The organism is Rossellomorea sp. DA94, assembly GCF_029834455.1.
In the GTDB taxonomy this organism is placed as follows: Bacteria; Bacillota; Bacilli; order Bacillales; family Bacillaceae_B; genus Rossellomorea; species Rossellomorea vietnamensis.
The window spans coordinates 4,187,501-4,626,804 of record NZ_CP122397.1 but is presented as its reverse complement, the minus strand read 5'-3'; the positions used below and the strand labels follow the sequence as shown (position 1 = coordinate 4,626,804).

Here is a 439,304-nt window from a genome sequence, read left to right as displayed (position 1 = left end):
TCCTGATCCCTCCTTTTCTTAGTTTGTATAACTTCTGTACAATCATTACGTGCTATACATTCCTTAAACTCATGCTATTTTATAAAAATACAATTCGTTGAATGTGGAAAATATATATAATAAGGAAGGAAAATGGTTTTTCGACATTATCCACCACTTGTGGACAACGTTTTACAAACCCTCTGTATAAGTTACCCACATGATATCCACATTTTGTGGATAAGTTATTTCCGTAAACACAGTTATCAAGAGTGAAAACACAATAATCATATCAAAATATCCTTAGAGGTGCAATGCTTTTTAAATTTTATCCACAACCCCCCACACCTTGTGGAATGAAATTGTCCACAACCCAAGAACTTGTGAAAAAGTTGTCAGTATGTGTTGTGGATAATTTAAAACCATGTCGAATCCTATCCACAGGCACGTTAAATAGAAAAATGGGATAGGGTTTGTAGAAGGAAAATAAGGATGAGTCATTTGAGTGTTCTTGGAGAGGCATGACGATCGAAGGAAATCTTGTAAAGAAAAAATTAGGTGGTTAAAAGAGTAGCTGGAACCCTAAAAAGCACCGGAATGATTTTTAATGCGTTTATTCTTATCGGATAAGATGTCTAAAAAACTCAAATAGTTGATTGAAGCGAAAGGTGCTCGACTCCTGCGGGAAACGCTGGACAGGTGAGACCCCGGAAGGCGAAGCCTGAGGAGGCTCACCGCCAGCCCCGCGGAAAGCGAGCACCTGCAGCGGAAATCAACCACCACTGGCTCAAAGCAAATGAGTAAAGACGGATTAACTAACACTTAAAAAGAAAAATAATCTGAGTGTTGACTTTTTATGGGTACCGTCTTTATAATAGTGAGGAATGTCTTTAACTTTTTTTAAAGATATCCTTCAGGGAGGTGTCATAGATGAAAAGAACGTTTCAACCAAATAACCGCAAAAGAAAAAAGAATCACGGTTTCCGTGCACGTATGAGCTCTAAAAACGGACGCAATGTTTTAGCTCGCCGTCGCAGCAAAGGAAGAAAAGTACTATCTGCCTAGACCACTGAACTGACTCAGTGGTCTTTTTTTTCCTTTCTATTAGGAAATAAGACGATTTGGCTCGTTCGTATTATGGTTAACGAGAAAAAGTACTTATAATTTCATATGAATGAGCCAATAATGTCGAGGTTAGATCAAGACAAAAATGAAAATTAGGTGTGGTCCATGCGGAAAGAACAAAGAGTAAAGAAAAATAAAGAGTTCCAGGAAATATTTAAAAAAGGAACATCCTTCGCGAATCGTCAATTCGTCTTGTATCTATTAAAGAAGGAAGAGCCTCAGCCATTTCGAATCGGGATTTCCGTCAGTAAGAAAATCGGGAATGCTGTGTGCCGTAATCAGATCAAGCGTTACGTGAGGCAGGCTTTCTTAGAATTACAAGAAGAGGTGCACGATCAGTACGATTATCTTATCATCGCCAGAAAACCGGCGGCCGACATGAATTTCCATGAGGTGAAGGGGAGTCTCACCCATGTATTAAAAAGAGGAAAAGTATTGAAAAGGTCTTCTTATGGCAAATATGATAGGAAGAAGTCATAACATTTTGAGAGAATGACAGGTTTCGTCATCACAAGCCAAGGAAAAGATGTTACAATACGAGGGATTGTACTTTTTTTGGGTACGGGATGATGGTACTTGTTTACATTTTATTTGAAAGATATTAGTTGGGAGGAAAATAAGGGTGAAAAAGAGAATGATAGCCCTGGTGGGAATCATTGGGCTAATGGCTATTCTATCAGGTTGTACAGATTACAATAAGCCGATTACATCTGATAGTAGCGGAATATGGAATGAATATATTGTCTATCCTTTATCGCAATTGATTACCATGGTTGCAGAATTCATGGGCGGATCTTACGGATTAGCGATTGTCATCGTTACATTGCTCATTCGTTTAGCGATTCTGCCATTGATGATCAAACAAACGAGAAATTCAAAAGCCATGCAGGCATTACAACCTGAAATGAAAAAACTGCGTGAAAAATATAGCTCTAAAGATGCACAAACTCAGCAAAAGCTTCAACAAGAAACGATGGCTTTATTCCAAAGTCACGGGGTGAATCCGTTAGCGGGTTGTTTACCATTGATCGTTCAAATGCCGATCTTGATCGGTTTCTACCATGCGATCGTCAGAACACAGGAAATCAAAGCGCATAACTTCTTATGGTTCGATCTCGGTAATCCTGATCCATACTATATTTTACCTTTAGTAGCAGGTTTAACAACGTTCATCCAACAAAAATTAATGATGGCGGGTACAGCGAATCAGAATCCGCAAATGGCCATGATGCTTTATATCATGCCGGTCATGATCATCATTTTTGCGATTAACTTCCCTGCAGCTCTATCCCTTTACTGGGTGGTCGGAAATCTATTCATGATTGCTCAAACCTACTTCATCAAGGGACCTGAGATTAAAGAAGCGCAAGCAGTCAAAGCTGGTGGGAATTCGGGAGGAAAGAAAAAGTGAGAGAAGTAGAAGCGACTGGTCAAACGGTGGAAGAAGCCATTGAATCAGCCTTGTCTCAACTGAATATCACCAAAGAAGAAGCAGAGATCGACGTCATTGATCAAGGTAAAAAAGGTTTATTCGGATTGTTCGGCGGAAGGCAGGCAGTCGTCCAAGTGAAGAAAGCGGTTGATCCGGTAGAGGAAGCGAAGAATTTTCTTCTATCCGTAGCACGTGAAATGGGCGTGGAAGCGACCATAGATGTGAAAAGGGATGGAAGAGATGTGGAATTCAACATTTCCGGTGAAAAAATGGCTCTATTGATTGGCAAAAGAGGACAAACGTTGAATGCTCTTCAACATTTGTCGCAATTGGTCGCCAATCGGGTATCCGGTCAGTTCATCACGATCCTGTTGGATGCCGAAAACTATCGGGAAAGACGGAAGCAGACGCTGACAACGCTTGCGGAACGTTTAGCAGAAAAGGCACTGCGCACCAATCGCTCTGTTTCATTGGAACCGATGCCCTCTTATGAACGAAAAGTGATCCACACCGCTTTAGTGGATTCCAAAAGGGTCGATACCCATTCAGAGGGAAGAGAACCCAATCGATACATTGTCATTGCACCAAAATAATGAAAGACGATTCCTTTCGGGGGATCGTTTTTTTTTGGTTAAGCGGCTTGCGGAATTTGTCATATTTTGCAGAATGGAAAATATTATTCCAACATTCTCCTCTCCACTTATCCATTCTTTACCTCCTGCCTATTCTTATTTTCATCCCGGTTTATTGTTATTCACATGTGGATAAGTTAAAATAATAGAGATGAGATGTTATCTATGTGGATAACATTATTTGGTGACGAACAAAGGGTTTCCTTTCTTTAGTATTAAAACGGAATGTGATATTCTAATAATTTGGGGAAACGTTACTTTATACTATACATTTCATATAAATAGGTCAGCTATAAGAGAGGTGAACATAATGGAATTAGATACAATTGCAGCCATATCCACTCCGATGGGAGAGGGAGCGATCGCCATCGTCCGTTTGAGCGGTGAGCTGGCATTCGATATCGGTGATAAAGTCTTTAAGGGAATGAAGGGGAGTTCCATGAAGGAATTTGCATCCCATACTATTCATTATGGACATATCGTTGATCCCGACACCGATCAAGTGGTGGAAGAGGTCATGGTTTCCGTGATGAGAGGACCAAAGACATTCACCCGGGAAGACATTATCGAGATCAACTGCCACGGAGGACTTGTGTCGGTGAATAAGGTTCTGCAGCTGGTGTTGAAAAACGGGGCGAGACTCGCAGAACCCGGTGAATTCACGAAGCGTGCTTTCCTGAATGGCCGAATTGACCTTTCTCAGGCAGAAGCGGTGATGGATCTCATTCGGGCGAAAACCGACCGGGCCATGAATGTAGCCCTGAATCAAATGGAAGGCCGCCTTTCCAATTTGATTAGGAAGCTCCGGCAGGAAATCCTTGAAACACTTGCCCATGTGGAAGTGAATATCGATTATCCGGAGTATGATGATGTTGAAGAGATGACGCATAACGTACTTTTGGAAAAATCCAAACACGTCCGGGATGAAATTGAACGGCTGGTTCGAACCTCTGAACAAGGGAAGATTTTAAGGGAAGGTCTTTCTACGGTAATCATCGGACGGCCCAATGTAGGGAAATCATCCCTCTTGAACAGCCTTGTTCACGAAAATAAAGCCATTGTGACGGATATTCCGGGAACCACACGTGATGTGATCGAGGAATATGTCAACGTAAGGGGAGTCCCTCTCCGTCTTGTTGATACGGCCGGGATTCGTGAGACCGAAGACATCGTTGAACGGATCGGCGTCGAACGCTCGAGACAGGTGTTGAAGGAAGCCGATTTAATACTACTCGTGCTCAATTATGCGGATGAATTGACCTTTGAGGATGAACAGTTATTCGAAGCGGTGAGGGGAATGGACGTCATTGTCATCGTGAACAAAACGGATCTGCCTCAGAAGATTGATATAGATAAGGTAAGAAAGCTTTCCGAAAATCATCAGCTGGTGACAACGGCTTTACTGGAGGAACAGGGAATCGATGAACTGGAAGAAGCCATTTCATCCTTATTCTTTGCGGGATCCATCGAAGCGGGGGATATGACATATGTGTCCAACAGTCGTCATATCGCCTTACTCAACCAGGCATCCCTTGCAATCAATGAAGCGATCGACAGTGTGGAAATGGGGACACCGATCGATATTGCACAGATCGATCTGACGAGAACGTGGGAACTATTAGGTGAAATCATCGGGGATAGCGTTCATGAAAGCCTGATTGATCAGCTGTTTTCTCAGTTCTGCTTAGGAAAATAAACACTATTATAATGTGGACGGTACTTATCCGTCCGACAAGGAGGAAATAACAAACCATGCAATATGACGCAGGGCAATATGATGTCATTGTCATTGGTGCTGGCCATGCCGGGGTAGAAGCGGGACTTGCTTCTGCACGTATGGGAGCAAAAACGTTAATGGTCACCATTAACCTGGATATGGTCGCCTTTATGCCGTGTAATCCATCTGTCGGTGGACCGGCAAAGGGGATCGTTGTAAGGGAAATCGACGCTCTCGGTGGAGAGATGGGTCGTAACATAGATAAAACGCATATACAAATGAGGATGTTGAATACAGGAAAAGGTCCTGCTGTACGTGCATTGCGCGCGCAGGCAGATAAATTTCTTTACCAGAATGAAATGAAGCGGACAATTGAAAACGAACCGAACATGACCTTGATGCAGGGAATGGTTGAGGAATTGATCGTGGAGGATAATGAATGTAAAGGTGTCGTCACGATGACAGGTGCCGCTTACCGTGCCAAAACGGTCGTCATCACCACGGGTACATTCCTTCGTGGAGAAATCATCTTGGGAGACCTGAAATATTCAAGTGGTCCCAATAACCAACAGCCTTCCATCAGATTATCTGATCACTTGCATGAACTCGGTTTCGATACGGTTCGGTTTAAAACCGGGACACCGCCGCGGGTCAATAGCTCGACCATCGATTATTCGAAAACGGAGATTCAGCCAGGTGATGACGTACCACGTGCATTCAGCTATGAAACGACCAAATACATCACGGATCAACTTCCATGCTGGCTGACGTATACGAATGAACTGACTCATCAACTGATCGACGACAATCTACATCGTTCGCCAATGTATTCAGGTATGATCAAAGGAACGGGACCTCGGTACTGTCCTTCTATTGAAGATAAAGTCGTGCGTTTCCACGACAAGCCGCGTCATCAGATCTTCCTAGAGCCGGAAGGAAGAAATACTCAAGAAGTGTATGTTCAAGGGTTATCGACAAGCCTGCCTGAAGATGTTCAGCAAAAAATCCTGCAGACCATTCCGGGTCTTGAAAAAGTACAAATGATGCGTGCCGGTTATGCCATCGAGTATGATTCCATCGTACCGACGCAATTATGGCCGACACTTGAGACGAAAAAAATTAAAAATCTGTATACCGCGGGGCAAATCAATGGAACATCCGGCTATGAAGAAGCGGCTGGACAAGGATTGATGGCAGGAATCAACGCTGCTTGCCGTGCACTTGATAAAGACGAAGTGATCTTAAGCCGGTCAGATGCTTATATCGGGGTACTGATCGATGACCTCGTGACAAAAGGGACGAACGAACCGTATCGTCTTTTGACATCACGTGCGGAATACCGCTTGTTGCTCCGTCATGATAATGCCGATCTTCGTTTAACGGATATCGGTCATAAGATCGGATTGATCTCAGAGGATCGCTTTGAACGATTCACGGCGAAGAAAGAAGCGATATCTGCCGAGAAGAAGCGACTTGAATCCGTTCGCATCAAACCGAGTGAAGAAACTCAAAGGGTTATCCGTGAAGCAGGCGGAAGCGAGCTGAAAGACGGGATACTGGCAGCTGATCTCCTGAAGCGGCCGGAAATGAATTACAGCCATATTAAGGCACTTGTCCCAAGTGACATTGAGCTTGATCCCGATGTAGAAGAACAAGTGGAAATCCAGGTGAAATACGAGGGGTATATTGAAAAATCCCTTCAACAGGTCGATAAAATGAAGAAGATGGAAAATAAACGAATTCCTGAGAACATTGATTACAGTGCAATCAGCGGATTGGCTTCTGAAGCAAGACAGAAATTGATCGAGGTCCAGCCTCTTTCTCTTGCACAGGCCTCCCGCATTTCAGGCGTGAACCCTGCAGACGTATCCATTTTGATGGTCTATATTGAACAGGGGAAAATCGCCAAGGTATCCGGTGATCAATAGAAGTAAAGGAAGGATCATTTCATGAACGTAAATGAATTTCAATCAATGCTTGAGGAGAAGGGGATTTCCCTTTCTTCCAAGCAATTAGATCAGTTTGAACGTTATTATGAATTGCTTGTTGAATGGAATGAAAAAATGAATTTGACGGCAATCACTGACAAAGAAGACGTGTATTTAAAGCATTTTTACGATTCAATCAGTGCAGCATTCTATGTCGACTTCACGGAAGTTCAATCTCTGTGTGATGTTGGGGCTGGTGCCGGTTTCCCAAGTATCCCGCTTAAAATATGCTTCCCGCATCTACATATTTCGATTGTTGATTCCTTGAATAAGCGCATTACATTCTTAAATCATTTGTCGGATGAACTGGGACTTGCAAATACCCATTTTTATCATGATCGTGCAGAGACATTTGGAAAAAATAAGGCTCACCGTGAAAAATATGATATGGTTACTGCAAGAGCCGTAGCCAGAATGTCCGTTTTAAGCGAATTATGCCTGCCGCTTGTGAAAAAAGGTGGAGCATTTGTCGCCATGAAGGCTTCCAATGTCAATGAAGAGCTGTCCAACGCAAAGAAAGCCATCGGGACACTTGGTGGACAAACCGATAAAATGTATTCCTTCATCCTTCCTGAAGAGGAAAGTGAACGGAAAATCGTGAAAATCAACAAAGTGAAAGAAACGCCTAACAAATATCCCAGAAAACCCGGGACCCCGAATAAATTACCGTTAGAATAGTATGGTCACTCTCCTGCCTTCATCGGTCATGGTATAATCGACATATAGTGAGAAGGCAGGAAATGGACATATTTTAGAGAATATTAATAAAGGGAGTTTCTTAAAGGTGGTGTAGGAAGATGAAGCATCCTTTCTCTCGTTTTTTTGGCCTAGGTGAAAAGGAGCAAGATGTTGAATCTGAAGAGTCGAATGTAGTGGAAGAAGATCGTGATGAAGTGAGGAAGATACAGGTCTCACAAATCATCCCGAATCGATTTCAACCAAGGACTGTGTTTAATGATGAAAAGATAGAAGAGTTATCCAGAACGATTCATACTCATGGCATCATCCAGCCGATCGTGGTGAGACAGTACGATGATGACCAGTTTGAGATCATTGCGGGTGAACGGAGATACAGAGCCGTTCAAAAGCTTGGCTGGGAAACCGTACCGGCGATTGTGAAGAATCTTAATGATACAGAAACAGCCTCTGTCGCATTAATTGAGAACTTACAAAGAGAAGAACTCTCTCCTATAGAGGAAGCAATCGCATATGGAAAACTGTTGGAATTACATGATCTAACTCAAGAAGCCCTTGCTCAACGCTTAGGAAAAGGACAATCAACCGTGGCGAACAAGCTTCGTCTCCTAAAGCTTCCAGAAGAAATTCAATCAGCCCTACTAGATAAACAAATCACTGAACGTCACGCCAGGGCTTTGATTCCTTTGAAGAATGCTGAAAAGCAAATCCAGCTTCTTCAGGAAATCATTGAAAAGAGCTTGAATGTCAAACAGACCGAAGACCGGGTTGTGAAAATGCAAGAAGGAACGACCCAAAAGCCGAAGCCTAAAAGGAAGGCCTTCAGCAAAGACATGAGAATTGCCGTGAATACGATCCGACAATCGCTGTCCATGGTATCCGATAGCGGAATCAATCTCGACTCAGAAGAAGAAGAGCACGAGGAATTCTATCAATTCACCATTCGTATTCCGAAAAAAAAATAGATTCGTAGTCTAAAAGTGAGAAACATATCCGATCCGTTTCTCACTTTTTTTATTGCAAGAACAACAGAACCCTTCCTATTTATGGAAAGGTGTTTCTTTTTGAAAAATTGACAGACAATTATCCGGGAATTTTGATAGAATAAAAGAATACTGTGTAAAATTGAAATCAATCTTAGGAAGTCAAAAGGTAGGTGACAACCTTGGGCAGAATCGTAGCCGTTACAAACCAGAAAGGCGGGGTGGGAAAGACCACGACATCCGTCAATTTGGGGGCTTGTTTAGCTTATATAGGGAAAAAGGTTTTACTTGTAGATATCGACCCTCAGGGAAACGCCACTAGTGGTGTCGGCGTGGAAAAAGGGGATGTACAACAGTGTATCTATGATGTGTTAGTGGATGATGTAGATGTGAAAGATACGATCAAACAATCAAAAGTAGAGAACTTATCGATTGTCCCTGCAACGATTTCACTTGCAGGAGCGGAAATTGAATTGGTTCCGACCATCTCCCGTGAAGTCCGTTTAAAGAAAGCGCTGGAGAAGGTAAAGGACGAATTCGATTTCATCATTATCGATTGTCCCCCTTCATTGGGACTCCTGACGATCAATGCGTTAACCGCTTCGGATGCTGTCGTTATACCGGTCCAGTGTGAATATTATGCCCTCGAGGGATTAAGTCAGCTGTTAAGCACGGTCCGTTTAGTGCAGAAGCATCTGAATCATGACCTTATGATTGATGGTGTATTGTTAACGATGCTTGATGCCAGGACCAATTTGGGGATCCAGGTCATTGAAGAAGTGAAAAAATATTTTCAAGACAAAGTGTATCGCACAATTATCCCACGTAATGTTCGTTTAAGTGAAGCACCCAGTCATGGTGAACCGATTATCATCTATGATGCGAAATCCAGGGGAGCAGAAGTTTATTTAGAACTGGCAAAGGAAGTGGTGGCGAATGGCTAAAGGTTTAGGAAAGGGCATCAATGCTCTCTTTACTAATATGCAAACAACCCAAAATGAAGAGTCCGTCCAGGAAGTGAGCCTGAAAGAAATAAGGCCGAACCCTTATCAGCCACGAAAGATCTTTGAGCCGCAGGCAATCGAAGAATTGAAAGAATCGATACTGGAGCATGGGATCCTCCAACCGATCATTGTCCGTAAGTCCATTAAAGGGTATGAGATTGTGGTCGGTGAACGCCGCTACCGTGCAGCTACGGCGGCTAAGTTAGAGACAGTTCCCGTCGTCGTGCGTGAATTGAATGATCAACGAATGATGGAACTTGCCGTTTTGGAAAACCTTCAACGCGAGGACCTGACGCCTATCGAGGAAGGCGCAGCCTATCAAATGCTGATGGATAAATTAAATCTTACTCAGGAAGAACTGGCGAAACGATTAGGGAAGAGCCGACCTCATATCGCGAACCATATTCGCTTACTCTCCCTTCCTGCACCCGTTCAGGAACTGATTTCTGAAGGGAAGCTGTCAATGGGACATGGACGTGCCCTTCTTGGATTGAAAGATAAAAAGAAGTTGTCCATGATTGTGAATCGGATCCTGAAAGAATCATTAAACGTCCGTCAATTAGAAAAAATCATTCAAGAAGCCAATGACAATGTTCCACGTGAAACAAAAAAGAACGAGCGGAAAGATGTTTTCATCCAGGAACAGGAATCACTCTTGCGGGAACGCTTCGGTACAACCGTAACGATTAAACAATCGAAGAAAAAAGGGAAAATCGAACTGGAATTCTTTTCGAAGGAAGACCTGGATCGGATTTTAGAATTATTGCAGTAGCATCAAGGGACTGACTTAAGTGGTATATTATATTCCATTTAAGTTAGTCCCCTTCCATATGGTACATATACTATTCTTTGGGAAATAATCATAAGGGGAAACGTCATGGTACTTTTAGGAACGCTAGTAAATGGAGTATGTATTATTATCGGGACGCTTCTCGGGAAAATCCTGCATCGCATACCTGAAGATATGAAGGGAACGGTCATGAAAGCGATCGGACTCGCCGTTATCGTTCTTGGTTTACAGATGGGGTTGAAAAGTGAAAACTTTCTCATCGTGATCATCAGCCTTGCCCTTGGTGCTGCCTGGGGAGAGTGGATGAATCTCGAGGACAAGCTCAATGCCCTGGGGAATTGGTTAGAAACGAAGATAGGCAGCAAAAATGAAACGTCCATTTCTCAAGGTTTTGTAACCGCCACCCTGATTTTTGTCATTGGGGCAATGGCCGTGATCGGTGCGCTGGACAGCGGGATCAGGGGAGATCATGATGTTCTTCTGACCAAATCGATCATTGATGGATTTACTTCTTTAATCTTAACGACGACCCTCGGGATCGGTGTCATGTTCTCGGCCATTCCAGTCGTCCTGTATCAAGGAATCATCGCCCTATTCGCTACTCAGATCCATCAATGGGTGCCTCAGGAATTGATGGATGCTTATATTGTCGAAATGACGTCAACAGGAGGCATCATGATTTTTGCGATTGGACTCAACCTCCTGGGTGTTACGAAAATAAGAGTCGCCAATTTACTTCCGGGCATTATCGTGGTGGGCATGGTGGTCGGAATCATCCACGCCTATCATTTGTATATGTAATCAAAAAGGGAGATGGCGTAACGCGCCATCTCCCTTTTCTCTTTACTGCTGCAATTCTTCCCGCCATTTTTCGATACTGACGGCATTTCTCCGTTCTACAGAATGACCTGCCAGCACAATCGCTTCGGCAATCGTCCTCGCCATTTTCATGACAAGATTCAAACGGGTATTCTGCAGGACAAAGAACTCCATGAACCCACTGACATTTACAATACCGGTCAAATGAATCTCTCCGACCTCAGGCAGCTCTTTATTGACTCCGGCTCCCGGGCGCAAAGGGCCTTCACTCAACTGGATGGCACCAACACTCTTTAATCGTCCAAGACAGGCATCTACACCTATGATAAAGGGATTGATATGTTTAGAAGAGATATCCTTGAGCTTCTCTTCCAGATTGACGGCATGGATCGGATCATCCAATGTCCCATAGACATGGAATGGTTTAATATCCTGTTCCTCTATTAGTGTGCCAACCAAAGGCCCCAATGAATCCCCTGTCGAACGGTCCGTACCGATACAGACAAACACGATGGGCCTTGTACGATAATAAGTGGGAAGCATCGACGACAATTGAACAGAAAGATCCTGTGCCGCACGCTCTTCCTGATGAAGGACTCTAAAAGGTTCAGATCTTCGTTCAAATAGTCCTTTTTTTAGATTCATCGCTTCCACTCCTTTGAATGTGATTAGGGGGATTATGTTGAAATTGACTATGTCAGGTCTTGCCACCAGAATCATACTATTTAAGTATTATCAGTATACGGACGATTTCTTTTTTTCATACATAATAAACTCCAATTTTTCATAAAATAAAAATTTTCTAGAAACTATTCTTTATGAGGTTATATCTACACAAGGAGAGGGAAAGTTGATAAAATAAGGAATACTTCTTATTGAATGATAAGTGGAGGTTCGATATATGAGTGCAAATGATACCAAAGCTAAGGTAGATGACACGATTGATAAAGCTACTGAGAAACTGATAGATAATGAAATGTGGATGGCCCTGGGAACAGGTGCTGTAAAGATTATTGCCATTATGGTTATTACATATCTTGCCCTAAGGGTAGGAAGGTCTGCGATTCGAAACGTATTCAAAGTCCGTTCCCGCTCCCCTCTTAAGTTCACTGAACGAAGGGAAGCGACCTTATCCAAATTGTTGGAAAACGTCCTGACCTATGTGATCTATTTCATCAGTCTGATGACTATATTATCGACTCTGGAAATCGATGTGAAAGGACTCATCGCCGGTGCCGGGATTGTCGGCCTTGCCGTCGGTTTCGGTGCACAGAATCTGGTACGTGATATCATCACCGGTTTTTTCATTATCTTCGAGGATCAATTTTCAGTTGGCGATTATGTTCGCATCGGTTCTGCAGAGGGAACCGTCGAAGAGATCGGCCTGCGAACGACAAAAATCAAAAGTTGGACAGGGGAATTACATATCTTCCCCAATGGGAATGTTACGGAAGTGACGAACTTCTCCATCCATAACAGTATCGCAGTCGTGGATGTCAGCATTGCATACGAAGAAAATATTGAAGAAGCCGAGAAAGTGATGCAGGAACTTCTTCTCGCTTTGCCGCAAAAGTACGAAGACCTTGTGAATCCGCCTGAGCTGTTGGGGGTTCAAACCCTTGGAGCATCCGATGTCGTCATTCGTATCGTTGCTGAAACGGTTCCGATGAGACATTGGTATATGGCCAGGATGATCAGGAAAGAAGTGAAACTTTGCCTGGATGCGCATGGTATCGAGATTCCATTCCCTCGTATGGTGATGTATTCACGTCAAGATGAAGAAGAGATTCACCCCCGTGAAAAGCAAAGAAGACTTGAAAGCGAATAAGGAGGAATAACCGGTGGAACCAAAGACATTCACATTAAATGATATTGTAGAGATGAAGAAGCCTCATCCATGTGGGACGAACCGCTGGAAAGTGATCCGTATGGGGATGGATATTCGCATCAAGTGTGTCGGGTGCGGTCACAGTGTCATGATCCCCAGAAAAGACTTTGCGAAAAAAATGAAAAAAGTCATCTCAAGCGGTGAAGAAGAATAAGTATTCTTTTTTTACCCATAATTCTTTTGACCTAATCCACCTTATGTTCACATGAATGTAATCAAGAGCATCCACTCGTTTCCCAAAGAGCGGATGCTTTTTTCTGCTGGGATGTTTTCCTATGGAACACTGGAAGCTTCACTTGTCTTTTCCCACTATTATCTCTATAATTGTGAAAGGTTCGACCGTTTACTAGTTTTTTGATCTTACAGGATTTTTAATAGATAAGAATATGGATGAGGAGTGACTGAAATGGCATTAACAGCTGGTATTGTGGGACTACCTAACGTAGGGAAATCCACACTATTCAACGCAATTACAAAAGCAGGTGCAGAATCTGCGAACTACCCGTTCTGTACCATTGATCCGAACGTAGGAATCGTAGAGGTTCCGGATCATCGTCTCGATAAATTAACAGAACTTGTGGACCCGAAGAAGACGGTTCCCACTGCCTTTGAATTCACGGATATTGCCGGGATTGTAAAAGGGGCAAGTAAAGGAGAAGGACTGGGGAACAAATTCCTATCCCATATCCGTCAAGTGGATGCGATCTGTCAGGTTGTCCGTTGCTTTGCAGATGATAATATTACACACGTATCCGGTAAAGTAGATCCGATTGCGGATATCGAAGTCATCAACCTGGAGTTGATCCTGGCCGACCTTGAAACGGTGGATAAGCGTCTGGCAAGAGTTCAGAAAATGGCGAAGCAAAAAGACAAAGAAGCGGTATTTGAGCACGACATCCTTGTGAAAATCAAAGAAGCGTTGGAAGCAGAACAACCAGCTCGTACAGTTGAGTTCTCGGATGAGCAAATGAAGCTTGTGAAGCAGCTTCATCTTCTGACGTCTAAGCCTGTATTATATGTAGCAAACGTAAGTGAAGATGAGATCGCGGATCCTTCTGATAACGAATATGTTCAGAAAGTACGTGAATTTGCGAAGGACGACAATGCAGAAGTGATTGTTGTCTGTGCGAAGATCGAATCTGAAATTGCAGAGCTTGACGATGAAGAAAAGGCGATGTTCCTGCAGGAATTAGGCATCGAGGAATCCGGCCTTGATCAGCTGATCCGTGCTACCTATTCCCTATTGGGACTTGCTACTTATTTCACAGCAGGTGTACAAGAAGTCCGTGCCTGGACGTTCCGTGAAGGAATGAAAGCCCCTCAATGTGCAGGTGTCATCCACACCGACTTCGAAAGAGGATTCATCCGTGCCGAAACGGTATCTTATGAAGATTTAGTGGCTGCCGGTACAATGGGTGCAGCCCGCGAAGCAGGAAAAGTCCGTTTGGAAGGGAAAGAATACCTTGTAAAAGACGGAGACATCATTCACTTCCGCTTTAACGTGTAAGTTATATATAAAAAGACTAGAGTTTCGATTCTAGTCTTTTTTTTTACGTCATATTGCAATAATAGATAACCTATGCTATAATTTTATTTCGTGAGTAATGAACGCATTGCTCCTTGTTCTTTCACAAAGAAAGGACCGCATAGACCACGAGGAGGTGACATTCAGATGAGAAAGTACGAAGTTATGTACATTGTCCGCCCAAACATTGACGACGAGTCAAAGAAAGCAGTAGTTGAGCGTTTCGATAACGTTTTAACAACTAACGGCGCGGAAATCATCGAGTCAAAAGATTGGGGTAAACGTCGTTTAGCGTATGAAATCAACGATTTTCGTGATGGTTTCTATCAACTAGTTAAGATGAGCGCTACTTCTGATGCAGTTAACGAATTCGATCGTTTAGCTAAAATCAGCGATGATATTATCCGTCATATCGTTGTTAAAGAAGAAGAATAATCCGTACGTTTTTTAAGATATACACTTCTATCATCTGTTTCACGTGAAACAGTAAACTAGAAGGAAGGGGTTGATTCTGATGATGAACCGAGTTGTATTAGTAGGGCGTTTAACCAAAGACCCTGAATTAAAATATACTCCAAGTGGAGTGGCTGTGGCTTCGTTTACACTGGCTGTCAATCGTAGTTTTACGAATCAATCAGGAGAACGGGAAGCAGATTTTATTAACTGTGTTGTATGGCGTCGCCCTGCAGAGAATGTAGCAAACTTTCTTAAAAAAGGCAGCTTAGCTGGCGTTGACGGTCGCATTCAAACACGTAATTTCGAAGGACAAGATGGACGTCGTGTGTTTATGACGGAAGTTGTAGCAGAAAGCGTTCAGTTCTTGGAACCGCGTAGTGCGAATCAAGGCGATCGTGGAGGAAGTCCGGGCTATTCGGGTGGAGGTCAGCGTGACCAAGGCCAAGGAAATCCGTATAGTCAGAATCAGAATCAACAACGCAACAACAATAATAACAACAACTATACACGTGTAGATGAGGATCCATTCGCTAATGACGGTCAGCCGATCGACATTTCCGATGATGATCTGCCATTCTAAACGAACGATATCAAACCTAACAAGATAGGAGGCGAAACAAATGGCAGGAGGACGTAGAGGTGGACGTAGACGCCGTAAGGTATGCTACTTCACAGCAAACGGAATTACACATATCGATTTCAAAGATGTTGATCTTCTTAAGAAATTCGTATCTGAACGTGGAAAGATTCTTCCACGTCGTGTAACTGGAACAAACGCTAAGTACCAACGTAAGTTGACTCGTGCGATCAAACGCGCTCGTACAATGGCATTACTTCCATACGTTACTGGTGAATAATATCATCGAGTTAAAAGCAGCAGAGACTTGTCTCTGCTGCTTTTTTTATGGCTTTTTTCGTAGCTTATAGATGAGTGAGTGCTGGTTGATTTCCGCTGCAGGTGCTCGCTTTCCGCGGGGCGTGAGTTGAGCCTCCTCGGGCTCTGCCCCGTGGGGTCTCACATGTCCAGCTACGGCGGCTAGCCCCTCGAGGTCATAAGCTAAATGGCCCAAGAAGGTAAAACAACGCCTTCTTCGTCCATTCATCTTATGCTTGTCGGGGCTGTTCGAGCCGCCTCCGCATTTCGTACTCTCCAGCGTTTCCCGCAGGAGTCGAGCACCTTCAGCTTCAATCAACTTAATAAGCAAGAGTATATAAATATAGAAAAATATAAATACATATACGTATTAACTCAGCATTTTTCGAAGTGTTGTCGGCTCTGTCGATTGATTTTTGTTATTACTAGTTCTGTCCTTCAAATATTACTCCTCTCACATCAAACACATACTGGTTATTAGACCTTTGACGGCTGCTTTTTTACAACAACTCTTTCTAAGAAAAGATCCTTATGTGAAGATACTTGTTCCCTTTTAGTAAGGAATTAATGTCTTTTCATAATTAGGAACTCATCCTGTAAAAGCACAGAGTGGAGTGTAGCGGAAGGCACTTGACTCCTTCGGGAAATAGAGGAAAAGTCGAGACCCCGCAAGGCAAAGCCTGAGGAGGCTCGACTTCCTCCCCGAGGAAAGCAAGTGCCTGTAGCGAAACGGAACGTTCTTATTTTCACGCCACAACTTATACTTATATCCAACAAACGACAATCGATTCTTAATACTAGAAGAGTGAATTCCCTCAAAACTATAAATAATCACTGGAAAATGTCGATGAATAAGTGTGTACATTGATGTTTTTTGTAGTAAAAGGGGGAATTTTGGTGAAAAAAATCAGAAAGAAAAACAAAAAAGACCATAAAAAGACATTTATTTTATCATCCATCAGAATGAAGCTTATTGTCATTATTTCTATCTTATTTATGGTATCCTTGGCTGTCATCATATCCATTACCAGTTGGCAGACGAGAATGAAAACAGAGGATGAAGTCATCAGTCAAACTCAAGGGATTGTCGGGGAACTCAATAATTCCGTACAGCTGTTCCTTGGACAACATGAAAAGAGTATTGATCAGTACTCTGTTTCCAACTCATTAAAAAACTATGCCAAGGCACAAATGCAAACAGAAAAGGGCGTAGATAATACAGAGTTGTATGCGAATATTCAATCGGATTTTGATAATTATCTTAGTTTGTACGAGGAAGCCACTTCCATCTACTTTGCATCACCGAATAAGAAACTGAAAATCGTCCCTTCCGTTTCCCTGCCGAGTGATTTTGATCCGACGAGCAGAGAGTGGTATAAAACCGCTGCAGAGGCAAGGGCAGGAGTCGTATGGAGCGAACCTTATGTCGATACGGCAACGGAGGAATACATCATAACCGCCTCAAGGGCGATTGTCTCTGAAAACAAAGTGGTGGGTGTCCTCGGTGTCGATATTAACCTGTCGAAACTGACCGACCGTGTTTCCAAAATGGAAATCGGATATAATGGTTATCCGTTTCTCATTGGTCTTGATGGTACAGCCATCGTTCATCCGACTAAACGCGGTGAAGATCTGTCTACGTTACCGTTTATCAGCAAGATGTTAAAATCTGAAAAAGACTCAGATACTATCCGCTATGACTTAGATGGCGATAAAAAAATATTGATATACAGTACAGTACCGAAAACGAATTGGAAAGTAGGTTCCGCTTATAACATGGAGGATCTCATTCAATCCTCTAAAGACATTGAACATTTACTCCAAATCACAGCTCTGATCACGCTGGTCATCATGCTGGTGCTGGTTGTCATTGTAGCCAACATGATGACTAAACCAATTAAAGAGCTGCAAAAAACGGTAACCGACGTTTCGTCCGGTGATTTATCCATTCAATCTACGATCAACTCAAAAGATGAAACGGGCCTGCTGGCTACAGATCTAAATAAAATGATCGTGAATATGAAAGATACGATAAAAGTCGTTCAGGAATCGATCTATAATGTACGGGAATCTGCCGAAGGACTAAGTGCGGTTTCTGAGGAAACAAATGCGTCAAGTGAGGAAATGGCAAGGGCCGTAACGGAAATCGCCACCGGAGCTTCACAGTCAGCGGCTGACTCTGATCGGGCTCACCTTCAAACAGAGCAATTGGGAACGAGGATTGATGGGGTTTATGAAAAATCCAAAGCCATGTCTGAACTTGCAGGAAAAGCGGATACCATGAACCAGTCTGGATTGAATCAGGTGAAAGAATTGGAAAGTGCCTACCACTCTTCCAGTGAATACATCACTTCTATGGAAAAAGTCATCCTTAGCCTGGAAGCAAAAGTGAAGACGATTGAATCTGTCATGGGAACGATCACGGAAATTTCGTCTCAAACGAATCTGCTTGCCCTCAATGCGAGCATTGAAGCGGCAAGAGCCGGAGAACACGGCAAAGGGTTCGCTGTGGTAGCCGAAGAGGTTCGCAAGCTTGCTGATCAATCCGTGAAAGCAACGGAAGAAGTCAAGCGCACGATTGTTGAAATTCAACAGGGCTCCCATCAAGCAGTGGACGAAATGGTCAAAACAAAAGAAACATTCGAGGTGCAAAATGATGTGATTCAAAAAACGAATCATGTATTTGACGAAACCTCTCAATTAATGAAATCCATGCAGCGTGAAATTGAGAATATGTATAATGAAGTGGGTCAAATCAATCTCGAAAAGGATGAAGTGGTCAATGTGATCCAAATGATGGCCGCGACAGCCGAAGAGACAGCCGCTTCCTGCGAGGAAATGAGTGCTTCGACAGAGGAACAGGTAAGGGCCGTACAATCCGTTACAGAAGCAGCGGAGCGTCTGACGGACCTTAGCCAGGAGCTTCAGTCCTCCATTGAACGATTCAAAATTTCATAATCTGTGATAGTAGGGTTATCCATGACACATGGCCTTTCTTTATCTACTACGTATACTCCTTTTTAGAGTGAGTGCATACTAGAGTAGATGAATAGCTGTGAAGAGGGATGCCCTCTTTTTAATATGATATTGACGGATATTCACAATTTGGAACGAGTTCGACCAGAAGTAGCCCATGTTTCACTGAAAGTGGCACAACTTTGACAAAAGCCCCTTCCAAATCCCCATTAGATGAAATCTATCTTCAAAATTGATATGATAGTGCTATTGCATTGTTTAATTTATCGTAAGGAGCGTTTTGAGTGAGGAATCCCCGTGTTTTGACAGAAGGTGCGCTTATGCTCGCCATCTTTACTGTGTTGATGTTATTGAGTTTATATGTTCCGCTGATTGGGACCCTGGCATTTTTTGTGTTGCCCCTCCCTCTTATTTTATTTAGTTCCAAGTATTCGTTATGGAATTCGATCGTAGTATTGATCGGATCACTGGGGCTGTCTTTCTTATTCGGAGGACTGCTTGCATTACCGGTTGCCTTTATGGTGGCTACAACCGGGGTGGTCATCGGCTGGTGTGTGAAGGCAAGAGTGGATAAGATGAGGCTGTTTATGGCAGCAAGTTTCACGCTTGTTATCAACATTGTGATCGGTTACGTTGTTTCCATTCTATTTTTAGGTGTGAATGTAATTGAAGACAGTCTGAAGGAATCGAAGGCTGCTTATTATTCTTTTTTTGAAAAGCTTGGACAGCAACCGGATAAAAGGCTGGTTGAAAGTCTGGAGAGTTCCGTCGATTTGATCCACACCCTGATTCCTACTTTGTTTGTAGGGATAGCGGTTGTACTTGCTTTACTATTCATCTTGATCAATTTCCCGATCATGAAGCGTCTGGGAAGGGATGTACCGGTCTTCAAGCCATTCAGGGAATGGAAGCTCCCTAAGAGCATTCTTTGGTATTATTTGATCACACTTGTGCTGTCCATGATCCTTCAGCCGGAAAAAGGAACATACGTTTATACGGCACTGATTAATATCTTGTATGTACTGCAGACACTGATGGCGGTGCAAGGATTGTCATTCATTTATTTCTTTGCTCATCTGAAAGGCTGGTCCAAAGGATTTTTGGTATTAATTACAATCATTTCGATTCCTCTTCTTTATCTCGTGCGAATTTTAGGTATAATTGACTTAGGATTTGATCTAAGACAACGCCTGCAACGCAAGTCATAGAAATTTAAGATCCAGGAGCTGAAATCATGCCATCTTATTTTAATAAGCGAATGATCCGCTACCCATTGTACGGTCTAGCTATATTAACAGCTCTATTGTTAGTATCGGTTTCCTTTTACCAATGGATCATTTCGTTAATAGGGTTGATTGTCTTTGGAATCGTGTACTTTCTCGCTTTCTATTTTGAAAGAAGGTCACACGAAGAAACAGAGGAATATATCTCCACCTTATCCTATCGCGTCAAGCGTGTAGGGGAAGAGGCGTTAATGGAGATGCCCATTGGGATCATGCTGATCAATGATGAATATTACATAGAATGGACGAATCCTTTTCTTGCCTCTTGTTTCAATGAAGACACAGTCGTTGGAAGGTCCCTTTACGATGTGGCTGAATCACTCGTTCCCTTAATCAAGCAGGAAGTCGATTCGGAAATTGTGACGATTAATGAACGAAAATATCATGTCGTATTGAAGCTCAAAGAAAAACTACTCTACTTCTTTGATGTCACAGAGCAAAAAGAAATAGAAAAGCAATATCATGATGAACGCACGAATATTGGAATCATTTTTCTAGATAACTATGATGAGTTGACGCAAGGCATGGATGATCAGACGAGAAGCAGCTTGAACAGTCTTGTGACATCCATCCTGAATAAGTGGGCGAAAGAGTACGGTGTGTTCCTGAAGAGGGTCTCTTCCGAACGCTTCATCGCTGTCATAAATGAAAAGATCCTTCAAGTACTGGAGAAGGAGAAGTTTGGGATCCTGGATGATGTCCGGGATACGACCTCGAAGCAAAATGTCCCCCTCACCTTGAGTATCGGTGTCGGGACAGGGGTCTCCTCCCTTCCGGAACTTGGGACACTGGCTCAATCAAGCCTCGACCTTGCCCTTGGACGAGGCGGCGATCAGGTCGCGATTAAACAGACCAATGGAAAGGTCAAGTTCTATGGCGGTAAAACCAATCCGATGGAAAAACGGACCCGTGTGCGTGCCAGGGTCATTTCCCATGCTTTAAAGGAAATCATGATCGAGAGTGATAAGGTCATCATCATGGGGCACAAGCATCCCGATATGGACGCGATTGGGGCGGCTATCGGAATCAGAAAAGTGGCCCAGATGAATCAGCGTGATGGCTACGTCGTCTTGAACTTTAATGAAATCGACAACGGTGTGAAACGATTGATGAAGGAAATCAAAGCGAATTCCGATCTTCATCCACGCTTCATCACCCCGGAGGAAGCACTTGAGATGGCAACGGATGATACGGTGCTCGTCGTCGTTGATACCCATAAGCCTTCCCTGGTCATTGAAGAAAAGCTGTTAAACAAAGTGGATAAAGTCGTCGTCATCGATCATCATCGACGGGGCGAAGATTTTATCAAAAATCCACTGCTTGTCTATATGGAGCCTTATGCTTCTTCTACGGCAGAGCTTGTGACAGAGCTTCTCGAGTATCAGCCGAAGCATGAGAAGATCACGATGCTAGAAGCGACGTCGCTCCTCGCCGGGATCATTGTCGATACGAAGAGCTTTACGCTTCGAACAGGCTCAAGGACGTTTGATGCAGCCTCCTATTTACGGGCACAGGGTGCTGACACGGTGCTCGTTCAAAAATTCCTCAAAGAGGATGTCGATACGTACATCAAGCGTTCCCGTTTGATCGAGTCGGTTAAGTTCTTCCGTGAAGGAGTTGCCATAGCGAAAGCCGAGGAGGATGTCATTTATGATCCCGTCCTCATTGCCCAGGCGGCAGACACCTTATTGACCATGGATGAAGTCATCGCGTCCTTCGTGATTTCGAAGCGGGACCCTGACACAATCGGTATCAGTGCCCGTTCACTTGGTGACGTTAACGTACAGATCATCATGGAAAACTTGAACGGCGGAGGTCATTTAACCAATGCCGCCACCCAGATCAAGCAAGTATCTGTCCTGGAAGCGGAAGAACAGCTGAAAGAAGCACTAAATGATTATTTTGAAGGGAGAAAAGAGATATGAAAGTCATTTTCTTAAAAGACGTTAAAGGCAAAGGTAAAAAAGGTGAAGTGAAAAACGTAGCGGACGGCTATGCACATAACTTTTTACTGAAAAAAGGATTGGCCGTTGAAGCGACAAACGCCAATATGGGCCAACTTGAGGGTCAAAAGAAGAAAGAAGAGCAATTGGCTCAAGAGGAACTGGAAGAAGCGAAAAAATTAAAAGCGACATTAGAAGAGCTCACGGTTGAAATGAAAGCGAAGTCCGGTGAAGGCGGCCGTTTATTCGGTTCCATCACGAGCAAGCAAATTGCGGATGAGTTGAAAAAGGCTCATGACATCAAAATCGATAAGCGTAAAATCGAAATGAATGATGCCATCCGTGCCCTTGGTTACACCAATGTACCTGTGAAACTTCATACAGATGTGTCTGCAACATTGAAGGTCCACGTAACGGAAGAATAGTTTTTCCACTGAATATACGAAATTTGGTAACTTTATTTTGAGAAAAACATGTTAAAATGAATATAGCTTGATATGAAATGTGATCTGGATTTTATCCTGATCACATTTTTTCGGTAAAATACCATTCTTTTTTTTATATAGATCATGAAAGTCAGGATCTGTTTGATCGTAAGGGAGGCTTGAGCATAGATGAATGAAATGTTTCAGGACCGGGTTCCACCTCAGAATATTGAGGCTGAACAAGCGGTATTAGGGGCCATTTTCCTTGAGCCCAGTGCATTGACGACCACATCGGAAATATTGATTCCAGAGGATTTCTATCGTCATTCTCATCAAAGAATATACAATGTCATGCTGAATCTGGGGGATGGCGGAAAGGCCGTCGACCTGATAACGGTGACCGAAGAACTGGCAGCAGCGAAAGAGCTCGAGGATGTCGGCGGGGTCGCTTACTTAAGTGAATTGGCCGCTTCCGTTCCAACCGCTGCGAATATTGAATACTACGCAAAGATCGTGGAAGAGAAGTCATTACTGAGAAGGTTGATTCGTACAGCAACCGATATCGCCTCTGACGGTTATGCCCGTGAGGATGAGGTGGACAGCCTCCTGAGCGAAGCGGAAAAAAACATCATGGAAGTGGCTCAGCGTAAAAATGCAGGGGCCTTCCACAATATTAAAGATGTACTGGTGCGAACATATGATAATATCGAAACCCTTACAAATCGTAAGGGTGACGTAACGGGGATTTCGACTGGATTCGCCGATCTTGATCATATGACGGCAGGGTTCCAGCGAAATGATTTGATCATTGTAGGGGCACGTCCTTCCATGGGTAAGACAGCCTTTGCCCTGAACATCGCACAAAACGTCGCCGTAAAGGCCAAGGAAAACGTAGCCATCTTCTCACTCGAGATGGGTGCGGAACAGCTCGTCATGCGTATGTTGTGTGCAGAAGGGAATATTAACGCACAAAATCTCCGGACCGGTGACCTGACGGACGAAGACTGGAGAAAATTGACCATGGCAATGGGGAGCCTATCGAATGCTGGTATTTATATCGATGATACCCCGGGGATCAAAGTAGGGGAAATCCGTTCCAAATGCCGCCGACTTGCACAGGAGCACGGTCTTGGAATGATCCTCATCGACTACTTGCAGCTGATCCAGGGTAGCGGTCGCTCCGGCGAAAACCGTCAGCAGGAAGTTTCTGAAATCTCCCGTTCACTGAAAGGGCTGGCCCGTGAGCTTCAAGTGCCGGTCATCGCCTTATCCCAGCTCTCCCGTGGAGTGGAGCAGCGTCAGGATAAGCGTCCGATGATGTCCGATATCCGTGAATCAGGAAGTATCGAGCAGGATGCTGACATCGTAGCCTTCCTATACCGTGAAGATTACTACGACAAAGAAGCCGAGAACAAGAATATCATCGAAATCATCATCGCCAAGCAGCGTAACGGTCCGGTTGGGAACGTGTCTCTGGCGTTCGTGAAGGAATACAATAAATTCGTGAATCTGGAGCGGCGGTTCGACGACGCTCCGGCTTAATAGAAAAAATCCAAGCGTATCAGGCTTGGATTTTTTTGTTGTTATAGGATCGTCGCATGTTGATGAGCATGAAGCCTTGTAAAGATCCCATTTTCATTAGAGAGCAACTCTTCATGAGTCCCATCCTCGGCGATCCCGTTTTCAGTGACGACGAGAATACGGTCTGCTTTCCGGATCGTTGCCAACCGGTGGGCAATCACGAGGGTGGTCCTGTCTTTCGCCAGTTCATTTAACGCCTCCTGGATGATCGCTTCTGTCTCTGTATCCAGAGCGGAAGTGGCCTCATCCAAAATCAGGATTCGTGGGTTCTTAAGGAACATACGGGCAATGGATAAACGCTGCTTTTGCCCCCCGGAAAGCTTCAGTCCCCTTTCCCCGATCTGGGTCTCATATCCGTCTGGAAGGGATGCGATCAGATCTGTCAGATGCGCACGTCTCGTCGCTTCCTCAATCTCTTCCTGGGTGGCATCAAGCTTCCCATAAGCTATATTTTCACGGAGCGTGCCAGTGAACAAGAACACATCCTGCTGGACGATCCCGATCTGGGAACGGAGGGATTCCTTCGTCATTTCACGGATATCGATGCCATCAATGGTGATGGCTCCTTCTTCTATATCATAGAAGCGGGGAATCAATGAACATATGGTCGTTTTCCCGGCACCTGAAGGACCGACAAAAGCGACCGTCTGTCCTGGTTGGATGGTGAAGGATAAATCGTTCAGAATGGGCCGGTCAGGTTCATATCCAAAAGTCACGTCGTTAAAGGCAATATCACCTCTCAGCGTGGACACTTCAACAGCATGAGGGCGATTCTCGATATCCGGCTCCATATCCATCAGCTCGGTGAACCGCTTAAAGCCTGCCATGCCCTTCGGATATAACTCTAAAAGGGCTGAAATCTTGTCGATCGGTTTAAACAGGACGTTGATATAAAGGATGAAGGCGACAAGCTCCCCATACGAGAGAGCTCCTGAAAAACTCAGCCAGGCTCCGTATACTAGAATGATCAGGGTCATCAACCGGGTCGTAATATAAATCCCTGATAAATTTACGCTCATTACGTTATAAGCCTTCAGTTTCGACTTCCTGAAAAATTGATTATTTTCATTAAAACGTTCCATTTCATAAGACTCATTCGTGAATGATTGAACCACTCTCGCCCCTGAAACACTGTCTTCAACGCGGCTGTTGACGTCAGCAATATTTCCGTACATCTTCGTCCAGGCCGCATTCATTTTAATATTCGAATACGAAATAAGCCACACAAGGAACGGAACAATAATGATCGCAACCAATGCAAGCTCCATATTGATCGAGAGCATGATCCAGAATGCCCCGATAAAGGTCATGACGGCGATGAACAGATCTTCTGGTCCATGGTGGGCAAGCTCCCCTATATCCATCAGATCATTTGTCACCCGGCTCATGATATGACCTGTTTTCGTATTATCAAAGAAGCGGAAGGATTGCCTCTGAACATGATGAAACAATTCCCGCCTCATATCCGTCTCGATATTGATCCCGAGCTTATGCCCCCAGTAGTTCACCACAAACTGCATACTCGAACTGAGCAAATAAAGAACCAGGAGGCCTGCTGAAACAGCCAGGATGGTACTCCAATTCCCCTCAGGCAATAAAGAATCTATAAACCACGAAACCGCCAAAGGAAATCCCAACTCTAAAAGTCCAACCAACACCGCACAGACGAAATCAATATAAAAAAGCCGCCGGTGCGGACGGTAATAACTAAAAAATCGTTTAATCATCACATCGTCACCTCGTTATTCAATTGTATGTAAAATTCAAAATGCTTATCTTAGATTAGCAAAAGTTTCTAAAATGCGCTATCTTATTTGTTCGCTTCTTTACTACGCTCGATCAATCAAATTGAGTGCGTCTGCTCTGTTCGATTAGCAAACTGCTTGATTGTCAGGGGATTCGCTCCCTTTCCGCGGACGACCGGTCAAGCCTCCTCGCATTCGCTGCGGGGTCTTGCCTCGCCCGTTTTTCCGCAGGAGTCTCGCAAATCCCCTGACAATCTTTATGAAGAAATCATGAACAGAGCAAATAAATTTGAGATGACTACTTATTTTCCAATTGATGGGTAATGTACATGAGGGCAGTCTAAATCATCTGTGAGGGAATGATTAAATTTGTGATCCTTTGAAGATGGTTTATTTTCTGAAGCAAACTATCTAGAATAGGAGTTTTTTGTAGACTATTCTCATAATGCAATCAGAATATAGAAGCACAGAGTGGATTGTAGCGGAAGGCACTTGACTCCTTCGGGAAATAGAGGAAAGGTCGAGACCCCGCAGGGCAAAGCCCGAGGAGGCTCGACTTCCTCCCCGAGGAAAGCAAGTGCCTGGAGCGGAAAGGAACGGTCCCCCTTCTACACACCATCATTCTCCACCTTTAATTAAGCTTGTATTATTTGTCTTAAAATTCTTAAACTAGAGGACTTTAGGGATGAAAGTCCAAAATTACACGAACATAAATATAATTACCTATACAAACGTTCGTGTTTTGATTGACTTTCAGTTTTAGTGTTGATAAAATGAGTTTGTTTGATAAAAGAGGGAATACTAATTCCCGTCGGAGGTGCTTAATATGTCTTCAGTAGTAGTAGTAGGAACGCAATGGGGAGACGAAGGAAAAGGAAAGATCACTGACTTCCTTTCTGAACATGCAGAAGTAATCGCGCGTTACCAAGGTGGGAACAACGCGGGTCATACGATTAAGTTTGACGGTGAAACATATAAATTACACTTAATTCCATCAGGTATTTTCTATAACGAAAAAACATCCGTCATCGGAAATGGGATGGTTGTCGATCCTAAGGCTCTTGTGAAAGAGTTGAAGTATCTTCACGATCGCAATGTGACAACAGACAACCTTAGAATCAGCAATCGTGCACACGTAATTCTTCCATACCACTTGAAACTGGATGAAATTGATGAAGAACGTAAAGGTGCCAACAAAATCGGTACAACGAAAAAAGGAATCGGTCCTGCTTATATGGATAAAGCAGCCCGTGTCGGAATCCGTATCGCAGATCTTCTGGATCGTCAATCGTTTGAAGAAAAACTTGCTCGTAATCTTGAAGAGAAAAACCGCCTTTTCGAAAAGTTCTATGAAACAGAAGGCTTCAATATTGAAGACATCCTGGATGAGTACTATGAGTATGGTCAACAGATCAAGCACTATGTTGTCGATACATCTGTTGTCTTGAATGATGCCATTGATAACGGCCGTCGCGTTCTATTCGAAGGAGCTCAAGGGGTTATGCTTGATATCGATCAAGGTACATATCCGTTTGTTACATCTTCAAACCCGGTAGCTGGTGGAGTGACGATCGGTTCCGGAGTCGGCCCAACAAAAATCAATCACGTAGTCGGTGTTTCAAAAGCATATACTACACGTGTGGGAGACGGTCCTTTCCCTACAGAATTAAACAACGAAACCGGAGATAAAATCCGTGAAGTCGGCCGTGAGTATGGTACAACGACTGGACGTCCTCGCCGTGTTGGCTGGTTTGATAGTGTGGTCGTGCGTCACGCCCGCCGTGTCAGTGGATTAACGGATCTTTCATTGAACTCGATCGACGTTTTGACAGGGATTGAAACATTGAAAATCTGTGTTGCTTACAAATACAAAGGTGAAGTCATGGAAGAATTCCCGGCTAACCTGAACATCTTAGCTGAATGTGAGCCTGTGTATGAAGAGCTTCCAGGCTGGACGGAAGACATCACTGGATGCAAGACGCTGACGGATCTTCCTGAAAATGCCCGTCACTACTTAGAGCGTGTTTCTCAATTAACAGGAATACCTCTTTCCATCTTCTCAGTCGGTCCTGACCGTTCTCAAACGAATGTGGTTCGCAGCGTGTGGAGCCCGAATTAATAAATGAAAAACTCTCAGCCTTTGCTGAGAGTTTTTTTATTGGTTCAATTGTTCGTAAACACGGTCATGACAGACAACATACAACGTATCTTCCGGATGGAGTTCCTGATTCATGGCATTGCTGAAATCCATATTGTCATTTACGGCAAGAAGGATGGCTCCTTTTTCAAGCAGTTCCTCAGATGCCTGCTTGACGGTCTTCCAGGTATCCTTCACGCTGAATTCGTGTATATTGTTGCCGTATCGTTTACTCAAGAGCTGTCTGAACAAGGTAGTCGTTCCAGGATGCAGGGTAGCTTTCGCCATCAGAAGTGAGACTGAATCATTGGAAAGAATGAAATCCTCTACGGCGATATGCTGGAATTTTGGAATATGACGATCCTCCGATACTTCCACGATTGTATGGACTTCTCGCTGATGGGTTTTGGATAATCCTTCGACAGCTGAAGCGATTAATAAAGTCTTCCCATCTACAAGGGAAGGGTCCTCGATTTTAGAATCAGAGAAAATGGCGACCCGCTTCGCTTCAAAGATATTGGCCTTCAATAACACATTTTCATCTGATGGATCCCCCTGGATGAAATGGACCTGCTCATGCTCGATCGGAGTGATGGGAAGCATGTCGATGAGGACGATTTCAGCATCGGGCACATGGGCAAGGATCTCTTCAATTGCCCTTTCCGTCTTTTTGGACCAGTTGATGTAAATATAATGATCTTCATATGTATACACTAGCTTTCCCTCCCTTTTGAATTTCTGAAACGTGGTGATTGAATCGACGGTTTTACTGATCAATACCCCGATGATCCCAATCCCGAAGATAAAGAGGAAGATTCCAAGCATCCGCCCTCCTACCGAAACGGGAAAATAATCTCCATACCCGACCGTCGTCAACGTCGTCATCGTCCACCAGAATCCGTCAAACAGTGATGGAAATGTCTCAGGTTCCAAAAAATGACTGCCAAAGGTTCCAATCAGGACGATTATCAGTGATAATAGAAAAATGAAACCGAAGTCCATCTTCGTGATCTGCTTCCAAATCCTTTGGAAAATAATCATACATACCCTCCTTTCTGAAAAATCATAGTTCAATCATACCAATGAACTTCTGGAAAATGAAACCTTTTCCTTACTGGTTCGTATAGTTTAAAGAAATCATTGTAGGAGGATGCCAGGAAATGAAAGAACCGATATTAGAGTATCGATTGAGAAAAGGAAACGACGCCTTCGATCCCATTTATCACTACCCCGATATTGAGCTTGAACAGATTCTCTCAAGAAGGGAATGTGAGTTCTTCGTAAAGGAAGGGATCACTTACCGGCAGCTTTCCTCTTCTATAGAAGGCAACGTATTCGTCATTTATGTGGAAACCTATGAGGAAGAACCGTTGAATGACCCTTTGTTTCCACCGGAACGATTGGTACTTGAAATTCGTGAGCTCAATCACCGGAAAAATAATCCTATCCTGAAAATAGAACATCATGATTATCATCTTGATATTCTAAGCGTCATCGGTTCTGTTTATTATTATATAGACGGAGTTGAATGGGAACGCGACTCTGCTGAAATAGATGAGGATCGCTATGTATATCTTCTATATGTAAAGGCAACGGGATATAAGCTGGAGGAGGAAAGTAGATGAACAAAACAAAAAAAATGATGGCGGGTGTTGCCGCCTCGGTCATGGCAATATCGGTGAGCGGCTGCGGGAACCAGGACCTCCCGCCGGAACCGACGGATGTAGATTGTGACGATTGGGATTGGGATGACGACAGCGGTACGTATTATTGTGATGATGATCGATCTTCCCATTACGGCCATTATTTCTATGGAGGAAGATATTATAAAAATAAATCTGGGCTGAAAAGCTCACCAAGCTATAAATCTTATTCTAAAAGCTACAAATCAGGAATTGGAAGTGGCTCTAAAGGTGGATTTGGAGGGTAATATGCCAATCTCTCACCAAGCGAAAAGAAGAGGATTTTACAATGGCATCCCGGAGTTCTGGCACGATTTATATGATATGGAATACTCCTTATTGGATATCCATCTGATACCCAGAAACAACATCATGGCGATTCAAGAAGCATCGAAGCGTGTCTACGCCATTTTTGATAAGACGGCAGATCTTCTTCGGGAGCTGGATGATGGAACCCTTCTCGAACTGGGGTACCCTGAAGAATCCCTCTCATATATAAAATGTAAGTCCGTCCCTCAAGAATGTATCATTGGGAGATTTGATTTCGTCGTATCTAATGGAGATATGAAACTATTAGAATTCAATAGTGATACTCCAACTTTCATCAAAGAGCTTTATCATGTGAATGAAAAGGTCTGTGAGTACTTCGATTATGCGAATCCGAATGAAGGGATGGAAGAACAATTATCCAAAGAGTTGAAAAGGGCTCTTTTATCGTCCTGGAAGTCACTTCAAAGGGGAGGAGACGCAAAGATCGTGTTCACCTCCCATGCCGATCACGAAGAAGACTACCTGACAACGAAGTATATACAGGATCTCTCGGGCGTCCCTTCAGAGTATGTGAGCCTTGATCAGTTGCAAATACGCAACGATGGGCTTTTTACACCGGATGGGGAGAGAATCGATGTATTATATCGTCAAACGTATCCGATCGAGCATCTCGTCGAGGATGAGGATCCCCTGACGAACGATAAAGTCGGACAGGAACTGATGGAACTGGTGTTGGATAAGAAATTGGCTGTCTTGAATCCGCCATCTGCCTTTCTGCTTCAATCAAAAGGGGTGCAGGCACTCATTTGGGGGCTTCATGAAGAAGGAAGCACCTTTTTCACAAAGGAAGAACATCAGTGGATTGAGCGCTACTTCCTTCCAACGTACCTTGACCCTGAAACGTTTGAGGAGTGTGGAATGACGTACGTACAAAAACCTGTATTCGGTCGTGAAGGAGATACAGTCAAAATACTGGAAGCGACGGGTAAGGTGCTACTGGAAGACAAAAACGAAACGTATAAACAGACTCTGCCTGTTTATCAACAATTCTGCCCCCTTCCCGTCTCAGTGATCACAACGGATGAAGGGGAAAAGGAAGCAAGCCTGATGGTCGGAAGCTTCATCATAAACGGTAATCCCGGCGCAATCGGGATCAGAGCCGGAAATGCCATCACCGATAACGAATCATACTTTCTGCCTGTAGGAATACAGGAGAGATAAAAAGGAGAGAAACATATGCAAATCATAACAAGTGAAGCATTACTCAGCTTTCTGGCCCACGTGGGAACCGGCCTTGGACTCATGATCCTCGGCATCACCATCTTCGCCTTCACTACTAAGTTCTCAGAAGCGAAGTTAATCAAAGAAGGAAACATTGCGGTAGCCTTGAAACTATGGGGAAAAGCCATCGGACTCGCCATCGTCATCTACACCGTGTGGGCAAACAGTCTTAATTTACTTGATGCGTTCATCTGGGGTCTGATCGGAATTGCGACCCAGGTCATTGCCTACTGGATCATAGAGTTTGTCCTGACTCCACGCACAAATCTTGCTAAGAAAGTGGAAGAAGGAAACATTGCTATCGGATTCAGCCTGTTCTCCGCGTCGATTGTCGTAGGATGGGTAGTGGCGGCTAGTTTGACTTATTGATTTTGTTTAAAACGGAGATCTGCTGCTTTGGTGGCGGGTCTTTTTTTGTGGAGGGGGATGGCGTCCATTTTAACGAATTACATTCCCAAAAATCATCGGTTTGACCAAATTATTCCCCGAGAAATAATTTTCGACAAAAAAACCAAAAAAACTGTTGCCCTCGACAATCATACTGTGATAATATTAATTTCGTTGTCACGAAAGAGGCTTTGATCAAGCCTTCGATTCGTGTTTATATATACTTAGAGAGCCATTAGCTCAGTTGGTAGAGCATCTGACTTTTAATCAGAGGGTCGAAGGTTCGAATCCTTCATGGCTCACCATTTTTTACGGCCCATTGGTCAAGCGGTTAAGACACCGCCCTTTCACGGCGGTAACACGGGTTCGAATCCCGTATGGGTCATTTTTATTTCCTTAATGATAGACTGCTGGCTTACTAGGCAATACTATATGGAAATAGAATACATATTTTTTGCAAGAGCAAAGTAATGATAGTTATTTTTGCTAGCGCAAAAAACTCTGGTCCGGTAGTTCAGTTGGTTAGAATGCCTGCCTGTCACGCAGGAGGTCGCGGGTTCGAGTCCCGTCCGGACCGCCATTTACATATCTGATATTCATGAAATGGAAAAGGGTTTCGATAAGCGAGAAGGTCGAGGAAGCGATCGAAGGAACACCGGAGCGTATTTTACATACGTGAGGATGTGACTGAGTGAGCTGACGAAGAGATTCGAAGCTTAGCGGAAGCCGAAAACTATTTGGCTCAGTAGCTCAGTTGGTAGAGCAATGGACTGAAAATCCATGTGTCGGCGGTTCGATTCCGTCCTGAGCCATCACACAAAAAGTACTGCGACGACTTAGACTCTCGTAGTACTTTTTTATTATGCCTCTTGTAATATTCATGTAACATAAAACAACAAAAATCCTCTAATTTCTACCAACCCTATTTCAATCGAAAATACATCCTTAGACCCATATCATTCCCATTATGACGCGGATCATTGCCCGAAAGTCGAAACTATATTTTCAGATAAATTATACAGTTATATTACAATCATGATTCTGCGTCCCGGTTTTCGTCGAATTATGGTAAATTAGTAAAGTAGCAATTTTATAGAATTCGACTAAATTAGGCTTAATGAACTACCGTTAACTGGGATTTTTGCTTTAGTTTATAGGAGGCAAGTCAATGAGTTTTGGAGAGAAGTTTTCACCCGTTTTAGACAAATACAAAAAACTTAATATTCGACATAGATCAAGTCAATTAGTGAAGAGAGTAGGGATCACCACCCTCGCCCTTACCACTTTAACCTTTTCTTCTGCTGCCGCTACGGGGTCTGAAGAAGATTTGCAAACCATCTATCATGTGTACATGGATAGTGAGTATGTAGGTGCCGTTACAAGTCAGGACGAAGTAAAGGCGGTATTGGAGGAGAAGCTTGAGAAGGCTCAGAAGGAATACAGTGATTACCAGGTTGATTTTGATCATGAAGTAACATACATACCTGAGAATGTATTTGAAGCTGTCAAAACCAACAATCAACAAGTCATTGAAAACGTAAATAAATCTGTAGCAATCGAAGCAAATGCATTTGCTTTGGTTGTCGATAACAAGCCGGTTGCGTATGTGAAAGACGAAAAGGCGGCTGAAGAAGCTTTAAAAGCTTTTAAGCTTAACTATGTTTCCGATGAAGAGCTGGCTGAATTAGAAGCAAGGAAAAAGGACTCTTCAACCACTTCTTTACCCGCTTTAAAAGAAAATGAAACACGTTTGTTAGAAGTTTCTTTCAAAGAGAATGTAGACGTTAAAAAGGCGCAGGTAAAACCTGAAGAAATGATGTCCCCTGAAGAAGCGGCCGATTTTCTTAAAAAAGGTGCGTTAGAAGAGAAGAAATACAAAGTTCAAGAAGGCGATTCTCTTAGTGCGATTGCCGAAGAGCATCAATTAACGACCGGTACTTTACTCAAGTTAAATGAAGGATTGAAAGAGGGCGATGCACTTAAGGTTGGTGCGGAGTTAAACGTTACTGTATACGAGCCGCTTGTTCACGTACTCGTTAAGAAGGAAGCAAATAAGATTGAAAAGATTGCTTACGATAAAGAAGTAGAAGAAGACTCTTCTATGAATAAGGGCGATACGAAAGTGAAGCAAGAGGGGCAGGATGGTGAGAAATCCGTTACCTTCGAAACAACAGAGGTAAATGGTTCTCAAATCTCTAAAAATGTAAAAGAAGAAAAGAAATTAAAAGATCCGGTGAAATATATCGTGGTCAAAGGGACGAAAGCCATTCCTTCACGAGGATCGGGAAGCTTTGCATGGCCGACGAATGGCGGATATATTTCTTCCAAGCAAGGCCAGCGATGGGGGAAAATGCATAAGGGCATCGACATCGCCCGTCCAAGTGACCGTACCATCAAATCCGTTGATAACGGAAGAGTCGTATCAGCAGGCTGGGACGATGGAGGTTATGGAAATAAGGTCATCATTGATCACGGAAATGGATATAGAACTCTTTATGCGCATTTAGACTCCATCTCTGTTTCTGCCGGCCAAACGGTGGAAAGAGGACAGAAACTCGGGATCATGGGAGAAACGGGTGAAGCAACAGGTGTTCATCTTCATATTGAAATTTTCAAAAATGGATCATTGATTAATCCATTGGATGTACTGTAATTTTATAGAGGGAATCAAGCAAGGGACTGACACAATCATTTTATTTGTCAGTCCCCTTTGTTATATTTAGATTATAGTTCAACAAGCATTGAAATAAAGGGTATGATAGAGTTAAAGATGAATTAATATGGAGAAAGTGATAAATTTAAAGGAAGAATCCTATACTAATCACAACTTTATATGATCCATTACTTTTTTCTAAAGGAGATCAATTGATATGGAAAAGAAGATATTAGTCGTTGACGATGAGAAACCAATTGCAGATATATTACAGTTTAATTTAAAGAAAGAGGGCTATGAGGTCCACTGCGCGTATGACGGTGATGAAGCCGTCAAAATGGCTGAGGAAATCAAGCCGGATCTTGTCCTTCTTGATATCATGCTTCCGAACCGTGATGGAATGGAAGTGTGCCGTGAAATCAGGAAGAAGTATGAAATGCCGATCATCATGCTGACAGCGAAAGACTCTGAAATCGATAAAGTATTGGGACTGGAGCTTGGGGCGGATGATTATGTGACCAAACCGTTCAGTACACGTGAATTGATTGCCAGGGTGAAAGCCAACCTGCGACGCCACCAGCACGGGGCGCAGCAAGCTGTCGAGGATGAGAACAATGAAATCACCGTCGGATCCTTAACGATCCATCCGGATGCCTACGTTGTTTCAAAACGGGGAGATACAATCGAATTGACGCACCGTGAGTTCGAACTCCTTCATTACTTGGCGAAACATATCGGACAGGTCATGACCCGTGAGCATCTACTTCAAACAGTGTGGGGTTATGATTACTACGGGGATGTACGTACAGTCGATGTTACTGTCAGACGTCTTCGCGAGAAAATTGAAGATAACCCAAGTCACCCTACCTGGATCGTAACACGTAGAGGAGTAGGTTATTACTTACGAAATCCTGAACAGGAGTAATATGTAATGAAGAAAGTTGGCTTAACCCGTTCGATTCATTTGAAATTTGTTCTGATCTACGTTCTGCTCATCCTTCTCGCCATGCAAATCATCGGGGTTTATTTTGTGCGGGAATTGGAGCAGAAGCTGGTGGAGAACTTTAAAACCTCTATTACCAATAGAGTGAACTTATTAGAATATACCGTCAAAGAAGCCATGTTAAAAAAAAGGACCGAGGACGATCCCACCCTTCAGGAGGATATATACAGGATATTGGATGATAGCAGTAAAACATCCGATATAGCTGAAATCAGGGTCATCAATAGCCGAGCCAGGATTGAGGGGACCTCTGATCCCAATAATCAAGGTCTGGTCGGTCAGATCAGTGCGGAAAAAGAGGTTAAAAAAGCCCTTGCACTCGGATTTGGTGACGACGATATCTACCTTGATGATAAGACAAAGGACCGGATATGGGTATACACCAAACCGATTGAGTCGAACAACGAAGTCATCGGGACCATCTATATCGCCGGGGAAATCGAAACGGTCTATGATCAAATGAGTGAAATCAATAAGATCTTCACGAATGGAACCATTATTGCACTAGCGATAACGGCTGTTTTGGGTGTCCTTTTGGCCCAAACCGTTACCAGGCCCATATCGGATATGAGGAAGCAGGCCTTAGCCATGGCAAAAGGTAACTTCTCGAGGAAGGTAAAGGTCTACGGATACGATGAAATCGGTCAGTTGGCCATTACGTTTAATAATCTGACGAAGCGTCTTCAAGAAGCCCAGGCAACGACTGAGGGGGAGAGAAGGAAGCTTTCTTCAGTGTTGTCTTATATGACGGATGGGGTCATTGCGACAGATCGAAAAGGTCGGGTCATTCTCATTAATGAGCCTGCTGCTGATATGCTGGATGTTTCACGTGAAACAGTCGTTTCTCAACCGATCGTTTCGTTGTTGGGACTGGATGAGGAGTATACATTCGATGACTTATCGAATGAGCAGGACTCTATCATTTTGGATTACAGTACAAAGGATAAACCGTATATATTACGCGCGAACTTCTCTATTATCCAAAAAGAGACGGGCTTCGTAAATGGCCTTATAGCAGTCTTGCATGATATTACAGAACAAGAGAAGATAGATTTAGAGAGACGGGAATTTGTCGCCAACGTGTCCCACGAGCTCAGGACTCCTTTGACGACGATGAGGAGCTATCTGGAGGCACTGGCAGAAGGAGCATGGGAGGATAGGGAAATAGCCCCTCAATTTCTTGACGTGACCCAGAACGAGACTGAGCGGATGATCCGTCTCGTAAATGACCTCCTTCAGTTATCAAAAATGGATAGCAAAGACTATCGTTTTAATAAAGATTGGGTGGACTTCATCCTGTTTTTCCATAAAATCATTGATCGATTTGAAATGACGAAAGATATAAATGTTACCTTTAACCGCTTCTTGCCGGATAAAGCGATGTTTGTAGAAATCGATCAGGATAAGATCACTCAAGTGTTGGATAATATCATTTCCAACGCATTAAAGTATTCACCAGAAGGCGGCACCATTACCTTTACGGTGAAAGAAAAGGATGGATTCATCGAGATCAGCGTATCCGATCAGGGGTTAGGGATTCCGAAAGATAATCTGGAGAAGATTTTTGAACGTTTCTATCGTGTAGATAAAGCCCGTACGAGACAAATGGGCGGTACTGGATTAGGTCTTGCCATTGCGAAAGAAATGATATCAGCACACGGTGGCGATGTGTGGGCGAAGAGTAAAGAAGGCAAAGGGACGACAATCGTATTTACCCTCCCATATGATTCCACACAAGAGGATGATTGGTCATGAATTATGAAAAAATAAAATCGATAGTCTTAACCGTACTTGTTTGCATAAGTGTCTTCCTTACCTTTAACCTTTGGACCTATTCACCAGGTTACGATACGATCAACAGTGATGGTGCTTATGATGTTTCAGTCGGGGAAAAGCTTAAGGATAACGAGTTGAATACCCACCTTATTAGACCTTACAAGCTCTTTTATCATGGAAGAAACAAGACAGTCGGTACTACAAACCAGACCGAAATGAATAAAGTGACCGAACAGTTGGGAAAGTGGTCCCTGTTTGAAATTAAAAATGTATCAAACGAGTATAGTTTTCAAGAAATCAATACTCTTATTCAGGGTGAAGATAAGTTTGAACTGGTGTTTCCCGACATCGTCCCCTTATCTGTCTTCAGTCAAGGTTTGAATTTGGAGGACAAAAATGTTTCCACGGCTTCGTTTAATCGAATTATCATTGATTTGCACAACGCAAATGGTGATTCCGGCTCCATTTTCTTTATTACAGTAAGTGACGATAAAGAGGAGAAGGCTGTGTATGAATGTCAAGTGAGCCTTGCCAGCCTCGACTCGTTTAAACGGAATTTCGTGCAAAGAGCATTATATAACAGCGCTTATCGTCAATATGTGGAACAACCGATAAATGAAAAGAAAACCATTTTTCTACCCAAAGATGCCGAGGACTATGTCAGTTATTATTACTACACGGAATTAAGTTCCCTTGAAGAATATAAACAGGCGCTATTCAGTGATCCCAATAGTGTAAATATGGGTTCAGTCGATGATCTTGTGACGTTTATGGACGTTTCCTCCATATTGACGGTGGATAAGAATCACAATACCTTCTCGTTCGTTAATCCTTCTGAGGATAAGGATGATGGCTCCTCACCTGCCATGCTCGTACAAAAGAGCATGGAGTTCGTCAATGATCATGGTGGTTGGACGGATGATTATCAGCTCTTTTCCATCAGCCCTTATGAAAATAAAATCGTTTATCGCCTTTTTCTGCAAAACCACCCTGTCTTCAACGATAACGGGATGGCTGAAGTCTCCCAAACATGGGGTCAGAACGGTATCAATAAATACAGTCGGCCTTACTTTAAACTAGATTTCTCGTTTAAAGATACGGCTGAAGTCCTGTTACCATCAGGTTCTTCCGTCATCTATGCTTTGAATCAAGTGGATTCGATCGACCTTGATTATGTAGAGGATATTGCCGTTGGGTATAAAATGACCAGAGACCCCAATGAAAGCAGAAAACTGAATTTCGAACCCTCCTGGTATTATAAATACGATGGTAATTGGTTGAGATTATCCGTCGATGACAAGGAGGGACTATAAAATGGATTGGAGTAAAACGAAAAGCATTTTCATCATTGTTTTTCTCGTATTAGATATCTTTTTGATGTCCCTTTTTATAAATAAAGTCTCAGAAAGCAACCCGGAAACACTTAGTCAGGCTACTTTTGAGGAAAAATTAAAGGCGGACAAAATTAAATATCCAAAAACGTTATCCCAGGATCCAACGGAAGAAAAATATATACAGGCTAAATCAAAGAAATTTAAGGATGAAGATATCAGTCTCTTAAAGGACCAAGACGTTACCGTTATTAACGAAAGTACGATTCATTCAACGTTAGATGAACCTGTTTCATTAGATAAGGATTTTTCACCGGATGATTTAAATGATTTCATGGAGAACGAGGTCATTGATGGCGATAAGTACAGCTTCTGGGATTACAACACGGAAGAACAGACGATCACGTATTATCAGACGTATCGGGGAAGGCAGTTATTCAATAATACAAATGGAAAGATCGTCCTTACCGTCAATAATGATAATAAAATTGTATCGTATAAACAGTCCATGCTTGAGGATCTGAGTGAGTTTGGGGAAGATAAATCCATCATTCCTTCCTTTGTAGCATTGCAGGGCCTTTATACGAATCAAAAAATCAGTCCGGATAGTGTGGTTCATAAACCGAAATTGGGGTATTGGACGTTCCTGTCCGAGGAATCCCAGGTCCTTGCACCAACCTGGCACTTTGTCGTGGAATCAGGGGACAAAGAAGAAGATTTATTTATCAATGCCGTAGAAGGACAGATTGTAGAGGTCACCAAACCGGAAAAAGAAACATTGGAGTGAGAGATATGACGATGCATTTTAGTGTACTTGCAAGCGGCAGTACGGGAAATGCGATATTTGTTGAATCGGAGGAGCATTCCTTTCTTGTCGATGCCGGATTGAGCGGCAAGCAGATGGAAGGATTGTTCAGTCAGATCGACCGGAAGATTGAAGATTTGTCGGGGATTCTGGTCACCCATGAGCATAGTGATCACATTAAGGGGATCGGTGTATTGGCGAGGAAGTACAAGCTGCCGATCTATGCGAATGATAAGACGTGGAACGCCATGGACGGTCTTGTGGGGAAGATTGATACAGAGCAGAAGTTTTCTTTTGATATGGAAACAGCTAAGCATTTCGGGGGCTTAAGCATCGAGTCATTCGGTGTATCACATGATGCTGCAGAACCGATGTTTTATATTTTCCATCATGGGGAGAAGAAGCTTGTTCTTGTCACTGATACGGGCTATGTCAGCGATCGGATGAAAGGGATCATTTCAAATGCCGATGCCTATGTATTTGAAAGCAATCATGATGTAGGGATGCTCAGGATGTGCCGTTATCCTTGGAATATCAAACGCCGGATCCTGAGTGATTACGGTCATGTATCCAACGAAGACGCGGCCATTGCCATGAGTGAAGTGATGGGTGATAACACCAAGGGTATTTACCTGGCTCATTTAAGCCTTGATAACAATATGAAAGATCTCGCAAGAATGAGTGTCACCCAAACACTCGAATCAAAGGGAATCCTGGTAGGAGAACAAATCGATCTATTTGATACGGACCCTAAAGTACCAACGCCCTTAGTTGCGATTTAAATCGATTCAAATGTTTATGATTTCTCTTATAAAGGTATGAAAAAGGTGAGGGCTTCTGTCTTCGCCTTTTTTGTTTACATAAATAGTAACCTAATAAATTTCTTACCATCTTTTCATCATTTTTTAATTTAATCTGACTATAATCGGGCTTGTAAAGATAAAATAACAAAAGGAATAGCTGTTAGAAAGGATGAAGACGCATGGGATATTATGATGGTGATCATAATTCTGAAGGCAGGACTGGCAGGCAAAAGGGAAATCGGGGAGGAATGTTCCTGGCGGGGCTATTGGGAGTAATCCTTGGGGCGATCCTCGTAATCGTAGCCATTCCTCAACTGACAAACTTTGATATATTACCTTATTCGGTCCAACCGGATCAAGATTTGAAAGAAACGGATCAGACGTATCATAATGGAACCACCAAGAATGTGTCAGTCAATGTGACGACGGATGTGACGAAAGCCGTTGAAAAGACCGGGGACTCCGTGGTCGGAATCACGAATATCCAATCCCAAAGCTTCTGGGGTCAGGGTGGTGGGCAGACCCAGGACCAACAGGCAGGAACGGGATCAGGGGTCATGTATAAAAAAGAAGGAAAAACGGTCTATATCGTGACGAATAATCACGTTGTGGAAGGGGCTGACCAATTGGAGGTCACCCTCGCAGACGGTACAAAGGTTCCTGCTAAACTCCGTGGTACTGACGTTTGGACAGACCTTGCCGTCATAGAAATCGAGGGAAGCAAGATCAAGGATGACGATATTGCCGAGTTTGGAAATTCGGATGAGCTCAAAGCGGGTGAGCCTGTCATCGCCATTGGGAACCCCCTTGGACTTCAATTCTCAGGTTCCGTGACGCAGGGTGTCGTTTCAGGTGTGGAGAGAACGATTCCTGTCGACATCAATCAGGACGGGATGGAGGATTGGAACGCAGAGGTTCTGCAAACCGATGCAGCCATCAACCCTGGTAACAGCGGTGGAGCCCTTATCAATATTTCAGGTCAGCTGGTCGGCATCAACTCCATGAAGATCGCCCAGGAAGCGGTGGAAGGAATCGGACTTGCCATCCCGATTAATTCTGCTCGACCTATCATTGAAGACCTTGAGCAATACGGAGAAGTGAAGCGTCCTGCAATGGGTGTGACACTGGAAGATGTCAATCAGATTTCTGCCTATCACCAGCAGGAAACCTTGAAGCTGCCGAAGGATATCCATTATGGTGTGATGATCAGACAAACCGTTCCGAATTCACCTGCTGCGCAGGCAGGACTACAAGAGCTTGATGTCATCACCGAGCTAGACGGTGAGAAGGTCCAGAATGTAATTGACTTGAGGAAGCATCTATATAATAAAAAAGAAGTGAACGATCAAATGAAAGTCACCTTCTACAGAGATGGTAAAAAGAAAGAAGTCACGATGAAACTGACGGATGAATCCCGATTATAGAATGTGGATAAAGTGAAAAGCAGGAAGGCAATGCGCCCTTTCCTGCTTTTTCTTTACATGATATGATGATTGTGGATAAGTATATAAACTACATTTAGGGAGGAAAAGACATGATTTACTGCTGCTTGGAGCATGTAGAATTGGCCATGGATATTGTCGTCGATGAGCATGAGGTGGCGCCTCAACTAACGGAGCTTTCTGAAGACAAAAAGTTATCCACAACCTGTGAATATTGTGGGAATAACGCCGTATATATAGTGGCGAACTAATATTCCCATACCATATAAAGACAGGTATTGTGGATATGTGGATAATTTCTGTGGATAACGTGTTTGTAAATTGTTTGTAAAGCGAGTGTGGATAGTGAACATCTCAATAGTAACGGTTGGAAAGCTGAAAGAAAAATATTTAAAACAGGGCATCGGCGAATATGTGAAGCGTCTCGGTGCGTACGCAAAAATCGAAATTGTAGAGTTGGCAGACGAAAAGGCACCAGAAGTATTGAGTGACTCCGAAATGGAGCAGGTGAAGAATAAAGAAGGTGAACGGATCTTAGCGAAGATCTCACACGATCATCATGTCATTGCCCTTGCCATTCAAGGGAAAATGCGTTCTTCAGAAGACCTCGCCGATAACTTGGATAAGCTTGCAACCTACGGTAAAAGTAAAGTGGCGTTTGTGATCGGGGGATCATTGGGTTTGAGTGATGACGTAATCAAGAGATCCAATGAGACGCTTTCGTTTTCGAAGATGACCTTTCCGCATCAGCTGATGAGGTTGATATTGGTGGAGCAGATTTATCGGGCGTTTCGGATTAATCGGGGGGAACCGTATCATAAATAATCCCTTCTGTTGACAAAATCCACAACACCCCTTAAAATTATCAACTATTCGACAGTGAAACGTTAAGCGAAAAATATAATTAATAGAAAGCTATGATTGCTATGGATCATCCCATGGCAGGAGCAGCTTCTGGAGAGACCGCGGGAGATCCGCGGCGCCGAAGGGTTCATTATCTCAGGCAAAAGGACAGAAGAGTATCGGATATGTATTTGGCGTGCAGGTAATATTTATTATTAGCATGATAAATTGTATTTGTTATTCTTATGACCACGAGATTGGAGCCCTTCCAATCTCTTTTTTTTATGCTTATTTATACTGGTTGTAAGGAGGAGTTAAGGTTGGAACAACGAGAATTAAAGAGGGATCTATCAAACAGGCACGTTCAACTGATCGCCATCGGGGGGACGATTGGTACGGGACTATTTTTAGGTTCCGGTAAGGCGATACAGCTTGCAGGTCCCTCTATCATCTTGGCATATTTGATTGTGGGTATTGCCCTGTTTTTTGTGATGAGGGCGCTTGGGGAGTTGTTGTTATCGAAAGCAGGGTTTCAATCGCTGACAGACATTGCAGAAGAGTATCTTGGTCCCCGGTTCTCCTTTGTTACAGGTTGGACGTATTGGTTTTGCTGGATCATGACGGCGATGGCCGATGTGATCGCTGTTGGTGTTTATGTGAAATATTGGTTTGATATCCCGCAATGGGTCCCTGCCCTCATCTGTGTCATCATATTGTTGGGACTGAACCTATTAACGGTCAAGCTGTTTGGGGAATTGGAATTTTGGTTTGCTTTAATCAAGGTCATCACCATCCTTGGATTAATTGCCCTTGGCGTCGTTTTGCTAGTGATGGGGCTCCAGACAGAAGCGGGGGCTGTTACGGTTCAAAACCTCTGGGAGCATGGCGGATTTTTTCCAAACGGAATATCAGGTTTCTTACTCTCATTCCAAATGGTCATCTTTGCCTATGTCGGTGTGGAATTAGTCGCAGTGTCGGCAGCGGAAACGTCCAATCCGAAGAAAAATATCCCGTCTGCCATCAATAAAATCCCTTTGAGAATCTTATTTTTCTATGTGGGAGCTCTTACCGTCCTCTTGTTCATTAATCCATGGATGGAACTGAATGCGGCAGAAAGTCCGTTTGTGAAAACCTTTAGCCTGGTCGGGATTCCTTTGGCGGCAGGGGTCATTAATTTTGTCGTTTTGACGTCAGCTGCTTCCGCTTGTAACAGCGGAATGTTTTCTACCAGCCGGATTCTGTATCATTTAAGTAAAGATCATCAGGCACCACCTCATTTTTCCAAACTAAATCAAAACCATGTACCGGGTAACGGGTTATTCCTATCCACACTGGTCATATCGGTCGGTGCTTTGTTAAGTAAGCTTATACCGGAACAGGCCTTTGGTATCGTGACCACGATAAGTGCCATTTGCTTTATTTGGGTCTGGGGTATCATTCTGATCTGTCATATTAAGTATAAAAAAACCCGTCCGCACTTACACGAGAAATCTACATTTAAAGCACCGTTCACTCCTTTGATAAATTACGCAGTGCTCACGATGTTTGCAGCTATTCTTGTGATTATGCTGTTTTCTGAGGCGACACGGACGGCCTTACTGTTGACTCCTATATGGTTCATCCTCTTATTTATTTTGTATGGGATGAGGAGAAAAAGGTAGCACTCATTGTTACAATGGAAGTATAACGAAACCACAAGGGGGAACCAGACCATGATAGACAAAAAAGTCCGCTGGGGAATCATCGGTTGCGGAGATGTGACGGAAAAGAAAAGCGGACCTGCTTTTCAAAAGGTACGAAACTCAGAGCTTGTTGCAGTCATGAGGAGAACGGGTGAACTGGCGAAGGATTACTCCGAAAGACATGGAGTAGCGAAATGGTACGACGAGGCCGATGCCCTGATAAACGATCCTGATGTGGATGCAGTTTATATTGCTACTCCGCCAGGCTCCCATAAGGAATACACGCTGATGGCAGCGGCTGCGGGGAAACCCGTTTATGTCGAGAAGCGGATGGCCCGCAACTTTGAGGAATGCAATGAGATGGTGGCTGCTTGTAAAGAGGCTGGAGTTCCTTTGTATGTAGCATACTACCGCCGGGCTCAGGAACGCTTTTTGAAGATAAAAGAATTGCTTGATCAAAACGCAATCGGAGACGTCCGTTTTGTCACCTCGACCCAGTATCAAAAAGCAGGGGAAGACGTGAAAGCTTCAGATCAATTACCTTGGCGTGTTCAGCCTGAAATAGCGGGAGGTGGGTTGTTCTTCGATTTGGCGAGCCATACTCTTGATATACTTGATTTTCTCCTCGGACCCATTCAAGAAGCAAAAGGGTTTGCTTCCAATCAAGGGGGATTTTACGGGGCGGAAGATATTGTGAGCGGTACATATCGCTTCACATCTGGCATTCAAGGCATCGGAACATGGTGTTTCACGGCTTTTGAAGAGGTAGATATGAATGAAATTGTCGGCAGTAAGGGGAAAATCAGTTTTTCTACATTTGGAGATGACCCCGTCATCTTGACGACCCATGAAGGGCAGCAGAAATGGAGTTTCGAACGTCCCAAGCATGTCCACCAGCCGCTTATAACGACGATTGTGAAAGAGTTAACCGAGGGCGGCAATTGGTGTCCGAGCACTGGAGAATCGGGTGCGAGGACCAACCGCGTGATGGATAAGATCGTCGGAAAGTGAAAAATGATAAGAAATGTGGTAGGGAAATAATGAAGACTCGTAAAATACAGGAATTAAAGTGTCAGAAGTAGAGTTTGGCCCAAAAGGTAATAAATGAATTAGAAAGTTTTTGGGACGAAGAAATAAAGGATTCCAAGTTAACATGGTAGTTGAACAAAGTGAATGGAGACCTTTAGTGACAGCGGAGCAATTCTCTTCATTAAAAAAGAGAAGAAGTTTATCCTCAAGTGGGACAAACTTCTTCTTTTTTACGGATTTATTTACGCGCTTCAGCAGTCACCAACACTTCCTTTTGCGCTTCCAGTTTCCTATACCCAAGGGAAATGAACATCGCCGGCAGGCTGCACGCCAGCATTCCGATGAAGGCGTATCTTGGTTCGATTTCATATAAGAATCCTCCGAATATCGTAAACACTGCCGTGCTCCAGCTGAGTGCAAAGGCTGAATACATACCTTGAGCCTTTGGAATGTGTGTATGAGGAATGTTTGTTGTTAAGTATTTCATAAAAGCATAATGCCCCATCGCAAACGAAAATGCATGCAGCGTCTGGGCAATGCAAAATACCACAACATTTGGGAATGTGTACACCAATATCCATCGCAGCGAAGAACCGGCTGCAGCCAGCGCCAATAAGGTTCCTGGTGAGAACTGATTAAACCGCTTATCAGCCATTGAGAAAAAGATGATCTCTGCAATGACGGCGATATTAATGATGACACCGATGAGATAGATCGGTGCATGAATTTCCTGTAAAAAGATGTAGCCATAGTTGTAGTAAGCAGCGTGGGCTGCTTGAAGAAGCACCACAATAATAAGGACGACCAGGAAGTGCTTCGTCTTGAATAATTCAAAGATATTGACCTTCAGGGATTGATTAACTTGCGGTTTCTTCGATAAAATTTCCGGTCCATTTGTGAAGCTGAGAGCGACAAAGCAGCTGATTCCGAGCAGTAATGCCCAAAAAATAACGTCATCCCCAAACATCCCTGTAAAGACCGTTAATAGTACTCCTACCGAGACAAAACCGATCGATCCCCACTGACGGCTTTTCCCATAGTGCTTCAATTGCTTACTTTGTACAAGAACACCGGCAACGCTGTCTAAAGCCGGCATAAGGGTCGGGTAAAAGATGTGTAGTACAACGGTTACGATTAGTAAAGCAGTGAACGAGTCAGCCGGGATATAACAGAGGAGCGCGGCCAGTGTACCCATTCCAGCTATGTTCAGGAGTACCTTATTACTGACTCTTTCCAATAAATAAGGAAAAGCAAACAATGTAGAAAGACCTCTTGCAACTAAGCCGATACTCATGATTAAACTCGCTTCTGAAACGGTAATGCCTTTTGTTTGTATCATCCATCCTGACCAATAAGGCAGAAAAATCCCCCATGTAAGAAAAAAACTGAAAAAATGTGTGCTCATCCAACGTTGTGTATTCATTTGTATCCTCCTTATCAATCGCATGATATCATGAGAATAAAGAAGAATAATATGAGATATCTCACATTTTCGAGGTGGAAGATGGAAATTTATAAAGGTGAGAAAAAGCAGCTATATCTAGAAAAGCACTCAATCGCACACCGATTTTCTTTTCAAATTGAAGGATATCTTGAAGTTCGTGAATATAAGCGGGATGAATGGATCATTCAAGAAGGAAAGCGGCCGGATTATTTATTTTATGTGACAGAAGGAAAAGCAAAAATATACGTCACGCATCAAAATGGGAAAGTATCGCTCATCAACTTTATCAATGCCCATGATTATATCGGTGAGATGGAATTACTGAACGATGTGTACTATACAAAAGGAATTCAGGCATCCACAAAAACAGTTTGTTTGGCTCTGCCTTTTTCCAAGTACCGCACCAAACTGCTTGAAGATACCAAATTCCTTCGAGAGTTAACAAAGTTTTTGAGTCTGAAAGCAACGTTAATGGCAGCCAAGTATTCACAGAGCCTTGCTTTTCCATTGGAAAACAGGCTTGCAGACTTTATTTTACAGACGTCCGATAAAGGAGTTTACCTGGAGAAGCACGTCATCGTTTGTGATTATTTAGGTGTTTCTTACCGCCACCTGCTCCATGTCCTAACTCAGTTTTGTGAGAAGGGATATTTGCAAAAGGAAGGCAGGAAATATTCTATAGTAAATCAGCATGCTTTGAATGAGCTTGCAGAAGCGATAAAGAATAGATAAAAGTTCATGACTAAGTGCTTCAATACTTGGTAGTGGTATGAATAACCTTGGAGTATAGGAAAAGTTCTTTAGGTTCGGGGATTTTCTTAACAAACCGTGTATAATCACCATTTTATGTGAAACCTATTTATATCTAAATAAAGATGGTGACTATTATGTTTCCGGTATGGCTTTTTCTGATTTTAGCAATAGGATCCTTTGTCTCTTTCTACTTTTTGATGAAGAAAATGAATGTCGTTAACGTCTTAGGAAGTTATTTTTTGTCCAATATCCTTCTTACGAATACAGGAGTAATCATAAACTTAAATTTAAAGTTAACATATCAGGATCCATACAGTGAATTGATTTTTTGGACACAAAAGATTCCTGAGTTATCGCTCAAGCCCGCATTACTTTTATGGTTGATTTATGTTCTGTTTTCTAACAGGACCATTTTTTCTAAACTCATTCATTTTGTCCTCTTCTTATCTGCACTTGTTTCAATAGAAGTCTATTTCGTCCAGATTAACTACTTGGAATGGATAAATTGGAATGTGTTTTATTCCTATTTGAGATATAGTCTGATTGTTTTATTAATGGCTGTTTTCTCCTTTTATTTAGAAAAAGGTATGCAGAGAAACAAAGAGGTGAATTCGATATGATTTTTCCTCTCCCTCGTGAATTTGATGAAAATGAGCTGTTTATTATCTTTTCCACGATCATTACTTGGGCATTTATGTTTATGCTGCCAAGACGCTTGTCGGCTGTTACAATCACGATCATTTGGACGTTTAATGTATTTCTTGCACTGACGGCCGATATTACACTTACTGTGAAACCATATGAACTTTACTTTACGATCGATCATAAAACCCATGAGTTATTTGATGTGGTATTGCACTTTATCACGTACCCCACTCTTCCCTATTTTGTAGTGAACTCTTATCAGCATTACACACCTAAAGGGTTGAAATTTTTATTTTTTGTTGTTTTGTGGGGAGGTGTAGCGATCGCTTTAGAGTGGACCTCCGTGCAATTCAACGTTTTCACCTATACCGGATGGAAAGTGTACCTATCCTTTCTGGTTTATTTGATTGTGTTTGCCGCTTCCATTTGGCTTTCGGACTTTGTTGAAAAGAGATATCCTTCTAAGTGGAATTCGAATTCTCTGAATATGAAAAAAGGGTCAGCCTCCCAGTAAGTGAACGCTCACTGGAGGCTGACCTCTTTTTGAAATTCAAATGGATTTACTTAGACACCGAAAATCCCTCATCTTCCTTCAATACACTTGCATACTCATCAAGCAGTGCACGAACTTCATCCGTGGTTTCTGTCTCCATCAGGCGATTTCTGAGCTCGCTTGCGCCACGGAATCCGCGTACGTAAATTTTGAAGAAGCGGCGGAGCGGTTTAAACGGGCGGGGCTCAAGTTCGTCGTTATACTGATCATGAAGATCCAGCTGCAGACGCAGTAGATCGAGAAGCTCTCCACTCGTATGGTCTTTCTTCTCCTTTTCGAACGCGAACGGATTGTGGAAAATCCCCCGTCCGATCATGATGCCGTCTACACCGTATTTCTCCGCAAGTTCAAGTCCCTTCTCTCGGTCAGGGATGTCGCCGTTGATCGTCAATAAGGTGTGAGGGGCGATTTCATCGCGAAGCTTCTTGATTTCAGGAATCAGCTCCCAGTGGGCATCCACGTCACTCATTTCCTTTTTCGTACGAAGGTGGATGGAAAGATTGACAATGTTCTGTTCCAGTAAGTGCTTCAACCAGTCGTGCCACTCATCGACCTTGGTATAACCTAAACGGGTTTTTACGCTGACGGGAAGTCCTCCCGCTTTGGCTGCCTGGATGATTTCCGCTGCGACATCCGGTCGGCGGATCAGGCCTGAGCCTTTTCCATTCGCTGCAACATTGTGCACCGGACACCCCATATTGATGTCGATTCCGCGAAAGCCCATTTTAGCCACACCAATACTCGTTTGACGGAAGTATTCAGGCTTATCACCCCAGATGTGTGCGACCATCGGCTGTTCGTCTTCCGTGAATGTCAGACGCCCGCGTACGCTGTCCTTTCCTTTCGGATGACAGTAGCTTTCTGTATTCGTAAACTCTGTAAAAAACACGTCAGGTCTCGCCGCTTCACTCACCACATGACGAAAAACGACATCGGTCACGGCTTCCATTGGTGCCAAAACAAAAAATGGCTTAGGCAACTCATGCCAGAAATTTTCTTTCATACTCTATTTAAACCCTTTCCTTTAGGGAAGCAAGTTCCCAAAATTAAAAAGTAAGATGCTTTACTGTTATCCATTCCCGGTTGGGGTGGATTCCAACCAGTATATACTTTAATGGTATTGGACGAAAAGTGCAAGGGAGCGCGTCGTCTTGTTAGGAGGGAAATACTTATTATTGAAGAAAAATGAACCAAATCTTGAATAGATTAATAAGGTGATCAGTACTTTGAATATGGAAGAATTTATTTCATAGTACTGAACAAAATCTGTAAAAAATTGCTATAATTGTTTACAGAAGCAGTGTATCGACCTGCGACAGTAAAGGGGAGCGGCCAATGTCTGAGTTGAATGAAAATCCGTTAATGAAAAGCGATGAAAAGAAACCGAAGATTAAGGTGGAAAGAAAAGAAGGGGAACCAACTTCCGCATTTAAAGGGGCAAGTTGGGCAGCTCTTGTGATTGGGGTTTTTGCTTATTTATCGGCTTGTTCAATGCCGGAATGGAACTCAATGAGAAGGGGTATTACTTTGCAGTATTGGTATTCGGACTCTATGCAGCTGTATCCCTGCAAAAAGCGGTAAGGGACAAGGAAGAGGATATCCCTGTTTCGGGCATCTATTATGGGCTCAGCTGGTTTGCCGTCATTGTAGCCGTATCGTTGATGACCATCGGACTTTATAACGCCGGAAGTATCATCTTAAGTGAAAAGGGATTTTATGGAATGTCGTTTGTTCTTAGTCTGTTTGCGGCCATTACCATTCAAAAAAATATCAGGGACACACAGGTGGCAAGAGAAAGAGATTAATGATGGGGGTGGTACTGATTACAGTACTGCCCTTTTTCGTTAAAACGTTCCTGCCAAGCCCACTCATCTCATCGTCAATACGAATACTTTAGTAACAAGACGATTAATCAGTATCTATAGAGGTGAGAAATGTGTACCAAGATCCAGGGTTTTTAAAAGGTCTTACAGGCGAAGTGGTGACGGTGATGGATCCGGTTTATGACGAAGCCCGACAGGAATGGAATCGAGCCATCAATAAGTTTCCGTTGGTGATTGTGTATTGTGAAAGAAAGAAGGATGTGGTGAATGCCATCTGTTGGGCAAGAAAGCATCATGTCAGTATCCGTATACGGTCAGGCGGGCATCATTATGAAGGGTATTCTACCGGTGATTTGGTGTTGGTCATTGATATCAGTCGTTTGAATGAGCTGAAATTGGACAAGCAACGGAACATGTTGAAAATAGAAGCGGGAGCAAAGAATACAGAAGCATATGATCTGATAGGATCCAATGGCTATGTTTTCGCGGGGGGGACTTGTCCGACGGTTGGTGTGTCGGGATTTACACTCGGTGGTGGCTGGGGATTTTCGAGCAGGCTTTACGGATTGGGATGTGACAGTCTGATCGAGTTGGAGCTGGTCGACTACCAGGGAAGGCTTATCAGGGCAAACAAATATTGCAACTCCGATCTGTTCTGGGCATGCCGTGGTGCCGGCGGAGGGAATTTCGGGGTCATTGTCAGTATGACCTTCCAACTTCCGGAACCGACGGATTGTCCTGTCACGCTAGTGAGGTTCTATTATGTGGGCACCACCAGGGAAAAGCAGGCACAAGTGATGAACGTTTGGCAGAACTGGTTACCTGGACTTGATAAACGGATGACAATTGTGGCCAGTTTCTATAACGCTGAAGGTGAAGGACTGGGTATCTTTGCGACAGGATTTTTCTATGGCTCATCTGCACGTGCCAGGGAGATTTTACAGCCTTTTGCAGAGGTTGAAGGATTCCGGGTAGAGCTTGAGACCTCCTCATTCCTTGAAGCGGTGAAAAAAGTGGAAGAGACGTATCCTCCATCTGAAAAATTCAAGTCGACGGGCAGATTTGTTCAAAGGCGTTATTCCCCTTCTGAGCTTAAGAATATCGCAGATCTGATACAGGTGCCGGCAGGCGGTTCCGTGTATGCGGCAGTTTCCTTTTATGCAATGGGCGGGGAAATCATGTGTGTCGGTAAAAGAGAAACGGCCTTCTTCTACAGGGATGCAAGATATATCATGGGTATCCAGTCGGTATGGACAGAAGATTCTGCTGCGGAAGAAAACCGGGAATGGGTCAGAGGCCGCTTTGAATATATTAAAAGCATCACAGAAGGGTCCTATGTGAATTTTCCAATCAGCAAACTTAGGAATTATGAATGTGAGTACTTTGGGGAGAATGCGAAAAGATTGGATAAGGTGAATAAGAAATATGATCCGTATAATGTGTTCAAGTTCCCTCAGGGGTTGAGATAAAGAGTGGCTGTTTGGCTGCTGAATAAAGAAAATTCGACATGCCGGCACGATTTTTCTAAGCTTCGCATGATTAGTTGAAATCTCGCATCAAAAACGTTTAAACCTCACGATAATAGAAATCTCCGAACGATACAGCTTATTTCTCGCATAATTCTTTCCGTAAAAGTCTTCCATAATAAAAGAAGTATCCAAGAACAATCAAACGTTCCGGATACTTCTTTTATTAACGTTATGCAGTTGTGACCTACTTCTGATCCAACCGATAACTCAAGAAAGTCAGCAGACTCGCACAAATCGCAACCACTCCGCCGACGAGTGTCACATTCATCAACGGTCCCTGGTGATAGACAAGGCCTCCGAGTGCGGATCCCATGGCGATGCCGACATTGCTCGCAACCGGCATAAGGGAAGCGGCGAGGCCAGTCGCTTTCGGTTGATACACGCCGGCAAGGTCGATCAAGTAAAGCTGGGTCGAGGTGGTAAGGAGGATGGCCATCAAGGACATCAATCCGATGTTAATCAATCCAACGATAAAATGATCGGTCGTAAAGTACAGGGCAAACAGGACAAATGCCTGGATAAGAAACACGAATCGGAGGCGTCCGATGGCATTGTGACTGGCGATCTTCCCTGCAAGGATGTTGCTGAAGATCGAGATGAACCCGTAAGCGAACAGGATCAAGCTTATGGAGCTGCCTGGTGCTCCCATCTTGTTCAGAATCGGGACAAGATACGTAAATACTGCATAGGTCGCACCGAAGCCAAGGGATGGAATGAAGAAAGCCATCAGGATCCTTGGATGAGTCAATAAGGAGAACTGATCCCGCATGGAACTGCGGTATTGACTGAGCTTACTCGGTAAATTCAAGAATGATGCCAAGAAGGCAACGACACCTAGCAACGTCGTTAATAGGAACGTAGCATGCCAGCTGTACCATTCGGCAATAACGGTACCGATGGGAACACCGATGACGTTTGCAAGGGTGAACCCGCCGAACACGAATGAGATGGCGACGCCTCTTTTTGTGACGGGAATGGCCTCACTGGCAATCGTCATAGCAAGTGAAATCAACACTCCTGTCACAATCGCTGTCAGCATCCGAAGACCCATAAGCATGACGTAGCTTGTGGAAATCACGCACAAAGCATTCAAAACGATGAATGACCCTATCAAACACAACACCCATTTCCTCTTTGGAAAATGACTAGTTGCCGACATGACAATGGGCGTGGCAATGGCAAAGGTAATCGCAAACGCTGAAACGAGCGTGCCTGCCTTTGCATTGGTTATATGAAGACTTGAAGAAATCTCCGTTAAAATCCCGACGATGACAAATTCGCTTGTCCCGAGAACAAATGTAAGTAACGTAAGGGTAAAAATAAGAAACCAATGTTGTTTAGATAATACCGTTTCTTTCATAAGTACCTCTTTTCTAAGTGGAATATCCATATGGGATAGAGTGGGCAAACAATTTAACCATCATACCATAAAACATTTTTTTGCAGGAAGCCTTAATTAAAAAAAGAAAACAAACAGATCAGGACTATAAAAAAAGTCCCTCCCCTACATTGATAAGTTTCATAATTTGGAAATTATTTTCTTGGAAAGAGGTTTCATTTTACAGAAAATGTGCTACTTAACAAGTAGTTCATATTGTTCATTGTTCAATGAAATACGAAATAAACAACGAAAATAGGTAATATGGATCAGTTGGTCCTACCTTAAAAATAAACAGATTCTATCATTCTGACACAATTTCATCCGTGTTATAGTTAAAAAGATTGGAAAAATTTTATAAATGGCATTATTAAAAATTAAGTGAGGTGAAGGTTCTTGTCTTTGTATTATTACTATGGGTTGTTGAGGGAGAAGCGTGAGCACCTTCAAAGGCTTCAGGAATGTCAAAGCAGACTTCGAGCCAACAAACATGAATTTTCAAGCTATCGCGAATCCATTACAAACCCTGAATTATCTGCATTCACCTGGCAAGGTACGCTTGCGAATAAATTTGATGAAATAAGACTTGAGGGCATGCTTCATTACTTTACAGATATTGAAAATAACCAGTTCAGTGAAGTGTTTTCTTTGCTGAGCAGCAAGATGCAAACCATAAGCAGTGAAATCCAGGCGATAGAACAGACGATCCACAGGTTGGAATCTGAAGCTGAAACACTAGCTGAGTAGAAAATCACGGGAGGTAGCTTGTATGAGCAATGAAATCAGAGTAGTACAAGGAGAAATAGAACATCATCTTTCCAAAATGAAATCCTCTGCAGAATCTCTTCAACCAGATGTGCCTCAAAACATTGGTCAGGAAAATCGCCTGGAAGTGGTAACAAAATTGAACGAGTTGAATCAAAGCTTGGAACTGATGCTCCAGAGTTATAAAGAACTACTTATCAGAAATGAAGAATTGACACGACAGGCGGTCCAGGATATGTCGGATGCGGATAAGGAACTGTCGTCACATATCAAAGCCAGGTAAGGAGAGAAATCGGGATGAAAACACTGGATGTCATGTCTCTTGAGTCAGGATTAGAACAAGTACTTCAAAAGTTAAACAAGCAAAAAGAACAGATGATCGAAATTGAATCAGCCATAAATTCCTTTATTTCTCAAGATGCCTCTTTTAAAGGAAAAGGAGGTCAATCGATACGGTCTTTTTATCAGGATTCACACCAATCCTTTCTGGAATTCTATCAGCAAATGGTGACAACATATGAATCTACCCTGAAAGCCATTAAAAATGAATTACAGGGGTTGGAGCCGGCCCAGAATGGATATATTCAGGAAAATTTTTTGCAGAATGACTTGGAAAATGGATTAAATAGGGGAAGAGATGTCGTGATGGACTTAACAAGTGAGTCCAATGAAACGATTCAAAGTGTTCAGGATATCGTCTCCTTACCAAGATTACAAGACGGTTCCTTCCTTCAGCAGGTTCACGTTGCGAGGCAGCAAAAAGATCAAACCGTCGAAAAACTTCACCAGTTTGATCAAAGTCAATCCGCCAACCTGGATCCCATTCAACAGGACGTCCATACCATGAACCAATACATTCATCAGATACAGGGTCTCTTCTCCAACGGGAAAATCTCGATCGATACCTATCAGCCCAACAGTTGCTACAACCCTCAATATGAGTCCGAGAGCCGGTCGACAAACCCTTATTTCGAGCTGACCAACAATCCACGATTTGTCGAGAATGGGGTGGAAGCGGCTGATACTGTGAATGGATTGCAACCGGAATGGGATCCTACGCCGACGTTGGGGATCAGTTTTGATCAGTGGCGAGATCAGCCGATTAATGCTGCGACGAATTTTGGGATTACAGCAGCTGCCGGATATGGGGCTGCGAAAGGTGTCAATCTTTCCAGGAAAGGTTTTGGTGTAACCAAAACCACATATACTACAGCCCAGGGTAAAGATAGGGTGAGAGTCAAGGTGGATAAACCCGATTTATACAATGTGAAAAAAAGGACGTATTCAGGTAAGAATGCTACAAACTATACAAAACTATATAAATTAGTTGATCCAATGACTAGTGTAAAAGAGGCATTTAAATGGTCTGGAAATAAGATTGGTTATATTGGTGTTGGAACGACTGTCGTGGGTGATATCGTACACGGTGTTCAGCATGATCAGTCTGGAAGTGAAATTGCCGGTAATGTGACTGGGGATGTTGTAGTGGCAGGAGCATCCATTTGGGGGGCAGCCTATGCAGGAGCACAGGCAGGTGCCTATGCAGGAACATTGGGTGGGCCCGTTGGAGTAGCGGTAGGTGCTGTTGCAGGAGCAGTAGGAGGAATAGTAGTAACCACCGTTTTAAGTGATTTAAAGTTAATGGATGTCGATGGAGACGGTGAAAGTGACTCAATTGGAGATGCCATTAAAAAAGGGACTACTGGGCTAATTAATAAAGTCGGGTCATGGTTTAGTTAAAAAAGACTCAATGAAAAAATTTAAGAGGTGGCAGATTTGAACAAACATCGAGATGTAGACCCAATAGCGTTATCTTACTTAAACTTACAAAGGCCATTGGAGAACAGACGAAATATCATTGCGTTTTTCATTTTTTATTTAGATATTATAGGGTTGCTTCCTATATTGGGTGAACCCTTCTCATATGCTTTTTTCTGGCCGGCAATTGTTCCAGTAGGCATATTACATATTTGGGCGATTCTATACATTGTGGATCCCTATAAACATGAGAAATCCTATCATCTGTTTATTGGTGTATATGGAGTGGTGAATACCTATATCTATTTTTTGGTTATACAAAAATTCCTATATGTGAATATTGGTGTTGTCAGTAAGGTCCCCTTTATATCGGGGCTGGTCCTGTTGCTTGCTTTGTTAATATTGTTTCAAATATTTAATCACAGAATGCTTTATTCCGGTTCTTATGCGAAATTACAAAAGAGTGGGAGCAAGTTGAACATTTCACCATTCCTAACCGCTTCAAGCATTGGATATGTAGTAGCCCAAGTTCTAATTACTTTTTTCATGACGGAGTCTGTGTTTACCATAATCATCATTACAGGAGTATCCATATTGTCTATATTGACTGCTTTCTTTTCAACATCCTTGCACCGATACTACTTTATCCGTAAAAATGAACATCTAGTAAAAAAAGTATATCCTCAATTTGGGCTGCCAAGAAATAAGAGAAAAAGTGGTTAATCAGTTAAATTTGGAGGGTCAAAAATATGCTCATTAATAAAAACAAAACAAAAGGAAACCGTTATTGCATCGCTATTTTCCCAGAAAAAGAAATGAGCGAAGAAGAATATGATGATCAATCAAACAAAATATTGGATGCAGTAGAAGATAATGTAGTGGTTGTAACAGAAATTGAACCTCAAAAAGAGATGATAGAGGAGTTACAGAATAAATTCCCCGAAGCGAAAATAGAGGTACCAAGTTATGCCGTCTATAAGTTTGATTCTGAAAAATTAGATGAAGAAACAAAAAAGATGGAGAAAAGGCACAAGTGGAAAAAATTCTTTAACAACATCCATCCTGATGAGTACCTTGTCATTGAACATAAAGTCATGTATGACATCGAACAAAGTGTGTTTTATACGAAGGATATAAACAAGGTTATATCTTATATTCATGAAAATAATAAAACAGGCTGAGAAGAACACAATTGAAAAAGAATATGGATGTATCAACCTTTTATCTTCAGAACCTGCAGTATTTTGGGCAGGTCTTTTTCCAATAATATGTATCCATCTTTGGGCTCTTTTTTATATAATAGCCCCTTATAAATTCGAAATGTCTTATTACTTGTATCTTGGTGTCTTTGGTATCGTTAATACGTTTGTGTATTACCTGGTTATACAAAAATTTATATATATACATATTGGCGTTGAAGGTAACGTTTACTATGTTATAGGGTTGTTATTGATGATTTTACTGTTGATTTCGGTTCAAATTATGAATATAAAAATGTTGTATGCAGGTACTTATACTAAACTTCAAAATGGAGAATCAAAATTTAATGTATCTTTAATAGTAGCCTCTTCAAGTTTTGGCTTTTATCCATCGCTATATTTTCATTAGAAACAATTACGAAAAAGTGATAGACAGTTATCCTGATTTCGGAAAACCGAAGATATCGAGGGAATTTGATTAATGCATAAGTGAACAAAGGGGGGTTACAATTGGCTAGTTGGGAAATGACCAGCAAAGATTTGTACTTACTGGTAAAGATGTTAGGCAGTAAAGTACTGATAGGAATAACAAACCCATTCCCTTTTTACCAAGAAGATGAACTGGAAGAAGAATGGGGAATTATGTTTAAAAAGCTCAATACGATGCGCCTAGTGGATTATATTAAAGGAGAATTAAAGTTTGAAGATGAATTTATTCAAGCCATGTGGGTTTTGGCAAGAAGCAACTTGGTTGCAGAAATTGTAACCGATCACAATGAACAAAGTATTTTTTATTTTAGTGATGACCGGGTCATCGAGTGTCTGAAAGAAAATGAAATGAGCTATAAGGTTATTCAGCATCCTGCGCCCGACTACACAATGAAGCAAATCATCTTACCCCGGATGTTGATGGGGATTGAGGATCGATTTGTTCGATTGAATGATCCACTCTACTTAATCCCGAGTGATTATGATAATTATTGTGTACATCGGTCCATTCACAATGTAAACCAAATAGCGATAAATAATGATATTGATTCTGATAGTTTGCTTGTCAAACAGTTTAGTAGATCAATACAAAGAAAGATTTATACGAATAGATTAATGGTTTTCTATAGAAGTGAACTTAAATGGAATATAGAAGGAGTTCATGTCCTATCATCTCCTTCTTATAATTGGACTTTAAGAATGGTTAACGAAGATGGTATTGAATGGTTGAATGCCCGTCAGGCAACAGGAGAACTATTAGTGCAAGAAATAGCAGGAGTTTTTGAAAGAGTTAAAGGGAAACTAGCAGTGAATTAGAAGGGTGGAACGCCATGCTTTTTAAAACGAAGGATAAAAAGGATATCTTTTGTATAGCTGTTTTCTCAGAAAAAGAATTAACGTTTGAGGAGTTAGACGAGTTTAGCGACAGGTTTGAAGAGGCTGGGAACATTGAGGTGGTTTCTGAGGTAAATCTATCAGAAAATAATAGAAAAATTCTCTCAAAAAGATTCCCAGGAGAAGATATTTCTTCTCCTGGATTTGCAGTACTTAAGTTGGATATGGATCGGATAAAAGAAGAAACAAAGAAAATGGAGCGAAAATATAAGTGGAAAAAGATTTTTAATTCAATCCCTAATGATGAATATCTTATTGTTGAAACTAAAACCATGTTTGATTTTCAATATGCCCTTCTTTTTACTAAGGACGCTCAGGAAGTAGTTACCTTTCTGGAACCTCAAAAACAAAATAATTGAATGGTATTGCCAAGAGGGGTGTTTAGTTGAAGAAAGAAAGGTTAGATGACATTACTCTGTCTTATTTAGGGTTTCAATCACCCCGTGAAAACAGGAGTAATATACTCGTGTTCTTTTTGATTTTTCTTGATACCATTGGTGTGCTTTTTCTGTTTGGAGAGCCGAGAATTCCTTTCCTTTTTTGGGCAGGTTTCATTCCGGTAATCCTCATTCACCTATGGGCTGCGCTATATGTGATTGCCCCTTATACATTTGAAAGATCCTATTATCTATTTTTCGGAGTGTATGGGGTTATCAATACCTTCGTGTACTTTTTGGTGATACAAAAATTGATATATTCTTATTTTCACATAATCGGAGTAGTCACTTTAATTTTAGGCTCTATTTTATTTGTATTCCTCCTTTTCATCATGAATTGGATGAACATCCGCTTATTGTATTCCGGAACGTACTCACGTCTTCAAAAAGGGGAAATGACTGTCAACCTTACTCCGATTGCTTCGGCCACAAGCTTTGGCTACGTAATGGCACAGGTAGTCTTATCCTCCTTTTTTGTAGAATCAGTAAAGATCCTTATGATAATTGGGGTGTTATCTATACTCTCTGTGGCGACGGTCTATTTTTCTACAAGCATCCATAAATATATTTACATTAGAAGAAACCTTGAGAAGGTAAAACAGGTTCATCCCCAATTCGGGTTACCGAAAAAAGAAAGAAATCTGCTTGAGGTCAAACAAAAAAAAGAAAAGGTATGAACAAGAATAAAGGTATTGAACCGATCACCCGTACTACATAAAAGAGCCATCCCAACTTTTAGACGGGATGGCTCTCTCCATTATAACGACGCTTTAATCACCTTTTTATAATACAAAACCGATAATACACCAAAGATCGAATACAACACTGTATATAATACCATCACGATAATCATCGGCGTCCAGACTTCGGCCCCGAATAGGAACCATCCAGATTGAACCGCAAAGTAACTGTGCAGAAGTCCGATGAGGAGAGGGATTCCAAAGCTGAATAGCTGCTTACCTTGAATGCCTCTCAATAAGTCACCTTGGGTGAATCCTAATTTTCGCAGAATCGTATAGTTCGGTTTCTCATCTTCACTCTCGTCCATTTGTTTGAAGTAGAGGATACAGCCCGATGTGATCAGGAAGGTGAGGCCAAGAAACCCGACGATGAACATAGTGAGGCCCATGCTTTGTTTTTGTTCGGCTTTCATGTCGTACTGTGAAGCGTTCCCCCATCTTTCAACTAGATTTAATTCATGAAAGAGGTCGTTTGCTTTCTTTACGTCTTTTTCCTTCTCGATGTTCACACCGATATAAAGGGAGGATGCTCTCTGAATTTCTGGATCCAGATCCTTTTTTAGCTGCTGAAAAACATCATCATCCACAATGACCGCAGGTGAACCGAACCCTGTAAACCACCCAGAGATCGGGTATTCATCCCGCATTCCCAAGTATTTGAGCTTTATGTCCTTCGTCTTTCCTTTCAGCTCTGTCTTGCCGGAATCGTGTAGTGGCATCAGCTTTTGAAGTAAGTCGCTATAGCCTGTAAAGACCGTTTCGTCTTTTTTTACGTCAACACCTTCTACACTTTTTTCACTGATGACAGCAGTAGGCATGGCATCTTGTGATCCGTTCAGTTCACTGAATTCAGAGTCAGCAATGTCTTCCAGGTTAATGAGAGCTCTGATGACTTCAATTTCTTCTTTTTTGAATTCAATACCATCATTCAGAAGGGCTTCTTTAAAATCATTGAAGTCTTGTTTGTTTATTAATGAAAAATCCGCCGGGACATTGTTTTCAGCCGTTTTTTCAGCTGAGTAATACCCGATATAACTCAATGACAGTAGCGCGATAGCCAGAGCCGAAACCGTCGTGATGATCGTCAACAGTAAGGCATTTGATTTCATCCTGAACATGATGGATGAAAGGGACAGGACCTCGTTAATGTTCAAGTAGCCATCTTTCTTCTTTCGGATGACGTTGAAAATAAAGCTGACAGACCCTTTGTAAAAAAGATAGGTACCCAGAATCACCGAGCCGAGAATAAATAGCATGGCTCCATAAAGTTCTGGCATGGTCGTGAAGTCCCCGCCAAACAATTTAGAAGATACATAATACCCGGAGGAAATCAGGATCATGCCAAAGATTCCGATTACAATTTCAAACTTGGACATCTTTTTCACTTTCGTTTCCGTTGAAGATCGGACTCTGAAGAGTGATAAGATGCTTTGTCTTTTGATGAAGACAACGTTCATCAGCATGATCAATAGATAAATCGCGCAGAACACGATAATGGTCTGAATGAGTGCCTTGGTCGAGAAATGCAGTGTGGCAATCGCATCGACGCCGGTTATATTGAATAAAATCATGATAATCAACTTGGAGAAGGAAAACCCGATCAAGATACCAAGTATCAAAGCTCCAAAATATAGGATGAAATTTTCTACACTTAAAATGCGAAAGATCTTATTCTTCGTCATTCCGATTAGCTGAAATAACCCAATTTCTTTACTTCTTCTCTTAATGAAGAGGGTATTGGCGTATAAAAGAAATATCGAGACAATGGCGACTAACAAGACAGAAGCAGCCTTTACCGCTGCCCCGCCTTTAATGGTTCCCTTCGTTGCATCCATGGATGGATCGTACTGCAGGGTCACGAATGCGAAATATAGGGCGACACTAAATACCAGGGCGAATACGTAGAGGTAATAATTCTTCAGGTTCTTTTTCAGATTTCTGAATATAAGGGTATTAATGTTCATTCTGCACCCCGCCAAGCACTCCCTGGGTTTTCATAATGTCACTGAAGAAATGCTGTCTTTCTTGTTCACCTTTATTTAATTGCGTATAAATTTGCCCGTCCTTGATGAAAACGACCCGACTGCAGTAGCTTGCCGCAACGGGATCATGTGTGACCATGACGATTGTCGCCTTCAGCTTTTGATTGAGTTCGCTCAGCTTTTTCAAAAGATCTGATGCTGATTTCGAGTCCAGGGCACCCGTCGGTTCATCTGCGAAAATGATGCTTGGTTCATGGATGAAGGCCCGGGCGGCTGATGTCCGCTGTTTCTGCCCGCCTGAGATTTCGTTCGGATATTTATCTTTCAGTTCAAGGATTCCAAGCTCCGATGCAAGGTCATTGAACTTCTGGTCTGCTTCTTTCTTAGGGGTCTTGGTAATGGATAATGGGAGAAGGATATTTTCTTTCACCGTCAACGTGTCGAGCAGGTTGTAATCCTGAAAGATAAAGCCGAGGTGATTCTTTCGAAACTGTGCGAGCTGCTTTTCTTTCATCATCGTCATTTCATTGCTTTCAATCTTAATCGAGCCCTCACTCACTTTGTCGATGGAGGATAGGACATTTAGGAGAGTCGTCTTCCCGGAACCCGAAGCCCCCATGATACTGACAAATTCACCCTTTTGGATCGACAGGTCGATTCCCTTTAACACTTCCTGTTTATTGAATTTATTTCCGTAACTTTTATGAAGTTTGCTTGCTTCCAGTATGGTCATCATATAAAACTCCTTTGATTTGATACCTTTATTATAAAAAGCAGGAAATTTGTTTTCCTTTTATTGTTCGAACAAAACAGAAAAGCATGTGACATTTTTGTCACACGCCGGTAAGTTGAACGAAATCATTTTTCTCAGGAAAGGTGAGGGTGACCCGGGTCCCTTCTCCCCGTTTGGATTCAATGTCTATGTTAATCAGCAGAGGCTCTGAAACTCTTTTGGTTAAATATAAGCCCATTCCCGTAGAAGCATGATCATTGTGGTCGGTGGTTGAGGTGAATCCTTTTTCAAAGATCCTAGGCAGGTCCCTGGAGTCGATTCCCCTGCCGAAATCCTGAATGGTGAGAGTCACTTTTCCATCTCTTTTTTCGCTTACTATGGCAATATCCGTTTTATAGCTATATTTAACTGCGTTGGTTAAAAGCTGCCTGATCATAAAAGAGAGCCACTTTGCATCGCTCAGCACATTTGTGACCTCAAGTTGAATATCAAATCCGATCCCCTTCTGAATACACCATGATTGCAAGGTCTTTATTTCCTGAAAAATAACAGATTCGAGATCGGTGTCCTCAATGTATAGATCATTCTCCATGAAAGACATGCGCTTCTGGTGCAACTGCTGATCCAACAAAAGGTGGATGCGCAGCCACTCATATTTTAAATGAGACTTCAAAGGGTCGTCTTCCAAACGTTCAATCATCAAATGCATCGCCGTCAGCGGTGTTTTCACTTCATGGATCCAGGACAGAAGGTCGTCCTTTTCCTGTTCAATCATCATTCGATTCTCATATGCTGTCTTTCTCAGAAGGTTCGCCTGCTCCGATAGACTATCCGAAACGATTTCCTGGAATGGAGTATCCGGGGAATCCACCCCTGTCATGTTGAGATTATGATCCCATTCTTTCAGCCGTTTGAAGAATCGGGTTTCCTTCTGATAGCGGATGAACACAAAAACGGCGAAAAAGAGCAGCGACAGAAACACCATATACATGATCGGTTGTAACGGGATGGCCGTATCGATAGAGGCGATAAAGATCCATAACAGATGAAGTCCAAGCACGAACGATATCCAGCTTTTCCGTTCCCATAAGTATGTACGAATCATGGCGAATCCTCTTCAATGGCCAGATACCCCTGCCCGACCTTCGTTTCAATGAAGCGGCCAAGTCCTATCTCTTCAAGGCGCTTCCTGAGACGATTCACATTGACGGTCAAAGTGTTATCGCTGATGAATCGCTTGTCGTCCCAAAGCTTGTTCATTAGCGTATCTCTGCTGACAATCTTATTCTTCTGTTCGATTAGAAGTTTTAATATGTACATTTCATTCTTTGTCAACTCGATCGAACCGATTTCATTGGATATCATATTCCGTTCAAAGTCAACGGTCGCCCCGCACCAGGTCTTGATACTCACCTGTTCGGTGTTATAGTTATACACCCTTCTGAGAGTGGCCTGGACCTTTGCGATGAGGACATCGAAATGAAAAGGTTTCTGGATGAAATCATCTGCACCGAGCTGCATGGACATGACCATGTCCATCGGGTGATCTCGCGAAGACAGGAATAGGATCGGCACATTGGAATGTGTGCGGATCATCCGGCACCAGTGGAAGCCGTCGAATTTAGGCAATTGAATATCAATGATTACAAGGTCCGGCTTTACCTCTGTGAACTCCTGCATGACATGATTGAAATCGTTGATTCCATATACTTCATAGGACCACTGGGAAAGCCGTTCCTTGATTTCATTGAATAGGGTTGTATCATCTTCGATTAATAATAATTTCAACTCTTTCACCACTCAATCTTGCTGTTTACATAAATTGTATAGGAAATTGCATGCGTTTTCCATATGCCTGAAGATAGGAACTGTTTTATTTAGAAATATTTAGATTATTTTTACATAAGATGGGTATTTAACTTCTAAAAGCAATTGACCAAATTGCATAAGAAAGGAACTAAATCATGAAGAAACTTCTCGGGTTAGCATTGATAACAGCCGTTCTGTTAAGTGGATGTGGTGAAGTGCAGATTTCGATTAATAAGGATCAGGAAGTGGAGGCCGAGACTGGCAGCGCTAAGAAGGAAAAAGTGGATCTGATCAGTGATGAATCGAAAAGTGAAAAAATGAAGGAAGCGGATAAGCAAAAGGCAATCCTTCAATTCATCAACGAGGAGATCTATAAGGTGGCAGAGTATGAAGTCGTCGCCTTTCAGTCACTGGCTTCCGTATCAGGAGTCAACTATACGGATGATCAAACCGTCTACAAGGAGTTGACCACCATCACCATACCAGCCTACGAGAAAGCCCTGAATGAAGCCCAGGGCATTGAGGCGGGGATCCCTGAGCTTGAAGAAATGGCGAACCGGGTCGTGACGGCAACCCAGACCTTTTATGATGCCCTTATTCTTGAGAAGAAAGCGATTGAAGACCAGGATGAAGGCTTGATCAATGAATCCAATGCCAAGATGGAGGAGTATTACAAACTGGTGGATGCGTATCATTCGGACATGAAACTCCTTGCGGAAGAGTATAATGTGACGTACGACCTGAATGAACCGAAACAGAATGTAGAAGAATTATGAAGAAATAATTAAAACCTTACTCCAGAATGATAGGAGTAAGGTTTTTTTGGTGCTAAGTGAATTTTTCAAAAAATTACTATATAAGAAGATTTTACAAAAATGCGGTTTATAAAAGTAAAAATAAGGATATATAGTAAGTACTTGTAACTAATTAATAGAATTATCCAATCTTTATTCTTCTGATTCGTGAGTACTCGGGAGACTATAGTAGTCATTTTCATACTATTTACCTAATAAACGATAGTGGGTTTTATATCAAATGACCTGAAAATGAATATTCCTGTAGTTATAAAGTTTCCTTTTCCCTGTAAAAATTGTGTTTATATGTATGTTTATAATAGTATGATATTGGAAGTGTGGAAACAATTGTAATTATAAGGATATTAAGCGAAAACGGGTTACATAGTTTAGTTGATTTCATGTTTCTTATTTGGGTATTCTGATTTGAAATAGATGATTACCACCAATATTAATTAAGGGAGAGGAATTACATGTCAGGAATTATTCGTGTTACCCCAGCAGAATTGATTAGTATGTCAAACCGATACACAAGCGAAAGCAGCCAAGTAGGTGAACAGATTTCACGCCTTGACAATATGATTTCTGAGTTGGAAGGTATGTGGGAAGGTGAATCAAGCCGTGCGTTTGGTGAGCAATATCAAACACTTCGTCCTTCATTCCTGCAAATGCAACAACTTCTTGAAGACATCTCTATGCAGTTGACAAGCACAGCCAAGTCTCTTGAAGATGCAGATGCTCAAATCGCTAATCAAATTCGCGGATAAGTTTATCCCAAACCATTTTAAACATGAAGGAGCGCTTATCATTATGTGGGGCGCTCCTTCCTTATGAGGTGAACCCGGACATGTATATAGAAATCACCATTGATCTTAATCGTTATGATGAGAATTCTTTCGATCTCAGACTATCAAATTATCATACTGTGAAAAAACTGATTGATCTTGTATGGCAGTCCCAAAAACTTACGGCTGAAACCAGGGATGGCTATTGGATCCGGATTGCCAACAAGCATAAAGTGGTTCCCGGCAATATACGGCTGGTTGATGCAGGGATTCATACGGGAGATCGAATTGAAATTTTATAAAGGAGACCAATAGAATGGCACAAAAAAGTGGATCTTACTTACAAGAAAAGCTGGAAGCCGTAATACATAGGAAAGAAAATCGTATCACGCTTATTTTTCAAAAAGAAAAGATTAAATTGGATGACGTAACGGAGATCGGCTTCCTGAAGGAGTTATCCCCTTTCATTCAAAGAGAAATCACCATGGAAAATGATGAATTGTCCATCATGAATACCGTACCGGAGTCCTTCTCGTTTCATCCTCAATTAAAGGAAAATGAGAAAGAACGTTTGATGACTGCTTATCAGCTGGTGCAGAAAATTCAAAGACATACGCTGTCACGCCTACACCTCATAATTTGTCCCGAAAACATTGTATATGACCAGGGAATGACACCTCATTTCATTCACTACGGTGTGAAAGAGAGTCTTCCCCCATACGAAAGAGACCAGGAGCTCCTGCTTAAAGAAACGAAAGCCACGGTAGCAGCCATTGTAGATTCACAGCATCGTTTCGAGGACTACTTAAAATTCAATGGAACATTGAAGTTATCCTCCCTTACAAAGGCTATTCTGGAAGCGGGGAGCTTGCAGGAATTAAGTGAAGTGTTGAACCATTCCATCACAGAGGCCAAAAAATCGGAACGTTTGTATGTAAAGGTCAGCAAGAAGAAATGGAAGGTCAATAGGTATGTTCTCCTTGGGGTCTCTATCTGCTTAGTCCCTGCCATCCTTTACTCCATTTATTCTCTTTTCTTTATGAATCCAAAGCAGGACAGGGTTGTGGCGGCACAGGAGAGTTTCCTGCTTGAAAAATATAGTGACGTTGTGACGGAGCTCCAACCATATGAAATCGATGAAATACCCAAGGTCACTCAATACCAGCTTGCCCTTTCCTATATCATTAATGAATCCTTGACCGAGGATCAAAAGGAAAATGTGCGCAACACGGTCTCCCTTCAATCAGATCCTCTTTATTATGAGTATTGGATCAATATCGGGAGAGGAAAGGCAAAAGAAGCCTTGGAAACCGCCCGTTTCTTAGAGGACCGCGACTTGATCCTATTTGGACTTTTAAAATACAGGGAACAAGTGAAGGCGGACGGAGACCTTGATAGTGAAGAAAGACAACAGGAATTAAACGAAATTGAAAGTGAAATTGCTGAATATGAAGAAGAAATGAAGGCTCTGGAAGAGGAACAATCATCACAGGCGACAGAGTCGATAGAGCAGCCGCAGCAGACGGAAGAAAAAGCAGATCCGGCTAAGGACGGAGCGGAATCTCCACCTGCAGATTCAAAACCAAAAGATGATAAGAAAAAAACAAACTAACAGGGGGGTGAGCACATGTATGCCCTATGGGTTTTTCACGACCATTATTATCAAACGATCCTTTTGAAGGATGAAACCAAAAATATCACTCTGGGTCCCAAAATTGAAGATACGATCACGATCCTGTCCTTGCCTTCAGCTATAGAAATAGAGTATTCAGGATCAACCTTCCGTATTCATCGCGAAGGGGAGGAAGGAAGCATCCTTGAACCAGGCAGTGATCAGCGCCTGCAGATCGGGGATAAGGAGCTGCATATCATCATCACTTCATTCCATCCAAATGCGGAAATCTATTATATAGGACATAAAGAAGAAATCAGTATGTCGACTGTGGAACCTGAAGCAACGATCTATCATCCATATGGGAACAGGGAAGCAAGCTGCTTCTGGTACAAAGATTCCGATGGTGGATGGATAGTGGAAACAGGTGATTCTTCTTCTCTATATTTAAATGGTCATTTGGTTACAGGAAAACAGAAGCTCCAAACAGGTGACATTCTATTTACTGCTTTCTTATCCGTTACCCTATTAGAGGATGATTTAATCGAGATACATAGTATCGAAGACTATCAGACTTCGTTAGTGGAAACTGTGAGACCGATGTCCGAGATGCAAAAGAAATATCCCAATTACCGCCGTACCCCGAGGATGGTTTACGATTTGCCGGATGAAAAGGTTCAATTGTCCTTTCCGAGTCAAGAATCAAGTGATACAAACCGGAGTCTGTGGTTAATCATCCTCCCTCCACTCATGATGCTGATCGTCATGGGAATTGTAGCCATTGTGATCCCTAGGGGGATATTCATTATTATCTCGATGGTCATGTTCACCACCACCCTTGTCACATCGACCGTCCAGTTCTTCAAAGATAAAAGCAGCAAGAAGAAATCTCAGGAGCGCAGAAAACGCATCTATACTCAATACTTGGAGAATAAAAGGGAAGAGCTTCAGTCTCTTGCAGAGAGACAGTCCGATGTCCTTCAATTTCATTTTCCTTCATTTGAAAGAATGAAGTACCTGACAGATCAGCTTTCCGACAGGCTTTGGGAGAGGACGATTGAGAGTCCCGACTTCCTGCAGTTCCGGTTGGGCAGGGGGAAACTACCTGCCAGTTACAGTATTTCGGTGAATTCTTCCGATATGTCCAATCGTGAAATGGATGAGCTATTGGAGGAGTCACAGAAGCTGGAAGAGGCCTATCGGGAAATCGAACAGTTACCGGTAACAGCCGATCTACATAAAGGGGCAATCGGTTTGGTAGGGAAAGAATCCGTCTACAAAAACGAGATTCACCAGCTTATCGGCCAATTGACGTTCTTTCATAGTTACCATGATGTAAGATTCGTCTCGATCTTTCATGAAGAAGAGTATAAGGATTGGGAGTGGATGAAATGGTTACCCCATTTTCAATTACCGCAGTCCTTTGCAAAAGGGTTCATTTATAACGAGAAAACGAGGGATCAAATCCTCTCCTCCATTTATGAAATCCTGCGTGAAAGAGATATTGATGAAGAATCCGAAAAGGTAAGATATGCTCCTCATTTCGTCTTTGTCATCACGAATCATCAGCTTATTTCTGACCATGTGATCCTGGAATACCTGGAAGGGGAGTATGGACACCTGGGGATGTCTGTCATATTCGCGGCAGAGGCGAAAGAAAGCCTTTCAGATAATGTGCACACCCTTGTCCGTTACATTAATGACAACGAAGGGGACATCCTGATACAAGATAAGAAAGCTGTAAAGATCCCTTTCACTATGGATGGGTATGAGCATGAGGGAAATGAGAAATATGCAAGAACCCTCCGAACCCTTAACCATCAGATCGGGATGACCAACTCGATCCCTACAAGCGTGTCTTTCCTCGACATGCTCAGAGTGAGGGATGTGGATCAACTGCCGATTGAAGAAAATTGGCTATCGAGAGAATCAGCTAAGTCGTTGGCTGTACCTGTCGGGTTAAAAGGGAAGGAAGATATCGTCGAGCTTAACTTGCATGAAAAGGCACACGGGCCTCACGGACTACTTGCAGGGACGACCGGATCAGGTAAGAGTGAATTCCTGCAGACGTATATCCTATCGTTAGCGGTTCACTTCCACCCCCATGAAGTAGCGTTCCTGTTAATCGATTATAAGGGCGGAGGAATGGCTCAACCGTTCAAGAACATCCCTCACTTATTAGGGACGATCACCAATATCGAGGGAAGTAAGAACTTCAGTACCAGGGCGCTTGCCTCCATTAAGAGTGAGCTGAAACGTAGACAGCGCTTATTCGACCGCTATGAAGTGAATCATATTAACGACTACACGCGCCTCTACAAACAAGGAAAAACGGAAGAGCCCCTTCCCCATTTGTTCCTCATCTCGGATGAGTTTGCGGAATTAAAGAGTGAAGAGCCTGAGTTTATCAAAGAATTGGTCAGTGCAGCCCGTATCGGCCGTAGCCTGGGGGTTCATCTTATTCTTGCCACCCAGAAGCCGGGCGGTGTCATAGACAATCAAATCTGGAGTAATGCCCGTTTTAGAGTAGCATTGAAAGTCCAGAACACAGAGGACAGCCGTGAAATCCTCAAAAATGGAGATGCAGCTTCCCTTACGGTGACAGGAAGGGGATACCTACAGGTTGGAAACAATGAAGTATATGACTTATTCCAATCAGCCTGGAGCGGTGCCCCTTACCAGGAGGAATCCTTTGAAGCAGAGGATGAAGTGGCGATCGTCACGGACCTCGGTCTCATTCCTTTATCAGAAGTATCGACGAATCCCGGCAGTCAAAAAGAAATGACCAGTGAAATAGACGCCGTAGTCGATCGGATAGAAGGGTTACAGAATCAAATGGACTTGAAGAAGTTATCCAGTCCCTGGCTCCCTCCTTTATCCAATCGGATTTACAGAACAGGATTTGCCCAGACTGAGGAAAATAAAATCCTCCTCTCCATGGTGGACGAGCCGGAGAAACAGAGCCAGACCCCTTATCATTATGAGGTGATTGAGGATGGGAATGTGGGTATCTTCGGTTCATCCGGGTACGGGAAGACACAAACGCTGATTACGTTATTAATGGGTATGGCTACACAGTTTACCCCGGAAGAGATCCATTATTATCTTCTCGACTTCGGGAATGGCGGGTTGCTGCCACTGAAGCAGCTGCCTCATACGGCAGATTACTTCCTGATTGACGAAGAGAGGAAAATAGAGAAGTTCATTGGCATTTTAGACGATGAACTGGCACGAAGAAAACAACTGTTCCAGAAACAAGAGGTCAGTTCTATTAAAATGTATAACACGGTAAGTGAAGATAAACTTCCTCTTTTATTCGTGACCATTGATAATTTTGATCTGGTCAAAGAAGAAATGCAGGAGCTTGAAACAGAGATCAACCAGTTTGCGCGGGATGGCCAATCGCTTGGAGTCTATATGTATTTTACAGCTACACGTGTAAATTCTGTACGTCAGTCGTTGATGAATAATCTCAAAACGAAGATCGTCCACTATTTAATGGACAGTTCAGAAGCGTATACGATGTTAGGGAGATTACCTTTTTCCCCGGAAGCCATTCCAGGAAGAGCGATCGTTAAGAAAGATACGGCTTACTTCTCTCAAGTCTTCCTCCCTACTGAAGGGAAGGATGATTATGAACAGCTGAATCTGTTGAAAGAAGATATTCAGTTATTGAAAGAGAAATATAAAGGCTTGTCTACACCTAAACCGGTGCCGATGCTGCCGACAGAACTGACCATGGTTAACTTCACCCAATATACAGATTCACGGATAAAAACAGGCCTGCTGCCGATCGGGCTGGATGAAGAGACGGTTGAACCAGTATATGTGAACTTCAAGAAAACAAAGCATTGCCTCGTATTAGGACAGGCACAAAAAGGGAAAACGAATGTGTTGAAAGTATTAGCCAACACAGCACTCCTCCAGGATAGTGAACATATAGCGATCTTCGACTCCATAGACAGGGGATTATCGAATTTGATGAGGGAAGACAAGGTTGTATATTTGGAAAATAAAGAGCATATTTCCATGTGGATTAACAGAGTGGAGGAGCTATTCAGTTCAAGAGAAGAGCAATATAACTTATCCATTCAAAAAGGAAGCACTCTCCCATCCTTCTCTCCTGTGATGTTGATCGTGGATGGGTATGCAAGATTCCTGCAAAATCTGGATCCCCTTCTCCAGGACAAAATTGTAAAGTGCATGAAAAATTATAGTCACTTAGGCTTCTGTGTGATCGTTTCCGGAAACAACAGTGAGTTAACGAAAGGCTACGATACATTGACGGTTGAAATGAAGCAAATTCGACAAGCCCTTGTGTTAATGAAGAAATCTGAACAAACTCTATTCACTCTCAGCTATGACCGGAGAGAGCCGGAGATCCAGCCTGGTTTTGGCTATTATATTGAGAATGGAAAAGAAATAAAAATTCAAGTACCACTTATGGTAACGGAAAGGAAAGTACACGCATGACAGAGAAGGTAAGCCTGTTCAAACTTTTATTAGCGGTCATGATGATTCTTGCAACTCCTCTTCTATTCTTCCGTTCAGTAGGTGAAAACCCGCTGAAAGTAAAAGAAAATGCCACTAAAGCCATTGCCATTGTGAATGAAGATGCAGGGACAGAAGTAGATGGGGAGCCCTTGTCCTTTGGTGGGGATGTCACGTCCATATTGGAGGATCAGTCTTCCTTTGAATGGACAGTCGTTGGCAGAAGTGCAGGAGAAAACGGTCTTCAAAGTTCAAAATATGATGCAGTGGTCTATATCCCTTCGGACTTCTCTGACAAAGTCATGACATATGATGAAGAAAGACCGGAAAAGACAAACCTGAATTTTAAAGTACAACCCCAACTGAATGCTGTAAATAAGGAAAAGGTCCAGTTGGAAATCGAAAAGGCCACCAAAAGGGTCAATCATAAAATGTCTTCCCTTTATTGGAACTACGTATCAGCGGATATGGAGAATATCCGTGCAGAATTCGATGAAATTTTACAAAAAGAACAGACATTCCAAGAAACGATGCTTGCATTCTATAAACCTAGTTCAAAGGATCTCGCTGGCCAGATCGAACAGCAGACATCGATGCTATCAACCCTTCAAAACTCGATCCAGCAGGCTGACAGCCGGACACCGGAACAGCAAAATACGCTGGAATCCTTTGAACAAAGTCTCTCAAGCTTTGTAGAATATGTAAATCAGTATAGAGACTATCAGGATAATCAAAAGAAATTATTAGCGGATATTCAGGCACAATCCGTACAGATGATCAACGAATCGACTGAAAATCAGCAGCCGCGCTATTTAAAGTCCAAATCTTTATTCTCAGAGCAAAGTGAGGCTTTAACGGCAGGTTTGACTCAGTTGAATAGCAATATGGATACAAACCAGGAGGTATTTACTGACCTGCAGCAGCGCAGATTTGAAGAAGTAGGTAGACAAGTGGAAGATTTCTATTCCTTTCAGGAAAGAGTGTTGAATTTCTATCAGCAGCTACAGGACACTACTACGCTGAATAACCTGCAGGGAAATATTTTTGAACTAAACAATAAGTTGGCCGAAGGAGATGGGGAGATCTTCAATCCACCTGCCCCTCCTGAGATTCCAGACCCGCCAAAAGACGGAGAGGATCCCGCCCCTCAACAGGTCGTGATTTCCTCACAGGAAGGTGAGCCAGAGCCAGGGGAACCAACTGATCCTCCTCCTGCACCACCGAATTTAGACCCGGAAATAACTGAGCTGACAGCTATTTCTACAGAAATTGACACGCTGAAAGAAACACTGACTAAATTAACCGTACCAACACCCGAAGACATAACGGCAGCTGTGACCAATATTCAAACAATCAATGATCGCATCCTACAGGTCCGGACGAAGCTGCAAGGTAAAAATAATAGTTCTGTGAACCCTCTTCAGGCTGAAGTGGATAGACTGTTGGGAGAAGTATCAAGACTTCTGGAAGATAATCAGACATTGATTGATAAAATCGATGAGCTGACCAAACAGGTTGAAACTCTTACAACCGAAAATGAAGAGCTCAAAGATCAAGTCAAGACATTGACTGAGACAAATGAAGCTCTCATAAACCAATTGGAGATGTTCTCAGATAACATTTCGAATATCGTTGCCGAAATCGAGGATAAGGAGAGTTCTATCCTGAACTCAGCCGCTTTATCAGAAAACAGGAGAAACACCTTATATGGCTATTTTTCCCGTGGGATTAATAACTATAAGCTTATGGATCTTCTACAGTACTACTCTTACCTCGATCGGTATGAAGCGACTCTAAATGGAATGTTAACGGAGAATGGGGTAAAAGCGGCCGTTCTTCAGGATGAAGAGCTCAAAAATGAGGTCAATGAGATATTGAAAGTGAGTCAGGCTGAACAAACCGAGTGGGAACAATTAAGTACAGGGATGCCGACTACTGAAGATGCTCTTATCACACTGCAAGACTCATACACCGTATTTGCGGCAGAATACAATCAAACGATTGATGACCAGCAATCGCAGCTTACAGAGAGCCTGAATGCCATTAATCAGGAATCAACAAATGTATTAAATCGAATCCAGCAGCCGGAACAAGCGGCTCCAACGCCAGTTCAAGGAGCGGCAGGTCCTGATTTAGTAGGAAACCAAAAGCAAATCGGTAGTGAAATCAAGTCGATCCATTCCTTCCTGGATACGGTGAGTGAAAGCCAAAGCACAATCGTTTCCTATACGAACGAGCTTCAATCAAATGTATCCAATGTACAGAGTGACGCGGATACCTTGAATAATAAGTGGGCAACGAATGTAGCTTCCACTCAATTGATCCGTGATGATGTATTCAGCGTACTGGGAAATGCATTCGTTGACGGGCAATCCAATGGATATGTATATGATTTCTTAACCAATCCTTTAAACGTAAAGGGTGATGTTCCAGAAGAGAAGAGTGCGAGCGTCCTTCCACCGGTCGTCATTTTGTTTATCGTCTTGTTATCCAGCTTGCTTATCGGATATACAAGCTATTACTTCCAAAATGCACCTCTTTGGATCCAAGGAGTCATCTTTCTCCTCCTGAATCTGATTGTCGGATTTGTGATCAGCCTGTATGGTCTGGACATTTATCCGTTGGTGGAATCCCGTTCTGTCGAGTGGACGGTCTTTACGATTCTTCTTTTATTGGCTGCGTCAGGACTGGTCAGAGTGGCTTTTGTTGCACATCGTTTAGTGGGCTGGTTTGTTTCTGTAGGGCTCATTACCCTGTTTGTGACACCACTATTAGCCTTGACTACGCCGAATTTCAATTTTAAAGATCCGATGTCTACTGTGTATATGTCGATTCAATACGGCACGGAGTCACTTTTCAATCAAGCGGTCATCGTTTTGGGATTGATTGTGATCGGCCTTGCTGTCTTACAGCTACTGATGAATAAACGATCCAACAAACAAACCGATGAGAGTGCAGAAGCTTATGAGGGGTAAAGTCCTTTTTCTCCTGACATCAATCGTCAGTGTCATGATGATGCTTGGTTCACCTATATTGGCAGGTACAGACATAAACGAATTGATACCGAACGAATATCAGGAAAATAAGTTCAAAAAGAATAGTGACCTCATCCATGATCAGTCGTCAACAAACCAGAAGATAAAAATTCCCGATGAACAGAAGAGCTTGACCTTTGAAGGGCGTCCAAGCAACGGGTTGAACGAGCTGAAAGATAAAATTTTTTACAGTGAAGAGAAGGATACCAATACAATAAAAGCAAAAGCTGTAAATCTGAAACTTTTTAGTCAATCCGAATCTGCCCGATTGGGGGGATTGGAAGAAGATAGTCAATCCTCTTCTTCCCTTTCACTTTTGATTGCTGTATTTGTAGGGATTTGTGTATTGCTTCTAATAGCGGTTATTATCATCTGGAATAGGACGACTCAAAAAAAGCATAGATTGAAATAAAATGAAGAGGGGCCCAGCAAAATTTGGGCACCTCTTCTTTAATTAGTTATCCTTCTCATCCAACAATCTTTCAAAAGGCTCAGAAGCCCCTTAATTACGTCCATTCGTCCATGCTAAGGGTAAAGTTAGTATAGAGGTAAAAAGCCTAAATTGAGCAATCTAAACATAAAGAGAACTGATAATTCATTCAGGTCTCTTTTTTTGATCAGTGTTTTTCTTCTCGGCGCATAGCGAATACCTTTTTCGCAACAGTCAGGGCATTAAGGACGCGAGGGAAACCGGTATAAGGAATTAAATGTGTCATGCTCTCAACGATTTCTTCCTCTGTTAAACCAGCAGTCAACCCCGTGTTGATATGGAGCTCGAGCTGAGGCTCCGTTCCTTGTGTCACGAGGGAGGAAATGGTGACGAGGGCGCGCTGCTTATTCGTCAATCCTTTCCTGGAATATATTTCACCATAGGCAAATTCGATGATGTATTTTCCCACATCGGGAGCGATATCCTCCAGTGCTTCAGAGATTTTGAGATGAGTGGAGATTTCTTTATTATCAGTCAGTGTATATTCCATCAGTTTATCCAACCCGTTTTGATATCTGTCTTGATTCATGTTCCATTCCTCCTGTCTAAGTTGCTACAGGAATACTATAACGCTGTAAGTATATATGCGTAAAATACATATATTTTATAGAATGTATGCAAAATAGTTATGGGTTTTATCGATCATGCAGCATTTTCTTGAATTCACGAACCGCAAACGATTCGTATCGCCCTTTTTTCGTGATGATCCCTAAGTTCCAGGGAACAACCGGGTTTACGATGGGAATGGATTTGACGACTCCCTGGTCCACTTTCTTAGAAATGGATTGTGGGAAAATGGAAATGCCAAGATTTTGCCCGATCATTTCCCCTATGAAATCCCACTGTGAACTCTCATAGGCGACCTTTGGATAAAATCCCGCTTTTCTGCATTCCTCAATGATTTTGTCATGCAGGGCAAAGTCTTCACTGAAGAGGATGAAGTCCTCATCATGTAATTCGTTCATTTCCACCGAATCTTTTTCCGCCAGTGGGTGAGAGTGGTGGACAAATAGCATATGTTTCTCGGAAATGAAGGGGACGACATCAAATTGCTCTTCATCCATCGGTAAGACGACCACACCAAGGTCCAGCATCCCATCCCTCACTTCTTCCTCCACTTTATTGGCACCATATTCGTTTAGCTGTATGTGGATGTCCGGATATAATGTTTTAAATTCCTTTATGATGCTTGGGAAAAATAAAAATCCAATCAACGGTGGGATCCCGATTTTAATCTTTCCTTTCTTTAAGTTCATTAAGTCATACAGATGAGTCGATAAGTGATCAAGGGATTCCAGGATGACCTGTCCCTGTTCATAAACGATTTCGCCCGCTTCAGTCAGTTCGATTTGACGGGAGGACCGGTCAATCAGCTCCATCTCCAGTTCATCTTCCAGGCTCCGTACCATCTTACTGAGGGTGGGCTGGGATAGGTGAAGAACATTTGAAGCCTTTGTAAAACTTTTGAATTTGGCCACTTCATTGAAGTAGGTAAGCTGTCGGATATCCAATGGTTTCTCTCCTTTTCAATCTATAACTTTATTGCATGATAAGTATAGTTTTAATTCATTTTACTTATTTATAGGAGAAGAGTAAAATTTCTTACGTCAAAAAAATTTACTGTTTAAACGTTGGAAGAGTGGTGCAAAATTGTGTCCTCTCTTTTTGTTTTCTTTAGAAGGGTGGAAAGAAGTTGTTTAGTATTTTAATAGGCCTGATTTTGTTGATGGTCTTTGCTTATCTTGGATGGTCCATTATATGGATTGCACCGATTGTCGCAGGCGTTGTGGCACTCATGAGCGGTATGGATCTGATGGATACGTATACCGATACGTATATGTCAGGATTCGTGAATTTCGCCAAGCAGTGGTTTCCGATTTTCTTACTGGGAGCCGTTTTTGGAAAGTTGATGGAAGATACAGGGGCAGCAAAATCTGTCGCTTATCAAATCACGAAAATGATCGGGGAAAAGCGGGCCATTCTGGGGGTGCTGGTTGCTTCGGCCGTACTGACTTATGGTGGCGTGAGTCTCTTCGTCGTGGTGTTCGCCATCTATCCCATCGCTCTGGCATTATTCAGAAATGCGGATATCTCAAGGAAGTTGATTGCACCGACGATCGTGCTGGGGGCATTTACGTTCACCATGACGGCTGTCCCGGGAACACCGCAAATACAGAACTTGATCCCGATGAAGACGTTCCATACGTCACCGATGGCAGGTTCATGGATGGGCGTCGTCTCGTCACTCATCATGGCTGTCGGGGGATACTTGTGGCTCGTAGGCAGGCAGAAGAAGATGGCTGCTAACGGGGATACATTTAAAGAAATCAGCCAAGGGGCAGGGTCCAATGAAGAGCAACAAGCTTTACCCAATTGGATTTTCTCCTTGCTGCCATTACTTTTGGTTGTCGTGTTATTGAACGGTATCAAATTGGACGCCATCCCTTCTTTACTGGCAGGGATTGTTCTGATTCTCCTTATGAATGTGAGCAGGTATAAGAAATTCATCCCTTCCATCAATGAAGGGGCAAAGGGCTCTGTGATGGCCATCATCAACACCAGTGCGGCCGTAGGGTTCGGGGCAGTCGTAACGAGTGTACCGGACTTCGAACGCATCACTGACCTTCTGCTGGGGATCTCATCAAATCCACTGATCTCGGAATCCTTGATTGTACAGATCCTTGCAATGATCACCGGTTCTGCTTCAGGGGGGATGGGGATTGCCATGCAGGCACTGGGCGATACCTATTACCAACTGTCTCAATCAACGGGAGTCAGTCCGGAAGCATTCCATCGCATGGCTTCCATTGCTTCCGGGGCATCGATCCTGCCTCACAACGGGGCATTATTGACACTCTTGGCGGTTACGAATGTAACGCATAAAGATTGTTATAAAGATGTGTTTATTGTGGGTCTTGTGATCCCTACCATCGCCGTCATAGCCGGAATCATCATGGCAAGTATAGGACTAATTTAAAATTAAAGGAGTGTTTTGACATGGTAGAAAATAAAGTAGTTTTAATTACGGGTTCAGCAAGCGGCATCGGCTTTGAATTAGGTAAATCCTATGCTGAAAAAGGAAGTAAAGTGGTACTGACAGATTTGAACGAAGAGGGAGTTAAAGCTGCTGCTGATAAACTTAAAGGTCTCGGGTATGAAGCCATTGGTCTTAAAGCTGACGTAACTAGTGAAGAAGATATCAAGAATATGATTGACACAGCCCATAAACAATATGGACGCATCGATGTATTGGTGAATAATGCCGGATTACAACATGTCTCTCCGATTGAAGAATTTCCGACAGGTAAGTTCGAGCTCATGATCAAAATCATGCTTACCGCGCCTTTCATCGCGATCAAGCACGTTCTGCCAATCATGAAAGAACAGAAGTTTGGCCGTATCATTAATGTCTCTTCCATCAATGGTTTAGTGGGCTTTGCTGGAAAAGCTGCCTACAACAGTGCAAAACACGGCGTGATCGGATTGACGAAAGTGGCGGCTCTGGAGTCGGCTCCTTACGGCATCACGGTGAATTCCATTTGCCCAGGTTATGTTGATACACCACTCGTAAGAGGACAATTGAAGGATATTGCCACTACGCGCAACGTTCCTTTAGAAAAAGTACTGGAAGAAGTCATCTACCCGTTAGTCCCTCAAAAACGCTTGCTCGATGTCAGTGAAATTGCCGATTACGCAATGTTCCTGTCCAGTGATCAAGCAAAGAGTGTAACAGGACAAGCGGTTGTCATCGACGGAGGGTATACGGCCCAATAAATCGTTTTATTTCTGATAAGACATCGGCGTGTAAAATGCCGATGTCTTTTTTTATCTTTCTATCGAGTCGTTAAACGACTGAATCATTATAAATATATACATTCTTTCATCCACATTTTTCTTCCTCTCCATCTTCCGATCAATTTTTTACATGTCTTCATTTTCACTCCTCAATTTTTATCTGTTTAAAATGTAATAAAAAGGTAGTTTCCTAGATTCAAAACGTAGTAGAAAGAGCATAATTACAAGTAAAAATATGTAAAAAACATTAAGTTTACAAATTTGTATACATGTAAACAAAAACGTACACAATTGTATACAAAAAAGTATACATGTACACAAACAAGTATACATATTGTTGTTAAAGGATGTGTACAATTAGTGTATACAACGATACAAAAATGTATACAAGTCAACGGACTCTCCCTTACTATAATCGATAGAAAAGTAGGATTGACCGGAGACAGGAAATTGTATACTCTGAGAGTAAGAGTTGAAATGTTTTGACAAATTCTTACTCATGAATGAAAGGATGATTTTAATGACGAACTCTCGCATTGCAGCCATTGATGTTGGAAATGATTCTTTAAAAGGTATTTTTGGGAAACTGGACGCTGAGGTAAATATTCCGAACGTCATCGCAAGGGATGTTGAAGACCGTCCTATCATCGGTATTGAGGAGCTGGATACACAAGACCCACTAGACGGCATACATATCCGTGTCCACTCCCCTGCCCTGAAAGACAATAATGCAATCTACCGGGTTGGTAATCTTGCGACAAAGAGCAATAACTCGACTGAATTGGATCCGGGAAGCAGTAAATCAGAAGAGGATCAAACATTGGTCATGCTGTTTGCTTCTATTGCTCTGGATGCAGCACGTAATGGATCGGATTTTAAAAAGAATAATAATGTAGTCGAAGCAAACTATACGCTTGGAACAGGACTTCCCCTACGTGAGGTAAAGGAAGGAAAAGACGTTGGATACCGTTCAAGATTATTAGGTTCGGTTCATCAGGTCGAATTCCTTGTCACTCCACGCTATCAAGGTATGAAAGTAAATATTAAATTTGATGAAGTAAAGGTTTATCCAGAAGGATTCGCTGCTTTTATCAACCTTGTGATGGATAATAATTCAAATATTATCAACAAAGATTTGATTGATAAGCGTATCTTGATTCAGGATATCGGTGGATTATCCACAGATATCGCGGTCATCAAAGATCGTAAAGTAGACGACGATAAAGCTCAAGGGTTTAATCTGGGTGTATCTGAATCACTGGAATTGATCCGTGAGGAAATCCGTTCAAAACATGGTATTGAGCTTGACAGCCGCCGTGATGTGGTCGAAATCATCACGAAGAAAAATGACCGCAATCATATTATGGTAAAAGGTAGTCGCACAAGCGTCCATGATATCGTGGACCGAATCATGCTTGAACTGGCTAAAAAGCAATACCGTCACCTGCGTAATATGTGGCAAAAGAACTCCCAGACGGAAATTTGTTACTTCATCGGAGGCGGCTCAAGCGTTCTTAAAGAGTACATCAAGACGCTTAACAATAACCTTGATGGGTACAACATCGACTTCTTTGAAGATGAGAAGGAAAGTATCTGGATGATGGCCAACGCTTACTACAAGCTGATTGCCGACTTCACAAGAAAAACGCAAAAGCAGCAAGCCCCGAAAGAAGATCAAAAATTAGCGAAAACCAAATAGGGTGATGGTATGACTGAAAAAGGGATGTCGAGGGGACAGCCGATCACATTTCGGCTTCCCTCAGATACACCTGACCATGTTTTAAAACATTTACAAAAGCTCAAAGAAAAAGAAAAACGGAATTTTTCCAGTAAGATTGCAGAGCTTGTCCTGAACGGGGTAAATGATTCGATTGCAAAGAGGCGGGAAGCGATTACGATCCCCCTTCCGAAGGGACTGGACAAGTCCCAGCGTGACTGGCTGAAGCATGAACACTCAGAAGCCCTGCTCGGCAGCATCGTGTACCAGCTGCTTTCAAACCCGGTTCGAACGGCCTCCCTTCTTGCTTCTTTAAGCAGTAATTCATTGGATATCGATGAAGCACTGTATCTTCAGGAAGAAACGGCAGCAAGTCATGATACGGGACGAGAGTGGTCCCTTGATCAAGTGATGGATGATACCCTTGAAGAAGTAACGGACGAGCGTTCGCACTCAACAGATGAGGAACTGGACAACTTCGACTGGGACAGTGCAATGAAACCGAATGAAACCGTCAGTGAAGAGCCTGAAGAGGAGTCAATGGAAGACCTGTTAGGCGACTTCCTCGCCCAAATGAATAAATGAAGGTAGAACCTGAAGGAAGGCATAGAGCCTGATGCTTCAGGTTCTTTTTTTTACCTACTCAGACTGCAGGAAAGAGAAATTCTTTGAAAGTTCATTTTAAAGCATACTCCCCTTCTATATACAACCACCTATAATAGTTGAAAACTGTAATCAATTTGTCTTATTTGAATTATATTTTCTACTCGAAACCCGACAAGGTATGTTTCTCTAAGGGAGAAATGTTACAAGGTGTCATATGAGGAATAAAACATGTATAAAAAATGGCAGTTTATTTCAAATGATTCCCATGACCTAGTTTAGGGGAGGTGGAAATCGAGGTAAACACCGGTTAAACAGAATAAAACATGGCACGTCAGTCGTTGGCTACACCACTAAAGAGGAGAGATTCGATGAGTATTCAAAAAAGTAATGATAGCTCAAGTCTCGCAGAAGTAATTGATAGAATCCTGGATAAAGGAATCGTCATTGATGCGTTTGCAAGGGTTTCCTTAGTAGGGATAGAGATTCTTACTATAGAAGCGCGGGTCGTAATCGCAAGTGTGGATACATGGTTACGATATGCAGAAGCAGTTGGACTATTAAGAGACGAGGTCCAGGAAGAAGGTCTCGCCAAGCAGGAGAATGAAAGAGGGACAGCATTCAGCATATAAACAAGTAAATAAAATATAGTTTTACTATTTAATAGAAAAGAGGATGAATATGTCAGAAGTGAAAAGCAGTCAACAAGCAGAAGAAACGAAAAATACGGAAGAGAATGAAGAGCAGTCAGCTGAAAACAGACAATCCATGAATTACGCGATTATCGGTGGGGTAGTCGGAGCGGGTATCGGATTACTTTCGAATCCAGGTACAGGTAAGAAAATGGTAGACAGTTTAGGGAAGTCAGAAGTGATGAAAGCCGCAAGTAAAGAACTTCGAAGATCAGCACAGGAATTTTTGACAGAGCAGGCCATCATTACCCTAAGACAATCCGCTACCGGATATATGAGCAAACTGGAAGGTGGCTTGCTGTCACCAAAAAAGAAAAAAGAAGAGGTATCGGAAAACTCAGATGCTAAAGCTGAAAAAAGTAAAAGTTCTTCCAATCAATCAGAAGAATTAGAAGAGATCAAAGAAGAGAACAAGAATCTGAATGAGCGTTTAGAACGCATCGAGGAAATGTTAAACAGCCTGGTTGATTCTAAGAAATAATCGCATCCCTGAAGGGGGCATTACATGAGTAAGCCTGTAAAAAAAGTAGTCGGCAAGATGGCTAAAAAAGCATACGACCATGCTCCGGAACCCGTGAAAGATAAGTTGAAAGAGAAAGCGAAAGAAACCTTTGTAAATGGTGTGGAGGACGGCCTCCAATCAAAAGCTAACGAAGCATCACAAAAATTAGAGAACGCAAAAGAGAAAAACGCCGATAATGTTCATACCAAAGCAGAAGAAGCAAAGGAAAAAGTCCAGGATGTCCTGCTTTCCGTACGGGAAAAGTTAGGAAAGGCAAAAGAAGCAGGAGAAGAGTTTCAAGAGAAGATCTCTGCATCGAATGACAACGGAACAAAAATCAAAGGCGTAGGAAAGATCAAGGGAGCAAGTGATATTAAGAGCTCCTTTAATATTAAGAGTTCCACCGAAATAAAAAGTTCAGAAAATATTAAATCTTCAAAAGATATTAAGACGATTTGTTCTTAGACACCGGAAGGAGAATAACAATTGGCTATTCAAAAGAGTAATAACAGTTCAAGTTTAGCAGAAGTCATCGACCGAATTCTAGACAAAGGGATCGTCATCGATGCATTTGCAAGGGTATCTGTCGTTGGAATCGAAATATTGACCGTTGAAGCAAGGGTCGTCATCGCCAGCGTCGATACATGGTTGCGTTATGCAGAGGCAGTAGGCCTCTTACGGGATGACGTCGAAGAAAACGGTCTTGCTACGCAGCAGAACGAAAGAAGCTCCCAGTTCAGCATCTAAATGGAGTGTCGGTAAAAAGAAATGTGTATGAAGGGGGCCGTTATCGGCACCCTCCCCTTCATCTACAGTAGGAGGCGACTATGGTAATCAAAGAAATCATGAATAGTGTCACGGATTTCTTCAATGAACATGTAGCTCCGGTCCATAAGATCACGTCAGTGGAACTGACAGAAGACGAAGGCTGGAAACTGCAAGTCGAAGTAATCGAAGAAAAGGAATATATGAAGAAATATGCGAAAGACGAAATGCTTGGAACATATGATGTTCTCCTTAATAAAGAAAAGGAAGTCACGTCATTTAAACGGCGGGATATCCGTTACAGAAGTGCCATTGGACAGGAAATGTAGGGTCCTGAGCGAGTAGGAGGGAATTGTACGTGACGGTCTTAACAAAACGGATCAAAAAGGATAGCAGGGCATTAATACAAGATGATGAAACGAAAGAATTGCTTTCGCGCTCATTGCAATACCTTAAAGCTGGATATCCTGTGCATTTCACGGGTCCTTCCGGTGCCGGGAAAACATCTCTTGCACTCGCATTGGCGAAAAAGAGAAAAAGACCGGTGATGCTCATGCACGGTAATCACGAATTGAATAATAAAGACTTAATCGGTGATTTTACCGGTTATACAAGTAAAAAGGTCGTTGATCAATATGTACGATCCGTTTATAAAAAGGACGAAAGCGTCACAGAGACATGGAGAGATGGACGTTTACTGGAAGCCGTTAAGAATGGTTATACCCTTGTATATGACGAATTCACACGATCACAGCCGACGACCAATAATATCTTCCTATCCATTTTGGAAGAAGGAATCATTCCTTTGTACGGTTCGAAGCAGACAGAGCCTTTTATTAGAGTACATCCGGAATTTGCCATCATATTTACTAGTAATCCTGCAGAGTATGCAGGGGTTTATCAAACACAGGATGCTCTGTTGGATCGGTTAATCACAATAAACGTAGATTACAAGGGACCGGAACAAGAGGCGAAGATAGTATCAGAAAAAGCTAACCTGGTTATGAGTGAAGCAAGAGCAATCACGACACTCATCTCCACATTACGCGATCAATGTACAAATGAAATGAACGGACCGAGCTTGCGTGCTTCCTTGATGATTGCAAGACTCGCCATTGAATCAGACATTCCCATAGACGGTAAGGATAAAGATTTTCAACGTCTATGTATTGATATAGCAGCACATAGTATAAGTCGATGTATCGACGAAGAAAACCCACAAGAAAAAGCAGAACAATTCATTATAGATGCATGTAAACGAATGAAGGTATCTGAGGAATAAAGGAGAATTTTATGATGAGTCAGGAAGAAATGGGAATTTATATTTTTTGTGCCATACAAACCAATGATGATGATCAATTTGGTTCGATTGAAATAGAAGGCGAAGAACGTGAGACGTTCACGATCAGATATAAGGACGCAGCGATGGTAGCAGCAGAAGTGCCTATGAAAATTTATCATCCTAAGAAGCAGAATTTACTGATGCATCAGGGAGCTGTATCCCGTGTCATGGAACAAAAGGATACCGTCATCCCGATCAGCTTCGGAAATGTTTTTAAAACAAGGGACGATGTAGAAGCCCTGCTTGAAAACCTTTATCCGCAGTTCGAAACTCTTTTCCCGGCAATTAAAGGGAAAATCGAGCTGGGCTTAAAGGTTATCGGTAAAAAGGAATGGCTAGAAGCCATGGTAAAAGATAACCCTCAAGTAGAAAAAATGGCCACAGCCGTTAAAGGGAAATCTGAATCCGCAGCGTATTATGACCGGATTCAGCTTGGCGGAATGGCTCAGAAGTTATTTGCCTCCCTGCAAAGTGAGATTAAGGAAGAAGTGTTTGCACCTCTTGAGGAAGAGGCAGTATCGGCAAAAGCTAACGATCCATCAAGTGAGAAAATGCTTCTTAACGCTTCTTTCTTAATTGACCGGGATCAGGAAGAGTCATTCGATCAAAAGGTAAATGAAGCACACGAAAAATGGAAGGATAAGGTCGAATTTAATTACAGCGGTCCTTGGCCGGCTTACAACTTTGTCAACATACGCCTGAAGGTTGAGGAAGGCTGATGATTCATAAATTGGTGAGTGCACCAATTAATATGGTCATAAAAGTCGCTGAAAAAATCAAAGAAGAAGCAGACAAAGAATTGTACGACCTTCCTACCATTCAGCAAAAATTGATTCAGCTTCAAATGATGTATGAATTAGGAGAAATTCCTGAGGAAGCATTCCAGGAAAAAGAAGATGAACTCTTAACAAGGTATGAAATCGCGAAACAGATGGAAATGGAACAATGGGAAGAACTAACGAAAAAGAAACAAGGGTGATCAAATGAGCGATTTACTTTATTTATACGGCTTAATACCGACAAACGAAGCAAATAAAGAAAACCTGCCCTCCATGAAAGGATTCGATGGAGAAAGTGAGCTGTACACGATAGAAATCGGTGACGTGACAGCCATTGTTTGTGATTTACCATCAAATGAATACTCTGAAGAGACCATAAAGGACAAAGTTGATAACGACATGGACTGGCTTCAGGAAAAGGCGTTTCATCATCACGAAACGGTATTGATGGTTTCAAGGTTGTATACCATCGTCCCCTTGAAGTTCTGTACATTATATAAAAACGAAGATAGCCTCAAGTCCACAATAGAAGGTAATCGAAATAAGCTGGAGACGACTTTTGAACAGCTGGATGGAAACGAAGAGTGGAACGTCAAGATCTACTGTGACGATAAGCTGCTGAAAGAACAGGTTAGTGAGAACAATCCATCCATCGAAGCCAAAAGGAAAGAAATCAGCGAATTACCAAAGGGCAGGCAGTTCTTTGAAAAGAAAAAAATCGATCAGCTGATTGATCGGGAACTTGAAAACGAAAAGAACCGGCTTTGTGAAGAGGTCCATGAAAAGCTGAAAGAACATTCTCTACATGGGAATGTCAAAAAGAATTGGAGTAAAGATGTAACAGGCCGACAGGAACATATGGCGTGGAATAGTGTATTTCTCCTTCGAGGAGCCAAAGTAGATGAATTTGTCGATGAAATAAAGCAATACGAAGAAGAACTGGGACACGCAGGTTGGAAAATTGAAGCATCCGGTCCTTGGCCACCTTATCATTTTTCTAGTTTTTCTTAATCACAAAATAAGGAATGAGAAATATGACAGTCAGAGAATCGATCGAGAACAAAGATATAGCCCTAATTGATATTTTAGATGTCATTCTCGATAAAGGTGTGGCAATCAAGGGAGATTTGATTATATCCATTGCCGGGGTCGACCTCGTGTATCTGGATTTGCGAGTGCTGATTTCCTCTGTTGAAACATTGGTTCAGCATAAACAGGGAACGCGCAAAACGGTAACGTCCGATCAATTCGATCAAGAAAGGGAGGGATTGATTCATGCAACAGGCCAGCGGGACAAATGGGCGAATTAATTTCGACCCGGAAAAAGCAGAACAAGGACTGGCACAGCTTGTATTGACCGTTGTAGAACTATTAAGGCAAATCGTCGAAAGGCATGCCATGCGGCGTGTCGAAGGCGGTACATTAACGGATGAACAAGTGGAGAATCTGGGCATTGCCCTAATGAACTTAGAAGAAAAAATGGAAGAGTTGAAAGAGGTATTTGGTCTTGATGCAGAAGACTTGAATATAGATCTTGGTCCTTTAGGGAGTTTAATGTAATGCCGATTAGGGAGGTTACATGATGGGAATGGAGCATCCAGTACAATCCAACACAATCGTGGATGTATTAGAAAAGATTTTAGATAAAGGAGTTGTCGTAGCAGGAGATATTACGGTGGGAATCGCCGATGTCGAGCTGCTTACGATAAAGATCCGCTTAATCGTTGCTTCTGTAGATAAAGCAAAAGAAATAGGTATGGACTGGTGGGAAAATGATCCTTACTTAAGTTCCAAAGCCGCAGATAACAACACGAGAGCACTGGAAGAGGAAAATAAGAAATTACAGGAACGACTGGAATCACTTGAAAAGAAACTGGATACAAACCGTCTTAATACGGCGGAAACAACAAACTAATTGGAGGTTTTACCGATGGCAGAAAAAAATAATACGCAAAACACAACAATTGAGAATCAAGGACAGGAAAAAAATTCAACAGAAAAGAATTCAACAAATGAGAACAAAACAAGAAGAAGTGGCCCAATCAAGAGAACTGTAGCTGGGAGTCTATTGGGAGCAACGGTAGGATATCTGGCAACACCCGAAAACGGAAAAAAACTTCTGGACCGTATTGATCAGGAGAAAATCAAAAGCAAAAGCCTGGACTTCGGGAAAGCGGCAAAGGAAAGATCCAGAAAAGCCGCTGTCACGTTAAAATCGTCAACAGCCAACCTGTTTAAACGTGATAAAGAGGAAGAAGCTTCAGAAGACACAGAAACGGCCGTAAATTCAACAGAAACGAACACCCAGGAAGAAGAGTCGAACCAAGACTATGAAGCTCTTAAACAGGAAAATGAAGAGCTTCAGAACCGCCTGCAGCAATTAGAAGAAAAAATGAATCAAATTGCCGCAGCACGTGAAGACGATAGCGACGAAGAGGAAGATGAAGAAGAAAAAGAAGAAACTTCTTCAAATAAGAAATCGTCTAAAAAGTCTAAAGAAGAAGCGTCTGATGACGAGGAAGACGACGAGGAAGACGAAGATACCGATGAAGATGAAAACGCAGACGACGATGAAGATGGCGAAGATGAGGAAGAAGCTTCAGGCAAGAAGAAAACAAACGGCAAATCCGGTTCAAAAGGAAAGAAGCGTTCTACTCGCAAGTCTTCAGCTAAAAGTAAAAAATCTGCAAAAAAAGATGATGATAAAGAAGATCAAGACGAAGATACAACACTCTCTACCGAAGATGATACTGTAGCTTAACGATAAAGGAGATGTGAAAATGAGTGTAGAATCAGGTACAGGGAAGGATAGCATCTTAGAATTTTTTGTACAGGCATCAAATAAGCATGATTTTTCATTAGACATCACGTTAAACGTCAAGGGAGCTGTCGTAACAGGCACCCTCGTCTCCGCAAAGGAATACTTCGATTCATTGAGTGAAACCTTTGAGGATGGCAGTGATATAGCTCAGAAGCTGAGTGAGGAGCTTGCCAAAGCCGGGGAATCTGTACAAGAAAACCAAAGTCCTGAAGCCCACTTTATTCACCTGAAGAACGCAAAGGTGTATTGTGGTGACAGCAAACCGACCCCTTCAAAAGGGAAGATCATGTGGCGTGGGAAACTAAATGAAATCGATGGATTCTTTTTAGGAAAGATATCAGAATCGAAAAGTAGTAAATAGTACAAAAAAGCAGCCAGGTACAGTACCAGGCTGCTTTTTTGTCTGTTTAACCCTCGACAAGGAATTATTTCCCGGGGAGGATTTACCGGATTCGACAAAAATCTCCTTTCCGGTTATTGAAGGAAAGGAGATTTTTTTATGATGGTAGTTACACAAGGATGACCCAAAGAAGTAAAGTGAAAACAAGAGCCGTTAAACCTTGAACCAGCGTGGCGGCAGTCTGTGCCTTATAGGCATCTGTGACCTTCATGCCGCTGAATTGCGTGACAACCCAGAAGTAGCTGTCATTGACATGGCTGACCGTCATGGCTCCTGCACCGATGGCCATGACAACTAACGCGAGGGGTACGGCACCGTCAATCCCCATTTGTGGGAGGAGAGGAGCAATCAGGGAAGAGGTAATGACAAGGGCAGCGGTTGAAGATCCCTGAGCTGATTTCAATAGAGCTGCCACAATAAATGGAATCAAGAGGACGAGGGCACCGGAAAGTAATCCTCCGTCTGCAATCCCTTGAATCAACTCTGCAACGGGAGTCGCCTTAATGACGGAACCGAATGCTCCTCCCGCACCTGTGATCAATAAGATATTGGTAGCATCCTTCATTCCCTGACTCACCCAGCCATTAAGGGTTTCTTCATCCCATTTTGGCAGAAGGGCAAATGCAGCAAGGACACCAATCAGTAAAGCAACGACGGGTGAACCGATGAATAAGAGAACATCTGCGGCTCCGCCTTTCCACTGGAAGAAGCTGACGACGGATCCTGTACCGATCAAGAGTATCGGAAGGACAATCGGGGCAAAAGATTTAAACGTTGAAGGAAGCTCCCCAAAGGATTTGACGATCTCGTCATAATCCAGATCGAGCTCATCTTCTCCCTCGATCTCAATTTTATTTGCGACCTTAACAGCCCACAGGTAACCTGCCAGAATCGTAGGGATGGCTACAATCATCCCGATTAAAATAATGGTTCCCAAATAGTCACTTGCACCGATGTTCCCGGCTGCGGCAATGGGACCCGGAGTCGGCGGCACGAGGGTATGGGTGGCATAAAGCCCAGTGGCAAGTGCAACAGACATGGAGGCAAGAGCCACTTTTGCCCGTTTGGCCAATGCTTTTTTGAGGCTTGAGAGAATCACGTATCCGGAGTCACAGAAGACGGGGATACTGACGATGGCCCCAATCAAGGACATAGCCAGCTGTGGTCTTTTTTCCCCTACTAATCGAAGAACCACTTCTGCCATCCTGAGAGCGGCACCGGATTTCTCTAAAATCGTCCCGATAATGGTACCTGCTACGATGACGATCCCGATATACCCCATTAATCCTCCGAACCCGCCGTTGACAGCCTCTACAACCGTATCCAGTGGCAAGCCTGCAAAGATACCGACTAAGAAAGCGGCAAACAATAATGATAGAAAGGGCTGAAGCTTTAATTTTGCCGTTGTGAAAATGATAAATCCTACCCCTAGGACAATGACCGTAAATAACCAAATTCCTGACATGAGAATTTCCCCCTTTATGTTTATCCCTTTGTTAAATGTAAAATTCGTGCGATATTCCTTGTTTCATGGTAAAGCAGTTCTTCTGCTCGACTGATGCTCTCCTCTAAAGCCATCGGACCGATACTAATGGAATGACAGCTGGAGAAATTGTCGTATAATTGTTGATACCCCTCTCCTAAACTCCCTGCGATAAGAGATACGGGAGTATGGAGTTGTTTTGCGATGGCTGCGATATAAGAAGGGAGTTTTCCAAACAATGTTTGATAATCGCTCTGACCTTCCCCGGTGAGGACCCAATCAGCCTGACGAATGGCATCTGGAAGCTTCGTCGCTTCAGCAACCAGCTTTGCTCCTGATTCAATCTTTCCATCCAGATGCAAGAAGGCAAAACCGAGTCCTCCGGCTGCTCCGGCACCGCTCGTGTGTTGAAAATCAACTCCTTTTTCTTCTTGAAGCAATAGACTATAGTGATATAGTTGTTGATCAAGCTCCTTCACCTGTTCCTCGGTGGCCCCTTTTTGTGGGCCGAATACATGAGATGCCCCTGTCTTTCCACACAAAGGATTTTCAACATCGGAAGCAATGTGAAAGGTACATTCTTTTACTAGGGGATGGAGGGTGCTCCAGTCCACCTTTGCAATGGACTCAAGATCCTTTCCAAATGGCCCGACAGCGTTTCCGCCTTCATCCTGAAAGGTAACGCCGAGTGCTTGAAGCATGCCGAATCCACCATCATTCGTCGAACTGCCGCCCAGGGCAATAATGAACGTTCGGAACCCGTCATCCATCGCTGTTGTAATGACTTCTCCGATGCCAAAGGAAGTGGTATGGTATGGATTGCGTTTTTCACCAGGCACCATAGGTAACCCGGCGATGGAAGCTATTTCAATGACAGCTGTTTTCTTATCTCCTAAAACACCATATACAGTAGAGACCTTTTCCCCTAAAGGACCGGTGGCTGTTACAGGTACTTTCTCCCCTCCAGTTGCGTAAAAGAGGGTATCCAAAGTCCCTTCCCCTCCATCAGCCATGGGGATGACGTTCGTTTGAAAGCTTGTTGATTCATCCAGAAAGGCTTTCTCCATAATGGCTCCAACCTTTAAAGAGCTTAAACTACCTTTAAATGAATCGGGGGCAATAAGAATATTCATAGCGGCTCCTTTTTCAGAAAATATAATCTATTACTCTATTTAACCAAGTGAAGAAAGCGGTTACAATGTGAATTCTCCTAAACATTTCCGGGCGAAAATAAAAATGATTGTGCATGTGCACAATCATTTTTCTATTATTCTTTATTCATGTCATCAATCAATAAGATAAAACGCAGTATCATTGCGTCATCAAATGTTCTGGGGCTAAGACCCGTCAGTTCTTCGACACTCTCAAGCCGGTAAAGAAGGGTATTCCGGTGAATATGTAAAGCGTTCGCCGTTTCTTTCATGTTCAATTGGCAGTCAAACAAACGTTGAAGGGTATGTCGCAAGGTGTCGCTTAGCTGAAAAGTCTGCTCACGATAGCGATTCATAAACTCTTGGCGAATCTCGAGGGGGATGCGCTTGATAAAATCCATGATGCCCCAATCCTGTATATGAATATGATCGGAAAACTGAGGGAAGCTTTCTTGTAATTCCAGGGAACTGTGTGCTTCCAAATACGATTTTCTATACCCGACGACGCCTGGGTAGACATGACCGATTGCTGTTTTTACAATGAAAGCCTTCTCCTGTAAATGCCGCTGCAAACGCTTGGCCAAAGTGATGACTTCACCCTTAGTGGGGCAGACGCTTGCAGGGATCCCGACGACGCAGTGGGAGTCGTTGATAAAAGATTGAAAGTGAAGCTTTGGTAGTTGAAGCTTTATTCTCTTCAGAAGATCTTCTTTGACCATGGATAAAGGCATGTTGGTGGTAGAGTGGGTGAATAAGTTGGTGAACTGTACCAATAGTACTTGAACAGGTTGGCTGGTTTCAAGATGTATGTAGTGATGAGCGAACGCTTCATTTTTTCTTTCATCAAAATAATGGGGGTGTACTAAATCAAGCAGCCAATTATCCATCAATGTTTTTTGGTGCTGCAATTGATTGTGGAAATGAACCTGCTGAAGCATTACTTCTACGGTGACCTTCAACATTTTCACAAACTGATCCAGTTCCAGGGGGGAGCCGGTCACCCCAACGACCCCGATGATTTCTCCCATGAACTCAATAGGTAAGTTAATGCCTTCTTTAGAACCATGATACTTATCCAGGTCATTTTCAAAAATGATCAATGAACTTTTCTGCTTAAGGACATAAAGAGCCCCTTCGTGAACTTGATTCATGCGCGTTGAATCTGTACTGGCAACTATGACGCCGGACTCGTTCATGATATTGATATTGTAATGTACGATCGTCTTCAATTTCGCTATGATTGGATAAGCTAGTTCTTCTGTAATATGCATGTGGAACACCCCGTTATTCGTCATGCCTTCATTCTAGCACATGTTTTCTTTCTGCCTATTCGGGTATAGATACGTATACAAAGGAGGTTACCTTTATGAAACGATTAATCGGAAGACTGATCAAATGGGGACCTATCATTTACCCGATTTACAAGAAGTATCGGAATAAGAGGAGACATAAGAAATCAATGACGTATTAAGAGGACAGCCTGCATGGGCTGTTTTTTTATGTCATTTTGGCACAAATAAAAAACCCCTGGGAATCCAGGGGTTTTTAGTATTCTTAATGAGACGTTCTTCTCATTCCTCTTAGAAGTAAGCTTAATAGGAATACGAAGATGATCGCTCCCAGTAATGCCGGGATGATAGCGATTCCTGCAAGGGACGGTCCGAAGCTTCCAAGAAGTTCCCCACCGATCCAGGCACCGATGATACCTGCAATGATGTTTCCGATGATTCCACCAGGGACGTTTTTACCTAAAATGAGACCAGCTAACCAACCGATGATTCCACCAACAATTAAGTACAAGATAATACCCATTTTTTCTTACCTCCATGTAATGTTTTTGTGTTGTTATAAGGTAATTTCCCCTTTTTTCAAATGTCAAAACCTAATATGTTGTCACTTGAAAAATTTTCTGGAGGATATACATAACATACTTTACAGCCGGCAGCTTATCCTGGTATTTTTCATAGTCCACAGTGTATGTCCCGTTCTTGTTGTTCCAAATCCGGTCGAAATAGTCATCGACTTCCTTTATAGTTTTACTGTCTGTCGGGGCCGTCAGTTTCACGTTTTCTTCCAGGTTATAATCATCCAGATTTCGGGACGTATAATTGCCCGATCCTCCAATTACCGTACTTTGCTTTTCCCCTTTTACATAAATGAATTTCGTGTGATATTGCTCTTTATTTGTGTTATACCATCTGATGGTGATATGTTCGTTCTCCAGTTTGTGAAGCTCGGCTGCGATGGGCAGGTTAGGAAGTCCGATTTTTTCTTGTCCAAAGGCGTTCTGGTTCGGATCCAGGACTAAACGAATATCCACTTCGCGTTCTGCCGCATCTTCAATGGCGTCGATGATATCCCGGTCCGCCAGATAAAACATGCCGATCCAGGCTTCGTCTCCTTTTTCCGCGTCATCTAATGCCTTTACCACCCCTTTTTGAATTTCTCTTTCCGTCAGGATCTGAGCGTTGACAGTCGACTCGCCGGGTGGAAGGGCTTTGACGGAATCATTGACCTCTTCTTCAGTAGGGAAGGCATCCACATTTCCGTCTGAAAAAGCCGCAACCGCTTTTTCGGCTTTTACCATATCCTTCAGGATGTCTCCTTTTACCTTGAATGCGATATTCGAGTGGAAACCACTGGCGTCATGGGGATTGGCGGACAGGATGAGTCCGGCTTTTTCCGTTATGACGATTTTCCGGTGATTCGCTTTGACATTCAATAGTTTCAAATATGACCTCATTGTTACCTTAGGTGCGGAGGGTGCCATGGGATTGGGCAGCCAGCCGGTACCTTCCTGCCCAAACCAGCCAAAGGCGGTCCTCCACACACCGGAATATAAGAGGTTGGGATCTCTAAGACGATTTAAGTCGGTAAAGACCACTTCAGCACCGAGTTTTTCTAAAGGTTCAATTTGTTTGGCTGTATGGGAGCCGTAAGTCGTGTTAACGACATCACTGATAAAGACCACTTTCAGGTCGGGCTTCTTTTTCATCTGTTCTTGAATCTTTCTGGATAATGTTTCACTGATCTTGGGATAATCACGGTCACCCTTTGTATAGCCATTAACTAAGAATAAGTCCAAAATAAGAAAATCGTCTGCCTCTTCAATGGTTTGATAGACTTCATCAAAGATCGATTGATCATATCGTTCTTTCCCATCCTTCTGATAGGTGAGGTCGTATAAGAATTCCACGTCCTCTTCCGGTATGGCATAGGTGTCGCTGGCGTAGGAGATTCCTTTCGGCAAAGGCTTTACGCGGTTATATATCATGACCACCGTCAGGATTAAAATGATAACACCGCCGATCCACCAGCTTCTCTTTTTATACCACTTCTTCTTGGTCTTCAAATGAATTCCCCTGTTCTATTGTGTTTTTTCTTACTATACCCTTAATGGCATGAGGGGAATCCACATAGATGAAGATCTGGTGGAAAAGTCCAAAAAAAATCCAGGCAGAAAAATCTGCCTGGACTCCTTACCTATGATGAATGAACATGTCTGCGATATAAAAGCAAGAGTAAGAGAGACAGCGTCATGAGTCCGATCAGAACCAGGAAAGTGTTCTGAAAGGAGCTTACCGGGAAATCTGCTCCTCCCATCTCCACGATTATTCCGCCAAGGACGGAACCGGATGCGCTCCCGACATAGTGGATCAGCTGCTTCATCCCGATACCTGAGGCAGTCAATTCCTTGCTCATGACACGGGACACTTCGTTTGTCGAACTTGAAGAAAGACTGGAAAATCCGAAGCTTGTAAACATATAGGCTAACATGATCATATACTCACTGTGCGGTGATAAGAGATAAAAAAGGACAGTCGAAACGATCAGAAGAATATGAGCAAGAAACATCACTCTGATATTCCCGTATCGGTCGATTAGTCTTCCTACAAATATGGCTGCGACTGCAGACAGCATCGCTCCAGGGAAAATGATGAATCCGACAGCCGTCGGGTTTTTGCCGAATACATGCTGAAGCATCAGGGGCATGACGATCAGGATGGCGAAATGAGTGACAAACCCAAGGAAACTCATATATAGAATTTGCCTGTAGCCTTTATCCCGAATCAAGCTGGGCTGAATAAAGGGAATCTCAATCTTATGAATCCGGATCCATAATCCACCGAAGAAAACGACGGCACCTGCGAAGTAGTACCAATGAAACGTTGAGATGAATAGCAGGAAGAAGGTGATGCCAATTCCTGTCAGAAATCCTCCCCAAACATCAAAGTATCCCTTTCTTGTCGTCTCATTTGGTAGAAAGCGGTACAGTACGGGGATCATTCCAAGTACGCATAATGTTATCAGGAATAAATAATTCCAACTCAGGTAATCCGTGATAACGCCACCTACAACGGGACCCAATCCAAACCCAAGGGAAGAAGCGGAAGCGATCATCGCAAGGGCCCTTCCACGCCTTTGTAAGGGGACAAACCGTCCGGCAAATACCATGGATAGACCAGGGATGGCTGCTGCCCCTGCCGCTTGAAACAATCGTGAAAGCAATAGCCATGCGAATGTATTGGCAAAGAAGCCAGTCAATGAGGCTATGCCGAAGATGGTAATCCCAATGATGAGCAATCGTTTGATAGGGATGTAATCAGCTAAACGGGTATACGTAATGGTACAAATGGCAAGTACAATTGAATACCCCGATACGATCCATGCTCCTTCAGAAGGAGCCAAAGAGAAATCGTTCAATACATTCGGAAGGGCTACATTGAACATGGTCGTATTCATGACCACGAGCCAAATGGTCAAACTTAAAAAAAGAATCGTCTTTGTATGTGAAGGAGATGCTTGAGCATGTTGTTCACCAGTCATTTTTGACCACCTCCATGATAGATATTGATGCTCGAAGTACTATACCACAAACAAAGACGTACTGAAAATGAATGTGCCTTCGTCCGGGTGGGCTTGTGGAAGTTTAAGATGTTGGAAATGGTCTATTATATAAGGAGAATCTGTTAGGAGGATAAGTATGTCAAATCTTACGATAAAAGCGTTTGTGTTCGATGCATATGGTACCTTATTCGATGTCCATTCCGTTATTGAAAAATGTAATGAACTCTTTCCGGATAAAGGGGAGGAAATCAGTCAGGTGTGGCGTCAGAAACAATTGGAATATAGCTTTCTCCGTCAGCTGATGGGAACATATACCACATTTTACTCCATCACGAGGGATGCCCTGCATTACGCATGTGTCCATGTGGGAGTCGATCTATCTGATGACAAAGAGAAGGAGTTGTTGGAGGCTTATCTGGAATTGACTCATTATGAGGAAGTAGAGAGTGTACTCGGGGAACTGAAATCTTATCAAACCGCCATCTTCTCAAATGGCTCCCTTGATATGCTCTCACCACTGGTGGAGCAGTCTTCATTCGGGCACCTGCTGGATGAGGTATTGACAGTGGATGAAATCAAACAATTCAAACCCACTCCGATGTCTTATCAGCTTGTCCTTAAGAAGCTTGGCGTCAAAAGGGAAGAGGTTTTGTTTATGTCTTCAAACCCGTGGGATATTGCTGGAGCGGCCAACTTTGGGTTCAATACGGCATGGATCAACCGTCAGGATAAGGTAATGGATGAACTTGGGGTAAAGCCTGATTTTGTCTATAGTGATCTGAATGGAATACTTGAGCATACATGATGAAAGGGGCTGGCATATGGATGGATGCCGAGCCCCTTTTTTACTTATTTAGTAAGCTAAGCCAATAGATTCATTGATGTGCTTCCCTTGAATGACACTTTGTAATAGAAAGTGAGCGACATCTGCCCGGCCTATTTTACGTCCCTTGTCCGGGATTGAATTTTCATCTTGACGATACGTCTTTGACAGGGGCTGGGTGGTCAATTGCATAGGTCTTGCAATCGTGTAGCGAACGTCATGTTTCTTTATTTCTTCTACGGCATTCTTATGATCTTTCAGCACATTACGTAGGATGAATTGTGCCAGTTTCCCTTGAAGGCCGGGTATTTCTTTGTGGATGCCGGCTGATGCTACGTAAGCGATACGCTCAATGTGGTGGGTGTTCATTCCCGTCAGGATATTTTTTGTCATGTCTGAAAGAACGGTGGTTTCCTTCAATCCATCCGAACCAAGACAGGATATGACGGCTTCCTGTCCCGCTAATGCGTCTTCCACTGCTTTAGCGTTTAAAGCATCTCCCTGAATAATGGTCAATAGTGGATCGTCACCATTTAGTTTAGATGGGTTTCTTACAAAAGCTGTGACTTTATGGCCTTCAGCCAAAGCTTGCTTGACAATTTCTTTACCTGTACCGCCGGTTGCTCCAAACACGATTAACTTCAAGAATCTTCCCCTCCCTTTCTGTTACTATTCATTGTATAGTACAGTTAGAATAATAGACTAGCATGAATAGGTAAACTGTTTTGATTTTTATAGGAATATAAACAAAGAATAACAGTGGGGAGGAAATGATCATGACTGAAAAGCTGATCCCGGTATCCGGCGTAGAAGTGGATTCTAAAACAAAATGTAAGCATTATCGAACGTCAAAGGATATCATCGCCATTAAATTCAAATGCTGTAACACCTATTATCCTTGCCACTCATGTCACAAAGAAGTGGCGGATCATGATCCCATCCTCTGGTCACCGGAAGAGTGGAATACGAAAGCGATTCTGTGCGGAGAATGCCATAACGAGTTAACGATTTTACAATACATGAATTGCCAATCGGTCTGCCCCCATTGTCAGTCCGCTTTTAATCCCGGATGTCAGACCCATTACCACCTGTACTTTGAAGGGTGATCGACAGCAATGTTTCACGTGAAACGAAGGAGGTGTTTTGAAATGGAGAAAGCCACGTTTGCAGGAGGCTGTTTCTGGTGTATGGTGGAACCCTTTGAGAATCAGGAAGGAATCGAAGAGATCATTTCAGGCTATACAGGAGGGCGGACTCCCGATCCTACCTATAAAGAAGTGATCTCAGGCGAAACGGGTCATTATGAAGCAGTGCAGATCCTATTTGATCCTGCCTTATTTCCGTATGAGAAACTCCTGGACTTTTACTGGAGACAAATCGACCCAACCGATCCTGAAGGCCAATTCAAAGATCGGGGAAGCTCATACCGGACAGCGATCTTTTATCACAATGATCATCAAAAAAGGCTTGCCGTAGACTCTAAAAGTGAATTGGAGAAGAGTGGACGGTTTGCAGACCCTATTGTGACCGAAATCCTCCCCGCAAAGGAATTTTATCCTGCGGAAGACTATCATCAGGATTTCCACAAGAAAAACGCTTTCCGATATACGCTATACAAACGCAGCAGGGAGGATTTCCTGAAGAAATATTGGCCTAAGGATCGATCATATTTAAAAGAACAGCTGACAGAGATGCAATATTTCGTCACCCAGGAAAATGGGACTGAGCCACCATATGAAAACGAGTTCTGGAATAACACGAGAGAAGGAATATACGTGGATATTGTGTCAGGGGAACCCCTCTTCACGTCGAAAGACCAGTATGACAGCGGCTGTGGATGGCCCAGCTTTACAAAGCCGGTCATGGACGCAAGCGTCAGCGAACGATACGATCTCTCCCATCGGACTACCCGGGTGGAAGTCAGGAGCAGGGAAGCGGATTCCCATCTTGGCCATGTCTTTCCGGACGGACCGGGTCCCAAAGAACTTCGTTACTGTATCAACTCTGCCTCTTTGCGGTTTATTCCTAAAGAAAAGCTTGAAGAGGAAGGATATGGCGATTTTCTGTTATTGTTTCAACGTAAATAAAGACATGCCTGCCTCCCAGGTTAGCTTAAGAGGATCCTCATTGTACAAAGCACAACCGGAAGCAGACGATGTCCCGTTGCTTCCGGTTGTGTTGTATTTATGACGGATGTTCCTATTCTTGTGGTCGGTTTTTCTTGGCGTTTTCCTGCCCGGTTGTAAATTCGACTAATTCGGAACTCGTGCGATTTCCTCTTTTAGCATTCGTGTTGCTTTGAGCATTGCGGTTTCCTTTTTTCGTGCGTCCCATTCAGAATCCCTCCCTAAATAGTCAAGCATCTATAGTTTAAGGAGTTACGCAGGAAATATTCTTCTGTCTCATGCGACAAAATATGTCAGATACCTTGGTTTTTCAGTTTATTTCCCAGGCTATATTCGACAAAAAACCACATATACTCTAGAGGTCCGTCCCTCCATCGTTCACGTCAAACCTTGTGAGGGGTTTCTTGGCAGGGCCTTCGATGACGTCTCCGTCAATGGAGAAGCGTGAGCCGTGACAAGGGCAGTCCCAGGTGTGGTCTCCGTGATTCCACTCGGTTTCGCATCCGAGATGGGTACATGTAGTGTCCACGACATGCAGGTTTCCGTTTTCATCCCGGAATCCTCCACATCGGCGCCCGTTCAAATTGACGACATCGCCTTCCCCTTTCTCAAGGTCCTCGGGCTTTTTAGATGGAATTTGGAGTTTTCCTTTCATGAGCTCGCCGGCTACATTGAGATTCTCCTTGAAAAAATGCTTGATACTTGGGTCAGCCACAAATCTCGAAGGTGAGTAGATGTCTGCATAAATGTGATGATTTCCTAAGATCTGGTCAGAGAGAATCTGGCCGGCTAGAGTACCGGAAGTCATTCCCCACTTATTAAAGCCAGTTGCGACAAAAATCGATGCGTGCTTTTCTGTCAGCTTTCCGATATAGGGCACTTTATCAAGGGTGATCAAGTCCTGAGCGGACCAGCGATACTTTATTTCCTCTACACCGACAACCTCTTCCCCGAATGCCTCGAGTGCCCTGTAGTGGTCCATCGTATCTTTTCCTTGCCCCGTCTTATGCTTATCCCCGCCGATCAGGATGAGTTTTTCACCGTTTTCATCCACTTCATAACGGAGGGAACGAGTTGGTTCGTCTGCGCTGATATACATGCCTCCCGGATAATCCTTCTTGGCTTTCACACCGATGATGTACGAGCGTTCTGCATGCATTTTCGTAAAATAGAATCCCATGCCATCATAAAAGGGGAAGTGGGAGCAGATGACCACATATTCACTATCGAGATGATAACCATCAGAGGTCACAACCTGCGTGCTATCTCCTTCATTGATCGTCTTGGCAGCCGTTCCTTCATAGATTTGGCCTCCCAATCCCGTATAAGAATCGATTAAGGCTTTTAAATACTTCAAGGGATGAAATTGAGCCTGTTTTTTCATCATCACCGCTTTTTTGATGTCCAGGTCGAAGGGGATAGTTTCTGTCAGCTCACCTGAAATATCCAACTTCTGATACGCTTCATATTCCTTTTCGATCTTCTCAGCATATTGGTCGGTCGTTGCATACACATAGGCGTCTTCTTCTGAAAAATGACAGTCGATGTTTTCGTTGTGAATGGTGTCCTTGATGAACTGGATAGCCTTTGATTGGGACAGATAATATTTCCTTGCGAACTCTTCCCCAAAGTGTTGGATGAGTTCATCATAAATCAATCCGTGCTGTGCCGAAATTTTGGCGGTTGTATGACCTGTCGTGCCGTTCAATACGTGATCGGCGTCTATGAGGGCAACCTTCTTCCCGCCTTTTGCCAACAGGTAAGCAGTGGTGATCCCTGCTATCCCACCTCCGACAACGGTTACGTCCACTTTCAGATTTTGATCCAGCTTTTTAAATACAGGGAGTTTAGTCGTTTCTCTCCAGTAAGGCTCCGGTGTGTGGGAAAATGCATTTTGTTGATGTGTATCCATATGAACGCTCCTTTAGCTTTCTATTCCTTACCATTCTCTCCCGATTTGAAGAAAAAATAAGTAAGAACAAAGAAAAAAAGAGACCGGCTAAAGCCAGTCTCTCATGGAGCGTTTTTATGAATTCTGCAGAATACGGGCATCTTTCTCTGCAGATTCAACGGTTTGTTTTAGTAGCATGGAAATCGTGACAGGACCGACTCCGCCTGGAACGGGTGTGATAGCACTTGCCTTTTCATAGCACGCATCATAATCGATGTCCCCGACGTTCCCCTTGTTGTAGCCGGCATCAAGGACAACAGCACCTTCTTTTACCCATTCCCCTTGAATGAAGTTCGGTTTGCCTACAGCTGCCACGACAATGTCGGCAGTACTCAAAAGGTCAGGGAGATTTTCCGTATAGGAATGACATGTCGTTACGGTCGCATTCCGATTCAATAACATCATGGAAACGGGTTTACCAAGGATCGGACTCCTTCCAACCACGACGGCGTGTTTCCCTTCAAGGGAGACTCCGTAGTAATCGATGATGCTCATGATGGCTGCCGGGGTGCAGGATGGATATTCACCGAACCCCAATGAATTTTGACCGAACCCGAGGCTCGTGACCCCGTCCACATCCTTTTCAATGGAAATGGCTTCAAAGGCAGCACGTTCGTCGATATGATGAGGTACCGGGTGCTGTAAGAGAATCCCATGTACGGAAGAGTCGTCATTCAGCTCCCCGATCACGTCAAGCAGTTCTTCTGTTGTCGTTTCTCTTGAAAGGTGGATGCGTCTTGATTCCATGCCGATCTTCGCACAGGCATTACCCTTCATCTTGACGTACGTGGCAGAAGATGGATCATCTCCCACGAGCACCGTTGCAAGACACGGAGTGATTCCCTTCTCCTTTAGTGCAGCTACTCTTGATTTCAGGCTTTCCTTAATTTCAGATGCAACAAGTTTCCCGTCTAATACTAGTGGTTCCACTGCAATCCCTCCTGATAGTAGTAAAAAAAGGCAAGGGTATCCCCTTGCCTTCTGCCCAGGCGAACGGCTAATGGCTCATGTTTTGTAAAATTCGCAGCTCCCTCGTGGTTGATTCCACATTTTCGCCAGTCACTGCTCTAATTATCTTCAAATTCATTGTAACACGAATATAAAGTATATTTCCAGTGTTAATGTTCGTGTTTTTTGCTGGGATACATCAAAAGGCTGAGAATGTGCTACATCTAATTTTCTATAAGGTTCAACCCCAAATAGACGATTTTTTGCCTTTGATTATTTCATACAATTTGAATAACAAGAGAAATGAAAGGGGTATGGAGTATGTTCAAACAAAAAATCGTCATGATAACGGGTGCTTCAAAGGGACTTGGGAAGGCTTTGGCTTTGAAGTTTGCAGAAGAAGGGGCAAAGGTGGCCATCTGTGCAAGAAACGTCGGTCCACTAAAGGAAGTTGAAGAAGAACTGAGGGCATTGGGGGCTGAAGTGGTGGCTTGTGAGGCAGATGTTTCGAATGCACGGGATGTTGATCGCTTCGTGTCGGTAACAGAGGAAGTGTGGGGGAGTGTGGATGTCCTGATAAATAATGCTTCTGTGTTTGGGCCGGGACCACGCCTGTTGGCGGATTATCCCAAGGAAGAGTTTATGGAGGTGCTCAGGATCAATACGTTGAACCCATTTTTAGTAACGAAACGGGTTCTCCCCGGTATGATCAGCAGGGGGACGGGGTCCATCATAAATATAACGTCAGAAGCGGGCCGAACAGGCTTCGGGGAATGGGGAGCGTATGGGATTTCGAAATTCGCGGTGGAGGGACTGACTCAAACGTGGGCTGATGAGCTTGACGGGACGGGTGTGCGGGTGAATATGGTGGATCCGGGTGAGATGGACACGGAAATGCACGACAAGGCGGTACCCGAATGTGATTATCCCCTTGCGAATCCACACGATCACCTTGATGTTTTTCTTTACCTCGCATCTGATGCTTCGACCAAGGAAAATGGTCAGAGATTTGAAGCACAGGAATATCAAGGGAAAGCGAGGGAGGAGGCATGAATGAACGTTCCTTTCAAATCCCTTCCCGTTTAAACGCGACGACACCCATCGAGCTTCAGGGGCTTGAAAGGGATGACGTAAAGCTGATGGTGCTGGACCGTGAGTACGGTAAGTGTGAACATACTGTATTTAAAAAGCTGCCTGATTTTTTACATGAGGGGGATGTGCTTGTTTTTAATAATAGCAGAACCCTTCCCGCTTCACTCAAAGGGAAGCAGGGAAACCGGAATGTCCTCGTTCGCCTTTCGAGGAAACGAAGTGGTAACACGTGGGATGCCCTCATCCTTGGGGACGTCCATCAAGCGGGGGAACCGATTGATTTTCCAGGAGGGGCATCTGGGCGCATAAAGGGTCCAGGAAGTGAAAGCCCACTTGTACAGCTTGAGTTCAACAAGGGTGACAGTGAACTGATGGACTTCATTTTCAAATACGGCGAGCCCATCCGTTATGAATACATCTCGGAGCCCTGGCCCCTGGATTATTACCAGAATGTTTATGGATCGGTACCGGGATCGGTTGAAATTGCCTCCGCCGGAAGGGCTTTTACGTGGAGGTTATTACAAGCCTTAAAGGAAAAAGGGGTGGGCATTGTGTTCATCCAGCTCCACGCAGGTTTAAGTTATTATGGGAATGATCGTTGGCCGATGCCAAAGCACCACCCCGAAGACTATCGGGTGACTCCTGAAGCGGTTAACGAGATCCTCCACGCAAAGAATCGGGGGAAAAGGGTCATTGCAGTGGGCACGACGGTGGTACGGGCACTTGAGACGATCATGACGCAGCACGGGCAGCTGCAGCCTACTGAAGGTGTTACCAATCTGTATATAACCGGCGATACATCCCTCCAAATCGTAGACGGCCTCATTACAGGGCTACACGAACCGGAAGCGAGTCATTTGAATCTATTAAAGGCGTTCATGTCCGAGGACAAATTGCGTCATGCCTATCAAACGGCCCTGGCAAAGAACTATAAATGGCATGAATTCGGGGATATGAATATCATATTGTAAGGAGAATAGATATGAGACTTCATCACATTGGGATGAATGTAAAGAGCCTGGAGAGGTCAAAGGAATTTTATCAATCCCACTTTGGCTTTAAGGAAGAAATGGTTTTTAAGTGGGGAAGTGAGAACATCATGTTTCTGAAAAAATGGGATTGCCGGTTGGAGCTCATAGAGGAATCCGTAGAGGGTGGCTCAACCTGTGCATTCCTTCATATCGCATTGGAAGCCGACGACCTTGAAAAGGAAGTTGAATCCGTAAAAGAGAAGGGGCTGGTGCCTGTGGAAGGCCCTCTTCTTCTTGAAAATGGATGGAAAGTGGCTTTTTTCTTTGGTCCCGATGGAGAAATCATTGAGTTGATTGAAGAGTAGAAGGTGATTTATCCCCACCAAACCCATAGGCTTTATGAAATTTTTTTGTCCGGAAATCTGTGATACAGTTATCCGGGTAATAAATGAACTGACTATGGTGTAGGAAGGGATTTTCATGAATAAAGAAAAGAGTTTACGCTGGTCATTTTTCTTTGTGGGACTGCTCGTGCTGTCGTTTGGCATCAGCTTGACGATCAAAGGGAAAGACCTTGGAATCGGACCTTGGGATGTATTCCATTATGGGTTATTCAAGCAGCTTGGTCTGACGATCGGGACGTGGTCCATCATTGTGGGCTTCATCATCCTGTTTGTGACAGGTCTTGGGACCAGGTCATTTCCTAAAGCCGGTGCTTTTATCAATATGCTGTTAATTGGCATTTTCATAGATGTATTCAATTTTATACTGCCTGACCCGCATTCTTTCCTAGCGCAGACCATCGTGTTTGCCATTGGGATCGTAGTGATCGGGTATGGAATCGGTCTGTACGTATCAGCGGACCTCGGAGCGGGACCGCGGGATAGTCTCATGCTGCTGGTCGTTGAGAAAACGGGTTGGAAAGTTCAATGGGTCCGGAATGGAATGGAAATCATCGTGTTCTTCTTTGGTTGGTTATTGGGTGGTCCTGTCGGGATCGGTACAGTTATCATCGCCTTGGGACTCGGTTCCATCGTTGGATTTTCATTGCCTCAAAGCAAAAAGCTGTTACACTTTCTCATTGCAAGACAGATGACTAAACGAGACAATCCTTTAGCAAGCTAAGGGTTGTCTTTTTTTACAGCCTAAAAGGGATTTCAAACGATCATCCAGAAGTATGAATAGAGTTCTGGTATTCGGGATCTATTATGTGAGAAGGAATGGGTGGGAGTATGAAAGAGCTTGTAGACTATTGTTATCTCTGTCAAAAGCCCCTCTATTGTTTGGACGGTTTCTTTAACGGTGTTCAAATGGGGGATGGAAAGAGTTGTTGTTTTGAATGTGAGGAACGGAGTCAAAGGGAGGAGACGTTACATGAGTCATGAGTATGCTAATAAACTGATTACCCTATTGAACGATCATCAAAACAGTGAAAACAGGGAAGCCATGGAAGCGTATATGAGAAATCAATTTGAGTTCTTTGGCATCAGGAGTCCGGAACGCACTGTCTTGCTCCGTGATTTTCTGAAGGAGAACGGTAAGCCGCCTATTGAAGAATTGCCTGATATTGTCCGTTCTCTCTGGTCCTGCCCTCAGCGGGAATGTCAATACGCCGCTCTCGGCCTGATCGATAAACAAGCAAGATACTTAACAAAAGAGCATCTTCCCCTTTTGGAAGAAATGATTGTAACGAAATCCTGGTGGGATACGATTGATCATATCGCACCTAATCATGTAGGGAAAATCTATCAAAAAGAAGAAGATGACACATACTTAGAGAAATGGATTCAATCAGATAATATGTGGTTGAATCGCATCGCCATACTCCATCAATTGAAATATAAAGAAAAAACCGATGAGGCGCGCCTTTTCAGATATATCAACATGCACCGTCAATCCAATGAATTCTTTATCCAAAAGGCCATTGGCTGGGCCCTGAGGGAGTATTCAAAAACGAATCCCGAATCGGTGAAACGTTTCATCGCTTCAGAGGAGCTGGCTCCACTCAGCATTCGGGAAGGATTGAAGCATGTGAATCGAAAAGCTAAGGTGGAGAAAACGGGAAAGTAGCAAGGGGTCATGAAAAGAGATAAGGGGAATTTCCTATTTATTTTTCAGGTATTCACCCAGGCCCCAATCTAGTATAAAGTAAAGAAAGATAGATTTGAGAGGGGCATTGGGATATGAACTGGAATGATTGCATCGAAAGAACGAATACACACTCCGTTAAATGGTCGTTTCCAAAAGGGGATGTGATCCCTATGTGTATAGCAGATATGGACTTCCAGGTTTCTTCTGCCATTGTGGAAGCAATGAACAAGAAGGCCCGGCACGGCATTTACGGCTATACGACATTTAGCGATCGATACTTTGAGTCCATTATGTCATGGTGGAAAAGGCGTTTCCAGATGGATATTAAGAAAGAATGGATCAGCTTCAGTCCCGGGATCATTCCCGGAATCAATGTACTGTTGTCCGTTCTGACTGAGCCTGGAGACGGTGTCATCATTCAGGATCCGGTTTATTATCCTTTCTATAGCACGATTGAGAATCACGGCTGTTCGGTGGTGAAGAATACGTTACTCTACAAAGATGGCGTGTATTCCATCGATTTCGACGATCTGGAAGAGAAAGCGAGCCGGTCAAGAACCAAGATCCTTATCCTTTGCAGCCCGCATAATCCTGTCGGTCGGGTGTGGACGGATGAGGAACTGTTGAAAATCGGTGATATCGCCAAACGTCATGATTTATGGATCATCTCTGACGAAATGCACGGTGATTTAGTGTATGAAGGATTTGAACATATTCCTCTCTTTAAAGTGGATGAGAGTCTGCTTAAGAGAAGCATAGTATGTGCCGCTCCAAGTAAAACATTTAACATAGCGGGGCTGCAAACCTCCATCCTCCTTATCCCGAATGAAGAGGTAAGGGAAAGGTATCAGGACAAGCTCACCGGCTTTGGACTGATGCGCCCGAATGTGTTCGGGATCGAAGGCACCATCGCGGCATATGAGGAAGGGGAACCATGGCTGAATGAGCTCCTGATGGTGTTGGAAGAGAATAAACAGTATGTTCATAACTATCTGGATCAGCATCTGCCGGAACTCCGGGCCATCCAGCCACAGGCCACCCATCTGATCTGGATCGACTGCTCAGATCTCGACATGCAGGGGGATGAGCTTTGCAGATTCTTCCTGGAAAAAGCACGGGTCAAATTTGACGAAGGCTTCAAATTCGGAGAAAGCGGCCAATCCTTCGTCCGGATGAACATCGCCTGCCCTAAAGAACGGGTCGACCTTGCCCTGAGAAGAATGCACGAAGCCATACTCGAACACCGGGTAAAAAGCAGGATAAGTAAATAACAAACGTGGATGAACAGAAGTGACGGCTTTTGTTCATCTTTTATTTTTTCCCCAAATAAAATCAACTAACTTAAACCATTAAGGGAACACTACTATTAAACCGAAATCTGAAGATATTTTTTGTCCATCACAAAAAAACATGTTAAACTATAAAATAGAACAATCCTTAGAAAACACAAAGAATCAACTGATAAATAATGTATTTTTGGAGTGGACATTTGTTTTTAAAACGCTTACATAACAGGAGGACGAGTATATGACAAGCAAGACATTAGATCACTTTCTACAAGAAAATCTTGAAGATTTAAAATCACGCGGTTTGTATAATGAAATCGATCCATTGCAAGGTGCAAATGGACCGGTGATCACCATTAACGGGAAAAAGCTCGTGAACCTTTCTTCTAATAACTATCTTGGACTCGCTACAGATGAACGTCTGAAAAAGGTAGCGATTGAAGCGGTGAAAGAATATGGTGTGGGAGCAGGAGCGGTCCGTACGATCAACGGTACGCTGGATCTTCACGTGAAGCTTGAGGAAAAGCTTGCGAAATTCAAAGGAACAGAAGCGGCGATTGCGTATCAATCCGGTTTCAACTGTAATATGGCGGCTATTTCAGCGGTAATGGACAAAAATGATGCCATCCTTTCAGATGAACTGAATCACGCATCCATCATTGACGGATGCCGTCTATCAAAAGCCAAGATCATCCGTTTTGGTCATTCCGATATGGAAGATCTTCGTGCAAAAGCGAAAGAAGCGAAGGAATCCGGTCAATACAACAAAATCATGATCATCACAGACGGCGTATTTTCCATGGACGGGGATGTATGTAAGCTTCCTGAAATCGTTGAGATCGCTGAAGAGTTCGATATCATGACGTATGTAGACGATGCCCACGGTTCCGGTGTCCTTGGAAAAGGTGCAGGGACAGTCAAGCACTTTGGTCTGTCTGATAAAGTCGACTTCCAAATGGGTACGTTATCGAAAGCGATCGGGGTAGTCGGCGGATATGTGGCCGGAACACAAAACCTGATCGATTGGTTAAAGGTCCGTTCCCGTCCATTCCTATTCTCTACATCCTTGACACCTGCAGATGTGACCGCTTGTACGGAAGCACTTGATCTGATCATGAATTCCACAGAACTACAGGATAATATGTGGGAAAACAGCCGTTATTTGAAAGAAGAGCTGACGAAGCTTGGATTCGATATCGGAAACAGTGAAACACCTATCACACCTGTCATCATCGGTGAGGAGCAGGCAACGCAGAACTTCAGTAAGCGTCTGTATGAAGAAGGGGTTTATGCTAAATCCATCGTGTTCCCGACTGTACCAAGGGGAACAGGCCGTGTTAGAAACATGCCTTCCGCTGCACATACGAAGGAAATGCTTGATCAGGCGATTGCAGCGTATGAGAAAGTCGGAAAAGAAATGGGTATTATCTAATCAAACAGTACAAATCGTATAGGGTGCGACTTACATAGCCGGCCCTCTATGTTTACGATATCACCAAAGGTAAATGCAGGAGGAAAGACGATGAAAAAGATTTTAGTAACGGGTGCACTTGGACAAATCGGCTCCGAGCTCACCAATAGAATGCGCGAAGTATACGGTTCGGATAACGTCATTGCAACGGATATCCGTGAAACCGATAGTCCGGTCGTGAAAAATGGACCGTTTGAACAACTTGACGTCACCAATGGCGAAAAAATGTTTGATATTGCTAAAACACATAAAGTGGATACGGTCATTCACCTGGCCGCTCTCTTATCCGCGACTGCAGAAGCGAAGCCGCTGCTTGCATGGAACCTGAACATGGGCGGACTTGTGAATGCCCTTGAGACATCAAGAGAATTAGGCTGCCAATTCTTCACACCGAGTTCCATCGGAGCATTCGGTCCATCTACACCGAAGGATTCAACGCCTCAGGATACGATCATGCGCCCTACGACCATGTACGGAGTGAACAAAGTATCAGGTGAGCTTCTTTCAGATTACTACTTCACGAAATTCGGAGTGGATACAAGAGGATTGCGTTTCCCTGGACTGATTTCATATGAAACCCTCCCAGGTGGTGGAACGACGGACTATGCGGTAGAAATCTACTACGAAGCGATCAAAAATAATGAGTATACTTCCTATATTGGTGAGGGTACTTACATGGATATGATGTATATGCCCGATGCCCTTAATGCGATCATCGACCTGATGGAAGCGGACGGTTCAAAGCTTAAGCACCGTAATTCCTTCAACGTGTCAGCCATGAGCGTGGCGCCTGAAGACATCGCCGGGGCGATCCGCGTTCACCAGCCGGACTTCAAACTGGATTATAACGTTGATCCCGTTCGCCAAAGCATTGCAGAGAGCTGGCCAAACGCCATCGATTCCAGTGCAGCCATGAACGAATGGGGCTTTAAAGCGGAATACGATTTAGCCAAGATGACGGCAGATATGCTGAATAAATTAAAAACGAAGTAAGTTTAAGGATCCCTCTGCAGGTCAGAGGGACCCTTTTTTTATGTTCCACAGAGTTTAATATGCGACAAAAAATGACATTTATTGACGGGGACATGATATACTTCAATTAACAGAAAAAAGAAATTCAACAGAAACAGTATGAAATGTCAATAATAAAAGGTTTCTTATAAATGGGATGGTGGTACATATGAACTATATAACATGCAGGCTACCAACCTTTAGATTTTACAGACGTTGAATTGCACCGATACAACCTATAAATCATTGAAAGTAAGAGTGAGGCTGGTGACTTAGATGGCAGAAAAAGTGAATGGTAAGGAACCGACATTCCACAAGTTAATCATAATACTCATGGCTCTATCCGTATTACAGGTCATCGCCCTACTCATCCTTGATTCACCATGGGACTTCATCGCTTCACTCCTTCTCATGTGCGCCATAGTGGCGGTTCTCCTCATCCTGTTGAAAAGGGGGAACCGGTTCATGATGCGGCACCAAAAGCTCTTGGAAGAAGAAAATCAGCTATCCACCCTCCTTCATTCCCTCCCGGACTTTGTGTGCTTCAAGGATGGAGACGGGCGCTGGTTGAAGGTCAATCAATTTGGTCGCAGGCTGTACAATTTGGAAGACATCGATTATGTCGGCAAGACGGACCAGGATCTTGGGGAACTTGTGCCTTTCTTCAAAGACGCTTTCGACTATTGCATCGATTCCGATGAAGAGTCATGGAAGGCGGAACAGGTGACACGCTGTGAAGAAGGGTTCTTTCTGCCGAACGGGGAGTTTAAGACCTTTGATGTCATTAAAGTCCCACTATTCCACTCGAACCATGAAAGAAAGGGCCTTGTCATCATCGGCAGGGATATTTCCCAGCAGAAGATCGCCGAAGAAATGCTGTTACGGAAAGAAAAGCTTTCCGTAGTGGGAGAGCTGGCAGCGGGGATCGCGCATGAAATCAGGAATCCCCTAACAAGTATCAAAGGCTTCATTCAATTATTGGAAGAAAATGAGCATGTGTCAGGTCACTATCTTAAGGTCATGTCATCCGAAATGGACAGGATCAACCAGATTGTCGGAGAACTGCTTATCTTATCGAAACCCCAAATGAGGGAATTCCAGTCTTTTGATATGAGTGAAGTGTTGCGATATGTGGTCAAAGTCATGGGACATGAAGCCCTTCTGAAGGGAATCACGTTGAACATCAAGCTCCCTACATCCCCGATACTTGTATTTGGTGACAAGAATCAATGCATCCAGGTGTTTATCAACATCATCAAAAACGCCATTGAATCCATGGATGAAGGGGAAATTGATGTCGATTGGAAAATAAGGAATGAGTCCATTCATATCATCATCGAGGATGAGGGGACCGGTATCCCTCCAGATCGTTTGAAACGACTGGGAGAGCCGTTCTTCACACTGAAAGAAAAGGGCATGGGACTGGGTCTAACGATCAGTCAAAAGATCATCGAAGACCATAAAGGATCCCTTCAGATTGATTCTGAGGTGAACAAGGGAACGAGGGTGGAAGTCACCTTTCCCTTAGAGGATCAATAATCATATAGAGGCTGCGACCAAAGGGTTTCAGCCAAAAGAAAATCCGAACGGTTTGATTTGAATCTAAATCGTTCGGATTTTTTGCATGCATGAAAAATGGATTAATGAAGAGAACGGATGAATAAGATAAAAGGAGTTTCCAAACGTAAACACTGAAAGGAGCCTGAAAAGGATGACCAATGGAACCGTCCTTCATTCCCTCCATCCACTGGGTATGTTAGATAAGTTCAGAAAAGATCCACTCTTATTTTTAGAATCACAGGCAACCAAGAATGATGAAAGGGTACAATTCCGCTTTGCAAATCGTACTGTTCATTTACTGTTGAACCCTGCATTGGTAAAAGAAGTGCTTGTCACTCAATCTAAAAGCTTTCAAAAATCAAACCAATTCAAAGAGTTGTCTCTCCTGATCGGTGAAGGACTTGTTACAAGTGAGTGTCCCTTACATACAAAGCAGAGGAAAATTATGCAGCCTTATTTCACCCCCCGTCATATCCAAAAGTATGTGAGTGAAATGATAGGTTCAGCCTCTGGCACGATGGAAGGCTGGGAGGCGGGGACGACCTTAAGGGATATATCCAAGGACATGATGCAAGTGACATTGGCGGTCATAACAAAGACTATGTTTAATATGAATGATCACGAAGGACATGAGAAAGTAGGGGTTCATCTGGAAAAGATCCTGGAAATGGCGACAAAGCGGATTCGCTCTTTCCTTAAGCCCCCTGTCTCATGGCCTCTTCCTGAGCTGAAGCAATATAAGGCCTCCATTGAAGAACTTAAGAGAGTCGTAGAGGAAATCATCCAGCATAGAGAGATTCTGTCTGAAGAAAAAGAGGACCTCCTTCATGCCCTGCTCCATTCCCGTGATGATGAAGGCAATCATATGAAGAGAGATCAATTGATCGATGAAGTGATGACCATTTTTGTGGCGGGACATGAGACAACGGCCAATCTTCTTTCCTGGTTCTTCTATGCGTTAGAAAACAACGAAAAGGTGAAAGAACGTGTCTATGAAGAAGTAGATCGGGTAGTGGGGAAAGAAGAACTATGCAGTGAGCACCTCCCCAAGCTTCCTTATACACGCCAAGCCTTGGAGGAAACCTTACGTCTATACCCACCAGTATGGATGTTTGGAAGGACTTCTGTAAGGGACGTGAAGGTCGGTTGCCACTTCATAAAGAAAGGAGAAAATGTCCTCATTTCTCCATATATCATGCATCGGAATCCACAGTACTTCCAGGACCCATTGAGCTTTGATCCGGAACGCTTTCATAAAGCCATGCCAGAAAGCATTCCACCGTATGCTTATTTCCCTTTTGGAGGGGGATCGAGAGTGTGTATCGGCAATCACTTTGCCCTTCAGGAGGCATTGGTGATTGCGGCCTTATATGTTCAAAGGTTCAACTTTACAATTTCGAGTGACCATAAGGTGGAATGCCACCCATTGATTACCCTGCGGCCAAAAGGCGGAATGTTCATGAACGTTGAAAGAAGAGTGGATTAGTAAAACAAAAAACCCAGGTTCGAATCCGAACCTGGGTTTTCCTATTCTTAAAAGATCATATGAGCAATCGCTACAATCACAAGTAATGTCAAGAATGTACGCTGCAGGAAGATGATGACCAAGTCCTTGAAATCGACCGGGATCTTGGAACCAAGGAGCAGTCCGCCAACTTCAGACATGTAGATTAATTGAGTGACAGATAAGCAGGCGATGACAAAGCGCGTCAGCTCACTTTCAATTCCGGATCCGAAGATGGCCGGCAGGAACATATCAGCAAACCCGACAAGGATGGAACGTGATGCTTCCGTTGCTTCCGGGATTTGCAGAAGCTCCAGGATCGGGATGAGCGGCATACCGATGTATTCGAAGAACTTCGTATTCTCGGCAACAATCAGGGCCGTCGTCCCGATTGCCATGACGATGGGAGCTACCCCCATCCACATATCCAACACGTTTTTCATTCCATCTGAGAAGAACTTCGATGCACTGTTGTTGTTCTTTGCTTGTACAAGAGCCTGCTCGTAGCCATAACCGATCCGGCTGTAACCTTCAGGGATCTCTTCCATCGTGTTCTTCCCTTCCTGACCATTGAAATACGTGTCAGGCTTTCGGGATAGAGGCGGGATCCTCGGCAGGATAATCGCTGCAAGGAGTCCGGAGGCAGATACAGTCAGGTAAAATGGAATGAAGTATTCCCCAAGATTCACCTGTGAAATGACAACAAGGCAGAAAGTGATGGATACGACTGAGAAGGTTGTCCCAATGACCGCTGCTTCCTTCTTCGTATAATAACCATCTTCATATTGTTTACTTGTCAATAGCACGCCGATCGTACCGTCCCCCAGCCATGAGGCTAAGCAGTCAATGGAAGAACGACCCGGAAGGCCAAATACAGGGCGCATAATTTTCGTTAAGAGTGCCCCGAATAATTCCAGTAGTCCGAAATTCAATAATAGCGGCAGGAAGAGCCCTGCAAAAAGAAATACAGAAAAAAGAATGGTTAGAAGTCCGTCCGCGTTTAATAGAAGTCCCCCTGTTGCATCAGACCAGACCCACTCAGGACCTAATTTAAACAGAGTCATCACGGCAAAGATGGCTCCGACTACTCTGACAACGGCCCATACAGGTCGAACATCGAATAGACTAGTGAAAAACGGTGATTTTTTAATGAAATCCGGCTGTGCGAGCTTGGTGACTAACGTCCCGATGACTGTCAGGATGATCAACCCCGTCATTATGGCCGGTACATAGCTGCCGATCCAGTCCTGCAGAAGTCCGGATAAGACCGCGATCGGTATCGTAATTCCGTCTTTCCCCGGAATCGGTATCATAAATAAGAAAACTCCCAATAAGGAAGGGATGATAAAGCGTAAATGACTGGTTGGTGTAAAACGATGTTGCTGATTCATAAATTCACCTCAGAAGTAGTAGTAACAGTAACGGAAAAATGAAACATTATTCATTCTAATGCATACATATAAATTTGTCTATAGAAAATTCCCGGAAAGGCATGTATGTATCCCTCAGATGGTTTTCCCAAAGAAGGGATAGGTCAAACATAGAGTGATAGATAAATCAAAATAAATAATGATACAAAAAAGAAAGCGCTATCTTTATGTATACCTTTCATTTTACTAAAATTTTTAAAAATTTCAATAATAACTCCGGTATAGGTGAGTATAGAACCAATAAAAGATATTATATTTTGAAAAATAGAGGTTTATCCTCTTTTTAAGTGGGTATAAAGAATTCATACCTTAGATAGTCAGGAGTTGTAATAGATGACATCTTTAACAAAACTTACTGAAGAGCAATTGACCAATGTGTATCAACTGGCACAAGAAGAAGGGTTGGAAGAAGAGTTTATTGAGATGCTAGAAGGGGAGATGGAAAGAAGGGAAAGTGTACGCTAGAAGACATGCGAATATAATAGATAATGAACGTCCATACATAACGGCTGGTCTCTCAGGGAGGCTGGCCTTTTTATTGATCCAAGAAAAAAGCACCATCAACGAGAATGGTGCTTTCGCTTTTTCTGTTATAAAAATAGTAAACCCAGTGAAATGACGACTCCACTGATGACAAGGATAATCACACAGTAGCCCATAATATCCTTTGCCTTCAGTCCCGCGATGGCTAGAGCCGGTAAAGCCCAGAATGGCTGGATCAAATTGGTCCATGCATCACCCCATGCAACGGCCATGGCGGTCTTGGCGACCGATGCATCGAGGGTTTGAGCGGCATCGAGCATGATCGGAGCCTGAACGGCCCACTGTCCTCCACCGGAAGGAACGAAGAAGTTGACAATCCCTGCGCTCAGGAAGGCAAAGAAGTAGAACGTCACATCATTTGAGATCGATACGAAAGCTTCACTCATGACGACAGCGAGTCCGGATGCCGTCATCATCCCCATGATTCCCGCGTAGAAAGGGAACTGGATGACAATTCCGCTTGCCCCCTTAATGGCCTCTTGTACAGCCGTAAGGAAGCGCTTCGGCGTACCATGAAACAGGATGCCGAGGAACAGGAACAGAAAGTTGACGATATCTAAATTGAGTGCGAAACCATTTTTAACAAAATACGAGAATAAGAACACAATTCCGAGTACCGCGACAATGATCGATAAGATCATACTGTTCTCAAGCTTGTCGGCAGGGGTCATCGCTTCTTTTTCAAGAGTGGCAGCTGTCTCATTGAAGAGCTCAGGATCAACCGTAATCGTCTCATCTTTCGCTGGCATTAACATCCTGTTGGTAATGGGCAGGACGATGAATAATGCGGCCACGATGATGAGAGTGGATGTTGCAAAGATGGTTTCATTGGTCGAGATGACCCCGATCAAATCCTGGAACGGATGACCGTCAGTCGCAATCGATAACGGGATCGACCCGGAGAATCCTGCATGCCAGACCACAAATCCTGAGTAGGCACTGGCAATGAGCAAGCGGTAATCGACGCCCTTCACCCGTTTGGCCAGTTCTTTCGCAAACAATGCCCCGATGACCAGTCCGAACCCCCAGTTGATCCAGCTTGCAATCATGGACACGACGGTCACGATTACTATGGCAGAGCCGGGAGATTTGGCGAACGAAGCAAGAAATCCGAGGAAACGTTTAAACAATGGACTGCTCGCAAGGACATACCCTGTCACAAGGACAAGTACCATCTGCATGGAAAAGGCGAGCAGGCTCCAGAACCCATCCCCCCAATACTGAACCATCTCAAGGCTCGAACTTTCAGTGAAAATGAGCCCAAGACCGAACACGGCCAACGTTAAAATGACCACAAATAAAAATGGATCAGGCAAATATCGCTGCATGATTTTGTTAGATAATGAAATAAGTCCTTTCATCTTCATCCCCCTTATAAAAATATACCTCCATACTATTCTTCTATAGTGATCAATGAAAACCCTTTCAATTTCAGATAATTGCCAGAATCTTGATTTTGAACGTCCATTACTATAAGTGTATAAATATTTCATGATACAATGGCTAAATTAAGAATACTCAACAACAGGAAGGTGTTTACAAATGATTACATTCATTGCTACAGATATGGACGGAACGTTATTAAATGAAAAACAGGAAATCAGTGAAGCGAATAAGCAGGCTATCCTAGATGCACAGGAGCAGGGGATTGAAGTAGTGGTTGCCACAGGAAGGTCATATGAGGAGGCCCGCTATGTCATACAGGAGGCAGGCATCTCGTGCGATATCGTCTGTGCCAATGGAGCAGAAGTTCGGAATAAACAAGGCGAAATCATCTATCAGGCAGGGATTGAATCAGCACGTGCAAGAGAGATTGCCGCTGTCTTAAATGAAACCGGCATTTACTTTGAAATCTACACAGACGAGGGAACGTATACGGAAAACTATGAAATGGGAGTCGAATTAATCGTCAACATTTTCACAACGGCCAATCCCGGCGTTTCTGAAGAACAAGTGAGACAAGCTGCCAGGGAACGCTTTGAAAAAGGGCATATCAAATTGGTGGAAGATTACGGGGTCCTATTCTCAGATGACAGCCAGCTCGTTTACAAATTCCTTGTATTCTCCTTTGATGAGAAGCAGCTACAGGAAGCGAACGAGAAATTAAGTGCCCTTACAGGCATCGCCATCAGCTCATCGGGTAAAGAAAATATTGAAGTGAACAGTCTTGAGGCACAAAAAGGTGTTGCTCTTGAGAAACTGCTGAAAGACAAAGGACTGTCAGCTGAGAATGCCATGGCCATGGGGGATAATCTTAACGACTTGTCCATGATGAAAGTAGTCGGAAGACCCGTAGCCATGGGGAACGCCCTGGATCAGATCAAGGACTTCTGTCCATTCATCACGGCAACCAATAAGGAAGATGGTGTGGCCAAAGCCATCCAGGAAGTCATCCAACAACCGGCAAAGTAATGAGAACCTCTTCTGTTGTCCATACTGGTTATAAAGAGTGAATAAGGGGAGCTGGTAGGATGAAAATCAAAATGGGTTGGCTCGTATTGATCATTAGTCAAAGCATACTACTTAGTGCATGTTCGTTCGGACAGTCAGATGTGCAGCAGGAAGATAGTGAATCGGTCACGAGGCCGAGTGTCGAGAGTAAGATAGTGGCGCAGGATCTCTCCATTCCCTGGTCCATCCAGAAGCAGGACGATGTATTCTATATCACACAGCGGACAGGCGGAATTGTGGAGATAAAGGATGGGGAAAAATCCGTCGTCAAAACCAGTCTTTCCAAGCCATTATCGGATCGACCTGAAGCCGGACTGTTAGGATTTGTGCTTCATCCCGAATTCAAAACTAACCAACAGGCATTTGCCTATTATTCGTACGATGATTCCGGGGACCATTACAACCGGGTCGTAGCCCTGAAGCGGACTGCAAACGAGTGGACCGAGGAAAAAGTCCTGTTGGACCGGATTCCAAGCGGGCAGTTTCATCAAGGTGGCAGGCTTAAAATCGGTCCTGACCACAAGCTCTATATCACCACAGGGGATGCCACCAGGCAGGATCATGCTCAGGATCCCTCTTTCCTTGGTGGGAAAATTCTTCGCATGGAATTAGATGGCGGGATCCCGTCGGATAATCCATTTGACCATTCATACGTTTACAGCTACGGCCACCGGAATCCCCAAGGCCTTGCCTGGAATCGGGATGGTGAACTTTATGAAACCGAACATGGTCCGAATGGATATGATGAAGTCAACCTGATCAAGGCAGGAAACAACTACGGATGGCCGAAGATCACGGGAGATGATAAGGCCGAGGGCATGGTGTCCCCGCTGTCAAACTCCGGTGAGCCTTCATGGGCCCCATCAGGAGCGGATTTCTGGAAGAAATATTTCGTGTTCGCAGCCCTGGCTGGTCAAAGCGTAAAACGATTTGATACAGAAACGGGGGAAGTAACCGATCTTCTCAGAGGATTTGGTCGTGTCAGGGATGTACTGGTGGAAGGGGACACCCTTTATTTTGTCTCAAACAACACAGATGGGCGGGGAATCCCCCGTGAGAATGACGATAAGTTGTATGAGGTGGACCTGAAGTCAGTGATGAATGAAGAATAGAATGACGGAAACCTCTCTCTCGTTTTGGGGAGGTTTTTTTTTGCAAAAAAAAACACGCTCAAAAGCGTGTTCATGAATGTTTATTTTCATCATTGGCTTTCAGAATCGCAATCACGAACATCCCAAAACTAAGCATCAGAGATAATACTTCGAATGTATTCATTATACATCGCCTCCTTATTCTAAGGCTTCCCGGATTCAAGATTGTCCTATACGCTTGAAATAAATGGAATATATTTCATCTGACCTTACCGCTTCTTTTCGTCAAATAATCCCGGTACATTCTCCAGTGAGTAGTCCCTGACATACCGGATCAATTTGATTTTCAACTCCTGCTCCAGGTCGTCCCTGTTTTCGAGTCGGGTCAGATACAGTGACTTCCTGATTTTCGGTTCGAACCTCCGGATGATCTTCGTTTCATATTCCGTGTTGCCCTTCGCTTCTTTGACTAAATCGTATAAAATTCCCATAATTTATGATTCTCCTTTTTCTAAAATGGATTTTAATTTGCGTAACGCTTTTCGATGGGTTTTCGAGATTGTCTGTTGGGATACGCCCTTCATCCTTGCAATCTCCGTATCAGATCGTTCCTGCACATAGGCTAAATCCAGGATATGCTTCTGTTTGTCGGTCAACGTTTTATAGGCCTGCAGGAGTTCCTCGTTCTCCAGGCATTCCATTAGAGTCGAATAATTGGTGAAAGGCGCAATATCCGAGGCAGGATCCGGAACAAGGTCCACATACGATCCACCGTCTTGACCCACACGGTCATCCAGGGTAAGAGGATGCCGTTCGCTATATTTTCTTATCTGTTTGTCAAAGTTCACACTGTGAAAATAAAGGGATGAACTGACGTAAGAGGTAAATCGGATATCAAAATAATAGGCTTTAAACGCTTCGTTTAAATGATCTTCCTTGCTTGCACTGGGGTGACGTAAAAAATCTTCGACTAACTTCCGGTTTTCCGTTTGACGAATAAAGGACTCAACGGCTTTATTGTATTTGAGATGAGGATAATGACGATAAAATTCACTCACTAATGGATCCATTTTTTTTCACCACCAATAGAACATATGTTCGATTTTTGAGTAAAAAAAAGAGGAGAAAAATTCTCTCTGCTTTTACTCTATAAAGAAGCGGAAGGGACCCATTTCCACAACCTTCTTCTCTTTAATCGATCCATAGTACTATCTATTAAATCATATATTACAGAATCAAGTAAGTGATGAATGCACTAATTTTCCCTTATTATCCACATATTAGATGGGTTTAGTTTATAGAAGTATCTTAAAGAGAGTTTGTTGCTTTTGAAAAGGCGAGTGGTTGGTTGATTTCCGCTGCAGGTGCTCGCTTTCCGCGGGGCGTGAGTTGAGCCTCCTCGGGCTCTTGCCCTGCGGGGTCTCAACTTTCCCGCTATTCCCGTCGGAGTCGAGCACCTTCCGCTACAATCAACTTCTAAGCTAACTTTCTTAAAAAGAATATTAATATTTATCTGTACCATAATCTTATATAATTGGTGGGTAATTATTTTATTTCCCCTTGCCTTCTTTTATACCCCGCATTGTACAATACCAAATAATTAAATTCCCGGTGGATAGTCATTAAGATTTTTATTGATCGTCATAAGTCTGTCAGAATATAGAATTACAGAGTGGATTGAAGCGGAAGGCACCTTACTCCTGCGGGAAATAGAGGAAAGAAGGTGCCTGCAGCGAAAAGGAACGGTCCATATTTCACTCCATGGCTCGTCCAAAGGGTAAACAGGAAGTGAGTGGAACAATTGCTATATTAATTTTAAAGCAGTAACAAACTAAAAGATTAAGCTTTAATTAAAGGTGTTGAAGGGTAGTTTATATAATATAGTATACAAGGTTCATTCTCTATGAAAGGGAAGTGATGGGATGAGTGGTAAATGGGTGTTCGCCTTACTGTTGGGAGGTTTGTTGCTGGGTGGATGTGCTGCAGACGATGGGAAGAACGACCAGGATTCTACTGAAGTCAATTCGGATGTCCCTGCTGCCGAAACGGACCAGCCTGCGAGCAAGATCGATGTTCTCGCCAACGATGAAAAGATCATAGAGATGCTAAAGAAGACCGGGGTCATAGCGGAAGACGCTACACATGAAGAGATTGAGAAGGCACTTCAGAAATATCTCCAGGATAAAAACAATGACCAGCTTACCAATGAAAAAGAAAAGAAAAAATATATTGATGAAATCAAAAAGAAGATTCAAGAGGGCAGCTAGAAACGGGAAACGGGCAAGGGTGAACAAACCCCTGCCCGTTTCTTCATGAGATTAGCGCATGACGCTGCCCCCTGAAATTTTGACTGACTCCCCGACAATGTTTTCGGCAGCATCACTTAATAGATAAACGATGGTGTTTGCGACTTCAACAGGTGAGGTTAATCTTCCTGAAGGAATGCCGTCCTTCGCAATCTCCAGTTGTTCCTCATAGCTTCTGCCTTCCCGCTTTCCTTTTGACTGAATAGCGTTTCGCCCCATTTCTGTATCGACATATCCGGGGCAAATGGCGTTCACTCTGATACGGTGCTCGATCGCTTCATGAGCAAAGGCCTGTGTGAACCCTGTAACTGCAAACTTGGATGCACTGTACGCACTGTTTCCGTGGGTGCCCCTCAGTCCGGAAAGGGAAGAGATGTTGACGATCGCTCCTTTTTCTACGCCCTTCATTTGGTTATAGACGGCCTGTGAAAGCTGGACAAGCGAGAAATAGTTCAGCTCCATGATTTTTCGCAAATCGTCTTCGGATAATTTCTCCACCATATCACCGCCGCCTATCCCGGCTGAATTCACGAGACCAGTGATGGGGCCATTCTGCTCTCTTGCCGCAGTTAGAAGCTGTTCGCGGTCTTCCGTACTTGTCAGATCCGCTTTATAGAGGAAGACCCTGTCCGGATCCTGACAGTCTGCTTTCAGCTCACTCAGCTTTTCTTCCTTCCTCCCTGTAATCGTCACCCTGGCGCCCGCTTGAACGGCTACTTTCGCCGTTTCATATCCAATGCCGCCAGTGGCACCGGTGATGAGGATATGCTGATCTTTCAACGTGCTTTCATGAAAAAGGAAACTCATTCTATTACCTCCTTGTGATGTATAGTACGTTTTTACCCGATGGGGGGAGGCGGGAAACGGAAGGGGGCCGTTTTGAAAATAAATGCTCCAGAAATCCACTTTCAAAAGAAAAAGGACCCCGATTTGGAGTCCTTTCAGCAAGCTTTATTTCTTCCCGATTCCGTTTACGATCATTTGCACGGTCATTTCAATCTCTTTTTCATCATTCCATTCGGCTTCAGGCAGGAAGAGGTACCTGACCAAGAGCAGTCCGAAGATGCTTGAGGCTGAAAATCGTACGACTGCGTGTGAAGGCATGTCGATGATCTGTCCTTTTTCTTTATAATGATCAACGAGCTTCACGAATTTCTCGAATACCTTTTCGCCGATATGCTCCCGAAACTGTTCTTTCAGCTCGGGATGAAAGGGGATTTCTTGTATCAGAATTTTAAAAGCGGCCATGTTCTCTTTCAAAAATTCCTGCCGGTTCAGAATCATCGCTTTCAAGAAATCTTCATAGCGCTCATATTTCGCATCGAGGACCTTATTGAGATCCCGGATCACAAAAGGTGCGATCAGTTTAGCCATCGTCGGCGATACAATCGAAAGAAGCAGGTCCTTCTTCGTTTTATAATGGCGGAAGATGGTTCCCTCTGCGACGCCCGCCTTTTTGGCGATTTGACTGGTAGAAGTAGAGGCATAGCCCTTTTCGGAGAACATCTCAATGGCTGCCTCCACAATTTTCTGCTGTTTATCCGTCAGTGTTTCTTCCTGGTCGAATAACTGTTTGAATATATTTTTTTCTTCAGACATTTTTAAACCCCTAACTTGTCGTTCATTCCTACCCTATATTTTACGGTATTTTCGGAGGGCTGCAACATTAAGGACGATAAAGAGTAGAGAAAAACCGATCAGCACGGATAGATCGAAGAGCAGGTCCCCGAATGAATAGCCGCGGATCATGACGTCCCTTAATGCATCAGCTGCATAATAAAGCGGGGTGATGGGCCCGATCCAGCTCAGCCACTCGGAAATGGTATCTAAATTGAATAATCCCGAGAAGAAAATCTGAGGAACCACGACGATCGGAATGAACTGCATCATCTGTAATTCATTTTTAGCAAAAGCGGACAGCAATATTCCGAGAGTAAGAGCGGTGAACGATAGCGAGACGATGATGATCAATACGTTGAAAAAACTCCCTTTCATCATCATGTCCAGGATATAAATCGAGTACCACGAAATCAAGGATGCCTGAAGGAGCGTCACGATCCCGAAGCCGATGACGTAACTGACGACCATTTCCCAGATTTTAATGGGAGAAGCAAGCAACCGCTCAAGTGTCCCCGTCGTTCTCTCTCTTAAAAAGGAGACTCCACTTATTAAAAAGACGAAGAAGAAGACGAAAAATCCAAGGAGGACGGGCCCAAAGGAGTCAAACATCTCCATATCCTTACTCCCGTGCACATACTTCACTTCATCGGTCAGGTTTTGTGAAGGAGATGGGAACAAGGTCTGGATCTTTTTCATGACGGCCCCATTGACAGTGGGATCGCTTCCTTCGATGACGATCGATGGAGAAGTGGGATCTTCAAATGAAATATAGCCATCCAGTTCACCACTTTTAATGTCCTTCAATGCTTTATCGGGACTTGGATAGTCTTGAAAATCCTCTGTATTAACCTTCGCCTCCAGCTGTTGAGGCAGATCCACGATGGCGACCTTTGCGTCATACTCCTTAGAGTTAAAAACAAGCGACAGCATGCTGAGGATCAGGAGTGGGGCCAGGAACATCAAGGCCAATGTGCGTTTATCCCTGAGTAGCTGCTGAAGGATACGGATGACAAACCCTCTAATTCTCAACGGAAACACCTCCATTTTTCAAAAAGACATCTTCAATTGAAGTGACTCCGTACGTTTCTTTAATCCCGGCAGGCGTGTCGCTTGAAATGATTTCCCCATGCTGAAGGAGACCGAGTACATCGCATCTTTCGGCTTCATCCATGACATGGGTCGTGATGATCAGCGTCCTGCCTTCTTCTTTCAGGCGGTGAAAGCTGTCCCAGATTTCTTTTCGAAGGACGGGATCGATCCCGACGGTCGGTTCATCAAGAAAAAGGACTTCAGGGTCATGAAGGAGGGCGATGGCGAGGGAGAGTCTTCGTTTCATCCCGCCTGAATACTGATGGACCGGCTTGTTCAGGTGTTCCAAAAGATCAACGGTGTTCATCACTTTTTCGATTTGCGCTTTTCGTTCATTTTTCTTTAATCCATACAGGGAGGCCATGAATGAGAGGTTTTCTCTGGCCGTCAGCTCATCGTACAGTGCATCGGATTGAGCCATATAACCGATGTTCGGGTACAGGTCTCTTGCTTTCAGTTTGTTTCCTTTATAGCTGACACTGCCGGATGACGGCGTTTCAAGACCAATCATCAGCTTGATTAACGTCGTTTTCCCAGAACCGGAAGGGCCTAATAAACCATAGATCTTCCCTTTTGGGATGTCGAGGGAAACATTTTTGAGTACCTCCTGAGAGCCGAATGACTTTGACAGATTCTTTAGTTGGAGGATAGAATCCATATGCATCACACCTTTCAAAATAATGAGTGATTACTCACTTATAATATAATCTATGTACGTTCTTTTGTAAAGTGAGTAATCACTCATTACAAATATATTCTCCAAATTTATTTATAGAAGAGGACAATAAAAAAGAGTTTGAGCCATTGGCCCAAACTCTTTTCAAAAGATTATTTCACGTTATCATTTTCCCATTGGTAGCTCCAGAATCGTTCAACGGTGACCCATTTTAATGATTCAGGGTCATTCTGCTGGATCCCTTTTTCAAGATCCTTCAGCATCCAGGCCGTTTGGGAGATGTGGGCCTTCATGGCACCGATTTTTTGGTCTTTGACCGGTGTGATATCAACAAAGATATCGGGTTTGCCCAATTCTTCTTCGCAATTCTTAGAGAATGCCAGGCAGTGAAGCTTCGGTCTTGACGCTTTCGGAAGGCGTCTGACTGAACGGACGACGGCTCTTGCCGTTGCTTCATGATCCGGGTGGACGGAGTAGTCCGGGTAGAACGTGATGATCAGGGACGGATTTAATTCCTCGATCAGCTCCGTCACCATATTTGAAAGCTTTTCATCATTTTCAAACTCAAGGGTCTTATCACGGTAACCCATCATGCGAAGGTCCTGTATCCCCATCACATCGGCGGCTTTTTGCAGCTCTTTTTTCCGGATTAAAGGAAGGGATTCCCGGGTCGCGAATGGCGGGTTCCCTAAGTTCCTTCCCATTTCCCCTAATGTGAGGCATGCATAGGTGACGGGCGTTCCATTGTTCACGTGGGTGGAAATGGTCCCTGATACACCAAATGCTTCATCATCCGGGTGAGGGAAGATGACCAGTACCTGTCTTTCTTTTTCCATTTTGACCTCTCCTTTATATATAAAGTTCAAGTAGTTTAATTGAAAGGTGTCGGACTGATTTCAAGGGCAACGGCGAGTTTCCCGTCCCCGCCATGTCCAGCGAGCAGCAGGCGTCCCTGTTCATCGAATTCATAATGAGTCAGGCCCTCGGCATAGATCCAACCGAGTTCGATTTTCAGGCCGACACGGTAAGGTCCGTCCCCGATGATTTTTCCGTGCTCATAGTTCACTTTCGCGTTGCGTATATAGGCTCCCGCGGAGAAGAAGCCTTCATTGAAGTGTGAAGCGTAGGCTCCATTGGTGGTTTCTAAATGTATATAAACGTCCTGACGGGCAAGCTGGGTGATGATTCCCTGCACATCGGCAATCTTGATTGGTTCCATTCTTTTTCCTCCTTAAATACAGAAAAGACTCTTAACCATTATGTACTATCTTACTAAAATTCATGAATGAATGCGAAAAGTATGATTGAGGAGGCAGGAGATGCGCGAGTGGAGAGGTCCGTCCTTCAAAAAAAGTGCCAGGCACGAAAGAGTTGATTTGTGCCTGGCACTTGGCCGGGAAAGAACTATTTATTGAAGCGGTTGTAAGCTCCGTGCATGACGGGTCCCACATATTCGTTCAGTTTGAAGCCGTGTTTGATGGCGGCTGTGACGAAGGATTTGGCGTTTGTGACGGCTTCCTTCACGTCTTGTCCATTGGCAAGGTTTGCGGTGATGGCTGCTGCGAACGTGCATCCAGCCCCGTGGTTATACGTCGTGTCCACTTTTTCTTCTTCAAGCAGGGTGAATTCGTTTCCGTCAAAGAATAGATCAAGTGCTTTATCGTGCTTTAATTGCTTTCCGCCTTTGATGACAACGTTTTTCGCTCCCAGGTCGTGAATCTTCTTGGCTGCTTCTTTCATTTCATCAATCGTTTTGATCGGACCCGTTTGAGCAAGCTGACCAGCTTCAAACAGGTTAGGCGTTACAACGGTCGCACGCTGCAAGAGATGTTCCCTCATGGCGTCAGTGGTTTCAGGGTGAAGGACTTCATCCTCGCCTTTACATACCATGACGGGGTCAATGACCACTTTATTTAATCCGAATGCATCGATTTTTTTTGCTGCAAGCTCGATGATTTCAACGGTGCCAAGCATACCTGTCTTCATGGCATCCACTCCGACAGACAGTACCGTTTCCAATTGTGCTTCAAGTGTATCGATGGACAATGGATGGACGTTGTGGTGCCAGTGATTGTTCGGGTCCATGGTCACTACGGTCGTGAGAGCTGTCATACCATATACGCCGTGCTCCTGGAATGTTTTAAGGTCGGCTTGGATCCCCGCGCCTCCGCTTGTGTCGGATCCGGCGATCGTGAGTGTTTTTTTCATGGCTGCATTCCTCCTGTGATTTCGTATCATTGTAAAAGTCTGACTAAAGAATATAATATCGGACGGTTAAATACAAATCCTTTTGACTATGGATGACGACAAAAAAGACGCCGGATGAAAATCCATCGACGTCTTTACGGTAGTTAGGCAAACTTAGAAAGGTTTCGCATTATTATTCGTTGCTTCCTTGGAAGCCACGATGACAAGCTTGCCTTTATCAAGTTCTTCCTCATAGGCATCGGCTTCTGCCTGATTCATCCCTACGGACTTCATTTTCGAACGCAGTTCATCTCCGCGGCTGTTGAACATATTCCCCATGGATTCCAGAATTCCCTGCTCCTTTATACCGGTTGATTCCGTATTTGTTGCCTCGGTGATGTGCTTAGAGCGATGCTTGTCATGAGCGAATACGTAAATATCATCTTTCGTATAGCCTTCACTGGTGAACATGTCAATTTCCTTTTTAGCTTCTACTGCATTTTCAACTGTTTGAACCTTGTACATGATCATTACCTCCGTGTTTTTATGTCTTGTCCCTTCTTTTCCCGGTAGGATCAACTTCAAACTTTCCAAAATATAGAAGTAGAATAATTGTTTCCAAGATTCTACATTATTTCCTATAATAGAAGAGAGGAAGGTGAAGGATTTGACAAGTCAATACAAGAAAATACAAGAAATGGAAGCGATTCTGGCGGATTTGAAGGCGACTGAAAGACAAACCGGTGCCTCTTTGGCCATTGAAGATAGAAGCAGCAGGCGTCGGGGATGGACCAACACACTCCTGACTTTTTGGAAAAGGAAAGTCGTACTCTTTCTATTGGTGTTCTTGCTAGTGTTGGGAGGAGCAGCGATAGGGGGCTATTACTTGTTATCAGGCTCTACTTTTACAGAAGAAAAGGGTTCATTTGTAGAACGGATTCAAGAGATGAGTTCACTGGCTACGGCTCAAGGATTTGTGAAAGCTGTGATCGAGCAGGAAGATAATCAATTATTCGGGAAAGAAATCAATGTGGACCTCCCAGGTACGAAACGGAAGCTTCTGATGGTGGTGCCCGGGACTGTTCTTGCAGGGGTCGATTTACAAGGAATTGATGAGAAGGATATAGTAGTAGATGAAGAGAAGAAAGAAATTCAATTAACACTGCCCCGTGCTGAAATCCTTCAGGAGCCGTCGATTGATACGGACAATATCAAAACTTTCTCAGTAGAAGGGATCTTCCGGAATGATGTGGATTGGAATGAAGGGTTTGCCCTTGCGGAAGTGGCGAAGGATCAAATCAGTCAGGAAGCGATCGAACAGGGGATTCTTTCAGCTGCTGAAAAAAATGCTGAAAAGTCATTGAAGGGTTTCTTTGAGCAATTAGGATACGATGTGGCGATTGAATTTCAAAACTAGAAAGGGTGTCTTCAAGTGTCGGCGATTTTTCAAAATGATTGGGCACGCGTTCTGGAAGATGAACTTCAGAAGGAGTACTACCGAGATTTACGGGAATGGCTGAAAGGCGAGTATCAAACGAACCTCACTCATCCACCCATGCACGATATTTTCAACGCTTTTCACTATACAGCCTATAAGGACGTAAAAGTTGTCTTATTGGGGCAGGATCCGTATCACGGAGCAAATCAGGCGGAAGGTCTTAGCTTTTCTGTGAAAAAAGGGGTGAAAATCCCTCCCTCCCTGCGAAATATGTACAAAGAGCTTCACGATGACGTGGGATGTCCGATTCCCGAACATGGCTCATTGGTGAAGTGGGCTGAACAGGGTGTCCTCCTTTTAAATACAGTGCTGACCGTCGGGGACGGCAAAGCTCACTCCCATCGAGGGAAGGGGTGGGAACGATTCACTGATCGAGTCATTTCCTTATTGAATGAACGGGAGAAGCCGGTGGTGTTTTTGCTATGGGGGAAGCCTGCTCAGGCAAAGCAGTCGTTGATTGATTCATCCAGGCACTACATCGTCACGGCTCCCCATCCAAGCCCGTTATCGGCCCACCGGGGTTTCTTTGGAAGCAGACCGTATTCAAAAACGAATAGATATCTTCGTGAACAGGGAATGGATGCGATCGACTGGTGTATAGAGTAGCAATGTTTCACGTGAAACAGTGAGGGAGGAAGCTTTTTGAAAAAGGAAGAAAGGATCAACTGTTTTCAATGTCAGTATTTTTATACCACGTGGGAGCAGGCCCATCCACGGGGATGTAAGGGCTACGGATTTAAAACAAAGGCGATGCCTTCCCTTGTGGTTTTTCAATCCTCCGGGAGTCCATGCATGAAATTCAAGGCAAAACAAAGATGATATTTGCGAAATCCTTCAATAAGAATTAGGATAAAGACGTACATACTGTAGACCTTGTGGAAGGAGTCAATCATTGTGAATATCCCACATCAATCATTAATCAAGAAAATCGAACATGAACTCGGTAAAGCGAAGTCTGCTGAAAAATCCCAGCAGATCCGTGAGCATGTTTATTCAATAAAAGCACTATGTGAAGTATTGCTGGAGGAGAACAACGGGGCATCCGCTCACAGCACGTTTTCCCAACCTCAGCAAACCATGCCGTATTTCCAGGAATCACAGCCGGTTCAGAAGCCCGTTTCCATTCAGAAGGAAGAGCCTCTCGAAACGGATGACGGAGCAAATGGCAATTCTTTATTTGACTTTTAACCTAGGAGGATCAACATGAAAACATTTATCATTATCGGTGCCATCAACGCCTTTTTATCCGTGGCACTTGGAGCTTTCGGTGCCCACGCATTGGAAGGGAAGATTTCGCAGAAGTACATCGATACGTGGAATACAGGGGTCCTTTATCAAATGTTCCATGCGATCGGGATCATCATCGTTGGAGTGCTGATGGGGAATGTCACGCCGACATCGCTGCTTTCCTGTTCAGGCTGGCTGATGCTGATTGGGACAATTCTTTTCTCTGGAAGCCTTTATGTACTGAGCATCTCAGGAGTGAAGATCCTTGGGGCGATCACCCCGCTTGGAGGCGTCAGCTTCCTCGTCGCCTGGGTACTCCTGATCGTATTCGCAGCGAAAACGTTATAAACAAAAAAGATACCCTGTCAGGAAGCGATTTCCTGACAGGGTATTTTTTTAGCGTTGGGAATAGCTTTGCATGGAGCCTCCCGCACCGTATGGATATTCATACTCGATTTCTTCATCAAATGTGATGTAATCAAGATAAATCATCGGGATGAGGTACCGTGTGCCGGTTTGCGGGTCGCTCAGGATAAGGTGATCCCGGCCGGCGGCTTCAATGATCCCCTTGAACACCTTCGCATTCCATTCCTTATTGTTTTCAAATGTCGTATAAACCGTCGCGACTTTTCCTTTATTCAACCTGAGAATATTCTCGATATACGACTCTTCAATCGGAAGCATTCCCGGAACATTTTGAGAAGGCGCCGGGGCATTCGTAGGGGAAGGAATTTGAAACCCTCCACCACCTTGACCTTGCTGCTGGGGATAGTATTGTCCCTGACCTTGCCCACCACCGTAATACTGACCATAAGGATTATAAGCAGACTGATTATACCCTTGATACGGGTTTGATTGTTGGTTCGCCAAACCGAATACCTCCTTTAAGTAAGATTAATATACTTTCGGACAATCACCTTGAGTGGGTTGATAGAAACAGTGGGATTTGAATCGTCCCGCATTGGACTGGTTATACCACTCGGCAGGGCAATTCCCGGCGGGCTTAAAGAACCAAAGGGAGTAAGATGCAGGGTGATATCTGCCGCCTTTAATGGTCTTCCGCGCCAAATCGATCTCTTTCTGCCGGGCCCGTTGATAAAAATAGCTTTTCTGGGTGGCCTCGAATCCACCAGGGCTTTGAAACACCATGTCCTGAAGATTCGCTAGTTTCTTGAAGTCAAGGCAATCGGATCGGACCCGGTTCACCCCGACGTTCCCTACCATCAGCATTCCTTGTTGTCCTTCACCCTCGGCCTCAGCCCTCATCAATCGAGCCAGGAGCTTTACTTCCTTCTCGTTATAAGGAATAACAGCCATCTTCCCACCTCACTTTAGGAGATGCTATGTCTCACTATTTCATGTCTATGTGGGGGGAGAAATATTTATTCATTTGTTTTATTGACTGACCTCATAAAAAAACGACAAGCCCCAGGGACTTGTCGTTTGTTGTGTATTTAGTTGACGTGAAGGAATTTTGAGATAGCTTCTTCTTTTAATAGGTTTCCTACGTAGAAGGCACCGAATTCACCGAAGCGGGCGCTTACTTCGTCAAAACGCATTTCGTATACAAGCTTTTTGAACTGAAGCACATCATCGGCGAACAGTGTGACACCCCATTCGTAATCATCGAAACCGACAGAACCCGTAATGATCTGTTTTACTTTGCCTGCGTATTGGCGGCCGATCATACCATGGCTTCTCATCATGTCACGACGCTCTTCCATCGGCAGCATGTACCAGTTATCATTCCCCTGGCGACGCTTGTCCATCGGATAGAAGCAGACATGCTTCGCTTTCGGAAGGATCGGGTAAATGCGTTCCTGTACGTATGGATTCTCGTAAGGGTCGCCTTCTGAAGGCATGTAGTTACCAAGTTCCACTACAGAAACATATGAGAATGTCGGGATGGTGAACTCAGCGATTTTCAGCTTGTTGAATTCATTTTCCAACTCATTTAATTCTTCCATTGTCGGACGAAGGATCATCAGCATGAAGTCCGCTTTCTGCCCAACGATCGTGTAAAGGGCGTGACTTCCTTCTTTTGCATCCTGAGTGCTGTTCAATCGATCTAAGAAACGGTGGAATTCTGAAATCGCCGAGACTCTTTCTTCACTCGGAAGCATCTTCCATGAAGTCCAGTCCATTGCGCGAAAATCATGCAGGGAATACCAACCATCTAATGTTTGTGCCGGTTCTGCCAACGTAATCACTCCTTAAAGTACTTTTTCCAACTTTACTATATCATAGTTTCACCCTTGAGTAAGAATACAAAACCCAATGTCGCTAAAATGGCACAAATAGCGGATAGACGGTGGATTTCTGGAACACACTATCCTCGTAGATTGTCATACAGGCTTAGGATACTCCCGGATTGGGTAAAAATTATTAGAAAACAAAGACTTTTAAGTTGAAACCGATATCATTTCTCCTTTTCCTTGAATTCCTCAATGAGAAGAGTATTCTAAGATTGGATATGTATAAATCAAGGAGGTTCCTCTATTGAGCAACTTATTTACAACATTAACGGATAAAGTAAAAGGCAAAGAGTTAAAGATCGTTTTCCCTGAGGGGACGGACGAACGCATTCTGACAGCAGCATCTCGTCTCTCTGCTGACGGCATCCTGACACCGATCGTAGTCGGAAACGTGGATGAAGTGAACGCCAAAGCGGATCAGCTTGGTGTGAAGCTTGACGGCTGTGACGTCGTCGACCCGGCATCATTTGCTGGCATGGACGAGCTTGTGAAAGCATTCGTGGAACGTCGTAAAGGGAAAGCGACTGAAGAAGATGCGAAGAAGATCCTCTTGGACGGTAACTACTTCGGTACGATGCTGGTTTACACCGGCCAGGCTCACGGACTTGTAAGCGGCGCAGCCCACTCAACGGCTGATACGGTTCGCCCGGCCCTGCAAATCATCAAAACAAAAGAAGGTGTCCGTAAGACATCCGGTGTCTTCATCATGGTACGTGAAGACGAGAAGTATGTATTCGCTGACTGTGCGATCAATATCACACCTGACAGCCAGGATCTGGCTGAAATCGCCATTGAAAGTGCGAAGACAGCTGATATGTTCGACATCGATCCACGCGTTGCGATGCTGAGCTTCTCGACAAAAGGATCGGCTAAATCCCCTGAAACGGAAAAAGTGGTAGAAGCCGTATCTCTTGCTAAAGAAAAAGCACCGGAACTGACTGTCGACGGTGAATTCCAATTCGACGCTGCCTTCGTTCCATCCGTAGCGGCAAAGAAAGCACCGGGTGCCGACATCCAAGGGAATGCCAACGTATTCGTATTCCCAAGTCTTGAAGCAGGAAACATCGGGTACAAAATCGCTCAACGTTTAGGGAACTTCGAAGCAGTAGGCCCGATCCTTCAAGGACTGAACGCCCCTGTGAACGACCTTTCCCGTGGCTGTAACGAAGAAGATGTGTATAAGCTTGCATTGATTACGGCAGCTCAGGCGCTGTAAGGAGATAGATGTATCGGGAAGCCGGATCCTTTAGGGGGTTCGGTTTTTTTGCGATGGTCGCCTGTTAAATAACGCCATTTTTTTGACAGGCAAAAATTGAGGGGAATTCACCTGTCAAACGAACCTCAAGTTTTAACAGACAATTCGATAAAGATTGTCCAACCCCTTTTTAGAAACCCCATCATTATGTGATATAATGAGCTCGCATGTTGTAAGTGAAGGAGAAGCGTTATGGATAAGGAAAAAGCATATGCACTGCTTCGTCAAGATCGATGGAGAGTGATTGATCAATCAAGTTTGGGACCGATGTTCGGAGCCCTGCAGTCGTTTGCCATGGATGATACATTGTGCACCGCGATCGGAGCAGGTCAGTCTGATCCGACGGCTCGCTCATGGGTCCATCATCAAACGGTTGTATTAGGTATTCAAGATACAAAGCTGCCGTTTCTTTCGGACGCCTTAGAGGTGCTGGAAGAGGAAGGCTACCGATATATTGTACGAAATTCCGGGGGCCTTGCGGTCGTGTTGGATGAAGGGGTATTGAATCTCTCATTGGTTTTCCCGGATTCTGAAAAAGGCATCGACATTAACCGTGGCTACGACGCTATGTGGCTGCTGGTTAAGGATATGTTCAAGGAGTTTGAAGTGGAAATTGAAGCGAAGGAGATCACACAATCGTATTGTCCCGGCAGTTATGATCTCAGCATAAATGATCAGAAGTTCGCAGGGATCTCCCAGCGTAGGATCCGGAACGGGGTAGCCGTTCAGGTGTATCTTTGCGTCAGTGGAAGCGGTTCTGAGCGAGCTGGACTGATCCAGCGTTTTTATGAGACCGGACTGAAGGGTGGAACGTCGAAGTTTACGTTCCCGACGATTGACCCTAATGTGATGGCTTCTTTATCGGAGCTCTTAGGAGTCGAATTATCGATTCAGGATGTGATGCTCCGCTTCCTGCAGTCGGTGAAAGGATTCAGCGGCGAATTTTACAGCAGCGCCCTCCAGGGGGAAGAGTATGGGATGTACGAGATGTATTATCAGCGGGTCGTAGATCGGAATGAGAAGGTGTTGGGATAAGGAAGAGAGTCGGATTTCTATATGGAATAGGGTCCGGCTTTTTTTGTATGGAATTGGAAAAAGACGCATTAAATAAAATATTGACGCAATCAAGGCTGATTTCGACGCAATAAAAATAAAAATGACGCAATCATCCCCGATTTCGACGCAATAAATGGTGAAATGACGCAATCGAGGGGATATCCCCTGTCTTGGACTGAACTTCCACTCTTAATCGTCGCATTTTTAGCTAAAATAGGTTTTAAGTAACTAGTTTGGAACCAAACTGGACACCCTTTACGTTTTGTGGAAAGAGATTCTTTTGAATATCACAAACCCCACGCAAAAAACCAGCACGCCCACAGGCGCACTGGTTGGGAATACGATCATTCAGCTACTTTTTCGAGATTTCCGTTTCGATCCATCTTGAAACGGGGTGCTTTCGATTCGTCTTCATCGAATACGACAAGCTTTCTGGCCCGGTTCATGATTTGCATGAGTGTTTCGTAGTCTTCCTGCATCGTGACGGAGTTGTTTTCAAGGGCTTTGACTTTCTTTTCAAGCTCCGCGTTTTCTCTTCTGAGGTCGGAAATCTCCTGCTTCAATCTCTGATTCTCAATTTTTACATAATCGGAGTTCATATTGGTTTGGGCCAGGTTCTGGAGGTACGCGATTACCTTTTCAAGTGTGACTTCCCCTTTTAGTCCCGAAGGCTTTACCACGTGGTTGGCAGCAGGTGCCTGTTGCGCCACGTAAGCTTGTTCTTCACTTGCTTCCACTTTAAAGTCCTGTGCTGCTTCTTCGGTTTCTTTCCCCAGTTGCTCCGTTTCCGGTACGTAGTTCTCATACTCGGCAAATTCCATTTCTTCTTCCGCTTCAGACATTGATAGAGACATAGCGTCTAAATCTTCGAATGAAGGTGTCGGTGGCTGGTATAATAGCTTTTTCTTGCCGCCCTGGTCTTTCCCGAGGATGCGGTGGCGCTGTTTGCGTTGTTTTTTTGCTAGTGAAAGAGCTTTCTCGTATTGGTGGCGCACAACGGCGTTCCAGCGGAATCCACATGCGGCGGAAGTGCGGTTCAGTTTGTCCCCGACTTCCTCGAAGGCATTCAGTTGTGTACTGCCTTCACGCACATGGCGTAAGACCGTTTCGGCCAATAATAGATCATTTTCTTCCGTCCAGGCATCCTGTCTTGTTTTCATCATCATTTTCATCTCAACTCCCAAAGTTTTCTTAAAGTATTCGTTGATAAAAGGATGGACCATTTATCAGGTTTTTATACGAATATGTTAAAATTATTTTCTGTCTGCTAGTTTCGTTGTATCAGTGATGAACGCTTGCGGAATGGAAACGATGTTCACTTGCAAAACATGACTGAAAACTGTATTCTATAAATCGATGTTTACGACGTATAAAATCCATTTCAATAGATAGAAAGGGTTGTTGACAGATGGCAAACGAATTCCGTGTTTGCGATGATTGTCAGGCCGTTAACTTAAAGACCTTGATTCCAAAATTAAAGGATATTGATCCGGACGCACCGATTGATATTGCGTGCCAATCCTATTGTGGTCCAGGACGCAAAAAGACATTCGCTTTTGTGAATAATCGTCCTGTAGCGGCGTTGACTGAAGAAGAATTGATGGAAAAAGTGATCAAGAAAATAAAGAAATAAAGGGAAACTTCCTCCTGAGGGAGTTTTTTCTTTTCTACTGATAAAAATAAATAAAGGTTTGCGCCTCTTTGGAAAAGGAAACTACATAAGGGGTAGAGAAATAATAGGAGAGATTTTTTGTCAAGCGTCCAAATTTTTTTGAAGGATTTGGAACGCTTGCGGTGGAACAATCAAAGGACAAATACCTATTTTTTTCGACAAAATTCGAGATGAATGCGATGGAGCAAGTCGCTATAATAGAAATATGCTAGTTTAGGAAGAGGGTAGAAGATGGAGTATGCCAAGCAGAAATTACATGAAGAAAAAGTATTTAAAGACCCTGTTCATCGCTATGTTCATGTAAGGGATCGCGTGATCTGGGATTTGATTGGGACAAAAGAGTTCCAGCGACTCCGCAGAATCAGACAGCTCGGAACCACCTACTTGACCTTTCACGGAGCGGAACACAGTCGGTTCAATCATTCTCTTGGCGTGTATGAGATCATCCGCCGCATCGTCGATGATGTCTTCGTTGGAAGACCGGAGTGGAACCAGGATGAGCGATTACTGTCATTGTGCGCTGCGTTACTGCATGATCTTGGGCACGGACCGTTTTCCCATTCCTTTGAAAAGGTGTTTCACCTCGATCATGAGCATTTTACCCAAGCCATCATCTTAGGCGATACCGAGGTGAACGCGGTTCTCGGTAAAGTGGCACCGGATTTTCCGAAGCATGTGGCAGAAGTGATAGCGAAGACGTACAGCAATAAGCTGGTCGTCAGCCTCATTTCAAGCCAGATTGATGCCGATCGCATGGATTATTTGCAGCGTGACGCCTATTTTACAGGGGTGAGCTACGGGCATTTCGACATGGAGCGGATCCTCCGTGTGATGAGGCCCCGAGAAGATCAGGTTGTCATCAAGCAGAGCGGGATGCATGCCGTCGAAGATTACATCATGAGCCGCTATCAGATGTACTGGCAGGTGTATTTCCATCCGGTGACGAGAAGTGCCGAAGTGATCCTGACGAAGATTTTACATAGGGCGAAGGAGCTTCATGAAGAGTTCTATTCCTTTAAGCAAAGCCCGATCCATTTTTATTCCCTGTTTGAGGGGGAAGTGGCCCTTGAGGATTATCTTAAGCTCGATGAAGCAGTCATCATGTACTATTTTCAGATCTGGCAGGAAGAAGAAGACCCGATTTTGCGGGACCTGTGCGAGCGGTTCATGAACCGGAATTTATTCAAGTACGTGGAGTTTGACCCTGCGAAGGAATATAAGAAGCACAGTGAGCTTGAAGCCCTCTTTAAAAAGGCGGGAATCGATCCCGATTATTACTTGGTGGTGGACTCATCTTCAGACCTTCCATACGATTTCTACAGGCCGGGCGAGGAAGAGGAACGGCTGCCGATTCACCTGTTAATGAAAAATGAGGAGCTGCGCGAATTATCCAGGCAGTCGGACATCGTGGATTCCATTTCCGGAAAGCGCCGGACCGACCATAAATTATACTATCCAGTGGATTTACTATATGACGAATCAACAAAGAAGAATATTAAGAGACAGATACGGAAGATTTTGGAGCTGTAAACGACACATGCAATACTAGGAGTAGGAGATGACGTACATTGTTGAAAGATCATGCCAAACTGATGAGTGCCTTCTTAGCCTCGGGTGAAGTGGTGGGTAGGAAGAAGCTTCAAAAGATGATATTCATCGCCAAGAAGCTTGAATTCCCGTTTCAGGAAAAATTTCAATTTCATTTTTATGGTCCGTATTCGGAAGAATTGACGCTTCGGGTGGAGGAGCTATGCAATATGGGGTTCATCTCCGAGGTGAAAGAGAAAAAGGGCGGCTACTATCAATACCGCTATACGGTCACGAAGGAAGGGGAGGACTTCCTGGAGATCTATGAAAAGGATATGCCTCACTTGAAGGATTGCCTTACGGATATGAACGTTCAATCAGCACGCTTTTTGGAGCTTGTTTCGACCGTCTTATATTTTGACAACCTTTCAAAAGAAGAAGTCGTGGAAAAAGTGCATACACTCAAGAGCAAGCAGAAATATACCGAAGAAGAAATCGACGAAGCCTTCGCTTACATTGATGGACTAAAATCGAAAAAAATCGTTCAGTAGAGAACGTTCTTATAGGATTGGAAGGGGGATCACTCTTGTGAGTGATCCCCTTTTACATCGCTATGATTTAGGTGATTGATTCATTTTTTCGATGATTTGATCAAGCTTTTCTTCAACCTGTTTGTCTTGCTTCCGCTGCTGGATCCTTCTGTTTCTAAGACCTTTCGCCACCATAAAAGCGACAACGACAATGGCTAGTGGAAAAGCCATCATGAACAATTGTAAGAACACATCGCCAATCGTCATGTCCATTCATTTCACCCTTTCCGTCGAGTGTATGGTATATCGTATTCGTCAGATGCAAATGTTGCCCGTGTGGAATTCCGGATTTGAAAAAAGTCGGAATCATAAGACAAGCCCGCTGAAAGGAATGCCTTCGCAGCGGGCTTGTCTTATGACTTGCTTTTATTGGTCACTGAGTCTTTTGCCGCCGACGGCATAGTGGCCTTTCGTCATTTCTTCAATGAAGACGACGATTTTTTCTTCAGGGGCACCGGTGGTTTCGCTGACGGCTTCGGTCACTTTTTCGACGAGGGCACGCTTTTGCTCTTCTGAACGGCCTTCGAGCATTTTTACGGTGATATAAGGCATAATGATTCGCTCCTTGCTTTCGGATTTGGTACAATCTGTGGTAGGCTCTTACTCTATAAATGTAATGGCTGGGGGATGAGAGAGCAAGTTTGATATGATATGTCATGAATGCAGGAATTTTTCTGTATACTATGGAATAAGAAAGTAAAACATTTTTTAAAGGAGTACATACTTTGGATACCATTAGCTCACTTTTTGAGTCGATTTCCGTCTTTCGGTTGGAAGAGCTTCCGTTTGTCGTGATCGCCCTCGTCATGGCCTTTACGGTTCATGAGTTCGCCCACGCCTATGTGGCATACAAGTTCGGGGATACGACGGCGAAGGATCAAGGAAGACTCACATTGAATCCGATTCAACATCTGGACCCGTTTGGGACCCTTTTAATATTAATTGTGGGATTTGGCTGGGCGCGGCCCGTGCCTGTCATGAGATCCCGTTTTAAGAATCCACGTTTGGCAGGTGTGCTGGTATCCGTTGCCGGCCCATTGAGTAACTTCCTGCTTGCCTTTATTGCATTCGGGATCTTTTACTTTTTTGTAGGGGTGACGGGTGGCGTCGGGGTTCCACCGTTCATCATCGACCTTCTGCAGATGATCGTTTACTTGAACGTATTGCTGTTTGTCTTCAACATACTGCCGTTCCCTCCACTGGACGGGTACCGGATCATCGAGGAGCTGTCACCGAATCATGTCAGGGCAAAATTATCCCAGTATGAGCAATATGGCGTTCTGCTGTTTTTAATCATTGTCATCACGCCTCTGGACGAATATACGATCTGGCCGTTACTACAGGGTGGCATGACGGCGACCAATCAGGCATTCAGTGCGATATTCACAACGATTTTTTCAATCTTTAGCTAGGGAGTGACGTTTCATGGAAAAGAAAAAAAACATTGGATTCAATATCATCAAAAGTGACCCCACTGACGGTCATGGCGGTTACGGGGTAGGATCATTGAGCCTTGATAATGTTTCGCCTGTCATGATTGATGTCGAAGAAGGGGAAGCGACGATTGAAATCGGAGCCATGCACGCAAGGAGCCCGATCGAAAAAGGGATCAAATTCACGAATAACCGTGAGGACTCGGCAGGCGGTAAGCCGTACTGGCTCATCTGGGTGACTATCGACCGGATGGAAGACGGACCGTACTATGCAGGGGTGACGGCATGTGAGCTCGTCGTGAACCGCGAAAAGCGCAGGGGCTACAAGTCCATGCCGGAACATGTGAACAATATGGATAAATCCATCAAGCGGAAGGTCGTCCTTGACCAACTGGACGACAAATCCAAAGGCATCCTCACTGACTTTTTGAAGAATCATGATGAAGGCATGTGGGAACGCTCAAAGGATGAATTAAAGGAAGCCCTCAAAATAAAATAAATCGATTTGTGAACAAACTGTGACAGTTCTTTGAATATGTCGTTCACATCTTGCTCTATGGAGAGAAAAAAAGTACACTTAAATCACAGTTTGCACATAAACTAGGACATGAAAAACCCCGGGTTCGCACAAACCCGGGGTTTTTTGTTGTACCGAAAAGCGGAGGCGGCTCGTTCAGAGGCGACAAGCATAAGGCGAGCCAACCGGAAAGGCGCCCTTTGCCTTTTGGTTGGCTTGACTTATGACCTCGAGCCTCTAGCCGCCGGAGCTGGACATCTCGAAAACCCCTTTTCCAGCTATATAACAATAAAAACTAAAAGATCCAATCCTTCACTTTCTCATACCAAGGCTTCTTCCCTTTTTCTGGTGCCTTTTCTTTCGGTGCTTCTTTTTCACCTAAGTGTTCATGGCAGTATTCGGTCGGTTCGGTACCTTTTACAAAGTAGGTGAAGCGCTGCACGGGGCAGTCTTCCGTGGCGAGCAGTCCGTTATGGGGATTTACGGCCACGCCTACGACGCCCTTGGTCGGTTTGAAGTTTTTGACGGGTTCGTCCTTCAGGGCTTCTTCCATGAAGTGGACCCAGATTTTCTTGGCAAAGTATTTATCATCGACCAGGGAGACCTCTTTTCCTTTGTCGTATCCGGTCCACACTCCTGCCGTTAATTGAGGGGAGTAGCCGATCATCCAGTTGTCTGTGTTGGTCGTCCCGGATTTCCCTGCGTAGGGACGGGTCGCGTCTCTCTTGATCTGGATCCCCGTTACCGTTGAGTAATCATTGAGCTTAGGGTCGAATATCCCGGTGAGCATATGGGTCATGACGTATGTGAGATCCGGGTCGAGCACCTGCTCTTTTTTCGATTCGCTTTCATAGATGACCTTACCCGACCAGTCTTCCACTTTTGTAATGAAAACAGGCTTCACTTTATACCCGCCGTTGGCAAAGATGCTGTAGGCGTTGACCATATCGATGACCCGTGCCCCTGATGTACCGAGTGCCGAGGAAGGGTATTTTTTCACCTTTGTCGTCAATCCGAACTTCTCTCTTGCCGTTTTCGTCAAGGTGTCCTGACCGATGAAGAGATGGGTCTTCACGGCGTACACGTTATCAGATAGAGCGATGGCCTGGGCCAGGGTGATATCTCCATCTGCATATTTGTTGTTGTAATTATGAGGGGTGTATTTTTTTCCATCATCGAATGTGAAGGACGTCATTTCGCTCTTCATCGTCGTAGATGGCGTAAACCCCTGTTTTAAAGCAGAGTAGTAGAGTAGCGGTTTGATCGTTGACCCCGGCTGGCGGATTGCCTGCACGGCACGGTTAAACGGACTTTCTTCATAATCCCGTCCCCCGACTAAAGCTGTGACATAACCATTTTTCGGATTCATGGACACAAACCCCAATTGGATTTCCGATTCATCGGGGATCTGTTCCTTCACGACTTTCTCGGCCACCTTTTGATGATCGGGGTTGAGTGTCGTATAGACTTTCAAGCCACCCATCTCGATGGTACGTTCCTCAATTCCCAAGTCAGAGCGGAGGATGCTTTTCACCACATCTTGAAAATAGGGGGCGGTTTCCGCCTTTTGATGGGCGTGCTCCCCTGTGATGCGGATGGGTGCCGCCTTGGAAACAGCCTCTTGCTCTTTTGTGATAAAACCGTCATCGGTCATGGACTGAAGAATGAGCTCCTGTCGCTTCTTGCTATTTTCCATATGGGTGACAGGCGAATAGTAGGATGGTGCTTTCGGTATTCCGGCGAGCATGGCGGCTTCTGCGACGGTCAATTGATTGGCATCCTTGCCGAAGTAATATTGACTCGCTGCCTGGACACCGTATGCGCCGTGGCCGTAGTAGATGGTATTTAGATAGCCTTCTAGAATGTCCTTCTTGGAGTAGTTCATTTCGATCCTGATCGTGTAGAGGGCCTCTGAGATCTTTCTCTTCCATGTTTTATCATGAGAAAGAAATAGATTGCGAGCGTACTGCTGTGAAATGGTGCTTGCCCCCTGCACCTTTGACATCGCTTTGACGTCGGCAAGGGCTGCCCCTGCCATTCGCTTCAGGTCAAACCCGTAATGTTGGTAGAAGCTTTTGTCTTCAATGGAGATCGTCGCTTCAATGAGGGCTGGGGAAATTTCCTTCAGACCCACCCAGTAGCGCTTCTCGCCGGTATTCGTTTCTCCTATGACCGAACCATCCTCACCGTAGATCAAAGTGGATTGGGGGACAGCAAGGGGTGGCGGTCCCTGAACCTTGGCATAAATCAAAACCCCCATGATCCCTACCAAAAAGAGGACCAAGCCCGCGAGAGCCCCGACCACTGCAAATCTCGCATATTTCTTTGTCTTCTCCATTCGAGCCATCACTTCCATACCTCTCCCTACTTTCCCTGCACAGGCCCGCAGTTTAAGAGGGACGGACCTTGGATTTTTTATATTGGTCATCTCGTTTATACTGATTACTGTGTAGTATCAGTATGAAAAGTTTTACGAGATTTTAAACGTCAAAGGTTTAGAAAAAATTTCACTTGAAATTTTGCTAGATTCCACTATACTTTTCCTCATGTTTGTATTTATCATGATAGGGAAGGATAAAAATGACGTCCGATGCGGATGTTTTTATAAATAGGAGTTAAGCCCGTTATGTCAGGGTTTCGCTTCACTTTGTCCTAAAGATGAACGTGTGAAGGATCAAACTAGTGGTATATGATTTTGACAGAAACAGCAATAAACCATTAAAACAAGAAGGGAAGTTGAAACAATGAGTGGACTTTGGTACACAGAGAAACAAACAGAAAACTTCGGGATCACGATGAAAATCAAGAAGACTTTACATACAGAGCAAACGGATTTTCAATATCTTGAAATGGCAGAAACAGAAGAATGGGGCAATATGCTGTTCCTTGACGGCATGGTCATGACGAGTCAGAAGGATGAGTTCGTTTATCATGAAATGGTTGCTCATGTTCCATTATTCACGCACCCGAATCCAGAGACAGTATTGGTTGTAGGTGGCGGAGACGGCGGCGTCATCCGTGAAGTGTTAAAGCACCCAAGCGTGAAAAAAGCGGTTCTTGTTGAAATCGATGGAAAAGTGATCGAGTACTCCAAGAAATATCTTCCGGAGATTGCGGGAGAGTTAGAGAATGAGCGCGTGGACGTACAAGTCGACGACGGCTTCATGCACATCGCGAAGAGTGAGAACGAATATGACGTGATCATGGTTGATTCCACTGAGCCTGTAGGACCAGCTGTTAACCTGTTCACAAAAGGATTCTACGCAGGGATCTCGAAAGCATTGAAAGAAGACGGAATCTTCGTTGCTCAATGTGATAACCCATGGTTCAAAGCAGACCTTATCCGCCAGGTACAGAGCGACGTAAAGGAAATCTTCCCGATCACCCGCCTGTACACAGCGAACATCCCAACGTACCCAAGCGGACTGTGGGCATTCACCATCGGTTCCAAAAAGCACGACCCAATCGGAGTACCGGAAGAGCGTTTCCACGACATCGAAACCAAATACTACACACCGGAACTGCACAACGCAGCATTCGCCCTTCCGAAATTCGTAAAAGACCTGACCAAATAAATGTGAGGGACGGACCTCAAATTTCAAGGTGAAATCCTATAATATCAAGGAGGGACGGACCAAAACCAAGGTCCGTCCCTCTCTAAAAGAGAGGTTGAAGAATATGCGTTTTGATGAGGCTTATTCAGGTAATGTGTTTATTAAGAGCCATCCTTCTTATGAGGACAGCCAGGTGGTCCTTTATGGGATGCCGATGGATTGGACGGTGAGTTATCGTCCGGGTTCCCGTTTCGGCCCTGCCCGTATCCGCGAGGTGTCGATCGGTCTGGAAGAGTATAGTGCGTATCTTGACCGGGAACTTGAAGAAGTGAAATACTATGATGCCGGTGATATCCCGCTACCATTTGGTAACCCGCAGCGAAGCATCGATATGATTGAAGACTATATCGACGGGCTCCTTGGTGACGGGAAGATCCCATTCGGAATGGGTGGAGAGCATCTGGTCTCATGGCCGGTGATGAAAGCCATCGCGAAGAAATACCCGGATCTTGCCATCATCCATATGGACGCTCACACTGATCTTCGTGAAGAGTATGAAGGGGAGCCGCTATCCCACTCGACTCCGATCCGCAAGATCGCCGAGCATATCGGACCGAAGAACGTCTATTCATTCGGGATCCGTTCCGGTATGAAGGAAGAATTCCAATGGGCGAAGGAAAATGGCATGCACATTTCCAAATTCGAAGTGCTCGAGCCATTGAAGGAAATCCTTCCACAGCTTGCAGGACGTCCTGTGTATGTGACGATCGATATTGACGTCTTAGACCCTGCCCACGCTCCTGGCACCGGAACCGTGGACTGCGGCGGAATCACATCCAAGGAATTACTCGCATCCATCCATGCCATCGCTCACTCTGACGTGAACGTCGTGGGAGCGGATCTTGTGGAAGTGGCGCCAATCTATGATCCATCCGAGCAGACAGCGAATACGGCAAGCAAGCTGATCCGTGAAATGCTTCTTGGCTGGGTAAAATAAACCATCAAAGCCTCTTCTCATCGTCAGAAGAGGCTTTTCTTCTGCCGATAATCCGCTTACATACCTCCAATAAATGAAAACTCACCGTGTTCCATTGCAATTTCCCACAATACTTCTTATACTTAATTAGTTAGAAGGAAGGGACGTCCATTTGAGGGACGGACCCATCACTTGATCGGACCCTAAAAAGAAAAGGATGTGAGTGGTTTGACGGCAAAAGCGGATTCTACACCTGTCAAAGTTCACTTGAAAACCAAAATCACAATAGGAGAGGAAAGTGACTCTTTTGAATTGGTATCATTTGGTCGATACTATGAAAAAGGAGATGCCTTTTTTCTAAAGTACGATGAAGTACAAGAGGAAGGGACCACTCATACGATCGTCAAAGTCACAGATCGACAGGCCCTCATTCTACGCAGCGGAGCAGTCAAAATGAGAATGGCCTTCAACGAACTCGAGGAACAGAACGGTTCTTACGAGAGCCAGCTCGGTACCCTCTTATTGACAACGAAAACCAAAACACTTTCACATACACAGAGTGACTCGGTGCTTGAAGGGAACTTCAACCTTTCATACGAGTTAAAGATGCAGGACAGCCCGGTTGGGGATTATGTTATGTCCATTCACTATAAGGAGGAAGCATAGGGATATGAATATCGTCGAAAAAGTACAAGAAAACCTGAAATCCGAAATCAAAGCAGCGGTCCTGAAAGCGGGACTTGCAACAGAGGATCAAATCCCGGATGTCATCCTTGAGATCCCGAAAGAAAAGTCACACGGGGATTATTCAACGAATATGGCCATGCAGCTTGCAAGAGTCGCAAAAAAAGCGCCGCGCATGATCGCAGACGACATCGTCGCTAACTTCGACCAGTCCAAAGCGTCCATTGAAAAAATGGAGATCGCAGGACCTGGATTCATTAATTTCTATATGAACAACGAATACTTAACAGACTTGATTCCGTTGATTCTCGATCAAGATCAGGAATATGGTCAATCAGATGCGGGGAATGGCGAAAGAGTCAACGTCGAGTTCGTTTCTGCCAACCCTACAGGCGACCTCCATCTTGGCCATGCCCGTGGAGCGGCCGTCGGCGATTCCCTATGTAACGTCCTTGAAAAAGCGGGCTATAAAGTAACCCGTGAATACTACATCAACGACGCCGGAAACCAGATCCATAACCTTGCAATCTCCGTTGAAGCACGTTATTTCCAGGCCCTTGGACAAGACAAGGCGATGCCTGAAGACGGATATCACGGTCAGGACATCATCGAAATCGGAAAGAAACTGGCTGAAGAATACGGCTCGAAATATGCAGAAGTAAGCGATGAAGAACGCTACAAGTTTTTCCGTGAGTACGGCCTGAAAATTGAAATGGCCAAGCTTCAAAAGGACCTAGAAATGTTCCGCGTACCATTCAACGTGTGGTACTCTGAGACATCCCTTTATGAAAATGGGAAAATCGATGCGGCATTGAAGACGCTGAGAGACAACGGTCACGTATACGAAGAGGACGGCGCGACATGGTTCCGCTCGACTGAACTTGGCGATGACAAAAACCGTGTCCTTATCAAGAACGACGGCACGTACACATACCTGACTCCGGATATTTCCTACCATCAGGACAAATTCGAGCGTGGGCATGATGTGCTCATCAACATTTGGGGAGCGGATCATCACGGCTACATCCCCCGCATGAAAGCGGCCATCGAAGCACTCGGCTTTGACCGTGACAAACTGGAAGTGGAAGTCATCCAACTCGTTCACCTTTATAAAGATGGGGAAAAGATGAAGATGAGTAAGCGTACAGGAAAAGCCGTCACGTTACGTGAGCTTGTCGAAGAGGTCGGCCTTGATGCAGTCCGCTATTTCTTCGCCATGAGAAGTGCCGATACACATATGGACTTCGACCTGGACTTAGCCGTATCACAGTCCAACGAAAACCCTGTCTACTATGCTCAATATGCCCACGCGCGTATTTGCAGTATCCTTCGTCAGGCTGAAGAACAGGGGCTGGCTTCTGAAGACAAGATCGACCTAAAGCTGATCGGTACGGAAAAAGAAGTGGACTTACTGAAAAAGCTGGGTGAATTCCCGCAAATGATCGCGGATGCGGCTGAGAAACGCACGCCTCACCGTGTAGCGAATTATATCAACGACCTGGCTTCTGCTTTCCACAGCTTCTACAATGCCAATAAGGTCCTTGATGAAGAAAATCGTGAATTGACGACAGCACGTCTGGCTTTAGTGAAAGTGGTACGTGTCACGTTACAAAACGCTCTTGCCTTGATCGGTGTAGCAGCTCCAGAAAAAATGTAAATAGGAGCATACCAAAGGTCCGTCCCTCATCAGGATGGACCTTTTTCTTATATTTCGGCCGCTTTAACGTATAATAATGAGAGATGGATGAAGGAGGAGAAGGGTATGAAAACGGTCGTATTGGCTATCGTAACCGGATTTTTAGTCGGATTTATCTTTGCTTTATTTAAGTTACCGATACCTGCCCCGCCGGCACTGGCAGGAATTGCAGGAATCGTGGGTATCTATCTTGGGTTCAAAGCCTTCATGGCGATCCAGCCCTGGATTGAGTCTGTATTTAAATAATATGTACATAAAAAAGATGAACACCGGAGTGTCCATCTTTTCTTCTTTACCATTCAAGGGTCCCGCCATCGATCCTTTTCACCCTTCGAATAGAGGACAAATCTTCAATCAGCTTCAGCATGGCAAGATCTTTATGTTTGGCTTCAATCATAAAATCCACATCCTGATCCAACGTTTTCAGGGTTTTGAAGAAACCTTCCACAAATCCCGGATCGACGAGGTCGGCATGGGAGCGAAAAGCTTTATCGGATTTTGGGGAAGAAATATGTATTTTCGGCACTAAATCTCTTCTGTCCCAAGTGGAAAAAATATCTTCAAGATACCCGTCTAGAGGTTTCTCACCCGGATTTGCCTCATGGTGATGAATGTCCAGGACCATTGGGATATTCTCTTTTCGACAAGCGGTGAGCGTTTCCTCGACGGTATAGGTCTTGTCGTCATTCTCAAGGGTCATGATGTCTTTAACATCCGGAGGGAGATCCTTCAGGTTTTCATGAAAACGGACCAGGGTTTCTTCCTTATCCCCGTAGCTCCCACCGATATGGATATTGATGACGGCATCCTTCTCGATCCCCATATATTCAAGCATCCGGTAGTGATACACCATATCCTTCACGGCATTGTCCGTCACATGCTGCTTGGGACTCGTGAATAAGGTGAACTGGTTCGGGTGAAAGCTCGCCCTGATTCCGAATGTTTTGATTAGATCGCCAAGTTCTTTCCATTCGTGCCGAAAAGGGGAATGGAAATCCCATTCCACCTCAGGATGGGTGGCAAGGGGAACGAGGGAGCTGGATAATCTGTACACCTTGATTTCGTGAGCGGCACATAGATACAGGATGCGTTTCGTATGCTCCAGGTTTAATCTCGTCACTTCCTTCAGGCGGTCTATTCGCTCGGCTTTAGGTAACTCTGTGTATCGCTTGTATGTCATGGTTTTTGCCGGGCTTGCATCCCATAAAGAGAGGGAGTTCGCCACGAATCCCAGTCGGACTTTCATGTGTCATCCCCCTAAAGTAAGATTGAAATGGCTGAAGCGATGCGCTCCTTTAACCGGGTGAGCATGGAAACGGAAGAGAGGTCGCTTTCGCTTAACATGTCGGATGCCGCCATGTCTTTTTCCATTTCCTTTTTCAACGTCTGGATAAATCCTTTATCGTAGATCAGGTTATTGATCTCAAAATTGATAAAGAAGCTCCGCTTATCAAAATTGGCCGTGCCGATATCACAGAAATGGTCATCCACGACCATCACCTTCGCATGATAAAAGCCGTCCATGAATTGATACACTTTGGCACCACTAGCGAGCAGCGGTCTGAAATAAGGGAAGGCCGCTTCCTTCACAAGCATATGATCGGCATTGTTCGGGATGATGATCTTGACGATGACCCCTCTGTCCAGTGCTCCCAGAAGCGCGTCCATCAAGATCGGAGTAGCAATGAAGTAAGGTGTGCCGATAATGATTTCGCTTTGCGCTTCGTCAATGAATTTCCCAAAGAAGTCTTCAATATTAACCCCCTCGGTCGGAAAAATTTGATGCTGGATGCTTCCTTTTTCAGCTGGAGGGAAATACGTTGCTTCGTTCTTCAAATCCTTCTGTGTGGCACGGTACCAGTCAATGCAGAATTCAGTCTGAAGATCGTGGACACCTTCCCCTTCCAACCGGAGATGATAATCCCTCCAGGGAGAAAGCTCAGGCTTATCATTTTCATCGATATATTCCTTCCCGATATTGTAACCACCCAAATAACCGATCACCCCATCGATGACGGTGATCTTCCGGTGATTACGCTGCTGGGAAGAGAAAAACAGATAGGGAAACTTGACCCTCCGGCAGAAATCGACTTCCACACCTGCATCCCGAAGCTCCTTCACTTTCGACTTAGGGACGTTATGGCTGCCGATCTGATCCATCAGAAGACGGACTTCAATCCCTTCCTGTGCCTTACCCTTCAGCAATTCCAGGAACCGGAGGGCAAAGTGGTCATCCTGGACGATATAAAATAATACATGAATGGAGGCCCTTGCTTCTCTCATCTCTTTAAACATTTGATCGAAAAGCTCGGGTCCCCTTGAAAACAATTGAATATCACTCATTCGAGTCTCATAATCTCTTCTTGTCCGCGTCCGGATGAAATGACTTCTTCCCAATCTGAAATCAAGCATCAGCCATCCGATGATTGCGGCAAGGATCACCAATAGGATTAACCACCACATAGAATCACTCTCTCATTTGCATTGTCTTTAGTATGTCCTGAATTTTATGTAGATTGCATTCTTTCTTCTTTTCCCATTAAGGAGTCCTTTTGAAACCTGTAGGGGGTACAGAAAGTCACGTTTCTTATTGAAAGGGAATCGGCAATAATGAAAAGGTTTTCATTTTTATTCGGAAAAACCATTGACTGAATGCTCATTCATAATATAATGGATATAAGGACTATTCAGAATATTAATTTGGTTTGTAAAAGTTTGAACAAAGGGGAAGTTCATCGGACCAAAGAAGGGGGAGTGTTTGTCTATGAATGGGTTACTCATTCTCAATTGGGTCGCATTTATCCTTGTGACCGTTTATGCACTGAGTCTGTTTGTGTATGTAGTAAAGACGAGAATTGAATATATTAAGCTCGGGAAAAAAGTGGAGTTCGACAAACGATTCAAAGAACGATTCCAGAAAATCCTGGTCAATGTCTTCGGACAGAAGAAGCTCTTGAAGGATAAGAAAAGTGGAGCCATCCACGTCATGTTCTTCTACGGCTTCATCCTCGTACAATTCGGGGCCATCGACTTCATATGGAAAGGACTGGCACCGGGGAGTCACCTGCCGCTTGGACCTTTATATCCTGGCTTCACGTTCTTCCAGGAAATTGTCACACTGACGATCCTTGTCGCGGTTGTCTGGGCATTCCACCGCCGCTATGTGGAAAAACTGGTCCGCCTCAAGAGAGGATTTAAATCAGGACTGGTTTTACTATTCATTGGTGGTTTAATGCTTTCCGTCCTGGTCGGGAATGGAATGGGTATCATCTGGCATGGGGAAGAACTTGCCTGGACTGAGCCTATAGCGTCTCTGATTGCAGGGGCACTTGGAGGCATAGGGGAAACGGCTTCCATCGCGATTTTCTATGTAGCCTGGTGGATTCACTTACTATTCTTACTGGCATTCCTTGTGTATGTGCCGCAATCCAAGCACGCGCATTTAATCGCAGGACCTGCCAATGTTTATTTCAATCGTTTAGACAACCCTGGAAAGCTTAAGCCCATCGACTTTGAAGATGAATCAGCTGAAAGCTTCGGGGTAGGAAAAATAGAAGAATTCACTCAGCACCAAATGATCGATTTCTACGCATGTGTGGAATGTGGTCGTTGTACGAATATGTGTCCGGCAACCGGGACAGGGAAAATGCTTTCCCCGATGGACCTGATCGTAAAATTACGTGATAACCTGACGAATCACGGTGCTGTCGTGACACAGAAGAAGCCTTGGGTGCCTACATTCGCATTCAACGGCACAAAAGGGAACCAATTAGCTATGGCAAGTGCCACTCAAGCGGCTGAAGAAGCGGCTGCAGGAGCTACGTACAGCCCTAGCCTGATCGGGGATGTCATCACAGAAGAAGAGATTTGGGCATGTACAACGTGCCGTAACTGTGAAGACCAATGTCCGGTCATGAACGAACACGTAGATAAAATCATCGACCTTCGCCGTTACCTCGTTCTGACGGAAGGAAAGATGGATGCTGACGCACAGCGCGCCATGCAAAACATCGAGCGCCAGGGAAATCCTTGGGGTCTGAACCGTAAAGAGCGTGAAAACTGGCGTGAAGCAAGAGAAGACGTCACGATCCCTACGGTAAAAGAAATGAAAAAAGCAGGAGAAGACTTCGAATTCCTATTCTGGGTCGGATCCATGGGTTCATTTGATAACCGTAGCCAAAAGATTGCCTTATCCTTCGCCAAGCTGATGAATGAAGCGGGCGTGAAGTTCGCAATCCTTGGGAATAAAGAAAAGAACTCCGGTGACACACCGCGCCGCCTTGGAAATGAATTCTTATTCCAGGAGCTTGCCGGTCAAAATATCGCCGAATTTGAAAAGCATGAAATCAAGAAAATTGTCACGATCGATCCGCATGCTTACAACATTTTCAAAAATGAGTATCCGGACTTCGGTCTGGAAGCAGAGGTCTACCACCATACAGAACTTCTGCATCAGCTCGTACAAGAAGGCCGCTTGAAGCCGCAATATGAAGTGAACGAAACGATTACTTTCCATGACTCTTGTTATCTTGGTCGGTACAACGAAGTGTATGATCCACCTCGTGAAATCCTGAAATCCATTTCCGGTGTGAAATTGGTCGAGATCGAACGTAACCGTGAAAAGGGAATGTGCTGTGGAGCGGGTGGAGGACTCATGTGGATGGAGGAAGACGCAGGTCACCGCGTCAACGTCTCCCGTACCGAGCAGGCACTGGCTGTTAGTCCATCGGTCATCAGCTCTGGCTGTCCATACTGCCTGACGATGCTGTCGGATGGTACGAAAGCGAAGGAAGTGGAAGAAACGGTATCTACTCTCGACGTAGCCGAAATCCTTGAAAAAGCCGTATGTGGGGATCTGAAGGACGAACCGGCTGCATCTTAAAAAGAATATTATCCATTAGATAATGAATGAAACACGAGTTCATGAAACAAACAGGAGTGAAACAAAATAGTCTCTATTGCGTTTCGCTCCTATTGTTTTTCTACAATAATAAATTTGATGGAAAAATAAAAACTTTCTAAAAAATCAATGCGTTTGCACTCGAAATGAAGTACAATAAAGGTATATTGGGGACAAAATTTGTCCCTTCTCTTATGGGGATTAGTTGAGCGAGCGTTCAGTCGAAAGTCGATCAAATTTTTTTAAGGTAAATTGAAAGCGGATACAAACATACGGATAAATCCATATAAAGGAGAGCGATGAAGATGGGGAAAACGGTTATTCTAGACGGAGCAAGAACGCCTTTTGGTAAATTCGGGGGAAGCCTCAGCAGCTTTACTGCTTCAGAGCTTGGTGGTTTCGCGGTGAAGGAAGCCTTGAAACGGGCCGGTGTAAACGGGGAAGAAGTCGAAGAAGTCATCCTCGGATCTGTTTTACAAGGGGGACAGGGGCAAATCCCTTCACGTCAAGCCTCACGCCATGCGGGATTGCCGTGGAATGTCAAAACGGAAACGATCAATAAGGTCTGTGCATCCGGAATGCGCAGCGTCACGCTTGGAGACCAGATCATCCGTGCAGGCGACGGTGAAGTGATCGTGGCCGGTGGGATGGAATCCATGTCGAACGCCCCTTACATCCTGCCGAAAGCGCGCTGGGGATTCAAGATGGGCGATTCACAGGTGAAAGACCTGATGGTTCACGACGGATTGACGTGCAGCTTCAACAACGTCCACATGGGAACGTACGGAAATGAAACAGCGAAGGAATTTGAACTATCAAGAGAAGAGCAGGACGAATGGGCACTCAGAAGCCATCAACGGGCAGTGAAAGCAACGGAAGAAGGCGTGCTCGGTGAAGAAATCGTTGCTGTTGAAGTTCCTCAACGCAAAGGAGATCCGATCGTCGTTGCAAAGGATGAAGCGCCACGTAAAGAAACATCCATCGAGGCGCTGGCTAAATTAGGACCGGTGTTCGGATCAGAAGGAACGATCACAGCCGGGAACGCTCCAGGGGTCAACGACGGAGCGGCGGCCATGGTCCTCATGAGCGAGGAAAGAGCCGAGAAGGAAGGCAAACAACCATTAGCGACGATCCTTGGCCATACAGCGATCGCCGTTGAGGCAAAAGATTTCCCGCAAACACCTGGGCTTGTCATCAACGAGCTTCTCAAGAAAACAGGGAAATCCCTTGAAGAGATCGATCTGTTTGAAATTAACGAAGCGTTTGCCGCCGTGGCATTAACGAGCGGGAAAATCGCCGGTCTTGATCATGAGAAAGTCAATGTGAACGGTGGAGCCGTTGCCCTCGGCCATCCGATTGGAGCAAGCGGGGCACGCATCATCCTGACACTTGCTTACGAATTGAAACGCCGCGGAGGCGGAATCGGGATAGCCTCGATCTGCAGCGGGGGCGGTCAAGGGGATGCGATTATGATTGAGGTGGCGAAGCAGTAGGGTGAGTAGTTGTACCAGGTACAAAGAGAGTGAACTGTACCTGGTACACCCATGGGTTAAGCTGCTGAATCAACCAAACCAACCAAATCAACTAGATAACTAGTCTCATATAACAAAGGGGAGAACATAATGAACATAAAAAACGTAATGGTCATCGGCGCGGGGCAGATGGGATCGGGGATCGCCCAGGTCTGTGCACAGGCAGGATTCAACGTATACCTGAACGATTTGAAAGAAGAGTTTGTCCAAAAGGGAATGGGAGTCATCGCGAAGAATCTGACGCGTTCCGTTGAAAAAGGAAGAATGTCTGAAGAAGATAAAACAGCGACGGTGAATCGTTTGACGGCTTCAACGGATATCGGGGACGCCAAGAAGGTAGATCTTGTTATCGAAGCGGCAGTGGAAAATATGGATATCAAAACGAAGATCTTTGCTCAGCTGGATAAGATCACACCAGAGCATACCATCCTGGCTTCGAACACATCTTCTCTTCCGATCACGGAAATTGCGGCAGCGACGAAGCGTCCCCAGCAAGTGATCGGTATGCACTTCATGAATCCGGTACCAGTGATGAAATTGGTGGAAATCATCCGTGGACTTGCGACGACGGATGAAGTATACCAAGTGATTGAAGATATGACGAAGTCTCTTAATAAAGTGCCGGTAGAGGTAGAGGATTTCCCGGGATTCGTTTCCAACCGGATCCTGATGCCAATGATCAATGAAGCGATCTACACCCTTTATGAAGGAGTGGCGAGTAAAGAGGCGATCGATGAAGTGATGAAGCTCGGTATGAATCACCCGATGGGACCTCTGACTTTGGCTGACTTCATCGGACTCGATACATGCCTCTACATCATGGAAACCCTGCACGAAGGTTTCGGTGACGATAAATACCGTCCATGCCCGCTGCTCAGGAAGTATGTGAAAGCAGGCTGGCTGGGGCGCAAAACGCGCAGCGGCTTCTATTCGTACGAGTGATCACAACGAACATCAGGGAGGAAACAGTCATGGAGTTACGATTCACAGAAGAGCAGCAGATGATGAGAAAGATGGTCCGGGATTTTGCTGAAACAGAAATCCAGCCGTTCATCGAGAAGATGGAAGCGGGAGAGTTTCCGAGAGATATTTTAAAAAAGATGGCTGAGCTTGGTTTGATGGGGATTACGATCCCTGAGAAGTACGGCGGATCTGAGATGGATTTCACTTCTTATATCATTGCAATCCACGAGCTGTCTAAAGTAAGCGCCACCATCGGGGTCATCCTATCGGTTCATACTTCTGTAGGAACCAATCCGATCCTTTACTTTGGAAACGAAGAACAAAAACAAAAGTATCTTCCGAAGCTTGCAACGGGTGAGTATTTAGGGGCCTTCTGCCTGACGGAGCCGAGTGCAGGATCCGATGCGAAGAGTCTAAAATCCCGCGCCGAAAAGCGTGGTGACCACTATGTGGTGAACGGTTCAAAGGTCTTTATCACCAATGGTGGCGAAGCCGATACGTATATCGTATTTGCGACGACGGATTCAACGAAGGGGAGCCGCGGGGTATCGGCCTTCATCGTTGAGAAGGATACACCTGGTCTTGTGATCGGGAAAGATGAACATAAAATGGGGCTGCACGGTTCCCGGACCGTCCAGCTGACATTTGAAGATATGAAAGTCCCGGCTGAAAACCTTCTCGGTGAAGAAGGGGAAGGCTTTAAAATCGCCATGGCGAACCTGGACGTCGGCAGGATCGGGATTGCCGCGCAGGCACTCGGAATTGCGGAAGCGGCTTTCGATTACTCAACGGCTTATGCAAAAGAACGGGTGCAATTCGGCAAACCGATCGCCGCACAGCAGGGAATCGGCTTTAAGCTTGCCGATATGGCGACGGCCGTTGAAGGCTCCAAGCTTCTTGTGTACCGGGCAGCGAATCTCCGTTCGAACAATATTTCCTGTGGAAAAGAAGCCAGTATGGCGAAGTTGTTTGCATCGAAAACAGCCGTCGAAGTGTCGACGGAAGCGATTCAGGTTTATGGCGGATATGGCTACACGAAGGAATATCCGGTGGAGCGCTTGTTCCGTGATGCGAAGGTGACGGAGATTTATGAGGGTACGAGTGAGATTCAGCGGATGGTGATTGGGAAGCATTTGTTGGTGTAATAGGATGGGTGAGTTTGAACTCTTGGAAGAGTGTCTTGGGGCACATATTCTTAGCGTGTCAGGCACCCGATATATAATTTGATGTTTTGTGGCGTAAATGGGTTTGTAGCATAGCTTGTCTCTTGAGGGTGCCAGACCCGGTATGTAGATGATAGGAGGAAAATGAGATGAATTTTAAATTGTCGGAAGAGCATGAAATGATACGTAAGATGGTGCGTGATTTTGCGCGGAATGAGGTGGCTCCTACTGCCGCTGAGCGTGATGAGGAAGAGCGCTTTGATATGGATCTGTTCAAGAAGATGGCTGAGCTTGGGTTGACGGGGATTCCTTGGCCGGAGGAGTACGGCGGGATCGGCAGTGACTATCTGGCGTATTGTATCGCTGTTGAAGAACTATCAAGAGTGTGTGCGTCTACAGGCGTTACCCTGTCGGCTCATACTTCGTTAGCCGGTTGGCCTGTTTATAAATTTGGTACGGAAGAGCAGAAACAGAAATACCTTCGTCCAATGGCGCAGGGTGAAAAGATCGGGGCTTACGGCTTGACTGAGCCGGGTTCGGGATCTGACGCAGGTGGCATGAAGACGACAGCTCGCCTGGAAGGGGATCACTACGTACTGAACGGCTCTAAAATTTTCATCACAAACGGTGGAATCGCGGATACGTATATCGTGTTTGCTTTGACAGATCCTTCCCAGCGTCAGCGTGGAACGAGTGCGTTCATCGTAGAGGCCGACTTCGAAGGTTTCTCTGTAGGGAAGAAAGAGAAGAAGCTTGGGATTCGTTCATCACCTACGACTGAAATCGTATTCGAAGATTGCAAGGTACCGAAAGAGAACATGCTTGGCAACGAAGGCGACGGATTCAAGATTGCCATGATGACACTTGATGGCGGCCGTAACGGGATTGCCGCTCAAGCAGTCGGGATTGCCCAGGGAGCTCTTGATGCCTCCGTTGATTACGCAAAAGAGCGTGAGCAGTTCGGTAAGCCGATTGCTGCAAACCAGGGGATTTCATTCAAGATTGCGGATATGGCGACATCCATCGAAGCTTCCCGTCTATTAACCTATCAAGCTGCGTGGCTTGAGTCTGAAGGTCTTCCATACGGAAAAGAATCGGCGATGTCGAAGCTGATGGCCGGTGATACAGCGATGAAGGTGACGACGGAAGCGGTTCAGATCTTCGGTGGGTATGGCTATACGAAGGACTATCCGGTGGAGCGTTATATGCGTGATGCGAAGATCACTCAGATTTATGAGGGGACGCAGGAGATTCAGAGATTGGTTATTTCGCGGATGGTGACGAAGTAAGGCTGAATGGGAGTTTTTTTTGCAAGGAGATCACCTGGTTCTTCCTGACACGTGTCAGGCACCCGAGGGGTTGTCGCATGTTGCTTGACGTAAAAGGGGTTTGTGTCATTGCTTGCTGCTCCAGGGTGCCAGACCCGGTATGTGGGATGACTGGGTTTAGAGAGATAGATGTCTGCTTTGTTGGGGGATGAAGTAGTCAGAATAGGAATTAGGGGTCAATGGGAGAATCGGAATATAAAGGCGGTCGGTTGTTTTGAATAAGAAGAGGGAAGTTCATGCTTCGGTTAAGGATGAGCGTTTGGTGGAAAAGCGGCGTGATCAGATGATTCGTGGGGCCGTCTCTCTGTTTAAACAAAAGGGGTTTCATCGCACCACGACCAGAGAGATCGCAAAGGCCGCCGGATTCAGTATCGGAACGCTGTATGAATATATACGAACAAAGGAAGATGTCCTGTATTTAGTGTGTGACAGCATTTATGAGCAGGTTCGATTGGAGCTTGAGGAGCTGGATGTCGGTAAAGGAACGATTGAGAGCTTGAGGCTCGGCATCGCCCATTATTTCAAGGTGATGGACCGGATGCAGGATGAAGTGCTTGTCATGTATCAGGAAGCGAAGTCCCTGTCTAAGGATGCTTTACCCTATGTCCTTCGCAAGGAACTTGAAATGGTCGGGATGGTGGAAGACCTGATCAAAGGTTGCGTAGAAAGCGGAAAGCTTGAGCTTGATGAAAATCAGTGCCATATGCTGGCTCAAAATGTATTCGTCCAGGGACAGATGTGGGGATTCCGTCGCTGGGCCATGCAGAAACGTTTTACACTCGAGGAATACATTGATCTTCAAATCGAATTGCTTTTTGCAGGGATCATCGGATTTGAAAAACAAGGGAGAACAGGGGGAGTAATATGAGCACGGTTGAGATTTATAAACCAAAGCACCATGTTCGTTTTGTCACGGCATCGAGCCTGTTTGACGGACATGACGCGTCGATCAACATAATGCGTCGGATTATCCAGGCAAGTGGGGCAGAAGTCATCCACTTAGGCCATAACCGTTCTGTAGAGGAAGTCGTCAATGCCGCTATTCAGGAAGATGTTCAGGGGATTGCGATTTCATCCTATCAGGGTGGACACGTGGAATATTTTAAATATATGTACGATCTTTTAAACGAAAGAGGGGCTTCCCACATCCGCATTTATGGCGGAGGCGGCGGAGTGATCATCCCGCGTGAAATCAAAGAACTTCACGAATACGGGATTGCCCGCATCTTCTCTCCTGAAGACGGCCGTACGCAGGGTCTTCAAGGGATGATCAATAAGATGATCGAGGAATGTGATTTCCCGACCATCAAAGGAAGCGTCAATCAAGAAGTTGAAAAACTTTCAACGGGAAATGTGAACACAGTGTCAAAGCTGATCTCACTGGCCGAGTATCAAGTCGGGGCCAATGAAGAAGTGGCAGCGACAGCCCAGACCGTTTTTTCTGAAATCAAGAGCTTGGCGAAAAAAGCGCCTGTCCTTGGGATCACTGGAACCGGTGGAGCAGGGAAGAGTTCCTTGACGGATGAACTGATCCGTCGTTTCATCAACGAACTCCCTGAAAAGAAGATTGCGATTCTATCCATCGATCCAACGAAACAAAAAACGGGTGGAGCCCTACTTGGGGACCGGATCCGTATGAATGCGATCTTCAATCCCCGTGTTTACATGCGAAGCCTTGCCACACGTGGGTCCAAGACGGAACTTTCACTGGCGATCAAGGACGCAATCAATGTCGTGAAAGCGGCAGGATATGACCTGATCGTCGTGGAAACGAGCGGGATCGGGCAGGGGGATGCGGAAATCGCCGAGATCTGTGATATGTCCATGTACGTCATGACGAGTGAGTTCGGTGCACCTTCCCAGCTGGAAAAAATCGATATGATCGACTATGCCGATCTGATCGTCATCAATAAGTTCGAGCGCAAAGGCTCGGAGGATGCGAGACGCCAGGTTCAGAAGCAGTACCAGCGCAGTCATATGCTGTTTGATAAAGATCTGGATGACATGCCGGTATACGGAACGATTGCCAGCCAGTTTAACGATCCCGGCACAAATGCTTTATTTGCAGCCATCATTGAAACGGTGAATAAGAAAATGGAGCTGGATTGGAAAACGGGCTTCTCCAAAGACGTGGACGTTGAAAAGCAAAACGTCATCATTCCAAACAATCGCCGTTATTATCTCCGTGAGATTGCGGAAACGGTCCGCAATTATCACAAAAAAGCAGAAGAGCAGGTAAACCTGGCACGCCGTTTGTTCCAGCTTGAAGGGGCAATCGAAGCGGTCAATGAAAAAGAAACGAATGATGGGGTCGTAACATCCCTTCAAACATTGAAAGAAGAAGTCGAAAACAAATTAACATCAGAATCGAAACAGATTTTACAAAAATGGGATGACCTTAAAGAAACGTACAGCAAGGATCAATTCATCACAAAGATCCGTGATAAGGAGATTGTCACAGAATTAAAGACAAAGAGCTTATCCGGACTCGATATCCCGAAAGTGTCCCTTCCGAAATATAAGGACTACGGTCAAATTCTGGATTGGGTGTACAAAGAGAATGTTCCAGGCTCGTTCCCTTATACAGCAGGAGTATTCCCGTTCAAGCGTAAAGGAGAGGATCCGAAGCGTCAGTTCGCCGGTGAAGGAACGCCTGAGCGGACGAACCGCCGTTTCCACTACCTGTCGAAAGATGATGATGCGAAACGTTTGAGTACAGCATTTGATTCCGTCACCCTATATGGGGAAGATCCGGATCACCGTCCTGACATCTACGGAAAAGTCGGGGAGAGCGGTGTGAGCATCTGTACGCTGGAAGATATGAAGAAGCTGTATGCCGGGTTTGACTTGTGTGCTCCTTCCACATCCGTGTCCATGACGATCAATGGTCCTGCACCAATCATCCTTGCCATGTATATGAACACGGCGATCGATCAGCAGATCCGCATGAAGGAAGAAGAGCTTAGCCGCGTACTCACAGTCGAAGAGTATGTGGAAGTGAAGGAACAGACCCTTCAAGTCGTCCGTGGAACGGTTCAGGCAGATATTTTAAAAGAAGATCAGGGTCAGAATACCTGTATCTTCTCAACTGAATTCGCCCTCCGCATGATGGGGGATATCCAGCAATATTTCATCGATCACAAAGTACGGAACTATTACTCTGTATCGATTTCCGGCTATCACATTGCAGAAGCGGGAGCGAATCCGATTTCCCAGCTTGCCTTCACATTGGCGAACGGTTTCACGTACGTGGAATACTATTTAAGCCGTGGAATGGATATCAATGCCTTTGCACCAAACTTATCGTTCTTCTTCTCGAACGGCCTTGACCCCGAGTATACGGTGATCGGACGTGTCGCACGACGCATCTGGTCGACGGTGATGAGGGATAAATACGGTGCCAACCAACGCAGTCAGAAGCTGAAGTACCACATCCAGACATCAGGTCGATCCCTGCATGCCCAGGAAATCGACTTCAATGATATCCGTACGACGCTCCAGGCGTTGATGGCCCTGCAGGATAACTGTAATTCCCTGCATACGAACGCCTATGATGAAGCGATCACGACACCGACGGAAGAATCCGTGCGCCGTGCCATGGCGATCCAGATGATCATCACCAAAGAACACGGACTATCGAAAAATGAAAATCCGCTTCAAGGATCGTTCATCGTAGAAGAGCTGACGGATCTCGTGGAAGAAATGGTCCTCACAGAATTCGACCGCTTAAATGACCGCGGCGGCGTACTCGGATCGATGGAAACCCAGTATCAGCGCGGCAAGATCCAGGAGGAATCCATGTTCTACGAAATGAAGAAGCATTCAGGTGAGCTGCCGATCGTGGGAGTGAACACGTACCTGAATCCGAACCCGCCTTCTGAAGAAGACATGGACAGCATGGAACTGGCACGTGCCACAAAAGAAGAAAAAGAAACACAAATCCATAATCTGCGGGATTTCCAATCACAGCACAAAGACAAAACCGAAGAAGCCCTCACCCGCCTGAAACAGGCAGCCGTGGGCGGAGGAAACATCTTCGAACAACTCATGGAAACCGTAAAAGTCGCCAGCCTCGGCCAAATCACTCGCGCCCTCTACGAAGTAGGCGGCCAATACCGACGCAACATGTAACAACGAAAAGGAAAATGAGACTACTGTACACGTGCAGTGGTCTCTTTTTTAAAGTAGGCTTATATTTGATGATCAGTATGCATAGTATGAATGATGGTGGTATGAAGCTTTTTTGGTAGCGTTTCAAGTAGATAGGTTGTTTACGGTTGCTTATAAAAAGACTTGATACTAAGTTGATTGAAGCGGAAGGCACTCGACTCCTTCGGGAACAGCGGGAAAGTTGAGACCCCGCAGGCGAAGCCGAGGAGGCTCATCTCACGCCCCGAGGAAAGCGAGTGCCTGAAGCGGAAATCAACCACGTCTCTCTCATAAAAAATGAAAAAGAAAGCCCAACAAGTTTAAAATCCCGCCAAACCGTCTATCCTTTATACGAAATCAACCAATTTTTAACATGAACTTAATACTTATAGGGTAAGATATCCTATATAATAAGAATTATCAGATAAGTAGACAGGGGAAGTACGATACATACGTTTGGATGTGAGAATGTGAAGACCATTTTACGCTGCATACTATTCATCATCACCATATACGCCGCCATCCTTTTATACCAATTTCAACTGGGTGCCATCCCATTTTTCCTGCTCTCTTTTTATCTATTTTATGAAGCGTTCAGGGTGATCAAAAACGGTCAAAAAGAAGAGAAGTTAGGAAATGGCAGACCATCCTGAAATCAGATGCGAAAAAAATGCGGGAAAATCGAGATATGTCTGGCATAAAGTGATTTATATTGTTTATAATGTTGAATATGGTTAAAATTGATAATGGAGAATTTTTGCCCTTTTTTACTCTACTTAGTAGAGTGTGAAATAGAGAAAGGAAGTGCGTAAAGTGAGTCTTAAGCAATTATCCAAAGAAGAATTGCGTCAAACGTCATTCATTGAATTGGCACATGAAATTTTAGTAGAGAAAAAGCAAGCGATGGCATTTGAAGAGATCGTAAGCGAAATCAAAGGTTTGCTTGAAATCTCTGATAAAGAGGTAAAGAGCCGTTTACTTCAATTCTACACGGATTTAAATATCGACGGACGATACATTGCCATGGGTGATAACCGTTGGGGATTAAGAGAATGGTACCCGGTTGATCAAATCGAGGAAGAGACCGTTCCAACGATGAAATCCAGCAAAAAGAAAAAAGCGAAGAAGAAAGACGAAGATCTGGATCTGGATGATTTCGATGATCTGGATGATGAAGATCTTGATTATGATGATCTTGATGAGGCAGACGACGATGATGATTTGACGGATGACGACGACGATGTCGATGTTGATGATGCAGACGAGGATCTGGATCTTGATGAGGACGAGGAAGAGCTCGAAATCGATGAATTCGACGATGTCGACGATGAAGATGAAGACGAAGAAGACGAATTGGAAGAAGAGGAAGAGAAATAATCTCTCCCGAATCAGTATGGCTCCCGCCAGGCTTTTGGGCCTTCCGGGGGCCTTTTGATTTGCGTGAAATGAGTGAAAATTCTATCCCTTATTCTATGCTTGACTTCTACCTCTTAGGAAGGTAGTATTTTATTTGGGCTCCCTAAAAAGGGACAGATCACGTATATCACGCTCCCCTTACAAGATTGTAAGCGGGGCGTTTTTTGTTTTTATACAGAAGAATGCTTTGACATGACAAGGTTTTAAGTGTGAAGGATCGATTCTTTTAAGACCCCTTACATCTTTACGTATCTTGATAATAAGAGGCTGTCTTTTAGCTGGTTTATGCACTTGGTTTTATTTTGGGAGAATGGACTTGTCCTTCTTTGAACAAGATAAATTCATGACATGACTACATAAGAGACACCCTCTACTTTTTTTGAACCAAACTTACTTTATAAGGGGGACATATACATGACTAAGTATATTTTCGTAACAGGCGGCGTAGTGTCGTCACTAGGGAAAGGGATCACAGCAGCGTCCCTTGGAAGACTATTGAAAAACCGTGGAGTGAGCGTCACCATCCAGAAGTTCGATCCATACATCAACGTGGATCCGGGAACGATGAGTCCTTATCAGCACGGTGAAGTATTCGTAACCGATGATGGTGCCGAGACGGATCTTGACCTTGGTCACTACGAGCGTTTCGTTGACATCAACCTGACGAAATACAGCTCTGTGACAACGGGTAAAATCTATTCTACTGTTCTGAAAAAAGAGCGCCGCGGGGATTATCTTGGCGGGACTGTACAAGTCATCCCGCATATCACAAATGAAATCAAAGAACGCGTGTACCGTGCCGGCCGCGAAACGAATTCTGATGTCGTGATCACGGAAATCGGTGGAACGGTCGGGGATATCGAATCCCTTCCATTCCTTGAAGCGATCCGCCAGATCAAGAGTGATGTCGGTCGTGACAACGTGATGTATATTCACTGTACGCTGATTCCATATATTAAAGCGGCGGGTGAAATGAAGACGAAACCGACCCAGCACAGTGTAAAAGAGCTGCGTAGTCTCGGTATTCAGCCAAATGTCATCGTCGTGCGTACCGAAATGCCGATGACCCAGGATATGAAAGACAAGATCGCGTTATTCTGTGATATCGATAAACATGCAGTCATCGAAGCAATGGATGCAGATACGCTTTACTCTGTACCACTTGCCCTTCAGGATCAAAAACTTGATGAAATCACGTGTCAGCACTTGAAGCTGAACTGCCATGAAGCAGACATGACCGAGTGGAATGAACTGGTTGACCGGGTGAAAAACCTTTCCCGCAAAACAAGGATCGCCCTTGTCGGGAAATATGTTGAATTACAGGATGCTTATATTTCTGTAGTGGAAGCCCTTCGTCATGCAGGTTACCATTTCGACAGCGATATTGAAGTGAGATGGTTGAACTCTGAGCTTGTCGACAACGAAAATGTGGCAGAGAAGCTTGCTGACGTGGATGGAATCCTTGTACCAGGCGGCTTCGGTGACCGCGGTGTCGAAGGAAAGATCGCTGCGACGCAATATGCACGCGAAAACAAGATTCCTTTCCTTGGAATCTGCCTTGGCATGCAGCTCGCATCCGTTGAATATGCGCGTAATGTCCTTGGACTTGAAGGAGCACACTCTGCTGAGCTGAATCCTGAAACGCCATATCCGGTCATCGACCTTTTACCGGAACAAAAGGATATCGAAGACCTTGGCGGGACCCTTCGTCTCGGACTATATCCATGTAAGCTGACAAAAGGTTCAAAAGCCTATGCAGCCTACGATGGAGAAGTCGTATACGAACGTCACCGTCACCGTTTCGAATTCAACAATCACTACCGTGAGCAAATGGAAAAAGCCGGATTCATCTTCTCAGGCACAAGCCCGGATGGCCGCCTTGTGGAAATCATCGAGCTGAGCGACCACCCATGGTTCGTCGCATCTCAATTCCACCCGGAATTCACATCACGCCCGACACGCCCGCAGCCTCTATTCAGAGACTTCGTGGAAGCGTCCCTTGCGTATGGTGAGAAATAAGATTTGATTGATAGAGCCCTCCCGGTTTGGGAGGGCTTTTTTGTAGTGTTGGGTGATCATTTCCGGAGACCCGCCACAGAATTTTTTTAAAAAGAATATTGACAATATTTCCACATATCGTTAATATAGCGATTATAGCAAAAGCGAACACAACCAAATTTCATATTCTCTTATAAAGAGTTGGCAGAGGGACTGGCCCGATGACGCCCGGCAACCTACCGTTTATGACGGAAAGGTGCTAAGACCTGCAGGAAGCATTTCCTGAGTGATAAGAGCACGTTTATTTATACATAAACCTCTTTTCTCTTGGGAAAAGGGGTTTTTTTATTTGAAAAAATAGAGGGGGATACCCTCGGGAGGAGAAAAGAAAGATGAAAAAAGCGGCATCATTACTCGTATTAATCGCACTACTTTTCAGTTTGGCGGCTTGTCAGCCAAAGGTATCACAGGAGGCGGAAGCAGACGGCGGGGAAGCGACTTCCGATCATCCGTTAGCCAATAAAAAAATCGCCCTTATCATGCAAATCAATCTCGGGACATTTTCCGCTCAATACATTGAAGGGGTCAAGGAACAGGTGGAAAAGTTCGGGGGGAAGGTTCAAGTGTTCACTTCGGAAGGCGATCTCGCCAAAATGTCCTCTAACCTGGACGCGGCCATCAACCAGAAGTTTGATGGGATCCTGATCGACCATGGAACGAAAGAAGCACTGCAATCAGGGGTGGAAAAGGCGAAAGACCAAAATATTCCGGTTGTCGTCTTCGATGCGGACGTGGCATCAAAAGGAGTGACGGTCCTCGAGCAGGGGGACAAACAAATGGCTGAACAAACCTTGACGAAGCTTTCAGATGAGCTTGGCGGCAAAGGTGAAATCGTAAAAATTTGGGTCGCAGGCTTTGCACCCATGGAAAGACGTCAGGCGGCATACGAAGAATTTTTAAAGGGGAATCCGGATATTAAAGAAGTCGCGGCATTTGGAGCAGCGAGTCAGAATACAGCGCTTGATACACAGGCTCAGATGGAGGCGATCTTGAAACAATACCCAAACAAAGGGGACATCGATGCTGTCTGGGCAGCGTGGGATGAATTTGCGAAAGGGGCCGTCCGGGCAATTGAAGCGGCAGGAAGAGATGAAATCAAAGTATACGGAATCGACATGAGTGACGAGGATCTTCAGATCATTCAAAAAGACGGCAGCCCATGGGTGGCATCGGCAGCGGTAGATCCGAAAGATATCGGCAGGGTCCAGGTCCGCTTCCTTTATCAAAAGCTGAACGGGAAAGAAACGCCTGAAAAAGTGAAATTGGACCCCGTGTTCATTGAAAAAACTGCTTTACCGAAAGAATCGATTACAACGGATCAATTGAACGAGCATATTGAAGGATGGGGAGCGAGTGAGCAGGGGTATACAGATGAGCTGAAAGAGCTCGAATCTTCGTTCACAAACTAGAAAGGAGCTGGGATCGATGACGTCTCCACTATTGACTATGTCGGGTATCAACAAGAGCTTTTCTGGCGTGAAAGCCTTGAAAAATGCTAGATTCGATGTCCGGGAGGGAGAAGTTCATGCCCTGCTGGGAGCGAACGGCGCAGGGAAAAGCACCCTGATGAAAATTTTATCAGGAGCTTATGTCGGGGACAGCGGAGATATCACTCTTCTCTCTGAAAAAAGAGTCTATGAATCTCCGAAGGAAGCCAAGGAAAACGGCATTCACTGTGTCTACCAGGAAGTGGATACCGCCATCGTTCCCGAGCTCTCGGTGGCGGAAAATATCTGCCTGGATCATTTCTCGCAAAAAGGTTCCCTCTTCATCACCCAAAAAAAGCTGAAAAAAGAAGCAGAGGCGGCACTCATTAAGATCGGGGCCGAATCGATCCCCCTGCATCAGCCCGCCGCTTCGTTAAGTCTGGCTGAAAAGCAGTTGGTCCTTATTGCCCGTAGCCTTCTCCACAAAGCAAAAGTACTGATCCTGGATGAACCGACGGCACCACTTAGTTCTTCAGAAACAGAAAGGTTATTCCAGGTGATAGACGATTTGAAAGAAGAGGGAGTGGGGATCATCTTCATCTCCCACCGGCTGCCTGAAGTGTTTCAAGTTTCCGACCGCATCACAGTGATGAGAGACGGGGAGACAGTTGGAACGTATGAAACACATCAAACGAACTCCCACGAAATCATAGAGGCCATGCTGGGTGGGGCATTCCAGGCAGATTTCCAGAAGGGCTCCCTTGTCGCGGGTGAAACACTGTTTGAGGTGAAGGGGCTCGACGATGGTCGGAAAGTGAAGGATATTCACTTATCGGTCAAAGAAGGAGAAATAGTCGGGGTGGCGGGCCTTGTCGGAGCTGGAAAAACGGAGCTTGCCAAAGCTTTATTCGGAACCTCACGCCTTGAAGGAGGAGAGTTCTTCCTCAAAGGGAGAAAGCTCAAGATTCACTCTCCCAAGGACGCGGTTCAAAATGGATTGGCACTCGTTCCCGAAGAGAGGCGGAAAGAGGGGCTCTTCATTCATGAATCGGTTCAGCACAATCTCAGCTTTCCTTCCTTGAAGAAAGTATCCAACGGGTTATGGATCAATAAGAAGAAGGAGCGAAAGCTTGCTAAGGAAAAAATCCGCTCCCTTGGAATCAAGACCGCCCATGAGAATGTTCAGGCGAACTTTTTAAGTGGGGGAAATCAGCAGAAGGTGTCCATCGGAAAGTGGCTCACGGATGAGGCTTCGGTATTCTTATTTGATGAACCAACCAAAGGGGTGGATGTGGGAGCGAAAAAGGAAATCTTCTCCCTCATTCAATCCCTCGCCGAAAAAAGGAAGGCGATTCTCTACTTTTCCTGTGAGTTACAAGAAATCCTGGCGATCTCGGACCGGATTCTCGTCATGTATGATGGCCGGATCGTCAAAGAACTAACAAAAGAAGAAGCGACGCAGGAAATCATATTGTTTTATGCTTCAGGAGGGACGGATGTGCATGAAAGGCAAGATACTCGACTTACTATTTAAATACGGTGCCATTGTACTGATGGTGGTGATCCTCCTCTTTTTCAGCTTCTACAATCCCTTTTTCTTTACATACGGGAATCTGTCAGATATCCTGCGGTCGATTTCCATCGTCACACTGGTGGCCATCGGGGTCACCTTCACCCTCATTGTCGACGGCTTCGATTTGTCTGTCGGATCGACGGTTTCCTTATCCACGGTCGTGACGGCATCGTTGATGGTCTGGTATGAAGCCCCGCTGTGGATCGTCCTTCTCGCTCCATTACTGGTGGGGGCAGGGGTGGGGTTGTTCAACTCCTTACTGATCGTGAAATTCGGTATTCCCGATCTCCTCGCAACATTAGGGGCCATGTACATCATTTCAGGTGTTCACCGTACATATACAGAAGGTTATTCGATTTACAATCACATGCCCATGACAACCGGAGGCACGGCGCCGGGGGAATTCTCCGACACGTTCCTGTGGATCGGTCAGGGGAAATGGCTTGGCCTGCCGGTACCGGTATGGATCATGCTCGTACTGGTCGCGATTGTGTATGTGATCATGCATTTCACCACGTGGGGCCGCATCCTGTATATGACAGGGGGAAATGAAGAAGCCTCACGATTATCAGGGGTCCGCGTGAAGCGGGTGAAGCTGATTGCCTACGTTTTGTCAGGCATATTCGCATCGATTGGCGGGATCCTGTTCACGGCCCGGGTCGGATCCGGTCAAATGGACGCCGGTGCCCCGCTGCTGATGGAAGCCGTGGCAGCTGTATTTGTCGGCTTTTCCGTACTGGGTGCGGGAAAACCTAACATACTCGGAACCTTCTTCGGGGCAGCCCTGATCGGGGTCCTGCTGAATGGATTGACCATGATGAACCTCCCATACTATGCATTCGAAATCATCAAAGGAAGTGTACTGGTATTGGCATTGGCCGTGACGTATATTCATGCGAAAAAGCGCAAGGGTTGAAAAAAATAAGAGAGGCATCCCGGTCGGATGCCTCTCGATTACTTTCAGGAATTAGTCCTCATACTCTTCCAACATCTCACGGATTACAAACCCCAAGGCGAAATAGAGATAAAGGGCAGCCATGCTTGACGGGAAGCTCACGCGCTCACCGATTTCATCGCCGGGGAGCATCCCTTTGATCACTTTTGTATCCAGATGAATGTCGGCAAGGTCCACAAGACTCTCTTCCCCTTCCACCATGCCGGACACCGCTACAAATGGCACACCGTCGGCAGAAAGCTTCTTCGCGAACGCAACGGCCTCTTCATCCGTCGAATAACGGGTGACGATCAGCACACGATCCGCTTCAGTCAGTTGGGCGGAAGGATCATATCGTCTGGCAGAAGGGAGCGGCTCGGCACCGGACAGGGCTTCAGCGGTGACGGCTTCCATTTCCCGGTAGCCTTTTATATAGATGCTTCCTTGTCCGATGGCGGCCTGGGCAAGGAGGCGTGCGCCGTCCTCGATTTCGAATTCCTGTTTATCATAAATCCGTTTGAACAGTCCCGATAACTGTGTGGTGAACATTTTGATCATAAAGTTCAAGCTCCTTCCATATTCATCTTCGACATTTCTCATCATAACCCTTATTATAAAGGGGAAAAAGGTCTCTAGCAAAATCTTGAGAACAAGCAGGATTTTTTTACAGAAAAAGAGAATAAGTAATAAATATACAATTATTTAACGTCGGAATACATAATTTACTAAAATGTAAAGGGGATTGGGGTATATGAATGAGAAGATTCTGATTGTGGACGATCAATTTGGTATTAGGATTCTATTAAATGAAGTGTTGCAAAAGGAAGGCTACCAAACATTTCAAGCTGCGAACGGCATTCAGGCTCTTGAAATCGTAGATAAGCATTCCCCTGATCTGGTTTTGCTCGATATGAAAATTCCTGGAATGGATGGAATTGAAATCCTGAAGCGGATGAAGCAGAAAGATGCGGATATCCGTGTCATTATCATGACTGCTTACGGAGAACTCGACATGATTCAGGAGGCAAAGGACTTGGGAGCGCTTACTCATTTTGCGAAGCCGTTTGATATTGACGATATCAGACAGGCCGTCAGACAGTATATTCCAGTATAAGGAATTTATTTGAATAGTGAAAATAGTAGTATTTTTTACATTTTGCCTCTGCAGTTGGTAAAATCAATTCTGTTTTGGTATGATACAAGTGAATTTGTTAACTATGTCACAAGGTGTTATACATAACACCGCCATTTATACCAAAATGGTCGACTGACTGAATAAAAGGAGGAAATAACTATGCCTTTAGTTTCAATGAAAGACATGCTTATTCAAGCAAAAGAAAAAAGCTATGCGGTAGGTCAATTCAACCTGAATAACCTTGAGTTCACTCAAGCGATCCTGCAAGCGGCAGAAGAAGAAAAATCACCTGTCATCCTTGGTGTATCTGAAGGTGCTGCCCGTTACATGAGCGGCTTCAAAACAGTTGTGAAAATGGTTGAAGGTCTTATGGAAGACTTGAACATCACAGTTCCTGTTGCGATCCACTTAGATCACGGTTCAAGCTTTGACAAATGTAAAGAAGCGATCGATGCAGGATTCACTTCTGTTATGATCGATGCTTCTCACGGTCCTTTCGAAGAGAACATTGAAACGACTTCTAAAGTAGTTGAATATGCTCACTCTAAAGGTGTTTCTGTTGAAGCCGAGCTTGGAACTGTCGGTGGACAGGAAGATGACGTAGTAGCAGACGGCGTTATCTATGCAGATCCTAAAGAGTGTCAAGAGATGGTTGAACGTACGGGTATCGATACTCTTGCACCAGCTCTAGGTTCTGTTCACGGTCCTTACAAAGGTGAACCAAACCTAGGATTCAAAGAAATGGAAGAAATCGGTGCAGCGACTGGAGTACCTCTAGTCCTTCACGGTGGTACTGGAATCCCTACAAAAGATATCCAAAAAGCGATTTCTTTCGGAACAGCTAAAATCAACGTAAACACTGAAAACCAAATTGCTTCTGCTAAAGCGGTACGTGAAGTACTTGCAGCAGATACAGAAGTATATGATCCACGTAAATACATGGGACCTGCACGCGAAGCGATCAAAGCAACAGTCGCTGGCAAAATGCGCGAATTCGGTTCTTCTAACCAGGCGTAATAGAAGACAGGTAATGTTTGGAAAGTTCTCCGTGATAGATTACGGGCTTTCCTTATGTGGTAGAAAAAGAATGAAGCTGTAGGATGGGACTGGCACCGGGAGAGGTTTGATACCTTTTGGGTCAGTCCCTTCCGTTCATTAAAAGATGATTGAAAATTTTGTCGAAAATGGGGTATAGGAAATGAAATTTTTCATAGACACAGCAAACATGAGTGAAATCAAGGAAGCATTTAACTGGGGTATTATTTCAGGAGTGACGACGAATCCGTCCCTTGTAGCAAAAGAGAAGGGCGTCACATTCGAGGACAGACTAAAAGAAATCACGGATCTTGTCCCTGGTTCTGTAAGCGCTGAAGTCATCGCATTGGATGCTGAAGGCATGATTAAAGAGGGAAGGGAGCTTGCAAAGATTGCGCCTAATATTACGGTGAAGCTTCCAATGACGCCGGACGGTCTGACGGCTGCATCCACTTTTGCTAAAGAAGGGATCAAGACAAATGTCACGCTGATTTTCAGTGCGAATCAGGCGCTTTTAGCCGCCCGTGCTGGAGCGACGTATGTTTCGCCTTTTTTAGGAAGATTGGATGATATCGGACATGACGGTCTGGAGCTGGTTTCCCAGATTGCCGAAATCTTTGCGATTCACGGACTGGAAACGGAAATCATCGCGGCTTCCACCCGCCATCCGCAGCATATTACGGAAGCGGCGCTCAGAGGGGCCCATATCGCAACCGTACCTCTTAAAGTATTGAAGCAATTATTCCAACATCCCCTGACGGATAAAGGAATCGATGCCTTCTTGAATGACTGGAATAATCGCTGATTTTAGGTCAATCGGTCTAAAGGAAAAAAATCCGATTATCCTATACATGTTTTGACGAATTATGTATACACTAGTAGACAATACTTCTTAGAACGTCTTCTATTGGAAAAATAATCCTTTTTGTTTTAGGTATAGGGTAACATGCCCTAAATCGATGAACAGTGGAAGGGAGTTTAATATGGAAAAGCTAAAAATTGCAGGAGGTTATCCCCTTGAAGGAACCATTAAAGTCAGTGGGGCCAAAAATAGTGCGGTAGCCTTGATCCCGGCAACCATTCTTGCTGATTCTCCAGTCACAATCGAAGGGTTACCAGACATCTCAGATGTAAGAACGCTGAAAGATCTCTTAGAAGAGATCGGTGGTTCAGTCACATTGGAAGATGGGGATATGAGTGTAGATCCAAGTCAAATGGTGTCCATGCCTTTACCAAGTGGAAAGGTGAAGAAGCTTCGTGCTTCCTATTATTTAATGGGGGCTATGCTCGGACGATTCAAAAAAGCGGTCATCGGATTACCGGGTGGATGCCATCTTGGTCCGCGTCCGATCGATCAACATATTAAAGGGTTCGAGGCACTTGGAGCGGAAGTCACCAACGAACAGGGTGCGATCTATCTCCGTGCTGATGAACTAAAAGGTGCCCGCATCTACCTTGATGTCGTGAGTGTCGGTGCAACGATCAACATTATGCTTGCAGCGGTTCGCGCGAAAGGCAGAACGATCATTGAAAATGCGGCAAAAGAACCTGAAATCATCGACGTCGCCACCTTACTGAGCAATATGGGTGCGAAGATCAAAGGAGCAGGAACAGACGTGATCCGCATCGATGGAGTGGACGAGCTTCACGGCTGCCGTCACACCATCATCCCTGACCGTATCGAAGCGGGTACATTCATGATCCTTGCCGCTGCAGTCGGTAAAGGGGTACTCGTCGACAATGTCATCCCGTTACATATGGAATCGGTCATCGCCAAGCTCCGTGAAATGGGAGTGCCGGTCGAAACGAATGACGATCAGATCTTCATCGGCAGGGCGGACAAGCTTAAATCCGTAGATGTGAAAACACTGGTGTACCCTGGATTCCCGACGGATCTTCAGCAGCCGTTCACCACACTGCTGAATCGTGCAGAAGGCTCTGCCGTCGTAACGGATACCATCTACTCAGCCCGCTTCAAGCATATCGATGAGCTGAGAAGAATGAATGCTACAATCAAAGTCGAAGGACGTTCCGCCATCGTCAACGGTCCCGTCCAACTGCAGGGAGCCAAAGTGAAGGCAAGCGACCTCCGGGCAGGAGCCGCCCTCGTCATCGCAGGCTTAATGGCGGAAGGAATCACCGAAGTCACCGGCCTCGAACACATCGACCGCGGCTACAGCGACCTCGTCGCCAAACTCGAAGGCCTCGGCGCCACCATCTGGCGTGAGAAGATGTCCGTTGAGGAAATGGAGCAGATGAAGTCGTAGATTCTTGAGAATATGGTAAAGATGTTTGTTCAACATGTCTTTAGATTAAGTAAAAAATCTAAGTTGATTGAAGCGGAAGGTGCTCGACTCCTGCGGGAAACGCTGGACAGGTGAGACCCCACAGGGCTTTAGCCCGAGGAGGCTCACCGCCAGCCCCGCGGAAAGCGAGCACCTGCAGCGGAAATCAACAACTACTCGCTTTTTTGAAGATTCTGTTAGCACTTTTCTACTCAAACAAACCATTATGTCCTACTTTTTTCGAAAAAAGGTCTCTCTGATCCCTTTAATGTGTTACAATAAATCTGTCAATATGTTATACAATTAAAGATTATTGTAAACAAAAGGGATTACGGGAGGCTATATACATGGAAAGAAGTTTATCAATGGAGCTAGTTCGAGTAACAGAGGGGGCTGCCCTTGCATCGGCACGGTGGATGGGTCGCGGAAAGAAGGATGAAGCGGATGACGCTGCAACTTCTGCCATGCGCGATGTATTCGATACCGTACCGATGAAAGGAACGGTCGTCATCGGTGAAGGGGAAATGGATGAAGCTCCAATGCTTTATATTGGTGAAAAATTAGGGACAGGCTACGGTCCACGCGTCGATGTAGCCGTCGATCCGTTGGAAGGAACGAATATCGTGGCTTCCGGAGGCTGGAATGCACTGGCGGTACTTGCGGTGGCGGACCATGGAAACCTACTGAATGCACCAGATATGTATATGGATAAAATCGCAGTCGGTCCGGAAGCGGTCGGGGAAATCGACATCAACGCTTCTGTCATCGATAACCTGAAAGCCGTTGCGAAAGCGAAGAATAAAGATATAGAAGACGTGGTGGCGACAGTCTTGAATCGCCCACGTCATGAACATATCATCCAGCAGTTGAGAGAAGCGGGCGCCCGCATCAAACTGATCAATGATGGAGACGTGGCAGGCGCCATGAACACGGCATTCGATCATACGGGTGTCGATATCCTGTTCGGATCCGGCGGTGCTCCAGAGGGAGTTCTTGCGGCCGTCGCGTTGAAATGCCTTGGAGGAGAAATCCAAGGAAAGCTTCTTCCTCAAAACGATGCGGAACTTCAGCGCTGTATCAGCATGGGGCTGGATGTGGACAAGATCCTTCGAATGGAAGACCTCGTATGCGGTGACGATGCCATCTTTGCAGCAACAGGTGTAACAGACGGGGAATTGTTAAGAGGTGTTCAGCTCAAAGGGACATACGGCCTGACTCATTCAGTCGTTATGCGTGCGAAGTCCGGTACCGTCCGATTCATCGACGGACGCCACAGTCTCCAGAAAAAGCCGAACCTGGTCATGAGATAATAGAAACAAGCCATACAGAGAGAGAAACCAACTCCTCTTAAATGAGAGTAACGGATGGGCAGAACACCTGCCCATCCACACTCTTATCACTCACTTTTTTTCTTCCTAGGTGAAAAAATGCTGCCTATCTACCAAATCTACCTTCCTTTTTTTACCCAGTCATTGATTCTTAACGAAAAGTATGGTTACAATAGATAAGGTTTTTACCTTCAGCGTTTTTTCTTTATATATGCTTCAACTATTTCTTCATTTTTAAGAAAATCTACCCTTCATTTTTATTTTCAGGTAGGACAAATTAATAAAGCGTGGTGTCATAATGGAAGAGTTAACAATCTCTAGCTTAGAAAATATGAAGCTGAAAGAGCTTTATGAGCTAGCCAAACAATACAAAGTTTCTTATTATAGTAAATTAACAAAAAAAGAACTGATTTTTGCCATCCTTAAAGTTCGTGCAGAACAAGAAGGCTTCTTCTTCATGGAAGGTGTCCTGGAGATCATCCAATCAGAAGGCTTCGGTTTCTTACGACCGATCAACTATTCTCCGAGCTCCGAGGATATTTATATTTCTGCATCGCAAATCCGTCGCTTCGACCTTCGAAACGGGGATAAAGTATCGGGGAAAGTACGTCCTCCGAAAGAAAACGAACGTTATTTCGGACTGCTTCATGTTGAAATGGTGAACGGGGAAGAGCCTGATTCTGCGAAAGAGCGTGTACATTTCCCAGGATTGACGCCTTTATACCCTGACCGTCAAATGAAGCTTGAAACAACACCGAATAAAATTTCTACGCGTATCATGGATCTGATTGCACCAGTCGGATTCGGACAACGTGGATTAGTCGTGGCTCCGCCTAAAGCCGGTAAGACGATGCTGATCAAAGAAATCGCCAATTCGATCACAACGAATCATCCGGAAGCAGAACTCATCATTCTTCTTATCGATGAGCGTCCAGAGGAAGTAACGGACATCGAACGTTCAGTTGAAGCAGAAGTCGTCAGTTCGACATTTGATGAGGTTCCGGAAAACCATATCAAAGTGGCCGAGCTCGTACTTGAGCGCGCCATGCGTTTAGTGGAGCACAAGCGTGACGTCATCATCCTGATGGATAGTATCACACGTCTTGCACGTGCGTACAATCTCGTCATCCCACCAAGTGGACGGACTTTATCCGGTGGTATCGACCCTGCTGCGTTCCACCGTCCGAAACGATTCTTCGGTGCGGCACGTAACATTGAAGAGGGCGGAAGCTTGACGGTCCTTGCAACGGCGCTTGTTGACACAGGTTCCCGTATGGATGACGTCATTTATGAAGAGTTCAAAGGAACAGGAAATCTTGAACTTCACTTGGACCGTTCCCTTGCAGAACGCCGTATCTTCCCGGCCATCGACATCCGTCGTTCCGGAACGCGTCGTGAGGAACTTCTTATCAAACCGGATCATCTTGAAAAACTGTGGGCGATCCGAAAAGCCATGTCCGATCAGCCTGATTTCGCCGAGAAGCTTATGCGTAAGCTGAAGCAATCGAAGACGAATGAAGAATTTTTCAATGTGTTGACAGAAGAGTCCAAGAAGCGTTAATCTATTAATCGAATGATTTTTCAAGGAAAAGGGTGACTGGAATTTCCAGTTTTGCAGGTTGCAAAAATACCTTGTCCTTGTTATAATGATATCAATGTGTTTTTAAAAACTGGATGTGGTAAGGGGCTGGCTATTACTCTCATGCTTATGCTCATATCACATATATCTTCGTAATAAATTACTCTGTCTCAGATGATTCAGGGCGGAAGGAGATGAAAGAAATGAAATCAGGAATTCATCCTAAGTACAACACGATCAAAGTTAGCTGTGCTTGCGGTAACGAATTTGAAACTGGTTCTGTAGCGGAAGAAATGCGCGTTGAGGTATGTTCTGAATGCCATCCATTCTACACAGGACGTCAGAAATTCGCTGACGCTGGTGGACGTGTTGACCGTTTCAACAAAAAATACGGTCTTAAAAATCAACAACAATAATGAAGAGCCAGAAGGACGCACCCGACGTCTTTGTGCGTAGGTGCTCATCCTTCTCTTCTATTAGAAAAACAGGCAAGGATCTTCATGCTTGCCTGTTTTTTATTACGTTTAAAGCAAATGGTGAGAGAAATAGAGGCAGTTCCAATTGAGCTGTGCCTCTTTTTTTCTGCCAAATTACTGAATTCTAAGCATGATTCCCGTACATAAAGGAATGCTTTAACTACAAGTGTAGTCCGTTTTTACTAACAGCCAGGCTGTTTTTCTATAGAACAACGTGTAAGGAAGGAGAGGCGCTTTCGTGTATGTCATGAAACAAACGGGTTGGGTAGAAGTCATTTGCGGCAGCATGTTCTCAGGTAAATCCGAGGAACTGATCCGCCGGGTACGACGCACTCAATTTGCTAAACAAGAAATTGCTGTGTATAAGCCAAAACTAGATAATCGCTATAGCGATGAATCGGTTGTATCTCATAATGGTACCTCTGTCATTGCCAAAGCAGTCGAGGAGTCAAGCATGATCCTTGATGATCTGAATCCAGAGGTGGACGTCGTTGCCATTGATGAGGTTCAATTTTTTGACGAAGGCATCGTCGACGTCGTCCAGAAATTAGCAAACAGCGGATACCGTGTCATCCTCGCAGGTCTTGACCAGGATTTCCGCGGTGAACCATTCGGACCGATGCCGGATTTGATGTCCATCGCCGAACAAGTGACGAAGCTTCAAGCCGTTTGCGCCGTCTGCGGCTCTCCGGCAAGCCGGACTCAACGTCTGATCAACGGTGAACCGGCATGTTACGATGATCCCGTCATCCTTGTCGGTGCGTCTGAAGCGTACGAGCCAAGATGCCGCCATCATCATGAAGTGCCGACCGGGATGAGCGTCACTCCGGATATGGTGAAGGAAGTATAAATGATGAGTGAAAACAAAGTCATGTGGGTGTGACTTTGTTTTTTTTTTGACGTTAAAGATATTTCGACACGGCTGCTTGAATATGTGAAAAGTCGCATGATTAATTGGAATTCAGCTTGAATTTTTAAATTCCCGCATGAATGCTCGATTTTCTGCTCGATTGCAGTCAAAACTGGCATGATTCCTCCGAAAACCGCCATGTTAGGTTGATAACTTTTCCTGGAAACGCCTCTTCTTTTACATGCATAACCACCACCCTGCAGGAAAACCTAACAGCAGGAGGTGTGAAACCATGAAAAAATTACTGTTAGCTTTATCATTTACCGTTTTCTTTCTTTTGATTACAGCATGCGGCGTGAATCAGGAGTCGGAATACGGCGTGCATAATGACAGTGGCGGAACCCGTTTCATAGATAACCGAAAGGCGGAAATGGATAAGCGCCAGGATAAAAGCGTGCGGGATGTCACCGATCAAAATCCCAATTTCCCGAACCTGACCAATTCTCAAGGTACAACTTCCACGACTACCGGTGTGTATGAAGACAAAGCCCGTGAAGTCGTAAGGGATTATTCGAAATTCCAGCCTGATGAGGTGTGGATCAATGGAAATCAAATGTGGGTGACCGCTCATACGAAGAAAGAAATGAATATGGCCGAAACCGATAAAGAGGAAGCCATGCTCAAAGACAAACTGCAAAGAGCGATTCCCCGGTACGATATTAATGTGAAAATCACCGAAAGATAATGAAAAGGGGGAGCTCAATCGGCTGCCCCTTTTTACGTAAAATCCTCCCCTCTCCATTCCCGCTCCTCCTTGTGTTTACATACACCATATAATATAATTGTACTGTTATGGATTAAAATTGAGGTGAATAGCTGTGTTCGATCGTTTACAAGCAGTGGAAGATCGCTATGATAAGTTAAATGAACTGTTGAGTGATCCAGAAATTGTGAATGACCCAAAGAAGCTAAGAGATTATTCAAAAGAACAATCAGACATCCAAGCAACGGTAGAAGCATATCGAGAATATAAAGAATTGACCGGGCAGTATAAAGACGCGAAGGCGATGCTGGATGATAAGCTTGATGCTGATATGCGTGAAATGGTGAAGGAAGAAGTTTCCGAGCTTGAAGAGCAAATCGAAGCGTTGGAAGCCCGTCTGAAAATATTATTGATCCCGAAAGATCCGAATGATGATAAGAACGTCATCATGGAGGTCCGTGGTGCGGCAGGTGGAGATGAAGCCGCCCTGTTTGCCGGTGACTTATATCGCATGTACAGCCGCTTCGCTGAATCCCAAGGCTGGAAGATCGAAGTCATGGAAGCGAACTCCACTGGTGTCGGTGGATACAAAGAGATCATCTTCATGATCAACGGAAATGGTGCATTCTCCAAAATGAAGTACGAAAACGGAGCGCACCGCGTACAGCGTGTACCTGAAACGGAATCCGGCGGACGGATCCATACGTCGACGGCAACGGTAGCCTGCCTTCCTGAAGCGGAAGAAGTCGAGGTCGATATCCACGATAAAGATATCCGTGTCGATACATTCGCATCAAGCGGCCCGGGAGGACAAAGTGTTAACACGACCATGTCTGCCGTGCGTCTTACGCACATCCCGACAGGTGTCGTCGTGTCGTGTCAGGATGAAAAGTCCCAAATCAAGAACAAAGAAAAAGCGATGAAAGTATTGCGTGCCCGCGTGTACGATAAATTCCAGCGCGAGGTTCAAGCGGAATACGATGCCAATCGTAAATCGGCCGTTGGTACCGGTGACCGTTCGGAGCGTATCCGTACGTACAATTTCCCACAAAACCGCGTAACGGATCACCGTATCGGCCTGACGATCCAGAAGCTTGACCAAATCCTTGAAGGAAAGATGGATGAAGTCATCGATGCATTGATCATCGAAGATCAGTCCAAACTTCTTGAAAGACTGGAAGAATAGTCATGGTGACGGTATTTGAAGCCCTAAAATGGGCTTCTTCTTTTTTAGTCGAGAATGACCGCGATGAGAATGTGGGAGAAATCTACTTGCGGCATTTACTGGGGATGTCACGATCGCAGCTGCTGGCAGAACAACGTAGGTCCGTCCCTCCAGAAAAATGGGACGAATTCCAGGAGGGGATCCGCTCGCATGCTGGCGGGGTGCCGATTCAACATATTATCGGGACTGAGGAGTTTTATGGCCGTGAGTTTGTGGTGAATGAGCATGTGCTGATTCCGAGACCGGAAACGGAAGAGCTCATTTATTATGGTCTGGAGAAGATAAAGGATTTGTTCCGTGATGCGGCTGCTCCTCTTAAGGCCGCCGATGTCGGGACAGGCAGCGGGGCGATTGCCGTTACGTTGAAGCTTGAATCAAAGCGATTGCCTCTTGAGATGATGGCTGTTGATATATCGAGGGAAGCATTGGCGGTTGCCAGGCAGAATAGCAGGAGACTCGACGCAGATGTCCGTTTTTTTGAAGGTGATTTGTTGAAGCCATTGATCGAAGCAGGAGTGAAGCTGGATATTCTTTTATCCAACCCTCCATACATCCCCCTTACGGATCGTGAAACGCTATCAGATGTCGTCATCGCGCATGAGCCTGAACTCGCATTGTTTGGCGGAGAAGATGGCTATGATCTCTATAAACGCTTTATGGAGGAACTGCCTCTTGTCATGAAAAAAAAATGCCTGATCGGCTTCGAAGTCGGCGTCGGCCAGGGAGAGACCGTTGCGGATCTCCTGCGCGCCACCTTCCCGGATGCAGAAACAGAAGTCGTCCATGATATCAATGGGAAAGATCGTATGGTGTTTTGTGTGAGGAAAAATTAGTGTTAGGCCCTCGATTATAGTGATCGGGGGTGTTTTTTTTGTGTTAAAACCGTTCAATACTATTACAATATGTAATCTCATAAAGTTGATTGAAGCGGAAGGTGCTCGACTCCGACGGGAACAGCGGGAAAGTTGAGACCCCACAGGGCGAAGCCCGAGGAGGCTCAACTCACGCCCCGCGGAAAGCGAGCACCTGCAGCGGAAATCAACCACCACTCGCTACTGATCTAATCATTACAGTTACGATTATCTTCAATAAGCCACCCAACTAATTTTCCCAAACAAAAATGTTATTTTACTAGTTTAAGATTCCCCCAATTTGACCACACTGTTTACCAAGGGGGAGAGAACATGAAAACAAAACACACAGTACTATTGTATATCTTAATTCTATCATTAGGAACGATTCTAAGTTTATATATACCAAAGCAGGAAATGGCGGCTCAGGAGACGATGGTGATTCCGGATGAGGCGATTCGCCTGCGGATCCTCGCCAATAGTGATCTGGATGCGGATCAGAACGTAAAGAGACTTGTCCGGGATGAAGTCAACAAAGAGATTACGAAATGGGTATCGAATCTGACTTCACAGGATGAGGCGAAAGCAGTCATCAAGGAAGGCTTGCCGCAGCTTCAGAAAATTGCGGAGGACGTCGTCGCCGCAGAAGGAATGGATCAATCAGTGAAAGTAGAGTTTGGTAAAGTCGACTTTCCTACGAAACTATATGGTCAGTACCTTTATCCGGCTGGTGAGTATGAAGCGGTATTGATCACACTTGGTAAAGGGGAAGGCGCGAATTGGTGGTGCGTCCTTTATCCGCCACTATGCTTCCTGGATTTCTCTACTGGAAATGCCGTAAGAAGCACAGGTTTTGAAACGAAAGTGGAGGCTAGCGGGAATGAAGTGACGGAAGTAGCTCCCGAAGATGCAACTCAGGTGAGTGAAGATGACTCGGAAGATGACATGATTGCCTATAAGCAAGTCGAAGTGGAAGCAGTAGAAGCCGGTGTAATCGATGAGGCTGTAAAAGAGGAAGTAAAGGCACCGACTAAAAAAGAGGAGGAAGCTTCCGTAGAAAAAGAAGAACCGGTCTTTGTAGAAGACTCCGAAGAGGAAGAAGTAGAAGTTCGCTTCTTCGTGGTAGATTTATTCAAAGGGTTATTCAATTAAGAAAGCTGCATCCCGTGTGGATGGAGCTTTTTTCTTGGCAAAAAATCTATCTTTCTAGCATTCCTTGTTCTAATCTCTTCCCTCCTTCATACATTGATACTAGAGGATGATAGAAAAGGGAGGATGAAAGGATGTTGAAAGTGATCCGCCAGGCAACGAATGAGGACATTCATGAAGTCGTGGCCTTCTTGACGAAAGCAGGATTGAGCACGGAAGGCATTAAACATAGCATTGATTGTTTTTTAGTAGTGGAGGATGAAGAAAATCGTTTGATCGGGACGCTTGGAATCGAGGTGCAGGGGAAGATCGGCCTTCTTCGATCACTCGTAGTCACTTCTTCATTTGAAAGTGAAGAGTTATTTGCTCTCTTTCAGGAGATTTTAAAGCTTGCGAAAGAAAAGGATCTGAAGCGTCTCTATTTGATTTCCAATCGGAAAGCATCCCTCACGTTCTTTGACCTGCTGGGTTTTCAACAAGAAGCTGATCCTGTTGTGGATGAGCTGGAGAACTTCATTCATGCAAAAAAGTTATCCACTGTGGATAACTGTATCACCATGAAATTGGATTTATAGATTTTTCGACAAGGATTTTATCGGAGAATTCAGGACTGAACCATTCTCATAAAAATGGTTCAGTTTTTTTCGTTTGCCATTCGACAAAATGTGAGAAAGCGGTAACTATTTCTTTTTTCAGAATTATTCACACCATCCACAGGTTTATCCACAATTTTCAACAAGTTATACGCAGTTTGTGGATAATACTTGAGAATTCAAGGTGTTTCTTTTATACTTTCAAAAGTATAGGAACTTGTAAATTCAGTATTTGTAGATAAAAATCGATCAGATATAGCTTAGTAACATAAAGGTGGATGACATAGATGATGAAACATTGGATTGTGGAAAGTGATGTGGATAAAAACAAAAGTTATCCACAAATTGTGGATGCGGCGAAGGTTCTTCAACAGGATGAGGTAGTGGCGTTCCCGACAGAGACGGTTTATGGACTGGGGGCGAATGCCACATCGGATACTGCGGTGGAAAAAATCTTCAAAGCGAAGGGCAGGCCGTCGGATAATCCACTGATTGTCCACATATCAAATAAAGAGCAGTTAGAGGGTTTGGTCGAAGACATCCCGGTTGATGCGTCGAAACTCATTGACGCGTATTGGCCAGGGCCCCTGACGATCATTTTTAAAAATAAGAAAAATGTCTTTTCTGAAAGGGTGACGGCTGGACTCGATACTGTAGGAATCCGGATGCCGGACCATCCCGTGGCGCTATCCATTATCGAGGCAACGGGACTGCCGATTGCCGCTCCGAGTGCGAATCGTTCGGGTAAACCGAGTCCGACAACGGCTCAGCATGTCATCGATGACCTGGAAGGCCGGATCGCCGGAGTGGTGGACGGTGGCGAAACGGGAGTCGGTGTCGAGTCGACGGTGGTGGATTGTACGGGAGAAATCCCGGTCATTTTACGTCCAGGCGGTATCACGAAAGAGCAACTGGAAGAAGTCGTCGGGAAAGTGGAAGTGGACCCTTCCTTGAAAGAAGGCAAGGGTGCCCCGAAATCGCCAGGGATGAAATACACCCACTACGCCCCGGATGCCCCTGTTTATCTTGTGGACGGAACGAAGGAAGATGTGCAGCGATTGGTGGATGAAAAAAAGGGAGAGGGGCTCAAGGTTGGAGTCTTGACGACGGAGGAGCGAATGGATTGGTATCAGGCTGATCTCATCCTGTCAGCCGGACGCCGGAATGACCTGAAAACAGTCGCCCAGCATCTCTACGACACTCTGCGTGCTTTTAATAGAAGTAATGTGGATATTATTTTTGCGGAGATGTTTCCGGAAGAAGGAGTCGGGCTTGCGATCATGAACCGTCTTCAGAAAGCGGCCGGTTACCGGGTAATAAAAGGATGATTATCCTCCCCTATGATCTTTCATAGGGGTTTTGGTTTTGTATTCTAAATCCCTTTGGACGTGCATAAGTTGTTTTGTAGGCATGTCCGGAGGGGGAAAAACAAAATGACAACAATTATCGGCGAACTGATGACCTTGATGTTAATGGCATTTGCTCTTGGGATGGATGCCTTTTCGATCGGGATAGGGATGGGTATGTTCCAACTGAGATTAAAGCAGGTCTTTTATATAGGGTTGGTTGTCGGGGTCTTTCATGTATGGATGCCGCTCCTCGGGATGATGACGGGGAAGTTTTTATCGGAAACGTTCGGGTCCTTTGCGGCTTATGCGGGTGGTGTCCTGCTCATCGTCCTTGGAATCCAGATGTTCATGTCGAGCTTTAAGGAGGAGGACACAACTCTCATATCGCCGGTGGGCTTTGGATTGATCCTTTTTGCGTTGAGTGTAAGCCTGGACAGTTTTTCGGTGGGACTGACCCTCGGGATCTTCGGTGCAAGGACAGCCGTCGCCCTCTTCTGCTTCGGGATTGCGGCCACCGTGTTGACGTGGGCAGGATTATTGATCGGCCGGAAATTCCAGGGGGTGCTTGGAACGTACAGCGAGGCACTTGGGGGGAGTATCCTGTTTGCGTTTGGTGTGAAGCTACTGTTGCCGATCTGAATTGGCTGGTGAAGGTCCGTCCCTCGGGGTGGGCTTTTTTTGTTAGGTTCCGGGGCTGAGCCGCGCCTTTCTTTTTGTATTCTTTGTGAATGGACTATTGGGAGATTGGAAAATATTTTATAATAGGTGGTAAGGAGGATGACGTGATGAATATTTTGTTTGTTTGTACAGGGAATACTTGCCGGAGTCCTATGGCGGAGGCGGTTTTGAAACATAAGGGAAAAGATAAGTTCGACGTGAAATCTGCCGGTGTTTTTGCCATGGACGGAAATGATGCGTCATTTCAGACTAAAGAAGTGCTGAAAGAGAACGATATAATACATAGACATCAATCGAGTTCGCTCTCAAAAGAGAACCTGGATTGGGCTTCCTATATTTTCACGATGACATCGAATCATAAGCGGGCGATTGTGGATCAGTATCCACAAGTGGCGGACAAGGTTTTTACATTGAAGGAGTTTGTCCTTGAAGACCCATCTGACGTGGATGTATCGGATCCGTATGGAGGAAGCGTGGACATCTATAGACATACATACAGGGAATTGAATTCATTGATCGAGGAGTTAATGAAAAAGCTTGGCTAGAGACAGGGAGAGAGAAAGATGGGGAAAGTGAAGAGCTACAAGTCGGGTCTTAGAAAGAAATTGGTCTTCTTTATCACGCTTCTGGCGTTGGTGACGTATACCACAAGTGCCTTTTTTATTTATGTGATCAAACCTGCTTTTGCGCCGGATATGAATGAACTCTGGTTCACGATCATGACCCTTGGCATGGGGGTATTCTGGTCGGCGGTTCTGGCCTTCTTTGCAGCGGGATTCATCGTCAAACCGCTGCAACGCTTGGAACAGGTTGCACTGAAAGCCGCTGAAGGGGACATCGCCATCGAAGTGGATGTACCGAAATCCGATGACGAAATCCGTTCACTGGCACTGGCGTTCAACCGCATGCTGCATAACTTGCGTGACATGGTCTCAAGCATCGATGACAATTTTAACAAAACCAATACGAATGTCATCGAGCTTTCCAAAGCATCGGAAATCGCTTCTACACAGGCATATTCGATTTCCAAAACGATCAGCGAAATTTCAGCGGGTGCCGAAAGCTCGGCGACGGCGATTCAAACGACGGCTGAATCCGTGGAGGATGTCATCCGGATCGCCCGGGAAGTACAGGATCATTCGAAATCATCCGAGCATATGTCGAAAAACATGGTGACGGAGCTTCAGGGAAGTAAAGAAGTGATCCATTCCCTCGTCGAAGGCATCAGCCGGTTGGCAAAAGGGAATGAAGATTCGTTGGACGCCGTGCGCCGACTTGAAGACAATGCGAAAAAAGTGGAGCAAATCATCCAATTAGTCGGGGACATCGCGAACCAAACCAATCTTCTTGCCTTGAATGCTTCCATAGAAGCGGCGCGTGCCGGGGAGCATGGAAAAGGATTCGCAGTGGTCGCAGAGGAAGTCCGCAAACTGGCCGATGAAAGCGGAAAAGCGGTTCAAGGCATTTCGGAACTGATCAAAAATATCCAGACGGAAGTCGGGAACGTTGTCGGGCAGATCACGACCCAGGTCGATTCTGCCAACACAGAAGCGCAAAAAGGAACGCAGACGAATGAAATGATTGAAACCATGACGACAACCATTCATGAAGTGGCAGACGCCGTTCAGAATATCTCGGTCCTCGTCGATCAGCAGATGGACAGCATCCAGCTTACTTCCCAGCAATCCCAGGAAGTCGCCGCCATCGCTGAAGAAACATCAGCGGGTGCCATGGAAGTATCAGCTTCCACAAAAGAGCAAGCCGTCGTCATGAATGACGTCGAGAAGCTGGCCCTTAACCTGAAAGAACAGGCAGAAGCACTGAAAAGCACGATTACACGTTTTCATCTTTAAAAATGAGCGGGTGTGAGGGACGGATCTCACACCCGTTTTTTCATGCTGAAAAGCTTTATATAATGAAGAGGATGTGGCAAAATAAACGTATCAAAGGTTATGGGGAGTGGGAGAAGATGAGAATTGCGATTGCGTCGGATCACGGCGGAGTAAATATTAGAGAAGAAATCAAGTCATTAATGGAAGAAATGGGTCTTGAATATGAGGATTTCGGCTGTGAATGCGGCACATCCGTCGACTATCCTGACTACGCTGTTCCTGTTGCAGAAAAAGTGGCAAGCGGTGAATTCGACCGCGGGATTCTGATCTGCGGGACGGGAATCGGCATGAGCATCTCTGCCAATAAAGTGAAGGGGATCCGCTGCGCCCTTGTGCATGATGTATTCAGTGCAAAAGCGACCCGCGAACATAATGACAGCAACATGCTAGCCATGGGTGAGCGCGTCATCGGGCCGGGACTGGCACGTGAAATCGCTAAAACGTGGCTTGGAACCGAATTCGAAGGCGGCCGCCATGCAAATAGAGTCGGAAAGATCACGGCATACGAAGACAAACAATAAGGAGTGGGTTTCATGGAAATCGCTCAATTGAAAGATGAACTGCAAACGATCCTGCGTGATTTCAGCAGTCAGGTTCCGCTGAAAAAAGGACAAGTCTTTGTCGTCGGCTGTTCCACCTCTGAAGTAATGGGGGAGCGGATCGGAACGTCGGGAACCATTGAAGTCGCGGAAATGATTTATGACGAACTGAAGGGATGGGCGGATTCTACAGGGGTTTCCCTGGCATTTCAATGCTGTGAGCATTTAAATCGTGCCCTTGTCCTTGAAAGGGAAGCAGCGGAAAAGAGAGGGCTCGATGAAGTCACCGTCGTTCCTGTACGAAAAGCAGGAGGAGCCATGGCGACGAAAGCCTATCATTCCTTCGACGACCCGGTAATGGTCGAGCACATCAAAGCCGACGCCGGCATCGACATCGGGGATACCTTCATCGGCATGCACCTGAAACACGTTGCCGTCCCGATCCGAGTATCACACAAAAGCCTCGGAGAAGCCCACGTCACCCTCGCCAAAACCAGACCAAAACTCATCGGCGGAACCAGGGCTGTATACGAATAAAATATGGGTGAAGGTTCGTTCCTCTTGTTTGAGGGACGGACCTTTATTTTGGATTGATCTCTAATTGGGGTGTCAAACCCGAACGAATAATGGGGACAAGGGGGGAGATGATTCTGTTGTCGGTGAATTGAAGTATTGAGGCATACAGAGGGAAGGAGCAGGCGGATTCTTCTAGAGTTGCAAATACAGTCATAACGCTACTTTAAGATGAGCGGTGTGCGATTGGAATGTGTTTGTGATCAGTGTCACATGAGGTCCGTCCCTCCAAATGGCTTCTAAACACGAACGTTACGTTTTGACTATAGGTTTTTATTTCGCCTTTTGGTGAATCGTGTTAGAATGGGATTGAATGAATCAAGGAGGCGCCAAAGTTGGGCCTATGAATTAAAGGGGGATATGTATGAGTAAGATTGCCAAGCAAGATCCGGAAATTTATGCAGCGATTCAAGATGAATTAGAGCGTCAACGAACAAAGATCGAGTTAATTGCATCTGAAAACTTTGTCAGTGAAGCCGTTATGGAAGCACAAGGCTCCGTTCTGACAAATAAGTATGCAGAGGGGTACCCAGGTCGTCGCTATTATGGTGGCTGTGAGCATGTGGACGTAGCCGAAAATCTGGCCCGCGACCGTGCGAAAGAACTTTTTGGAGCGGAACACGTCAACGTTCAGCCTCACTCAGGAGCACAAGCCAATATGGCAGTCTACTTCACCATCCTTGAACAGGGCGACACGGTTCTTGGAATGAACTTATCTCATGGGGGACATCTGACTCACGGAAGTGCGGTCAACTTCAGCGGTATTCAATATAATTTCGTAGAGTACGGTGTGGATGAAGAAAAGCACCTGATCAATTATGAAGATGTTAGACAAAAAGCGTTAGAGCATAAGCCTAAGCTGATCGTAGCGGGAGCAAGTGCGTATCCAAGAGCGATCGATTTTGCGAAATTCCGTGAAATCGCTGACGAAGTGGGAGCTTACCTGATGGTGGATATGGCTCACATCGCCGGTCTGGTAGCGGCTGGTCTTCACCAGAACCCGGTTCCGTATGCAGACTTCGTGACGACTACTACTCATAAAACATTGCGTGGACCACGCGGCGGTATGATCCTTTGTAAAGAAGAGTTTGCGAAGAAGATAGACAAGTCTATTTTCCCTGGAATTCAGGGCGGACCTCTTATGCACGTGATTTCTGCTAAAGCCGTGGCTTTCGGTGAAGCACTGCAGGATTCTTTCAAAGAATATGCACAGAACATCATCGACAATGCGAAGCGCTTAGGTGAAGGTCTTGTGAAGGAAGGAATCGATCTTGTATCAGGAGGTTCTGATAACCACTTATTACTGATCGACACTCGTTCACTGGGATTGACTGGTAAAGTGGCGGAGAAAGTCCTTGACGAAATCGGTATCACCGTCAACAAAAACACGATTCCATTCGATCCGGAAAGTCCATTTGTCACAAGCGGTGTCCGTATTGGTACGGCAGCGGTAACTTCAAGAGGATTTGGACTTGAAGACATGGACGAAATTGCTTCGATCATGGCGTTAACTCTTAAGAACCATGAAGATGAAGCGAAATTGGAAGAAGCACGCAAACGCGTGTTGGATCTAACAAGCAATTTTGAATTATATCCTGAGAGATAATAGATGTTGGCCTCTTCATTAGGGACGGATGTTCCTGGTGGGGAGGTTTTTTGATAGGTATAGAAAGTATTCGTTCCATAATTTGTTAAAATACGCAAAAACATAGTGAAATGACGCAATGAACGATAAAACGACGCAATAAAAATGAAAATGACGCAATCATAAGGGAAAACGACGCAATCACCTCAGTCCCAAGCCTCCTGGTCCCCACTCACCCAGTCAAAATAAACCAAAATCCCATCGCGGAGATCAATTCCACCTCCAACTTTCTCAATTCTAACGATTCCATTACACTTCCCATCTCATGTTGCTCTTAAATTGTCTTTTATGTACAATAGTCTGAGGTGTAAATGAAGTGGACAAACCATTTTTACATAAAACTGAATTTAAAGGAGAGAGTCGTATGGGCAAAGTATATGTATTTGATCATCCGTTGATCCAACATAAGTTAACGTTTATCCGTGATAAAGAAACAGGAACAAAGGAATTCCGTGAGCTTGTTGACGAAGTTGCCACACTGATGGCATTTGAAATTACACGTGATCTGCCACTGGAGGATATCGATGTTGAAACGCCGGTAAGCAATGCGAAAGCGAAAACCCTTGCAGGGAAAAAATTAGGAATCGTTCCTATCTTGCGTGCCGGCCTTGGAATGGTTGATGGAATCCTTAAATTGATCCCGGCTGCAAAAGTGGGACATGTCGGGTTATACCGTGACCCTGAGACTCTTAAGCCGATCGAATATTACGTGAAGCTTCCAAGTGATGTGGAAGAGCGTGACTTCATCCTGGTCGATCCGATGCTTGCAACGGGTGGGTCTGCTGTTGAAGCGATCAACTCATTGAAAAAGCGCGGTGCCGTAAGCATCAAGTTCATGTGCCTGGTTGCTTGTCCTGAAGGTGTCGACGCCATCAAGGAAGCACACCCTGATGTGGATATTTTCATCGCGGCTCTTGATGAGAAGCTGAATGAAAAAGGCTACATCGTTCCTGGACTTGGAGACGCGGGAGATCGTTTGTACGGAACGAAATAATCAGTGAACGCCAAAAACCGGATTATCGGAAACGATAGTCCGGTTTTTCCTATTTGACTGGAAGTATTTACATTAAATTCAAGGGTTACTCAGCAAGGGAATCTTCTATATAATGGAGGGGCATGTGAAGTGGGGAACTATGATTGTCTGAACCTCTCTATTTAGTAAATGTGTTGAAAATGTGAACAATCTGGGAACACGTGGATAGGTTGTGAACTTTTTAACTTGAACGCATTGACATAGATTAAGCCCTATTGTATGCTTACAAAGGATGTAAAATGATAAGGTTTTCACAATGCGTAAACCCTTATGCAATCGGTTTTACATCATGTCTGAAATGCTTGCCTCATGTTCAAATTTCGTTTGAATGGGAGAGGTTGAAATGGGTCAAAAAAACGAAAGCCCATATAAAGCGATGGCGATTTATTCGGCCATTTTAGCACAGCTTGTCGGGTCTATCTTAGTCGGGATTTTCCTGGGGAGATGGATCGATCAGCAGGTTGATTCAGCACCACTCTTTTTAATCATCGGATTACTCCTCGGCCTTGCCGCAGGGATTTATGCGATGCTTCGTACAGTACGACATTTCTTCTTAGGAGAATAATAAGATATGCCGGAACTCCATCAAATGTTTAATAGACAGCGGAAATACATAATTTATGTGCTTTCTATTTACGTCCTGGGTTGGGGATTCACCACCCACAAATCAGTATTCTTAGGGTTAATTTTAGGGACAGTTCTAAGTCTTTATATGCACTGGGGCATGACCAAGCGGGTCTCGAAGTTCGGGGACGCCGTGGTAGCCGGGCAAAAAGTGAGATCACTAGGAACCACTTCCCGTATGGCCGCAGCCGCCCTTGGAGTCATCATTGCCACACGATTTCCAGAAACATTTCATCTCCTAAGTCTTATTATTGGATTAATGACGACCTATATTGTCATTATGATAGATTATTTTTTCAGCAGCTTCAAAACTAATAAATAGCGGGGAAGAGAGGTGAAGTATTTTGAATCATGGAGCACCTACAGCCCATTTTCTGGGTTTGACTTTTAACCTTGCGAACGTTTTGATGATCACGGTCGCAACGGCCATAGTGTTTATTATAGCCCTCTTATCTACACGTCGCTTAGCCCTGAAACCGACCGGAATGCAGAATTTTTTCGAGTGGGTGATGGACTTCGTTAAGGGGATCATTAAGAGCAACATGGACTGGAAGACGGGTGGCCGTTTTCATATCTTAGGTCTCACGATTATCATGTATATCTTTGTATCTAATATGCTGGGTCTACCATTCTCAATTGTATATGATGGCGAATTATGGTGGAAATCACCTACAGCCGATCCTGCCATCACGATGACCCTGGCGGTTATGGTCGTGGTACTATCCCATTTCTATGGAATCAGATTGAAGGGGTTTGGCGAATATGGGAAAGACTTTTTCAAACCTATGTGGTGGTTATTCCCGCTAAAAATCATTGAAGAGTTTGCAAACACTCTTACATTGGGTCTTCGACTTTACGGTAACATCTATGCCGGTGAAATCCTGCTTGCACTACTTGCGGGTCTAGCCGTTAACGGTGGTATCGGCGGAACGATCGGAGCGATCGCACCAATGCTTGCTTGGCAAGGATTCTCGGTGTTTGTCGGATCAATCCAGGCGTTCATTTTCTGTATGTTAACAATGGTTTATATGGCTCACAAAGTAAGCCACGACCATTAATATATACCTGTTCATTACGGTGGACAAACATATATGTAAAAAATATTTTTCTTATACATTAAAGGAGGAACTTTAGAATGAGTCTTATCGCAGCAGCAATTGCAGTTGGTTTAGCAGCACTAGGAGCAGGTATTGGTAACGGTCTTATCGTAGGTCGTACAGTAGAAGGAATTGCACGTCAACCGGAATTACGTGGTACTTTGCAAACAACAATGTTCATCGGTATCGCACTAGTTGAGGCACTTCCTATCATCGGCGTAGTTATCGCTTTCATCGCACTAGGAAGCTAATAAAACGGACAGGTTGAATGGCGAAGTTCGTCTTGACGATTATCTTCGCCATTCCTATGTACTAGAGAATAGATTCTTTGCAAGAACGGTTCATTTATAAAAAATACGATCCAATCGATTCTTGAAGGGAGTGAATCGAGTATGTTAACTAACGCATTCGTTATAGGTGAGGCAGCAGGTCACGGCGGCCTTAACACGGGGGATATCGTCTTTCAGCTGATCATGTTCCTGGTCCTAATGGCGCTACTTAAGAAATTCGCCTGGGGTCCATTAATGGGAATCATGCAGCAGCGTGAAGACCACATCGCCGGTGAGATCACGGCAGCCGAAAAGAGCCGCACTGAGGCAAACAATATTTTAGAAGAGCAAAAGAAACTTCTGAAAGAAGCTCGTCTTGAAGCTCAAACGATGATTGAAAACTCTAAGAAACAAGGCTCTGAACAACGTGAAGAGATTATCGCAACTGCTCGTCAAGAGGCAGAGAGATTGAAAGAATCTGCAAAGCGCGAAATCGAAACGCAAAAAGAACAAGCTGTTGCAGCACTTCAGAAACAGGTTGCTTCTTTATCAGTACTTATTGCTTCTAAGGTCATTGAGAAAGAACTTTCTGCCGATGATCAACAGAAGTTAATTAACGATTATATTCAAGAGGTAGGGGAAGAGCGATGAGCTACTCTACAGTTGCAAAACGCTATGCGTTAGCTCTTTTCGAGATTGCCCAGGATCATAATCAGCTTGAAGGAATCGAAGAAGAGCTGCGTACAGTGAGAGCGGTTTTCCTTGAGAACACCGAGTTAACGGTTCTTTTTGAAAATCCTAAGCTTACGTTAGATAAGAAGAAGACATTGATTCAGGAAGCATTTTCCACAGCTTCCCCATATGTCCTGAACACATTGATGCTGATGACAGACCGTCACCGCACGGGCGAGATCACAGGAATGGTTGAGGCATTCATCGAATTGACAAACGAAGCACGCGGGATTGCAGATGCGACAGTGTACTCTGTACGTCCTTTGACAGAAGATGAGCAAACAGCATTGTCGTCTTCTTTTGCAAAAAAAGTCGGAAAACAATCATTAAGAATTACCAATGTGACAGACGAACATTTACTGGGCGGCATCAAGGTCCAAATCGGGACACGCATCTATGATGGTAGCCTGCAAGGTAAGTTGACTCGTCTTGAGCGTGAACTAATTCGTTAACTTTCGTATAAATGAGGGGTGAAATTCATGAGCATCAAGGCGGAAGAAATCAGCGCGCTGATAAAAAAGCAAATTGAAAACTATCAGTCTGAGATGAAAGTAAGCGACGTAGGTACAGTTATCCAAATCGGTGACGGTATCGCTCGTGCTCATGGCCTCGACAATGTCATGGCTGGAGAGCTTGTTGAATTTTCTAACGGTGTCATGGGTATGGCACAGAACTTAGAAGAAAACAACGTTGGTATCATCATTCTCGGACCATATACTGACATTCGTGAAGGCGATGAGGTTCGTCGTACTGGACGTATCATGGAAGTACCAGTAGGACAAGAACTAGTTGGTCGTGTAGTAAACTCACTTGGACAACCAGTTGATGGATTGGGTCCAATCGCAACAACGAAAACACGTCCGATTGAAAGTGGAGCACCTGGTGTTATGGATCGTAAATCCGTACACGAACCACTTCAAACGGGTATCAAAGCGATCGATGCGTTAGTTCCGATCGGTCGTGGACAACGTGAATTGATCATCGGTGACCGTCAAACAGGTAAAACATCTGTTGCGATCGATGCGATTCTGAACCAAAAAGACCAGGACATGGTATGTATCTACGTTGCCATCGGTCAAAAAGAATCAACTGTACGTAACGCGGTAGAAACATTGCGTAAGCACGGTGCCCTTGATTACACAATCGTTGTAACGGCATCAGCTGCTTCACCGGCTCCAATGCTATTCTTAGCACCATATGCTGGTATCACAATGGCTGAAGAATTCATGCACAGTGGCAAGCACGTTCTTGTCGTGTATGATGATCTTTCTAAGCAGGCTTCTGCTTACCGTGAGCTTTCCCTATTACTACGTCGTCCTCCAGGCCGTGAAGCATTCCCTGGTGACGTATTCTACTTGCACTCTCGTTTACTTGAGCGTGCGGCGAAGTTAAGTGATGCTAAAGGTGGCGGTTCCATCACAGCATTACCATTCGTTGAAACACAAGCAGGAGATATCTCCGCTTATATCCCGACAAACGTTATCTCCATTACGGACGGACAGATTTTCTTACAATCTGACCTATTCTTCTCCGGTGTACGTCCGGCGATCAATGCGGGTCTTTCCGTATCACGTGTTGGGGGATCTGCACAAATCAAAGCAATGAAGAAGGTTTCCGGTACGCTTCGTCTTGACTTAGCCGCTTACCGTGAGCTTGAAGCATTCGCTCAGTTCGGATCGGATCTTGATAAAGCGACTCAGGCGAAACTGAATCGTGGAGCTCGTACTGTAGAAGTACTGAAGCAGGATCTTAACAAACCACTTAAAGTTGAAAAACAAGTCATGATCTTCTATGCACTGATTAAAGGTCATTTAGATGATATTCCAGTTGTAGATATCCGTCGTTTCGAGTCTGAGCTTCTAAGCTGGTTAGATCACAACCATACTGAACTGTTAGACCATATTCGTACGACGAAAGGTCTTCCTGAAGATGATGCAATGAAAACCGCGATCAACGAATTCAAGAAGACGTTCATCAAGTCTGAATAAGGGTTGCCGTCTGACGGCAATGACCATAGTGGAGTAGGGCTAAAAAGCCCCGCTCCCTATGTCTGACAATATGTAAAGGGTGGTGAGAACCAGTGGCATCGTTACGCGATATACAAACTCGTATTACTTCTACCAAAAAGACAAGTCAAATCACCAAAGCAATGGAAATGGTATCGGCTTCTAAATTGAATCGTGCGGAGACGAATGCTAAGTCATTCGTGCCTTACATGAATAAAATTTCTGAAGTGGTGACATCCGTTGCAGCGGGCAGTCAAGGTGTGAGGAATCCGATGCTAGTCTCCCGCCCCGTTAAAAGAACCGGGTATCTGGTCATTACATCAGACCGTGGTTTGGCGGGGGCATATAACAGCAGTGTAATCCGTGCTGTTAGCAATCGAATTAAAGAAAGTCACAGTTCGAATGATGAATTTGCCATTATTGCTCTGGGCCGTGTCGGTGCTGATTTCTTCCGTAAAAAAGGCTTTAATGTCCTTGAATCGGTAACGGGTCTTCCGGATCAACCGAATTTCGCAGACATTAAAGATATCGCAAACAAAGCGGTGGGTATGTTCTCAGCTGAGGCATACGATGAACTGTATATGTTCTACAACCACTATGTAAGTGCGATTCAACAGGATGTTACGGAGAAAAAAGTGTTACCGTTAACGGATCTGACTCCTTCAGGAAAGCTTGCTTCATATGAATTCGAGCCTTCTGCAGAGGAAATCCTTGAGGTATTGCTTCCTCAATACGCTGAAAGCCTGATTTTCGGGGCTCTCCTTGACGGTAAAGCAAGTGAGCACGCCGCCCGTATGACAGCGATGAGAAATGCAACCGATAATGCAAAAGAAATCATCAGTGACCTTACACTATCATTTAACCGTGCGCGTCAAGCAGCGATCACTCAGGAAATCACGGAGATCGTCGGCGGGGCTGCGGCACTCGAATAGAACTCTGACGGTTTTTTAGAACCGTTTATACTTTATAAAGTTTTTGTCAAAAGCTAGTTAGGAGGGAAAGAGATGAACAAAGGACACGTTCTTCAAGTAATGGGTCCAGTTGTTGATGTCAAGTTCGCCAGCGGGCAACTTCCTGATATCTACAACTCTTTAAAGGTCCAAATTGCAGATAGAGCTGAACTTACATTAGAGGTTGCCCTTCACCTAGGTGATGATTCTGTACGTACGATCGCAATGGCATCTACGGATGGTTTACAACGTGGAGCCGAAGTACTCGATACAGGAGCACCAATCTCTGTACCAGTAGGGGATGTAACGTTAGGTCGTGTATTCAACGTTCTGGGTGAATCAATCGATTTAGACGAGCCTCTAGCAGCAGGTATCCGTCGTGATCCGATTCACAGACAGGCGCCTACATTCGATCAACTTTCTACAGAAGTTGAGATTCTTGAAACAGGTATCAAAGTAGTAGACTTACTTGCTCCATATATCAAGGGTGGTAAGATCGGTCTATTCGGTGGTGCCGGTGTTGGTAAAACCGTATTAATCCAGGAGCTTATCAATAACATCGCTCAAGAGCACGGTGGTATCTCTGTATTCGCCGGTGTTGGAGAGCGTACGCGTGAAGGAAATGACCTTTACCACGAGATGAGCGATTCTGGCGTTATCAAGAAAACAGCGATGGTATTCGGACAAATGAACGAGCCGCCAGGAGCACGTATGCGTGTTGCCTTGACGGGTCTGACAATGGCAGAATACTTCCGTGATGAGCAAGGTCAAGACGTACTTCTGTTCATCGATAACATCTTCCGTTTCACGCAAGCAGGTTCAGAGGTTTCGGCACTACTTGGCCGTATGCCATCTGCCGTTGGTTACCAGCCGACACTTGCGACTGAAATGGGTCAACTGCAAGAGCGTATCACGTCAACAAACGTAGGTTCTGTAACATCGATCCAAGCGATCTATGTACCTGCGGATGACTACACGGATCCGGCTCCTGCAACAACTTTCGCTCACCTTGACGCAACAACGAACCTTGAGCGTAAGCTTTCTGAAATGGGTATCTATCCTGCGGTAGATCCATTGGCATCGACTTCCCGTGCTCTTTCTCCAGAGATCGTTGGAGAAGAACACTACAATGTTGCACGTAACGTTCAACAAACGTTACAGCGCTATAAAGAACTTCAAGATATCATCGCGATCCTTGGTATGGATGAGCTTTCTGATGATGATAAGCTGACAGTACAACGCGCACGCCGCGTACAGTTCTTCTTATCTCAAAACTTCCACGTTGCAGAACAGTTCACAGGCCAAAAAGGTTCTTACGTAGAAGTAAAGGACACAGTTAAAGGCTTCGTTGATATTCTTGCAGGTAAATACGACCACATTCCAGAAGATGCATTCCGTCTTGTAGGTCCGATCGAGGACGTACTGGCTGCAGCTAAAGAAATGGGCGTAGAGGTATAATTAGGGACCAGGAGGGAAGAAAATGAAGACATTAAAAGTCAATATTGTCACTCCCGATGGCCCAGTGTACGATTCAGAAGTGGAAATGGTGAGCACAAAAGCTCAAAGCGGTGAGCTTGGAATCTTACCTGGACACATTCCGATGGTTGCTCCACTACAAATCGGTGCGGTTCGCCTGAAAAAAGGTGGCAACACTGAGCTTGTAGCTGTCAGTGGCGGATTCTTAGAAGTACGTCCTGAACAGGTGACAATTCTAGCACAGTCTGCTGAAACAGCAGAAGCTATCGATGTACAACGCGCGAAAGAAGCAAAAGGCCGTGCTGAAGACCGCATGCAGGCACAACAGGATGACGTAGACTTCCGTCGTGCCGAACTAGCTCTGAAGCGTGCCATGAACAGAATTAACGTTTCCGAACGTAATTTCTAATAAAGAAGAAACCACCTTTCTCATTGAAAGGTGGTTTTTTTTATGGTAAATGAACGGTCTGGATATGCTGCATATTTAAGTAGAGGGATTCTCCTTTGGCTGTAATCATCTCCATGATGTTGTCGTCCACTCTTTCAATCTTACCGATCAACTCTTCGTTGACACCAAGGTTCAATACGACGAGGTGACCGGTGAGTTTTTCAATCTGGACCTCAAAGCTTCTCGCCAGGGTGATGGAGGTTGTCGGATTGACGGGAAGGTTCTCTTTGGCAAGGCGGAACGGGGACAGATTCGTGGAATAGGGAATCAGCCATTTTAAGTGCTGCAGGGAGATATACATCGTTTTATAAACAGGGGAATAGAAGGAGAAGTAGTTATTCATAATACCTGTAATATAGCCGTGAATCGGCTGATTGCCCATTGTATAGATTTCAAGGAAGACTCCTTTGGCCGTCGTCAGAATCTTTCGCAGGGACAACTGGTCCTCCTGCTCAAGCTGGGGCCTGTCCGTCGGTTCATCGATGCCGATGGATTCTTTCGATACGATCGACATGTTTTTAATATGAGAAGTAGAAATATAAATATAATCGTCTCCGTTATAGACGATCAGCACTTCATTCCCCACTTCGATCAAATGCCCGTTGATGGTCTTTTTACCCGTAAGTTCAATGATGACCGCTTCTCCGGTGAATTTCGAATAAACATTTTTCATGTGCATGTTACTCCTTTCTGAACAAGGTAGCTATTCATTTCATTGATTCTTTCCCAAGAGACTTTGTCCACATTTTTGGACCCAATCGGCTTGATAAAATGAAGTTTTTGACAAGATGATAAGAACAATCCCAGCATCCTCTTGGAAAACCCCATAGTGGATACTGAAATTATTCTTTTATTAAACATGCTGCTCATTGTGTTTTTCCAATCCCGGGTTTCATTATGTTAAATAGAGCATGATTACTTGGCAGAATTGGCCCCTTCAATTTCATCAAGGTAAAAGGCAGGCTTCCGTTTCTTCGCATTTTTACTTGAAGATTTTTTTGAGGATTGCTTCTGAGATGAGGTTGCTTGAGCGGATGAATTTTCTTTGTTGGACGCACTGTCGGACGAATCGGACGAGCCGCTGTCTGTATTCGTGGAAGTCGTCTTCTTGGACGCATCATAAACGTTCAGTACAGAAGAATGCTTCAGGTAAACTCTGTCCTTCCCTTGGGTCAATACGAGGTGATCGTCTTCCACTGCTGAAAGTATACCGGAATAGGAAGCTTTTCCTGTACCGTTGATCGTCACCCAGTTAAGCAGGCTCTGAGATAATACGTCAGAAATCTTTTCGCCTTTTAGATGATCACCGGAAACCGGCAATGCTTTTACATATTTAGAGTTCTTCGTCACCGACTGGATTTGTGAAATCGGATAATAAGACGTTTCGTTCTCACTTGAATAGACGGTCACAATCTCAGTACTGACCTCAGCAAGCTGACCGGAAAGCTTCGTCCCGTCGTTCAGCAAAATGTTAATTTGATGACCTGTTAATTCTTTTAATGATTCATTGAAATTACTCATTTATACTCCTCCTTACCCTCTAGAGAATTACTTCTCTTCTTCCGTTTTCTCTTCTTTTTCCGGTTTCACGCCGTAGCTGATGCTCTTGATATGGTACGTAGCCAGGCGGACAACCTCTTCATTTAATACAAGTGTGACGAATTCATCACTTGAATGATCAAGGATTCCCTCAAGCTTTTCAGGACCCCCGCGGTTGATCTTGACCCATTGGTATTTCAAGCTTGTGAGTAAATCACCCAATGTGTCCTCTTTCATAAACTCCAATCCTTCTTCTGACAATTCTTCCTTAACTGATAACCCAGACTTGATGTTTTGAGAGATGCTCTTCACATGAGAAGAGTTGAAGTAAACCACACCATCTTTTTCCGACAGCAGGGCAAAGTGATCGTCCCCTCCATACAACACCTTTCCAGTACGCGACTCAGGGCCGCCACGATTAACCTTGACAACCTTTCCGACCAATGAAGACAATAATTCTTTATTCATACCTGTTCCCTCCAGTTATCTAAACGTTTTCACTTTATGTATATGTGACAGGCCGTGACAACGTACTATTACAGAAGCCCTTTTTGTAGGACTGGTCGTCGGGAAAAAGGGTTCTTTATCACAGACAAAGCTTCTATCGACCCTTATTCATGATAAAAAAGGGCTCAAAAACAGGGGGGACAACCCATACGCCTGACCACCCATGAACGTAAACTAAAGCAAGAACAAAAGGAGGATGAAATGATGAGTTCGAAAAAAGGGCAAGGAAAAGATCAGAAACAATGCAGGCTATACGGAGAATACCAATGGATGATGGGAGAAATGGGACCGCAAGACGCAAAAGGCGGCAAGGACAAACAAAAGGACCAGGGCAAAGACAAAGGCAAACAACAAAACTGCCGATGCCAGGGCTACTACTACGAATGCATGCAAAAAGGACAAAGAGGCAAAAATAAAAACAAAGATAAAAACAAAAACAAAGGCAAATAACCACCAACCATAAAACACCATCCAACATCCACTTCCAACACCTCCCCAAACAAACCCCAAAAAGAAAACCACCCCTTACAATCCTCTGTAAGGGGTGGTTTTTTTGAGGGACGGACCTCATCTTAATAGGAATGAATAATATTGAAACACAGTATTCATCACGTTGACGTTCCGGGAATGGATCAAAATAACGTCATTTTGAGGGACGGACCTCCACTAAAGGCTATCTCACGCAAAAAATACAACTCCAAATTCCCCAGCGATTTCCCATCAATGCTGAACAGCTAAATTTCAACAAATTTTCATAGCCAACTCAACTTAAATTTTATTAATATGGATGTGTTATTACAGAATTATGTGGTAAAATGGTCAATGTGCGTCAAATTTGAGAAGCGGGAGTGAGAAGAGTGGTGGAAAGCTTTGGTCAACAGGCACTTGTCAGCATGATTGTGCATTTATTTGTATTCGCGATCACGTTTTGGGCTTTGCAAGCCATCCAGCTGGACAAGCTCCTGAAGAAGAATCGGGTCGCACAAGGGAGACTATTGTATGTCCTACTAACGGTCGCAATCGGGTCAGCCGTCAGCCGTTTTTTACTGGATTATTACCTTTGGTCTCAGAGCTTGCCGGTTTTCTTTGAATAAGTAGAGGTTCTGACAAAAAATAGGTCTTCCTGCATGTTTTCAAGGGACACTGTTTTGAGTAAGATTAATTTTGTGTTCGTCCCTTTGTGAAAAAGTTTCAAAGTGAAACCCTTTTCACAAGACTCGCTTGAAAGCCTCAATAATTGTAAAAAGATGACGACAATTTTCAAGTATGTTCTCCCCCTATTCGGACAGACTTTAGGTAAGGGGAGGAATGAAAAATGAGTCGGTATTTTTACATTATTTTAATCTTTTTGGTTGGATTAGGTTTTCTTCCTGTCATTAATGGGAACAACACTATCGAAGCCAAACATTTATTAGACATTGAAAAGCTTGATCAAGCCATTGTTCATTCTCAAGGTCAGATAACTGAATGGTCTCTATATGCAAGAGAAAACAAAAAAAGCTTCACGAATAAAGGGTTTGCCAAATATAGTACTACTATGCAGGAAACATTTTCTGATTTTGACTGGGATACAGAAAAGTCGGCTGAAGGAGTAGTGGTTGTGGGACAACGTCAGACGTCTCACGGGGAAGAAACCATTAAACTCCAGCATACCCCCACAAACGGGCATTCGGTATCGTACATTATGTATGAAATGCGCGGAAATCAGAAAGCGTTGGGAGAAAAGACGAAGCAGTATATCAAGTCTGAATTTATCCCAAATATGGAAATCATTTTTACTTCTAAACCTATGATTTTCTCTTGTATAAAAGGCGAATTCAATGATAAGCTTGAGAAAGTTTTGTCGAATCAGGCTGTCGAACTAATGTCGAAATTAGACGCAAAAGAACTGGAATCACTTAAAGAAGAAGACTTTTATTCCATTTCAGCTTACTCGGAACAAATGTCACGGACTATACCAACAAAAAATGATGATATGAATATACAACTAGGTCTACGGAAAAGCGGAATGGGCGCTAAGACAACCTTTGTGATTGGCACACCCATCCTAATTATTGAATATTAATATAGAGAAATTGGACGCGGAGGGGAATACTCTTGGAAAAAATTATCGTCCGCGGCGGTCAGCGTTTAAGCGGTACAGTGCAAGTTGAAGGAGCAAAGAATGCCGTTTTACCAGTCATCGCTGCTACATTATTAGCAAGTGAAGGAAAAAGTAAAATTACAAATGTACCACCACTCTCCGATGTATATACGATCAATGAAGTATTACGTCATTTAAATACAGATGTAGAGTTCAACAATGGTGAAGTCATCGTGAATGCATCAAGAGAGTTGTTTATTGAAGCACCATTTGAATATGTGCGTAAAATGCGTGCATCTGTTCTTGTAATGGGATCACTCTTAGGCCGTACAGGTAAAGCGCGTGTCGCTCTCCCTGGTGGCTGTGCAATTGGATCAAGACCGATTGACCAACACTTAAAAGGCTTTGAAGCAATGGGAGCCAAAGTGAAGGTAGGAAATGGTTTCATCGAAGCGGAAGTAGATGGAAGACTGAAAGGTGCCAAGGTGTATCTGGACTTCCCAAGCGTTGGGGCTACAGAAAACATCATGATGGCAGCAGTTCTTGCAGAAGGAACGACTATCTTAGAGAACGTAGCAAAAGAGCCTGAAATTGTCGACTTAGCTAACTTCCTGAACAAAATGGGTGGAAGTGTTGTTGGTGCAGGAACCGGAACGATCCGTATCGAAGGTGTAGACCGTCTATACGGTGTCGAGCACAGCATCATACCTGACCGTATCGAAGCGGGAACCTTCATGGTGGCTGCTGCGATCACTCAAGGTGATGTCCTTGTAAAAGGCGCGATTCCTGAACACTTATCTTCACTAGTGGCGAAGATGGAAGAGATGGGCGTTACGATCATCGACGAAGAAGAAGGTCTTCGTGTCATTGGACCGGAGAAACTGAAATCCGTCGATATCAAGACGATGCCTCATCCAGGTTTCCCGACAGATATGCAATCCCAAATGATGGCCTTGCTTCTTGCAGCTGACGGTACCAGCGTCATCACGGAAACGGTTTTCGAAAATCGTTTCATGCATGCAGAAGAATTCCGTCGTATGGGAGCTGACATCAAGATCGAGGGCCGCTCTGTGATCATGAACGGACCAACACCTCTTCAAGGGGCAGAAGTGGCTGCAACGGATCTTCGTGCAGCAGCAGCACTTTCCATCGCTGGTCTAGTGGCAGACGGTTATACTCGCGTAACAGAACTAAAGCATTTGGATCGTGGATATGTGAACTTCCATCAGAAGCTTGCAGCCCTTGGAGCTGATATCGAGCGTGTGAAGGAAGTCGAAGAAACACCTGTTTCTGAGCAGCAAGACATGATCAAGGATGCGTAAATAGATAGTGGGAAAGGTGAGCTCTTTTTGGAGGGCTTGCCTTTTTTATTTTCAAAAACCCCATCCCCCTGCACGCTATCATTTCCTATCCTCAAACTCTCCCAATTCACAATCATAATTGCTTGTCCACTACCATACATATGAAAGAGAGTGGAGAAGTGTGCTAGGACATTCTCCTATTTAATCTTTCATTGGAGGCCGCGAACATGAAGCAGTTGAAACCCGTAGTGATCATCTTCTCAATCTTTATCAGCATCATCTTTCTTGTACCCACTCTGCTGGTACTCCCATTTTCATCAGACAAGGACACGGCAAACCTGGACGAAAAGCTGAAAAATCAACCATCCGTTGAAGAATTGGCAGACTCAGTCGAGGTGGCGGTGTATCGATCCAGTCAGGATCTCATCGAGAAGCTTCCCCTTGAGCAGTATGTCGTAGGGGTGGTGGCGGGTGAAATGCCGGCGGATTTTGAAAAGGAAGCGTTGAAGGCACAGGCCCTTGCGGCAAGGACCTATATGGTGAATCAGCTTATGTCAGATGATCCTTCTGTGCCGAAGGGAGCCGATGTGACGGATACGGTAGCCCATCAGGTATATAAAAACCAAAAGGAACTGGCCACCTTATGGGGCTCTGACTATGACTGGAAAATCAAGAAGATTTCAGAAGCGGTCCTTGAAACCAAGGGGAAAGTGCTCACATATGATGATAAGCCTATTACGGCCGCCTTCTTCTCGACAAGCAACGGCTATACAGAGAATTCAGAGGCGTATTGGGCAGACGATATCCCGTATTTACGGAGCGTGGAGAGTCCGTGGGATAAGGCATCCCCTAAATTTGAAGATCAGAAAATCATCCCGATCAATGAATTCAAACAGAAGCTCGGTGTCACCCTGCCTAAGGACGGGTCCGTGGGAACCATCACATCAAGGACCGAAGGCAAGAGGGTGGCGAAGGTGGAAATCAACGGGAAGGAATTCACCGGGCGGGAAATCAGGGATAAATTGGGCCTCAGGTCGTCGGACTTCACCTGGTACCTGAAGGATGACCACATCGTCATTGCCACAAAAGGATTCGGCCATGGAGTCGGGATGAGCCAGTACGGGGCAAACGGGATGGCAAAGGAAGGCAAGAATTATAAAGATATTGTGACCCATTACTATAAAGACGTCAAAATAACAGAATCCAGCAAACTCCTGCAGAAGGTGACCGCACAAAGATAAGAAAAAGGATTGAGTATGGTCGTGGCGACCGGACTCAATCCTTTTTTACATAAGCTTCAAACCTTTTCATCGCCTTCGTCAATCGGTGATCCGGATTCCGGAAATACGTCCGGTTCACAATCCAGAAAAGGACCGTGACCCCGATCAGATCCTTGGCGGCATCAATCATCGTGGAAGACCGATACGGAACGAAGGACTGATGGATCTCATCCACAAACCCATAAAAGATGGCTATCAGTGCAACCGTGAAGTTCAATGTAAACCGAAGCCTTCCGTGTGCTAGCAGCGCGATGACAAACAATCCATATAAAATCCCGAATTCCACCAAATGCAGGGATTCCTTGATGAAACGGTCCATCCCATCATCAGGGAACCGAAGCACGGCATCATCGGGATTGCTCGACATGACCCAGATCAGGATCATATAAAGAAAAGGCGCGGCCGTCAGCACATATTTAAGTAATTTCTTCATATTGGTCCCGTCCTTTCAGTTTATAGTATTGTACCATGGGGGACCGGGATTTCGTTATCATCACTCCATAGTTTCGAAGTTTGCCACATTTTTTTGAGAAAAATTCAACAACCATACATAATCCTCCCCACTTTGTCGAAACATAAGAAATTAAAATTTTTTTGCCAATGTGTATATATTTTCTGAATTCTGTTCAGAATGATTGCTGAGGTGATGAAAATGAGAGAGGAAGAAAAGAAACAACCTTCTCAAAACTTTTTGAAAAGACGTTGGGCATACCCAGCAATCTATTTAGCAAGTGCAGCAATCATTATCACGGGGATTCTGTGGTACCAGGCAGGAAATGATGTAAACGAGAAAGCCAAGGATTACAGCTATGATGGAGTTCCTACTGACAATGAGTTCAACCAGCCTGCAGAAGAAGTCAATCGTTCATTGGAAAACTTTGTAATGCCTGTTTCAAGCCCTGAAGATACAGTGATCGAAAAACAATTCTACGACACTGAAGCTTCAGCTGAAGAACAGGAAGCTGCCCTAGTCGTGTATGGAAACATGTACTACCCGAACCAAGGGGTCGACATCTCGAAAGATGGGAAAGAATTTGATGTTCTGGCTGCCATGAGCGGTACAGTCACAAAGGTTCAGGAAGATTCCTTACTTGGTAACACGATTGAAGTCGAGCACAGCAAAGGCATTGTGACTCGCTATCAATCAGTGAAAGATTTTGAAGTCGCGGTTGGAGATGTAGTCGATCAAGGACAAGCCATTGCGAAAGCAGGAAAGAGCTTATTCAATGAAGAAGCCGGTGTTCACGTACACTTTGAAATCCGTAAAGCGGATGTAGCCGTGAATCCAATGGAATACTTCAATAAGTCTCTTGCCACTCTTCAAGAAGCACAGCTTGAAGACAAGAAAGTTTCAGGTGAACAGCCGGATGCTGCAGCTGCAGAAGAAAATGCCGTAGAAGACCAAGCTAGCGAAAACAAAGCTACTGAGGACAAAGCTACGGAAGAAAAAGACGCAGCTGAAGAAAACAAGTCTACTGAAGAAAAGCAGGACCAGGCCAAGCCGAAACAAGAAAGCAAAGACAGCGCTGACGTAAAAGACGAAGAGTAACACACATAAATGAAGACTGACCGGAATACCGGTCAGTCTTTTTGCTTGTCCAAAAAAATTTCCTTGGAAATTCGACAGGGAGGAAGGTTTACTGGAAAAGCGTTTCCATGGTCATTTTACAGTTCAATATCCATATCTTTTAAAATATCCTTATTTTAGAAAAATGAATGGTGAAACTATGTCGCACGATTGTCGTTTTTTCTTTATTGACCAGGCTTTTTACAGTAAAGATAATGATGGCATGAATAAAATTTCAGAAAATTAAGTCTTTATAAAACAGGAGGTGAAACGTTGATCTACTTCATGCTATTTTTACTCATCACAGGAGGATGCATCATCCTTGCCCTGAGGAAAAAGCGGGCATTCTTTCTGACCATACCATTTCTGTCTTTATTTATCTATTTTATTGTGCAGATCGCCATTGTTCCGGTGCCATTTTTTGAAACAGTGAAATTTATATTCAGTTTAAAATAATGAGCTTGAAAAGGGGATACCTACATGAAGAAGATTGATAGAGCGAAAGCCGATCAGTATTTTAAAGAAAAAAATCGATACATGGCACTGTACTTAGTGATCTGGCTCCTTTCCTCCTTTGGTGTCGTGCTGTTTGCCGAAAGCTTCTCCACCTTCACCATTAACGGATTTCCGTTCCATTATTTCATGGGCGCTCAAGGTTCAATCATCATTTTCATCGTGTTACTTTACGTGAATGCGAAGGTGAGTGACGGGATCGATAAGAAATATGGACTGGATGAAAGCCGGAATGAGCAGATCAGCTACGGGAAAACGCTGGATCATTAATCAAAATAGAGAAGAACGAGGGGGAAAGAATGAATGGATACTCAGTTTATCGTATCGACGTCGATCATACTGTTGACGTTTGCCTTATATATCGGAATAGCAGTTTATAACAAAGCGAAAGCGACATCGGACTTCTATGTAGCGGGTCGCGGGGTGCCGCCGATCTTTAACGGGATGGCGATCGGGGCCGACTGGATGAGTGCGGCATCATTTATTGGACTGGCTGGTACTGTCATGATCCTCGGTTATGACGGTCTTGCCTATATCATGGGGTGGACAGGAGGATATTTATTATTGACCTTCCTGCTTGCACCACAACTCAGGAAGTATGGACGGTATACGGTGCCGGAATTCATCGGGGACCGGTACAACAGTCACACGGCCCGGGTAATCGCCGCGATCTGTACGATCATCATCAGCTTTACATATTCCATCGGTCAGCTGTCGGGGTCCGGTGTGGTCATCGGGCGTCTATTTGAAATTGATGCCAAGGTCGGTACGATGATCGGGGTCGTCCTCATTGCCTTTTACGCTGCGTTCGGCGGGATGAAAGGGATCACGTGGACCCAGGTGGCTCAGTATATCGTCTTGATCATAGCGTACTTGATCCCGGTCATCTTCATGTCCCTGCAAATCACGGGGAACCCTGCCCCGTGGATATCGTACGGGGAGCTTGTCGGGAAGATCGGGGAACTTGACCGTGAGCTCGGTGTGTCTGAATACTTCGCTCCTTTTACAAACGGGACGAAGTGGCAGTTCATGGCCCTCATGTTCACCCTCATGGCCGGTACCGCCGGACTTCCCCATGTCATCGTCAGGTTCTATACGGTGTCCACGATGAAGGCGGCGCGCTGGTCAGGTGCGTGGGCACTCCTTTTCATCGGGCTTCTTTATCTATCAGCGCCAGCTTATGCGGCATTCTCCCGTTTTATTTTGATGACAAAAGTAGCCGGAAGCAAAATCAGCGATCTGCCTGCCTGGACGGCCTCATGGGTCGATACGGGGAAACTGCAGGTGGCCGATGCGAATGGGGACGGGATCCTTCAATGGAAGGAAATCATCATTTCGAATGATATCGTCGTCATGGCGACACCAGAGATCGCGAACCTTGGCGTATTCGTCATCGGGCTTGTCGCGGCAGGTGCTATGGCAGCGGCGTTATCGACGGCAGGCGGATTGATGATCGCTATTTCGTCTTCTTTTGCACATGATATTTACTACCGCGTATTCAAGCCGAATGCGACAGAGAGGAATCGTCTGGCGGTTGCACGCTGGTCGATCGTGGTGGCCACTGTCCTCGCCGGAGTGGTGGCGTTGAATCCTCCAGGGGTCATCACGCAAATCGTCGCCTGGGCCTTCGCCCTGGCGTCAGGGACGTTCTTCCCGGCCCTCTTACTCGGAGTCTGGTGGAAGCGCTCCAATGCCCAAGGGGTGATCGCAGGGATGCTTGTGGGGCTCGCCGTGACCCTCACCTACATCTTCCTGGCGCGATCAGGCGTGACACTGTTCGGAATCATTGATACAGGAGCGGGTGTATTCGGGGCAGCATCAGCGGCCATTGCCAATATCGTCGTGTCCCTCATGACGAAAGCTCCTTCACAGAAGATCCAGGAAGAAGTAATGGATCTCCGATATCCGGAGCAGATGACCTTTAAGGACGGGGAAGTCTGGGTGGATGATGAGGTTGATTTTAAAGGATGATGGATATCAGCCGTACCAAGGGGAAATCCCGGTACGGCCTTTTGCTTTGTAAAGAGAAAATCAGACATTTTCTCAGATACATCGACTCATTTCTCAGGAAATAGTGAGGGGAGGGGAAACGATACAGATGATGTCGAATGGCATCGGATCATTCGTCATGTCAGGCGTTTGGGTCCATTTATCCATGTAAAGGTCCGTCCCTCACACTTATTTTTCAGAAAATTCAAGCGAAACCTTGTCCTTATTGTGTTTTTTGTGCATATATGTGGGCACAAGCTAATAAAATGAAACAAACCTATCAAAACAGAGAGTGTTTGAGGTGAGGAATCGTCATTATACCATTGGTCATTAGCTGAATAAGTTGTTTATACGTTGTAACATCAGGAAGCTGCCGTCCTAAATAAGGCTTTCTGCCGCTTGCCCATGTGCAAGGGGTCTGTACTATTTCAATGATGCGAAAGCGAGTCTCATTTCACACTTCTCACATCCAATTTAGGGAGGTCGAGTGGTGTGCACGATTACATCAAAGAGAGAACAATCAAGATTGGTAAGTATATCGTGGAGACGAAAAAAACTGTTCGTGTAATTGCGAAGGAGTTTGGCGTGTCCAAAAGTACTGTCCATAAAGATTTAACAGAACGACTGCCAGAAATCAATCCGGATCTCGCAAATGAAGTCAAAACCATACTTGATTACCATAAATCAATCCGGCACCTACGAGGTGGAGAGGCAACCAAGCAAAAGTACAAAAAAGAAGAGCTCCACAGCTAACCAAAATACGCCAAGCCCCAGAATGATGGGTTGTGCTTGGTGTGTTTTTGCGTTTTGGGGGAATGGTTATTTGGTGTGCCGCGTGTTTTGTTGTACCAGGTACAAATGGTTAGGAGTGTACCAGGTACAAAAAGATGTGGATGTACCAGGTACAACTTTAGCAATGCAGAAGACTTTAACAGCTGAATTCACGATTAAATTCACCTGTCAAAAAACAAGCAAAAATCAGCAGCTGAAATTCCGTACATATTCAGCAACTGAACACTCAAAAACCCCATACCAACCATCCCTCCTTAACACTCCTGTAACATACCCCTCCAAAAAACCCACCTTTTCCCAAGATAATAACAATATCAATACATTTTTTTGACAAATATCATCTCACTTCGACATATTTATGGTAAAATAATTAATTAGGTGAAAGTTCTGCCTTAACGTTAAAACGTAATGACATACAAGTGAAACCATAGATGAATGTAGTTCATGAATTTGTAAAAGTAGAAGGGAGAAACACAAGATGTTCGCGAAAGATATTGGGATTGACCTTGGTACGGCTAATGTATTGATTCATGTTAAAGGAAAAGGGATTGTCTTAAATGAGCCTTCGGTCGTGGCACTGGATAAGAATACAGGTAAGGTGCTGGCTGTCGGGGAGGAAGCGCGCCGTATGGTCGGACGTACTCCTGGGAACATTGTGGCGACACGCCCTCTGAAAGACGGAGTCATCGCAGACTTTGATGTGACGGAAGCGATGCTGAAACATTTCATTAACAAATTGAATGTAAAAGGATTCCTGTCAAAACCTCGCATCTTGATCTGCTGCCCGACGAACATCACGAGCGTTGAGCAGAAGGCGATCAGGGAAGCGGCTGAAAAGAGCGGCGGGAAGAAGATTTATCTTGAGGAAGAGCCTAAAGTGGCGGCGATCGGTGCGGGTATGGACATCTTCAATCCGACTGGTAACATGGTCGTGGACATCGGTGGAGGAACGACGGATGTAGCGGTTCTTTCCATGGGTGACATCGTGACAAGTCAGTCCATCAAGATGGCCGGGGATAAATTTGATCACGAAATTCTGAATTATATTAAAAAAGAGTACAAGCTTCTGATCGGGGAGCGTACGGCTGAAGATATCAAGGTAAATATCGGGACGGTATTCTCTGAAACACTTGATGAAGATCGAAAAGAAATGAGCATCCGCGGCCGTGACATGGTATCAGGTCTTCCACGTACGATTACCGTGACATCGAAAGAAATCGAAGGGGCTCTTCGTGAGTCAGTGGCGGTCATCGTACAGGCTGCGAAAAATGTCCTAGAGAAGACACCGCCTGAATTGTCAGCGGACATCATTGATCGCGGAGTTATTTTAACTGGAGGGGGAGCCCTTCTTCACGGAATGGATACTCTTCTTGCAGAAGAATTGAAGGTACCGGTATTGATCGCGGAGAACCCGATGGATTGTGTAGCCATCGGAACGGGATTGATGCTTGAGAACATCGATAAGATTTCAAGAAGAAGAATCGTGTAAAGCCACTGCACCATTGATCCGATATAACGGTTAAGAGGTGAAAGTAAATGTTTCGAGGATTTTATACAGTAGCATCCGGCATGCTTTCTCAGCAGCGGAAGACCGAGATGCTGACGAACAATATGTCGAATGCCAATACACCGGGATATAAAGCGGATCAAGCTTCAATGCGGGCATTTCCCGAGATGCTGATGGACCGGATGGATTCCACATCGATCCCGACTGAAAAAAAGCTGTCTCTTCCTTTTAATCAAAGAGTGGGGACTCTCAATACTGGTGTGTATATGCAGGAAACGATTCCTTCCTTTGTGCAGGGTGACCTTCAGGAAACGGGTCGCGGCTTGGATGTGGCGCTTCTGGATGGTTCCATGCCTGTCGATGAAGAGACGGGGATCCGTGGATCGGTGTTCCTGACGGTGGAAGGACCGGACGGCTCACCACGCTATACGCGAAATGGAAATCTGACGGTTAACGGAAACGGGTTCCTTACTACAAACAGCGGTTTTTATATGCTGGATGAAAATGGGGACCGGATTCAACTGGAAAGCGACCAGTTCACGGTCGGGGAAAACGGCCAGATTGTTGTGGATGGGAACGCCGTCGCTACGCTGGGAGTGGGATATTCGGATAACCCGAACCTGCTGGTCAAGCAGGGAGATGGGCTGTTGGCAACGGAAGGCAACGTCGCTCTAGCTGATGCCTATGATGAGGTCAATGTTTCCTTTGTCACCAAGCAGGGCTTTCTGGAGCGGTCCAATGTGGATGCCTCCCGTACGATGACTGACATGATGTCGGCGTACCGGGCATTTGAAGCCAATCAGAAAGTGCTTCAGGCGTATGACCGGAGCATGGAAAAGGCAGCCAACGAAATCGGCCGGGTCAACGGATAGCAAGTATTGTAAATGAATTTCGTCACTGAATACCTTATAATAGGGGAGAACGTGTCATGAATCGGACGATGATTACAGCAACCAACACATTAGGCCAATTGCAGAAACAAATGGATATGATTGGTCACAATCTTTCGAACGCAGATACAAACGGGTACAAGCGCCGGGATGCAACGTTCTCCGAGATGCTTGTGCAACAGGTGAAAAATCAGAGCGTAGACAAGTTTGAAGCAGGCAGACTTACCCCTCTTGGAGTCCGGGAAGGAAACGGTGCCAAGCTTTCACAGGCGCAGCTGATCTTGAATCAGGGGTCGTTGAAAGCGACAGGCCGCTCTCTGGACTTTGCTTTGACCAACGATCGTCAGTTCTTCAAGGTGCTGGAGGCTGATGAGGACTCGAGTGCCGTGCGCTACACGAGGGACGGAGCATTCTCTGCGAGTCCTACCGGGAACGGGGAAATGATGCTTGTGAACGGAAGCGGGCTTCCTGTATTGGATGAGAATGATAACTATATTACGTTTTCTGAGGATGCGGCTGCTTTTGAATTGGGTGACAATGGCGTACTGACCGTCAGGGATTCAAATGGCGGGGAAGAACGCTTTAATCTAGGCGTTGTGACCATTGAGAAATCACAATTTCTTCAGCAGTATGGCGGTAATCTGTTAGGCTTTGCAGACAACCTTGATCAACTGGGCGTCACGGAAGATGAAGTCGTGACCAACGTAACCGGTGGAGCACGAACGGATATTTCCATGGTTCAGAATTCGTTAGAAGGATCTAACGTGGATATCAGCAAAGAAATGACGGACATGCTCAGTGTCCAACGATCATATCAATTCCAGGCGCGATCGATCTCCCTTGCAGATCAAATGATGGGCCTTGTAAATGGGATACGCTAAAAGGAGTAAATGCTATGAGTGAAAAAGAGCTACTGCAAGAAAAAGTGACAAGAGAATCGGTAAAAGCAGAAAAAAAGGCAAAGCAAAAGGACGAAACCAAGCCATCACGCTGGGTGCGTGTTCGCATGCTTCCCATCTGGCTCAGAATCCTCCTGTTCATACTTCTTCTTGCAGGAAGCCTCGTACTCGGTGCCGTCATCGGCTTCGCAGGCATCGGCAACGGCAACGCCGCCGACGTCTTCAAAGCAGAAACCTGGCAGCATATCATTGATATCGTAGTGAAGAAATAATTTCTGAGGGACGGACCTCGAAATCGTTGGCTTCTGCGGCAGTGAACCTTGTTATAACGGGGTTTCGTTGCGGATGGAGCTTGTGATTCGAGGTCCTTCCCTTTTTTTGATGTGGTTATCGTTGTGATGTGGAGCTGGACGGACCTCGAATTTGCTCCCTTTTTGGAGGAAGAACGTTGATATAAAGGGATTCCCTCGAGGAATCCAGCGGGTTTTCAAGGTCCGTCCCTCCCCTCCTGTTGCTATTACAACCCAGATTTCTGTACAATAAGGTGTACATACATATTGGTAGGAGGAATTATACATGCTTGATATTAATGAGATTAAAGAGATTATTCCCCATCGTTATCCGTTTTTGCTGGTGGATCGGATTTTAGAGGTGGAAGAAGGCAAGAAGGCAATCGGGATCAAGAATGTGACGGCGAATGAGGAGTTTTTCAATGGTCACTTTCCGGGTTACCCTGTCATGCCGGGTGTGCTGATTGTCGAGGCGCTGGCTCAGGTCGGGGCTGTAGCGATGCTGAAGGTGGAGGATAACCGTGGACGTCTGGCGTTCTTCACAGGCATCGACAAATGCCGTTTCAAGCGTCAGGTGAAGCCCGGGGACCAGCTCCGACTTGAAGTGGAGATGATCCGCTTTAAAGGACCGATAGGTAAAGGAAAAGGTGTCGCGACCGTTGATGGTGAAGTGGCTTGTGAGTTAGAGATGATGTTCGCTCTTGGAGATAAACAATAGTGATCCCTATAGAAAACCGGGTTAGGCGTGAATATTTCACGTCAAACCCGGTTTTTTTAACTCGAAAAAGTTTCCATATGCAAGTTAATTCATTTTCCGGGAAAGCTAACAAAAGACCAAAGTAACGGTCTTACATTAACCAACATCGAAAGGAGCCATACATCATGAGCAAAAAGTTACTATCGGTCCTTGGTGGATCTGCACTTGCCGCTTTCCTTCTTGTAGGATGTAACGCCAACCAGGAGCCTCCTCCGGAAGACGAATCACCAGTGGAAGAAAACGACAACATGGATGAGAATAACGACATGAACGACAACGGTGATATGAATCAAGAGCACTACCCTGAGTCAGAGGACAAGAACAAGCAAGGTGATAAGGATGCAGCGAAGGATAATAACACTCCGGAAGAAGACGCTGTAGAAGATGATATTGATATGAAGGATAAGGATAATAAGGACGAGTAAGATGTTAAGACAGAGGCGACTATGGGTTGTCTCTGTTTTTTTAACTAAATTAATACCAGGGCTTTCATTTTTTTGGAAATTATTATATAGTTAACTTATAAAGTTCATTATATAGAACGTAATGTGAGTATTAATAAGAACAAAGCCATCATAAAACTAGTGAGGTGTATAAATGTATAAAAAAGTTTGCAATCGATGCACTCGCTCTTCATTTAGCAGCACTGAAATAGGTAATTGGATTTGCCCTTCATGTGGTCATGACATAACTGAAGCGCCACTTTATACGCCCAACTTAAGTCATAGTGATCTCATCCCGCTTCGAAAAAAGTTAGAAGCTTATGAAAAGAATATGAATAAGAAATATCTTTAAAATTCGACAAATACTTTTATAATTTCTAAGTATTCAACAACATATTTAGTAATAAGCGAGGATATTGTCGAATAAAGCATTCACTTGTAGGAAAAAAGTGTAAATTTTTTCTTTAAAAAGACAAAAAATTTCGAAAAAAGATGGTACTATTGATATAATCAAAAGATTGAAGAGTGAGGGCAGAAAAAGGCAAACTCATTGAAAAATGGGGACGCAAAGTCACAGGTCTAAAGTATTAATAGTAAATCACTTTCCGATAAGGCTACATATTGAAAGACTACATACGTGATCTGAAAATACATATTAATACGATGGCGGCTGGATTGCCTGGAATACGTTTACTGTATTTTAGGAGGGAAACAATTTGGGGAATAGAGAATTGGACCAAGAATGGGTTGAGCTAGTCAAAGAAGCCTTGGAAGCAGGAATATCTAAGCAACAAATCAGGGAATATTTACAAATGCAATCCCAGGAAGTAAAGGCCGGATACAAAGTGATGTAATATAAATAAAGTCTTGCGAACGTTTCGCAAGACTTTATTTATTGCCTAATTTCCATTTATTAAATTCAATGAACTCCCGGAACTGTTCCTTGGTAATTCCTGAGTCCATCGCTTCTTCTGCAATCTTCATCCACTCGTGATCAATGTTTTGATCCTCGGGCTGATCGTATAGGAGAGCATCCATGGGAATTCCTAAAGCCGCGGATACTTTTTCAAGAAACTGAATGGAAGGGTTTTGTTGAAGGTTACGTTCAATCGAACTCAAATAAGACTTCGCTACGCCTGCTTTTTCGGCGAGCTCCGTCATGGACATCCTTTTTTCTTGTCTGTATTTCTTAACTCTCTCTCCAATCATTATGGACACCTACCTAAGAACTTCATGTTTGAAGCTACAATATTAACTATAATTATATCATAAATATTTCGACAGGAAATTACATATTCTCGTATAATTAAACGCTCGGCTTTGCCGTTGCCGGGATTCTTGGCTTAGATACCATCTTCTTGCGGAATTCACGAACCAGTTCATCCCCGGAATACCCTTTTTGCACCAGGTCATCAAGAAGGATCTCTGCATATTCATTCCGCTGTTTTTTCAATTTTCCTTCAAACATGATGCTTATATGTTCATCCATTTCCTTAATGCAACGGATGGATGTCATGAAGGCAGCGGGATCATTGGCTGCATGGGAAATCACGACCTGGATTTCCAAATCGTCTTTCCTTTGCTGAGCCTTTTGGAAAAATTCGATGTATTCATTCGACATATATGTTTCGACAAGCCATGTTTTCTGACCGTCTTCTTTGTTGATGATCAGACCGTCCACAAGCTCAAAATCATGCAGTTCCTCGTCTTCCACTACTTGAAGGGAAATCACTTTAAAGGTTTTCATGAACGAACATCTCCCATTTAAAGGTTTTATCAAATTATATCACAGGCCGATTTGTTTTCCCTAATACATTTACCGATGAAAAAAATGACGAAAGATGCAATTTTGTGTTTTTAAGCATGATTTTGATGAAAAAGAGGAAAATCTCCCTAAGTGAATTTCCGAAATTCAAGCCGATTTTGCCTCGAATTTCGGAAATTCACGATTTTACAAGAGTTGCAGTTCGGAGGTAAGATGAGTACACCTTAACAGAAAGGAGGAAATGAACCCAAGTGATCAACCAAGTGACCCTGGTGGGAAGACTGACGAAAGACCCTGAAGCGAGAAAAACGATGGAAGGAAAATCAGTACTTAGCGTGACGATTGCCGTGAACCGGCCATACAAAAACCAGCAAGGTCAGATCGATGCCGACTTTGTACTCTGTACGATATGGAACCGTGCAGCGGAAAATACGGAGAAATACTGCAGGAAGGGTTCCGTCGTCGGGGTGACGGGACGTATCCAGACACGTTACTTTGAAAACGATCAAGGAAAGCGCACGTATATCACAGAAGTCGTCGCTGAAAACATCCGGTTCCTGGACAGTAAGCAGGGGTCCCCAGTGACACCTGAACCAAGCAAGAAGGAACCAATCGAGTTGCCGTTCTAATATTTTCAGGAGGGAGATGGAGTTGTGGCCACACTGCAAGAACTTGAACAAAGAGTCGATCGACTGGAAAAAATGACGGAAGACCTCATTAAAAAAGTAGCAAGAGTCAATGTCGAAAACTTCTACTTATCTCAGCGGGTAACCGCCCTTGAACAAGGATATGAATATCCGAACCCGGTTTTAAAAACCTCATCTTGATCTTGTTTAACCCTCAACCAGATTTCTTTCCATAAGCAGCAATCCAACCAACCTATAAGCAATGTCTCAAAGTCCAATGGTCACCCGCAAGATGCCCCAGATTTGCCTCATTAGACATAAACATGTGTAGCGGTAAGTGAAAGTGAACTATTCCCCTTTTTGTCTTCATATTGAGCCGGTTTCCTTGAGGGGAGGCTGGTGTTTTTTTGTTTTAATTTTTACAAATATATTTGTAAAAAAGAAGGATTATATCTTTTGGGTTAATAGAGGAGGTGGGTTTGTACAGCTTTTGGCGTGAAATGATAGGATTTGAGAGAAACTAGGAAGCAGGGAGAGGGAATCCCTTATTTGAACAGGTTTTAGGCATTTATTTAATAAGAAAATTGAGCTGCATGAGTGTGGAGAGGTTCGCTATGATATTAATTGCGTCATTTTCTTGAGAGATTGCGTCATTATCAACTTAATTGCGTCATTTCCATGGTAATTGCGTCATTATTTCACTTATTGCGTATTTTTCCAAATTAATCCATTTGAAAGTGGATAGCCAACAAAAAACCCCTTTCCCTCAAAAAGGAAAGAGGCTCATCAATTCTATTCCAACACCAACAACGATTCCAAATCCTGATCTGACAATTCCGTCACCCACTGATCGCTGCGGATGATTTCGTCGTTCAGAGCCTGCTTCTTCATCAGCATAGCATCGATCTTTTCTTCTAACGTACCGGATGATACGAGCTTGTGCACGTGCACGAAGCGTTTCTGCCCAATCCGGTAGGCACGGTCGGTGGCCTGGTTTTCGACGGCCGGGTTCCACCAGCGATCGTAGTGGACGACGTGGTTGGCAGCGGTCAGGTTCAGACCGGTACCACCGGCTTTCAGTGACAGAAGGAAGACAGGGAATTCGCCGTTCTGGAATTTCTCGACGAGTTCATCCCGTTTCCCTTTGGCCGTGCTTCCGTTCAGAAATGGGACCTTCACATCGAATTCTTCCTTCATCACTTCCTGGATCATCTCGCCCATAGAGATATACTGGGTGAAAATGAGGCAGGCTTCTCCGGATTCGAGAGCGGTTTCCACGATGTCCTTCAGCTTCTGCATTTTTTCAGAGCGGGAGAGGATCGATTTTGGATCCGGTTCTTTTAAATAAAGAGCAGGGTGGTTACATAGCTGCTTCAGCTGGTTGAGCATTTGCAGGATCAATCCTTTGCGCTCAAATCCGCTTAGTGTTTCGATTTTAGCGAGCGTGTCCTTCACGAGCTGCTCATACAGGGCAGCCTGCTCGGCAGTGAGATGACAATATTCTTTCTGCTCGAGTTTTTCAGGCAGATTCAATTCGACTTCAGGGTCTTTCTTCGTACGGCGCAGTAAGAATGGCTTGATTTTCGCCTGAAGCTCCTTGACTTTTTCTTCGTTCTCATCTTTTTCAATGGGAGCGATGTAATGTTTCTGGTACTGGGTGAACCCACCGAGATAGCCGTGGTTCAGGAAATCAAAGATCGACCACAGTTCCGAGAGACGGTTTTCCATCGGGGTCCCGGTGAGCGCAATATGATGCTTGCCTCTCAGCTTGCGGATCGCACGGGACTGCTTCGTATTGGCGTTTTTGATATTTTGGGCTTCATCAAGGGAAATCGATGTCCATTCGACGAGTGATAGCTCGTCATAATCGATATGGGACAAACCGTAAGAGGTGAGCACAACATCGACGTCCTTGATGGCAGCCGCAAAATGCTCACCCTTCGCACGAGTCGGCCCGTAATGAAGATGAACCTTCAAGTCCGGTGCGAACTTCTCCAACTCACGCTGCCAGTTTCCGAGAACGGAGGTAGGGGCAACGATCAGGGAAGGGGTTTCCGGTTTCTCGGTTTCCTTCACATGCTGCAGATAGGTGATCAGCTGAACCGTTTTTCCGAGTCCCATGTCATCGGCAAGACAGGCGCCAAAGCCAAACTTCCGTAAAAAGAGCATCCAACTCATCCCCAGCTGCTGGTAGGGGCGGAGTTCGCCGATAAATGATTGTGGCGTTTCCGTCAGCGGAATCGACGACACATTCGTCAGCTGATGAACCATTTTTTTCATGGAACGGTTGAGCTCAAGCTGGATCCTGGCGTATTTGTAAGGATCATGCTCATCGTCATCGGGATCCACTTCCGACTCATCGCCGTCACGGGGGACAAGCTCCTGTTCGAGCATATCCTGGATCGAAATTCCTTCCTGCTTGGCTTTCGTCATCATCTGTTGAATCCGGCGAATCATGGCAGGATCGAGCTTCATCCACTGACCACGGATTTTGACCAACCGGCGCTGATCGTCGACGAGCTGATTGAAATCATCCTCAGAAAGATTGACACCGTTCATGGATAGGCGCCAGTCGAAATCGAGCATGGCATTCAGTCCAACAAAGGATTTACGATAGCTCGTATCCGTATTTTTCAGCTTGGCTTTTACGAGAACCTGGGCATCCTTCATCGCTTCCCACCAGGATGGGAGGAGGATCTCGATGTCGAGATCGATCAATTTCTCACTGAGCACGGATAAGAAATCCCAGGCGTCATGCTCACCGAGAGCCGTCCGGAGTGAGCCATCCGTGTCGCGGAGGATCGGCAGCATCTTCATCCAGCGTTCCTGTTCTTCCGATACGTCCGGGAGGTGTTTTTTCCAGGAGGGAGGGACCGTGTCTTCAGCAAGGGATATGATCCGGTTCTGTTTCTTGCGGTCCCGTAAAATCGTTTCAAGCTCCCATGATTCATCCTCGTCAAGGGGTTCCGTGATCCGTAGTCCGATTGAAAACGGCAGTTCTTCGTCGCCGCCCGCGATCCATTCACTCCAACGTCTTTCATCAAAATAAGCATCGAGCTCTTCAGACGTCAGCGTACTCTCCTTCAGCTTCTGGATCCGCTTCATCGCACTCGAACCACCCGACGCCATCGCCTCATTCAACGCACCCTGAAACCAAGATTCCGTTAAATGTTTTAGGGACGGACCTCCATGGGGGAGCTCTTCTTCCCAGAATTCATCGTTAAAGTTCGACCATACTTCATCGGGGATGTGAAACTGCAGTCCTTTTTCCTGCCATTCTTCAAAGCGCGGCAGCCAGCGTCCGGCTTCGACGGCCTCATAGATCACCGGGGCAATCGCAATGCATGCCTGGCCTGCTTCATCCCAGTCCCACTGGATCATGCCGCTGAAGTGCTCGCCGGCAAGAAGGGTCAGGAACTGCCACTGGGTGACGGGGATCCCGCCATCCGCTTCCTCAAGCAGAGTGCCGTAGTAGCTTTCTTCATGCCAAAGAAACAGCTGACCCTTCCAGTCTTTCGGGGGAAGGAGTTCGCCTTCGTCGTTTTCCGCAGTAATGAAGAAACGGTCTTCATATTCAGTTGTATGGACATTGATTTTGACGGAAGACAGTTTAAGCATCGATTAACTTACCCTTTCTGCACTCTTCTTGGAACGCGCGCAAACGCTTATATTTCTCCAGAATATAGGTGAGATACACATCCCACTTATCGGTTTTCTTCGTTTTTTTATAGATGGTCCTGATCTTCTTCATATAACGGACCGCAAGCTTGTAGCTGTCGCGGTTCTTCTGGTCGATCGCTGTGATGACACCGGCGTAATAGATGGGCAGGGCAAGCTCGGGTGCTTCCTTCGTGACATCACGGAGCCCCATGCCTTCCATTTCACCAATGCTGTAGTTCATATATTTCTGCAACTCGACCCATTCACGGTAAGCCTTCGCCGTGATGAGATATTCGTTGTATGAGAAAAAGCTGTACGGAAGCATGGAGAGGAGCAGCTCGTTCACTAGCGTGCTGTCCTTTTCCATCAGCCAATCCATCGGCAAAATCCGCACGAACCAGCGGACGAACCGGGTCGCTTCATAATAATCAAGGGTCTCGAGATGATCCGGCATCCGGGACAGGATATTCCGGACCAGGAAAAAGCCGACTTCGTAACGCTTCCCAACGAAAAATTTACGGAGCCAGAACTCACTGTAAGCGACAAGTTCTGTTCCAAGTTCATCGACGATTTCACTTGCTTTATTCAAATCCTCAAGGAGTAGGTATTGATGAAGGAGGGCGACGTTGAAGAATGTCGGATCCTGCTTATCCTGCTCTTCCAATCGCGTCACTTCTTCGCGGCGCCACGATTTCTGTTTGAACAAGTAGTACCATAGGAAGCGGTACACCTCGGCCTTCATCATCGTGCTGTTCTCCGTGGAATCGCTCATCTCGATCGTCTGCTTTTTCAAAAAAGCAATATACGGATCGAAGCTGAACGGCATGGCATGGATCGACAGCTTCTCCACGGCATCTTCCATTTCACCTAACAGGAAATCATACATGCTGTACTGCTCACGACTCAGCTCGACATTCCGTTTTTGTAGAAAAAGGTCGATTTTAATCGAGAGGTAAAAAGTCGCATACAGCTGATAAAGAGGCTTCCATTCCCGTTCGAAAGGAGCTTCCTTCATAAATCGCTTCGTTATATTCTGCACGAGGACGTCCATTAAATAGGGCTGTCTTTCAAGTAACTCCAGGTCTTCCTTTTTCAGAAGGGAGTCAAAGAACTGCCACCATTCCAGAGGGGTGTTCCCGCGTGTTTTCCGTTCGTTCAATAGATCGCTCGCCTTCTTTAAGGCACCGTGCTTTTTCATTAAAGCATCCAGTGATTGTGCTTCCGGAGTGGCAGGCTGTGACTGACTCCGCCAATTCTGGATCCACTCACTGACCCGTCCCACTTTGTTATAGAGCATAAAAAAGGTCGCCATTTGATGCCGGCACCAACTACCTTTAGGACATGAGCACTTGCTTAAAAGGGGGAACAATAAGTTCAGCTCCAAGGTTACAGGCGTCACATCCTGCACCTCCGCCGACACTTCATCATCCCGGACCTTCACGTTCGAAACCAGATTCTGACGGAACAAAAGAAGGCCCTTCGACACGACATTCTTGCTCTCGTCCTGATTCGGGTCCAGTTCACCCTGTATCGACTGACTCATGGGAAGTAACTTATCCTTCAACTCCTGAATACGAATCGACATCAACCAACCTCTCCAATCTATAAAATCGCATTCTTTTATTATAACGCAAAAGGAGGGGGAAAAGGAACATGGGGTGGGGGAAGTGGTGAGGAGGGGCTGTGGGGTTTGTCGAATCGTGTGGGAGGGGAGGTGGGTTTGGTGCCTGGCACCGCAGTGGAGGGGACGGTTTATAATATTTTTAGTAGGATGAAGATCCCCTGCAAAACCTTCCCAATCCCCCTACTCCTCCACATGCACATAAAACCGCTCCCCATCAAACACATTCACGCTCTTCAACCCCACTTTTTCATCATTTCTCCAATAAAAATCCTTATTTTCCGGAAAACGGAGCACCTGGCCATCACGTTTCGCCACCATCACAGGGTTTTTAGAGGTCCGTCCCTCCACCGTTACCTCATACCCTCGTTCCCGATAGTATGTCATCCCACCCACATACCAGGAGGCGAGCGGACCGGTATCCAGTGAAAATCCCATATAATCAGAGATCACCCGTGGGATGTCGGTGTTTTCGATCAGTCCAACCGGCTTATCTGGTCCATATGAGTATAAAAAAACGTCTTCACCGGTATGACCGTGGGTGGTGAAGCCGAGATGTGCCCGCTTCGCCATCAGTTTCACCATCTCAGTTTCAAGATCGTCCACGCCCTTTGCGGCTTCCATCGCGCCAAATTCCTTCTCGCTCAGGTCACCCAACCCATAGCTTGAAAGAACCTCTTTTAAATTCGATCGATCCTTCCTCAACTGGGAGGTGGCCCCCTTGACGGTAAGCCTGGCTTTCTTCAACGGTTTGATGAATCGATCGGCAGGCAGGCTTTTATAATCACCGTTTGTCCCATGATTTCCAATTGTCAGTCCGCTGTTTCCATGATCCGTCACGGCAACCACCATGGTGTTCCCGTCCTTACGGGCAAAATCAAGGGCTTCACTGACTGCATCGTCAAAGCTCAATACCTCACTGATCATCCCGACCGGGTCGTTCTTATGAGCGGCCCAGTCCACCTTGCTGCCTTCGACCATGAGGAAGAATCCCTTTTCACTTTGAGAAAGCCTGCCAATGGCTGCACGGGTCATCTCTGCAAGGGAAGGTTCATCAGGATTCAGCTGAGAACGGTCCAATTCATAAGAGATATCCTCGTCAGCAAACACGCCCCATAGCTTAGGTGAGGCCGATCCCCTTAGAAGTCCGTCCCTCTTCTGAACCAACTCATATCCGGAAGAATGGATCTCTTTATAGAGGTTTTCTCCGTCTTCACGGCTGACCTGCTTTGTTTTCAGCATGCCGTCATCGTCTTTGGTGGGCTCCTTGGTTTGAGGCTTTAGCCATGCTCCGCCTCCGCCCAGTACGACATCCAGCCCTTGGTACACCTGCTGTTCACCGATATCCCCGAATTCATCCCGGTTCAAGACATGGGACGTGAACGCAGCAGGGGTGGCGTGCTGGATGGGGGAGGTGGAGACGATGCCGGTCTTGTAGCCGGACAGCTTGGCGCCTTCCAGGACGGTCAGAACGGGCCGCCTGTCGGGGTTCATTCCTATATAATCCGCTTTCGTTTTCACACCTGTCGCCATGGCGGAACCTGCTGCAGCGGAATCGGTGATGGCGGACTGGGCGGAATAGGTCCGGACACCGCCTCTCAGAATCGTATCGAGCTTGAGGTCCGTCCCTCGATACCAGCGGGACAGGGTGAGGATGTCGGAGTTGGTGCCGTCCATGATCATGAGGATGACGTTTTTGTGGGGTGGTGTGGCTGCGGTTGTGGAGGGGGTGGGCAGGGTTAGGGTAAGGGTAAGGAGTGATAGAAGGATGGTTAGCTGTTTGATTGTTTTCATGGTGGATTCGGGCTCCTTTTCTTTAGTGTAGGGATAGTATTTGTTGGTGGGTGAGGAGTATGTATAGGAAAGGGGGTTTTCGCGATCTTTTTATCTGTTGTACAATGAAAATAAAAAGGTTTGTGGAAAGACGTGTTGAAAAAGAATGGTATCTTTATTTTTTCACTGATAGTGGTTGTGACCATTTTAGTGGTCTCGCATACTTCATTTGATGCAATAGCATTACTGGGGGTAGTGTTCGTCATCTTTATGATTCCTACCTTAAGGGGGATAATAGTTAAAGACAATTTTCGCAAAGTCAAAGCGGCTATTTATACCTCCATCTGTTTTACCATTGGATTATTCATTTTTTATTTCGTCGTGTCTCTTTTTAGAGGGGATGCTTATATGGTTGAGGGTGAATATTTTCTATCTTTGATAGTGGTGCTTTTACTTAGTCTGCTCGGTAACTTTGTGTATGGTTTGCCTGCTTCCTTGGTGGCGGAGGGCATTTCCATGAAGGTTTTGAGGAATCGCAGGTGGGTGTCGGGACTTATACATATTGGATTTGGAGCGTTGACCTACTTTATTTATCCTGGAATCTCATTGCCTGCAGTATGCTGTTCGGTCATATTCTTTCTTTGGGATGAAAGAATGAGAATGGATGATGGAAGTTGAAAAAAACCAAGAATGCAGAGGCATTCTTGGTTTTTTGTCATTTTATTTCCGTTCCAATATCCCCAACAATAAATTCTCAAGAATCGTCGGACGATCGAATTTCTTCAAATCCCTGAGTTTCACTTTATCCCAATCAAGGGCCGTGATGAATGCAGCACCTTTTTGTAAGGCCGGGATCTCTTCAGGATAGACAATATAGTATTCCCCTGCTTTTACTCCGGATTTGATTTGCTGCTGTCCGCCCACTGTAAGTCCGGTTTCGACTTTTCGTTTTTCGACGGTTCCTTTTGGTGTTAAAATCCAAATGTATTTGTATTCCCCATCTTTTTCAACAGCCGTCATTGGGACCACAAATGCGCCCTTTACTTCATCCGTGATGATGGATAGGAAGACATGGTGTCCTGGAAGCAGTTCGTTTTTTGTGTCCTGCAGTTTGATTTCTACAGGGTACAGACTGTCGGTTTGGATGTGAGGATCATTCTTTGGCAAGGTTGCTACCCGGGTAACGATTCCTTTTTGGGTCTTTTTCTCAACATCAGATTGAACGGTTGCGCTCATGTTTTCATCGACTTTGACGATTTCTTTTTCCGTCAGGTCGGTTGTGACGATGGTGGACTGCGATGCAATCGTGATCAATGGATTGTCGATGGCATGGGAAAGGTCCTTGATGGTTCCGTCCACGCTGCTTTGGACGGTCAGGGTCGTTTCGTATGATTCGATATCCTTGATTTGGCGCTCGAGATTGTCGATTTGGCTTTCAAGGCGATCGATTTCCAGCTCTTTCGCGGCAATCTCTTTTTTTAAATCATATTCCGATTGAAGGGCACTGGCGTCGATGGGAATTTCTTTATCATCTGTAGACCCTGATGGGAGGGATGATTCAAGTCGCTTCAGGTCGGAAATATTGTTTTCGATGCTGTCGATTTCGTCTTCGAGTTGATCAGCTTCTGATTCCAATACGCTTTTTTGCTGAGATTGATCGGTTACTTCATATTCATAGAGGGGTGTTCCGGATTTGACCTGATCCCCTTCTTTGACGAGGAACTTTTTGAAGGAACCGAATTCATCGTTAAAATAGATGTAATTTTCTTCTTCGGAAGCGACGACTCCTGCTTTCGGCATTTCTTTGGCGAGAGCCCCTTTGTTAACGGGTTCCCATACGGCGACACGGACTTCCCGGTCGACTTTACTGTCCGCTTTTTCGATGAGATATGTATTGGCACCTATAAAAAGGAGCGAGACAGTGAGGGTGGTATAGAATATGCTTCGTTTGTTCATGATTGTTCACAGCCTTTAAATAGTTAGATTAGAGTGGATAAATTCAGGAATGCAAGAGATGCAGTAGCAGCCCAGAATAGTAGATTCGTTAACAAAATCACGAGCCAGATGAGCCAGTTTTTTTGTTGGGTGAGCTTTTTGACACCTTTGTATTGAATATAGAAAACCCATATCTTAAATAGGGAGAAACAGCCCAGGAAATAGATGACCCATGGTTTATCGGTTAAGTATTGAGCGATTACTCCGAGTGATAGGGGCGATGAGAACCAATCAAGTGAAAGGAAAATGGATAAAGGAATGTACGTTAGTCTTTCAATTAATAAAATGATAAGAACTAAGCTTTGCGTGATAACAAGCTTGCGATATTCACCTTCGTCTGAAATGGTCCAGAATATCAGAGCTGGTACAAACAGAATTACAGCCGCATATAATATTCCAGAAATGATTCTTCCTAATAGAAACAAGAACTTTTCCATCTCAAATGTGAAGGGCGAAAGTTTCGTCAGTTCCTTTGAAAGAGGATCCATTCCGATTCCAAAGGAAGAAATGAGGCCAAAGACAAGGGCTGACAATAGAAAGATAAGGAGAATTTTTTGTTTATATCCTCTTAATACTTCCATTACCTTTAATTGATAAAAGAAGTAGGATGGTTGTCTTAATCCCCTGATGAGTTTAACTTCTTTATGCATAAATGGTTGCCTCCAACTAGTTTAGATTACTCCTCTTATTCTATCGAAAAACCCCGAAAGTTTCCATAAATTGTAGAATGAAAATTTATAAAATTAAAAAAGCGCCTCAAGACGCTTTTACATGTTGTACGTTAAAAATGTTGTGCCCGCAATAAGCGCGACAGTAAAAACAAATAAACTTATGTACATCCACATTTTTCGAGCTTTCTTCTTTACTACTATTTCTTCCGGTGTCAAAAACGACAAAATAATTCCTCCTTGGTTTGGTAGCTGACTGTGATAGCCCCTTTAGCTTTGGCGTCATCACCTTTCGATGATTTTGCCACTTTTCATGGCCATACCACTATTATATCGACAAAAAGGTAGAGAAGTTGAATAGTTATATAGTCATATTTTAAGACAATTCTCATAAATTTCATCTTCCATTTAGTGGTTTTTTCTGGTAATATAGCATAAAATTGATGTTTGAAATGCCGTCTAATAGTGTAATAAAGTGATATAAACTGTTTAATGATGTAGGAGGTTGTCATTTTGAAAAGAAATGTGAACGGTGATCAGCATATTCTGAATGTGATCCAAAAAGCGTTCGACAAAGGTCAACAAGGAAACATGGACACCAACACCATGATCCACTGGCTCAAACAAGAACTTCAATCAGGATACACCATAGATACAAATCAAAAAGCGCTCTAGACCCCAATATCGGGTATCTAGGCGCTTTTTTTGGTAGGTGACCTCACCAGATAGAGGGACGGACCTCACTTTTATGAGTAGATAGGAACGGAAACCCCGGTATAACAGGGTTTAAGTTGCGGATAGTGAGGTCCGTCCCTCCCAAGGATTCTACCATCCCTTCATTGTCTGATAGAAGTGGTTCACGTGGGCGATGAATTTTTCTTTGCGCTTGTCTGTGAAGTAGGAGAGGGATGAAAGGGTTCGTTTGAATTTGGGGTGTTCCCCGAGGGTTTTCAGGATTTCTTTTGTTTCTCCGTCTTCAAAGGTTTCTCTCAGAATCATGGGGTCGTGGCTCTGTCCAAGGCCGTCGCTTTCCTCACCTAACATGATCCGGTTCATTTCATAGGTCGGGATTTTATAGACTTCCTTAAAGGTAAGCAGCATCTTGTAGGGGATGTCCCTTTCACCATTTTCGTAGTTTGATAGTGCGTCCTGGCTGATGTTCAGGCGAAGGGCAGCTTCTCTCTGGGTAAGCTCGAATACATCATTGCGATAATGCTGTAATTCTACATGTAAATCCATTGTTTTCACCGACTATCCCTTTTTTCTTCAAGATAAAGCTTTTATGTTCATGTATTAGGAAATTACACGTTTTGAAATCGTTATTTTGATTACGATTCAAGGTAATTTGGAAAAGGTATACAAAATTACAGGAAAACGTATTAAAATGTAAATATAATTGTAATTTTGTCGAATTGGGGGAAAAGGTGGAGATAGAGTGGGGGAACAACCAAAAGGAAGAGTGGCCAGTCTTTCAACAAGGGGAGAAAAGAAAGTCATCACATGGATCCAGATGAAACCGGAGTCGAATTTGATATTCAGTACGAAACATCATGGCAAACAGCGAATCATCTACTACACACACAGAAGCATCACCAATCTTGACTACGACAGAAGAGAGAGATAGGAAGAGGGACGGACCTCGCTACCCGTTTCATTTACAGAGATTTGTGAATGAATAGAGGTCCGTCCCTCAATAAAAAAGAGGATTTTACGCATTTGTGTCGAATAGGTAAAGTGTAAGATTAGGAGATTTAAGAAAAGGAGTGATGTTATGGTTCGAACGCCTCGGAATTGGAGTCCGGGAACGACGTATCATGTGACGGCGAGGGGGAACCGGAAGCAGGATCTGTTTCATGATGATGAAGACCGTAAGAAGTATGTAAGGTATTTGCAGGAAACGAAAGATAAGGACCCATTTACCATCCACGCCTACTGTTTGATGTCCAACCACATTCATCTGCTGATCGAAACCCACGATGTTCCACTGGAGAAAATCATCCGAATCCTTCACACCCGCTACGCCGTTTATTTCAACAAGAAATATGATTATGTCGGGCATGTGTTCCAAGGGAGGTATGGATCGACCAAGATCGATACGCCATCCTATTTTATTAAAGCGAGCAGATATATCCACCACAATCCGGTTGAAGCGAAACTCACCATCCACCCCGAGAAATACCCCTGGAGCAGTTATCCTTTCTACATCCATTCCATTGATAACCCCTTACTTTCCAAGGAACGCACCCTCAATTACTTTCCGGCTCCACAAATCAGCCGATATAAGGAATATGTTGAAAAGGGCGCACCAAAAGAAGAATTCCATAAAAATACAATTAAAAAGTGAAAAAAATAAAATATTTTTGGAAAAATATAGAGGGATTTGTGTCATGGTGTCGAAATTCATAATCAGTAGGACAAAATTCCTATTTCAAGGAGGAGGAAAGTATGAGAAAAGAATTTCTTTTAATATTCGAGGATTTTCACGTTTCCAAGAGAATCGTCAAGAAATCAAAAAAGCATTTAGTCGTTTTTCAGGGGCAGCATTATTACAATAAGTTGGTCGTGGTGAACCGTCCGCCGGGGTTTTCTCATGCCCTTGAGAGTATCATGTACTCTGATAAGATTCTTGAAACAGTCGGGTTCACGACATTGTTTGCCGTTCCCGTCGATCGGAGTCACTCCATCCCGTTCAAATTTGTCCGGATAGGCGACAACACACCAAAGGATTGCAAGATTGTACTCGAAAAGCGGGAGGGAACGGAGCAATTGAATATCCAGCCCCTATACCCTGTAGACGGTCCGATAACGAGCGAAGACAAACAGGACATCCTATCCTACTTAAGCCTGAAGTCCGATGACGGAACCGTCACCTACCTCATGAACAATCCCCAGGTATTCAAAGGAAAAGGAAAAAAACAAGAAGAGTAAAGGAGGAATGAGGCGAACCTGAACAGGTACGTCTTTTTTTGAGGGACGGACCTCCACCAGCTCTCCTGCTATTATCCTTCAAAAACCCTTTACCACGCTACCAAACTACCTCTCTAAGTTTCTAAAATCACTCTTTTTTTCGTTGACCTCTTATGAATCAGACCATACAATAATAGTAGTTGTTAGTATTTTTAGAATTTTCACGAAGGTGCGAATGCCACTTGAATAAGACAGATCATACTCGTATCGGAAAGAACGCCATGCTCCTTCTCCTGTTAGACAGGGAAGAGGAAGAGTGGAACCGTCATTTCAATGAGCTGAATTGGAGTTACTGCACCGGTAAGATCGGATCGATGGACAGCCAGAAAATCGTGGCCGCGATAGAAACAGCGGCAAAGCGGAGTGACCTGGTCCGGGAAGATCTGTACCGGGAGATGCATGCTTTGTACCACGCGATCATGGAAGCACTGACAGGGGTCACCCGCGGTCAGACTCAATTGGGCGAGATTCTGCGGACAGTGGGCCTGCGCTTCTCCGTTGTGAGAGGGACTCCGTATGAAAGTGAAGAGGAAGGCGAATGGATCGCCGTCGCGTTATATGGAACGATTGGTGCGCCCATTAAGGGGTTGGAGCACGAAACGATCGGACTTGGAATCAATCATATTTAAATAATGAGAGCCTAGAGATATTAGTTGAAAGGAGGCTCGACCAAAGGCAGAAGTCTGTCTTTGGTCGAGCCTCCTTTTTGTGTGGACGCAGGAACCTACGAAGGGGTCCGTCCCGCAGCAGGTTAAAGCAAGAAAGCAAAAAAGTCAGTAATAACGGTAAAGACAGTGGGAACGAACCGAAAATAAGTGATTTTCAGAGGTCCGTCCCTAAAAAATAGAAGGAGTGAACCAACATGGTGGAGTTGACGGGTTGTAGTTTGAGTTTGGATGAGGCGAAGCGGGTGATTTATGGGAAGGAGCCTGTGGAGCTTTCGCCGCTTAGTATGGAGCGTGTGCGGAAGAGTCGCGAGGCGGTTGAGAAGATTGTGAAGGAGAAGCGTGTGGTGTATGGGATCAACACGGGCTTCGGGAAATTCAGTGATGTGCTGATCGATGCGGATGACGTGGAGGAGCTTCAGTTGAACCTGATTCATTCTCATGCGTGTGGGGTTGGTGATCCATTCCCGGAGAACGTTTCACGTGCCATGCTTCTACTGAGATGTAACGCTCTTTTAAAAGGGTATTCAGGGGTTAGACCGGTCATTGTCGAGCGCTTAGCGGAATTCTTGAACAAAGGAATTCATCCGGTGATACCTCAGCAGGGTTCACTTGGAGCAAGTGGAGACCTGGCGCCACTTTCCCATCTGGCACTGGCGCTAATGGGTGAAGGGGAAGTCCACTATCAAGGTGAAGTCCATCAGACTCTCCCTGTCCTCTCAAAAGAAAACATCTTCCCGATCCAGCTTCAAGCGAAAGAAGGATTGGCACTCATCAACGGAACCCAGGCCATGACAGCTATGGGCGTGATCGGATACCTGGAGGCGGAGGAACTCGCCTTCCAAAGTGAGATGATTGCCAGTCTGACCTTGGAAGGATTAAGAGGAATCATGGATGCCTTCGACGAAGATATTCATTTAGTAAGGGGATATCCTCAACAGGTCGCTACGGCTCAAAGAATCAGAGACTACTTACAGGACAGCAAGCTCACAACGAAACAGGGAGAGCTCCGGGTGCAGGATGCGTACTCTCTAAGGTGCATCCCTCAGGTTCACGGAGCCTCCTGGCAGGCCCTTGACTATGTAAAAGAAAAACTCGAAATCGAAATGAACGCGGCAACGGATAATCCGCTCATTTTCGACGATGGAGAAAAGATCATCTCAGGAGGGAACTTCCACGGCCAGCCGATCGCGTTTGCCATGGACTTCATGAAGATAGCCGTCGCGGAACTCGCAAACATTTCAGAGCGACGGATTGAACGCCTGGTGAACCCGCAGCTCAATGACTTGCCACCTTTCTTAAGTCCCCAACCGGGACTACAGTCAGGTGCCATGATCATGCAATACTGCGCGGCATCACTAGTATCCGAAAACAAAACCCTTGCCCATCCGGCGAGCGTCGACTCAATTCCGTCATCCGCGAACCAGGAAGACCACGTCAGCATGGGGACAATCGGATCACGTCACGCATATCAGATCCTGCAAAACACAAGAAGAGTCCTCGCCGTCGAGCTCATCTGTAACCTGCAGGCAGCGGAACATCGAGGGACGGACCTCATGGCAAGCAAGACAAAGCAATTTTACGAAGCAGCGAGAAAGGTCATTCCTTCCATCACAAAGGACCGCATCTTCTCGAAAGACATAGAAAAAGCCAACGAGTGGCTGCAACAGACAACGCTAAGCACACTGATCAAACCAACCAAAACAAAGGAGGAAACGACAAATGGTTAAGGCAGACAAACGAATCGTACAAGTAAAAAGAGGGACGGACCTCGAATGTAAAGGCTGGGAGCAGGAAGCGGTCCTTCGCATGCTCTACAATAACCTCGATCCCGAAGTGGCAGAAATTCCCGAAGAGCTAGTCGTATACGGCGGAATCGGGAAAGCGGCCCGTAACTGGGAGTCCTTCGACGCCATCGTCCACACACTAAGAAATTTGGAGAACGATGAAACCATGCTCGTCCAATCCGGTAAGCCGGTTGGGGTGTTCAAAACCCATAAAGCGGCTCCGAGAGTCCTGCTATCGAACTCAGTCCTCGTGCCGAAATGGGCCAACTGGGAGCACTTCCACGAGCTTGATCAAAAAGGCCTAATGATGTACGGTCAAATGACGGCGGGAAGCTGGATCTATATCGGAACACAAGGGATCCTGCAAGGGACGTACGAAACGTTCGCGGCACTGGCGAAGAAGCATTTCAATAACTCCCTTAAAGGGACGATCACCCTTACAGCCGGCTTAGGCGGAATGGGTGGAGCGCAGCCACTCGCCGTCACCATGAACGGAGGAGTGGTGATTGCAGTCGACGTGGACGCAGAGCGCATCCAAAAGCGCCTCGACACGCAGTACTGTGATGTGAAAACCGATTCCATCGAAGAAGCATTGATGATGGCGTATGAAGCACGTGACCAGGGCAAGGCACTTTCTATCGCTCTCCTTGGAAACGCAGCCGAGGTTCATCATGAACTCCTCAAGCGTGACGTTAAAATCGATATCGTAACCGACCAGACATCAGCCCACGATCCACTGAACGGCTATGTCCCTGAAGGATATACACTCGAAGCCGCTGCAGAGCTTCGCAAGCAGGACCCGAAAACTTACACAGCACTATCACAAAAAAGTATGGCCAAACACGTGGAAGCGATGCTCGAGTTCCAACACCGTGGCTCCATCGTATTCGACTACGGCAACAACATCCGTCAAGTAGCGAAGGATGAAGGGGTTGACAATGCCTTTGATTTCCCTGGATTCGTCCCGGCATACATCCGTCCGTTGTTCTGTGAAGGAAAAGGACCTTTCCGCTGGGCGGCACTGTCAGGTGACCCAGAGGACATCTATAGAACAGATCGTCTGATCAAAGAGCTTTTCCCTGAAAACGAAGCCCTGAATCGCTGGATCGACATGGCCCAAGAGCAGGTGGCATTCCAAGGCCTTCCTTCCCGCATCTGCTGGCTGGGCTATGGTGAGCGTGTAAAGATGGGTCTTGCCATCAATGAATTGGTCAAGAATGGCGAGCTGAAAGCACCGATCGTCATCGGCCGTGACCACCTGGACTGCGGATCCGTCGCTTCACCGAACCGTGAGACGGAAAGCATGAAGGACGGCAGTGACGCAGTGGGAGACTGGGCGATCCTGAACGCTCTTATCAATACAGCGGCAGGCGGCTCGTGGATCTCCTTCCACCACGGCGGGGGAGTTGGAATGGGTTACTCACTGCACGCCGGAATGGTCGTTGTGGCAGACGGGACCGACCTGGCCAAGGAACGCCTCGAGCGAGTCCTGACAACAGACCCTGGAATGGGCGTCATCCGCCACGTCGACGCAGGATACGACATCGCTGAAAAAACAGCCGAAAAACACAATATCCACATCCCAATGAACAAAGGAGGAGAATAAGATGACCACTACACAATTCGACACCATCATCGACAACATCGGCCAGCTCCTGACAATGGATCACGGGGACGGACCTCTGAAAGGGGAGGCAATGAGCAGACTTCCTGTCCTGGAAAAAGCGGCACTTGCCATCAAAGACGGCCTTGTCGCCTGGATCGGCACACACGAAGAAGCACAAACTCTCAAAGCGACAGAACGGATCGACGCAGAAGGAAAGCTCGTCTCACCAGGACTCGTTGACCCGCATACACACCTGGTCTTCGGAGGCTCACGTGAACACGAAATGGCCCTCAAGCAGCAGGGTGTTCCATACTTAGAAATCTTGAAGCGGGGAGGCGGCATCCTATCTACAGTGGGTGCCACCCGCGAAGCATCGGAAGAAGAGCTACTCACAAAAGCACGCTTCCATCTCAACCGAATGATTTCATACGGAGTCACAACAGTAGAAGCGAAAAGCGGATACGGTCTCGATCGACAAACCGAATTAAAACAATTAAAAGTCGCCAAACAACTAAACGAAACGCACCCGGCAGAAATCGTCTCCACATTTCTTGGAGCACACGCCATCCCACCGGAATTCAAGGGCCACTCCGATGAATTCCTAGAAGAAATGCTGGACCTATTAAACGACATCGAAAAAGATCAGCTCGCCGAATTCGTCGACATCTTCTGTGAAACAGGAGTATTCACTGTTGAACAATCTCGAGAATTCTTAACCAAAGCAAAAGAAAAAGGCTTCTCCGTCAAAATCCACGCCGACGAAATCGATCCACTCGGCGGAACGGAAATGGCAACGGAAATAGGAGCGACAAGCGGCGACCACTTAGTGGGGGCTTCCGACAAAGGCATCCAGGCATTGGGAGCAACCGACACCATCGCGGTCCTTCTGCCAGGTACGTCCTTCTACCTGAACAAAGGCAAGTTCGCCAACGCAAGAGGCATGCTGGAAGCGGGAGCGGCAGTCGCCCTGTCAACAGATTTCAACCCGGGAAGCTCGCCGACAGAGAACCTGCAGTTCATCATGAACCTGGCATCGTTACAGCTGAAAATGACGCCGGAAGAAATCTGGAACGCCGTCACCGTCAACTCCGCCTACGCCATCAACAGGGGAGACTCGGCAGGAAAGCTAGCAACAGGCCGTAAAGCCGACATCGTCCTATGGGATGTACCGAACTATCACTACGTACCGTATCATTACGGAGTCAACCATACCAACACCGTCATGAAAGACGGATGTATCATCTACCGCAAGGAGAAGCTTCATGAGCACATTTCAACACATTAAGCCGGCAGGAAAGGCGCAGTTCAAAGATCGCTACACAACGAAGGCTGCAGAACTACTGACACCATGGGAAGAAGGGAAGAAAGGGGACATCGCCATCATCGGCGCCCCTCTCTCCAAACCGTCCATCTCCCACTCAGGGGCAAGCTTCGCACCCGACGCCATCAGACGGTGCCTGAATTCATTCACCACCTACAACATCGAAAGAGGGACGGACCTCGCTGAAGACAACAAAACCATCATCGACTTCGGTGACATCACCATGCACCCGACCTCCATCCAAGAGTCGCATGAACGAATCTATGAATCAACGAAAGCAGCAGTGAGCACAAACGCAGCACCGTTCACCATCATCCTGGGCGGAGACCATTCCATCACCACATCAACGGTCAAAGCCATCAAGGAAACGAAGGGTACGGTCGGCATCATCCAGTTCGATGCCCATCATGACCTCAGGAACACAGAGGACGGGGGTCCGACCAACGGAACGCCTTTCAGGAGATTAATAGAAGGTGGCCACATCCAAGGAGAGCATCTCATCCAAATCGGCATCCGCAACTACGCCAATGCGAAAGCCTACCATGATTACGCCATCGAGCAGGGTGTGACGGTGTATACGATGAAGGATGTCAGACAACAACAGATGACAAAACTCATCCAGGAATCTCTTACCCAACTCGAATCCCAAGTCGACACCATCTATCTCTCCGTTGACATGGACGTCCTCGACCAGGTGTATGCCCCAGGCTGCCCGGCGATCGGCCCCGGGGGGATGCATCCTGAAACTCTCACAGAGGCCCTCCAAACCGCGCTGCAACATCCGAAAGTCAATTGCATGGATATCGTGGAAATTGACCCAAACCTTGACACGAGGGATATGACGAGCAGGGTAGCAAGCTTACTCATCTTAAATGCGTTAACCAAATAGTACTAGAAAGGTGCATTCCTCTAAGTGGAATGCATTTTTTTACTGTTTTAGCAAATATTTGGGACATTCTACCGCTGACACTCGTCTAACATGAAATGGAAAAAAGAAAATAGGAAGGGAAATTAAAGTCACGATAATCATGAAAGAGTCATAAGCGGAACAACAAGCAGACTCCTCAATGATAAATATGAATTGTCCCAATTCGACTATCATTTTATTAAAAATCAGAAAACCTGATTAAAAACCAAGAAGCTGGACATGAATGTGAACCCTACTAATAAAGGGACGGACCTTCCGCCTTCAAAAAAATAAATACCTTGATACCACAGTATTCAAGAAAGCCAATATAGAGACCTCGAATTAAACGTTGAAAAAAGAGGCTCGTTTCTAAGCAAGTAAGTACTAGATAAAGATCTACACCAAATATTATATGTAGTAAGCATTAGGAGGATGGTTTTATGACAGAGGTATTACACCAGGTGAGAGGGGGGCTTAGGCGTTTGGAAGATATGAAGACTAATAGTGATCAATTGATTGAAACATTAATCGACCGGTACGAAAATCAGATTACGAAGCTTGCTTATATGTATGTTCAGGATTGGTCAGCGGCACAGGACATATGCCAGGAGGTTTTCATTAAAGCGTATCATTCACTGGGCAGCTTCAACCAGGATTCTTCCTACAAAACATGGATATATCGGATTGCTGTGAACCAATGCAAGGACTATAAAAAGTCTGCATATTTCAGAAGGAATACAGTGGTGGATAAATTTCACCGAATGTTTAATAAGGAAATCGAGGGAACCCCAGAACAAGAGCTCCTCCAAAAAGAAGAAAAGAACAGTGTGTCAGAACAAATCTTTGCATTATCCATGAAGTACAGAGAAATTATCCTATTATATTATTATGAAGAACTAACAACCGACGAAATTAGCGAACTATTAAACATTAAAGCTTCCACCGTTCGAACCAGACTGGACAGGGGAAGAAAGAAATTAAAACCTTTGCTCCAAGGGGGGGATACGGATGATTAAGGATCCATTACGCAATCTCAAAAATGAATTGGAAAAAGAACTGTTTCAAAATATAGAAATGCCAAGTCAGAAGCAAGCGATATTGACGAAAATTCAGAAACAAAAATATAAAAAACGACGAAACTGGCGTATGATTCTCAACGTAGGAATAGTAGCTGCAATCATTTTTATCGTCTCTGTCCTTGGCAGCAGTTATTTACCGAAAGATGAATTGGTCGAGAATGATCATCTAAATGAAACCAAAGAGCCACAGGATGATAAGGGACATTCGGCCTTCATTCCCGAGGACGCTCTTAAAGAAAAAATAGAAAAAGAAAAAAGAACCTTACAAGATAAAAAACGCCAATCACCTGTGAGGGAAGAATCGCCTGATACAGAGGATGTGGATACTCAGGGTCAAGAAAAGGAAGAAGAGAAAGAGGCGGTGGGTGAATTCATCATAGATCCGCCAACATTTGATTTTTCAGTTATTATTCAAAATCCTGAAGAGTTTAAAGAGAAAGCTTCCAAAGGAATACTATATGGAACAGATACTAAATTAGGAGACACATACGACAGTATTAAAGAAAGATATGGTAAGCTTCCGGCAACTGGAGGATACGAAGGTGGCTACAGATATTTCCTTGGAGATGACTACGTTCTAAGTTTCAGGGAACGACAAGGGGGCACATTGTATAGGTCAGAAAGCAGAATTAAAGAGAAAACACTTACTGTTAATCAAGTCATTAATGCTATGGGAGATCCTTACTACTTTTATGACATGATGAATGACCGTGTTAATCTGGTATATACTGTTGATGGAAACCAGCTGCTTATGAGAGTGGAAGGGCTGGTAGATATAGATGGTACATCAGACAACAGTGATTTTAAAGTAGTAGGAGTGGATTTGGAAGCGGAAGTGACAGCGGTTGAGCTGAGTGAGACATGGATAGATGAAAAAAAACTCGCGAAAAAAGTGAAATTCATCACTGCGGATGATTTGGAAATTCCTTTCCATTTCAACGAAAACTGGATCATCGAAGCAAAAGAGAAAATTCTGGCTAAACAACAAGTAAAGAACATAGATTATAAAAAAATTGAGAATGACGATACATCTTACTGCTTCAAAATAACAGTCGGGAAAGATATTACACACGAAAAGGGCAAAGAAATCGCAAGATATCTCATAGAAGAAATCACCACTTCATCAGAAAAGGAGACAGGGCAGAAGCGAGTTTGGGATTATTATTCTTACAGCTTACTTGTAACTCAGGAGAGGAATGGAATGACCAAAAGGATCCTCGAAGGTTATGCTCAAAACTTCCCTAAAAAGGACTCAATGGATACACCACATCAAACCGCAGGCTCATACCCGCCTGAAGTTGAATGGGTTCAATACTAAACCAAAGGTCCGTCCCTTAAAACGAGGGACGGACCTTCTTTAATCTATACGCTCTCTCTATAACAAATACAATACTGAATATTTTATTCGCCAAATCTACTCCTGAGTGTGTATCCTGATTGGACATCAGAAATTCCAATGACACCGAGGAAGTGTTTCAGCTTCTTCATACAGTTCTTTTCTACTCCACCCACCACTTCGAATTGGTCTATAACGGCGGTTTTGTCTGTTTTGGTAAAGGAGCCGTGTTTACCTTTGCGTATCTGTACAGGGTTGCCAGCGGTAGGGTAGGTGGAGACGAAAGCTTCTCCGATCTTATTTCCAAATTGTTCAAATTCGAACTGGAATACAATCGACAAATCTACATCAGAATATAGAGGATTTACTTTCATGCTTATGTTTTTCATCATGAAGCCCCCTTTCTTTTCTTGTATCTTGATACTAACACATCGTCGTATAGTGTGATTTTAGGCTTATTGACCCTTAGTACCCAAATATGGTAATAATGCGAGGCTAAATTAGCTTTTTGTCCAGTTTCTATAACTTTAAGAATATTTGTGAAGGATCTTGGATCATTCCATGAAATAAAAAACCTCCCCTGAAGGAGAGGTGTATATTATATAAATATTAATGTGGATTACCTGGTAGTTCAACAAATTGTGTTTGCACGGCTGCAGTTTCTGTGCTTGATGGGGTATCATTAAAGAAACCACCAGCGCCAAATAAAATTATAGATGCAGTTAAAATTGTAAGAAAACGTCTTTTCATAGGACTTTCCTCCCTTTCTTATTCAAATATAAATTCGATAAGATTAGTAATATATCTGTTAGTATAATTAAAACATATTTGTTAAATATATAATTTCCCCTTAAGATGTCATATTACCTATTTATCAAGAATAAAAATAGTCTTTTCATCTGTTTTCTTAACAAAATATAACTCTAGGCATAATTAGGAGAGGGTTTAATGGATTTTACTGCAGTTGGGAAAAAAATAAAAGAACTCAGAAAGAACAGTCGATTATCTCAAGAAGAGCTGGCAGAAGGAGTATGCACTCAGGCACAAATTAGTAAAATAGAAAAAGGGGATGTTTTCCCCTACGCATCTACATTATATCAAATTTCACAAAAACTTGGTGTGGATGTTAACTATTTCTTCGATATTGGAACTACTCCCAGGTTAGATTATGTACAAGAAGTCTTTCAACAATTACAGATCCTAAGGAGAAGTTTAAAATTTGAAGAAATGATGGACATCGTAAGAGCTGAAGAACATAACCCTTTATTCATTCAAAATAATAAGAATATGCAATTACTATTATGGCATAAGGGGATCTATTTATATGAAGTGAAAAAGGATTTAGACCAATCAGTAAAAACACTTCGTGAAGCAATTGACATTACAAACATTAAAGGAAGAATATTGCAAGAAAGAGAGCTAGAGATTCTGTTGTCTCTTGGGGCCATTTATTTTAATGAGGATATAGACAAGGCTTTAGCAGTTTTTGAAGATATCAGGCACCATTTGCAATTATTACCCCACTTAAATAATTACGCCATTAAAACAAGACTACTTTATAATTTAGCCAGGGTTCTAACACGAATGGAAAGAATAGAAGAGTCGAATGAATACTGTGAGGACGCTATTAAATGGGCTCTTCATAAAGATAGCTTATATCTTCTAGGTGAATTACATTATCATATAGGCTACAATTTAGAACTGCTAAATAATAAAAAAAGAGCACTGGAATATATGGAAAAAGCTTTAATTGTCTTTGAGCTGCAACAAGATACCAAGTACATTCCATTTATCAAAGGCAGGATAGAAGAATTGGCGAAACAGTAAAGAAAAGCATTCATTCCTAATTATGATATTTTATAATACTTCAACGAAAATGATAAAAAGGTCCTTTCTTCACTGAATAAATGAAGAAAGGACCTTTACGTTTACAGTTTAACAAATATTCATTGCGTATTTATTTTGAATAAGATTATTATTTAGTAATCATTATTTCACTTGCTTTACTAACATTCCCCGCCTTATCTTTGGCTGTTACAGAGTCTTCATCTTATGAGGTTCGATTTTTAGTACGTTCTTACCGGAAGGATCAGTTGAAGGATGGAGTCATCATGAAGTGGCTTCAAGACGTGATAATAACTAGTAAACTATTAAAATAACCAGGGAATAGAAGTTCCCTGGTTTACTTACACTGCCAAGTAGTACATTTCCATATCACCATTGGGAACATAGTACCAGGTAGTGGTCAATCATATTTTTTTACAAGTCATAAAAACGTTTAAAACCATCAAATTTGGATTTCCAATATGAATTATCTAAACTAGTAATTTCAACACCATTGTCCCCAGCATGAATAAACTTGTTGTCCCCTACATAAATACCTAAATGGGAGATGCCTTTTTTATATGTGTTTTCGAAAAAGACCAGGTCTCCTATAGAGGGCTTATTAACATAGTATGAACGACTGTAATATCCCTCACTGGACGTTCGGCTCACTTTAACACCGCTCTTATTAAAAGCATAATATATGAAACCGCTGCAGTCGAAGCCTGAAGGGGTAGAACCTCCCCATGAGTAAGGGATGCCCAGTTGTGCTTTTGCGTGAGAAATGAGTGTATTTGTGTTGAAAGAAGTATCGCTTCCTTCATTTGACTGAACAGTCTCAGTAGTAGAAGATGGCTGTGATACTTGAGATTTTCCTATTTTTATAGTTTGGCCGATATAAATCAAGTCACTGGACAAGTTGTTCAGGCGTTTAATATCTTGCACTGACACATCGTACATTCTACTGATGTAGGATAACGTATCTCCAGCCTTGACGGAATATGTATTAGAACTTTCCGGTTTAGATGGTGTAGACGGCGGTGCAGGGGAAGTCACATTCCCGTTACTTTGATCACTCGATGAGGTACCGCTGGCTATGTTAAGTACCTGTCCGGGAAAGATGAGATGGCCATTGATACTATTCCATTTTTGTAATTCTGATACAGTGATGGAGTATTTATATGCAATGGCGCTGAGAGTGTCCCCTGACTTAACAGTATACTTTTGGGCTGAAACCGATGGATTTGATGTCTGGTTTGAAGATGGCTTAACGGGTTGGTCAAGACTTACCGTGTCTACTTTAAGCAATTGATTTGGGAAAATTAATTCTGATCTTAATTTGTTCAACTCTTTGATGGCACTAACGGATGTGTCGTATTTAATAGCGATGGACCAAAGAGAATCACCAGATTCAACTTTATGGGTGTTTGCGGATGCAGATGCAGCAAACGCAGTCGACAGAACGGCGGTGGCAGCGACAGAAACTAGTGTTTTTTTCACTTGTTTTTCTCCTTTTTTGTCAGATGTTAGTTATATCGGTATATAATATTGACATTTTATCACATAAACACAAAATAGAGACATTTTTATTGATGTTATTACATATTTTTTAGTATTTACCATGGGTTTTGGAACGTTGGTATATAAACTGGAGTTGGTGTAAAATGATGATATATTATTGAACATATTTTAAATATGATGTATTTACTTATTAGATGATATGAGGAGTCGCCTACCTATGTAATTTACCTTTATGGACGATGTGTGAGGTGGGTTTGTTTCACTCTAAAATCAGGCAGAATGAAATAGAGTATTTTTTAATTAATGTTAAAGGAGTTTTTTGGATGAGCTACTATCTCGTTACAGGTGGAGCCGGGTTTATCGGGTCACATCTTGTAGAAGAGTTATTAAGGTTAAATAAAAAAGTGATCATTGTCGATGATCTTTCAATGGGAAAAAAAGAAAACATACCTGAGCATGAAAATGTAACTTTTATCAAGGGAGATATTTCAGATTCGGAAATCGTCACTGACATTTTTAATAAGTACCAATTTGAGAAAATCTACCATTTGGGGGCAATTGCCAGTGTAGCAGCATCAGTTGAAACACCTTTAGACACTCATAAAACGAATTTGGATGCGACCCTGTATTTATTAGAGGGTGCAAAGAAGCAAGGTGTCTTAAAAAGGTTTATTTTTGCCTCTTCTGCTGCAGTGTTTGGGGATGAGCCTACCTTACCCAAAACGGAAACTTCAGATATTAAGCCGTTATCCCCGTATGCAATTGATAAATACGCTTCTGAACAATATGTATTGACATATAATAGACTATACGATCTCCCAACGACAGCAGTGAGATTTTTTAATGTTTTCGGATCCAGACAGAATCCCTCTTCACCATATTCTGGTGTAGTTTCAATCTTAACTGATAAATTTTTGGAATTGGAAAGGGATCACGAAGTCGAGTTCACTTTATATGGGGATGGCGAACAAACCAGGGATTTTATCTATGTTAAAGACGTAGTGAGTGCCCTGGTGCTAGTTAGTGAGAATGAAAAAGCAATCGGGGAAGTATTTAACGTGGGAACTGGTAACTCAATAAGTTTGAATGAATTAATTTCATTATATGAAAAGTTGACTGGTTTAAAGCTCCATATTAAACGAGAGGATGAAAGGGCTGGAGATATAAAATATTCCTACTCTGATATTACTAAGATTGAGGGAATTGGCTTTAAAGCTCTCTATAATATGGAAAAAGGGTTAACACAATACTGGAATGAAGAGACCGAACACAAAAGATAAAATTCTAATTCCAGGATGCTTAAATTATTGGTTGCTTAAACATATTGCAGTTAGTTACAACAGAGAAAAAATTAATAATATACCAAAGCCTCAGATTCAGGTAAATGCCTGATATCTGGGGCTTTTTGTGTACCCTTTTTCTTCGTCTAAGTCCATTATCTCAGTGTTTAACCTCAGGCGAATGTTTAAACTTGGATTAAAAGCACTCTTTTACTATTAATTTCTATTTCCTATTTACAATATTTATGAGCTTATATAGTATTTAAATTGAAAAGTATGTAACTAGAATGTAATGGAGTGGTAAAGGATGAAAAAAAGTTTAGGAATCGCATTGTTGTCTGGTGCTCTATTGCTGAGCGGTTGTGGAACGAAAGAGGATTCAGTGGAAAAAAATAACACTTCAGAAAATACTGAGTCCGCCGATACAAATAATGTAAAAACAGAAACAGTCATCTTCAATGGGCTGGCAGACACTCATTCAATGGAAGTTAAAAATGGAAATGAAGTAATGTCCATTCAATTTAATCCAGAAATGTTAGACAAAATCCAAGAGCTGGAGGAGGGCGAAGAAATTCAACTGAAGTATAAGGAAAATGAAAAAGATCAGCTTGAGTTAGTGGAAATCACAGAAAAATAAATGGAGGTCAAGTTGTTGGGTTATTTTAAAAAAACAATCGTATCTGTCGTAAGTGCCGGAATGATTCTTGCATACACTCCTGTGGAAGCTGGTGCAGCTTCAATCTCTGTAAAACTTAAAAACTATATCGGAAATAAAACAAGCCTAACCATTAATAGTGAAGGTGTTTATAAGCTGGAGAACAATAATAATAGATTCAGCGGCAACGACCGCTATCAGGTTGCCGAGAATGTTGCCAGTAATGGATGGAACACGGCCGAGACCGTCTTTGTAGTGAATTCAATGGCCTTTGCAGACGCATTATCCGCATCTCCACTGGCTTATAAATACGATGCTCCGATCCTATTAACAAGAAAAGACAGTATTCCCGACTCAACCCTGAATAAAATAAAATCGTTGAATCCGGATAAGATTGTCATTATAGGTGGAACGGGAAGCGTAAATCAAGCTGTAGAAACTAAATTAAAATCAATTACTACTGACGTTTCACGTATTGACGGGAAAGACCGTTTTGAAGTCGCAAAGAAAGTAGCACAGAACCTCGGTACTACAAATAAAGCGGTTGTCACAAATGGGTTAATCTTCTCAGATGCACTTGCCATTGCGCCTTATGCAGCCAAAAATGGAATCCCTATTATTCTATCCAAGAAAGATGACCTTCCAACTGCCTCTCTGGAAGCAGTTCAAGGTAAGTCTGATGTGCTGGTAGTCGGAGGAACAGGAAGTGTAAGTAACTCCGTATACAACCAAGCCAAGGCGACAGACAGGATTGCAGGTAGTGATCGATATGAAGTCTCATCAAATATCATCAAAGAACTTAACATTGATTCAAGTATGGCATACATATCAAATGGGTTAACATTTGCAGATGCCTTAACCGGCTCTGTATTAGCAGCTAAGAATGGAGCTCCACTTCTCTTAACGAGAGCAGATAAGCTGCCTGACAGCATCCAATCTACTATTAACGAAGAAAAGTTTAATGTGTTTAATATATTGGGAGGACCGGCATCGGTTAAAGAAAGTGTCGTGGAGCAGCTTCCTAATGAATTCAAGCTTAACGAAGGCACCGACTATGTAGTGAAAAATGAATCTGGAAGATTGGCTATCTACCAGGGGTCTTCTAAAATTGCGGATTTTGGAACGTCAAGTTTTGTCTTGAAACCGGAAGTCTATTCTCAATCGAATATACTGACAATCACGGGGGATTCTGAAAGAGAATATTTAGGGAGAATGCAATTCAGCTCAGAATCTAATTCTTATGTTAGACCTACAAATTTAAATATTCCCTTTGAAGACTATTTGAAGAGCGTAGTGCCTAAAGAGTCCCCTGCCTATTACCATATGGAAGCATTGAAGGCTCAGGCAGTGGCTGCCCGTACTTATGCATATAACGAAGCGGGAAAAACAGTACTGGATGATCAGAGTTATCAGGTTTATGGCGGTTTTGATTGGAATGTAAAGACGTCTCAAGCCGTAACCGAAACGAGTGGAGAAGTATTACGTTATAACGATAAATTAATCACCGCGTTATTTTCGTCAAGCAACGGTGGTTATACAGCGACTAATACAGATGAATGGGGTACGCCCAAGTTGGGCTACTTAACAAATAAGGCTGATCCGTATGACAATTACACATGGGAACTAAAAGTACCAAAAACGGTAATCAGTGACGAAACCATCACGAATACCTCAAATGAAGAAACACCATACAGCAATGTCACTCTGGAAGCGGCATTGAAAAACCCAGGCTGGTGGTGGGACGCTGTAAGTGAAGATAAAACGGTCTTCTTAGACGGCAACCAAAAAACATCCCCGTTGATTGATAACATCAAGAAACAACTGAATGAAAGCTATGTAAACAAAGAAATTAAAATCAAATCCATTTCAAGTTTTGTCCTGGATCCGGAAAAAAATGCTGCGCAAAGAAGTCTTGAAGGATCTCTAAGAGTTAAGTTTTACCTGAAAGAAAAGGGAACAAAAAGTTATTCCCTGGACTCTGACGGCAAACTGAAAGAATTTGAGGAAACAATCGAAAAATCTGCAACTGACTTGAGATATATGTTTGGAACTCTTTATTACAGAAGTACGTACACTCCATCCGTGGATAATGAAAGCGATAGCTTCACAATACACGGAAAAGGCTTTGGGCACGGAGTTGGCATGAGTCAACAAGCTGCCAATAAAAGGGCGAATGACGGACAAACGTATAAACAAATTTTAGATTTCTACTATCCTAATACCACATTAGGAAAATAACAAACTAGAATATTGTACAAATAGGAGGAAATAATGAAGAAAGTTTTAGTTTCGCTGGTTGTTTTTTTCGTCTTCTTTGGATTGGCACAAGTGGCCAGTGCGTCGGGTGAATATGATAGATTGTCTGGTAAGGATCGATTTGAAGTGGCAGCAAATGTTGCGGAAGAAGGATGGCCAAGTGGTGCCAATGTTGTTTTTCTATCTAACTACAATGCCTTCGCGGATGCACTGGCTGCGACACCACTCGCTTATAAAATGAACGCGCCGATCTTGTTGACGCGTCCTGATGGCTTAGGTGATACAACAAAGAATAAACTTCGTGAACTGTCGCCTTCCAAGGTTGTTATTATAGGAGGAACGGCAAGTATTTCGAGTACCGTCGTAAATGAAGTGAAAAGTCTCGGGATTACAACGGTTGAACGAATAAGCGGTAAAGACCGTTTTGAAGTATCTGCTGCAATAGCCAAGAAGATGCCGAGTTCTTCTAAGGCTGTAGTGGCAAATGGATTGACCTTCGCGGATGCATTGGCAATAGCGCCTTATGCTTCGAGGAATGGTATGCCAATCCTTTTAACTCGCGATGATGCTCTTCCAACCCCGACTATTTCAAGCTTACAATCAAGAAATCCCAGTCAAGTAATTGTAATGGGTGGAACGGCAAGTGTAAGTAATGGGGTGTATGCAGATTTATTAGTCTATAGCCCCTTTAGAATTGGTGGAGATGATCGTTATGAAGTCGCCGCTAATATTATTGAGAAATTAAACCTGCCGACCTCAACCGGATTCTTAGCGACTGGGCAGACTTTTGCGGACGCGTTAACTGGTTCAGTTTTAGCAGCCAAGAAAAATGCTCCGGTGTTATTAACTAGAAACTCTTCATTGCCTGAGGCAACGAAGGAAATTTCAGGTCAAAAGGGAATGACAAACTTCATCGTATTGGGTGGTAAAGCATCGGTTTCTGATAATGTAGTCAAGGCAGTGGCAGGACCTTTGGCGGGTAAATTAATCGTCGTTGATCCAGGTCATGGATATGATGATCCCGGTGCATCAGATAATAATGTGATTGAAAAAGAAGTGAATTTAGGTGTTTCTACTAAATTGAAAAGAAACCTCGATGCAAATGGTGCTTATACCATCATGACACGTGAAGGAGATACCTATCCTACATTGTCAGAGAGAGCGGAACTTGCTAATAAGCAGGGAGCAGATGCATTTATCAGTGTGCATACAAATGCATTTCCATCGAATCCTGATGTAGACGGAACCGAAACCTATTGGGACGATACCTATGCAGCTGCCAAAAGCCAGGAACTGGCCACTTATATTAACAGAGAATTAGTCGACAAGCTGGATACAAATAATAGGGGAGTAAAGAATGTTAACTTTAAAGTGATCAGGGAATCCACTATGCCGAGTGTTCTGGTCGAACTTGCTTTTCTAACGAATGAACAAGATGCAGCGAAGTTGAAAAGCGATTATTATAGAGAGCAAGCTGCAATCGGAATCACAAATGGAGTTCTTACTTTTTTTAAATAATCAAGCAAGGAAAATAATAGGAGGGCACCTGGGATATGCTTATTCCAGGTGCCTTTTATATAACCTTAAGGGGATAGGGATAATGAGAAAATTCACGTTGTTCTTCTTTGGACTCTTTGTATGGATGGCCCTTTTTTCTGAAGCAGTCGAAGCTGAGACAGTACATGAAAGGATTGACGGTCAAAATCGATTTGAAGTCGCAGTGAATATATCTAAGAAATACTGGAAGGATGGGGCTGATACAGTCATCATAACAAATCATCTGGCGTTTGCGGATGCGCTTTCTGCATCTCCATTGGCTTACCATAAAGATGCTCCCATTCTACTAACAAGAAATGACCGTTTGGCAAGCGAAACATTGAAGGAGTTAAAGCGGTTAAATCCAAGGGAGATAATACTAATTGGGGGAGCAGGAAGTATCGCACCAATGATTGTGACACAGATTAATGAATCCAACATTCCTAAGCTGCAAACCGTTTCCAGAATTCCGGGTGAAGATCGATTTGCAGTATCTGAAAATATCGCCATGCAGCTCCCGCCTTCCTCTAAGGTGATTCTAGCCAATGGCCTGGTTTTTGCGGATGCATTATCTATTGCTCCGTACGCCTCTATTAATCATATTCCTATCTTATTGACAAGAGTAAATGACATTCCTTCATCTACATTAAGGGTAATAAAGAAAAGGGCCATATCCGAAGTGACAATCGTCGGCGGAACTGGAAGTGTAAGTGAAGGGGTAGAAAAAATGTTGCCTGTAAAAGAGAGGATCGGGGGAAAGGACCGATATGAGGTATCTGCAAATATTGCTTCGAAATTCTTTCCTGAATCAAGTCATTCTTTTATGGCAACCGGTATTACTTTTGCGGATGCATTGAGTGGGTCTACGATAGCATCAAAAGCAAATGGTCCGGTTTTACTCACTCGCCCAAATAATACACCTGATCCCATCCACTCATATTTAATCAGCAGACAGCCTGAGAAGGTCACAATATTTGGTGGTCCGGCCTCGGTTAATGAAAATGTAATATATAAACCGGGAAACTGGAAAGTTGAGAAAAAGTCTTCTTTTATTCAGGGGTATGCAGATAAACCATCCTATCAACCTGGTGACAAAGTTGAATTATATATATCCAGTGAATATGGGTACGGAGCGGAAATATATAGAATGGGTTATTATGAAGGGGAAGGTGCAGAACTAAAGAAATCATTCGGTTATTTACCGGCTTATCATCAGTCTGATAAGAAGAGAAACGCTGCAAATTCAGATGCCAACTGGGTAAAGAATGTTTATTTTTCCATCCCTGAAGAATGGGAAAGCGGAATGTACTTAATCAAACTTATAGATAGTAGATTGAATGCTTCCTATATTCCGATTGTCGTGAATGCCAAAGAAAAAAATGGAATTGGAATTGTAATAGCGACAAACACTTACCAAGCCTATAACAACTGGGGCGGGAAGAGTTTTTATGGATACAATAGTACAAACAAAGAACCTGCGATTAGATTATCCTATCATCGCCCTTATCAAGAAGGTTATGGATCAGGTCAATTCTTTAAGTATGAATACAATTTAATCAGATGGCTTGAGAAGAAAGGATATTCGTTGAATTACTATTCAAATGTCGATATTGCAAGCGGAAGATTAGATGCTGATAATCCGAAGCTGCTTATCATATCAGGACATGATGAATATTGGACAAAGGAATCAAGGGATAGCATTGAGAAATTAGCAAAAAGCAATATGAATCTTGCCAACTTCAGTGCTAATGTCGGGTATTGGCAAGTTCGTCTGGAGGACGATGCTGAGACCATTGTCAGCTATAAAGCAAAAGCCGATCAGGATCCCTATCAGAAGATCTTTCCCGGTAAAGTGACGACTCAATTTAGAAGCCATCCAGTTAACAGGCCCGAAAATCAATTGTTCGGAAGCATGTATAGAGGAATTCCAGATAAAACATATCCGATGGTCATCACCAATTCATCTCATTGGATTTATCAGGGGACTGGCCTGAAAGACGGTGACGAAATAGAAGGAGTCATTGGTGGGGAAATCGACCGTTACGATGGGGAAATCCCGCAAGTTGAATTAATTTCCAGGTCACCAGTCAACGTATATGGCAAAAAGAGTGTTGCAGACGTTATCTGGTGGGAGAAGCCTTATGGTACCAAAGTTTTCTCTGCAGGTACATTTTACTGGAACTGGTTCCTTGACCCATATGGCCATGAAGATGCTGCTTCCTTTAACCGTAACATTGAATTGATAACTGAGAACGCATTAGAAGAACTATTAAAGTGAATGAAGAAATAGTTTTAGTCATTATTACCACTAATAAACTGAAGGATAGGTTAGAAAATAATCAAAGTAGGGTAAAGGTTAGTGAAATCTATTTGTAAAAAAAAATTCATTTCTTTGGTTGGTTTTTATGTTAAACTGATTGAGGACTAAAATTTAGTAATTACAGAACTAATCTTTAAAATAAAAGGAGTAAATATAATGGACATCAAGTTGGTATTATCGGTGCTTTTATCTTTTGTCTCCGTCCTTATTGTCACTCCATGGGTTATCAAATTTGCAAAACTCATTGGCGTAGTCGACCAGCCGAATCATCGTAAGGTGCATACCAAGGAAATGCCTCGAATGGGTGGTCTGGCAATTTTCATTGGGGTCCTTGTAGGCTACTTTGCATCAGGTTTATATAAAGAACCCATCGCTTCCATTACAGTGGGTGCTCTGATCATCTTAGCCATCGGATTATTGGATGATAAATTTGCTTTATCTGCCAAGGTTAAGCTGGCAGGTCAAATTATCGCCGCTGTTGTAGTGGTATATTCTGGATTAACGATAGAATTTTTATACATTCCTTTTTTTGACAGGATTGATATTGGCATCCTGGCCATTCCGGTAACTTTATTATGGGTAATCGGAATAACCAATGCAATCAATCTGATTGATGGATTAGACGGCTTGGCGGCAGGAATCTCATCCATTAGCCTGGCGACCATAGCCTTTATGGCATTCATAAATGGAAAAGCATTAATTTTGACATTGGCTTTGATTGTGCTTGCTAGCGCCATTGGTTTCCTGTTTTACAATTTCCATCCCGCTAAGATCTTTATGGGTGATACAGGTTCGCTATTCCTGGGTTACATGATAGCGGTATTGTCACTATTAGGATTGTATAAGAGTGTGACACTGTTCAGTTTTGTGGTGCCGATTCTGATACTTGGAGTGCCATTATTCGATACTACTTTCGCCATCATTAGAAGGGTAGTGAATAAGAAACCAATCTCTGCTCCGGACAAATCACATCTCCATCATCGACTAATCAGTCTGGGATTTTCACACAGAGAAACAGTCATAATCATATATGCACTTGGATTATGCTTTAGTATAAGTGCCATTATTTTTACGAAAGCTACTTTATGGGGATCGGTATTATTGCTTGCGACATTACTGATTGCCATTCAAACCATTGCAGAGGTTATCGGCCTTGTGAACGAAAAACACAAACCTTTCCTAAGGTTTTATAAGAAAATCTTAGGCCGTCTATAAGCTGTGGGAGCATTCCTGCAGCTTTTTATCTTATTTATAAGGAGATTGACATGAAACAAGATCAAACACTTATTCTTCTCACAAGTAGATTTCCTTATTCACCTGGAGAAGAATTTATCTATAATGAATTAATGATTCTCTCAAAGAAGTTTAAGAATATACTCATTGTGCCAACAAACCAGGAGTGTTGGAACAGGGATGAACCACATGGAAGGGAACTACCTGCAAATGTAAAGGTTCACATAATCAAAAGCGAGACGATAAACCCTAAGGTAAGGAAAGTGAAAAGTTTACTATCAAGCCTTACAAGCCCTTCCGTTAGATCTTGGTACAAAAAAGATATTCAAAACGCAAAAAAGTTTGGATTAAAAGGTAAGTTCAAGCTTTATAAATGGGTTGTTGATGCCTATCAGATTCGGAAGAAACTTGAATTAATCGAAAACAGTATATCTCAAAGCGCTGTTTTTTATTCCTACTGGTTGACCCCAGCGGCAGCTGCACTGGCGATGTGGAAAGAAGATAATCCAAAGATCACAGCTGTCTCAAGAGTACATGGGGGGGATCTGTACTGGGAGCGCCATGCTATGCCATACTTACCCGTACAGAAAGAAGTCATTCAATCATTAGATAAAATCTTCAGTATTTCTGATAATGGAAAAAAATACTTGGAGGAAAGATTCCCGGGTATAAGTGATAAAATTGAGGTCAGCCGTTTAGGAACAAAAGGTGTAAAACTCTCTAATACGGATGAAGCTGCATCTTCTCAAAGTCCCATTAAAATGGTGTCCGTTTCTTACTTGAAAGGTGTAAAAAGAGTTCACTTAATTGCAGAGGCAATAAAAAAAGCACAAGTACCAGTTCACTGGGTCCATATAGGGGACGGACCTGAGAAGGAGAAGATTCAGGCCATCATAGATCAGTTTCCTGAAATGAGCAAGGGTGAATTACTCGGCAGCCTATCAAATGATGAAGTGATAAATGCTTTAAGCAGTCAAAGGTTTGATCTTTTCATAAATGTGAGTGAAAGTGAAGGGATCCCGGTCACTATTATGGAAGCGTTCAGTGCAAGGATTCCCGTTCTCGCCACCGATGTCGGGGGGACGTCGGAGCTAGTGAATCCTTCCAATGGATGGTTGCTCAATAAAGATTTCTATCCTGAAGAAATCGCCAGTATATTAGACAAGGTCGGTACTTCTCCGGAACTGATTTCTCAGAAAAGAGAGCATGCTTACCAAATGTGGGAAGAACATTACTCTTGCGAAAAAAATTATTCCGAGTTTGCAGAAAAAATGTTATCAATAGGAGATTTAACACAACATGGAAACTAAAAACTCATTTTTTTCAAACAGTCTAATCACCCTTACCCGACAATTGGCGAGTATTGTCATAGGGATTACCCTCATTTCTGTCCTTGGGAGAACCCTTGGTAAAGACGGGTATGGAGAGTATACCTTGATTACGTATGTTCCATTGATGATCATGACATTCCTTAACTTAGGTTTGAATTCTTCAACCATTTATTTTGTCAGCAGGAGAAAATATTCACTTAAAGAAATATTCAACACCAATGTCCTGATGGCCCTCTTATTATCGCTTATAGGAATTATCATCGGAACAGTTGTCTTGTATCTGTTCAAAGAATCTAAGTTTGATGAGTTGGATTTATCCCTTCTTTTTGCAAGTTTTTTTGCTTTGCCGTTTATGTTGGGGATGATTTTTTTACAGACCATTTTTCAAGGTCAACAAAAATTCAAGACGTTTAACACTGCCCTCTTGATTCAACAATTGGGGACAGTGATTTCAGTTCTTATTTTTGTGCTATTGCTTGATTTAGGGCTGCAAGCGGCTGTTTTCTCTTTTGGTATCGGATATTTTTGCAGTGTGACCTATTGTTTAATCATTTTATTTACAGTCGAGAAATTGCAGCTCAACTTTCGTTCCTTCTCCAAAACATATTTAAAGGAGTCGGTAACGTATGGAATAAAGGCTCATATTAGTAATGTCATGACATTTTTAAATTACAGGTTGGACATCTTCTTCTTAGGTTTTTTTCTGGGGAAAGGTTCGGTCGGTATTTATTCTGCGGCGGTGAATATCGGGGAAAGACTTTCGATTTTTTCCCAATCAATTTCAAGTGTCCTTCTTCCGAGAATATCATCCTCTGAGGAAACGGTGGATCGAAATAGAATAACGGCGCTTGTGACAAGAATCATGACCTTGTTCATGATCTTATTAGGCTTAGTTGTGTTTGTATTGTCCGATTTTATTTTTGATGTAATCTTAAACAGTGAATATGAGAGCAGTTCTCTTATGTTACAACTTTTAATTCCAGGTATAGTCGTTCTAGCAGTAGAGAAACTATTATCAAATGACCTCGCTGGAAGAGGAAAGCCGGAATTGAACATGTATGTATCCATATTCAATGTTGTATTGAACGTCATCCTGAATCTTATTCTCATTCCTTCAATAGGGATCAAGGGAGCGGCGATTGCTTCATCTATTACTTATATTTTAAGTTTTATGATAAAAGTGATAATATATTCTCGAGAAACGAAAGTGAAGCCTTTCGAATTGTTGATTCTCAGAAAGTCAGACGTATTATTACTCAGCAATACGGCTAAGAAATTAGCTAAGTCATTCATGTAACGAAATTGAAAAATATTTATAACCCAAATCCCTATCATTTTGTGTATGATAGAGAGTGCGAACAAGAAAGAGTATAAGTAGACAGGTGGTTAGTATAAATGATTAAGTTTGGAATTGTCGGTTGTGGGCATATCGCAAAAAAACACATAAATGCCATTCAGGAAGCGGACGGCGCAATCCTTGAAGCGATTTGTGATACTCAGCCAGAACGAGTGGATATGTTTTCAAATGAATATAAAGTAAAAGGATATACAAGTCTTGAGGAAATGTTGAAAACCGATGTGGACGTAGTGAATATCTGTACTCCAAGTGGTTTTCATGCTGATATTGCCGTGCAAATTGCAAATGCAAAGAAACACGTCATTGTAGAAAAGCCGATCGCGCTTACGCTGGAAGATACTGATAAAATCATCCACGCATGTGATGAGAATAATGTGAAGCTTGCAGTAGTACATCCAAACCGATTCAGACCGGCATTTGTTGAGCTGAAAGAACTTGTTCAAAGCGGAGTGTTCGGAAAAATAAGTCATTCCAATGCAACAGTGCGCTGGAATCGAAATCAGGAATATTATGACCAGGCGCCATGGAGAGGGACAAAGGCACTTGATGGCGGAGTTCTGATGAATCAGGCTGTCCATAATCTGGACCTTCTTATATGGTTAATGGGAGATGTGAAAGAAGTTTACAGTATGGCAGCTACAAGGGTTAGGGATATTGAAGCAGAAGATGTTTCAACCGGCCTTGCCCGTTTTGAAGATGGTTCATTAGGAGTCATCGAGGCAGCCACTACGATCTACCCGAAAAACTATGAAGAGTCCATCAGCATTTTTGGGGAAAAAGGAACCGTTAAAATTAGCGGGGCAAACGCCATTCATATAGAGCATCTTACGATTGAAGGAATGGATGAAGCAGAAACGGAACGTCTCATAGAAAAAATTAAAAATGATCCTTGGGGTAAGCCTGGGCATCAATGCATCATTGAAGATATGGTACAGGCAATCAATGAAGACCGCGAGCCTATTGTAACAGGAATGGATGGTAGGAAAGCACTGGAACTGGTCTTATCTCTTTATGATTCAGCAGAACAAAATAAACCAATCATTCTTAGCTAAGGAAGGGATTTAATGATGGAAACAACTTTATCAGTACAAGCTCAAACCCTATTTAATAAGATAGCGAATAAAGAAGCGACAATCGGAGTGGTCGGATTAGGCTACGTCGGATTACCGCTTGCAGTAGAAAAAGCAAAAGCAGGATATAAAGTCATTGGTTTTGATGTCCAACAAAAGCGTGTAGACATGGTCAACGACGGTATCAATTACATTGGAGATGTAGTGGATGAAGAACTTGCTGAAATCATTCAAGATAAGAAGCTATTGGCCACTACCGACTACTCATTGATCAAAGAAGTGGATGCTGTAGCGATTTGTGTTCCTACTCCACTTGATATGTACCAACAGCCTGATACATCTTATGTTGAGAGTTCAGGTAAAGAAATAGCTAAGTTTATGGAAGCGGGTATGCTGATTGTCCTGGAAAGTACAACGTATCCAGGAACAACAGAAGAAATCCTCAAACCTATCCTTGAAGAAACCGGTTTAAAAACAGGTGAAGATTTCTTCCTGGCTTATTCACCTGAACGTGTAGATCCTGGTAACAAAGATTTCAATACCAAAAACACACCTAAAGTTGTAGGTGGAATCACTGCTAACTGTACTAAAGTAGCTGCAGAACTTTATAAAAATGTGCTTGAAGGGGATGTCCATGAAGTGTCATCACCAGCTGTAGCTGAAATGGAAAAGATTCTCGAAAACACTTTCCGTCACATTAATATCGCTCTTGCGAACGAAATGGCTGTATTGTGTAATCGTATGGGAATCGATGTATGGGAAGTCATTGATGCAGCAGCAACAAAGCCATATGGCTTCATGCCGTTTTATCCGGGCCCAGGGTTAGGTGGTCACTGTATCCCGATCGATCCATTCTACCTGACATGGAAAGCAAGAGAATATAAATACCATACAAAGCTGATCGAATTAGCCGGTGAAATTAACAATGCTATGCCGGAATACGTAGTCAGCCGCAGTATGCAAATTTTGAATAAAAGCCAAAAGTCCTTAAATGGAGCAAAGGTACTTGTATTAGGTGTCGCTTACAAGAAAGATATCGAGGATGTTCGTGAATCTCCTGCTCTTGATATCCTAAGTGAAATGAGTAAAGAGGGTGCTGACTTTACGGTGGTTGATCCTCACGTCAAACAATTCAGACTTAACAACCAAATCGTTGAGCCGATCAACTTAACTGAAGAAGCCCTTGAAAATGCAGATCTTGTTCTTATTACGACTGATCACAGCAGTTTTGATTATAAGATGATTGCTGAAAAAGCACCTGTCATTTTCGACACACGTAATGCCATGAAAAACTATCGTGACGAAATTAAAAACTATTACCGACTATAAATTTACAGTAAAAAGAGTCCGTTTTTCTTTAGGACTCTTTTTACCAGTATTATGAAAGAGTGATTCACTTGAAAGTTTGTCATTTAACTTCTGTTCATCCAACCGAAGATATTAGAATCTTTGTGAAAGAATGCTCGTACTTAAGTGAAGCGGGTTTCGATGTTCATCTGGTCGTAGGTAACAGCGAATCATATGTGAAAAATGGAGTCAATATAGTCGGTGCGCCTGTGGAGTCGACCAATCGTTACGTAAGGATGATCAACGGTCCCAGGAGTGTATATAAAAAGGCCTTGGAGCTGGACGCTGATGTCTATCATTTTCATGATCCAGAGCTTCTGCCAATCGGGTTGCTCCTGAAGTCAAAAGGAAAAAAAGTAATCTATGACGTACATGAAGATGTCCCTCAACAGGTTTTATCCAAACAGTGGATACCTAAACCGTTAAGAAAGCTTGTTTCCAAAATGGTAGAAGGACTGGAACGATATGCTTCAAAGAGGTTTGATGCAGTAGTCACAGCGACTCCAACCATCAATGAAAGATTCCTTACATATCAGCAGAACTCTGTCATCATTCATAACTTCCCCATTATGAATGAACTGATAGGGGAAGATTCCGCTGGTGCAACAAAAGAAATGAACAGGAATAAAATTGTATATATTGGCGGAATTACGAGGCTGAGAGGTATTGAAGAAATGGTTCGTTCCATGGATGAAATGAATCAGGAATCGGATCATCCCATTACTCTTCATTTAGCCGGAGCATTTGCACCAGCTTCCTTACAGGATGAAATGGAAAAGCTCGATGGGTGGAAGCACGTAAACTTCGAGGGGTATCTGAATAGGCAAGAGGTTGCAACATTACTTAATACATCTTATGCCGGTTTAGTGATCCTGCATCCGGAACCAAGATATATTGTGTCATATCCCATCAAACTGTTTGAATATATGTCTGCTGGGATGCCGGTCATAGCAAGCGACTTTCCGTTATGGAGAGGCATTGTAGAAGACGCGCAATGTGGAATATGCGTCGATCCGCTTAATCCTAAAGCTATTGCCGATGCAGTAAAATATCTGGTCGACCATCCTGATGAAGCCAGGGCAATGGGTGAAAGTGGCCGTCGGGCCGTCATGAATAAATACAATTGGGAACAGGAAAGTATTCGTTTAGTTGAGCTTTATAACAACTTATAACGGCTTTAAAGGGTGAAATTTTTTGAAAATATGGATGCTGAATGCCGTCGCATTAAAACCAAATGAAACAGGGATTACACGTCACTATGACTTATCAAAACACATGGTGGATAATGGTCATGAGGTTACCATCTTCGCAAGCAGTTTTATCGTTTACCTCTTTAAATGGCGTGATCCCAAGAAAAAGAATTACTCTGAGAACGTTAATGGTGTCGATTTCGAATGGGTTTGGACACTTCCCTACAAAGGAAATGGCCCCAAGCGATTACTCAATATGATGAGTTATATGCTTACAGCCGTTGCAAGAGGTTTAAAGAAAAAGGAGAAGCCGGATGTCATTGTGGGATCCTCTGTTCATCTCTTTGCCTGTTTAGCGGGATATGTTTTAAGTAAGGTGAAAGGTGCTACCTTTATTGTCGAAATCAGGGATTTGTGGCCTAAAACGTTAATCGATTTCGGAGCGATCTCAAAGAATCATCCATTAGCGTTATTATTCGGATGGATTGAAAAGTTCGTATATAAGAAATCCAAGAAGATCATTGTCACATTGCCGGGGGCTTATAAATATATAACGACCCTTGGTATTCCGGAAGAAAAAATTGTTTACATTCCAAATGGAATCGACATGGAAAAAATCCATGAGTTAGAAAACAAAGCTTCTCTTGAACCCGTTTTACAAACGATTCGGGAAGATTATCCTAAAATCGCCATGTACCTAGGGTCACATGGTGTGGCCAATTCCCTTGATACAATTGTTGATGCGGCAGGCAGATTATCCAGGGAGGATACGGCATTTGTATTTGTTGGTGAGGGACCTGAGAAAAAGAACCTGAAAGCCAAAGCAGAAAAACTTGGTTTAAGAAACGTCTTTTTCCTGGATGGCATCCCAAAAAGAGAAGTGCTTTCTACATTGAATCTTGCTGATGTCTTAATGGTCTCCATGCTGGATACAAACTTGTATCAATATGGGATCAGTTTAAATAAGCTAAATGATTATCTACTATCAGGAAAGCCGATCATTTTCGCTGGTAGAGTATTCAACGATATTGTTGCTAGTGCTCAAGCAGGGTTAACGGTTACGCCGGAATCACCTGGAGAGTTTGCAAATGGGTTGGAGAATTTATTAAACTTAACAAGTGAAGAAAAAGAAAAGATAAGACTTAATGGATATCGTTATTTGGACGAGAACCATAATATCGAGAAATTATCGAATCAATTTCTGTCAGTATGTATGAACAATCATTTTGAAAACAAGGAGAATGCCCAATGAAGGTACCTATGTTAGATTTAACCGAACAATATCAAAATTTAAAAGAAGAAATCCATACAGCTATGGAAGATGTAATGTCTAAAGCCCATTTTATCCTTGGGCAAAATGTGAAAGATTTAGAAGCTTCTGTTGCGGAATACAGCAATGCAGCGCACGGTATTGGGGTCGCGAATGGATCGGATGCTTTAAACATTTCCATCTTAGGACTGAATATCGGACCTGGCGATGAAGTGATCTGCCCTTCCTTTACGTTCTTTGCAACGGCTGGAGCGGTGGCAAGAGCAGGGGCAACACCGGTATTTGTAGATATCGATCCTAAGACTTTCAATATTGATCCTGAGAAAATTGAAGCGGTCATCACGCCAAAGACAAAAGCAATCATTCCAGTTCACCTTTACGGACAAATGGCTGATATGGATAAAATCAAGGAAATTGCGGATAAGCATAATCTTGCCATCATTGAGGATGCGGCCCAATCAATCGGTTCCCTATATAAAGGGAAAAAAGTAGGAGAGCTGGGAACGACAGCATGCTACAGCTTCTTCCCCACCAAAAACCTGGGAGCATATGGTGATGCAGGTATGATTATTACAAGTGATGATGAAGTCGGAGAGCGTATGCGTGTCATCCGTGTACACGGAAGCAAGCCGAAATATTATCACCATGTACTTGGATACAATAGCCGTCTGGATGAATTACAGGCAGCCATCCTTAACGTGAAATTCAAGCATTTGGATGACTGGAGTAACCAGCGTCGTGAAAACGCCTATTACTACAATGAATTACTTCATAAAGAACTGGGCGATGTGATCGTAACACCTTATGAAGAAGAATTTAATCACCATGTATACCATCAATATACAATCAGAGTACCTAAACGTGATGAACTTCAAGCATATCTTAAAGAGCAAGGTGTGGCGACAATGATTTACTATCCACAACCTTTACACCTTCAACCGGTATTTAAAGAACTTGGCTTTAATGAAGGGGATCTTCCTGAAACGGAAAAGGCGGCCAAAGAAGCCATCTCTTTACCGATGTTCCCGGAATTGAAAAGAGAACAGCAGGAGTATGTTGTTTCTAAAATTAAAGAGTTCTATAACAAAGCTTAAAGGGGAATACTGATGAAACCTGTTAAAGTTGGACAAAATGTAGTCATTGAAGATGGTGTGGAATTTGGAGAAAATGTATCCATCGGACATAATGTCATCATTTACGCTGGTACGAAAATAGGAAAAAATGTCATGATCCAGGATAATGCAGTCATCGGGAAACAGCCTACCAGAGCTAAGAATTCCATTCTCCCTGAAGTGAAAAAACTCCCACCTGCAGTCATCGGGGATGGAACCACGCTAGGGACATCCTCGATCATTTATGCCAACGCCGAGTTAGGGGAAGAGGTATTTGTGGCAGACCTGGCGACAATCAGGGAGAGAGTGACAATCGGTAATCAGACGATTGTCGGCCGCGGAGTTTCTGTCGAGAATGATTGCACGGTCGGAGAAAAATGTAAATTGGAAACGAATTGCTATATTACAGCCTACTCTAATTTAGGTAATTTTGTATTCGTTGCCCCTTATGTTGTCACGACCAATGATAATTATATGGCTCGATCGAAAGAGAGATATGATAAATTCAAGGGTGTAACGGTCAAAGAAGGTGGAAGAATTGGAGCCAATGCACTCATTCTTCCTGGTAAAGTCATACATGAAGATGGTACAGTCGCTGCAGGCAGTATTGTATCAAGAGATGTAGAGCAAGAAACACTTGTTGTCGGGTCTCCTGCCAAGCCGCTTCGCAAGGTACCTGACGATCAACTATTAAGAAATCAATAAACTTATTAGAGGCTGTTTCTGACAGCCTCTAATTATTAGGTGATGATCTTATGAATACATATGCCAAAACGAAGTACCATGTTTCTTTTATAGGGCTCGCTATCATACTCCTACTAGCCTATCTAGGGGTCATGCTAAAGGGAGTGGATCTACAAAAGCTCTTTATAGTCGCCTTTGTCGCAGTGACAGGATTGGGTGGAGTGACTTATATCTGGCATAGATGGTGGAAAAAAGCCCACCGTTTCCATATTGCAGTCAGTTTACTGGTCCTCTCGTCCTTCATAGGGGCGGCAGTACCTCTCTATAAGGTTGCAGGGTTTACTATTTATCCGTTCAGGATCTTATTAGCATGGTGTATTTTCATGTTAATAGGCTTCATTTATTATCAAAATAAGTATATCGTTACCGGTCTTAGCAGGATAAAGGGAAATATTTTTACAAGTTTTGGTGGGCTATGGCTCTTCTTCGGCTTTTTCGCTCTTTCCTGGTCGATCAATCCGATGAATACCATACAGGATATCATATTCCTGGCAAGTGGAATTTTCCTTATTTACCTCATTTTATTAGTCTATCGAAATGAAGAAGACTATAAAGAGTTATATTTCTATTGGATCATCATGTCCCTCCTCCTTGTAGGAATAGGACTGATCAACCATTTCTTTCAAATCCATCTTCCGATATCCAGGATCAACCATGTCGCTCAGTATCAAAAAGGGATCCCGACAGCAGTCTTTACAAACGAAAATGATTTTGCAAGCTTCCTGGCCATAGCCAGTTTCTTCTTCCTTTCCTTGTTGAAAAACGGAAAGTCTCTGGCTTACAAGCTAATCGGTTTATCCGGCATGGTATGCTCCATTTACTTAATCGTCCTCGCTTCATCGAGAGCAAACTACATTGCTATACTTCTCGGCTTGATTGTATGGTTTCTATTCGTTTTGAATCCATCTCAAAGGTTGAGGCTATCTCTGGCCGGTTGTTTATTTTTCCTTCCGGTAGTGATCTTTTTATGGGATAAAGTATCAGGAGTATTAGGGTCTGTAGGGAAAGAACTCGCTACACTTCTTCCAACAGAGGGTGGTGGCGATTCGGTCAGTATAAGAGAGAACCTATTAAAGAACGTCACGGTATTTTTGGGTGATTCCTTCGGATTTGGGGTGGCACCTGGAAATATCGAATTATACATGAAAAAGTTCCAGGTATATGACACTTCAGGTGATTACAATGTGCATAATTGGTGGGCTGAAGTACTGATACATTACGGTGTCGTTATCTTTGTGGGATACATTCTGTTACTGCTTTACTTATTTATTCAATTGGTGAAGATAGTAAGGACAAATCATGATCAGGCAAGTCGATACATGGGAGAAGCATTGATTTGCGGCCTGGGTGCCTTCACAATGGCCAGCATCAGCCCCAATTCCTTTATGGCGCTTCACTATAACTGGTTGTTCATTGGAGTATGTATAGGCTTTGTTTATATGAAAAAGAAAGGTGAAGATCACATTGTTAAAACAAATGGCAGCATCAATCATCCATAGATTCAAAAAACTCTTTATTCTTCTTTGTATCATTCCGATCGTTACGGCTGGTATTGCTTCCTTCATGGAGATGGGGAAGGAGACTACTTATACTGCGTCGACTAAAATTGTGTTAGGGAATTTTGAGAATGAAAAATTGACCAACCCGAGTGTTGTCAAAACATATTATCAATCTGAAAACCCCTTGAAAGAGGTTATAAAAGAAGAGAACCTTGATTATTCTCCTAATGAAATAAAAGATGGGTTTAGCATTGAAGAACAAGGGGATAAAGTCATAGAAATGAAGTACACATCTAAAGAAAAGAATAAGTCTGAAGAAATTGTTCTTGGATTGTCTGGATATTTCTTGAGCATTTCTGAAAAAAAACTTAATGATAAAATCAAATTGGTAGAAGATGGATTAGAAAGGGTTAAGGAGACAAAGAAGAATAGAGGTTATCTGGAAAGAGAAGAGTTGGAGTACAAAACAGAAAATGAATTTACCCTTGAAAATTTCAGGGAAACTAAACAATTAGAACCTGTAACGGTCTCTACTTCTACCAACAACCCACTTAAAAAAGCCATCTTCGGCTTCCTAGTAGGGATCATGCTAAGCCTATTCATCCTCCTAATTCCTGAACTATTCAAGGAATATAGAAACGATGAAAGGATATAAAGAGAAATAAAGAGAAGGCATTCACCCTTAAAGGTGAATGCCTTCTCTTATTAAAAAGTTAATAAGAAGATGATTCCTCATCAGTATCCTCCGTTTCTGGAGGTGTATATTGTAGGTGATGCTGTAATTCCTTGATGATTTCATCTGTTTTTTCTTCATCAGGGATAAAGTAGTATACCCCACTATAATATTCATCAGTACCTGAGAACTCTATTTGCTCTAATGAAGATGATGAGAAATCTTTATACTTCTGAAGGAAAGCAAGTCCTTCTTTAATCTTCATATTTGTTTCTACGTTACTTCCGACTTCTTCCGCAAGATCGTCAACTTTTAAGAACGTTTTTGGGGACAGTGCCTTATCAATGAGGCTCGTGACAATTTGTCTCTGTCTTTCATTTCGTCCGAAGTCTCCACGTGGATCTTTTTTGCGCATTCTTGCATAAACCAGTGCTTCTTCACCGTTCAGCTTTTGCTTACCTTCTTTAAAGTAAAACTTGTCCCACTCTTTATTGATATCATAGAAATCGAATGGCACATCTACTGTGACACCGCCAACTTCATCAATGATATTTTTAAATCCATTAAAATTAACCGTTACGTAATAATCTATAGGTATATTAAGAAAATTCTCTACGGTATCTATCACTAATTCTTTACCCCCATAGGCAAAGGAGTGATTGATTTTATTTTCACCGTTATCAGGAATATCTACTAAGGTGTCTCTAGGGATACTTACTAATTTCATTGTTTGATCTTTTGGATTAAACGTAGCAACCATGATAGTATCGGATCTTCCTTTGTCATGTTCACTTGAGTAATCTTCTACACCCAGCAATAGCACTGAAAAAGGATCATTCGAAACATATACTTGTTCATCCCGGAGCTTCGATTTAGCTCCCCGTTCTATCTCTGAATAGGTATTGTCTAATGCTGAATAAGATTTATAAGCCATAAAGCTCAATCCGCCTATGGATATTAATAAAAAGATACTTATGATTGTCAGTATGATTCTTTTTCTTCTTTTTCTCCTGATCTTTCTGGCGTGACGAAGTCTATCTTCATTGAAATCCTTCATATTTATATCATCCTTTAAATTTGATCCATTAGACAATTATAAACGATTACAAGTCCGTTTGAAATGAAAACTAGTATTAAGATTCATTTACGTTTATGTTTTAGATTGATTAAAGAGGGGTATTAATATCATGTTCTAAATAGACTACATTACTCTCATGGATTTCACCCTGCCCATTCGTAAGCTCCGTCATCCAATCCTCGAACTGATTCTTAGATGCTTCCTCCACATACACTTCAACCTCAACAGCATCCAAATAATGAATGTCTTTCAATTGATAGTGAGACGACCGGACTTCATTTTCGACCTTACCGAGCCACGTATAATCGATTTTCGTCTTCATGACCCGCATCAGACGTCTCTCGACAATACCAGTGGCGTTAAGTCCTTCTGACACAGCCCGTCCATACGCACGGATCAGACCGCCTGCACCAAGCTTGATTCCACCAAAATAGCGAGTCACGACGACCACAGTATCTTTCAGATCCCGCTTCTTCAACACTTCAAGCATGGGAACGCCTCCAGTCCCACTCGGCTCCCCGTCATCGTTCGCTTTCTGGATCATATTCTGTTCACCGATCATATAGGCAGAACAGTTATGATTGGCATCATGGTGCTTCTTTTTGATCGATGCGATAAATTCCTGGGCTTCTTCCTCGGTCTCGACCCGATTCACATAGGTGATGAATCTTGAGCGTTCGATAGTGATTTCATTTTCTCCGTAACCCTTGACGGTATTATAGTGATGTAGCAAAATCATTTCTCCTTTCACGATTGCCGAAGCTTGCGACAAAGTCCGAGCTTATATCCTAATTCTACTATATAGAAAAATGGTGAAGAATGCACAATTCGAGTGATTTTTCGAGGCGAAAACTGGTTCTACATGAAATAATGGTAATACAATGTAATCAAACTTTAATCTCCGACAATATGTGACATGGTATAATGGACGCTGATAGTAATACTTCAGTTGTTCCAACGCTTCTTTAGGGAAGCCGAATGGTCTAGAAAATTGCCATTGTTTCTCTATTATTCCTGGAGCGAATAATCCCTTGGTAGAAGTATTACATAGGAATATGCCTAGATGAATAAAGGAGTTTCGTGACTTTCCATTGAATTGATAATAGGTACGTTTTATTATAGATGAACGTTAGGTCTTTGGACATGATGTCTAGAGCTTATAATACCGATTATTACTATGCAAGGATAGTTTTCATGACCTAGGCAGACGACTATTGTGGAACAAAAGAGGGGTGTACCGTGTCACTTAAAAAAATAGACACCAAGATGTTGGATAGCATCCTGAAAAAGATGGTCGATACGGTTGACGAAAGTAAGGATGAGATCTTCCAGATTGGCGAGCAATGTCGAACTGATTATGAAGAATTGATGAGAGAATTACTGGAAGTGAAAGAAATGGTTCTGAGGGTGATTGATGAGGGAGATGATCTCCAGCAGAAATCAAAGTTTGCACGGCTCAGACTATCTGAAGTCAGCAAGCATTTCCAAACTTATTCAGAAGACCAGGTAAGAGAAGCGTACGAGAAGGCTCATGACCTGCAGATGAAGCTATCCATGAACAGACAGCAGGAAAAGCAGCTTCGGAGCCGCAGGGATGAACTGGAAAGACGCTTGCAGGCACTCGGGGACACGATTGAAAAGGCAGAGAATCTCTGCTCTCAGATATCCGTCGTTCTCAATTATTTGAATAGTGACTTAAGGCAAGTTGGTGAGGCGCTTGAGGACGCGAAGCAGCGTCAGGATTTCGGTCTCAGGATCATCGAAGCCCAGGAGGACGAGCGGAAACGCTTATCCCGGGAGATCCATGACGGCCCTGCACAAATGATGGCCAATGTGATGATTCGCTCGGATCTGATTGAGCGGGTGTTCAAGGAAAAGAGTACAGAGCATGCCATCACGGAAATCCGGGATCTAAAACGGATGGTCCGTTCAGCCCTGTATGAGGTCCGCCGCATCATCTATGATCTCAGACCGATGGCGCTTGATGACCTCGGATTGATTCCGACCCTCAAAAAATACTTGAGTACAATCGAAGAGTATAACCAGGAGACCTCCATACAGTTTGTGAATATGGGGCTCGATATCAGACTTCCTTCCAAATTCGAAGTCGCTCTGTTCCGGTTGGTACAAGAAAGTGTCCAGAATGCCCTTAAGCACGCAGAAGCCACGCATATCCAAGTTAAAGTAGAAGTAAAGAAAGACCAAATAATAGTTGTCATCAAAGACAACGGCAAAGGATTCGATAAAGATAAACAGAAAACAGGATCCTTTGGAATCATGGGGATGAAAGAACGTGTCGACCTTCTCGAAGGAGACATCACGATTGACTCAAAAGTAGGGACAGGGACGGTCATTCTGATCCATGTTCCGCTTAATACGTAAATTTTCGAAGGTTTAGGGAGGCGAAAGACATGGCAACAAATATTGTTATCATTGACGATCATCAGCTTTTCAGGGAAGGGGTTAAACGAATCCTCGAATTCGAACCTTCTTTCAACGTAGTAGCAGAAGGTGATGACGGTTCAGAAGCAATGAACCTCGTCGAAGCACATGAACCAGACGTAGTCCTCATGGATATCAACATGCCTGAGACAAACGGCGTGGAAGCGACTCGTGAGTTAATGGACAAATACCCGGATACGAAAGTCATCATCCTGTCCATTCACGATGATGAGAACTATGTGAACCATGCGCTGAAAACGGGTGCACTTGGTTACTTGTTAAAAGAAATGGACTCAGACGCATTGGTTGACGCTGTGAAAATCGTCGCTGAAGGCGGATCATACGTCCATCCTAAAGTGACGCATAATCTGGTTGCAGAATACAAGCGCCTGGCAAACGCCCAGAACTCAGGCGGGTTCCAGCAATCCGAAGTTCGCCGCCCGCTTCATCTGTTAACGCGCCGTGAATGTGAAGTCCTGCAAATGCTTGCAGACGGGAAAAGCAACCGCGGTATCGGTGAAGGATTATATATTAGTGAAAAGACTGTTAAAAATCATGTAAGTAATATACTACAAAAAATGAACGTGAACGACCGGACCCAGGCAGTAGTGACTGCCATCAAGAACGGCTGGGTGGAAGTGCGATAAGCACCGGTTGATAGATAGAGTATTGTTAATTTGTTGTTGAGAAAGCGACCCTTCCTGGTAGGAGGGTCGTTTTTTGGATTGATTGAGGAAGAGGGGGCTATAGAGTTAAATGAAGGGCATCTATAGAGTCCAAAAAACGCCTGGACAAGGAAAGAACCGCTCCTTGTCCAGGCGTTAATCATTTAGTGTATTATCCTTTTATCCTACTTAGACAAAATGATCGAACCAACCGATTTGTCTTTTGCCTGATCGTTTACAAGTACTTTCAGCCCGTAATGGCTGATATTACGCCCGGCATCCGGCAGGTAGGAGTTGTTATAATCCTTCATATCGTTAAATAAAGGAACTCCGCGCTGACTTGGGAACGTCAGGGTTTGAGTAGGGTAAATCAAGTTCAATCCTGACGTCGGCATGAAGTTAAATGCTGCATCTGCCACATGGTAGCGACTTGAAGCCTTCACTCCAGTACTCCAGACTAAATTCGTGTCATCGTGAGCGTCGACGACTCCAAGGAATCCGTCACCAGGATGGATGCCTGTCCAGTTATCAGTGTACGTATCATCCACATACCAGACGACAAGGCCGCCATCGTAGCTCATCAATGAGTTGCCACGTGCGATGTGGGCAAGACCTTCGTCCACACCTTGATGGTTACGCCATTCCATTAAGTAGTAGTGATCAGAATATTTATATCCGTCAAATCGTTCGAATCCATTCAATGTGAATGGTGAGCTGGTTGATTCAGCACCATCACTGAATACAGTAGCACCATCTGCCACAACCTTGATGTTGTCAGCGAAGAATCCAGTCAGACTTGTGCCCCAGTCAGTTGCATAACGCAATCTTAATTTGATTTTTTGGCCTGCATATTGATTTAAGTCGAACGTTTGGGCCTTCCAGCCATTGGAATTTCCTGTGAAGCCCGGCATAGAGGTCAAAATGGTCGGATACCCTTCTGCCACCACATCGCTTCTTGTATTTTCATTCCCTAAAGATGTCCATGTAGAACCATTATCCGTAGAAACTTGGACAAATCCAAAATCCCATTGTTCTTCAATATCATACCAAGCGTCGAACGTCAGCTTTGCAGAGGACTTTCCTGTTAAGTCAACATCCGTCACCATGTTTGTATCGATTTCATCTTTCTGGCCGCCCCAATATTCGTAGCTTCCGGAAGCAGGGGTATTGATGGCTGTCTTCTTCTGAGGTAAATTCACTTGAATCGCCTGATGGTTTTGTCCATTAGGAGAATTCGCCTGATCCAGAAGGAAGTTCGTTCCTTTTTTCTTTAAATCTTCAAAGTCGACAACGGTTGGCTTTGTCCAATTTCCACCAAGTGTCGATTGTAAGTAAGATTTAGCCCATGGGGAGAAACCAGTCGGTTCTGTTCCAGGCACTTTACCAGCCCATGAACCTGCTGACATGATCGACCAGTACTCGACCGCATCCCCCTCACCTGAATAGATTGTGTCATATTCATCCGGCAAACCCAGGTCATGACCGTACTCATGAGCGAATACACCTGTTGCGCCATCTTCCGGCATCATCGTGTAGTCATAGAAACCAGGTTTACCATTTCCAATGCCATCTGGATCAACTACTACCGCGGATCTGTGAGACCAGATGGCATTATCGAATAATGAGCCGCCTCCAGCTTCCTGTCCCATACCGGAGTGGATGATCTGCAAGTGATCGACTAATCCATCTGGCTCCCAGTAGTTTCCATCTCCATCTATATCATGGGGATCTTCTAAGTCATAATCCTCCAGTGGTATTCCTGCCGCAAGTGCTGCAGCATAAGTATCTTTAACTAACTGTTTTGATCCACCCGGTGTAACATTATCATGTCCTCCCGTTGATCTGTCAGCTCCGTAGAACTTCGCTGTACCAGGAACCTTCAGCCATCCATACGCTTTCCCTTCGACTGTATACGTTCCGCCTGATTGCTCTTCATAAAACTGCTTTTGGGAGACGAAATTTTCCCCATTTGGACCCGTTACGCCATCTTCCCCGAAGATCATCTCTTCAAAGTGCTCCGTATTATAATCAGCATAGTAGTTATCGGTTTCACTTGGTTTAATATTGTTGTGAGCGAAATCCGAGTACTCTACCATGATGGTAAGCAACTTCCCTTTTTTAACTACTCCTGGTGAAGGAGACTCCTTTACCGGCTCCGGATGCTTTGTGCTTCCTTGTAATTTCCCACTGCTTTTCTTGGTTTCGTTCTTGAACTTCTGGTGCTTGTCAGATTCTGCAGCCTTTACCTTAGGAGCGAGGGAATCTTTAGCATTAGCATCGTCCACTTTCTTTCCTTTCAGTTCAATATACTTTTCCAACGCTTTTTGCTTGGAGGCATCAGAAGCCTTGGATGAAATCTTCCCTTGCTTGATTAATGATGCTAGCAATCTCTCATCATTGATCAATGAAGCATCCAATGTCCCGATGAAATGTGAATTCGATTTTTTTACATGATTTTCTGCCACTACACTTGCTGACGCAGACGAACTGACTGGAATACCAGCGAATAAAGTTCCTGCCATCACAACCGAGGTGATCCCTGTTTTAAATAACTTGTTCATACGTAACCCCCTAAATGTTTTATGGTACATTCCCATATTATTCTATTAAAATTCACAATTCTAGAAGAGTCGCTCACCAAATTACGACATATTGGAAGGGGATATTTCTGAGGTCAAGAACCCTTTTAATCTTGTTTCCTTCCTCTAACCCTTACTACGACTTATTTTTTAAATGTAATAAAAGAAAATGGATCTATGAATAATTTGTCGCTTTTTAACGAACATTTTTGTTCGTTATAACGTTGACACTTTTATCTAAGTCTAGTAAATTTGTGAATACAGGCGATAACTACAATAGGAGGATGTGATGAATTGGGAAGAAAATTGTTGAAAATGTTCACTTATCTCCTGTCGATATCTGTTCTATGTTGTATCGTGTTTCTCTTATTCGTAACGTATCAGGCACAACAGAACCCTGGTAAGATTCCATCCTTTTTTGGGTACAAGCCGTTAACAGTCCTGACAAACAGCATGGAACCCAAAATCAGCGCGGGGGACATGATATTCGTAAAGGAAAAGGATGCAGCGGATGTAAAGGAAAAGGATATCATCACGTTTCGAACTGCCGATCAGAAGGTTGTCACTCACCGTGTGGTGGAGGTTACCCCTGAAGGCTTCATGACAAAAGGGGATAATAATAATGTCGAAGATAGCTGGAAGGTGACAACTGATAGCTTGATAGGGAAAGTGGCCGTCATTCTGCCAAATGCAGGGTATGTAGCAAAATTCATTTCGAGCAAGATTGGCTTTTCCCTTTTTGTTCTGCTGCCATTTCTTCTCTTTATTCTAATTGAAGTATTCGAGCGCACGAAGAGACATTATAACCGTAAGGAAGATACTGTATCATCGAAAGGTTAAACGTATCCGGGTTCAATGAAAGAAAAATAGAGTATACAAAATTCGAGGAGGAATTCATTTTATGAAATCAGTAAAAAAAGCATTATTGGCAACATCATTGGCAGGGGCTTTAGTCGTAAGTGCAGGATATGGTACATATTCTTGGTTTACTTCAAGTACATCGGCAGCAGGAACGATTGAAAACGGAACATTATCTGTTAATAACGGTGAAGCCATTACAACGCCATTATTCACAGGTGCAAAGTTTGCACCGTCGCAAGTAGTGTATGGAGATATATTTACCCTTGAAAACACCGGAAATTTAAAGCAAAATTTAAGGTTAACCTACACAGGAACGGTGGATAAAGCTTCAGCTGATCCCTATAAAATCTACTATATGGCGTTTAAGTATAAAGAAAAGCCAAATATGGATAAATTGAAAGATTGGAGAATGGCATGGGAAAAAGGATTCTTCAATGGGAATCATAATCCTCAAATGAGTATGGCTAAATCTGCTGTTGCGGAATTGCCTAAAGGGGTAGAGGTTGTGACAGGAGAAGCGACTGTAGAAGAAGTGCAGGCGATGTCGAATCTTGCGAAATCTTCTTCCGAGGGAGATAAGGTCTTTAAATTCGGTAATGACGAGTTCTTCACGCTAGAAGAAGATCAATACATTACAATGGCATTCGATGTGAAGCTTGACCAAAGTGCTGGAAATGAGTATCAAGGTGCAAAATATAGCGGAAATCTAATGGTTGAGGCGAAACAGACTGACCAAGGTGCGAAGTTTGAAAACAAGAAATAAATAAATGTTAATGATGGGGCAGTCGCACTCAGGCTGCCTATCTTTATTGAAAGGAGAACCGAATGAATTCGCTACATAATGGACTAATAGGGAATCGTCCCCTCATTGCGTTTTGTACCTTCCTTATCCTTTCCTTCATTTATTTCATTTCAACTGCCTTTACGAGTTTACCAGGAACATATGCATGGTTCACCTCGGAAACGAGTGCGTCGGGCACCATTCAAAATGCCATAACGGAAGACTTGCTGCAGATTGGTTCCTCGGAAATCACATACGGAGACGATTGCTCCATTGAACATTCGCTGTCTGTCAAAAATATTTCGGATATGAGTACCACCGTAACGATCCTCCTTCAAACCGGAAGCGGGGAGGAACGGTTGATCAGTCAAAAGTTGAAACCCGGTGCATCCTTACATACCGCACCGAATGCCATCTCAGACCAAAGCGGTGGGTGTGAGGCAACGTCGGTGGACTACCACATCAAGGGGTTTGTCAATTATGTGGATGAGACCTTCAGCGTTGCGGTGGATCCGGCGGAAATGATCCAACCGATTGTGCCGGAAACGGCTGAAAAGAAAGTGGAAGAAAAGCCAGAGGAACAAGATGAAACAAAAGTAGAAGAAACGGAAAAGGCGGAACCTAAGGAGAAAGCGACTGATGCCGAAGGAAAATCTCCAGTAATGGATGAAGAGGAAGAAGCGAAGACGCCTGTTGTCAAAGAGCACGAACAGGAGGAAAAGCCGACAGATACTCCTCAAGTAGAAGAAGATGCAAGCAGTAAGGCGCAGCCAGAAGAAAAGGTAATAGAAGAAGCCAAGGAAGAAAAGCAAGTTGAAGATGTGAAAGAAGAACAGGCGGAGCAAGCCGAAAGCATAGCGGGTGAATGAAATAAGATTAGTCCGGGCATATACTGACGGACTTATTTTTTCGGAATAGGGGTTGACCGCGTAACGCATAAATAAAAATCCACTCCCCAAACCTGGAAGTGGACCAATCTAATGCTTTCTCCGTGCAAAATCCACAAACCGGAACATGTCCAGCCTGTGCCGTGATTCTGTGTACTCAAACAACGTCGCATCTTTTAGATGGACATAGTTCTTCACAACTACCACATGGTCATATTCATTCAGATCCAGGTACTCCCGGTCCTCATCCGTACACTCTTCCACTACGATTTCTTTTTTGGCAAAATCGATGGGGAGTTGGAGTTCCCCTTCGAGATATTCATAGATGGAGTTCTCGCATATTTCTTTTGTCAGCAGAGGGACTTGTTCTTTCAGGAAATAGGACTTGTCCAGGATGATCCTTTCGCCGCCGATTTTGCGGGAGCGGACGACTTTCCAGATTTCAGCGTCACGGGACGTCTCGAGTAGGGTAGCGATCCCATCATCTGCTGAGATCAATCCAAAGTCGTGGACGAACGTTTCGATTTGATCACGTCCCATGGAGGTCTGGAGCTCTTTGAAGCTTACCAGACCTGAAATGGGAAAGCTCATTCGTGACACGTCAAGGACGAGGGAGCCTTTGCCCCGCAGTTTCTGTATCAACCCTTTTTGAGCCAATAATGTAAGCGCTTTACGAATGGTCTCACGGGAAGTGTCATAGATCACCGAGAGCTCGTTTTCCGATGGCAGAATCGAATTGGCTGTATACGTGCCGTTCTGTATTTTTTCAGAGAGATCCTCGAAGATTTGTTGGTATTTATTGCTTTTCGTCATAATATCACCTGCTATTATTTTACCATAATTAATAGGAAGACATGAGATTGAACTTGAGTGTTGTGAATATTTTCAATAGAATGGAGATAGTGCAAATTTTAGAAAAGGGTGAAGAGCATTGTCGAAACAGCATTGGAAGAAAATCATGTTGGGAATTGGCATGAGCACGCTACTATTGGGTGCTTGTGGGGCAGACGAAGAGAAGAAGGAAGACAAAGAGACGGCAAAGAAGACGGAAGAGGTCAGCCCGAAAGATGATCCTGCAACTGATGAAGCGGCATCCCTGACCCAAATGACGCAGATCGTGGAGGACGCAAGTGAACTGAAGGAAGCGGAAGGGATCCCTGCAGAGGAAAAAACGGCGATCGACGCTGCCTTTAATCAATATATCAATGCCTTTAACGAAGAAGATTTCGAATCATACATGAGTGTCATCTCGAAGACACCGGTGAACTTCAAGTACGAAGATGAAGAGCGCTATGTGAAGCAGATCTTTGATAGTGTCGATTCGAAGCGTACCGTGGATAATGTGAAGATCATCAACTACGCAGGCAAGAAAGCGGATGTGTATGCAGAAATCAAAGCGACGACGAAGGATCCAAACAGCGATAAGGAAGTGACCCGTTCTGGGAAGCAAGTAACCGTGTTCCATAAGAAAGAAGACGGATGGAAGGTAGCGGCGATTTTCTTCTTGGCCAGTGAAGGCGAAGAGGATGCTACGGAATAATGAAGAAAGGCTGTGCCGGGGCACAGCCTTTTATTTTTGATTCAATTGGTGGTACGTGTTAAATAGTTCATCGAGTTCCTGGCTGAGTTTCACTGTTTTGGGATGTGAAAAGCCATGGTATTGGGCAAGGTATTTAAGTTCCAGACGCTTTGTTTCCATTTCATGAAGAAGCTGTTGATCTTTTTCGGTTGCGTTCATTACAGGAACTCCTTTTTCCTTTATTATCCCATAAAAGTGTTTAAATGTTAACTTGAAAAATATTTCGGTTTACTTTTTGAAAAATTTAGAACGGACACCAAGTAAAAGGATGGCAAAACCATAGTTGACAACGGCAATGACCATAAATGCCGGGAGTTGTTCAGGCATGGAAGTGCCGGTGAAAATGGCAGGGCTGATGATGGCAAGTGGCATCGTTCCGCTGATGAACCCCATGATGGCAAATACAAGGAGCCCGGTCCGGATGATTTTTCTAAGGGATGGATTGTCTGAGAACATCGGTACACCTCCTAGTAAGTATTTTCCTCGCGGTCGGCTTCTTCACGGATTTTCTTATCTTCCTCCGTCACGTAGCCGTTATGTAAAACCTCTTCGATCAGATTCCTATTAAAGAAAACATTGTAGTCGGGAGAAATATTGCCTTCCGGGTAAGGGACCCCGATATAGTCGTATTGTTTATTCGTGCTCACCTGGATTTGATTGTAGCCATAAATCATGACCGGTTTATCCACTTTAGACAGCTTTACGACGGTTCCAATGGGAAGAAGCTTAGTCGGATCCAGGCTTTCTTCTTTTACGTCCTCTTCCTTTTTAGGTTCCTCTGCAGTTGTCTGGCTGCAGCCCAGTAAAGTGAATGTGATACAGATAAGCATAAATAAAAATTTAATCTTCATCTTGATTCCTTACTTTGTTCCAGCTCGATTCGGGCACGTTCATTGGCGATGCTCGTTTCGAGGGACTGGATCTCTGTCCGAAGTGAGGCGATTTTGTCTTCGATGGTGGTGATGGCCATATCCATTTGGTTATGAGATAGTTCTTTATAGGAAAATAACATGTCTTCCCGGATTTCCGTGAAAGCGTTGGCTAATGTACCCTGCCAGGTAGTCGGGGTAAGGTCTGGTGCAGTAACGGATGATTGATGCTGAAGAAATTCACTTTGAAGGGCATTGAGGATGGAGTGGGAATTTCTTAAGCGAACAATCTGCTCTCTTTTTTCATGGAGTTGGGAAGTTAAATATGATAAATAGGACAAGACTTTCATCCCCCTTTTAATAGTAAACGCACTCATTTATGGTATCAAATGGAAAAGGTGAGTGGGTATGGGCTATTTGTACCGAAGTATATTTCGTGACTTAACTACCATATACCCATATTATGGGTTTGTAATCGTGTGAAATTGAAAAAGGCATTGTCCATATGAACAATGCCTGATCTTCTTTATTTTGTTAATCGAAACACCACAGACTCATAAGGACGAAGCGAGGTTTGAGAATACACATTCCTCGTATCCTCATAATTTGAAATCAGAACCTCACTCGACCAGCCTTCCACATCCACCTCGTCAGGAAGCGTGAACTCCGTCTCGCGAGCATAGAAGTTATTCACCACAAGCAGCTTTTCGCCGTCACCATTCCGCACATAGGCAAAAATATCAGGGTGATCTTCCAGGATCAGTTGGTAGTCACCGTCGACGATGATGTCGTATTCCTTGCGGAGTCGGTTCAACTTCTGGTAGTGATAGAAGACTGAGTTTTCGTCTTCCAGCGCCTGTTCGGCATTGATTTCCTGATAGTTCTTCGCCACAGGGATCCAAGGGGTGCCGCTCGTGAACCCGGCATTCTCGTCACTGTTCCACTGTACCGGTGTCCGTGAGTTGTCGCGGGACTTGTGGCGGAGGATCTCGAGGATCTCTTCTTCCGTTTTTCCTTGTTCCTTCAATATATTGAACGTATTGAGGGACTCCACATCACGGTACTCCTCGATGCTCGTGAACTTCGGATTCGTCATTCCGAACTCTTCCCCCTGATAGATATAAGGGGTACCCTGCATCATATGAATCGTCGTCGCGAGCATCTTTGCCGATTCGTTGCGGTACTCACCGTCATCACCGTAGCGGGACACAATCCGTGGCTGATCATGGTTGCACCAGAAGAGGGCGTTCCAGCCGCCACCTTTGTGCATTTCGCGCTGCCAGGTAGAGAGGATGTCCTTCAATTTCAGGAAATCGAAGTCGGCGACCGACCATTTCTCCCCGTTCGGATAATCCACTTTCAAGTGATGGAAATTGAACGTCATGCTGAGCTCGTTGCGGTCCGGGTTGGAGTACTTGATACAGTTGTCGATCGTCGTTGAAGACATTTCCCCGACGGTCATGATGTCGTATTGAGAAAAGACTTCCTTGTTCATTTCCTGCATATACTCATGGACCTTTGGCCCGTCCGTGTAAAACTTCCGTCCGTCCCCGGGAGCGACCGATCCGTCATCATCCGGGAAGTCCTGATCTTTGGAGATGAGGTTGATGACGTCCAGGCGGAAGCCGTCGACACCTTTCTTCAGCCAGAAGTGCATCATGTCATAAAGCTTCTCACGGACCTTGTCGTTCTCCCAATTCAAATCGGCCTGTGTGACGTCAAAGAGGTGAAGGTAATATTGACCTGTTTCCTCATCATACTGCCACGCATTGCCCCCGAACTTCGACTGCCAGTTGGTCGGCTCGGAGCCGTCCTCCTTGCCGTCCTTCCAAATATAGAAGTCACGGTACTCATTATCCTTCGACTTCCGGGACTCAATGAACCACTGATTCTCCGTAGAGGTATGGTTGATCACGATATCCATGATGATCTTGATCCCTCGTGAGTGGGCTTCCTCCAGAAGCTCATCGAAATCCTCCATCGTCCCGTACTCTTCGTGAATATTAAAATAATCACTAATGTCATAGCCGTTGTCATTTTGAGGAGACTTATAAATCGGCGTGATCCACACCACATCAACCCCAAGCTCCTTCAAATAATCCAGCTTCGCCGTAATTCCCTTAATATCCCCAACGCCATTCCCCGACGTATCATAAAAACTCTTCGGATAAATCTGATACACAACCGACCTCTTCCACCAAGCCTGCTTCATACCACATGCACCATCCTTCTTATATTTTTGAGGGACGGACCTCAACTTTTTAGCTTATCCGCCTCATTTATTTGATGTCATCATTGTTCTAATGCCATTTGTTCTCTGAAGGTCTGTCATTTTAGAGGGACGGACCTTCCATTCTCCGTCACAAACCCTTATCTAATAGGGAAAGACGCTCCAAAACAAGCAGATTTGAAGGTCCGTCCCTCCAATTGAAAAGGGAGACAAACATCCCCATCACTATCCCTTACAGGTGAGTGCTAAGAATTGATTTGTCCCCCTTAGTTTAACTTGTATATACAAGTTGGTGCAACTGTTTTCTCTCTATTGTTTATGCTGGTTCGTTTTTGCTGAATTTGGACCAGACGATGGTCAGTACGAACGGTACGACGATACAGATGGCCATTCCGATGAAGAACGGCAGCCAGTATTCAGGAATGATGGATAAGAATCCTGGTAATCCACCTACACCGATGGAGAATGCTTTCGTTCCTGTCATCGCAAGCAACACACCACCGATGGCAGAACCGATCAAGGCACTGATGAACGGGTAGCGGTAGCGCAGGTTCACCCCGAACATCGCCGGTTCTGTAATTCCAAGATAAGCTGAGATGGCAGACGTACCAGCCAGGCCGCGAAGCTTTTCGTTTTCTTTCTTGGCTACAACCATCATGGCAAGTGCTGCTGAACCTTGTGCAATATTCGATAGGGCAAGGATCGGCCATAGGAAGGTTCCACCTTCACTACCGACGAGCTGCAAGTCGACTGCAAGGAAGGTATGGTGCATCCCTGTGATAACCATGACGGCGTATAATCCACCATACAGGAGACCACCTAACCATGATACGTGATCGAACACCCACACGACGCTATCCGTCAGCATGTTACCTATAAAGAAGGTCACAGGTCCGATCAGGATGAAAGCGGCAAATCCGGTGATCAGAAGGGCAACAGGTGCCACGACCAATAGCTTGATGGAGTCATGAACTCTCTTATCCAAGAACATTTCAATCTTCGCTAATAGATAGGAAGCGAAGAGAATCGGGAGAACTTGTCCCTGATACCCGATTTTGTCGACTTCAAATCCGAATAGGTTCCACGTAGGAATCTTTTCTGCACTTGCATATGACCAAGCGTTCAGTAAGTCCGGATGAACAAGCATAAGACCTAATACGATACCGAGTAACGGACTTCCGCCGAAACGCTTGACTGCTGACCAACCGATCAACCCTGGCAGGAATACAAAGGCCGTGTTGGCAATCAAGTTAATGATCGAGGCAAAATCTGCCCATTGCTTATGAACATCAATGACCGATTTCTCATCATAGAAAATCCCCGGTCCGGTCAAAATATTATTCAGACCCATCAACAAACCGGCCGTTACGATCGCAGGCAGGATCGGGATGAAGATATCCGCCAGTACCTTGATCGCACGCTGAAGGGGATTCAGGTTCTGAGTCGCCGCATCCTTAACATCCTGTTTCGATGCATGCTCAATTCCCGTTTCCTCTGCCAAAATTTGATACGCTTTATTCACAAGACCTTGTCCAATGACAACCTGGAACTGACCGTTGGAGGAGAAGGAACCCTTCACCAGATCAATTGCCTCTAATCTTTCTTTATCCACTTTCTTCTCATCATTCAGCACCAGCCGTAGACGAGTCACACAGTGCGTGGCCGTGCGGATATTATCCTTACCGCCAATCGCTTCAATGATTTCGAGAACGTCTTCACGTTTCACGCTCATGAAATTCCCTCCCTTGGAATGGTGAAAGATGTCGGGCGTCAAGCCTTGTACCCGCTTTCATTTCTATTAATGGAATTCCCCTAATTAGTATGTGAAAAACGCTTTACATCATGCTTTTATCAAAACGCTTTCATTTTATGGGGGGTGTTGTATATACAAGATATACTCTTATTGTATTCATGTATATACAAGTTGTCAACGAAAAAGTGTAGCCGTTTACATTTAAGTTAATGGTGATCATAAAAAAACCTTGAGGCAACTGAATGCCTCAAGGTTTATCTAAATGTAGAGTCCTTAAAATGTTCTCCCGTTTGTAAGGTTCCCAGTCCTCACACCAACAAAGAACCAGACCATTTCATTATTGTCCCACTTCACAACAAATTTGATCGCTTGTTCAGGAATATCATTTGAGATGTTTATTTTGTTTCCTGCTTCTTCTATTTCTTTGAAATCCTTTCCATCATGATAGTAAGCATAAATAGTGGGCTCACCCTCGCTATTCTTAAATGAAAAATCGAGTGTAGCAGGTGAAGCCATCGTTATTTCCTTTACATTATTCACTTTTCCATCAGGCAGGGGAAAAGGGTCAGTGCCATAGACACAACCTTCACCGTCTGAAGTCCAGCAATAGCTACTCTTGATCGGAATCTCTTCACCATCGAATGTCAGCGAAACTTTAGGTGAGCCATTTTCATTGATCTGTGTTGAAGTATGCCGGGCCAAGAAGCCTGAATAAAGAGAAGGACCAACGTACAGTAAAAAGATTGCTGCAGGGAGCAGAAAAATTCCTTTTACAAGCCTGCCCCTTAGGTCGATTTTTTGATAAATAACTTCATCTACCACATAAAAAATAGTAGAAGCGAAGATCGGTACACCTGCATAGGGCACCGATGAAAGAGGTGAGGCAAGACCAAACATATAGATGCTGACAAGCAGGGAAGGAAGAATATGAATAATGAAGTTTACTATATGAGCATACTGCTTCATTTTCCTTGTGATCACTCCCGCAAAGAACGTCACAGGAATTCCGACCACAATCATTAATACTCCGCCTACTAAAGTATAAATCCCTAGCAACTGAAGATAAGATTCGAGAGGGAAAAGAATAGGTGTGAGCAATAGTACCAGAACAATTGAGAGAAAGATTACTTTTAATTTACTTTTTATCATGGAATCACCTTTAAGTTTGATACTAAAAGTATATCAACAGATAGAAGTGGATTCACTGCTTTGATTCAATATCTTCCTGTTTATTCCTATAAAAAAATCAATAGCCTATTTTGTTTAATGGTAATTGGAAGTTCAACCATAAAGTACCAAGTGTTATTGTACTGGGGTTTCTTCCTGATTCTTCTTTATATAAGAATATTAGCCTATTAAAATATCAGTCTATTTCATAGATAATGGACAAGCACTAAAATTCGACACTATCTATGAAGAGGAGACATTTTTTTGAAGAAATCAATTATTGCCTTTACTGCTGCTGCATTAGTCTCGACAATGGCTGCCAATTCAACGGAAGCGGCTTCTTACCGCGTACAATCAGGTGATTCCCTTTCCGTGATTGCATATAAATATGATACGTCCGTTTCAAACCTGAAAAACTGGAATAACCTGAACTCCGACTTGATCTATGTGAATCAAGTACTGGAAGTCTCGGCTCCAAGCAGTTCTTCTGCTAAAACCTATACCGTCCAATCAGGTGATTATCTATCAAAAATCGGTGCTAAATACGATGTCTATGTTGCCCAACTTAAATCATGGAACAACCTGAGTAGTGATGTCATCTACCCTGGTCAAACGTTGATCGTTTCTTCCGGCGGAACAACAACGCCACCAGCGTCAACGGGATCAAGTACTTACACAGTACAATCAGGAGACACCCTGTCACATATCGCCGTCCGTTATGACGTGAGCGTGTCATCCATAAAGTCTTGGAACGGCTTAAGCTCCGACACCATTTACGTCGGTCAAAAGCTATCCATTAATGGTACATCTGACGGCGGAACTCAAGCACCATCATCAACTGTCGTCGACATCGCCAAGAAATATGTAGGAACACCGTACGCATGGGGAGGCACATCGCCATCCGGCTTCGACTGCAGCGGATTCATCTACTACGTCTTCAACCAGGCGGGACAATCGATTGCACGTACGAACACAGAAGGCTACTACAGCAAATCCTATTTCACATCCAGCCCGAAAGCTGGCGACCTCGTATTCTTCGAAAATACGTATAAAGCCGGCATCAGCCACATGGGGATCTATCTTGGAAATGGGGAATTCATCCACGCATCCGACAGTGGGGTAGTCGTATCGAAGTTGAGCAATACGTATTGGAATCCTAAGTTTGTTGGGTATAAGAGATTTTAAGTTTGATTGGAGCGTCCTGCCTTGTGAGGTAGGGCGCTTTTTCATGGAGTTACTCTCTACTAACTAGGCCGTCCAGTAAAGAATGAAAATTCCCCTTGTAAAAAATATCGCAAAAAACCGCAGTGACAACCACGACTGATTCTTCAAATGTATCAGATCTCCCTTTATGTAGAGTTGGAAATGATTTAACAAACTACGTACCACCATACGGAAGTCAGTCCGGAAAGACAATCAAATGAGCGACTGTCTTTCGGGTATGGTAATATAAGGATGTCAATCTTCACGTCCTTGAAGGACTATTTGCATGTAATCTAGAAGAAGTTTACATATAGAAAATGGATTCAAATACGAGGGGGAGATTGAATCGTGAGCAGGAAGACAGTCGGAATCATCATCGGGAGTGTATTATTGTTAACTGCTTTAGGTGTGTACATAGCTGTGGGCACTTTAAATATGGGGACAGGAAATGGCGGAGGAGCAGACCGGAATGCTGCCGGTGGGACCGTGGAACGAACGACGGGAGTAGAGATGAATGATGATGAAGAGGATGGACAGAAAGTAAGTGAAGGTGGAAACCCTTTCGGTGAAGAAGTCAAAACCCCCTTAAGCGAAAAACTGATGCAGCAGTATATACATGCCATGAGCCATCAAAAGGTAGCGGCAAAAGAAAAGTGGTCATTCTTTCAAATCACGGATGAGCGGATTGAGTACCTGCTGAATCAATTAGAAATCAATCAGTATCAACATGAAAGTACATACGAAGATATATTGAAGAGCTGGAAAGAGGGAGATTTCTCTGATGCCGTCAGTGATCATAATACGATTTGGCGGATCCAGGACGGGACCGTTGGAAAAGCGACCAGCCTGCTGTCACCTAAGGAAGAAGAGGCCTATCTCAATAAGCAAAAAACGGAAAAAAGGTAAAAGAAGAGGCTAAGGATCTGCTGATCCTTAGCCTTTCTTCTTATAATTCAAGGTGCTTTTTAAGAGTATCCTGAATCTCATTCAGTTCATCATCAGGAATCACGTAATAATAGATTCCGTCGATTTTTGTACCTGTGCCGGTCTTGATTTGAATCTGTTCTATATCTTTTGATGCTGATTTGTAGTGTTTTTGGATTTCGACCATTTCTTCGAATGTGAGATTGGTTTTGACGTTACTTCCCAGAGCATCGAAGATATTATCGAAGTTCCAAAGACTTGATACGCTTGCCCCTTCACGAATGACGGCCTGGATGACTTCACGTTGGCGAAGTTGTCTTCCAAAGTCTCCTCGTGGATCTTCATATCTCATACGTGAGAAAGCCAAAGCTTCTTTTCCATTCAGGTCAAGCTTTCCTTCTCGGAATGTATATCCATCATAATTGAAGTTCAGATCATTATTGACCGTCACACCACCAACGGCATTCACGATATCCTTGAAACCGTCCATATTGATCTGTACATAGTAATCGATGGGGATATCGAGTAACTCTTCCACAGTATTCATGGACATTTCCACACCGCCGAATGCATAGGCGTGGTTGATCTTATCTCTTGTACCGTGACCTACAATATCGGTCAGAGTATCACGGGGGATACTGATCATCTTCACGGATTTAGTCTCCGGATTCACGGTAAGGACAATCATGGAATCCGAGCGCCCTTTATCATTCTTTCGTTCATCTACACCTAATAGAAGAACAGAGAATGGTTCTTTGTCTTTAAATTCAATTTCTTTCGTACGTTTCGACGATTTGTCACGGTCGATCGGGGAATGCATGGTTTCCACTGCTTTATTCAATGAAGCATAGATGCTATATCCATATACACCGCCGGCAACAATTAGTAACAGTACAATCATACCAAGGATCTTTGGCCATCTTCGTTTCTTTCTTTTCGTATGTTTATCACTTCTCATTAACGTTTACCTCACCTTTAGTTAGCCTACTCCATAAGATAGCAGATTCGGGACCAATTGCATAGATGGAATTTTTGAATTATTTATGAAGATTCTGATGATTCATTGATAAAATATTCTATTAAATAATCCGCCCAGATTTCATATCCCTTTTCGTTAGGCGTGTCCTGAGATTCGATTAAGTAATCGCTGAGAGTCTCATCATCCGGCCATGAACCCCAGTGGTCAAGATATGAAATGGATTCTTCTGCGGCAAATTCCTTCAAATCCTCAATTTGCTGAGGATAGTATGTGGCTCCTTCTAATGGATGAGGAGGTTGAAGAAGTAAAACACTGTCCTCATTTGTTTCCTGGAGTTCTCTCAAGAACATAAGAATGCTTTCATGGTTCTGAACGGTCCCTACCTGATTAGAGTTATCGGTAAGGGAGAAGGGTTCTAATAGGACAAGATCGGGTTCGAAGGCAAGAACATTGTCGGATTTCTCGCCATTGATGAATTCAATGGACGTGACTTCCGATTGAAAGATCTCCACGTTCACTTGAGAACCGAGTTCAGATGAAAGCTTTTCTTTTAATTGAGGAGCCCAACCATTGTCGCTTTCCCCCATAGCAGGGGAACCGACAATGGCCAACTTGAAGGGTTCACCTTTCTTCTTTAGCTCTTTAAAATGAGTGCGGGCTTCTTCCGGCCAGTTGGAGATGATAGAATCAAGATCTTTCTTTCCTTTCACTTCGGCTGCTTCCTCTTCAGGGGCAGGGGCTTCCTCTGACGGAGAATTTTCAACCGTCGTGGTGTCCTTTTCTTCAGAAGCCACCAAGGTCGTCTTCTCTTTCCAGTACATATTTCCAAGGTACAGGAAGACAACACAACTGATGGCCAATAGCGTGAGCAAAAACTTTTTCATAGAAATCTCCTTTCCAGTAGGTAAATGGTGACAAGAAATAAATACCAATTATGATAATTCCCTTTTCAAATAGAAAAATTTGTAGTTTAATAGATAAGTATGGAAATATTACAATTCAATTAAAATTATGACAATAAATGAGAAAAAAAACAACAAGATATGATATTATTTTACATATTTTTCTTTAGGAGGACGTTATGGAAGAAACAATTAGTTTGAAGGAATTGATCGAGACCATAAAGAAGAGAATGCAGCTCATCCTGCTCATCACTCTTACAGCCATTATTGTAAGCGGAGGGGTAAGCTTCTTTCTGTTGACACCTGTGTATCAATCCTCAACTCAATTACTGGTCAATCAGTCCAAATCGGATCAACCGGCTTATAATATTGGAGAGATTCAAACGAATCTTCAATTGATTAATACGTATAATGTCATTATGAAAAGCCCGGCCATTCTTGAGAAGGTCATTGCAGATTTGAACCTGGATCTTACAGTAGAAGAATTAAATGAGAAACTTATGGTAGGCAGCGAAAAAGACTCCCAAATTATCAACATTTCTGTTAATGATACCGATCCAAAACAGGCAGCTGCCATTGCCAATAAAATAGCGGGTGTCTTTCAGGGTGAAATCGGTAAGATCATGAATGTGGATAACGTAAGTATTCTGGCGAAAGCTGAAGTGGAGAAAGATCAATCTCCCATCAAACCGATACCTTTACTGAATATCGCCATTGCTACAGTCATAGGATTGATGGTTGGAGTCGGTTTAGCCTTCCTATTAGAATTCCTTGATAACACGATTAAGACAGAACAGGAAGTAGAAAAAATCCTAGGCCTTCCGGTACTTGGATCAATCACACGAATCCAGGATCAGGCAGAACAAGCGAAAAGCCGTTCCCAACGAAAATCAAGAGTGAGAGGTGAGACAGTTGGCTCTTAACAAGAATCTTAAAAAACAAATGATGAATACCAAACGTAAATTGATTACGAAAACGGATCCGATGTCTCCGATCTCTGAACAATATAAAACAATTCGAACCAATATCAATTTCTCTTTCATTGATCAGGAATTACGTTCCCTTATGGTCACGTCCTCAGGGCCTGGTGAAGGGAAATCAACTACCTCTGCCAATCTCGGCGTCGTCTTTGCCCAGGAAGGGAAGAGAGTTCTCCTGGTTGACGCGGATATGCGTAAACCCACGGCTCATTATACATTCGGATTGAATAATACCTTTGGGTTGACGAGTGTACTGACACGTCAGAAGAGTTTAACAGAAGTAACCCATTCATCCGATGTGAAAAACCTGGACCTTCTCACATGCGGTCCCATCCCGCCAAATCCGGCAGAACTTCTTAATTCGAAGCGCATGGAGCACTTCTTTAAAGAGGTGCATGAAGAATATGACATGGTGATCTTTGATACGCCACCGGTACTTGCCGTGACAGATGGACAAATATTAGCGAATCAATGCCAAGGAACCATCCTTGTCATCAGTTCAGGCACCACAGAAGTGGACAGGGCAGTAAAATCAAAAGAATTATTAGAGGCAGCCAAGGCGAAACTAGTTGGAGTTGTATTGAATAATAGAGAAATGAAAGATAGTAATTACTACTATTATTATGGTGGAAATAAATAACATAAATAACAATCATGTATTCACTTTACATTTTTAAACATTATAGTAAAATATGAACGGGTGTATTAATAGGTATAATTAACTAATTTGGTAAGGAGGGGTCGGCATGATAGACATTCACAGTCACATTTTGCCTGGGATAGATGATGGAGCCAAGACGATTGAGGATAGCATAGATATGGCGAAACAAGCAGTTTCTGAAGGCATTCATACAATCATCGCGACTCCTCACCACCGTAATGGGAAGTATGAGAACAAGAAGTCTGATATCCTGCCTCTAGTGGACACTGTCAACGAAGCTTTTAAAAGAGAAAACGTGAACCTGACAATCCTGCCTGGGCAGGAATGCCGCATATATGGTGAGATTTTAGAAGATTATCAAAAAGGTGAAATTCTTCCCCTTAATCAATCATCACAGTATCTATTCATCGAATTTCCATCTAGTTCTGTACCAAGGTACGCAGAACGTCTGCTCTACGATATACAAGTCGAAGGTCTGACACCGGTCATCGTCCATCCGGAGCGAAATGCCGAATTGATCGAACGACCAGACAAATTATACAAACTGGTCAAGAATGGTGCCATCACTCAACTGACAGCTTCCAGCCTGGTGGGCTACTTCGGAAAGAATATCCAAAAGTTTTCAGACCAGATGATTCACGCCAACCTGGCTCATTTCTTAGCATCAGACGCCCATAACATACATAACCGCACCTTCAAAATGGAAGAGGCGATGGACTATATAGAGAAAAAATACGGAATCGACATGGTCTATTACTTTACCGAAAATGCAGAAATGCTCGTAGACGGAAAAACAATCTATAAAGAAATACCTGAATTGATCAAAAAGAAAAAATTCCTCGGAATCTTCTAACTCAGGTCAAGATACAGGTAATCCTAAGGTACTATTGTCGTTGGTATACAAGAAACAAAAGCTCTAAACAGACAACAGTAGAATTTTGGGAATGTCTCCTTACCGTTATCATTGGAGGCACTCGGTCACGCCGTGGGTGAAGAGTAGATGCTTAAACCTTAGACGCTTTGTCGTCATTGGTGGGATGTGAGGAAGGGTTTGATGCCCACAAATACTATAATAGTAGAAGATAGTAAAGATTTTAAATGAAAACGTTTTAAGTAATTCGTTCTAATAGTGGAGTTAAATAGATTAAATAGATTAATTGTAAAATCAAGGAGAAAATGAATTGAAAGATTTTAATTCTTTGTCTAAGAGCATGAAAAAAGCCATAAGGTATATCTATCAGGATGCCCCTATAGAGCGACTGGAAGAAATAAGAGCACTAATCAACCAAGCCATTGAAAAAAGATTGAATGATCAAAAGTAAATCTAGATACCTAAGGAAAGGGTATACGGTTGTATCTTTTCCTTAGGTATTTAATTTGTCAAAATAACATTAGAAAAGAAGGGATTTATATGAGTTATACAAAACGGGTATCGTTGCTGATGCTGTTGGATTCATTGATCGTGTTAACAGCAATTTATTTCGGTTATTACCTCCTCCACCCAACATTCAGCCTGTACACGTTAACTACACTCGTCTTTAGCTCATGTGCACTACTGGCGAGTCACCATGTATTCGCTTTTATTTATCGTCTCTACCAGAAAGCATGGGAATATGCCAGTGTGGGAGAAATGGTCGCCATCATACGTGCGATTACGTTTTCCATTGTCACTACAGGTGTTCTTCAATTTATTGTAAATGGTGATATATATGTTCGGGTACTAGCAGTCACTTGGATGCTTCATATTATCTTAATAGGTGGATCACGATTCTCTTGGAGAATGTACAGACACTACTACATAAAACCTAAACAGGAAAAAAAGCGTGCTTTAATCATTGGAGCAGGCTCTGCCGGATCCATGCTTGTCCGTCAGTTAATAAAAAGCCAAGATACAGATTTGCATCCAGTTGGATTTATTGACGATGATACTAAAAAAATGAGGCTCCAAATTTATGGTGTAACGATACTTGGCCGCACTAAAGATATACCTACTATAGTTGAAAAGCACCAAGTTGATAATATCATCATTGCCATTCCTTCTCTACGTAAGGGCGAGATACAAGAAGTCTATCAACAGTGCAGTAAAACTTCAGCAAAGGTACAGATTATGCCGATGATAGAGGATATAGTATCTGGTAAAGTATCCGTAAACCAATTCCGCGAGGTACAGGTAGAAGATTTACTTGGCCGTGAACCAGTAGAACTGGATACTGATAGCATCTCAAAAAAATTATCAGGGAAGACAGTATTGGTTACAGGAGCAGGGGGTTCAATTGGGTCTGAAATTTGTCGACAAGTAAGTAAATTTAAACCTAAGAAGCTTTTATTATTAGGCCATGGTGAAAATTCTATTTATACAATCGATATGGAATTAAGAAACAAATACGGAACTGAGTTGAAAGTCGTTCCTATCATTGCAGATATACAAGATCGAAATCGTATTTTCGAAATATTTGAAGAACATGGTCCTGAGGTTGTGTATCATGCGGCAGCTCATAAGCACGTGCCATTGATGGAATTTAATCCGAAAGAAGCGGTTAAGAACAATGTGATCGGTACAAAGAATGTGGCGGAAGCAGCAGATACATTCGGAGTTAAAACATTTGTCCTTGTTTCGTCTGATAAAGCTGTTAACCCTACGAATGTAATGGGTTCAACAAAGAGAATTGCTGAAATGGTGATTCAGAATCTGGATAAAGAGAGCAAAACGAATTTTGTTGCTGTTCGTTTCGGGAACGTACTTGGAAGTCGTGGAAGTGTTATTCCGTTGTTTAAAAGACAAATCCAAGCAGGTGGCCCTGTTACGGTTACCCATCCTGAGATGACGAGATACTTTATGACAATTCCAGAAGCTTCCCGATTGGTTATGCAGGCTGGAGCACTGGCACGAGGTGGAGAAATTTTTGTTCTTGATATGGGTGAACCGGTGAAAATAGTTGACCTTGCGAAAAATCTTATTAAGCTATCCGGTTATACAATAGAAGAAATTGGCATTAAATATGCGGGGATTCGTCCTGGTGAAAAGATGTATGAAGAACTACTGGGTGAGAATGAAGTTCATGGAAAGGCTGTTTTTCCTAAGATATTTATTGGGAAGACGGTTGAGTTTGAATATCAACGGGTTTCAAACTTAATTGAGAACCATACAGACTTTGATTCTAAGTATTTAGCTAACTATGTGTTAGATCTTGCTAATAAAAAAGAACGTATATTAATAAAAAATGCCAACTAAGGGGTATAAAATATGCAAAAAGTGAGAAAAGCGATTATTCCTGCTGCGGGACTTGGTACAAGGTTCCTGCCAGCGACGAAAGCACAACCGAAAGAAATGCTTCCAATCGTAGACAAGCCTACTATTCAATATATCATCGAGGAAGCGGTCGCTTCTGGTATTGAGGATATCATCATCGTGACGGGTCGAGGGAAAAGGGCCATAGAGGATCATTTTGATAAGTCTTATGAGCTTGAGGAGACACTGGCGAAAAAGGGTAAGTATGAGCAGTTGGAAGAAGTGCAAGGGATTTCTAAGCTAGCTAATATTCATTATATCCGTCAAAAAGAACCGCTTGGATTGGGACATGCAATTTCGTGTGCGAGTCGGTTTATTGGGGATGAGCCGTTTGCGGTGTTATTGGGAGATGATATTGTTCACTCTCCGGAGAACCCTTGTTTGAAGCAGTTGATTGATGTGTATGAGCGGTATAATTCTTCTGTGATTGGGGTGCAGGAGGTTCCGGAGCAGGAAGTATCAAAGTATGGCGTCATTTCCATTAAACAGAGTGGGATAGATAATGGTGTTTTCCATATTAATGATTTGGTTGAGAAGCCAAAAGTGCAAGAAGCTCCTTCTAATTATGCGATTATGGGGCGTTATGTGTTACGCCCTGAGATCTTCGAAATTTTGGGAAGCCTTAAACCTGGTGCGGGCAATGAAATCCAGCTTACGGATGCGATTAAGAAGTTGAATGAGTTGCAGATGGTGGTGGGTTATGAGTTTGATGGGGATCGACATGATGTAGGAGATAAGTTCGGGTTCATTAAAGCTACATTGGATTTTGCCTTGGAAAGAGGAGATTTAAGAGATCAAGTCCTTGAGTATCTAAAGGATACGGTGAAAGAGAACAAGATTTCGGAGTCATGATTAAAATAGGAGGGTGCTGAAATGTTTGGATCAGCACCTGATTTTTATGAAATAATAATTTCGAAATCCCACTTATTTAAAACCTAGTTTGCTCCTTAAAGTGAGTATGTTGATGTTATTTATTGCCTGAGTGTTTAAGAGAAACGGAAAAAATTGCGTAGAATTGATTAGTAAATTAGTGGTTATTTGGAAAGTCTTCTAATCCAATTAGGCCCTAAGTTACTAAGTGCATTAATAGGTATATCAAACTTATATAAAGTGAGGAAGCTAACATGAATGAAACTAAAGTGAGAAATATTCCTTTCTCTCCACCGGATATTTCGGATGAAGAGATTAATGAAGTAATGAAAGCAATGAAATCTGGATGGGTTACAACTGGACCAAGAACAAAAGAGCTAGAAAAGAGAATAGCTACCTATGTTGGTGTTAATAAAGCTGTTTGTTTGAATTCGGCAACAGCCTCTATGGAGCTTACTCTCCGAATCCTAGGGATAGGACCTGGCGATGAAGTTATTACTTCAGCATACACCTATACTGCATCTGCCTCAGTTATTGAACATGTTGGAGCGAAAATAGTTCTAGTTGATACGGCACCAGGTTCTTTTGAAATGGATTATTCAAAATTAGCAGATGCAATAACCGAAAAAACTAAAGCCATTATTCCAGTGGATATTGCGGGGAAGATGTGCGACTACGATACCATTTTTGACATAGTAGAGAGTAAGAAAGAACTATTCAAGCCAAATAATGAACTACAGTGGTTATTTAACAGAGTTATTATCATGGCGGATGCTGCACATGCTTTTGGAGCAGATAGACAAGGAATGAGATGTGGGCAAGTTGCAGATTTTACTTGTTTTTCTTTTCATGCTGTAAAAAATTTCACTACGGCTGAAGGTGGAGCCGTGGTATGGCGCAATAATAATGGTTTGGATGATGAGTGGCTTTATAAGCAGTTTATGTTGTATAGCCTTCATGGTCAATCAAAAGATGCACTTGCTAAAACTCAAATGGGTGCATGGGAATATGATATTGTCTTTCCGGCCTATAAATGCAATATGACGGATATTATGGCCAGTATTGGTTTAGTGCAATTAGATAGATATGAAGGTTTATTAGAAAGACGTAGAGAGATTACTGAGATGTATGATAAAGCACTATTGCCATTAGGTATTCAAAGTTTGCAACATTATGGTACAGACTTTGCCTCTTCAGGACATCTATATTTAACAAGGGTGCCCGGAATTAAAGAAGAGCAGAGAAATGATATTATTCTTAACATGGCTGAGGCTGGAATTGCTTGTAATGTACATTATAAGCCATTGCCGATGCTTACAGCTTATAAGAATTTAGGATTTGGTATTGAGGATTATCCTAATGCCTATAACCAATATGTTAATGAAGTTACACTTCCACTTCATACTTTGTTAAGTGATGAGGATGTAGAGTATATTTGTATAAACTTAAAAAAGTCAGTAGAGAGTATTGGAGGGAATAATTATTAATATGAAAGAAAAGGTATTAATTTTGGGTGTTGCATCGGTTCAGATGGATGCTATTTTAGAACTTAAAAAAATGGGTTATGAAACATATGCATGTGCTATGGCTAAGGATGGCCCTGGTGCTGACATAGCAGACCACTTTGCGGAGATAAATATTTTAGATGTAGCTTCAGTAATAAAATATATAAAAGAAAATGAAATTCCATTGGTTTATTCGGTAGGTTCAGATTTAGCTATGCCGGTGGCTAACTATGTAAGCGAGAAGTTGGAAATGCCTCATTTTGTGTCAGAAGAAACTGCTCGTATTTGTAATAATAAAGATTTAATGCGTACAACTTTAGGCAACGAATTTAATGGAAATGTAGAATTTCAAGTGATTTCAAGTGAAGAAGATATTGTTAATTTGGATTACCCATTTATATTAAAACCTGCTGATTCACAAGGACAAAGAGGTGTTACATTAATTAACTCCTCTGTTGAATACTTAGAAAACTATAGATTAGCAAAAAAATATTCACGCTCGGGCTTAGTAATTTTAGAACAATATATTTCTGGTCCTGAAATATCTGTAAATGGTTACATGGTTAATGGGGAAGTAGCATTTTTGATTCCATCAGATCGAGAAACTTGGCCAGAATATACAGGTTTAATTCACAAACATGTGGTTCCTTCAGTAAATCTCACTTCGGAAATCACGAAGGCAATAAAGAAAATTATAGAGGCAGCCTGTAAGAAGTTAGGAATAATAGATGGTCCTGTCTATGCTCAAATGAAATTAGAACAAGATAATCCTTATATTATAGAAATAACACCTCGTCTAGATGGGTGTCATATGTGGAATCTCTTAACTTATTATACTGGAGTAAATTTATTAAAACTCACGTTTGAGCATTTATTATGTAATGATACTTCAGAGTTAGAAAAGCAATTAAAAGATTTTAAAGACGGATATGTTTTGGAGTTTATTTGTCAAGAGCCAAAAACAAACGCTGATTATACTGCATACCAAAATAAAATAAAGAATTCATTATCAAGCTTTAATTACTACAAGCAAGGTGAAAATATCCGATCAGTAAATGGTAAGTTTGATAAGATAGGTTATTTTATTTATAAGAAGTAAAACACTAAATTACAGGAACAATCTTGAAATGAAAGGGGGACAAAAAATGAAGGTTGCTATAACTGGTGGTACAGGATTTTTAGGCAACTATTTAGTAGATGCTATAAAAGAGCATAATCATACACCAATCGTTTTAACTAGAACAGCTCTAGATAATTTAACTAAAGATGAATACAGAAATACTAATTATACAAAGAATGACTTAAGGCAGAAGTTACATGATATTGATGCAGTTGTACATCTTGCGGCTAAAAGAGGTAGCCAAGGATTTATAGCTGAATTTCATGATAATGAAATTTTTACACAAAATTTGTATGAAGCATGCTTTGAAAATGCTATTACAAATATTGTATTTGCATCTACCATATCTGTATATTCAGATGAAGGAATGTTGCCATGGACAGAAAAACAATTTCCCTCACCCTATCTCATGTACGGTATTAGTAAATTGTCAAATGAATATATTGGAAATATATATTCAAAAAAAAGGAGCCTTAATATTAAAAACTTGAGGTTCGCTCATTTGTATGGATTTAATGAAAAAAATAATTATATGATTAATCGCTTTTTTAGACAGGCTTTTCATGAAGAACAGCTAATATTAAATACAAAAAGTGTAGCCAAGCGAGAATTTTTATATGCAAAAGATGCAGCAAAAGCTATTATGTGTGCACTAAAGCAAAACTCTGTTTCTGGAACTTTTAATATCGGCAGTGGTGAGGCATTTACTAACTTTGAGGTTGCAGAGAGAATAAATTCTGCATTCGGAAATGATAATAATTTGCTAGTAAAAAATCACGATGCGGAAGAAGGGGTCCAATCTTCATATATGGATAGTAGCGAGGCTAGAAGAGTCCTAAACTTCTCTCCAAGTTACACCTTTACTGAGGCGTTGGCTGAAATATATTCATTAATGCGGAGGTTAGATGATGTACCGTTATGGTATTAAAAGAATTTTAGATATAATTTTGTCTGTAATAGGACTTCCATTTTTATTGATTGTGATGCTACCTGTTGTTATTGCTATTAAATTAGAGGATAAGGGTCCCATTTTTTATAATGCACCAAGAGTCGGAAAAGATATGAAAGAATTTCATATGTATAAATTTCGTTCGATGAAGATAAATGCACCAGATATTCGGAATGAGGATGGTAGTACATTTAATTCTGATAATGATCCAAGAGTAACAAAGGTTGGAAAATTTTTAAGAAAGACAAGTATCGATGAAATTCCTCAATTATTAAATATATTAAAAGGTGATATGAGTTTTGTGGGGCCAAGACCAAGTCCTTTAGGAAATAAAGATTTATATCCCGAAGAGTACTTTAGAAAGTTTGATGTTCGTCCTGGTATTACGGGTTATAATCAGGCAGTCCTAAGAAATCAGTCTACTATGGAACAAAGGATTAAGAATGATTTATTTTATGTAAGGAACATTTCACTTCTTTTGGATTTTAAAATAATGTATTTGACTTTAGTTTCTGTAGTTAAAACTAAAAATATAAATCGTAATAACCTTAATAGCAATGAAAAGGTGGGTCTTTAGTGAATAATTGTTTAATACTATTGACCAACTATTATCCTTTCCATAAGGGTGAGGAATATTTAGAATCAGAAATTAGACACTTATCTAAAAAATTCAAAGATATATATATTGTTTCTACAATGGTTTCCGAAAATATGAAACAAACAAGAAAAGTTCCAAGAAATGTAACATTAATACCAATTGGTATTAGGCATTCCATATCTGGAAAGATTGGGATGTTTAGTCGGCAATATAGTGCAATCCGTAAAAATCCAGAAAAAAAACAGATGATTAAGGACAGTACAAACGGTAAGAAACTTGCTTCATTATATAGTTATTATTTTGAAAGTCGTGCAATGGATATCTATAATCGTTTACAAAGTAAGTTAAATGAATATGATTTTAAGCAGTACGGCTCTATAACAATATATAGTTATTGGCTATATATTACTGCAAGAGTAGCAGTAGAACTGAAGAAAAAATATTTTAAAGAATTAAATCCATATACTGTCTCTCGTGCCCATGGTTATGACATCAATGAACATGTAAATTTACTGAAATTTTTACCTGAAAGAGAGTTTCTATTAGGTGCTTTAGATAAGGTATTTCCGGTTTCGCAAAATGGTGTAAACTTTTTAAAGAGGAAATATTCTGATTATGAATCAAAGGTTGAAGTTAGACGATTAGGAACAAGAAAACTTAACGTTAAACAATTCAAAAACAATAATCAATTGCATATTGTTAGTTGTTCTACAGTTAGAAAATTAAAGCGAATCGATTTAATCATCGAATCGTTAATGATCCTTAGGGAAAAACAAATTGATTTTAAATGGACACATATTGGCGGTGGACCCGAATTTGAAAATATAAAAAAATTAGCCTCAAAGAAATTAGAGAGCCATCAATTTGAATTTACCGGATATGTGAAAAACAATGAGGTTTTGGATTGGTATCAAAATAATCAGGCTACTGTCTTTATTAATACCTCATCCTCCGAAGGTGTTCCAGTATCAATAATGGAGGCAATGTCAATGGGGTTACCGGTAATTGCTACTGATGTTGGTGGAACAAAAGAAATAGTGGTTCCCAATGTAACTGGTATTCTTTTGAAGAGTGATTGCACTATAGAAGATATTGCAAATGGTTTAATAACATTTAACTCTATGAAGCAAGAAAACTATAATCAGATGAGACAAGCTGCATACTCTCTTTGGGACAAAGATTGTAATGCTGATAAGCTTTATAGCAGTTTTGCAGCTGAACTTTCCTCGGTTGATGGGACTAGCGTTACCTAATCAGCAGAACAGGAAATGCAATGAAACGTGGTGTACAATATTTCTCAATGTGTTCACCAAAATTAATTACGCCATTGATGGGAGAATCAACGATAATATATCATTGGAATTTATGAATGAGGAACAATTTTGATCCTTATTATTTCATTGATAGGTATGTAAGTAGTAAGCAAAGCCTGTCTTCTACTTTTTAGGGAAATATTTAATCTCCCATGTTAACCTGTTTATCAACATTAGGTCACGTATTGTCTGAAATTGTCTTGCTAGCTGGACTCATGTTTGTAAAAATAACCTAATGTTCTAATTAAACAAAAAAGCCTTTAAATATAGAACTACGTTGGGTGCGAAAGTTTTATTTAAAAGTGTTTCGAGTGTTTGGTCTAAATTGTTAACGTTAAAGTAGGATCATTTTATTTCGATATGTAGTTATTTGTTGAACTTACCAATGAGGACATTAACAAAACCATATATGTCGATGTCATAATATTAGCATAAAGATTATTGCCTTTTGAGTTAATCAATTAAGAATCTTAAAATAAATGTTGCATTGTTATTTTTTTAATAGGTGTTGGAGGTCATAATGAAGAAAATTTTAAGAATGGTTAGTTTAATAGGTTCTGTTCCTTGGTTTATTATAGGAGTTACAAGTGAAAACGTTACGTTAATACTAATATCAATAATACTAATGCTTTCACACAATATTCTTTATTGCTTAGAAGATTTTTTTAGGCGGGTCATATTCTTTACTTTTAATATGTCTTTTTTCGTATTTCTAATAAGTAAGATGATCGTTGTTCATTTCTTTGGATATAAGGATGAAGGCTTAGGGATATTCGGATTAGCCTTTGATGATATAAGTACCGTAAAGACTATTCTTGTTTCTCAATATTTGAGTCTTATTGGGTTATTTATCGGGTATATGATAATTCAAAAAATTGATTTAAGCTTCTTGAAACAAAAAAAGGAATATGACGTAACATATATTAGACACTTTCGGTTCTTCAGTATTTTGTTTTTTTATTTTTGTGTAATATTCAGGTTTTACTATTTATGGGAAATGAAACAAAATGTGCAGTCGCAAGGCTACTATGAAGTATTTTCTACTTTTACATCATCGTTACCGAGTGTTCTTGTGATGTTTAGCCAAATGTTTGATGTTGCTTTCTTTGCTTATCTAGCCACTAATCCTACTAAAAAGAGGAGCATATTCCCTATTGGAATTTTTATGCTTGAAGGCTTATTAGGGGCAATGGCGGGGCATAGATCAAGTTTAATGCTAAATCTTGTGATTGTATTTATTTACTTTGCACTACGAAGTATTCAAGATAAGCCCAAAATGCAAAAAGTAATAAAAAGCTCTAAAAAGAAATGGTTAGGAGCTAAAGAATGGTTTTTTGTTTCCTTATCACTTCCTGCGGTTTTGGTTTATATGACGTTTATTGGGATGAATAGAGGTAATCGCTTTCAAGAAACGGGCGGATTCTTTGACTCTATTTTGAATTTTTTCTATACACAAGGGATAAGTGCGAACTTAATAGGATATGGGCAGATGTTTAAAGAATATCTCCCTATGAAGGGGTTTTATACTTTGGGACCTGTGGGTGAATTTATCGACAATAAAATTATTCGTCCAATCCAGGGATCACCTGAATTAACTGGTCAGACGTATGAACGGGCTACAGAGGGCTTTCTGTTTGCTCACACTATATCGTATTTTATAATGCCTGCTCTTTATCTGAAGGGGGTAGGATATGGGTCGTCTTTCATAGCTGAATTTTTTGTTGATTTATCCTTTCTAGGGGTGTTTTTAGGTAGTGTGATGTACGGAGCGATACTTTTTATTCTATTCTATGTTCTGAAGAATGGGAATATGTTGGTTGTTACATTTGCGCTGATAATGACACGAGCTATCATGTTTGCTCCTCGTGGTGCCGCGATGTCATTCATTGTTTCTGCATTTACTCCTTCAAAGATAATCGCAATTTCGATAATCTTTATCGGGACTTTTTTTATGAGGTCAATTTTGGGCAAAAATCGTAGGGGCTTAATGAATTATAATAACTTATGAACTTAACTTAATATTTAGTAACTAGGTAATAAATAGATTGAAGGGGAAGAAAATGTTAATTTCTATTATCATTCCAGTATACAATGCTGAAAAATTACTATCCAAATGCTTAGATAGTGTACAAAATCAGACTTATAAGGATTTAGAAATAATATTGGTGAATGATGGGTCAACTGATCAAAGTGGATTTATATGTGATGAGTACTCAAAAAAGGATAATAGATTTAAGGTCATTCACAAGGAAAATGGTGGGGTATCTTCAGCAAGAAATACAGCATTAAACATAGCTAAGGGACGATATGTTGGATTTATTGATTCGGACGATTGGGTTGAACCTCAAATGTTCGAAAATTTATATAAAATAATTAAGGAATATCATGCAGACATTTCAATATGTAATTATTTTAAAGATAGCGAAAATAAATCAGAAATAAATAGTTCTTTAGAAAGCGGTATAATTAGTTACAATCAGGAGCAAGCATTAAATACAATTTTAGATTCAAGTAGCTTTAAAGGTTATTTGTGGAATAAACTTTTTTCACTGGAAATAATAAAACAAAATCATATCACTTTTGATGAAAAAATTCATTTTTGTGAGGATTTATTATTTTGTTGTCAATATTTATTGAAGTCCAAACTCGTTGTATATGATACTAGTGCATATTATCATTATATCATTCACGGGAGTAATGTATCTCAATCTCAATTTAGTGAAAAAAAATTAACTTCATTGAAAGGGCTAGTTGAGATTATTGAACTTCTAAGGGAAGTTGAAGGTATAAAACTAAATAAATTTAAGAATTATTATATGCATATGAATATTAGCTTGCTTATGAATGGCATTAAGGAAAATAAATGCAATAAAGAAAGTCTTGATGAGTTAAAGAAAAATTTATCTCGATATCCTTTAAATACGTTAAACGAAAAATCAGTAAAGTTTTCATGTGTAATTGGCAGAATTAGTGTAAGATCATTGTTTTTCATCTGGAAAATTAGTAGAAAAGGGTAATTTTAAAAATGGAATTAAGTTTACAGCCGCAAGTAATATTAAAGAGGCAATTACATGAACATTAAAAGGTTTATTCAAAATTTTTCATATACATTAATTGCAAATTTATTATCAGTTGTTATTTCTACGGTGTTAATTTTAATCGTACCTAAATTTATAAGCGTAGAAAACTATGGTTATTGGCAACTATATATATTCTATTCTTCTTTTATCTCCTATATGTCATTAGGGCTAACAGATGGGGCGTATTTGCGTTATGGAGGATACGAATATAAGAATTTGCATAAGCCTGTCTTTGTATCTCAATATTGGTTTTTAGTTATATTTAATGTTGTAGTGAATTTCTCAATTGCTTTTGTTTATGGTATGAATTCAACAGATCCAAATAAATCAATAGTAGTTTTATTGACTTGCCTAACTGGAATACTGGTTGTTCCTCGATCACTATTGACATTTATGCTACAGTCTACCAATAGAATTAAGGAATACTCCATTATTACCATCTTGGAAAGAATAGTATATTTTGGTCTGGTAATATTATTTTTACTCTTCGGGATTAATAAATTTGAATATCTTATACTTGCGGATATTTTAGGAAAGGTTAGTTCCGTCATCTATGCATGTGTTGTAAGTAAGGATTTAGTTTTCGGGAAGTTTGAGTCGATTAAAAATTTGATAAGAGAGATAGGGATAAATATATCTGTAGGAAGTAAACTTCTGATTGCAAACTTTGCAAGTCTCCTTATTATTGGGATTGTCCGTTTTAGTATAGAAAATAATTGGAGTGTAGAGACCTTTGGAAAAGTATCATTAACATTAAGTATATCTAATATGTTGATGCTTTTTATTAATGCAGTTGGATTAATTCTTTTTCCAGCTTTACGTCGTACTGCTGAAGATAAGTTACCAGATATTTATAGATTGATGAGAACAATCATTATGGTCCCATTAATTGGGATTTTAATTTTTTATTATCCAGCGAAAGTACTCCTGTCATCTTGGTTGCCACAATATGCCGAAAGCTTTATCTATATGGCATTGTTATTTCCTATGTGTATATTTGAAAGTAAAACACTTATGTTAATTAACACTTATTTGAAAACTTTACGTAAAGAAAAAATGCTATTGATAATTAATTTAACCACTGTAGTATTAAGTTTTGGTTTAGCATATATAAATGTCTTTTTATTAAATGATTTGAACCTATCAGTTTTTTCAATAACATTATTATTGGCATTCCGCTCTATTATTGCAGAAATATACTTATCAAAAGTTCTACACATTAAAGTGAAAAGGGATATTGTTTTAGAAGTATCTATGACTTTAGTGTTTATCATTGTATCGTGGTATTTTGAAATTAGAATAGCATTGATTGTCTATTTTATCGCTTATATTTTATATTTAGTGCTAAAGAAAAGTGATATAACGTATTTTATTAAAAATGCTAGAAATATCCTTAACTCTCAAAAGTAAATATACCTCTAGTTATGATAATTTCATAAAATGAACTTAATAGGAATAGGGGAACGAGCTAGAATAATTAAAGAGGGTCTCTAAACCTTTTTAAATAACCCCGATGTACCAATCTTCACCAAAACAACTTAAGTTTTGGTGAAGTGACATCTCGAAAATTCTTGTTTCATAAGAGTTTATAATGAATAGTTTAATTTTAATGTGAGTGGTTTAATCGATAATGATCGACATTCTTATTAATGATTAAGATAGAAGATATTCTAATCATTAATAAATACGTTCAATAGACCAAATATTTTCACAAAGTAAGGAGTACCGGTTATGAATATATTAGTAACAGGTGGTGCTGGATATATAGGCACACACACATGTGTAGCTTTATTAGAGGCAGGAAATTCAGTGATTGTGGCTGATAATCTTTGTAACAGTACAGCTGAGAGTATCGAGAAAGTAAAGCAAATTACAAATAAAGAACTTACTTTTTATCAGATGGATGTTACGGATGCTGAGAAAGTTGAAGCCATTTTTTCTAAACATAAAATTGATGGAGTTATTCATTTTGCTGGTCTTAAAGCGGTGGGTGAATCAGTAGTGAAACCATTAACTTATTATTATAACAATATTATAAGTACTATGATTCTTACAAAGTACTGTCAGAAATATGGTGTAAATCGATTTGTCTTTAGTTCATCTGCAACAGTTTATGGTGATAACACTGTTCCGTTCATAGAAACAATGGACCTCTTACCAACTACGAATCCTTACGGTGAAACAAAAGCGATGAGTGAGAGGATACTCACTGATATAGCAAAGGCTAACCCAGAATTCTCAGTTGCTATTCTTCGATATTTTAATCCAGTCGGAGCCCATGAAAGTGGCTTAATTGGTGAAGCACCTAATGGAATACCAAATAACCTGATGCCATATGTATCTCAGGTTGCTAAGGGGAAATTTGAGAAATTGCGTGTTTTTGGGAACGACTATCCAACGATAGATGGAACTGGTGTAAGAGACTACATTCACGTGTTGGATCTAGCAGAAGGGCATGTTGCAGCGTTAGATCATCTCAAGAATGGTGTTCATGTTTATAATTTGGGAACTGGTCAAGGTACCAGTGTTTTAGAATTAGTGAAAGCCTTTGAAGAAGCAAATGGTATTGATATCCCTTATGAAATAGTAGAGCGGAGGCCTGGGGATATCGCTTCTTGTTATGCTGATGCTTCAAAAGCAAATAGAGAACTCGGTTGGACAGCTAGACGAGATATTATCGCTATGTGCCGAGATGCTTGGCGATTCGAAAAGAATTATAAGGATTTAGTAGAATCAAAATAGACGTTTATCACCCGTTGAGTCAAAAATAAGTGACTTGACGAGTTTATTCGAAGCTGAGGACTATTCTCCGTATAATGGAATTTAACTATGTTGTGTAATTCGACTATACAACAGAGGTATTGAAAAATAAGGGTCAGATTCACACCCAACTAAATTGCACAGCGTCAATGTGTTAAAGTGATGGGGGGGATTTTGTGTTTGGTGAAGAATGAATCATTACGGAGAGAAAAGAAAGCTTCGGATTTTGTATCCTGGTCCTTTGTTTTGTAATGACTGCGATTATTTTACCTACTTGCATATTCTTGAGGACGTCCGCTTTATGTATCCCTTCGAAGTACACTATTGTCTCATTAGCAAGCAGATTCACATACAGATTAAAACCAACGATTATCATATTCAATACATCAAGAAAACACTCCATGCCCGGTATGTTGTCTACCTGAATTGCCAGATGAAACGGTGAGGCATCAGTTTTAAGGGAGGTATTGGGTTGAGCTGAATAAATTAAATGACTACTTTTTGGAAGTCAGTCGCTATATCCAAATATGAAAACCCGCTGTGAAGACTACTTCTGGAGCAGTTATTCTTCTTATATAATATTACATCTTTAGATAACCCTCACGTTAATTCTTACAAAATATTTCCTTTTTCTTAAACCGGCACCTTTCTGACAAGAATACACACTTATGAATAGAAAGCCTCTTTTCTAATTAAGGATACAGCGGTTAATAATCGCATAAGTTTAACAGTAGGTATATAAAAAACCGAAGTTGTCTGATTTTGAGAGTCAAAATCACGCAAAATACTGCTAAATCTCAGTAAGATAAAGAGATCATTTGAGTGAAATGAAACTATATAGAAAAGGAATGTGACAGCAAGGAATTTTAATGGTGTTTGACTTGAGGACATGAGGACAGGGATGTCCTTCTTATTGAAAATAATAAAGAATTGATGGGTTTACAATAAAGCGGTGGATGATTTCGATTATGGAATCATCCACCGTTTCATTTTTGAAAGCATTTCACATTTTTCTTTTGTCCTTAATTAGGATAACAAACGTTTGTTATGAACCTCCACATTCCCAACTGGTGACTCGTCTATATTTGTTCAAGAAGATTCTTCATTTCTGAGTCCATCAGGGGAATCCAATCGTCTAATACATAGAAACCAAGACAAAGGTGTGTACGAAATGGAAGCAGTCAATGGAAGAATCAAATCCGGAAATCAGTGAGCTCATGGATCGGTATGGTAAGCAGCTGATGAATCTTGCTTATACATACTGCAAGGACTGGAGTATGTCGGAGGATATAGTACAGGAAGTATTTTTTAGTGCATTCAGGAACACCGATACATTCAAGGGGCGCTCTTCTTATAAAACATGGTTGTATGCCATCACGATCAACAAGTCGAAGGATCTTCTCCGCAAGCCATTTATGAAAGAGCCATTCTTTCAGCGCATGAAGAATAAGGTGACACCCACTCATCCGACTCCTGAACAACACGTTATCCAAATGGAAGGTCAACACGGGTTGGCGGTGGAAGTCATGGGCCTGCCAATCAAGTATAGGGAAGTGATCATCCTTTATTATTATGAAGATCTCTCTACAAAGGAAGTGGCGAGCTTATTGAAGATTCCACATTCTACGGCCAAAACGAGGATCCAAAGAGGGAGAATGGCATTGAGAAAGCAGCTGGAAAGAGGTGATTTCCTTGCGTGAAGATCAAGATAAACAAATGATCAAGGAGTCTCTGGATGATTTATATCAAAATAACCCATTCTCGAATGAAATTAAACAACGATGGCTAAAGGAGATTGAAAAAGAAAAGCGGCAACGAAGAACGATCAATTTAATACCAAGCTTACTCTCTATAGGGGTCGCTGTTGTATTTTTCATCGGATTTGGTTGGTTTCTTATGCAGCAAATGGGTGTAAAAGGTGATAACGCCAGTGACCATCCTTCAACTGAGGAAGGGGCCGGAACGAATCCTCCTCCAACTCCGGAAGAAGAAGAAAAGAAAGAATTACAAGAAAAGGTCCTGGAACTAAAGCGCCAGGAAGAAGTTGATATGGAAGAGTTCCTGACGTATTTTCATGAGAAAGTGAATAAGGACTATATCAGTTACCCATTGGATCAGCATGACGGCTATTACTATCAATCGAAAGAAGAAGTGTTGGAAGGGGTTCTCTCCGTTTTAGGGAAAGCCTATACGACAGACTCAAAGCTCAAAAGCGACCTCAATCATTTAAAAGGGCTGATTGAAGAATTCCTGTATGTATCGCGGAAATTCCCGCCTGAACTGGACCGTTCAGACCCTGCCAAAGTATATTACTACACAGTAGGTCTGATCAATGATCTCTATTCAGTGATAGTCGCTGGTGAAACGAGTGAACTGAATGGCTATTCTGAAATGGGAAATGGGGATCAAGTCGATGTGATTGAGGCGGTGGCCAATCGAAGCATGATGTATCCGGATCCCGAAGGACCCCTCGTAAACGGCCAAACTGCCGAGGGTGGATATCCTCCCATGGAAGCATTTCAAATTGAAAAGACCGAGTTCACAGACCTGGGTACGTATGTACTTGATACGTACGAAAGCTATCAGGACGGTTCTGAGTACAAAAAGAACACGGACAGAGACTCGGCTGTATCCACTTTGATCCGGGCAACGATCGCTTATATCAATTATTTCAAGAGTGATATAGAAGAGAAAGGAATGACCCGTGAATTCTTTGAATGGCAGGCTTACGCCTATGAATTTAATAGGGGAGAAGTCAGTGGGGAAGTAGATGCTTCCAAACAGGCTGAGCTCAAGAAGCGATTTGAGGAGAAGATGGGGGAGATTGTGACGGAGTTTAGATGAAGCGAGGAAGCAGGGGGACAGGTCCAGTGGTTCTTTTCTAAGGTGAAGAGGGCTTGGTCTCAATAATAATTGCTTTTCTAACTATCCCCACCAAAAAAACGACAGGCTCACCTTCTAAAATAGTTGGTAGATAAATTGGAAAGAAAGGAAGTCGTATCAATGGCAGTCAACATTAAGAAATGTCCGGCCTGCGGGAGTATCAATACGGTTCGTATCATATATGGAGAGCCAGCCAATACCTATTCATTGGGAAAAGGTGAAGAGTTTAAGCTGGGGGGATGCTGCACGTTAGTGGATGGACCGGAATTGTACTGTAAGCAATGTGAACACCAGTGGAATAAGGAGGAAGCGATTCAAACGGAATATAGCAAGATTAGTCGATTGAAGGCTTCAGTGGGTGGATTCTTCGGGAGTTCTTACACCATCGATATTCAGTTGGATGACCTACAGCTTTTATGGGAAGTGACAGGAGATGTGGAGGAGAGAAAAGAGAAATCGTTAAGAAGAAAAACGGCAGATAACCTAAAAGCAGAGCTTAGAATGCTGGACTTATTGAATTGGAAAGCCAAGTACGTCGAACCTGGTGTCCTCGATGGTACGCATTGGAGAGTTGAGATTCAGTTGGGCGATCGAAAGGTAGTGAAACAGGGAGATAACCGATTTCCGAAAGAGTGGACTGAGTTTTGCAGGGTGATGAGAAGGGTTTCGGGGAGGCGGTTTTCGTGAGCAGGGGGAATGACCTTTGAGACCAGCCCGATGGCCTCTGTCTCTGGCTCAAAAACAGACATAACTCTCTCATATTGAGTAGGGGATATTTAAACCAAAGGGAGCAAGTGGACGGCCCTTTCTGCTACGTTTTGAAGCATATCAATCCAGCGATCACTTCTGGAAGATATGCCTTTTTTCATAAGGTTAAGGGTTGACGTTAGAAAAAGCTGGATTCCTTTTTATAACTCGTCTCAAAGTATAAAAAAGTATTAGTAATCAATCACAGTATTTTTCAAACAGCTTATTTATTTCATCTATCCGCTCAATAACCTCATTGATATCGTTACTTAATCATTTCTGCATGGAATCAAATTCTTCTGCTTCCATTAAAAGATAGAAACCAAAGTACTTATATATCCGGGATTTCTGAACAAACTAAAAGCACAGAGAAAACTTGACCCTGTGCTTTAACATGTCTTGTCATATGTTATTTCTCAATAATAATTTTCATTACTCAGCATTAACTTCAAAAGTCTGCTCTTCTGCAAAATCGTTAGACATCGTTTCGCTGTCAAATGCAGCGCTAAGGATAAAACTTAATGTATCCATATCTGTGCCCTCTACTGGGACCGCAAACTCGTTAGCCTGCTCCGTTCCAGCCATCATCGTACTTCCTTCGTTGTCGTCAGTTACGATATCTCCCTCAATCATATCCACCTGCTGAGTACCAGCTACAAGTGTATGTACACCAGTAAATTCAATGGACTCTTCCGTTTTGTTTTTCTTATTTTCCTTACCGGTTACTGCATAAATCTCTTTAGGAAATTCATCAGCAGACTCAAGGACAAGAGCCCACATTAGTACCATTTCCGCATCTTCGGTAAAATTTAAGAGCTTAATTATTCTTACATCTGTCAAGGAATAATCTACGCTCTTATTCCCTTCAAGTATAAAGTCACCAAACTCCTTGACTACCTCAACGTCACCGTAATCAGAAATGATACCGTAATCTTCCTTAGCTTCAGCTTTTGCAGCTTCATTTACTTTAGTATCGGCATTTTTTTGATTATCTGTACTGCCGGAGACTTCTTCGCTACTTCCGCAAGCGGCAATGATCAGCATTAATGCACCTACGGAAAATAACATTGATAGTTTTTTCATAGTAGTATTTCCCCTTATCCATAAATTATATCACAATACCATATTGCTATGTGTCTGACCTATTACCTAAGTAATGGTGTGGCCATACAGAAACTTTTGCCTAAATGTAGACAGATTGAAATTAGAGAAACATCGATTTAATCTGGATAACTCCGTATACACAAGTAAGAGCTTAGAGACTCAAATAATGTAGGACTGGATGATGGAAACTGAAGAAACGTCTTCTTGCTCGCCCTCACTGCTTACAAAAAAATAAAAATAATTAAAGGGTTTTCATTCATACATCTGGAACATGAATCATAGTAACCATGTGTCCCTTCTTTTCACCTAGAGGGGAGGGGCGAATCCACTAACGAGGAGGCTGCTATGAATCAACCACTATTTCTAAGACCCGTATTCCACGAGCGGATATGGGGCGGAACAACGCTTAAATCCAAGTTTGATTACGAAATTTCTTCAGAACTCACCGGGGAGTGCTGGGCGATATCCGGGCATCCGAATGGGCAGAGCACCGTGAAGAACGGTGAACATGCCGGCAAGACGGTCGGGGACCTGTGGAAGGAGAAGCGGGAATGGTTTGGAGATCATCCTTCGCCTGTGTTTCCCCTGCTCACCAAGATCCTGGATGCGAATGATGATCTTTCGGTTCAGGTTCACCCCGGTGATGACTATGCGAAAAAACATGAAAACGGGGAACTCGGGAAGACCGAGTGCTGGTATATCATCGATTGCGATGAGGGTGCCGAGCTGATTTTTGGGCATTGTGCAGGGACGAAGGAAGAGTTTGTGAGAATGATTGAAGCTGGGCAGTGGGATGATCTTCTTCGCCGAGTGCCAATCAAGCCCGGGGATTTCTTCTATGTCCCGAGTGGAACCATTCACGCTCTATGTAAAGGGACGCTCGTTCTTGAGACCCAGCAGAACTCGGATACGACGTATCGTCTCTATGATTATGACCGAAAGAGTCAGGAAGGGAAGATGCGTGAGCTGCATCTCCGTCAATCCATTGATGTCACATCGATCCCCCATGAAACCCCTAAAGTAAAACCAACGGTGGAGCAGCGAGACGGGGCAGAGATCACCACGTATGTACAGGCAGATTATTTTACGGTATATAAATGGAGCATTCATGGCCGGTCCTCATTCCAACAGGATCAACCCTTTCAGCTTGCCAGTGTAATAGAAGGTCGGGGAACCCTCCATGTCGATGGAGAAGAGCTGCCCTTGAACAAAGGAGATCATTTTATTTTACCGTCAGGAATGGAACGTTTCGAATTGGGAGGCAACATGGAGATCATCGTGTCCCACGTATAAAACGGGTACAGGGCCCCCATGGATGAGCGCTCAGGGGACAAGTACGGCTTAAAGTGGAGCATTATTCCACCAAAAAAATAAAAAATGGAGAACATATTCACAAAAGCGTTTTCATATGCTAGGATAGAAACAAGCTAGGAAATCTAAACCATGGAAGGGGGAAAATGGTTTCATTGATTTCAAACTTAGAAGAACACCAGATCAGTAGTCAAATCCTGGGCAAGAAACAACTCTATTATTCATTGGAAGTTCGCGAGGGTCAGAGTCAAGCAGTAGATGTCTTGTATGTGCAGGATGGGATGGATTATGTCAGGCTGGGGAAGCTTCAAGACGCGTGGCATGACATCCTCAGGGAAGAAGGCAGACGGGATGTTCATTTCCTTCTTATACTCGTCCCGCCATCCACTTCAGAAGAACGCTATCATTATTATCATCCACGGGGAACTCAACATCACAGCTATATTCACTTCTTTCATCAAGAGCTTGTTCCGTTCATAGAGAAGCAGATTAGAGAAACAGGGAAAGACATTCGCAAGAAAGGTTTGTTGGGAGATTCCCTCGGAGCCGCCGTTTGTCTTGCGCTTGCCAGTGAAGAGCCGAAAGAATGGACGCATCTGCTCCTTCAATCCGGTGCATTCACCGATTTTCACGTCAATAAAATTCGGAATATTGAAACAAAATTGCCTTGGAATGTGTATCAGGCAGTCGGGAGTCTTGAGGAATCGGTCACTTATCCACTGACAGGCGAGACCTTCCCGATTCTATCCGCTAATCGCACTCTCTATGAGGAGCTTCAACCCATCGCAGACAATCATACATATTACGAAGAGGATGAAGACCATCTATGGGATTTCTGGAGAAGGGATCTTCCAAGGGCACTGCACTATTTTCTTACAAAGGGGTAACAGCCACAACCAAAAGGGGAAAGGGATGAACACAATGTTTAAAAATGGACAGTTTCTATTAACGCTTATGTTGATGTTTGCTATGCTATTTACAGCTGCCTGTAACAGCAGCAAATCAAGCTCCTCGGGGGAACAAAAAGAAGGAACGAAAGAGGATCCGGTCGAGATTGAATTCTGGACGATGCAATTATCTCCTACTTTTGATGATTACTTGAACGGGGTCATTGCTGACTTTGAAAAGGAAAATCCAAACGTGAAAGTGAAATGGGTGGATATTCCTTGGGGAGATATGGAGACGAAGATCCTGTCAGCCGTCGCTTCCAAAACGGCTCCAGACGTGGCGAACCTGAATCCACAATTCGCAGCGAAACTTGCTGAGCTTGATGCACTTGTCGATATGGATGAAATGGTTCCGGAAGATGTGAAGAGTAAGTATTTTGAAAACATCTGGGCGTCTAACACGTTCGACGGAAAGACGTTCGGTATTCCTTGGTATCTGTCTTCTCAGGTGACGATGTATAACTCGGATATCTTCAAGGAAGCGGGACTTGATCCAGAGAAAGCACCGGCTACGTTCGAAGAATTAACAGATGTGGCGAAAACAATCAAAGACAAAACAGGTAAATACGCGTTCTTCCCGGCTCTTGATGGAAGTCATCTTCTCGAGACGATGGTCATGATGGGCGTGGATTTAACGAATGAAGATATGACGAAAGCAACGTTCAACACGCCGGAAGGGAAAGAAGCATTCAATTTCTTCGTAGATCTTTACAAGAATGATCTGATTCCACGTGAAGTGTTAACAGAAGGGCATTCTAAAGCGGTCGATTTGTATCAAGCGGGTGAAATCGCGATCCTGCCTTCAGGTCCGCAATTCTTAACGATTGTGGAAGAAAATGCTCCTGATATTTTAAAAGCGACAAAAACGGCTCCAATCATCACAGGGGACACAAACAAGAAAAACGTAGCGGCCATGAACGTCGTGGTGCCGAAGCAATCTGAGCACCAGAAGGCAGCGGTAGACTTCTCGATCTTCTTGACGAATGCCGAGAACCAGGTTGAATTTGATAAACAGACAGCGATCCTTCCATCGATTGAAACGGCTCTTGATGATCCGTACTTCAGTGAAGAGCCGAAAGATGCGACTCCGATTGATAAGGCCCGTATCGTATCGGCTGGTCAATTGAAGGACAGTGAGGTACTGATCCCGCCAATGAAAAACTTTGAAGAGTTGCGTACAGCGATGAACGAAGCCCTTCATGCAGCGATGCTTGGGGATATGACAGTGGACGAAGCATTGGATCAGGCTGAAATGAAATGGAACGAAACGCTATCTAAATAAGGGAATGACGGAAAGGGAGTATATCTCCCTTTCTGCATTTCAATGAAAGTACGGTGAAGACAGGATGATCAGCAAGGAAATTATTTTTGAACAATTAAAGGGAAAGCTTGTGGTGTCATGCCAGGCCCTTGAGCATGAACCGTTGCACGGGGCGGATGTAATGGGGAAAATGGCGAAGGCAGCTTACGTCGGCGGTGCGTCGGGGATCCGGGCAAACAGTGCGGTTGATATTATGGCCATTAAAGAGTACGTGGATTTACCGATTATTGGATTGGTGAAGAGGGATTACCCAGGAAGTGATGTCTACATAACGGCTACCACGAAGGAAGCTGATGAACTGATCGGAGCAGGGGTGGACATGATTGCCATCGACGCGACAACGCGAACACGTCCAAACGGTGAGTCACTGGAAAGCTTGATCGCTTATCTGAAGTCAAAAGGACAAACGATCATGGCGGATGTCTCCACCTATGAAGAAGCCGTTCACGCAGTGGAGCTTGGGGTCGACTGTGTCAGCACGACCATGTCGGGATACACGCCGTATTCACCTCAGCAATGTGAACCTGATTTTACATTATTGAAAAGATTGGTTGAGACCATCAAGATTCCGGTGTTTGCAGAAGGACGAATCTCCACTCCGGAAGAAGTGTGTCAGGCATTGGATATGGGAGCTCACACCGTCGTAGTCGGTTCAGCCATCACTAGGCCGCAGGAAATCACGAAAAAGTTTGTACAATCCATCCAGAATAAAGGAGGTAATCAAGATGCAGGCACAAACGGCATCAAAGAGCAAATTAGGCGGGTTAATTAACAGCTATTATCCGTCCCTGACCAAATCGGAGCAAAAAGTGGCGACGGTTGTGTTGGAACAAATGGAGAAAGCCCTCTACTACTCGGTGACAGATCTTGCCGATGTAGCAGAAGTAGGGGAAACGACGGTGCTCCGTTTCTGCCGTAAGATTGGCATGAAAGGATATCAGGAGTTCAAGCTTGCCATGGCGAAGGATTTATCCTCCATGTCCCAAGAAGAAGAAGCGGATCCGAGCAAGCCCGCCGGCTTCATTCAATCGATTGCTTCTTATACGAAGAACGCGGTGGATGAAACCGTCAATAAGCTGGATGAAGAAACATTGGAGGAAGCGATCAGACTTCTTTCGGGGGCAAAATCGATCCATTTCTTTGGAGTCGGGACGTCAGGTTTAACAGCGTTGGATGCGAAGAATCGTTTCCTTCGGATCGGATACCGGTCGGATGCGGTCATCGATCCCCATATCCAGTCCATGACGGCTGCCACTGTGAAAGAAGGGGATGTGGTCGTTGGATTAAGCATCTCGGGAAGCACGAAGGACACGATTGATTCCCTGACACTGGCCAAAGAAAACGGAGCAAGCGTCATTGCCATTACGTACTATGCCCGTTCACCGATTACGAAGCTTGCCGATGCGGTTCTGTTAAGCGGCGGGAAGGAATCTCCGCTTGAAGGTGGATCCATGATCGCGAAGATTTCACAGCTTTTCGTCATCGATCTGTTATGCACCGGACTTGCCCTTCACAATAAAGAGTTCTCCCTTGGTATGAAGGAGAAAACCGCAAGAGCCGTTGTAGACAAAATCTATTAAACTGGTAAGCAGGTGAAACGATGAAGGTCATTGGAATCGATGTCGGGGGTACCGGGGTCAAAGGGGCGATTGTCCAGCTTGATGGCACGATCCTCCACGGCGAAAAGGTACCCACCGATATCTCGAACGGGAGAGAGGGGATCCTCGGCTCCATCTTTGAAGTGATTGATCTATTAATGAAGAAAGACGGCACGATTTCAGGAATTGGGATTGGCACGGCAGGTCGTGTGGATCCGGAGAAAGGGACCGTCGTTTATGCGACAGACAACTTGCCTTCGTGGCAGGGAACTCAAGTTAAAGAAGAAATCGAAACGCGCTACGGACTGCCTTGTGCCGTCGATAATGATGCAAATGTTGCTCTCCTTGGGGAGCTTTGGAAGTGGGAAGGAAACCCCGAATCGGCGGTCATGTTGACCCTTGGGACCGGAGTCGGGGGAGCGAACGCCATACAAGGTGAGGTCTTACACGGCCATCACCTTCAAAGTGGGGAATGGGGACATGTCGTGCTCGTTCCAAATGGAAAGCCATGCAATTGCGGGAAGAAAGGCTGCCTGGAGCAGTATCTGTCGGGTACAGCGCTTGTGCAGGACGTTTTCACCGAAACGAACCGAATGTTCCCCCATGGCTCAGAAATCTTTAAGGAATATTCAAATGGAAATCAACAGGTCAAGCAGGTGGTTGACCGTTATCTGGATTATTTGGCCATCGCCGCGTACAACATCTCTGTGAGCGTCGATCCGGAAGTCCTCTTCATCGGGGGAGGGGTCATTGACTCCAAGGACCATTGGTGGGCCGACTTCCAGGTTAAATTGAAGGAATATTTTGTTAATACAAGCATTTACCCTGCCGTACTGGGAAATCAGGCGGGAATGCTTGGAGCTGCCAAGCTCGTATTTCAAGCGATGGAGAAAAGAGGGGAGTCCGTTTGAGAAATCATCCGTTAACACCATTTCTGTTTTTGATACCAGGTGTCATCATCCTGGGTGCGTTCATCTTTTATCCCATGCTCAATGCCATCTGGCTGAGCTTCACGAATTACAATATCGTCACCGATGCTGAATTCATCGGACTTGAAAACTACAAAGGGCTGTTCGCTGATGCCCTGTTCTGGAAAGTGCTCGGACAGACGTTGTTATACCTGGTCATCGTCGTGCCGGCACTCGTGATCCTGCCGATTTTCCTGGCGATCCTTGTGAACCAGCAGGTAAAGGGGATCGGGTTCTTCCGTTCCGCCTATTATGTACCGGTCGTCACCTCCATGGTCGTGGTGGGGATTGCGTGGAAATGGGTGTACGCCGATAAAGGAATCCTGAATTACATATTGGAATCACTTGGGTTGATCAACGAACCTGTGAACTGGCTGACCTCGACGTCGACTTCGATTTTTGCCGTCATGGTCGTCACCATCTGGAAGGGACTCGGCTATTATATGGTCATTTACCTGGCGGGACTGCAGTCGATTTCAGATGATCTTTATGAAGCAGCGGACATTGACGGGGCAAGCAAATGGAAACAGATTTGGCATATTACCATTCCTTTATTAATGCCTTCCATTATGATCGTCACCATTATGTCATCGATTTCCGCCATGAAGGTATTCGAAGAAATCTACGTCATGACCGGCGGCGGACCGCTGAACAGTTCGAAAACACTCGTTTTCTACATTTATGAAGAAGCCTTCGATAAGCTGCAGATGGGCTATGCCAGTGCGGCGGGCGTCGTGTTATTCATCATCACATTGATCTTCTCTGTCATTAATATCAAGTTCATGAGCAAAAAAGAATCTGCGATAAAGGGGTGATTCTCCATGAGTTCTCCTTCTCTTGGAACCAGTAACGAACATTCAACCGAACTAACTGTCAAAAAACCGATAAACGTAAAAAAAGTAGGGAAAGTCGTTCTTCAATATAGCACGCTTCTTTTTGTCACACTCATCATGGTCGGTCCCTTCCTATGGCTCCTGGCCACGTCGCTAAAATCGGGCAGCGAGAATATCTTCTCGTACCCGCCTCAGTTCATCCCCGAAAAAATCACATTCGGTAACTACGTGGAAGTGATGGATTTCTTCCCGTTCTGGCGTTACCTGTTTAATAGTGTGGTCGTATCCGTCGTGACGGTGATCTTGAATATCGTCTTCTGTTCACTCGCGGCCTACCCGCTTGCCCGCATGAACTTCCGCGGGAAAAATATCGTCTTCGTCCTCATTCTCAGTACGATGATGGTACCGTTTCAGCTCCTGATGATCCCGATTTACTTATTGGCATTGGACTTAGGGCTGCAAAACACCTATGCAGGATTGATCCTGCCCCACGCCACCACGGCTTTCGGGATTTTCCTGATGCGTCAGGCCTTCCTTACGATCCCGTATGAGCTCGATGAATCAGCCCGTATGGATGGAGCCAATGCGTTTCAAATTTGGTGGCGGGTCCTCATGCCACTCGTTAAACCATCACTCGTCACACTGGCCATTTTCACGTTCATGATGGCATGGGGAGATTTCCTCTGGCCGCTCATCATCTTAAACGACACAAGTATGTACACACTGCCACTCGGCGTTAACACCCTCGCCGGTTCGTTCTCGGCTAACTGGCGCTACATCGCAGCAGGATCGATCATCTCGATTCTTCCGATCATCATCATCTTCTCCATCCTGCAGCGCCACTTCATCGCAGGAGCCATGAAAGGGGCGGTGAAAGGATAATGAGCAAGAAAATGACGTGTCATATCGTCTTCCAGACCCATTGGGACAGGGAGTGGTACTTACCGTTTGAAGTATTCCGCCACCGGCTCGTCCAGGTGATGGACCGGATTGTGTCAGGTCTTGAAAAGGGAGAGTTGGAGCAATTTGTCCTCGATGGCCAGATGGCTGCCCTGGAGGATTACTTTGATGTTTGCGAAGAGAACATGAAGGAAAAAGTCCTTCATTTCATAGAAGAAAAGAAAATTATCATCGGTCCTTGGTATGTGCTGGCCGATGAGTTTCTTGTGAGCGGGGAATCCCTGATCCGGAATATGGAGATGGGTTTGAAGAGTGCCGGTCGATATGGGGAGTCCCAGAAGGTCGGGTACTTACCGGATACGTTCGGTCATGTGAGTCAGATGCCTCAGCTGTTAAAAGGATTTGGGATTGATAACGCCATTTTGTGGCGGGGAATCAAGCCCGAAACGTCTGAGTTTCATTGGGAAGCACCGAACGGGTCCAGCGTGTTCACGGCCTTTTTACCAGAGGGGTATTACCAGCCTCTTATGAATGAGGACCATCCAGAAGAGGATTTGACGTCCTATGTGGAGAAGGTCGCGCCTTATGCGACAACGTCTCAGCTGTTGTTGACGAATGGCGGGGATCATCTGATGCCGAAGCACGGAAATCTCGTGAAGCAGATCAATGAGCTTCAAGGCGAAGTGGAGTTTGTGTCCAGCACCTATGAGGGGTTTCTGAAGAGCGTTCAGGCTGAAATCCCGGCTGACTTGCCTGTGTTTGTCGGGGAAATGAGAAGCAATGATCATATTTATGTTCTTCCGAATGTCCTGTCGGCAAGAAGCTATCTCAAGGTTCAAAATCAGGAGATGGAGGATGAACTGACGGGCTATACAGAACCACTTGCGACACTTGCCGGGCAAGAGAAATATCCTCATCGATACTTGGAGGGATCCTGGAAGCTTCTACTCTTGAATCATCCGCACGACAGTATTTGTGGCTGCAGCATTGATGAGGTCCATAAGGAAATGGAGACGAGGACGATGATGCTCCGGCAGAGGCTTTCGTCCATACAGAAGGGGTCGCTCACTCATCTCGGCGTTCAGGATCCGATGTTTTCAGGAGCAGGACGGAGAAAGCCGTTTGAGGATAACAGCGTGTTTACGGTCTTCAATCCTCATCCAAGGCCGTTCACCGGCTGGGTGTCGGGGGAGATTTGGCTGGAGGAAGAAAGGTTGTTCCGTTTACAGGACGAGAACGGGAAGCTTCATACCCCTTTGATCAAGAATAAGCGGAGAGGCCGACATTTTGATTCTCCTCTGGACGCGTTCCCGGATTTTAAAGAGGGGACTTTTTATGAGCTGGAATTTTATGTGGAGGATCTTTCTGCGACTTCACTCTCTACTTTTGCAGTCGTGGAGGGAAGCTATGAAGAAATACGTGAGTCTCAAGACAGCGTGATTGAAAACGAATATTATTCTATCGAACTGGACGAGGATGGAACCCTTTCACTACTTGAAAAAGAAACGGGCAAGCGTCATCAGGGGTTGCAGCGGTTCTACAGCACCCTGGACGCAGGCGACGAGTATAACTACTCCCCGCCTGTGAACGATGTGAAGACGGTGGCAGTGCTTGCCGGGGAAGGAAAGACCCGGAAAGCGTCAGGCGTTCAAGAGTTATCGTATGGTCTGAAGCTTCTCACACCGTCAGGGTTGAACAATGATCGAACCGGTCCTTCAGAAGAAACGGTTATAACGTCTGTAGAGATCACTCTTACGGTGAAAGAAAAAGATCGGAAAATCGATATTTCGTATGTGATAGACAATCACTCGAAGGATCAGCGGCTCCGCGTTCAGTATCCGTTGGGAGCGTCCGTTGATCACACGTATAGTGATACGGCGTTTGATGTGGTGAAGCGGGAAGTGAAGAAGGATGAAGCGTTTGATGCAGCGAAACAAAAGGAAGTGCCGGTTGTCGTCGAGCCTTCTCTATCATTTGTACGTTCGGATAGCGGATTCACTTTTTACCATCGAGGGTTGCAGGAGTACCAGATTACCAGAATGGAAGAAGAAGATTCCCTTGATGTGGCGCTGATCAGGAGCGTCGGCTGGCTGTCCCGTGATGATTTACGGACGCGTGGTGGGGGAGCGGGACCAAATATGGAAACGCCGGATGCTCAGTGTATTGGCACGTATACCTTCCGTGCGGCATTTGAATTCCATCCCCATAAGGGTATTGGTCACGTGGCCACGGAAGCACACTTATTCCGTGTTCCCCCAAGGATCTATCCGGGTGAAGCGAAGGGAATCGGCCGTTTAGTAGAAATCGATAGTGAAAACGTACAGTGGAGTTCACTTAGAAGAGTAGCAGATGGAGTGGAGCTGCGTGTATGGAACCCGACCGATCAAGATCAGATGTTTAGTTTAACCCCACGTGGAGAGCGAGTGAACTTTCTGCGTGAACCTGTCCTCAATGACAGGGATACATTGAAACCGAAGGAAATCGCTACTTATCTCATAAAAGGAGGAAACAAGCATGAATAGAAAGATTGCCCTCCTGCCTGTGGATGGGAGACCGGTGACAAGGGAGCTTCCCAAGCAGATTGCCTCGATTGGCAATTGGGAAGTGCTGCTTCCGCCTAAAGACCTCCTCGGCTTTTTGAAAAAACCGGGAGATATCGAGGGTTTGGAAAAGTGGATTTGGGAAGTGGCACCTGATGTGGATGGATTTGTTCTTTCCGTCGACATGCTGGGATATGGAGGACTGGTTCCTTCCCGGGTTTGCACCGATGGAGAGGAAACCATTCAACAGCGTATCGGAATCCTCCGCGGATTAAAAGAAAAGTACCCCAATAAAGCCCTGATGGCGTTCAGTTCCACCATGCGAATCTCCAATAACTACGTCAATGAGGAAGAAAAGGAATACTGGAGTGACTATGGAGTCGAGCTTTGGGAATATTCCTTCCACATCCATCGGTTTGAGAAAACGGGGTGTGAGGAATCCAATCGAAAGGTACAGGATCTCAGGAATCGGATTCCTTCAGAGGTTTTGGAAGACTATTTATCAACGAGACTGAAAAACTATCGTGTGAACGTTTCCCTGTTAGGTATGGTGGAAGATCGAACCCTTGATGTACTGGTATTCCCACAGGATGATACGTCCGAATATGGGCTGAATATCGGGGAGCAGGAAGACCTTTCAAGGAAGGTATTTGAACGAGAGTTATTTCAGCGTGTATTCATTTATCCGGGAGCGGATGAGGTCGCCAATACCCTTGTAGTGAAGATGATCTATCAGCTTGAAAACGTCCCATTCCCTACATTTTTCCCGATCTACAGTGGTGAAACCGGTGCGTTATCGACAGCCATGTATGAAGACCGGCCGATTTGCGAATCGGTGAAGGGGCAGATCTTTGCCTTTGGAGGGTACACAGTCAGCTCTCCAGGAGAAGCGGATATTGTATTTGCGGTCAATGTACCGGGGAAACGTCAGGGAGATCTGGCCCTGCAAAAATACCTGGGGGAAGTCGACACCCCTCATCGGAATATCGGGGAGTGGATCAAGCGCATCTCCCATTATCTGCGTCAGAATAAGCTTGTAGCGGTGGCGGATACGGCCTATGCCAACGGAGTAGATGAGCGTATGCTGCCGCAGTTACTTTCTGAGGTCAAGGTGAATGAGCTTGCCGGATTTGCAGGCTGGAATACAGCGGGCAATACGCTCGGAACGGTCGTGGCACAGGCGGCGATGGTTCATCTTCAGAAGCAGAAGCCTTCCCTTCCTGAAACGGGGGTAAAGGAAAGGCTGCAGGCTGAAATCACCCTCAGATTATTGGATGATTATGTGTATCAGTCGATTGTTCGTAAAGAGGTGCGGGCTGTAGTGGATGAGTCCGCTGTCAGCCGGGAAGAGCTGTTGAACAGGGTGACAGAAATGTTCCGCAGGGAGGCTTCTGACTTCCTGGAACGATACCAGCTCCATTTTTCATTGGAGGACATTTACCTGCCTTGGGACAGGACGTTCGAAATCGGGATAGGCAGGGGTGTGGAATCATGACCTTACGTATCGGGGTGGACTTGGGCGGAACGAATATGCGTGCTGCGCTCCTTGATGACAAAGGCAGGATCCTGAAAGAAGCCAAAGAGAAGACGGAGGCTCATGCAGGGCCGGTGAAGGTCATCGCCAACTTGATTTCACTCATTGAAAAGGTGAAAGGGAAAGAGGAAGTGCTCGGCATCGGGATCGGTTGTCCCGGTCCCCTGGATGCGAGATCCGGCACGATCCTTTCTCCACCTAACTTACCTGGCTGGGACCGGATCCCATTGGCTGCGATTGTCGAGGAGCATTTTGAATTGCCTGTGAAGGTGGATAATGACGCGAACGTGGCGGCGGTTGCTGAAGCAAGGCTTGGAGCGGGCGCCGGCTATGATAGTGTTTATTATCTGACGGTAAGCACGGGTGTCGGTGGTGGATTTGTCATTAACGGGAAGGTGTTTCAAGGGGCCAACGGATATGCCGGAGAGGTCGGTAATATGATTGTCGAGCCGAATGGACGAAAGCATCCTTCATTAAATCCAGGTGCCCTTGAAAGTTTGGCAAGCGGAACGGCGATCGGGGCAGCCGGAGAATTAAAAGGGATCCCCGGTGGGTCCGAAGCCGTGTTCACCGAAGCGCGTATGGGAAATGAAGCGGCTCAGTTCATTATTGATGAAGCCGTGGGTTATCTGGCCATGGCGATCGCCAATCTCACCCATGCCATCAATCCAGCCGTCTTCGTAATGGGCGGGGGAGTGATGAGTGCCGAAGAGCAGATTCTCCATCCATTAAGGGGAAAAGTGAAAGAGTATGTATATCCGGAATTGAAAGAACTCGTCAAGATTGTCCCTGCCAAGCTTGGTTCCAACTCAGGGGTGATCGGGGCAGGATTCATCGTTTAGTTTTTTATGAGACAGGGGTGAAAGAAATGGATATGTTAAAAGCAGATATCATCATCATCGGTGGCGGGATCGGCGGATGTACGGCTGCACTCGCTGCATCCAAACGAGGCAAAAAAGTGATTCTGACAGAGGAGACGGATTGGATCGGAGGGCAGCTGACAAGCCAGGCGGTCCCGCCGGATGAGCACCAGTGGATCGAGCAGTTTGGCTGCACCGGGACGTACCGTGAGTTCAGGAACCGGGTGCGGGAGTACTACCGTCGCCACTATCCTCTTAAGGAAGTAGCAAGGCGGGATGAGCGGCTGAATCCGGGAAAGGGATGGGTCAGCAGGCTATGCCATGAACCGAAAGTGGCCCTTGCCGTGCTTCAGGAAATGCTGATTCCATTTACGAGCAGCGGGAGGTTATCAATTCTTACTGATTATAAAGTGACCGGTGCGGAAGTGGATGGAGACGATGTTCGATCTGTCACCGTTCAGCATAGGGACGGACCTGTCAAAGTCCTCCAGGGTCAGTATTTTCTGGATGCGACGGAGACAGGGGAGCTTTTACCGTTGGCCGGAGTGGAGTACGTCACTGGGGCAGAAGCCAAAAAAGATACAGGCGAGCTGCATGCGCCGGAAGAAGCCAGGCCGCAGGATATGCAGTCCTTCACGTATGTGTTCGCAGTAGACTATGTAGAGGACGGAAATTTTGTCATCGAAAAGCCGGAGCAGTATGAGTTCTGGAAAGAATATCGTGCTCCGTTTTTACAGCATCAGCAGTTAAGCTGGTTCGCCCCTGATGCCCATTCGGGTGGTTCGAAGGAATTTGCGATGTTTCATCATGAAGATCTGTGGGGACTGTGGGATTACCGACGGATTGTGGACCCTAGCCTCTTTATTGAGGGAACCTATGAAGGGGATATCTCCCTCATCAACTGGCCGCAGAACGATTATTGGAGCGGTTCGATCATCGATGTCAGTGATGAAGACCGTAAAAAGCATATCCATGAGTCGAAGCAACTGAGTCTTTCCCTGCTGTATTGGCTGCAGACCGAAGCACAGAGGCCGGATGGGGGCAAAGGGTACCCTGGACTGCGGTTGCGGGGAGATATTCTCGGGACGGAGGATGGTCTCGCCAAATATCCTTATATCCGTGAATCGAGAAGAATCAAAGCCGTGTCGACGGTCGTCGAAGAAGACATCAATGCCAATACGAGGGAAGGCATCAAACAGGTGGACGATTCTGTGGGAATCGGCTGTTACCGGATCGATTTGCATCCGACGACGGAGACGAATACATTTTTTTATGCAGAGAGCTTTCCGTTTGAGATTCCATTGGGGGCTTTGTTGCCGGTTCGGGTGAACAATGTGCTTCCTGCGTGTAAGAATATCGGGTCTACCCATATTACGAACGGCTGCTTCCGGGTGCATCCGGTGGAATGGAATATCGGGGAGTCGGCAGGCAATCTTGCGGCTTTTGCCATGGAGAAAGGCGTCCTGCCACGTGAAGTGAGGGAGGATCAAGCGTTGTTGCGGGAGTTTCAGGCACTGTTGGTGGAAGAAGGGATTGAATTGAAGTGGCCTGAGGTCGGAGCGATTTAGGGGAGGATCCCTTTTTGTAGGGGGGTCTTTCCGAATGTTTTATAAGTCAAAAGGTCTAGTAAAAGACGTTCGATTTGTCTAAAAATGAAGAATTTATCCATCTTAATATTTTATTATGAAGAAGTATTCCTTTTATTCTGAAAATTATGATAGAATGAAACTGCCACATCATGATAGCGCATACATATAAAACGATTATATGGAGGTACTCTATGAAAAAGTGGTTAATCGGAAAGAAAATGACAATGTCAGCCATGGCCCTCGCACTGACAATCCCGGCCCTTCAAGCCCCGGCACTCACAGCGGAAGCGGACGAAGGAGAAGCGACGAAGGTTGTGGATGAGGACGGAATCAGCATCATCGTCAATGCAGAAAATGATCGTAACAATACGAATAAGCTTGTCGTGTTTGATCCGACGTTCAGTTATTTTACCGAAACAAACGGATCCTCGTATGAAGTGGTTCTCAAGAAAGATGAGGGGAACCAATATTCTGTTGTTTCATCAGGGCAGGGAGACAGTGCCATACCTGAAGATGGAATCGTCCTGTCAACGGGACCGCAAACGACAGATGAAATCATGCGTTTCTTGAAGAGCCTGGAAAAGGGAGAGACCGTTTCGATCGATGAACCGGTTGAAAGGACCTATGCCAATACGTTAGACGATATCGATCCTACCGATGAATCAAACCCTGAAGGAGCACCGTTTCCAGGGAACCGCGGAGCGAACCAGTTACTCCTTTACACACCGGCTTTTGGTTCAAGCACCGGAACAAATCCATATGGATATGAAATTACCGTTACCGATGGAGTCGTCACGAAAATCGGCGGAGGGGATAGTAGCATCCCGTCCAACGGATTTGTCGTAAGCGGACACGGAACCGAAGCGGAATATCTGAAAAAAGCAGAGATTGGGATGAAAGTAGAGTATGACGCGGACGGCAAAATCGAATTGATCCGCGACGCATCCACCTATATTTTTAAAAGTGAACAAACCTTGCAGGAAGCGAAGCAAAGCATCGCTCATGCTGAGGAAAACTATATTGATGCAGAGTTTAAGAAAGCACATGCTTCAGTAAAGGAAGCTGAAAAGCTTTTGAAAAAAGCAGGAGACATCCAGGGTGAAGATCCTCAAAAGGCATTGGAATATACGGAAGAAGCGACGCAGGCCGCCTACGACGCGTACTATTATTCCCTTCCTTCTGAAGTAGGGGAGCAGCGAGCCATCTGGTATCGACCTGAAGAGAAGGATCTGGATGATGTCATCACGACGCTGGACCGGATGGAAGAAGCAGGCTTCAACTCTCTTTATCTCGAAACCACTTTCTGGGGGTACACGATCTTCCCGAGTGACACGATGGAAGCCTACGGTCTGCCAAAGCAGCACCCGAACTTCGCCAATCAGGACTATGGGAAATACGGTTCGGATATCCTGAAAGCCTTTATCGAAGAAGGGAAGAAGCGGGGGATCACGATTCAATCCTGGACGGATGGTTTCATGATCGGCCACAGCAGCCTTGGCCTGCCATCACAGTTCAAAAAGTACCCGGAATGGAGCGCGGTACAGCGTAATGATGAGCCGGGCACACCGGGAAGTGATTCCAGCAGCAACTATTACTGGCTGGACATTGCAAACCCTGACGTCCAAGACTTTATGCTGGATATCTATAAAGAACAGCAAGAGGACTATAAGATCACAGGTGTAAATATCGACTATATGCGTTATCCGCACCATCCGTTTGATAAGAGCTATGGTTTCAGTGCTTCGAATCGTGAACGTTTCGAAACGGAATTCGGAGTCGATCCAAAGGATTTAGAAGAGTCCGATGCGTTATGGGAAGAGTGGGAGAATTGGCTGCGTGAACAGGAAAACACGTTTGTCGATCAGCTCCATGTGCAGAGTAAAGACATCAACCCTGCCTTTATGGTCACGGCGACTCCTGAACCGGGGGCAGAGGCTGTCCTGATCAGCGACTGGGTAGAGGACATCGATGGCGTCATCCCACAGGCGTACGGACATGATTTCAACAGCATCCAATCCACGGTCATCGCCAGCAAAAAGCTGACCCCGCCTTCGATGATGTATTATACTGGAATCTATTCGTTCTATCATCATTTGGGTGAAAAAGCGGCCGTCAATGACGTGTTGGCAGCCGGTCACGGAACATCCGGCGTGAACATGTTCGCCTTCGGTCAGGCCAGTGCCCCGTCTGTGGACGCATTGGGGAAAGGGCCGTGGAGAAATGCGGCTGTGAATCCCGGGGAAGACCCGAAAGCGGCAGTCCAGGCTACCGTTAAGCAATTGAAGGAACAGACGGTGTCCATTTATATTCCTAAGGGAGCGGTTAACAAAGAAGAAGGTAAAGAGCTTGAGAATAACCTTCGTAAATGGGAGAAGATGATGGAGAGACCGGATCAGTCTCTTACGAAAGAGAAGATAGCGGAAGAGTATGAGAAGACGGTTGAACTGATCAACTCATTTGAAACACTGAATCCAGTAGTGAAGGATAGAGTAGTGGAGAAGTTGGAGAAGGTGCATAAGTGGCTGAATTACTATTTTGAAAAACAGCAGTAAGTAAAAAGGTTTTGGGAGAGCGCTTCTCCCAAAACCTTTTTTAGTTCGCTGCTATATCACTTTGTTCTTGTCATTTTCAAGGACGGTTATATTGATAATTTTACTACTTTTTTTAGATTTCTTATAAAGCAGGGTTTCAATCCGCCGTGACTTTAAGTAACCCATACAACTCACAATAATCTACAAAAGAGTCCTTATTCTTTAATCTTAAGAATAAAAGCATCACTAGTATGAGATGCTTGTTCTAAGTACCTACTAAAAAATCTAATAGATAATTATACCTATTATTATTAAAGTTTAATGGTATAATAGTAATGTTTAGAAATGAAGGTATTATATTACTATAATGTAAAATGAAGGTTTTATGGGTGAGTTACTGAACAGTGTGTGGAACGGCTCTAGAGAATGACCCGGCTTTTTGTGAAGGGTGTGGAGCGAAGAGAGAAAGAGTTGTAGAAAAGAGAGTATGGTAAAAAGGCGTCCGATGTCGAAGGAGGCAAGGGCAGCATTTTTTCTGGTTGGGATTTTAGTTGCGAGACTCATATGATTTTATCTTCTATTTATAATCCTCTGAAAGATATTAAATCCACGAATGATGCTATGAAGAATCATTGTTAGAAGGTTTTTTGAGGACATAACGTTTGAGTAAGATGCTTTGCTGGATAAGGAACTACACTTTTCTTATGTAAGCGGGATGGATTGGGATGCTATAGAGATCATCTTGTATCCATACCCGAGAGTGAGTGGAGTGTGGTGCAATAGTGAAGGATGCACTGATTGCGGTCCTTTGATGTTAGAGGACTGCATTATTAAAAAATACAGAATGAAGAGGAAAATGTATGAAAAGAATGAAATTGTTTTTGGTTGTGATGGTTTGTGCAGGTGTATTTCTTTACTACATGGGGTATTTTGCGAAACCTGAAGAGCGGGTGAATGCCTTTGTGGATGCCTATAATCACCAGGACATGAACAAAATGTTTGAAATGGTGAAAAATCCGGAAGTCGATAAAATCAAGTCTGCACTGAAGTTCACCGGTTCAATCAGTGAAGCATTCCTTGGAATCAATGTAGCAGAACTGTTAATAGATTTTCTGCCGATATCAGAAGATGTATTGGGTTATAAGGGTTCTCGTATGTATGCAGAAATCACGGGGAGTGAAATGGATATATTGCGAACCGAAGCGACAGTCTATGCTGAAGTAAAAACAGAATCCAATCAAGCCAATGAGATTCAGAACCTTGTGTTCTATTTAAAGAAGGTCGATCGTGCTTGGTACATTACCGACGTGAAGGAAATGTAATAGATATGAAAAACAGGAGTAAATAAAAAGGTTTAGGAGAGCGCTTCTCCCAAAACCTTTTTTAGTTCGCAGCTATGTTTTCTTTCAGCAGTTCTGTCACTTTGTTCTGATCACTTTCAAGAACGGTTATATTGATAATCTTGCTACTTTATTTTAGATTTCTTATAAAGCAGAGTTTCAATCCCTAGTCCCTTTAAGTACCCCATACAACTCACTATAATCAGCAAAGGAGTCAAACTAACCAAATACCTGGACCGCGTCTCCCACATAATAAAGAACAGAAAGAAGCCAATGACAGATAGCATGGAAAAGGTAGTAAAGGAGTCCTTATTCTTTAATCTTAAGAATAAAAGTAACCCTATCAATAGCATGAGATGCTGGATCCTTGCATACCCTTGGATCAAATTTCCTGTCGTGTGTGTGGTCAATTGAGTAAAATGTTCTGGATGGTCTGGTATCCTTCTCAGTTTGTTTAATGAGTAATAGGTTCCGTCTGTCCATGTATGACCGATCTTTTCAATGTTAAATGCGATGTTCCCCTTTATCCCCTTTTCTGAGATCCGGTTTTTAAGCTCTTGATAGTGGATTTGAGAAACGGTTTCTCTTGGATACTTCGTTAATAGCTCCTTCGTCCATACGACATCATCCTCAGCGTACTTACCCAGCTTATTTTTGTTTTGTCCCATCACGATCCAGTGTGTGACCGGCATGCTTTTTTCTTCAACCATTGCCTTATCCAAGATCCCGTAATGATAAATCGCACTGTTAAATAACGATTTAACAACTAATAGTATGAGGAGCGGAATAATAAAATAGAGCTTCTTCCATTTCTTTTGATAGAGAAAAAGAACGATGCCAAAAGCAATCACAAAGATCACAAGTGATCCTTTTAATAGCATCCCGAATGAGAATAGAATGGATGCTGCTGAGACAATAAAAAAATTCCCTCTGAAATCCACGTTCTTATCTACTAAAATATGCAGTGGAAGAAGTAAAAAGATGAGTGAAATCGTATCTGTATAGACGATAGGTGCAAAAAAGATATAAGGAAAGAAAAGGACACTGACTAGTAAACTGACAATCCCAACGGGTGCTCCTGCCACCTTAGTAGCAATTCGATAGATTAAGTATTGGCTTAAGGTAATGACAATGACATTAAATACCTGAAACGTGAGGAGTTCAGGGGTGAAGATATTCCCGATCAGCGCCAATATGCAGGCAAGTAAAATATTATTTGGGTAAAGGGAGAAATACTCACTCATCTCACCGCTCTCCACAAACAACTTAGCACTGTTTACAACCGCCCCGAAGTCCCAGGATGGGGTAACAGATAATTCACGTATAACAACGGTTTGCAGGACCACACTTACTCCTAACAAGGTAATAACAGTTGCGAATGGTGGCAGTTTCTCAATAAGCCTGATTATATGCTTTCTGCATAGGAATATGATTAACGAAAAGGCGATCGCTAGGAATAATGTGATGATATTAAAGTACTGGGGTGTTTCCTGACTAATGGTGCTGTACCCTCTGCTCATAAAGACGTTCAGGCCGACTAGAAATAGTATCAGTGAAAAGAATAGAATGTAAATGAATCTATGTAAAAATTGAAAGAATTGCGCTCCCATGGTGTACCTCCTTGTAAATCATAGAAATCGAGTAGCTATTGGAAAAACTTCAGCCTATAGTAGGTTACCATCTTATGTTAATTTGGTAAATATATCTCCCTGTAAAAGATGAATATATTTCTATTTTGCCTCTTGTTTTGTTTAGATAGAATACTTTTTTACTAGTAATAGCATTGAAATATATTGGAAATTTTGATACCTTTAATCAAGTGCTTTCTATAAATTCCATGCCTGTACTAAAATGGATAAGTATTGTATTAGGGTGGAATTTTATTAGCATGAGTGAGTTTACTAGTTTGCAGCAAGATGCGTAAAGAAAGGAAAAAACAACTATGAAAATGTTCCTCAAATTTGGAACAGTGGGGTTCTTTAACACCTTAATCACTTTAGGGAGTTACACCCTCTTTATTTATATAGGAATAAACTACTTGGTGGCAAATGTACTGGGATACCTCTTAGGGGTCTTAAATAGCTACTATTGGAATAAGAATTGGGTTTTCCAGGATCGAACGGGAAAGGCTGGGGTATTCGTTAAGTTCTTCGCAGTGAATCTGCTGACTCTTGGATTTAACACGCTTGCTTTGTTCATTCTGGTACATCAACTGGGGGTACACCCCGTACTGGCTAATGTATTTGCCGTCGGTTGCGGCTTGGGACTGAATTATATCCTTAATTATAAATGGACATTCAACCAGGCGTCTTAAGCATTACAAGAAATATTCTTATTGGAGGAAAAGATGAAAGAATTAATATCGGTTGTCATCCCAATGTATTATGAAGAAGAAGTCGCGCAGGAGTGTTATGACAGGCTGAAACGTGTCATGCAGGAGAATAAAATACGATATGAATTCATTTTCGTGAATGACGGCAGTACGGATAGGACGTTAGATATTCTCAATGATATCGCGAATCGTGACAGCCAGGCAAAAATAGTGAATTTCGCCCGGAATTTCGGTCATCAAACCGCCGTTACAGCGGGTGTGGATTTTGCTGAAGGAGATGCCATCGTCATTATTGATGCAGATCTTCAGGACCCTCCTGAGGTGATCCCGGATTTGATCGCCAAGTGGAAGGAAGGGTATGAAATTGTTTATGCGAAGCGGAAGAAGCGATCGGGAGAAACGAAATTCAAACTTCTCACCGCAAAGTATTTCTATAAATTCCTTAACTATATGTCAGATATAGATATCCCGAAAGATACAGGGGATTTCAGGATCATTGACCGTAAAGCAGCGGATGTGTTCAAAAGCATGACAGAGCGCAATCGATTTGTCCGGGGGATGTTTTCCTGGGTGGGGTTCAATCAAACCTTCATAGAATATGAACGGGATGAACGGTTTGCTGGAGAGACGAAATACCCGCTGAAGAAAATGATTAAATTTGCTTCAGATGGGATCATTGCTTTTTCGACAAAACCTTTGAAAATCGTCATGACTCTGGGCTTCTTTTCGGTCCTGGTCTCCTTTTTAGTCCTGGTGTATGCCATTGGAATTAAGCTGTTTGGTCAGGGGGTAGAAACGGGATGGGCTTCCATCATGGTGGCCATTACGTTCTTCAGCGGCGTTCAACTTCTCGGTATGGGGATCGTCGGTGAATATATAGCGAGGATCTATGATGAAAGTAAAAACCGGCCGATTTATATAGTGAAAGAGACGGTTAATATGAAAGAGGGATCTCATCATCAGAGAAGAGAGGTCATCTGATACGTAGGACGGAAGAGAAGAGCATTATCTAAATAAAATTCTGTTAAAAAGATGAAAGAGAGTGCAAAAATTGCACTCTCTTTCATCTTTTTATTTATTGAAGTGATTCAATACGTTTTTAACCATTTGAGAAATATCCTTATCCGATTCCAGGGTCCCGGTGAATGTCAGGGAGCCTACAGAGAAGACTCCGCCACCGGATGGTGTATCATAATAAATCATATCGGATCCGCCTAGATTTGGATTTAAGCCTTTAGCAAGTCGAACGAAGTTTTTTGGAGTATAGGGCGTGATTTTATCTGTTTCCCCGCCGGCCGCCCCCCGACCGTTTACGCCGGATTCCCCAACCAGATCTCCGGTTTTCAAGCCCGTATTTTTAAAAATCCAGTGATTGGGTTTTTCCACTTTGTAGGGCTTATAGGTTCCATAACCCAAGTAATTATAAGCAACACCTAAGTACTTTGATTCGGGTCTTCCCAGGTCTCTCCAGAGTCCGCCTTTTTCTTTCGTTAAGGTGTGATATCCTTTATCCTTTCTCACTTCAATTTGATTTCCCTCGACCGCCACTTTCCAGTAAATACTGTTAGCAGAAAGATTAAGTACATTTCCACCCTTTTTCACGAAAGATTCGAATCCATTATACATAGGGGTAGTCCAGTATTCACTGTGCGAGTTTAGGGCGAGAGTTTCATAGTCCTGAAGGATTCCAGGGTTATGATGCAGGTCATACTCAGAGATTACATCATATGTATATCCGTTTTTCTCAAGCCAGGATAGCAAAAATTTTTCTGCGTATGGGAGATGGATGCTGTCCTCATAAGGATTGGTTGCCGTGTTTGGACGTTGGAAATTCAATGTCTGTCCATAGGTTCGACCTGACCCGTCGTCCACTTTATACCCGTAGAAAGAGGCACCTCCCCAAATATTATAAGCTTCCCAAGTAAATGTATTGGCGAGGACGGCAAGTTTTGGTTTTGTGCTGCTTGCATTCTTGATGGTGAACATGATGTAAAACTCTTTGCCGCTGGCATCATACACTCTTGCTCCATACATGCCACTTTTCCAGTTGCCAGGAACTTTAAGCGAATAACTGGTCGACCAATCCGCTCCATTTTTGAATGAGTATTTTCGATAGTTCTGTTTTGTTCCTTTGATTTCAGCATCTGTAAAGACGGCTGTATCTTTTGCTCCGAGTCTTTTGACATCTATGGAAAAGGTGGGTTGAAGAGTATGAACTTTAAACTCGATGGTCTCACCTGGAGAATAGCTTGGTTTAGTCGTATAACCTTCAATGGAATGCTGATTATCAATCACCAAAGCATCAGAATAGGGATTCAGAACTTCTTCCGAAACAGATGCCGGGCCACCTAAGATGAGGTAATTCCGTATGTTCTTTTCTTCTATTATATCCTTCGTATCTTCAGGTAGTCGGTCGGGTCTGGTCAAGAGGATGGGTGTGTTTTCTTTCGCTGCCAGAACGGAACCGGTAAGAGCGTCTGCAAAGGACAAGCCGGTTGCTATATATGCTTTTTCTGATGGGAGACTTTTTTTCCTGATTAAATTGGCTGCTACAGCATAACGGTCGGATCCTCCGATGCGTTCGGGATTTGGCAGCTTCGAAGCCACTTCTTTTCCTACACTTCCTTCACCTCCCATGATGATGGTGGAGCTGAAGGCTTTCTTGTTTAAATAACCTGTAACGGGTGCTGGGATGTCACTTTTTCTCGTAAGAAGAATGGGGTAACCATTTCTTGCAGCGAAGGGTGCCACCGACAGGGCATCTGCGAATGTCATTCCCGTTGCGATAACAGCTTTATCTGTGGACTGAACATAATTTGCGACATTGGCGGATACATCATATCTGTCTTTGCCACCGATTCTATGTATATCTCTAATGCCCATATTTTGTAATTCCGTTACAATATTTTGAGAGATACTTCCGGTTCCCCCGATAATGACCACTTTAGTGGCATGCAGGCGATTGAGTTCGTCTTTTGTCACTCCAGTTAAAGAATTGGCATGCGTAAGTAATATCGGTGCATCTGACTGGTAAGCTAACGGAGTGGCAGACAAGGCATCGGCAAAGGCGAGGAAGTTCACTATGTATACTGTTTGAGAATCTTTCCATCCTTTCTGTGAAACGTTTACCGCTACCTCGAATCTGTCCTTCCCTCCGAGACGCTCAACTTCATTCTCACCGGCGTGCACTTCTGCACTAAACCCGAACACAAATAGTAGTAGTGATACGATTATAATCTTTTTCATTTTTACCCCCTAATATATGTAAAACTGGTAATCTAGTATCTAATAATAGCATACTAATTACTATATATTCCATATAAAGTAATAAACAGGGGTAATATTACTTGAGTTTTTTGAACTATTATAGTTTGGAGAGATATAAAAAAACACGCTTAAGAAGATGCATTTTGCACCTTCTTAAGCGTGTTGTCACTCTTAGGCGTCTATTCTTTATTTAAAATGTTGAAGTGTTTTGATTTTCGGTACGGTCAAAATATATTGATTCCATGGTAATAGCTGTATGATTTTTACCATTAAGATGGTCCCCAGAAGAATGATTAAATAAATTGCAGGAAAATGTATTGTTTTCCAAATCGATGGAGGTGCTATTACCTGAAAACAGTAAAGTACAAAGGGGTGGGACAAATAAATAGCCATGGATAATGTACCGATTTTTGTCATGAACAGGTTTGTCCACTTTAATCTTGTTATGTTGGAACCTACTCCAATGATAAACAAGGTAATAATGGGAATATTAATCATATTGGTCACCCGGTTAGAGGCAATCGAACCCAAGACGGTATATTCCCATACAGCAACTAAAGTGATGAGTATGACGGATACTCCTAATAATAATTTAGATCTTTTTGCGAATGAAGATAAGGGTTCCCAGTAATAGGCTAAGAAACCACCGAATATAAAGAAATAGATCCAATTTGGCAGAAATGCTCGTTGACCCAGGATATCACCCCATATTCCCTCCATTTCACCCAGTGAAAATATCTCAAGAAAATACACATTCACACCTATTGCAACGCCCAATAAGATTGCCCAACTCTTCTTTGAACGAACAAGCTGTAAAAGCGGAAATACTAAATAAAACTGAAAGACAATGGACATAAAGTAAAGGTGGTAAAAAGAATTCCCGAAAGAAAAGTTCACAAGAAATCGTTTCTCTCCTACATCAAAGGGGTTTACACCTTCTGCTACATACATGAAAAGGAGATAAAAGATACTCCAAAACAAAAAAGGTATTCCGATTTTGGTAAAACGACTAGAGACAAACCGACTTAGATTAAATCCTTTAAAACGCGCTTGATAAAATAGAAGGAATCCACTGATAAGAGCAAATATGGGAGTTCCAAACCGGCTGATTTGATTGATGAAATAAGTCAGATCATTAAACTGCTGACCTTGCTGGTAATAGAAAGTCGCTGAAACATGAACAAAAAGTACGAGCAAACATGCAATGGCCCTTAATACATGAATTTCGGATATATGTCCGCGAGAATTACTCATGATGTCACACCCTCAAGATAGATAGATTTAATCTTCTACATCGTAAAGGATGATAGTGGGAAAATCACACGTGTCATCTTTCTTTAAATAAAATGTATCACCAGAATAATAATTCATCCATTTGTTAGAAGAGTTGGTATGATTCTTCACCTGGCCTGCTGGTTTTGTTTTATATGGAAAAGGGAAATGATTATATATCATAATACAGTTCCTCAATTTGTTCCTCTAATGGATAAAAAATCTTAAAATTTTCACCTTTTTTCCGACAACGTTCGCTTAAGACTCTTGTTTATAATAGAAGGACAACATTTGAAACTTCCTGCCACTAAATAAGAATAGGGGTGCTTATTCCATGAAAACCGAAGGAAATTTCATCAAAGGTATGTATTGGGGCACTTTACTAAGTATTCCGCTTTGGGTTTCTTTTTTTGGATGGGTAAAGATTGTGAGGGGATTGTTTATTTAGTATTTTGGATGGAGTCATGAATGATCTGGTAAATGTTCCGGTGCTCCTTTATTTACGTTGTAAGTGTAAAAATACTTCATTGATAGGTTAGTTTAGGATTACTTTATACAATATTTGGGTATTTAATTGTAAGAGTCATCTTATAGGGAACCTTCCAGATGACTATTCAGGATTGTTCAGTAAAATGTTTTATTCTTACGCATAAGTATCTGAATATTCGTTCTTTTTATTCGGGTTAGGCTAAGGTATACCAATTAATCTGTAAAGGGGAGTTTCATTTGCCAATCTATTATATGAAAGAAATTTGGACCCCGTTAAAATTCATTGGAATAAAGTTATACAGGTGTGAAGAAAATCAGTTATATATCAAATTTCTAAATAATCCTCGCAAACGATTGTTCAACTGAGGAAATGGTCTAATCCGTTTGAAATATAAGAACGACATAGGATGCGTTGATTCTCATTCTATGTCGTTCCAGTTATTGTGCTATGAAATTCTTATAGCAGTCAAAAAGGTTCTGGAAGAAGATTCTCCCAAAACCCTTTATTAACTGGCAGCTAAATTCTCTTTCAGCATCTCCGTCACTTTATCTTGCTCATTCTCTGGAACCGTCAGATAGTAGGTTCCTCCGATCTTTCCACCCTGACCTTTGATTTCATATTGTTCAATCGTATTCTTGGCACTTCTGTAATTTTTTTGAATACTCATTATATCATCTAAGGTCATATCTGTTTTAACATTATTGCCAAGGACATCTAGAATATCATCGAATTTACCAACCGAAGAAACGTTAGATGCTTTCCCTATAATCGCAGCGATGACCTGACGCTGACGTTCATTTCGACCAAAGTCTCCTCGGGGATCCAGATGCCTCATCCTTACATATCCCAGTGCTTTGGCTCCGTTCAATTCAATGTCCCCTTCGCGGTAATGATAGCCTTTCTTATAATACCCCTCATCATACCAATCCAAGTCATTATGAACCGTAACTCCATCCATGGCATCAACTAAGGAGCTAAGAGCCTCCATATTTACTTTAATATAATAATCAATTGGGATGTTTGTGAAGTTTTCCACCGTCTCTATGGCCATCTTCGTACCTCCGAAGGCATAGGCATGATTGATTTTATCCGTCGTACCATGACCGATGATTTCGGTTCTCGTATCACGGGGAATACTGATCATCTGCATCTTTTCTTTCTCGGGATTCAAGGTCATGACAATCAGGGCATCCGATCGCCCCTGATCATTTTGACGTTCGTCGACTCCCATCATTAAAATGGAAATAGGCTCAGCCGGCTCATCTTTTTCTTGGGTGATCTTCGGTGTATCCTTTGGTTTATCCCTCTTCACTTCTTCATGCATACTCTCCGCTGTTCCTTTAACAGAGTCGTACATGTAATAGGCATATCCGCCGATGCCCAGGAATAACAGTACGACCACACTTACAACACTTAATATGATTTTTTTCTTCAATTGGATATCCTCACTTTTCAACGTAGATATCACTATTCTACCTAAACTGCTTTATATAGTAAATATTAGGTAGTGTTTTTCTTATTCTGAATAAGGAAATAACATTCTTAAAAGTTGTAAAAATTTGATAGATTTGATTGATAGATTCGTAGGTATTTTCAAATATGCTCGTCGATTCCGTGATAACAATTTTTAAAGGAACTACCATCTCCATAAAAATGAAAAACCAATATATTTTTTTGAAAATTCGTTGACTTTGCTTAGTATCAGGTTTATATTTGTGTTAAGTAAAATTTAGCTAAAATTTTTACTAACTATCTATTATTTTTTTAGTTATGTTTGTAAGCGTATTCAATTTGGGTGTAAATGGCTCTTGGGAGGTGAGTGTTTGAGGGGGAAGCGCCGATTGATACCGATTAGTGCCATTATGGTAGTTGTGGCTGCTTCGCTGGTGTTTTACTTCTTCATGAATCGTGAGAGTGAGACAGTAACCTACAAGAACCCCGTTGGCGGGATGACCAATATTGGGGATCCTTTCATCTTAGAGTCGAATGATACGTATTATATGTATGCAACTTCGGAAGCATCTTACGGTTTCAAAGTTTGGCAATCTGATAATCTTGTGGACTGGGAAGAAAAGGGTATTGCCTATGATCACTATGAGCAGGAAAACAGGTGGGCAACAGGGGATTTCTGGGCACCTGAGGTCATTTCTTACAAGGGAAAGTACTACATGACGTATAGTGCGCGAAATGATGCAGGGTCTCTGCAGATTTCCGTAGCTGTAAGTGATGACCCTTTGGGGCCGTTCGAAGATGAGAGCACTGAAATCATCGGGCAAAGTGGTTCCTATATTGACGGCCATATCTTTATAGAAGATGACGGGACTCCTTATCTTTACTACGTCAAAGATTGCTCGGAAAACATCCTGGACGGAAAACATGTCAGTCAGATCTATGTTCAGCCAATGGATAAAGAGTTGACCAAAGTGACAGGAACGCCGACTCTTTTGCTCGAGCCCGATCAGGATTGGGAAGGCCTTCAGGGGGAATACCAGTGGAATGAAGGACCGTTTGTAGTGAAGGATGATGGGAAGTACTATCTGATGTACTCCGCCAATTACTATGCTAGTGAAGATTATAGTGTGGGATATGCTGTCTCGGATAAACCGACGGGACCGTTTAGGAAAGCAAGTGAAAATCCTGTTCTGTCTAAGGATCTTGATAAAGGTGTCTCGGGGCCGGGGCATAACAGCGTCACGACAGGGCTTGACGGAGAAACACTCTACGCTGTTTACCATATTCATACTCACCCGGAGGTACCGAGTGGGGACAGGCAAATGAGCATAGATAAGATGGAATTCATCGATGGAAAGCTGAAGATTCACGGCCCTTCCATGGACGAGCGGGAGATGGCCGTAGAATAAATAACATTTCAAGCCTATATAGGCAATGAATACTTAGGGGGCTTAATCAATGAAAAAAAAGAAATTACTTGGTGTTGCTTTATCGGCGGCGCTGGCAATCAGTTCATTAGCAGCGTGTTCCGGTGGGGATTCCGCTTCAGGCGATGAAGCAAATGGCGATTCAAAGAAAATAACGTTCTGGACCCCATTCTCAGGAGCGGATGGTCCTCGGATGAAAAATATCGTGAAAAGCTACAATGAATCTCAAGATGAATATCAAGTAGACATGCAGATCGTTCCGCAATCCGACTACTATAAAACAGTGGACGTTTCCTTCTCAGGTCAAAAGAATGCTCCGGACTTAATGATCATGCATACTGACCAATTAACGAACTATGTGGATAAGAACCTTTTGAAAGATCTTGGTGAGACTGTTTCTGAAGCAGGCATCAAACCTGATGAATACTCTGAGACTGCCTGGAAGGCCGGGTCGATTGATGGGAAGCAGTACTCCATTCCTTTGGATATCCACCCGTTGATCATGTATTACAATAAAGACCTTTTCAAGGAAGCGGGATTGGACCCTGAAAAAGCGCCAACCAACCGCGAAGAGTTCCTTGATTATACGAAAAAGTTAACTGATGAATCGAAAGGTCAATACGGCTATGTAGTACCGACTCTTTGGCCGAACCAGTTCATTTACCCGACAATCTTCTTCCAAAATGGAGGGGAACTGATCGCTGATGGCAAGCCGAACTATAATAGTCCTGAAGGCGTGGAAGCGCTGCAATTCATGACAGACCTGATCCACAAGTACAAGGTATCTCCTCAGAATGTTCAGCAGGACGGGGAAGTCACCCTTTTCCTTCAAGGAAAAAATGCGATTCAGTTCAATGGTCCCTGGATGATGGAACAGTGGGATAAAGCTGGCATTAACTATGGAGTGGCTGAGGTTCCTCAACTTGGAACAGAACAGCAGGCCGTGTATGCGAATGGACATAATTTTGTCATCCCTGCATCTGTAGATAATAAAGAAACGCTGGCGGGCATCAACGACTTCTTAAAGTTCACAGCTGAAAATGCAATGGAGTGGGCGAAGTCAGGCCAAGCTCCGGCATCGAAAGCGATATATGAAGAAAATGAAGAGTTTCAAAAAATGGTACAACAGCCGATCGTTGCGAAATCTTTCGAATATGCTAAGTTTGCTCCTAGAGTGGCAAACTGGGGTCAGGTTTCTGAGCCGCTTTGGGCAGAAGTCAACCTCGCTCTGCTAGGCAAAAAGGATCCTAAGCAAGCATTGGACGATGCAACGAAAAAAGCCGAACAAATCATGAAGTAATCATTCGTTTAGGGGGGAGGCAGGTGGAAAGCACTTGCTTCCTCCCATTCTCATTTAACGAACGCGGGTTCATTGATTTAAATAAAAGGAGGGAATCTCATGCAGAAAAACTCGTGGAAATCAAAGCTGACATCGAGTCTGTTTGTTTTACCATATCTCATACTGTTTTCGATCTTTCTCGTAGCCCCTATAGTATATGGAGTATGGATTAGTCTACATAATTGGGACCTTCTCAATCCTGTGAAAGAATTTGTTGGGCTGAAGAATTATATGAATATCTTTGATTCTGAATCCTATTTACACACCCTATTCTTTGAAGGGTTAAAGAACACGTTTATCTTCGTCATTTTCAGTGTTCCTCTATTGGTCATCATCGGCCTTGCTCTGGCTTTGCTGCTCAACAGCCTGCCCCAAAAAATCAAAGGCCTGTTCAGGACCATGTACTTTATCCCTTATTCTGTTTCCGTATCCATTGTCGCGATCATCTGGCTGTGGATTTTCGATACAAATAGCGGTCTTATCAATCAGTATCTACAGAAGCTTGGGGGGAGTCCCATTCCCTGGCTGACGGATTTGCCATGGGCCTGGGTCTCGATTATCATTGCCACGTTGTGGTGGACGATCGGCTTCAACATGGTCATCTTCACCAATGCCCTGAATGATGTGCCGGAAGAACTCTATGAAGCAGGATCCCTGGACGGTACGAACAGCTGGCAGCGTCTCATCCATATCACTCTTCCGACGATTAAGCCGACCATGATCTTTGTGATCCTGACTTCCACCATCGCTTCGTTCAATGTGTATGGACAACCTTATCTTATGACACGTGGTGGCCCGGGTACTTCTACACAAGTCTTGCTGATGAATATCGTCGAAGAAGGATTTAATCAAAGGCAACTTGGGAACGCTGCTGCCATGTCGATCATGATGGCTTTGATTATGATCGTCATCTCTATCATTCAATTCCGGATAACCAGAGAAAAGAAAGCAGGTGCCAGATAAATGAAAAACAAAGGGTTAAATGTTCTATTAATTGCTGTCGCAGTGGTCATTGCCATTTTCTTTATCGCCCCTTTATTCTGGATGCTCGCTACATCATTTAAAACGGACCAGGAGGCGTTCACGGCTGGAATCAAGTGGCTACCGGAAGTGTTTACCCTGGAGAATTATACGTATAGTTTAAGCGGCGGTTCAGATACACCCGTATTCGCTTGGATGACCAATTCCCTGTTGGTCGGAATAATCGGTACGCTGATTGTATTGTTTGTTGATACTCTTGCTGCATATGGATTGGCGAGACTTGATATCCCATTTAAAAAGCTGTTATTTGGCCTGTTTATCGGTTCCTTGACCATTCCATGGGTCATCACGTTCCTTCCCCTTTATATGGGATTCAATAAGGCTGGCCTCCTGGATACATATGCGGTTTTGATCCTGCCGTATTCTTCGAACGCATTTGGGGTCTTCCTGTTGTATCAATTCTTCAAAATGTTTCCGAAAGAACTTGAGGAAGCGGCATACCTCGATGGAGCCAATAAGTGGCAGGTCTTTACCAAGGTGGCGCTTCCTTCAGCGCGCCCGGTCATCTGGACATTGGCAATCTTCACTTTCATGATGATCTATAATGACTTCCTGTGGCCGTTGCTGACGACAAGCTCACCTGAAATGAGGACGATTACGACCGGTATTGCCATCATGCAACAAGGAAGCTTCGTTTCCTCTCCGGGAAGATTGATGGCATTGACTGCCATTGCCACCATCCCTGTTGTCGTCATCTTTATCATCGGACAACGTTCCTTTATCAAGGGTGTCACCCAGACAGGGATCAAGTAATATTGGGCAAAGATATCCTTCCTTTTTAAAGGCGGATATGAAAAAATTAATATAAGAAGAATAAAGGAAGAATGGATTGGTATAAATGGCAACTATTAAAGATATTGCGGAGAAAGCAAATGTTTCCATCGCTACAGTTTCCCGGGTGTTGAATTATGACAGCACCCTTTCTGTGGCGGATGACACGCGAAAAAGAATTTTCGAAGTGGCAGAATTGCTCTCATATAAACGTCGTGCCGATCGTAAAGCAGCGCCGTCAAAGTTTGCGATCGTCCATTGGTATACGGAAAAAGAAGAGCTGGAGGACCTGTATTATATGTCCATACGCTTTGGGATTGAAACCCGCTGTCAGCAGCTTGAGACGCAATGGGTCAAGTATCTCTATGATGATCTGGAAGAAGTGAAGCAGGAGAAGATACAGGGTATCATTGCAGTGGGGAAGTTCAGTGAGACGCAGGTACGGACCATGGCCGGCATTACAGACAATATTGTCATTGTCGACCACAGTTCAGAAGACGAATCCTTCGACTCGGTGACGATCGATTTTGAAAAAGCGATTAAGAAGGTATTGAATTACTTTGTGGAAAAAGGCCATACCTCAATCGGATATATAGGCGGACGGGAATCTTATAAAGATCAATCAGGTGAAATCGAAGATCTCCGGGAGAAATACTTTCTCGCATTTGGTTTGAGTAGAAACATTGTGGATGAACGCTTCATCTACAGGGGAACATTCACGGTAAATGATGGGTACCGACTCATGAAAAAGGCGATCGCAGAGCATGGTGATCAGCTTCCTACAGCATTTTTCATGGGGAATGACCTCATTGCCATCGGTGCGATACGCGCCTTGCATGAAGAAAATATTGCCGTGCCGGAGCGGGTGAATGTGATTGGATTGAATGATATCAGTGTGTCCAAGTATATATACCCGACATTAACGACTCTTAAGGTCCATACGGAGATGATGGGAGAGGTTGCCGTCGATTTATTGATGGAGAGAGTGGTAGGTCGGAAAGTAGGAAAGAAAGTATTTATCAGTACGGAGCTCATTAAAAGGGAAAGCAGCTTCTAAAACATAAGGAAACCATAGACGCGGATCTATGGTTTTTTTATTTAGTAAAAATACTGCGTTTAATTTTACTAAAACAATTGACGATTTTTTACCAGTTCTATAAAATGGGGTTGTACACGCTTTCATATATAACTAAGAAAATACCATATATAGATAAAAGGAGAGAACGTGATGAAGACGTATCGCCAAGAATACCCAAGGCCGCAGTTCGTTCGTGATAACTGGATTAATTTAAACGGGACCTGGTCATTTGCCTTCGATGACGAAGGAGTTGGCTCTCAGGAACGATGGTATGCCCACCAGGCAGACTCATTTGATAAAGAAATCCAGGTGCCGTTTGCTTACCAAACGAAGTTAAGCGGGATAGAAGACCCTTCCTTTCACGACACGGTTTGGTATAAAAGAGAATTCGAAGTCCCAAAAGAGTGGCATGGCCAAAACATCGTATTGCACTTCGGTGCGGTGGATTACCGGGCCTGGGTATATGTGAACGGTCAGCTCGTTGGCTCCCATGAAGGAGGACATATCAACTTTTTATTTGATATAACCGATTCATTAAAAGGCGGAAGGGAAACGATTGTGGTAAAGGTGGAAGACCCTTCAGAAGACGAAACCATCCCGCGTGGTAAACAGTCCTGGTTGGAAGAGTCTGCATCCATCTGGTATACAAGGACGAGTGGAATCTGGCAGACCGTCTGGATTGAACCGGTCTCCCGTACTCGGATCGACAAGCTTAAGTGGACCCCTGACGTGGATAATGGCCGTGTGAAATTGGATACTGAACTCGCAGGGAACTATGAAGGAAAGAAACTGGAGGTCGAGATCAGTTATAAAGGTCAGAGGATAGTAGAAGATTCGATCCTCCTACACGAGTCATTCACCAGCAGGATCTTCGATTTGTATAACTTAAAGATCTTCCGTACCGGATTTCATCATGACGGTTGGAACTGGACACCGGAGAACCCGAACTTGTTTGATGTGCTGATGACGGTTAAAGATGGCAGCCAAGTTCTGGATCAGGTAAGGACCTATTTCGGGATGAGAAAGGTCCATACAGAAAACGGGATGGTGTATTTGAACAATAAGCCGTACTACCAGAAACTTGTCCTCGATCAAGGGTACTGGGCAGACGGGCTATTGACGGCACCGTCGGATGAGGATTTGAAGAAGGATATTGAACTGGCGAAGGAAATGGGCTTCAACGGTTGCAGAAAGCACCAGAAAACGGAGGATCCCCGTTTCCTTTACTGGGCTGATCAGCTTGGATTCCTGGTATGGGGAGAGTGTGCTGCAGCGGCTTCATTTAATGATCAGGCTGTTGCCCGATTAACGAAGGAATGGATTGAAATCATTGAACGGGATTATAATCATCCTTCCATCATCGCATGGGTTCCATTGAACGAAAGTTGGGGGATCCCTGGAGTCAGGGCCGATCATCATCAACAGCATCATTCCCTGGCAATGTACCATCTCCTTCATTCCCTTGACGGGACAAGGCTTGTCATTTCAAACGACGGATGGGAACTGACCAGGACGGATATCTGTGCGATTCATAATTATAACCATGGTTCTGAACAGGAACGGGAAAAGTACGAAAAATATAAAGAAGAGTTGAGAACGAAAGAGTCGATCCTTGCATCGATGCCGGCCAAGCGCAACATTTATGCCAATGGATTTTCCCATCAAGGTGAACCCATCCTGCTTACTGAATATGGAGGGATCGGCTTTAGAATAGGGGAGGATGAAGGTTGGGGATATACCTCTGTTGCGAATGAGGAAGAATTCATAAACGATTATCAAAGAATTATGGAAGCCGTTTATCAATCAAATGTTCTTCATGGCTATTGCTATACACAGCTGACGGATGTTGAACAGGAAATCAACGGAATCCTTACCTATGACCGAAAGCCTAAATGTGACCTGAGAAAGATCCGGGCAGTAAACGATATGTGGCATTCAGAAACGATTTAAGAAAAACGGGGACCAATGAAGTTGAACAGGTCCCTTTTTCTTAACAGCGAGAGAGGATGTATACGATGGAGAAAAAGGAACTAATCGATCATTTTTATCAAATATATCGGAAGAAGGACAAGTTGAGGATGTTTTTTTCACCTGGACGGATCAACTTGATTGGGGAACATACTGATTACAATGGAGGCTTTGTATTCCCGGGTGCCATTACATTTGGAACCTACGGGGTGGTCCGTGAAAGGCCGGACCGGAACGTGTGTCTGTATTCGACGAACTTTCCTGAAAGGGAAATCATAAAGTTTTCGTTGGACTCATTGGAATATGAGGACGAACATGGCTGGGCGAATTATCCCAAAGGAATGATCAACTATATCCAGGATGCATATGGAACGATTCCGAGCGGATTCGACATGCTGGTATGTGGAAATATCCCGAACGGAGCAGGCCTATCCTCTTCAGCATCCCTCGAGTTGCTCATGGGTGTGGTGCTGGATGAGTTATTCCGATTAAATATGGAACGGATTGAAATGGTGAAGCTTGGTCAAAAGACAGAAAATCAATTTATCGGTGTGAACAGTGGGATCATGGATCAGTTTGCTGTGGGGATGGGCAAGAGGGACTGCGGAATCTTGCTGGACTGCGACACGCTTCAATATGAATATGCCCCCTTAAACCTTACTGGTCACAAAATCCTGATCATGAATACAAACAAGAGACGTGAATTGGCCGATTCCAAATATAATGAGCGCAGGGCTGAATGTGAAGAAGCGCTTCTCCGTCTAAAAGGTAAACTGGATATCCAAGCGTTAGGCGATTTAACAGAAAAGCAATACGATGACCATCGGGAATTGATTGCTGACCCCACTTTGAAAAAGAGGGCAAAGCATGCCGTCTATGAGAATGCCAGGACGATAAAGGCCCTGCATTCTTTACGAAAAGGGGAATTAGGTGAGTTTGGCCGATTGATGAATGAATCCCATATCTCACTCCGGGATGATTATGAGGTAACTGGAGTGGAATTGGATACGTTGGTGGGAGCAGCTTGGGATCACGCGGGTACCTTGGGTGCCAGAATGACAGGTGCGGGATTTGGCGGATGTGCCATTGCCCTTGTTGAAAATGATCACGTGGAGTCCTTCAAAAACGAAGTCGGACGTCAGTATAAATCAAAAATCGGTTATGAAGCCACGTTCTATACAGCGAGTATCGGTGATGGAGCGAAAGAATTGTAAAGGGAGATGGAGCAGATGAGCATATTAGTATTGGGAGGAGCCGGTTATATCGGTTCGCATGCCGTTTATCAGCTGATTGACGAAGGATATAACGTGGTTGTCATGGATAATCTGCAAACCGGACATGAAGACGCAGTTCACCCTGAGGCTGAATTCTATCAGGGTGATATCAAAGATAAAGAGTTTTTAAGAAATGTTTTCAAAAAAGAAAAGATAGATGGGGTCCTTCACTTTGCAGCCAATTCTTTGGTTGGGGAATCCATGGAGAAACCACTCGAATATTTTGATAACAATGTGTATGGTACACAAGTATTGCTTGAAGTCATGAAGGAGTATGGAGTGAAACATATCGTCTTCTCTTCCACGGCTGCAACTTACGGTGACCAGGATGTCGTTCCGATCACAGAAGAATTGCCAACGATTCCAACCAATGCCTATGGGGAAACCAAGCTGACCATGGAGAAAATGATGAAATGGTGCGACCGGGCTTATGGTATGAAGTATGTTGCTCTCCGCTATTTCAATGTAGCGGGTGCCAGGAAATCAGGGGAGATCGGTGAAGATCATACGCCGGAAACCCATCTCATCCCCGTCATTCTCCAAGTTGCCCTTGGAAAGCGTGAACATATCTCCGTCTTCGGGAATGATTATCCTACAGCAGATGGGACATGCATCAGGGACTATATCCACGTGGAAGACCTGATCGAAGCACATATCCTGGCATTGAAATACTTGCAAAATGGTGGGGAAAGCGATGTCTTTAACCTCGGAAGCAGCAAAGGGTACTCGGTATTCGAAATCATCCATAGTGTACGGGAGGTAACGGGTCATCCGATCCCTCAAGTGATTGATCAAAGGCGTGCGGGAGATCCCGCGATACTTGTGGCCTCATCGGAAAAAGCGAAACGTGTGCTTGGATGGAATCCATCCAGAAATAACATACACCAAATTGTTGAAGATGCGTGGAAGTGGCATGTGGCCAATCCGGCAGGGTATAAAAAGTAAGGGAGGAGTGGACAAGGTGGATATTTATTCAATGATTCAAACTCTCCTGAACCGAGGAATAGATCTTGGACTAATAGAAGAGTGTGACGAAATGTATGCCCGAAATCAGCTGCTTTCCTTATTGAATCTTGCCGATTTTCCTGAAAAGGTGGAAGGATCAGTGGATGTCCGAATTCCGGATCTGCTCGAAATGATCCTGCAGTATGCTGAGGACCATCATATCGTTGGCGAACTGGATGCAGAAAAAGACATTCTCTCGAGCAAATTGATGAATGTCCTCATTCAAAGGCCGTCGGATGTCAACAGACGTTTCTATGAGTACTATGAAGAGGATCCGAAATGTGCAACCGATTACTTCTACCAGTTGAGTCAGAACAGCAACTATATACAAACAAAGAATATCGCTAAGAATATCAATTATAAAACAGAAACGATGTATGGGGATTTGGACATTACCATCAATCTCTCAAAACCGGAGAAAGACCCTCGCCAGATCGCTTTGGAAAGGGAAAGGAAACACTATGTGACCTATCCGAAATGTCTGCTATGTCCTGAAAACGAAGGGTATGAGGGAAGAATCGGACACCCGGCACGATCCAATCACCGGGTGATAGGTATGACACTCGGACAAGAGCCATGGTATCTTCAATACTCGCCTTACGTGTACTACAACGAGCATTGCATCGCCCTGTCAAAGGAACATCGGAATATGAAGGTGACACCTGAAGCATTCCGCCGTTTGCTTGACTTTGTGCATATGTTTCCACATTACTTCTTGGGCTCGAACGCTGATCTTCCCATTGTCGGTGGATCAATCCTGTCCCATGACCATTACCAGGGAGGAAACTATCAATTTGCAATGGAGAAAGCACAGGAAGAGTTCGCTTTCGAATTGCGTGATCATCCGGACGTCGCTGCGGCCACTGTCAAATGGCCGATGTCGGTCATAAGGCTCCGTTCTGGCAACCCTGACAGTCTGGTGGATGCCGCAAGTCGGGTCCTGCACGAGTGGCAAGGCTATTCCGATGAAGAGGTGGATATCCTGGCATTTACAGATGGGACACCACATAATACTATTACACCGATTGCCAGGCGAAACGGCGAGGATTACGAGCTTGATCTAGTGTTGCGAAATAATCGGACAAGCGAGGAACACCCAATGGGGATCTTCCATCCTCACAGTGATGTCCATCATCTCAAGAAAGAAAACATTGGGTTGATTGAAGTGATGGGACTCGCCGTGCTGCCTGCAAGACTGAAATCAGAGCTTGAAGAAATGGAAAAGTACTTAATCGGAGAAGAGAATGGACTAAAGGAATATCACCAAGAGTGGGCAGACGACATCAAAGCACGTTATGGAGCGGGACTTCATGGAGAAAATGTCCGTGCCGTTCTTCGACAAGAATTAGGAAGCAAGTTCCAGCGGATCCTGGAAGATGCCGGTGTATTCAAAAGGAATCACAAGGGAAGGGAAGCCTTTCAGAAATTCTGTAAGCTATTTTCCTGAACAGTGGAAGTATTGAATGGAGGAGAGACGGCAATGAATCTAGCAATCTCGGAATTTGGTGAACGGGAAGGAAAGAAGATCCTCGCCCATACCATTAGGAATTCATCGGGTATGGAAGTAACAAGCATCAATTATGGATGTATCATCACTAAGATCATTGCGCCGGATCGTAACGGCAAACGAGAAAATATCGTACTGGGCTTTGATACACTTGAAGAGTATGACCTTCATTCCCCCTATTTTGGAGCGGTCATCGGACGCCATGCCGGCCGAATTGCGGGAGGACGTTTTACGTTGGATGGCATCGCCTATCCGTTGGCCCAGAATGATGATGGGAACCATCTCCACGGAGGCAGTACAGGATTTGATAAATCAATCTGGGATGTGGAAGTACAGGAAGGGAAGGGTTCACTCAGCCTGATCTACCATCTCCTGAGTAAGGATGGGGAGGAAGGATACCCTGGTAACGTAGAAGTGAAGGTTATGTATACACTGACAGAGAAGAACGAACTATTTTTTTCCTATGAGGCGGTCTCTGATAAGCGGACGATTCTGAACATGACAAACCATACTTATTTCAATTTAAGTGGGAATGCAAAAACGACGATCGAGCAGCATGAACTGATCCTCAAAAGCAATCAATTCCTTGCTTTAAACGAATCCTTGATCCCGACAGGAGAAGCAGTCGATGTAGCGGGAACGGACTTTGATTTCCGGACCGGCCGGAAGATCCAGGATGGCATTGAATCCGCTCATACTCAAAACCAGCTGGCAGGGAACGGATATGATCATCCCTTTTTATTGGAAAAAGGGGAAGAACAAATCCACTTGACCGAACATGAAAGCGGCCGGACGTTGCGTATGGAAACAAATCAGCCTGCAGTGGTTCTTTACACAGGAAATCAACTCGAGGAAGATTTTGAAATCAGAGGGACAAAGTCGCAAAGCTATCTGGGTTTGTGCCTGGAGACACAAGGAATACCCGATGCCATCCACCATCCCCAGTTCCAAACCACCGTAATCGAAAAAGGGGAGCCTTACAAATCTATCACCAAACTGACATTTGGTACGGTTTAAGGAAGCGGGGGGACGGTTCTTTTGCTGCTTATTGGAAGCAGGAGAACCGTTCCTATGCTTCTATTGAAACCTATCTCCCAAGCCATCCCCCGTCAACAGCCAACAAATGCCCATGAACATACTTTGAAGCCTCCGAAGCTAAATAAACAACGGTCCCCTTAAAGTCATCCGGATTTCCCCATCGATCGGCTGGAATCCGATCAAGGATCTGTTTGCTTCTGATAGAATCATCAATTAAGGCCGTATTCATATCAGTAGCGATATAACCTGGAACAATTGCGTTCACATTGACGCCCTCTTTTGCCCATTCATTCGAGAGGGCTTTCGTCAGTTGTGCCACACCGCCTTTGGCTGCTGCATACGCCGGAACGGTCAATCCTCCTTGGAATGATAGAAGGGAGGCGGTATTGATGATTTTGCCTCCACCTTGTGCCACCATGTGACGACCTGCCTCCTGACATAATAGCCAGACCACTTTTAGATTGATATTCAGCACATCATCCCAATCCGACTCAGGGAACTCAACAGAAGGCGAACGACGTTGAATGCCAGCATTGTTGACTAATATATCAATCTGCCCAAAGGTCGAAATCACACCGGGAATAGCGGATTTCACTTCTTCTTCCTTTTCAAGATCGCATGGAATAATAGAGCATTTTCTACCAAGCTGTTCGATTTCTTCTTTTACATCCGTCTGCTCTGGATTCCTCTGAAGTAAAGCAATATCCGCTCCAGCCTCTGCCAGAGCCACTGCCATGGACCGGCCGATTCCACGTGTAGCCCCTGTAATGGCGGCTACCTTGCCGGTCAAATCAAATAAGTTATTAGTCATATGTATCTCTCCTTCTGCCATTATAGTAATCATTCAATCAAACTAGGAGTAAATGTAACAATAGGGATTGATATTCGTCACAAAGGCACCCCTATACTTGATTGAATGAATGAGCCCTTCTTCCTCCAGGCCCTAAGTGCTTCCTGTACAGGCACCTGACTGATACCAAGTTTTTTTTCACTTCCGTTTCCGCAATCCGGTCGCCGGGTTTGAGCTTCAGCATAATATTATCCTCTGAAAGTTTTTTTTTTACTTCATCCTTGAGGGAGACAAGCGTATTCATTTTTGTTGGTTTTGACATTTACCACAGTCCTTTGTGGCAATTAGATTTGTGAGGTTATATATAATGAATTGTATTGTATATAATGAGTGGTTGCAATGGGGGAGCAGGGGGCGGTTCTTGTGCTTTTAATTGATTGGGAAGCGTCAGAACGGTCCCCATTGCTCTGGAGTGATCAGATGTGGCTTCGCTATCAGTTAAACAAACATTTGATTATCTGATAGGAACGTTGCATTTACGGTTTTTGTGAAGGTAAAAGGTTGTTTAATAGGTTTTAGAAAACATCGTGGGTCCACAGGAATCCACCAGTCTTTTACCACACTATTAAAAGGGCCCCTTTCAAAAGAAAAAATGCTCGTTCCTAAAGATCATTAGAATTTCTACTGCCTTGATTTAGAATCGGATGAATTACACTTCCATCTCTTTTCTTAATCAGTTCCATGTCTTGAATTTTCGTTGAATTTGATGATCAGTGAATAACGCAGGTGATAAAGGACTCTTTTATATGAAGCCGGAATTTTTTTCTACTAAGGGCTTTCGAGTCTTGGCTGGTATGTCTTCTTTACAGTTGAAATAAATCGAGTGTTCGTAATAATGAATAAAAAATAGGTATAAAATGTAAAAAAAGTAAGTAACACTGAGTTTTAAAGAGTAAAAAGGCGAAAATAGTTCTTTTTAACGAATTTTTTACTAAATTTCGAGTTTTTCAACCTGTGTCTTTTGTCATATACTTGGGTTGTAAGTTCGTTATAAAGAACTAAATGAGGTTTTTAAACGAACTAAATATGAATGAAAACACAGGAGGAATGGAAAAGATGGCATTTGGAGTATTGAGTACAAAAGTAGTAGCAGGAGTATTAGCAGGTACAGTAACATTAGGGGCGGTTGGCCTTACATTTAATGGAGCAGGCACAATCGACAACGTAAAAAGCCAGTTGGATTCAATGAAAGATAAAATTGTTCAATATGAAGCTTCTGAAACTTCTCTATTCGAAAAATTCGGCATGCTGAAAGAGGATGCTAAAAATAAATTGACCTTTGCAAATGGAAAGATTGTAGAGGCTAAAAATAAGATTAATGACCTCGAAGCAGAGAAAAGCCTCAAAATCAAGGAACTTTCAAAGATGACCGCAGAAAGAGATGCTTTGATTGCTGAAAGAGACCAGCTGACTACAGACCTGGAAGAAGCGAACAAAACAATTGCAGAAAGAGATGCTGAGATTACCAGTTTAAAACAAGCTATTTCTGACTTGGAAGGAAAGCTTGCAGCTCTTCAATCGGAGTACGATACTCTTCTCGAAAATTACAATGCTCTGGTAGCTGAGAATGATGAATTGAAAGCAGAAGCGAACCGCGCAAATGATGAGGTGGATAAAGCTAATAGTAAAGTTGCTGAATTGGAAGCAAAATCTACTGAGGTTGAAGAAGCCACTGCTGATGCTCAACCAATGACCCAAGATGAGCTGGATGCTGTTGTACCTGTAGCGGAACCAGAAGTGTTCGATGCTGAATTAGTAGTTAAGAATCTTAACTTGACCTACATTCAAGATGGCCAATCTCCAGAGTTTAAAGCTGCTCACCCTGACCTTGATATTAAAGAAGGAGATAGAGTATGGAGAATAACGAACAACAACGACTTCAAAGTGTATGTTGAGTACCGAATGGCTGGTGGAGGGACTTCAGGTGAAATACTTGCAAACCCGAGTCAAACATTTTATATGAGTGGTCAAGGTGGGACGATGATTATCAAGTGGCAAGATGAGAATGGAACATGGAAAGAAACAGTAAAAGCAGGGGCATAAGGAAACAATTTTTTATAGGATAGTGTGGTATTTCTCAAGAGCATTCTTTCTACTTTAGTAGAAAAGAGTGCTCTTTTTTTCTTTTGCGTCTTTAAGGGGAAATTGTTTTAACCTGTAAAGCTTATATATTATCAAAAATAGGTATAATGAACCATTTTATATAGTAAATAATACCCAAAAAAGGAAGCGTATAGTGATATAATAAAATCTGCTTCAAGGTGAAGGAAGTTTTTAAGAAGGGGGACGAAATTTGAGTTATTGTACAGCATGTGGAAAATCACTAAAGAATAACCCGGCTTTTTGTGAAAGTTGTGGAGCAAGGAGGGAGGTGACAAAAGAGGAGTCGATCAAGAGGGTTCCTAAGACTCCAATGTCTAAGAAGAAGAAGGTATCTCTGTCCATTGCGGGTATTTTAGTCGTAGGTCTGATTAGCACTCATATGATACTATCCTCAATTTATGATCCTATGAAAAATATTCAATCAATGGACAGTGCCATGACGGGTAATAGTGAAGAAGGCTTCCTTGAATACATAACGTTTGATAAAGATTCATTATTAAATAAGAAACAGTATTTTTCTTATATAAAGACCTTGGATTGGGAAGGTATGAGGGAACAATTGGTTTCCATTACAGAGAGTGATCTGAAATTTGATGCTTTTGTTAAGGATCAACGCGGTCATGATGTATTCAAAGTAGAGAGACAATCCATTTTGGGTCTTTATGAAACGTATGACATTGAAGCGGTTCCCAATCAAGTCTTCATTACGACGAATATGGAACCCGCCACGTTTAAGATTGGTAATAAAACGGTGAGTGTGAAAGACAGCAGTGAACCTTTTGAGGTGGGTAAAGCCTATCCTGGCACGTATCCGGTAAAAGCCGATGCCGCTAATCTCTACGGAGAATTTTCCATAGAAGATGATATCGAAGTGAAACCGACGAAATCTGGTGACTCTAAGCATAATCTTGACTTTAACGGGGATACATATGCGATTGATACCAATTTCCCTGAAGCAGTCTTATTTATAAATGGGAAAAGCACGAAGAAGACGCTGCAAGAGCTGGAGTATCTTGGGCCATTTCCGGAAGATAAGGAAGTGACCATGTTTGCGGAATTGTCGCAAGCAGATGGGAAGACTTTAAAGAGTGATGAGGTCACACAAGATCAAGGGTCATGGGGAAGTCTTTCTTTCTTATTTGCAGAGGACAACGATAACCTATCTGCGGACTCATCAATTACTATGGAAGAAGCCAATCAGTTTGTTCTCGATTTCAGGGATTCATATGAACAGGCTTTGAATACTCGGGACTATACGTTGATTTCTTCCTACCTGCTTTCCGGAAGTTTAGCAGAAGAGGAATTGGTTGAGTATATAGGAGATTTGCAGGATAAGGATTACTCCTATGATTTCAGAGACAATACAATCTTGAATTCTCAAGAGGCCGAAGAGGGCACATTTGAAATTACCACAAACGAGAGTTTCATTTTCACCAATCATCTCGGAGAACAGACTACATATGATCGTGAGAAAATATATACCATCATAAAAGAAGATTCATCGTTTAAAATTAAGAAAATTGATATTCATGATACCGAACGAAATGAGATATAGTGGAGGGAACAAAATGATGAAATGCACGAAATGTTTGAATGAACAGGACTCTGGTAAGTTCTGCGGAAAATGTGGAGCCGGTTTAATGGAGACTGAAAATAACCATCAGCCAAGTGCTTACGAAGAAGTTGCTGCCGCCTCGGAGACAGTTACAAGAGAGCCGGTTCAAGTAAATGAAAGTGTGACGAAGGCTAAGGAAAATGTATCTAAATACTGGAATTATGCGTTACAAGTTCTGAAAAAACCTTCTGTAGCATTAGAGGGTGGAGATCACCAGTTTGTTAATGGACTTATTACGATTGGCCTTTTTGTCATAGCTTTCTCACTAAGCATCTATTTTTTGGTGAATAAATTATTTAAAGCGATGTTCGGTGGACTTGGAAGTATGTTCTCTGAGGATGGGATGGGAACACAATCTTTGCCGTTTTTCCATCTTACATCATCCCTCTTTATGTTTTCCCTGATTTTTATTGTGGGAGCGCTGATTAGTGTGTTTCTGGCAGGGAAATTGATGTCTCAAGGGTTTTCTCTGAAAGAGTTGCTGGCTCACTTCGGTGGCGTTCTCGTTCCATTTGCTTCATTGAATATAGTAGCGATTCTTACTGGCTTAATGGGTTCAGTTCAATTGACACTTATTCTGACAGGGGTCTCACTTCTTTATGCGATTGTCATCATGCCGGCAATAGTTGTGTACGATAGAGCAATGAAATATCAATCGTCAGTTAACAAGGTATACTTGGCTGCGGGAGCGTCTGCGTTATCTATGTTCATTACTTACCTGGTGATTCGCACGAGTGTGATGGAGTTTATGGATGAGATTGGTTCTTTGGTGAATATAGGGTTTTAGTAGACTGATTCAGATTGATAACCATTAAGTTTGAATTCATTTATTATCCTAAAAAGAAGCACGGGGACGGTTCCCGTGCTTCTTTTTATTATGAGGAAACTTCAGAGCCGTCCCGTTGCCTTCCATGCTTGCTTACAGATCCCTACTATCTACTTCTTCAGTGGATACCAGATCATACATCTTCAAGCCATCATCTGTAGAAGTTATTTTGTACTTGCCTTCAAATGCCTTGTATTTCCCTGAGTTGTCATTGTAATAAATATTGTATTCTTCCGTTGTATAAACGTAGTAAGAGCCATTTTCCAATGGTTCGACTTTCTCGATGTCAACGTTGACGAGATCCTCGGTTATTCCTTTTTTCTCAAGGTGGTCGATATAATCTTTAACCGTTTTTGAATAGGCGGAAGAGGAGTCTATATCATCTGATAGAATTGAAAAGTCACGATTGTTATATGCTTGAACGCCATTAGATATAAAGGATTCAACAAAGGACTCCACATCATCGCTGACTTGTTTTTGAGAAATATTACTATAGGCAGGCGCAGTCTCCATTTGCTTCTTCAGTGCGCCTTTATCAATATCAATCTTTTTAGCGTTGCTTTCATCAAAATTCCAGACGGATGACCAAGAGGCGACACTCCATTTTTTACTTTTTGCTGAATAGCTTAAAGAGTAGTTACTCACATCCCTCTCTTCTGACAGTGATAGGGGATCTCCTGAATACACATAGTCTTTCATCCATTCTGCGTGGATCGGCAGAGTGGCCATCCATTCACCGTCCTCTTCCTCCAGATATAGGGATTTTAAATCCACTTCCAGGTCTGTAATGTATCCGAATGTTTTCCAGTCATCCCCCGTTAACTCTTGAAAGGAAGAAGAAACAAAGGATGGTACTTCGTTGGATTCCTCTTTAAGGTACTTTTCATCTTGATAGGCAAGGGCTTTGGAAAGGTTGAGGAAGTATTGTTTCAGCCCTGCCACGACCTGATCCTTTTGTTTGTCGCTCAACTTCAATGGCGCCTCCAGTACATTGTCATCAATGGCCAGGGTATCGGATTGGATCGCTCCGAAAGCCATGTCTTTCTTTACTTGCACCTTCATGGAACCATCTGTAAGAACCGGGCCGATTTCGGCGGTGTTGTCTTTTGTGGTCTTCATCCCTGTGTCCTTTCCGTTCACCCAAACGGAGGCACCTTCACTATTCGTATGGACCGTTGTATAGTCGATGTCGAAGAAAAGATCTGTGTCCGTTTGTCCGACATGTTGAATATCAACTTCCTTTTCCAACTCCATGAAATCAGAGGTAAGGACTGCCTTGACTTTATATGCTCCAGGTATGAATGTCCCGAAATTGACACTATCGCCCTCTCTGGATAGGGGTTTGATTTCTTTTCCGTTGACGTAATAACGAACGTCATCGTAATTGGTATAAACCGTCATGGGGGTCGACTCCATGATGAAATCATAATTATCGTAGATCAGAAACTTCTTTCCTCTTTTTTCAAAGGTGATCAGCTGGTTGGGAGACTCAAAATCATCATTGGCTTTAACTGTATGGGCATCAGCCATTTCTACACTGCTATGTAATTGTGTTATCAAGGCATCTTTTTGATCCGGGTTTTCTTTTAAATAGGTAAGAAGGGCCTGAACATTTTTCTTTGTAACCTTTTCAGAATCTTTTCTCGAATCAAGAATACGGGTTAATTCATCAATATTGCCTGTTTCTAAGTTTTCCTCGAAATCAGCCATCAGGTTTGATTTATCCGTTAGGGAGTCGCCTACTTTATATAGCGATATACAGGCAATGAAGAAAAGAAGAGCTGCTCCGATGATGATTTTTGTTTTTAAGGTTAGTGTTGAAAAGGAAGAGATGCTGGTTTCTTTTTTAGTAAGTGTTTCTTTCCCGCTTATATTTGCCCCACAGCTGGTACAGTGGGGGGTGTTTCCTTCTATTTTTTTTCCGCATGAAGTGCAAAATTTCAAAGTGACTTCTCCTCTTTATACATATTTAGTGGTTATTTTTAAAGTAAGCGTTGTAATGTTATACATGATTAAAAAATGAGCCATAAAAATACCACTCCAGAAAAAACGGAGCGGCAATAGGAACGAAAGATCATGAAGATCTCTATTAAACTGCTTTTGACAAACCGGAAATGATTCCTCTGGATTGTAGTTCACTTCTAGTGGTTTCATCAGCAGGTCGGTATCCTTTTTCAAGTAGATCTTTTATAAAGATTTTATTATATACAAATGAGAATATGATTCCTGGTATCCACGCACCAAATCCAAATGTAAAGGCACCGACAATTGCAGCTGTAATGAACATAATGGCAGCCCACTTTAAATCTCCTCTAATAAGGGCAGGGAAAAACCCAAAAAAGAAAGTCGTCCAGCTGAATCCAATCTTCACTTCTTTTGTAACTCCCGCTTCGTTTTGTAATCGTGCTTTCACTCTACATTTCTCCTCCTTTAGTTATAGTACTTTAGTATTGTATCATAATTTATTCAAAATATAACTATATTTTCCTATTCAATTTCAATCTTTTGCCTGTCTCATGATACAATCACCAGAATATTTGGGCTGCCTTTTTAAAGTGTAGAGAAAGAGGCGCAAAAAAGAAGCAGGAAAAACGTACCCTGCTCCTACATCGCTTCCTTCAACCCCTTCTTAATCAACCACTGATTCGCCGGGTAACTTGTCAGAAACCCTAATATCATCGCAATCTGCATCATGAACCAATACGAAGGTTCGGTCGGTTTTGGTGGCTCCGTGAACAGCAGATAATGAACAACGGCCATCCATCCGAACATCCCCACTTCAAACGCGATGAGGGAAAGGGAATCGGCTTTGATTGCCTGTTTGAAGGCGTTGAGTTTTCCATCCTCCTTATTCATTGGATAAATCGAGTAGAATTGAAAGATGACGCCGAATAAATAGGCAAGTATAAATTCCACGGTATAATGTGCGAATAAGGTAGAACCAGCAATAGTTAGCCCAGTCATGGCGACGATCGGAACACCGACCGCGTCACCGAACGAACAACCTGCCGAGCAGTGGCTGGTGGAGACGAATACTTTCGCGGCATGGCCGCGGTTGTCTTCCTTTTCTAAATTCTTCGCCTTCACCCGACCCCACCTATAGTATGTCCAAAGAGCAATCGGTCCGAAGAACCACCCGTTGATCGGCCAGACCACATTCATAATCTTCATCTTCTGCGGATGCTTGAACACATCCACTAATATGATCAGGGAAGACAATAATCCTATCCCCAGAAAAATCCACGAAATCGTTGTTAGCACAGAACCATCCTTTCTATATTCTTCTATTCTTCTATAAGCAAATATACCCGTTAGAGAATATCGATAATCTTTATGAGATTGAGAGTTTTTAAAAAAAATTATCCGCGGGGTGTCCTTTTTCACTTTTCAACCTATTAATAACTTGAATAGACCAAAAGGGTGCATGAAAATATGAAATCAGGATGTAAAGTGGCGGATCGAATAATGGCATCCCTCACTTGGCGCTTCGTAAATCCAAACGCGCGGATTGTTTTACTTTACTAATAGGTCCAAAGGTGAGCCAAGAGAACAGTCCGCGTCTTTTTAAACAAACGATTGATTAACCATAGGGATTACTGGTATTATGCTCTTCGTATATGTATACAAGTGTTTAGATAATAGTTAGGAGTCAAAAAGGTTGAAGAAGGGACTTCTTTAGCAGTTTTATGGGGGAGCAGGTCGAGGAGCAGAGCACACGTTCTCTGGAAAGAAAAAACGAGGAGGAGACACTGTCTTTCTCTCATCAACTACTCATTAGGAGGGAATCCAAATTGAAATCCTACATTGTCAAAATCGAATTAGAAGAGTCGGATCCATTAATATGGAGAAGAGTCATCATGCCAGCGGGAGCGACATATAGAAGGCTTCACGACGTTATCCAGAACGTGACGAATTTTCGAAGTGGTTATCCTTATGATGGTTATCACCTCTATGAGTTCGACCTCACGAAAGATCATAAGATTGTCACGGACCATGAAGAAGCTTATCTTGAACATCAGCACTATAAGAAAAACAAGGCGGCATATGAGGAAAGGCTAAAATCGGTTCCGTCTGAAATGCTGGAATTTGAAAAGAATGCCCTGGAGAGACTGAAGATCGAAGTGCGGAAACCCACTGGATTAAAGATCGATGAGTATCTGGAGAAGTATGGAGAGGTCCGGTATGCCTATGATTTCGGTGATGGTTGGCAGTTCACCATTAAGCTTGAGAAGATTGTCGACGATTACTACTTTGGCTATCCAACCCTTCTTGACGGAGCAGAGACATCTCCACCTGAAGATGTAGGCGGGATGCAGGGTTTCTATGAATTTCTTAAAGCCTATCGTGATGAGAAGCATCCGGAGCATAAGGAAATGAAGGCTTGGGCAAAATCAGTACGCTTCAGGGAATATGATCCTGAGTGGATCAATAGGATCCTCAAAGGACTTAATTATAAGAAGACAGAGTGGGATAAGATCAATCATGAAAATTATATGATTATTGAGGATAAGTATCGGAAGAGTTAGGGTAAGCAAGGGGACGGTTCTCTTGCTTCCTTTTTATTTTGGGGGAAGCAGAAGAACCGTCCCCCTGCTTCCCTTCACACATCCCTTTTCTTAGTAATGAAAATGAGCGCCAGGTTGTACAGTGCCAGATGAAGAAGGATGATGGTTATTGCCAGTGACAAGGGAAGGAGGTCCGGGGAAGGAACGGTTTGGGTGTAGACGGTTAAATCTTGATTCAGAATGAGGGAGTAGTTCCCGGCCTCCGTATACTGAGAGATGAATGACATGGTTTTCTTCCCAACGAGTAAGATCAGGAGGGAACATGTAAGAGAGATGGCTGAGCTCCTGAAGATGATCGACAGAATGAAAGCTCCGGATCCTATGATGAAGGTTTCAATCCACTTAAGCAGGATACCCCATTCAAACGAAATATAAAGGGAGTCAACTGCCATATCCGTGACCCATAGCGTTCCTGAGAACAGGAGGTAGGAAGCGACGGTAAATAGAATCAACGCAATATATTTCGAGTAGATAATGGTGATCCTTGCATTAGGCTGCATAAAAAGGGCCTTGATGGTTTCTCTTTCATATTCCAAAGCAACCAATCGGGAAGCAATCATGATGACGAATATATTCATAAAGGCAATGCAGGGACCGAAGGAATCTGTCATATTGACTATGCTGCTTGTCTTCATGAAGTATACAAACAATAGAGTGATCAGTGGAATCATCCCTAAAAGGTAAAAGGTCATTTTGTCTTTTATTAATTTGAAGAGTTCGCTAGTAATTAACGGCATATTGATGGACACCCTGTTCATTGATTTTCATGAATTCGTCTTCCAAGCTGCTTTCAACACTTTCTATCCGAAACACCCGAATCCCATTCATGATCAGAGACTTGGATAAAACGGCTGCTTGTTCATTTGAACATACTCCTTGAAAATGATGAATTGATTTCACTGTAATGGGTTGAAGCTCCGGCATTTTTTCCGCAATAATCCTGGCCGCTGTTTCCGCGTCGTCTACGTAATAATCCAGGAGGTGTCTTTGTTGACTGTCTATACTAAAAGAGTAATGGTTAATGGCATTTTGTTTCAACAACCGCCCTTCATTAATCATCACCACCCGGTCACAAAGAAGTTCCATCTCCGTCAGTAAGTGACTTGAGACGATGACTGAGATATGGTGTTTGTGAGCAAGTTCTTTCACATATTGTCTTAACTCTCTGATTCCCATCGGATCTAATCCGTTTGTTGGTTCATCGAGAATCAGGATGGATGGCCGGTGAAGGATAGAACGGGCGAGACCTAACCGTTGCTTCATACCAAGGGAATAGGTATGGACTTTTTTATGAATGGACTTTGTTAAAGAGAGTAACTCTACCACTTCATCAATTCTTTCTTTCGGAACACCGGGATAGAGTTTAGAGAAGTATTTCAGATTATTATACCCACTCATATATTCGTAATGGGTTGGAGTCTCTACAATGGCACCGATTTTCCCTAGTGCTTTACGGGTGTCCCTTTGAATGGAGTGCCCTTCAATAAGAATATCCCCTTCTGTCATTCTCGCAAGACCGACAATCATTTTAATAATGGTTGTCTTCCCGGCCCCATTGGGTCCCAGGAGACCCAATACTTCCCCCTTTTTTGAAGAGAACGAAACATTATCGATGATTTTTTTATCTTTTATCTTTTTACTGACATTCATGACTTCAACTCCGTACTCCACGTTCATTCCTCCCTAACTTTATCGTGTGAACTCTGAATTTCTGTTAAATCGATCGATCTGGTGCTTAGTTTAGTGCTGAGCATTTCTTGATGAGAGGAAAAGAGGATAATTTTCCCTTTCATCATTTCATGTGAAATATGTATGGCCGTCTCCAGGCTTTTCTGATCCATCCCTGTAAAGGGTTCATCCATGAGAAGCACTGTTGGATGATGGTAGATACCAAGGATGAAAGCCAGTTTTTGCTTCATTCCTTTACTATATGTTTTCGTAGGTTGCGCTAATTGTTCTTGTGTTAACTCCAGTTTTTCTGCAAGATGATAGGGCTTTTTCTCGTCGTGGTATTTCCGAATGTTAAGGTCCATTTTCAAGTGCTCATCCCCTGTGAGGTAAGGATATAGAAAAGGGGAGTCAGATAAATAGCCCACTCTGCTTATATATTGATAGAGTTGGGTATCCTGGTTGTACTGATCAATAAGGATGATTCCTTGATCTTTCGATTCGATTCCTGCAATGATTTTGAGTAAAGTGGTTTTCCCAGCCCCATTTTTCCCCTGTATATGAAGAAAAGTATTTGGTTCCACAGACAGCGAAAGATCGTGAATGACGGGGTTTGCATACTTTTTGTATAATCCTTTAATGGAAATCATGAAACTCCTCCTTTCAAAGAATGGTTGTTTTAGCCTTCAGGATATGTAGAAGGGCGAGTGAGATGATCGTAAATAAGAAATACAACCCAAATGTCATACCGATGGTTTCAGTTATCATGGAACTGACGATGAAAAATCCGAAAAGTAAAGCGCTCAGAGTCAGTAATACAGCCAATTGGTGAATTTTCTCCTTATAAAGCATTGAGAATTCCAACATGAGAAAAATGATAGTGAAATTGACGACAAATAGAGGGATCACCTGGAAAGATTGTAAGAGTGATAGCCCAATAAATGGAACAGGGAATATGATGACGGCCAGGTAAACATACTTCGTGACAAGTTTTAAAGAGTATCGAATTGGCAGGGAATTGAAATAATCATAGGAGTTCCCTTTGAGTTTGTTATTCACTTCAGAGATAAACATTAAATAGAGAAAATACATACTTAGCATGCTGACAGTTGGCACACTGTTCAGAAATTGGTTCTGAACGTGGATGATTAACAGAAAACATAGATTGATTCCCGTGATCGTCACAATCAGAAGCTTGTTGAATGATTGTAAGTAAATCAGTGAAAGAATGACTGGTTTGGGTTGTCGGGATAATATTCCTTTCTTCAGCAGTTTCGCACTGAGAGGAATCCCCATTCCGACTTTTTGGGTATTGGACCAATAAAGAGAAGTGATTGAAATGATAGACGTACAGATAAACACCAAAGTGTAAACGAGAAGTGAATCGTCTCCTTTAATGAAGTGAAACAATTCCTGGATGACAGAGAAGACGCGGTAGAAGACCGTCAACTCATAAGAAATGAATGTAATCGCCATAAAACACACTACATAAATGATAATCAGTGTTGGAAATAGGCTGGTTACCTTAATGGAAGGAAAAAATGTGTTGACCGCGAATCCAATTGCACTCATGAGCGTCAGAAAAAGCAAAATGGCTGCCATACTTTTGACAGTGAAAAGTCCCTCCGTGATAAAAGCCAGGAACATGGGGGCTCCGATTACAGTACCTACAATGAGAGCTCTGAAGGTAGAAATGCCAAAGAGTAACAGTTTCTGTTTAAAAGGACCGAGCCCTTTCATGAATAAGAAATGGTACTCCTCAGTTGAATAGCTTCCGAAAAGCTCTTTAATACTTAGAGCATTATATACGAGAATCAAGGTGAACATCGTCATGATGGCTCCTGTATAAATGACACTTTCGTAGCTGCCGGGGTTTGTCATGTAATCATCACTGATGTCCCTTCCCATATTGAAAGAAAATAACGTGAACATAACATAAAAAAACAGGTTCATCGCCAAGACGATCTTACTCTTGGTATACATGCCTTGTGCTCTAAGCTCTCCTTTGAAATAGATTCTAAGAAGTAAGAAATGGTTCACTTGAAAAACTCCCCAAAGAATTTAATTTTCACTAAATGGCTCCGATATCTTTCGTGTTCAGATGCTTTAAACTGATTGCATACAAACCAGCGATGTACAAAACTGTAATCGTCAAGGATGTGGATAAACTGGATCCGTTCATAAAGCTTGATCCAGACATATAGCTTGAGTAATTAATGTTGGCAAACAGCGAATAATCAATCCACTCAGCTCTTTCCGTAAAATAAAGGACAACTGCGTCCCCAATGAAGAACAGAAGATATGACACTATGATGGATAAAATAAAACCTCTCACTAATACGGAGATGGTCAATGCTATATAAGACACAACCATTATTTCAAGCCCTTTTAATAGATATCTGAACAGGGTATATGTATAAGCAGAATACTCCACCACTTCATCATCACGCATAATTAAAAAGCTTCCAGGCTCAGTAATAGACGGTTGGTAATACACTGCCCCTATGAGAAAACTGACGAGATATGTTAGCAGAGTTCCCATGCATACAACCAAACCCAGTGCAAGGAACTTAGAAAGATAGATCTCCCCTCTGGAAAAAGGGGTGGCCAATAGTGATTTAATTGTATTGGATTTAAATTCCTTTGAAAAGAGGCTTGCTCCCCAGAAAATCCCTAAAATGGATAAGATATTCATCACAAATAAATTGTTATTCACATACTTCCAGAGCTTTACTGGTTCTTTTATCTTATTTTCCATTCTGAATTGTTCGATCAGTGTTTGTTCTTCGAGCATGGATTGATATTTAGGGTCATCGGTGATAAGTTCCTGATCGTCAATGGATTGTGACTCTGTCGCTGCCTCCAATTTATCCATCGAAATTCTCTCCGATATAATCAAATGTAAAGAGGAGAATAAAATCAAGCATAGCAATATTCCACTAAGCATTTTAATACCTGACAGTTTCCTGCACTCATATCGTACTAAGGTCCACATGGTTCCTTATACGGCTCTCATTCTTCTTAAGTCCAGTAAGGAATAGACGAATACCCCGATATAAGAAAGGAAAACGATTAAGAAAATATATTTCCATTGTTTCAGTGCAAACACCCGTACGATTCCGAATAGGAAAGAACCCAGAGCAAACCAGCCGGATAGTTGTATCGTTAAAGGGATTTGTGATAAAGGTATCACCTGATTCTGTTCCGCATATGAATTCACTACAGTAAAGTACTCCTTTGCCCCAACCGCAAACAGCAAAGCTGAGATGAGTGAAAGTCCGATTAAGACGAATAAGAAATTTTTACCTTTTACCTTCTTCATGAAAACCACTCTTTTCTATAAATGTTTTTTTGCTCATTGTAAATGTTCCTTTAATATCATCTGGTGCCTTAAGACCCCTGGAAAGAATCTTAATCTGTCCGGTAGAAGAGTCATAAAGAAGCCACTGAATGCTCCTCTGAATCATAAGAATGGAGATAAACATGGTAACGAATAGTAGAACCAGAATAAAAGATGTTTGTTCAAAAGAATAGGTGAGCAATAGAAATAAATACAAACAAACAAGGATCAATTGAGAGATCACTGTAGAGAGTAATACGCGCTTTTTAATTCCGTAGACAATAAATTTCTCTTCTGAAGCTTGTTGACTCCAAAATCCATAAAGCCATAAATCGTTGTATTGAATCATGATGGTCCCTCCATATTCATATGATGTATACTTCTACTACTGCGGCAACCGTAATCAGACAAATGGCTAGCACGTTAAACGAAAGTCCTCTTTGTAAAGCCGAGAATGATAATGGTGAGGAATTGTTCTGTTTTAGAATGAACTTTCGCAACCATTCCCATAAAAACCGTATGATGTACATATCACCAATTGCGGCAAGTAAGAAACCGACAACTTCGATTGAACCATGGGGGAATGTATTCCAAAACACAAACCCAGCCATATCCGTGTTGATGAACTCGCTTATCAGAATCCCTACAGACACGCCATTGATCAAGAGAATGATCAGAGTGACAAAGCCAAAGGATAATATCCCTAAAAACATAAATAAAATGATAGAGACATTGTTTTGAAAAATGTAACCGAATGTCAAATCTACCTTCTTTGGATTTAAATCCAGATCCAACAGGAATTGAGAAGAAAACATTCCATATAAAAGTCCGATGGATAAGGCCAGAATCGGTATATAAACTCGTTTCTTCATTTTATCCTCCAAAATTGATTAGGAGAAAAGCACTTTCATGCTTTTCCCCCTTGTTTTCATTAAAATCCGATAATACCGCTGATTCCGAAGATCGCAACAACCCCTTGCAGCGTACCAATGAATGGTGCCAGAAACGGATATACGATAATCGCATATGTAAGTCCGCCTGAAGCGATAACGCCGGCTACTGCAACAGCAAATTCTCTCTCTAAACCTAAGGTTCCTACTAATTTTCCTGTTAGGACATTTGCTAAATTAAACATCATCATTCTCCTTCTCCACTATTAGATTAGTAACCGATTACTGCGCCTGTTCCTGCGATTGCAAGAATTCCTCTTAACGTCAATACGAATGGAGCTAAGAATGGATAAAGAGCAGCAACTAAACTCGCTCCTCCTGTTGTTAGAGCAGCCACTACACCAAATGCTACTGATTCAGATAATCCTAATTTAGATACTAGTAATCCTAATGCTGACATATTGTTTCACCTCCTGACTGTTTCATGGTTTCCTCCCTGTAAAAGTAGAGAGATTTGAAATGTGAGGTTAAGAATTACGGCTTACTAAAACTAGGATGAATGACTCTGTAAATCTTAACTGAATTTATCGTATCATGGCATTTGGTGGAAAAACATTACAATAAGTTGGGAAAAAAATAACGAATAATATACATTATTAGCTATTTATAGATTTTGTTTCCCATCAAAAGATGGTACTTTTTATATAGAAAGAAATTTATCATAGAAATAGAGATAAGGAGTAAGGCAGATGAAAAATTCAGGTAAGCTATTGAAGCTTGAACGAATTAAAAAAGGAATGAAACAAGTTTCATTGGCGAGGGGCATATGCTCAACTTCTTATTTAAGCAAAATTGAAAATGGTCATACTTATCCAAGTGGGGAGGTCATAAACCTTTTATATGAAAGGCTGGGGTTAGACTTATCAAATTATAAAACTCAAAATGATGAAGAAAGTTACATACTTCATCTCGATTCATTCTTGAAGGAAATGACTCTTCAAAAAGATCCTCATGCCATAAAGCATAAGTTGGAAGCCGTTGAGAGGGATTCATATCTCTTTGAGTCTGAGAATCTGTACTATGACTATATCTTAACTGTTCTCAGGTTTTACCTTGCGAATTCAGACCTTCAATATGCACAGTACTATCTTATTTACCTGGATGAAGAGAAAGACAGTTTAAATGATAGACAACAGTATTACCTTTATAAGAATAACGGAGTATACCATTACTTGAAGAAGGATTATAAATCGTCCTTCCAATACCTGATGAACGCACTAAAAAAGACGGAAGAAACAGTCATAGCAGATTGGGAGATTGCAGACCTCTATTATATGTTAGGAGTTGCCTCTGTCGCAGATAGTCAGATACCGAATGCGATTGAATATTCTAGCTTAGCTTTGACATATTTCCGGGATCACTTCCACTTCAACCGGGCAATTGATTGTTATATCACGCTTGGGATCGCATACAAAAGAGGCCTGAATGTTGTGAAGGCCCTGGAAATGTTTGAATATGCAGAAACGATTTCTGAGAAATTCAACTTAGTCGAATACAAAGGAGTCATATACCAAAATGTTGGGTCATTGTACTCCAGTATGGGGCATTTTGAACAAGCGATAGAAAACTATGTTTATAGTCTGAAGAGTAAACAGAATGAAGAAAAGCAGTTGATCTCCATCTTATCGATTGTGAAAGAATACTCGAAACAAAACAATCGGGAGAAGGTTATTCACTGGATTAATAAAGGCTTCACCCTTCTGGAAAACCATCAGAAGCATCAGTCTTACAAAGCCTACTATTATCACTTTACACTTTATAAACAACTTTATCAGAATCAATACATCCAAGAAAAATTCGCCAAGGAGGCCATTGACTATTTCGAATCGATCAATGACTATAGGCACTGTTATAAATACAGCATCAAGATGGCCAGCACTCTTCTGGAAACAAGAAAGTATAAATTGTCGGCACAATATTACCAAAAATCATTGGAATATATAAAAAGAAAATTTGAAATCCACTATTGGGAGGACTTATAAAATGAAAAAGAAACTAGCATTCGTACTCATGACAGGAATCATCCTAGCCAGCACACAATTTGGAGGCGTAACTCACGCAGAAGACGAACTTCCAGATATACTATCCATTTCAGTTGACCCCATCCTACAATTGAAACTAACCCTGCCACTATTTCAGAACTGATCTTGCTGGGTAGCAAAGGGACGGTTCTCTTGCTTCCATTTTCAGCATGCTCATTAGGGACGGTTCAGACTTGATTTTTTGCAATAAGGAAACTTGAGGAAGATTCTAAATAAAGAAGAGCTGAAGGCGCAGACTACTTGTCTGCGTCTTTTTCTCTGGGATGGTTGCGAAGGTTCCGATTGACTAAGTTAGAATTAGGAACCAGGGAGGTTTAGATGATGTTGTGTCTCAAAGGAACAAAGCTTATATAGAAATAGTATGTGAAGGGAAAGCCCTCTCTTTTTTAAGAAAAGGCTTTTTTATTGGGGGCAATTAGATTTTATCGGTTTATATTATTTAAACGACGCATACCCCTCATCGGCCATTACGACGCTGCCGTTGATGGCGTCTGCTTCTTCTAATGAGAGAAGATATACGGCATTGGCCAGTTGTTTAGGCTGGGTGAGTTTGTTCCCCATGACTTTTGCTTTCATGGAATCAATGATGCCGTGGTCTTTATAGCCTTGGATGATCGGGGTGTCCACGACGCCCGGCGCGATGCCGACTACACGGATTCCGTATGGAGCCAGTTCCAGTGCCGCTGATTTGGTCATCATGTTGACGGCTCCTTTTGTGGCGTGATAGGCGAAGGTGTTCGGTGATGCCAAGACCCCGAATACAGAGGTGGTGTTGATGATGACACCTTTGATGTTCATCTCCTTCATCTTCTTAGCCGCTGCGATGATGCCGTATGCCACGCCGTGTTGGTTGATATTGATGATCCGATGGTAGGCATCCATGTTCATATCGAGTACAGGTGTGGGCGACCCGATTCCGGCATTGTTGAACATGATATCGATTCTTCCGTATTCTTCAACGGTTTTTTCTACTAAGCTTGTTACGTCTTCGTGGTTGGACACATCCGTTTTGATGAAGATGGCTTCGCCGCCCGCGGAACGGATTATCTCGACCGTTTCATTCCCCAACTCCTCATTGAAGTCCGCGACAACAACCCGATCACCTTTATTGGCAAACTTTAGAGAGGTTTCTCTACCAATTCCGCTTGCTCCGCCTGTAATAACCGCTACTCTTTTCGTCATGTGTATTTCCTCCTTATTTTTACATCTAAATTAATTTTAACATTCACATAAATTTATTATAATTTAATAAAACTAACATTTAGTTAAGCGACACTTAAGGAGGGACGGACCTTGAATATTGAACAGTTGGAGCATGTGGCAGAGGTGGCAAGGGCAGGGGCGATTACGAAGGCGGCGGAGCATTTGCATGTGAGTGCGTCAGCCGTAAGCCAGTCCATCAGCAAGCTGGAGCAGGAATTGGGAGTACAGATTTTTACCCGTAATCGTCAGGGGACAGAGTTGACAGCTGATGGGAAGAGTATTATGAAAAAAGTGGACAATGTTCTTGCTGCCATTGGGGAACTGAAGGAAGAAGCGAACCGGTGCACGGATACGCTTGGCGGGGAGTTGAAGATCGGCATTATCCCCGGTCCCATCAACCTTCTGATCGATATGGTATCGGCGTATAAAAGCGATTATCCGAACGTGAAGGTAGAGATACATGAGATGGGTCCGGTGAAAATTGTCGAGGGGGTCGAGAATAACGAGCTGGACATTGGATTGATTTTGACTTCAGAAACCTTCGGTGTGCAACATCATGAACTGGTTGCGGAAGAGCTCATGGAAGGAAGGATGGTGGCGGGTGTACACGAACATTCCCCGTTGGCCGCGTTCGACCAACTTTCACCACAGCAGCTCATCGGGGAGACCTTCGTTCTATATAACGATGACTATATAAAACAATTTGCCCACGATACCTTGTCTCCGTTTGGATCCATCGATCTTCTTTTTACCACGAATAATACCGAAGCGATTAAGAGGGCGGTTCAAAGCGGGGTAGCGGTGACCCTTGGGATGGATTATTCGTTCCGGACCCGTGCGCCTTATACGAATCAACCGATCATTCCGGTGGAGATTGAAGGGGCGGGGAGTGAACCCCTTCATCTTGCGTGGATCAGGCGGAAGGACAAGGTTCCTTCGCGGAGGGTGAAGGAATTTGTGAAGAGGGTGAGGAGGGGGTTGTAGGGGGAGAGGGGGACAGTACTCTTCCTCCATTTACATCTTTGGAAGCAGAAGAACCGTCACCCTGCTTCCTATTTATAATTAAACACACCTTCAACCCCACGATCATACTTCCAATACATCCATCCACCAAGCACAAAACAAGGCGCCACAACAATGGCCATTCCCATAAAAGCCGCACCAGGTGAGATATCATACAAGAAGCCACCGATAAACGTCAGCACAGCGGTACTCAATCCCATTCCAAGGGAAGTGTACACACCCTGGGCAGCTGGAATATCCTTGCTCTCCAATTCTTCATAAACCAACCGCATAAATGCAAAATGGGTCAATCCGAAGGTTAGAGAGTGGAAAAGTTGGGTAAAGATGAAGACAGGGGTGCTGGGGAAGAGGAACAACAAAGTCCAACGCGTCACAGCAGCCCCTGCTGCTATTATAAACATGACGGAAATGCTCTTACCTTTCAGCAACCGGTCTGAAAAAGAAAAGAACAGGATTTCCGACAACACAGCAACGTTCAAGATTACGCCGATATACACGGCGCTCACATCTAATTCCTTCAAGTAAAGAACGCCATAATTATAATAAGAAGCATGTGCACCCTGAATCAAGACGACGATCACCATCGCCCAGACAAACTTACGGGACTTCAGAAGTCTCCTGTAAGAAAGCTTCTCCTGGCCACGGGTTCCGCTCATAGACTTTGGCAGTTTCAGAAGAGAGGAAAGCAGGATCACTACGATTCCACCGAATAAAAGATAAATCACGGCTCCCTCTGTAAAAATCGACGTCAGAAATCCAACCGCAAGCAGTGCCGTCGTATACCCGATCGATCCCCAGGAACGACTTCGGCCATAATCAATCCCATCTTCCTTCATCATCACAGCCGCCATGCTTTCCACCATCGGAAGCAGCATCGGATACACAAGGCTGAATAACACCATACACCCGAGCACCATCCCGAAAGAATCCATAGGCAGAAACATCAGCAACGCTACCCCTGAAACCAATACAATCCATCTTGATAACCGTCCCAATGAAACCGTCTGGCTCAATTTTGGAAAGACGAAGAAGCTCGAAAACGAACGGGCAATCATCCCGACGGCAATCACAGTACTCGCAGCCGAAATGGAGAATTCCTTACTCTCCACTAACCACGCTGTCCAGTAAGGGATGAAAATCCCCCATGTAAAAAATATCGCAAAGAACTGAAGTGACAACCACGACTGATTCTTCAAATCTATCAGATCTCCCTTTATGTAAAGTTGGAAATAATTTTACAAACAACGAAACATTATACGGAAGTCAGTTCGGGATGACAACCAACTTAGCGATTATCTTTTCCTAAGTGAGTGGAACCGTCCATATGCTTCTTGTGTGATAACATTGACACCATCAATCGAAAGATATGTCCTCATGGCAAATATAAATGCAGAAAAAGAAACGACCAGACTCTACTGGTTAAGACGGTAAAAGGTCCTTATGTAAGGGGCATCTTGACTGCTAGAATAGACAAAGAGGTATATTGGTATACTTTTGGTTGTGAGTTCTTAATGGGCATATTAGCGGATAGATGAAATACAATAAACAATACATTTGCTATTTTCCTTTTGAAGACTACCGGAATGTGACCTTAGTAGAAATATGAGACTGGTTTTAAATAGGTACAATGAAGGGTTTTCAAAACCTCAAATGAAGGTCGTGGTGAATGGGTTTCCTCCCTTTATTAAGAGACCCATTTTCGTCAATGTCTACCTGTCCTTGACAGTAAAGGGATTACAGGGTTATCCCGCTTGAATTTACATAATTTTCCGAAAATAATATTGGTTTCCGCACTCCCCTTATATAATATAGGAAATGAAATGGATCACTCATTCCATGTATAGAAGGAGGTAGAAAACATTGAAGAAAGTTTTTATAAGTATAATGATTTTATTCCTTATGCTACCTGGAGCCATGAACGGAAAGCGGGTTCAGGCGGAGGCGGTCAGCAAGCTTGATTCCACCTATTTCGGGAAACCGGAACAGCTCTTGACCCCATTGATGGATGCTGTCAGTATCTTCAACGGTGCGGTAGGGACTGAGGACGGGAAGCCGGTGATGTACACCACGACCAAAGGTTTGCCGGCACAGCTGAATGTCATGGACATCGAAGCTCAGAAACTGTTAAGGGTCATTCCACTCGAGGGAGCGGAGAATACGTGGGCTCATGAGGTCCTCCCAAATGGAGATTTATACATCGCTACGATCGGAGGAGGGGCGAAACTGTGGAAGTATTCACCTGGTGGGGACAGTGCCCAGGTCGTTGCCACATTTGCAGGGGAGACGTTCCCATTTTCCATCACATCGGATCAGGGAAAGGTGTACGTAGGGACTTATCCAAGCGGGAAAGTCTATCAGTATGATCCAGATAATGGGGAAGTCGAGGATTACGGAAGGATGATCGGGGAGTCTTCACAGGAGTATATTCGATCACTGGCGGTTATTGGGGATGATGTATACTCCGGTACAGGTCATGGAAAGATCATTCATTACAATAAGTCGACAGATGAGAAGGAAGATATCGCTGCTTCCATTGGCGAACCGGGACATATTTATGATTTGGACAAGGTTGATGACCGTTACCTTTTCGCACGTTACGAACTTTCCAGCAACGGTTATGTATATGACACACAGGAAGAAAGGTGGCTGGATGTCGTCATCCCGAAAGCACGTGGTCTTCATGTTCCAGAACAATCTGAAGGCGGGAAGATTTACTTCATGAACACAGAAAATAAGCTGCAAACCTTTGATCTGAATACTTTGAACGTCGAGGATACAGGGATTGAATATAACAGCGGCTTCCGTGGAGTGGACTGGGTGGAATTTGGAACTCCAGATCTTCCGGGAAAAAGTCTGGTTACCATCAATTTCAGCGGGTATGTCACGATCTTGAACCTGGAGAAGAAGACGACAATCAAGACTCCGGTATTAGCCGAAGGGACGGCGAACGTTATTAACAAGATTGAGACGGGTCCCGATGGCAAGCTTTATATGAGTGGAGTACAGACAGGAAAGGGAGCTATCTATGACACAGACACGAAGACGAAAACACCTTTTAATATGGGACAGGGAGATAGTATCGCCACTTTCGGTGATAAGCTGCTCTTCGGGGTTTATCCAGAAGGGGATATCAGGGAATTCGACCCCGGACAGGAGCCATCCGACAATAATCCGAAGAAGCTCTTCACTATAGGGGAGGAACAGAATCGAATCAGCTCCATTATTGAAGGGGACGGAAAAGCTTATATCGGCAGCATTCCATTCTATGGTGAACTTGGAGGAGCATTGACGGTATATGATCCGGATGCCTCTGAAGACAATAAAGTGAAAGTTTTCCGGAATGTTGTGGAAGACCAGAGTGTGAACAGTCTGGTTTACAGGGATGGGAAGGTGTATGGTTCCACCACCATCAATGGCGGACTTGGAGCTGATCCAACAGCTGAAGAAGCGAAAATCTTCATTTGGAATACCGAAACCGAAGAAAAAACCAAGGAGATTTCCCTCTCCATTGAAGGACTCGAAAAGCCCGAAGCCATCGGGGAATTATCCTTTGGTCCCGATGGACTCTTATGGGGAGCAGCCATCGATACAATCTTCGCTTTGGATCCTGAAACTCTTGAAATCGTGAAAAGTCGGAAGCTATATGAATCCCTTCCACTTTCAGCATGGAATAAGATTGAGTTGGAATGGTCAAACGGACTGCTTTATGCTGATTTCAGCGGAAATTTGACCGCTATCGATCCGGAGACTCTTGAAAGTAAGCAAGTGGCACGGGTGTATGATTTTTCTGTCGGTCCGGATGGGGATTTGTACTATGCTTCCCGGGAAAACCGGACCATGCTTCATAAGATGGAAGTTCGAACGGTTTCAGATAAAGAAGAGATGACCGTGACGAATCACCATTTCGAAAGACCAATGAAAGATAATGCCATTCCAGGATGGACATCTATGTTCAAGACAGATGATCAGGCAAAATACGCTATATCCGGAGAAGAACATTCACATGGAAGAAAGAGTTTGAAAATCAAGGATATGGCGAGAAATAAATCAGTCGCTTTAATGAGTGATCCAATCGACGTATCTGAAGGAGAAGTTTTTGAAACATCCACCAATCTCTTTATTAAAGAAGGGACCGGCAGTTTCATGGTCCGATTCTACGATGCTAACGGTAAAGAAGTCTACAACCAACCAGTTCACACAGATACCGGTTTAAACAAATGGCAGAAGGTATCTATTACGGCGGAGGCACCAGAGGACGCTGTGACGCTTAGAGTGATCTGCTTTACCACTTCTTATGCTATGGGGACGGTTTATTATGATAAGGTTGAGGTGAAGAAGCTCTTATTTAATTAAAGAATAGAGTAAATCTAATTTAGGGGTCCGGGTAAAACCTGGCCCCCTTTCCTATGTTTTAAAGACATTTTAACGACCCTCCCCAAACGTTATCTTAATAGATAGAAATGTGCCAAGTGGGGCACCCCTTAAGGAGTTGATTCTACTGAAAACCATCGCATACGATAGCCAGCACATGACCATTCGTTTCGCTGCTCTGGAATTACGGAGATTGTACAGAAATAGTGGAATAGAGTTAGAGGTTCAGAGAATGGAAGCAGACGGTGATAAGCACCCGGGAACCATTTATTTGATGCTTGAGGAGCAATATCAATCATTCCCTTATTCTCAAACCCCGTTGTCTTTAAAGGAAGAAGGGTTTGCGGTCCTTGATAAGGGGGAGGAAATTTGGATCATAGGCAAAGAAGAGCGATCGGTTTTATACGGCGTGTATCATGTATGTGAAAAGAAATTAGGATATTCGTGGGTTCACTTTGATGAGAAAAAAGAAAACCGCCAATTAGAAGAGGCCACTTGCGTTCAACACCCCCTGTTCTCTCGACGAGGCAACATCATCGAGACTATCGATGACCCAATATACATATACCGCCTGATCGATTGGGGAGCGAAGAATGGATTGAATGAATACTTCTTCACCTTCTTTCTGTGGGATAAGGTGAAGAAGTATATTGAAGGGGAGCTCGTGAAGCGAAGTATGAATGTCACTCTTGGGGGACACAGCTTATCCTTCCTATTAAATGAAAATAAAAATCAGGCGACCCACTTTTTAAAGGATCCCGGCAGTCAAGAGACCGTCATTGAGCGGATCTATGAGATATGTTCAGAATCGCCGGTCGTGACAAGGGTGTCCCTCTGGCCGGAAGATGTCGGGATACATCAGGATGACTATGCTCAATTCATGCCGGGGTACATCACATTTACGGAAAAGTTGAAGTCCGCATTAAAAGACCTGGATGTCGAGGTTGAACATATCGTCTATAACGCGGGGCTTGAGTGGAATATGCTTGAGCGGAGTGAAGGGACGGAGGTCTCTCAGGATGTGGATGTTTTATATGCCTATTGGGGCAGGGATTACTCGCATTCCATTCATTCAGGAAGAGAAGGACAAAGCCGGGCGACGGACAGTTTGCTGGATTGGAAAGCGGCAACAGCGAAAAAGGATAAATCCTTTACCGTGCTTGAATATTACAGCGATCATTTCATGTTAAGTGAACTATTCCCGCCGCTTTTCAACAGGATAAGAGAGGATATGGAAGATTACAAGAAGCTGGGCGTGAATGGGATCCTGAACTTGATCGTACCGTGTCATATCAAACGGTATGATTCAGGCATCACGGCGGGCTATCCTTGGAAATGGATTCATCAGATCAATAATCATATGTACGCTGGATTGAGCTGGGGGAAGGATTATGAGGGTCTGGTAAACTCTTATTTTTCAACCTTTGGAAAAGAGAAAGACCTATATCGCTCCATTCTGATTGATCTTGAGAAGATCCTGTCTGCCCACACGTTCTGGAATGTCCCTTTATTCCCGGCCAGGGTTGTAGATCCTGAAAAAGTCAATGGGGTTGAGGAAAGGGAGAAGGTCACAACCTACTTGGACGATGTGCTGGATTTCCTGGAAAAACGGACACCGACGGTTGGGAAGGAGTTGCTTGCCCTTCAAACCAAAGACAATTTTGCCTCTTTTTCGCCTGAGGAGATGCTTCAGTTTTACTTCCATTATGTAAAGAAAGCTGTCAGGAAGTGTAAGCGTGAGTGGCAGGAGCAGGGGGGCGACGTACATGGACTATAGTAATCTTTATTATTACAAGTCTCGGAAGAGTGAAAAAAGGGATGAAAGAATCACAAGGGATCTCATTGTGTACGGCGCGACTCCTGCCGGCATCACCTGTGCCATTCAGGCAAAAAAGATGGGTCTGACCGTGGCGATTGCTGAATTCGGCCGTCATATCGGCGGGATGACGGCAAGTGGACTGGGTGCGACGGACTTCGGTGCCAAGGAGGCGATTGGAGGTCTGTCCAGGGAATTCTATAGGAGAATCGGAGAGTACTATGGAAAAGATGAACAGTGGACGTTTGAACCAAAGGCAGCGAGTTCGGTGTTTACTGACTGGCTGAACGAATATGAGATCCCTGTCTATCTGAACCAGCACCCGGAAAAAGTCGTGATGCAGGATAGGAAGATTAAAAGAATCCTCATGGAAAACGGGATGGTGTTTGAAGGCAGTTATTTCGTGGATGCAAGCTACGAAGGAGATATCATGGCAAGGGCGGATGTGTCCTATGCCGTTGGCCGGGAATCGAACGCCACATACAATGAAACCTATAATGGCGTACGGTTTGGCGAACCTCATCATAAGTTTGAAGTCCGTGTGGATCCTTATGTCGTAGAGGGTGATCCCGGTAGCGGACTGCTTCACGGGGTGACGGAACCGGAAGAACGGACGTTAGATATAGGGCAGGGGGATCACCGGATTCAAGCGTATAACTTTCGGATCTGTTTAACGAACGATACCGATCATCGTATTCCCATTCCAAAACCTCCATCGTATGATTCCGAGAAATATTCCCTCCTGATAAGATATATTCAAGCAGGGGTGTGGGATGCGATGAAGCTCCACATCATGCTGCCGAACGGCAAGTCTGATCTGAATAATCATGGAGCGGTGTCCACCGATTACATCGGGATGAATCATGAGTGGCCGGATGGAAATTATGAAACGAGGGAAAGGATTTTTCAAGAGCATGTCAACTATGACCTTGGTATGCTCTATTTCTTAAGTCATGATGAGCGGGTCCCTGAATCCATCCGGAATGAGGTGGGTGGATGGGGTTTGCCTAGGGATGAATTCCAGCAGACAGGTCACTGGCCGCCGCAGTTGTATATTCGTGAGGCAAGAAGGATGGTATCGGACTATGTCATGACGGATCGTAACTGCCTCGGGCAAACGAAGGTGGAAGATTCGATCGGCTTGGCTTCGTATCAAATGGATTCCCATCACTGCAGACGGGTCGTAATTGATGGAAGGTGCGTGAATGAAGGGGATGTGGAAATCCCGATTTCACCGTATCCCATTTCGTACCGGTCCGTCCGGCCAAAAGCGGATGAATGTACGAATGTACTGGTGCCGGTCTGTTTGTCCAGCTCCCATATCGCCTATGGCTCCATCCGGATGGAGCCGGTGTTCATGATCATCGGGCAATCGGTGGGGGCGGCTGTGTCCCTTGCTTTTAATGAAGCAGCTGCTGTTCAGGATATCGACTATCAGAGGTTGAAGGAAGAACTGCTGAACGCGGGACAAGTATTGGAATGGGATTCTACCATGGAAGATGATCCAGTGAAACGGATGAAGGAGACGTTCGGAAAAAAATAACCCGGAATCGGTGCACACACGCACCATCCGGGTTGTTTTTTGTAGCCTTACAGCTCAATCGTTTTTAAAGCCAATTTGACCTTCAAGTCATTTGTCACATCTGAATCCTTGGCTTTTTCAAACTGATCCAGTGCTTTCTGGAGATGCTTCTTTGCTTGATCGGTATGCCCTTTGTCACGGTGATGAATCGCTTGTGTAAGGGAGTTGACCAGTTGTTTTTCGACTGAATGCTTGATCTGTCCATCTGCTGCTTCCTTTTGAATCAGGTCTCTTGCAGATTCCAACGTATACTCCAGCACGTCGATTTTCATCAATCGGCTTTCAGAAGTATAGTAGATGTCCCCGTCATCCCCGATTGTGGCCAGTTCCGTTACGGCAAGGGTTTCATAATCGAAGGACTCTGGATCGATCGCTGTCAGCTTACCGGCTAAGGTGGTATACATCACCCCGTTGTCATCCCAGCGGATATGGATCGGGCGCCATCTTCCGTAGTCTTTTACCCCTTCATAAATGGTTTTGCTCTTCACGACTTCAAGAGAATCAGGGTCCATGGCAAAAATCGTTCCGTCCGCTGCAGACCATAATAAGCCATCCGGTCCGACACTCATCCCGCTGATCATGTTCGGGTGGTAATCAAGCCCTGGGATATCCGGAACAAATTCCGTTATCTTCTCATTCTTTTCTAAATCCCAGACAAATAGTTTGGCTGCTTCTTCAGTCGGAGTGATGCCGAGTCCACCGGCAACGGTTGTGGATCCATATAGTTTTCCATTTTGCTCTGCCAGTCCGACAATCGACTGATTATGAATGACGTTTTCGAATACTTTCGTGTCTTCAACTGCGGCAGGATCCAGGATGGTGAGAGATCCGCCTAATTTCCCATAGTCAGGTATCGTGCCAATGTAGAGTTTACCGTTCACTGCTTCCATCTTGAACGGTCTGTCCTGATGGGGGATATCATAGATTTGCTTCGGTGCGATGGTATTCTTGGTTGTATCAAGGTCATATATGGTTGCACCGGTGTAGACACCGAAGTACATATGATCTCCCATGGCGACCATGCCTTCAGCCTGTCCAAGGGTGAACATTTCAGATGATTCTTCCGTCGTGTTGTATACGGCCCCTTTTCCACCCGGATATCCACTCATATACATATTGCCGTCCGGTCCTTTTTCAAGGGTTTGGATCGGAATCGGATTGCCAACTACCGGGTACTGGATCGTTTTCACTTTCTTAGTTTCCAGGTTCATGAATGTGACTTGTCCGGCGAATTGGACAGTCACCAATGAATAGCCGGGAAAATCAGGGTCCCCTTCAAGCTCCACCCAAGAGGTATTCCGGATGAAGGTACCGAACCGGACACCGGTATCCGTTGCCTGGAGTGTTTCGTAATCAATTTCCATGATCCGGCCGCCTTGCTGGAAGTAGGCTTTGTTACTGCCCGGGAGACCTTGGATGAGGCGCAGACCTTTATTGTTTTCGTAGTAGGTGTCTTCCCATGAGTTTGTCGTCGTGTCATAGAATAAGAGGGAGTTATCTCCGCCACCGACCCCGGCCACAATATAGTCACCGAACGCGTCCAGCTGCCAGACGCTTGTCCCCTGGATGACGTGATCCGGCAGGGGAATCTTCTCATGCTCCCCTGTTTCCACATTCAATTTGACGAGATAGTTATCGACGCCGACACCGAGATACAGATACCCGTCGTGATAGGCTGTGGACCGGGTGTAACTTTCGTTCGGAGCCACGTTCCCAAAATCCGTCATTTCACCCGTGGCGGGATTATACATGCCTGCTTTCGCATTTGGATAAGATCCGAAATAGACGCGTCCTTCTTCATCATATGATAATCCATACACGACACTTTCGCCTATGCCACCGAGGTTCTTCACTTCCTGTGTTTCGGGGGAATACTCATACAAATACCCGTTCCCACCAATGTAGACATTTCCATTCGGAACCGTGATATGAGTCCAAACGGCACCGGTGCCTTCAAGAGGATACGTCCTCAGCACTTCCTCGGTTTCCAGATCTACTACCTGGAAAATGGCAGGGTGTCCGGAAGACGTCGTATACATGACATCGTGTCCATTTTCCTTACCGTAGGCAGAGTCATATACGGCAACGCTTTGAATGGGATCCCCGAGCTTGACCGGTTCACCAAATGAAGGAGTGGTACCGGCTGTTGCCGCTCCTGCCGGCGTAAACATCGCTCCCATCATCATGATCAAAATCAATGAAACAAAACCTGGTACTTTCATGTTCCTTTTCATTCACCCATCTCCTCTAATTATTCAATTCAAGTCCTTGACGTTTTCCCCGCCTCCTTCACCCATCATCCTATTAAATACGTAAAGTAAGCGCTTTCTATTTAACTGTTAAGAAAGCTTCGGCTGTTGTTATTCCTATTTTTATCGATTTAGAACCATGGAAACAAGTCTTTAAATCGTCGTAATGTTAGATGGGTCAGAAGACCTACATAGTGATTTTCCCTCAGAAAAAAACCGCCATAGAGGCGGAAGGGGGGCTTCATAATGATTCTCGATGCTGTTCAAACACGTTTCTTTTCTTTTTCTCGATTTTTTCAAATGCCTTCAAACTGATCCACATCACCACTATGGAAAGGACACTTCCGGTAAAGAAAGGAGTAATCCCTGGCAGAAGATTCACAACCCCATATAACAGACCGGAGGCAAGAAGGATCTGAACAGCTTCTAAAGGAGAAGTTAAGGCAATCAGTAATGTTTGCTTGAAGGTCCTGAAGAACGACAGATCAAAATGCACATAAACCGGGAAGAAAAACAGCAGGGTGATGACATAAGCAATCAGGATCAGCACGAGTACCGGTACGAGGAAGGTAAGTTTCCCGCTATTCAGTCCGATAAAGGTGAAATCATAATACAGCACATATCCGATCACGATGAAAATAAGGCCAAATCCATTACTCTTTAAAAATTCCTTTCTATATGTATGCCAAAATGTATGAAAAATGGGGAGTGGCTCCTCACGCTTCAACCATTTCCGTCCAATCGTGAACATAGAGATCGTCGCGGGAAAAAATCCAAACAAGACAAGCCCCAATGCAGTAAAAAATATCCAAAGAATATTCATATAAGCAAGCTTCAACATCACAAACACAATCGCATTAAATCTTTCCCAGCCGCCCATCATTCTCACCCCTTTTCAAAGATTTCATCCGTCATATAAACCAACCGATACTATTTTCCCCATTTCCTATTAAAGACAATTAAGAGACTTGTCTGTTAATCAAAAACGTTTTAGACTTGTGTAAAGGTTATGAATATTTTAACAATTATTCAAAAGTAATCAAATGTTTTTTTATTCTGCAGCAAGCAACAGAGTATATGAAAGCGTTTTACAAGGTGGTGATGCAGAATCACAAGGAGGTGGAAAGCAAATCGCGTTACGGTTTGGCCTATTTATAAAAAAATAAAAAAGAAGAGGGGATCATTCATGAAGAAGAAATTATCGTTTCTCTTACTACTGGTCATGGGGCTCGTCTTATTAGCCGCTTGTAGTTCGAAAGATGAAAAAGCAGGCGGGAAAGCAGGGGATGGAGAAGTCTCAGGTGAAATCACAGTTTGGGTCCATCCTTTCACAGGGGATGCGGATAAAGAGAAAAAGATGTGGGATGAGATCGTTGCCTCCTACGAAGATAAGTTTGATGTGAAAGTGAAAATTGAAACCATCCCTTGGGCAAATCGAGATCAAAAAGTATTGACGGCATTAGCCGCCAATAACGGTCCGGATGTCTTCTACGCGATCCCGGATCAAATGCCTCAATATGCAAACGAAGGGATGCTGCTCGAGCTTGATCCATATATAAAAGATAACGATATGGATGATTTCGTTGATACGGCACTTCTTTCGACAAAATGGAAGGACAAAACATACGGCCTTCCGATCCTTCAGGAAGCCTATACTCTTTTTTACAATAAAGAAGTCATCAAAGCAATCGGTGGAGATCCTGAAAAGCTGCCAGCGACTTGGGATGAGTTCTCTGACTGGGCTAAAAAAGCCAAGGATAAAGGCTTCTACGCACTGAGCTATCAGGGTGGAGGTTCCATGAACGGGACTCTGTATCCATTCCTATGGCAGGCAGGCGGAGAGGTCATCACTCAGGATGATGAAGTGAAAATCAATAATGAAGCCGGTGTCGAAGCATTCACTTTCATCAATGATATGTATAAAAAAGGCTGGATTCCGGAAGATTCCGTAACGGCCATGGAACATGATGCCCTCTGGAACGGCGGGAAGATGTTAGCTGTTCAGGGATCGGGAATCTCTTTAACCAATCTTCAAAAGAGCGGCATGGATTTCGTCATTGCCCCTCCGCTTAAGCATAAAGAACAGGCAACTTACGGTACGACGGGAATGTTCGTGGTTCCGTCCAACAGTGACAATCCGGATGCCGCGGCAGAATTCATTAAAGTTGTGACCAATGCAGAAAACCAACGCAAGTTCAACACCGTGACACAGTATATCCCGACACGTGAATCGGCAAAGGATATCTTTGATGATCAGAAATATCTAAGTCAGCTTGCTGAGTACACACAATATGCTCAACCGGGGGTCATCCATCCGATTGGACGTGCGATCATGCCGGGAATTCAGGCTGAAGTGCAAACGATGATGGCCGGGAAGAAATCGCCGAAAGAAGCGGCCGATGCCGCAGCGGAAGCAATCAAAGCGGAACTTGCTAAACAATAGGTGTACGGAACAGGGAGTATTGATCTCTTTAGAGATTGGTGCTCTCTGTTTCCTAACTTACATAAGAAGAAGGTGATGAAGCTGATAAGTACAGAAACGGTAAAACGTGAGCTGAGAGTGAAAAACAAAAAAATGCCTTTGAAATCACGGATCAAGCGTGAATGGGACCGGAATGCCATCGTCTATATTTTTCTTATTCCGACATTGATTCATTTCTTGATTTTTCAAATATTCCCGTTTGCCTTCAGTTTTGTTCTGACATTTTTGGATTGGAAGATCATCGGGGACCCTGAATTTGTAGGAATGAAGAATTGGATGCGATTTTTAGAAGATAAACTTGCGTGGAAAGCGATTTGGAATACGGTTCTATTCTCTGTGTACTATATCGTTCCAACGATGGCCCTTGGATTGATTCTCGCCTTGATCATCAATTCGGGTGTATGGATGAAGGGAATCTTTAAAGGGATTTTCTTTTTGCCTGTGGTGACCTCATTTGTCATCATCGCAGGGATATGGGGATGGTTGTTCAGAGGAACGGAATCAGGGATGGTGAACTATCTCTTGAGCCTGATCGGCATCGATACGCAGCTGTTCTTGTCGGATTCCAGTCAGGCACTGATTGTCCTGGCAGGATTAAGTATCTTCAAAGTGGCCGGGAGTACGATGATTTATTACTTCGCCGGCTTGCAATCCATCGATAAGCAGCTGTATGAATCGGCGAAAATCGACGGGGCGACACCTTTCCGGATGTTCTGGTCGGTCACATTTCCTTTACTGAAGCCGATTCATTTTTACGTCGCCATCATCACGACGATCGGTTCGTTCCAGATCTTTGACTCCACCTTCCTGCTTACAGGCGGGGGTCCGAATTACGCGACCACCACAATTGTGTTTTATTTGTATCAGCAAGGTTTCGGAGGGTTGAATTTGAGCTATGCAGCGGTTCTTTCCTACGTATTGTTCTTTATCATCCTTGTCATTTCCCTCATCCAGAGAAAGTATATGGGACAGGATACGAAGTATTATTGATCGTAGGAGAAAAGGAGTGTGGAAAATGGGAAAAATCATTAAATATATCGCTTTAGCCGTATTGGCATTCTGTTTCCTCTTGCCGTTTGTCATCATGGCATTGGGTTCATTCAAAGATATGCAGTATGCCTTGTTGGATCCGTTGTTCTGGATACCCGATGAGCCGACTTTGAGTAATTATACGTACCTGATTGGAAACGGACTTTTCCTAAGATGGATCTTCAACTCGGTCGTGATTACAATTGTACCGGTGTTCAGCCAAATGTTCTTTTGTGCGATCCTCGGATACATTTTTGCCAAGAAGAAGTTCCCGGGCCGGGAAATCATCTTCTGGGTGTTCATGGCCGTCATCATGATCCCCCAGCAATTGCTCATCATCCCGAAATATATCATGTTTGCGGACTTCGGGTGGATCAATACGTATTGGGCCCTGATCGTTCCTGAACTGTGGGGGATCATGGGTGTGTTCCTCGTGAGACAGTTCCTTCAAAGCATTCCTAATGACCTGGAGGAAGCAGCAAGGATTGACGGGGCAAATGATATCAAGGTGTTTTTCAAAGTGATTCTGCCTTTATCGATTCCGGTTGTAGCGACCGTCGGTACGTTTTCGTTCATCTCTAACTGGAATGACTTGTTTCAGCCATTGATTTATATGACACGGGAAGAAATGTTCCCGGTGACGGTCGGTTTGGCTTCGATCCTTGGGAAGGAAGGGAACTTTGGAATTGAAATGGCCGGTTCGACCCTGTCCTTCATTCCGACATTCCTCATCTTCTTATTCTTTCAACGTTATTTCACCGAAGGCATTCAAATGTCCGGGATTAAATAGGGGATGGAGTGCAGAGAATGGAAGATTTGAAGATTGGAATGGTTGGGCTGGACACATCTCATGCGGTCGCTTTCACCCGATTATTAAATGAGCCTGATGATCTGCACCATGTCCGGGGCGGGACAGTGGTGAAGGCGTTTCCCGGTGGATCGCCTCACCTTGAACTTAGTGCTTCAAGAATTGAGAAGTTCACGGAAGCTGTCAGGGGATATGGCGTGGAAATCGCCGATTCATTGGAGAAGGCAGTCGAGGGGACGGATGCCATCTTGCTGGAATCCGTTGATGGGGGCGTTCATCTCGAGCAATTACGGAAACTGGTCGTGTATCAGAAACCGATTTTCATTGATAAACCATTTAGTTTGAAGACGAAAGACGCTGTGGAGATGGTTCGGTTAGCGGAGCGTCACCACACACCGATCATGAGCACATCGGCTCTAAGGTTTGCAGAAGGTTTGAGAAAGGTGGCGGAAAGAAGCGATCTCGGAGGAATCATCGGTGCCGATTGTTTTGGTCCCATGGAGCTTCAAGAAACACAGCCGGGATTTTTCTGGTATGGCATTCATTCCATCGAGATGCTTTATACCCTGCTACGAGAAGGGGCGGACCGTGTCACGGTCTTCTCGAATGATACACATGACAGCATTGTGGCCAGCTGGAAAGATGGAAGGTTTGGGACGGTGAGGGGGAATCGTGCAGGGAATCATCAGTTCGGAGCCCTTGTTCATTTTGAAAAGGGGACGGAGTATGTGGGGATACAGGCTGACAGCAAGCCTTTTTATGCGAGTTTAGTAGAAGAGATCATGGATTTCTTTCAGGACGGTGTAACGAGGGTGCCCTTATGTGAGACGCTTGAAGTCATCCGTTTCATCGAAGCGGCGAATGAAAGCCGGGAGACAGGCATGCAGGTTTCCCTAAAGTCTGGTCAATAAAAATAGAATTCAGGAAGCCTGAATTCTATTGTACCTTTTCATCCATCGTAAAGCTTAACCGGTAGATGCGTCGCGGTCGGCCTTTATGTGTCAATTTCTCCTCACCGACGATGTCGACGAGCTCGGCATCCATCCATTTCAGAAGGATCCGGTGGGCGCTCCTCACTGTGATGTTCAGGGTGGATGCCAGTTCCTGGGCTGTATAATCCACGATTCCATACCGTTCAACCCTGGCCATCAGCTTGGTCATATAGGAAGCGGACATCCCGGCCTTTTCTGCCCGGTCCAATAAATCCGCATCGGTGATGGCCAGATCATATCGCTCATACTGTGTGTTGGTCGTAATATCAACGGGGCCGAGGACGCTCCTGTTTTCTCTCACGATATAACAGACATCGCCGCCGGAATCCTTCGCTTGCCTTAATGCAAGCCGTGCGTGACTGCCCGCTTCGGCTGCCGTCATCCCGAAGCCGACCCCGATGCTTAAGGTGATTCCCATGGCATTATTCGTCTCCTGAAGAAGGGGGATGAATTTATAGCCGCGTGTTTCCCTTTCGAAAATACCGCGGGTGGTGATGAAGGAGTATTCCTCCCCGCCAAGGTTGATGAGATGACCATCCAGTTGCTTTATGTAATCGAGGAGCATTTGCTGGATGTTCAGCTTGAACAATTGGACATCATGTTCCGAATGATACTTTTCCGTCACTTTTTTGAAATCATCCACGTTGATCAACCCGAACACGATCTGGGATTCCTTGTTCCTTCGGGTTTCCGTTGCAAGAAGGGCACGTTCGAGGGACACGATCATATCCTGCTGGGTGGGTGTGACCCATTCGCACGGGATCTTCATTTCCATCAGAAGTGTATGGACTTCCTGGATGCCTGTCAGGGCGATGGCGCCTTTTATTTCATGATTTTCAACGTGGAAAGAGACGATGTCACTGATCAAAGGTGTTTTGGAATGATGCCGGAACACCATTAATTCATAATCTTCTTCCACCAGTTCCACCAGTGTCTTTTCGACATATTTCTTTTCAATCGTATCAATGGAAAGACATTTCAGCCCGTGGTTGTTTTTGATCAGGAACAGGGATCTGTATAAGCCGGTTCCCATTAGAGGTATGGGATGGGCGGGGATGGAAAAGTCCAGAAACTGCTTCGCGAGATGGTATACATGATATTCCGTGAACATGAGAACATCCACATCATACATTAATTCTTTGACCACTTCGGCAATGACACTCCCGGGTTTGATGATTCCAAAAAACGGCTTGAAGTTCGGAAATGACTTTAAGGTTACTTTGATTTGATCGACAAGGGCTTCAGGGCCAATGATCCCGATGTTGATTTCAGAGTTGTCATGAATTGGTTTCGTACTTCTCAATAAACTCATCCCCTAAAAGATACTTTTAAATAGACATGTCTTTTTATCATTATCATACTGGTAATTATCTGAATTGTCAAAAATCAATGGTGTGAATTGTTTTGAAGCTCAATCTTTAAAGACTCATTAAAGACTTGTCTTTTAATAATGAGATTCATAAGATGTTGATAAGTAATTTTCTGAAAGTTCAATCTAACGATTTAGGAGAGTGGTTTGATGAAAACAATCAATGAATTAGAGGACTTTTTGACAGAACCATCCCAGGCACTGGTGAATGATCTGAGGAAAGTCGATGGCGATATCATGATCCTCGGTGTGGGTGGCAAGATGGGACCGACATTGGCGAAGCTTGCGAAACGGGCCATTGATCAGGCAGGTTTGAATAAAAAGGTGTACGGTGTTTCAAGATTTTCCACTCCCGATTTACGAAATGAACTTAATGCAAGCGGGATTCATACGATCTCTGTGGATTTATTGAAGGATGAAGATTTACAGACGCTTCCCCATGTGAAAAACATCATCTATATGGCAGGGAATAAATTCGGTACCACAGGCAATGAGCATTTTACGTGGGCGATGAACGCTTATCTTCCTGGGAGGCTCGCGGAGAAGTTTCCGGATTCGCGGATTGTCGCTTTCTCTACAGGAAATGTCTATCCTTTGACCGAGGTCGTGAGCAGCCATTGTTCTGAAACGAATCCCGTCAATCCGATCGGGGAATATGCACAGTCGTGTCTGGGAAGGGAGCGCGTCCTCACGTATTTCTCCCATAAGAATCATACTCCGATGCTGATATTCAGGTTGAACTATGCGATCGATCTCCGGTACGGTGTCCTACTCGAAGTGGCGAGGCAGGTATACCATGATCAGCCCGTCGATCTCACGATGGGGAATGTGAACGTGATCTGGCAGGGGGATGCGAATGAATATGCGATTCGATCTTTGATTCTCACCGATTCCCCGCCGAAAATCCTGAATGTGACGGGTCCGGAAACCATTTCCGTCCGCTGGCTCGCGAAAGAATTTGCGAAGCGGTTCAATAAGCCCGTGTCTTTCGTGAATGTGGAGCAATCTACGGCATTATTGAATGATGCGTCCCAGGCTCATAAGCTGTTCGGATATCCGAAGGTCACCATGCAGCAGATGATCGATTGGACAGCTGATTGGGTGGAGCGGGACGGAGTGACCTACAATAAACCGACGCATTTTCAACAGCGTGAAGGAGCGTTTTAAATGTTACCATCATCGGTCAAAAAAGCATTGCACGAAGGGGCGTTCATCCCTGCCCATCCACTGGCCTTGTCAAGGGATAAAAAGTTGGATGAAAAGAGTCAGCGTGCGCTTACCAGGTATTATATCGATTCAGGTGTAGGAGGCCTTGCAGTCGGTGTACATACGACACAGTTTGAAATCCGGGATCCCCGGTTTGGTTTATATGAAAGAGTATTGAAGCTTGCCATGGAAGAAATCCGGAATGGGGGCGTGCCTGATTCCTTCATCAAAGTGGCGGGGATATGCGGTCCCGTTGAGCAAGCGGTTAAAGAAGCACAGTTCAGTAAAGCCGCTGGCTATGATTTAGGGCTCTTGAGCATGGGAGGGCTCGTCTCCCTTTCAGAGGAAGAGTTATTGGAGAGATCGAAGAAGGTGGCGGAAATCATTCCCGTGTTCGGGTTCTATCTGCAGCCTGCCGTCGGAGGAAGGGTGCTCTCCTTTGATTTCTGGAGGGCCTTTGCAGAGCTTCCCAATGTATATGCCGTCAAGCTTGCCCCCTTCGACCGGTACCTGACATCCGAAGTCGTCCGGGCCGTCTGCCATTCAAAGAGAAGGGATGAAATCGCCCTTTATACAGGGAATGACGATAATATCGTCAATGACCTCCTGACGACCTATCAGTTCAAGGTCGGTGATTCGGAGAGGCAGAAGAAAATTGTAGGTGGCCTGTTGGGTCACTGGTCTGTCTGGACGAAACGGGCAGTGGAATTATTCAAGGAAATCAAGCAATGGCAGCTTCACGATGCCATTCCCCAAAGGATGTTGACTCTGGCTCAGGAGGTCACCGATGCCAATGGTGCCTTCTTTGATGCCAGAAATCAGTTCAGGGGAAGCATCGCAGGCATCAATCAGGTCCTGGCAAGGCAGGGTCTGATGAAAGGACGCTGGTGCTTACTGGATAAGGAAGAGCTGAGCCCCAATCAAATGGAAGAAATCGACCGGGTGTATGCAGCGTATCCGCATTTGCATGACGATGACTTTGTGAAAGAGAATCTTACCAAATGGTTGGCCCAGTAGATAAATGGAACAGAGGGAGTAGGCATACAATGAGAAAAATTATCGCACAAAACAAACGGGTGGAAGTAGTGAAGGACGAAACGCCGGCAGTGAAGCCTCATTTCCTGCTGGTTAAAACGCTGTACTCCACCATTTCACCTGGGACGGAATTAACGATCATTGAAAACAGTACAGACAAACCCATCACTTTGGGCTACAGCGCCATGGGAGTGGTAGAGGAAGTGGGAAGCGGCATCACGGGTGTGCAAAAGGGGGACCCGGTTGCGGTTTACGGCGCCCCTTATGTACAGCACGCTGAGTATTTGCTTGTTCCGAAGACATTATTTGCAAAGGTTCCTCAGAACGTGGAGGCGAAAGAAGCGGCACTTGCCGGGATCGGCGCGATTGCCATCCACGCCCTTCGGATAGCCGATCTGCAGTTTGGTGAAACGGCTGTGATCGTCGGGCTTGGCCTCCTCGGTCAGATGATTGCCCAGATTGCCAATGCCGCCTCCTATCGTGTCATTGCGTATGATCTCCATGAAGAGCGGTCGACTATGGTGAAGGAGCAAGCGAATATACGATCATTTTCTTCTATGGAAGAAATGAAGCAGGCCATTGCGGAAAGTACAAATGGGAATGGAGCGGATGCGGTCCTGTTATGCGCAGGCGGGAAACGATCACCCTTGACCGGGCAGAGCTTGGAATGGATACGAAACAAAGGGAAGGTCGTCATTGTCGGTGATATCGAACCGGACTTTCCCCGGAACTTGATGTTCAGTAAAGAGGCGCAATTGCTTATTTCCCGGGCGGGGGGGCCAGGCAGGTATGACAAGGTATATGAAGCCGAAGCGGTCGATTATCCTTATGGATTTGTTCGCTGGACGGAAGGGAGAAACATAGAGGAATATATCCGCCTGGTCAGTGAGAAACGGATCGATGTCAGCTCCTTCATTAAAGAAGAAGTGAACTTCAGTGACGTAACTGAGGCATTTGAAGCCTTAATGAATAAGAAATCCACAACCTTAACAAATGTGATTGATTTCTCAAAGTAAGGGGTTGATCGAATGAAAGATCACATAAAGATCGGCTTGGTCGGACTGGGATCGATTGCTGAATCCAGTCACATTGTGCATTTGAATGCGTCTTCACACGCTGTCTTGGCTGCTGTGGTGGATGTGGACGAGAAAAGGGCGAAGACCATTGCAGAGAAATATGGCGTGAAGAACTATTTTCACACGGTAGAAGAGATGATTGAGAAGGTCGAACTGGATGCGGTTATGATCTGTACCCCTAATTCCACCCATATCCCCATCGCCATGAAGTGTGCAGAAAAAGGGATCCATGTGTTCATGGAGAAGCCGATCGGAACGGACCTGGAAGAAGTGAAGGCGTACTTACAGCTTGCCAAAGAGCGTCAAGTGATGACGATGGTCGGAATGACCCACCGCTTTCGACGGGATGTTCAAATTTTGAAAGCCTATGCGGATAAAGGTGATTTCGGTCATCTTTATTTTGTGAAAGCAAAGCTGTTCAGGCGAAGGGGGACCCCCAAGGGATGGTTCACGGATCAATCCTTATCAGGGGGAGGTGCCATGATGGACATCGGTGTCCATGTCCTGGACCTGGCCTGGTGGCTGATGGGAAGTCCACAGGTGCAGAGCATATCCGGAAAGACCGTCTCTGGTTTAGGGAATTATGATACGAACTATACATCGAGCTGGGTATCGAGCAACAGGCAATTGAATAAGCAAAATGTATTTGATGTGGAAGACTTTGGGTCCGCGTGGATCCGTTTTAAGAACGGTGTCGTCCTGTCACTGGACATTGCCTGGGCGGTGAACGGTGAAGAAGACGACGGGATCAAGATTGAATTGCTTGGTGACAAAGGTGGAGCCACTTTGTCACCATTCACTATTTTCACCGAAATGGATGGATTACTAAGCAGGCAGCACCCGATATACGAAGACCATTCACCCTTCAAGGATGAAATCGACCATTTCATTGAGTGTGTAAGAACGGGTTCAAAGCCGATGATTGATGGGGAAGACGGCTATGAAGTGTTGAAGCTATTAAAGGGAATCTATGATTCTTCCAAACAGGATCAGGAAATACATTTCAAATAAGTTTCGAAAGGAAGAGAGTGCCATGCTAAAAGTAGGCGTAGTGGGAACGGGATCGATTTCCGAGTTTCATATCAAGCCATACCTTGCAAACGAAGAGGTGGAGCTTGTGGCGTTATGTGACCTCAATGGGGAAAGATTGGCAGAAAAAGGCCGTTTATATGGGGTCAGCCAATTATACACTGACTACCGGGAATTGCTGAAAAACACTGAAATCGATGCAATCAGCATCTGTACATGGAACAATTCCCATGCAGAGATCGCCATCGCAGTGCTGGAAAGCGGCAAGCATGTCCTCGTCGAAAAGCCCTTATGCATGACCGTAGACGAAGCGTTGGCGGTAGAAGCCGCCGCGGGGAAATCAGGAAAGATCCTTCAGGTTGGGTTCGTACGTAGGCACGGTGATAATGCAGCCTTACTCAAACGGTTCATTGATGATGGTGACCTTGGCGAGATCTATTATGCGAAAGCGTCCTGCTTACGGAGACTCGGTAATCCCGGGGGATGGTTCAGTGACCATGCCAAATCAGGAGGCGGCCCCCTGATTGACTTAGGGGTTCATATGATCGACATATGCTGGTACTTCATGGGTAAGCCGCGGCCCGTGTCTGTAAGCGGCAACTCTTACTCAAAGCTTGGGAACCGGAGTCATATTCAAAATCTATCATTCTATCAGGCTGCCGATTATGATCCGACCCTCAATGATGTGGAGGACTTGACCAATGCCCTCATCCGTTTTGAGAACGGGGCTTCACTTATGGTTGATGTGAGCTTCACCCTTCAGGCAAAAAAAGATGAGCTTTACGTGAAGCTGTTCGGCGACAAAGGAGGCGCAGAAATTGAACCGGAATTATCCATCGTAGGGGAGAAACATGACACGATCCTTAATATGACGCCGCAGATTGATAGTCTGACGTTTGATTTTGCAAAGGCCTTCTATAATGAGATTAATCATTTTGTCTCCTGTTGTATCGAAGGGAAGGAGTCCATCGCACCTGTTTCGGACGGGGTCCAGGTGATGAAGATGCTGAATGCGGTGTATGAATCGGCCAGAACAGGTAAGGAAGTGGTCTTGTAAATGAAAGCGGATTTATTGATAGCAGGCGGCGGTCTCGGTGGCTGCGCAGCTGCCCTGGCGGCTTGTTCAAAGGGAATCAAGGTCATCCTGACAGAAGAAACGAATTGGATCGGCGGGCAGGTTACGTCCCAAGGAGTCCCGCCGGATGAACATCGTTGGATCGAGGAATTCGGCGGGACGAAGAGGTACCGGAATTACCGTGAGAAAGTGAGAAAAGCCTACTTGAACACGATGGAGGTAAAGAAGTACGGGGAGAGGTTCAATCCGGGGAACGGCCTCGTCAGTAACATCTGTCATGATCCCCGCGTCACCCTTCATGTTTTAAACGAATTGCTTTTACCTTATGTGCTGACTGGCCAGTTAAAGATTCTGCGGCATACGAAGGTCAGCGGTGTTCACAAAGAAGGCAGGCGCGTGCAGAAGATCAGCTTGGTGAATGAAAAGACAGGAGTCCATGAAGAGATTGAAGCCTCGTTTTATATCGACGCGACGGAAGCGGGGGACTTACTGCCTCTTGCAGGCATGGACTATGTGACAGGTGCAGAAGCACAATCGGAGACGGGTGAACCCCATGCCTTGGAAACAGCGGATCCTTCTGATATCCAGGCTTTCACTTATGTACTCGGGATGGAATACAGGGAAGGGGAGGACCATACGATACCCGAACCTGATATGTACTCCTTTTGGCGGGACTTTCACCCTGATATCTGGCCGGATAAATTGTTGAGCTTTTATGCTCCGCACCCGATCACAAAGGAAAAACGGACATATACACTTTTCAGGGAAGAGGATGGGTTCCCGTTATGGGAGTACCGGAGGATCTTTGACCGGAGTCAATTTCATTCCCGTTATGAGGCAGGCGATGTCACGCTCATGAACTGGCCGCAGAATGATTACTTCTTAGGGAATATCTATGAAGTATCTGACGAAGAGAAGGAAAAGAATCTGTATCAGGGGAAGCAGCTCAGCCTTTCTCTCCTCTACTGGCTCCAAACGGAAGCTCCGCGGCCTGATGGAGGAAAGGGTTATCCGGGATTGATGTTGAGAAAGGACCTTTTCGAGACAGACGATGGACTGGCGAAAGCCGCTTATATCAGGGAATCACGAAGGATCAAAGCCGAGTATACGATTGTGGAGCAGGATGTATCACCTGATTTCAATGAGGGGAAGACCGGTAAGCGATTTGAGGACAGGGTCGGAATCGGATCGTACAGCATCGATCTCCATCCGAGCATGGCAGGGAAGACGTATCTCGATATTAAAGCACTGCCATTTTATATCCCGTTGGGTGCCCTCCTCCCTAAGGATGCAGATAACCTCCTCGCAGGCTGTAAAAATATCGGAACGACTCATATTACGAACGGCTGCTACCGGTTGCACCCCGTCGAATGGAACATCGGTGAGGCGTGTGGGGCGCTGGTTGCTTATTGTATGGAACATCATACTCAACCGAAAACAGTCCGGGAAGATAAGCGATTATTGAAGCACTTCCAGCAGGTGTTAGAGGAGGATGGGTTTGAACTGGAGTGGCCATTTTAGCTGGAGGTGAAGAGGCATGGGGAGGAAGGTTGGAGATTTCCCTCTGGAAGAATTACGTGAATACAAGCCTGAGTTAAAGAGCAGGCCGAAGGATTTTGAGGAATTCTGGTCACGGGAAAAAGCAAGAATGAGCGGTGTACATCCTATCATCCATTCTTCACCAAGGGCATACCCGGTTCCTTCTGTGGAGGTGATCGATCTCGTCCTTGAAAGCTGGGATGGGACCCCGTTGAATGGCCTATTGGTGAAGCCCGCGGGGATGAAGGAATGTCCAGTGATCGTCTGCTTTCATGGATATACGGGAAGCTGCGGCCTGCCTTCTGATTATTTGAAATGGACAGCACTAGGGATGGCTGTCTATTCCTTTGACGTGCGAGGGCAGGGAACTTCCCCTGATTATGCGAAATACGGGAATGGAAGCAGGATTCCGGGCTGGATGCTGCATGGAATTCTTGATGATGAAACCTATTATTATACGAATGTGTACCGGGACATCCTTGTCCAGCTCAAGTGGGTGAAATCGGCTGAAGCCCTTGTGATCCCGACAACACTGGGTGTGATGGGTTCTTCTCAGGGAGGGGGTCTTGCCCTTGTTGCGGCAGGACTCGAGGGAGATCTGGACTATGTGGTATCAGACTGGCCATTCCTCACCCATTTCGACCGTGCACTTGATATTGCCTTACAAGGACCCTATATGGAAATCGTGGATTATTTTAAATGGAATGATCCTCAATACGATTCAGAGGATAGTGTGAAGAACACTCTAGGCATGATCGACAGTCTTCATTTTTGTGAGAGCATCACGTGCCCTGTCCTGATGGGGGTGGGGATGGAAGATGCGGTTACGCCACCTTCCACTGTGTTCGCGGCCTTTAATCAGTTGAGTTCAATCGAGAAACAGATAGAAGTATACCCCCAGTTCACCCATGAAATGAACTCATTCCATGATGAAAAAAAGCTTGCGTTCATTTCGAAGCAATTATCAGAAGGAGGAGGAAATTGATGAATATAAGTGTAAGCATGTACAGTCTGGCCTCTACCATTAAAAAGAAAAACTGGTCCATCCTTGATTTTATTGAATACGCGAAACGCATCTCCCTTGATGGAGTGGAGCTCCTCGATTTTTACTGGAGTAGCGGTGAGGATAAACGGGAGGAAATCGATCAGGTCCTTAAAGCCGTTAAGAAGAATGGTTTAGTGGTCTCGGCCTATGATGTGACGAATAACTTTGTGAAAGAAACAGAAGAAGAGCGTGATGAAGAAGTGGCAAAGATTCTGAATGGGATTGAAGTGGCGAAAGCACTGGAGACGAAGATTGTGCGTGTATTCTGCGGAGATCTCCACGGCAACCTGACATATGAAGACGGTCAGAAGTGGATTGTGGAAGGGCTGAAGAAGTGTTCCAAAAAGGCGGAAGAAGAGAAGGTTTTCCTTGCAATCGAAAACCACGGACTCTTGGCCGGGAAAAGCGGACAGGTAAAGGAAATCATTGAAAAAGTGAATAGTCCCTATGTGGGTTCAACCTTTGATACAGGGAATTTCCTGCTCGTCCATGAAGAACCCCAGGAAGCATTCGACAGGCTGAAGAGGGACATCGTTCATGTTCATTTCAAGGATTTCAGGGAAAAGAAGTCCGGTGAAGGGCTGAAGGGGTTCCGTTCTACAGAAGGTGTGGAGCTGATTGGAACCGTACCCGGGGATGGAAAAGTCGATTTGCCTTATATCGTACAGGGATTGAAATCAGAGAATTATAGAGGCTGGCTATCGATTGAATATGAGGGCTTCGATGACGCAGAATCTGCGAATGAAGAAGCCGTCAATCGTTTGAAAACGTTATTGAAATAGGAGGTTCCTATGGGGAATGTAGTGATCGGACGACTGGATAAAATAGATGAATGGACGACAGATGCCCCTATTACGAAATCATCGGAGATAAAACCGGATGGAAATGAGACCGTGTTCCTCTCCTCGCAGGATTTCGATAAGAGGAGATTTGGTGGAAAGGATGTCCGCCTGTTTGTTCCTTCCGAATTGGCGGATGATTGTAAAGATTTAAGCGATGTGTCTGTCTATTTTGACCTTGAACTTTATCCTTTTTTTCAAAAAATAAAAGAAGGGATGAAGTCGGAGGAAAAACCGCGTGGGGTTCTCCGGATGAGAAGGAAGGTACTTGAAGAGGAAGGCGATTCGGTCATGATTGGTGACCTATTCGTGCTTTCTGCTTTAGTGGGGGAACCAGCCGAGGCAATGGTGAAAAGGACCAGGGGTGAGGTCCGTCCCTCTCATGTCATCTTGACGGTGGATTTCGGTGGGGGGACGATGGGGCATTTGGAGTATACGTTTGCAAGTGAGAGAGAGAAGATCGAGTTTGAGTGGAGCGGGATTAAACGGATTATTGAGTTTGACAGTGATGAGATGACTCCTCTTACGCCTGATGGGCTTACGACCCTGCCTCTTTCCTACAGCGTGGATGCCATTCTTTCTGGTGCCCATTCTGCGGATGATGGGTTGCTTCAGTCTTTGAATAAGTACCGGAGTCTTCTGAACGGGGGTGGCTGGAGATGAAAATCGGGATGATGAGTTTTGCCCATATGCATGCTTACAGCTATGCGGATAGTGTCATGAAACTGCCCAATGTGGAGCTCGTCGGAATTTATGATGACAATGAAGAACGGGGTAAGAAAGCTGCACAATCGTATCAAACGGATTATATTGCAGATCAGGATGAATTTTTGGCATCTGAAATGGACGCGGTCATCATTTGCAGTGAAAACAACCGGCATAAAGAAATGGTCGTGAAGGCGGCCCGGGCTAAGAAGCATATTCTTTGTGAAAAACCGATCGCCACAACTGTGGAGGATGCAGAGGAAATGATATCGGTTTGTGAAGAGGAAGCGGTGCTGTTGCAGACGGCTTTTCCTGTTCGGTTCAGCGCACCGATCCTTCAGCTGAAGAACATGATCGATGAAGGGGAGCTGGGGGACATCGTCGCTTTCCGTACCACCAATCGCGGGCAGAATCCCGGGGGGTGGTTCATCGATGAAGAACAATCGGGAGGCGGGGCGGTCCTTGACCATACCGTCCATATGGTGGACATCATGCGCTGGTACCTCGGGGAAGAAGTGAAAGAGGTACACGCGATCGTTGATTCCTATTTTCATACCATTGATATTGACGATGCCGGTATCCTTACCTTGGAGTTTGAGAACGGGGTCATCGCTTCCCATGATGCAAGCTGGTCGAGGTTCTCTGAATACCCCATGTGGGGGGATGTCACCATCGAAGTGATCGGCACGAAAAAGACGGTGAAGGCCGATGCATTCAAAGAGCATTTCAGGCTGTTCACAAATGAAAACCGGTCCTTGAGTCACGTATTTTACGGAAACGATATGGATTATGGACTGATTAAAGACTTTGTCGACTGTGTGGAGAAGAAAAGGGAACCTTCCATCACTGGACGCGACGGTTTAAAGGCGTTGGAAGTGGCGCTGGCGGCCTATGAATCCAGTCGATTGAAAAAGAGTGTAAACCTGTAGAGGGGTTGCCGGGGGGACAGGTCCCTTGGCAGCCTTTCTTTCGTTTGGAGGGAAATATATGAAATATGTAAGAGGGGACATCATCACAGGGGGGCACCGGCTGGAGGATAAAGCAATCGGGGTATCAAATGGAAAGATTGTGTCAGTCGGAGAAGGGGAGTCAGTTCCTGATGCACCCGTACATCGCGTAAATGGTGTCATATGTCCAGGGTTTGTGGACATACACATCCATGGCTTATGCGGATATGATTTCATGGATGGGGCCAGTGTGTTCGATGAAATAGCGGGAAGATTGCCACGTTACGGTATCACCTCTTTTCTTGCCACATCCAGGACCTCGGAACCTTCTGAACTGATGGATTTTCTTCATCATGCCCAAGTATTCAGAAAGAAGACTTCAACCGGTTCCGGACTGCTTGGTGTTCACATCGAAGGCCCCTGGATCAGTCCGTTATATCCCGGGGCACAGAATAAATCTCTTATTAAGAAATTCTCAAAAGAAGATATAAGAGACATCATAGGGCCATTTTCAGACTTGATCTCGATTGTCACGTTAGCACCTGAAGAAGTCGGGGATGTCTCTCTATTTAAGGAGTTGGTTGAAAAAGGGATACGGATTTCGGCCGGACACACACAAGCTTCCATGGAAGAAATCGGTGTCGCGATCAAGCATGGGTTGAGTCAGGTCACGCATACCTTCAACGCCATGAGCCCTGTCCATCACCGGACACCTGGGACGGCTGCATCAGCACTTTACCACGAAGAATTAGCCTGCGAAATCATTACCGATGGACTACATGTGCACCCGAACATGATCGAGCTTTTATATAAAATAAAAGGGAAGGAGAAAATGTTGCTCATTTCTGACTGTACCGGCTATAACGATTTGGAGGATGGGGAATATTCGTTTCGGGGGAAGGAATTGGTGAAAACGGGGGATAAAGTGACCCTGAAAAATGGGGCTTTAGCGGGAAGTGCGATAACGCTCGAGAAGGGAATCAATTATGTCGTGGAGAACTGCGGGATACCGGTGGAGGACGCTGTTTACATGGCTTCGGAAGGGCCGTTGTATGCGATAGGAAAAGATATAAGTAAGGGGAGAATCGAAGTCGGATATGATGCGGATCTGGTTGTTTTAAAGGAGGATTTGTCAGTTGTGGCCACGTACCTGAATGGAGAAATAGTGTATGAGGAAGAGTAAGCGTTCATTCTATCGCTTGCTCTTTTTTTGGGCATTATTAACTATTTGCTGTCTTTTAATAGAGTAGAAGTGAAGGGATACAGGATAACCAAGGGGAGGAAGGGAAGTCAGTATGGATGATCATTCCATACGAGGAGGGAGAGACACACGGGGCGTTATTTTAAATATGAAAGGAGAAACGTAATGAGTAAATCTTACTTGCGTGTTTTTTCAGTATTGCTTACGTTGATTTTGTTTATTTCTTTATTACCCTCATCTGTTTATCAAAACGCTGTATCCGCAGAAGCCGGCTGGAAAGAGCTTCCGATTCAAAATGGAGATTTTGAAGCCGTGCCGCAAACGGAAACAGGAATACCACACTGGAGTTACTGGAGTGGGGGCCTGAAATCCGGACTGAAGGTCACTGGTGATAAAGCGTATGAAGGTGACCGAAGTCTACGGATCGATAATTCGGGTGTGACAGGGCTTTTTAGTCAAGGAGCCGATGTGACGGAAGGCAATCAATATAAACTGTCCGCCCAATTGTATGTTGAAGAACTGACGAAAGGAAAGCCGGGAATCTGGCTTCGCTGGTATAACTCTGAAGGAAAGAACATAGGGGACAGTCCTAAGTATTTCGATGGCCTTACGCTTAATGAATGGCAGAAGGTAACGGTTGAAGCAAACGCCCCAGCTGGTGCCGTCCGTGTGAAGGTCTTTCTTTACCAAGCAAGCACTGCCGTAACGAAAGGGTACTACGATGATATAAAAATATATGAAAAGTCCAATGAGCAGTTGGACCTGCCATTTGAATATGGAGACCCCATTAATATGGGACCTGCAGCTTTAGCGGCCAAAACACAAGGAGCGGCCATCGGTGACGGTGAAGTGTATTATGCAACGAACGGCTCACCTGCCACCTTCTATGCCAACGATGCCGTCACGGGTGAAAAACTCTTTTCACAATCCCTGCCCGGCAGTGATGTCGTATGGGGGATGACGATCGGTTCGGACGGGAATGTGTACTTCGCAGGTACATACAATGGGATATTGTACAGGTACGTAGTGGATGAGCGGCGCTTGGAGGAAGTGGGGAAAAGTCCTTCTGACAATTGGATCTGGCAGCTTGATGCGACAAGTGACGGGAAGATCTACGGTGCAACCTATCCAAATGCCAAAGTATTTGAATATGATATCGATTCGGATACATTGACGGACCTTGGAAGGTTTCATGAAGAACAGAATTATGCAAGGGGACTCGGAGTGACCGACGAGAATCTCTATGTGGGAATCGGTACAACGGCCTACTTGATTAAAATGAATCGGGAGACGGGTGAAAGAGAGGAAATCCACCTGCCGATATCCGGCACGAGCACGTCGGTATCGAATGTATGGGAATATGGAGACCGATTATTTGTGGCGTATGGGACGTCCATGCTGGTACTGGATGTGGAAACGGAAGAAGTCGTCCATGAAATGAACTGGGAATATGAACACGCATATGACGGCTTGATTTCACCGCCTTCCCCGGATGACCCCAGTTTGATTTATTTCAAAGATAAGAGGACGAACGAGTTATGGACGTATGATATGGATACGGATGAAACGCAGGCTGTGGAGCCCAAAGTTACCTTGCCGGCTTCACCGGTGAAGGCGTACGAATGGACGACGAATGAAAATGGGGAACAGGTTCTGTCGATTCTCCACCATCAGATCGAATACTCCACCTATAACCCGAAGACGAAAGAAGTAAAAGTTCTGTATCCGGAGGTTGAGAAGCAGGGACTTTCCATCCAAAGTCTTGAAATCGGACCGGATGAGAACGTGTATATGGGTGGATACCAGGGATCATTCGGAGTATACGATACGTCGACTGAATCATATCTCTTACGTGAACGGAACCCCCATCAAATTGAAGGGATCGGGTTCATGAACGGAGATGTCTATATGGGCATATACGGTGGGGCCCAAATTTATAAATATGATCCTGAACTTCCTTTTAAATATGAAGACGGGGACAGCGGGGATAACCCTGAAATGGTCTATGATATCGGGGATGATCAAAGCAGGCCGTTCACCTTTGCATCAGGGGATGACAAGTTATTCACCGGGACGATATCCGACTATGGGAAGCTCGGCGGTGCCCTGACCATTTTTGATGAGAAAACAGGTGAGTGGAATACGATCCGGAATATCATTGAAAATCAGAGCATCATCGGACTCGCCTACAAGGATGGAATCCTATATGGAGGATCAACCACAGCGGGAGGACTCGGTATCGATCCGGTTGAGAAGGAAGCCAAAATGTTTGAGTATGAGGCTAGTACAGGTGATTACGAAGTATTTGATTTAGAGTTAGACGGAATCAAGACACCTGAAATGATCGGGGAACTATCCATCGGACCTGATGGGAATCTATGGGGCGCGGCTTATGGTGTCAACGAAGATGGAGTTGCAAACAGTGTCATCTTTGCCATGGATCCTGTTTCAAAAATAATCGTAAAGCAGAAGGAGTTCTATACAGGTGTCCTTCGGGGCAGCCAGTGGCGTCCATTCTACTTGAGATGGGATGATCAAGGCATGCTTTATACCACGGTAACAAGAAAGCTGACTGTCATCGACCCTGAAACGATGATGAGCAAGCAGCTTATCGGAGATACCGTGAATTTAATGGACATTGATATCGAAGGAAATATTTATTATGCAGCAGGTGCGGACTTGATGAAGTTGCCGGTTCCAGTGGAAAAAGCGGAACTATCGGCTGAGAAAAACACTCTTCTTCAAGGAGACAAAATGTATCTGGATTTGGCCGTTACGCTTGCGAATGGGAAGGAAGTTGACTTGGAAGGTGCTGAAGTGAAATGGGGGAATACGGCACCTGATGTATTAGAAGTGAAAAATGGAGAAGTCACGGCCCTTAATGCAGGAACGGCAGAAGTGAGAGCCACAGTCACATACAATGGGGAAACGTCCACATCCAATCCTCTGGAGATAACCGTCGACGTATCAACGGGGACGATGATTACACAAATAGAAAAGCTGGAAGACAGCGGTGATCTTGATCATGCCACGGTGAAACAGCTTGTGAACCGCTTGAAGCAGGCTCAGCATCAGTATGAAAAAGGCCATACAAGACAAGCCCTGAAGCATTTAGATGACTTCTCCAAACACTTGGAGAAGAGTGATGCAGAGGAAGAGATTAAAACGATGTTGGAGGAAAATGTCCAAACCATCAGACAGCGATTTTTATCAGATGAATAATTTTTTTGATTGAAAGACTAACAGGTCTGTCCCTCATGGTTGTATAACCTTAAGGGACAGACCGTTCTTTATGTTATTTTTAAAAAGGAACCCCGTAGAGCAGATTCTACAGGGTTCAATATAAGTATCATTCCATTTGTATTTACAAAAGTTGATTATTCTGCAGGAGCCCCAACAGCATCATAAGCATTGATGACGGTTTGCGTCTGTACAGATGGCTGACCATTCTTATCCGGAAACTTGTCGCGTGTGGCCTGTATGGCAGCTTCGCGCATTTCTTTGAATCCGGAGGAAGGTGTCAGATATTTTGTCAGTGCACTGTAGAAGATCGCGCCTGTTTGGCTGGCACCAAGTCCGGTGACGGTTACGCCGTTGTGTGTACCGCCCTCGGAAATTAAGTAGGCCGCTTTATTGTTGATACTGCTGTTGATGTGCACACCGCCTTTATCCAATTCCCCCGTGTAGCGGTCGTCATAGTGATCCGGGTAGCGGTTATCCCTCATTTCGTATGCGGCAGGAAGGGTTTTGGTGCGTGGATCCTTCAATGAACGTAGACCTCCGTCTCCTGCTTTATTCGGCGTGTAAATATCCTCGCCCATTTCCCACTCTGAAGGATTGTTATAAGAACCGGAAGAATACATTTCTGAAATTTCCCCGAAGATATCTGCCAGTGATTCATTGATGGCTCCCGATTCGCCTTGATAGGTCAGGTTGGCCGTATTGGTAATGACACCGTGCGTGATTTCATGACCGGCCACGTCAAGTCCGCCTGCTAAGGAACCAAGGGTTACCCCGTCCCCATCTCCGTACAGCATTTGCTTTCCGTTCCAGGCTGCGTTATTCCATTTGGACCCGATATGCACTGAACTGATGAACGGTGTCCCTTTGCCGTCGATGCCGTTGCGTTTATGGGCACCTTGATAATATTTATTGATTTTGTCGGCATTGGTATGAGCTGATACGGCTGCCGGGTCATAAAAGTAGTTAGAAGAACTCTTCGTATTGATTTCAAATCCGGTGAAGCCAAAGAGTGCCGAGAGCAGGATGAATGACGTTTCAGGCATACGGCGGGCATCAAACGTCGCAAGTGGGACGATATTCGGGTTGCCCAATGTTCCCCCCGCGATGGATCCACCATATAAATAGCTGGTCCCGGTTGCCGCATCCTTTCCTACTGGGAAATACTGCATTTTACCGAATACGTTCAATCCTCTTCCTTGAGCTACAGTAAGGCTTGTCGGGTCCACTTCATGCATGGCATTGAAGTGGTTGACCACTTCTCCGTTCGTGGCATCCACGAAGTAATGGAAATAGCCCGGTGCCGGGGTGGAAGTGGATACTTTCACCAGGTACGTTAAGTAGTATTTCCCTTTATACGGATAGATCGTTAACTCTGTGTCAAGGCCATCATAGGTTTTCAGCTCATCTACGCCAATCTCGGATGCTACACTTGCTTTGGCAATATTTTCAGCTTCTTTCTTTTCAATGGCTGCTTCTGTTGGAATGATGGTACGGGCTAGCTTCTGTGTCACGTTACCGAAGGATGCATACACGTTGTTATTGGCATCTAAGGCAACAGTCTGGCCGGATCCGTAAATCGGGATACCTTTATACTGCTCCACAGTACGTACATGGTATGTACCCGTTTCGCTGTCCGCTTCCTCGCTGATGATTTTGAACTGATCTCCTGTAGCGGCCGATTTTGTTTTCTCCATTACTTTAGATTGGAGGAACGCCTTCACAATCTCTTGCTTACTCAGCCCTTCAGCTTGGACAGAAACGACGCTCGCAGGTCCTGCCAATCCTGGAAAAGTCGGTGCCAGTCCTCCCAATGTGACCGATAATGCCAGTACAGCAGGAATGGCTGCTTTTTTACTCATCTTCTTCTGCTTTTTCTTTTTCAAACCCTTTCACCCTCTCGTCGAATTGAGATATCTAACAATTTAAATTATTGGGAAAACAGGTTGTGAAATCAATTGGGTTAATTTTTGTGCGATGACATGCCTTTCTTCCAAATTACGAGTAAATTTGACACATTTCCTTCCAGTTTTTAAACAAAATTAACCCAATTTAAATTATTTGATGATTCTGTATACTTAGAGTCAAATGAGTGGTTCAGCGAAAGGGGAGTGAGGATGTGAGGCGGATTCATCAAAGGGTTCTGTTGCCTTCACTATGCTGTATCGCTTTTTATTCCGGCACACAGCTAATTGGAGAAACAGAAGCGGCTTTTACAAGTCAGGCTTCACCAGATTCCATCACCATGAATGCGGCATTTGTTTTTCCTGCGACCATTCATGAGCTTGAAGATCGTGCCCAGAAGGTGGTAGAAAGCATGGAACACAATATGAAAACGATCAGCGCTCCTTCATCCGGTTCATCCGGGGAAGAATTTCAAAGGCAGCTTGATCAAATGACCGCAATAGAGAAGGAACTGACCCACCAAATGGACATGATGCATAAGCTCTATGAGGAAGTGTCCACCTATTATAGGGAGATCCAAAAACAGGAGGTCAAAAACGTCCATACATATGATTATGTGCGTGAGGGTTTTGAGCATGTTGAAGGAATGATGAAAGGTGTACAGGCAACCGTCGAATTTTCACAGATAGAGGAGATACGTTCTTCTATCCTGATGCAGATTCAGGAACTGGAAGATCAAGAGCAACCTTCTGTAGAAGAGAGTCCGACTGATCCAGCTCCAGAACAACCTCATTCTAATCCAGATCCAGATCACTCTGAATCTCAGGATGAAGCATCAGCGGAGATAATGGATGATGTGAAAACAGAAATAACGGATGAAGCCTCAGAGGACATTACGAATGATAAGCAGGTGACAGAACATGAAGAAGAAAATGTTGAGGATAGTGAGTAGTGTAATGGGAACGATCCTTCTGGTGGTGATCTGCTTGGCAGCGTTCATCGTTCTTTCCTCCAGGTTGTCAGGAGGGGAACCAACCTTTATGGGATACCAGGTGAAAGCCGTATTATCAGGGTCCATGGAACCAACATTCCAAACCGGTTCCATTATCTCCATCAAGCGTGGCGATGAGCATACTTTTTACAAAAAGGGCGATATCATTACCTTTCGTATGGAAGATAAGCTCATTACACATAGGATCATTGATGTCCTCGAAGAGAATGGACAAGCAGTGTATAAAACCAAAGGGGATCACAATAATGGCCCTGACCTGTGGACGGTCCCTAAGCAAACGATCATCGGAAAGTACACCAACTTGACGATTCCATATATAGGATATGCCCTTGGATTTTTGAATACAAAAGCAGGTTCAGCCCTGTTGTTGATTGTTCCAGGAATCTTGTTGATCATTTCTGCCTTTCGCTCGATCATCGTCGCCAAAAGGGAACTGGAAGGAAGCAAAGCATGATGGCTTCATCTCCTATGTATCACCAAACATACATAAGAGTTTACTATATTTTTTCTATTAAAAAGGGAGGAATTATGAATGAGTTTTACCAAGAATGTAAGTAAGGGGATCATGAGTGCAGCGTTAGGATTATCGTTGATTGGGGGAGGGACGTTCGCCTACTTCAGCGATGCACAGGCGACAGAGAATACCTTTGCAGCGGGGACACTGGATTTATCCATGAACCCAAGTGCCGTTGTCAACATCGACAACATCAAGCCGGGGGATGAAATTTACCGGGAATTCACGCTGAAAAACAATGGGACGCTGGATATTCACCAGGTACTACTGGACACGAAGTATCAAGTAGAAGACGCGAAAGGTGATAACACAGGCGATATGGCAGAACATATCAAAGTCACCATCATGTACAACACAAGCAGTGCCACCAACATAGCGGTGGAAACAACATTGGCAGAACTCCAAGGGCAAACACCGGACGTCACGGCGATTGGTTCTTTTGTTGGAAGCAGCGACGACGGAGCCCTCCCAGTACCGGATGGAATCTCTGTGGGGCAAGAAGAAAAAATCTTTGTCCTGTTCGAGTTTGTAGACAATGGAGAAAATCAGAATCAGTTCCAGGGGGATACGTTGAAGGTGGACTGGACGTTTAACGCGCAGACTGGTGACTCGACGTACCATGACGATACGGATCCGGAGAATAACTAACTATAAATATCATTCAAATGGGACTCCTAAGGGGTCCCATTTTCGAGTAAGTGCGGGTAAGTATGTCTCCGGTAAACTCTTAAAAGGTATTTTTAATTTTTACTAGAATAGATAAAAATATAGTATTTTTATCTAAACAATGAGCGTTTATAAAGAAGCCATTCAGTACAAAGTAGTGGTGGAGAAGGAGACAAAAAGGAATCATTCATTATCGCCATGCGTATGACTCCCGCAACTGGATCATAGAATGGAAATCCTAAGTGGGTTTTGCAGTTATTATCAATTCCATGATCTTCTTTCCTGTTACTGAGTAATCCAGGGGTAAACCTCCTGGATATTATTATTTTCTAACATAAAATGTGCCTTTGGGGCTCACTAAAACTGACCGACCCTATTTCTAAACAAACGTTTAATTAAACGCTCTTAGCGTCTTAATCGCGCTTTTTATCCATTCAACAAGTGTTTAAATAAATTGGTTGGTATGCATTTTATTAAATATTAGCATTTTGAGTCCAACTAGACATTTCCAACGTCTAACAGTTATAAACCAGAACAAAGGTGGTACGAAATGGGGCAACAGCCAATGGAAGAATCAAACCCGGAAATCAGTGAGCTCATTGATTGGTATGGTAAGCATCTGATCAACCTTGCTTATACATACTGTAAAGACTGGAGTATGTCCGAGGGTGTCGTGCAGGAAGTATTTATTAGTGCCTATAAGAACCTCGATACATTCAATAGGCAATCTTCTTATAAAACGTGGCTTTATGCCATCACAATTAACAAGTCGAAGGACTTTCTTCGCAAGCCATTTATGAAAGACCCATTCTTTCAGCGGATGATGAATAAAGTGAAGCCCGTTCACCCGACCCCGGAAGAACATGTTATCCAAAAAGAAGGTCAACATGGGTTGGCTGCGGAAGTCATGAGCCTGCCTATCAAGTATCGGGAAGTCATCATCCTCTATTATTATGATGACCTCTCCACAAAGGAAGTGTCGGATTTATTGAAGATTCCCCTCTCTACGGCCAAAACGAGGATCCAGAGAGGACGACAGGTGTTAAGGAAGCAGTTAGAAGGGGGTGATTTCCTTGCGTGAAAATCAAGACAGGCAAAAAATCAAGGAGTCTCTTCATGGAGTATTTGAGGAGAACCCATTCTCTGATGAAACAAAACAACGGTGGCTGATGGAAATCGAAAAAGGAAGGCACCAACAGAAATGGGCAAGGAACAACTTATTCCCTAGCTTACTCTCTATGGGAGTCGCACTCATCTTTTTCATCGGACTTGGCTGGTTCCTTATGCAACAGATGGGGGTAGAGGGAGATAACGCGAGTGACCACCCCTCAATGGAGGAAGGAGAGGGTATGGATCCTCCGCAAACGAAGGAGGGTGGAGAAGAGAACCTCCCAGCGGAAAAGAACGATTTACAAGAAAAGGTCCTGGAGTTAAAGCGTCAGGAAGAAGTCGACATGAAAGAGTTTCTTTCTTACTTTTATGAGGAATTGAATAAAGGTTATACTAGTTACCCATTGGGTCAGCATGACGGTTATTATTATCAGTCAAAAGAAGAAGTGATGGAAGGGATTCTTTCTGTGCTGGAGAAAGCGCAGCCGGAAGACCCGAAGCTGAAAAAGGATTTAAGCCATTTAGAGGAAATGATTGAAGACTACCTTTATGTATCTCGGAAGTTCCCGCCTGAGGAGAGTCATGCAGGTCCTGCCAATCATTATTACTATATAGTCGGTCTACTAAATGATCTCTATTCTGGGATTGTCGTTGGTGAAACGACTGAGCTGAATGGATTTTCTGAAGTTGGTAATGGTGATCAAGTAGATGTCATTGAGGAGATGGCGAAGGGGAGGATGTATCCTACTCCAGAAGGTCCGTTGGTGAAAGTCGGAAAATCCCCTTTCAACCGATGACGGCTATCCTCCCATTGTAGCCTTTCAATTAGAGAAAACAGAATCCACGGATCTGGGTACGTATGTACATGATCCGTACGAAAGCTATCAGGATTTTTCTATGTACAAAGAGAACTTTGACAATGAGTCTGCACAATCCACCTAGATCACGGCAGCCATTTCATATATCAATTATTTTCACAAGGCAATCCATTGCTTATGAGTTTAATAAAGGAGAGCACAGTGAGAAAATAGATGCTTCAAAGCAAGCTGAGCTTAAGAAGCGGTTTAGATTTTAGAGAAGTTATAATGACGCCTCTTCTTGAGGCATGTTCATAAGAGAAAAAACTCAACCTTTAAAGGTTGAGTTTTTTATTATCAAAGGGTAAATGTATCACGCTCTAAATGAGAACACCTTGTTCCAGAAAGCTATATCATTAAAACTTTAATGTTCTTTTCAGTCTTGCAAATTTGCGGTTTGCCTTTTCTAAAGCATGCTTAGAACCAAATAATATTTCAAACATATTGGATCACTCCTAGAAATTTATTAATGGTGTTTATAAATTCATTATAGGCGATTTATCAGAGGAAGTCAACAATATTGTATACCAAATACCTAAAATAACTGGTTCAACAAGCTGGAAAAGTGATAAAAACTAAATTTGGTATACCATAAAAGTTATCAGTCTTAAGTTGAAACCTTTAAATGCCTACTATATAGGGTTTTTAAATGAATTGGGTGAAAATCTCTACAACGTCTAAAATAGGATGAATTGAAAAAGACCATTTTTTTCTGAAATAATGTATACCACACAATTGATTTTCATTCTCAAGAGGTTTAATATAAAGAATAATCAGAAAAAATATTACGAGTTGGTGATGTGATGATCAAACTACTATCCGGTCTTTCCATCCTGCTTTATTTAATCAACGAACTTTTCAACAGTATCCATCTTTCTCCCATCATTTCTGTCATCTGCTTATTGGTTGTCATGATGACTGCCTTTAGAGTCAGTAAGTTTGTCAGGGTAATAGGGGGGACGTTCCTTGTGTTGGGACTCATCATGATGGTGAAGAGTGAAGCGGGTTTAAAGGATATCCTTTTTTCGTTCGGTCCTATGCTTAACCTTCTGACCTTATTTGCGTTGGTTCCTTTATTGGCTCAACCAATTAAGCTAGGAAATTATTCCGAAAATATTCAAGGTTTTATTTCCAGAAGGGTGAAATCCTCAACCAGCCTTTATAGCCTTACGTCAGGTATTTCTTATTTCTTTAGTATTTTCATGAATCTTGCTACTTTGCCGATGACTTATTTCTCTGTTAGGCCGGCAGCGGATGCGTTTCCTTTGGAAGATCGAGAGAGGTTCATGAGCAGGGCCATCACCCATGGATTTTCCATGCCCTTGATGTGGGCTCCAGTCACGCCAATTGTAGGTATCGTGATTGATATGACGGGAGTGAAGTGGGGAGGTATGCTTCCCTATGTTCTCCCTTTAAGTGTGATGGGGTTGTTGCTTGATTGGTATCTGGGAGGCTATCGGAAAGGGAGAAAGAGTGCTTCATATGGAACAAGGCCGGCTATCGATGAAACGGCGGCATCCCTTGAAGATCATGACAATAAGACAGGGGCAGGCAAGCTGTCACACATCCTCATGGCGATCATTGTCTTTAATATCATCATTGCCATCATGGAACATTGGTTATCCCTTTCATTCCTGATTGTTGTTTCCCTTCTGGTCATTCCTTTTGCTTTTATATGGTGTGCGATACTTGGGAAGGCAGGTGCTTTTAAAGATGGGCTGTCTGATCATTATCATCACCATTTACTAAAAATGAAAGATCAGTTTTTTATCTTTTTGTCTGCAGGTTTTTTCATATCAGCTATTGAATTTTCTCATACGGATCATGTAGTAAACGAGTGGATTACCGCATTCAAGGATACTATTGGAATCGAAATTTTTGTCCTTCTCATTCCATTGATTCCTTTAATCCTGGCATTTGCAGGCCTTCACCCCGCAGTCGCCCTGGCCTTACTGGCAGGAACGCTAGACCCTCATAGCTTGGATATTTCCCCTTATATCCTGACAGTATCCATGCTCGCTGGTGCAGTATCTGCGTTTCTCATGGGGCCGTATAATGCTACGATCGGGTTAATGTCGACGATTGTGAAGACAAGCTCCTTTAAAGTATCGAATTGGAATTTTCTCTTTACGCTGTCATTCTTGTCTGTCACTGTGCTATATCTCATTCTGTTGCAACTCATTATATAAGAAAACACCTTCGATCCTGAAATCGAAGGTGTTTTTTTATAACCTAAGATAGCCCATCTATCCATAATGAAAAGGGATAGATGGGCTATAAATAATGGTCTTTTTCTTAAACAGCCAGCTCGTCTGATTTTACCAACTTTGAATGCTTGGAGTCTTCGCTATTGCCATTTGCTTTTACAATTTCATATAATTCCTCCCGTGCGCCTTCGATTGTCTCGAAGGATTCAAAGAATTTCACCCGGATATGGTTGATATACTCTTTCCCTTCATAGTTTTCGTACAACTGAATCTTGGCATTGTCATCCAGTACCCTCGCAATTGTGTAAGAGGCTTTCAATTTGTCAAAGAAGTAGAAATGATATGTTTCTACAGGCTGGAATCCATCATTTTCTAATACCGTTTGAAAGGTATCCTTGTTAGTAAGTACAATATACTTTTCCATAAATAAATCCGCTCCTTTATTCTTTATCCTTCAAATTGTATTTTGTATACCAATATCTGTTGATTTCAGTGTAAAGGAAGAGAGGGATTAAATCAATAAAGTTTTCTGAATTTTTATTTATTAGAAAATGATTTCATTTTAAAAATCTATTTATATCAATAAAAAACGGAACTATCACATACTTTTTTGTGAGAAAATCTCACGAAAGGGTTTACATTTTTTATATTTCATAGGTATACTTAAGAAAATTCTAAAAATTGTGATAAATGTCACAGTGAAGGGGTGTTTGTATGCCAAATGTCAAATTGTTTGTAGAAGGAGATATGATCGAACAGGAAGTAAAAGATGGTGCTAATCTGGTTGTGCTGGCTGGAATCAAGCAGTTTCCAAAACTTAAATATGGATGTGGGATGGGGAAATGCACAAAGTGTACATGCAAGGTACTGGATGGTATCGAAACGTTGGATCCACCGAATTGGAAAGAGAATAAAATGCTGGGAGATCTTGTCGATGAAAACTACCGGCTCACATGTCAGTTATCGATCAAAGGAGATATCGAGTTGACCCAGGATGGAATTGATATTAAAAAAAGGCGTGCTGCTGCAGAATCACAGGGATAATTTTTTTTGGTGTTTTATCCGGTATACAAAATACCGTAAAAGTGTAAGGGGTGTGTAGAATGACTTCATATCAGTTAACCAATATGACCTGGGAGGAAGTACAGGAAGCATTAAAAACAGTCAAGATGGCCGTCATACCGGTCGGTGCCCATGAACAACACGGTCCGCATATGATTGAGAGCTGCGATACAGTACTGGCAACTGAGATGGCGAAGAAGGTTGCTGAACGAATGCACCCACATTTATTGGTTACTCCGACGATCAATATGGGTGTATCACCTCACCATCTAAACTTCCCGGGTACTATTTCGTTGAAGCCGGATACATTAATTGCGATTTTAAGAGATATGGTCCGGTCATTAAAGCATCACGGAATCAATAAGTTCCTATTCCTTAACGCCCATGGAGGAAATCAATCGACTTTAAGTGTGGCAAGTGGTGTTTTATCAGAGGAAGAAGCGGTTGACATCTTTTATGCAAAAACGACCGCGTCAGCAAAAGAATCTCTCAAACAATACATCCACTCCCCGATTTTTGGTCATAGCTGTGAACGTGAAGTATCGGAGGCTCTATATTTGGCACCGTATCTAATCAGACCGGATAAATTGACGTCGGGAGACTTCTGTGAAGGGGGGAGATATAAACTACTAAGACCAGGAAAAGCCATTCAAGGATATTACCGCTACGAAGAAATGACGAAAAATGGCTGTATAGGGGATGCGACCAGGGCATCGAGAGAGATTGGAGAACAAATTGTCATAGAAGCAACTGAGAATCTAGCAGAAGGGTTGAGAGAGATATTGGGTCTTGGAGTGGAAGTGCTGAAATCATAAGCAACAAAAAAGTGGAAGGGTGAATGCTTTGGAATTAACTGCTGCTCATTGGTTATATGCATTCGTTACTGTACTTGTCATTGTTACGATGTTGTTTCGCAAGGGGGTTGTGCTACCAACCATAGTCGGGACCTTTTTAGTTGCGTGGCTATATAAAGGATCCCTGGTTGGTGGCTTCATGGCGGTCTTTAACGCCAATCTGGTTGCGGCAAAGGAATTATTCAGCATCTTTTTGATTATTACCCTGATGGTCGCTTTATTAAACTCTCTGAAGGATATTGGAGCGGACCAGCGGATGATTGTTCCAATCCAGAAGGTCATGATCAATGGCCATATTGCGTACTTTGTATTAATGGTTGTCACCTATGTTATTTCATTGTTCTTCTGGCCGACACCGGCTGTACCACTCATTTGTGCTCTGCTCGTTCCTGCTGCCATGCGTGCCGGTCTGCCGGCGATGGGGGCCGCGATGATCGTGGCCATTGCCGGACAGGGGATGGCGTTATCGTCTGACTATATCATGCAGGTCGCTCCGATGCTGACGGCCACTTCCGGAGGGATGGAAACGGTGCAAGTTGCCGATAAAGCAATGATCTTATCGGTCATTACGGGGGTGACAGCCGTCGGGGTTGCTTATGCGATGATGTATAAGTCCATCGCTAAGCCCAATAGCGAAGAAGCGGAAAATGCGGTCAACTTATTAAATGCCATGACTGCTGATAAGAGTGGAGTAGAGGCTGAAGTATCTGCAGCGTCTGAGCTAGAAGTCTACACGAGCAGAAAAGAAATTTGGGGGAAAGTGTTTGCTGTTCTCGTTCCACTGTCCATGCTTGCCGTCATGATTTTTATGTTTTCTACCAAGTTTAGTGACGCTGAGTCGGGGAGATTTGCAGGCGGAGACGGGGCTGCCTTTATCGGTGGAGTCGCAGCCGTACTGTTGATTTTGGCTTCCGTTGCTTTCCGCAGAATCCATGCATTGGATAAAATCGGTGACCACATTACAGACGGATTTGTTTTCGCGTTTCGTGCCATGGGTCCTGTTATTCCAATTGCCGGTTTCTTTTTCCTTGGCAGCTCGGATTTTACCGGATCTATTCTCTCACTTGGGGAAGAAGCGGCCAAGCCAGCCTTCCTATTTGATCTGGTACAGTCTGCACAGGCGTCCATTCCTGAAAACGCTTTCTTTAGCGCGTTTGGTATTTTATTGGTTGGTATCATCACTGGCTTGGATGGTTCAGGCTTCTCAGGACTTCCTTTAGTGGGAGCATTATCCGGTGCCATGTCGAATACGGCAGGGGTTGATCCTGGAACGCTTGCAGCAATCGGCCAGATGGGATCTGTATGGACAGGCGGTGGGACACTTATCGCTTGGTCATCTCTTGTGGCAGTTGCAGGTTTTTGCGGCGTTTCAGTACTGGAGCTAGCCAGAAAAAATTTCATCCCCGTCATGACTGGGTTGGTGGTGGCCACTCTTGCAGCCATATTATTTATGTAGCCAAGTATAAAAATTATAATTTTTAAAAAAATCAGAAAAGTGTATTTACAAAATAAGATTCATAGGTTAGTATAAAGTCAATGGTATACCAAAAGAACAAGCTAAAGTAGCTGTTTTCACGAACTGTATCTCTTTAGATGCTGGTACTTCAGTCGAAAGGAAGATATGGTTGTTTTTTCAACACTATTTGGTATACAAAATACCCAATACAATGTGCAGGTAAGCTGCAGCATACTTTTAGGAGGAGAAGGATCATGACAAAACTATTATCTAAAGATGAATTCCGTAAAGAGCTGGAAGAAGCAATCAAGGGAAATCATAGTCAAAAGGCTCCTTTTACAGTCGCTTGGGCGGAAGGAAAGCTAGAGAGAAAGCACTTTGCGAAATGGGCAGAAAACCATTATCACTATGTAGGGCCTTTTGCGAACTATCTTTCTTACATTTATCACAACACACCTGATCATCCTAAATTCGAAGACGCGAAAGATTTCACACTTCAAAATATGTATGAAGAGGAAATTGCCGCAGATCGCCATACCGACCTACTGATTCGTTTTGCCGAAGCGTGCGGGACGACCGGTGATAGAATAAGAGATCCAAAGAATATGGCTGCAACCACGCTTGGATTACAAAGCTGGTGCTACTCAGTAGCGGCACGCGAAAACTTCGTAGTGGCAACGGCAGCATTAGTAGTAGGGCTGGAATCACAGGTACCTGATATTTACCGAAAACAAACACCGGTCCTTCGTGAAAAGTATGGATTCACGGATGAAGAAATTGAATTCTTCGACCTTCACATCGTATCAGATGAAATCCATGGAGAGCGTGGATACAAAATCGTTCTTGAGCATGCTGATACGCCGGAGCTTCAGCAGGAATGTTTGGAAATTGTCCGTGTAGGGGCGAAAATGCGCCGGATGTATATGGACGGATTATGGAAAGAATATCTTGAAAAAGATCTAGGTACTCTTGTGGAGGCTTAAGATACTTAGAACATATTAACAAATTAATAAGTGGCAGTTTCCTAGTATGGGAACTGCCATTTGTTCATCATATCCCTAGAAAAGAATAGGAAAGGATGTTTCGAGTGCTAGTAGCAAAAGCCGAATTATACAAAAACTATATTAATGGTATATGGGAGGATTCCTCCAGTGAACAAACATTTGCCAGCCATAATCCAGCCAACAAAGAAGAAGTGATCGGTGTATTCCAGGCATCTACAATAGAGGATGTAAAAAGAGCCATTGAATCTGCGGATGCCGCTTTCCCTTCCTGGTCTGAAACGGCGCCTTCCAAGAGGGCAGCCATCCTGAACAGGGCAGCTCAATACTTAATTGATCATGTCGATCAATTTGCAAAAGAATTAACACTTGAAGAAGGTAAACCGATCGGGGCTGCCCGTGGAGAAGTACTCAGATCGGCTGAGACATTGAAGTATTACGCGGTCGAGGGACAAAGCCATAGTGGAGAGACCTTTCCCCAGGATGATCCCAACATGTATGTATCAACCAAGCTTGAACCGCTCGGTGTAATCACCGTCATCACCCCCTGGAATTTCCCACTATCAATCCCTGCACGTAAAATTGCACCTGCATTGATTACGGGAAATACGGTTGTGTTCAAACCGTCTTCGGAAACACCTTTGGTTGCTTATCGATTAGTGGAAGCTTTGGTTCATGCCGGACTTCCTGATGGAGTACTCAATTTCGTTACGGGCAACTCCCGTGAAATAGGTGACAGCCTGGTCGACCATCCGGCGGTGAAAGCCGTTACGTTTACAGGATCTACTGGCGCCGGAGAACGCATTCACCGCAATGTGTCATTTGATACGAGAACCCAGATGGAGCTTGGCGGAAAGAATCCTTTAATTGTAATGGAGGATGCCGATATTGCCCTCGCTGCCACATTGACTATAAATGGAGGATACAACCTGAGTGGCCAGGCGTGTACGGGAACCAGTCGAGTGATTGTCATGAAAGAAGTCAAAGAAAGGTTCTTGGATGCTCTTGAGGAAAAAACGAAAAACCTCAAAATCGGTAACGGATTTGAAGAAGGTGTCACCGTTTGTCCGTTGGCCAGTGAGAAGCAATTAACGAATGTATTGAAGTATATTGAAATCGGTAAAGAAGAGGGTGCCTCCTTGCTATACGGTGGAGAGCATGTAACGGAAGGTGAATACGGAAACGGCTATTACGTTCGTCCTGCCATCTTTACAGATGTTGATCCTTCCATGCGGATTGCGAAGGAAGAAATCTTCGGCCCTGTCATCGCAGTGATCGAAGCAGCGGATTATGAGGAAGCAATCAAAGTGGCCAATGATGTTGAATATGGGCTTTCCGCTTCGATTGTGACCAATAACCTAAAAACGGCTCAACAGTTTACGAAGGATATTAAGGCAGGCACCGTGAAGGTAAATCGAACCACAACTGGAAACCTGATGAATGCACCGTTTGGAGGCATTAAGAAGTCCAGTACATCCACTTTCCGTGAATCGGGAAGAGCAGGTCTTGATTTCTTCACTCAAATCAAAACCGTATATATAGGATACTAAAATTGTCTGGGGGTAACGACGATATGAAAACTGTACTAAGAATTGAACTCGAAGAAGCGAAAGTAATCATAGAAGAAGCCAAAAGAAAATCAGCGGAAATCAATGTGCTTGAAACTATCGCAGTCGTCGATGACGGCGGGCATGTAATAGCTCTTGAACGTATGAACGGGGCCCGTATCACCGGTCCTGACATTGCGATTGCCAAAGCGTTTACGGCAGCCGGTCATAAGCGTTCGACTCATTTATTTAACAAGGAACCGAACGGACCTGTCCTGCCTGGAAATGAAGCATTTGGCATCCAACAAATGCTTCCTGGGAAATTCGCTGTATTTGTTGGGGGATTCCCGATCGTAGTGAATGGTGAAGTCGTTGGGGGTATCGGGGTCAGCGGAGGTAACGGTGAACAGGATACGGCTGTAGGCACAGCAGCATTGAAAGCATTGCAGTCTCACTTAAAGGATCATGACGTCGTAACAGATGCAGATATTAAGAAGTAATTCCTTGCAGCCAAGGTCCTGACGATAAAAGAATGAAAGAAGGAGTAAGCATGAAATCAAATTTGGACCTTGCAGTTGGTTTTGCCAGAACGGGAGTGACCGGATATGGAGGAGGGCCCTCCACCATACCACTGATTGAATATGAAGCGGTGAAGAAATACGAATGGATGACAGAAGACGAATTCGGCCAGACCCTGGCACTTGCCAATACGCTGCCAGGTCCGATCGCTACGAAGATGGCTGCGTATATCGGGTACAAAGTGAATGGTAACCTAGGAGCTATGGTTGCGATCCTGGCCCATATCATCCCGTCTTTGTTCGGTATGCTGTTCATGCTCGGCCTCCTATACAAGTACCGGACGTCCCCGATTGTAGGGGGGATGGTACAGGGGGTGACGCCGATCATCGGAATCATGCTACTTGAAATGGCGTACAAGTTTGCAGATAAGGCACGAAAAGGACTCGGGCTGCCGATTGCATTTGGACTTGGCGGTGTCTCCCTTGTACTGATCCAGTTTCTTAATCTGCATCCAGGGATCATGATCGGGGCTTGTCTACTGGGGGCATTTATCGTCGCTGTATATAAGAATAGAACGAAAAAGGTGTCCGAGGACATGTATGAGCCAAGAAAGGAAAAAAGCGTATGATTTATTGGGATATTTTCTGGGCGTTTTTCATATCGAATCTCCTTGGGTATGGCGGAGGACCTTCAACGATCCCGCTGATTCAGAATGAAGTGGTCAACCGCTATGAATGGATGTCACTGAACGAATTTGGAGACTTGTTCGCGATTGCAAACGTCTTGCCGGGACCAATTGCAACCAAGATGGCAGGGTTCATCGGCTATGAAATGGGGGGCATATTAGGGATGGTGATTGCTCTTGCAGCAACCATTCTTCCATCAGCAATTGCCGTCATTATCCTGTTTAAATTCGTGAACTTATTTAAGGATTCCCCGCAGGTAAAGCTAATGACACTATCCGTACAGCCCGTCATTGCCATTTTACTTGGGGTACTGGCGTATCAATTCTTCCTGTCTGCTTTTGAAAAAAGTGGAGTATTGCATCTTGTGATCCTTACTGCCGCAGGTTTTTTGGTCATGAAGAAGCTGAAAATCCACCCGGCAATCGTGATTGTATGTGCATTATTTTATGGAGGAATCTTTTTATCGAATTAATTGGAAGGGCGATCAAGTTCTGCTTGATCGTTTTTGCTTTTCACCAATTCTACGCTAAAATATCTTAATAATATAAAAATGACAGAGTCTTTGATAATATAGAGAGACAAGTGATTTTATATCGGAGAAGGGGATAATGAAATGAAGTGGGAAGAAGAGGAATTACTTTCAATCCGTGAGCGTGCATATATTTATTTAAAAGACCTGATTCTGGGCGGGGAATACAAGCCTGGAGACCGTCTGATTGAGAGAGAAGTGGCAAGTAAATTAAATATCAGCCGGACCCCGATTCGTGAAGCACTGTTCCGGCTTGAATCTCAAGGCTTCGTCAAGACAGTCCCAAGAAAAGGCGTCATAGTTTCCAATATATCGGAAGAAGAAGTCATTGAAGTGTTTACGATTCTCTCTTCCCTGGAGGTATTGGCGGCAAAGCTTGCTGCACAGAAAATGGATGACGACATACAACAAGAATTCAATGATAAGATTGAAAAGCTGGAAGCCTTGGAGAAAGGTGAGGCAGAAGGAATAGATACTGAGCATATCGAGATGAACCTGCTCCTCTATAAAGCCGCCAAAAGCCCGAAGCTTTTCCAAATTCTTTCGGGATTGACTGATTATATCCAGATGTCTGCCAGTATGGGATATGAAACCCCGGGGCGCAGAAAGGAATCCTTAAAAGAACATATCCAAATCATGAAAGCGGTAAGGGATAAGGAAGCGGATATGGCCGAGTTCTTAACAAAGATCCACATCGAAAACTCCAAAAAAGCCTATATCCATTTTATTGAAAAGCAAAAAGAAAAAGTGAAGAAAAAATAAAGAGGGACTGTGTCTGAAGGATGAGACACAGTCTTTTTTGTGGAGTGTTTATGCTGTCCGATGCTGAACTCAAATTCCTATGATGACAGGGGAAGTGAGGTTATTCAGGGCCTTGCAAATGCTCATGGCTACAATGTAACCCGATTTCGGATTATCTGCTGACGGGGTATTCTGGATGGTCAGCTCCACCTCGCCAAAGTATCCTTTTGCGATGATTTGGTGCGTATTATGAGTCACTCCCGGGTCTACCAGCACCTGAACTTTCGTTTGATCAAACCCTACACCTGCAATGCTGAGTGCCGCTGAAACATTCGTGCTCTGGGGAAAGAGTTTAGCAGATTCACGAGCCGTACCTTCATAGAGAGTAAACGCTTCACTGATGGTATCCAGATCTACTTTTTCTTCAGCGATCGTCCCTCTCCATGCTGAAGGGGGTTTACGAGTAATGAGCTTAACTTCATCCAGCTCGTTGATGGAGGACGCTGCGATTCGATCCAAGCCTCCAATCGCAGCAGAAGGGAGAATCAATTTCCGGCCATGTTTCCTTGCTACTTCGACGACATCATCATAAAGGTCTCCATCGGAGAACGCACCCACTGATACTGTTATGAAGTGACTGCCGGCTGATAGGGCTTTCACTGCATATTGATAGACAGCATCATGGCCAGCACATTCTATGATCACATCTAATCCGGAAGAAAAGAACGTTTCCTCGCTATCTACTACCATGAAACTCTCCGTCTTTAATTCTTCATATTGCTCAGGATTCCTTACTAGAATCGCATGTACCTCCGCCCCTTCTACCTTATCTTTCTTTATATATGAAACAACATCTTTTCCGATCGCCCCATATCCGATTAATCCTACTTTTAACATGTTGATGGAGTCCTCCCTTTCGTCATAATGGATTTTTGTATACCAAAAAGTATAGCAATAGAAGATAAGTTAATCAATAAAATTCAGAAAAATGAGAAATAACTAAAAATAATATTGTCAGAATATTTCGTTTGTGGTATATTGTATACCAAGAAGGATCAAGGAGGAATACTCGATGCCTAAAATCAATTATTCTACAAGCGGAAAAGTTCTGGATGTACCTGAAAACTCTAATATATTACGAATGTCTTTACGATATGATGGGGATCTTCCTAACAAATGTGGAGGCGGGATTTGCGGAAGCTGCCTTTGTAAGATTGAGGAAGGTGCCGAGAACCTGGACAACGTGAAGGTCCAGGAACGGAGAAAGCTTGGGGAAGAGTGGCTTGAAAAAGGGTATCGTCTAGGATGCCAAACATTTGTCACGGATGGGGATGTCACTATTTCGTGGGATGAAGAAACCACAAAAGTCGTGAAGAAAAGAAAGCCGGACAAAATCCAAAAGCAAGTAGTCAATAAATAAGAACAACACATTAAATGGAAGAGGTGAAGCAAATGTGGACGTGTAAAAAACATGTGACGAAGGCAATTGAGTTATTGGATGTCCCTCATATCCGCAAGGCTCCCGAAGGCGTGAAATGTTCTTTTTGCAATCAACAGGCAAACCTCAATGTGTTCTATTCCCACCAACCTTGTACATTCAAAAGTGATAAAAGAAAGCTATTGCAAACATCATAATCTACGGCTTCTTGAAATGATGGCCATTTGCCAGAAAGGAAGAGCGATGTGGAGAAACAATTGATAAAGGTTGAAGAAAGGCTGGAAGAGATGGGACTAATTCTTCCTGATAAGCCTAAACCGTCGGGGCATTATTTGGGGTCAGTACGAGCGGATCCATTTTTATTCGTCAGTGGTGTAACGTGTAAGTGGAATGGTGAACTTCCTTATAAAGGAAGAGTTGGAGTCGATGTATCAGTAGAGGAAGGTTACAAAGCCGCACAGTTAACCACGCTCAATCAGCTGGCGATTGTAAAAGATGTGTTAGGATGTTTCAGCCTTATAGATCGAGTGGTGAAAGTCACTGGATATGTCAGTTGTGAACCAGGTTTTCCTAATGTTCCAAATGTGATCAATGGTTCATCTGATTTACTGGTTGAACTGTTTGGAGAGGATGGGAATCATGCCAGATGTGCAGTAGGTGTTAGTTCTCTACCAGGGAATGCAGCGGTGGAAACGGACTTACTCCTTTTGCTTAAGAAACTATAAATCTTCCAACCAATGTTGAAGAAAAGGGGTTACGTGCATGGGAAAAGATTCAGTTTTTGATGTCACAATTATTGGGGGAGGACCGACAGGATTATTTACTGCATTTTACGCTGGGATGCGGCAGATGAGTGTGAAAATCATTGAAAGTATGCCTCAGTTAGGAGGGCAACTGTCGGCTTTATATCCTGAAAAATATATCTATGATGTAGCAGGATTCCCTAAAGTGCTTGCAAAGGATTTAGTTGAAGGCTTAAAGGAGCAAGCTTCTCAGTTCAACCCTTCTGTATGCCTCGGACAAACGATCGAAAAGGTGGAAAAAATCATTGATGGGTCTTTCTTGTTAACGGCGAATAATGGGGAAGTACATCAGACCAAAACCATCATCGTTACAGCTGGTGCCGGAGCATTTAAGCCACGGACGTTAGGGATTGAGAAAATGGACGAGGAATATGACAATCTCCATTATTTTGTCAATGATTTAAGCCGCTTTCAAGGGAGGAAAGTGATGGTATGCGGAGGAGGGGATTCCGCTGTGGATTGGGCGAATATGCTCGAACCAATTGCAAGTGAGGTGACACTCGTTCATAGACGGGATAAGTTCAGGGCCCATGAACACAGTGTTCAACGATTACTGGATTCGAATGTAAGAGTCATGACTCCCTACAATGTGGCTGATCTAAATAGAGAGAACGATACGATTCGACAAGTTGTCCTTCAACACGCGAAAGAGGAGCAGACTGAACTCGTTGATGTGGATGACGTTCTTGTCAATTATGGATTCATTTCTTCCCTTGGACCCATAAAAGACTGGGAGCTTCAAATCGAGAAAAATTCAATTGTGGTTGATTATAAAATGGAGACGAATATAAAAGGGATCTTTGCCGTTGGGGATATCGCCACCTATCAAGGGAAAATCAAATTGATCGCAACCGGATTTGGTGAGGCACCTGTAGCAGTCAGCCATGCGAAACAATATGTCGATCCCAGTGCACGCGTGCAGCCATTACATAGTACAAGCGTGATGGGGAATGCGGAAAAGAAAGAAACAATCAAAATATAAAGGAGCTTTTAAATGGGTAAATACACGATGATCGATCAGGAAACTTGTATTGCCTGTGGATCCTGCGGAGCATCCTCCCCGGAAGTCTACGATTACGACGAAGAAGGATTGGCCTTTGTCCTGTTAGACAATAACAAAGGCAACACACCAATTCCCGAAGAGTTTATGGAGGATGTTGAAGAAGCGTATGAAGATTGTCCGACGGAGTCAATTAAGCTATCGGATACCCCGTTTAATAAAGAATGACGGGAAAGGGACAGCATTTACTTTTCATTTCATGTTTAAAACCCCATCATTTCTAGTTTTTCATACCTGAAAACCAGACTAATCTCATATTATCATCTAAAAAATGGGAAGGTATAATAAACCATAACAAAGGTGGAAACGGCCTAAGCAGGAGAAATTGAGGTGAATGGGATGTTCGGTTTTTGGGTGATCGTGACCATATGTTTAGCCATTTGGTGTGGGTATATTGCGTACAAATCTGAACGGTGAGAATTGTCTTTATTCTAATTGCCATATCATATGCAAAAGCCTCACTGAAGATAGTGAGGCTTTTGCGTGCCATGTATTATTCTTGTTCAACCAGGTGTGACGCAAACTGTCCGATGCTCCGCAACATGTCTTCCCATTCTTTCTCATCGGCTAAATGGAAATGGATCGTCGCGGTATCATCGCTGTATTCGCTGAGCCAAATTCCTTGGGTGGATGGAAGAAAGAATAGGATATTCTCCAGATACATTTCATCCTCCAGTGACACAATCCCAAAGTTGGATATGTTGAATAATGTCCAATCAAAGCGTCTTAAATCCACTGTAAATAGGTCGAAGCTGAGCTCTTCTTCAGGTGTGAATTTTGAGCTTTTACGGACCTTTTTTAGTTTGTCCGGATTGCTTAATCGGTCGAAGTTCTTTTCACTGAGAATGAAAGAATGATGCTCGTTTGTTTGAAGCTCCTGTATGCCATAGTATTCTCCTGAGAAATGCTGTATTGCAACGCCTGAATCTCTGAGTAGAGGACAGTTATTTTATTTTCAATCATATTGATGGACTCCGTTAATTGCATTTGGTAGAGGTGCCTGTAGCTCAATGAGATATCTTCACGTACTTCATTAAATGCACGCTAACTCGAATAATCCATTTTTTCCTCCCCATGCATATATCCAAGAGGAACAGGTCCCTTGCTCTAATAATGAGACACCATTCAGTGCCTTTCAACAAAAAATTCCAAAAAAATTGACGCGTTTCCCAAAGGTTAATAGAGATCAGTTAAAGAAGTAATATACAAATCAAATTTTATAGATTTGAGTGATGAATGACTATGAAAAAGCGGTTGTTATATGTAAGTCACTTCGTATTCATAGCAGGGTTGCTTATCCTCACCCTGGCTGCTTATTTTGTTCTTCAATCCATCAGGGAAACATTCTATCAATCCCGATTCGAACAACAGTATGAGTTCAGGTCATTGGAGGAAGATGGCGAGGTCTATCCTGTCCAGGTGTTTCATGGAGTAAAGGTGAATACGTTTCTGGAAGAGAAAGATGGACTGGACAGAGCGATTATTCTGGAAGTGAAAGATGAACCTGAGGCAAAGATGAAAGGCTTCAAGGTTGAATCTGATGCAGAGGAAATGAGTGCGTTTACTGATGCCATTCAATACAAGATCATGGTGGATAAGGAAACCGGGAAGGAATCATTTATCATGGCCCTTCGGCTGACACCTGAATCAAAACAATTTCGTACGTACCACGTAAATGAAAATGGAGTGATAAAGGTAAGTAATTTCGCGGAGGATCAGAAGTCTAAAATGGAGACACAATGGATCAGGGGTCTCTCTGGAGAGAAGTATGGATATTACACAAATCTTCCTTACCAAAAAGGAAGTACTTTATCTTTGATTTCCCTTACCTTAATAGGAATTTCCTGTGTGATCGGTGGAAGAGGGCTTCGGAGGCGAGCTTTGGAGAAAGAGCGGGGGGAGGCAGCCTAGTAGCTTGGAACGTTTTGAGTCACTTAGAAATGCAATCACTCAATAGCTTGATCGTATTTATGTGCCCAAGGGAACTTGTTCCTTTGGGCTTCTTAAATGAGAGGGTTATATAGATGGGGCTTGGATATTTCAACCCGGAATATCCGAGACCTTATTGACTTCGTTCCTAGCTCAGGCAACGTGATCTCCTTATGTAATTTTTTTCCGAACAACTCATTTGTAATCAAACAAATAGCTTATAATGATAGGAATTGGGGTAATTATACATTTATGGGATAACGTGAAAATTAGGTCTATTTACCACGAAGGACAGGGGAGAAGTGCCATAACAGAAGGGTTGGTATAGGACAATTCGGTACTCAAACTATCTTAGTCTAAAGGAATAAATGAAAATTCCGTTAAAAGGACCACTCCGGATGAGATTATGAAGCGGTCGTTCAAGCAGCAGTGAGGTATGGTAATTGACCCTTGATATATGGAAGGAATGAACAACGCATGAAGACTAAATATAAGAAGAGTATAAGTAGAATAATCGGTCTATCCCTATTGCTGGGAGCTTGTTTACATAAAGAAGGTGAAACGAATGGTCCGTATAAAGACACTTATGTAAGAGTGCAAGAGTACGATGGAGATGGATATGTGCTCAGAGGTGGAGAAGAAGCGGACAAAATCGCTGAAGAAAAAAGCGAAGAAGTAAAAGAAGCGGTGAAAGATTTCTTTATGAAAACCTACAAAGCGGATGTCAACGTCCATAACATAGTGGGAAATGTGGATGGTGCAACGGTATTTGTAGAATCAACAGGACCCGTCCATTTTTACAGTAGTGCCATAGTGGCGATGGACTTAAGTGAAAAAAGGGTCTGGGACGTAACCTCTTTAGACGGAGACATTGAGGGGGACATTCAGGGAGGACTGTATCGACTATTATTTAAGAAAGAGTTTCAGGAGTTGGAGCAATATCTGAGTGAAATTGTTTCCGCGAATGCAGTGGTGGGAAAAACGGAGAAGTCCCTACAAAATGTCGGGGGGTCCGGCTATATGACTCCATACTATTATCTATCCGTCCCTCCCGATGATGAAGCGATCCTGCCAGTATATGAAGCATATCTACATGACCCGGAAATACCGGTGAGTGGATTGAAACAGCTATTCTCAATAGAAGAATTCTCAGCAGAGGACTATAATATTACGATTCAATTATTTATGGAAAAGGAACAGGCAGAACCTGATAAAGCATTATTTAATCAAATACAAAAAGACCTAAAGGAGATGGACTCGATACCAAAAGGAAACTATAGCATCATCATCAATGATAATTTAATCAATGAAAAGGTGGATGATGGAATTAAAGATAACTCCCTGGAATTATCGTTTCCGGATTCCATTGTGAAGGAATAGGTGTAGTAGATAGGAGGGTGAAGCTTCATGGTTCGGCAAAATAAATGGGTCAAGTATGTCATTGGACTTTCCCTGTTACTAGGAGCTTGTACGAACGCAAATAGCACACAACAAGAAGTGAAGGATCAATATGCGCGGGTGCAGGACTATACAGGAGAAGGATATAGACTGATGAATGGAGCGGAAAACGATAAAATTGCAGAAGCAAACCGAGATGAAGTAGAGAAAGCTGTCAAAGCATTTTTCATGAAGAACTATGAAACTGGGGTGAAGATTCATAATCTCGTAGGAAATAAGGATGGGGTGACGGTATTTCTTGAGTCGAAAGGACCTGTCCATTTTTATACCTATGCACTAGTCCCCTTTCATCAGGGTACGGAAGATAGGATGATTGGAGATGTGAGGACCCAAGAAGAGGAAGTGGAAAGAGGCATTCGGGAAGGATTATACAGATTGATATTCGAGGAAAAATTTAAGAATCTGGATTCATATCTTGAGAAGGTGGTTTCGGAGGAGAAGGTTGTTGGCAGAACTGTCGAGTCCCTTCAAAATGTGGGAGGATCGGGCTATATGACACCCTATTATTTTATGTCATCCCTAAACAGCGATGAAGCCATCAAGCCTGTGTATGAATTGTATATGAAGGATCATCAAACCAGTATTGAAACATTGATACAAGTGTATGAGGGGAACTTATTCGAAGCGGATGACCTGAGGATTAACATCATGCTCTTTATGAAAGAAGAGGACGTCCAGCCCAGTGAAGAGGTTATGGAACGGATTGCAAACGATATAAAGGAAAGAAACGATTTCCCAAAAGGGACATACAGGGTAGCGATAAATGACAACGGGGTACATAAAGAATCGTTTGAAGGCTTTAAAGATAATTCAATCGAACAGGAAGTGATTAAAGGAGAATAGGATTATCTGAGTAAGATTTAAAAAATCTCTATATGAACAGGATATGTTTTGAATAATTGGGGTGATTATAAAAATGTATAAGTCTGAAGACTCACGACAATTCAAGTAACATGAATAGGTTAAAAGAATTGTAGAAGGAAATCGTCACCTCTCCTTTTTTCCTGACTGATCTAAGGAATTCCCGATTGAACCGTTAATACTTTCCAAATTTTTATACAATATAAAGGTAATTCTTTAAAATGAACCCATCCAATTAGGAGGATCAGACATTCATGAATAGAAAAAATAAGTGGATCATATATGGAATCGGACTTTCATTATTACTTGGAGGATGTATGAATATGGATAATGCGAAGGGTAATGGTGTGGATGATAAAGAAAGCGCTGAAAAACAAGTTAAGAATCAATATGTAAGAGTGCAAGAATATACAGGGGAGGGATATGCCCTTAAAAACGGGGAAGAAACAGACAAAATGGCAGAAGAGAATCATGAAGAGGTAGAGAAAGCGGTTAAAGACTTTTTCTTGAAAGAATATAAGACAGATGTGAAGGTGCATAATATCGTAGGCAATGAAGACGGAGCTACAGTATTCGTGGAATCAACCAATCCGCTTCATTTTTACACGTATGCAATTGTTCCCATTGATATAGCCAATGAAAAAATTCAATCTGACCGTGTGTTTACTCAAGAGGGACAGGTGGAGAGTGCTATAACTGAGGGCCTATACAGGAGTATATTTAAAGACGAATTTGATCACTTAGATCATTATTTAGAAAAAATTGCAAACGAAGAACCTGTTACTGGAAGAACGGTTGAATCCCTCCAACATGTGGGTGGATCTGGTTATATGACTCCTTATTATTTCCTGTCATCTACTGTTGTGAATGATGAATCAATTAAACCGGTTTATGATTTATATATGGAAGATCCTCAGGTTAGCACAGAAAAATTAAGGGCTGCTTATAATGAGCAAGCATTTGATCCTACTAAGTTTAGAGTTGTTATAAATTTGTTTATGAAAGATAAAGATACTGATCCAGATGAAAAAGTTTTTAATAAAGTAGTTAGCGATATTGAAAGTATGGTTGATATACCAAGAGGGACTTATAGCATCTTCCTTAACGACAATACAGTTCTGAAACAATCATTTGAAGGGGTAAAAGATAATTCACTAGAAAAAGCAATCCCAGATGAGATTATTAAAGAGTAAGGGGTATGACCCACTGAGTAGTCCAAACAGTAACCACTACCCTTACCTGCACAAAGGAACTGCTAACAAACTTTTATGCCATATAGAGTCATTCTTTAACATGAACCCATCCAATTAGGAGGAACAGATATTCATGAACATAAGAAAAAAGTGGATCATATATGGAATCGGATTACCATTAGTACTTGGCGGATGTGTGAATATGGATAATGCGAATGGTAATGGTGTGGATGAGAAGAAGAATACGAAAGATGCAGTGGAAGATCAAAGCGATCGTTTAGTAACCGTTCAGGAATATAATGGAGAAGGTTTTTATCTGGAAAATGGGCAAGAAAATGACAAAATTGCAGAAGCGAACCGTGAAGAAGTGGAAAAGGCTGTGACAGATTTTTTCTTAGAGCAATATAAAACGGATGTCGAAGTTCATAATATTGTAGGTAATGTTGATGGAGCTAGTGTATTTGTTGAGTCGATTGGTAAGCCAAATTTCCATACCTATGCGGTCGTACCTATAGACGCAAAAGGGAAGAAAATCTTGACTGATCAGGTTTATTCATTAGAAGGAGAGGTGGAAAATGCCATCACTTCTGGTGTATATGGATTGGTATATGAAGATGAGTTTAACGAGTTGGATAAGGTATTGGCAGAAATCACAAGCGATTATCCATTTACTGGGGAAACGACTCAAGCAATTAATAATACTAAATCATTCGGATTTGGGAATGAATATTATTTTGTATCATTTTTCGATATGGAATTATCACAGCAAATCGTCGAACGTTATTTAGAAAATCCCGACCTTTCAAAGGAAGAAATAAAAGAATTAAATTTAGAAAAATTAAACCCAAAGTCAATAAATATTACGATTCAGCTTTTTAAGAACAAAAAAGATTCAAATCCAACCAACGAAGAGCTGGATGAAATTGCAAAAGTTATTGACGAAGCGGAAGGGCTACCTTATGGGGCCTATAATCTTCTTCTACATGACAATATGATTGGTAAAGCTTCGGGTAGCGGAGATAAAGATAATACTGTTGAAAGGGCAGACCCCGATTATATTATAAAAAAATAAATAGTAGAAAAGAACCGTCCCCCTGCTTCCCTCTGCTTCCCCCTGCTTCAGAGGAGAATAGGGATTCTTACCCTGTTCATACCTTACAAAAATTTCTAAAACAACAGGTTATGTTTTGAATAATTGGGGTAATTATACAAATGTATAAGTCTGAAGACTCACGATAATTCCAGCAATATGAATAGGTTAAAAGAAATGTAGAAACGAATCGTCACCACTACTTTTTTCCTGTTTTTCCTGATTGATCTAAGGAATTCCCGATTGAACTGTTAATACTTTACAGACTTTTATACAATATAAAGGTAATTCTTTAAAATGAACCCATCCAATTAGGAGGATCAGACATTCATGAACAGAAAAAATAAGTGGATTATATATGGAATCGGACTTTCATTATTACTTGGAGGATGTATGAATATGGATAATGCGAATGGTAATGGTGTGGATGAGCAAAAGGAACCTTCAAAAGAAATGGAAAAGCAATTAGTAAGCGTGCAGAATTATAAGGGAGAGGGTTATACCTTACCCAATGGGGAAGAGATGGATAAAATTGCAGAAGACAATAAAGATGAAGTAGAGAGTGCAGTAAAGAGTTTCTTTAAGGAAAATTACAAAACAGACATCAAGGTGCATAATATTGTAGGAAATGAGGATGGGGCAACAGTTTTTGTTGAATCAATTGGACGACTCCATTATTATACCTATGCTATTGTGCCAATTGATATAGATACCAAAAAGATTCATGGAGATAAGGTCTTTTCAGAGGAAGGTCAGGTTGAGGATGGAATAAAAGGTGGATTATATCGTTTAATTTTTCAAGAGCAATTTGATAAGTTGGATAGCTACTTTAAGGACTTAGTCTCGGAAGGTGAAGTTGTCGGGAAAACTGAAGAGTCATTACAAAATGTTGGAGGAACAGGCTATATGACACCTTATTACTTTATTTCAACGTTTAATAATGATGAATCAATAAAACCGGTATTCGATATTTTTGTGAAAAATCCGGAAGCTGATATCGAGGAACTAAAGAGTGCTTACGTAGAAGGTTCTTTCTCTCCAGAAAATTTATTAATAAACGTACGGCTATTTATGGAAGATAAAGATGCTTCTCCAAGTGAAGAAATTTTTAAACGTGTAGCAAATGATTTAGAGAGAATAGAAGGTATACCTAAAGGATCTTATAGTTTGTATCTAAATGACAATAAAGTTTATAAGGACAGTTTTACTGGGGAGAAAGAAAACTCGTTAAGTAGAGGACATGGAAACTATATCGTTAAGAATTAAAGGTGGATTAATATGGGGAAAAATAACAGTAGCACAGTTGTGTCAAATAATGATAAAGATTTAGTCGAATTGGCAGGCAAAAAGGCATATACAAAGCCACCAGTTGATGATACTTTCACTATTAATGGTAACCAATATATAGTATTAGATGTTCATTATAATGATCCAACAGGACTTGATGCGCTTACTGTAAAGAATATTAACACAAATGAAATAACGGTTGTCTTTGTCGGAACAGATGCAACGGCCGAAAATGGAAGTCAGGATGTATTAACAGATGTGCAGTTATTAAGTGATTTAACCCTTGCTCAACTTGAAGCGGCAAACTCTTACTTAGTTGAAGCAGATAATAAATTTCTTGAAATGGGTGGAGTGAGCTCGGTAACAGGTAACTCCCTCGGAGGACCCCTTGCAAACTACGCTGTAAGAAATCGACCAGATATAAGGTCCGTTACTTTAAATCCAGCTCTATTTCCAAAGGGGGTAATGGACCCAAACAAAAACTACGACAACATCACCAACTACTTCACCAACTATGATGTCCTGACAGGTACGCTCATTGCCCTGAATCTCGATTCACGAATCCCGGGTAAAAGATACGATATCTCAACAGGTATACCGCAGATCGGTGAAAAGTTTAGCATCTTGAAAAATAATCATACAGGATATACCGATGGGGGAAAATACGTTATTGGCATAGATGGAGAACCAGGTTATGGTGAAATCTATGACGAAGCCGATGCCCACATCATGACAAGCATCTGGACCGGCGAGCCCCTTTATGGCGGACACTCAGATAGAATCGAAATCAATCGTGACAACCTCAATCTGTTGGCGGAAGCCATGCAAGGGGATGTTTCGGAAAGGCTGGGTCATGCTCAGGAGTACCTGATCCATTCAGAAGAGATCGCCCAGCATGAAGGAGACCGTCATTCAGAGCGATTGAGCCGCCTGCAGATGATCTTTGAGTATTCTTTTGAAAATTTGATTGGCAATCCTTTATTTATCGGCATTACAACAACCAGTCACCGGTTGACCTCAGAAATTGATCACCTCATTTCCCTTGTCGATATGGCTGAAAATGCAAGCCGATCCCTCAATGGAGTGTTGAATTCCCCTCCTGCTGAATTGGTTGAGCACTTATTCAACAGAAGCATCAGTGTGGAAAGTATTTTCGGGCAGGCACGTAGTCAGTTATTGGAGTTCAAAGGTGGAATCACCAATATGACCGGGTTCCTTCAGAACATTCTTCATAAAGAAATCCCGCAGCTTTTCAGTGGAGGGAAAGAGACTCTGGAGGATGTTCTTGTAAACGATATTCTCGCACACTATAAAATTATCAACCATAATACTGCGATGCTGAATGGTAACATTGCAGAGTTCAAAGAACAGGTCTTAGATTTGGGAACGAACTTCGGTGAGCGGGATGCCTCCTTGAGCGCCAGCATTTCATCTGGGGCATCCGTTCAACATACGGTGACGATGTCGAAGAAAAACGATTATACCCTGCAAACCTCTGACCATATGCTAATCGGAATGAAGGTGAAAGAAGTATTATTGGAAGGATCCTTTGAAAGTTTCAAAGTAGCTTCACACGGTCTGCTTCTTCCGCTGTTAGGCACCTTGACCGGACTTGCGTTCGCCATTGAGAATACGTTGGAGATGATATCAGCTCAAATCAAAGGCGCTATGAACATAGCGCTAAGCGGCACGGTGCCTGGAAAAATCATCAGCATCTTCTCAGATTTCGATGACAAAATCCGCTCATACGTATCTTCCGCATTGGAGCCAATCGACGAACTGGCTGGAACCATTGAAGGTCTCAGGGATGGATTAACCAGATTGACCATCGGGTTTCCAGCTTTATTGGAGAGCTTCAAGCCTTATATCGACTCTGCCATCTTTGACTCAACGGACTACGCCAATATCCACCTTTACAATGTATCGGCCATGGCCATCCATGAAGAGATGGAGCTGCTCTTTGACGATATCGTCTACCAGCTCAGTCATCACAAAGGAAAATCCATTCAAGCTTTATGCGAAATCTCAAAAAGATTGAAAGACAACATGATCCTACTGCGTGAACAAGTGGATCGTGTCACATTATAGGGGGACAGGTCCTTTGCTTGTTCCTCTTTTTTTTGCCAATTGAAGGGTTTCATATATTTGTTGATACATAGGCCTGTATAGGGGGAGCAGATAATCATGGACAGAAAAATTAAAGGATTGATATTGGGAATAGGACTGACCCAACTTCTAGCAGGATGCATGAATGCAGTTTCCGAAAAGAAAAATACGCAGGGTGAAGTGAAAGATAAGTATGCTAGCGTACAGGAATATACAGGGGAAGACTACTTTTTGAATAATGGTGATGAGAACGATAAGATCGCCGAGGGAAAAAGTGGTGAAGTGGAAAAGGCGGTAAAAAATTTCTTCTTAGAGAAATATAAGACTGAGGTGAAAGTCCATAATTTAGTAGGCAATGCTGATGGCGTCACCGTCTTTGTTGAGTCGGTGGGATCCGTGCACTTTTATTCTTATGCCATTGTCCCGATCAATCAGGGAACGAAAAAAATCATTTCTGAAGATGTTATGTCACAGGAAGATGCGGTGGAAGAAGGCATTAGGGAAGCTTTATATAGAGTGATATTTTATGATGAGTTTCAGAACCTGGCTGATTACCTTGACGAAGTGGTGTCGGATAATAAGGTAACAGGGAGAACGATCGAATCACTTCAGAATGTCGGTGGAACAGGTTTCATGACCCCTCATTATACGATGACTTCATATTATGGTGATGAGGCAATTCAGCCCGTATTTGATTTATATATGGAAAATCCGGATGCCAAAATAGAAGATCTGAAAAGTGCATTCAATGAGGACTTATTTGATGAAGAAAATCTAGACATTAACATTATTTTATTTATGGAAGAGGAGGAGGTATCTCCAAGTAAAAGCATTCTAGAAAAAGTTTCAAATGATTTAGAAAGTATGGACACCATTCCTAATGGGACGTATCAAATCATTGTCAATGATAATGGAGTACATAAAGAAACAGCTGAGGGATATAAGGAGAATTCAATCATGACGGAACTCATTAAATCTAAATAAAGGGGGCTCCCACCCCGCCTTTTATCCGTATTATTGGAGTCTCGCCCGCAACCAAGAAAAATAGAGGTGGAAAGAACCCACCTCCCATAACAACCATTCCTCTAATCCCGCAATCTCACCAATATCCCATCCCCCTTATCACTCACCTTCACCACTGCAGTCTTCACCTTCCCTTCCACATCGAGACCGGTTCCTTCGGGGATGAAGAAATGTTCGATTCCATACGTGACGTGGGCACTGTTGTCCCACGAGCTTGTCACTTTTCCATTTAAGAGCACGTCTCCGGGTTTCTTTTCATAAGACGCATTCCATATTCCATTAAACTTATAAACTCCTAAATATTCATGGACGCCCTGTGGGTTTTCACGTAATACAATCGTGACGGGCCCGTTGTCATCGATGGAGGTATCCTCCAGTTGAGAAATACTGTAGTTCAATTCCACATAATCTCCCTGTAGGAGGGACCTTGGGTCAACTGGTTGAAGTTCCAGGATGACCGTTTCCCCTTTTTGCAAAAGGGTTTCGTACGAATACACCTGATACCCGATCCATCCGCCTTGAAGACATATGATGATGAGGATACCAAGCGTTTTTCCTGCAAGGATCGAGTGCGATTTCCGTTCAAATCCACCCCTCCTATCCAGGTATCCGGCCACCAGTAAAAAGCCGATGCCCAACACGGCAAAGAGCACGGATTTATGAACGAGCTTCCAGGCAAGATCATAATACAACTGGACGATCAGCATGAACCAGAATACTAGGGATGATATCCAATAAACCTGAAGACCCTGCTTTTTGAAAACATACACGTATAAGGTCGCGATCAGAAAAAATAGCGTGCAATAGAAAATATGAAGACTAAACGATAAATCAATCGTCGTTAACAAGAAAAAGGCTATAAATCCACTGAGAAACGCTCCATACTGAAGGACCTGTTTATTTTTCAGCAGGAGATAGGCGATTCCGTTTAAGAGCACCATCACGAGAAGAAGGGCATGAGCACCCAGTTCCATCGTTTGCCCTAAGAAGATCCCTGTATTCAATTGAAACAGAAGGTAAACGATAAATCTCGCAGCAGTCCGTTTTTCAACGTAAAACACGAAGGCGAAAACAAAGAACATAACAAACGAAAATTCATCAAACACACTTGCTATCATCCCGATCACGATGCCGGTCATCATAAGCGAATATTTTACAGGGGATGGCCAGTTCGTTACTGTACTCGGAATGACGAGGAATACCGTCGCCAATACGAATAGGGTGGTCATGGACACATCCACCATGAACAATGAAAGCAGGCCGAAAACAGACGCCACGATGAAGACAGAAGCGATGGTCGTGACGCTTGCCACGAAGATTGTCTTTGTCCAGTGACGGGAAGCGGAATGGTTTCGTAAGTAGTTCACAAGGAATACACTTCCCGTTAATAACAGAATGGCTGCCAGTAAAAGACCGATGAAGAACAGACTGGACACGTATCTTGCCATCAGCTCGAACATTTTGATGATGATAAACCCCGTTCCGAACATTGATAGAATGATAAAGATGGATGTTTCCTTATGAAAATACCGGTAAATCCCGACTCCGAGGATGCCTATATAAAGCAGGGTGAAGAAAGCGGAATACGGGTTATCGAAGGCCGTGACGACAAGAAGAAGATTGGCTGAGACGAGACTCAGGTAGAGCAATGGTTTTGAATGGATGTATCCCTTTTTAATGATTAAAAATAAGAGCAAGTTCGCGATGCCGACTCCGAATGCGATCCACGTATGGGCGAGGGTCCAGTGCCCGAATGGTGTGGAAGGGAACAGATAAAAGTAGATCGTCAAATGGATGAGGATGTGGGTCAATGTGTAAAATCCGCCATAACGTGTGTACAAGCTGAACAGCAGGGCGGGAATGGACCAGACTAGAAACAATAAATAGCTGTCCGCATGGGAATTGTACAGCTGTCCGAGCAACGCAACGGAAAGACCAAAGGAAATCACCCCGCTGACCAACAGCCAGTTGGAAAGGAAATGGGCTCCCTTCAATACACGGTCCAATAGGAAACTCGCTCCATAGAACAATACAATCAATGTCCCCGCTAAAGCCACTTTCTCAAGCCGAGAAAATTCCTGCCAGTTAGAAGCGAAAAAATAAAGTGCACTGGTTAAAATGAAAACAACTCCGAATAAGTAGGTAAGTGAAACCATTTTTTTCATTAAGCTCACCCCTGTCATGAAATCCTTCCTTCTATTATATGATGGCGCTAGGGAAATAGGCTAATATATGGAGGAGCAAGAGGGGAGTATTCAAATCCTTCATTTATAAAACCGTAGACCGTTCCTACTGAACAAGCAAAATAAGTAAAAAATCCCCCAATAGTCATATAGCCACCCTCCACCCACCTATTGTAAAATAAAAAAGACAGACAATTGCAAGCGTTTGCATTAGTTCGAAATTACTACCCCGGGAGTTACCTCACATTTTTTTAACCATTTGCGCAAACGTTTCCACAAGTATCATCACGAGCACTTCTATTATTCTATTTATCCAATTAAGGGGGAAAACATGAATGAGAAATAGGACAAAGCGTCACTTCTCAGTGGTTATGACATTGATGATGCTGATCAGCCTGTGGTCACCATTCGCTCCGGCAGCTTCTGCCGTTGCCGACGGAAATGAGACGGCGACAGCAGCGGATTCAGGTGACCGCACGTTACGCTTCACGTATGACCGTGAAGACGAAACGTACGACGGCTGGAACATATGGGCATGGAATACAGGGGTGAAGGATGATCAAATCAACTTCGACTCCTATGAAAACGGAGTGGCGGTAGCGAACATCGCCGTCGCACCTGAAACGGAGCAGTTCGGATTTGTGCTGCGCAGTACCGAGGATTGGAATACTGCGGAGAAGGAATTCGGGGACCGCTTCATCAAGGTCAATAAGAACGACACTCTCACCAAGGCCTACATAACAAGTGGTGTCGAGAAGATCCGCATCGTACCGGATGGGTCCGCACCGGTTATCGATCAGGGGGATGCGACATTTTTCTATCGTGACAAGGACCTTTTCCAAAACGATCAAATGGATACGATCGAAAAAGTCGAATTAAAGTACAACGGAGAGACGAAGGAAATGACGTATGAGCCGGAGAATGAGCGTTTCGTTCTGCCATACGACAACATTCCTAACGGGAAAAATGAGTACAGTTTTTTAGTCACAAAAGATGGCGTGACGACGGAAGTGAGCGATCCTTACAATACGGTGGACGGCAAATCGGTCCTTGATTTCCAGAAAGCCGATCTGACCGTGACGGGTTCCGTGGCTCCTGCAGCTGTGGACTATAACGAAAACGCCGTCTTGAATATTGACATCGAAGGATTGACAGATGGTTTAACGATTCAAAAAATCACGGCGGATGTTTCTTCATTGGGCGGATCGGAGAAGCTTGAAATCGATCCATCACTGAATGAAGTGACCCTTTCTGTGGATGACGACATTACGTCAGGAACCAAATCGATTCCTCTAACCGCAGTCGACTCCTACGGAAACGTCTATAAAGGAAGCACGGAAATCGAAGTGAAAGCAAGGCAGTCTGTCGGAGATTCCGACCTTGATTGGGATGAATCGATCATTTATTTCATGCTGACGGACCGATTCTTCAATGGGGATACATCGAATGATGATCCGTACAATCTGAATTATGATAAAAGTAAACGCGGTTCGTATCAAGGCGGGGATTTTAAAGGGATCACGGAAAAACTCGATTACCTTGATAAGCTTGGCGTGAACACGATCTGGATCAGTCCGGTTGTGGAGAATGTGAAGTACGATGTGAGAAAAGGGGAAGAGGGGGAGCCTTATTTCGGCTACCACGGCTACTGGGCGAGCAACTTCGGCGGGCTCAATCCTCACTTCGGAAGCATGGACGACTTCCATAACCTGATTGATGAGGCACATGATCGCGGGATCAAGATCATGGTGGATGTCGTGTTGAACCACACCGGTTATGGATTGAAGGAAATCGACGGCGAGCTGCCTGAAGATCAGCGTCCTGCCGGGTATCCGACGGACGCCGAACGTGAAAAGTATAGCGATATCCTTCGTCAGGGCAATGTTGGTAGTGACGAAGTGGTCGGTGAACTGGCCGGGCTTCCTGACGTGATGACCGAGAATCCTGAAGTGCGCCAGCAGATCATCGACTGGCAGACCGACTGGATCGAAAAAGCGAAAACGGATAAAGGCAATACGATCGACTATTTCCGTGTCGATACGGTGAAGCATGTGGAAGACGCCACATGGATGGCCTTCAAAAACGCCATCACGGAAAAAATGCCGAAGCACAAAATGATCGGCGAAGCATGGGGTGCAAGTGCTGACAATGACTACGGCTATCTTGACACGGGGATGATGGACTCCCTTCTCGACTTCGGGTTCAAGGATATCGCCCGTGAGTTTGTGGACGGCAATCTGAAAACGGCCAATGACAAGCTGACGGCCCGAAACGGAAAGATCGACAACACGGCAACGCTGGGACAATTCCTCGGAAGCCACGATGAAGACGGATTCCTGTATTCACTCGGCGGGGACAAAGGAAAGCTGAAGCTTGCTGCCTCCCTGCAGGCGACCTCAAAAGGACAGCCGGTCATTTATTACGGTGAAGAGCTTGGGCAGAGCGGAGCGAATAATTACCCTCAGTATGATAACCGCTATGACCTGAACTGGGATGATGTAGAGAATAATGATGTGCTGGACCACTATACAAAAATCCTGAACTTCAGGGGAGCCCATTCGGATGTGTTTGCGAAAGGTGAGAGGCATACAGTCGGCGGGTCGAACAGCGACAAGTTTCTACTATTCTCCCGTGACTATGAAGACGACTCCGTATACGTTGGTTTAAACGTAGCGGACGAAGCGAAAGAGATCACGCTGACGGTTGATTCTCCTGATGCGGTCGTGACGAATGCTTATTCTGGAGAAACCCTTACTACAACTGAATCGGGTAAAGTAACATTGACCCTTCCTTCCAAAGCAGACGGAGGTACGGCACTCCTCACGGTTGAAGGCGGCAGTATCACGGGTACAGCGGCTGGAGGAGAGGACCCTGAAGCGGAACCTGTACCTGAAAACAACATCCGCATCCACTATAACCGCACGGATGCTAACTACGAAAACTTCGGGGCTTGGCTGTGGAATGACGTCGCCTCTCCATCGGCAAACTGGCCGACAGGAGCGACGATGTTTGAAAAAACCGACAGCTATGGGGCATACATTGACGTACCGCTTGCTGAAGGGGCAAAAAACATCGGATTCCTCGTCATGGATGTAACGAAAGGCGACGCGGGTAAGGACGGCGGAGACAAAGCCTTCTCCATTACAAACCCCGAAGTGAATGAAATCTGGATCGAGCAGGAATCGGATAAGGTGTATACGTATGAGCCGGTGGATCTGCCTGAGAACACGGTGCGCATCCACTATGACCGTGAAGACGGGAATTATGAAAACTTCGGTCTATGGACGTGGGGAGATGTGAGATCCCCGACAGAGAACTGGCCGACAGGCGCACTGGATTTTTCAAAAAAGGATCGATATGGCGCATATGTAGACGTTGAATTGAATGAAGATGCCAAACAGATCGGCTTCCTTGTGCTAAATGAGGCAACCGGTGAGAAGGATGGCGGAGACAAAACCTTCAACCTCCTCGATAAGTATGATCAACTATGGGTAAAAGAGGGCGAGGATACCGTCTACATTTCCCCGCATGGAGATGTGGCGACGGGACTGGTTTCATCTGAAGTCATTTCGGATGACACGATCCGCCTGAATTTTACGATGACGGATGGTTTGACGGAAGACGCATTGCTTTCAGGCCTGGCCATCAAAGACAGCGATGGTTCCGATGTGAAAGTAAACAGCGCCAAGATCACGGGAGACAAAACGGTGGAAGTGAAAGCTGATTTCGATTTGAAAAAGCTCCCTCTTTCCATCACCTACTCTGGCAGGACCGTTTCTGCGGAAGCCGGCTGGCGACTGCTTGATAATAAGTATGCTTACGATGGGGATGACCTTGGTGCCACATACAAAAAAGGAAATGCTACGTTAAAACTGTGGGCACCGAAGGCAAGTAAAGTAGTCGCCAATATCTATCATAAAAAAGACGCCAGAACAATCATTGGAAAAGTGAACATGACTTTAGGTGAAAACGGCGTATGGTCAACGGACTTGAAAGCAAAAGACCTTAAAGTGAAAGATTTGAAAGGCTTCTATTATCAATACGAAGTGACCAATGACGGTGTAACGAAAAAAGTCCTCGATCCGTACGCCAAATCCATGGCGGCCTTCACTGTCAACACAGAGGGTGAAGCGGGCCCTGACGGCGATAACGTCGGAAAGGCGGCGATCGTCGACTTGAAGGGGACGGACCCCAAGAAATTCACTCATGCCTCCATCGATGGTTATGAAAAACGGGAGGATGCGGTCATCTACGAGATTCATGTCCGTGACTTCACGTCCGACCCGTCCATCGAGAAGGATTTGAAAAAGGAAAGATGGGGCACGTATGACGCCTTCATCAAGAAGCTTGATTACATCAAATCAATGGGTGTGACCCACGTTCAGCTGCTTCCGATCATGGCCTGGTATTACGGTGATGAAACGAAGATGGGTGAACGGGAGCTTGAGTATTCCGCGGGAGGCAACGAGTACAACTGGGGATATGATCCTCACAGCTACTTCTCTCCGGACGGTGCGTATTCAGAGGATCCGACCGATCCACAGCTGCGCATCGAGGAAACGAAGCGATTGATCGATGCGATTCATGATAAAGGCATGGGAGTCGTCCTCGACGTCGTCTACACCCATATGGCCAAAACAAGCACACTGAACGACATCGTGCCGAACTATTATGCGTTCCAGGATGAGCAGGGGAACTTCCTCGGTGGCTTCGGGAATAACCTCGCCACCAACCATGTGATGGCTGAGAAGCTGATGGTGGACTCGGTGAAATACTGGTTCGACGAATACAAAATCGACGGCATGCGCTTCGATATGATGGGGGACGCAAGCTATCCAGCGATCCAGAAAGCGTATGACGCAGCAGCTGAAATCAATCCGGACGCCCTGTTCATCGGGGAAGGCTGGAGAACATTCGCCGGTCACCTTTCAGATCCTTCCTTAAAAGGAATGGGAGCCGATCAGGACTGGATGGACAAAACCGACGATGTAGGAGTCTTCTCCGACGAAATCCGGAACGAACTGAAATCCGGTTTCGGTTCAGAAGGGGAGCCACGCTTCCTGACCGGTGGCGCGCGCGACATCAACACTATTTTTAACAACATCAAAGGCCAGCCGGGCAACACAGCTGACGACGACCCGGGCGATATGGTCCAATACATCGCGGCCCACGATAATCTGCCGCTGTACGACGTGATTGCCCAATCGATCAAGAAGGACCCGGCTATTCCGGAAAATAATCTGGAAATCCATAAGCGGATTCGTCTCGGGAACTCGATGATCCTTACATCACAAGGGACGGCATTCCTTCATGGTGGCCAGGAATATGGCCGTACCAAGCAGTGGCTCGGCGAAGGCGTCCCGGAACAGAAATATCATGAATTAGAGGACGAAAATGGAGACCCATTCGGCTACTTCATCCACGACTCCTACGATTCATCCGACGCCATCAACATGTTTGACTGGGAAAAAGCAACGAACAAGAAGAAATACGAAATCAACACAACCACACGGGAATACACAGAAGGATTGATCAAGCTGAGAAGATCCACCAGTGCGTTCCGACTCGGCGACAAAGAACTGGTCGATCAGAATGTATCCCTGATGGATATCCCTGAAATCGCTGATACGGACTTGCTGCTTGCGTATAAGAACGTATCGACGGATGATACGGGTGATTATTATGTATTTGTGAATGCGGATGATAAAGCAAGGACACTGTCTATCGGAGACTATGACTTCTCGAAAGGAAAAGTGGTCGTGGATAACGATGAAGCGGGGACACATCCTGTTTCAAAGAAATCGGGCTTTAGCATGAGCAACGACACATTGACCCTGGATCCTTTGACTACTGTTGTCATCAAGGTTGATGAGAAAGGGAAGAAGAAAAAGAAACATTGATCTATTCACAGAATCTCAACCTTATTCGTAGGGTTGGGATTTTTTTTGCTGAAATTTAAACAAACGTTTGATTAGTGGACCCATCTCTATCAATAAAAGGAAGGGAGGAGTTAAATAAACATTTGTTTGTTATTCTTTATTAAGAACATAACATGGATGTTATAATGAATTATATGATATGATTGTTTTAAAGCCACGATAAATAATGAATAGGAGAATGAATTAAATGAAGTACCTGCTGCTTTATATCTTACTCCTGAACCTCGTAGACGCATTTCTCACGATGTATGGTTTGCACTTTCATTATATATCAGAATCCAATCCCCTCATGCATACCCTTTATCTTAGGGATCCTTGGTTGTTTCTACTATTGAAGGTCGGTCTTTCGTGCGTTTTGCTGTTCCTTCTTTTTCATCTTAAAGCGGATAAACGGTCGTCAAGAGTATTGATTCTCGTGTCTGTCTTTGCGGCAGTATCCTACAGTTGTGTTTTTCTCATGCATGGTTATTGGCTGTTGGAGGTCGCCGGTGGAGTTGCTTGAGAATGAGCTAAAAAAGAGGCCGTTTCAGCCTCTTCTCCGTTTACTTCAATTTAATCTGCACCGGCTTGCTTTCCCCGGTATGAATCGTCTTGGGTGTCCGTTTTTGCGAAGCGGCCCTTTTCACTGAGCTTGTCACACTTTGGATCATGTCCCCGACATCATGTGCGGACTCGACCAACGGATCAACGGCTTTCATCTTTCCTTTTACATCAACAGAAATCTGGTTGGCCGTATGGATCAGTTCTTCTGCCTCCTCTGTAATACCATTGACGGCATTCCTCGTGTCAGACAGCGTCTTCTTCGTTTCGTCCAGCGTATTCATAACTCTCCTTAATGTCAAAATCAAGTAAGCCACAAGAATCGTAAACGCGACGGCCGCGATAGCAGCACTCCACTCAAGCATTGAGACCAGCTCCCTTCCTATACATTAAGTCTATGAAAAAGGAAATTCAGACATTCCTTTCCCAGAGTGATGTATGATGAAAAGGTAAATAACGAGAAAGAGGTGGCGAAAACGATGCTTTCATCTTTACGTGCAATCACCGAACTGAAATCAGGCAATACACTCATCCTTCGGGAACATAAGTGGCTAAAATACCTTTCTCTTACGAAAGAGAAAAATGTGAACCTTGAGCAAGTCGAATCCCTGGAACATATGGCACAAAATCCGGTACTGGAATACGTAGAGAGAACACTCCAAGTACTGGATGGGTTGAGTCTTCCTCAAGAAGAGAAAGAATTAGTGGAAGAAGTCCTCATATGGAGTGAAACGGCCAAGTGTGGCCTTCCCCACCAACGAAGAGAGTGGCTTGATCACGGCTTTCACCTCGCCATTCATAATATTGGGTCGGCGCAAATTTACGCCTATGAAATGGAAAAACGACCGGAAACAAATCGTAATCGTGAGAGGGAGAAGCTACTGTATGTTCTGATCCTGACACACGGTCTCGCCGGTCAATACATACGGGGTGAAGTCAGGTACTCATCCATGAATCCTCTGATCGAAGTGGCGACAGGAGAGATGTTTCCTCTTCTGTATGCACTGAATCACTGTATCGTAGAGGGAGTATCCCCCGGGATCTGGAGCTCGGTACAAAAGGAAATGGAAGAGGTGAACCGCTGGATTTGCGATGGAGAAGTGTCCAAAGAGCAAACATTTCAAGAAAGACTTCATAGACTTCGGGACCTTGCTTCTTTACGCGGGGAGAACGTTGACGCCGTATACGATGATTGGCTGAGTTCCCACCCCGATGCAGAAAAGCTTCTGGAACGTTTTTTTGGGGAAACGGATATGTGGTATGTCGAAGCCTCCCTCACAGATTTTACGTTTGAAGAATGGATCAAGATCTTTCTGCTCATTGAACGAAAGACACGGCATTCCCGCCTGGAACAGCTTTCCTTTGAGCCCTTGATGAAGGAGCTGTTTTACGACTATAAAGGCAGAAAGACCGTCAATGTTTATAAAAAAAGAATCATAGAATCGTATCTCGCCGAGTGCACAATCGAAGAAATCGTCAACGGGAAACACCCTTCAAACGACCATGTCCGTTTGATCACAGCGCCCCTTCATGCACAGGAAGAAATGGCGGGGGTTGGGTTTTCTTTTTCACGGGCAGGGGAGAAGCTGATTGAATTCTGCCAGGAAGCGGAAAAATCACCACTTTATGACCGGGCCATCGTCTTGTTATATGACCTGTTCAACTTCAGAAAGGATGCCTATGACAGGCTGAACAATGAACAAACCTACCTAAGTGATATGAATAGCTCACAGGACTTCAAGAAAAAGATTTCCGACTACGCTGTAGGAGAGACAATGGTCGATATCGGTCCGGGGGGAGGCGTCATGCTGGACCTGTTGACCCGTCACCACCCTGGAGCCACCGTCATCGGAATCGACATTGCCGTCAATGTGGTGGAGGAGCTGAAGCGGAAGAAGCAAAGAGAAAACGCGGCATGGGAAGTCATGCAGGGAGATGCTCTCAAGCTCGAAGACTACATCGGGAAGGAAGGGGCCGACACGATCGTATTCTCGTCGATCCTCCATGAGATGTTCTCCTACATTCCCTACGAAGGTGAAAAATTCAATCATGGGGTCATTTCCCAAACCTTAAAGAGTTCCCTTAAAGCTCTCAGACCAAAAGGAAGGATCATCATCCGGGACGGCATCATGACAGAGCTGGGAGAAGAGAAGCGAATCATTCGTTTTAAAGACCCACACGGCCTCGGCTTCTTTAAGAGATACGTCGTAGATTTCAAAGGGAGAGCAATCACCTATACACCAGCAGGGGAAGATGCGGTCCTATTGAATATAAACGATGCAATGGAATTCCTCTACACGTATACGTGGGGGGAAGAAGCATACCCCCATGAAGTACAGGAGCAATTCGGCTATTTCACTCCATCAGGCTTTCGTGAATTTATCCAGGCGACGCTTGGAAACCAGGCTGAAATCCTGGTGTTTGAGCATTACCTGCAAGAAGGATATGAAGAACATTTAGAACAGAAGGTCGAGCTTACTGATGAAATCGGAAGACCGGTGCGTCTTCCGGATAGTACGTGTTTTATTGTGGTTGAGAAGAAATAATGCATTGCTGAAGATCTCACTCCTGAGTAGGGTGAGATCTTTTTATTCGAGGATATCAGTAGCTTCAGTATTAAGATAATTTATTAAACAAACGTTTGATTAATTGAAAAATCCCTTTTAAGACAGAAGGGAGGACGACTAAACAAACGTTTGTTTAAAATATGCACGCTTGTTCCTGCTGTATTTTAAATCGTCATCTCAACATTATTTTCTTCAGCTAACTTTTCAAGTTCATGGGTGAAGTTTCTAATCCTAGCTCTCCCTTCAACTAACACATCATTCGCCTGAGCGAATATGTCATAGTCCTGCTGATTGATTGCTGCAAGTGTTTTGAGCATCGTTTTACTAATGAGACATAAGTGAGTGGAAGTGGGTATTTTAGTTGGACAAGTATAAATCTTGGAGGATGAACTCCTGAATAAATCTATAGAAATAAAAGACAAATTTATGAAGGCTGAAATTATCTATTGATATATTCTTTAAAGATATGGTATATTCTTTTTCGGCTTACAAAATGCTATAATGAATAGGTTGAAAAAAAGTTTTCTTTTATATTGAATTAGAAGTTGACTTCTGCGAAACTAATTGATATAGTAATACATGTCCTCGAACGGGATATTTTAAATGTATGGCCCATTGGTCAAGCGGTTAAGACACCGCCCTTTCACGGCGGTAACACGGGTTCGAATCCCGTATGGGTCACCATTTTGTTTTTGAAGGAAATAGTTAGATAACGGAGGATTAGCTCAGCTGGGAGAGCATCTGCCTTACAAGCAGAGGGTCGGCGGTTCGATCCCGTCATCCTCCACCATTTTAATCACACGGAAACTTTATATGCCGGTGTAGCTCAACTGGTAGAGCAACTGACTTGTAATCAGTAGGTTGGGGGTTCAAGTCCTCTTGCCGGCACCATTTGGTTTAATATGAGATGAGCCATTAGCTCAGTTGGTAGAGCATCTGACTTTTAATCAGAGGGTCGAAGGTTCGAATCCTTCATGGCTCACCAAAGATTTTTGCCTCGGCAAAACATCTTACCATTTGCGGGTGTGGCGGAATTGGCAGACGCACCAGACTTAGGATCTGGCGCCGCAAGGCGTGGGGGTTCAAGTCCCTTCACCCGCACCAATACTTGCGCGGAAGTAGTTCAGTGGTAGAACACCACCTTGCCAAGGTGGGGGTCGCGGGTTCGAATCCCGTCTTCCGCTCCAAACTAGCCGGGGTGGCGGAACTGGCAGACGCACAGGACTTAAAATCCTGCGGTAGGTGACTACCGTACCGGTTCGATTCCGGTCCTCGGCACCAGGATTTTTTGCGAAAGCAAAATAATCATCATTAATTTGCGCAAGCAAAATAACTTTCCTTACATCACTAATATAGAATTCATTTTGCGCCCGTAGCTCAATTGGATAGAGCGTTTGACTACGGATCAAAAGGTTAGGGGTTCGACTCCTCTCGGGCGCGCCATATATATCGGGAAGTAGCTCAGCTTGGTAGAGCACTTGGTTTGGGACCAAGGGGTCGCAGGTTCGAATCCTGTCTTCCCGACCACCTTATTTGGGGCCTTAGCTCAGCTGGGAGAGCGCCTGCTTTGCACGCAGGAGGTCAGCGGTTCGATCCCGCTAGGCTCCACCAAGTTTATTTACGGAAGTGAAATAAACTTGATTGGTTTCACAGAAAACCAATCACATAGTAGATTCGTGGCGGTGTAGCTCAGCTGGCTAGAGCGTACGGTTCATACCCGTGAGGTCGGGGGTTCGATCCCCTCCGCCGCTATTATTTAATACATAACGTACGATTTATAAGGACCCTTAGCTCAGTTGGTTAGAGCAGACGGCTCATAACCGTCCGGTCGTAGGTTCGAGTCCTACAGGGTCCATTATACGGAGGAATACCCAAGTCCGGCTGAAGGGATCGGTCTTGAAAACCGACAGGGGTGTAACAGCCCGCGGGGGTTCGAATCCCCCTTCCTCCTCCATATTATCTTTTGAAAAACACTATTATCGTCGCGGGGTGGAGCAGTTCGGTAGCTCGTCGGGCTCATAACCCGAAGGTCGCAGGTTCAAATCCTGTCCCCGCAATACCATTTTGATTTATTTATGAATTAGGAACTTGATAATTCGCGATGAGTCACGTATGGAAACCTATTTTGCTAGCGCAAAAAGCTTTGGTCCGGTAGTTCAGTTGGTTAGAATGCCTGCCTGTCACGCAGGAGGTCGCGGGTTCGAGTCCCGTCCGGACCGCCATTTATTTCTTGAATGTTCTTTTGAAAATTAAATCTTCTATTATAATATGGCTCAGTAGCTCAGTTGGTAGAGCAATGGACTGAAAATCCATGTGTCGGCGGTTCGATTCCGTCCTGAGCCACCATTTATACTTAAGAACCTTTAAGTATTTATTTTATTTGGAGGGGTAGCGAAGTGGCTAAACGCGGCGGACTGTAAATCCGCTCCTTCGGGTTCGGCAGTTCGAATCTGCCCCCCTCCACCAAGATTTTTTACGAAGCGACAGC

At 43.7% G+C, this 439,304-nt stretch carries 411 protein-coding genes, 21 tRNA genes, 1 pseudogene and 5 riboswitches; of the genes and pseudogenes, 328 read left to right on the top strand and 105 right to left on the bottom strand.

The window, feature by feature from the left end; translation table 11 throughout:
* Positions 1-909 precede the first annotated feature (909 nt).
* From rpmH to P8596_RS23775, 11 genes are all read left to right on the top strand, one after another.
* On the top strand, positions 910-1,044 hold the full coding sequence (gene rpmH, locus P8596_RS23825) for a 50S ribosomal protein L34 (protein WP_034764748.1): 135 nt from the start codon (positions 910-912) through the stop codon (positions 1,042-1,044).
* 165 nt (positions 1,045-1,209) lie between these two features.
* Positions 1,210-1,584, top strand: a complete 375-nt coding sequence (gene rnpA / locus P8596_RS23820; RefSeq protein ID WP_034764749.1) for a ribonuclease P protein component — start codon at positions 1,210-1,212, stop codon at positions 1,582-1,584.
* Positions 1,585-1,726: 142 nt separating this feature from the next.
* The gene (spoIIIJ, locus tag P8596_RS23815; protein WP_034764750.1) at positions 1,727-2,515 is read left to right on the top strand and encodes a YidC family membrane integrase SpoIIIJ; all 789 of its coding nucleotides are present in this window, start codon (positions 1,727-1,729) and stop codon (positions 2,513-2,515) included.
* Positions 2,512-3,129 carry an RNA-binding cell elongation regulator Jag/EloR gene (jag, locus tag P8596_RS23810; RefSeq protein ID WP_279725458.1) on the top strand — a complete coding sequence of 206 codons (618 nt, stop codon included), beginning with the start codon at positions 2,512-2,514 and terminating at the stop codon, positions 3,127-3,129. Before spoIIIJ ends, jag begins: the two co-directional genes overlap by 4 nt.
* A 349-nt stretch (positions 3,130-3,478) precedes the next feature.
* The gene (mnmE, locus tag P8596_RS23805) at positions 3,479-4,864 is read left to right on the top strand and encodes a tRNA uridine-5-carboxymethylaminomethyl(34) synthesis GTPase MnmE (RefSeq protein ID WP_034764754.1); all 1,386 of its coding nucleotides are present in this window, start codon (positions 3,479-3,481) and stop codon (positions 4,862-4,864) included.
* Between the two features lie 56 nt (positions 4,865-4,920).
* Positions 4,921-6,813 (top strand): tRNA uridine-5-carboxymethylaminomethyl(34) synthesis enzyme MnmG, encoded by a 1,893-nt coding sequence (gene mnmG, locus P8596_RS23800; protein WP_279725457.1) that lies wholly within the window; start codon positions 4,921-4,923, stop codon positions 6,811-6,813.
* Between the two features lie 21 nt (positions 6,814-6,834).
* Positions 6,835-7,551: a 16S rRNA (guanine(527)-N(7))-methyltransferase RsmG gene (rsmG, locus tag P8596_RS23795; RefSeq protein ID WP_279725456.1), complete on the top strand. Its 717-nt coding sequence runs from the start codon at positions 6,835-6,837 to the stop codon at positions 7,549-7,551.
* Positions 7,552-7,670: 119 nt separating this feature from the next.
* Positions 7,671-8,534, top strand: coding sequence for a nucleoid occlusion protein (gene noc, locus P8596_RS23790; RefSeq protein WP_159363164.1), 864 nt, complete (start codon positions 7,671-7,673; stop codon positions 8,532-8,534).
* A gap of 200 nt (positions 8,535-8,734) precedes the next feature.
* On the top strand, positions 8,735-9,496 hold the full coding sequence (locus P8596_RS23785; protein ID WP_034764762.1) for a ParA family protein: 762 nt from the start codon (positions 8,735-8,737) through the stop codon (positions 9,494-9,496).
* The gene (locus P8596_RS23780; protein ID WP_061811184.1) at positions 9,489-10,328 is read left to right on the top strand and encodes a ParB/RepB/Spo0J family partition protein; all 840 of its coding nucleotides are present in this window, start codon (positions 9,489-9,491) and stop codon (positions 10,326-10,328) included. The genes P8596_RS23785 and P8596_RS23780 overlap by 8 nt, the downstream gene beginning before the upstream one ends.
* A gap of 105 nt (positions 10,329-10,433) precedes the next feature.
* Positions 10,434-11,147, top strand: a complete 714-nt coding sequence (locus tag P8596_RS23775) for a DUF554 domain-containing protein (protein ID WP_254652727.1) — start codon at positions 10,434-10,436, stop codon at positions 11,145-11,147.
* Positions 11,148-11,189: 42 nt separating this feature from the next.
* Here the strand turns inward: P8596_RS23775 and yyaC are convergent, their stop codons facing one another.
* A complete protein-coding gene (gene yyaC, locus P8596_RS23770; protein WP_224522416.1) occupies positions 11,190-11,810 on the bottom strand; it encodes a spore protease YyaC in 621 nt (206 codons plus the stop codon).
* 256 nt (positions 11,811-12,066) lie between these two features.
* On the opposite strand from yyaC, the gene P8596_RS23765 reads away from it, so the two are divergent.
* From P8596_RS23765 to dnaB, 11 genes are all read left to right on the top strand, one after another.
* A complete protein-coding gene (locus P8596_RS23765; protein ID WP_224522417.1) occupies positions 12,067-12,993 on the top strand; it encodes a mechanosensitive ion channel family protein in 927 nt (308 codons plus the stop codon).
* Between the two features lie 13 nt (positions 12,994-13,006).
* Positions 13,007-13,207: a DUF951 domain-containing protein gene (locus tag P8596_RS23760; protein ID WP_034764770.1), complete on the top strand. Its 201-nt coding sequence runs from the start codon at positions 13,007-13,009 to the stop codon at positions 13,205-13,207.
* Positions 13,208-13,459: 252 nt separating this feature from the next.
* Complete coding sequence (gene ychF / locus P8596_RS23755; RefSeq protein WP_060674606.1) at positions 13,460-14,560, top strand: redox-regulated ATPase YchF; 1,101 nt, start codon at positions 13,460-13,462, stop codon at positions 14,558-14,560.
* Between the two features lie 165 nt (positions 14,561-14,725).
* Positions 14,726-15,013 (top strand): 30S ribosomal protein S6, encoded by a 288-nt coding sequence (gene rpsF, locus P8596_RS23750; RefSeq protein ID WP_034764776.1) that lies wholly within the window; start codon positions 14,726-14,728, stop codon positions 15,011-15,013.
* Positions 15,014-15,092: 79 nt separating this feature from the next.
* On the top strand, positions 15,093-15,614 hold the full coding sequence (gene ssb / locus P8596_RS23745) for a single-stranded DNA-binding protein (RefSeq protein WP_254652726.1): 522 nt from the start codon (positions 15,093-15,095) through the stop codon (positions 15,612-15,614).
* A gap of 40 nt (positions 15,615-15,654) precedes the next feature.
* Entirely contained in the window at positions 15,655-15,891 is a 237-nt protein-coding gene (gene rpsR / locus P8596_RS23740) for a 30S ribosomal protein S18 (RefSeq protein ID WP_034764780.1), read from the top strand.
* Positions 15,892-16,805: 914 nt separating this feature from the next.
* A complete protein-coding gene (locus P8596_RS23735; protein ID WP_279725455.1) occupies positions 16,806-18,866 on the top strand; it encodes a methyl-accepting chemotaxis protein in 2,061 nt (686 codons plus the stop codon).
* A 302-nt stretch (positions 18,867-19,168) separates the two neighbouring features.
* Complete coding sequence (locus P8596_RS23730) at positions 19,169-20,092, top strand: YybS family protein (protein WP_279725454.1); 924 nt, start codon at positions 19,169-19,171, stop codon at positions 20,090-20,092.
* A 26-nt stretch (positions 20,093-20,118) separates the two neighbouring features.
* Positions 20,119-22,092 (top strand): DHH family phosphoesterase, encoded by a 1,974-nt coding sequence (locus P8596_RS23725; protein ID WP_098438606.1) that lies wholly within the window; start codon positions 20,119-20,121, stop codon positions 22,090-22,092.
* Positions 22,089-22,535: a 50S ribosomal protein L9 gene (gene rplI, locus P8596_RS23720; protein WP_279725453.1), complete on the top strand. Its 447-nt coding sequence runs from the start codon at positions 22,089-22,091 to the stop codon at positions 22,533-22,535. Before P8596_RS23725 ends, rplI begins: the two co-directional genes overlap by 4 nt.
* A 189-nt stretch (positions 22,536-22,724) precedes the next feature.
* A complete protein-coding gene (gene dnaB / locus P8596_RS23715) occupies positions 22,725-24,077 on the top strand; it encodes a replicative DNA helicase (RefSeq protein ID WP_034764791.1) in 1,353 nt (450 codons plus the stop codon).
* A 41-nt stretch (positions 24,078-24,118) separates the two neighbouring features.
* Here dnaB and P8596_RS23710 read toward each other — a convergent pair whose 3' ends face one another.
* A complete protein-coding gene (locus P8596_RS23710) occupies positions 24,119-25,843 on the bottom strand; it encodes an ABC transporter ATP-binding protein (protein ID WP_034764794.1) in 1,725 nt (574 codons plus the stop codon).
* An 844-nt stretch (positions 25,844-26,687) separates the two neighbouring features.
* Between P8596_RS23710 and P8596_RS23705 the strand changes: the two genes are divergently transcribed.
* A complete protein-coding gene (locus tag P8596_RS23705) occupies positions 26,688-27,980 on the top strand; it encodes an adenylosuccinate synthase (protein WP_224522421.1) in 1,293 nt (430 codons plus the stop codon).
* Between the two features lie 36 nt (positions 27,981-28,016).
* On the opposite strand, the gene P8596_RS23700 is transcribed toward P8596_RS23705, so the two are convergent.
* Complete coding sequence (locus P8596_RS23700; RefSeq protein WP_279725452.1) at positions 28,017-29,039, bottom strand: potassium channel family protein; 1,023 nt, start codon at positions 29,037-29,039, stop codon at positions 28,017-28,019.
* A gap of 119 nt (positions 29,040-29,158) precedes the next feature.
* Here P8596_RS23700 and P8596_RS23695 point away from each other — a divergent pair, with 119 nt between their 5' ends.
* The 19 genes from P8596_RS23695 to P8596_RS23605 all read left to right on the top strand — a co-directional run bounded on the left by P8596_RS23695 (position 29,159) and on the right by P8596_RS23605 (position 44,967).
* Positions 29,159-29,623, top strand: coding sequence for a hypothetical protein (locus P8596_RS23695; protein WP_279725451.1), 465 nt, complete (start codon positions 29,159-29,161; stop codon positions 29,621-29,623).
* Positions 29,620-29,928, top strand: a complete 309-nt coding sequence (locus P8596_RS23690; protein WP_061810504.1) for a hypothetical protein — start codon at positions 29,620-29,622, stop codon at positions 29,926-29,928. Before P8596_RS23695 ends, P8596_RS23690 begins: the two co-directional genes overlap by 4 nt.
* Position 29,929: 1 nt before the next feature.
* Entirely contained in the window at positions 29,930-31,171 is a 1,242-nt protein-coding gene (locus tag P8596_RS23685; protein ID WP_279725450.1) for a glutathionylspermidine synthase family protein, read from the top strand.
* Between the two features lie 15 nt (positions 31,172-31,186).
* Positions 31,187-31,600, top strand: coding sequence for a DUF350 domain-containing protein (locus P8596_RS23680; protein ID WP_279725448.1), 414 nt, complete (start codon positions 31,187-31,189; stop codon positions 31,598-31,600).
* A 247-nt stretch (positions 31,601-31,847) separates the two neighbouring features.
* Positions 31,848-31,923, top strand: a tRNA-Lys gene (locus P8596_RS23675).
* Between the two features lie 8 nt (positions 31,924-31,931).
* Positions 31,932-32,003 (top strand) — tRNA-Glu (locus P8596_RS23670).
* A 118-nt stretch (positions 32,004-32,121) separates the two neighbouring features.
* Positions 32,122-32,198 (top strand) — tRNA-Asp (locus P8596_RS23665).
* A 159-nt stretch (positions 32,199-32,357) separates the two neighbouring features.
* Positions 32,358-32,430, top strand: a tRNA-Phe gene (locus tag P8596_RS23660).
* A gap of 356 nt (positions 32,431-32,786) precedes the next feature.
* Positions 32,787-34,271 (top strand): peptidoglycan DD-metalloendopeptidase family protein, encoded by a 1,485-nt coding sequence (locus P8596_RS23655; protein WP_279725447.1) that lies wholly within the window; start codon positions 32,787-32,789, stop codon positions 34,269-34,271.
* 217 nt (positions 34,272-34,488) lie between these two features.
* Positions 34,489-35,196 (top strand): response regulator YycF, encoded by a 708-nt coding sequence (yycF, locus tag P8596_RS23650; RefSeq protein ID WP_034764811.1) that lies wholly within the window; start codon positions 34,489-34,491, stop codon positions 35,194-35,196.
* 6 nt (positions 35,197-35,202) lie between these two features.
* Complete coding sequence (walK, locus tag P8596_RS23645) at positions 35,203-37,029, top strand: cell wall metabolism sensor histidine kinase WalK (RefSeq protein WP_279725446.1); 1,827 nt, start codon at positions 35,203-35,205, stop codon at positions 37,027-37,029.
* Positions 37,026-38,363, top strand: a complete 1,338-nt coding sequence (locus P8596_RS23640) for a YycH family regulatory protein (protein ID WP_279725445.1) — start codon at positions 37,026-37,028, stop codon at positions 38,361-38,363. Before walK ends, P8596_RS23640 begins: the two co-directional genes overlap by 4 nt.
* A 1-nt stretch (position 38,364) precedes the next feature.
* The gene (locus P8596_RS23635; RefSeq protein ID WP_279725443.1) at positions 38,365-39,168 is read left to right on the top strand and encodes a two-component system regulatory protein YycI; all 804 of its coding nucleotides are present in this window, start codon (positions 38,365-38,367) and stop codon (positions 39,166-39,168) included.
* Between the two features lie 5 nt (positions 39,169-39,173).
* On the top strand, positions 39,174-39,968 hold the full coding sequence (locus P8596_RS23630; protein ID WP_034764817.1) for an MBL fold metallo-hydrolase: 795 nt from the start codon (positions 39,174-39,176) through the stop codon (positions 39,966-39,968).
* A 200-nt stretch (positions 39,969-40,168) separates the two neighbouring features.
* Entirely contained in the window at positions 40,169-41,413 is a 1,245-nt protein-coding gene (locus P8596_RS23625) for a S1C family serine protease (RefSeq protein ID WP_279725441.1), read from the top strand.
* Positions 41,414-41,523: 110 nt separating this feature from the next.
* Positions 41,524-41,682: a CxxH/CxxC protein gene (locus P8596_RS23620; RefSeq protein WP_079532410.1), complete on the top strand. Its 159-nt coding sequence runs from the start codon at positions 41,524-41,526 to the stop codon at positions 41,680-41,682.
* 94 nt (positions 41,683-41,776) lie between these two features.
* A complete protein-coding gene (gene rlmH / locus P8596_RS23615) occupies positions 41,777-42,256 on the top strand; it encodes a 23S rRNA (pseudouridine(1915)-N(3))-methyltransferase RlmH (RefSeq protein ID WP_279725440.1) in 480 nt (159 codons plus the stop codon).
* Positions 42,257-42,375: 119 nt separating this feature from the next.
* Positions 42,376-42,456, top strand: a riboswitch (glycine riboswitch).
* A 138-nt stretch (positions 42,457-42,594) separates the two neighbouring features.
* Positions 42,595-43,935: an amino acid permease gene (locus tag P8596_RS23610; RefSeq protein WP_279725439.1), complete on the top strand. Its 1,341-nt coding sequence runs from the start codon at positions 42,595-42,597 to the stop codon at positions 43,933-43,935.
* Between the two features lie 51 nt (positions 43,936-43,986).
* Positions 43,987-44,967, top strand: coding sequence for a Gfo/Idh/MocA family protein (locus P8596_RS23605; RefSeq protein WP_279725437.1), 981 nt, complete (start codon positions 43,987-43,989; stop codon positions 44,965-44,967).
* 256 nt (positions 44,968-45,223) lie between these two features.
* On the opposite strand, the gene P8596_RS23600 is transcribed toward P8596_RS23605, so the two are convergent.
* A complete protein-coding gene (locus P8596_RS23600; protein ID WP_279725436.1) occupies positions 45,224-46,408 on the bottom strand; it encodes an MFS transporter in 1,185 nt (394 codons plus the stop codon).
* An 81-nt stretch (positions 46,409-46,489) separates the two neighbouring features.
* Here P8596_RS23600 and yeiL point away from each other — a divergent pair, with 81 nt between their 5' ends.
* Entirely contained in the window at positions 46,490-47,161 is a 672-nt protein-coding gene (gene yeiL, locus P8596_RS23595) for a transcriptional regulator YeiL (RefSeq protein ID WP_279725434.1), read from the top strand.
* A gap of 637 nt (positions 47,162-47,798) precedes the next feature.
* A complete protein-coding gene (locus tag P8596_RS23590) occupies positions 47,799-48,341 on the top strand; it encodes a hypothetical protein (RefSeq protein WP_279725433.1) in 543 nt (180 codons plus the stop codon).
* Positions 48,342-48,387: 46 nt separating this feature from the next.
* On the opposite strand, the gene P8596_RS23585 is transcribed toward P8596_RS23590, so the two are convergent.
* Positions 48,388-49,383 (bottom strand): tRNA dihydrouridine synthase, encoded by a 996-nt coding sequence (locus P8596_RS23585; protein ID WP_279725432.1) that lies wholly within the window; start codon positions 49,381-49,383, stop codon positions 48,388-48,390.
* Positions 49,384-49,715: 332 nt separating this feature from the next.
* On the opposite strand from P8596_RS23585, the pseudogene yiaA reads away from it, so the two are divergent.
* Positions 49,716-50,185 (top strand): annotated as a pseudogene (yiaA, locus tag P8596_RS23580) (inner membrane protein YiaA).
* 185 nt (positions 50,186-50,370) lie between these two features.
* Complete coding sequence (locus P8596_RS23575) at positions 50,371-51,672, top strand: FAD-binding oxidoreductase (RefSeq protein ID WP_279727056.1); 1,302 nt, start codon at positions 50,371-50,373, stop codon at positions 51,670-51,672.
* Positions 51,673-51,916: 244 nt separating this feature from the next.
* Here P8596_RS23575 and P8596_RS23570 read toward each other — a convergent pair whose 3' ends face one another.
* Positions 51,917-53,092, bottom strand: coding sequence for an MFS transporter (locus tag P8596_RS23570; RefSeq protein WP_279725431.1), 1,176 nt, complete (start codon positions 53,090-53,092; stop codon positions 51,917-51,919).
* Positions 53,093-53,506: 414 nt separating this feature from the next.
* Between P8596_RS23570 and P8596_RS23565 the strand changes: the two genes are divergently transcribed.
* The 7 genes from P8596_RS23565 to P8596_RS23535 all read left to right on the top strand — a co-directional run bounded on the left by P8596_RS23565 (position 53,507) and on the right by P8596_RS23535 (position 58,574).
* A complete protein-coding gene (locus P8596_RS23565; RefSeq protein ID WP_279725428.1) occupies positions 53,507-53,857 on the top strand; it encodes a YwqH-like family protein in 351 nt (116 codons plus the stop codon).
* 22 nt (positions 53,858-53,879) lie between these two features.
* Complete coding sequence (locus P8596_RS23560; RefSeq protein WP_224522456.1) at positions 53,880-54,158, top strand: YwqI/YxiC family protein; 279 nt, start codon at positions 53,880-53,882, stop codon at positions 54,156-54,158.
* A 14-nt stretch (positions 54,159-54,172) separates the two neighbouring features.
* Positions 54,173-55,615, top strand: coding sequence for a ribonuclease YeeF family protein (locus P8596_RS23555; RefSeq protein WP_279725427.1), 1,443 nt, complete (start codon positions 54,173-54,175; stop codon positions 55,613-55,615).
* Positions 55,616-56,382: 767 nt separating this feature from the next.
* Positions 56,383-56,814 (top strand): hypothetical protein, encoded by a 432-nt coding sequence (locus tag P8596_RS23550; protein ID WP_279725425.1) that lies wholly within the window; start codon positions 56,383-56,385, stop codon positions 56,812-56,814.
* Positions 56,792-57,241: a hypothetical protein gene (locus P8596_RS23545; protein ID WP_279725423.1), complete on the top strand. Its 450-nt coding sequence runs from the start codon at positions 56,792-56,794 to the stop codon at positions 57,239-57,241. Before P8596_RS23550 ends, P8596_RS23545 begins: the two co-directional genes overlap by 23 nt.
* 101 nt (positions 57,242-57,342) lie before the next feature.
* The gene (locus tag P8596_RS23540) at positions 57,343-58,137 is read left to right on the top strand and encodes a hypothetical protein (protein ID WP_279725422.1); all 795 of its coding nucleotides are present in this window, start codon (positions 57,343-57,345) and stop codon (positions 58,135-58,137) included.
* Positions 58,138-58,151: 14 nt separating this feature from the next.
* Positions 58,152-58,574 carry a hypothetical protein gene (locus tag P8596_RS23535; RefSeq protein WP_279725420.1) on the top strand — a complete coding sequence of 141 codons (423 nt, stop codon included), beginning with the start codon at positions 58,152-58,154 and terminating at the stop codon, positions 58,572-58,574.
* An 835-nt stretch (positions 58,575-59,409) separates the two neighbouring features.
* On the opposite strand, the gene P8596_RS23530 is transcribed toward P8596_RS23535, so the two are convergent.
* From P8596_RS23530 to P8596_RS23515, 4 genes are all read right to left on the bottom strand, one after another.
* Positions 59,410-61,356 (bottom strand): ABC transporter permease, encoded by a 1,947-nt coding sequence (locus P8596_RS23530; protein ID WP_279725418.1) that lies wholly within the window; start codon positions 61,354-61,356, stop codon positions 59,410-59,412.
* Entirely contained in the window at positions 61,346-62,107 is a 762-nt protein-coding gene (locus tag P8596_RS23525) for an ABC transporter ATP-binding protein (protein WP_279727055.1), read from the bottom strand. Before P8596_RS23525 ends, P8596_RS23530 begins: the two co-directional genes overlap by 11 nt.
* 100 nt (positions 62,108-62,207) lie before the next feature.
* Positions 62,208-63,212 carry a sensor histidine kinase gene (locus P8596_RS23520; protein ID WP_279725417.1) on the bottom strand — a complete coding sequence of 335 codons (1,005 nt, stop codon included), beginning with the start codon at positions 63,210-63,212 and terminating at the stop codon, positions 62,208-62,210.
* Positions 63,209-63,895, bottom strand: coding sequence for a response regulator transcription factor (locus tag P8596_RS23515; protein WP_481900315.1), 687 nt, complete (start codon positions 63,893-63,895; stop codon positions 63,209-63,211). The genes P8596_RS23520 and P8596_RS23515 overlap by 4 nt, the downstream gene beginning before the upstream one ends.
* 176 nt (positions 63,896-64,071) lie before the next feature.
* Here P8596_RS23515 and P8596_RS23510 point away from each other — a divergent pair, with 176 nt between their 5' ends.
* From P8596_RS23510 to essA, 7 genes are all read left to right on the top strand, one after another.
* Positions 64,072-64,692, top strand: coding sequence for a putative periplasmic lipoprotein (locus P8596_RS23510; protein ID WP_279725414.1), 621 nt, complete (start codon positions 64,072-64,074; stop codon positions 64,690-64,692).
* Between the two features lie 491 nt (positions 64,693-65,183).
* Positions 65,184-65,477, top strand: a complete 294-nt coding sequence (locus tag P8596_RS23505) for a WXG100 family type VII secretion target (protein WP_034764875.1) — start codon at positions 65,184-65,186, stop codon at positions 65,475-65,477.
* An 80-nt stretch (positions 65,478-65,557) separates the two neighbouring features.
* Entirely contained in the window at positions 65,558-65,797 is a 240-nt protein-coding gene (gene yukD, locus P8596_RS23500) for an ESX secretion system protein YukD (protein ID WP_079532350.1), read from the top strand.
* A gap of 14 nt (positions 65,798-65,811) precedes the next feature.
* Positions 65,812-67,107: a type VII secretion protein EssB gene (essB, locus tag P8596_RS23495; protein ID WP_279725413.1), complete on the top strand. Its 1,296-nt coding sequence runs from the start codon at positions 65,812-65,814 to the stop codon at positions 67,105-67,107.
* Between the two features lie 15 nt (positions 67,108-67,122).
* Positions 67,123-71,580 (top strand): type VII secretion protein EssC, encoded by a 4,458-nt coding sequence (gene essC / locus P8596_RS23490; RefSeq protein ID WP_279725411.1) that lies wholly within the window; start codon positions 67,123-67,125, stop codon positions 71,578-71,580.
* A complete protein-coding gene (esaA, locus tag P8596_RS23485; protein ID WP_279725409.1) occupies positions 71,577-74,573 on the top strand; it encodes a type VII secretion protein EsaA in 2,997 nt (998 codons plus the stop codon). The genes essC and esaA overlap by 4 nt, the downstream gene beginning before the upstream one ends.
* Positions 74,563-75,045: a type VII secretion protein EssA gene (gene essA / locus P8596_RS23480; RefSeq protein WP_279725407.1), complete on the top strand. Its 483-nt coding sequence runs from the start codon at positions 74,563-74,565 to the stop codon at positions 75,043-75,045. Before esaA ends, essA begins: the two co-directional genes overlap by 11 nt.
* A gap of 205 nt (positions 75,046-75,250) precedes the next feature.
* Here essA and P8596_RS23475 read toward each other — a convergent pair whose 3' ends face one another.
* Positions 75,251-75,652 carry a carboxymuconolactone decarboxylase family protein gene (locus P8596_RS23475; protein ID WP_224522469.1) on the bottom strand — a complete coding sequence of 134 codons (402 nt, stop codon included), beginning with the start codon at positions 75,650-75,652 and terminating at the stop codon, positions 75,251-75,253.
* 106 nt (positions 75,653-75,758) lie between these two features.
* Positions 75,759-76,634 (bottom strand): LysR family transcriptional regulator, encoded by an 876-nt coding sequence (locus tag P8596_RS23470; RefSeq protein ID WP_279725406.1) that lies wholly within the window; start codon positions 76,632-76,634, stop codon positions 75,759-75,761.
* 182 nt (positions 76,635-76,816) lie between these two features.
* On the opposite strand from P8596_RS23470, the gene P8596_RS23465 reads away from it, so the two are divergent.
* From P8596_RS23465 to gvpU, 18 genes are all read left to right on the top strand, one after another.
* Positions 76,817-78,100 carry a GntP family permease gene (locus tag P8596_RS23465; protein WP_279725405.1) on the top strand — a complete coding sequence of 428 codons (1,284 nt, stop codon included), beginning with the start codon at positions 76,817-76,819 and terminating at the stop codon, positions 78,098-78,100.
* Positions 78,101-78,120: 20 nt separating this feature from the next.
* Entirely contained in the window at positions 78,121-78,897 is a 777-nt protein-coding gene (locus tag P8596_RS23460) for a 3-hydroxybutyrate dehydrogenase (RefSeq protein WP_279725403.1), read from the top strand.
* A 541-nt stretch (positions 78,898-79,438) separates the two neighbouring features.
* A complete protein-coding gene (locus P8596_RS23455; RefSeq protein ID WP_254652692.1) occupies positions 79,439-80,617 on the top strand; it encodes a ParM/StbA family protein in 1,179 nt (392 codons plus the stop codon).
* A 9-nt stretch (positions 80,618-80,626) separates the two neighbouring features.
* Complete coding sequence (locus tag P8596_RS23450; RefSeq protein ID WP_279725402.1) at positions 80,627-81,220, top strand: hypothetical protein; 594 nt, start codon at positions 80,627-80,629, stop codon at positions 81,218-81,220.
* 389 nt (positions 81,221-81,609) lie between these two features.
* Positions 81,610-81,870: a gas vesicle structural protein GvpA gene (gene gvpA / locus P8596_RS23445; protein ID WP_060674023.1), complete on the top strand. Its 261-nt coding sequence runs from the start codon at positions 81,610-81,612 to the stop codon at positions 81,868-81,870.
* 49 nt (positions 81,871-81,919) lie between these two features.
* Complete coding sequence (gvpT, locus tag P8596_RS23440; protein WP_279725401.1) at positions 81,920-82,411, top strand: GvpT/GvpP family gas vesicle accessory protein; 492 nt, start codon at positions 81,920-81,922, stop codon at positions 82,409-82,411.
* A gap of 24 nt (positions 82,412-82,435) precedes the next feature.
* A complete protein-coding gene (gvpQ, locus tag P8596_RS23435) occupies positions 82,436-82,897 on the top strand; it encodes a gas vesicle protein GvpQ (protein WP_254652689.1) in 462 nt (153 codons plus the stop codon).
* 21 nt (positions 82,898-82,918) lie between these two features.
* Positions 82,919-83,179: a gas vesicle protein GvpJ gene (gvpJ, locus tag P8596_RS23430; protein ID WP_034764908.1), complete on the top strand. Its 261-nt coding sequence runs from the start codon at positions 82,919-82,921 to the stop codon at positions 83,177-83,179.
* An 80-nt stretch (positions 83,180-83,259) separates the two neighbouring features.
* Complete coding sequence (gvpO, locus tag P8596_RS23425) at positions 83,260-83,526, top strand: gas vesicle protein GvpO (RefSeq protein WP_034764910.1); 267 nt, start codon at positions 83,260-83,262, stop codon at positions 83,524-83,526.
* 29 nt (positions 83,527-83,555) lie between these two features.
* Positions 83,556-84,479: a gas vesicle protein GvpN gene (gvpN, locus tag P8596_RS23420; RefSeq protein WP_279725400.1), complete on the top strand. Its 924-nt coding sequence runs from the start codon at positions 83,556-83,558 to the stop codon at positions 84,477-84,479.
* 11 nt (positions 84,480-84,490) lie between these two features.
* A complete protein-coding gene (locus P8596_RS23415; protein WP_034764913.1) occupies positions 84,491-85,258 on the top strand; it encodes a GvpL/GvpF family gas vesicle protein in 768 nt (255 codons plus the stop codon).
* Positions 85,258-85,518, top strand: a complete 261-nt coding sequence (locus P8596_RS23410; protein ID WP_034764916.1) for a gas vesicle protein GvpG — start codon at positions 85,258-85,260, stop codon at positions 85,516-85,518. Before P8596_RS23415 ends, P8596_RS23410 begins: the two co-directional genes overlap by 1 nt.
* 4 nt (positions 85,519-85,522) lie before the next feature.
* Positions 85,523-86,329 (top strand): GvpL/GvpF family gas vesicle protein, encoded by an 807-nt coding sequence (locus tag P8596_RS23405; protein ID WP_279725399.1) that lies wholly within the window; start codon positions 85,523-85,525, stop codon positions 86,327-86,329.
* A gap of 23 nt (positions 86,330-86,352) precedes the next feature.
* Positions 86,353-86,628, top strand: coding sequence for a gas vesicle protein (locus P8596_RS23400; RefSeq protein WP_034764922.1), 276 nt, complete (start codon positions 86,353-86,355; stop codon positions 86,626-86,628).
* Positions 86,594-86,878: a gas vesicle protein K gene (locus tag P8596_RS23395; protein WP_034764925.1), complete on the top strand. Its 285-nt coding sequence runs from the start codon at positions 86,594-86,596 to the stop codon at positions 86,876-86,878. Before P8596_RS23400 ends, P8596_RS23395 begins: the two co-directional genes overlap by 35 nt.
* A 22-nt stretch (positions 86,879-86,900) precedes the next feature.
* Positions 86,901-87,233, top strand: a complete 333-nt coding sequence (locus P8596_RS23390; protein ID WP_034764928.1) for a gas vesicle protein — start codon at positions 86,901-86,903, stop codon at positions 87,231-87,233.
* Between the two features lie 15 nt (positions 87,234-87,248).
* Positions 87,249-88,079 (top strand): GvpT/GvpP family gas vesicle accessory protein, encoded by an 831-nt coding sequence (gene gvpT / locus P8596_RS23385; protein ID WP_279725397.1) that lies wholly within the window; start codon positions 87,249-87,251, stop codon positions 88,077-88,079.
* Between the two features lie 19 nt (positions 88,080-88,098).
* Positions 88,099-88,500, top strand: coding sequence for a gas vesicle accessory protein GvpU (gvpU, locus tag P8596_RS23380; RefSeq protein WP_261749229.1), 402 nt, complete (start codon positions 88,099-88,101; stop codon positions 88,498-88,500).
* 148 nt (positions 88,501-88,648) lie between these two features.
* Here gvpU and P8596_RS23375 read toward each other — a convergent pair whose 3' ends face one another.
* The 6 genes from P8596_RS23375 to P8596_RS23350 form a co-directional block, all read right to left on the bottom strand.
* On the bottom strand, positions 88,649-90,004 hold the full coding sequence (locus P8596_RS23375; RefSeq protein ID WP_279725396.1) for a GntP family permease: 1,356 nt from the start codon (positions 90,002-90,004) through the stop codon (positions 88,649-88,651).
* A gap of 20 nt (positions 90,005-90,024) precedes the next feature.
* On the bottom strand, positions 90,025-91,155 hold the full coding sequence (locus tag P8596_RS23370; protein WP_254652684.1) for a glycerate kinase: 1,131 nt from the start codon (positions 91,153-91,155) through the stop codon (positions 90,025-90,027).
* Between the two features lie 134 nt (positions 91,156-91,289).
* On the bottom strand, positions 91,290-92,444 hold the full coding sequence (locus P8596_RS23365) for a CdaR family transcriptional regulator (RefSeq protein WP_254652683.1): 1,155 nt from the start codon (positions 92,442-92,444) through the stop codon (positions 91,290-91,292).
* Between the two features lie 283 nt (positions 92,445-92,727).
* Positions 92,728-92,985, bottom strand: coding sequence for a GlsB/YeaQ/YmgE family stress response membrane protein (locus P8596_RS23360; RefSeq protein WP_034764945.1), 258 nt, complete (start codon positions 92,983-92,985; stop codon positions 92,728-92,730).
* A 70-nt stretch (positions 92,986-93,055) separates the two neighbouring features.
* Positions 93,056-94,525 carry a phospholipase D family protein gene (locus tag P8596_RS23355; RefSeq protein WP_279725395.1) on the bottom strand — a complete coding sequence of 490 codons (1,470 nt, stop codon included), beginning with the start codon at positions 94,523-94,525 and terminating at the stop codon, positions 93,056-93,058.
* A 131-nt stretch (positions 94,526-94,656) separates the two neighbouring features.
* Complete coding sequence (locus tag P8596_RS23350; RefSeq protein ID WP_279725394.1) at positions 94,657-96,000, bottom strand: MFS transporter; 1,344 nt, start codon at positions 95,998-96,000, stop codon at positions 94,657-94,659.
* 157 nt (positions 96,001-96,157) lie between these two features.
* Between P8596_RS23350 and P8596_RS23345 the strand changes: the two genes are divergently transcribed.
* On the top strand, positions 96,158-96,826 hold the full coding sequence (locus P8596_RS23345) for a haloacid dehalogenase type II (RefSeq protein WP_279725393.1): 669 nt from the start codon (positions 96,158-96,160) through the stop codon (positions 96,824-96,826).
* A gap of 48 nt (positions 96,827-96,874) precedes the next feature.
* Here the strand turns inward: P8596_RS23345 and P8596_RS23340 are convergent, their stop codons facing one another.
* Positions 96,875-97,489: an NAD(P)-dependent oxidoreductase gene (locus tag P8596_RS23340; RefSeq protein ID WP_254652679.1), complete on the bottom strand. Its 615-nt coding sequence runs from the start codon at positions 97,487-97,489 to the stop codon at positions 96,875-96,877.
* A 131-nt stretch (positions 97,490-97,620) separates the two neighbouring features.
* Between P8596_RS23340 and P8596_RS23335 the strand changes: the two genes are divergently transcribed.
* Together P8596_RS23335 and msrA are read left to right on the top strand one after the other, a co-directional pair.
* Complete coding sequence (locus P8596_RS23335; RefSeq protein ID WP_254652678.1) at positions 97,621-97,950, top strand: CHY zinc finger protein; 330 nt, start codon at positions 97,621-97,623, stop codon at positions 97,948-97,950.
* Between the two features lie 9 nt (positions 97,951-97,959).
* Complete coding sequence (msrA, locus tag P8596_RS23330) at positions 97,960-98,931, top strand: peptide-methionine (S)-S-oxide reductase MsrA (protein WP_279725392.1); 972 nt, start codon at positions 97,960-97,962, stop codon at positions 98,929-98,931.
* A 112-nt stretch (positions 98,932-99,043) separates the two neighbouring features.
* Here msrA and P8596_RS23325 read toward each other — a convergent pair whose 3' ends face one another.
* The 3 genes from P8596_RS23325 to P8596_RS23315 form a co-directional block, all read right to left on the bottom strand.
* The gene (locus P8596_RS23325; protein ID WP_256503940.1) at positions 99,044-99,178 is read right to left on the bottom strand and encodes a hypothetical protein; all 135 of its coding nucleotides are present in this window, start codon (positions 99,176-99,178) and stop codon (positions 99,044-99,046) included.
* 147 nt (positions 99,179-99,325) lie between these two features.
* Complete coding sequence (locus P8596_RS23320) at positions 99,326-100,882, bottom strand: FAD-dependent oxidoreductase (RefSeq protein WP_279725390.1); 1,557 nt, start codon at positions 100,880-100,882, stop codon at positions 99,326-99,328.
* Between the two features lie 114 nt (positions 100,883-100,996).
* Entirely contained in the window at positions 100,997-101,857 is an 861-nt protein-coding gene (locus P8596_RS23315) for a bifunctional 5,10-methylenetetrahydrofolate dehydrogenase/5,10-methenyltetrahydrofolate cyclohydrolase (protein ID WP_061811026.1), read from the bottom strand.
* A gap of 40 nt (positions 101,858-101,897) precedes the next feature.
* A riboswitch (ZMP/ZTP riboswitch) is annotated at positions 101,898-101,994 on the bottom strand.
* Positions 101,995-102,190: 196 nt separating this feature from the next.
* Between P8596_RS23315 and P8596_RS23310 the strand changes: the two genes are divergently transcribed.
* The 10 genes from P8596_RS23310 to P8596_RS23265 all read left to right on the top strand — a co-directional run bounded on the left by P8596_RS23310 (position 102,191) and on the right by P8596_RS23265 (position 112,837).
* Positions 102,191-102,922: an SDR family NAD(P)-dependent oxidoreductase gene (locus P8596_RS23310; RefSeq protein ID WP_279725389.1), complete on the top strand. Its 732-nt coding sequence runs from the start codon at positions 102,191-102,193 to the stop codon at positions 102,920-102,922.
* A complete protein-coding gene (locus tag P8596_RS23305; protein WP_279725387.1) occupies positions 102,919-103,932 on the top strand; it encodes an S-adenosylmethionine:tRNA ribosyltransferase-isomerase in 1,014 nt (337 codons plus the stop codon). Before P8596_RS23310 ends, P8596_RS23305 begins: the two co-directional genes overlap by 4 nt.
* Positions 103,933-103,943: 11 nt before the next feature.
* Positions 103,944-104,297, top strand: a complete 354-nt coding sequence (locus P8596_RS23300; RefSeq protein ID WP_061811029.1) for a VOC family protein — start codon at positions 103,944-103,946, stop codon at positions 104,295-104,297.
* Positions 104,298-104,412: 115 nt separating this feature from the next.
* A complete protein-coding gene (locus P8596_RS23295) occupies positions 104,413-105,057 on the top strand; it encodes a YczE/YyaS/YitT family protein (RefSeq protein WP_061811030.1) in 645 nt (214 codons plus the stop codon).
* 249 nt (positions 105,058-105,306) lie between these two features.
* A complete protein-coding gene (locus P8596_RS23290; RefSeq protein WP_279725385.1) occupies positions 105,307-106,002 on the top strand; it encodes a DNA alkylation repair protein in 696 nt (231 codons plus the stop codon).
* 113 nt (positions 106,003-106,115) lie between these two features.
* A complete protein-coding gene (locus P8596_RS23285; RefSeq protein WP_061811032.1) occupies positions 106,116-107,294 on the top strand; it encodes a MalY/PatB family protein in 1,179 nt (392 codons plus the stop codon).
* A 256-nt stretch (positions 107,295-107,550) separates the two neighbouring features.
* Positions 107,551-108,741 (top strand): glycine C-acetyltransferase, encoded by a 1,191-nt coding sequence (locus tag P8596_RS23280; RefSeq protein ID WP_034764965.1) that lies wholly within the window; start codon positions 107,551-107,553, stop codon positions 108,739-108,741.
* Between the two features lie 90 nt (positions 108,742-108,831).
* Complete coding sequence (locus P8596_RS23275) at positions 108,832-109,773, top strand: L-threonine 3-dehydrogenase (protein WP_279725383.1); 942 nt, start codon at positions 108,832-108,834, stop codon at positions 109,771-109,773.
* Positions 109,774-110,067: 294 nt separating this feature from the next.
* Positions 110,068-111,330: an ATP-binding protein gene (locus tag P8596_RS23270; RefSeq protein WP_279725382.1), complete on the top strand. Its 1,263-nt coding sequence runs from the start codon at positions 110,068-110,070 to the stop codon at positions 111,328-111,330.
* Positions 111,331-111,502: 172 nt separating this feature from the next.
* The gene (locus tag P8596_RS23265) at positions 111,503-112,837 is read left to right on the top strand and encodes a cytochrome P450 (RefSeq protein WP_279725381.1); all 1,335 of its coding nucleotides are present in this window, start codon (positions 111,503-111,505) and stop codon (positions 112,835-112,837) included.
* A 47-nt stretch (positions 112,838-112,884) separates the two neighbouring features.
* On the opposite strand, the gene P8596_RS23260 is transcribed toward P8596_RS23265, so the two are convergent.
* On the bottom strand, positions 112,885-114,246 hold the full coding sequence (locus P8596_RS23260) for a YjiH family protein (protein ID WP_224522500.1): 1,362 nt from the start codon (positions 114,244-114,246) through the stop codon (positions 112,885-112,887).
* A 372-nt stretch (positions 114,247-114,618) separates the two neighbouring features.
* Here P8596_RS23260 and sda point away from each other — a divergent pair, with 372 nt between their 5' ends.
* Complete coding sequence (gene sda, locus P8596_RS23255; RefSeq protein WP_079532306.1) at positions 114,619-114,750, top strand: sporulation histidine kinase inhibitor Sda; 132 nt, start codon at positions 114,619-114,621, stop codon at positions 114,748-114,750.
* A 125-nt stretch (positions 114,751-114,875) separates the two neighbouring features.
* On the opposite strand, the gene P8596_RS23250 is transcribed toward sda, so the two are convergent.
* Complete coding sequence (locus P8596_RS23250; RefSeq protein ID WP_279725380.1) at positions 114,876-116,189, bottom strand: short-chain fatty acid transporter; 1,314 nt, start codon at positions 116,187-116,189, stop codon at positions 114,876-114,878.
* A 181-nt stretch (positions 116,190-116,370) separates the two neighbouring features.
* Between P8596_RS23250 and P8596_RS23245 the strand changes: the two genes are divergently transcribed.
* Both P8596_RS23245 and P8596_RS23240 read left to right on the top strand, forming a co-directional pair.
* On the top strand, positions 116,371-117,240 hold the full coding sequence (locus P8596_RS23245; protein WP_279725379.1) for a Cof-type HAD-IIB family hydrolase: 870 nt from the start codon (positions 116,371-116,373) through the stop codon (positions 117,238-117,240).
* 59 nt (positions 117,241-117,299) lie between these two features.
* Positions 117,300-118,391, top strand: coding sequence for a PQQ-dependent sugar dehydrogenase (locus tag P8596_RS23240; RefSeq protein WP_279725378.1), 1,092 nt, complete (start codon positions 117,300-117,302; stop codon positions 118,389-118,391).
* 70 nt (positions 118,392-118,461) lie between these two features.
* Here the strand turns inward: P8596_RS23240 and P8596_RS23235 are convergent, their stop codons facing one another.
* The 3 genes from P8596_RS23235 to P8596_RS23225 form a co-directional block, all read right to left on the bottom strand.
* Positions 118,462-118,554, bottom strand: coding sequence for a putative holin-like toxin (locus P8596_RS23235; protein ID WP_219169586.1), 93 nt, complete (start codon positions 118,552-118,554; stop codon positions 118,462-118,464).
* An 85-nt stretch (positions 118,555-118,639) separates the two neighbouring features.
* Positions 118,640-118,861, bottom strand: a complete 222-nt coding sequence (locus P8596_RS23230; RefSeq protein WP_079532298.1) for a helix-turn-helix domain-containing protein — start codon at positions 118,859-118,861, stop codon at positions 118,640-118,642.
* 3 nt (positions 118,862-118,864) lie between these two features.
* Positions 118,865-119,440 (bottom strand): sigma-70 family RNA polymerase sigma factor, encoded by a 576-nt coding sequence (locus P8596_RS23225; RefSeq protein WP_279725376.1) that lies wholly within the window; start codon positions 119,438-119,440, stop codon positions 118,865-118,867.
* An 852-nt stretch (positions 119,441-120,292) separates the two neighbouring features.
* On the opposite strand from P8596_RS23225, the gene P8596_RS23220 reads away from it, so the two are divergent.
* Positions 120,293-120,637 (top strand): hypothetical protein, encoded by a 345-nt coding sequence (locus tag P8596_RS23220; protein ID WP_061811437.1) that lies wholly within the window; start codon positions 120,293-120,295, stop codon positions 120,635-120,637.
* Positions 120,638-120,688: 51 nt separating this feature from the next.
* Here P8596_RS23220 and P8596_RS23215 read toward each other — a convergent pair whose 3' ends face one another.
* The 8 genes from P8596_RS23215 to P8596_RS23180 all read right to left on the bottom strand — a co-directional run bounded on the left by P8596_RS23215 (position 120,689) and on the right by P8596_RS23180 (position 126,773).
* Positions 120,689-121,483, bottom strand: coding sequence for an SDR family NAD(P)-dependent oxidoreductase (locus P8596_RS23215; RefSeq protein ID WP_279725375.1), 795 nt, complete (start codon positions 121,481-121,483; stop codon positions 120,689-120,691).
* Positions 121,484-121,627: 144 nt separating this feature from the next.
* Positions 121,628-122,275 (bottom strand): TetR/AcrR family transcriptional regulator, encoded by a 648-nt coding sequence (locus P8596_RS23210; RefSeq protein WP_279725373.1) that lies wholly within the window; start codon positions 122,273-122,275, stop codon positions 121,628-121,630.
* A gap of 33 nt (positions 122,276-122,308) precedes the next feature.
* Positions 122,309-123,325, bottom strand: coding sequence for an ABC transporter permease (locus P8596_RS23205; protein ID WP_279725371.1), 1,017 nt, complete (start codon positions 123,323-123,325; stop codon positions 122,309-122,311).
* A complete protein-coding gene (locus tag P8596_RS23200) occupies positions 123,315-124,043 on the bottom strand; it encodes an ABC transporter ATP-binding protein (protein WP_254652652.1) in 729 nt (242 codons plus the stop codon). The genes P8596_RS23205 and P8596_RS23200 overlap by 11 nt, the downstream gene beginning before the upstream one ends.
* A gap of 170 nt (positions 124,044-124,213) precedes the next feature.
* A complete protein-coding gene (gene bshB2, locus P8596_RS23195) occupies positions 124,214-124,897 on the bottom strand; it encodes a bacillithiol biosynthesis deacetylase BshB2 (RefSeq protein ID WP_279725369.1) in 684 nt (227 codons plus the stop codon).
* A gap of 35 nt (positions 124,898-124,932) precedes the next feature.
* A complete protein-coding gene (locus P8596_RS23190; protein WP_034765008.1) occupies positions 124,933-125,280 on the bottom strand; it encodes a YojF family protein in 348 nt (115 codons plus the stop codon).
* Positions 125,281-125,465: 185 nt separating this feature from the next.
* A complete protein-coding gene (gene pdxK, locus P8596_RS23185) occupies positions 125,466-126,269 on the bottom strand; it encodes a pyridoxine/pyridoxal/pyridoxamine kinase (protein ID WP_061811430.1) in 804 nt (267 codons plus the stop codon).
* 153 nt (positions 126,270-126,422) lie between these two features.
* Positions 126,423-126,773: a YflT domain-containing protein gene (locus P8596_RS23180; RefSeq protein WP_224522512.1), complete on the bottom strand. Its 351-nt coding sequence runs from the start codon at positions 126,771-126,773 to the stop codon at positions 126,423-126,425.
* 133 nt (positions 126,774-126,906) lie between these two features.
* Between P8596_RS23180 and P8596_RS23175 the strand changes: the two genes are divergently transcribed.
* The 4 genes from P8596_RS23175 (at position 126,907) to P8596_RS23155 (ending at position 129,321) form a co-directional block, all read left to right on the top strand.
* Positions 126,907-127,665, top strand: a complete 759-nt coding sequence (locus P8596_RS23175) for a DUF4230 domain-containing protein (protein ID WP_279725368.1) — start codon at positions 126,907-126,909, stop codon at positions 127,663-127,665.
* A gap of 15 nt (positions 127,666-127,680) precedes the next feature.
* On the top strand, positions 127,681-128,352 hold the full coding sequence (locus P8596_RS23170; RefSeq protein ID WP_279725367.1) for a uracil-DNA glycosylase: 672 nt from the start codon (positions 127,681-127,683) through the stop codon (positions 128,350-128,352).
* A 288-nt stretch (positions 128,353-128,640) separates the two neighbouring features.
* Positions 128,641-128,934, top strand: coding sequence for a YwdI family protein (locus P8596_RS23160; protein ID WP_279725366.1), 294 nt, complete (start codon positions 128,641-128,643; stop codon positions 128,932-128,934).
* 15 nt (positions 128,935-128,949) lie between these two features.
* Positions 128,950-129,321: a DUF423 domain-containing protein gene (locus tag P8596_RS23155; RefSeq protein ID WP_279725364.1), complete on the top strand. Its 372-nt coding sequence runs from the start codon at positions 128,950-128,952 to the stop codon at positions 129,319-129,321.
* 48 nt (positions 129,322-129,369) lie between these two features.
* Here P8596_RS23155 and gerQ read toward each other — a convergent pair whose 3' ends face one another.
* The 3 genes from gerQ to hemQ all read right to left on the bottom strand — a co-directional run bounded on the left by gerQ (position 129,370) and on the right by hemQ (position 131,174).
* Complete coding sequence (gene gerQ / locus P8596_RS23150) at positions 129,370-129,843, bottom strand: spore coat protein GerQ (RefSeq protein ID WP_279725363.1); 474 nt, start codon at positions 129,841-129,843, stop codon at positions 129,370-129,372.
* A 24-nt stretch (positions 129,844-129,867) separates the two neighbouring features.
* Positions 129,868-130,290: a cell wall hydrolase gene (locus P8596_RS23145; RefSeq protein ID WP_034765031.1), complete on the bottom strand. Its 423-nt coding sequence runs from the start codon at positions 130,288-130,290 to the stop codon at positions 129,868-129,870.
* A gap of 137 nt (positions 130,291-130,427) precedes the next feature.
* Positions 130,428-131,174 (bottom strand): hydrogen peroxide-dependent heme synthase, encoded by a 747-nt coding sequence (hemQ, locus tag P8596_RS23140; RefSeq protein ID WP_279725361.1) that lies wholly within the window; start codon positions 131,172-131,174, stop codon positions 130,428-130,430.
* A 298-nt stretch (positions 131,175-131,472) separates the two neighbouring features.
* Between hemQ and pta the strand changes: the two genes are divergently transcribed.
* A complete protein-coding gene (pta, locus tag P8596_RS23135; RefSeq protein WP_279725360.1) occupies positions 131,473-132,444 on the top strand; it encodes a phosphate acetyltransferase in 972 nt (323 codons plus the stop codon).
* A gap of 231 nt (positions 132,445-132,675) precedes the next feature.
* Complete coding sequence (gene lipL, locus P8596_RS23130; RefSeq protein WP_279725358.1) at positions 132,676-133,518, top strand: octanoyl-[GcvH]:protein N-octanoyltransferase; 843 nt, start codon at positions 132,676-132,678, stop codon at positions 133,516-133,518.
* Positions 133,519-133,883: 365 nt separating this feature from the next.
* On the opposite strand, the gene P8596_RS23125 is transcribed toward lipL, so the two are convergent.
* Entirely contained in the window at positions 133,884-134,699 is an 816-nt protein-coding gene (locus P8596_RS23125) for an RsfA family transcriptional regulator (RefSeq protein ID WP_279727054.1), read from the bottom strand.
* 248 nt (positions 134,700-134,947) lie between these two features.
* On the opposite strand from P8596_RS23125, the gene P8596_RS23120 reads away from it, so the two are divergent.
* The 3 genes from P8596_RS23120 to P8596_RS23110 all read left to right on the top strand — a co-directional run bounded on the left by P8596_RS23120 (position 134,948) and on the right by P8596_RS23110 (position 137,289).
* Positions 134,948-135,172, top strand: a complete 225-nt coding sequence (locus P8596_RS23120) for a YuzB family protein (RefSeq protein WP_060674304.1) — start codon at positions 134,948-134,950, stop codon at positions 135,170-135,172.
* Positions 135,173-135,442: 270 nt separating this feature from the next.
* On the top strand, positions 135,443-136,741 hold the full coding sequence (locus P8596_RS23115) for an HD domain-containing protein (protein ID WP_061810857.1): 1,299 nt from the start codon (positions 135,443-135,445) through the stop codon (positions 136,739-136,741).
* A 38-nt stretch (positions 136,742-136,779) separates the two neighbouring features.
* A complete protein-coding gene (locus P8596_RS23110) occupies positions 136,780-137,289 on the top strand; it encodes a YwgA family protein (protein WP_224522519.1) in 510 nt (169 codons plus the stop codon).
* 60 nt (positions 137,290-137,349) lie between these two features.
* Here the strand turns inward: P8596_RS23110 and P8596_RS23105 are convergent, their stop codons facing one another.
* Positions 137,350-137,541, bottom strand: a complete 192-nt coding sequence (locus P8596_RS23105; protein WP_279725356.1) for a hypothetical protein — start codon at positions 137,539-137,541, stop codon at positions 137,350-137,352.
* Between the two features lie 153 nt (positions 137,542-137,694).
* Positions 137,695-137,880 carry a 2-hydroxymuconate tautomerase gene (locus P8596_RS23100; protein ID WP_034765056.1) on the bottom strand — a complete coding sequence of 62 codons (186 nt, stop codon included), beginning with the start codon at positions 137,878-137,880 and terminating at the stop codon, positions 137,695-137,697.
* A gap of 173 nt (positions 137,881-138,053) precedes the next feature.
* On the opposite strand from P8596_RS23100, the gene P8596_RS23095 reads away from it, so the two are divergent.
* Positions 138,054-138,740, top strand: coding sequence for a site-2 protease family protein (locus P8596_RS23095; protein WP_347815200.1), 687 nt, complete (start codon positions 138,054-138,056; stop codon positions 138,738-138,740).
* 13 nt (positions 138,741-138,753) lie between these two features.
* Complete coding sequence (locus P8596_RS23090; protein ID WP_279725354.1) at positions 138,754-139,260, top strand: YwhD family protein; 507 nt, start codon at positions 138,754-138,756, stop codon at positions 139,258-139,260.
* Between the two features lie 313 nt (positions 139,261-139,573).
* On the opposite strand, the gene P8596_RS23085 is transcribed toward P8596_RS23090, so the two are convergent.
* Positions 139,574-141,634: a transglycosylase domain-containing protein gene (locus tag P8596_RS23085; RefSeq protein ID WP_279725353.1), complete on the bottom strand. Its 2,061-nt coding sequence runs from the start codon at positions 141,632-141,634 to the stop codon at positions 139,574-139,576.
* A 388-nt stretch (positions 141,635-142,022) separates the two neighbouring features.
* On the opposite strand from P8596_RS23085, the gene speE reads away from it, so the two are divergent.
* From speE to P8596_RS23060, 5 genes are all read left to right on the top strand, one after another.
* On the top strand, positions 142,023-142,853 hold the full coding sequence (gene speE, locus P8596_RS23080) for a spermidine synthase (RefSeq protein WP_279725352.1): 831 nt from the start codon (positions 142,023-142,025) through the stop codon (positions 142,851-142,853).
* A gap of 103 nt (positions 142,854-142,956) precedes the next feature.
* Positions 142,957-143,829, top strand: coding sequence for an agmatinase (speB, locus tag P8596_RS23075; protein ID WP_034765069.1), 873 nt, complete (start codon positions 142,957-142,959; stop codon positions 143,827-143,829).
* A gap of 207 nt (positions 143,830-144,036) precedes the next feature.
* Positions 144,037-144,474: a YwiB family protein gene (locus P8596_RS23070; RefSeq protein ID WP_224522523.1), complete on the top strand. Its 438-nt coding sequence runs from the start codon at positions 144,037-144,039 to the stop codon at positions 144,472-144,474.
* 4 nt (positions 144,475-144,478) lie between these two features.
* Positions 144,479-146,149: an arginine--tRNA ligase gene (gene argS, locus P8596_RS23065; RefSeq protein ID WP_224522524.1), complete on the top strand. Its 1,671-nt coding sequence runs from the start codon at positions 144,479-144,481 to the stop codon at positions 146,147-146,149.
* Positions 146,150-146,254: 105 nt separating this feature from the next.
* On the top strand, positions 146,255-146,434 hold the full coding sequence (locus tag P8596_RS23060) for a XapX domain-containing protein (protein ID WP_032086963.1): 180 nt from the start codon (positions 146,255-146,257) through the stop codon (positions 146,432-146,434).
* Positions 146,435-146,480: 46 nt separating this feature from the next.
* Here P8596_RS23060 and uvsE read toward each other — a convergent pair whose 3' ends face one another.
* Together uvsE and cls are read right to left on the bottom strand one after the other, a co-directional pair.
* A complete protein-coding gene (gene uvsE / locus P8596_RS23055; protein WP_279725351.1) occupies positions 146,481-147,434 on the bottom strand; it encodes a UV DNA damage repair endonuclease UvsE in 954 nt (317 codons plus the stop codon).
* A gap of 11 nt (positions 147,435-147,445) precedes the next feature.
* A complete protein-coding gene (cls, locus tag P8596_RS23050; protein WP_279725350.1) occupies positions 147,446-148,651 on the bottom strand; it encodes a cardiolipin synthase in 1,206 nt (401 codons plus the stop codon).
* A 301-nt stretch (positions 148,652-148,952) separates the two neighbouring features.
* Here cls and P8596_RS23045 point away from each other — a divergent pair, with 301 nt between their 5' ends.
* From P8596_RS23045 to P8596_RS22985, 13 genes are all read left to right on the top strand, one after another.
* Positions 148,953-151,070: a 4Fe-4S dicluster domain-containing protein gene (locus P8596_RS23045; RefSeq protein ID WP_061810865.1), complete on the top strand. Its 2,118-nt coding sequence runs from the start codon at positions 148,953-148,955 to the stop codon at positions 151,068-151,070.
* A gap of 323 nt (positions 151,071-151,393) precedes the next feature.
* The gene (locus P8596_RS23040) at positions 151,394-152,581 is read left to right on the top strand and encodes an acetyl-CoA C-acetyltransferase (protein WP_279725348.1); all 1,188 of its coding nucleotides are present in this window, start codon (positions 151,394-151,396) and stop codon (positions 152,579-152,581) included.
* 129 nt (positions 152,582-152,710) lie between these two features.
* Positions 152,711-153,562: a 3-hydroxybutyryl-CoA dehydrogenase gene (locus P8596_RS23035; protein ID WP_279725347.1), complete on the top strand. Its 852-nt coding sequence runs from the start codon at positions 152,711-152,713 to the stop codon at positions 153,560-153,562.
* A 29-nt stretch (positions 153,563-153,591) separates the two neighbouring features.
* Positions 153,592-154,728: an acyl-CoA dehydrogenase gene (locus P8596_RS23030; RefSeq protein ID WP_034765084.1), complete on the top strand. Its 1,137-nt coding sequence runs from the start codon at positions 153,592-153,594 to the stop codon at positions 154,726-154,728.
* A 167-nt stretch (positions 154,729-154,895) separates the two neighbouring features.
* Positions 154,896-156,035, top strand: coding sequence for an acyl-CoA dehydrogenase (locus P8596_RS23025; protein ID WP_034765086.1), 1,140 nt, complete (start codon positions 154,896-154,898; stop codon positions 156,033-156,035).
* Between the two features lie 253 nt (positions 156,036-156,288).
* On the top strand, positions 156,289-156,942 hold the full coding sequence (locus P8596_RS23020; RefSeq protein WP_034765087.1) for a TetR/AcrR family transcriptional regulator: 654 nt from the start codon (positions 156,289-156,291) through the stop codon (positions 156,940-156,942).
* The gene (gene icmF / locus P8596_RS23015; protein ID WP_279725345.1) at positions 156,939-160,205 is read left to right on the top strand and encodes a fused isobutyryl-CoA mutase/GTPase IcmF; all 3,267 of its coding nucleotides are present in this window, start codon (positions 156,939-156,941) and stop codon (positions 160,203-160,205) included. The genes P8596_RS23020 and icmF overlap by 4 nt, the downstream gene beginning before the upstream one ends.
* A 488-nt stretch (positions 160,206-160,693) precedes the next feature.
* On the top strand, positions 160,694-160,876 hold the full coding sequence (locus tag P8596_RS23010) for a hypothetical protein (RefSeq protein WP_061810870.1): 183 nt from the start codon (positions 160,694-160,696) through the stop codon (positions 160,874-160,876).
* A 160-nt stretch (positions 160,877-161,036) separates the two neighbouring features.
* Positions 161,037-161,600 carry a DNA-directed RNA polymerase subunit delta gene (rpoE, locus tag P8596_RS23005; RefSeq protein WP_279725344.1) on the top strand — a complete coding sequence of 188 codons (564 nt, stop codon included), beginning with the start codon at positions 161,037-161,039 and terminating at the stop codon, positions 161,598-161,600.
* Positions 161,601-162,053: 453 nt separating this feature from the next.
* Complete coding sequence (locus P8596_RS23000) at positions 162,054-163,658, top strand: CTP synthase (RefSeq protein WP_224522532.1); 1,605 nt, start codon at positions 162,054-162,056, stop codon at positions 163,656-163,658.
* A 167-nt stretch (positions 163,659-163,825) separates the two neighbouring features.
* A riboswitch (SAM riboswitch) is annotated at positions 163,826-163,933 on the top strand.
* A gap of 96 nt (positions 163,934-164,029) precedes the next feature.
* Positions 164,030-165,106 (top strand): sugar ABC transporter substrate-binding protein, encoded by a 1,077-nt coding sequence (locus P8596_RS22995; RefSeq protein ID WP_224522533.1) that lies wholly within the window; start codon positions 164,030-164,032, stop codon positions 165,104-165,106.
* 16 nt (positions 165,107-165,122) lie between these two features.
* Complete coding sequence (locus P8596_RS22990) at positions 165,123-166,658, top strand: sugar ABC transporter ATP-binding protein (protein ID WP_279725343.1); 1,536 nt, start codon at positions 165,123-165,125, stop codon at positions 166,656-166,658.
* Positions 166,627-167,613: an ABC transporter permease gene (locus tag P8596_RS22985; protein WP_224522535.1), complete on the top strand. Its 987-nt coding sequence runs from the start codon at positions 166,627-166,629 to the stop codon at positions 167,611-167,613. Before P8596_RS22990 ends, P8596_RS22985 begins: the two co-directional genes overlap by 32 nt.
* 51 nt (positions 167,614-167,664) lie before the next feature.
* Here P8596_RS22985 and P8596_RS22980 read toward each other — a convergent pair whose 3' ends face one another.
* The gene (locus P8596_RS22980) at positions 167,665-168,189 is read right to left on the bottom strand and encodes a DUF2529 domain-containing protein (protein ID WP_224522536.1); all 525 of its coding nucleotides are present in this window, start codon (positions 168,187-168,189) and stop codon (positions 167,665-167,667) included.
* A 193-nt stretch (positions 168,190-168,382) separates the two neighbouring features.
* Here P8596_RS22980 and P8596_RS22975 point away from each other — a divergent pair, with 193 nt between their 5' ends.
* The 31 genes from P8596_RS22975 to P8596_RS22825 all read left to right on the top strand — a co-directional run bounded on the left by P8596_RS22975 (position 168,383) and on the right by P8596_RS22825 (position 196,172).
* On the top strand, positions 168,383-168,745 hold the full coding sequence (locus P8596_RS22975) for a response regulator (protein WP_034765110.1): 363 nt from the start codon (positions 168,383-168,385) through the stop codon (positions 168,743-168,745).
* A gap of 180 nt (positions 168,746-168,925) precedes the next feature.
* Positions 168,926-169,783, top strand: a complete 858-nt coding sequence (gene fdaB / locus P8596_RS22970; RefSeq protein ID WP_061810877.1) for a class IIb fructose-bisphosphate aldolase FdaB — start codon at positions 168,926-168,928, stop codon at positions 169,781-169,783.
* A 181-nt stretch (positions 169,784-169,964) separates the two neighbouring features.
* Positions 169,965-170,606 carry a fructose-6-phosphate aldolase gene (gene fsa, locus P8596_RS22965; protein WP_224522537.1) on the top strand — a complete coding sequence of 214 codons (642 nt, stop codon included), beginning with the start codon at positions 169,965-169,967 and terminating at the stop codon, positions 170,604-170,606.
* Between the two features lie 178 nt (positions 170,607-170,784).
* A complete protein-coding gene (locus P8596_RS22960; protein WP_206858198.1) occupies positions 170,785-172,068 on the top strand; it encodes a UDP-N-acetylglucosamine 1-carboxyvinyltransferase in 1,284 nt (427 codons plus the stop codon).
* A gap of 365 nt (positions 172,069-172,433) precedes the next feature.
* Entirely contained in the window at positions 172,434-173,396 is a 963-nt protein-coding gene (gene glpX, locus P8596_RS22955) for a class II fructose-bisphosphatase (protein ID WP_034765120.1), read from the top strand.
* 316 nt (positions 173,397-173,712) lie between these two features.
* Complete coding sequence (gene rho / locus P8596_RS22950) at positions 173,713-174,975, top strand: transcription termination factor Rho (protein ID WP_034765121.1); 1,263 nt, start codon at positions 173,713-173,715, stop codon at positions 174,973-174,975.
* A 221-nt stretch (positions 174,976-175,196) separates the two neighbouring features.
* Complete coding sequence (gene rpmE, locus P8596_RS22945; protein WP_034765123.1) at positions 175,197-175,409, top strand: 50S ribosomal protein L31; 213 nt, start codon at positions 175,197-175,199, stop codon at positions 175,407-175,409.
* A 298-nt stretch (positions 175,410-175,707) separates the two neighbouring features.
* Positions 175,708-176,319 carry a thymidine kinase gene (locus P8596_RS22940; protein WP_034765125.1) on the top strand — a complete coding sequence of 204 codons (612 nt, stop codon included), beginning with the start codon at positions 175,708-175,710 and terminating at the stop codon, positions 176,317-176,319.
* 292 nt (positions 176,320-176,611) lie between these two features.
* Complete coding sequence (locus P8596_RS22935; RefSeq protein WP_224522538.1) at positions 176,612-177,064, top strand: hypothetical protein; 453 nt, start codon at positions 176,612-176,614, stop codon at positions 177,062-177,064.
* Between the two features lie 133 nt (positions 177,065-177,197).
* Positions 177,198-178,268 (top strand): peptide chain release factor 1, encoded by a 1,071-nt coding sequence (prfA, locus tag P8596_RS22930; RefSeq protein WP_034765126.1) that lies wholly within the window; start codon positions 177,198-177,200, stop codon positions 178,266-178,268.
* A 2-nt stretch (positions 178,269-178,270) separates the two neighbouring features.
* Positions 178,271-179,140, top strand: a complete 870-nt coding sequence (prmC, locus tag P8596_RS22925; RefSeq protein WP_279725341.1) for a peptide chain release factor N(5)-glutamine methyltransferase — start codon at positions 178,271-178,273, stop codon at positions 179,138-179,140.
* Positions 179,141-179,491: 351 nt separating this feature from the next.
* Positions 179,492-180,310: a stage II sporulation protein R gene (gene spoIIR, locus P8596_RS22920; RefSeq protein WP_279725340.1), complete on the top strand. Its 819-nt coding sequence runs from the start codon at positions 179,492-179,494 to the stop codon at positions 180,308-180,310.
* A gap of 131 nt (positions 180,311-180,441) precedes the next feature.
* The gene (locus P8596_RS22915; protein WP_279725339.1) at positions 180,442-180,882 is read left to right on the top strand and encodes a GNAT family N-acetyltransferase; all 441 of its coding nucleotides are present in this window, start codon (positions 180,442-180,444) and stop codon (positions 180,880-180,882) included.
* Between the two features lie 305 nt (positions 180,883-181,187).
* Entirely contained in the window at positions 181,188-182,228 is a 1,041-nt protein-coding gene (locus P8596_RS22910) for an L-threonylcarbamoyladenylate synthase (protein ID WP_481900314.1), read from the top strand.
* A 105-nt stretch (positions 182,229-182,333) separates the two neighbouring features.
* Positions 182,334-182,888 carry a manganese efflux pump MntP gene (locus tag P8596_RS22905; protein WP_034765135.1) on the top strand — a complete coding sequence of 185 codons (555 nt, stop codon included), beginning with the start codon at positions 182,334-182,336 and terminating at the stop codon, positions 182,886-182,888.
* A 146-nt stretch (positions 182,889-183,034) separates the two neighbouring features.
* The gene (locus tag P8596_RS22900) at positions 183,035-183,472 is read left to right on the top strand and encodes a low molecular weight protein arginine phosphatase (protein WP_279725337.1); all 438 of its coding nucleotides are present in this window, start codon (positions 183,035-183,037) and stop codon (positions 183,470-183,472) included.
* 18 nt (positions 183,473-183,490) lie between these two features.
* Complete coding sequence (locus P8596_RS22895) at positions 183,491-184,780, top strand: methyl-accepting chemotaxis protein (RefSeq protein ID WP_034765141.1); 1,290 nt, start codon at positions 183,491-183,493, stop codon at positions 184,778-184,780.
* Positions 184,781-184,896: 116 nt separating this feature from the next.
* Complete coding sequence (gene rpiB / locus P8596_RS22890; RefSeq protein WP_279725335.1) at positions 184,897-185,340, top strand: ribose 5-phosphate isomerase B; 444 nt, start codon at positions 184,897-184,899, stop codon at positions 185,338-185,340.
* Between the two features lie 12 nt (positions 185,341-185,352).
* Positions 185,353-185,895, top strand: a complete 543-nt coding sequence (locus P8596_RS22885) for a TIGR01440 family protein (protein WP_279725334.1) — start codon at positions 185,353-185,355, stop codon at positions 185,893-185,895.
* A gap of 400 nt (positions 185,896-186,295) precedes the next feature.
* On the top strand, positions 186,296-187,537 hold the full coding sequence (locus P8596_RS22880; protein ID WP_347815199.1) for a serine hydroxymethyltransferase: 1,242 nt from the start codon (positions 186,296-186,298) through the stop codon (positions 187,535-187,537).
* Between the two features lie 403 nt (positions 187,538-187,940).
* Complete coding sequence (upp, locus tag P8596_RS22875) at positions 187,941-188,570, top strand: uracil phosphoribosyltransferase (protein ID WP_034765147.1); 630 nt, start codon at positions 187,941-187,943, stop codon at positions 188,568-188,570.
* A 382-nt stretch (positions 188,571-188,952) separates the two neighbouring features.
* A complete protein-coding gene (locus tag P8596_RS22870) occupies positions 188,953-189,174 on the top strand; it encodes an AtpZ/AtpI family protein (protein ID WP_098438721.1) in 222 nt (73 codons plus the stop codon).
* Positions 189,175-189,180: 6 nt separating this feature from the next.
* Positions 189,181-189,555, top strand: coding sequence for an ATP synthase subunit I (locus P8596_RS22865; RefSeq protein ID WP_034765153.1), 375 nt, complete (start codon positions 189,181-189,183; stop codon positions 189,553-189,555).
* A 22-nt stretch (positions 189,556-189,577) separates the two neighbouring features.
* The gene (gene atpB / locus P8596_RS22860) at positions 189,578-190,291 is read left to right on the top strand and encodes a F0F1 ATP synthase subunit A (RefSeq protein WP_279725333.1); all 714 of its coding nucleotides are present in this window, start codon (positions 189,578-189,580) and stop codon (positions 190,289-190,291) included.
* A gap of 77 nt (positions 190,292-190,368) precedes the next feature.
* Entirely contained in the window at positions 190,369-190,581 is a 213-nt protein-coding gene (gene atpE, locus P8596_RS22855) for a F0F1 ATP synthase subunit C (RefSeq protein WP_032086923.1), read from the top strand.
* Between the two features lie 141 nt (positions 190,582-190,722).
* Complete coding sequence (gene atpF, locus P8596_RS22850; RefSeq protein ID WP_034765158.1) at positions 190,723-191,250, top strand: F0F1 ATP synthase subunit B; 528 nt, start codon at positions 190,723-190,725, stop codon at positions 191,248-191,250.
* Positions 191,247-191,783: a F0F1 ATP synthase subunit delta gene (locus tag P8596_RS22845; protein WP_279725332.1), complete on the top strand. Its 537-nt coding sequence runs from the start codon at positions 191,247-191,249 to the stop codon at positions 191,781-191,783. Before atpF ends, P8596_RS22845 begins: the two co-directional genes overlap by 4 nt.
* Positions 191,784-191,810: 27 nt before the next feature.
* Positions 191,811-193,319 carry a F0F1 ATP synthase subunit alpha gene (gene atpA, locus P8596_RS22840; RefSeq protein ID WP_034765162.1) on the top strand — a complete coding sequence of 503 codons (1,509 nt, stop codon included), beginning with the start codon at positions 191,811-191,813 and terminating at the stop codon, positions 193,317-193,319.
* A gap of 92 nt (positions 193,320-193,411) precedes the next feature.
* Complete coding sequence (locus P8596_RS22835) at positions 193,412-194,269, top strand: F0F1 ATP synthase subunit gamma (RefSeq protein WP_224522548.1); 858 nt, start codon at positions 193,412-193,414, stop codon at positions 194,267-194,269.
* Between the two features lie 72 nt (positions 194,270-194,341).
* Positions 194,342-195,745, top strand: coding sequence for a F0F1 ATP synthase subunit beta (atpD, locus tag P8596_RS22830; protein ID WP_034765166.1), 1,404 nt, complete (start codon positions 194,342-194,344; stop codon positions 195,743-195,745).
* 22 nt (positions 195,746-195,767) lie between these two features.
* Entirely contained in the window at positions 195,768-196,172 is a 405-nt protein-coding gene (locus P8596_RS22825; RefSeq protein WP_034765168.1) for a F0F1 ATP synthase subunit epsilon, read from the top strand.
* A gap of 40 nt (positions 196,173-196,212) precedes the next feature.
* Here P8596_RS22825 and P8596_RS22820 read toward each other — a convergent pair whose 3' ends face one another.
* The 3 genes from P8596_RS22820 to P8596_RS22810 form a co-directional block, all read right to left on the bottom strand.
* A complete protein-coding gene (locus P8596_RS22820) occupies positions 196,213-196,884 on the bottom strand; it encodes a DUF2642 domain-containing protein (protein WP_279725331.1) in 672 nt (223 codons plus the stop codon).
* Between the two features lie 242 nt (positions 196,885-197,126).
* The gene (locus tag P8596_RS22815; RefSeq protein WP_279725330.1) at positions 197,127-197,732 is read right to left on the bottom strand and encodes a hypothetical protein; all 606 of its coding nucleotides are present in this window, start codon (positions 197,730-197,732) and stop codon (positions 197,127-197,129) included.
* Positions 197,733-197,759: 27 nt separating this feature from the next.
* A complete protein-coding gene (locus tag P8596_RS22810) occupies positions 197,760-198,218 on the bottom strand; it encodes a hypothetical protein (protein ID WP_224522551.1) in 459 nt (152 codons plus the stop codon).
* Positions 198,219-198,458: 240 nt separating this feature from the next.
* On the opposite strand from P8596_RS22810, the gene P8596_RS22805 reads away from it, so the two are divergent.
* From P8596_RS22805 to spoIID, 5 genes are all read left to right on the top strand, one after another.
* Positions 198,459-198,707 (top strand): hypothetical protein, encoded by a 249-nt coding sequence (locus P8596_RS22805; RefSeq protein WP_279725329.1) that lies wholly within the window; start codon positions 198,459-198,461, stop codon positions 198,705-198,707.
* Positions 198,708-199,150: 443 nt separating this feature from the next.
* Positions 199,151-199,351: a DUF1146 family protein gene (locus P8596_RS22800; protein ID WP_481900347.1), complete on the top strand. Its 201-nt coding sequence runs from the start codon at positions 199,151-199,153 to the stop codon at positions 199,349-199,351.
* Positions 199,352-199,572: 221 nt separating this feature from the next.
* Complete coding sequence (locus tag P8596_RS22795) at positions 199,573-200,322, top strand: YwmB family TATA-box binding protein (RefSeq protein WP_279725326.1); 750 nt, start codon at positions 199,573-199,575, stop codon at positions 200,320-200,322.
* A 32-nt stretch (positions 200,323-200,354) separates the two neighbouring features.
* Entirely contained in the window at positions 200,355-201,662 is a 1,308-nt protein-coding gene (gene murA, locus P8596_RS22790; RefSeq protein ID WP_279725324.1) for a UDP-N-acetylglucosamine 1-carboxyvinyltransferase, read from the top strand.
* Positions 201,663-201,868: 206 nt separating this feature from the next.
* The gene (spoIID, locus tag P8596_RS22785; RefSeq protein WP_279725323.1) at positions 201,869-202,882 is read left to right on the top strand and encodes a stage II sporulation protein D; all 1,014 of its coding nucleotides are present in this window, start codon (positions 201,869-201,871) and stop codon (positions 202,880-202,882) included.
* Positions 202,883-202,916: 34 nt separating this feature from the next.
* Here spoIID and P8596_RS22780 read toward each other — a convergent pair whose 3' ends face one another.
* Entirely contained in the window at positions 202,917-203,354 is a 438-nt protein-coding gene (locus tag P8596_RS22780) for a VanZ family protein (protein ID WP_279725322.1), read from the bottom strand.
* A gap of 219 nt (positions 203,355-203,573) precedes the next feature.
* On the opposite strand from P8596_RS22780, the gene spoIIQ reads away from it, so the two are divergent.
* From spoIIQ to P8596_RS22720, 12 genes are all read left to right on the top strand, one after another.
* Entirely contained in the window at positions 203,574-204,470 is an 897-nt protein-coding gene (spoIIQ, locus tag P8596_RS22775) for a stage II sporulation protein SpoIIQ (protein WP_279725320.1), read from the top strand.
* Positions 204,471-204,761: 291 nt separating this feature from the next.
* Positions 204,762-204,944, top strand: a complete 183-nt coding sequence (locus P8596_RS22770; RefSeq protein ID WP_034765190.1) for a hypothetical protein — start codon at positions 204,762-204,764, stop codon at positions 204,942-204,944.
* Positions 204,945-204,968: 24 nt separating this feature from the next.
* The gene (locus P8596_RS22765; RefSeq protein WP_061808921.1) at positions 204,969-205,271 is read left to right on the top strand and encodes a DUF4212 domain-containing protein; all 303 of its coding nucleotides are present in this window, start codon (positions 204,969-204,971) and stop codon (positions 205,269-205,271) included.
* Positions 205,272-205,304: 33 nt separating this feature from the next.
* Positions 205,305-206,972: a sodium:solute symporter family protein gene (locus tag P8596_RS22760; RefSeq protein WP_279725319.1), complete on the top strand. Its 1,668-nt coding sequence runs from the start codon at positions 205,305-205,307 to the stop codon at positions 206,970-206,972.
* A 510-nt stretch (positions 206,973-207,482) separates the two neighbouring features.
* Positions 207,483-207,743 carry a sporulation transcriptional regulator SpoIIID gene (gene spoIIID, locus P8596_RS22755; protein WP_034765200.1) on the top strand — a complete coding sequence of 87 codons (261 nt, stop codon included), beginning with the start codon at positions 207,483-207,485 and terminating at the stop codon, positions 207,741-207,743.
* Positions 207,744-208,260: 517 nt separating this feature from the next.
* Positions 208,261-209,271 (top strand): rod shape-determining protein, encoded by a 1,011-nt coding sequence (gene mreB / locus P8596_RS22750; protein ID WP_224522563.1) that lies wholly within the window; start codon positions 208,261-208,263, stop codon positions 209,269-209,271.
* 47 nt (positions 209,272-209,318) lie between these two features.
* Complete coding sequence (locus P8596_RS22745) at positions 209,319-210,161, top strand: flagellar hook-basal body protein (RefSeq protein ID WP_224522564.1); 843 nt, start codon at positions 209,319-209,321, stop codon at positions 210,159-210,161.
* Positions 210,162-210,217: 56 nt separating this feature from the next.
* Positions 210,218-211,060: a flagellar hook-basal body protein gene (locus P8596_RS22740; RefSeq protein WP_279725318.1), complete on the top strand. Its 843-nt coding sequence runs from the start codon at positions 210,218-210,220 to the stop codon at positions 211,058-211,060.
* Positions 211,061-211,074: 14 nt separating this feature from the next.
* On the top strand, positions 211,075-211,350 hold the full coding sequence (locus P8596_RS22735) for a DNA-directed RNA polymerase subunit beta (RefSeq protein ID WP_279725317.1): 276 nt from the start codon (positions 211,075-211,077) through the stop codon (positions 211,348-211,350).
* Positions 211,351-211,654: 304 nt separating this feature from the next.
* Positions 211,655-212,086, top strand: a complete 432-nt coding sequence (gene fabZ, locus P8596_RS22730) for a 3-hydroxyacyl-ACP dehydratase FabZ (protein ID WP_279725315.1) — start codon at positions 211,655-211,657, stop codon at positions 212,084-212,086.
* Between the two features lie 164 nt (positions 212,087-212,250).
* The gene (locus P8596_RS22725) at positions 212,251-212,550 is read left to right on the top strand and encodes a hypothetical protein (RefSeq protein ID WP_279725313.1); all 300 of its coding nucleotides are present in this window, start codon (positions 212,251-212,253) and stop codon (positions 212,548-212,550) included.
* Between the two features lie 548 nt (positions 212,551-213,098).
* Positions 213,099-213,251: riboswitch (cyclic di-GMP riboswitch) on the top strand.
* Positions 213,252-213,284: 33 nt separating this feature from the next.
* A complete protein-coding gene (locus P8596_RS22720; RefSeq protein WP_279725311.1) occupies positions 213,285-213,422 on the top strand; it encodes an anti-repressor SinI family protein in 138 nt (45 codons plus the stop codon).
* 34 nt (positions 213,423-213,456) lie between these two features.
* Here P8596_RS22720 and P8596_RS22715 read toward each other — a convergent pair whose 3' ends face one another.
* Both P8596_RS22715 and P8596_RS22710 read right to left on the bottom strand, forming a co-directional pair.
* Complete coding sequence (locus P8596_RS22715; protein ID WP_034765209.1) at positions 213,457-213,777, bottom strand: helix-turn-helix domain-containing protein; 321 nt, start codon at positions 213,775-213,777, stop codon at positions 213,457-213,459.
* 97 nt (positions 213,778-213,874) lie between these two features.
* Entirely contained in the window at positions 213,875-214,315 is a 441-nt protein-coding gene (locus tag P8596_RS22710) for a YwpF-like family protein (RefSeq protein WP_279725310.1), read from the bottom strand.
* A gap of 269 nt (positions 214,316-214,584) precedes the next feature.
* On the opposite strand from P8596_RS22710, the gene P8596_RS22705 reads away from it, so the two are divergent.
* Positions 214,585-214,962, top strand: a complete 378-nt coding sequence (locus P8596_RS22705; protein WP_224522570.1) for a single-stranded DNA-binding protein — start codon at positions 214,585-214,587, stop codon at positions 214,960-214,962.
* 24 nt (positions 214,963-214,986) lie between these two features.
* A complete protein-coding gene (locus tag P8596_RS22700; protein ID WP_156477277.1) occupies positions 214,987-215,160 on the top strand; it encodes a hypothetical protein in 174 nt (57 codons plus the stop codon).
* Positions 215,161-215,751: 591 nt separating this feature from the next.
* Here the strand turns inward: P8596_RS22700 and P8596_RS22695 are convergent.
* From P8596_RS22695 to P8596_RS22685, 3 genes are all read right to left on the bottom strand, one after another.
* Positions 215,752-218,577: a DEAD/DEAH box helicase gene (locus P8596_RS22695; RefSeq protein WP_279725308.1), complete on the bottom strand. Its 2,826-nt coding sequence runs from the start codon at positions 218,575-218,577 to the stop codon at positions 215,752-215,754.
* Positions 218,570-220,204: a hypothetical protein gene (locus P8596_RS22690; RefSeq protein WP_279725306.1), complete on the bottom strand. Its 1,635-nt coding sequence runs from the start codon at positions 220,202-220,204 to the stop codon at positions 218,570-218,572. The genes P8596_RS22695 and P8596_RS22690 overlap by 8 nt, the downstream gene beginning before the upstream one ends.
* 219 nt (positions 220,205-220,423) lie before the next feature.
* Positions 220,424-222,034: an alkaline phosphatase gene (locus tag P8596_RS22685; RefSeq protein ID WP_279725305.1), complete on the bottom strand. Its 1,611-nt coding sequence runs from the start codon at positions 222,032-222,034 to the stop codon at positions 220,424-220,426.
* A gap of 387 nt (positions 222,035-222,421) precedes the next feature.
* Between P8596_RS22685 and P8596_RS22680 the strand changes: the two genes are divergently transcribed.
* Entirely contained in the window at positions 222,422-222,691 is a 270-nt protein-coding gene (locus P8596_RS22680; RefSeq protein WP_279725303.1) for a hypothetical protein, read from the top strand.
* A gap of 42 nt (positions 222,692-222,733) precedes the next feature.
* On the opposite strand, the gene P8596_RS22675 is transcribed toward P8596_RS22680, so the two are convergent.
* Positions 222,734-223,969, bottom strand: a complete 1,236-nt coding sequence (locus P8596_RS22675; RefSeq protein ID WP_279725302.1) for an efflux RND transporter periplasmic adaptor subunit — start codon at positions 223,967-223,969, stop codon at positions 222,734-222,736.
* Between the two features lie 23 nt (positions 223,970-223,992).
* Complete coding sequence (locus tag P8596_RS22670) at positions 223,993-224,658, bottom strand: hypothetical protein (protein ID WP_279725300.1); 666 nt, start codon at positions 224,656-224,658, stop codon at positions 223,993-223,995.
* A 262-nt stretch (positions 224,659-224,920) separates the two neighbouring features.
* A riboswitch (cyclic di-GMP riboswitch) is annotated at positions 224,921-224,992 on the bottom strand.
* Positions 224,993-225,189: 197 nt separating this feature from the next.
* On the opposite strand from P8596_RS22670, the gene P8596_RS22665 reads away from it, so the two are divergent.
* On the top strand, positions 225,190-225,351 hold the full coding sequence (locus P8596_RS22665; protein ID WP_279725299.1) for a hypothetical protein: 162 nt from the start codon (positions 225,190-225,192) through the stop codon (positions 225,349-225,351).
* Between the two features lie 150 nt (positions 225,352-225,501).
* Here P8596_RS22665 and P8596_RS22660 read toward each other — a convergent pair whose 3' ends face one another.
* Positions 225,502-225,915: a helix-turn-helix domain-containing protein gene (locus P8596_RS22660; RefSeq protein ID WP_279727050.1), complete on the bottom strand. Its 414-nt coding sequence runs from the start codon at positions 225,913-225,915 to the stop codon at positions 225,502-225,504.
* Between the two features lie 196 nt (positions 225,916-226,111).
* On the opposite strand from P8596_RS22660, the gene P8596_RS22655 reads away from it, so the two are divergent.
* The 10 genes from P8596_RS22655 (at position 226,112) to P8596_RS22610 (ending at position 236,326) form a co-directional block, all read left to right on the top strand.
* On the top strand, positions 226,112-226,300 hold the full coding sequence (locus tag P8596_RS22655) for a hypothetical protein (protein WP_279725298.1): 189 nt from the start codon (positions 226,112-226,114) through the stop codon (positions 226,298-226,300).
* A gap of 147 nt (positions 226,301-226,447) precedes the next feature.
* A complete protein-coding gene (locus P8596_RS22650; RefSeq protein ID WP_279725297.1) occupies positions 226,448-227,020 on the top strand; it encodes an REP-associated tyrosine transposase in 573 nt (190 codons plus the stop codon).
* Positions 227,021-227,121: 101 nt separating this feature from the next.
* Entirely contained in the window at positions 227,122-227,604 is a 483-nt protein-coding gene (locus tag P8596_RS22645) for a hypothetical protein (RefSeq protein WP_279725295.1), read from the top strand.
* Between the two features lie 221 nt (positions 227,605-227,825).
* Complete coding sequence (hutP, locus tag P8596_RS22640) at positions 227,826-228,272, top strand: histidine utilization transcription antiterminator HutP (protein ID WP_079534321.1); 447 nt, start codon at positions 227,826-227,828, stop codon at positions 228,270-228,272.
* Positions 228,273-228,505: 233 nt separating this feature from the next.
* Positions 228,506-230,038 carry a histidine ammonia-lyase gene (gene hutH / locus P8596_RS22635; protein ID WP_279725293.1) on the top strand — a complete coding sequence of 511 codons (1,533 nt, stop codon included), beginning with the start codon at positions 228,506-228,508 and terminating at the stop codon, positions 230,036-230,038.
* Positions 230,031-231,701: a urocanate hydratase gene (hutU, locus tag P8596_RS22630; RefSeq protein ID WP_279725292.1), complete on the top strand. Its 1,671-nt coding sequence runs from the start codon at positions 230,031-230,033 to the stop codon at positions 231,699-231,701. The genes hutH and hutU overlap by 8 nt, the downstream gene beginning before the upstream one ends.
* A 1-nt stretch (position 231,702) precedes the next feature.
* Complete coding sequence (hutI, locus tag P8596_RS22625; RefSeq protein ID WP_347815198.1) at positions 231,703-232,986, top strand: imidazolonepropionase; 1,284 nt, start codon at positions 231,703-231,705, stop codon at positions 232,984-232,986.
* Entirely contained in the window at positions 232,964-233,911 is a 948-nt protein-coding gene (hutG, locus tag P8596_RS22620) for a formimidoylglutamase (protein WP_279725290.1), read from the top strand. The genes hutI and hutG overlap by 23 nt, the downstream gene beginning before the upstream one ends.
* A gap of 458 nt (positions 233,912-234,369) precedes the next feature.
* The gene (locus P8596_RS22615; protein WP_279725288.1) at positions 234,370-234,945 is read left to right on the top strand and encodes a sigma-70 family RNA polymerase sigma factor; all 576 of its coding nucleotides are present in this window, start codon (positions 234,370-234,372) and stop codon (positions 234,943-234,945) included.
* The gene (locus tag P8596_RS22610; protein ID WP_279725286.1) at positions 234,938-236,326 is read left to right on the top strand and encodes a hypothetical protein; all 1,389 of its coding nucleotides are present in this window, start codon (positions 234,938-234,940) and stop codon (positions 236,324-236,326) included. Before P8596_RS22615 ends, P8596_RS22610 begins: the two co-directional genes overlap by 8 nt.
* Before the next feature lie 83 nt (positions 236,327-236,409).
* On the opposite strand, the gene P8596_RS22605 is transcribed toward P8596_RS22610, so the two are convergent.
* Positions 236,410-236,736, bottom strand: a complete 327-nt coding sequence (locus P8596_RS22605; RefSeq protein ID WP_279725285.1) for a hypothetical protein — start codon at positions 236,734-236,736, stop codon at positions 236,410-236,412.
* 217 nt (positions 236,737-236,953) lie between these two features.
* Entirely contained in the window at positions 236,954-237,094 is a 141-nt protein-coding gene (locus tag P8596_RS22600) for a hypothetical protein (protein WP_279725284.1), read from the bottom strand.
* A gap of 198 nt (positions 237,095-237,292) precedes the next feature.
* On the opposite strand from P8596_RS22600, the gene P8596_RS22595 reads away from it, so the two are divergent.
* Complete coding sequence (locus P8596_RS22595; RefSeq protein ID WP_279725282.1) at positions 237,293-238,171, top strand: helix-turn-helix domain-containing protein; 879 nt, start codon at positions 237,293-237,295, stop codon at positions 238,169-238,171.
* A gap of 432 nt (positions 238,172-238,603) precedes the next feature.
* Here the strand turns inward: P8596_RS22595 and P8596_RS22590 are convergent, their stop codons facing one another.
* Complete coding sequence (locus tag P8596_RS22590) at positions 238,604-239,668, bottom strand: C40 family peptidase (RefSeq protein ID WP_279725280.1); 1,065 nt, start codon at positions 239,666-239,668, stop codon at positions 238,604-238,606.
* 344 nt (positions 239,669-240,012) lie between these two features.
* Between P8596_RS22590 and P8596_RS22585 the strand changes: the two genes are divergently transcribed.
* The 16 genes from P8596_RS22585 (at position 240,013) to P8596_RS22510 (ending at position 260,544) form a co-directional block, all read left to right on the top strand.
* Complete coding sequence (locus tag P8596_RS22585; RefSeq protein WP_279725278.1) at positions 240,013-240,969, top strand: NAD-dependent epimerase/dehydratase family protein; 957 nt, start codon at positions 240,013-240,015, stop codon at positions 240,967-240,969.
* A 307-nt stretch (positions 240,970-241,276) separates the two neighbouring features.
* Positions 241,277-241,606 carry a hypothetical protein gene (locus P8596_RS22580; protein WP_279725277.1) on the top strand — a complete coding sequence of 110 codons (330 nt, stop codon included), beginning with the start codon at positions 241,277-241,279 and terminating at the stop codon, positions 241,604-241,606.
* 15 nt (positions 241,607-241,621) lie between these two features.
* A complete protein-coding gene (locus P8596_RS22575; RefSeq protein WP_279725276.1) occupies positions 241,622-243,862 on the top strand; it encodes a SpoIID/LytB domain-containing protein in 2,241 nt (746 codons plus the stop codon).
* A 33-nt stretch (positions 243,863-243,895) separates the two neighbouring features.
* Entirely contained in the window at positions 243,896-245,398 is a 1,503-nt protein-coding gene (locus tag P8596_RS22570) for an N-acetylmuramoyl-L-alanine amidase (protein WP_279725275.1), read from the top strand.
* An 82-nt stretch (positions 245,399-245,480) separates the two neighbouring features.
* On the top strand, positions 245,481-247,694 hold the full coding sequence (locus tag P8596_RS22565) for a N,N-dimethylformamidase beta subunit family domain-containing protein (protein WP_279725274.1): 2,214 nt from the start codon (positions 245,481-245,483) through the stop codon (positions 247,692-247,694).
* 198 nt (positions 247,695-247,892) lie between these two features.
* Complete coding sequence (locus P8596_RS22560) at positions 247,893-248,951, top strand: glycosyltransferase family 4 protein (protein WP_159363052.1); 1,059 nt, start codon at positions 247,893-247,895, stop codon at positions 248,949-248,951.
* 50 nt (positions 248,952-249,001) lie between these two features.
* On the top strand, positions 249,002-250,279 hold the full coding sequence (locus P8596_RS22555; protein WP_279725273.1) for a glycosyltransferase: 1,278 nt from the start codon (positions 249,002-249,004) through the stop codon (positions 250,277-250,279).
* Complete coding sequence (locus P8596_RS22550) at positions 250,269-251,597, top strand: flippase (protein WP_279725272.1); 1,329 nt, start codon at positions 250,269-250,271, stop codon at positions 251,595-251,597. Before P8596_RS22555 ends, P8596_RS22550 begins: the two co-directional genes overlap by 11 nt.
* Positions 251,598-251,695: 98 nt before the next feature.
* Positions 251,696-252,709, top strand: coding sequence for a Gfo/Idh/MocA family protein (locus tag P8596_RS22545; protein WP_279725271.1), 1,014 nt, complete (start codon positions 251,696-251,698; stop codon positions 252,707-252,709).
* Positions 252,710-252,721: 12 nt separating this feature from the next.
* On the top strand, positions 252,722-254,056 hold the full coding sequence (locus P8596_RS22540) for a nucleotide sugar dehydrogenase (protein ID WP_279725270.1): 1,335 nt from the start codon (positions 252,722-252,724) through the stop codon (positions 254,054-254,056).
* A gap of 59 nt (positions 254,057-254,115) precedes the next feature.
* Complete coding sequence (locus P8596_RS22535; RefSeq protein ID WP_279725269.1) at positions 254,116-255,246, top strand: glycosyltransferase family 4 protein; 1,131 nt, start codon at positions 254,116-254,118, stop codon at positions 255,244-255,246.
* A 22-nt stretch (positions 255,247-255,268) separates the two neighbouring features.
* Positions 255,269-256,516 (top strand): glycosyltransferase family 4 protein, encoded by a 1,248-nt coding sequence (locus tag P8596_RS22530; RefSeq protein WP_279725267.1) that lies wholly within the window; start codon positions 255,269-255,271, stop codon positions 256,514-256,516.
* Positions 256,513-257,628 (top strand): DegT/DnrJ/EryC1/StrS family aminotransferase, encoded by a 1,116-nt coding sequence (locus P8596_RS22525; protein WP_279725265.1) that lies wholly within the window; start codon positions 256,513-256,515, stop codon positions 257,626-257,628. Before P8596_RS22530 ends, P8596_RS22525 begins: the two co-directional genes overlap by 4 nt.
* A 12-nt stretch (positions 257,629-257,640) precedes the next feature.
* A complete protein-coding gene (locus tag P8596_RS22520; protein WP_279725264.1) occupies positions 257,641-258,351 on the top strand; it encodes an acyltransferase in 711 nt (236 codons plus the stop codon).
* Positions 258,352-258,401: 50 nt separating this feature from the next.
* Entirely contained in the window at positions 258,402-259,889 is a 1,488-nt protein-coding gene (locus P8596_RS22515) for an O-antigen ligase family protein (protein WP_279725262.1), read from the top strand.
* Positions 259,855-260,544, top strand: a complete 690-nt coding sequence (locus tag P8596_RS22510) for a YveK family protein (RefSeq protein WP_279725261.1) — start codon at positions 259,855-259,857, stop codon at positions 260,542-260,544. The genes P8596_RS22515 and P8596_RS22510 overlap by 35 nt, the downstream gene beginning before the upstream one ends.
* Before the next feature lie 58 nt (positions 260,545-260,602).
* On the opposite strand, the gene P8596_RS22505 is transcribed toward P8596_RS22510, so the two are convergent.
* Positions 260,603-261,619 carry an LCP family protein gene (locus tag P8596_RS22505; RefSeq protein ID WP_279725260.1) on the bottom strand — a complete coding sequence of 339 codons (1,017 nt, stop codon included), beginning with the start codon at positions 261,617-261,619 and terminating at the stop codon, positions 260,603-260,605.
* Positions 261,620-261,728: 109 nt separating this feature from the next.
* Positions 261,729-262,373 carry a YigZ family protein gene (locus tag P8596_RS22500; RefSeq protein WP_279725259.1) on the bottom strand — a complete coding sequence of 215 codons (645 nt, stop codon included), beginning with the start codon at positions 262,371-262,373 and terminating at the stop codon, positions 261,729-261,731.
* A 506-nt stretch (positions 262,374-262,879) separates the two neighbouring features.
* Here P8596_RS22500 and P8596_RS22495 point away from each other — a divergent pair.
* Positions 262,880-264,022, top strand: coding sequence for a sensor histidine kinase (locus tag P8596_RS22495; RefSeq protein ID WP_279725258.1), 1,143 nt, complete (start codon positions 262,880-262,882; stop codon positions 264,020-264,022).
* A 29-nt stretch (positions 264,023-264,051) separates the two neighbouring features.
* On the top strand, positions 264,052-264,729 hold the full coding sequence (locus tag P8596_RS22490; protein WP_034765382.1) for a response regulator: 678 nt from the start codon (positions 264,052-264,054) through the stop codon (positions 264,727-264,729).
* A 203-nt stretch (positions 264,730-264,932) separates the two neighbouring features.
* Here the strand turns inward: P8596_RS22490 and P8596_RS22485 are convergent, their stop codons facing one another.
* A complete protein-coding gene (locus P8596_RS22485) occupies positions 264,933-267,308 on the bottom strand; it encodes an immune inhibitor A domain-containing protein (RefSeq protein ID WP_279725257.1) in 2,376 nt (791 codons plus the stop codon).
* A gap of 312 nt (positions 267,309-267,620) precedes the next feature.
* On the opposite strand from P8596_RS22485, the gene P8596_RS22480 reads away from it, so the two are divergent.
* From P8596_RS22480 to P8596_RS22470, 3 genes are all read left to right on the top strand, one after another.
* Positions 267,621-268,166: a signal peptidase I gene (locus P8596_RS22480; protein WP_279725256.1), complete on the top strand. Its 546-nt coding sequence runs from the start codon at positions 267,621-267,623 to the stop codon at positions 268,164-268,166.
* A 61-nt stretch (positions 268,167-268,227) separates the two neighbouring features.
* Positions 268,228-268,950: a hypothetical protein gene (locus P8596_RS22475; RefSeq protein ID WP_279725255.1), complete on the top strand. Its 723-nt coding sequence runs from the start codon at positions 268,228-268,230 to the stop codon at positions 268,948-268,950.
* A gap of 62 nt (positions 268,951-269,012) precedes the next feature.
* Entirely contained in the window at positions 269,013-269,837 is an 825-nt protein-coding gene (locus tag P8596_RS22470) for a hypothetical protein (RefSeq protein WP_279725254.1), read from the top strand.
* A gap of 108 nt (positions 269,838-269,945) precedes the next feature.
* Here P8596_RS22470 and treR read toward each other — a convergent pair whose 3' ends face one another.
* Positions 269,946-270,668, bottom strand: coding sequence for a trehalose operon repressor (gene treR / locus P8596_RS22465; RefSeq protein WP_279725252.1), 723 nt, complete (start codon positions 270,666-270,668; stop codon positions 269,946-269,948).
* A 118-nt stretch (positions 270,669-270,786) separates the two neighbouring features.
* On the opposite strand from treR, the gene P8596_RS22460 reads away from it, so the two are divergent.
* Entirely contained in the window at positions 270,787-271,395 is a 609-nt protein-coding gene (locus tag P8596_RS22460) for a Cif family virulence factor (protein ID WP_224521701.1), read from the top strand.
* A 30-nt stretch (positions 271,396-271,425) separates the two neighbouring features.
* On the opposite strand, the gene P8596_RS22455 is transcribed toward P8596_RS22460, so the two are convergent.
* From P8596_RS22455 to P8596_RS22425, 7 genes are all read right to left on the bottom strand, one after another.
* Positions 271,426-271,593 (bottom strand): aspartyl-phosphate phosphatase Spo0E family protein, encoded by a 168-nt coding sequence (locus P8596_RS22455; protein ID WP_224521702.1) that lies wholly within the window; start codon positions 271,591-271,593, stop codon positions 271,426-271,428.
* Between the two features lie 69 nt (positions 271,594-271,662).
* Positions 271,663-271,890 (bottom strand): hypothetical protein, encoded by a 228-nt coding sequence (locus P8596_RS22450; RefSeq protein WP_224521703.1) that lies wholly within the window; start codon positions 271,888-271,890, stop codon positions 271,663-271,665.
* 11 nt (positions 271,891-271,901) lie between these two features.
* Positions 271,902-272,285 (bottom strand): DUF4176 domain-containing protein, encoded by a 384-nt coding sequence (locus P8596_RS22445; RefSeq protein WP_279725251.1) that lies wholly within the window; start codon positions 272,283-272,285, stop codon positions 271,902-271,904.
* Entirely contained in the window at positions 272,282-272,644 is a 363-nt protein-coding gene (locus P8596_RS22440; RefSeq protein ID WP_279725249.1) for a YwqH-like family protein, read from the bottom strand. The genes P8596_RS22445 and P8596_RS22440 overlap by 4 nt, the downstream gene beginning before the upstream one ends.
* A 185-nt stretch (positions 272,645-272,829) precedes the next feature.
* Positions 272,830-274,515 carry an alpha,alpha-phosphotrehalase gene (treC, locus tag P8596_RS22435; protein ID WP_279725248.1) on the bottom strand — a complete coding sequence of 562 codons (1,686 nt, stop codon included), beginning with the start codon at positions 274,513-274,515 and terminating at the stop codon, positions 272,830-272,832.
* Between the two features lie 334 nt (positions 274,516-274,849).
* Entirely contained in the window at positions 274,850-276,265 is a 1,416-nt protein-coding gene (gene treP / locus P8596_RS22430; protein ID WP_034765394.1) for a PTS system trehalose-specific EIIBC component, read from the bottom strand.
* Between the two features lie 294 nt (positions 276,266-276,559).
* Positions 276,560-277,306: a hypothetical protein gene (locus tag P8596_RS22425; protein ID WP_279725247.1), complete on the bottom strand. Its 747-nt coding sequence runs from the start codon at positions 277,304-277,306 to the stop codon at positions 276,560-276,562.
* A gap of 411 nt (positions 277,307-277,717) precedes the next feature.
* On the opposite strand from P8596_RS22425, the gene P8596_RS22420 reads away from it, so the two are divergent.
* Together P8596_RS22420 and P8596_RS22415 are read left to right on the top strand one after the other, a co-directional pair.
* Complete coding sequence (locus P8596_RS22420) at positions 277,718-278,638, top strand: peptidoglycan endopeptidase (RefSeq protein ID WP_279725245.1); 921 nt, start codon at positions 277,718-277,720, stop codon at positions 278,636-278,638.
* 366 nt (positions 278,639-279,004) lie between these two features.
* On the top strand, positions 279,005-279,562 hold the full coding sequence (locus P8596_RS22415) for a DUF6241 domain-containing protein (protein WP_279725244.1): 558 nt from the start codon (positions 279,005-279,007) through the stop codon (positions 279,560-279,562).
* 40 nt (positions 279,563-279,602) lie between these two features.
* Here P8596_RS22415 and tagU read toward each other — a convergent pair whose 3' ends face one another.
* Positions 279,603-280,538: a polyisoprenyl-teichoic acid--peptidoglycan teichoic acid transferase TagU gene (tagU, locus tag P8596_RS22410; protein ID WP_279725243.1), complete on the bottom strand. Its 936-nt coding sequence runs from the start codon at positions 280,536-280,538 to the stop codon at positions 279,603-279,605.
* An 83-nt stretch (positions 280,539-280,621) separates the two neighbouring features.
* Positions 280,622-281,443, bottom strand: coding sequence for an SGNH/GDSL hydrolase family protein (locus tag P8596_RS22405; RefSeq protein WP_279725241.1), 822 nt, complete (start codon positions 281,441-281,443; stop codon positions 280,622-280,624).
* A gap of 197 nt (positions 281,444-281,640) precedes the next feature.
* Between P8596_RS22405 and P8596_RS22400 the strand changes: the two genes are divergently transcribed.
* From P8596_RS22400 to P8596_RS22315, 18 genes are all read left to right on the top strand, one after another.
* A complete protein-coding gene (locus P8596_RS22400; RefSeq protein ID WP_279725239.1) occupies positions 281,641-282,384 on the top strand; it encodes a YveK family protein in 744 nt (247 codons plus the stop codon).
* A 22-nt stretch (positions 282,385-282,406) separates the two neighbouring features.
* A complete protein-coding gene (locus tag P8596_RS22395; RefSeq protein ID WP_060672885.1) occupies positions 282,407-283,081 on the top strand; it encodes a CpsD/CapB family tyrosine-protein kinase in 675 nt (224 codons plus the stop codon).
* 106 nt (positions 283,082-283,187) lie between these two features.
* Complete coding sequence (locus P8596_RS22390; protein WP_279725238.1) at positions 283,188-283,955, top strand: tyrosine-protein phosphatase; 768 nt, start codon at positions 283,188-283,190, stop codon at positions 283,953-283,955.
* Between the two features lie 328 nt (positions 283,956-284,283).
* Positions 284,284-284,424 (top strand): hypothetical protein, encoded by a 141-nt coding sequence (locus P8596_RS22385; protein ID WP_279725236.1) that lies wholly within the window; start codon positions 284,284-284,286, stop codon positions 284,422-284,424.
* An 89-nt stretch (positions 284,425-284,513) separates the two neighbouring features.
* On the top strand, positions 284,514-286,334 hold the full coding sequence (locus tag P8596_RS22380) for a polysaccharide biosynthesis protein (protein WP_279725234.1): 1,821 nt from the start codon (positions 284,514-284,516) through the stop codon (positions 286,332-286,334).
* A gap of 12 nt (positions 286,335-286,346) precedes the next feature.
* The gene (gene galU / locus P8596_RS22375) at positions 286,347-287,243 is read left to right on the top strand and encodes a UTP--glucose-1-phosphate uridylyltransferase GalU (protein WP_279725232.1); all 897 of its coding nucleotides are present in this window, start codon (positions 286,347-286,349) and stop codon (positions 287,241-287,243) included.
* A gap of 272 nt (positions 287,244-287,515) precedes the next feature.
* Positions 287,516-288,748, top strand: a complete 1,233-nt coding sequence (locus P8596_RS22370) for a DegT/DnrJ/EryC1/StrS family aminotransferase (protein ID WP_279725231.1) — start codon at positions 287,516-287,518, stop codon at positions 288,746-288,748.
* A 1-nt stretch (position 288,749) separates the two neighbouring features.
* Positions 288,750-289,865: an ATP-grasp domain-containing protein gene (locus P8596_RS22365; RefSeq protein WP_279725230.1), complete on the top strand. Its 1,116-nt coding sequence runs from the start codon at positions 288,750-288,752 to the stop codon at positions 289,863-289,865.
* A 46-nt stretch (positions 289,866-289,911) separates the two neighbouring features.
* On the top strand, positions 289,912-290,814 hold the full coding sequence (locus P8596_RS22360; protein ID WP_279725228.1) for an NAD-dependent epimerase/dehydratase family protein: 903 nt from the start codon (positions 289,912-289,914) through the stop codon (positions 290,812-290,814).
* Positions 290,795-291,412: a sugar transferase gene (locus P8596_RS22355; RefSeq protein ID WP_279727048.1), complete on the top strand. Its 618-nt coding sequence runs from the start codon at positions 290,795-290,797 to the stop codon at positions 291,410-291,412. The genes P8596_RS22360 and P8596_RS22355 overlap by 20 nt, the downstream gene beginning before the upstream one ends.
* Positions 291,412-292,686 carry a glycosyltransferase gene (locus tag P8596_RS22350; RefSeq protein ID WP_279725226.1) on the top strand — a complete coding sequence of 425 codons (1,275 nt, stop codon included), beginning with the start codon at positions 291,412-291,414 and terminating at the stop codon, positions 292,684-292,686. Before P8596_RS22355 ends, P8596_RS22350 begins: the two co-directional genes overlap by 1 nt.
* A 580-nt stretch (positions 292,687-293,266) precedes the next feature.
* Positions 293,267-294,754, top strand: coding sequence for an O-antigen polysaccharide polymerase Wzy family protein (locus tag P8596_RS22345; protein WP_279725224.1), 1,488 nt, complete (start codon positions 293,267-293,269; stop codon positions 294,752-294,754).
* 52 nt (positions 294,755-294,806) lie between these two features.
* Entirely contained in the window at positions 294,807-295,763 is a 957-nt protein-coding gene (locus tag P8596_RS22340; protein WP_279725222.1) for a glycosyltransferase, read from the top strand.
* Between the two features lie 54 nt (positions 295,764-295,817).
* Positions 295,818-297,236 carry a lipopolysaccharide biosynthesis protein gene (locus P8596_RS22335; protein ID WP_279725221.1) on the top strand — a complete coding sequence of 473 codons (1,419 nt, stop codon included), beginning with the start codon at positions 295,818-295,820 and terminating at the stop codon, positions 297,234-297,236.
* Positions 297,237-297,557: 321 nt separating this feature from the next.
* On the top strand, positions 297,558-298,568 hold the full coding sequence (gene galE / locus P8596_RS22330; RefSeq protein WP_279725220.1) for a UDP-glucose 4-epimerase GalE: 1,011 nt from the start codon (positions 297,558-297,560) through the stop codon (positions 298,566-298,568).
* A 1,202-nt stretch (positions 298,569-299,770) separates the two neighbouring features.
* The gene (locus P8596_RS22325; RefSeq protein WP_279725219.1) at positions 299,771-300,286 is read left to right on the top strand and encodes a sigma-70 family RNA polymerase sigma factor; all 516 of its coding nucleotides are present in this window, start codon (positions 299,771-299,773) and stop codon (positions 300,284-300,286) included.
* Positions 300,279-301,430, top strand: coding sequence for a hypothetical protein (locus tag P8596_RS22320; protein WP_279725218.1), 1,152 nt, complete (start codon positions 300,279-300,281; stop codon positions 301,428-301,430). The genes P8596_RS22325 and P8596_RS22320 overlap by 8 nt, the downstream gene beginning before the upstream one ends.
* 159 nt (positions 301,431-301,589) lie before the next feature.
* The gene (locus tag P8596_RS22315; RefSeq protein ID WP_279725216.1) at positions 301,590-302,156 is read left to right on the top strand and encodes a hypothetical protein; all 567 of its coding nucleotides are present in this window, start codon (positions 301,590-301,592) and stop codon (positions 302,154-302,156) included.
* Positions 302,157-302,648: 492 nt separating this feature from the next.
* On the opposite strand, the gene P8596_RS22310 is transcribed toward P8596_RS22315, so the two are convergent.
* Positions 302,649-303,299 carry a hypothetical protein gene (locus P8596_RS22310; RefSeq protein WP_279725215.1) on the bottom strand — a complete coding sequence of 217 codons (651 nt, stop codon included), beginning with the start codon at positions 303,297-303,299 and terminating at the stop codon, positions 302,649-302,651.
* 366 nt (positions 303,300-303,665) lie between these two features.
* Between P8596_RS22310 and manA the strand changes: the two genes are divergently transcribed.
* From manA to P8596_RS22240, 14 genes are all read left to right on the top strand, one after another.
* The gene (manA, locus tag P8596_RS22305; protein ID WP_279725213.1) at positions 303,666-304,613 is read left to right on the top strand and encodes a mannose-6-phosphate isomerase, class I; all 948 of its coding nucleotides are present in this window, start codon (positions 303,666-303,668) and stop codon (positions 304,611-304,613) included.
* 173 nt (positions 304,614-304,786) lie between these two features.
* A complete protein-coding gene (locus tag P8596_RS22300; RefSeq protein ID WP_279725210.1) occupies positions 304,787-305,518 on the top strand; it encodes an alpha/beta hydrolase in 732 nt (243 codons plus the stop codon).
* A 25-nt stretch (positions 305,519-305,543) separates the two neighbouring features.
* Positions 305,544-306,860, top strand: coding sequence for an ABC transporter substrate-binding protein (locus tag P8596_RS22295; RefSeq protein WP_279725208.1), 1,317 nt, complete (start codon positions 305,544-305,546; stop codon positions 306,858-306,860).
* A 64-nt stretch (positions 306,861-306,924) separates the two neighbouring features.
* Positions 306,925-307,671: an N-acetylmannosamine-6-phosphate 2-epimerase gene (locus P8596_RS22290; RefSeq protein ID WP_224521752.1), complete on the top strand. Its 747-nt coding sequence runs from the start codon at positions 306,925-306,927 to the stop codon at positions 307,669-307,671.
* Entirely contained in the window at positions 307,625-308,479 is an 855-nt protein-coding gene (locus tag P8596_RS22285) for a MurR/RpiR family transcriptional regulator (RefSeq protein WP_279725207.1), read from the top strand. Before P8596_RS22290 ends, P8596_RS22285 begins: the two co-directional genes overlap by 47 nt.
* 20 nt (positions 308,480-308,499) lie before the next feature.
* Positions 308,500-309,408, top strand: a complete 909-nt coding sequence (locus tag P8596_RS22280) for an ROK family protein (protein ID WP_279725206.1) — start codon at positions 308,500-308,502, stop codon at positions 309,406-309,408.
* The gene (locus P8596_RS22275) at positions 309,405-310,280 is read left to right on the top strand and encodes a carbohydrate ABC transporter permease (protein WP_224521755.1); all 876 of its coding nucleotides are present in this window, start codon (positions 309,405-309,407) and stop codon (positions 310,278-310,280) included. Before P8596_RS22280 ends, P8596_RS22275 begins: the two co-directional genes overlap by 4 nt.
* A gap of 6 nt (positions 310,281-310,286) precedes the next feature.
* On the top strand, positions 310,287-311,180 hold the full coding sequence (locus P8596_RS22270) for a carbohydrate ABC transporter permease (RefSeq protein WP_224521756.1): 894 nt from the start codon (positions 310,287-310,289) through the stop codon (positions 311,178-311,180).
* Entirely contained in the window at positions 311,180-313,720 is a 2,541-nt protein-coding gene (locus P8596_RS22265) for an alpha-mannosidase (protein ID WP_279725204.1), read from the top strand. The genes P8596_RS22270 and P8596_RS22265 overlap by 1 nt, the downstream gene beginning before the upstream one ends.
* Complete coding sequence (locus P8596_RS22260; protein ID WP_279725203.1) at positions 313,713-315,233, top strand: DUF4127 family protein; 1,521 nt, start codon at positions 313,713-313,715, stop codon at positions 315,231-315,233. The genes P8596_RS22265 and P8596_RS22260 overlap by 8 nt, the downstream gene beginning before the upstream one ends.
* The gene (locus P8596_RS22255; RefSeq protein WP_279725201.1) at positions 315,230-316,114 is read left to right on the top strand and encodes an ROK family protein; all 885 of its coding nucleotides are present in this window, start codon (positions 315,230-315,232) and stop codon (positions 316,112-316,114) included. Before P8596_RS22260 ends, P8596_RS22255 begins: the two co-directional genes overlap by 4 nt.
* Before the next feature lie 26 nt (positions 316,115-316,140).
* Positions 316,141-317,700: an FAD-dependent oxidoreductase gene (locus P8596_RS22250; protein ID WP_279725199.1), complete on the top strand. Its 1,560-nt coding sequence runs from the start codon at positions 316,141-316,143 to the stop codon at positions 317,698-317,700.
* A 212-nt stretch (positions 317,701-317,912) separates the two neighbouring features.
* Positions 317,913-320,273, top strand: a complete 2,361-nt coding sequence (locus P8596_RS22245; protein WP_279725198.1) for a glycoside hydrolase family 10-like protein — start codon at positions 317,913-317,915, stop codon at positions 320,271-320,273.
* 839 nt (positions 320,274-321,112) lie between these two features.
* A complete protein-coding gene (locus P8596_RS22240) occupies positions 321,113-321,574 on the top strand; it encodes a hypothetical protein (RefSeq protein ID WP_279725197.1) in 462 nt (153 codons plus the stop codon).
* Positions 321,575-321,717: 143 nt separating this feature from the next.
* Here the strand turns inward: P8596_RS22240 and P8596_RS22235 are convergent, their stop codons facing one another.
* Positions 321,718-323,202: a glycosyltransferase family protein gene (locus tag P8596_RS22235; protein ID WP_279725195.1), complete on the bottom strand. Its 1,485-nt coding sequence runs from the start codon at positions 323,200-323,202 to the stop codon at positions 321,718-321,720.
* Between the two features lie 332 nt (positions 323,203-323,534).
* Between P8596_RS22235 and P8596_RS22230 the strand changes: the two genes are divergently transcribed.
* Both P8596_RS22230 and P8596_RS22225 read left to right on the top strand, forming a co-directional pair.
* Positions 323,535-323,906 (top strand): GtrA family protein, encoded by a 372-nt coding sequence (locus tag P8596_RS22230; protein ID WP_279725194.1) that lies wholly within the window; start codon positions 323,535-323,537, stop codon positions 323,904-323,906.
* A gap of 33 nt (positions 323,907-323,939) precedes the next feature.
* Positions 323,940-324,905 carry a glycosyltransferase family 2 protein gene (locus tag P8596_RS22225; protein WP_279725192.1) on the top strand — a complete coding sequence of 322 codons (966 nt, stop codon included), beginning with the start codon at positions 323,940-323,942 and terminating at the stop codon, positions 324,903-324,905.
* Between the two features lie 90 nt (positions 324,906-324,995).
* Here the strand turns inward: P8596_RS22225 and P8596_RS22220 are convergent, their stop codons facing one another.
* The 3 genes from P8596_RS22220 to P8596_RS22210 all read right to left on the bottom strand — a co-directional run bounded on the left by P8596_RS22220 (position 324,996) and on the right by P8596_RS22210 (position 330,388).
* Entirely contained in the window at positions 324,996-327,170 is a 2,175-nt protein-coding gene (locus P8596_RS22220) for a N,N-dimethylformamidase beta subunit family domain-containing protein (protein WP_279725191.1), read from the bottom strand.
* Between the two features lie 207 nt (positions 327,171-327,377).
* A complete protein-coding gene (locus tag P8596_RS22215) occupies positions 327,378-328,445 on the bottom strand; it encodes an acyltransferase (RefSeq protein WP_279725189.1) in 1,068 nt (355 codons plus the stop codon).
* Between the two features lie 1,013 nt (positions 328,446-329,458).
* Positions 329,459-330,388, bottom strand: coding sequence for an LCP family glycopolymer transferase (locus tag P8596_RS22210; protein WP_159363005.1), 930 nt, complete (start codon positions 330,386-330,388; stop codon positions 329,459-329,461).
* Between the two features lie 388 nt (positions 330,389-330,776).
* Between P8596_RS22210 and P8596_RS22205 the strand changes: the two genes are divergently transcribed.
* The 10 genes from P8596_RS22205 (at position 330,777) to P8596_RS22160 (ending at position 342,832) form a co-directional block, all read left to right on the top strand.
* Entirely contained in the window at positions 330,777-331,814 is a 1,038-nt protein-coding gene (locus P8596_RS22205; RefSeq protein ID WP_279725187.1) for a glycoside hydrolase family 43 protein, read from the top strand.
* Positions 331,815-331,863: 49 nt separating this feature from the next.
* Positions 331,864-333,132 (top strand): ABC transporter substrate-binding protein, encoded by a 1,269-nt coding sequence (locus P8596_RS22200; protein ID WP_060672761.1) that lies wholly within the window; start codon positions 331,864-331,866, stop codon positions 333,130-333,132.
* 99 nt (positions 333,133-333,231) lie between these two features.
* Entirely contained in the window at positions 333,232-334,134 is a 903-nt protein-coding gene (locus P8596_RS22195) for a carbohydrate ABC transporter permease (protein ID WP_279725177.1), read from the top strand.
* Complete coding sequence (locus tag P8596_RS22190) at positions 334,135-334,965, top strand: carbohydrate ABC transporter permease (RefSeq protein WP_060672759.1); 831 nt, start codon at positions 334,135-334,137, stop codon at positions 334,963-334,965.
* A gap of 85 nt (positions 334,966-335,050) precedes the next feature.
* The gene (locus P8596_RS22185) at positions 335,051-336,040 is read left to right on the top strand and encodes a LacI family DNA-binding transcriptional regulator (RefSeq protein ID WP_060672758.1); all 990 of its coding nucleotides are present in this window, start codon (positions 335,051-335,053) and stop codon (positions 336,038-336,040) included.
* Positions 336,041-336,211: 171 nt separating this feature from the next.
* Entirely contained in the window at positions 336,212-338,011 is a 1,800-nt protein-coding gene (locus P8596_RS22180) for a glycoside hydrolase family 2 protein (RefSeq protein WP_279725176.1), read from the top strand.
* A 65-nt stretch (positions 338,012-338,076) separates the two neighbouring features.
* Positions 338,077-339,243 (top strand): galactokinase, encoded by a 1,167-nt coding sequence (locus P8596_RS22175; protein WP_159363000.1) that lies wholly within the window; start codon positions 338,077-338,079, stop codon positions 339,241-339,243.
* A 15-nt stretch (positions 339,244-339,258) separates the two neighbouring features.
* Entirely contained in the window at positions 339,259-340,248 is a 990-nt protein-coding gene (galE, locus tag P8596_RS22170; protein WP_279725175.1) for a UDP-glucose 4-epimerase GalE, read from the top strand.
* Positions 340,249-340,264: 16 nt separating this feature from the next.
* Positions 340,265-341,755, top strand: coding sequence for a UDP-glucose--hexose-1-phosphate uridylyltransferase (galT, locus tag P8596_RS22165; protein WP_279725174.1), 1,491 nt, complete (start codon positions 340,265-340,267; stop codon positions 341,753-341,755).
* 33 nt (positions 341,756-341,788) lie between these two features.
* The gene (locus tag P8596_RS22160; RefSeq protein ID WP_279725173.1) at positions 341,789-342,832 is read left to right on the top strand and encodes an aldose epimerase family protein; all 1,044 of its coding nucleotides are present in this window, start codon (positions 341,789-341,791) and stop codon (positions 342,830-342,832) included.
* A 70-nt stretch (positions 342,833-342,902) separates the two neighbouring features.
* Here the strand turns inward: P8596_RS22160 and P8596_RS22155 are convergent, their stop codons facing one another.
* Complete coding sequence (locus P8596_RS22155) at positions 342,903-343,664, bottom strand: SDR family oxidoreductase (protein ID WP_279725172.1); 762 nt, start codon at positions 343,662-343,664, stop codon at positions 342,903-342,905.
* 91 nt (positions 343,665-343,755) lie between these two features.
* Complete coding sequence (locus tag P8596_RS22150) at positions 343,756-343,965, bottom strand: hypothetical protein (protein WP_279725171.1); 210 nt, start codon at positions 343,963-343,965, stop codon at positions 343,756-343,758.
* A 794-nt stretch (positions 343,966-344,759) separates the two neighbouring features.
* On the opposite strand from P8596_RS22150, the gene P8596_RS22145 reads away from it, so the two are divergent.
* The 3 genes from P8596_RS22145 (at position 344,760) to P8596_RS22135 (ending at position 348,208) form a co-directional block, all read left to right on the top strand.
* Entirely contained in the window at positions 344,760-345,746 is a 987-nt protein-coding gene (locus P8596_RS22145) for a hypothetical protein (protein ID WP_279725170.1), read from the top strand.
* Positions 345,747-345,996: 250 nt separating this feature from the next.
* Positions 345,997-347,361, top strand: a complete 1,365-nt coding sequence (locus P8596_RS22140) for a TcaA NTF2-like domain-containing protein (RefSeq protein WP_279725169.1) — start codon at positions 345,997-345,999, stop codon at positions 347,359-347,361.
* A gap of 13 nt (positions 347,362-347,374) precedes the next feature.
* Complete coding sequence (locus tag P8596_RS22135) at positions 347,375-348,208, top strand: DUF6574 domain-containing protein (RefSeq protein ID WP_279725168.1); 834 nt, start codon at positions 347,375-347,377, stop codon at positions 348,206-348,208.
* Positions 348,209-348,340: 132 nt separating this feature from the next.
* Here the strand turns inward: P8596_RS22135 and P8596_RS22130 are convergent, their stop codons facing one another.
* The 3 genes from P8596_RS22130 to P8596_RS22120 form a co-directional block, all read right to left on the bottom strand.
* Positions 348,341-350,191 carry a zinc ribbon domain-containing protein gene (locus P8596_RS22130; protein WP_279725167.1) on the bottom strand — a complete coding sequence of 617 codons (1,851 nt, stop codon included), beginning with the start codon at positions 350,189-350,191 and terminating at the stop codon, positions 348,341-348,343.
* A 145-nt stretch (positions 350,192-350,336) separates the two neighbouring features.
* A complete protein-coding gene (locus P8596_RS22125) occupies positions 350,337-350,660 on the bottom strand; it encodes a DUF2628 domain-containing protein (RefSeq protein ID WP_159362990.1) in 324 nt (107 codons plus the stop codon).
* A 191-nt stretch (positions 350,661-350,851) separates the two neighbouring features.
* The gene (locus tag P8596_RS22120; protein ID WP_279725165.1) at positions 350,852-351,508 is read right to left on the bottom strand and encodes a DUF4396 domain-containing protein; all 657 of its coding nucleotides are present in this window, start codon (positions 351,506-351,508) and stop codon (positions 350,852-350,854) included.
* Positions 351,509-352,038: 530 nt separating this feature from the next.
* On the opposite strand from P8596_RS22120, the gene P8596_RS22115 reads away from it, so the two are divergent.
* A complete protein-coding gene (locus tag P8596_RS22115; RefSeq protein WP_279725164.1) occupies positions 352,039-352,773 on the top strand; it encodes a plasmid pRiA4b ORF-3 family protein in 735 nt (244 codons plus the stop codon).
* A gap of 74 nt (positions 352,774-352,847) precedes the next feature.
* Here the strand turns inward: P8596_RS22115 and P8596_RS22110 are convergent, their stop codons facing one another.
* Genes P8596_RS22110 through P8596_RS22065 form a run of 10 tightly spaced genes read right to left on the bottom strand, consistent with a single transcriptional unit; the run spans position 352,848 to position 359,170 of the window.
* Positions 352,848-353,549 (bottom strand): DUF2705 family protein, encoded by a 702-nt coding sequence (locus P8596_RS22110; protein ID WP_279725163.1) that lies wholly within the window; start codon positions 353,547-353,549, stop codon positions 352,848-352,850.
* The gene (locus P8596_RS22105) at positions 353,533-354,489 is read right to left on the bottom strand and encodes an ABC transporter ATP-binding protein (RefSeq protein ID WP_481900313.1); all 957 of its coding nucleotides are present in this window, start codon (positions 354,487-354,489) and stop codon (positions 353,533-353,535) included. The genes P8596_RS22110 and P8596_RS22105 overlap by 17 nt, the downstream gene beginning before the upstream one ends.
* Positions 354,486-355,130: an ATP-binding cassette domain-containing protein gene (locus tag P8596_RS22100; RefSeq protein ID WP_279725161.1), complete on the bottom strand. Its 645-nt coding sequence runs from the start codon at positions 355,128-355,130 to the stop codon at positions 354,486-354,488. The genes P8596_RS22105 and P8596_RS22100 overlap by 4 nt, the downstream gene beginning before the upstream one ends.
* Before the next feature lie 13 nt (positions 355,131-355,143).
* Positions 355,144-356,520: a hypothetical protein gene (locus P8596_RS22095; protein ID WP_279725160.1), complete on the bottom strand. Its 1,377-nt coding sequence runs from the start codon at positions 356,518-356,520 to the stop codon at positions 355,144-355,146.
* 31 nt (positions 356,521-356,551) lie between these two features.
* The gene (locus P8596_RS22090; RefSeq protein ID WP_481900312.1) at positions 356,552-357,427 is read right to left on the bottom strand and encodes an ABC transporter permease; all 876 of its coding nucleotides are present in this window, start codon (positions 357,425-357,427) and stop codon (positions 356,552-356,554) included.
* Between the two features lie 54 nt (positions 357,428-357,481).
* Positions 357,482-357,802 carry a hypothetical protein gene (locus P8596_RS22085; protein ID WP_279725156.1) on the bottom strand — a complete coding sequence of 107 codons (321 nt, stop codon included), beginning with the start codon at positions 357,800-357,802 and terminating at the stop codon, positions 357,482-357,484.
* A complete protein-coding gene (locus tag P8596_RS22080; RefSeq protein ID WP_159362981.1) occupies positions 357,783-358,169 on the bottom strand; it encodes a hypothetical protein in 387 nt (128 codons plus the stop codon). Before P8596_RS22080 ends, P8596_RS22085 begins: the two co-directional genes overlap by 20 nt.
* A gap of 16 nt (positions 358,170-358,185) precedes the next feature.
* Positions 358,186-358,692 carry a stage II sporulation protein M gene (locus tag P8596_RS22075; RefSeq protein WP_279725155.1) on the bottom strand — a complete coding sequence of 169 codons (507 nt, stop codon included), beginning with the start codon at positions 358,690-358,692 and terminating at the stop codon, positions 358,186-358,188.
* Between the two features lie 59 nt (positions 358,693-358,751).
* Positions 358,752-358,961, bottom strand: a complete 210-nt coding sequence (locus tag P8596_RS22070; RefSeq protein ID WP_252189246.1) for a hypothetical protein — start codon at positions 358,959-358,961, stop codon at positions 358,752-358,754.
* A gap of 20 nt (positions 358,962-358,981) precedes the next feature.
* The gene (locus P8596_RS22065) at positions 358,982-359,170 is read right to left on the bottom strand and encodes a hypothetical protein (protein WP_159362979.1); all 189 of its coding nucleotides are present in this window, start codon (positions 359,168-359,170) and stop codon (positions 358,982-358,984) included.
* A 289-nt stretch (positions 359,171-359,459) separates the two neighbouring features.
* Between P8596_RS22065 and P8596_RS22060 the strand changes: the two genes are divergently transcribed.
* Entirely contained in the window at positions 359,460-360,752 is a 1,293-nt protein-coding gene (locus tag P8596_RS22060) for a helix-turn-helix domain-containing protein (RefSeq protein WP_279725154.1), read from the top strand.
* 1 nt (position 360,753) lies between these two features.
* Positions 360,754-360,915, top strand: coding sequence for a hypothetical protein (locus P8596_RS22055; protein ID WP_159362977.1), 162 nt, complete (start codon positions 360,754-360,756; stop codon positions 360,913-360,915).
* Positions 360,916-361,247: 332 nt separating this feature from the next.
* Here P8596_RS22055 and P8596_RS22050 read toward each other — a convergent pair whose 3' ends face one another.
* Positions 361,248-361,994 (bottom strand): SDR family NAD(P)-dependent oxidoreductase, encoded by a 747-nt coding sequence (locus P8596_RS22050; protein WP_034765428.1) that lies wholly within the window; start codon positions 361,992-361,994, stop codon positions 361,248-361,250.
* 111 nt (positions 361,995-362,105) lie between these two features.
* On the opposite strand from P8596_RS22050, the gene P8596_RS22045 reads away from it, so the two are divergent.
* Positions 362,106-362,999 (top strand): LysR family transcriptional regulator, encoded by an 894-nt coding sequence (locus P8596_RS22045; protein ID WP_279725153.1) that lies wholly within the window; start codon positions 362,106-362,108, stop codon positions 362,997-362,999.
* A gap of 68 nt (positions 363,000-363,067) precedes the next feature.
* Here the strand turns inward: P8596_RS22045 and P8596_RS22040 are convergent, their stop codons facing one another.
* Positions 363,068-364,234: an MFS transporter gene (locus P8596_RS22040; protein WP_279725151.1), complete on the bottom strand. Its 1,167-nt coding sequence runs from the start codon at positions 364,232-364,234 to the stop codon at positions 363,068-363,070.
* Between the two features lie 664 nt (positions 364,235-364,898).
* Between P8596_RS22040 and P8596_RS22035 the strand changes: the two genes are divergently transcribed.
* The 3 genes from P8596_RS22035 (at position 364,899) to P8596_RS22025 (ending at position 370,768) form a co-directional block, all read left to right on the top strand.
* Positions 364,899-367,391: a hypothetical protein gene (locus P8596_RS22035; RefSeq protein WP_279725150.1), complete on the top strand. Its 2,493-nt coding sequence runs from the start codon at positions 364,899-364,901 to the stop codon at positions 367,389-367,391.
* Between the two features lie 109 nt (positions 367,392-367,500).
* On the top strand, positions 367,501-369,186 hold the full coding sequence (locus P8596_RS22030) for an alpha-glucuronidase family glycosyl hydrolase (protein ID WP_279725149.1): 1,686 nt from the start codon (positions 367,501-367,503) through the stop codon (positions 369,184-369,186).
* The gene (locus tag P8596_RS22025) at positions 369,176-370,768 is read left to right on the top strand and encodes an FAD-dependent oxidoreductase (protein WP_279725147.1); all 1,593 of its coding nucleotides are present in this window, start codon (positions 369,176-369,178) and stop codon (positions 370,766-370,768) included. Before P8596_RS22030 ends, P8596_RS22025 begins: the two co-directional genes overlap by 11 nt.
* 47 nt (positions 370,769-370,815) lie before the next feature.
* Here the strand turns inward: P8596_RS22025 and P8596_RS22020 are convergent, their stop codons facing one another.
* Both P8596_RS22020 and P8596_RS22015 read right to left on the bottom strand, forming a co-directional pair.
* On the bottom strand, positions 370,816-373,041 hold the full coding sequence (locus P8596_RS22020) for an FIMAH domain-containing protein (protein ID WP_279725146.1): 2,226 nt from the start codon (positions 373,039-373,041) through the stop codon (positions 370,816-370,818).
* Positions 373,042-373,297: 256 nt separating this feature from the next.
* Entirely contained in the window at positions 373,298-373,939 is a 642-nt protein-coding gene (locus tag P8596_RS22015) for a YesL family protein (protein WP_279725144.1), read from the bottom strand.
* Between the two features lie 303 nt (positions 373,940-374,242).
* On the opposite strand from P8596_RS22015, the gene P8596_RS22010 reads away from it, so the two are divergent.
* The 4 genes from P8596_RS22010 to P8596_RS21995 all read left to right on the top strand — a co-directional run bounded on the left by P8596_RS22010 (position 374,243) and on the right by P8596_RS21995 (position 378,286).
* The gene (locus tag P8596_RS22010) at positions 374,243-375,499 is read left to right on the top strand and encodes a sugar ABC transporter substrate-binding protein (RefSeq protein ID WP_279725142.1); all 1,257 of its coding nucleotides are present in this window, start codon (positions 374,243-374,245) and stop codon (positions 375,497-375,499) included.
* A gap of 75 nt (positions 375,500-375,574) precedes the next feature.
* Positions 375,575-376,528, top strand: coding sequence for a carbohydrate ABC transporter permease (locus P8596_RS22005; RefSeq protein ID WP_481900311.1), 954 nt, complete (start codon positions 375,575-375,577; stop codon positions 376,526-376,528).
* A 25-nt stretch (positions 376,529-376,553) separates the two neighbouring features.
* A complete protein-coding gene (locus P8596_RS22000; protein WP_159362969.1) occupies positions 376,554-377,357 on the top strand; it encodes a carbohydrate ABC transporter permease in 804 nt (267 codons plus the stop codon).
* A gap of 17 nt (positions 377,358-377,374) precedes the next feature.
* Positions 377,375-378,286, top strand: a complete 912-nt coding sequence (locus P8596_RS21995) for a Gfo/Idh/MocA family protein (protein ID WP_279725140.1) — start codon at positions 377,375-377,377, stop codon at positions 378,284-378,286.
* Positions 378,287-378,311: 25 nt separating this feature from the next.
* On the opposite strand, the gene P8596_RS21990 is transcribed toward P8596_RS21995, so the two are convergent.
* The gene (locus P8596_RS21990) at positions 378,312-379,670 is read right to left on the bottom strand and encodes a GGDEF domain-containing protein (protein WP_279725139.1); all 1,359 of its coding nucleotides are present in this window, start codon (positions 379,668-379,670) and stop codon (positions 378,312-378,314) included.
* 216 nt (positions 379,671-379,886) lie between these two features.
* Here P8596_RS21990 and P8596_RS21985 point away from each other — a divergent pair, with 216 nt between their 5' ends.
* The 12 genes from P8596_RS21985 to P8596_RS21930 all read left to right on the top strand — a co-directional run bounded on the left by P8596_RS21985 (position 379,887) and on the right by P8596_RS21930 (position 394,655).
* Positions 379,887-380,903 carry an NAD-dependent epimerase/dehydratase family protein gene (locus P8596_RS21985; protein ID WP_279725137.1) on the top strand — a complete coding sequence of 339 codons (1,017 nt, stop codon included), beginning with the start codon at positions 379,887-379,889 and terminating at the stop codon, positions 380,901-380,903.
* The gene (locus tag P8596_RS21980; RefSeq protein ID WP_279725136.1) at positions 380,904-381,959 is read left to right on the top strand and encodes a dihydrodipicolinate synthase family protein; all 1,056 of its coding nucleotides are present in this window, start codon (positions 380,904-380,906) and stop codon (positions 381,957-381,959) included.
* 29 nt (positions 381,960-381,988) lie between these two features.
* Positions 381,989-382,993, top strand: a complete 1,005-nt coding sequence (locus tag P8596_RS21975; RefSeq protein ID WP_279725134.1) for a zinc-dependent alcohol dehydrogenase — start codon at positions 381,989-381,991, stop codon at positions 382,991-382,993.
* A gap of 12 nt (positions 382,994-383,005) precedes the next feature.
* Complete coding sequence (locus tag P8596_RS21970; protein ID WP_279725133.1) at positions 383,006-384,064, top strand: Gfo/Idh/MocA family protein; 1,059 nt, start codon at positions 383,006-383,008, stop codon at positions 384,062-384,064.
* 22 nt (positions 384,065-384,086) lie between these two features.
* A complete protein-coding gene (locus tag P8596_RS21965; protein WP_279725132.1) occupies positions 384,087-385,139 on the top strand; it encodes a Gfo/Idh/MocA family protein in 1,053 nt (350 codons plus the stop codon).
* The gene (locus tag P8596_RS21960) at positions 385,140-386,678 is read left to right on the top strand and encodes an FAD-dependent oxidoreductase (RefSeq protein WP_279725130.1); all 1,539 of its coding nucleotides are present in this window, start codon (positions 385,140-385,142) and stop codon (positions 386,676-386,678) included.
* Positions 386,679-386,694: 16 nt separating this feature from the next.
* Positions 386,695-387,681, top strand: a complete 987-nt coding sequence (locus P8596_RS21955) for an acetylxylan esterase (RefSeq protein ID WP_279725129.1) — start codon at positions 386,695-386,697, stop codon at positions 387,679-387,681.
* The gene (locus P8596_RS21950) at positions 387,681-388,523 is read left to right on the top strand and encodes a sugar phosphate isomerase/epimerase family protein (RefSeq protein WP_279725127.1); all 843 of its coding nucleotides are present in this window, start codon (positions 387,681-387,683) and stop codon (positions 388,521-388,523) included. The genes P8596_RS21955 and P8596_RS21950 overlap by 1 nt, the downstream gene beginning before the upstream one ends.
* A gap of 9 nt (positions 388,524-388,532) precedes the next feature.
* Complete coding sequence (locus P8596_RS21945) at positions 388,533-389,243, top strand: hypothetical protein (protein ID WP_279725126.1); 711 nt, start codon at positions 388,533-388,535, stop codon at positions 389,241-389,243.
* Complete coding sequence (locus P8596_RS21940) at positions 389,240-390,214, top strand: Gfo/Idh/MocA family protein (protein WP_279725125.1); 975 nt, start codon at positions 389,240-389,242, stop codon at positions 390,212-390,214. The genes P8596_RS21945 and P8596_RS21940 overlap by 4 nt, the downstream gene beginning before the upstream one ends.
* Before the next feature lie 58 nt (positions 390,215-390,272).
* A complete protein-coding gene (gene nagA, locus P8596_RS21935) occupies positions 390,273-391,415 on the top strand; it encodes an N-acetylglucosamine-6-phosphate deacetylase (RefSeq protein ID WP_279725124.1) in 1,143 nt (380 codons plus the stop codon).
* 183 nt (positions 391,416-391,598) lie between these two features.
* Positions 391,599-394,655 (top strand): FIMAH domain-containing protein, encoded by a 3,057-nt coding sequence (locus P8596_RS21930; RefSeq protein ID WP_279725122.1) that lies wholly within the window; start codon positions 391,599-391,601, stop codon positions 394,653-394,655.
* Between the two features lie 155 nt (positions 394,656-394,810).
* On the opposite strand, the gene P8596_RS21925 is transcribed toward P8596_RS21930, so the two are convergent.
* Complete coding sequence (locus tag P8596_RS21925; protein WP_481900346.1) at positions 394,811-396,535, bottom strand: M4 family metallopeptidase; 1,725 nt, start codon at positions 396,533-396,535, stop codon at positions 394,811-394,813.
* A gap of 257 nt (positions 396,536-396,792) precedes the next feature.
* Here P8596_RS21925 and P8596_RS21920 point away from each other — a divergent pair, with 257 nt between their 5' ends.
* From P8596_RS21920 to P8596_RS21895, 6 genes are all read left to right on the top strand, one after another.
* A complete protein-coding gene (locus P8596_RS21920; protein WP_279725119.1) occupies positions 396,793-397,530 on the top strand; it encodes a DUF4047 domain-containing protein in 738 nt (245 codons plus the stop codon).
* Positions 397,499-398,044, top strand: coding sequence for a signal peptidase I SipW (gene sipW / locus P8596_RS21915; RefSeq protein ID WP_279725117.1), 546 nt, complete (start codon positions 397,499-397,501; stop codon positions 398,042-398,044). The genes P8596_RS21920 and sipW overlap by 32 nt, the downstream gene beginning before the upstream one ends.
* A gap of 78 nt (positions 398,045-398,122) precedes the next feature.
* Positions 398,123-398,752: a TasA family protein gene (locus tag P8596_RS21910; RefSeq protein ID WP_279725115.1), complete on the top strand. Its 630-nt coding sequence runs from the start codon at positions 398,123-398,125 to the stop codon at positions 398,750-398,752.
* Between the two features lie 568 nt (positions 398,753-399,320).
* Entirely contained in the window at positions 399,321-399,851 is a 531-nt protein-coding gene (locus P8596_RS21905) for a sigma-70 family RNA polymerase sigma factor (protein ID WP_279725113.1), read from the top strand.
* Positions 399,844-400,677, top strand: a complete 834-nt coding sequence (locus P8596_RS21900; protein WP_279725112.1) for a FlaG family protein — start codon at positions 399,844-399,846, stop codon at positions 400,675-400,677. Before P8596_RS21905 ends, P8596_RS21900 begins: the two co-directional genes overlap by 8 nt.
* A gap of 863 nt (positions 400,678-401,540) precedes the next feature.
* The gene (locus P8596_RS21895) at positions 401,541-402,926 is read left to right on the top strand and encodes a hypothetical protein (RefSeq protein ID WP_279727046.1); all 1,386 of its coding nucleotides are present in this window, start codon (positions 401,541-401,543) and stop codon (positions 402,924-402,926) included.
* 106 nt (positions 402,927-403,032) lie between these two features.
* Here the strand turns inward: P8596_RS21895 and P8596_RS21890 are convergent, their stop codons facing one another.
* A complete protein-coding gene (locus P8596_RS21890; RefSeq protein WP_279725111.1) occupies positions 403,033-403,368 on the bottom strand; it encodes a hypothetical protein in 336 nt (111 codons plus the stop codon).
* A gap of 290 nt (positions 403,369-403,658) precedes the next feature.
* On the opposite strand from P8596_RS21890, the gene P8596_RS21885 reads away from it, so the two are divergent.
* The 9 genes from P8596_RS21885 (at position 403,659) to P8596_RS21845 (ending at position 411,360) form a co-directional block, all read left to right on the top strand.
* On the top strand, positions 403,659-403,988 hold the full coding sequence (locus P8596_RS21885) for a 2Fe-2S iron-sulfur cluster-binding protein (protein WP_279725110.1): 330 nt from the start codon (positions 403,659-403,661) through the stop codon (positions 403,986-403,988).
* A gap of 59 nt (positions 403,989-404,047) precedes the next feature.
* Positions 404,048-404,821, top strand: coding sequence for a creatininase family protein (locus P8596_RS21880; protein WP_279725109.1), 774 nt, complete (start codon positions 404,048-404,050; stop codon positions 404,819-404,821).
* A 28-nt stretch (positions 404,822-404,849) separates the two neighbouring features.
* Positions 404,850-406,316: a hypothetical protein gene (locus P8596_RS21875; protein WP_279725107.1), complete on the top strand. Its 1,467-nt coding sequence runs from the start codon at positions 404,850-404,852 to the stop codon at positions 406,314-406,316.
* A 254-nt stretch (positions 406,317-406,570) separates the two neighbouring features.
* On the top strand, positions 406,571-407,299 hold the full coding sequence (locus P8596_RS21870) for an iron-containing redox enzyme family protein (RefSeq protein WP_279725105.1): 729 nt from the start codon (positions 406,571-406,573) through the stop codon (positions 407,297-407,299).
* 104 nt (positions 407,300-407,403) lie between these two features.
* Positions 407,404-408,867: an aldehyde dehydrogenase family protein gene (locus P8596_RS21865; protein ID WP_481900310.1), complete on the top strand. Its 1,464-nt coding sequence runs from the start codon at positions 407,404-407,406 to the stop codon at positions 408,865-408,867.
* A 23-nt stretch (positions 408,868-408,890) separates the two neighbouring features.
* Positions 408,891-409,364 (top strand): GlcG/HbpS family heme-binding protein, encoded by a 474-nt coding sequence (locus P8596_RS21860; RefSeq protein ID WP_279725102.1) that lies wholly within the window; start codon positions 408,891-408,893, stop codon positions 409,362-409,364.
* 50 nt (positions 409,365-409,414) lie between these two features.
* Entirely contained in the window at positions 409,415-410,011 is a 597-nt protein-coding gene (locus P8596_RS21855) for a chromate transporter (protein ID WP_279725101.1), read from the top strand.
* Entirely contained in the window at positions 410,008-410,541 is a 534-nt protein-coding gene (locus P8596_RS21850) for a chromate transporter (RefSeq protein WP_279725100.1), read from the top strand. The genes P8596_RS21855 and P8596_RS21850 overlap by 4 nt, the downstream gene beginning before the upstream one ends.
* A 141-nt stretch (positions 410,542-410,682) precedes the next feature.
* Positions 410,683-411,360, top strand: a complete 678-nt coding sequence (locus tag P8596_RS21845; RefSeq protein WP_279725099.1) for a GntR family transcriptional regulator — start codon at positions 410,683-410,685, stop codon at positions 411,358-411,360.
* Between the two features lie 69 nt (positions 411,361-411,429).
* On the opposite strand, the gene P8596_RS21840 is transcribed toward P8596_RS21845, so the two are convergent.
* Positions 411,430-412,236, bottom strand: coding sequence for an aspartate dehydrogenase (locus tag P8596_RS21840; RefSeq protein ID WP_279725096.1), 807 nt, complete (start codon positions 412,234-412,236; stop codon positions 411,430-411,432).
* A gap of 175 nt (positions 412,237-412,411) precedes the next feature.
* On the opposite strand from P8596_RS21840, the gene P8596_RS21835 reads away from it, so the two are divergent.
* From P8596_RS21835 to P8596_RS21820, 4 genes are all read left to right on the top strand, one after another.
* Positions 412,412-412,759, top strand: coding sequence for a 2Fe-2S iron-sulfur cluster-binding protein (locus P8596_RS21835; RefSeq protein WP_044339899.1), 348 nt, complete (start codon positions 412,412-412,414; stop codon positions 412,757-412,759).
* Positions 412,760-413,022: 263 nt separating this feature from the next.
* A complete protein-coding gene (locus P8596_RS21830; protein WP_279725093.1) occupies positions 413,023-413,502 on the top strand; it encodes a RidA family protein in 480 nt (159 codons plus the stop codon).
* 37 nt (positions 413,503-413,539) lie between these two features.
* A complete protein-coding gene (locus P8596_RS21825; protein ID WP_279725092.1) occupies positions 413,540-414,562 on the top strand; it encodes an NAD(P)/FAD-dependent oxidoreductase in 1,023 nt (340 codons plus the stop codon).
* A 12-nt stretch (positions 414,563-414,574) separates the two neighbouring features.
* Positions 414,575-414,808 (top strand): ferredoxin, encoded by a 234-nt coding sequence (locus tag P8596_RS21820; protein ID WP_098438905.1) that lies wholly within the window; start codon positions 414,575-414,577, stop codon positions 414,806-414,808.
* Between the two features lie 325 nt (positions 414,809-415,133).
* Here the strand turns inward: P8596_RS21820 and P8596_RS21815 are convergent, their stop codons facing one another.
* A complete protein-coding gene (locus P8596_RS21815; protein WP_279725090.1) occupies positions 415,134-415,304 on the bottom strand; it encodes a hypothetical protein in 171 nt (56 codons plus the stop codon).
* 578 nt (positions 415,305-415,882) lie between these two features.
* On the opposite strand from P8596_RS21815, the gene P8596_RS21810 reads away from it, so the two are divergent.
* From P8596_RS21810 to P8596_RS21775, 8 genes are all read left to right on the top strand, one after another.
* Complete coding sequence (locus P8596_RS21810; protein WP_279725089.1) at positions 415,883-416,551, top strand: hypothetical protein; 669 nt, start codon at positions 415,883-415,885, stop codon at positions 416,549-416,551.
* A 495-nt stretch (positions 416,552-417,046) separates the two neighbouring features.
* Positions 417,047-417,949 (top strand): DUF1672 family protein, encoded by a 903-nt coding sequence (locus tag P8596_RS21805; RefSeq protein WP_279725088.1) that lies wholly within the window; start codon positions 417,047-417,049, stop codon positions 417,947-417,949.
* A 27-nt stretch (positions 417,950-417,976) separates the two neighbouring features.
* Positions 417,977-418,870: a DUF1672 family protein gene (locus tag P8596_RS21800; RefSeq protein ID WP_279725087.1), complete on the top strand. Its 894-nt coding sequence runs from the start codon at positions 417,977-417,979 to the stop codon at positions 418,868-418,870.
* Between the two features lie 272 nt (positions 418,871-419,142).
* On the top strand, positions 419,143-420,081 hold the full coding sequence (locus P8596_RS21795; RefSeq protein ID WP_279725086.1) for a DUF1672 family protein: 939 nt from the start codon (positions 419,143-419,145) through the stop codon (positions 420,079-420,081).
* 133 nt (positions 420,082-420,214) lie between these two features.
* Positions 420,215-421,153 (top strand): DUF1672 family protein, encoded by a 939-nt coding sequence (locus P8596_RS21790; protein WP_279725085.1) that lies wholly within the window; start codon positions 420,215-420,217, stop codon positions 421,151-421,153.
* Positions 421,154-421,501: 348 nt separating this feature from the next.
* Positions 421,502-422,437, top strand: coding sequence for a DUF1672 family protein (locus P8596_RS21785; protein WP_279725083.1), 936 nt, complete (start codon positions 421,502-421,504; stop codon positions 422,435-422,437).
* A 12-nt stretch (positions 422,438-422,449) separates the two neighbouring features.
* Positions 422,450-424,546, top strand: coding sequence for an SA1320 family protein (locus tag P8596_RS21780; protein WP_279725081.1), 2,097 nt, complete (start codon positions 422,450-422,452; stop codon positions 424,544-424,546).
* A 96-nt stretch (positions 424,547-424,642) separates the two neighbouring features.
* Positions 424,643-425,548 carry a DUF1672 family protein gene (locus P8596_RS21775; protein ID WP_279725079.1) on the top strand — a complete coding sequence of 302 codons (906 nt, stop codon included), beginning with the start codon at positions 424,643-424,645 and terminating at the stop codon, positions 425,546-425,548.
* 101 nt (positions 425,549-425,649) lie between these two features.
* Here P8596_RS21775 and P8596_RS21770 read toward each other — a convergent pair whose 3' ends face one another.
* The gene (locus P8596_RS21770) at positions 425,650-427,752 is read right to left on the bottom strand and encodes a GDYXXLXY domain-containing protein (protein WP_279725078.1); all 2,103 of its coding nucleotides are present in this window, start codon (positions 427,750-427,752) and stop codon (positions 425,650-425,652) included.
* Positions 427,753-428,105: 353 nt separating this feature from the next.
* On the opposite strand from P8596_RS21770, the gene P8596_RS21765 reads away from it, so the two are divergent.
* Positions 428,106-433,670 carry a pullulanase gene (locus P8596_RS21765; RefSeq protein ID WP_279725076.1) on the top strand — a complete coding sequence of 1,855 codons (5,565 nt, stop codon included), beginning with the start codon at positions 428,106-428,108 and terminating at the stop codon, positions 433,668-433,670.
* Between the two features lie 226 nt (positions 433,671-433,896).
* Positions 433,897-434,211 (top strand): DUF5658 family protein, encoded by a 315-nt coding sequence (locus P8596_RS21760; protein WP_279725075.1) that lies wholly within the window; start codon positions 433,897-433,899, stop codon positions 434,209-434,211.
* A 40-nt stretch (positions 434,212-434,251) separates the two neighbouring features.
* Here the strand turns inward: P8596_RS21760 and P8596_RS21755 are convergent, their stop codons facing one another.
* Positions 434,252-434,614, bottom strand: coding sequence for a DUF948 domain-containing protein (locus P8596_RS21755; RefSeq protein ID WP_229597188.1), 363 nt, complete (start codon positions 434,612-434,614; stop codon positions 434,252-434,254).
* A gap of 114 nt (positions 434,615-434,728) precedes the next feature.
* Here P8596_RS21755 and P8596_RS21750 point away from each other — a divergent pair, with 114 nt between their 5' ends.
* Positions 434,729-436,795 carry a class I SAM-dependent methyltransferase gene (locus tag P8596_RS21750; RefSeq protein ID WP_279725074.1) on the top strand — a complete coding sequence of 689 codons (2,067 nt, stop codon included), beginning with the start codon at positions 434,729-434,731 and terminating at the stop codon, positions 436,793-436,795.
* Positions 436,796-436,980: 185 nt separating this feature from the next.
* On the opposite strand, the gene P8596_RS21745 is transcribed toward P8596_RS21750, so the two are convergent.
* The gene (locus P8596_RS21745) at positions 436,981-437,133 is read right to left on the bottom strand and encodes a hypothetical protein (protein ID WP_279725073.1); all 153 of its coding nucleotides are present in this window, start codon (positions 437,131-437,133) and stop codon (positions 436,981-436,983) included.
* Between the two features lie 292 nt (positions 437,134-437,425).
* Here P8596_RS21745 and P8596_RS21740 point away from each other — a divergent pair.
* The 17 genes from P8596_RS21740 to P8596_RS21660 all read left to right on the top strand — a co-directional run bounded on the left by P8596_RS21740 (position 437,426) and on the right by P8596_RS21660 (position 439,282).
* Positions 437,426-437,500 (top strand) — tRNA-Glu (locus P8596_RS21740).
* Between the two features lie 30 nt (positions 437,501-437,530).
* A tRNA-Val gene (locus P8596_RS21735) sits at positions 437,531-437,606 on the top strand.
* Positions 437,607-437,631: 25 nt separating this feature from the next.
* Positions 437,632-437,707, top strand: a tRNA-Thr gene (locus P8596_RS21730).
* Between the two features lie 18 nt (positions 437,708-437,725).
* A tRNA-Lys gene (locus P8596_RS21725) sits at positions 437,726-437,801 on the top strand.
* A 34-nt stretch (positions 437,802-437,835) separates the two neighbouring features.
* Positions 437,836-437,920, top strand: a tRNA-Leu gene (locus tag P8596_RS21720).
* Between the two features lie 8 nt (positions 437,921-437,928).
* Positions 437,929-438,003 (top strand) — tRNA-Gly (locus P8596_RS21715).
* A gap of 5 nt (positions 438,004-438,008) precedes the next feature.
* A tRNA-Leu gene (locus P8596_RS21710) sits at positions 438,009-438,097 on the top strand.
* Positions 438,098-438,182: 85 nt separating this feature from the next.
* Positions 438,183-438,259 (top strand) — tRNA-Arg (locus P8596_RS21705).
* A gap of 7 nt (positions 438,260-438,266) precedes the next feature.
* Positions 438,267-438,343: transfer RNA gene (locus P8596_RS21700), tRNA-Pro, on the top strand.
* A gap of 8 nt (positions 438,344-438,351) precedes the next feature.
* Positions 438,352-438,427 (top strand) — tRNA-Ala (locus P8596_RS21695).
* Between the two features lie 67 nt (positions 438,428-438,494).
* Positions 438,495-438,568: transfer RNA gene (locus tag P8596_RS21690), tRNA-Met, on the top strand.
* Positions 438,569-438,597: 29 nt separating this feature from the next.
* Positions 438,598-438,671: transfer RNA gene (locus tag P8596_RS21685), tRNA-Ile, on the top strand.
* A gap of 6 nt (positions 438,672-438,677) precedes the next feature.
* A tRNA-Ser gene (locus tag P8596_RS21680) sits at positions 438,678-438,770 on the top strand.
* 29 nt (positions 438,771-438,799) lie between these two features.
* Positions 438,800-438,873: transfer RNA gene (locus P8596_RS21675), tRNA-Met, on the top strand.
* An 88-nt stretch (positions 438,874-438,961) separates the two neighbouring features.
* A tRNA-Asp gene (locus P8596_RS21670) sits at positions 438,962-439,038 on the top strand.
* Between the two features lie 48 nt (positions 439,039-439,086).
* Positions 439,087-439,162: transfer RNA gene (locus tag P8596_RS21665), tRNA-Phe, on the top strand.
* A 36-nt stretch (positions 439,163-439,198) separates the two neighbouring features.
* Positions 439,199-439,282, top strand: a tRNA-Tyr gene (locus P8596_RS21660).
* The last annotated feature ends 22 nt before the right edge of the window (positions 439,283-439,304 follow it).

Excerpts from the sequence above, each read along its gene's own strand:
- P8596_RS22070 (WP_252189246.1), bottom strand. The coding sequence starts at position 358,961 with ATGATGATGTTTAATTTAGCAAATGTCCTAACAGGAAAATTAGTAGGA.
- P8596_RS22240 (WP_279725197.1), top strand. The coding sequence starts at position 321,113 with ATGAAAAGAATGAAATTGTTTTTGGTTGTGATGGTTTGTGCAGGTGTA.
- P8596_RS22935 (WP_224522538.1), top strand. The coding sequence starts at position 176,612 with ATGAAAAAATTACTGTTAGCTTTATCATTTACCGTTTTCTTTCTTTTG.
- P8596_RS23365 (WP_254652683.1), bottom strand. The coding sequence starts at position 92,444 with ATGCATATTACAGAAGAACTAGCTTATCCAATCATAGCGAAATTGAAG.
- P8596_RS22090 (WP_481900312.1), bottom strand. The coding sequence starts at position 357,427 with ATGCTTAGTGGAATATTGCTATGCTTGATTTTATTCTCCTCTTTACAT.
- P8596_RS21950 (WP_279725127.1), top strand. The coding sequence starts at position 387,681 with ATGAATATAAGTGTAAGCATGTACAGTCTGGCCTCTACCATTAAAAAG.
- P8596_RS23230 (WP_079532298.1), bottom strand. The coding sequence starts at position 118,861 with ATGGGAATTTTATACGATTTAGTCAAAGAAGCGAAGGGCAACACGGAA.
- P8596_RS21780 (WP_279725081.1), top strand. The coding sequence starts at position 422,450 with ATGGGGAAAAATAACAGTAGCACAGTTGTGTCAAATAATGATAAAGAT.
- P8596_RS23025 (WP_034765086.1), top strand. The coding sequence starts at position 154,896 with ATGAATTTTAAATTGTCGGAAGAGCATGAAATGATACGTAAGATGGTG.
- P8596_RS21815 (WP_279725090.1), bottom strand. The coding sequence starts at position 415,304 with ATGTATCTGGAGAATATCCTATTCTTTCTTCCATCCACCCAAGGAATT.
- P8596_RS21790 (WP_279725085.1), top strand. The coding sequence starts at position 420,215 with ATGAACATAAGAAAAAAGTGGATCATATATGGAATCGGATTACCATTA.
- P8596_RS21885 (WP_279725110.1), top strand. The coding sequence starts at position 403,659 with ATGCCAAATGTCAAATTGTTTGTAGAAGGAGATATGATCGAACAGGAA.
- P8596_RS22900 (WP_279725337.1), top strand. The coding sequence starts at position 183,035 with ATGAATATTTTGTTTGTTTGTACAGGGAATACTTGCCGGAGTCCTATG.
- P8596_RS21955 (WP_279725129.1), top strand. The coding sequence starts at position 386,695 with ATGGGGAGGAAGGTTGGAGATTTCCCTCTGGAAGAATTACGTGAATAC.
- P8596_RS23630 (WP_034764817.1), top strand. The coding sequence starts at position 39,174 with ATGACGATGCATTTTAGTGTACTTGCAAGCGGCAGTACGGGAAATGCG.
- ssb (WP_254652726.1), top strand. The coding sequence starts at position 15,093 with ATGATGAACCGAGTTGTATTAGTAGGGCGTTTAACCAAAGACCCTGAA.
- P8596_RS22450 (WP_224521703.1), bottom strand. The coding sequence starts at position 271,890 with ATGTTCTCAGACAATCCATCCCTTAGAAAAATCATCCGGACCGGGCTC.
- P8596_RS21755 (WP_229597188.1), bottom strand. The coding sequence starts at position 434,614 with ATGCTTGAGTGGAGTGCTGCTATCGCGGCCGTCGCGTTTACGATTCTT.
- P8596_RS23605 (WP_279725437.1), top strand. The coding sequence starts at position 43,987 with ATGATAGACAAAAAAGTCCGCTGGGGAATCATCGGTTGCGGAGATGTG.
- P8596_RS22520 (WP_279725264.1), top strand. The coding sequence starts at position 257,641 with ATGAAACCTGTTAAAGTTGGACAAAATGTAGTCATTGAAGATGGTGTG.
- P8596_RS23235 (WP_219169586.1), bottom strand. The coding sequence starts at position 118,554 with ATGAATACATTCGAAGTATTATCTCTGATGCTTAGTTTTGGGATGTTC.
- P8596_RS22285 (WP_279725207.1), top strand. The coding sequence starts at position 307,625 with ATGCAGGCACAAACGGCATCAAAGAGCAAATTAGGCGGGTTAATTAAC.
- P8596_RS22660 (WP_279727050.1), bottom strand. The coding sequence starts at position 225,915 with ATGGATTTACATGTAGAATTACAGCATTATCGCAATGATGTATTCGAG.
- P8596_RS22540 (WP_279725270.1), top strand. The coding sequence starts at position 252,722 with ATGATGGAAACAACTTTATCAGTACAAGCTCAAACCCTATTTAATAAG.
- P8596_RS22060 (WP_279725154.1), top strand. The coding sequence starts at position 359,460 with ATGAAAAATTCAGGTAAGCTATTGAAGCTTGAACGAATTAAAAAAGGA.
- P8596_RS22715 (WP_034765209.1), bottom strand. The coding sequence starts at position 213,777 with ATGATTGGAGAGAGAGTTAAGAAATACAGACAAGAAAAAAGGATGTCC.
- P8596_RS22265 (WP_279725204.1), top strand. The coding sequence starts at position 311,180 with ATGAGCAAGAAAATGACGTGTCATATCGTCTTCCAGACCCATTGGGAC.
- P8596_RS23780 (WP_061811184.1), top strand. The coding sequence starts at position 9,489 with ATGGCTAAAGGTTTAGGAAAGGGCATCAATGCTCTCTTTACTAATATG.
- P8596_RS23280 (WP_034764965.1), top strand. The coding sequence starts at position 107,551 with ATGACAAGCAAGACATTAGATCACTTTCTACAAGAAAATCTTGAAGAT.
- P8596_RS22960 (WP_206858198.1), top strand. The coding sequence starts at position 170,785 with ATGGAAAAGCTAAAAATTGCAGGAGGTTATCCCCTTGAAGGAACCATT.
- essB (WP_279725413.1), top strand. The coding sequence starts at position 65,812 with ATGGCACAAAAAAGTGGATCTTACTTACAAGAAAAGCTGGAAGCCGTA.
- P8596_RS22555 (WP_279725273.1), top strand. The coding sequence starts at position 249,002 with ATGAAACAAGATCAAACACTTATTCTTCTCACAAGTAGATTTCCTTAT.
- P8596_RS22795 (WP_279725326.1), top strand. The coding sequence starts at position 199,573 with ATGAGTCGGTATTTTTACATTATTTTAATCTTTTTGGTTGGATTAGGT.
- spoIIQ (WP_279725320.1), top strand. The coding sequence starts at position 203,574 with ATGAGAGAGGAAGAAAAGAAACAACCTTCTCAAAACTTTTTGAAAAGA.
- sda (WP_079532306.1), top strand. The coding sequence starts at position 114,619 with ATGACATCTTTAACAAAACTTACTGAAGAGCAATTGACCAATGTGTAT.
- P8596_RS23325 (WP_256503940.1), bottom strand. The coding sequence starts at position 99,178 with ATGGGACGCACGAAAAAAGGAAACCGCAATGCTCAAAGCAACACGAAT.
- P8596_RS23625 (WP_279725441.1), top strand. The coding sequence starts at position 40,169 with ATGGGATATTATGATGGTGATCATAATTCTGAAGGCAGGACTGGCAGG.
- P8596_RS22280 (WP_279725206.1), top strand. The coding sequence starts at position 308,500 with ATGAAGGTCATTGGAATCGATGTCGGGGGTACCGGGGTCAAAGGGGCG.
- P8596_RS23180 (WP_224522512.1), bottom strand. The coding sequence starts at position 126,773 with ATGTACAAGGTTCAAACAGTTGAAAATGCAGTAGAAGCTAAAAAGGAA.
- P8596_RS22880 (WP_347815199.1), top strand. The coding sequence starts at position 186,296 with ATGAGTAAGATTGCCAAGCAAGATCCGGAAATTTATGCAGCGATTCAA.
- P8596_RS22315 (WP_279725216.1), top strand. The coding sequence starts at position 301,590 with ATGGCAGTCAACATTAAGAAATGTCCGGCCTGCGGGAGTATCAATACG.
- P8596_RS22325 (WP_279725219.1), top strand. The coding sequence starts at position 299,771 with ATGGAAGAATCAAATCCGGAAATCAGTGAGCTCATGGATCGGTATGGT.
- P8596_RS22695 (WP_279725308.1), bottom strand. The coding sequence starts at position 218,577 with ATGCTTAAACTGTCTTCCGTCAAAATCAATGTCCATACAACTGAATAT.
- P8596_RS23590 (WP_279725433.1), top strand. The coding sequence starts at position 47,799 with ATGATTTTTCCTCTCCCTCGTGAATTTGATGAAAATGAGCTGTTTATT.
- P8596_RS23375 (WP_279725396.1), bottom strand. The coding sequence starts at position 90,004 with ATGTCAGGAATTTGGTTATTTACGGTCATTGTCCTAGGGGTAGGATTT.
- argS (WP_224522524.1), top strand. The coding sequence starts at position 144,479 with ATGAATATCGTCGAAAAAGTACAAGAAAACCTGAAATCCGAAATCAAA.
- treR (WP_279725252.1), bottom strand. The coding sequence starts at position 270,668 with ATGACGAAAAGCAATAAATACCAACAAATCTTCGAGGATCTCTCTGAA.
- P8596_RS22490 (WP_034765382.1), top strand. The coding sequence starts at position 264,052 with ATGGCAACAAATATTGTTATCATTGACGATCATCAGCTTTTCAGGGAA.
- atpF (WP_034765158.1), top strand. The coding sequence starts at position 190,723 with ATGTTAACTAACGCATTCGTTATAGGTGAGGCAGCAGGTCACGGCGGC.
- P8596_RS22020 (WP_279725146.1), bottom strand. The coding sequence starts at position 373,041 with ATGAAAAGGAACATGAAAGTACCAGGTTTTGTTTCATTGATTTTGATC.
- P8596_RS23045 (WP_061810865.1), top strand. The coding sequence starts at position 148,953 with ATGAATGGGTTACTCATTCTCAATTGGGTCGCATTTATCCTTGTGACC.
- P8596_RS21810 (WP_279725089.1), top strand. The coding sequence starts at position 415,883 with ATGAAAAAGCGGTTGTTATATGTAAGTCACTTCGTATTCATAGCAGGG.
- nagA (WP_279725124.1), top strand. The coding sequence starts at position 390,273 with ATGAAATATGTAAGAGGGGACATCATCACAGGGGGGCACCGGCTGGAG.
- galE (WP_279725220.1), top strand. The coding sequence starts at position 297,558 with ATGAATATATTAGTAACAGGTGGTGCTGGATATATAGGCACACACACA.
- P8596_RS22085 (WP_279725156.1), bottom strand. The coding sequence starts at position 357,802 with ATGAAGAAGGTAAAAGGTAAAAATTTCTTATTCGTCTTAATCGGACTT.
- P8596_RS23555 (WP_279725427.1), top strand. The coding sequence starts at position 54,173 with ATGAAAACACTGGATGTCATGTCTCTTGAGTCAGGATTAGAACAAGTA.
- fsa (WP_224522537.1), top strand. The coding sequence starts at position 169,965 with ATGAAATTTTTCATAGACACAGCAAACATGAGTGAAATCAAGGAAGCA.
- rsmG (WP_279725456.1), top strand. The coding sequence starts at position 6,835 with ATGAACGTAAATGAATTTCAATCAATGCTTGAGGAGAAGGGGATTTCC.
- P8596_RS22995 (WP_224522533.1), top strand. The coding sequence starts at position 164,030 with ATGAAAAAAGCGGCATCATTACTCGTATTAATCGCACTACTTTTCAGT.
- P8596_RS21765 (WP_279725076.1), top strand. The coding sequence starts at position 428,106 with ATGAGAAATAGGACAAAGCGTCACTTCTCAGTGGTTATGACATTGATG.
- upp (WP_034765147.1), top strand. The coding sequence starts at position 187,941 with ATGGGCAAAGTATATGTATTTGATCATCCGTTGATCCAACATAAGTTA.
- P8596_RS22145 (WP_279725170.1), top strand. The coding sequence starts at position 344,760 with ATGGCATTTGGAGTATTGAGTACAAAAGTAGTAGCAGGAGTATTAGCA.
- P8596_RS22975 (WP_034765110.1), top strand. The coding sequence starts at position 168,383 with ATGAATGAGAAGATTCTGATTGTGGACGATCAATTTGGTATTAGGATT.
- P8596_RS23300 (WP_061811029.1), top strand. The coding sequence starts at position 103,944 with ATGAGACTTCATCACATTGGGATGAATGTAAAGAGCCTGGAGAGGTCA.
- hutG (WP_279725290.1), top strand. The coding sequence starts at position 232,964 with ATGAGCACATTTCAACACATTAAGCCGGCAGGAAAGGCGCAGTTCAAA.
- P8596_RS22685 (WP_279725305.1), bottom strand. The coding sequence starts at position 222,034 with ATGAAAACAATCAAACAGCTAACCATCCTTCTATCACTCCTTACCCTT.
- P8596_RS23115 (WP_061810857.1), top strand. The coding sequence starts at position 135,443 with ATGGAGTATGCCAAGCAGAAATTACATGAAGAAAAAGTATTTAAAGAC.
- P8596_RS23690 (WP_061810504.1), top strand. The coding sequence starts at position 29,620 with ATGAACAAAACAAAAAAAATGATGGCGGGTGTTGCCGCCTCGGTCATG.
- P8596_RS21925 (WP_481900346.1), bottom strand. The coding sequence starts at position 396,535 with ATGAGTAAAAAAGCAGCCATTCCTGCTGTACTGGCATTATCGGTCACA.
- P8596_RS21775 (WP_279725079.1), top strand. The coding sequence starts at position 424,643 with ATGGACAGAAAAATTAAAGGATTGATATTGGGAATAGGACTGACCCAA.
- P8596_RS22990 (WP_279725343.1), top strand. The coding sequence starts at position 165,123 with ATGACGTCTCCACTATTGACTATGTCGGGTATCAACAAGAGCTTTTCT.
- pdxK (WP_061811430.1), bottom strand. The coding sequence starts at position 126,269 with ATGAAAAAAACACTCACGATCGCCGGATCCGACACAAGCGGAGGCGCG.
- P8596_RS22670 (WP_279725300.1), bottom strand. The coding sequence starts at position 224,658 with ATGCATAAAGAAGTTAAACTCATCAGGGGATTAAGACAACCATCCTAC.
- P8596_RS23085 (WP_279725353.1), bottom strand. The coding sequence starts at position 141,634 with ATGGAAGTGATGGCTCGAATGGAGAAGACAAAGAAATATGCGAGATTT.
- P8596_RS23695 (WP_279725451.1), top strand. The coding sequence starts at position 29,159 with ATGAAAGAACCGATATTAGAGTATCGATTGAGAAAAGGAAACGACGCC.
- rpiB (WP_279725335.1), top strand. The coding sequence starts at position 184,897 with ATGAGAATTGCGATTGCGTCGGATCACGGCGGAGTAAATATTAGAGAA.
- P8596_RS22605 (WP_279725285.1), bottom strand. The coding sequence starts at position 236,736 with ATGATGAAAAACATAAGCATGAAAGTAAATCCTCTATATTCTGATGTA.
- essC (WP_279725411.1), top strand. The coding sequence starts at position 67,123 with ATGTATGCCCTATGGGTTTTTCACGACCATTATTATCAAACGATCCTT.
- P8596_RS23525 (WP_279727055.1), bottom strand. The coding sequence starts at position 62,107 with ATGACCATACTGGAAGCAAGCAAACTTCATAAAAGTTACGGAAATAAA.
- P8596_RS22100 (WP_279725161.1), bottom strand. The coding sequence starts at position 355,130 with ATGATTTCCATTAAAGGATTATACAAAAAGTATGCAAACCCCGTCATT.
- P8596_RS22895 (WP_034765141.1), top strand. The coding sequence starts at position 183,491 with ATGGGGAAAGTGAAGAGCTACAAGTCGGGTCTTAGAAAGAAATTGGTC.
- cls (WP_279725350.1), bottom strand. The coding sequence starts at position 148,651 with ATGTGGTGGTTAATCCTATTGGTGATCCTTGCCGCAATCATCGGATGG.
- P8596_RS22195 (WP_279725177.1), top strand. The coding sequence starts at position 333,232 with ATGCAGAAAAACTCGTGGAAATCAAAGCTGACATCGAGTCTGTTTGTT.
- ychF (WP_060674606.1), top strand. The coding sequence starts at position 13,460 with ATGGCATTAACAGCTGGTATTGTGGGACTACCTAACGTAGGGAAATCC.
- P8596_RS23100 (WP_034765056.1), bottom strand. The coding sequence starts at position 137,880 with ATGCCTTATATCACCGTAAAAATGCTCGAAGGCCGTTCAGAAGAGCAA.
- P8596_RS21805 (WP_279725088.1), top strand. The coding sequence starts at position 417,047 with ATGAAGACTAAATATAAGAAGAGTATAAGTAGAATAATCGGTCTATCC.
- P8596_RS21945 (WP_279725126.1), top strand. The coding sequence starts at position 388,533 with ATGGGGAATGTAGTGATCGGACGACTGGATAAAATAGATGAATGGACG.
- P8596_RS21855 (WP_279725101.1), top strand. The coding sequence starts at position 409,415 with ATGAAATCAAATTTGGACCTTGCAGTTGGTTTTGCCAGAACGGGAGTG.
- P8596_RS22810 (WP_224522551.1), bottom strand. The coding sequence starts at position 198,218 with ATGAATAAAGAATTATTGTCTTCATTGGTCGGAAAGGTTGTCAAGGTT.
- P8596_RS21905 (WP_279725113.1), top strand. The coding sequence starts at position 399,321 with ATGGGGCAACAGCCAATGGAAGAATCAAACCCGGAAATCAGTGAGCTC.
- P8596_RS23285 (WP_061811032.1), top strand. The coding sequence starts at position 106,116 with ATGAACTGGAATGATTGCATCGAAAGAACGAATACACACTCCGTTAAA.
- P8596_RS22080 (WP_159362981.1), bottom strand. The coding sequence starts at position 358,169 with ATGATTCAATACAACGATTTATGGCTTTATGGATTTTGGAGTCAACAA.
- P8596_RS21970 (WP_279725133.1), top strand. The coding sequence starts at position 383,006 with ATGAAAGATCACATAAAGATCGGCTTGGTCGGACTGGGATCGATTGCT.
- yeiL (WP_279725434.1), top strand. The coding sequence starts at position 46,490 with ATGGAAATTTATAAAGGTGAGAAAAAGCAGCTATATCTAGAAAAGCAC.
- P8596_RS21890 (WP_279725111.1), bottom strand. The coding sequence starts at position 403,368 with ATGGAAAAGTATATTGTACTTACTAACAAGGATACCTTTCAAACGGTA.
- P8596_RS22550 (WP_279725272.1), top strand. The coding sequence starts at position 250,269 with ATGGAAACTAAAAACTCATTTTTTTCAAACAGTCTAATCACCCTTACC.
- P8596_RS22295 (WP_279725208.1), top strand. The coding sequence starts at position 305,544 with ATGAACACAATGTTTAAAAATGGACAGTTTCTATTAACGCTTATGTTG.
- P8596_RS21910 (WP_279725115.1), top strand. The coding sequence starts at position 398,123 with ATGAGTTTTACCAAGAATGTAAGTAAGGGGATCATGAGTGCAGCGTTA.
- speE (WP_279725352.1), top strand. The coding sequence starts at position 142,023 with ATGAGTGGACTTTGGTACACAGAGAAACAAACAGAAAACTTCGGGATC.
- spoIID (WP_279725323.1), top strand. The coding sequence starts at position 201,869 with ATGAAGCAGTTGAAACCCGTAGTGATCATCTTCTCAATCTTTATCAGC.
- P8596_RS22290 (WP_224521752.1), top strand. The coding sequence starts at position 306,925 with ATGATCAGCAAGGAAATTATTTTTGAACAATTAAAGGGAAAGCTTGTG.
- P8596_RS23475 (WP_224522469.1), bottom strand. The coding sequence starts at position 75,652 with ATGAATCAAGACAGATATCAAAACGGGTTGGATAAACTGATGGAATAT.
- P8596_RS23105 (WP_279725356.1), bottom strand. The coding sequence starts at position 137,541 with ATGGACATGACGATTGGCGATGTGTTCTTACAATTGTTCATGATGGCT.
- yukD (WP_079532350.1), top strand. The coding sequence starts at position 65,558 with ATGTATATAGAAATCACCATTGATCTTAATCGTTATGATGAGAATTCT.
- glpX (WP_034765120.1), top strand. The coding sequence starts at position 172,434 with ATGGAAAGAAGTTTATCAATGGAGCTAGTTCGAGTAACAGAGGGGGCT.
- P8596_RS22485 (WP_279725257.1), bottom strand. The coding sequence starts at position 267,308 with ATGAACAAGTTATTTAAAACAGGGATCACCTCGGTTGTGATGGCAGGA.
- speB (WP_034765069.1), top strand. The coding sequence starts at position 142,957 with ATGCGTTTTGATGAGGCTTATTCAGGTAATGTGTTTATTAAGAGCCAT.
- P8596_RS22690 (WP_279725306.1), bottom strand. The coding sequence starts at position 220,204 with ATGTCGATTCGTATTCAGGAGTTGAAGGATAAGTTACTTCCCATGAGT.
- rpmE (WP_034765123.1), top strand. The coding sequence starts at position 175,197 with ATGAAATCAGGAATTCATCCTAAGTACAACACGATCAAAGTTAGCTGT.
- P8596_RS22885 (WP_279725334.1), top strand. The coding sequence starts at position 185,353 with ATGGAAATCGCTCAATTGAAAGATGAACTGCAAACGATCCTGCGTGAT.
- P8596_RS22150 (WP_279725171.1), bottom strand. The coding sequence starts at position 343,965 with ATGTCAAAACCAACAAAAATGAATACGCTTGTCTCCCTCAAGGATGAA.
- P8596_RS23575 (WP_279727056.1), top strand. The coding sequence starts at position 50,371 with ATGGATCCGGTTTATGACGAAGCCCGACAGGAATGGAATCGAGCCATC.
- P8596_RS22310 (WP_279725215.1), bottom strand. The coding sequence starts at position 303,299 with ATGAAAAAACTATCAATGTTATTTTCCGTAGGTGCATTAATGCTGATC.
- P8596_RS23310 (WP_279725389.1), top strand. The coding sequence starts at position 102,191 with ATGTTCAAACAAAAAATCGTCATGATAACGGGTGCTTCAAAGGGACTT.
- P8596_RS23190 (WP_034765008.1), bottom strand. The coding sequence starts at position 125,280 with ATGGAACCAATCAAGATTGCCGATGTGCAGGGAATCATCACCCAGCTT.
- dnaB (WP_034764791.1), top strand. The coding sequence starts at position 22,725 with ATGAATGAAATGTTTCAGGACCGGGTTCCACCTCAGAATATTGAGGCT.
- P8596_RS23210 (WP_279725373.1), bottom strand. The coding sequence starts at position 122,275 with ATGTCTGAAGAAAAAAATATATTCAAACAGTTATTCGACCAGGAAGAA.
- walK (WP_279725446.1), top strand. The coding sequence starts at position 35,203 with ATGAAGAAAGTTGGCTTAACCCGTTCGATTCATTTGAAATTTGTTCTG.
- P8596_RS22815 (WP_279725330.1), bottom strand. The coding sequence starts at position 197,732 with ATGAGTAATTTCAATGAATCATTAAAAGAATTAACAGGTCATCAAATT.
- P8596_RS22565 (WP_279725274.1), top strand. The coding sequence starts at position 245,481 with ATGAGAAAATTCACGTTGTTCTTCTTTGGACTCTTTGTATGGATGGCC.
- P8596_RS21895 (WP_279727046.1), top strand. The coding sequence starts at position 401,541 with ATGATCAAACTACTATCCGGTCTTTCCATCCTGCTTTATTTAATCAAC.
- P8596_RS23290 (WP_279725385.1), top strand. The coding sequence starts at position 105,307 with ATGAGTCATGAGTATGCTAATAAACTGATTACCCTATTGAACGATCAT.
- rnpA (WP_034764749.1), top strand. The coding sequence starts at position 1,210 with ATGCGGAAAGAACAAAGAGTAAAGAAAAATAAAGAGTTCCAGGAAATA.
- gvpA (WP_060674023.1), top strand. The coding sequence starts at position 81,610 with ATGAGTATTCAAAAAAGTAATGATAGCTCAAGTCTCGCAGAAGTAATT.
- P8596_RS21965 (WP_279725132.1), top strand. The coding sequence starts at position 384,087 with ATGCTAAAAGTAGGCGTAGTGGGAACGGGATCGATTTCCGAGTTTCAT.
- P8596_RS22230 (WP_279725194.1), top strand. The coding sequence starts at position 323,535 with ATGAAAATGTTCCTCAAATTTGGAACAGTGGGGTTCTTTAACACCTTA.
- P8596_RS23505 (WP_034764875.1), top strand. The coding sequence starts at position 65,184 with ATGTCAGGAATTATTCGTGTTACCCCAGCAGAATTGATTAGTATGTCA.
- msrA (WP_279725392.1), top strand. The coding sequence starts at position 97,960 with ATGTTTCACGTGAAACGAAGGAGGTGTTTTGAAATGGAGAAAGCCACG.
- P8596_RS21940 (WP_279725125.1), top strand. The coding sequence starts at position 389,240 with ATGAAAATCGGGATGATGAGTTTTGCCCATATGCATGCTTACAGCTAT.
- P8596_RS22105 (WP_481900313.1), bottom strand. The coding sequence starts at position 354,489 with ATGAACGTGGAGTACGGAGTTGAAGTCATGAATGTCAGTAAAAAGATA.
- spoIIR (WP_279725340.1), top strand. The coding sequence starts at position 179,492 with ATGAAAACAAAACACACAGTACTATTGTATATCTTAATTCTATCATTA.
- P8596_RS22190 (WP_060672759.1), top strand. The coding sequence starts at position 334,135 with ATGAAAAACAAAGGGTTAAATGTTCTATTAATTGCTGTCGCAGTGGTC.
- icmF (WP_279725345.1), top strand. The coding sequence starts at position 156,939 with ATGAGCACGGTTGAGATTTATAAACCAAAGCACCATGTTCGTTTTGTC.
- P8596_RS21785 (WP_279725083.1), top strand. The coding sequence starts at position 421,502 with ATGAACAGAAAAAATAAGTGGATTATATATGGAATCGGACTTTCATTA.
- P8596_RS23240 (WP_279725378.1), top strand. The coding sequence starts at position 117,300 with ATGAAAATCAAAATGGGTTGGCTCGTATTGATCATTAGTCAAAGCATA.
- P8596_RS21880 (WP_279725109.1), top strand. The coding sequence starts at position 404,048 with ATGACTTCATATCAGTTAACCAATATGACCTGGGAGGAAGTACAGGAA.
- esaA (WP_279725409.1), top strand. The coding sequence starts at position 71,577 with ATGACAGAGAAGGTAAGCCTGTTCAAACTTTTATTAGCGGTCATGATG.
- P8596_RS23450 (WP_279725402.1), top strand. The coding sequence starts at position 80,627 with ATGACTGAAAAAGGGATGTCGAGGGGACAGCCGATCACATTTCGGCTT.
- P8596_RS23545 (WP_279725423.1), top strand. The coding sequence starts at position 56,792 with ATGAAAATAATAAAACAGGCTGAGAAGAACACAATTGAAAAAGAATAT.
- P8596_RS22395 (WP_060672885.1), top strand. The coding sequence starts at position 282,407 with ATGAATACCAAACGTAAATTGATTACGAAAACGGATCCGATGTCTCCG.
- fabZ (WP_279725315.1), top strand. The coding sequence starts at position 211,655 with ATGCTTGATATTAATGAGATTAAAGAGATTATTCCCCATCGTTATCCG.
- P8596_RS23245 (WP_279725379.1), top strand. The coding sequence starts at position 116,371 with ATGATTACATTCATTGCTACAGATATGGACGGAACGTTATTAAATGAA.
- P8596_RS23275 (WP_279725383.1), top strand. The coding sequence starts at position 108,832 with ATGAAAAAGATTTTAGTAACGGGTGCACTTGGACAAATCGGCTCCGAG.
- P8596_RS22760 (WP_279725319.1), top strand. The coding sequence starts at position 205,305 with ATGGATACTCAGTTTATCGTATCGACGTCGATCATACTGTTGACGTTT.
- P8596_RS22475 (WP_279725255.1), top strand. The coding sequence starts at position 268,228 with ATGAAATCAGTAAAAAAAGCATTATTGGCAACATCATTGGCAGGGGCT.
- gvpU (WP_261749229.1), top strand. The coding sequence starts at position 88,099 with ATGAGTGTAGAATCAGGTACAGGGAAGGATAGCATCTTAGAATTTTTT.
- P8596_RS22585 (WP_279725278.1), top strand. The coding sequence starts at position 240,013 with ATGAGCTACTATCTCGTTACAGGTGGAGCCGGGTTTATCGGGTCACAT.
- P8596_RS22805 (WP_279725329.1), top strand. The coding sequence starts at position 198,459 with ATGATGAGTTCGAAAAAAGGGCAAGGAAAAGATCAGAAACAATGCAGG.
- P8596_RS23225 (WP_279725376.1), bottom strand. The coding sequence starts at position 119,440 with ATGGATCCATTAGTGAGTGAATTTTATCGTCATTATCCTCATCTCAAA.
- P8596_RS22570 (WP_279725275.1), top strand. The coding sequence starts at position 243,896 with ATGAAGAAAGTTTTAGTTTCGCTGGTTGTTTTTTTCGTCTTCTTTGGA.
- P8596_RS21845 (WP_279725099.1), top strand. The coding sequence starts at position 410,683 with ATGAAGTGGGAAGAAGAGGAATTACTTTCAATCCGTGAGCGTGCATAT.
- P8596_RS23460 (WP_279725403.1), top strand. The coding sequence starts at position 78,121 with ATGGTAGAAAATAAAGTAGTTTTAATTACGGGTTCAGCAAGCGGCATC.
- P8596_RS22745 (WP_224522564.1), top strand. The coding sequence starts at position 209,319 with ATGTTTCGAGGATTTTATACAGTAGCATCCGGCATGCTTTCTCAGCAG.
- P8596_RS21825 (WP_279725092.1), top strand. The coding sequence starts at position 413,540 with ATGGGAAAAGATTCAGTTTTTGATGTCACAATTATTGGGGGAGGACCG.
- P8596_RS22365 (WP_279725230.1), top strand. The coding sequence starts at position 288,750 with ATGAAAGAAAAGGTATTAATTTTGGGTGTTGCATCGGTTCAGATGGAT.
- rho (WP_034765121.1), top strand. The coding sequence starts at position 173,713 with ATGGAAGAGTTAACAATCTCTAGCTTAGAAAATATGAAGCTGAAAGAG.
- P8596_RS23270 (WP_279725382.1), top strand. The coding sequence starts at position 110,068 with ATGGCAGAAAAAGTGAATGGTAAGGAACCGACATTCCACAAGTTAATC.
- essA (WP_279725407.1), top strand. The coding sequence starts at position 74,563 with ATGAGGGGTAAAGTCCTTTTTCTCCTGACATCAATCGTCAGTGTCATG.
- P8596_RS23765 (WP_224522417.1), top strand. The coding sequence starts at position 12,067 with ATGAGTGCAAATGATACCAAAGCTAAGGTAGATGACACGATTGATAAA.
- P8596_RS23200 (WP_254652652.1), bottom strand. The coding sequence starts at position 124,043 with ATGGATTCTATCCTCCAACTAAAGAATCTGTCAAAGTCATTCGGCTCT.
- P8596_RS22215 (WP_279725189.1), bottom strand. The coding sequence starts at position 328,445 with ATGAGTAATTCTCGCGGACATATATCCGAAATTCATGTATTAAGGGCC.
- P8596_RS21860 (WP_279725102.1), top strand. The coding sequence starts at position 408,891 with ATGAAAACTGTACTAAGAATTGAACTCGAAGAAGCGAAAGTAATCATA.
- P8596_RS22005 (WP_481900311.1), top strand. The coding sequence starts at position 375,575 with ATGAAGCTGATAAGTACAGAAACGGTAAAACGTGAGCTGAGAGTGAAA.
- hutU (WP_279725292.1), top strand. The coding sequence starts at position 230,031 with ATGGTTAAGGCAGACAAACGAATCGTACAAGTAAAAAGAGGGACGGAC.
- P8596_RS23725 (WP_098438606.1), top strand. The coding sequence starts at position 20,119 with ATGCCATCTTATTTTAATAAGCGAATGATCCGCTACCCATTGTACGGT.
- P8596_RS22545 (WP_279725271.1), top strand. The coding sequence starts at position 251,696 with ATGATTAAGTTTGGAATTGTCGGTTGTGGGCATATCGCAAAAAAACAC.
- P8596_RS23090 (WP_279725354.1), top strand. The coding sequence starts at position 138,754 with ATGGAAAAGAAAAAAAACATTGGATTCAATATCATCAAAAGTGACCCC.
- P8596_RS22405 (WP_279725241.1), bottom strand. The coding sequence starts at position 281,443 with ATGAAAAAGTTTTTGCTCACGCTATTGGCCATCAGTTGTGTTGTCTTC.
- P8596_RS22580 (WP_279725277.1), top strand. The coding sequence starts at position 241,277 with ATGAAAAAAAGTTTAGGAATCGCATTGTTGTCTGGTGCTCTATTGCTG.
- P8596_RS22710 (WP_279725310.1), bottom strand. The coding sequence starts at position 214,315 with ATGAAAACCTTTAAAGTGATTTCCCTTCAAGTAGTGGAAGACGAGGAA.
- gvpQ (WP_254652689.1), top strand. The coding sequence starts at position 82,436 with ATGAGTAAGCCTGTAAAAAAAGTAGTCGGCAAGATGGCTAAAAAAGCA.
- P8596_RS21820 (WP_098438905.1), top strand. The coding sequence starts at position 414,575 with ATGGGTAAATACACGATGATCGATCAGGAAACTTGTATTGCCTGTGGA.
- uvsE (WP_279725351.1), bottom strand. The coding sequence starts at position 147,434 with ATGAAAGTCCGACTGGGATTCGTGGCGAACTCCCTCTCTTTATGGGAT.
- P8596_RS23510 (WP_279725414.1), top strand. The coding sequence starts at position 64,072 with ATGAAGAAACTTCTCGGGTTAGCATTGATAACAGCCGTTCTGTTAAGT.
- P8596_RS22335 (WP_279725221.1), top strand. The coding sequence starts at position 295,818 with ATGAACATTAAAAGGTTTATTCAAAATTTTTCATATACATTAATTGCA.
- atpD (WP_034765166.1), top strand. The coding sequence starts at position 194,342 with ATGAACAAAGGACACGTTCTTCAAGTAATGGGTCCAGTTGTTGATGTC.
- yyaC (WP_224522416.1), bottom strand. The coding sequence starts at position 11,810 with ATGAATCTAAAAAAAGGACTATTTGAACGAAGATCTGAACCTTTTAGA.
- P8596_RS23390 (WP_034764928.1), top strand. The coding sequence starts at position 86,901 with ATGGGAATGGAGCATCCAGTACAATCCAACACAATCGTGGATGTATTA.
- P8596_RS22370 (WP_279725231.1), top strand. The coding sequence starts at position 287,516 with ATGAATGAAACTAAAGTGAGAAATATTCCTTTCTCTCCACCGGATATT.
- P8596_RS22250 (WP_279725199.1), top strand. The coding sequence starts at position 316,141 with ATGGATATGTTAAAAGCAGATATCATCATCATCGGTGGCGGGATCGGC.
- P8596_RS22360 (WP_279725228.1), top strand. The coding sequence starts at position 289,912 with ATGAAGGTTGCTATAACTGGTGGTACAGGATTTTTAGGCAACTATTTA.
- P8596_RS23335 (WP_254652678.1), top strand. The coding sequence starts at position 97,621 with ATGACTGAAAAGCTGATCCCGGTATCCGGCGTAGAAGTGGATTCTAAA.
- P8596_RS22110 (WP_279725163.1), bottom strand. The coding sequence starts at position 353,549 with ATGCCGTTAATTACTAGCGAACTCTTCAAATTAATAAAAGACAAAATG.
- rpmH (WP_034764748.1), top strand. The coding sequence starts at position 910 with ATGAAAAGAACGTTTCAACCAAATAACCGCAAAAGAAAAAAGAATCAC.
- P8596_RS22610 (WP_279725286.1), top strand. The coding sequence starts at position 234,938 with ATGATTAAGGATCCATTACGCAATCTCAAAAATGAATTGGAAAAAGAA.
- P8596_RS23655 (WP_279725447.1), top strand. The coding sequence starts at position 32,787 with ATGAGTTTTGGAGAGAAGTTTTCACCCGTTTTAGACAAATACAAAAAA.
- P8596_RS22160 (WP_279725173.1), top strand. The coding sequence starts at position 341,789 with ATGAATCTAGCAATCTCGGAATTTGGTGAACGGGAAGGAAAGAAGATC.
- P8596_RS22820 (WP_279725331.1), bottom strand. The coding sequence starts at position 196,884 with ATGAAAAATGTTTATTCGAAATTCACCGGAGAAGCGGTCATCATTGAA.
- rpsF (WP_034764776.1), top strand. The coding sequence starts at position 14,726 with ATGAGAAAGTACGAAGTTATGTACATTGTCCGCCCAAACATTGACGAC.
- P8596_RS22010 (WP_279725142.1), top strand. The coding sequence starts at position 374,243 with ATGAAGAAGAAATTATCGTTTCTCTTACTACTGGTCATGGGGCTCGTC.
- P8596_RS23535 (WP_279725420.1), top strand. The coding sequence starts at position 58,152 with ATGCTTTTTAAAACGAAGGATAAAAAGGATATCTTTTGTATAGCTGTT.
- P8596_RS22615 (WP_279725288.1), top strand. The coding sequence starts at position 234,370 with ATGACAGAGGTATTACACCAGGTGAGAGGGGGGCTTAGGCGTTTGGAA.
- P8596_RS22075 (WP_279725155.1), bottom strand. The coding sequence starts at position 358,692 with ATGAAGAAACGAGTTTATATACCGATTCTGGCCTTATCCATCGGACTT.
- P8596_RS22445 (WP_279725251.1), bottom strand. The coding sequence starts at position 272,285 with ATGAAGATTAAATTTTTATTTATGCTTATCTGTATCACATTCACTTTA.
- P8596_RS23710 (WP_034764794.1), bottom strand. The coding sequence starts at position 25,843 with ATGATTAAACGATTTTTTAGTTATTACCGTCCGCACCGGCGGCTTTTT.
- P8596_RS22725 (WP_279725313.1), top strand. The coding sequence starts at position 212,251 with ATGAGCAAAAAGTTACTATCGGTCCTTGGTGGATCTGCACTTGCCGCT.
- P8596_RS22220 (WP_279725191.1), bottom strand. The coding sequence starts at position 327,170 with ATGAAAAAGATTATAATCGTATCACTACTACTATTTGTGTTCGGGTTT.
- P8596_RS23305 (WP_279725387.1), top strand. The coding sequence starts at position 102,919 with ATGAATGAACGTTCCTTTCAAATCCCTTCCCGTTTAAACGCGACGACA.
- P8596_RS23060 (WP_032086963.1), top strand. The coding sequence starts at position 146,255 with ATGAAAACGGTCGTATTGGCTATCGTAACCGGATTTTTAGTCGGATTT.
- P8596_RS22800 (WP_481900347.1), top strand. The coding sequence starts at position 199,151 with ATGATTGTGCATTTATTTGTATTCGCGATCACGTTTTGGGCTTTGCAA.
- P8596_RS21850 (WP_279725100.1), top strand. The coding sequence starts at position 410,008 with ATGATTTATTGGGATATTTTCTGGGCGTTTTTCATATCGAATCTCCTT.
- P8596_RS23370 (WP_254652684.1), bottom strand. The coding sequence starts at position 91,155 with ATGAATATTCTTATTGCCCCCGATTCATTTAAAGGTAGTTTAAGCTCT.
- P8596_RS22515 (WP_279725262.1), top strand. The coding sequence starts at position 258,402 with ATGAATACATATGCCAAAACGAAGTACCATGTTTCTTTTATAGGGCTC.
- P8596_RS22255 (WP_279725201.1), top strand. The coding sequence starts at position 315,230 with ATGACCTTACGTATCGGGGTGGACTTGGGCGGAACGAATATGCGTGCT.
- P8596_RS22735 (WP_279725317.1), top strand. The coding sequence starts at position 211,075 with ATGAGTGAAAAAGAGCTACTGCAAGAAAAAGTGACAAGAGAATCGGTA.
- P8596_RS22180 (WP_279725176.1), top strand. The coding sequence starts at position 336,212 with ATGAAGACGTATCGCCAAGAATACCCAAGGCCGCAGTTCGTTCGTGAT.
- P8596_RS22845 (WP_279725332.1), top strand. The coding sequence starts at position 191,247 with ATGAGCTACTCTACAGTTGCAAAACGCTATGCGTTAGCTCTTTTCGAG.
- P8596_RS22270 (WP_224521756.1), top strand. The coding sequence starts at position 310,287 with ATGAGTTCTCCTTCTCTTGGAACCAGTAACGAACATTCAACCGAACTA.
- P8596_RS21745 (WP_279725073.1), bottom strand. The coding sequence starts at position 437,133 with ATGCTCAAAACACTTGCAGCAATCAATCAGCAGGACTATGACATATTC.
- P8596_RS23260 (WP_224522500.1), bottom strand. The coding sequence starts at position 114,246 with ATGAATCAGCAACATCGTTTTACACCAACCAGTCATTTACGCTTTATC.
- P8596_RS22595 (WP_279725282.1), top strand. The coding sequence starts at position 237,293 with ATGGATTTTACTGCAGTTGGGAAAAAAATAAAAGAACTCAGAAAGAAC.
- P8596_RS23395 (WP_034764925.1), top strand. The coding sequence starts at position 86,594 with ATGCAACAGGCCAGCGGGACAAATGGGCGAATTAATTTCGACCCGGAA.
- manA (WP_279725213.1), top strand. The coding sequence starts at position 303,666 with ATGAATCAACCACTATTTCTAAGACCCGTATTCCACGAGCGGATATGG.
- hutH (WP_279725293.1), top strand. The coding sequence starts at position 228,506 with ATGGTGGAGTTGACGGGTTGTAGTTTGAGTTTGGATGAGGCGAAGCGG.
- treP (WP_034765394.1), bottom strand. The coding sequence starts at position 276,265 with ATGAGCGTGAAACGTGAAGACGTTCTCGAAATCATTGAAGCGATTGGC.
- P8596_RS23265 (WP_279725381.1), top strand. The coding sequence starts at position 111,503 with ATGACCAATGGAACCGTCCTTCATTCCCTCCATCCACTGGGTATGTTA.
- P8596_RS22870 (WP_098438721.1), top strand. The coding sequence starts at position 188,953 with ATGGGTCAAAAAAACGAAAGCCCATATAAAGCGATGGCGATTTATTCG.
- P8596_RS23120 (WP_060674304.1), top strand. The coding sequence starts at position 134,948 with ATGGCAAACGAATTCCGTGTTTGCGATGATTGTCAGGCCGTTAACTTA.
- rpsR (WP_034764780.1), top strand. The coding sequence starts at position 15,655 with ATGGCAGGAGGACGTAGAGGTGGACGTAGACGCCGTAAGGTATGCTAC.
- P8596_RS23360 (WP_034764945.1), bottom strand. The coding sequence starts at position 92,985 with ATGGGTATTATCTTGTACTTAATTGTTGGTGGAATCATCGGTTGGTTA.
- P8596_RS23040 (WP_279725348.1), top strand. The coding sequence starts at position 151,394 with ATGGGGAAAACGGTTATTCTAGACGGAGCAAGAACGCCTTTTGGTAAA.
- P8596_RS21770 (WP_279725078.1), bottom strand. The coding sequence starts at position 427,752 with ATGAAAAAAATGGTTTCACTTACCTACTTATTCGGAGTTGTTTTCATT.
- galU (WP_279725232.1), top strand. The coding sequence starts at position 286,347 with ATGCAAAAAGTGAGAAAAGCGATTATTCCTGCTGCGGGACTTGGTACA.
- P8596_RS22780 (WP_279725322.1), bottom strand. The coding sequence starts at position 203,354 with ATGAAGAAATTACTTAAATATGTGCTGACGGCCGCGCCTTTTCTTTAT.
- P8596_RS23620 (WP_079532410.1), top strand. The coding sequence starts at position 41,524 with ATGATTTACTGCTGCTTGGAGCATGTAGAATTGGCCATGGATATTGTC.
- P8596_RS22560 (WP_159363052.1), top strand. The coding sequence starts at position 247,893 with ATGGACATCAAGTTGGTATTATCGGTGCTTTTATCTTTTGTCTCCGTC.
- P8596_RS23455 (WP_254652692.1), top strand. The coding sequence starts at position 79,439 with ATGACGAACTCTCGCATTGCAGCCATTGATGTTGGAAATGATTCTTTA.
- P8596_RS23410 (WP_034764916.1), top strand. The coding sequence starts at position 85,258 with ATGATTCATAAATTGGTGAGTGCACCAATTAATATGGTCATAAAAGTC.
- yycF (WP_034764811.1), top strand. The coding sequence starts at position 34,489 with ATGGAAAAGAAGATATTAGTCGTTGACGATGAGAAACCAATTGCAGAT.
- P8596_RS23585 (WP_279725432.1), bottom strand. The coding sequence starts at position 49,383 with ATGAAAGAAAATTTCTGGCATGAGTTGCCTAAGCCATTTTTTGTTTTG.
- P8596_RS22470 (WP_279725254.1), top strand. The coding sequence starts at position 269,013 with ATGAATTCGCTACATAATGGACTAATAGGGAATCGTCCCCTCATTGCG.
- P8596_RS23345 (WP_279725393.1), top strand. The coding sequence starts at position 96,158 with ATGTCAAATCTTACGATAAAAGCGTTTGTGTTCGATGCATATGGTACC.
- P8596_RS21975 (WP_279725134.1), top strand. The coding sequence starts at position 381,989 with ATGAGAAAAATTATCGCACAAAACAAACGGGTGGAAGTAGTGAAGGAC.
- P8596_RS21960 (WP_279725130.1), top strand. The coding sequence starts at position 385,140 with ATGAAAGCGGATTTATTGATAGCAGGCGGCGGTCTCGGTGGCTGCGCA.
- P8596_RS23145 (WP_034765031.1), bottom strand. The coding sequence starts at position 130,290 with ATGGCTGTTATTCCTTATAACGAGAAGGAAGTAAAGCTCCTGGCTCGA.
- treC (WP_279725248.1), bottom strand. The coding sequence starts at position 274,515 with ATGAAGCAGGCTTGGTGGAAGAGGTCGGTTGTGTATCAGATTTATCCG.
- P8596_RS21980 (WP_279725136.1), top strand. The coding sequence starts at position 380,904 with ATGTTACCATCATCGGTCAAAAAAGCATTGCACGAAGGGGCGTTCATC.
- gvpT (WP_279725397.1), top strand. The coding sequence starts at position 87,249 with ATGGCAGAAAAAAATAATACGCAAAACACAACAATTGAGAATCAAGGA.
- P8596_RS22015 (WP_279725144.1), bottom strand. The coding sequence starts at position 373,939 with ATGATGGGCGGCTGGGAAAGATTTAATGCGATTGTGTTTGTGATGTTG.
- P8596_RS21870 (WP_279725105.1), top strand. The coding sequence starts at position 406,571 with ATGACAAAACTATTATCTAAAGATGAATTCCGTAAAGAGCTGGAAGAA.
- P8596_RS22390 (WP_279725238.1), top strand. The coding sequence starts at position 283,188 with ATGATAGACATTCACAGTCACATTTTGCCTGGGATAGATGATGGAGCC.
- P8596_RS23635 (WP_279725443.1), top strand. The coding sequence starts at position 38,365 with ATGGATTGGAGTAAAACGAAAAGCATTTTCATCATTGTTTTTCTCGTA.
- atpA (WP_034765162.1), top strand. The coding sequence starts at position 191,811 with ATGAGCATCAAGGCGGAAGAAATCAGCGCGCTGATAAAAAAGCAAATT.
- P8596_RS23155 (WP_279725364.1), top strand. The coding sequence starts at position 128,950 with ATGAAAACATTTATCATTATCGGTGCCATCAACGCCTTTTTATCCGTG.
- P8596_RS22065 (WP_159362979.1), bottom strand. The coding sequence starts at position 359,170 with ATGTCAGCATTAGGATTACTAGTATCTAAATTAGGATTATCTGAATCA.
- P8596_RS22985 (WP_224522535.1), top strand. The coding sequence starts at position 166,627 with ATGAAAGGCAAGATACTCGACTTACTATTTAAATACGGTGCCATTGTA.
- P8596_RS23700 (WP_279725452.1), bottom strand. The coding sequence starts at position 29,039 with ATGATTATTTTCCAAAGGATTTGGAAGCAGATCACGAAGATGGACTTC.
- P8596_RS22740 (WP_279725318.1), top strand. The coding sequence starts at position 210,218 with ATGAATCGGACGATGATTACAGCAACCAACACATTAGGCCAATTGCAG.
- P8596_RS23125 (WP_279727054.1), bottom strand. The coding sequence starts at position 134,699 with ATGAAAACAAGACAGGATGCCTGGACGGAAGAAAATGATCTATTATTG.
- P8596_RS22505 (WP_279725260.1), bottom strand. The coding sequence starts at position 261,619 with ATGAAGGATTTCAATGAAGATAGACTTCGTCACGCCAGAAAGATCAGG.
- P8596_RS23530 (WP_279725418.1), bottom strand. The coding sequence starts at position 61,356 with ATGAACATTAATACCCTTATATTCAGAAATCTGAAAAAGAACCTGAAG.
- P8596_RS22455 (WP_224521702.1), bottom strand. The coding sequence starts at position 271,593 with ATGAACGCAACCGAAAAAGATCAACAGCTTCTTCATGAAATGGAAACA.
- P8596_RS23215 (WP_279725375.1), bottom strand. The coding sequence starts at position 121,483 with ATGAGTTTCCTTTTTCATGAAAGCACGTTGAAAGATCAGCATATCCTC.
- mreB (WP_224522563.1), top strand. The coding sequence starts at position 208,261 with ATGTTCGCGAAAGATATTGGGATTGACCTTGGTACGGCTAATGTATTG.
- tagU (WP_279725243.1), bottom strand. The coding sequence starts at position 280,538 with ATGAGAAGTGATAAACATACGAAAAGAAAGAAACGAAGATGGCCAAAG.
- P8596_RS22345 (WP_279725224.1), top strand. The coding sequence starts at position 293,267 with ATGAAGAAAATTTTAAGAATGGTTAGTTTAATAGGTTCTGTTCCTTGG.
- P8596_RS22765 (WP_061808921.1), top strand. The coding sequence starts at position 204,969 with ATGAAGAAGATTGATAGAGCGAAAGCCGATCAGTATTTTAAAGAAAAA.
- P8596_RS23685 (WP_279725450.1), top strand. The coding sequence starts at position 29,930 with ATGCCAATCTCTCACCAAGCGAAAAGAAGAGGATTTTACAATGGCATC.
- P8596_RS21760 (WP_279725075.1), top strand. The coding sequence starts at position 433,897 with ATGAAGTACCTGCTGCTTTATATCTTACTCCTGAACCTCGTAGACGCA.
- P8596_RS21985 (WP_279725137.1), top strand. The coding sequence starts at position 379,887 with ATGAAAACAATCAATGAATTAGAGGACTTTTTGACAGAACCATCCCAG.
- prmC (WP_279725341.1), top strand. The coding sequence starts at position 178,271 with ATGGTGACGGTATTTGAAGCCCTAAAATGGGCTTCTTCTTTTTTAGTC.
- P8596_RS22910 (WP_481900314.1), top strand. The coding sequence starts at position 181,188 with ATGATGAAACATTGGATTGTGGAAAGTGATGTGGATAAAAACAAAAGT.
- P8596_RS22055 (WP_159362977.1), top strand. The coding sequence starts at position 360,754 with ATGAAAAAGAAACTAGCATTCGTACTCATGACAGGAATCATCCTAGCC.
- P8596_RS23000 (WP_224522532.1), top strand. The coding sequence starts at position 162,054 with ATGACTAAGTATATTTTCGTAACAGGCGGCGTAGTGTCGTCACTAGGG.
- hutI (WP_347815198.1), top strand. The coding sequence starts at position 231,703 with ATGACCACTACACAATTCGACACCATCATCGACAACATCGGCCAGCTC.
- fdaB (WP_061810877.1), top strand. The coding sequence starts at position 168,926 with ATGCCTTTAGTTTCAATGAAAGACATGCTTATTCAAGCAAAAGAAAAA.
- P8596_RS23220 (WP_061811437.1), top strand. The coding sequence starts at position 120,293 with ATGAGTGGTAAATGGGTGTTCGCCTTACTGTTGGGAGGTTTGTTGCTG.
- galE (WP_279725175.1), top strand. The coding sequence starts at position 339,259 with ATGAGCATATTAGTATTGGGAGGAGCCGGTTATATCGGTTCGCATGCC.
- P8596_RS22000 (WP_159362969.1), top strand. The coding sequence starts at position 376,554 with ATGGGAAAAATCATTAAATATATCGCTTTAGCCGTATTGGCATTCTGT.
- lipL (WP_279725358.1), top strand. The coding sequence starts at position 132,676 with ATGGATAAGGAAAAAGCATATGCACTGCTTCGTCAAGATCGATGGAGA.
- P8596_RS23250 (WP_279725380.1), bottom strand. The coding sequence starts at position 116,189 with ATGAAAGGACTTATTTCATTATCTAACAAAATCATGCAGCGATATTTG.
- P8596_RS23775 (WP_254652727.1), top strand. The coding sequence starts at position 10,434 with ATGGTACTTTTAGGAACGCTAGTAAATGGAGTATGTATTATTATCGGG.
- P8596_RS23570 (WP_279725431.1), bottom strand. The coding sequence starts at position 53,092 with ATGAAAGAAACGGTATTATCTAAACAACATTGGTTTCTTATTTTTACC.
- P8596_RS21835 (WP_044339899.1), top strand. The coding sequence starts at position 412,412 with ATGCCTAAAATCAATTATTCTACAAGCGGAAAAGTTCTGGATGTACCT.
- P8596_RS23600 (WP_279725436.1), bottom strand. The coding sequence starts at position 46,408 with ATGAATACACAACGTTGGATGAGCACACATTTTTTCAGTTTTTTTCTT.
- P8596_RS22025 (WP_279725147.1), top strand. The coding sequence starts at position 369,176 with ATGGACTATAGTAATCTTTATTATTACAAGTCTCGGAAGAGTGAAAAA.
- P8596_RS21795 (WP_279725086.1), top strand. The coding sequence starts at position 419,143 with ATGAATAGAAAAAATAAGTGGATCATATATGGAATCGGACTTTCATTA.
- P8596_RS22425 (WP_279725247.1), bottom strand. The coding sequence starts at position 277,306 with ATGATTGTGGTCGGAATTCCTGTGACGTTCTTTGCGGGAGTGATCACA.
- P8596_RS21930 (WP_279725122.1), top strand. The coding sequence starts at position 391,599 with ATGAGTAAATCTTACTTGCGTGTTTTTTCAGTATTGCTTACGTTGATT.
- P8596_RS22675 (WP_279725302.1), bottom strand. The coding sequence starts at position 223,969 with ATGAACAAACGAAGCATATTCTATACCACCCTCACTGTCTCGCTCCTT.
- bshB2 (WP_279725369.1), bottom strand. The coding sequence starts at position 124,897 with ATGGAAAAAGAAAGACAGGTACTGGTCATCTTCCCTCACCCGGATGAT.
- P8596_RS22905 (WP_034765135.1), top strand. The coding sequence starts at position 182,334 with ATGACAACAATTATCGGCGAACTGATGACCTTGATGTTAATGGCATTT.
- sipW (WP_279725117.1), top strand. The coding sequence starts at position 397,499 with ATGAAGAAGAAAATGTTGAGGATAGTGAGTAGTGTAATGGGAACGATC.
- P8596_RS22155 (WP_279725172.1), bottom strand. The coding sequence starts at position 343,664 with ATGACTAATAACTTATTTGATTTGACCGGCAAGGTAGCCGCCATTACA.
- P8596_RS23035 (WP_279725347.1), top strand. The coding sequence starts at position 152,711 with ATGAACATAAAAAACGTAATGGTCATCGGCGCGGGGCAGATGGGATCG.
- gvpT (WP_279725401.1), top strand. The coding sequence starts at position 81,920 with ATGTCAGAAGTGAAAAGCAGTCAACAAGCAGAAGAAACGAAAAATACG.
- P8596_RS22235 (WP_279725195.1), bottom strand. The coding sequence starts at position 323,202 with ATGGGAGCGCAATTCTTTCAATTTTTACATAGATTCATTTACATTCTA.
- P8596_RS23295 (WP_061811030.1), top strand. The coding sequence starts at position 104,413 with ATGAATAAAGAAAAGAGTTTACGCTGGTCATTTTTCTTTGTGGGACTG.
- P8596_RS22980 (WP_224522536.1), bottom strand. The coding sequence starts at position 168,189 with ATGATCAAAATGTTCACCACACAGTTATCGGGACTGTTCAAACGGATT.
- P8596_RS22650 (WP_279725297.1), top strand. The coding sequence starts at position 226,448 with ATGGTTCGAACGCCTCGGAATTGGAGTCCGGGAACGACGTATCATGTG.
- P8596_RS21995 (WP_279725140.1), top strand. The coding sequence starts at position 377,375 with ATGGAAGATTTGAAGATTGGAATGGTTGGGCTGGACACATCTCATGCG.
- noc (WP_159363164.1), top strand. The coding sequence starts at position 7,671 with ATGAAGCATCCTTTCTCTCGTTTTTTTGGCCTAGGTGAAAAGGAGCAA.
- P8596_RS22865 (WP_034765153.1), top strand. The coding sequence starts at position 189,181 with ATGCCGGAACTCCATCAAATGTTTAATAGACAGCGGAAATACATAATT.
- P8596_RS23400 (WP_034764922.1), top strand. The coding sequence starts at position 86,353 with ATGACAGTCAGAGAATCGATCGAGAACAAAGATATAGCCCTAATTGAT.
- P8596_RS23405 (WP_279725399.1), top strand. The coding sequence starts at position 85,523 with ATGAGCGATTTACTTTATTTATACGGCTTAATACCGACAAACGAAGCA.
- P8596_RS22525 (WP_279725265.1), top strand. The coding sequence starts at position 256,513 with ATGAAGGTACCTATGTTAGATTTAACCGAACAATATCAAAATTTAAAA.
- P8596_RS21840 (WP_279725096.1), bottom strand. The coding sequence starts at position 412,236 with ATGTTAAAAGTAGGATTAATCGGATATGGGGCGATCGGAAAAGATGTT.
- P8596_RS22050 (WP_034765428.1), bottom strand. The coding sequence starts at position 361,994 with ATGACGAAAAGAGTAGCGGTTATTACAGGCGGAGCAAGCGGAATTGGT.
- gvpO (WP_034764910.1), top strand. The coding sequence starts at position 83,260 with ATGGTAATCAAAGAAATCATGAATAGTGTCACGGATTTCTTCAATGAA.
- P8596_RS22340 (WP_279725222.1), top strand. The coding sequence starts at position 294,807 with ATGTTAATTTCTATTATCATTCCAGTATACAATGCTGAAAAATTACTA.
- P8596_RS22645 (WP_279725295.1), top strand. The coding sequence starts at position 227,122 with ATGAGAAAAGAATTTCTTTTAATATTCGAGGATTTTCACGTTTCCAAG.
- P8596_RS23550 (WP_279725425.1), top strand. The coding sequence starts at position 56,383 with ATGCTCATTAATAAAAACAAAACAAAAGGAAACCGTTATTGCATCGCT.
- rplI (WP_279725453.1), top strand. The coding sequence starts at position 22,089 with ATGAAAGTCATTTTCTTAAAAGACGTTAAAGGCAAAGGTAAAAAAGGT.
- P8596_RS22200 (WP_060672761.1), top strand. The coding sequence starts at position 331,864 with ATGAAAAAAAAGAAATTACTTGGTGTTGCTTTATCGGCGGCGCTGGCA.
- P8596_RS22260 (WP_279725203.1), top strand. The coding sequence starts at position 313,713 with ATGAATAGAAAGATTGCCCTCCTGCCTGTGGATGGGAGACCGGTGACA.
- P8596_RS22135 (WP_279725168.1), top strand. The coding sequence starts at position 347,375 with ATGATGAAATGCACGAAATGTTTGAATGAACAGGACTCTGGTAAGTTC.
- P8596_RS23030 (WP_034765084.1), top strand. The coding sequence starts at position 153,592 with ATGGAGTTACGATTCACAGAAGAGCAGCAGATGATGAGAAAGATGGTC.
- P8596_RS22380 (WP_279725234.1), top strand. The coding sequence starts at position 284,514 with ATGAGTTATACAAAACGGGTATCGTTGCTGATGCTGTTGGATTCATTG.
- P8596_RS22600 (WP_279725284.1), bottom strand. The coding sequence starts at position 237,094 with ATGAAAAGACGTTTTCTTACAATTTTAACTGCATCTATAATTTTATTT.
- P8596_RS22185 (WP_060672758.1), top strand. The coding sequence starts at position 335,051 with ATGGCAACTATTAAAGATATTGCGGAGAAAGCAAATGTTTCCATCGCT.
- P8596_RS23705 (WP_224522421.1), top strand. The coding sequence starts at position 26,688 with ATGTCTTCAGTAGTAGTAGTAGGAACGCAATGGGGAGACGAAGGAAAA.
- mnmG (WP_279725457.1), top strand. The coding sequence starts at position 4,921 with ATGCAATATGACGCAGGGCAATATGATGTCATTGTCATTGGTGCTGGC.
- P8596_RS22680 (WP_279725303.1), top strand. The coding sequence starts at position 222,422 with ATGGTTGAGGGTGAATATTTTCTATCTTTGATAGTGGTGCTTTTACTT.
- P8596_RS22355 (WP_279727048.1), top strand. The coding sequence starts at position 290,795 with ATGTACCGTTATGGTATTAAAAGAATTTTAGATATAATTTTGTCTGTA.
- P8596_RS22825 (WP_034765168.1), top strand. The coding sequence starts at position 195,768 with ATGAAGACATTAAAAGTCAATATTGTCACTCCCGATGGCCCAGTGTAC.
- P8596_RS22175 (WP_159363000.1), top strand. The coding sequence starts at position 338,077 with ATGGAGAAAAAGGAACTAATCGATCATTTTTATCAAATATATCGGAAG.
- P8596_RS22225 (WP_279725192.1), top strand. The coding sequence starts at position 323,940 with ATGAAAGAATTAATATCGGTTGTCATCCCAATGTATTATGAAGAAGAA.
- P8596_RS23320 (WP_279725390.1), bottom strand. The coding sequence starts at position 100,882 with ATGGATACACATCAACAAAATGCATTTTCCCACACACCGGAGCCTTAC.
- P8596_RS23520 (WP_279725417.1), bottom strand. The coding sequence starts at position 63,212 with ATGATTCGTACATACTTATGGGAACGGAAAAGCTGGATATCGTTCGTG.
- P8596_RS22400 (WP_279725239.1), top strand. The coding sequence starts at position 281,641 with ATGGAAGAAACAATTAGTTTGAAGGAATTGATCGAGACCATAAAGAAG.
- P8596_RS23640 (WP_279725445.1), top strand. The coding sequence starts at position 37,026 with ATGAATTATGAAAAAATAAAATCGATAGTCTTAACCGTACTTGTTTGC.
- atpE (WP_032086923.1), top strand. The coding sequence starts at position 190,369 with ATGAGTCTTATCGCAGCAGCAATTGCAGTTGGTTTAGCAGCACTAGGA.
- P8596_RS22245 (WP_279725198.1), top strand. The coding sequence starts at position 317,913 with ATGAAAAAGTGGTTAATCGGAAAGAAAATGACAATGTCAGCCATGGCC.
- P8596_RS23415 (WP_034764913.1), top strand. The coding sequence starts at position 84,491 with ATGATGAGTCAGGAAGAAATGGGAATTTATATTTTTTGTGCCATACAA.
- P8596_RS22915 (WP_279725339.1), top strand. The coding sequence starts at position 180,442 with ATGTTGAAAGTGATCCGCCAGGCAACGAATGAGGACATTCATGAAGTC.
- P8596_RS23560 (WP_224522456.1), top strand. The coding sequence starts at position 53,880 with ATGAGCAATGAAATCAGAGTAGTACAAGGAGAAATAGAACATCATCTT.
- P8596_RS23680 (WP_279725448.1), top strand. The coding sequence starts at position 31,187 with ATGCAAATCATAACAAGTGAAGCATTACTCAGCTTTCTGGCCCACGTG.
- P8596_RS23350 (WP_279725394.1), bottom strand. The coding sequence starts at position 96,000 with ATGACTGGTGAACAACATGCTCAAGCATCTCCTTCACATACAAAGACG.
- P8596_RS21800 (WP_279725087.1), top strand. The coding sequence starts at position 417,977 with ATGGTTCGGCAAAATAAATGGGTCAAGTATGTCATTGGACTTTCCCTG.
- P8596_RS21750 (WP_279725074.1), top strand. The coding sequence starts at position 434,729 with ATGCTTTCATCTTTACGTGCAATCACCGAACTGAAATCAGGCAATACA.
- mnmE (WP_034764754.1), top strand. The coding sequence starts at position 3,479 with ATGGAATTAGATACAATTGCAGCCATATCCACTCCGATGGGAGAGGGA.